Origin of the sequence: Actinoallomurus sp. CA-150999, from assembly GCF_050942425.1 — a bacterium.
Taxonomy (GTDB): domain Bacteria; phylum Actinomycetota; class Actinomycetes; order Streptosporangiales; family Streptosporangiaceae; genus Actinoallomurus.
The window spans coordinates 8,386,435-8,802,500 of sequence record NZ_CP192063.1; the positions used below are offsets into that span (position 1 = coordinate 8,386,435).

The 416,066-nt window shown below is 70.8% G+C and carries 380 protein-coding genes, 2 tRNA genes, 2 rRNA genes, 1 other RNA gene and 6 pseudogenes (1 of these 391 running past the window's edge); 188 read left to right on the forward strand and 203 right to left on the reverse strand.

The window, feature by feature from the left end:
- Both ACQP2O_RS38750 and ACQP2O_RS38755 read left to right on the forward strand, forming a co-directional pair.
- Nucleotides 1-538: the 3' portion of an ATP-binding cassette domain-containing protein gene (locus ACQP2O_RS38750; protein WP_433174069.1), read on the forward strand. Its footprint begins 440 nt before the window's first position; the window shows 538 of its 978 coding nt (coding positions 441-978); its start codon lies off the left edge, out of view; its stop codon occupies nt 536-538.
- Nucleotides 535-1,347, forward strand: a complete 813-nt coding sequence (locus ACQP2O_RS38755; RefSeq protein WP_433174071.1) for an ABC transporter permease — start codon at nt 535-537, stop codon at nt 1,345-1,347. The genes ACQP2O_RS38750 and ACQP2O_RS38755 overlap by 4 nt, the downstream gene beginning before the upstream one ends.
- 57 nt (nt 1,348-1,404) lie before the next feature.
- Here ACQP2O_RS38755 and ACQP2O_RS38760 read toward each other — a convergent pair whose 3' ends face one another.
- Nucleotides 1,405-1,872 carry a nitroreductase family deazaflavin-dependent oxidoreductase gene (locus ACQP2O_RS38760; RefSeq protein ID WP_433174073.1) on the reverse strand — a complete coding sequence of 156 codons (468 nt, stop codon included), beginning with the start codon at nt 1,870-1,872 and terminating at the stop codon, nt 1,405-1,407.
- A 135-nt stretch (nt 1,873-2,007) separates the two neighbouring features.
- Between ACQP2O_RS38760 and ACQP2O_RS38765 the strand changes: the two genes are divergently transcribed.
- On the forward strand, nt 2,008-2,961 hold the full coding sequence (locus ACQP2O_RS38765; protein WP_433174075.1) for an Lrp/AsnC family transcriptional regulator: 954 nt from the start codon (nt 2,008-2,010) through the stop codon (nt 2,959-2,961).
- On the opposite strand, the gene ACQP2O_RS38770 is transcribed toward ACQP2O_RS38765, so the two are convergent.
- Entirely contained in the window at nt 2,930-6,169 is a 3,240-nt protein-coding gene (locus ACQP2O_RS38770; protein ID WP_433174077.1) for a BTAD domain-containing putative transcriptional regulator, read from the reverse strand. The genes ACQP2O_RS38765 and ACQP2O_RS38770 overlap by 32 nt on opposite strands.
- Nucleotides 6,170-6,294: 125 nt before the next feature.
- On the reverse strand, nt 6,295-7,629 hold the full coding sequence (locus ACQP2O_RS38775; RefSeq protein WP_433174079.1) for an NAD(P)/FAD-dependent oxidoreductase: 1,335 nt from the start codon (nt 7,627-7,629) through the stop codon (nt 6,295-6,297).
- Nucleotides 7,630-7,975: 346 nt separating this feature from the next.
- On the opposite strand from ACQP2O_RS38775, the gene ACQP2O_RS38780 reads away from it, so the two are divergent.
- The 10 genes from ACQP2O_RS38780 to ACQP2O_RS38825 all read left to right on the forward strand — a co-directional run bounded on the left by ACQP2O_RS38780 (nt 7,976) and on the right by ACQP2O_RS38825 (nt 15,775).
- The gene (locus ACQP2O_RS38780) at nt 7,976-8,548 is read left to right on the forward strand and encodes a YbhB/YbcL family Raf kinase inhibitor-like protein (protein WP_433174080.1); all 573 of its coding nucleotides are present in this window, start codon (nt 7,976-7,978) and stop codon (nt 8,546-8,548) included.
- Between the two features lie 249 nt (nt 8,549-8,797).
- Nucleotides 8,798-10,822: a hypothetical protein gene (locus ACQP2O_RS38785; RefSeq protein ID WP_433174082.1), complete on the forward strand. Its 2,025-nt coding sequence runs from the start codon at nt 8,798-8,800 to the stop codon at nt 10,820-10,822.
- Nucleotides 10,823-11,076: 254 nt separating this feature from the next.
- The gene (locus ACQP2O_RS38790; RefSeq protein ID WP_433174084.1) at nt 11,077-11,319 is read left to right on the forward strand and encodes a hypothetical protein; all 243 of its coding nucleotides are present in this window, start codon (nt 11,077-11,079) and stop codon (nt 11,317-11,319) included.
- Entirely contained in the window at nt 11,291-11,806 is a 516-nt protein-coding gene (locus ACQP2O_RS38795; protein ID WP_433174086.1) for a DUF6879 family protein, read from the forward strand. The genes ACQP2O_RS38790 and ACQP2O_RS38795 overlap by 29 nt, the downstream gene beginning before the upstream one ends.
- Nucleotides 11,787-12,689, forward strand: coding sequence for a DUF5753 domain-containing protein (locus ACQP2O_RS38800; protein ID WP_433174088.1), 903 nt, complete (start codon nt 11,787-11,789; stop codon nt 12,687-12,689). The genes ACQP2O_RS38795 and ACQP2O_RS38800 overlap by 20 nt, the downstream gene beginning before the upstream one ends.
- Before the next feature lie 101 nt (nt 12,690-12,790).
- Nucleotides 12,791-13,081: a hypothetical protein gene (locus ACQP2O_RS38805; RefSeq protein ID WP_360899362.1), complete on the forward strand. Its 291-nt coding sequence runs from the start codon at nt 12,791-12,793 to the stop codon at nt 13,079-13,081.
- A gap of 30 nt (nt 13,082-13,111) precedes the next feature.
- Complete coding sequence (locus ACQP2O_RS38810) at nt 13,112-13,288, forward strand: hypothetical protein (protein WP_433174090.1); 177 nt, start codon at nt 13,112-13,114, stop codon at nt 13,286-13,288.
- Nucleotides 13,289-13,493: 205 nt separating this feature from the next.
- A complete protein-coding gene (locus tag ACQP2O_RS38815) occupies nt 13,494-14,153 on the forward strand; it encodes a lytic polysaccharide monooxygenase auxiliary activity family 9 protein (protein WP_433174092.1) in 660 nt (219 codons plus the stop codon).
- 120 nt (nt 14,154-14,273) lie between these two features.
- Entirely contained in the window at nt 14,274-15,122 is an 849-nt protein-coding gene (locus tag ACQP2O_RS38820) for a metallophosphoesterase family protein (protein WP_433174094.1), read from the forward strand.
- The gene (locus ACQP2O_RS38825) at nt 15,119-15,775 is read left to right on the forward strand and encodes a 4'-phosphopantetheinyl transferase family protein (protein WP_433174096.1); all 657 of its coding nucleotides are present in this window, start codon (nt 15,119-15,121) and stop codon (nt 15,773-15,775) included. The genes ACQP2O_RS38820 and ACQP2O_RS38825 overlap by 4 nt, the downstream gene beginning before the upstream one ends.
- On the opposite strand, the gene ACQP2O_RS38830 is transcribed toward ACQP2O_RS38825, so the two are convergent.
- The gene (locus tag ACQP2O_RS38830; protein ID WP_433174098.1) at nt 15,772-16,659 is read right to left on the reverse strand and encodes a hypothetical protein; all 888 of its coding nucleotides are present in this window, start codon (nt 16,657-16,659) and stop codon (nt 15,772-15,774) included. The genes ACQP2O_RS38825 and ACQP2O_RS38830 overlap by 4 nt on opposite strands.
- 71 nt (nt 16,660-16,730) lie before the next feature.
- Between ACQP2O_RS38830 and ACQP2O_RS38835 the strand changes: the two genes are divergently transcribed.
- Nucleotides 16,731-17,603 carry a hypothetical protein gene (locus tag ACQP2O_RS38835; protein WP_433174100.1) on the forward strand — a complete coding sequence of 291 codons (873 nt, stop codon included), beginning with the start codon at nt 16,731-16,733 and terminating at the stop codon, nt 17,601-17,603.
- A gap of 94 nt (nt 17,604-17,697) precedes the next feature.
- Here the strand turns inward: ACQP2O_RS38835 and ACQP2O_RS38840 are convergent, their stop codons facing one another.
- Nucleotides 17,698-18,600: an arginase family protein gene (locus tag ACQP2O_RS38840; RefSeq protein ID WP_433174102.1), complete on the reverse strand. Its 903-nt coding sequence runs from the start codon at nt 18,598-18,600 to the stop codon at nt 17,698-17,700.
- A 357-nt stretch (nt 18,601-18,957) separates the two neighbouring features.
- Here ACQP2O_RS38840 and ACQP2O_RS38845 point away from each other — a divergent pair, with 357 nt between their 5' ends.
- From ACQP2O_RS38845 to ACQP2O_RS38860, 4 genes are all read left to right on the forward strand, one after another.
- Entirely contained in the window at nt 18,958-20,970 is a 2,013-nt protein-coding gene (locus tag ACQP2O_RS38845; protein WP_433174104.1) for a zinc ribbon domain-containing protein, read from the forward strand.
- Between the two features lie 32 nt (nt 20,971-21,002).
- Nucleotides 21,003-21,866 carry a hypothetical protein gene (locus ACQP2O_RS38850; RefSeq protein ID WP_433174106.1) on the forward strand — a complete coding sequence of 288 codons (864 nt, stop codon included), beginning with the start codon at nt 21,003-21,005 and terminating at the stop codon, nt 21,864-21,866.
- Nucleotides 21,867-21,968: 102 nt separating this feature from the next.
- Nucleotides 21,969-22,514, forward strand: coding sequence for a dihydrofolate reductase family protein (locus ACQP2O_RS38855; protein ID WP_433174108.1), 546 nt, complete (start codon nt 21,969-21,971; stop codon nt 22,512-22,514).
- A gap of 111 nt (nt 22,515-22,625) precedes the next feature.
- On the forward strand, nt 22,626-23,636 hold the full coding sequence (locus tag ACQP2O_RS38860) for a pentapeptide repeat-containing protein (RefSeq protein WP_433174109.1): 1,011 nt from the start codon (nt 22,626-22,628) through the stop codon (nt 23,634-23,636).
- A gap of 81 nt (nt 23,637-23,717) precedes the next feature.
- On the opposite strand, the gene ACQP2O_RS38865 is transcribed toward ACQP2O_RS38860, so the two are convergent.
- The 5 genes from ACQP2O_RS38865 to ACQP2O_RS38885 all read right to left on the reverse strand — a co-directional run bounded on the left by ACQP2O_RS38865 (nt 23,718) and on the right by ACQP2O_RS38885 (nt 28,018).
- Nucleotides 23,718-24,707 carry a WD40 repeat domain-containing protein gene (locus ACQP2O_RS38865; RefSeq protein WP_433174112.1) on the reverse strand — a complete coding sequence of 330 codons (990 nt, stop codon included), beginning with the start codon at nt 24,705-24,707 and terminating at the stop codon, nt 23,718-23,720.
- A 224-nt stretch (nt 24,708-24,931) separates the two neighbouring features.
- An RNA gene (rnpB, locus tag ACQP2O_RS38870) (RNase P RNA component class A) lies at nt 24,932-25,319 on the reverse strand.
- 16 nt (nt 25,320-25,335) lie between these two features.
- Entirely contained in the window at nt 25,336-26,457 is a 1,122-nt protein-coding gene (locus tag ACQP2O_RS38875) for a bifunctional RNase H/acid phosphatase (protein WP_433174114.1), read from the reverse strand.
- The gene (locus tag ACQP2O_RS38880) at nt 26,454-27,197 is read right to left on the reverse strand and encodes a zinc ribbon domain-containing protein (RefSeq protein WP_433174116.1); all 744 of its coding nucleotides are present in this window, start codon (nt 27,195-27,197) and stop codon (nt 26,454-26,456) included. Before ACQP2O_RS38880 ends, ACQP2O_RS38875 begins: the two co-directional genes overlap by 4 nt.
- Nucleotides 27,194-28,018 (reverse strand): Nif3-like dinuclear metal center hexameric protein, encoded by an 825-nt coding sequence (locus tag ACQP2O_RS38885; RefSeq protein WP_433191291.1) that lies wholly within the window; start codon nt 28,016-28,018, stop codon nt 27,194-27,196. Before ACQP2O_RS38885 ends, ACQP2O_RS38880 begins: the two co-directional genes overlap by 4 nt.
- Nucleotides 28,019-28,220: 202 nt before the next feature.
- On the opposite strand from ACQP2O_RS38885, the gene ACQP2O_RS38890 reads away from it, so the two are divergent.
- Together ACQP2O_RS38890 and ACQP2O_RS38895 are read left to right on the forward strand one after the other, a co-directional pair.
- Entirely contained in the window at nt 28,221-28,502 is a 282-nt protein-coding gene (locus tag ACQP2O_RS38890; protein WP_433174118.1) for a DUF6191 domain-containing protein, read from the forward strand.
- A gap of 66 nt (nt 28,503-28,568) precedes the next feature.
- Complete coding sequence (locus ACQP2O_RS38895; protein ID WP_433174120.1) at nt 28,569-28,937, forward strand: hypothetical protein; 369 nt, start codon at nt 28,569-28,571, stop codon at nt 28,935-28,937.
- Nucleotides 28,938-29,007: 70 nt separating this feature from the next.
- Here the strand turns inward: ACQP2O_RS38895 and ACQP2O_RS38900 are convergent, their stop codons facing one another.
- Entirely contained in the window at nt 29,008-31,857 is a 2,850-nt protein-coding gene (locus ACQP2O_RS38900; protein WP_433174122.1) for an ATP-binding protein, read from the reverse strand.
- A 120-nt stretch (nt 31,858-31,977) separates the two neighbouring features.
- Here ACQP2O_RS38900 and ACQP2O_RS38905 point away from each other — a divergent pair, with 120 nt between their 5' ends.
- From ACQP2O_RS38905 to ACQP2O_RS38915, 3 genes are all read left to right on the forward strand, one after another.
- Nucleotides 31,978-32,745, forward strand: coding sequence for a class I SAM-dependent methyltransferase (locus ACQP2O_RS38905; RefSeq protein WP_433174124.1), 768 nt, complete (start codon nt 31,978-31,980; stop codon nt 32,743-32,745).
- Nucleotides 32,746-32,819: 74 nt separating this feature from the next.
- A complete protein-coding gene (locus ACQP2O_RS38910; protein ID WP_433174126.1) occupies nt 32,820-34,595 on the forward strand; it encodes a serine/threonine-protein kinase in 1,776 nt (591 codons plus the stop codon).
- 142 nt (nt 34,596-34,737) lie between these two features.
- Nucleotides 34,738-36,312, forward strand: a complete 1,575-nt coding sequence (locus ACQP2O_RS38915) for an alkaline phosphatase D family protein (protein WP_433174128.1) — start codon at nt 34,738-34,740, stop codon at nt 36,310-36,312.
- A 417-nt stretch (nt 36,313-36,729) separates the two neighbouring features.
- On the opposite strand, the gene ACQP2O_RS38920 is transcribed toward ACQP2O_RS38915, so the two are convergent.
- Nucleotides 36,730-37,365 (reverse strand): helix-turn-helix domain-containing protein, encoded by a 636-nt coding sequence (locus ACQP2O_RS38920; RefSeq protein ID WP_433174130.1) that lies wholly within the window; start codon nt 37,363-37,365, stop codon nt 36,730-36,732.
- 83 nt (nt 37,366-37,448) lie between these two features.
- On the opposite strand from ACQP2O_RS38920, the gene ACQP2O_RS38925 reads away from it, so the two are divergent.
- Nucleotides 37,449-38,306, forward strand: a complete 858-nt coding sequence (locus ACQP2O_RS38925; protein ID WP_433174132.1) for an SDR family oxidoreductase — start codon at nt 37,449-37,451, stop codon at nt 38,304-38,306.
- A gap of 60 nt (nt 38,307-38,366) precedes the next feature.
- On the opposite strand, the gene ACQP2O_RS38930 is transcribed toward ACQP2O_RS38925, so the two are convergent.
- From ACQP2O_RS38930 to ACQP2O_RS38940, 3 genes are all read right to left on the reverse strand, one after another.
- Nucleotides 38,367-39,749 carry an FG-GAP and VCBS repeat-containing protein gene (locus ACQP2O_RS38930; protein WP_433174134.1) on the reverse strand — a complete coding sequence of 461 codons (1,383 nt, stop codon included), beginning with the start codon at nt 39,747-39,749 and terminating at the stop codon, nt 38,367-38,369.
- 206 nt (nt 39,750-39,955) lie between these two features.
- The gene (locus ACQP2O_RS38935; RefSeq protein ID WP_433174136.1) at nt 39,956-41,161 is read right to left on the reverse strand and encodes an Ig-like domain-containing protein; all 1,206 of its coding nucleotides are present in this window, start codon (nt 41,159-41,161) and stop codon (nt 39,956-39,958) included.
- A 188-nt stretch (nt 41,162-41,349) separates the two neighbouring features.
- Entirely contained in the window at nt 41,350-42,135 is a 786-nt protein-coding gene (locus ACQP2O_RS38940) for a TenA family transcriptional regulator (RefSeq protein ID WP_433174138.1), read from the reverse strand.
- A 124-nt stretch (nt 42,136-42,259) separates the two neighbouring features.
- Here ACQP2O_RS38940 and ACQP2O_RS38945 point away from each other — a divergent pair, with 124 nt between their 5' ends.
- Nucleotides 42,260-43,660 (forward strand): NAD(P)/FAD-dependent oxidoreductase, encoded by a 1,401-nt coding sequence (locus tag ACQP2O_RS38945; protein ID WP_433174140.1) that lies wholly within the window; start codon nt 42,260-42,262, stop codon nt 43,658-43,660.
- A gap of 39 nt (nt 43,661-43,699) precedes the next feature.
- Here ACQP2O_RS38945 and ACQP2O_RS38950 read toward each other — a convergent pair whose 3' ends face one another.
- Entirely contained in the window at nt 43,700-46,324 is a 2,625-nt protein-coding gene (locus ACQP2O_RS38950) for a hypothetical protein (RefSeq protein ID WP_433174142.1), read from the reverse strand.
- 1,048 nt (nt 46,325-47,372) lie between these two features.
- Here ACQP2O_RS38950 and ACQP2O_RS38955 point away from each other — a divergent pair.
- Together ACQP2O_RS38955 and ACQP2O_RS38960 are read left to right on the forward strand one after the other, a co-directional pair.
- Nucleotides 47,373-47,609, forward strand: a pseudogene (locus ACQP2O_RS38955) (RNA polymerase sigma factor); the annotation flags it as partial.
- 283 nt (nt 47,610-47,892) lie between these two features.
- Nucleotides 47,893-48,723: a CU044_5270 family protein gene (locus tag ACQP2O_RS38960; RefSeq protein ID WP_433174144.1), complete on the forward strand. Its 831-nt coding sequence runs from the start codon at nt 47,893-47,895 to the stop codon at nt 48,721-48,723.
- Between the two features lie 288 nt (nt 48,724-49,011).
- Here the strand turns inward: ACQP2O_RS38960 and aceE are convergent, their stop codons facing one another.
- The gene (gene aceE, locus ACQP2O_RS38965) at nt 49,012-51,798 is read right to left on the reverse strand and encodes a pyruvate dehydrogenase (acetyl-transferring), homodimeric type (protein WP_433174146.1); all 2,787 of its coding nucleotides are present in this window, start codon (nt 51,796-51,798) and stop codon (nt 49,012-49,014) included.
- Between the two features lie 200 nt (nt 51,799-51,998).
- On the opposite strand from aceE, the gene ACQP2O_RS38970 reads away from it, so the two are divergent.
- The 13 genes from ACQP2O_RS38970 to ACQP2O_RS39030 all read left to right on the forward strand — a co-directional run bounded on the left by ACQP2O_RS38970 (nt 51,999) and on the right by ACQP2O_RS39030 (nt 61,348).
- The gene (locus tag ACQP2O_RS38970) at nt 51,999-52,184 is read left to right on the forward strand and encodes a DUF1918 domain-containing protein (protein ID WP_433174148.1); all 186 of its coding nucleotides are present in this window, start codon (nt 51,999-52,001) and stop codon (nt 52,182-52,184) included.
- Between the two features lie 10 nt (nt 52,185-52,194).
- On the forward strand, nt 52,195-52,608 hold the full coding sequence (locus tag ACQP2O_RS38975; RefSeq protein ID WP_433174150.1) for a secondary thiamine-phosphate synthase enzyme YjbQ: 414 nt from the start codon (nt 52,195-52,197) through the stop codon (nt 52,606-52,608).
- 159 nt (nt 52,609-52,767) lie between these two features.
- On the forward strand, nt 52,768-53,190 hold the full coding sequence (locus ACQP2O_RS38980; RefSeq protein WP_433174152.1) for a DUF3052 domain-containing protein: 423 nt from the start codon (nt 52,768-52,770) through the stop codon (nt 53,188-53,190).
- 145 nt (nt 53,191-53,335) lie between these two features.
- Nucleotides 53,336-53,797: a peroxiredoxin gene (locus ACQP2O_RS38985; protein ID WP_433174154.1), complete on the forward strand. Its 462-nt coding sequence runs from the start codon at nt 53,336-53,338 to the stop codon at nt 53,795-53,797.
- A 53-nt stretch (nt 53,798-53,850) separates the two neighbouring features.
- Nucleotides 53,851-54,189 carry a hypothetical protein gene (locus ACQP2O_RS38990; RefSeq protein WP_433174156.1) on the forward strand — a complete coding sequence of 113 codons (339 nt, stop codon included), beginning with the start codon at nt 53,851-53,853 and terminating at the stop codon, nt 54,187-54,189.
- 88 nt (nt 54,190-54,277) lie between these two features.
- Nucleotides 54,278-56,401 (forward strand): PIG-L family deacetylase, encoded by a 2,124-nt coding sequence (locus ACQP2O_RS38995; RefSeq protein WP_433174158.1) that lies wholly within the window; start codon nt 54,278-54,280, stop codon nt 56,399-56,401.
- 65 nt (nt 56,402-56,466) lie between these two features.
- Nucleotides 56,467-56,539: transfer RNA gene (locus ACQP2O_RS39000), tRNA-Val, on the forward strand.
- A gap of 282 nt (nt 56,540-56,821) precedes the next feature.
- Nucleotides 56,822-57,040: a hypothetical protein gene (locus tag ACQP2O_RS39005; RefSeq protein WP_433174160.1), complete on the forward strand. Its 219-nt coding sequence runs from the start codon at nt 56,822-56,824 to the stop codon at nt 57,038-57,040.
- Between the two features lie 214 nt (nt 57,041-57,254).
- A complete protein-coding gene (locus ACQP2O_RS39010) occupies nt 57,255-58,631 on the forward strand; it encodes a DUF3631 domain-containing protein (protein ID WP_433174162.1) in 1,377 nt (458 codons plus the stop codon).
- On the forward strand, nt 58,628-58,909 hold the full coding sequence (locus ACQP2O_RS39015) for a hypothetical protein (RefSeq protein WP_433174164.1): 282 nt from the start codon (nt 58,628-58,630) through the stop codon (nt 58,907-58,909). Before ACQP2O_RS39010 ends, ACQP2O_RS39015 begins: the two co-directional genes overlap by 4 nt.
- Nucleotides 58,906-59,130 carry a hypothetical protein gene (locus tag ACQP2O_RS39020; RefSeq protein WP_433174166.1) on the forward strand — a complete coding sequence of 75 codons (225 nt, stop codon included), beginning with the start codon at nt 58,906-58,908 and terminating at the stop codon, nt 59,128-59,130. Before ACQP2O_RS39015 ends, ACQP2O_RS39020 begins: the two co-directional genes overlap by 4 nt.
- A 253-nt stretch (nt 59,131-59,383) precedes the next feature.
- Nucleotides 59,384-59,659, forward strand: coding sequence for a hypothetical protein (locus ACQP2O_RS39025; RefSeq protein WP_433174168.1), 276 nt, complete (start codon nt 59,384-59,386; stop codon nt 59,657-59,659).
- A gap of 186 nt (nt 59,660-59,845) precedes the next feature.
- Nucleotides 59,846-61,348, forward strand: coding sequence for a phage major capsid protein (locus tag ACQP2O_RS39030; RefSeq protein WP_433174170.1), 1,503 nt, complete (start codon nt 59,846-59,848; stop codon nt 61,346-61,348).
- A 299-nt stretch (nt 61,349-61,647) separates the two neighbouring features.
- Here ACQP2O_RS39030 and ACQP2O_RS39035 read toward each other — a convergent pair whose 3' ends face one another.
- Genes ACQP2O_RS39035 through ACQP2O_RS39045 form a run of 3 tightly spaced genes read right to left on the reverse strand, consistent with a single transcriptional unit; the run spans nt 61,648 to nt 62,337 of the window.
- Entirely contained in the window at nt 61,648-61,899 is a 252-nt protein-coding gene (locus tag ACQP2O_RS39035) for a GntR family transcriptional regulator (RefSeq protein WP_433174171.1), read from the reverse strand.
- Nucleotides 61,892-62,065, reverse strand: coding sequence for a hypothetical protein (locus ACQP2O_RS39040; protein WP_433174173.1), 174 nt, complete (start codon nt 62,063-62,065; stop codon nt 61,892-61,894). The genes ACQP2O_RS39035 and ACQP2O_RS39040 overlap by 8 nt, the downstream gene beginning before the upstream one ends.
- Nucleotides 62,062-62,337 carry a hypothetical protein gene (locus ACQP2O_RS39045; RefSeq protein ID WP_433174175.1) on the reverse strand — a complete coding sequence of 92 codons (276 nt, stop codon included), beginning with the start codon at nt 62,335-62,337 and terminating at the stop codon, nt 62,062-62,064. Before ACQP2O_RS39045 ends, ACQP2O_RS39040 begins: the two co-directional genes overlap by 4 nt.
- An 85-nt stretch (nt 62,338-62,422) precedes the next feature.
- Between ACQP2O_RS39045 and ACQP2O_RS39050 the strand changes: the two genes are divergently transcribed.
- A complete protein-coding gene (locus tag ACQP2O_RS39050) occupies nt 62,423-62,674 on the forward strand; it encodes a GntR family transcriptional regulator (protein WP_433174177.1) in 252 nt (83 codons plus the stop codon).
- Nucleotides 62,675-62,738: 64 nt separating this feature from the next.
- Here ACQP2O_RS39050 and ACQP2O_RS39055 read toward each other — a convergent pair whose 3' ends face one another.
- Together ACQP2O_RS39055 and ACQP2O_RS39060 are read right to left on the reverse strand one after the other, a co-directional pair.
- Nucleotides 62,739-63,068, reverse strand: coding sequence for a DUF6907 domain-containing protein (locus tag ACQP2O_RS39055; RefSeq protein ID WP_433174179.1), 330 nt, complete (start codon nt 63,066-63,068; stop codon nt 62,739-62,741).
- Nucleotides 63,065-63,337 (reverse strand): hypothetical protein, encoded by a 273-nt coding sequence (locus tag ACQP2O_RS39060; RefSeq protein WP_433174180.1) that lies wholly within the window; start codon nt 63,335-63,337, stop codon nt 63,065-63,067. Before ACQP2O_RS39060 ends, ACQP2O_RS39055 begins: the two co-directional genes overlap by 4 nt.
- A 165-nt stretch (nt 63,338-63,502) precedes the next feature.
- On the opposite strand from ACQP2O_RS39060, the gene ACQP2O_RS39065 reads away from it, so the two are divergent.
- Nucleotides 63,503-63,673, forward strand: coding sequence for a hypothetical protein (locus ACQP2O_RS39065; RefSeq protein WP_433174183.1), 171 nt, complete (start codon nt 63,503-63,505; stop codon nt 63,671-63,673).
- A 6-nt stretch (nt 63,674-63,679) separates the two neighbouring features.
- Here ACQP2O_RS39065 and ACQP2O_RS39070 read toward each other — a convergent pair whose 3' ends face one another.
- The 3 genes from ACQP2O_RS39070 to ACQP2O_RS39080 form a co-directional block, all read right to left on the reverse strand.
- The gene (locus ACQP2O_RS39070; RefSeq protein ID WP_433174185.1) at nt 63,680-64,846 is read right to left on the reverse strand and encodes a tyrosine-type recombinase/integrase; all 1,167 of its coding nucleotides are present in this window, start codon (nt 64,844-64,846) and stop codon (nt 63,680-63,682) included.
- A gap of 291 nt (nt 64,847-65,137) precedes the next feature.
- Nucleotides 65,138-65,359 (reverse strand): helix-turn-helix domain-containing protein, encoded by a 222-nt coding sequence (locus ACQP2O_RS39075; protein WP_433174187.1) that lies wholly within the window; start codon nt 65,357-65,359, stop codon nt 65,138-65,140.
- The gene (locus ACQP2O_RS39080; RefSeq protein ID WP_433174189.1) at nt 65,359-65,850 is read right to left on the reverse strand and encodes a DUF2975 domain-containing protein; all 492 of its coding nucleotides are present in this window, start codon (nt 65,848-65,850) and stop codon (nt 65,359-65,361) included. The genes ACQP2O_RS39075 and ACQP2O_RS39080 overlap by 1 nt, the downstream gene beginning before the upstream one ends.
- A 165-nt stretch (nt 65,851-66,015) precedes the next feature.
- On the opposite strand from ACQP2O_RS39080, the gene ACQP2O_RS39085 reads away from it, so the two are divergent.
- The 4 genes from ACQP2O_RS39085 (at nt 66,016) to ACQP2O_RS39100 (ending at nt 70,549) form a co-directional block, all read left to right on the forward strand.
- Nucleotides 66,016-66,144: a hypothetical protein gene (locus ACQP2O_RS39085; RefSeq protein WP_433191558.1), complete on the forward strand. Its 129-nt coding sequence runs from the start codon at nt 66,016-66,018 to the stop codon at nt 66,142-66,144.
- A gap of 215 nt (nt 66,145-66,359) precedes the next feature.
- Nucleotides 66,360-68,621 (forward strand): protease pro-enzyme activation domain-containing protein, encoded by a 2,262-nt coding sequence (locus ACQP2O_RS39090; RefSeq protein WP_433174191.1) that lies wholly within the window; start codon nt 66,360-66,362, stop codon nt 68,619-68,621.
- A gap of 271 nt (nt 68,622-68,892) precedes the next feature.
- Complete coding sequence (locus tag ACQP2O_RS39095; RefSeq protein WP_433174193.1) at nt 68,893-69,597, forward strand: Clp protease N-terminal domain-containing protein; 705 nt, start codon at nt 68,893-68,895, stop codon at nt 69,595-69,597.
- A 178-nt stretch (nt 69,598-69,775) separates the two neighbouring features.
- Nucleotides 69,776-70,549, forward strand: coding sequence for a hypothetical protein (locus ACQP2O_RS39100; RefSeq protein ID WP_433174195.1), 774 nt, complete (start codon nt 69,776-69,778; stop codon nt 70,547-70,549).
- A gap of 9 nt (nt 70,550-70,558) precedes the next feature.
- Here the strand turns inward: ACQP2O_RS39100 and ACQP2O_RS39105 are convergent, their stop codons facing one another.
- Nucleotides 70,559-71,110: a hypothetical protein gene (locus tag ACQP2O_RS39105; RefSeq protein WP_433174197.1), complete on the reverse strand. Its 552-nt coding sequence runs from the start codon at nt 71,108-71,110 to the stop codon at nt 70,559-70,561.
- A gap of 497 nt (nt 71,111-71,607) precedes the next feature.
- Between ACQP2O_RS39105 and ACQP2O_RS39110 the strand changes: the two genes are divergently transcribed.
- The 4 genes from ACQP2O_RS39110 to ACQP2O_RS39125 are packed head-to-tail and all read left to right on the forward strand — an operon-like array spanning nt 71,608 to nt 75,358.
- The gene (locus tag ACQP2O_RS39110; protein ID WP_433174199.1) at nt 71,608-72,573 is read left to right on the forward strand and encodes an ABC transporter ATP-binding protein; all 966 of its coding nucleotides are present in this window, start codon (nt 71,608-71,610) and stop codon (nt 72,571-72,573) included.
- A 2-nt stretch (nt 72,574-72,575) separates the two neighbouring features.
- Nucleotides 72,576-73,358 (forward strand): ABC transporter permease, encoded by a 783-nt coding sequence (locus tag ACQP2O_RS39115; protein ID WP_433174201.1) that lies wholly within the window; start codon nt 72,576-72,578, stop codon nt 73,356-73,358.
- A gap of 21 nt (nt 73,359-73,379) precedes the next feature.
- Nucleotides 73,380-74,696 carry a sensor histidine kinase gene (locus tag ACQP2O_RS39120; protein WP_433174203.1) on the forward strand — a complete coding sequence of 439 codons (1,317 nt, stop codon included), beginning with the start codon at nt 73,380-73,382 and terminating at the stop codon, nt 74,694-74,696.
- Nucleotides 74,693-75,358 (forward strand): response regulator, encoded by a 666-nt coding sequence (locus ACQP2O_RS39125; RefSeq protein ID WP_433174205.1) that lies wholly within the window; start codon nt 74,693-74,695, stop codon nt 75,356-75,358. Before ACQP2O_RS39120 ends, ACQP2O_RS39125 begins: the two co-directional genes overlap by 4 nt.
- 150 nt (nt 75,359-75,508) lie before the next feature.
- Here ACQP2O_RS39125 and ACQP2O_RS39130 read toward each other — a convergent pair whose 3' ends face one another.
- The gene (locus ACQP2O_RS39130; protein ID WP_433174208.1) at nt 75,509-77,758 is read right to left on the reverse strand and encodes a transglycosylase domain-containing protein; all 2,250 of its coding nucleotides are present in this window, start codon (nt 77,756-77,758) and stop codon (nt 75,509-75,511) included.
- A 309-nt stretch (nt 77,759-78,067) separates the two neighbouring features.
- Between ACQP2O_RS39130 and ACQP2O_RS39135 the strand changes: the two genes are divergently transcribed.
- Nucleotides 78,068-78,724 (forward strand): maleylpyruvate isomerase N-terminal domain-containing protein, encoded by a 657-nt coding sequence (locus tag ACQP2O_RS39135; protein ID WP_433174210.1) that lies wholly within the window; start codon nt 78,068-78,070, stop codon nt 78,722-78,724.
- A gap of 61 nt (nt 78,725-78,785) precedes the next feature.
- Here ACQP2O_RS39135 and ACQP2O_RS39140 read toward each other — a convergent pair whose 3' ends face one another.
- Entirely contained in the window at nt 78,786-80,024 is a 1,239-nt protein-coding gene (locus tag ACQP2O_RS39140; RefSeq protein ID WP_433174212.1) for an SGNH/GDSL hydrolase family protein, read from the reverse strand.
- A 207-nt stretch (nt 80,025-80,231) separates the two neighbouring features.
- Between ACQP2O_RS39140 and ACQP2O_RS39145 the strand changes: the two genes are divergently transcribed.
- A complete protein-coding gene (locus ACQP2O_RS39145; protein ID WP_433174213.1) occupies nt 80,232-81,140 on the forward strand; it encodes a hypothetical protein in 909 nt (302 codons plus the stop codon).
- 82 nt (nt 81,141-81,222) lie between these two features.
- Nucleotides 81,223-81,966, forward strand: coding sequence for a hypothetical protein (locus tag ACQP2O_RS39150; protein ID WP_433174215.1), 744 nt, complete (start codon nt 81,223-81,225; stop codon nt 81,964-81,966).
- A gap of 21 nt (nt 81,967-81,987) precedes the next feature.
- Here ACQP2O_RS39150 and ACQP2O_RS39155 read toward each other — a convergent pair whose 3' ends face one another.
- Nucleotides 81,988-83,064 (reverse strand): hypothetical protein, encoded by a 1,077-nt coding sequence (locus ACQP2O_RS39155; protein WP_433174217.1) that lies wholly within the window; start codon nt 83,062-83,064, stop codon nt 81,988-81,990.
- 88 nt (nt 83,065-83,152) lie between these two features.
- Between ACQP2O_RS39155 and ACQP2O_RS39160 the strand changes: the two genes are divergently transcribed.
- Entirely contained in the window at nt 83,153-83,776 is a 624-nt protein-coding gene (locus ACQP2O_RS39160) for a TetR/AcrR family transcriptional regulator (protein WP_433174219.1), read from the forward strand.
- Nucleotide 83,777: 1 nt separating this feature from the next.
- Here the strand turns inward: ACQP2O_RS39160 and ACQP2O_RS39165 are convergent, their stop codons facing one another.
- Nucleotides 83,778-84,479: a helix-turn-helix transcriptional regulator gene (locus ACQP2O_RS39165; RefSeq protein ID WP_433174221.1), complete on the reverse strand. Its 702-nt coding sequence runs from the start codon at nt 84,477-84,479 to the stop codon at nt 83,778-83,780.
- Between the two features lie 92 nt (nt 84,480-84,571).
- Entirely contained in the window at nt 84,572-85,483 is a 912-nt protein-coding gene (locus tag ACQP2O_RS39170; protein ID WP_433174223.1) for a glutaminase, read from the reverse strand.
- Nucleotides 85,484-85,642: 159 nt separating this feature from the next.
- On the opposite strand from ACQP2O_RS39170, the gene ACQP2O_RS39175 reads away from it, so the two are divergent.
- Nucleotides 85,643-86,035: a hypothetical protein gene (locus tag ACQP2O_RS39175; protein WP_433174225.1), complete on the forward strand. Its 393-nt coding sequence runs from the start codon at nt 85,643-85,645 to the stop codon at nt 86,033-86,035.
- Here ACQP2O_RS39175 and ACQP2O_RS39180 read toward each other — a convergent pair.
- Genes ACQP2O_RS39180 through ACQP2O_RS39195 form a run of 4 tightly spaced genes read right to left on the reverse strand, consistent with a single transcriptional unit; the run spans nt 86,023 to nt 89,856 of the window.
- Entirely contained in the window at nt 86,023-87,033 is a 1,011-nt protein-coding gene (locus ACQP2O_RS39180; protein ID WP_433174227.1) for a cation diffusion facilitator family transporter, read from the reverse strand. The two genes, ACQP2O_RS39175 and ACQP2O_RS39180, sit on opposite strands and share 13 nt — an antisense overlap.
- A gap of 48 nt (nt 87,034-87,081) precedes the next feature.
- Nucleotides 87,082-87,705, reverse strand: a complete 624-nt coding sequence (locus ACQP2O_RS39185) for an amino acid-binding protein (RefSeq protein WP_433174229.1) — start codon at nt 87,703-87,705, stop codon at nt 87,082-87,084.
- Nucleotides 87,706-87,746: 41 nt separating this feature from the next.
- Nucleotides 87,747-89,138: a sensor histidine kinase gene (locus ACQP2O_RS39190; RefSeq protein WP_433174231.1), complete on the reverse strand. Its 1,392-nt coding sequence runs from the start codon at nt 89,136-89,138 to the stop codon at nt 87,747-87,749.
- Between the two features lie 40 nt (nt 89,139-89,178).
- The gene (locus ACQP2O_RS39195; RefSeq protein ID WP_433174233.1) at nt 89,179-89,856 is read right to left on the reverse strand and encodes a response regulator transcription factor; all 678 of its coding nucleotides are present in this window, start codon (nt 89,854-89,856) and stop codon (nt 89,179-89,181) included.
- A gap of 171 nt (nt 89,857-90,027) precedes the next feature.
- On the opposite strand from ACQP2O_RS39195, the gene ACQP2O_RS39200 reads away from it, so the two are divergent.
- The 3 genes from ACQP2O_RS39200 (at nt 90,028) to ACQP2O_RS39210 (ending at nt 93,482) form a co-directional block, all read left to right on the forward strand.
- Nucleotides 90,028-91,158: a LolA family protein gene (locus ACQP2O_RS39200; RefSeq protein ID WP_433174235.1), complete on the forward strand. Its 1,131-nt coding sequence runs from the start codon at nt 90,028-90,030 to the stop codon at nt 91,156-91,158.
- Nucleotides 91,159-91,219: 61 nt separating this feature from the next.
- Nucleotides 91,220-92,206 (forward strand): ATP-binding cassette domain-containing protein, encoded by a 987-nt coding sequence (locus ACQP2O_RS39205; RefSeq protein WP_433174237.1) that lies wholly within the window; start codon nt 91,220-91,222, stop codon nt 92,204-92,206.
- The gene (locus ACQP2O_RS39210) at nt 92,193-93,482 is read left to right on the forward strand and encodes an ABC transporter permease subunit (protein ID WP_433174239.1); all 1,290 of its coding nucleotides are present in this window, start codon (nt 92,193-92,195) and stop codon (nt 93,480-93,482) included. Before ACQP2O_RS39205 ends, ACQP2O_RS39210 begins: the two co-directional genes overlap by 14 nt.
- On the opposite strand, the gene ACQP2O_RS39215 is transcribed toward ACQP2O_RS39210, so the two are convergent.
- Nucleotides 93,472-94,494: a PHP domain-containing protein gene (locus tag ACQP2O_RS39215; RefSeq protein WP_433174242.1), complete on the reverse strand. Its 1,023-nt coding sequence runs from the start codon at nt 94,492-94,494 to the stop codon at nt 93,472-93,474. The two genes, ACQP2O_RS39210 and ACQP2O_RS39215, sit on opposite strands and share 11 nt — an antisense overlap.
- 108 nt (nt 94,495-94,602) lie before the next feature.
- Between ACQP2O_RS39215 and ACQP2O_RS39220 the strand changes: the two genes are divergently transcribed.
- From ACQP2O_RS39220 to ACQP2O_RS39270, 11 genes are all read left to right on the forward strand, one after another.
- Nucleotides 94,603-95,901, forward strand: a complete 1,299-nt coding sequence (locus ACQP2O_RS39220; RefSeq protein ID WP_433174244.1) for a sensor histidine kinase — start codon at nt 94,603-94,605, stop codon at nt 95,899-95,901.
- A 30-nt stretch (nt 95,902-95,931) separates the two neighbouring features.
- On the forward strand, nt 95,932-96,591 hold the full coding sequence (locus tag ACQP2O_RS39225; RefSeq protein ID WP_433174246.1) for a response regulator: 660 nt from the start codon (nt 95,932-95,934) through the stop codon (nt 96,589-96,591).
- Nucleotides 96,592-96,729: 138 nt separating this feature from the next.
- The gene (locus ACQP2O_RS39230) at nt 96,730-97,641 is read left to right on the forward strand and encodes an alpha/beta hydrolase (RefSeq protein WP_433174247.1); all 912 of its coding nucleotides are present in this window, start codon (nt 96,730-96,732) and stop codon (nt 97,639-97,641) included.
- Nucleotides 97,642-97,846: 205 nt separating this feature from the next.
- On the forward strand, nt 97,847-98,974 hold the full coding sequence (locus ACQP2O_RS39235; RefSeq protein WP_433174248.1) for an acyltransferase family protein: 1,128 nt from the start codon (nt 97,847-97,849) through the stop codon (nt 98,972-98,974).
- Nucleotides 98,975-99,185: 211 nt separating this feature from the next.
- Nucleotides 99,186-100,307, forward strand: coding sequence for a PucR family transcriptional regulator (locus ACQP2O_RS39240; protein WP_433191294.1), 1,122 nt, complete (start codon nt 99,186-99,188; stop codon nt 100,305-100,307).
- Nucleotides 100,308-100,398: 91 nt separating this feature from the next.
- Entirely contained in the window at nt 100,399-101,334 is a 936-nt protein-coding gene (locus tag ACQP2O_RS39245; RefSeq protein ID WP_433191295.1) for an ACP S-malonyltransferase, read from the forward strand.
- Complete coding sequence (locus ACQP2O_RS39250) at nt 101,331-102,296, forward strand: beta-ketoacyl-ACP synthase III (protein WP_433174249.1); 966 nt, start codon at nt 101,331-101,333, stop codon at nt 102,294-102,296. The genes ACQP2O_RS39245 and ACQP2O_RS39250 overlap by 4 nt, the downstream gene beginning before the upstream one ends.
- A 63-nt stretch (nt 102,297-102,359) precedes the next feature.
- Nucleotides 102,360-102,614, forward strand: a complete 255-nt coding sequence (locus tag ACQP2O_RS39255; RefSeq protein WP_433174250.1) for an acyl carrier protein — start codon at nt 102,360-102,362, stop codon at nt 102,612-102,614.
- A 29-nt stretch (nt 102,615-102,643) separates the two neighbouring features.
- A complete protein-coding gene (gene fabF / locus ACQP2O_RS39260; protein WP_433174251.1) occupies nt 102,644-103,897 on the forward strand; it encodes a beta-ketoacyl-ACP synthase II in 1,254 nt (417 codons plus the stop codon).
- A complete protein-coding gene (locus ACQP2O_RS39265) occupies nt 103,894-105,333 on the forward strand; it encodes an acyl-CoA carboxylase subunit beta (protein WP_433174253.1) in 1,440 nt (479 codons plus the stop codon). The genes fabF and ACQP2O_RS39265 overlap by 4 nt, the downstream gene beginning before the upstream one ends.
- A gap of 283 nt (nt 105,334-105,616) precedes the next feature.
- On the forward strand, nt 105,617-106,228 hold the full coding sequence (locus tag ACQP2O_RS39270) for a VanZ family protein (protein WP_433174254.1): 612 nt from the start codon (nt 105,617-105,619) through the stop codon (nt 106,226-106,228).
- Between the two features lie 167 nt (nt 106,229-106,395).
- Here ACQP2O_RS39270 and ACQP2O_RS39275 read toward each other — a convergent pair whose 3' ends face one another.
- Both ACQP2O_RS39275 and ACQP2O_RS39280 read right to left on the reverse strand, forming a co-directional pair.
- The gene (locus tag ACQP2O_RS39275; RefSeq protein ID WP_433174255.1) at nt 106,396-107,073 is read right to left on the reverse strand and encodes a DUF1963 domain-containing protein; all 678 of its coding nucleotides are present in this window, start codon (nt 107,071-107,073) and stop codon (nt 106,396-106,398) included.
- An 84-nt stretch (nt 107,074-107,157) separates the two neighbouring features.
- On the reverse strand, nt 107,158-108,489 hold the full coding sequence (locus ACQP2O_RS39280) for a Scr1 family TA system antitoxin-like transcriptional regulator (protein ID WP_433174257.1): 1,332 nt from the start codon (nt 108,487-108,489) through the stop codon (nt 107,158-107,160).
- Between ACQP2O_RS39280 and ACQP2O_RS39285 the strand changes: the two genes are divergently transcribed.
- The gene (locus ACQP2O_RS39285) at nt 108,381-109,046 is read left to right on the forward strand and encodes an alpha/beta hydrolase (protein WP_433191297.1); all 666 of its coding nucleotides are present in this window, start codon (nt 108,381-108,383) and stop codon (nt 109,044-109,046) included. The two genes, ACQP2O_RS39280 and ACQP2O_RS39285, sit on opposite strands and share 109 nt — an antisense overlap.
- A gap of 174 nt (nt 109,047-109,220) precedes the next feature.
- Nucleotides 109,221-109,592 (forward strand): ClpX C4-type zinc finger protein, encoded by a 372-nt coding sequence (locus ACQP2O_RS39290; protein ID WP_360882480.1) that lies wholly within the window; start codon nt 109,221-109,223, stop codon nt 109,590-109,592.
- Between the two features lie 164 nt (nt 109,593-109,756).
- On the opposite strand, the gene ACQP2O_RS39295 is transcribed toward ACQP2O_RS39290, so the two are convergent.
- Nucleotides 109,757-110,251, reverse strand: a complete 495-nt coding sequence (locus ACQP2O_RS39295; protein ID WP_360882482.1) for a DUF3145 domain-containing protein — start codon at nt 110,249-110,251, stop codon at nt 109,757-109,759.
- A 225-nt stretch (nt 110,252-110,476) separates the two neighbouring features.
- On the opposite strand from ACQP2O_RS39295, the gene ACQP2O_RS39300 reads away from it, so the two are divergent.
- Entirely contained in the window at nt 110,477-110,836 is a 360-nt protein-coding gene (locus ACQP2O_RS39300) for an FxLYD domain-containing protein (protein ID WP_433174259.1), read from the forward strand.
- Here ACQP2O_RS39300 and lnt read toward each other — a convergent pair.
- Nucleotides 110,796-112,304 carry an apolipoprotein N-acyltransferase gene (gene lnt, locus ACQP2O_RS39305; RefSeq protein WP_433174260.1) on the reverse strand — a complete coding sequence of 503 codons (1,509 nt, stop codon included), beginning with the start codon at nt 112,302-112,304 and terminating at the stop codon, nt 110,796-110,798. The two genes, ACQP2O_RS39300 and lnt, sit on opposite strands and share 41 nt — an antisense overlap.
- Nucleotides 112,305-112,615: 311 nt before the next feature.
- Here lnt and ACQP2O_RS39310 point away from each other — a divergent pair, with 311 nt between their 5' ends.
- Entirely contained in the window at nt 112,616-113,785 is a 1,170-nt protein-coding gene (locus ACQP2O_RS39310) for a S8/S53 family peptidase (RefSeq protein ID WP_433174261.1), read from the forward strand.
- Nucleotides 113,786-113,805: 20 nt separating this feature from the next.
- Here the strand turns inward: ACQP2O_RS39310 and ACQP2O_RS39315 are convergent, their stop codons facing one another.
- A complete protein-coding gene (locus ACQP2O_RS39315) occupies nt 113,806-114,363 on the reverse strand; it encodes a hypothetical protein (RefSeq protein WP_433174262.1) in 558 nt (185 codons plus the stop codon).
- A 396-nt stretch (nt 114,364-114,759) separates the two neighbouring features.
- Here ACQP2O_RS39315 and ACQP2O_RS39320 point away from each other — a divergent pair, with 396 nt between their 5' ends.
- The 5 genes from ACQP2O_RS39320 (at nt 114,760) to ACQP2O_RS39340 (ending at nt 120,032) form a co-directional block, all read left to right on the forward strand.
- A complete protein-coding gene (locus ACQP2O_RS39320) occupies nt 114,760-115,518 on the forward strand; it encodes a GH12 family glycosyl hydrolase domain-containing protein (RefSeq protein ID WP_433174263.1) in 759 nt (252 codons plus the stop codon).
- Between the two features lie 157 nt (nt 115,519-115,675).
- Nucleotides 115,676-116,545, forward strand: a complete 870-nt coding sequence (locus ACQP2O_RS39325) for a DUF1963 domain-containing protein (protein WP_433174264.1) — start codon at nt 115,676-115,678, stop codon at nt 116,543-116,545.
- A 61-nt stretch (nt 116,546-116,606) separates the two neighbouring features.
- Complete coding sequence (locus ACQP2O_RS39330) at nt 116,607-117,137, forward strand: RNA polymerase sigma factor (RefSeq protein ID WP_433174265.1); 531 nt, start codon at nt 116,607-116,609, stop codon at nt 117,135-117,137.
- Entirely contained in the window at nt 117,134-117,550 is a 417-nt protein-coding gene (locus ACQP2O_RS39335; protein WP_433174266.1) for a hypothetical protein, read from the forward strand. Before ACQP2O_RS39330 ends, ACQP2O_RS39335 begins: the two co-directional genes overlap by 4 nt.
- Nucleotides 117,543-120,032 carry a CHAT domain-containing protein gene (locus tag ACQP2O_RS39340; RefSeq protein WP_433174267.1) on the forward strand — a complete coding sequence of 830 codons (2,490 nt, stop codon included), beginning with the start codon at nt 117,543-117,545 and terminating at the stop codon, nt 120,030-120,032. Before ACQP2O_RS39335 ends, ACQP2O_RS39340 begins: the two co-directional genes overlap by 8 nt.
- Nucleotides 120,033-120,352: 320 nt before the next feature.
- Here the strand turns inward: ACQP2O_RS39340 and ACQP2O_RS39345 are convergent, their stop codons facing one another.
- A complete protein-coding gene (locus ACQP2O_RS39345) occupies nt 120,353-120,898 on the reverse strand; it encodes a hypothetical protein (RefSeq protein WP_433174268.1) in 546 nt (181 codons plus the stop codon).
- A 94-nt stretch (nt 120,899-120,992) separates the two neighbouring features.
- Here ACQP2O_RS39345 and ACQP2O_RS39350 point away from each other — a divergent pair, with 94 nt between their 5' ends.
- The 4 genes from ACQP2O_RS39350 (at nt 120,993) to ACQP2O_RS39365 (ending at nt 124,020) form a co-directional block, all read left to right on the forward strand.
- Complete coding sequence (locus tag ACQP2O_RS39350; protein WP_433174269.1) at nt 120,993-121,553, forward strand: TetR/AcrR family transcriptional regulator; 561 nt, start codon at nt 120,993-120,995, stop codon at nt 121,551-121,553.
- Between the two features lie 48 nt (nt 121,554-121,601).
- Nucleotides 121,602-122,360, forward strand: coding sequence for a hypothetical protein (locus ACQP2O_RS39355; protein WP_433174270.1), 759 nt, complete (start codon nt 121,602-121,604; stop codon nt 122,358-122,360).
- A gap of 273 nt (nt 122,361-122,633) precedes the next feature.
- Entirely contained in the window at nt 122,634-123,515 is an 882-nt protein-coding gene (locus ACQP2O_RS39360) for a trypsin-like serine peptidase (RefSeq protein ID WP_433174271.1), read from the forward strand.
- A gap of 139 nt (nt 123,516-123,654) precedes the next feature.
- Nucleotides 123,655-124,020, forward strand: coding sequence for a DUF2203 domain-containing protein (locus tag ACQP2O_RS39365; RefSeq protein ID WP_433174272.1), 366 nt, complete (start codon nt 123,655-123,657; stop codon nt 124,018-124,020).
- Between the two features lie 109 nt (nt 124,021-124,129).
- On the opposite strand, the gene ACQP2O_RS39370 is transcribed toward ACQP2O_RS39365, so the two are convergent.
- The 4 genes from ACQP2O_RS39370 to ACQP2O_RS39385 form a co-directional block, all read right to left on the reverse strand.
- Entirely contained in the window at nt 124,130-124,963 is an 834-nt protein-coding gene (locus ACQP2O_RS39370) for a sulfurtransferase (protein WP_433174273.1), read from the reverse strand.
- A 50-nt stretch (nt 124,964-125,013) separates the two neighbouring features.
- Nucleotides 125,014-126,126, reverse strand: a complete 1,113-nt coding sequence (locus ACQP2O_RS39375; protein WP_433174274.1) for an alkaline phosphatase family protein — start codon at nt 126,124-126,126, stop codon at nt 125,014-125,016.
- Nucleotides 126,123-126,713, reverse strand: coding sequence for a DUF5998 family protein (locus ACQP2O_RS39380; RefSeq protein ID WP_433174275.1), 591 nt, complete (start codon nt 126,711-126,713; stop codon nt 126,123-126,125). The genes ACQP2O_RS39375 and ACQP2O_RS39380 overlap by 4 nt, the downstream gene beginning before the upstream one ends.
- A gap of 381 nt (nt 126,714-127,094) precedes the next feature.
- Nucleotides 127,095-129,593 (reverse strand): GNAT family N-acetyltransferase, encoded by a 2,499-nt coding sequence (locus tag ACQP2O_RS39385; protein ID WP_433174276.1) that lies wholly within the window; start codon nt 129,591-129,593, stop codon nt 127,095-127,097.
- A 142-nt stretch (nt 129,594-129,735) separates the two neighbouring features.
- On the opposite strand from ACQP2O_RS39385, the gene ACQP2O_RS39390 reads away from it, so the two are divergent.
- Complete coding sequence (locus tag ACQP2O_RS39390; protein ID WP_433191298.1) at nt 129,736-130,629, forward strand: carbohydrate kinase family protein; 894 nt, start codon at nt 129,736-129,738, stop codon at nt 130,627-130,629.
- Between the two features lie 21 nt (nt 130,630-130,650).
- Here ACQP2O_RS39390 and ACQP2O_RS39395 read toward each other — a convergent pair whose 3' ends face one another.
- The 3 genes from ACQP2O_RS39395 to ACQP2O_RS39405 form a co-directional block, all read right to left on the reverse strand.
- Entirely contained in the window at nt 130,651-131,694 is a 1,044-nt protein-coding gene (locus tag ACQP2O_RS39395; RefSeq protein WP_433174277.1) for a LysR family transcriptional regulator, read from the reverse strand.
- A gap of 120 nt (nt 131,695-131,814) precedes the next feature.
- Nucleotides 131,815-131,961, reverse strand: a complete 147-nt coding sequence (locus ACQP2O_RS39400; RefSeq protein ID WP_433174278.1) for a hypothetical protein — start codon at nt 131,959-131,961, stop codon at nt 131,815-131,817.
- A 29-nt stretch (nt 131,962-131,990) separates the two neighbouring features.
- On the reverse strand, nt 131,991-134,120 hold the full coding sequence (locus tag ACQP2O_RS39405) for a RecQ family ATP-dependent DNA helicase (protein WP_433174279.1): 2,130 nt from the start codon (nt 134,118-134,120) through the stop codon (nt 131,991-131,993).
- A gap of 549 nt (nt 134,121-134,669) precedes the next feature.
- On the opposite strand from ACQP2O_RS39405, the gene ACQP2O_RS39410 reads away from it, so the two are divergent.
- A complete protein-coding gene (locus ACQP2O_RS39410; RefSeq protein ID WP_433174280.1) occupies nt 134,670-135,677 on the forward strand; it encodes a hypothetical protein in 1,008 nt (335 codons plus the stop codon).
- A gap of 139 nt (nt 135,678-135,816) precedes the next feature.
- On the opposite strand, the gene ACQP2O_RS39415 is transcribed toward ACQP2O_RS39410, so the two are convergent.
- On the reverse strand, nt 135,817-137,451 hold the full coding sequence (locus ACQP2O_RS39415) for a hypothetical protein (protein WP_433174281.1): 1,635 nt from the start codon (nt 137,449-137,451) through the stop codon (nt 135,817-135,819).
- A 340-nt stretch (nt 137,452-137,791) separates the two neighbouring features.
- Between ACQP2O_RS39415 and ACQP2O_RS39420 the strand changes: the two genes are divergently transcribed.
- Nucleotides 137,792-138,940 carry a glycosyltransferase gene (locus tag ACQP2O_RS39420; protein WP_433174282.1) on the forward strand — a complete coding sequence of 383 codons (1,149 nt, stop codon included), beginning with the start codon at nt 137,792-137,794 and terminating at the stop codon, nt 138,938-138,940.
- A 95-nt stretch (nt 138,941-139,035) separates the two neighbouring features.
- Here ACQP2O_RS39420 and ACQP2O_RS39425 read toward each other — a convergent pair whose 3' ends face one another.
- Nucleotides 139,036-139,365 carry an ArsR/SmtB family transcription factor gene (locus ACQP2O_RS39425; RefSeq protein ID WP_360882546.1) on the reverse strand — a complete coding sequence of 110 codons (330 nt, stop codon included), beginning with the start codon at nt 139,363-139,365 and terminating at the stop codon, nt 139,036-139,038.
- A gap of 73 nt (nt 139,366-139,438) precedes the next feature.
- Here ACQP2O_RS39425 and tnpA point away from each other — a divergent pair.
- A pseudogene (gene tnpA, locus ACQP2O_RS39430) lies at nt 139,439-139,768 on the forward strand (IS200/IS605 family transposase); the annotation flags it as partial.
- An 82-nt stretch (nt 139,769-139,850) separates the two neighbouring features.
- On the opposite strand, the gene ACQP2O_RS39435 reads toward tnpA, so the two are convergent.
- From ACQP2O_RS39435 to ACQP2O_RS39445, 3 genes are all read right to left on the reverse strand, one after another.
- Nucleotides 139,851-140,981, reverse strand: a complete 1,131-nt coding sequence (locus ACQP2O_RS39435) for a lactate 2-monooxygenase (protein ID WP_433174283.1) — start codon at nt 140,979-140,981, stop codon at nt 139,851-139,853.
- A 127-nt stretch (nt 140,982-141,108) separates the two neighbouring features.
- On the reverse strand, nt 141,109-141,789 hold the full coding sequence (locus ACQP2O_RS39440; protein WP_433174284.1) for a CBS domain-containing protein: 681 nt from the start codon (nt 141,787-141,789) through the stop codon (nt 141,109-141,111).
- 45 nt (nt 141,790-141,834) lie between these two features.
- Nucleotides 141,835-142,314: a MarR family winged helix-turn-helix transcriptional regulator gene (locus tag ACQP2O_RS39445; protein ID WP_433174285.1), complete on the reverse strand. Its 480-nt coding sequence runs from the start codon at nt 142,312-142,314 to the stop codon at nt 141,835-141,837.
- Nucleotides 142,315-142,427: 113 nt separating this feature from the next.
- On the opposite strand from ACQP2O_RS39445, the gene ACQP2O_RS39450 reads away from it, so the two are divergent.
- Nucleotides 142,428-144,944 carry a DNA gyrase/topoisomerase IV subunit A gene (locus ACQP2O_RS39450; protein WP_433174286.1) on the forward strand — a complete coding sequence of 839 codons (2,517 nt, stop codon included), beginning with the start codon at nt 142,428-142,430 and terminating at the stop codon, nt 144,942-144,944.
- Nucleotides 144,945-145,028: 84 nt separating this feature from the next.
- Here ACQP2O_RS39450 and ACQP2O_RS39455 read toward each other — a convergent pair whose 3' ends face one another.
- The 11 genes from ACQP2O_RS39455 to ACQP2O_RS39505 form a co-directional block, all read right to left on the reverse strand.
- A complete protein-coding gene (locus ACQP2O_RS39455) occupies nt 145,029-146,441 on the reverse strand; it encodes an MFS transporter (protein ID WP_433174287.1) in 1,413 nt (470 codons plus the stop codon).
- A gap of 66 nt (nt 146,442-146,507) precedes the next feature.
- The gene (locus ACQP2O_RS39460; RefSeq protein ID WP_433174288.1) at nt 146,508-147,083 is read right to left on the reverse strand and encodes a TetR/AcrR family transcriptional regulator; all 576 of its coding nucleotides are present in this window, start codon (nt 147,081-147,083) and stop codon (nt 146,508-146,510) included.
- Between the two features lie 31 nt (nt 147,084-147,114).
- Entirely contained in the window at nt 147,115-147,669 is a 555-nt protein-coding gene (locus ACQP2O_RS39465; RefSeq protein WP_433174289.1) for a GNAT family N-acetyltransferase, read from the reverse strand.
- A gap of 256 nt (nt 147,670-147,925) precedes the next feature.
- Nucleotides 147,926-148,282 (reverse strand): hypothetical protein, encoded by a 357-nt coding sequence (locus ACQP2O_RS39470; protein WP_433174290.1) that lies wholly within the window; start codon nt 148,280-148,282, stop codon nt 147,926-147,928.
- Nucleotides 148,283-148,446: 164 nt separating this feature from the next.
- The gene (locus tag ACQP2O_RS39475; RefSeq protein WP_433174291.1) at nt 148,447-149,103 is read right to left on the reverse strand and encodes a response regulator; all 657 of its coding nucleotides are present in this window, start codon (nt 149,101-149,103) and stop codon (nt 148,447-148,449) included.
- A complete protein-coding gene (locus ACQP2O_RS39480; protein ID WP_433174292.1) occupies nt 149,100-150,263 on the reverse strand; it encodes a sensor histidine kinase in 1,164 nt (387 codons plus the stop codon). Before ACQP2O_RS39480 ends, ACQP2O_RS39475 begins: the two co-directional genes overlap by 4 nt.
- Nucleotides 150,260-150,736: a hypothetical protein gene (locus ACQP2O_RS39485; protein ID WP_433174293.1), complete on the reverse strand. Its 477-nt coding sequence runs from the start codon at nt 150,734-150,736 to the stop codon at nt 150,260-150,262. Before ACQP2O_RS39485 ends, ACQP2O_RS39480 begins: the two co-directional genes overlap by 4 nt.
- 244 nt (nt 150,737-150,980) lie before the next feature.
- On the reverse strand, nt 150,981-153,245 hold the full coding sequence (locus ACQP2O_RS39490) for an MMPL family transporter (RefSeq protein WP_433174294.1): 2,265 nt from the start codon (nt 153,243-153,245) through the stop codon (nt 150,981-150,983).
- A gap of 118 nt (nt 153,246-153,363) precedes the next feature.
- On the reverse strand, nt 153,364-153,636 hold the full coding sequence (locus tag ACQP2O_RS39495) for a hypothetical protein (protein WP_433174295.1): 273 nt from the start codon (nt 153,634-153,636) through the stop codon (nt 153,364-153,366).
- Nucleotides 153,633-153,968, reverse strand: a complete 336-nt coding sequence (locus tag ACQP2O_RS39500; RefSeq protein WP_433174297.1) for an ArsR/SmtB family transcription factor — start codon at nt 153,966-153,968, stop codon at nt 153,633-153,635. Before ACQP2O_RS39500 ends, ACQP2O_RS39495 begins: the two co-directional genes overlap by 4 nt.
- A gap of 152 nt (nt 153,969-154,120) precedes the next feature.
- Nucleotides 154,121-156,214: a DNA gyrase/topoisomerase IV subunit B gene (locus tag ACQP2O_RS39505; RefSeq protein WP_433174298.1), complete on the reverse strand. Its 2,094-nt coding sequence runs from the start codon at nt 156,212-156,214 to the stop codon at nt 154,121-154,123.
- A gap of 188 nt (nt 156,215-156,402) precedes the next feature.
- Between ACQP2O_RS39505 and ACQP2O_RS39510 the strand changes: the two genes are divergently transcribed.
- From ACQP2O_RS39510 to ACQP2O_RS39525, 4 genes are all read left to right on the forward strand, one after another.
- On the forward strand, nt 156,403-157,305 hold the full coding sequence (locus ACQP2O_RS39510) for an ABC transporter ATP-binding protein (RefSeq protein WP_433174299.1): 903 nt from the start codon (nt 156,403-156,405) through the stop codon (nt 157,303-157,305).
- A complete protein-coding gene (locus ACQP2O_RS39515) occupies nt 157,302-158,366 on the forward strand; it encodes an ABC transporter permease (protein ID WP_433174300.1) in 1,065 nt (354 codons plus the stop codon). Before ACQP2O_RS39510 ends, ACQP2O_RS39515 begins: the two co-directional genes overlap by 4 nt.
- 132 nt (nt 158,367-158,498) lie before the next feature.
- Nucleotides 158,499-158,729 carry a DUF7455 domain-containing protein gene (locus tag ACQP2O_RS39520; protein ID WP_360882613.1) on the forward strand — a complete coding sequence of 77 codons (231 nt, stop codon included), beginning with the start codon at nt 158,499-158,501 and terminating at the stop codon, nt 158,727-158,729.
- 103 nt (nt 158,730-158,832) lie between these two features.
- Complete coding sequence (locus ACQP2O_RS39525) at nt 158,833-159,558, forward strand: YaaA family protein (protein WP_433174302.1); 726 nt, start codon at nt 158,833-158,835, stop codon at nt 159,556-159,558.
- A gap of 153 nt (nt 159,559-159,711) precedes the next feature.
- Here ACQP2O_RS39525 and ACQP2O_RS39530 read toward each other — a convergent pair whose 3' ends face one another.
- The 3 genes from ACQP2O_RS39530 to ACQP2O_RS39540 form a co-directional block, all read right to left on the reverse strand.
- Nucleotides 159,712-161,292, reverse strand: coding sequence for an RNA polymerase sigma factor (locus ACQP2O_RS39530; protein WP_433174303.1), 1,581 nt, complete (start codon nt 161,290-161,292; stop codon nt 159,712-159,714).
- A 258-nt stretch (nt 161,293-161,550) separates the two neighbouring features.
- Nucleotides 161,551-163,608: a SpoIIE family protein phosphatase gene (locus tag ACQP2O_RS39535; RefSeq protein ID WP_433174304.1), complete on the reverse strand. Its 2,058-nt coding sequence runs from the start codon at nt 163,606-163,608 to the stop codon at nt 161,551-161,553.
- Nucleotides 163,609-164,005: 397 nt separating this feature from the next.
- A complete protein-coding gene (locus ACQP2O_RS39540) occupies nt 164,006-164,578 on the reverse strand; it encodes an HhH-GPD-type base excision DNA repair protein (RefSeq protein ID WP_433174305.1) in 573 nt (190 codons plus the stop codon).
- Between the two features lie 233 nt (nt 164,579-164,811).
- Here ACQP2O_RS39540 and ACQP2O_RS39545 point away from each other — a divergent pair, with 233 nt between their 5' ends.
- From ACQP2O_RS39545 to ACQP2O_RS39585, 9 genes and pseudogenes are all read left to right on the forward strand, one after another.
- Nucleotides 164,812-165,498 carry a molybdopterin-dependent oxidoreductase gene (locus tag ACQP2O_RS39545; RefSeq protein ID WP_433174306.1) on the forward strand — a complete coding sequence of 229 codons (687 nt, stop codon included), beginning with the start codon at nt 164,812-164,814 and terminating at the stop codon, nt 165,496-165,498.
- Nucleotides 165,495-166,199, forward strand: a complete 705-nt coding sequence (locus ACQP2O_RS39550; protein ID WP_433174307.1) for a cytochrome b/b6 domain-containing protein — start codon at nt 165,495-165,497, stop codon at nt 166,197-166,199. The genes ACQP2O_RS39545 and ACQP2O_RS39550 overlap by 4 nt, the downstream gene beginning before the upstream one ends.
- 81 nt (nt 166,200-166,280) lie before the next feature.
- Nucleotides 166,281-166,532: a hypothetical protein gene (locus ACQP2O_RS39555; RefSeq protein ID WP_433174308.1), complete on the forward strand. Its 252-nt coding sequence runs from the start codon at nt 166,281-166,283 to the stop codon at nt 166,530-166,532.
- Between the two features lie 238 nt (nt 166,533-166,770).
- On the forward strand, nt 166,771-168,273 hold the full coding sequence (locus ACQP2O_RS39560) for a hypothetical protein (RefSeq protein ID WP_433174309.1): 1,503 nt from the start codon (nt 166,771-166,773) through the stop codon (nt 168,271-168,273).
- An 83-nt stretch (nt 168,274-168,356) separates the two neighbouring features.
- Nucleotides 168,357-169,157, forward strand: coding sequence for a TetR/AcrR family transcriptional regulator (locus tag ACQP2O_RS39565; protein ID WP_433174310.1), 801 nt, complete (start codon nt 168,357-168,359; stop codon nt 169,155-169,157).
- Between the two features lie 58 nt (nt 169,158-169,215).
- The gene (locus ACQP2O_RS39570) at nt 169,216-170,010 is read left to right on the forward strand and encodes a putative hydro-lyase (protein ID WP_433174311.1); all 795 of its coding nucleotides are present in this window, start codon (nt 169,216-169,218) and stop codon (nt 170,008-170,010) included.
- On the forward strand, nt 170,007-170,750 hold the full coding sequence (locus ACQP2O_RS39575) for a LamB/YcsF family protein (RefSeq protein ID WP_433174312.1): 744 nt from the start codon (nt 170,007-170,009) through the stop codon (nt 170,748-170,750). The genes ACQP2O_RS39570 and ACQP2O_RS39575 overlap by 4 nt, the downstream gene beginning before the upstream one ends.
- Complete coding sequence (gene pxpB / locus ACQP2O_RS39580) at nt 170,747-171,553, forward strand: 5-oxoprolinase subunit PxpB (RefSeq protein ID WP_433174313.1); 807 nt, start codon at nt 170,747-170,749, stop codon at nt 171,551-171,553. Before ACQP2O_RS39575 ends, pxpB begins: the two co-directional genes overlap by 4 nt.
- A pseudogene (locus ACQP2O_RS39585) lies at nt 171,550-172,380 on the forward strand (biotin-dependent carboxyltransferase family protein); the annotation flags it as partial. The gene pxpB and the pseudogene ACQP2O_RS39585, both read left to right, overlap by 4 nt.
- 21 nt (nt 172,381-172,401) lie before the next feature.
- Here the strand turns inward: ACQP2O_RS39585 and ACQP2O_RS39590 are convergent.
- Nucleotides 172,402-172,800, reverse strand: coding sequence for a tautomerase family protein (locus tag ACQP2O_RS39590; protein WP_433191300.1), 399 nt, complete (start codon nt 172,798-172,800; stop codon nt 172,402-172,404).
- A 247-nt stretch (nt 172,801-173,047) separates the two neighbouring features.
- Between ACQP2O_RS39590 and ACQP2O_RS39595 the strand changes: the two genes are divergently transcribed.
- Genes ACQP2O_RS39595 through ACQP2O_RS39605 form a run of 3 tightly spaced genes read left to right on the forward strand, consistent with a single transcriptional unit; the run spans nt 173,048 to nt 176,784 of the window.
- Entirely contained in the window at nt 173,048-173,977 is a 930-nt protein-coding gene (locus ACQP2O_RS39595; RefSeq protein ID WP_433174314.1) for an ABC transporter ATP-binding protein, read from the forward strand.
- Between the two features lies 1 nt (nt 173,978).
- Entirely contained in the window at nt 173,979-175,343 is a 1,365-nt protein-coding gene (locus tag ACQP2O_RS39600) for an FtsX-like permease family protein (protein ID WP_433174315.1), read from the forward strand.
- A complete protein-coding gene (locus tag ACQP2O_RS39605; RefSeq protein ID WP_433174316.1) occupies nt 175,336-176,784 on the forward strand; it encodes a sensor histidine kinase in 1,449 nt (482 codons plus the stop codon). The genes ACQP2O_RS39600 and ACQP2O_RS39605 overlap by 8 nt, the downstream gene beginning before the upstream one ends.
- A gap of 110 nt (nt 176,785-176,894) precedes the next feature.
- Here the strand turns inward: ACQP2O_RS39605 and ACQP2O_RS39610 are convergent, their stop codons facing one another.
- The 3 genes from ACQP2O_RS39610 to ACQP2O_RS39620 all read right to left on the reverse strand — a co-directional run bounded on the left by ACQP2O_RS39610 (nt 176,895) and on the right by ACQP2O_RS39620 (nt 179,086).
- Nucleotides 176,895-177,566: a response regulator gene (locus tag ACQP2O_RS39610; RefSeq protein WP_433174317.1), complete on the reverse strand. Its 672-nt coding sequence runs from the start codon at nt 177,564-177,566 to the stop codon at nt 176,895-176,897.
- 249 nt (nt 177,567-177,815) lie between these two features.
- Nucleotides 177,816-178,688, reverse strand: coding sequence for an LLM class F420-dependent oxidoreductase (locus ACQP2O_RS39615; RefSeq protein WP_433174318.1), 873 nt, complete (start codon nt 178,686-178,688; stop codon nt 177,816-177,818).
- A 23-nt stretch (nt 178,689-178,711) separates the two neighbouring features.
- On the reverse strand, nt 178,712-179,086 hold the full coding sequence (locus ACQP2O_RS39620) for a nuclear transport factor 2 family protein (RefSeq protein WP_433174319.1): 375 nt from the start codon (nt 179,084-179,086) through the stop codon (nt 178,712-178,714).
- Between the two features lie 101 nt (nt 179,087-179,187).
- On the opposite strand from ACQP2O_RS39620, the gene ACQP2O_RS39625 reads away from it, so the two are divergent.
- Complete coding sequence (locus ACQP2O_RS39625; protein WP_433174320.1) at nt 179,188-179,679, forward strand: MarR family winged helix-turn-helix transcriptional regulator; 492 nt, start codon at nt 179,188-179,190, stop codon at nt 179,677-179,679.
- A 42-nt stretch (nt 179,680-179,721) separates the two neighbouring features.
- Here the strand turns inward: ACQP2O_RS39625 and ACQP2O_RS39630 are convergent, their stop codons facing one another.
- A complete protein-coding gene (locus tag ACQP2O_RS39630) occupies nt 179,722-180,246 on the reverse strand; it encodes a MarR family winged helix-turn-helix transcriptional regulator (RefSeq protein ID WP_433174322.1) in 525 nt (174 codons plus the stop codon).
- A 146-nt stretch (nt 180,247-180,392) separates the two neighbouring features.
- On the opposite strand from ACQP2O_RS39630, the gene ACQP2O_RS39635 reads away from it, so the two are divergent.
- The gene (locus ACQP2O_RS39635) at nt 180,393-181,490 is read left to right on the forward strand and encodes an NAD(P)/FAD-dependent oxidoreductase (RefSeq protein ID WP_433174323.1); all 1,098 of its coding nucleotides are present in this window, start codon (nt 180,393-180,395) and stop codon (nt 181,488-181,490) included.
- 21 nt (nt 181,491-181,511) lie between these two features.
- On the opposite strand, the gene ACQP2O_RS39640 is transcribed toward ACQP2O_RS39635, so the two are convergent.
- The gene (locus ACQP2O_RS39640) at nt 181,512-182,489 is read right to left on the reverse strand and encodes an aldo/keto reductase (protein WP_433174324.1); all 978 of its coding nucleotides are present in this window, start codon (nt 182,487-182,489) and stop codon (nt 181,512-181,514) included.
- A gap of 72 nt (nt 182,490-182,561) precedes the next feature.
- The gene (locus ACQP2O_RS39645) at nt 182,562-183,539 is read right to left on the reverse strand and encodes an aldo/keto reductase (RefSeq protein WP_433174325.1); all 978 of its coding nucleotides are present in this window, start codon (nt 183,537-183,539) and stop codon (nt 182,562-182,564) included.
- Nucleotides 183,540-183,666: 127 nt separating this feature from the next.
- Here ACQP2O_RS39645 and ACQP2O_RS39650 point away from each other — a divergent pair, with 127 nt between their 5' ends.
- Complete coding sequence (locus tag ACQP2O_RS39650; protein WP_433174326.1) at nt 183,667-184,563, forward strand: helix-turn-helix transcriptional regulator; 897 nt, start codon at nt 183,667-183,669, stop codon at nt 184,561-184,563.
- Between the two features lie 177 nt (nt 184,564-184,740).
- Here the strand turns inward: ACQP2O_RS39650 and ACQP2O_RS39655 are convergent, their stop codons facing one another.
- The 5 genes from ACQP2O_RS39655 to ACQP2O_RS39675 form a co-directional block, all read right to left on the reverse strand.
- A complete protein-coding gene (locus ACQP2O_RS39655) occupies nt 184,741-186,477 on the reverse strand; it encodes an FtsX-like permease family protein (RefSeq protein ID WP_433174327.1) in 1,737 nt (578 codons plus the stop codon).
- A complete protein-coding gene (locus ACQP2O_RS39660) occupies nt 186,477-187,202 on the reverse strand; it encodes an ABC transporter ATP-binding protein (RefSeq protein ID WP_433174328.1) in 726 nt (241 codons plus the stop codon). Before ACQP2O_RS39660 ends, ACQP2O_RS39655 begins: the two co-directional genes overlap by 1 nt.
- 2 nt (nt 187,203-187,204) lie before the next feature.
- The gene (locus ACQP2O_RS39665) at nt 187,205-187,711 is read right to left on the reverse strand and encodes a PadR family transcriptional regulator (protein WP_433174329.1); all 507 of its coding nucleotides are present in this window, start codon (nt 187,709-187,711) and stop codon (nt 187,205-187,207) included.
- Between the two features lie 80 nt (nt 187,712-187,791).
- Nucleotides 187,792-188,817 carry a helix-turn-helix transcriptional regulator gene (locus ACQP2O_RS39670; protein ID WP_433174330.1) on the reverse strand — a complete coding sequence of 342 codons (1,026 nt, stop codon included), beginning with the start codon at nt 188,815-188,817 and terminating at the stop codon, nt 187,792-187,794.
- Nucleotides 188,818-188,995: 178 nt separating this feature from the next.
- Nucleotides 188,996-189,733, reverse strand: coding sequence for a hypothetical protein (locus tag ACQP2O_RS39675; protein ID WP_433174331.1), 738 nt, complete (start codon nt 189,731-189,733; stop codon nt 188,996-188,998).
- A 220-nt stretch (nt 189,734-189,953) separates the two neighbouring features.
- Between ACQP2O_RS39675 and ACQP2O_RS39680 the strand changes: the two genes are divergently transcribed.
- Both ACQP2O_RS39680 and ACQP2O_RS39685 read left to right on the forward strand, forming a co-directional pair.
- On the forward strand, nt 189,954-191,798 hold the full coding sequence (locus ACQP2O_RS39680; protein WP_433174332.1) for an N-6 DNA methylase: 1,845 nt from the start codon (nt 189,954-189,956) through the stop codon (nt 191,796-191,798).
- A 13-nt stretch (nt 191,799-191,811) separates the two neighbouring features.
- Nucleotides 191,812-193,254, forward strand: coding sequence for a bifunctional serine/threonine protein kinase/MFS transporter (locus ACQP2O_RS39685; RefSeq protein ID WP_433174333.1), 1,443 nt, complete (start codon nt 191,812-191,814; stop codon nt 193,252-193,254).
- A gap of 163 nt (nt 193,255-193,417) precedes the next feature.
- Here ACQP2O_RS39685 and ACQP2O_RS39690 read toward each other — a convergent pair whose 3' ends face one another.
- Nucleotides 193,418-193,981 (reverse strand): hypothetical protein, encoded by a 564-nt coding sequence (locus ACQP2O_RS39690; protein ID WP_433174334.1) that lies wholly within the window; start codon nt 193,979-193,981, stop codon nt 193,418-193,420.
- A gap of 205 nt (nt 193,982-194,186) precedes the next feature.
- On the opposite strand from ACQP2O_RS39690, the gene ACQP2O_RS39695 reads away from it, so the two are divergent.
- Entirely contained in the window at nt 194,187-194,897 is a 711-nt protein-coding gene (locus tag ACQP2O_RS39695; protein WP_433174335.1) for a hypothetical protein, read from the forward strand.
- A gap of 57 nt (nt 194,898-194,954) precedes the next feature.
- Here the strand turns inward: ACQP2O_RS39695 and ACQP2O_RS39700 are convergent, their stop codons facing one another.
- The 3 genes from ACQP2O_RS39700 to ACQP2O_RS39710 all read right to left on the reverse strand — a co-directional run bounded on the left by ACQP2O_RS39700 (nt 194,955) and on the right by ACQP2O_RS39710 (nt 197,095).
- The gene (locus ACQP2O_RS39700) at nt 194,955-195,362 is read right to left on the reverse strand and encodes a hypothetical protein (RefSeq protein WP_433174336.1); all 408 of its coding nucleotides are present in this window, start codon (nt 195,360-195,362) and stop codon (nt 194,955-194,957) included.
- A gap of 69 nt (nt 195,363-195,431) precedes the next feature.
- Nucleotides 195,432-196,502: a hypothetical protein gene (locus tag ACQP2O_RS39705; protein WP_433174337.1), complete on the reverse strand. Its 1,071-nt coding sequence runs from the start codon at nt 196,500-196,502 to the stop codon at nt 195,432-195,434.
- Nucleotides 196,499-197,095: a SigE family RNA polymerase sigma factor gene (locus ACQP2O_RS39710; protein ID WP_433174338.1), complete on the reverse strand. Its 597-nt coding sequence runs from the start codon at nt 197,093-197,095 to the stop codon at nt 196,499-196,501. Before ACQP2O_RS39710 ends, ACQP2O_RS39705 begins: the two co-directional genes overlap by 4 nt.
- A gap of 142 nt (nt 197,096-197,237) precedes the next feature.
- Between ACQP2O_RS39710 and ACQP2O_RS39715 the strand changes: the two genes are divergently transcribed.
- The gene (locus ACQP2O_RS39715; RefSeq protein ID WP_433174339.1) at nt 197,238-198,815 is read left to right on the forward strand and encodes an MFS transporter; all 1,578 of its coding nucleotides are present in this window, start codon (nt 197,238-197,240) and stop codon (nt 198,813-198,815) included.
- Here the strand turns inward: ACQP2O_RS39715 and ACQP2O_RS39720 are convergent.
- Nucleotides 198,732-199,643 (reverse strand): SDR family NAD(P)-dependent oxidoreductase, encoded by a 912-nt coding sequence (locus ACQP2O_RS39720; protein ID WP_433174340.1) that lies wholly within the window; start codon nt 199,641-199,643, stop codon nt 198,732-198,734. The genes ACQP2O_RS39715 and ACQP2O_RS39720 overlap by 84 nt on opposite strands.
- Before the next feature lie 141 nt (nt 199,644-199,784).
- On the opposite strand from ACQP2O_RS39720, the gene ACQP2O_RS39725 reads away from it, so the two are divergent.
- Both ACQP2O_RS39725 and ACQP2O_RS39730 read left to right on the forward strand, forming a co-directional pair.
- Complete coding sequence (locus ACQP2O_RS39725; RefSeq protein ID WP_433174341.1) at nt 199,785-200,654, forward strand: helix-turn-helix transcriptional regulator; 870 nt, start codon at nt 199,785-199,787, stop codon at nt 200,652-200,654.
- A gap of 249 nt (nt 200,655-200,903) precedes the next feature.
- Entirely contained in the window at nt 200,904-201,905 is a 1,002-nt protein-coding gene (locus tag ACQP2O_RS39730) for a zinc-dependent alcohol dehydrogenase family protein (protein ID WP_433174342.1), read from the forward strand.
- A 26-nt stretch (nt 201,906-201,931) separates the two neighbouring features.
- Here the strand turns inward: ACQP2O_RS39730 and ACQP2O_RS39735 are convergent, their stop codons facing one another.
- The 3 genes from ACQP2O_RS39735 to ACQP2O_RS39745 are packed head-to-tail and all read right to left on the reverse strand — an operon-like array spanning nt 201,932 to nt 204,042.
- Nucleotides 201,932-203,089, reverse strand: a complete 1,158-nt coding sequence (locus ACQP2O_RS39735; RefSeq protein ID WP_433174343.1) for a hypothetical protein — start codon at nt 203,087-203,089, stop codon at nt 201,932-201,934.
- A gap of 57 nt (nt 203,090-203,146) precedes the next feature.
- On the reverse strand, nt 203,147-203,245 hold the full coding sequence (locus tag ACQP2O_RS39740) for a DUF397 domain-containing protein (RefSeq protein WP_433174344.1): 99 nt from the start codon (nt 203,243-203,245) through the stop codon (nt 203,147-203,149).
- Nucleotides 203,242-204,042, reverse strand: coding sequence for a helix-turn-helix domain-containing protein (locus ACQP2O_RS39745; RefSeq protein ID WP_433174345.1), 801 nt, complete (start codon nt 204,040-204,042; stop codon nt 203,242-203,244). Before ACQP2O_RS39745 ends, ACQP2O_RS39740 begins: the two co-directional genes overlap by 4 nt.
- A 100-nt stretch (nt 204,043-204,142) precedes the next feature.
- Here ACQP2O_RS39745 and ACQP2O_RS39750 point away from each other — a divergent pair, with 100 nt between their 5' ends.
- From ACQP2O_RS39750 to ACQP2O_RS39760, 3 genes are read left to right on the forward strand one after another with little or no spacing between them, the layout of a single operon-like run.
- Nucleotides 204,143-204,433, forward strand: a complete 291-nt coding sequence (locus ACQP2O_RS39750) for a hypothetical protein (protein ID WP_433174346.1) — start codon at nt 204,143-204,145, stop codon at nt 204,431-204,433.
- On the forward strand, nt 204,414-204,677 hold the full coding sequence (locus tag ACQP2O_RS39755) for a hypothetical protein (RefSeq protein ID WP_433174347.1): 264 nt from the start codon (nt 204,414-204,416) through the stop codon (nt 204,675-204,677). Before ACQP2O_RS39750 ends, ACQP2O_RS39755 begins: the two co-directional genes overlap by 20 nt.
- 10 nt (nt 204,678-204,687) lie before the next feature.
- Nucleotides 204,688-205,878 carry a low temperature requirement protein A gene (locus ACQP2O_RS39760; protein ID WP_433174348.1) on the forward strand — a complete coding sequence of 397 codons (1,191 nt, stop codon included), beginning with the start codon at nt 204,688-204,690 and terminating at the stop codon, nt 205,876-205,878.
- Nucleotides 205,879-205,975: 97 nt separating this feature from the next.
- On the opposite strand, the gene ACQP2O_RS39765 is transcribed toward ACQP2O_RS39760, so the two are convergent.
- On the reverse strand, nt 205,976-206,935 hold the full coding sequence (locus ACQP2O_RS39765; RefSeq protein ID WP_433174349.1) for an alpha/beta fold hydrolase: 960 nt from the start codon (nt 206,933-206,935) through the stop codon (nt 205,976-205,978).
- 89 nt (nt 206,936-207,024) lie between these two features.
- Nucleotides 207,025-207,576, reverse strand: coding sequence for a TetR/AcrR family transcriptional regulator (locus tag ACQP2O_RS39770; protein WP_433174350.1), 552 nt, complete (start codon nt 207,574-207,576; stop codon nt 207,025-207,027).
- A gap of 77 nt (nt 207,577-207,653) precedes the next feature.
- Between ACQP2O_RS39770 and ACQP2O_RS39775 the strand changes: the two genes are divergently transcribed.
- Nucleotides 207,654-208,562 carry a TIGR03564 family F420-dependent LLM class oxidoreductase gene (locus ACQP2O_RS39775; protein WP_433174351.1) on the forward strand — a complete coding sequence of 303 codons (909 nt, stop codon included), beginning with the start codon at nt 207,654-207,656 and terminating at the stop codon, nt 208,560-208,562.
- Between the two features lie 136 nt (nt 208,563-208,698).
- Here ACQP2O_RS39775 and ACQP2O_RS39780 read toward each other — a convergent pair whose 3' ends face one another.
- The 6 genes from ACQP2O_RS39780 to ACQP2O_RS39805 form a co-directional block, all read right to left on the reverse strand.
- Nucleotides 208,699-209,766: a winged helix DNA-binding domain-containing protein gene (locus tag ACQP2O_RS39780; RefSeq protein WP_433174352.1), complete on the reverse strand. Its 1,068-nt coding sequence runs from the start codon at nt 209,764-209,766 to the stop codon at nt 208,699-208,701.
- A gap of 210 nt (nt 209,767-209,976) precedes the next feature.
- Nucleotides 209,977-210,693: a hypothetical protein gene (locus ACQP2O_RS39785; protein ID WP_433174353.1), complete on the reverse strand. Its 717-nt coding sequence runs from the start codon at nt 210,691-210,693 to the stop codon at nt 209,977-209,979.
- 134 nt (nt 210,694-210,827) lie between these two features.
- Complete coding sequence (locus ACQP2O_RS39790; protein WP_433191302.1) at nt 210,828-213,077, reverse strand: AAA family ATPase; 2,250 nt, start codon at nt 213,075-213,077, stop codon at nt 210,828-210,830.
- A 305-nt stretch (nt 213,078-213,382) separates the two neighbouring features.
- Nucleotides 213,383-214,015, reverse strand: a complete 633-nt coding sequence (locus ACQP2O_RS39795; protein ID WP_433174354.1) for an endonuclease — start codon at nt 214,013-214,015, stop codon at nt 213,383-213,385.
- A 27-nt stretch (nt 214,016-214,042) separates the two neighbouring features.
- Nucleotides 214,043-214,741: a sugar isomerase domain-containing protein gene (locus tag ACQP2O_RS39800; RefSeq protein ID WP_433191304.1), complete on the reverse strand. Its 699-nt coding sequence runs from the start codon at nt 214,739-214,741 to the stop codon at nt 214,043-214,045.
- Nucleotides 214,742-214,827: 86 nt separating this feature from the next.
- Nucleotides 214,828-215,241, reverse strand: a complete 414-nt coding sequence (locus ACQP2O_RS39805; protein WP_433174355.1) for a hypothetical protein — start codon at nt 215,239-215,241, stop codon at nt 214,828-214,830.
- A gap of 315 nt (nt 215,242-215,556) precedes the next feature.
- On the opposite strand from ACQP2O_RS39805, the gene ACQP2O_RS39810 reads away from it, so the two are divergent.
- Nucleotides 215,557-216,780, forward strand: a complete 1,224-nt coding sequence (locus ACQP2O_RS39810) for a sensor histidine kinase (protein ID WP_433174356.1) — start codon at nt 215,557-215,559, stop codon at nt 216,778-216,780.
- Nucleotides 216,777-217,382 (forward strand): response regulator, encoded by a 606-nt coding sequence (locus ACQP2O_RS39815; RefSeq protein ID WP_433174357.1) that lies wholly within the window; start codon nt 216,777-216,779, stop codon nt 217,380-217,382. The genes ACQP2O_RS39810 and ACQP2O_RS39815 overlap by 4 nt, the downstream gene beginning before the upstream one ends.
- A 20-nt stretch (nt 217,383-217,402) precedes the next feature.
- Here the strand turns inward: ACQP2O_RS39815 and ACQP2O_RS39820 are convergent, their stop codons facing one another.
- The 6 genes from ACQP2O_RS39820 to ACQP2O_RS39845 all read right to left on the reverse strand — a co-directional run bounded on the left by ACQP2O_RS39820 (nt 217,403) and on the right by ACQP2O_RS39845 (nt 223,728).
- Nucleotides 217,403-218,281, reverse strand: coding sequence for a sugar phosphate isomerase/epimerase family protein (locus tag ACQP2O_RS39820; RefSeq protein ID WP_433174358.1), 879 nt, complete (start codon nt 218,279-218,281; stop codon nt 217,403-217,405).
- Nucleotides 218,278-219,171 carry an ATP-binding cassette domain-containing protein gene (locus ACQP2O_RS39825; protein ID WP_433174359.1) on the reverse strand — a complete coding sequence of 298 codons (894 nt, stop codon included), beginning with the start codon at nt 219,169-219,171 and terminating at the stop codon, nt 218,278-218,280. The genes ACQP2O_RS39820 and ACQP2O_RS39825 overlap by 4 nt, the downstream gene beginning before the upstream one ends.
- Nucleotides 219,168-220,223, reverse strand: a complete 1,056-nt coding sequence (locus tag ACQP2O_RS39830) for an ABC transporter permease (protein WP_433174360.1) — start codon at nt 220,221-220,223, stop codon at nt 219,168-219,170. Before ACQP2O_RS39830 ends, ACQP2O_RS39825 begins: the two co-directional genes overlap by 4 nt.
- 80 nt (nt 220,224-220,303) lie before the next feature.
- On the reverse strand, nt 220,304-221,311 hold the full coding sequence (locus ACQP2O_RS39835) for a sugar ABC transporter substrate-binding protein (protein ID WP_433174361.1): 1,008 nt from the start codon (nt 221,309-221,311) through the stop codon (nt 220,304-220,306).
- 82 nt (nt 221,312-221,393) lie between these two features.
- Nucleotides 221,394-222,392: a sugar phosphate isomerase/epimerase family protein gene (locus ACQP2O_RS39840; RefSeq protein WP_433174362.1), complete on the reverse strand. Its 999-nt coding sequence runs from the start codon at nt 222,390-222,392 to the stop codon at nt 221,394-221,396.
- Nucleotides 222,393-222,552: 160 nt separating this feature from the next.
- Nucleotides 222,553-223,728, reverse strand: a complete 1,176-nt coding sequence (locus tag ACQP2O_RS39845) for a Gfo/Idh/MocA family protein (protein ID WP_433174363.1) — start codon at nt 223,726-223,728, stop codon at nt 222,553-222,555.
- Nucleotides 223,729-224,084: 356 nt separating this feature from the next.
- Here ACQP2O_RS39845 and ACQP2O_RS39850 point away from each other — a divergent pair, with 356 nt between their 5' ends.
- Nucleotides 224,085-225,062 (forward strand): LacI family DNA-binding transcriptional regulator, encoded by a 978-nt coding sequence (locus ACQP2O_RS39850; RefSeq protein WP_433174364.1) that lies wholly within the window; start codon nt 224,085-224,087, stop codon nt 225,060-225,062.
- Here ACQP2O_RS39850 and ACQP2O_RS39855 read toward each other — a convergent pair whose 3' ends face one another.
- From ACQP2O_RS39855 to ACQP2O_RS39880, 6 genes are read right to left on the reverse strand one after another with little or no spacing between them, the layout of a single operon-like run.
- Entirely contained in the window at nt 225,063-225,770 is a 708-nt protein-coding gene (locus ACQP2O_RS39855) for a ribonuclease HII (RefSeq protein ID WP_433191305.1), read from the reverse strand.
- A 60-nt stretch (nt 225,771-225,830) separates the two neighbouring features.
- Nucleotides 225,831-227,366, reverse strand: a complete 1,536-nt coding sequence (locus ACQP2O_RS39860) for a polyamine aminopropyltransferase (RefSeq protein ID WP_433174365.1) — start codon at nt 227,364-227,366, stop codon at nt 225,831-225,833.
- The gene (locus ACQP2O_RS39865; RefSeq protein ID WP_433174366.1) at nt 227,366-227,791 is read right to left on the reverse strand and encodes a DUF350 domain-containing protein; all 426 of its coding nucleotides are present in this window, start codon (nt 227,789-227,791) and stop codon (nt 227,366-227,368) included. The genes ACQP2O_RS39860 and ACQP2O_RS39865 overlap by 1 nt, the downstream gene beginning before the upstream one ends.
- Nucleotides 227,792-227,801: 10 nt before the next feature.
- On the reverse strand, nt 227,802-228,218 hold the full coding sequence (locus ACQP2O_RS39870) for a DUF4247 domain-containing protein (protein WP_433174367.1): 417 nt from the start codon (nt 228,216-228,218) through the stop codon (nt 227,802-227,804).
- Between the two features lie 19 nt (nt 228,219-228,237).
- Nucleotides 228,238-228,729 (reverse strand): DUF2617 family protein, encoded by a 492-nt coding sequence (locus ACQP2O_RS39875; protein ID WP_433174368.1) that lies wholly within the window; start codon nt 228,727-228,729, stop codon nt 228,238-228,240.
- A gap of 3 nt (nt 228,730-228,732) precedes the next feature.
- Entirely contained in the window at nt 228,733-229,341 is a 609-nt protein-coding gene (locus ACQP2O_RS39880; RefSeq protein WP_433174369.1) for a DUF4178 domain-containing protein, read from the reverse strand.
- Nucleotides 229,342-229,508: 167 nt separating this feature from the next.
- On the opposite strand from ACQP2O_RS39880, the gene ACQP2O_RS39885 reads away from it, so the two are divergent.
- A complete protein-coding gene (locus tag ACQP2O_RS39885; RefSeq protein WP_433174370.1) occupies nt 229,509-230,480 on the forward strand; it encodes a DoxX family membrane protein in 972 nt (323 codons plus the stop codon).
- A gap of 201 nt (nt 230,481-230,681) precedes the next feature.
- Here ACQP2O_RS39885 and pgi read toward each other — a convergent pair whose 3' ends face one another.
- The 3 genes from pgi to ACQP2O_RS39900 all read right to left on the reverse strand — a co-directional run bounded on the left by pgi (nt 230,682) and on the right by ACQP2O_RS39900 (nt 234,261).
- Entirely contained in the window at nt 230,682-232,325 is a 1,644-nt protein-coding gene (gene pgi, locus ACQP2O_RS39890; protein ID WP_433174371.1) for a glucose-6-phosphate isomerase, read from the reverse strand.
- 109 nt (nt 232,326-232,434) lie between these two features.
- Nucleotides 232,435-233,484 (reverse strand): lipoyl protein ligase domain-containing protein, encoded by a 1,050-nt coding sequence (locus ACQP2O_RS39895; protein ID WP_433174372.1) that lies wholly within the window; start codon nt 233,482-233,484, stop codon nt 232,435-232,437.
- Between the two features lie 165 nt (nt 233,485-233,649).
- Complete coding sequence (locus ACQP2O_RS39900; RefSeq protein WP_433174373.1) at nt 233,650-234,261, reverse strand: TetR/AcrR family transcriptional regulator; 612 nt, start codon at nt 234,259-234,261, stop codon at nt 233,650-233,652.
- Between the two features lie 100 nt (nt 234,262-234,361).
- On the opposite strand from ACQP2O_RS39900, the gene ACQP2O_RS39905 reads away from it, so the two are divergent.
- Nucleotides 234,362-235,477: a Gfo/Idh/MocA family protein gene (locus tag ACQP2O_RS39905; protein ID WP_433174374.1), complete on the forward strand. Its 1,116-nt coding sequence runs from the start codon at nt 234,362-234,364 to the stop codon at nt 235,475-235,477.
- A gap of 2 nt (nt 235,478-235,479) precedes the next feature.
- Here ACQP2O_RS39905 and ACQP2O_RS39910 read toward each other — a convergent pair whose 3' ends face one another.
- Entirely contained in the window at nt 235,480-237,066 is a 1,587-nt protein-coding gene (locus ACQP2O_RS39910) for an MFS transporter (RefSeq protein WP_433174375.1), read from the reverse strand.
- Between the two features lie 110 nt (nt 237,067-237,176).
- Here ACQP2O_RS39910 and ACQP2O_RS39915 point away from each other — a divergent pair, with 110 nt between their 5' ends.
- The 6 genes from ACQP2O_RS39915 to ACQP2O_RS39940 all read left to right on the forward strand — a co-directional run bounded on the left by ACQP2O_RS39915 (nt 237,177) and on the right by ACQP2O_RS39940 (nt 241,778).
- Entirely contained in the window at nt 237,177-237,665 is a 489-nt protein-coding gene (locus ACQP2O_RS39915) for a MarR family winged helix-turn-helix transcriptional regulator (RefSeq protein WP_433174376.1), read from the forward strand.
- A 74-nt stretch (nt 237,666-237,739) separates the two neighbouring features.
- The gene (locus ACQP2O_RS39920; protein WP_433174377.1) at nt 237,740-239,233 is read left to right on the forward strand and encodes a DHA2 family efflux MFS transporter permease subunit; all 1,494 of its coding nucleotides are present in this window, start codon (nt 237,740-237,742) and stop codon (nt 239,231-239,233) included.
- A 38-nt stretch (nt 239,234-239,271) separates the two neighbouring features.
- On the forward strand, nt 239,272-239,748 hold the full coding sequence (locus ACQP2O_RS39925) for a TIGR03618 family F420-dependent PPOX class oxidoreductase (protein ID WP_433174378.1): 477 nt from the start codon (nt 239,272-239,274) through the stop codon (nt 239,746-239,748).
- A gap of 147 nt (nt 239,749-239,895) precedes the next feature.
- Entirely contained in the window at nt 239,896-240,270 is a 375-nt protein-coding gene (locus ACQP2O_RS39930; protein WP_433174379.1) for a hypothetical protein, read from the forward strand.
- 71 nt (nt 240,271-240,341) lie between these two features.
- Nucleotides 240,342-240,638, forward strand: a complete 297-nt coding sequence (locus ACQP2O_RS39935) for a hypothetical protein (RefSeq protein WP_433174381.1) — start codon at nt 240,342-240,344, stop codon at nt 240,636-240,638.
- Nucleotides 240,639-240,887: 249 nt separating this feature from the next.
- A complete protein-coding gene (locus ACQP2O_RS39940; RefSeq protein WP_433174382.1) occupies nt 240,888-241,778 on the forward strand; it encodes an esterase/lipase family protein in 891 nt (296 codons plus the stop codon).
- 17 nt (nt 241,779-241,795) lie between these two features.
- Here the strand turns inward: ACQP2O_RS39940 and ACQP2O_RS39945 are convergent, their stop codons facing one another.
- The 3 genes and pseudogenes from ACQP2O_RS39945 to ACQP2O_RS39955 all read right to left on the reverse strand — a co-directional run.
- Nucleotides 241,796-242,767, reverse strand: a complete 972-nt coding sequence (locus ACQP2O_RS39945; RefSeq protein WP_433174383.1) for a hypothetical protein — start codon at nt 242,765-242,767, stop codon at nt 241,796-241,798.
- A gap of 212 nt (nt 242,768-242,979) precedes the next feature.
- Complete coding sequence (tnpB, locus tag ACQP2O_RS39950) at nt 242,980-244,434, reverse strand: IS607 family element RNA-guided endonuclease TnpB (RefSeq protein ID WP_433174384.1); 1,455 nt, start codon at nt 244,432-244,434, stop codon at nt 242,980-242,982.
- Nucleotides 244,431-244,652, reverse strand: a pseudogene (locus ACQP2O_RS39955) (IS607 family transposase); the annotation flags it as partial. The pseudogene ACQP2O_RS39955 and the gene tnpB, both read right to left, overlap by 4 nt.
- A gap of 175 nt (nt 244,653-244,827) precedes the next feature.
- Between ACQP2O_RS39955 and ACQP2O_RS39960 the strand changes: the two are divergent.
- A complete protein-coding gene (locus tag ACQP2O_RS39960) occupies nt 244,828-245,826 on the forward strand; it encodes a zinc-dependent alcohol dehydrogenase family protein (protein WP_433174385.1) in 999 nt (332 codons plus the stop codon).
- Nucleotides 245,827-245,849: 23 nt separating this feature from the next.
- Here the strand turns inward: ACQP2O_RS39960 and ACQP2O_RS39965 are convergent, their stop codons facing one another.
- Nucleotides 245,850-246,401, reverse strand: coding sequence for a TetR/AcrR family transcriptional regulator (locus tag ACQP2O_RS39965; protein WP_433174386.1), 552 nt, complete (start codon nt 246,399-246,401; stop codon nt 245,850-245,852).
- A gap of 95 nt (nt 246,402-246,496) precedes the next feature.
- Between ACQP2O_RS39965 and ACQP2O_RS39970 the strand changes: the two genes are divergently transcribed.
- Entirely contained in the window at nt 246,497-247,234 is a 738-nt protein-coding gene (locus ACQP2O_RS39970) for an SDR family oxidoreductase (RefSeq protein ID WP_433174387.1), read from the forward strand.
- A 37-nt stretch (nt 247,235-247,271) separates the two neighbouring features.
- Here the strand turns inward: ACQP2O_RS39970 and ACQP2O_RS39975 are convergent, their stop codons facing one another.
- Nucleotides 247,272-247,898, reverse strand: coding sequence for a TetR/AcrR family transcriptional regulator (locus ACQP2O_RS39975; RefSeq protein WP_433174388.1), 627 nt, complete (start codon nt 247,896-247,898; stop codon nt 247,272-247,274).
- Between the two features lie 252 nt (nt 247,899-248,150).
- Here ACQP2O_RS39975 and ACQP2O_RS39980 point away from each other — a divergent pair, with 252 nt between their 5' ends.
- Together ACQP2O_RS39980 and ACQP2O_RS39985 are read left to right on the forward strand one after the other, a co-directional pair.
- Entirely contained in the window at nt 248,151-248,624 is a 474-nt protein-coding gene (locus tag ACQP2O_RS39980) for a nuclear transport factor 2 family protein (protein WP_433174389.1), read from the forward strand.
- 273 nt (nt 248,625-248,897) lie between these two features.
- Entirely contained in the window at nt 248,898-249,665 is a 768-nt protein-coding gene (locus ACQP2O_RS39985; RefSeq protein WP_433174390.1) for an oxidoreductase, read from the forward strand.
- Between the two features lie 69 nt (nt 249,666-249,734).
- Here the strand turns inward: ACQP2O_RS39985 and ACQP2O_RS39990 are convergent, their stop codons facing one another.
- Nucleotides 249,735-250,631, reverse strand: a complete 897-nt coding sequence (locus tag ACQP2O_RS39990) for a LysR family transcriptional regulator (RefSeq protein WP_433174392.1) — start codon at nt 250,629-250,631, stop codon at nt 249,735-249,737.
- A 164-nt stretch (nt 250,632-250,795) separates the two neighbouring features.
- On the opposite strand from ACQP2O_RS39990, the gene ACQP2O_RS39995 reads away from it, so the two are divergent.
- A complete protein-coding gene (locus ACQP2O_RS39995; protein ID WP_433174393.1) occupies nt 250,796-252,976 on the forward strand; it encodes an NACHT domain-containing protein in 2,181 nt (726 codons plus the stop codon).
- Between the two features lie 272 nt (nt 252,977-253,248).
- On the opposite strand, the gene ACQP2O_RS40000 is transcribed toward ACQP2O_RS39995, so the two are convergent.
- From ACQP2O_RS40000 to nrdR, 4 genes are all read right to left on the reverse strand, one after another.
- Nucleotides 253,249-254,241, reverse strand: a complete 993-nt coding sequence (locus ACQP2O_RS40000; protein ID WP_433174394.1) for a Fic family protein — start codon at nt 254,239-254,241, stop codon at nt 253,249-253,251.
- A 722-nt stretch (nt 254,242-254,963) separates the two neighbouring features.
- Complete coding sequence (locus ACQP2O_RS40005) at nt 254,964-256,988, reverse strand: WD40 repeat domain-containing serine/threonine protein kinase (protein ID WP_433191307.1); 2,025 nt, start codon at nt 256,986-256,988, stop codon at nt 254,964-254,966.
- 274 nt (nt 256,989-257,262) lie between these two features.
- The gene (locus ACQP2O_RS40010) at nt 257,263-260,082 is read right to left on the reverse strand and encodes a vitamin B12-dependent ribonucleotide reductase (RefSeq protein WP_433174395.1); all 2,820 of its coding nucleotides are present in this window, start codon (nt 260,080-260,082) and stop codon (nt 257,263-257,265) included.
- A gap of 72 nt (nt 260,083-260,154) precedes the next feature.
- Nucleotides 260,155-260,619 carry a transcriptional regulator NrdR gene (gene nrdR / locus ACQP2O_RS40015; RefSeq protein WP_433174396.1) on the reverse strand — a complete coding sequence of 155 codons (465 nt, stop codon included), beginning with the start codon at nt 260,617-260,619 and terminating at the stop codon, nt 260,155-260,157.
- 628 nt (nt 260,620-261,247) lie between these two features.
- Between nrdR and lexA the strand changes: the two genes are divergently transcribed.
- Nucleotides 261,248-261,952, forward strand: a complete 705-nt coding sequence (lexA, locus tag ACQP2O_RS40020; RefSeq protein WP_433174397.1) for a transcriptional repressor LexA — start codon at nt 261,248-261,250, stop codon at nt 261,950-261,952.
- Nucleotides 261,953-261,998: 46 nt separating this feature from the next.
- Here lexA and leuS read toward each other — a convergent pair whose 3' ends face one another.
- The 5 genes from leuS to ACQP2O_RS40045 form a co-directional block, all read right to left on the reverse strand.
- Nucleotides 261,999-264,464: a leucine--tRNA ligase gene (gene leuS, locus ACQP2O_RS40025; protein ID WP_433174398.1), complete on the reverse strand. Its 2,466-nt coding sequence runs from the start codon at nt 264,462-264,464 to the stop codon at nt 261,999-262,001.
- A gap of 239 nt (nt 264,465-264,703) precedes the next feature.
- On the reverse strand, nt 264,704-265,957 hold the full coding sequence (locus ACQP2O_RS40030; protein ID WP_433174399.1) for a cytochrome P450: 1,254 nt from the start codon (nt 265,955-265,957) through the stop codon (nt 264,704-264,706).
- A gap of 89 nt (nt 265,958-266,046) precedes the next feature.
- A complete protein-coding gene (locus tag ACQP2O_RS40035; RefSeq protein ID WP_433174400.1) occupies nt 266,047-266,919 on the reverse strand; it encodes an alpha/beta fold hydrolase in 873 nt (290 codons plus the stop codon).
- A 162-nt stretch (nt 266,920-267,081) separates the two neighbouring features.
- On the reverse strand, nt 267,082-268,365 hold the full coding sequence (locus ACQP2O_RS40040; RefSeq protein WP_433191309.1) for a class I SAM-dependent methyltransferase: 1,284 nt from the start codon (nt 268,363-268,365) through the stop codon (nt 267,082-267,084).
- Nucleotides 268,366-268,367: 2 nt separating this feature from the next.
- Complete coding sequence (locus tag ACQP2O_RS40045) at nt 268,368-269,732, reverse strand: FAD-binding oxidoreductase (RefSeq protein ID WP_433174401.1); 1,365 nt, start codon at nt 269,730-269,732, stop codon at nt 268,368-268,370.
- 93 nt (nt 269,733-269,825) lie between these two features.
- Between ACQP2O_RS40045 and ACQP2O_RS40050 the strand changes: the two genes are divergently transcribed.
- On the forward strand, nt 269,826-270,416 hold the full coding sequence (locus ACQP2O_RS40050) for a pyridoxamine 5'-phosphate oxidase family protein (RefSeq protein WP_433174402.1): 591 nt from the start codon (nt 269,826-269,828) through the stop codon (nt 270,414-270,416).
- On the opposite strand, the gene ACQP2O_RS40055 is transcribed toward ACQP2O_RS40050, so the two are convergent.
- On the reverse strand, nt 270,394-270,924 hold the full coding sequence (locus tag ACQP2O_RS40055; protein WP_433174403.1) for a DUF1707 and DUF4870 domain-containing protein: 531 nt from the start codon (nt 270,922-270,924) through the stop codon (nt 270,394-270,396). The two genes, ACQP2O_RS40050 and ACQP2O_RS40055, sit on opposite strands and share 23 nt — an antisense overlap.
- 253 nt (nt 270,925-271,177) lie before the next feature.
- Entirely contained in the window at nt 271,178-272,317 is a 1,140-nt protein-coding gene (locus ACQP2O_RS40060; protein ID WP_433174404.1) for a polysaccharide deacetylase family protein, read from the reverse strand.
- 197 nt (nt 272,318-272,514) lie between these two features.
- On the opposite strand from ACQP2O_RS40060, the gene ACQP2O_RS40065 reads away from it, so the two are divergent.
- A complete protein-coding gene (locus ACQP2O_RS40065) occupies nt 272,515-272,865 on the forward strand; it encodes a hypothetical protein (protein WP_433174405.1) in 351 nt (116 codons plus the stop codon).
- Nucleotides 272,866-273,040: 175 nt separating this feature from the next.
- On the opposite strand, the gene ACQP2O_RS40070 is transcribed toward ACQP2O_RS40065, so the two are convergent.
- Entirely contained in the window at nt 273,041-273,655 is a 615-nt protein-coding gene (locus tag ACQP2O_RS40070) for a LysE family translocator (RefSeq protein WP_433174406.1), read from the reverse strand.
- 106 nt (nt 273,656-273,761) lie between these two features.
- On the opposite strand from ACQP2O_RS40070, the gene ACQP2O_RS40075 reads away from it, so the two are divergent.
- Nucleotides 273,762-274,688, forward strand: coding sequence for a LysR family transcriptional regulator (locus ACQP2O_RS40075; protein WP_433174407.1), 927 nt, complete (start codon nt 273,762-273,764; stop codon nt 274,686-274,688).
- A gap of 248 nt (nt 274,689-274,936) precedes the next feature.
- Here the strand turns inward: ACQP2O_RS40075 and ACQP2O_RS40080 are convergent, their stop codons facing one another.
- Nucleotides 274,937-276,280 carry a DUF4192 domain-containing protein gene (locus ACQP2O_RS40080; protein WP_433174408.1) on the reverse strand — a complete coding sequence of 448 codons (1,344 nt, stop codon included), beginning with the start codon at nt 276,278-276,280 and terminating at the stop codon, nt 274,937-274,939.
- An 87-nt stretch (nt 276,281-276,367) separates the two neighbouring features.
- Here ACQP2O_RS40080 and ACQP2O_RS40085 point away from each other — a divergent pair, with 87 nt between their 5' ends.
- Nucleotides 276,368-277,006, forward strand: a complete 639-nt coding sequence (locus tag ACQP2O_RS40085) for a ComEA family DNA-binding protein (RefSeq protein ID WP_433174409.1) — start codon at nt 276,368-276,370, stop codon at nt 277,004-277,006.
- Here ACQP2O_RS40085 and ACQP2O_RS40090 read toward each other — a convergent pair.
- Together ACQP2O_RS40090 and ACQP2O_RS40095 are read right to left on the reverse strand one after the other, a co-directional pair.
- Nucleotides 276,987-277,649 (reverse strand): NADPH-dependent F420 reductase, encoded by a 663-nt coding sequence (locus ACQP2O_RS40090; protein WP_433174410.1) that lies wholly within the window; start codon nt 277,647-277,649, stop codon nt 276,987-276,989. The genes ACQP2O_RS40085 and ACQP2O_RS40090 overlap by 20 nt on opposite strands.
- A gap of 25 nt (nt 277,650-277,674) precedes the next feature.
- Nucleotides 277,675-278,706, reverse strand: coding sequence for an LLM class flavin-dependent oxidoreductase (locus ACQP2O_RS40095; protein ID WP_433174411.1), 1,032 nt, complete (start codon nt 278,704-278,706; stop codon nt 277,675-277,677).
- Nucleotides 278,707-278,802: 96 nt separating this feature from the next.
- Here ACQP2O_RS40095 and ACQP2O_RS40100 point away from each other — a divergent pair, with 96 nt between their 5' ends.
- The 3 genes from ACQP2O_RS40100 to ACQP2O_RS40110 all read left to right on the forward strand — a co-directional run bounded on the left by ACQP2O_RS40100 (nt 278,803) and on the right by ACQP2O_RS40110 (nt 282,198).
- Nucleotides 278,803-279,288 carry a MarR family winged helix-turn-helix transcriptional regulator gene (locus tag ACQP2O_RS40100; protein ID WP_433174412.1) on the forward strand — a complete coding sequence of 162 codons (486 nt, stop codon included), beginning with the start codon at nt 278,803-278,805 and terminating at the stop codon, nt 279,286-279,288.
- A gap of 33 nt (nt 279,289-279,321) precedes the next feature.
- Nucleotides 279,322-280,356, forward strand: coding sequence for an aminotransferase class V-fold PLP-dependent enzyme (locus ACQP2O_RS40105; protein WP_433174413.1), 1,035 nt, complete (start codon nt 279,322-279,324; stop codon nt 280,354-280,356).
- 141 nt (nt 280,357-280,497) lie between these two features.
- Nucleotides 280,498-282,198 (forward strand): AMP-binding protein, encoded by a 1,701-nt coding sequence (locus tag ACQP2O_RS40110; protein WP_433174414.1) that lies wholly within the window; start codon nt 280,498-280,500, stop codon nt 282,196-282,198.
- A gap of 23 nt (nt 282,199-282,221) precedes the next feature.
- Here ACQP2O_RS40110 and ACQP2O_RS40115 read toward each other — a convergent pair whose 3' ends face one another.
- From ACQP2O_RS40115 to ACQP2O_RS40125, 3 genes are all read right to left on the reverse strand, one after another.
- The gene (locus ACQP2O_RS40115) at nt 282,222-284,309 is read right to left on the reverse strand and encodes an ATP-dependent DNA helicase (protein ID WP_433174415.1); all 2,088 of its coding nucleotides are present in this window, start codon (nt 284,307-284,309) and stop codon (nt 282,222-282,224) included.
- A gap of 159 nt (nt 284,310-284,468) precedes the next feature.
- The gene (locus ACQP2O_RS40120) at nt 284,469-284,828 is read right to left on the reverse strand and encodes an ArsR/SmtB family transcription factor (RefSeq protein WP_433174416.1); all 360 of its coding nucleotides are present in this window, start codon (nt 284,826-284,828) and stop codon (nt 284,469-284,471) included.
- Between the two features lie 141 nt (nt 284,829-284,969).
- Nucleotides 284,970-285,521, reverse strand: a complete 552-nt coding sequence (locus tag ACQP2O_RS40125) for a helix-turn-helix domain-containing protein (protein WP_433174417.1) — start codon at nt 285,519-285,521, stop codon at nt 284,970-284,972.
- Between the two features lie 37 nt (nt 285,522-285,558).
- Here ACQP2O_RS40125 and ACQP2O_RS40130 point away from each other — a divergent pair, with 37 nt between their 5' ends.
- On the forward strand, nt 285,559-286,890 hold the full coding sequence (locus ACQP2O_RS40130) for a serine aminopeptidase domain-containing protein (RefSeq protein WP_433174418.1): 1,332 nt from the start codon (nt 285,559-285,561) through the stop codon (nt 286,888-286,890).
- 35 nt (nt 286,891-286,925) lie between these two features.
- Nucleotides 286,926-288,173 (forward strand): serine hydrolase, encoded by a 1,248-nt coding sequence (locus tag ACQP2O_RS40135; RefSeq protein WP_433174420.1) that lies wholly within the window; start codon nt 286,926-286,928, stop codon nt 288,171-288,173.
- A gap of 102 nt (nt 288,174-288,275) precedes the next feature.
- Here ACQP2O_RS40135 and ACQP2O_RS40140 read toward each other — a convergent pair whose 3' ends face one another.
- The 3 genes from ACQP2O_RS40140 to ACQP2O_RS40150 all read right to left on the reverse strand — a co-directional run bounded on the left by ACQP2O_RS40140 (nt 288,276) and on the right by ACQP2O_RS40150 (nt 291,395).
- A complete protein-coding gene (locus tag ACQP2O_RS40140) occupies nt 288,276-289,487 on the reverse strand; it encodes a pyridoxal phosphate-dependent aminotransferase (RefSeq protein WP_433174421.1) in 1,212 nt (403 codons plus the stop codon).
- 67 nt (nt 289,488-289,554) lie between these two features.
- Nucleotides 289,555-290,463, reverse strand: a complete 909-nt coding sequence (locus ACQP2O_RS40145) for an esterase/lipase family protein (RefSeq protein WP_433174422.1) — start codon at nt 290,461-290,463, stop codon at nt 289,555-289,557.
- A gap of 116 nt (nt 290,464-290,579) precedes the next feature.
- Nucleotides 290,580-291,395 carry a hypothetical protein gene (locus ACQP2O_RS40150; RefSeq protein WP_433174423.1) on the reverse strand — a complete coding sequence of 272 codons (816 nt, stop codon included), beginning with the start codon at nt 291,393-291,395 and terminating at the stop codon, nt 290,580-290,582.
- A 65-nt stretch (nt 291,396-291,460) separates the two neighbouring features.
- On the opposite strand from ACQP2O_RS40150, the gene ACQP2O_RS40155 reads away from it, so the two are divergent.
- The 8 genes from ACQP2O_RS40155 (at nt 291,461) to ACQP2O_RS40190 (ending at nt 299,863) form a co-directional block, all read left to right on the forward strand.
- On the forward strand, nt 291,461-292,468 hold the full coding sequence (locus tag ACQP2O_RS40155) for a GNAT family N-acetyltransferase (RefSeq protein ID WP_433174424.1): 1,008 nt from the start codon (nt 291,461-291,463) through the stop codon (nt 292,466-292,468).
- Nucleotides 292,453-293,472, forward strand: coding sequence for a hypothetical protein (locus tag ACQP2O_RS40160; RefSeq protein WP_433174425.1), 1,020 nt, complete (start codon nt 292,453-292,455; stop codon nt 293,470-293,472). The genes ACQP2O_RS40155 and ACQP2O_RS40160 overlap by 16 nt, the downstream gene beginning before the upstream one ends.
- Before the next feature lie 12 nt (nt 293,473-293,484).
- Nucleotides 293,485-294,489 carry a GNAT family N-acetyltransferase gene (locus ACQP2O_RS40165; RefSeq protein WP_433174426.1) on the forward strand — a complete coding sequence of 335 codons (1,005 nt, stop codon included), beginning with the start codon at nt 293,485-293,487 and terminating at the stop codon, nt 294,487-294,489.
- Nucleotides 294,486-295,334, forward strand: a complete 849-nt coding sequence (locus tag ACQP2O_RS40170; protein WP_433174427.1) for a hypothetical protein — start codon at nt 294,486-294,488, stop codon at nt 295,332-295,334. Before ACQP2O_RS40165 ends, ACQP2O_RS40170 begins: the two co-directional genes overlap by 4 nt.
- A gap of 1 nt (nt 295,335) precedes the next feature.
- Nucleotides 295,336-296,598 (forward strand): hypothetical protein, encoded by a 1,263-nt coding sequence (locus ACQP2O_RS40175; RefSeq protein ID WP_433174428.1) that lies wholly within the window; start codon nt 295,336-295,338, stop codon nt 296,596-296,598.
- Nucleotides 296,599-296,867: 269 nt separating this feature from the next.
- The gene (locus ACQP2O_RS40180) at nt 296,868-297,824 is read left to right on the forward strand and encodes a glycosyltransferase family 2 protein (RefSeq protein WP_433174429.1); all 957 of its coding nucleotides are present in this window, start codon (nt 296,868-296,870) and stop codon (nt 297,822-297,824) included.
- 112 nt (nt 297,825-297,936) lie between these two features.
- On the forward strand, nt 297,937-299,169 hold the full coding sequence (locus tag ACQP2O_RS40185) for an ATP-grasp domain-containing protein (RefSeq protein WP_433174430.1): 1,233 nt from the start codon (nt 297,937-297,939) through the stop codon (nt 299,167-299,169).
- Nucleotides 299,156-299,863, forward strand: coding sequence for a hypothetical protein (locus tag ACQP2O_RS40190; RefSeq protein ID WP_433174431.1), 708 nt, complete (start codon nt 299,156-299,158; stop codon nt 299,861-299,863). Before ACQP2O_RS40185 ends, ACQP2O_RS40190 begins: the two co-directional genes overlap by 14 nt.
- A 278-nt stretch (nt 299,864-300,141) precedes the next feature.
- Here the strand turns inward: ACQP2O_RS40190 and ACQP2O_RS40195 are convergent, their stop codons facing one another.
- Nucleotides 300,142-300,624 (reverse strand): hypothetical protein, encoded by a 483-nt coding sequence (locus ACQP2O_RS40195; RefSeq protein ID WP_433174433.1) that lies wholly within the window; start codon nt 300,622-300,624, stop codon nt 300,142-300,144.
- Nucleotides 300,625-300,674: 50 nt separating this feature from the next.
- Between ACQP2O_RS40195 and ACQP2O_RS40200 the strand changes: the two genes are divergently transcribed.
- Nucleotides 300,675-301,529 (forward strand): hypothetical protein, encoded by an 855-nt coding sequence (locus ACQP2O_RS40200; RefSeq protein WP_433174435.1) that lies wholly within the window; start codon nt 300,675-300,677, stop codon nt 301,527-301,529.
- Between the two features lie 319 nt (nt 301,530-301,848).
- Here ACQP2O_RS40200 and ACQP2O_RS40205 read toward each other — a convergent pair whose 3' ends face one another.
- Nucleotides 301,849-303,057, reverse strand: a complete 1,209-nt coding sequence (locus ACQP2O_RS40205; protein ID WP_433174437.1) for an RNA-guided endonuclease InsQ/TnpB family protein — start codon at nt 303,055-303,057, stop codon at nt 301,849-301,851.
- Between the two features lie 155 nt (nt 303,058-303,212).
- Here ACQP2O_RS40205 and ACQP2O_RS40210 point away from each other — a divergent pair, with 155 nt between their 5' ends.
- From ACQP2O_RS40210 to ACQP2O_RS40220, 3 genes are read left to right on the forward strand one after another with little or no spacing between them, the layout of a single operon-like run.
- The gene (locus ACQP2O_RS40210) at nt 303,213-303,842 is read left to right on the forward strand and encodes a TetR/AcrR family transcriptional regulator (RefSeq protein ID WP_433174439.1); all 630 of its coding nucleotides are present in this window, start codon (nt 303,213-303,215) and stop codon (nt 303,840-303,842) included.
- Nucleotides 303,843-303,854: 12 nt separating this feature from the next.
- Nucleotides 303,855-304,853 carry an AurF N-oxygenase family protein gene (locus ACQP2O_RS40215; RefSeq protein WP_433174440.1) on the forward strand — a complete coding sequence of 333 codons (999 nt, stop codon included), beginning with the start codon at nt 303,855-303,857 and terminating at the stop codon, nt 304,851-304,853.
- Between the two features lie 57 nt (nt 304,854-304,910).
- Nucleotides 304,911-305,732 carry an SDR family NAD(P)-dependent oxidoreductase gene (locus ACQP2O_RS40220; RefSeq protein ID WP_433174441.1) on the forward strand — a complete coding sequence of 274 codons (822 nt, stop codon included), beginning with the start codon at nt 304,911-304,913 and terminating at the stop codon, nt 305,730-305,732.
- 48 nt (nt 305,733-305,780) lie between these two features.
- On the opposite strand, the gene ctaD is transcribed toward ACQP2O_RS40220, so the two are convergent.
- Nucleotides 305,781-307,457, reverse strand: coding sequence for an aa3-type cytochrome oxidase subunit I (gene ctaD / locus ACQP2O_RS40225; protein WP_433174442.1), 1,677 nt, complete (start codon nt 307,455-307,457; stop codon nt 305,781-305,783).
- Between the two features lie 202 nt (nt 307,458-307,659).
- Between ctaD and ACQP2O_RS40230 the strand changes: the two genes are divergently transcribed.
- Complete coding sequence (locus ACQP2O_RS40230) at nt 307,660-309,672, forward strand: S53 family peptidase (protein WP_433174443.1); 2,013 nt, start codon at nt 307,660-307,662, stop codon at nt 309,670-309,672.
- 55 nt (nt 309,673-309,727) lie between these two features.
- On the opposite strand, the gene ACQP2O_RS40235 is transcribed toward ACQP2O_RS40230, so the two are convergent.
- From ACQP2O_RS40235 to ACQP2O_RS40265, 7 genes are all read right to left on the reverse strand, one after another.
- Complete coding sequence (locus ACQP2O_RS40235; protein ID WP_433174444.1) at nt 309,728-310,420, reverse strand: TetR/AcrR family transcriptional regulator; 693 nt, start codon at nt 310,418-310,420, stop codon at nt 309,728-309,730.
- Between the two features lie 114 nt (nt 310,421-310,534).
- On the reverse strand, nt 310,535-311,791 hold the full coding sequence (locus ACQP2O_RS40240; protein ID WP_433174445.1) for an amidohydrolase family protein: 1,257 nt from the start codon (nt 311,789-311,791) through the stop codon (nt 310,535-310,537).
- Between the two features lie 27 nt (nt 311,792-311,818).
- A complete protein-coding gene (locus ACQP2O_RS40245) occupies nt 311,819-313,243 on the reverse strand; it encodes an amidase (protein WP_433174446.1) in 1,425 nt (474 codons plus the stop codon).
- Nucleotides 313,240-315,087: a dipeptide ABC transporter ATP-binding protein gene (locus tag ACQP2O_RS40250; RefSeq protein ID WP_433174447.1), complete on the reverse strand. Its 1,848-nt coding sequence runs from the start codon at nt 315,085-315,087 to the stop codon at nt 313,240-313,242. Before ACQP2O_RS40250 ends, ACQP2O_RS40245 begins: the two co-directional genes overlap by 4 nt.
- Before the next feature lie 10 nt (nt 315,088-315,097).
- Nucleotides 315,098-316,675, reverse strand: coding sequence for an ABC transporter substrate-binding protein (locus ACQP2O_RS40255; protein WP_433174448.1), 1,578 nt, complete (start codon nt 316,673-316,675; stop codon nt 315,098-315,100).
- Nucleotides 316,676-316,755: 80 nt separating this feature from the next.
- Nucleotides 316,756-317,646, reverse strand: coding sequence for an ABC transporter permease (locus ACQP2O_RS40260; protein WP_433174450.1), 891 nt, complete (start codon nt 317,644-317,646; stop codon nt 316,756-316,758).
- Entirely contained in the window at nt 317,643-318,671 is a 1,029-nt protein-coding gene (locus tag ACQP2O_RS40265) for an ABC transporter permease (protein ID WP_433174451.1), read from the reverse strand. The genes ACQP2O_RS40260 and ACQP2O_RS40265 overlap by 4 nt, the downstream gene beginning before the upstream one ends.
- Nucleotides 318,672-319,178: 507 nt before the next feature.
- On the opposite strand from ACQP2O_RS40265, the gene ACQP2O_RS40270 reads away from it, so the two are divergent.
- The 6 genes from ACQP2O_RS40270 to ACQP2O_RS40295 all read left to right on the forward strand — a co-directional run bounded on the left by ACQP2O_RS40270 (nt 319,179) and on the right by ACQP2O_RS40295 (nt 325,456).
- Nucleotides 319,179-319,718 carry an RICIN domain-containing protein gene (locus ACQP2O_RS40270; RefSeq protein ID WP_433174452.1) on the forward strand — a complete coding sequence of 180 codons (540 nt, stop codon included), beginning with the start codon at nt 319,179-319,181 and terminating at the stop codon, nt 319,716-319,718.
- A gap of 618 nt (nt 319,719-320,336) precedes the next feature.
- Nucleotides 320,337-321,575: an MFS transporter gene (locus tag ACQP2O_RS40275; protein WP_433174453.1), complete on the forward strand. Its 1,239-nt coding sequence runs from the start codon at nt 320,337-320,339 to the stop codon at nt 321,573-321,575.
- Nucleotides 321,576-321,693: 118 nt separating this feature from the next.
- Nucleotides 321,694-322,494 carry a helix-turn-helix transcriptional regulator gene (locus ACQP2O_RS40280; protein WP_433174454.1) on the forward strand — a complete coding sequence of 267 codons (801 nt, stop codon included), beginning with the start codon at nt 321,694-321,696 and terminating at the stop codon, nt 322,492-322,494.
- Nucleotides 322,495-322,594: 100 nt separating this feature from the next.
- A complete protein-coding gene (locus tag ACQP2O_RS40285; RefSeq protein WP_433174455.1) occupies nt 322,595-323,488 on the forward strand; it encodes an aldo/keto reductase in 894 nt (297 codons plus the stop codon).
- A 112-nt stretch (nt 323,489-323,600) separates the two neighbouring features.
- Nucleotides 323,601-324,515, forward strand: a complete 915-nt coding sequence (locus ACQP2O_RS40290; protein WP_433174456.1) for an aldo/keto reductase — start codon at nt 323,601-323,603, stop codon at nt 324,513-324,515.
- Between the two features lie 77 nt (nt 324,516-324,592).
- A complete protein-coding gene (locus tag ACQP2O_RS40295) occupies nt 324,593-325,456 on the forward strand; it encodes a hypothetical protein (protein ID WP_433174457.1) in 864 nt (287 codons plus the stop codon).
- Nucleotides 325,457-325,480: 24 nt separating this feature from the next.
- Here ACQP2O_RS40295 and ACQP2O_RS40300 read toward each other — a convergent pair whose 3' ends face one another.
- Nucleotides 325,481-326,392: a hypothetical protein gene (locus tag ACQP2O_RS40300; protein WP_433174458.1), complete on the reverse strand. Its 912-nt coding sequence runs from the start codon at nt 326,390-326,392 to the stop codon at nt 325,481-325,483.
- A 379-nt stretch (nt 326,393-326,771) separates the two neighbouring features.
- Here ACQP2O_RS40300 and ACQP2O_RS40305 point away from each other — a divergent pair, with 379 nt between their 5' ends.
- A complete protein-coding gene (locus tag ACQP2O_RS40305) occupies nt 326,772-327,131 on the forward strand; it encodes a hypothetical protein (RefSeq protein ID WP_433174459.1) in 360 nt (119 codons plus the stop codon).
- A 12-nt stretch (nt 327,132-327,143) separates the two neighbouring features.
- On the opposite strand, the gene ACQP2O_RS40310 is transcribed toward ACQP2O_RS40305, so the two are convergent.
- Together ACQP2O_RS40310 and ACQP2O_RS40315 are read right to left on the reverse strand one after the other, a co-directional pair.
- Complete coding sequence (locus ACQP2O_RS40310) at nt 327,144-328,214, reverse strand: enolase C-terminal domain-like protein (RefSeq protein WP_433174460.1); 1,071 nt, start codon at nt 328,212-328,214, stop codon at nt 327,144-327,146.
- On the reverse strand, nt 328,211-331,096 hold the full coding sequence (locus tag ACQP2O_RS40315; protein ID WP_433174461.1) for an FAD-binding and (Fe-S)-binding domain-containing protein: 2,886 nt from the start codon (nt 331,094-331,096) through the stop codon (nt 328,211-328,213). Before ACQP2O_RS40315 ends, ACQP2O_RS40310 begins: the two co-directional genes overlap by 4 nt.
- Nucleotides 331,097-331,176: 80 nt before the next feature.
- On the opposite strand from ACQP2O_RS40315, the gene ACQP2O_RS40320 reads away from it, so the two are divergent.
- A complete protein-coding gene (locus ACQP2O_RS40320) occupies nt 331,177-332,961 on the forward strand; it encodes a thiamine pyrophosphate-requiring protein (RefSeq protein ID WP_433174462.1) in 1,785 nt (594 codons plus the stop codon).
- Nucleotides 332,962-333,041: 80 nt separating this feature from the next.
- Here the strand turns inward: ACQP2O_RS40320 and ACQP2O_RS40325 are convergent, their stop codons facing one another.
- From ACQP2O_RS40325 to ACQP2O_RS40335, 3 genes are all read right to left on the reverse strand, one after another.
- A complete protein-coding gene (locus tag ACQP2O_RS40325; RefSeq protein ID WP_433174463.1) occupies nt 333,042-333,203 on the reverse strand; it encodes a hypothetical protein in 162 nt (53 codons plus the stop codon).
- Between the two features lie 73 nt (nt 333,204-333,276).
- Nucleotides 333,277-334,086, reverse strand: a complete 810-nt coding sequence (locus tag ACQP2O_RS40330) for a GAF domain-containing protein (RefSeq protein ID WP_433174464.1) — start codon at nt 334,084-334,086, stop codon at nt 333,277-333,279.
- Between the two features lie 206 nt (nt 334,087-334,292).
- The gene (locus ACQP2O_RS40335; RefSeq protein WP_433174465.1) at nt 334,293-334,976 is read right to left on the reverse strand and encodes a universal stress protein; all 684 of its coding nucleotides are present in this window, start codon (nt 334,974-334,976) and stop codon (nt 334,293-334,295) included.
- 314 nt (nt 334,977-335,290) lie between these two features.
- On the opposite strand from ACQP2O_RS40335, the gene ACQP2O_RS40340 reads away from it, so the two are divergent.
- Nucleotides 335,291-335,506 (forward strand): V-type ATP synthase subunit F, encoded by a 216-nt coding sequence (locus ACQP2O_RS40340; protein ID WP_360883001.1) that lies wholly within the window; start codon nt 335,291-335,293, stop codon nt 335,504-335,506.
- 70 nt (nt 335,507-335,576) lie between these two features.
- Entirely contained in the window at nt 335,577-336,320 is a 744-nt protein-coding gene (locus ACQP2O_RS40345; protein ID WP_433174466.1) for an HAD family hydrolase, read from the forward strand.
- A gap of 7 nt (nt 336,321-336,327) precedes the next feature.
- Here the strand turns inward: ACQP2O_RS40345 and ACQP2O_RS40350 are convergent, their stop codons facing one another.
- Nucleotides 336,328-337,194 carry a universal stress protein gene (locus tag ACQP2O_RS40350; RefSeq protein ID WP_433174467.1) on the reverse strand — a complete coding sequence of 289 codons (867 nt, stop codon included), beginning with the start codon at nt 337,192-337,194 and terminating at the stop codon, nt 336,328-336,330.
- A gap of 274 nt (nt 337,195-337,468) precedes the next feature.
- Here ACQP2O_RS40350 and ACQP2O_RS40355 point away from each other — a divergent pair, with 274 nt between their 5' ends.
- A complete protein-coding gene (locus tag ACQP2O_RS40355) occupies nt 337,469-338,056 on the forward strand; it encodes an Rv1733c family protein (protein ID WP_433174468.1) in 588 nt (195 codons plus the stop codon).
- Nucleotides 338,057-338,138: 82 nt separating this feature from the next.
- On the opposite strand, the gene ACQP2O_RS40360 is transcribed toward ACQP2O_RS40355, so the two are convergent.
- A complete protein-coding gene (locus ACQP2O_RS40360) occupies nt 338,139-339,134 on the reverse strand; it encodes an Acg family FMN-binding oxidoreductase (protein WP_433174469.1) in 996 nt (331 codons plus the stop codon).
- 31 nt (nt 339,135-339,165) lie between these two features.
- The gene (locus ACQP2O_RS40365; RefSeq protein ID WP_433174470.1) at nt 339,166-340,032 is read right to left on the reverse strand and encodes a universal stress protein; all 867 of its coding nucleotides are present in this window, start codon (nt 340,030-340,032) and stop codon (nt 339,166-339,168) included.
- Between the two features lie 700 nt (nt 340,033-340,732).
- Here ACQP2O_RS40365 and ACQP2O_RS40370 point away from each other — a divergent pair.
- Both ACQP2O_RS40370 and ACQP2O_RS40375 read left to right on the forward strand, forming a co-directional pair.
- The gene (locus tag ACQP2O_RS40370; protein ID WP_433174471.1) at nt 340,733-340,945 is read left to right on the forward strand and encodes a hypothetical protein; all 213 of its coding nucleotides are present in this window, start codon (nt 340,733-340,735) and stop codon (nt 340,943-340,945) included.
- Between the two features lie 238 nt (nt 340,946-341,183).
- Nucleotides 341,184-341,705, forward strand: a complete 522-nt coding sequence (locus tag ACQP2O_RS40375; RefSeq protein ID WP_433174472.1) for a hypothetical protein — start codon at nt 341,184-341,186, stop codon at nt 341,703-341,705.
- An 84-nt stretch (nt 341,706-341,789) separates the two neighbouring features.
- Here the strand turns inward: ACQP2O_RS40375 and ACQP2O_RS40380 are convergent, their stop codons facing one another.
- Complete coding sequence (locus tag ACQP2O_RS40380) at nt 341,790-342,284, reverse strand: VanZ family protein (protein ID WP_433174473.1); 495 nt, start codon at nt 342,282-342,284, stop codon at nt 341,790-341,792.
- Between the two features lie 137 nt (nt 342,285-342,421).
- Between ACQP2O_RS40380 and ACQP2O_RS40385 the strand changes: the two genes are divergently transcribed.
- Nucleotides 342,422-343,477 (forward strand): nitronate monooxygenase, encoded by a 1,056-nt coding sequence (locus ACQP2O_RS40385; protein ID WP_433174474.1) that lies wholly within the window; start codon nt 342,422-342,424, stop codon nt 343,475-343,477.
- 70 nt (nt 343,478-343,547) lie between these two features.
- Here the strand turns inward: ACQP2O_RS40385 and ACQP2O_RS40390 are convergent, their stop codons facing one another.
- The gene (locus ACQP2O_RS40390) at nt 343,548-343,934 is read right to left on the reverse strand and encodes a hypothetical protein (RefSeq protein WP_433174475.1); all 387 of its coding nucleotides are present in this window, start codon (nt 343,932-343,934) and stop codon (nt 343,548-343,550) included.
- 82 nt (nt 343,935-344,016) lie between these two features.
- Between ACQP2O_RS40390 and recQ the strand changes: the two genes are divergently transcribed.
- From recQ to ACQP2O_RS40410, 4 genes are all read left to right on the forward strand, one after another.
- Complete coding sequence (gene recQ, locus ACQP2O_RS40395; protein ID WP_433174476.1) at nt 344,017-345,864, forward strand: DNA helicase RecQ; 1,848 nt, start codon at nt 344,017-344,019, stop codon at nt 345,862-345,864.
- A gap of 627 nt (nt 345,865-346,491) precedes the next feature.
- Nucleotides 346,492-347,211, forward strand: a complete 720-nt coding sequence (locus tag ACQP2O_RS40400; RefSeq protein WP_433174477.1) for an ATP-binding cassette domain-containing protein — start codon at nt 346,492-346,494, stop codon at nt 347,209-347,211.
- Complete coding sequence (locus ACQP2O_RS40405; RefSeq protein WP_433174478.1) at nt 347,208-349,355, forward strand: YhgE/Pip family protein; 2,148 nt, start codon at nt 347,208-347,210, stop codon at nt 349,353-349,355. Before ACQP2O_RS40400 ends, ACQP2O_RS40405 begins: the two co-directional genes overlap by 4 nt.
- A 7-nt stretch (nt 349,356-349,362) precedes the next feature.
- Nucleotides 349,363-349,953, forward strand: a complete 591-nt coding sequence (locus tag ACQP2O_RS40410) for a TetR/AcrR family transcriptional regulator (protein WP_433174479.1) — start codon at nt 349,363-349,365, stop codon at nt 349,951-349,953.
- Between the two features lie 297 nt (nt 349,954-350,250).
- Here ACQP2O_RS40410 and ACQP2O_RS40415 read toward each other — a convergent pair whose 3' ends face one another.
- Nucleotides 350,251-350,523, reverse strand: a complete 273-nt coding sequence (locus tag ACQP2O_RS40415) for a GlsB/YeaQ/YmgE family stress response membrane protein (RefSeq protein WP_433174480.1) — start codon at nt 350,521-350,523, stop codon at nt 350,251-350,253.
- 243 nt (nt 350,524-350,766) lie between these two features.
- Here ACQP2O_RS40415 and ACQP2O_RS40420 point away from each other — a divergent pair, with 243 nt between their 5' ends.
- Nucleotides 350,767-351,231: a hypothetical protein gene (locus ACQP2O_RS40420; RefSeq protein ID WP_433174481.1), complete on the forward strand. Its 465-nt coding sequence runs from the start codon at nt 350,767-350,769 to the stop codon at nt 351,229-351,231.
- A 53-nt stretch (nt 351,232-351,284) separates the two neighbouring features.
- Here the strand turns inward: ACQP2O_RS40420 and ACQP2O_RS40425 are convergent, their stop codons facing one another.
- From ACQP2O_RS40425 to ACQP2O_RS40440, 4 genes are all read right to left on the reverse strand, one after another.
- Nucleotides 351,285-352,184, reverse strand: a complete 900-nt coding sequence (locus ACQP2O_RS40425; protein WP_433174482.1) for a proteasome assembly chaperone family protein — start codon at nt 352,182-352,184, stop codon at nt 351,285-351,287.
- A gap of 210 nt (nt 352,185-352,394) precedes the next feature.
- Nucleotides 352,395-354,899 (reverse strand): ABC transporter permease, encoded by a 2,505-nt coding sequence (locus tag ACQP2O_RS40430; RefSeq protein WP_433174483.1) that lies wholly within the window; start codon nt 354,897-354,899, stop codon nt 352,395-352,397.
- Entirely contained in the window at nt 354,896-355,651 is a 756-nt protein-coding gene (locus ACQP2O_RS40435) for an ABC transporter ATP-binding protein (protein WP_433174484.1), read from the reverse strand. Before ACQP2O_RS40435 ends, ACQP2O_RS40430 begins: the two co-directional genes overlap by 4 nt.
- A gap of 288 nt (nt 355,652-355,939) precedes the next feature.
- The gene (locus ACQP2O_RS40440) at nt 355,940-356,704 is read right to left on the reverse strand and encodes a maleylpyruvate isomerase family mycothiol-dependent enzyme (protein ID WP_433174485.1); all 765 of its coding nucleotides are present in this window, start codon (nt 356,702-356,704) and stop codon (nt 355,940-355,942) included.
- Between the two features lie 143 nt (nt 356,705-356,847).
- Here ACQP2O_RS40440 and ACQP2O_RS40445 point away from each other — a divergent pair.
- A pseudogene (locus tag ACQP2O_RS40445) lies at nt 356,848-357,420 on the forward strand (GntR family transcriptional regulator); the annotation flags it as partial.
- Here the strand turns inward: ACQP2O_RS40445 and ACQP2O_RS40450 are convergent.
- Both ACQP2O_RS40450 and ACQP2O_RS40455 read right to left on the reverse strand, forming a co-directional pair.
- Nucleotides 357,396-357,791 (reverse strand): annotated as a pseudogene (locus tag ACQP2O_RS40450) (enolase C-terminal domain-like protein); the annotation flags it as partial. The pseudogenes ACQP2O_RS40445 and ACQP2O_RS40450 sit on opposite strands and share 25 nt — an antisense overlap.
- Nucleotides 357,788-358,450, reverse strand: a complete 663-nt coding sequence (locus ACQP2O_RS40455) for a DUF6461 domain-containing protein (RefSeq protein ID WP_433174486.1) — start codon at nt 358,448-358,450, stop codon at nt 357,788-357,790. The gene ACQP2O_RS40455 and the pseudogene ACQP2O_RS40450, both read right to left, overlap by 4 nt.
- Nucleotides 358,451-358,643: 193 nt before the next feature.
- Between ACQP2O_RS40455 and ACQP2O_RS40460 the strand changes: the two genes are divergently transcribed.
- Nucleotides 358,644-358,883 (forward strand): enolase C-terminal domain-like protein, encoded by a 240-nt coding sequence (locus ACQP2O_RS40460; RefSeq protein WP_433191311.1) that lies wholly within the window; start codon nt 358,644-358,646, stop codon nt 358,881-358,883.
- 371 nt (nt 358,884-359,254) lie between these two features.
- On the opposite strand, the gene ACQP2O_RS40465 is transcribed toward ACQP2O_RS40460, so the two are convergent.
- From ACQP2O_RS40465 to ACQP2O_RS40490, 6 genes are all read right to left on the reverse strand, one after another.
- Nucleotides 359,255-359,327, reverse strand: a tRNA-Ala gene (locus ACQP2O_RS40465).
- 97 nt (nt 359,328-359,424) lie between these two features.
- The gene (locus ACQP2O_RS40470) at nt 359,425-360,060 is read right to left on the reverse strand and encodes a histidine phosphatase family protein (protein ID WP_433174487.1); all 636 of its coding nucleotides are present in this window, start codon (nt 360,058-360,060) and stop codon (nt 359,425-359,427) included.
- Nucleotides 360,057-360,464: a ribosome silencing factor gene (gene rsfS / locus ACQP2O_RS40475; protein WP_360883192.1), complete on the reverse strand. Its 408-nt coding sequence runs from the start codon at nt 360,462-360,464 to the stop codon at nt 360,057-360,059. The genes ACQP2O_RS40470 and rsfS overlap by 4 nt, the downstream gene beginning before the upstream one ends.
- A 36-nt stretch (nt 360,465-360,500) precedes the next feature.
- Entirely contained in the window at nt 360,501-361,106 is a 606-nt protein-coding gene (gene nadD / locus ACQP2O_RS40480) for a nicotinate-nucleotide adenylyltransferase (RefSeq protein WP_433174489.1), read from the reverse strand.
- 110 nt (nt 361,107-361,216) lie between these two features.
- Complete coding sequence (locus tag ACQP2O_RS40485; RefSeq protein ID WP_433174490.1) at nt 361,217-362,062, reverse strand: hypothetical protein; 846 nt, start codon at nt 362,060-362,062, stop codon at nt 361,217-361,219.
- 94 nt (nt 362,063-362,156) lie between these two features.
- Nucleotides 362,157-363,428 carry a phenylacetate--CoA ligase family protein gene (locus ACQP2O_RS40490; protein WP_433174491.1) on the reverse strand — a complete coding sequence of 424 codons (1,272 nt, stop codon included), beginning with the start codon at nt 363,426-363,428 and terminating at the stop codon, nt 362,157-362,159.
- Nucleotides 363,429-363,683: 255 nt separating this feature from the next.
- Between ACQP2O_RS40490 and ACQP2O_RS40495 the strand changes: the two genes are divergently transcribed.
- The 3 genes from ACQP2O_RS40495 (at nt 363,684) to ACQP2O_RS40505 (ending at nt 368,667) form a co-directional block, all read left to right on the forward strand.
- Nucleotides 363,684-364,715 (forward strand): M48 family metallopeptidase, encoded by a 1,032-nt coding sequence (locus ACQP2O_RS40495; protein WP_433174492.1) that lies wholly within the window; start codon nt 363,684-363,686, stop codon nt 364,713-364,715.
- 414 nt (nt 364,716-365,129) lie between these two features.
- Nucleotides 365,130-366,302, forward strand: coding sequence for an ROK family transcriptional regulator (locus ACQP2O_RS40500; RefSeq protein ID WP_433174493.1), 1,173 nt, complete (start codon nt 365,130-365,132; stop codon nt 366,300-366,302).
- Between the two features lie 118 nt (nt 366,303-366,420).
- Nucleotides 366,421-368,667, forward strand: a complete 2,247-nt coding sequence (locus ACQP2O_RS40505; RefSeq protein ID WP_433174494.1) for a glycoside hydrolase family 3 N-terminal domain-containing protein — start codon at nt 366,421-366,423, stop codon at nt 368,665-368,667.
- A gap of 77 nt (nt 368,668-368,744) precedes the next feature.
- Here ACQP2O_RS40505 and ACQP2O_RS40510 read toward each other — a convergent pair whose 3' ends face one another.
- Genes ACQP2O_RS40510 through ACQP2O_RS40520 form a run of 3 tightly spaced genes read right to left on the reverse strand, consistent with a single transcriptional unit; the run spans nt 368,745 to nt 371,126 of the window.
- A complete protein-coding gene (locus ACQP2O_RS40510) occupies nt 368,745-369,134 on the reverse strand; it encodes a PPOX class F420-dependent oxidoreductase (RefSeq protein WP_433174495.1) in 390 nt (129 codons plus the stop codon).
- Nucleotides 369,135-369,151: 17 nt separating this feature from the next.
- Nucleotides 369,152-370,423 (reverse strand): erythromycin esterase family protein, encoded by a 1,272-nt coding sequence (locus ACQP2O_RS40515; RefSeq protein WP_433174496.1) that lies wholly within the window; start codon nt 370,421-370,423, stop codon nt 369,152-369,154.
- A 55-nt stretch (nt 370,424-370,478) separates the two neighbouring features.
- On the reverse strand, nt 370,479-371,126 hold the full coding sequence (locus tag ACQP2O_RS40520; RefSeq protein ID WP_433191314.1) for a CatB-related O-acetyltransferase: 648 nt from the start codon (nt 371,124-371,126) through the stop codon (nt 370,479-370,481).
- Between the two features lie 480 nt (nt 371,127-371,606).
- Here ACQP2O_RS40520 and ACQP2O_RS40525 point away from each other — a divergent pair, with 480 nt between their 5' ends.
- The gene (locus ACQP2O_RS40525; RefSeq protein ID WP_433174497.1) at nt 371,607-372,164 is read left to right on the forward strand and encodes a TetR/AcrR family transcriptional regulator; all 558 of its coding nucleotides are present in this window, start codon (nt 371,607-371,609) and stop codon (nt 372,162-372,164) included.
- Between the two features lie 177 nt (nt 372,165-372,341).
- On the opposite strand, the gene ACQP2O_RS40530 is transcribed toward ACQP2O_RS40525, so the two are convergent.
- Nucleotides 372,342-373,682, reverse strand: coding sequence for an MFS transporter (locus ACQP2O_RS40530; RefSeq protein WP_433174498.1), 1,341 nt, complete (start codon nt 373,680-373,682; stop codon nt 372,342-372,344).
- A gap of 23 nt (nt 373,683-373,705) precedes the next feature.
- Here ACQP2O_RS40530 and ACQP2O_RS40535 point away from each other — a divergent pair, with 23 nt between their 5' ends.
- The 3 genes from ACQP2O_RS40535 (at nt 373,706) to ACQP2O_RS40545 (ending at nt 376,386) form a co-directional block, all read left to right on the forward strand.
- A complete protein-coding gene (locus ACQP2O_RS40535) occupies nt 373,706-374,656 on the forward strand; it encodes a LysR family transcriptional regulator (protein WP_433174499.1) in 951 nt (316 codons plus the stop codon).
- 230 nt (nt 374,657-374,886) lie between these two features.
- Nucleotides 374,887-375,696, forward strand: coding sequence for a polysaccharide deacetylase family protein (locus ACQP2O_RS40540; protein WP_433174500.1), 810 nt, complete (start codon nt 374,887-374,889; stop codon nt 375,694-375,696).
- Between the two features lie 90 nt (nt 375,697-375,786).
- Nucleotides 375,787-376,386, forward strand: a complete 600-nt coding sequence (locus ACQP2O_RS40545; protein WP_433174501.1) for a hypothetical protein — start codon at nt 375,787-375,789, stop codon at nt 376,384-376,386.
- 50 nt (nt 376,387-376,436) lie between these two features.
- On the opposite strand, the gene ACQP2O_RS40550 is transcribed toward ACQP2O_RS40545, so the two are convergent.
- The 9 genes from ACQP2O_RS40550 to ACQP2O_RS40590 form a co-directional block, all read right to left on the reverse strand.
- On the reverse strand, nt 376,437-377,702 hold the full coding sequence (locus ACQP2O_RS40550; RefSeq protein WP_433174502.1) for a glutamate-5-semialdehyde dehydrogenase: 1,266 nt from the start codon (nt 377,700-377,702) through the stop codon (nt 376,437-376,439).
- Between the two features lie 28 nt (nt 377,703-377,730).
- Complete coding sequence (gene proB / locus ACQP2O_RS40555; protein WP_433174503.1) at nt 377,731-378,861, reverse strand: glutamate 5-kinase; 1,131 nt, start codon at nt 378,859-378,861, stop codon at nt 377,731-377,733.
- A gap of 4 nt (nt 378,862-378,865) precedes the next feature.
- Entirely contained in the window at nt 378,866-380,296 is a 1,431-nt protein-coding gene (gene obgE, locus ACQP2O_RS40560) for a GTPase ObgE (protein WP_433174504.1), read from the reverse strand.
- Between the two features lie 84 nt (nt 380,297-380,380).
- On the reverse strand, nt 380,381-380,638 hold the full coding sequence (gene rpmA / locus ACQP2O_RS40565; protein ID WP_345442704.1) for a 50S ribosomal protein L27: 258 nt from the start codon (nt 380,636-380,638) through the stop codon (nt 380,381-380,383).
- 9 nt (nt 380,639-380,647) lie between these two features.
- Nucleotides 380,648-380,962, reverse strand: a complete 315-nt coding sequence (gene rplU, locus ACQP2O_RS40570) for a 50S ribosomal protein L21 (protein WP_433174505.1) — start codon at nt 380,960-380,962, stop codon at nt 380,648-380,650.
- Between the two features lie 207 nt (nt 380,963-381,169).
- The gene (locus tag ACQP2O_RS40575; protein ID WP_433174506.1) at nt 381,170-383,896 is read right to left on the reverse strand and encodes an Rne/Rng family ribonuclease; all 2,727 of its coding nucleotides are present in this window, start codon (nt 383,894-383,896) and stop codon (nt 381,170-381,172) included.
- A gap of 166 nt (nt 383,897-384,062) precedes the next feature.
- Nucleotides 384,063-384,881 (reverse strand): TIGR03936 family radical SAM-associated protein, encoded by an 819-nt coding sequence (locus tag ACQP2O_RS40580; RefSeq protein WP_433174507.1) that lies wholly within the window; start codon nt 384,879-384,881, stop codon nt 384,063-384,065.
- Nucleotides 384,882-384,948: 67 nt separating this feature from the next.
- Entirely contained in the window at nt 384,949-385,572 is a 624-nt protein-coding gene (locus tag ACQP2O_RS40585; RefSeq protein WP_433174508.1) for a hypothetical protein, read from the reverse strand.
- A 203-nt stretch (nt 385,573-385,775) separates the two neighbouring features.
- Entirely contained in the window at nt 385,776-386,834 is a 1,059-nt protein-coding gene (locus ACQP2O_RS40590) for a LacI family DNA-binding transcriptional regulator (RefSeq protein ID WP_433174509.1), read from the reverse strand.
- A 93-nt stretch (nt 386,835-386,927) separates the two neighbouring features.
- On the opposite strand from ACQP2O_RS40590, the gene ACQP2O_RS40595 reads away from it, so the two are divergent.
- A complete protein-coding gene (locus ACQP2O_RS40595) occupies nt 386,928-387,128 on the forward strand; it encodes a hypothetical protein (protein WP_433174510.1) in 201 nt (66 codons plus the stop codon).
- 125 nt (nt 387,129-387,253) lie between these two features.
- Here the strand turns inward: ACQP2O_RS40595 and ACQP2O_RS40600 are convergent, their stop codons facing one another.
- The 12 genes from ACQP2O_RS40600 to ACQP2O_RS40655 form a co-directional block, all read right to left on the reverse strand.
- Entirely contained in the window at nt 387,254-389,176 is a 1,923-nt protein-coding gene (locus ACQP2O_RS40600) for a TIGR03960 family B12-binding radical SAM protein (protein WP_433174511.1), read from the reverse strand.
- Nucleotides 389,177-389,296: 120 nt separating this feature from the next.
- Nucleotides 389,297-389,695: a hypothetical protein gene (locus tag ACQP2O_RS40605; RefSeq protein ID WP_433174512.1), complete on the reverse strand. Its 399-nt coding sequence runs from the start codon at nt 389,693-389,695 to the stop codon at nt 389,297-389,299.
- 81 nt (nt 389,696-389,776) lie between these two features.
- Complete coding sequence (rodA, locus tag ACQP2O_RS40610) at nt 389,777-390,946, reverse strand: rod shape-determining protein RodA (RefSeq protein ID WP_433174513.1); 1,170 nt, start codon at nt 390,944-390,946, stop codon at nt 389,777-389,779.
- Between the two features lie 18 nt (nt 390,947-390,964).
- On the reverse strand, nt 390,965-393,169 hold the full coding sequence (gene mrdA / locus ACQP2O_RS40615; RefSeq protein ID WP_433174514.1) for a penicillin-binding protein 2: 2,205 nt from the start codon (nt 393,167-393,169) through the stop codon (nt 390,965-390,967).
- Between the two features lie 12 nt (nt 393,170-393,181).
- Nucleotides 393,182-393,727, reverse strand: coding sequence for a rod shape-determining protein MreD (gene mreD, locus ACQP2O_RS40620; RefSeq protein WP_433174515.1), 546 nt, complete (start codon nt 393,725-393,727; stop codon nt 393,182-393,184).
- Between the two features lie 3 nt (nt 393,728-393,730).
- Nucleotides 393,731-394,756 (reverse strand): rod shape-determining protein MreC, encoded by a 1,026-nt coding sequence (gene mreC / locus ACQP2O_RS40625; RefSeq protein ID WP_433174516.1) that lies wholly within the window; start codon nt 394,754-394,756, stop codon nt 393,731-393,733.
- Nucleotides 394,757-394,767: 11 nt separating this feature from the next.
- The gene (locus ACQP2O_RS40630; protein WP_360883134.1) at nt 394,768-395,799 is read right to left on the reverse strand and encodes a rod shape-determining protein; all 1,032 of its coding nucleotides are present in this window, start codon (nt 395,797-395,799) and stop codon (nt 394,768-394,770) included.
- Nucleotides 395,800-395,988: 189 nt separating this feature from the next.
- A complete protein-coding gene (gene ndk / locus ACQP2O_RS40635) occupies nt 395,989-396,399 on the reverse strand; it encodes a nucleoside-diphosphate kinase (RefSeq protein ID WP_433174517.1) in 411 nt (136 codons plus the stop codon).
- Nucleotides 396,400-396,506: 107 nt separating this feature from the next.
- Complete coding sequence (locus ACQP2O_RS40640) at nt 396,507-397,940, reverse strand: hypothetical protein (RefSeq protein WP_433174518.1); 1,434 nt, start codon at nt 397,938-397,940, stop codon at nt 396,507-396,509.
- Between the two features lie 125 nt (nt 397,941-398,065).
- A complete protein-coding gene (locus ACQP2O_RS40645; RefSeq protein ID WP_360883143.1) occupies nt 398,066-398,383 on the reverse strand; it encodes a DUF4233 domain-containing protein in 318 nt (105 codons plus the stop codon).
- 208 nt (nt 398,384-398,591) lie between these two features.
- Complete coding sequence (locus ACQP2O_RS40650) at nt 398,592-399,947, reverse strand: bifunctional folylpolyglutamate synthase/dihydrofolate synthase (RefSeq protein WP_433174519.1); 1,356 nt, start codon at nt 399,945-399,947, stop codon at nt 398,592-398,594.
- 105 nt (nt 399,948-400,052) lie between these two features.
- On the reverse strand, nt 400,053-401,309 hold the full coding sequence (locus ACQP2O_RS40655; RefSeq protein WP_433174520.1) for an MFS transporter: 1,257 nt from the start codon (nt 401,307-401,309) through the stop codon (nt 400,053-400,055).
- Between the two features lie 50 nt (nt 401,310-401,359).
- On the opposite strand from ACQP2O_RS40655, the gene ACQP2O_RS40660 reads away from it, so the two are divergent.
- A complete protein-coding gene (locus tag ACQP2O_RS40660) occupies nt 401,360-402,592 on the forward strand; it encodes a hypothetical protein (RefSeq protein WP_433174521.1) in 1,233 nt (410 codons plus the stop codon).
- Nucleotides 402,593-402,604: 12 nt separating this feature from the next.
- On the opposite strand, the gene ACQP2O_RS40665 is transcribed toward ACQP2O_RS40660, so the two are convergent.
- A complete protein-coding gene (locus tag ACQP2O_RS40665) occupies nt 402,605-403,243 on the reverse strand; it encodes a LysE family translocator (protein ID WP_433174522.1) in 639 nt (212 codons plus the stop codon).
- A gap of 144 nt (nt 403,244-403,387) precedes the next feature.
- Here ACQP2O_RS40665 and ACQP2O_RS40670 point away from each other — a divergent pair, with 144 nt between their 5' ends.
- Nucleotides 403,388-404,155 carry a phytanoyl-CoA dioxygenase gene (locus ACQP2O_RS40670; protein ID WP_433174523.1) on the forward strand — a complete coding sequence of 256 codons (768 nt, stop codon included), beginning with the start codon at nt 403,388-403,390 and terminating at the stop codon, nt 404,153-404,155.
- A gap of 6 nt (nt 404,156-404,161) precedes the next feature.
- On the opposite strand, the gene ACQP2O_RS40675 is transcribed toward ACQP2O_RS40670, so the two are convergent.
- A complete protein-coding gene (locus tag ACQP2O_RS40675; protein ID WP_433174524.1) occupies nt 404,162-406,237 on the reverse strand; it encodes a SpoIIE family protein phosphatase in 2,076 nt (691 codons plus the stop codon).
- Nucleotides 406,238-406,328: 91 nt separating this feature from the next.
- Here ACQP2O_RS40675 and ACQP2O_RS40680 point away from each other — a divergent pair, with 91 nt between their 5' ends.
- Both ACQP2O_RS40680 and ACQP2O_RS40685 read left to right on the forward strand, forming a co-directional pair.
- Nucleotides 406,329-410,201, forward strand: a complete 3,873-nt coding sequence (locus ACQP2O_RS40680) for a HAMP domain-containing protein (protein ID WP_433174526.1) — start codon at nt 406,329-406,331, stop codon at nt 410,199-410,201.
- Nucleotides 410,202-410,217: 16 nt separating this feature from the next.
- On the forward strand, nt 410,218-410,835 hold the full coding sequence (locus ACQP2O_RS40685) for a response regulator (protein ID WP_433174527.1): 618 nt from the start codon (nt 410,218-410,220) through the stop codon (nt 410,833-410,835).
- A gap of 158 nt (nt 410,836-410,993) precedes the next feature.
- Here the strand turns inward: ACQP2O_RS40685 and ACQP2O_RS40690 are convergent, their stop codons facing one another.
- The 3 genes from ACQP2O_RS40690 to ACQP2O_RS40700 all read right to left on the reverse strand — a co-directional run bounded on the left by ACQP2O_RS40690 (nt 410,994) and on the right by ACQP2O_RS40700 (nt 415,706).
- Complete coding sequence (locus ACQP2O_RS40690; protein ID WP_433174528.1) at nt 410,994-412,250, reverse strand: erythromycin esterase family protein; 1,257 nt, start codon at nt 412,248-412,250, stop codon at nt 410,994-410,996.
- A 93-nt stretch (nt 412,251-412,343) separates the two neighbouring features.
- Nucleotides 412,344-412,460: ribosomal RNA gene (rrf, locus tag ACQP2O_RS40695) — 5S ribosomal RNA — on the reverse strand.
- Between the two features lie 109 nt (nt 412,461-412,569).
- Nucleotides 412,570-415,706 (reverse strand): 23S ribosomal RNA (locus tag ACQP2O_RS40700).
- Between the last annotated feature and the right edge of the window lie 360 nt (nt 415,707-416,066).

The window sequence follows — 416,066 nt, forward strand, 5'->3', positions numbered from 1 at the left end:
CGCCAGCCTCGTCGGGCGGCCGTCGGTGCTGTTCCTCGACGAGCCGACCACCGGCCTGGACCCGCACGCCCGCGGCAGCATGTGGGACACCGTCCGCGGCCTGGTCAACGACGGCGTGACCGTCCTGCTGACCACTCAGTACCTGGAGGAGGCCGACCAACTCGCGGACGACATCGTGGTCATCGACCACGGCCAGGTGATCGCCAGCGGAACGCCCGACCAGCTCAAGAACCAGGTCGGCGGGCAGGTGCTCCAGGTGCGGCCGGTGGACGAGCGGGACCGCGAGACGGTCGCCGGGCTGGTCAGCGTCGTGGTGGGCGACGGAATGCAGGTCGAGGGCGATCTGGTCACCGCGCCGGTGACGGACCCGTCCGTACTGCCGACCATCGTGCGCCGCCTCGACGACGCCGGCGTGGTCGTGGCCGAGCTGTCTCTGCGCAGGTCCAGCCTGGACGAGGTCTTCCTCGCCCTGACCGGCCACCGCGCCGAGAGCACCGATCAAACTCCGGAACTCGTCATCGAAGGGAGCCGGGCGTGACCGCCTCCACCCTCGCCGCACCCCGTACGCTGTCCCGGCGCGTCAGCCCCGCAGCGACCCTGCGGCACACCGCGACGCTCGCCTGGCGCAGCCTGGTGCAGATCAAGCACAACCCGATGGAGCTGATCGATCTCAGCATCCAGCCGATCATGTTCGTGCTGCTGTTCACGTACGTCTTCGGCGGCCAGATGGCCGGTGGCCGTCCGGTGCAGTACCTGCAGTTCGCGCTGCCCGGCATCATCGCGCAGAACGCCATGTTCGCCACCATGAACACCGGCTTCCTGCTGAACACCGACATCACGAAGGGCGTCTTCGACCGGCTGCGGAGCCTGCCGATCGGGCGGATGGCGCCGCTGGCCGGCCGGATCGTCGCCGACACGGTCAAGCAGGCGTGGTCCATGGCCATCCTGCTCGCCGTGGGCATGCTCATCGGCTTCCGCGTCAAGACGAACGTCGGCGGCCTGCTCCTGGCGTTCCTGCTGTTGCTGGCGTTCGCCCTGGCCTTCTCCTGGATCGCGGTGCTCATCGGGGTCCTGGTCAGCGAGCCCGACAAGGTGATGATCTTCGGCTTCACGACGATCTTCCCGCTCAGCTTCACGAGCAGCGCGTTCGCGCGGGTCGACACGATGCCGGGCTGGCTGCAGGCCTGGGTCAAGGTCAATCCGGTCACCCATCTGGCCGATGCGACCCGCGGTCTCATCAACGGCGGTGCCGTCGCCTCCCCCGTGATGAAGTCCTTGGTGTGGGCCGTGGGCATCGCCGTGGTCTTCGCGCCGTTGGCGGTGCGTGCCCTGCGCCGCCGTGTCTGAGATCCGACCCGAGCGCGGGCCCCGCACTGCGGATGCCCGCGCTCGCGCGTCATCGGTTCACCGGTCCCCGGGTTCTCCGCGCAGGGTGACGTCCTCCAGGATCACCAGCGGGATGTCCCGATCCGACTTGGCCTGATAGGTGTCGTACAGGGGGAAGACCGAGGTCATCAGCCGCCAGAGCCGTGGCTTCTCCTCCAGCGTCGCGGTACGGGCCCGCGCGGCGAACCCGTCCGCACCGACCTGCAGGGCCACATCGGGGTGTTCGCGGAGATTGAGGTACCAGGCGGGGTGCTGCGCCGCTCCGGCATTCGAGGCCACCAGCAGATAGCGGTCCTCGTCCCGCCCGTAGATCAGAGCGGTACGGCGCAGAAGGCCGGACCTGCGGCCACGAGTGGTGAGCAGGAGTGTCGGCCGGCCCTGATAGAGATGCCCCTTCTTCCCGTCGGTCTGCACGTAGGTGCGGATGTGTTTGGCGACCCAGCCGGTGGGGCTGTCGATGACGTCCTCGTCGTTACGCGTGGTCATCCAAATATCGTACGGCGTACGGCATTTAGTCGGCAACAGGCCCGTATCCGGTCGAGCCCGTGGCCCTGCGGTCCCCTCTGCCGCCAGCCAGAAGCCACGTCACGATGGTTTCCGGCAGGCCGTTATGCTTTCCCGATGGATTCCGTCGACCAAGGGCTCATTCACGCGTTGCATCTGGACGGCCGGGCGCCGTTCCGGACCATCGCCGAGGTGCTCGGCGTGTCGGAGAACACCGTGGCCCGCCGCTACCGGCGGATGCTTGGCGACGGCCTGCTGCGGGTGGTGGGCATGGTCAACGGTGCCCGTCTCGGATACGTCCCCTGGACGATCAGGCTGCGCTGCACACCGGACGCGGCGGGCAGGGTCGCCGAGGCGCTGGCCGCGCGAGAGGACACCTCGTGGGTGTACCTCCTGTCGGGCGGTACGGAGGTCTCCTGCAACGTGCAGGCGCGCAGCGCCGACGAGCAGGAGGCCCTGCTGCTGCACAAGCTGCCGCGCACGAGCCGGGTCCTCGCCGTGTCGGCCCATCTGCTGCTGCGCGGGTTCGTGCTGCCGACCGGCTGGGCCGGGCTCGCCTGCCTCAGCCCGGAGCAGGTCGAGCGGCTCCGTTCCGACCCGGTGGAGCCCGACGGCGACCCGATCACCCTGGACGACGCGGACCGGGCACTGCTGGGTGCGCTGGCCCGTGACGGCAGGGCGTCGTACGCGGAGCTGACCTCGGTCACCGGCTGGTCGGAGACCACGGTGAAGCGGCGGATGACCGCGCTGCGCCGCGCCGGGGTCCTCCTCTATCAGCTCGACGTCCCGCCCGCGGTGGTCGGCTTCCCGGCCGAGGCGCGGCTGTGGATGAACGTCCGGCCGGCCAAGGCCGTCGCGACCGCCGAGGCGCTGGCACGGCACCCGGAGGTGTCGTTCGCCGCGCTCACGACCGGTCCGACCAACCTCGTGGCGGCGGTCAACTGCCGCGACGCCGGGGATCTGGCGCGGTACCTCACCGAGCGGGTCGCCGCCCTCGACGAGATCCGGTCGATGGAGACCGCGCCGATCATCCGCACCGTCAAGCGGGCGGGGGCACTGCTCCTCGGGTGAGCCCGCCGGCGGTGGTGATCGGCTCGATCGCCAGGTAGGCGGCGGTGTCCTCGACCCCCATCGCGTGGCCGCGCGCGTACGCCGCGTCGAAGCGTTCGTCGCCGAGGGCCTCGCGGGCGATCCGTGCGATCCGGGGCGGGTCCGTCAGCGATCGGTCCTCGGTGCCGCGTACGCCGACGGCGGCGCCGAGGAGCGTCGCCGCCCGCTCGTGATCGCCGCTGGAGACGGCGTGGTCGGCCAGGCCGACGATGGCCTGCCCGATGACCGGCGCGTCGTGCGCATACCACGCGGTCCGGAACGCCTCGACGTGCCGCTCGAGCGCGGCGTCGAGGTCACCCTCCAGCCCGTGAATGATGCCCAGCTGGGTGTTGATCATCGAGACGAACTGCGGCGGACCGCCGCCCCACGCGAGAGTGACGGCGTCCTCCAGCAGGGCCCGGGCCTCGGCCAGGTCGCCGCGGCGCCGGGCCGCCTCGGCGGTCGTGTACCGGACCATCGCGACGTCCCGGTGGTCCCCGCGGCGTTCGGCGCCGCGCAGGGCGGCCTCCAGCTCGGCCTGGGCGGCGGCCTCGTCGCCGAGCGCCCGGTACGCGGCGGACAGGCGGACGCGCAGGTGGCTGGAGTCGTCCGGGCTGCCCAACTCCAGCGAGCACCGGAGGGCCTCTTCGATGTGGGCCTTGGCCGACATCGGGTCGCCGCGCCACAGCGCGAGCTCGGCGACCCCGGTCAGCGTCAGCGACGTCCCCCAGCGCTCCCCGAGCACCCGGAAAGCCTCGATCGCGCCCGTGAACTGCTCCGCGGCCGCCTCCACCCGGCCGAGGTTCATCAGGAAGTGCCCGCGGAACATTTGAAGGGCCGCCCGGAGCCACGGGTCACGTACGTCGTCGAAGCGGCCCAGCATGCCCTCGAGCGCCTCGTCGTTCCGCCCGTCGAACGCCAGGAGACCCAGCGGAGCGATGCGGACCATGGGATGCAGGTCCTCCACGGGAAGGTCCGCGCAGTTCTCCAGCGCGGCCGAGATCCGTCGCTCGATGGGCTCCCTGTCCCGCATCAGGGGATCGTCGTCGATCGACCCGATCACCCAGTAGAGGGTGGCCAGCGCGGCGGCCTGGGCGGGCGCCCTCCCCGGCAGCGCGAGCGCGTCCCGGGCCAGCTGATGGCCCTCGACGCGCTGCCCGCGCAGGAACCAGAACCAGCCGAGGGCGGCGACGTAGCGGACGGCGAGTGCGGTGTCCTGGACCTCGATGGCCCAGCGCAGGGCGGAATGCAGGTTGTCGTACTCGGCGGTGAGGTGTTCGAGCCACTGCAACTGCTCCCGAGTGCGCAGCAACGGCTCGGCCGTCTCGACCAGTTGGAGGAAGTGGTGGGCGTGCGCGCGCCGCACCCTCGTGGCCTCGCCGGCCTCGGCGAGCCGCTCGGCGCCGTACGCCCGGATCGTCTCGAGGACGCGGTACCGGCCCGTCCCGTCGACGCTGACGAGCGACTTCTCGACCAGCCCGGTGAGCGCGTCGAGCACGTCGAGCACGCCGCCGCCGCACACCTCCTCGACGCTGTCGAGGGTCGCACCGCCGGCGAAGACCGAGATGCGCCGCAGCAGCGTCCGCTCGGCGTCGTCGAGCAGATCCCAGCTCCAGTCGACGACGGCCCGCAGGGTCTGGTGGCGCGGCAGCGCCGTACGGCTGCCGCCCGTCAGCAGGCGGAACCGGTCGTCGAGACGGTCCGCGACCTGGGTGGCGGTCATCGTACGAAGCCGGGCGGCGGCCAGCTCGATGGCCAGCGGCATGCCGTCGAGACGGCGGCAGATGGCGAGCACCGCGGGCAGGTCGGTCTCGGCCGTGAAGCCGGGACGGACCGCGGTGCCCCGCTCGACGAACAGGCGGACGGCGGGGTACTCGAACGCCTCCCCGAGCGAGGCGACGCACCCGGGCCCGTGAATGTCGGACGGGTCCTCTGGGGGGAAGGCGAGCGGCGGCACCGGCCAGAGGCTCTCGCCGGTGATGCCGAGGGCCTCGCGGCTGGTCGCCAGGACGCGGACGCCGGGGCAGTCGGCGAGCACCCGGTCCACGAGGCGGGCACAGGAGTCGATCAGGTGCTCGCAGTTGTCCAGCACGATCAGCAGTCGCTCGTCGGCGAGCGCGGCGACGAGCCGCTCGACGGGTTCGACGCTGGTGGGCGCCGCGCCACGTACGCCGGCGGTCAGCGCGACCTCGCGAAGGCCCAGCGTGCTCAGCAGCGCCTGCGGCACCTCCCCCGGGTCACCGACGGGGGCGAGCTCGATCAGCCGGACGCCGCCGGGCATGCGGTCGGTCAGGCGCGCGGCCGCCTCGATCGACAGCCGGGTCTTCCCGGCGCCGCCGGGGCCGGTGAGGGTGACGAGGCGGTTCTCCGCCAGCAGCTTCCCGACGCGTTCGATCTCCTCCTCGCGGCCGATGAAGCTCGTGAGCCGGGCCGGCAGGTTGCTGCGGCCTCGCGGCCGGGCGGGGGTCTGCTCGCCCCGGAGGACGGCGAGGTGGACCGCCTGCAACTCGGGCGACGGATCCACGCCGAGCTCCTCGGCGAGCGTGCGGCGCGCGTCCTCGAACGTGGCCAGCGCGTCGGCCTGACGGCCGGCGGCGGACAGCGCTCGCATGTACTGCCCGCGCAGGCGTTCGCGGAGAGGGTGCGCGGCGACCAGCGCCTCCAGCTCGGCGGTGTCGGCGCGGCCGAGCAGCAGCAGCGCCTCGGAGTGGTCCTCGACGGCGCCGAGACGCTGTTCGGTCAGCCGGGACACCTGTCCTTGGGCGAAGTCGGCGTCGGCGACGTCGGCCAGCGCCGTCCCGTGCCACAGGCCGAGGGCCTCGGCGAAGGCGTCCGCCGCGCCCGCCGGGTCGTCGGCGACGAGGCGACGTCCGTGGGCGACGAGCCGGTCGAAGCGCCGCAGGTCGACGGCCTCGTCGTCGAGGACGAGCCGGTAGCCGGAAGGGTGGGACTCGATCACGGCGTCGGGCAGTGCGCGGCGCAGCCGCGAGATCAGCGACTGCAGCGCGTTCGGGGCGCCGGCCGGGGGATCGCCGCCCCACACGCCGGCGACCAGCCGATCGGTCGTCACGACGCGGGGGGCCTCGAGCGCGAGCAGGATCAGCAGCGTGCGCAGGCGGGCACCGCCGACCTCCACCGGCCGGCCGACGACATCGGTCACCTCGAGGGGGCCGAGCAACGAGATCCGCACGGGTCGATTCTCCCTTGTCCGTCCGGGGAGGCATCTACGTGAAGCGCGATATATCTCGATGAGTGTCCCACAAAAAACGGCGGGCCGGCCTCCCGGCCGGCCCGCCGTCGGCGGTGAAGCGAAGGTCAGGCCGCGCGGTCCTGCCCGCTGGCCAGCCGGAACTCCGCGCGCGGCTGCTCGATGCCGCCGAGGGAGACGGTCTCGCGCCGGAAGAACAGCGCGAGCGTCCAGTCGGCCACCACCCGTACCTTGCGGTTGACGGTCGGCACCCGCGACAGGTGGTACGTCCGGTGCATGAACCAGGCGGCGAACCCGCGCAGCCGCACGCCGTACACGTGCGCGACGCCCCGGTAGAGCCCCAGGCTGGCCACCGACCCGGCGTAGGAGTGCCGGTACGCCTTGCGTTCCTTGCCCCGGAGCGTGGCCACGATGTTGTCCGCGAGCCGCCGGGCCTGGCGTACGGCGTGCTGAGCGTTGGGCGCGCAGAACTCCCCGGACCGGGTGAGGTCCGGGACGGCGCCGCAGTCACCGGCCACGAAGGCGTCGTCGGCGCCCTCGACGGTGAGGTACTCGGTGGCGACGATGCGGCCCTGCCGGTCCAGGGGCAGGTCGGTGGAGCGGGTCAGCGGGTTGGGCTTGACCCCCGCGGTCCACACGAGCGTGCCCGCGTCGAACTCGGTGCCGTCGTCGAGCACGACGCGGCGGTCGACGGCGGAGGTCAGCCGCGTGTTCAGCCGTACGTCGATCCCCCGCCGGCGCAGTTCGTCGACGGTGTAGCGGCCCATCCGGTCCCCGACCTCGGGCAGGATCCGGCCGCTGGCCTCGACGAGGACCCAGCGCATGTCCTCGGGGCCGAGGTCCGGGTAGTACGTCAGGGCGCCGCGCGCCATGTCCTCGAGCTCGGCCAGCGCCTCCACGCCGGCGAAGCCGCCGCCGACGAAGACGAAGGTGAGCGCGCTGCGGCGGACCGCCTCATCGGAGGTGGAGGCGGCGATGTCCAGCTGCGCGAGCACGTGGTTGCGCAGGTGGATGGCCTCGGCGACGTTCTTGAAGCCGATGCCGTGCTCGGCGAGCCCGGGGATCGGCAGCGTACGGGACACCGAGCCCGGCGCCATCACGATGAGGTCGTAGGAGATCTCGGTGACGGGTCCGGAGATCGGGCGCACGGTGGCGACGTGCCGGGCGTGGTCGACGGAGGCGACCCGCCCGTTCAGGATGCGCGCCTTGGGCAGCACGCGGCGCAGCGGCACCACGACGTGGCGCGCGGCCAGGTGGCCGGCGGCCACCTCGGGGAGGAACGGCTGGTAGGTCATGAACGACTGCGGGTCGACGATCGTGATCGTCGCCTCGTTCGACCGCAGGCGGCGCTGCAGGCGCAGCGCGGTGTACATACCGACGTAACCGCCGCCGACGATGAGGATGTGGGGAGTGGTCCGGCTCGGATTCGGGCTCGTGGCCACGGGGGTTCTCTCCTCGCTTGATTTATTTGTGAAACCATTCACAAGCTACCGCATCGAACCGGACATACCTGCCGACTGCGCTGTGAAGATCAGCGGAACTTGACGGGACGCCAAACCGACCGCGCCGTTCTGGTGTGAATTAGCTCATGTCTTCCGTACGCGGCCGACGGCCATCCACCGACCCTCCCCTTCGGGGCTCCGAACACGTCTAGGGTGAGCCGGACGCCCGGCGCGGATCCGCGGGTGAGGAGCGCCACATCGAGGGGTCCGCACGGCCCCCGATGCGGCGAATGCGCGGACGCCGGTCGGGCGCGGCGTACGATCGTCCCCCGGGAGCTGTGTATCGATGATGACCAGGTTGTGGCGGCCGGTGTGCCTGGCCGCCGTCGGAGTGCTGTCGCTGACGGGCTGCGGCCTCTTCGGGCAGAACAAGATCATTCGGGGGAGCGTGGCCGAATCGATCACTGTGACGAGCCCGGCCTTCCGCGACGGCGCGCCGATGCCCGTCCGGTTCGCGTGCGCGCAGTACGGCGGCAAGTCCAAGACGCCGCCGCTGCGGTGGTCGGTCGCGCAGAGCGGCGTCGGGTCCCTCGCGCTGATCATCGATGACCCCGACTCCCCCAGCGGCGCATACGTCCACTGGGTGCTGTTCAACATCGACGCCACGGCGAACGAACTCCTGGAGAACACCACGCCGCCGCACTCCGAGCAGTCGATGAACACGACGCACAAGGTCGGATACGCCCCGCCGTGCCCGCCGAAGGGCGAGGTGCACAAGTACCGCTTTACCCTTTACGCACTGAAGGAGAAGGTCCCGCTGAAGAACGGCGCGAGCCTGAGCGAGGCCCTCTCCGCGATCGCCGCCCGGACGATCGCGCGCGGACGGATGTACGCGACGTTCCGGGGGGCGGTGATGTGATGTCCTGAGGGGCGGGCGTGCCGGACGCGTCAGGTGCGCGTCCCGCGCCAGGGGCCGCGAAGGCCAACGGACGGTTCTCGCGGGCCTCAGGGCAAGTAGGGTGAAAATAGATGTTCGCGAACCGTATGACAAGGGTCATAGCGGTCGGCAACAATCGGTCTAGCTCCTTGGGGGCCCCGGTGCCGGTGATCACGGGAAAAGGTCTCCGCGTCGGCGTCGACCGCTAGACCATGGCGTTGGGTGGTAGCTATGTGGGGTCTGATCGTTGTCCTCGGCCTGGTCGCGGTCGTCATACTCGTCGGGGTGCTGGTGGCTCTGGGGATGAGGGCGAGCCGATCCGGCGACGAAGACGACTGGATGTCCGACGAAGAGCAGCCCCGGGGCCGCCGCGCCGGCAGATCCCGCGGCCGCCGCGGTGGTGACGAGTCGGAGGAGGACGCCTACGGCGGCGGCGACATGCGCGTGGCCGGCGCCCCCATCGCCCCCATGGCTCCGCAGCACCAACTGCCCGCCGCGCCCATCGCCGGCCCCGGTGCGGGCCCGGCCCAGCTGCCGCCGCCGTCCCCGACCCCGGTTCCCGAGGCGCCTCCGCGGTCGAGCGACGAGATGGACGACGACGAGTACTGGTCGACCATCACCTTCGACAAGCCGAAGTTCCCGTGGCGGCAGGACGCCGGACAGCCCTCCGAGGCGCGCGGTCAGGATCCCCTCGCCGGGCAGGTGCCACAGCCGCAGCCGCAGCCGCTCGTGAGCGGGCCACCCCAGGGCATGCCGCTGGCGGGCCCGCCGCCGCAGGACCCTCCGATCGACTCGCCGGCGCCGGAGACCCGGCCGCAGCCGGTCGTCCCGGCCCTCGACGACGCGCCCACGATGCTCGACACGCCGGCGACGCCGCCCAGCCCGCTCGACGTCCCGTCGGCGCTCGACGTTCCCTCGCGGGCGGGCCAGACCGATCCCGGCGGCGCCATCCCGGCGTACGGCTCCGCCGACCAGAGCGGCGGCTTCGCCACGTCCGCGTACTCGAGCGAGCCGTCCTCCTACTCCAGCGAGCCGTCTCCCTACTCGGGTGAGTCGTCTCCGTACTCCAGCGAGCCCTCGTACTCCAGCGAGCCCTCGTACTCGAGTGAGCCTTCGTACTCCAGCGAGGCGTCCTTCCCGAGCGAGCCGTCCTACTCCACCGAGCACGCCTACGGCGGCGACCGCTCGTACGGCACGGACCCGGGGAGCGGATACGGCGACGACCCGCTGAACACCGGCGAGCGGTCGACCTTCGGCTCCTCGTCCCCTGCGGCGCCCACTCCGCCTCCCGCGCCGCCGGCCTCCTCTCCCCTGACGCCCCCGTCGCCGGTGGGTTCCGTCGCCGGCGCGAGCGACGACGGCCCGGCCGTCCCGTCCGTCGACGATCTGCTCGCCAAGATCCAGCGTGAGCGCGCCGGAGGCGGTGACGCGGCATCGACGGGCTCGAGCCCCGCGCCGGCCGCCTTCGACCCGCTCACCGACCCGCTGGACACCGGGGAGCGCTCGTACGGCTCCTCCTCCACGAGCGGGTCCGCCGGCGGGAGCTGGTCGACGGGCTCCTACAGCACGAGTGGTTCGTCGTCGGAGTCCTACGGCGGGTCCTCCGGAGACTCCTACAGCTCCTCCTCGACGGGCTCCTACGGGTCGGACCCCCTGTCGGGCGGCTACAACGCGACCGGCGGCTACAGCACCGGGTCCTACGACAGCGGCTACGGCTCCACCGGCTCCTCCGAGGGGGGCTACAGCTCGACCGGCTCCACCGGGGGCGGCTACGGCTCGACCGGTTCGACGGGTTCGACGGGTTCGACGGGTTCGACCGACGGTGGTTACGGCTCCACCGGATCCTCGTCGTACAGCAGCGACTCCTCCTCGTACGGCTCGGGTACCGGGCGCCAGGACGACCCGCTCGGCGGCGGGTACACCGGTTCGTCGTCGTCGGACTCGTACGGGTCCTACGGGGCCGGCCGGGACAGCACCTCCACCGGCGGCTACTCGAGCACGGGCGGCTACCAGACGCCCGGGACGCCCGGCTCGTCCTACGGCAACGGCTCGGGCTACTACGGGTCCGGGTCCTCCACGCCGGGGCAGGGCTACGACCCGGCCTCCTCGACCCCCGGGACCGGGCAGCCGTCCGACGACCCGAACGCGACGCAGGCCTACCCGAGAAGCCCGTACGGCACCTCGTACGGCGACCGGAAGAACGACGAGCAGCACCCCGACGGCTGGGGAAACTACGGCGGCAACAACAACGGCTGACGCCGCACAGCGAAGAGGCCGTGGGCCCCGGGGTTCTCACGAACCCCGGGGCCCACGGTCTTTCGCATGTGGGGGTCGCTGATCGCCTGCCGGCGGCCGGCGCCGGGAGACAGGTCTTCCCCGAGATATAAGGATCCCGCCGGGGATCGGTTGGACTCCGGTCCGATTGCGTGGCAATCTCTTGACCGGTCCATCACTCTGCGTGGACCAGTCATGTACGCTCCGTACACAATACCGGACTCAGGAGGACATCCATGTCCCTAAAGTTCGTCGGGATCGATCCATTCACCAACGGGGATAACTGCCCCACCGTCTGGGTCGACGACGCGACCAGCGAGATCGTCATCCAAGGCTGGACCGCCGACCCGGATACTCGGAGGGAATGCCTGGCGACCGGCCCGATCCCCGACCACGAGACGGTGCTGCGGCTACCGGCGCGGATGGCACCGATCCTGAAGGAGGCGTGCGATGTCGCCGGAGGTCCCATCGTTCAATGACCTGCTGGCCGCGTGTGACGAGTCGGCCGTCCACCTGGAGATGCGGGACGGCTACACGCCCTCCGACCCCGTCTTCCTCGACTGGACGGCGGGAGTGCGGATCGACGGGCCGAAGCGCTACCCAGAGTGGTTCGGCCTGGTCCGCGCGACCGTCGCCCGTGGTGTCCAGATCCGGCGAGTCCGCATCGTGTCGGAACCACTGGCGGACTTCATCCGTTTCGAGTACGACGTAACAGAAGGGCTGAACGTCGCGGCCGGCGAGCAGGTACGGTGGCTGTCTCGCCGGCAGTCGTCGGATCTGGCCCTGCCGGGCAATGACTTCTGGGTCTTCGATGGCCGGATCGTCCGATTCGGCTACTTCGCCGGTGACGGGGAATTCGTCGGCCACGACGTCTGGGAGGATCCTGACGTGGTGAAGCTATGCACCTCCGCCTTCGAGGCGGCCTGGGAGCGGGGGGTCGATCACGATGACTATCGCCCTGTCTGAGCGGCCCCGACCACCGCGGAGAACGCCCCTGCCGACGGCCTCACCGTCGTCGTCCGTCCAGGCGGCCCGCCAGGCCATCGCCGACCGGCTGCGAGAGCTCAGGGTCGACGCGGGCCTGACCGCCAAGGCGCTCGCCGCCGCCGCCGAATGGGACCGCACCAAGGTCTCCAAGATCGAGCACGCCTCCCGGCCGCCGTCCGCCGACGACATCCGCCGCTGGTGCACCGTCTGCAAGGCCGACGACGAGGCCACCGACCTCGTGGCCTCGCTGCGTGCCGTCGAGGGCGCCTACGTCGAGTGGCGCCGCCTCCAGCGCACCGGCCTGCGCCGGCTCCAGGAGTCGCGCGTGCCGCTGTACGAACGGACCCGCAACTTCCGGGTCTACTGCTCGCAGGTCGTGCCGGGCCTCTTCCAGACCCCCGCCTACGCCGGCGCGCTGCTGTCGGCCATCACGACCTTCCACGGCACTCCCAACGACGTGGAGGAGGCGGTGACCGCCCGGATGGCCCGCTCGCACGTCGTACGCGACGGCGACCATCGGTTCGCCGTGCTCGTCGAGGAGGCGGTGCTCCGCTACCAGGTCGGCGGTTCCGACACGATGGCCGGGCAGCTCCACCACCTGCTGGACACCATGGCGCTCCCGTCGGTGTCGCTCGGCGTGATCCCCTTCGAGCACGGGGGCCGCCGGATGTGGACCCTCGAGGCCTTCAACATCTTCGACTCCGAGCGGGTGTCGGTGGAGCTGCTGTCGGCGGCGGTCACGGTCACCACCCCCGGAGAGGTGGACCTCTACACCAAGGCGTTCAGTGAGCTGACCGAGATGGCGGTCTTCGGCACGGAGGCGCGGGCACTGATCTCCGCCGCGATCGACGCTCTCGACTGAAGTCCGCGTGCCACACTTGGGCACACTCCTCGCACACAGCGGCTCGGCGATTTTACCGTCACGGCAGGCGGCCAAGATCCCCCCGCGATGAGGAGACGGACATGGGCGAGGAGACCGTCACCGCGTTAATCTTCCGGCACCTTCGTGAGCTCCGAGGCGCTCTCGACCAAGCCGGTTTCGAGACCACTCTCGACCATCCCAACGGCGCGTCCCCCTACCTGCGGGCCACCAACCGGCACGCGCCCGTCATGTCGGAGACGATCCGCTGTGAGCACCACATCGTCGACGGCGACGCGTACTGGTTCTTCTACTCCTGGGGTCAGCCGATCTGTCCGGCGGTGGACAAGGCCTTAGCGGCCCGGGAGATCAGTCGTGTCATCGGGAACCGCTGAAGACCGCTCACTCCTCTACCGGACGGACACATGAGCTACGACCAGGAGCTGACAGAGTTCCGCCGAATCCTCGACGAGATGACCGTCGTCGGACACCTCCGCCGCGACGCCGAACTCGCCGAGTTGCACCGGCTGATTCAGCGCTATCCGGACGAGGCACGCGAGATCTGCGCGAAGTTCGGCGGCGCGTATGACAAACCCGCGTGAACGACCCGATGGGTCGGTTCCACGCACACGGACCGGGCCGCGGTGGCGGTGACCATGCCCCGCCTCCGCGGCTCAACCATGTGCGACGCCCTCCGGCACCCTGAAAGTTTCATGCGTAAAGTTCGGCAACTCCGCTTGTCAGGTTAATATCGGTGATCAGGTGCGCTCCCACCGTTCGGCCTGTCCCCCGAGACGGAGAACGCGCATGCACCACCGAGGTACCCGCCGGGCGCTCCGCGTCCTGACGCTGCTGTCCGCCGCCGTACTCTTCCTGGTCCCCTGGGCCGACGCGGCCTTCGCCCACGGCTCGGTCGTCGACCCGGCCTCCCGCAACTACGGCTGCTGGCTCCGCTGGGGAAGCGACTTCCAGGACCCCAAGATGCAGCAGGAAGACCCCATGTGCTGGCAGGCGTGGCAGGACAACCCGAACGCCATGTGGAACTGGAACGGCCTCTACAAGAACGGCCTGGCCGGCAACTTCCAGGCCGGGCTCCCGGACGGGCAGCTCTGCAGCGGCGGCCTGACCGAGAGCGGCCGGTACCGCTCCCTGGACGTCCCCGGCGCGTGGAAGACGACCGACGTCCACAGCACCTTCTCGGTCCACCTGCTCGACCAGGCCCACCACGGCGCGGACTACATCCTCGTCTACGTCACCAAACAGGGGTACAACGCCCTCACCCAGCCTCTGCGCTGGAGCGACCTCGAGCTGGTGCGCAAGACGGCCAAGTACGCGCCGGGCGGCGACTACATCGTCGACAACCTCAGCGCCCCGGGCCGTACGGGCCGCCACGTCGTCTTCACGATCTGGCAGGCCTCGCACATGGACCAGGCGTTCTTCTTCTGCAGCGACGTCAACTTCACCTGATCCACCCATCGCGGCACGCCCGGTCCCCGCGCCTGCCCGGCGTACGCCCGGCAGGCGCGGCCCTGACCCGTATCGGTCAACTCGAGGTTCCCGCGAGAGGCCGCACGTAGCATCACCGATGTGATCACCACGCCGGAGAACGGGCCGCGCCTTCTCGCCATCAGCGACCTCCACGTCGCGTACCCGGAGAACCGGAAACTGGTGGAAGAGCTGCGTCCGCACTCCGGCGACGACTGGCTGCTCGTCGCCGGCGACGTCGGTGAGAACCTCGACGACATCGAATGGGCGCTCGACACGCTGCGCCGGCGCTTCGCGACCGTCGTGTGGACGCCCGGCAACCACGAGCTGTGGACCCCGCGCGGCGACACGACCGGGCTGCGCGGCGAGGACCGCTACCGGCGGCTGGTCGAGCTCTGCCGCGGCGTGGACGTCCTCACACCGGAGGATCCGTACCCGATCTGGGAGGGCCCCGGCGGCCCGGCCGTGATCGCGCCGCTCTTCCTGCTGTACGACTACACGTTCCGTCCCGAGGGCGCCGCCACCCAGGAGGCCGCGCTCGCGCAGGCGTACGCGGAGGGCATCGTCTGCACCGACGAGATCTTCCTGCATCCGGACCCGTACCCGAACCGCGAGTCCTGGTGCCGGGCCCGGCTGGCGGCGACGGAACGACGGCTGGCGGAACTCGACCCGGAGCTACCGACCGTGCTGGTGAACCACTATCCGCTGGTACGGGAGCCCACCCGCGTCCTGCGATTCCCGGTGTTCGCCCAGTGGTGCGGCACCGTGCACACCGCCGACTGGCACGTACGCTTCCGCGCGGCCGTGGCCGTCTACGGGCACCTGCACATCCCGCGGACCACCTACTACGACGGCGTACGGTTCGAGGAGGTCTCGGTCGGCTACCCGCGCGAGTGGCAGAAGCGTCCGGTGAAGCCGGCGCTACGGCAGATCCTTCCGGCGACCTCGTGATCGAGGAGTTGCTGCCGCCGGAAGCGGCGGCCGAGGAGACGTACGGCGACGCGCCCGCGACGACCCTGTTCCCTGAGGAAGAGGCACTGCTCGCCCGCGCCGTCGACAAGCGCCGCAGGGAGTTCACGACCGTACGGGCCTGCGCGCGAACAGCCCTCGCGCGACTCGACGTCGCCCCGGCACCCATCCTCCCGGGGGAGAGCCGCGCCCCGATCTGGCCGACCGGGATCGTGGGCAGCATGACCCACTGCGACGGTTACCGGGCGTCCGCCGTCGCCCATGCCCGGGACCTCCTGACGATCGGCATCGACGCCGAACCCAACGGCCCGCTGCCCGACGGCGTACTGGAAGCCGTCTCCCGCCCCGAAGAGCGCGCCTGGCTGACCGACCTGCTCGCCGCGGAACCCGACGTACGGTGGGACCGCCTGCTGTTCAGCGCGAAGGAGTCGGTCTACAAGGCGTGGTTCCCGCTGACCCGCCGCTGGCTCGGCTTCGAGGGCGCGAGCGTCACGGTGGACCCCGAGGCCGGCACGTTCGCCGCCGCGCTGACCGTCACACCGCCGGAGGTCGACGGCCGCCCGCTGACCGGCTTCACCGGCCGCTGGCTCGCCCGCGACGGCCTCATCGTCACCGCCATCACCGTCACCCGTTAATTCGACCGGTCCGGGTTCAGCCATTGCGATGCGCGTCGCTGTTGTTCCCGGTCGCCGGATGCCCGGGCCGTTTCGAGGAGGCGGGCCTTCAGCGGCGCGGGAATGGCGGCGATGTCCCTCTTCTGGCGACGCCGGCTCTTCCAGCCGGCGAGATGGCGCACGGCGCCTCTGTCGTGGCGGGCGTCGGCACGCGGGTCTTGCAGGCCGGCGACGATGTCGGCGATCGGCAGGTCCTTGAGCAGCAGGCTCGGCACGAGCTCGTACACGGGAAATCCGGAGAATCGGCCGGTGCCCGCGCCGCACCATTTCAAGAGAGCCAGCACTCGGCTCGCGGGCTCCGGGAAAGCGTGGTCCAGCCGATCCTGAATTTCGGCCAGCAGGTCCGGCGAGGGGTTTCCGCCCATCTGCGAGGGTGCCAGGATCCGCTCGGACAGGTCGGCCAGCACGGCCGGCATCGCCGCGAGCCACTCGGCCTCTTGCGACCGTGCCCGCAGACGCCGGCGTTCGTCCTCCTCGAACTGCCGCAGCGGGCCCGATGCTCCGTGGTCGTCGAGCCAGCGCAGTAGTGAAATGCCATCGACGAGGACCGCGTCGCCGTCCCAGCCGTACCAGCGAAGCGTCAAGCCATGGTGGAGGACCACGGCGGTCAGATCTCCGCCGTCCTCGTCGAGGAAGTCGAACCGGACGTCCCCCAGGCACGCGCACACCATGCCGGGAACGGACGCCACCGCCATGGCCGTACGCAATCGGTCGAGCTCAGCAGGGGCCGACAGATCGATGACGACCTCGGCCCCGATCAGGTGCGACGCGGGCGGGACGGCGTCCGTCACCATGACGCGGCGTGCGTCCCGCAGGACCACGTCCAGGGCATCCGTTTCCGACATGAATCAGGACTACGATCTCTCAGAACCTACCGCTACACATCAACTAGATGACATTCTAGCTGGAGAGTTTTATGCAGCATCCCCTGCACCGGTCACTCCGATTGCCCACCACATTTGCGGAGCTCGCCGCGTTTATCATGGACGGGCTGGACCCCGGAGACCCGGATGTGTGGAGCTACGCTTCGTGGATGGACAAGGGCGGCGACCTTTTCTGCGGGGACATCAGCACGAGCCTTCTCGGCGAGCCACCCGGTAGCGACGATCCACGGATCATGTGCGGGGAACTGTGTTACAGCTTTCAGCCACTTGAAATCCTTCCGTTCTGCTGGAACGGTGGCGATGGGCTGCATTACGGGTGGGCGGTGCTCGCTCCAGAGCTGGATGCCGAGGACCACGTGTGCGTATCGTTCGCCCCGGGCGATGACCAGGCATTCTGGCTCGGCGATAACACGAAAGAGGCGTTGGAGAACCTTCTCGTCGGGGCAATGGCCAATTGGACGACGTGGGGGCGCGAGCAGGGACTGGCCTCGCCCGCCGAGGACACCCGCTGGGCAGCCGTATGCCACGCCCTCGACCTGCGCCCCGATATCGGCTCCCCGCGGATCGGCCCGGGTGCCCGCTCAAAGCAGGCGATCCGCCCGGAGACTCCCCCGGGATGGCGGTATGAATCGGCCGATGACGGTATCGGCGTACTCGCACAGGCTGCGGCGTTCGCGCCCGGCACCGTACGGGTGGATCGCCCGTGGGACGTCGATGAGTACCTATCGCAGGCCCGTCGATTTCTCGCCGACGGGTTTCCCGCCTCGGCGCTATGCGTGCTCAAGTCTCTGATGTCGTACGACCGCGCGACCGTACAGTTGATGGGCGAAGCATACGAACAACTCGGACGCGACCTCCATGCCGAACGCGCCGAACTCTGGCTGCAACTGCACCCATCGGATTGATCACCCTGCCGAGGTGGGCCGACCCAAGACCTTGGATCCGAGATGGGTCGGCTTCACGTTCGGAGTCAGCGGAGCCCGGGGTGAGCATCCGGGGTCAGTCCGTCGGCGTTGCGGAGATCAGCGGGAAGCCGTTGAGGAGTTGCCGCAGGTGCATCACCTGGCGCGGGAAGAACTCCGCGATCGTGAGGCCGACGACGTCCGCGGCCTCATCGATGTCGGCGACGATGCGCCGTACCTCCGTGCTCGTGAGACCGTCCGGTTCGGCGCCGAGGCCGAGCACGATCTCGTTGCTGTCGACCGTGTCGACGTCGAAATGGACGGCGACGCGGGAGCAGCCGGTTGCCGCCAGCCAGGCGAGCAGCGGGCGGGTGGAGGTGCGCAGGTCGTCGGGGGCGAAGGAGCGGATGCCCCAGTCGGCGACGTTCGGGAGGTCGTCGTCGGTCCACGAGTGGAGTCCCGCCAGGGCGACCCGGTCCGGTGAGATCGTCGCTGGGAGCAGTGCCTGCACGTCGGGGTCGCCGTGGCCGGTGAGTGCGGCGACGGCCATCGCGTGGTAGCCGGGGTACTCGCTCTTGGGGGTGCCGATGTCGGGGTGCGAGTCGATCCAGACGACCGCCAGGTCGTCCCCGTAGCGGCGGGCCAGTTCGGCGAACGGCGCCACGCTCACCGAGCACTCGCCGCCGAGCGTGGCGATCCGGGCCGGGTCGTGAGCGCGGATGACCGCCTGGGCGCTCGCAAGCTGCCGGAGGACGACCTCCTTGGCCTCGACACCGTCGCGTTCGTCCAGGCCGTCGTCCGACATCGTGACCGGCACGGTCGCCGTCGGGCCGTCGTGCGGCGGCAGGACCGCGTCGAGCACCGCCGTGCCCACCGCATAGCCGCGGCGGGCGACATCGAACGGGAACTCGGAGGCGAGCGCCTCGACACTGGAAGTGCCGGCACCCTGCCACTGGGGCCAGACGAGGCGAAGGTGGACGTCTCGGCCGGGATGGGGCATGAGTGCTCCTTCCTTGGTGATCCGGGCCGTACGGCGGCTTGCGCGCCGGTCCGCGCAGCGGGTCTCGCAGGCCGAGTCATATCGATCGTCTTCCGGCGACGGGCAACGCTCGGATCGTCCATAGGTTCACAGGTTTCCTAGGGATCCGATATGTCACGTAGCGGTTATGAGAGGACGTCGAGTTGCTGTGGTTGCTCCCGAGGGCGAAAGCGGCGTGCACTCGATGGTAGTTCGCCGGTAGGCAGTCGACGCCCTGACTGGCTGGCCTCGCTCGGATTTTCGAATCACCGAGCGGAACACCGATACAGATCGCTACTGTGTGTACATGTTTGGTCGCGTGTCGTCCGGTCGTGTCGCATGAGCCGTAAGCTTGCGCTGGCCGCCGGTCAGGCGGCTCGGACCGCATCCACCCGGGTCCTGCTGCGCGGCGGAGTAGATGAGAAGACCGGTGAGGCTCTGACGGCCCGGACGGTGGCCGAGCGGGTGGGCTGGGCCGCGGACCTGGTCGCCGACATGACCGTCGGCCTGCTGGCCGGGCGCTGGAACGCCGAGGACGTGGCTCGGCTGGCGGCCGGGGTAGATGAGGCGGGCCGTGTCTTGCCGTCGAATGCGTGGATGGCGTTGCGCCGGTTGGGCTGGGCCGTGACCGTCCCCGGCGGGGTCAAGGTCAATGACCGGATCGTGCGGATGGCTCAAGAGCAGGCCGGAAGGGTCCTGCGTGGTGCGCAGCACCGCGCCGAGATGGTCGCCGGGGTCCTCAAAACCTGGCCCGCCGACCCGGACAAGCGAACGGCGGTCGAATGGGATGCCGTCCGGGAGGCGATCCCGGATGGCCGGTCCCTGTCTGGCAGCGTGATCAAAGCGCGCACCAGGCAGATCACCGCCTTCTACGACGAGCATGGACGGTTTCCGGTCGATGTGTTCGAGCTGGAGGAGGCGCCGCGCGCGGCGCGGATGCTGGTGCTGGCCGCGGTTGACCGGCAGCAGGCCACCTTGGAACGCGCCGACGATGACCCGGCCAGGGTGCTGCTGCGGGTGCAGTTGCCCACCCGCCTGGACCCGCGCTCGTACGCCGACTGGTCCTGGGTGGCCTGTCCGCTCACGCTGCCGCCCACCGTCCCGCCTGATTCGGTGCTGCACCTGCCCACTCTGCGCCCCGCCAGTCGGCCGGGCGGTAGCTGGGTGCACGCCGACCTGGCGTTCTCCTATCCCGTCCCCAAGGCCGAACGAACCGGGCACGCCATCGCACTGGGCGTGGACTGGGGGCTGAACACTCTGCTCAGTGCTGGGACATGCCGTTTGCATCCCGACCGGACCATTACCGCGCTGGGGGCGGGGGCGATGTTTAGGGCTCGTGGGGTGATGGCCCGCCAGCACCGGCTACGCCGCCACGGTGAACACCTGCACGCCAAAACCGACACCTACGAAGGCCTCATCGGCAACCGGGAGGGCCACCACCTGGCCGCCAAACACGCCGTCCTGACGGCCGAACGCCAGCACGTGGCCGACCGCCGGTCCGGCCTGAACGACGCACTCGCCTGGGCGGCCGCCCGCTGGGCAGTGGACCAGGCGATCGCTGCCGGCGCGAGCGTGATCTATGTCGAGGATCTGCGGTCCATGGAGGCCAAGGGCATGGGCCGCACCCTCAACACCCGCCTATCCCAAGCAGTACGCGGACAGATCACCGACAACATGCGGCACCTGGCCGCCGAGACCGGCATCGCGCTCGTCACCGTCCCGCCGAAGAACACCTCCAAGCACTGCCCGCAGTGCCTGATGCCTCTACGGCACTGCAAGGCGCCCGACCGCCCCACCGCACCCGGCTGGAAATGGGCGATCTGCCCCGGCCCGCAGTGTGGCTGGCAAGGCGACCGCGACCACGGCGCATGGCGGCGCATCGCCGCCCGCGGCCTGACTCACCAGCACAACACCATCGTCGACCGCGCCACCGGCCACATGGATATCCCCCGCGTCATCGACACGCTCGAAACGGATGCGGTCGTCACCCCGGCCGCAACCCCTCAGGCCAGCGGGGAGGATCGGTCCAAGACCGGTCCCACCCCGCGCCGAACTCCACGCCCCGCGCCCAGGCGACGCAGGGCACCCTCCACCCCCGGCCCTCGCGGGCCGGCGGGTCAGCGTCCGGAGGGACACGCTCACACGGACCACAGACCGCCCCGCGCGGCCTGCCGGTACCAGGGCGTGCGCACCACCATCGTGCACACGATCAGCTCAACCACCCCCACCGGCCGGAACCGCCCACGGCACCGGCCGAAAGGAGCGGCGCTGGGCGCAGGCTTCCACTTACACGCCCACGCCACCCCACCCCGGTGGACAGATCCCCCAGTCACAACACTCCAATGTGACTAGCGATCCCCAAGCTGATCAGAGACGCTCGGGGAGTGATCTGGAGTCTTCTCGGGGCGATCGCCGCGGCCGTGTGCTTCGGCACGGCGAGTGTGTTGCAGGCGCTGGCGGCGCGCACCGCGCCGGCGAGCACGGGCGTCGACCCCCGCCTACTGGTCCGCCTGGTCCGCCGGCTTCCGTTCCTCCTCGGTATGGGCCTGGACCTCCTGGGCTTCGCCGCCGAACTGGCCGCGTTGCGGTCGTTGCCGCTGTTCGTGGTGCAGGCGATGGTCGCCGGGAACCTGGCGGTGACCGCGGTGGTCGGCGCCCGGGTCCTGCGCTTTCGGCTGGCGGCGCGAGAGTGGGCCGCCGTGGCGGCGGTGTGCGCCGGTCTGGCTCTGCTGGGGCTGGCCGCCGGGCACGAGAACCCGGCGGCGGTGAGCCTGACGTTCCGGATGGCACTGCTCGGGTGCGTCGCCGTGATCGCCCTGGTCGGGGTCGCGGCGGGGCGGCTGCGCGGAGCGATCAGGTCCGCGGTGCTCGGTCTGATCGCCGGACTCGGTTTCGGCCTGGTGGCCATCGGCGCACGCGTGCTGGTGAGCCTGTCTCCGCTCGATCTCCTGCGCGACCCGGCGACGTACGTCGTGGCGGGCGGCGGGCTGGTGGCGTTCCTGTTCTTCGCCACCGCACTGCAACACGGCTCGGTGACCACGACCACCGCGGCGATGGTCGTCGCCGAGACCGTCGTGCCCGCGCTGGTCGGGGTCCTCCTTCTCGGCGACGGCACCCGTCATGGGTACGCCTGGAGCGCCGTGCTGGGATTCGTCATCGCCGTCGGCAGCACGCTCGCCCTCGCCCGCTTCGGCGAACCCGCCACCGAGACCGACGAGGTGCGACCTTCCTCAGCGTCCCTCCAGTGAGCCCGCGCGCGGGAGCGTCAGGCCGGGCATGGTTTCGGAACGGATCGACCGATGAGATCGGCGGGTCGGTACGGTCTGTACTGGCGATGGAAGGGGACAGGAATGCTGGTCTACTCGACGATCGCGTCGCTCGACGGCTACACGGCCGATTCGGAGGGCAAGTTCGACTGGGCGGAGCCGGACGAGGAGGTACACGCCTTCGTCAATGACCTGGAGCGGGGGATCGGGACGTACCTGTACGGGCGCCGGATGTACGAGGTCATGCACTACTGGGAGACCGTCTCCCCTGACGGGCAGTCGCCCGCCGCGCGGGACTTCGCCGAGATATGGCGCTCCGCGGACAAGGTCGTCTATTCGAGCACCCTGCAGACCGTGTCGAGTGCGCGGACGCGGATTGAGCGGCGTTTCGACGCTGACGCCGTCCGGGCGCTGAAAGAGCACGGGAACGTCAGCGTGGGCGGCCCGGTCCTCGCCACCCGGGCGATACGGGCGGGCCTGGTGGACGAATACCACCTGTTCGTCACGCCCGTCATCGTGGGCGGCGGCACCCCGGTCTTCCCCGAAGGGGTTCGTGCCGGCCTCGACCTGGTCGACGAGCGCCGCTTCGCCGGCGGTGTGGTGTACCTGCGCTACCGCGCTCAGGAGTGAGGCATCTCAGATACGTCGCTCCGCGCCGGTGATCGGAACGGCCGGTCGGGTCTCCCGGTGTCTCGCCGAAGACGGGAAGATACCGAGCAGCAGCGCGGAGAGGATGACCGGGTGCGGGTGTTCAACAGACGGTTCGCCACGGCGACAAGGCGGCTCGGACACGCCGAGACCGCGGTGCGGCTGGCCGGGGTGTACGCGCTGGCCGGTCTGGCCGACGATTGGCAGGACGGCCGGCAGACCTGCATCGACGAGCTGTGCGCCTACCTACGGATGCCCTACGAACCTCCCCCGGAGGCCGGCCCCCCGGCCGCCGAACAGCTGACGTTCGGTGGCAGCCAGGAGGTACACCACACCGTCATCTCGATCATTACCGCGCACCTGCGCGACAACACCCGAGTCTCCTGGCGAGGCCATGACTTCAACTTCACCGGTGTCCGCTTCGACGGAGGCGACTTCAGCGGCGCGGAGTTCTCCGGCGGTACCGTCGACTTCCGCGACGCCGTGTTCCCCCGCGGCAGCGTCGACTTCACCGGCGCGGTCTTCTCGGGCGCCACCGTCGACTTCACCGGCGCCAGGTTCTCCGGCGCCTCCATCGACTTCACCCGCGCGACGTTCTCCGGCGGCCCCATCCACTTCGTCGGCGCGGAGTTCTCCGGCGGCACCGTCCACTTCGGCGACGCGACGTTCTCCGGCGCCACCCACTACTTCATCACCGCGGTCTTCTCCGGCGCCTCCATCGACTTCACGGGCGCGACATGCTCCGGCGGCGCCCTCGACTTCGCCGGCGCGGAGTTCTCCGGCGGCACCGTCCACTTCACCGGCTCGGCGCTCTCCGGCGGCATCATCGGCTTCATCGGCGCGGAGTTCTCCGGCACCACCGCCCACTTCAACGACGCGACGTTCTCCGGCGGCACTCTCGACTTCACCGACGCGACATTGTCCGGCGGCACTCTCCAATTCGCCGACGCGGAGTTCTCCGGCACCACCATCGTCTTCGCCGGCGCGAAGTTCTCCGGCGGCACCGTCGACTTCAGCGACGCGACGTTCTCCGGCCGCCAGGCCGGCCTCGGTAAGGACATCGCCACGGATCCACCCGCGGGGCTACTCCTGCCTCCCGCATAGCCCCCGCGACATCACGTGAGCTTGAGCAACGCCCTTGATCGTCAGTGTGTCGCGTTGATGAGTTGTGGCTCCGCACGGCTCTCATCCGGTGAGCTCTGAGAGCGCCGGCCACACCTCCACGGCCGCGAAGGCACCGGGGAAGGAGGACACCAGCCGGCCATCCGGGGCAAAGGTCATGGTGCTCACCGGTATCCAGCCCGGCCCCGGCTCCTCCCCCATCACTGCGAGCGGTTGCCCGCCTTGGTCCAGGAGGTATATGCGTCCGCCGTAGTCGACGGCCACGATCCCGTCCGCCGGATTCAACGCCGCCACGCAGGTGTGCACCAGGTCCTTTCCCGGGATCATGTTCACCCTGTCGTGTCGGGGGATCGTCTGCCAGTCCGCCAGAGGACGCCGCCCGCCGAGGCCGCCCACGCACAGTTGACCGTCGGCCGCCAGCACGCGATCGCGTGCCGAGTCCGCCAAGACGGTTCGGATCCAGACCCCTCGGTCACTCGCGGGCGAACTAAAAGCGGGAACCCGGGAGTCGGCGTCCCGCAGCGTCCGGACCGGGACGCCTGTCCACAAGTCCCAGAGCACGATCGAACGATCCCAGCTCATCGTGACCACATGGCGCCCGTCGTGGGTCACCGCGACCCACCTCACCTCTTCCGTGCCCGGCAGCGTGAATCTGCACGACCCCTCGTTCAAATCCCACACCCTCGCACCGTCTCCGGCCGCCGTGACCACCACCTGACCCGCAGCCGTCACCGCCAGGATCGGGTGGCTGTGCCCGACCAACTCCGTGGCCACCGTCCAGCTCGCCACGTCCCAGATCCGGATGCCGTACTCGCCGAAGGCATGCACGCTCGTGGCCATCAGCCGACCATCTGGGGTCACCGAAAGCGCGGAGACCCCCGGCGAACCCGACTCCACCCGGACCACTTCAGCGGTGGACAGTGAGACGGTGAACAACCGGCCGAAAGCGTCAACGACCACACAGGTGTCCCCGTCCGGCAGAACCGCTCGTGCCTCGGGGATGTACGCCTGCTCGACCCTTATCTTGCGAATCGGGGTCAGAACTTCGATCAACGGCTCGCTCCAGGTTCGGTGACAACGCGCCGACCGTTGAGACCCGTGCTCCGCAGCGATCTGGCGCTCAAGTTCCACCGACCGTAGCGGTCCAGATCGACCGATGCCTCAGATCCGGCGGAAGGAGACCGGCGTGACGACCTGGGCCATGTGCCAGATGTGCCGTCAAGGTGTCCTGAGCAGGAGGCCTGACGTGCCGCCCCGCAGGTCGGGGGCGTGGATGACGGACGAGTCGGCCTGTAGGCCGGGTTCTGTGCCTCCGCTTGCGCGGAGCGACGGTCATCCATCTAGGGCCGCCGTTGCCGGCGGCCTCGAGCGGTCTACCCGCAGGCCTCGGGCGGGCCGCCCTCGAACGCCTGCGCGGGTCCGCCGTGGCGGGCCCTTCTTGACCTTGCTCCGGGTGGGGTTTGCCGAGCCGCCCCAGTCACCTGGGGCGCTGGTGGTCTCTTACACCACCGTTTCACCCTTACCTCCGGCATGCCGGAGGCGGTCTGCTTTCTGTGGCACTTTCCCGCGGGTCGCCCCGGGTCGGCGTTACCGACCACCCTGCCCGGTGGAGCCCGGACCTTCCTCGTCGGAGCAGAACTCCGACGCGACCGTCCGGCCGACTCGTCCGTCTCGGATCATTTTACCAAAGGGCCTGGTTTTCGGCCGCCTCGCGCAGGTGGTGGGTGTCGTTGAGGGACCGTACGACGGCGGGGCCGTCGGCGTACCAGTCGACGACCGACAGGGATCCGACGTCCAGGTGCATCCGGTACAGCGCGGAGGGCGGGGCGTCGAGGGCCAGGCGGAGGAGTGTCTTGATCGGTGTCACGTGCGATACGACCAGGACGGTCTGCTTCCGGTGGCGGACCAGCAGCTTGTCGCGGGCGGTGCGGACTCGCTTGGACGTGGCCTCGAAGCTCTCGCCGAACGGGGGTGCGACGGACGGGTCGGCGAGCCAGGCGTCGAGTTCGGCGGGCCAGCGTTCGCGGACCTCGGCGAAGGTGTAGCCCTCCCAGTCGCCGAAGTCGGTCTCGCGCAGGTCGTCCTCGGTGCGGACCGGGACGTCGATGACCTGGGCGATCTCCTGGGCGGTCTGCAGGGTCCGCTTGAGGGGCGAGGTCACGATCGCGTCGATGCCCCGCCCGGTGAGGGCGTTGCCGGCGGCGCGGGCCTGGGCGAGGCCCGTGTCGGTCAGCGGGATGTCGCCGGTGCCGGCGAACCGGCGTTCGCCGGAGAAGGGCGTCTCGCCGTGGCGGAGCAGCAGCGTCGTCGTCGGCTCGGTCGTCGGCGGCGCCCATCCGGCGGGGGGCGGGTCCGGCTCGTCGGCCTCGGTGGCCGACGGCTCCCAGGTGCGGCCTTCGGCGGCGGCGTCCATGGCCTCGTTGGCGAGCCGGTCGGCGTGCTTGTTGCGCTCCCGGGGGATCCAGGTGTAGCGGACCGAGGAGAACCCGGAGGCGAGCCGCTGCGCCTGGAGGGCGAGCGGCTTCATGTCCGGATGCTTGATCTTCCAGCGGCCGGACATCTGCTCGACGACGAGCTTGGAGTCCATCCGGGCCTCGACGTCGGCACCGGCGGCGAGTTGTGCCGCGGCCTCCAGGCCGGCGATGAGGCCGCGGTACTCGGCGACGTTGTTGGTGGCCACCCCGACGGATTCGGCCCGCTCGGCGAGGACCTGACCGGTCAGCGCGTCGCGGACCACCGCGCCGTACCCGGCCGGACCGGGGTTGCCGCGCGATCCGCCGTCGGCTTCGACGATGAGTTTCACAGGCCGGATTCCGGGGTGCGGACGAGGATCCGGCGGCACTCCTCACAACGGAGGACCTCGTCCTTGGCCGCGGCGCGGATGGCGTTCAGCTCGACGGTGTTGAGCTGCAGGTGGCAGCCCTGGCACTGGCCGCGCAGCAGGGCCGCGGCGGCGACGCCCCGGTGCTGTTCGCGCAGCTTCTCGTAGAGCTTCAGCAGGTCGTCGGGGATGTCCCCGGCGACACCGGACCGGGCGGTGCGGGTCAGCTCGGCCTGGCCGTCGATCTCCTGGGAGGTGGCGTCGCGGCGCTCGGCGAGCTCGGCCAGCTCCTTGTCGGCGTCCTCCTTGTCCGTTTCGACGGCGCGCAGGCGGTTCTCCGCCTCCTCGCGGCGCTCCATCACCTCGAGCACGATCTCCTCGAGGTCGGACTGCCGCTTTTGGAGGGACGCGATCTCGGACTGGAGGTTCTCCAGGTCGCGGGCCGAGGAGACCTGCCCGGAGTCGAGCCGCTTCTGGTCGCGCTCGGCGCGGGCGCGGACCTGGTCGACGTCCTGCTCGGCCTTCTTCTGCTCCCGGTCGATGTCGCTGATCTCGGTCTGGGCGGCGACGAGCGCGTCGGCGACGCCGCCGATGCGCTCCTCGACCTTCGCGATCTCCGCGAGCTCGGGGATGGTGCGCCGCCGGTGGGCGAGCCGGTCCAGAGTGGTGTCCAGCTCCTGCAGGTCGAGGAGGCGCAACTGGGCTTCAGGTGCTGCTTTCACGAACTTCCTTCATGGGATCGAAAGGTCCACGCGTCGGTCACGACGGTGGAGATCCGGGTCTCCACGCCAGTCTGGCGCACCAGGCCCGCCGCGTCGCCGAGCCACGGCCATTCCGTCGCCCAGTGTGCGGCGTCGACGAGCGCCGTACCCCCATCTTCGCGGAACTCCGACGCCGGGTGATGACGGAGGTCGGCCGTGAGGTAGACGTCGGCTCCGGCCGCCTGGGCCGCGCCCAGCAGCGAGTCGCCCGCTCCCCCGCAGACCGCGACCGTACGGACCGGCGCCTCCGGGTCGCCGGCGACGCGGAGGCCTGCGGCCGTGGCGGGCAGGCCCTTGGCCGCGGCCTCGGTGAACTCCCGGAGCGTGACGGGGACGGACAGCTCGCCGACGCGTCCGAGCCCGCGGCGCGGGTCGTCGGCGGACGGACTGAGGGGCCGCAGCGGCCCGGTGAGCCCGACGGCGCGGGCGAGCGCGTCGGACACGCCCGGATCGGCGACGTCGGCGTTGGTGTGCGCGGTGTACAGGGCGGTGCCGGCGGTGATGAGCCGGTGCACGCCGCGGCCCTTCGGCGTGGTGGCCGGCACGCCGTGCACAGGCCGTAGCAACAGCGGATGGTGCGTGACGATCAGGTCGGCGCGCCAGTCGATGGCCTCGTCCACCACGGCCGTCACCGGGTCGACGGCGAACAGGACCCGGTTGACGGCGGCGTACGGATCGCCGCAGACCAGGCCGACGGCATCCCAGGGCTCCGCCCAGGCGGGGTCGTAGCGACCTTCCAGGAGTGTGATGATGTCGGCCAGTGTGGTGGGCACCCTCCGCAGCGTACCGTCCGAGATCGCGCGAAGTACCGTCCGAAGATCGCGCGAAGCGCATACCAAGATCACTCCAATGGCGCATACCATCGGCGGGGCCCCGGTGCGGAATCCTGGCGCCCGGCCGATCGTTGGAGGTTGCGTGAAATCACCGTTTCGACGGCGCCGCAGGCGTCCGCGTAAGCGTCCCGCTGTTGCCACCGAGCCGGAGGTGATCGACTGGCCGAATGACGGCAGTGGCAAGGGCAGCGGCCTGATGTCGGCCATCCGAGGTGACTCCTCGTCCGGCGCGGGGTTCGGGCCGGGCATGTTCGCGGACCTGCAGGCCGCGTTCGGTGGTGCGGGCAAGCAGATCCAGCTTGAGGAGCAGGAGAAGGAGAAGACGCGCCGGCATGAGCTGCACACGCACAGCACGCCGGGCCGCGACGACCTCGACTCCGGCACCATCAGGATCACGAAGCGCCGTGATGAGCCGAAGGAGGAGGAGAAGTAGCCGCTCGCGTCATACTTCTCCTACCTTTACTCGAACATACATTCGAGTTGAATCTATTCTGACGTTGTGACCGCGTACGTACCGCCCGGCTGGCCTTCGGGAGTGCATCCACCGGGCACCGAAAGATTCGAGGACACGGCGGTGGCCTGGCTGTTCGACCTGGTGCCACCCGAATACCGCCGGTACGGCGTGCTGCGGCGCTATCCCGTCGTGCTCTCGCGCATGGCCCGTCAGCACGTCGCCGCCGCGCTGGAGGCCGCGCGCGAGGGATTCCGTACGGCCCGCGCCGAACTGTCGGACTTCGTCCCCGCTCATGGGCTCGAGTCGGTGCTGGAGATCTACCGCCGCGAGGGCACCCGCCTGGCGGCGGTCGCCCGTGCGGTCGAACTGGTGGACACCGGGCTGCGCGGCGGCACCTTCACCCCCAAGCTCTGAGCGGTCGGCACGATCCTCCCGCTCCGGGCTCCAGGGAACCCGCGACCCGGCTGTGAAGATCCTGAAAAGCTCAGCCGGACGCCCGGAACAGGTGGGCGGCCGCCCCGCGGTTGGGCACGCCGAGCTTGCGCAGGATGCGCGACACGTGGACACCGACGGTCCGTTCGCTGATGAACAGCGTCTCGGCGATCTGCCGGTTGGTCCGCCCGCTGCTGAGCAGCGTGAGCACCTCGGCCTCCCGCGCGGTCAGCCCCGGCATGGACTCCTCCGCCGGGACGAGGTCCAGCCGCGCCCGCCGCGACAGGTCCTCGACGTGCTGGCCCACGCCGTTGGCGCCGAGCGCGTCGATGGTCTCCCACGCCGCGCGCAGCACCTCGATCGCCTCCTCGCGCGAGCCCCGTACGGCCAGGATCGCCTCCGCCTCCCGGAACCGGCAGTACGCCGCGCGGTAGGCCTCACCGAGGCGTTCCCACACCTCGGTCACCGACCGCCACAGCGCCGGATCCGGCGTGCCGAGACGGGTGGCCTCCGCCTCGGCCTGGAGGGCGTACGCCTCCGCCTCGGGCGTGGCGGGCATCGCCGCGAGCAGTTCCCGGCACTCCTCCAGCAGCGGCTCGGCCTCGCCCCGTACGGTCGCCTCCACGAGGATCCCCGCCGCGCACAGTTCCGGGCCGATCCGGGTGAACTCGCTGCCCCGGATGACGTCGAGCCCGGCCCGTACGTGCGTCCGCGCGGCGGGCAAGTCCTGGTCGAGGATCGCCAGCCGGGCCCGGCAGGCGTGGTAGGCGCTGGCCAGGTCGATGCCGTCGGTATGGCCCACCGTCTCGGCGAGGCTGGCCAGGTGACGCCGCGCGCCCTCCGCGTCGCCCCGGCGCAGCTGCAACTCGGCCAAGGCGAGGGTGACGCCCCAGCGCTGCCAGGGCGGCGCCTCGATGTCCATCACCTCGTCGGCGAGCCGATCGGCGTCGGACCAGCGGCCGAGGCGGATCAGCGCGGCGAGCGTGTTGCCGGCGGCGCACATGCACGTCGTCCGGCCGTATCCGAGCCCCCGGCAGATACTGACGCCCTCCATGCCGACCTCGGCGGCCCTGGCCCAGTCACCCGCCCACAGCAGCGCGTCGGTGTAGTTGACGTAGGACCGGCCGATCTCCCAGGCGTCGTCGCGCTCCTTGGCGCCGCGCAGGGCCTCGGCGAGCTCCTCCAGGCCGGTGGTCACCTCGCCGAGCATGCCGAGGCTGACGCCCATGGTGTTGCGGGCGTGTCCCTCGATGTCGCGGGCGCCGACGGCGGCGGCCGCCTCGATGGCCTCCCGGCAGCAGGCCACGGACTCGCGGTACCGGGCCTGGATCATCAGAACGTGGCCCTGCAGCCCACGGACCCGGGCGCGCTCGCGGGCCGACTCCTCGGCCGGCAGCAGCGCGATGGCCTCGTCATAGGCGGCGGATGCGCCCGCCATGTCGCCGGCCACCCAGCGGATCCGGCCCATGAGCGTCCACAGGCTCGCCGCGCAGGCGGGCGCCGTCGCCGGGTCGACCTCGGCCATCGCCTCCGCGGCGAGCCGGTCGGCCCGGTCGACCTCGCCGGCCGCCGTCGCGACCTCGGCGGCGCGCCGCAGCAGCTCGGGGTGTGGCATGCCGGCGCGGGACTCGGCGTCCGGCACCTCCGGCCACAAGCGGATCGCCCGTTCGTAGTGGGCGAGCGCGACGGCCCAGGCGTACGTGGTCTGCGCGGCTCCGGCGGCGCCGACGAAGCCGCTCAGCGCCCGCGCCGCGTCGCCGGCGGCGTGCCAGTGGCGGGCCAGCTCGGCGGACGGGCCCCGCTTCTCCAGCGCCGTCGCGACGGCGACGTGCAGCCGGGCGCGCTCCCCCGGCAGCAGTTCGGCGTGCAGCGCCTCGCGCAGCAGCGCGTGCCGTGCGTCGTATCCGTCGCCGGTGACGACGAGGAGCCGGTGGGCGACCGCCTCGTGCAACGCGTCGTCCAGCGCCTCGGGAGACAGCCGGGTCACCGCGGCGATCAGCTCCTCGTCGCTGACCCGGCCGATTGTGGCCACGGCGCGCAGCACGCGCCGGGTCTCCGGCGCGAGGCGCTCGACGCGGGTCAGCAGCACCTCGCGGAGGCTGGCCGGCAGCTCGTTCGTGGTCGGTCCGGCGGCCACGAGCTCCTCGACGAAGAACGGGTTCCCCTCCGACCGGTCGAACAGCGAACCGACCTGCCGCGTCGCGGGCCGGGTGCCGACGATCCCGGTCACCTGGGCGGCCACCTCGTCCCGGGACAGGCCGCTGAGCTCGATCCGCTCCGCGTGTCCCGAGCGTTCCAGCTCCAGGACGGCGCCGTGCAGCGGGTGGTCGCGCCCGACCTCGTCGCTGCGGTACGTCCCGACGATCAGCAGGCCGGCGCGACGCAGGTTGGCGCCCAGCATCGACAGCAGGTCGGCGGAGGCCGGGTCGATCCAGTGCAGGTCCTCCAGGACGAGCACGGCCGGGCGCAGCGCGCCCATCCGCTGGAACAGCCCCAGGGCCAGTTCGTACAGCCGGCCGCGTTCGGCGCCGTCCCGGCGGGCCGGCGGACGCCCGCACAGCTCGGGCAGGAGGGCGCCGAGCTCGCGCGGTGCCTCGCCGAGGACGTGGGCCAGCTCGTCGGCCGTCAGCTGGTCGGCCAGCGGCCGGAGCGCGGCGACGAACGGCGCGTACGGCGCGGCCCCCTCGGCCAGGTCGAGGCAGCCTCCGGTGAAGACCAGTGCGTCACGCCGTCTGGCGCGCTCGGTGAACGTCGCGACCAGGCGCGACTTGCCGATTCCGGCGTCCCCCGCGACGAAGAGCAGGACGGACGAACCGCCCTGCGCCTGGGTCAGGGCGGCGTCGAGTCGGTCGAGCTCGGCTGCACGGCCGATGATCGTGGGACACGAAACACGCCTTGTCACACTGGCGAGTATGAGGCACGTACGTCGTACACGTAGTTGAAAAGTAAGCAATTATGCTGATGCACTCGATCGAGGGCCTCGTGATCATTAGGCCATCGGCAGTCGACACGGAGGACGACGATGGGGACCGTGCAGGTCCAACCGCACGACCGCACCGCCCGTACGCGTGTGCGCGAAGAACAGGTCCGCCCCCTGTACGCCGCGACCCTCGCGGCGCTGGGAGCCGAGCCCGGCACCCGCGTGCTGCACGTCGGATGCGGCACCGGCACGGCACTGAGCCTGGCGGCGTTCACCGGCGCCGACCTCGCCGGGACCGACCCCTCGACGGACCTGCTGTCGATGGCGCGCGACCGGCTGCCCGACGTCGACCTGCGCGCGGCCGAGATCACCGAGCTGCCCTACGACCGCGGCTGCTTCGACCAGGTCATGGCGTTCGACGCCATCCAGTACGCCGCGTCCCCGGCGGCGGCCGTCGCGGAGCTGGCCCGGGTCACCCGCCCGGGAGGCGTCGTCGCGGTCGGCCTGTGGCACAACTGGTCCGGCCGCGAGGCGAGCGCCTTCCTCAGCGCCGTACGGGGCCGGGTGCCCACGCCGCCCACCGAGGGACCGCCGGTCCACGACCTGTACCGGCTCCGGGAGGTCATGGTGGAGGCGGGGCTGGACGTCTTCGCCAGCGCGGAGGTCACCCACCGGCACGACTTCGCCTCCCTGGACAACGCCTGGAACTCCATGACGGCCTCGCCGAACGTCGCGCGCGCGATCCAGATCATGGGCATCGAGGCCGCACACGAGATCTTCATGGCGAACTTCGCGACCATGCAGCGTACCGACGGCTCGATCCAGCAGGAGCACCTCTTCCAGTACGCCCTCGGCCGCGCCACGAGCTGAACACCGCCCCTCCCGGCGCCGCCCTCCGGATCGGCGTGTCGGGCGGTTGAAGCGGCGCTATCGTTACCTCTCGCATGACCGACGGTAAAGAGCGGGAGGACGACCAGATGCCCGAGGGCCATCCGCTGCGACCGGGCGACCCGTCGCGGCTCGGGGCCTACCGGCTCGTGGGACGTCTCGGGGAGGGCACCCAGGGGGTCGTCTTCCTCGGCCAGGACGCCTCCGGCGCGGACGTGGCGATCAAACTGCTGCACGCCCGCATGGCGGCCCACCCCGACGCGCGCAACCGGTTCGTCCGGGAGCTGGGCGCCGCCAAGAAGGTCGCCCGCTTCTGCACCGCCCAGGTCCTGGACGCCGACCTCGCCGGCGACCAGCCGTACATCGTCAGCGAGTACGTCGAGGGCCGGTCGCTGCGCGCGGAGATCCTCACCGAGGGAGCGCGCTCCGGCGGGGCGCTGGAGCGGCTGGCGATCAGCACGCTGACCGCCCTCGCCGCGATCCACCAGGCCGGGGTCGTCCACCGGGATTTCAACCCGCAGAACGTCCTGCTCGGAGCGGACGGGCCCCGGGTCATCGACTTCGGCATCGCCCGCGCCCTCGGCGCCGCCCGGAAGAACGAGAGCAACAGCCTCGGCACGCCCGCGTACATGGCGCCGGAGCAGGTGACGGGCGGGGAGATCGGCCCGCCGGTCGACATGTTCGCCTGGGGCGCCACGATCCTATTCGCCGCGACCGGCCGCCCGCCGTTCGGCAACGAGTCGGTGCCCGCCGTGATGGACCGCATCGTGCGCGCCGACCCGGACGTCACCGCCCTGCCCGAACCCCTTCGGTCGGTCGTCGCCGCGTGCCTGGCCAAGGACCCGGCCCGCCGGCCCACCGCCCAGCAGGCCCAGGCCGCTCTGCTGGGACAGGAGCCCGTCGGCGAGCTGACCCCTCCCCCGGCGTTCGGCACCGCCGGCGGCGTCCTCGCCGACGGAACACCCACCGCCGCCGGAGGCCCTGCGGGCGTCAGCCGCGCGCCCATCGGTCCCGGCGGCATCGCTGCCAGCGGCCCGGCGGGCGGGGCGGCCACAGTCGGAGGGGTACTCAACGGTCGCGGCGGCATGGCCGCCGAGGGCACGCCGACGGCCGCCGGTCTGGGCGGGGCGGCGGACGTTCCCGGCGGAGGCCGCGCGCCGGACCTCACCGGCACCGACGGGCCGTCCCGCGCCGAGGCGTCCCTCGTGTCGCGGCTCTCCACGACCCGCTGGATGGTCGGCGCCGGGGCCGCGACCGCCCTGGCGGCCGTCGCTCTCGCCGTCGCCCTCTGGCCGGACGGCGGCAGCGCCGCCGTTCGCCCCAAGACGTTGGCCGCCGCGGCGACTCCGTCACCGCAGCCGTCCTCCTCGGCGCCGAACACGCCTCCGAACGACGCTCTGTCGCAGAACCGGTCGCCGCACCCGTCCGCGACGCCCAGCAAGTCGCCCACCCCCAAGAGACCGGGCTGCAAGGACTACACCCGCGCGTACGGCCTGCCCGGCACGGGGACGGTGCTGCTCAAGGGCACCGTCTGCCGGACGGCTTACTCCGGCACCCTCGTCCTGGTCGACACGGCGCCGAAGGACCAGTGGCAGGCCTGCGCGCAGCTCAGGGGCCACCTCACCGGCTCACCGGGCGGCTTCATCAGCACCGCGCTCATCGCGTCGAAGAGCGGCGCCGTACAGTCCTTCGACAACGGGCCGACCGTCCGGTTCGGCGCGAAGACGAAACGCACCGAGGACTGGGTCCAGCTGAACGCCGGCCGTTGCCGGCGCTCCGGCGGAAAGCTCGTCTCGTCCTGGCAGACCCACGAACGGCTCGCCACCAGCTGAGCCCGGCCGGCCCCGTTCCCGCGATTCGAAACAACCTTGGGCTTCGTCGCCGTGTGGGCTGTCACGAGGCGTCCACTGGAAGTTGTCCGGTCTGTCAGCGGCGCGTCTCGTTACCCTCAGCAGCGGGATTTGAACTGTAGGCGTGGATCTAACACGCCGCACCTTCCTGATCGGCACGGCCGGAATGTCGCTGGCTCCCCGGCGGACGGGCGACCCGTTCACCCTGGGAGTGGCCTCGGGCGACCCCACGGCCGATGGCATCGTTCTGTGGACCCGGCTGGCGCCCGACCCGCTCACGGACGGCGGCCATGGCGGCATGCCCGGCCGGAACATCGACGTCGATTGGCAGCTCGCCGAGGACGAGAAGTTCACCCGCGTCGTACGGTCCGGCACCGTCACCGCGCAGCCGTCCTGGGCGCACAGCGTGCACGTCGAGCCGTCCGGGCTCCAGCCCGGGCGGGAGTATTTCTACCGGTTCCGCACCGGGCGGCATCTCTCGCCGACCGGCCGGACGCGGACCGCGCCCGCCCCGGGCACCGCTCCGGCGCTGGCGTTCGGCGTCGTGTCGTGCTCCAACTACGAGCAGGGCTACTTCACCGCCTACCGGCGGCTCGGCGAGCAGCATCCCGACCTCGTGCTGCACCTCGGGGACTACATCTACGAGTACGCGCCGGGCGGCTACAAGAACTCCGACGGGAAGATCGTTCGTTCGCACACCGAGCACCGGTGTCAGACGCTGACCGAGTTCCGGCTCCGGCACGCCCAGTACAAGACCGACCCGGACCTGCAGGCGCTGCACGCCCTCGCCCCCTGGATCGCCGTCAACGACGACCACGAGGTGGAGAACAACTGGGCGGGCGTCCACCCCGGCACGTCGGGCCGGCCGAACTTCACCCAGCGCAAGGTGGCGGGCTACCGCGCCTACTACGAGCACATGCCGTTGCGCCGCACGTCCCTGCCGCACGGGTCCCGCATGCAGCTGTACCGGCGGCTGGCCTGGGGCGACCTGGCGACCTTCCATGTGCTGGACACCCGGCAGTTCCGCGACGACCAGCCGTGCGACGACGGCGTGCGCGCCAACTGCTCCGATCGCCTGCTCACCGGCCGCGTGCTGGTCGGGGCCGAGCAACGGCAGTGGCTCGCCTCCGGGCTCCAGGCCTCACGGGCGCGCTGGAACCTCCTGGCGCAGCAGATCTTCATGGCCCAGCACGACTACCATCTCGGCCCCGGCAAGGAGGTCGTGCTCGACACCTGGGACGGATACACCGCCGAACGGGATCGCGTGCTCGGCGACCTGGTCGCCTCGGGCGCCCGGAACCCGGTCGTGCTCACCGGCGACATCCACTGCCACTACGCCAGTGACCTGCTGGTCGACTTCGACGACCCCGACTCGCGGCGGGTGGGCGTCGAGCTGGTGACGACCTCGGTCACGAGCGACGGGGACGGGTACGACGCCCCGGCCGGACGCGCGATCGAGCTGGAGGAGAACCCGCACATCGCCTACGCCGACCAGCGGCGCGGCTTCATCGCCGCCCGGCTGACGCCCACGGAGCTGCGGGCGGACTTCCACACGCTCCCGTACGTGACCCGCCGGAACGCGCCGAGCACCGTGACGGCGAGCTTCACCGTCGCCGACGGCGCCCACCGCCTCTCCCGGTCGAACGCCACGGCCGCCCGCGCCCCGCAGGCGGCAGCGGCCGCCGCGCCGCGCCGGTGACCGCCCGGGTGTGATCGCCGAGGGTCGTCGGGGTGATGGCCCCGACGACCCTCGGCGGTGACCGGGCCGGGCGCGCATCGGCACGTCAGCCTGCGGCGGTGACCGGGGCGACCATGCTGCGGCAACCCCGGCGGTGACCGGGCCGACCGCGCTGCAGCAACCCCCGGCGTTGACCGGGCGACCATGCTGCGGCACGTCAACCCCCAGCGGTTACCGAGCCAGCCGCGCTACGGCGACGCGCAGCGGTAACCAGGCCGACCGCGCTGCGGCAACCCGCGGCGGTGACCGGGGCGACCATGCTGCGGCAACCTGCGCCGGTGACCGAGCCAGCCGCGCTGCGGTGACCCGCAGCGGTAACGGGGCTCGCCGCGCTGCGGCGACCTGCGGCGGTAATGGGGCCGGCCGCGTTGCGGCGTCTCAGGGCGCGGCGAGGCCCGCGCGGACGAAGTCGATGACGCGGTCGACGAGGGGGATGAGATCGGCGGCGCGCGGCGCGGGACCGGCCGCCCGGGTCTCGTCGGCCTCGTAGACCTCACGGAGGCCGGTCACCGCCGCCTGAGCCGCCAGCCGGGGCATCAGCGCGGTCGGTGGCAGCCCCAGGTCGGTCCCGATGGCGGTGGCGAGGACGCGCTCGGCCCTGACGTATGACGCGCGGGCCCGGCCGCGAAGTCCCTCATCGTCCGCGATCACCTCGGCACGCAGCGCCCGCAACCGCCAGAAGCGCCGCGCCTCCTCCGGATCGCCCTCCTCGATCGCACGGATCGTCGTGATCATCCAGTCGTGGAGCGCGGCGAGCGCCGACTCGCCGTCGCGGCGTTCGGCCAGCCGCGCTGCGAGGGACTCGGGCCCGAACGGGTCGTCGAGGGCGAGGATGTCCTCTTTGGCCGGGAAGTGCAGCGTGACGGTCCGCGAGGCGACGTCGGCGGCGTCCGCGATCGCCTTGATGGTGGTCGCGTCGTACCCGTCCGACGCGAACAGCTCGAGAGCGGTCTCCTGGATGAGCGCGCGCGTCCGCCGCTTCTTGCGCTCCCGGCGGTCCAGTGTCTCCACCATGCCCTCATCCTACGCATCATTGCCATCTGAGATAAGAATGCTAAATTAGCATCAATGCAGTCATAGCAACGAGAGGACGAGCGATGGCCTCCTCGACCTGGTTCATCACCGGCACGTCGACCGGCTTCGGCCGAGAACTCACCGAACAGCTCCTGCGTCGCGGCGACACCGTCGCGGCGACCCTTCGTACCCCCGCACGCCTCGACGACCTGGCCGCCGAGCACGGCGACCGGCTGTGGATCCGCACCCTGGACGTGACCGACGCCGCGGCCGTACGCCGCGTCGTCGACGAGGCCTTCGCCGACCTCGGCCGCGTCGACGTGGTCATCTCCAACGCCGGCTTCGGCGTGTTCGGGGCGGCCGAGGAGATGACCGACGAACAGATCCACCGGCAGATCGCCACCAACCTCCTCGGCTCCGTGCAGCTCGCCCGGGCCGTCACGCCGCACTTCCGGGCCCAGGGCGGTGGCCGGTTGCTTCAGGTGTCCAGCATGGGCGGGCATGTCGCCTATCCCGGCCTGTCGCTCTATCACCTGACGAAGTGGGGCATCGAGGGCTTCTTCGAGGCGTACGCGCAGGAGGTTGAGCGGTTCGGCATCCGCACGACTCTCATCGAGCCGGGGATGGCCGGCACCGGCTTCTACGGTGCCGGGGAACAACGGCGGGCCCCCGCGCTCGCGGTCTACGAGGGCACGGAGCTGACACCATGGCTGCGCGGCACCGGCGTGAGCGAGGGCGACATGCCGGGCGATCTACCCAAGATGGCCGAAGCGATGATCCGCATCGCCGAATCCGACGACCCACCCCGTCGGCAGCTGCTCGGCTCCGACGCCTACACCCTCGTCCGTGACACGCTCACGGAACGGCTGCGCGCCCTCGACGACCAGCGCGACCTCGCCCTGTCCACCGACCGCGACGGACTCCGCCGGGAGCCCGCCTGACCGGACGAAGACCCTAGGTGTGTCCGCTGGATCTTTGTCACCGGACACACCCTGGGCGGCTCAGGAGATCGCGTAGCCCAGCAGTTCGCCCGCCGATCCGGCCTGCACGTTCGTCTTGCGCGAGCCGTGCACCAGGAGGACCGCGCCGCCGAATCCGGAGGCTCCCGGAGCGCCGATGAGCAGCTCACGTCCCCGGGCCGCCAGGGACCAGCCGAACTGGGCCGTCCCGCCCGTCGGAGAGGCGATGAGGGCGCCCCGCGTCAGGCCGCTCCGGCGGCGGCCGTCGAGGACCTGCACGACGCCGGCCCCGGCGCCGGGAGCCCCGGCGGCGAGGTCGTCGACGCCGTCGCCGTTGAGGTCCGCGGCCGCCAGGGCGGACCCGAGCCGGTCCGCCGGGCCCGTCTTGGGGAGGTTCCAGACGTCGTCCTCGCCGCCGGACCCGTACAGCACGTGCACGGCGCCCTGGGCGAAGTTGTCCGGCATCTTGGTCTCGTCCTCGCCCGGCACTCCGACGGCGAGGTCGTCGATGCCGTCGTGGTCGAAGTCGCCGGCGGCGAGGGCCGCGCCGAACTCGTCGTAGCGCTCGGGGACGCCTCGTACGCCCTGGCTGTCCTCGGTGATGCGCCGCGACCGGTGCGCGGCCGGGTCGATGACGGTGACCGCGCCCGACGCCTCGGTGCCGTCACCGGGCGCGCCCACGGCGATCTGGGGGTGCCGGCCGCGGCCGAAGGCACCGAAGTCGCCGATCGCCAGGGCCTCGCCGAAGCCGTCGGTCTGGCTGGAGCGCTGCCCCACCCAGGAGGTGTGCTGAGTGATCAGCCGAGCGGTGCGGAGACCGCGGGTGAACACGCCGACTCCGCCGCCTCCCGCGAGGCCGGGCATGCCGACCACGAGGTCGTCCCGGCCGTCATGGTCGAGGTCCCCGGCGGCGAGGGCTGCGCCGAACCGGTCGCTCCCCGGCGTGCGTCCGAGGGTCCGCACGCTGAGGGTGACCTGCGGCCGCAGCCCGCCGGGCGAGCCGAAGTAGACCGTGACGGTGCCCGTACCGTCGGCACCCGGGCGCGTACGGCCCTGGTCGGAGGCCGCGACCGCCAGGTCGGCACAGTGGTCGCCGTTGAAGTCGCCCGTGGCGAGCGTGCCGCCGAACCCCGCACCGGCCTGGGCCTGCTGAGGTGAGAGCCAGGTCGGCCGGTCACCGTACCGGACGGCGACCGCACCTGCTCTGTGGCGGCCGCCGCTCGTGGCGTACGGGGTGCCGATGGCCAGGTCACGTACGCCGTCTCCGTCGAAGTCCGGGGCGGCGCCCGCGCGGCAGCGCCGGGCGGGCTCGAACGCCGCTCCGGCGACCGGAATGCCACGGTGCACCGGCGGCACCGGAATCGCGGCCGAGGCGCAGGTCAGCAGGAGGACGGCGGCGATCACGCTGAGGCGGGTGAGGCTCACCTCCGCAACGTGCCCGCGCGGTGGAACCGCCGCCTTCCGGGAAAATGACCAATCGCTGACTTCTGTCGGTCGATGCGGCGTCAAGAGCCAGTGGGTCGACGCGCCAGCGGTCTGTACGACGGGGCGACGGCGCTCCCCGGGCGGTGAGTCGATGCGTCAGCGATCCGCACGGCCTCCCGGGCCGATGGTGTTCCCCGGACGGTGGGTCAGTGGTGCAGGACGCTGCCCTTGAGCCACTTCTTCCACGGCATCTGGTAGAACGACCAGCCGTTGTCCGGTTCGACCTGTCGGTCCGTCCCGGTGGCGATCACGGGGTCACCCGCCTGGGAGTGCTTGTAGTACCAGATCGCGTCGCTCGCCGGCTGGCGGATGCAGCCGTGGCTGCAGTTGCGGACTCCGAGGCAGTCCTCGTCGCCCGGCGTCTGGTGGAGGTACTCGCCGGCGTTGGAGACGCGGACCGCGTAGTGGATCAGCTCGTGGTAGTACCCGGCATCGCCGGGGCCGCGGCCGGGCGAGGTCATCATGACGTCCTCGTCCTTCTCCATGTTCAGGTGGATGCCGCTCGTCGTGGTGTACTCCTGGGTCTCCCCGTTGCCGGCGCTGATCGGGATGGTGCGTACCGTCCGGCCGTCCCAGTCGACGCGCATGTGGTGCCGCTTGATGTCGAGGTGGGAGATCTGCTCCTTGCCGATCCGGTACGTACGTGTGAAGTCCTTGGTGCCGTAGCCGCCCTCCTTGCCCAGGGGCACGCCCGTGAGATGGGCGACGAGCCGGATCGTCTGGTGGGCCGGCCAGAACATCTTGGCCCGGTAGACGACCTGCTTGCCGTCGTCGAACCAGTGCCACGCGCCCTCGACCGGTTTGTCGGCGATCACCTCGAGCGACTTCTCGACCGCCGCGCGGTCGGTGATCGGCTTGTCGAAGTTGAGGATGATGGGGAGCCCGACGCCGAAGGTGTCGTGTCGCCGGTCCTCCAGGACGCCGTCCTGGGAGACCGTGACGGTGCTGGGCGTACCCGTGGTGCGGAAGCGGCTCACGGCCGTGGCCCTGCGGCCGTCGACGTTCCTGGCCACCGCGCGGACGGTGATGTCCGCCCCCGGGTCGAGCGCCCATCGGGATCGCCACTCCGTACGGTCCCGGTTGAGGTCGCCCTCGATCATTCTGCGGCCGCTCTCGAGCACGACGCCGTCGAGGCGGCCGCCTGCGGCGCGGACGACGACGGGCTCGTCCGGCCGTACGGTGGCGGTGCCGGCGGCCGGTGTGATCACCACGCGGGCGGGCGCCGCCTCGACGTTGACCTTGTGGGCGCTCTCCTCCGCCGCCGTCTCCCCGCCGCCGCAGCCCGCGGCCAGCAGGGCGGTGCCCGTGACGGCGGTGAGCGCCAGTCGCCCCCGAATGGCATTGACGTGCATCTGCTGCCCTTCTCGCGGCCCATCCGACAGGAAAAGATGATCGACTACGAGATACCCATCGAGGATGACGAGAATGCAGCCGACTTCGGCCGTCCCTGGCCGTCCGAGAAGGGAAAATGCACGTCACTGCCGTTTCCGAGCAGCGAACAACGCCGCAGACTTGTGGGCTTTTTACCCTTTGAAGCCGATCATTGCCGTGTATCAACCGTAATTGCCCGATTTTCGTAACTTGCAGCGAATCCACGGCTGAACAGTTCCAGCGACCGGCGGACGGCCGATTCGACCTTCGCCCGCTCGCCCTCGTCACGGACGGTCAGCTTGATCAGTTCGAACGCCTCCCGGGGATGGGCGTCGTCGTACTCCGCGTGCTCGATGAGCCAGCGCAGCGCCCGTTCGTCGTCGCCGTACCGCTCCCGGAACGCGGGCAGGACGATACGTGTCCACTCCCCGGTCGTGCCCTCGATCGCGTAGTTCACCGCGCCGAACGCCTCGGCCAGGGTGCCCCGATAGCAGACGGACCACAGATAGTCGTACAGCGCGCCGACCTCCGGGCAGGGCCGGTGCGAGACGAGCTCCTCGAACCCGATGCCGTGTGCGGCGGCCCAGTCGGCGTACCACTGAGCGTGCAGCGCCTCGGTCCGGATGTTGCCGATCAGCCAGTCGCGGGCGAGGTGGTCGCCCGAGATCTGGCCGAACGTGGTCTTGGCCAGATAGACGCCCATGTACTTCGGGAATGCCTCGACGATGCAGAAGAAATCAAGGAGGATCCGCCGCCACGCCTCATCGGGGAACGGTCCATGAGCGGTCTCGGTAAAGATCCTCTCCTCGAGCACCGCCGACCAGTCTCGCCGAACCGAATCGACCATGGCCTGCGCCCAGGCCGGATGGGGCGTCTCGGTGAGTTCGTCCTTCACCATGCGGTGATGACGGGTCCGGGATGGTGCCGGCGAAAGATGGCCGGTAGTGGTCGTCATGATCCGACTCCTCGCTCGGTTATCCGAGTATCGGCACGCCCTTCACATAGGGTCAATACGCACGTTTCATAGTGTCCGTGCCTTTCTCCCCCTCCTTGGTCCCCCGCGTCACCGGAGGCCGTACGTGAAACGCGAACACGCCGTCGTCGTGGGCGGAAGCATGGCCGGTCTGCTCGCCGCTCGCGTCCTGAGCGCCCACTTCGACCGCGTCACGCTGATCGAGCGCGACCGTTTCCCGGCCGAGCCGGTGTTCCGCGCCGGGGTGCCGCAGGCCCGGCACGTCCACGTGCTGTGGACCCGCGGCCGAGAGGTCGTCGAGGTGCTGTTCCCCGGGCTGGAGGACACGTTACGGGCGGCGGGCGCCGTCGACGTCGGGGTGCCCGCCGACGTCCTCTGGCTGACCTCGGCCGGGTGGCGGCGACGGTTCGACGTGACGGGACTGCTCTCGTGCAGCCGTCCGCTCCTCGACTGGGCGGTACGACGGCGGCTCACCGGATCGCCCGACGCCGGGCGGGCCCCGGTGGACGTCCTCGAAGGCCGTCACGTGACCGGCCTCCTCCCCCGCGGTCGCGACGTCGCCGGGGTCGTGCTCGGCTCCGACGGCGAACTGCGCGCCGACCTCGTCGTCGACGCCACCGGCCGCGGATCGCAGGCCCCGTCGTGGCTGGCGGCGCTCGGGTACCCGGAGCCGCCGGAGACCCGGGTCGACCCGCTCCTCGGCTACGCCAGCCGCTGTTACGCGATACCGCCCGGTTTCGACCCCGGCTGGAAGGCGCTCTACATCCAGGCGGATCCGCCCGCGACCCGGCGCACCGGCGGCCTGTTCCCCCAGGAGGACGGCCGCTGGCTGTGCAGCCTCTCCGGCGCGGGACGCGACTACGGCCCGACCGGCGAGAATGCCTTCCTCGACTTCGCCAGAGGACTGCGCAGCCCCGTCCTGTACGAAGCCATCCGCGACGCCGAACCACTCACGCCGATCACCGCCTTCCGCCGTACGGCCAACCACCGGCGGCACTACGAGCGCCTGCGCGCGTGGCCTCGAGGGTTCGTCGTCACCGGCGACGCGGCGTGCGCGTTCAACCCGATCTACGGCCAGGGGATGAGCGTGGCGGCCGTCGCGGCCCTGGCGCTCGACCGCTCCCTACGCGAGCCCGGCCCCGGCTTCGAACGACGCTTCCAGCGCGGCGTCGCCCGCAGCGCCGCCGGGGCGTGGCTCGTCGCCACCGGCGAGGACCTGCGGTACCGGGAGACCGAGGCCGCACACGTCCGGCTGCGCACCCGCGTCATCAACGCGTACGTCGACGAGGTCGTGGCCACCGCCAACGTCGACCGGCACGTGTGCGAGCGCCTGGTCCACGTGCTGGCACTCATGACCGCCCCGACCTCGCTGTTCGCCCCGACGGTCCTGGCGCGCGTCGTCGCCAACCGCGTACGGCGACCCGCCCCCGTCCCCATGCCGATACCGTCCCGGCCGTCCCACGACCGGGACGCGGAGGCAGGCGATCGCGCCGGCCGAGACCGGTGACGGGCCCAGGCTCGCGACGCCGCACGCCCGCTCGGCGGGTCAGTCGTCGGACGGTGGTGGGAAGCGACGACGGAACCGGTCGAATCGGCCGGTCGTTTCGCCGGCATCGTGCCCGGGGGAAGGCGGGAACTGCGGGTGCGCCGGGTCGTCCGCCGCCCCGGCGCCGGTCGCGTCCGGGCCGCCCGATGCGCCGGGACCGCCGGGTGCTCCGGGTCCGCCCGCGTCCCCCGGCGACGGCGGCATCCCTCCCGCGTCCGGTGGAACGGGCGGGGCACCTGCCGGGCCTCGTGGCGGGAACGTCGCGCCGCCGAACGCCGAGGGCGCGGTCCCTCCCGGGACGGGCGAGGACGGTCCGGATCCCGGGAACGGCGGCGGAGGCGGTGGTACCGGGCCCTGGCCGAACGGCGACGGGGCCGGTCCACGCGGATCGGCCGGGGGTCCGGACTGGATGCGGGGGTCGACCGGGGGCTGAGCCGGCCCACTCTGGTCGGCCGGCGGCTGAGGTGACCCGCCGGGGTAGGCCGACGGCTGAGCAGGCCCCCGCGGATCGGCCGACTGCTGAGCAGGGCCCCTCGGATCGGACAGCGGCTGAGCAGGCCCCCTCGGGTCGGCCGGCTGCTGAGCAGGGCCCCTCGGATCGGCCGGCGGGCGGGCGAACCCACCAGGATCGCCGAAGGGCTGGGCGGGGCCGCCCGAGTCACCGAAAGGCTGCGCGGAACCGCCGGGGTCGGCCGGTCCCTGAGCGGGGCCCCTCGGATCGGACAGCGGGCCGCCGAACCCACCAGGGCCCCCAAAGGGTTGCGCGGAACCGCCAGGGTCGGCCGACGGCTCACCGAACGCCTGAGCGGGTCCCCGCGGGTCGGTTGACGGCCGACCGAACCCACCGGGCTCACCGAACGCCTGAGCGGGTCCTCGCGGATCCGTTGACGGCGACCCGCCGGGCTCGCCCAACGGCTGATTCGACCCTCCGAGGTCGGCCGACGGCTGACCGAGTATCTGCGGATCGCCCGGCGGACGGCCATGACCGAACGGTTCGGAAGCGCCTTGCGGCTGCCCGGCCGGCCGATCGTGGGCGTGTGCGTCGGCGGACCGCCGCGCGTGCCGGGCCGACGACGTGGGCCGCAGGTGTCCCGTCGTGAGCTGCTCCAGCCGAGCCCTGGCGTCCTCCGCCTGAGCGGTGGCCTCGTCGGCCCGGGCCTGAGCCTCACCGGCCCGGGCGTTGGCCGAGTCGACCTCGGACTTCACCTTTCCCGTCTGAGCCTTGGCCTGCTCGGCTTCGGCCTTCGCCTTGTCGATCTGAGCCCTGGCCTCCTCCGCCTCGGCCTTGGCCTGCCCTAGCTGAGCCCTGGCCTGCTCGGCTTCGGCCTTCGCCTTCCCTGCCTGAGCCGTGGCTTCCTCCGCCTGGGCGTTCGCCTTCCCCAGCTGGGCCTTGACCTGCTCCGCCTCGGCCTTGGCGCTGTCGATCTGAGTCTTGGCCTCGTCGGCTTCGGTCTGTACGGCGTCGCGCTCAGCGATCATCGTGGCCAGTGCGGCGCGAAGCTGGTCGAGCATTCCGGAACGTTCCCTGGCCTGGAGCTGGTACTGCCCCAGGCGGGCCTGCGCGTCCTCCAGCTCGCGGCGGACCGACTCGATGTCCGCGGTCAGCCGCTCGCCCTCCTCCACGCGAGGCCGCGTTGTCTGCAGTTCCTCGTGCGCGGCCCTGGACTCTTCGTGGGAAGCCTCCAGGTCGGCTCGTACGGTCTCCAGCTCGGCGCGTACCGTCTCCAGCTCGGCGCGGACCTCGTCCCGCTCGGCAGAGGTACGTTCCAGCTCGCCGCGGCTTTCCTCCAACGAGGCCACTGCCGCGTCCCGCTCGGCGCTCACCTCGTCGGCATGCGCGCGGGCCTCCAGGGCCTGCCGATCCGCCGCCGCACGTGCCTGCTCGGCAGCGGCCCGGGCGTTCTGCGCGAGCTCGGCCGTGGTCCGCATCTTGTCCAGTTCGGACTCGGCGGCGCGGAGCCGGGAGCGCATCTCCTCGATCGCGATGGACCGCTTCTGAAACTCCTTGGCCTCGGCGAGCTCCCCCCGGTACCGCGCGACCTCGTCGCGGGCCAGGTCCAGCGCGGAGGTCAGCTCCTCCAGCCGCCGGGTGAGACGGTCACGCTCCTCGCGTACGGCCGTGATCGCCTCGGTCGCCGCCTCCGCCGTGCGGGTCGCCTGCGCGCCGAGGTCTCGTGCGGCTTCCCGTTCGGTGTGGGCGGTCTCCAGCTGTGCGGTGAGGTCGGCGGCACGGGCCTCGGCCCGCTCCACGCGGTGCCGTACGTCGCCGAGCTGGGCGAGCACGTGCTCGGCCTCCAGCCGGGCCGCCTCCCGGTCACGCTGCGCCGCGGCGATGCCCGCGGCAGCCTCCGCTCTTGCCTCCGCGATCCGCCGCTCGACCCCCGCGACGCTCAGATCCGCCGTCAGGGACATCGCCAGGAGCTCGGCGACGTCCTCGAGCCGTTCGACCATGTCCCAGGTCCGCGCGACCTGTCCGGAGAGGCCCGGGGAGTCCTGGTCGCGGCGGCGCCGGTCGGCCGCCGCACGGGCGCAGGCGCCATCGTTGTCGAGGCAGTAGCGCACGGCGGGCCCATCCTCGCCCGGCTGGGGGATCGGGCGTCCGCAGTAGGCGCAGGGCCGCGTCACCTCATCGTCCCCGACGAGCGTCGCGGACGGGCCCTCCTCCGGCTGTGAGGCGTTCTCCCCCAGCTGTGGACCGTTCTCCCCCAGCTGTGGGGCGTTCTCCGCCGCCTGTGGGGCGTTCTCCGCAGATCCCCGCGACGCCCCCGGCTCCGCAGATCCCCGCGGCGCCCCCGGCTCTGCGGATCCCCGCGACGCCCCTGGCTCCACAGACCCCCGGGAAGCCTCCGGCTCCGCGCGCCCCCGGGACGCTCCCGGCCCCGCGAGACTCTGCGGCGCTCCCGACTCCGCGGGATCCTGCGGAGCTCCCGGCTCCGCGGAACCCGTCTCGGGCGTCTCCTCCTGCGAGGTCTGCGGAGGAGGCTCAGGGGCGTTTCCGTCCGGGCCGTCCTCCGCTGGGGAATCGGCCGGTGCCGGGACGGTGTCCGCGTCGGCCTCGGAAGGTGAGGCCGTGTCGGAAGGCCGGACCGGCTCGGAAGTCGGCTCCGTGCCCGAAGGTGGAGCCGACTCGGAGGACCGGGTCGCGCCGGGCGAAGCGGCGGGGTCGGACGCTTCATCGCCGGACGGCAATGCGGCATTCGACTCGGGCACGTTGTCGTCCGTCGGGCCGGACACGCTCATCCCCCCTGCGATCCGTAATCGGGATGATCTCTACTGTCAGCTCGAAGACCGTATCCCGCTTCATCCCTTCTGTGGAACGCAACGGCGAGGTTCGGTACCCGGACATTGCGAAGGGCCCGGCAGCGGCGGCGTACCGGGCCCTTCTCTTCCCCACTTGGCGGCCTGGAGGCGGATTCGGGCGATGTGAAGAGGCGGGATCACGACGGATCCTTGACGGGTCATCCGTATCTCCAGGTACTCGCGACCGTAACCCCGCAGGTCGGCGCCGAGGAAGCCATGGACCGTTTACACAAATTCACAACCTCTGTTCCCACGCGGCCGCAACTCCCCGACGGCGGACTCGACCGGGCCCGTGAAGAAGATTCCGGCGTGCGACTGAGTACCGGTGACCGCCGAACGCCTCGGAAAGGCCGGATATGAGACGGAGCCACCGATGACCGCTCCCCCCGGCGTCGCCCACTCGAACGGAGACGACGCCGCGGTGATCGAGCGATCGTGGCATGAACCCGATCGGTTCAGAGTGATCTACGACAGGTACTTCCCGGAGATCTACCGGTACGTGGCCGGACGGCTCGGCCGTGACGTCGCCGACGACGTCGCGGCGGAGACGTTCCTCGCCGCGTTCCGCAAGCGCGACCGCTTCGATCCGGCGCGCGGTGCCGTACGCCCCTGGCTGTTCGGCATCGCGACGAACCTGGTCGGACAGTACCGGCGCGATGAGAGCCGTCGCTACGCGGCGCTCGCCCGTATGGGCGGTGACCTCCTCCCGAGCGGGGGCCACGAAGATCGCGTCGCCGCCCAGGTCACGGCCGAGGGCATGCGACCGCAGCTCGCCATGGCTCTCGCGGCGCTGCCGGAAGGCGACCGCGACGCGCTGCTCCTCGTCGCGCTGGTCGATCGGCCAGGAGCCGGCCGGGACCAGGCCGCGGGAGGTCCCGAGTACCCCGGCGCGGGTGCCGAGCACACCGTCGCCGCGCCGACGGCGGATCCGCTGGGCACTGCCGGGGCTCGGACTGGTGGCCGTCGGGACGGCCACCGCGATCGCCCTTACGGTCACGGCGGCTCCTCCGGCCCGTCCACCACACCCTGTCCCGTCGGAGACGGCCCAACGGCTGTCCGGCCGGGAGGTGCTGCTGGCCGCCGCATCGAGTGCGGAGTCCGCGCCGCCGGCGACCGGAAAGTACTGGCATATCCGATGGATTCACGCCATCACCGTCAACAACGCGCGTCCAGTGGGGAACGTGCTCGAGACCTGGGCCACCAAGGACGGCCGGTGGTACATGGGCACCGCCACCCTGGACGGCCGCGGGCTGGGGTTGAACAAGGAGAAGCACAAGAACGGCGCGTCCTTCGAGCTGGAAGACCACATGCTGTCCTTCGATCAGCTCCGGCGGCTGCCGGCCGACCCGCAACGGCTTACGGCCTGGACGCGGACGTTCTCCCGTGGGCTCAATGCGAGCTGGCGGAAAAAGGACGTGGAGGACTCGGTCACCGGCACGCTGAGCGCGCTGCTGTACGCGGTCCCCGTCTCTCCCGAGGTGCGGGGGGCCGCCTTCCGAGCGCTCGCGCAGCGGCCCGGGGTGACGACCGGCGGCCGGGCCAAGGACGTCCGGGGACGCGTGGGACAGGCGGTCTCGATCGGCTCCTTCCACCTGATCATCGATCCGAAGACCGCGTTCGTCCTGCAGGAGACCACGGGGACGGTGGACACCAAGACGTCGTCGACTCTCTACTACGAGGTCGGCTGGACGAACGAGAAACCGCACGTGCCGAGCGCCTCTTGATCGGCTGCGGAGGCTCGGCCGACGGGCCGGGCCTCCGACCCGTCCCCTGTCACTGCCCGCGGTGCCGTCGGCCGGCCGTCGGCACGCTGGAAGGCGGACGCCTGTTCTCCAGTCGATCTTCGACCATCTCACCATGGTTCTCGAGCCCGATCCGGACCCGCACGCCGGAGACGATTCGCACGGCATCGCCCCCGGAGACGACGGCGATGAGTTCTGATGGGAGACCACCCGAACGCCGACGGCCGGGGCGCCCCTGGGGCAGCCCCGGCCGTCTTCGCGTCCGGTGTCTCAGCCGACGCTCATCGTGTCGGTCGAGCTCTCGGGCGGGGTGCTGTCGGCGCCGACGACGACCTCGGCGCCCTCGCCGAGCTGGTAGCGCTCGATCGCCTTCTGCAGGACCTCCTGCTTGATCTCACCGCGCCGGGCGAGCCGGGTCAGCACCGCGAGGGTGATGGACGCCGCGTCGACGTGGAAGAAGCGGCGGGCGGCGGCCCGGGTGTCGGAGAACCCGAACCCGTCGGTGCCGAGCGAGGACCAGTCGCCCGTGACCCACGGCGCGATCTGGTCGGGGACGCCCCGCATGAAGTCGCTGACGGCGACGACCGGGCCGGGCTGCCCGTCCAGGGTGCGGGTGACGTACGGGACGCGCTGCTCTCCGTCGGGGTGGAGGAGGTTCCACTCGTCGCAGGCGATGGCCTCGCGGCGCAGCTCCGTCCAGGACGTGGCGGACCAGACGTCGGCGGCCACGCCCCACTCGTCGGCGAGCATCCGCTGGGCTTCGAGGGCCCACCGGACCCCGACGCCGGAGGCGAGGATCTGCGCGCCCGGTGCCTCGCCCTCGACCTGCGGGGCCTCGGCGTAGCGGTAGAGGCCCTTGAGCAGGCCGCCGACGTCGAGGTCGGCCGGCTCGGCGGGCTGCTGGTACGGCTCGTTGTAGACGGTGAGGTAGTAGAAGACGTCCTCGCCGTTCGGGTGCTCCTCGCTGGAGCCGTACATGCGCCGCAGCGCGTCCTTGATGATGTGCGACAGCTCGAACGCCCAGGCCGGATCGTAGTAGACGCACGCCGGGTTGGTGGCGGCGAGCAGCGGCGAGTGCCCGTCGTTGTGCTGCAGGCCCTCGCCGGTGAGGGTCGTACGGCCCGCGGTCGCGCCGAGCAGGAAGCCGCGGGTCATCTGGTCGGCCATCGCCCAGATGCTGTCGCCGGTCCGCTGGAACCCGAACATCGAGTAGAAGATGTAGACGGGGATCATGTGCTCGCCGTGCGTGGCGTACGCCGTGCCCGCGGCGATCGCCGAGCCGACGGCACCCGCCTCGCTGATGCCCTCGTGCAGCATCTGGCCCTGCTCGGACTCCTTGTAGGAGAGCAGCAGCTTGCGGTCGACCGCCTCGTACGTCTGCCCGTACGGGGAGTAGATCTTCGCGGAGGGGAAGAGCGAGTCCATGCCGAACGTGCGGTACTCGTCCGGGGCGATCGGTACGAACCGGGCGCCGATGTTCTCGTCCTTGATCAGGTCCTTGAGCAGCCGGACGAACGCCATCGTCGTCGCGACGTTCTGCTTGCCGGAGCCCTTCTTCAGCTCGGCGTACACCGAGTCGCCGGGCAGCTTGAGGGGCTTGGCCCGTACGACGCGCTTGGGCAGGTAGCCACCGAGGGCCATGCGCCGCTCGCGCATGTACTGGATCTCCTCGGAGTCCTCGCCCGGGTGGTAGTACGGCGGCAGGTCCGCCTCGAGGGCCGAGTCGGGGATGTCGAGGTAGAGCCGGTCGCGGAACTCCTTGAGCTCGGCCTTCGTGAGCTTCTTCATCTGGTGGGTGGCGTTGCGGGCCTCGAAGTCCGGCCCGAGCGTCCAGCCCTTGATGGTGTGGGTGAGGATGACCGTCGGCTGCCCCACGTGCTCACGCGCGGACTTGAACGCGGCGTACACCTTGCGGTAGTCGTGGCCGCCGCGCGACAGCTTGCGGATGTCGTCGTCGGACATGTGCTCGACCATCTTGCGCAGCCGAGGGTCGTCGCCGAAGAAGTGCTCGCGGATGTACTCGCCGGTCTCGACGGTGTAGGTCTGGAACTGCCCGTCCGGCGTGGTGTTCATCTGGTTGACGAGCACGCCGTCGACGTCCTGGGCGAGCAGCGGGTCCCAGTCGCGGCCCCAGATGACCTTGATGACGTTCCATCCGGCGCCGCGGAAGAACGACTCCAGCTCCTGGATGATCTTGCCGTTGCCGCGGACCGGACCGTCGAGCTGCTGCAGGTTGCAGTTGATGACGAAGGTGAGGTTGTCGAGCTCCTCGCGGGCGGCCAGGCCGATGGCGCCGAGCGACTCCGGCTCGCCCATCTCGCCGTCGCCCAGGAACGCCCACACGTGCGACCGCGAGGTGTCCTTGATCTTCCGGTTGTAGAGGTAACGGTTGAACCGGGCCTGGTAGATCGAGTTGATCGCCGTGAGGCCCATGGACACCGTGGGGAACTCCCAGAAGTCCGGCATCAGCCGGGGGTGCGGGTACGACGAGAGGCCGCCGCCCGGGTGGGAGATCTCCTGGCGGAAGCCGTCGAGCTTGTCCTCGGGCAGCCGGCCCTCGAGGAACGCGCGGGCGTAGATGCCCGGCGCCGCGTGGCCCTGGATGAAGACCTGGTCGCCGGACTCGCCGTGGTCCTTGCCGCGGAAGAAGTGGTTGAACCCGACCTCGTACAGGGACGCCGCCGAGGCGTACGTGGCGATGTGGCCGCCGACCGACAACTCCGGGCGGTTCGCCCGCGACACCATGATCGCGGCGTTCCAGCGGATGTAGGCGCGGATGCGCCGCTCGACGTACTCGTCGCCGGGGAACCAGGGCTCGCGCTCCGGCGAGATCGTGTTGATGTAGTCCGTGCTGCGCAGGCCGGGCACGCCGACCTGCTGCTCTCGGGCCCGCTCCAGCAACCTCAGCATGAGGTAGCGGGCGCGCGAGCGGCCCTCGGTCTTGATCACCGTATCGAGCGACTCCAGCCACTCCCGGGTCTCATCGGGGTCGATGTCCGGAAGCTGGCTGGGGAGGCCGTCGCTGATGATGGAAAAGCGCTGGCGTCCGGAAGCCACGGGGTCCCCTTCGCTTCGTGCCCACCCAGGTCAGGTGATGGATCGTTGCTGTCCTGACCATCGTCGTACGTCAGGACCGTTAACGCATCTCTACCGTCGGGTAACCGTCCCGATATGGCTTCCCATCAGCCTCGAGCCGTACGAGGCTGTGTGGAGAGCCACCGCACAGGGGATACCCGCCGTCGGGAGGTGAAACGACCATGCACGCGGCCGTAGGCGACCGGTTGCACGTCCACGGCAACATCGTCGGACAGGCGGACCGGACCGGAAAGATCATTGAGGTTCGCGGCGCCGCCGGCGAGCCGCCCTATCTCGTCCGTTTCGACGATGGGCACACTGGTTTGGTGTACCCCGGGCCGGATGCCGTGATCGAGCCGGACGAGTAGACATGTGCGTATGAACACTGAAGTGATAAGCGTGGCCACCGGGAGCAAGGAGGCCGTACACGACATCACCGGCGAATGCCTCCGATTCCTGCGCGACATCGGGGCGTCCGACGGATTGCTGAGCCTCTTCGTTCCGCACGCGACCGCCGGCATCGCGCTGATAGAGCTGGGGTCGGGCAGCGACGAAGATCTCCTGTCCGCTCTCCGCGAATTGCTGCCAGCGGACGATCGGTGGATCCACGACCACGGATCTCGCGGGCATGGCCGATCTCACGTGATGCCGGCGTTCGTCTCGCCCTACGCCACGATCCCGGTGATCGACGGGAAACCGGCGCTGGGCACCTGGCAATCGGTGGCTGTGGTCGACCTCAACGTGGACAATGTCGTGCGCAAGGTGCGACTCAGCTTCATCAGCGGTAGTTGAGAGAAGTGGCCGTGTTCGCTCACTTGCGGGTCAGACACTTGCGCACGGGGTGGTCGGCCGTGTGAACTGTCCGGCAATGCCGCACCCGGAAGGTCGGGCGGTAAAGAAGATTCATGGGCATGTTTGACAATCGCGGCCCACAACACAGGGAGGACGTTCGTGAGCGCGACCGCGGGTCAGGCGCAGAGCAGCCTGGCCGAACGGCTCGGCATCAAGCCGAACCAGGTGGTGCAGGAGATCGGCTACGACGACGACATCGACGAGGAGCTGCGGAGCTCCATTGAGTCGGTCTCGACCAACGAGCTGGTCGACGAGGATTACGACGACGTCGTCGACGTCGTGCTGCTGTGGTGGCGCGAGGACGACGGCGATCTGTTCGACGCCTTGTCCGACGCACTGACCACACTGGCGGACGGCGGCCACATCTGGCTGCTCACGCCGAAGGCGGGGCGCGAAGGCCACGTCGAGCCGAGCGACATCCTCGAGGCCGCACAGACGGCCGGGCTGTCGCAGACCAAGAGCATCAGCGCGGCCCAGGAGTGGTCGGGCACGCGTCTGGTGTCACCCAAGGCGCGGCGTTGACCTTTACCGCCGAGGAGCGGACCGTGCGGGGAGAGGGCTGACCGGCGTGTGAGGCGTTTCATACGTCGGGTGTCCCGTGATCCGCCGTGGCGTGCAGTGGCAGACTGGCGTCCGGCCACAGACTCGGCGAGGAAGGGTTCACGACATGGCGGTTGAGGTCGGCGACACCGCACCGGACTTCGAGCTGACCGACCAGCACGGCACTCCGGTCAAGCTGTCGGACTTCCAGGGGAAGAAGACCGTGGTTCTCGTCTTCTACCCGCTGGCGTTCAGCGGCGTGTGCACGGGCGAGCTGTGCGCCATCCGCGACCAACTGCCCACCCTGGGCGGCGACGACGTGCAGGTTCTCGCCGTGTCGGTCGACTCGGTGTTCGCGCACCGGGCCTGGGCCGACCAGGAGCACTACCGGTTCCCCTTGCTGTCGGACTTCTGGCCGCACGGCGAGGTGGCGAAGACCTACGGGATCTTCGACGAGAACAGGGGCGTCGCGACGCGCGGCACCTACATCATCGACAAGACCGGTGCCGTGCGGTGGAAGGTGGAGAACGCCATCCCCGACGCCCGTGACCTCGACGAGTACCGAAAGGCGCTCGCCGACATCTCCTGACCTCCTGCGACCGGGCCCGTACGGGCCCGGTCCCGGATCCCACCGGAGGCGCCATGCCCTGCTACCGCTGCGGGGCCCGGCAGACGGACCCGGACCACGGCCCGAGCCCCTGGCGACGCGGGGTGCGCGAGGACCGGCAGGTTCTGGTCTGCCCCGACTGCCAGAACGGCCGGGACTGGGCCGGTGAGCTCGATCACTGTACGGCGTGCGGGTCGACGACCCTGGTGTGCCGCCTCGGCGAGGTCGAGTGCCGCACCTGTGGGCAGATCCGCGCCGCCGAGCGGACGCCCGAGACACGCGTGTCCGCCGGCGCCCCGGGGCTGTCCGAGGAAGTAGCCGCGGCGCTCAGCCGCGTCCTACACCAGGGTCCGAACCCTGGCCAACCGGGATAAACCGACAATTAACCAAATTTCAACTTAACGTATGGCATGATCCTCTCGCTCCTGCGGCGGACGACCGCAGGACTGAGGGGGAGCGAGCGTGGCGGGTAGCCCTGCGCGTGCGATCGCGGGTCTGGCCGCGGCGGCGACATGTGTCGGTCTTCTCGGAATCGCGAGTCCGGTACGGGCCGCGCAGGGGCAGACACTCGCGGCGCGGACCGGTTTCGTCCAGGTCGTCGCCCACCCAGATGACGATCTTCTGTTCATGTCCCCGGACCTGGCACAGGACATCCGGCGCGGCGAAGGCGTCACGACGGTCGTGCTGACCGCGGGCGAGGGACACGCCGGGATCAAGGACCATTACAACCCCCACGCGTACGTCGCACAACGTCGCCAGGGACTGCACTCGGCATACGCCGCCATGGCCGGGGTCCGGGACGGCTGGCGGGTGGAGACCGTACGCTCCGGCCGGGTCAAGATCGAGGTGCACACGCTCACCGCGCGCCCCGACATCCACCTGGCGTTCCTCAGCCTGCCCGACGGCCGCGACCCCCGCCCCCGCATCGGCAGACGGGCGACCGCCCAGCTCCTGGCGGACCACCGCTCGGTCAAGTGCGCGGCGACCGTGACGCCGAAGCACTCGCCGTACGCCCACTGCTACACCCACGCCGACGTCGTCCACGCCCTGGTCACCCTGTTCCAGCGGTACCGCCCCACGGTCGTACGGACGCAGGACCCGGCCCCCGACCGGCGGTACACCGCCGACCACACCGACCACGTGGCGGCGGCGGGATTCGCCACCGAGGCGGTGCACTCCTCCAAGCAGCCCCTCGTTCAGGTCGACTACCGCGACTACAACCTCACCGACACCCCGGTGAACCTCGGCAAGGCCGACCGTACGGCCAAAGAGCGCTACTTCGCCGACTACCGGGCCCACGACTACCGGATCAACCCCGAGGCCAAGAACTTCGCCTCGTGGCAGGAGCGCATGCGCTACCGCTGGCCGCGCGGAGCCTCCTGGACGACCCGCGCCGGCAACGGACGACTCCAGGCCTTCGTCGTCCTGTCCGGCCGCCTCTACACGTGGTGGCAGACCCCCACCGGGTGGGCCGGCCCCGCGTCACTCGGCGGCAGCGACCTCGACCCATCGCTCACCACCGCCGACGGCCAGGTCTTCGCCCGCAAGGGCGGCGCGCTCGTCGCCGTACGGCCCCGGTACGCCGGCGGACGGTGGACGGCGACCTGGACCTCCCTCGGCGCCGCGACCGGCACGCCCGTCGCCGTGTCCGGCAATAACGGCGGCAACGCCGTGTTCGTCCGCAACGCCAAAGGCGGCGTCAGCGTGAAGTGCCAGGCGGCGAACGGCTCTTGGACGCCGTCCTGGCAGGAACTACGCGGCCCGGCCGCCAGGGCCGTCCAGAGGCGCGCCGCGGCACCCTCCTCCCCCACGCCCCGTACGACGGCCCCGACCACCCCGCCGAGCAGCGGCTCCCCGTCGCCCTCCGCGACCCCGAGCGCCTCACCGTCCCGGCGTCCCCGGCACATCTTGCCTTCGCTGCCACTGCCCGGCACGAGCACCACCCCGGCGACCGGCGGCACGCCGTCGCCGACCCCGCCCCGGCCGACACCGGGGAAGACCACTCCGGCCTCACCGGCGCCCACGACCACCGCCCCTTCCGGCGGCCCGACGACCACGCCCCCGACCGCGCGCAAGCAGGCCCGGACGATCCCGCCTGGCCGGGACATCCAGGACGGCATGGACGCCGTCGGCGGCAACGCCGGAATCGAGCTCTTCGCCCCGACCCGTACGCAGTTGCTCCAGTGGCGACAGAGCCGCGGATGCACCTTCGTATACGCCGGCGCGGTCCCCGGCGTACGGCCGGGCGGCCCCATCACCGCGACCCGCGACGCCGGCGGCAACGCGACCCTCGTGTACGAGGTAGCCGGTTCGACGGCGATCCGCCAGGTGAAGGAGACCGGCCACCGGTGGAGCGACCCCGCGACCCCACTACGCGCGGTCTTCCACAAGATCGGCGAGGCCCCGGTCCCCACCGGCAGCCGCGTCCCCCCGCCCGCCCTCCCCTTCCCCGCGATCGGCGTCCCCATGGTCGCCACCGACGGCACCGGCCAGGTGTTCGCCCTCGCCCTTGCCGAGGACGGCCACCTGTACGTCTCCTCGCGCGGCGCCGGTGACATCTTCGGCGCCTGGCGGCCGGTGGCCTGATTTCGTTTCGCAGGTAGGGGGAAGATCCCGGTAGGCTGTGGCCGGTCGCCGGTTCCCCCGGCAGCGGGCGCATAGCTCAGTGGTTAGAGCACTGGTCTTACAAACCAGGAGTCGCTGGTTCGAATCCAGCTGTGCCCACCCATATAGCCCCAGGTCAGACAGCATTTTCGCCGAGGCTCTCTCATTTCGTGCCAGTCCCGTGCCATACGACAGGGCTGATGTTGCGCGAACTACAGCCATGTGATTACAGTCGTTGACACGCCCGGACATTCGGGCGTCGCGAGCCGGAGCCCTGAAAACTGGCACAGAGGCACCCGTACGGCGAGGACATCGCGCCTCGTAGAGGGAGGAGCCACCACTCGCGGATTACCGCAGACACGCCGTGAGGCGTGTCTGCCATATCCGCGAGGAGTGCCCTCCGTGGCTCGCCCCCCAAAGACCACGGCCACGCAGCGACGGCTTGAGTCGATCGCCGCAGCTGCCGAGTACGCCGACCTGTCGACCCGCACCATCCGCCGATACATCTCGCAGGGTCTACTCACCGGCTACCGCGCCGGGCCCCGGTTGATCAAGGTCGACCTGAACGAGGTCGACGAGAAGATCCTCCGGCCCATCCCCACGGCGGGGGACGCGGCCTGATGTCCCCCAACGAGAACCGCCCGGGGGCGGCACCCCGGGCGGTCGAAAAGTCAGCGCGGGCGGCGGCTGACGGCTTCTCCACGGTACTCCGGTCGCTGACCGGATGTCCGTGTGGCTGCATGACCAAGCCGGGATACGTCGACGACGACCGATGCATCCGGCATCAGCCGCTGACGGTCGACTTCCACCTGTACGACAGCGCGGGGGCCGCCGCATGACCGGCGAGACCTGTCCGCGCGGTCACCTGCTCGACCCGGACGGCTCATGCTTCGCGTGCGGGCCGTCCGTCCGGCCGGCCGCAGGAGACGGGCCCGGCGCCGAGCTGCTCGACGACGTGCGGGCCGCGCTCGCCCGGTACGTCATCATGCCGTCGCAGGAGGCGGGCGACGCGGTCACGCTGTGGATCGCCGCGACCCACGCGCAGCCCGCTTGGCAGCACGCGACCCGCCTCGTGATCACCGCGCCGGAGAAGCGGTGCGGCAAGTCGAGGCTGCTCGACATCATCGAGGCCACGTCTCACGACCCGCTGATCGCGGTCAACATCTCCCCGGCCGCGCTGGTGCGCTCGATCGGCGAGGAGCCGCCCACGATCCTCCTCGACGAGGCGGACACCGTGTTCGGCAAGAAGGCCGCGGACAACCACGAGGACCTGCGCGGCATCCTCAACGCCGGGCACCAGCGGAACCGCCCCTACGTCCGGTGGGATGCCACACTCCGGCGTCCGGAGCACTGCCCGACGTTCTCCATGGCCGCGCTCGCCGGCATCGGCTCCATGCCCGACACCATCGAGGACCGGGCGGTCATGGTCCGGATGCGCCGCCGCGCGCCGGGCGAGACGGTCAAGCCGTTCCGGTCGCGCCGCGACGGGCCACCCCTGCAGAGCCTCCGAGAGCGCCTCACCGCGTGGATCCGCCACCACCTCGACGAGTTGGGCGACGCCGAACCGGACATGCCCGTGGAGGACCGGGCCGCCGACAACTGGGAATCCCTCGTCGCGGTCGCCGACCTGGCGCGCGGCACGTGGCCCGAGCGGGCCCGCCAGGCGTGCCGCGCGCTCACCGACGCTGCCGACGAGGACACCACGGTCGGCGTGCGGCTGCTCGTCGACCTGCGGACCGTGTTCGAGGACGCCGACGCGTTGCACGGGGCGACGATCCTCGAACGACTGCACAAGCTGGATGAGTCCCCATGGTCGGACTGGTACGGCCGGCCGCTGAACGCGCGGGACCTGGCCAAGCTGCTCAAGCCGTACGGCGTTACCTCCGTCGACGTCAAGGCGGACGGGATCAACCGCAAGGGCTACCGCCGTGATCACCTTCACGATGCGTGGTCACGCTACCTCCCGAGGCAGGCAGGTGCCGCTACCTCCGCTACCGGCGCTACTGCCCAGGTCAACGGCGTAGGCGAGGTAGCGGGTAGCGGACACCAAGCGCTACCCGCTACCGGCCCCATGCCCGTGACCAGCGGTGTAGCCGAGGTAGCGCACGTAGCGGACACCTCCCACCGTCCCCCGTGCAGTGCGTGCGGGGGACCCATGATCATCACCCAGCGTGGCCAGACCGCGCATCCGAACTGTGAGGACCGATCATGACCGACCCCGAACTGACCACCGACGCTCTGCGCCGCTTCCGTGAGCGCGTCGGCCACCTCACCGAGCAGATCGTCACCGACGAGGAGGCGCTGCCCTGGGCGGACGTGATCTACCAGGAAGCCGCCTTCCTCGTCGAAGAGGGCCCGGCCGCCTACGTGAAGTACGTACGGCGCATGGACGAGGCGGCCCTGCGTGCCTTCCTCGACAGCCACCCCGAAGCCGTACGCGCCTACCTCGACCGCGAACTCGACCGCATCCTCGGAAGGGACGACGCATGACGATCCTCGACGCCACCACCCACGCGCCACGGCCCAGCATCCCCGTCCGGCGGATCCTGCTCACGCTGCTCGTCGCGATTCCGTACGCGCTCGGCTGGTCCGCTGGCGCACTCGTCGTCGCGCTCGGCTGGTGCTACGCCGCGCTCGTCGCCGGATGGCGCGACGGGCACGGGCAGGGGAGGCAGGCACCCCACCACACGAGCGTCACATCACACGAATGAGCAACAGATAGTGACGACTCGACGTGACGCAACGTGAGCGACATCAATGCAGGTCAGAGTGTTGCGCCGAAAACGGACAGCGTTTGTGCAGGTAGGGGGGCCGCCGCGTGACGGCAGAACGTGACAGCGGGCGACCCGCCGCCCTAGCGCCCGTTTCTCTCCCCGCGCGCTCAGTAGTTTCGCGCCTGCCGCGATCATGAATTCAGTCACAGACCGTGATGACCGGGCCTCCTGGGCCGGAGAGGATCAAACGATGAGGACCTGGCACAAAGATGAGCTGATCGCGCACTGCATCGCGCATCTGGACGAGGACGACCGGGCCGCGCGCTCCGCATGGTGTCGCGAGACGGAAGAGGCCGACGTCGCGGTGGCCGACGATGGCGAGGCGCTCGATATCTGGTGGGGCGGCCGGCCGCTGGTGCGCGTGCCGCGCGTGGTGCTGGTCGACCCTGACGCGCCGGTGCGCGTCGAGCTGGTCGGCACCGTGCCGGACGACGTTCGGGAGCTGACGGGCGGGGATCCGGCATGAGATCATGGAGTCCTGACGCCTATGGCGTCACCGGGCCGCCGCAGGGTCTCCCGGTTGCAGTACCTCGGGCCGCCACGGGCCTCCCGAGATGAGACGCCGCAGGGCCGCCGTACGGCCTCCCTGGACCGGCAGACCCTCATTCGTTCCGCCGCGTGCGTGCGCGGCGTTCCCTCGGGAGTAACCCCCATGCGATCGTTCGACGAGCTGAACAAGATCATCAAGGAGGCGCGGGACAAGGCGGCCCGTCTGCGCGCCGAGGCCAACGAGATCCACACCCGCTGTCAGGGTCTCGGGCGCGACCTGACGGAAGGCGAGTCCGAGCGCTTCGACCGGCTGATGCGCGGCTTCCAGGTCGCCCAGGACGAGGCCGAGGCAGCGCGCGATGAGTACCGCGAGCAGCTACGTGCCATGGTCGCCGGCGGTCGGGCCGGATTCGAGCCGGGCGACGCTGGCAAGCCGTCACCGGAGTTCATGCGCCAGGTCGACCCGTTCGACGGCCAGCATGCCGCCCGTGACCGGGCCCGCGCGCTGCTCGACGACTCGCGCCGCAACGCGCGCCACCTGTCCGACGAGCAGAGGACCCACCTCGACGGACTGCTGCGCTCCCACAGCGACGACAACGTCGATGTCTCCTACCTCGCGATGCGTACGGTGATCACCGAGGACCCGCACTACCGGTCGGCGTTCCTCACCATGCTCGCGGCCGGGATGGCCGGTCGCCCGCCGATGCTGACGAACGACGAGATCACCGCGCTGCGGCGGCTGGAGAGCTTCGAGCAGACCCACTCGCGGTCCATGGCCGAGGCCACCGGTACGGCCGGCGGGTTCGGCGTGCCGGTGTTCATCGACCCGACGATCATCCTCACCGCGCAGGGCACGGCCGACATCGACGCCATCCTGCGAATCTCGCGGGTCGAGACGATCACCACGAACCAGTGGAAGGGCGTGTCCAGCGCCGGTGTCACCTGGTCGTTCGACAACGAGGGCACGGTGGTCTCCGACGACTCCCCGACGCTCGCTCAGCCCACCGTGCCGGTCTACATGGCCCGCGGGTTCGTCCCGTACTCGATCGAGGTCGGGCAGGACTACCCAGGGTTCGCGAGCGAGATGGGCCGCCTCCTGACGGAGGGCTACGCCGAGTTGGTCACGAACAAGATCACGCTCGGGTCGGGCACCAACGAGCCGCGCGGCATCGTTACCGCGCTCGCGGCCAACACGAACGTTCAGGTGGCCACCACCACGGCCGGCACGTTCGCGGCCGGCGACGTCTACAAGCTGTGGGACGCGCTGCCGCGCCGGTTCCGCCGCACCGCGTCGTGGATGTCCTCGACGAACGTCGAAAACGGCGTGCGCCAGCTCGGCACGGGGCAGGTCGACTCCGGCGCCAACTTCTCGATCAACCTCACGCAGGAGTCCGTCGAGAAGCTGTTCGGCCGGGAGTACGTCGAGAACGAGTGGATGGCCGACCTGGTGACCGGCACCACCGCGGCGAACCTGCTCATCGTCGGCGACTTCACGAACCTGGTGGTGGCGCAGCGCGCGGGCATGCAGGTCGAGCCCGTACAGCACCTGTTCGACCCGTCCACCGGCCGGCCGACCGGGCAGCGCGGACTCTTCGCATGGGCCCGCGTGGGCTCCAACAGCGTGAATGACCTCGGATTCCGCATGCTGCAGAACAAGACCAGCTAGACCGGGCGTCAACCTCACCGGCCGCGGTGCTTCACTTCTCATTCACACCGCGCGCCCGGACGGAAGGCGGCCGAGGCCCGGTTCCTTTGCGGGCCGGAGACACCGCCTGCGCCCAACAGAACGGCCGCCCCTCACATCCTCCGGGGGCGGCCGTTCTCATGCCACAGCCCCCGTACACCGCGCGTACGGGGGCTGTGGCGGCCAGATAGCGAACCGCCCGCCCCCCTCACTGGTGGGGGCGGGCGGTTCTCGTCCCGCGCGGCCCTGGTCGGGCCGATGGCATGGACCGCGCGGGGGCTCTACTCGTCGGGCTGGTCGCGAACGTATGTCCCCCGATACGGAACCGTCGTGACCAGCCCCTCGTCGACGAGGACGCCGACAGCGCGCCGGATCGTCGCCCGAGCGCATCCCGTCGCCGTGTGCAGGCGCGCCTCCGAGGGGATGCGCTCGCCGGGCGGGATCTCACCCGCCCTGATGCGCTCTCGCAGCATGTTGGCGAGTTGGCGGTACGGGGCGACAGGCCCGTCGCGGTCGATCTCGATCTCAGCCACGCTCGCCGCCCTGCTCGATGATGCGCTCGGCCGCCTCCGGGTCGAGCCTTTGGAGGCGCTCGAGCTGCTGGACACTGCCGCGCGGAGGGTGTCCAGCCACGGGGACCAGGTCGAGGATGAGCCGGAACGCTGCGAGTTCCCGATCGAAGCCCGCGCCGCCGCTCACTGCGGGCCCGCCTCGGAGAGATCCGGCGCCGCGTCGGAGATCGTGAGCGGCTGTACGCCGCGCCGTGCCATGCGTTCCTGTCTGTGCAGGGCCTCGTTCAGCGCCGCGGCCGAGTCCCGCATCACGGTCGGGTCGGGTCCGGCCGTGTCGTTGATCCGGGAGGCGATCCAGTCGCCGCTTTCGTGGATGCCGTGTCGCCCGCGCCAGATGAGCCAAGATCGGCCCCACTTCGCTTGGAGATCACTGAGTCGTTGTGCGTCGTCGCTCGCCATAACGCCAGGCTAGGAGGGTGTACTACCCCCGTCTACCCCAGGGGCTAGCTATGGTCGGTAACGGGTGGCCGCATACGGTCGGAGAGTGACGAGCATTGATCGCGACGGCCCGGTACCGCCCTACCGGCAAGTGGCCGCTGTACTGCGGAAACGCATCGAATCTGGCGATATTCCGCCCGGCCGCCGCATCCCCAGCCTCGTCGAGTTGGAACAGGAGTTTGGGGTGGCCCGCGACACGCTCCGCAAGGCGGTGCAGGTGCTCAAAGATGACGGCCTCGTCGAGACCGTGACCGGTATGGGCGTGTTCGTCGTCGAGCAGGACGACGCCGGCGACTGACCGCAGACATGCGAGAGGGGGTGACGGATTCCGTCACCCCCTCGACTGTCCCGCGCGGGACAGTTCACTCGTCGCGCGCGATCTTCACCAGTCGACGCAGTTCTCCCGCCAGTTCCTCCGCCTCGTCGAGCGTCAGGTGTCCGCCCTGGTTCGTCTCATTCCGGCCCAGCCAGATGAGCGGCTCGCGCTCCCGGTAGTGCTGGAGGAGGTACAGCCTCATCTCCTCCGCCTCGCCGTCGAGGTCGAGCGGGTCGGCGGCCGTCAACGTCACCGACGCGTCCTCTCCGGCGTGGGTGCGGTCGTCCGGGTGGTCATCGTTGCTGTGCTCAGGCACGCGAAGGCACCAGGGCGGGCAGCCTTCGGGTAGCCAGTAGGGCCGCTTCGCCGCACTCATGCCCGACCCGCCTGCTCGTCGACGTACTGCAGCAGCGCCTCAAGGGCGGCTTCGGTTTTCCCCCACCACAGCGCCGCCTGGTCGCGCTCGGCCGGTGCGGTCCTGGACGCCTCCAGCGTCTCCCTGGCGTACCGCAAGCGCCAATCCACAGCGGGCGTCTTGGCCTGCTCGGCGAGCGCGTCGCGACGACCGGCGACGTACCCGGCCCGACGGTCGAGACGCACGAGGGAGTCCTCATCGGGGCGGGGGTTGCTCGTAGGATCGTTCACAGTCGGACCTCCATCGTCCGATCAGGCCCCGGCGAGTGCGTCACCACCCGTTCGGGGCCGCCTTTATGTCCAGGTAGATCCTGGATTTCGTATTACGGTAGACCTTCGTATGTCGTATCCGCAAGACCTTAACTCCTGCTAGATGCCATGATTCGTATTACAGGCATGACGCAGGAGGAGATCATGGTTGAGAAGCCCGTGCGCTCGGTGCGCATCCCGGACGGCCGGTGGGATGCCGTCAAGGACAAGGCCAAGCGGGAAGGAAAAAGCGCCTCGGATGTGGTCAACGAGGCGCTTGAGGAGCATCTGAGCAGGGATCAGCGGAAGAAGAAGTAGCCGCGGCTACGCCGTGCCCTCCGTGCGAATCGGCGTCACGGTGCCGCTCACGAGCTTGGACAGCGCGTCGGCGATGACGCGGTCGCGATCCTGGGCCGCGTGCTGGTAGCGCAGCGCGGCCCCGGCCGTCGAGTGGCCGAGGCGGGCCATCAGCTCGGCCAGCGTCGCGCCGGTGGCCGCTGCGAGCACAGCGCCGGTGTGCCTCAAGTCGTGGAACCGGAGATCCGAGCGCCCGGCCTTCGCCCGCGCCGGGCGGTAGACCTTGTACAGCGTCGACAGCGCCATGTGGACTGTTGGGTCACCGGCGGCCGGGAACAGGAGGGCATCGCGGCCGCCGGTGACGTGGTCGCGTAGGTGCGCCTTGACCAGCGGCATGAGATGCGGCGGGATGTTGACGTCCCGCTTGCCCGCCTCGGACTTGGGATCCTTCACCTTTCGGCCGCTGCGCTTGGTGCTCACGACGCCACGGCGCACCCTGATGACGCCGTTCTTGACGTCGACGTCGGAGCGGCGAAGCTCGGTGAGCTCGCCGAACCGCAGCGCGCACCAGGCGGCGAACAGCGCCATGAGCCGGTACCGGGCGGGCAGCGCGGACACCAGGGTCTCCAGCTCGGCCAGCGTCGCCGGTCGGATCTTCTTTGCCCGCTTGGACTGGCCCGCGCCGCGGACACGGCACGGGTTCGCCGAGATCACATCGTCGGCGACGGCGGTGTTCATGATGGTGCGCACCAGCGCGTAGGCGTGCGCCCGCGCCGTCGGCCCGGTGCGGTCCTTCAGGTCCGCGTGCCACTCCCGTACGGCGGCCGGAGTGATGCCCGAGACCGGCGCGCCGCCGAACGTCGGATGGATGTGGTCGCGGAGCAGCTGCTCGTAGTGGTCCGCCGTGGTGTCCTCCAGGTCCCGTCCGGCAAGCCACGCTGTCGCGTACGTACGGAACAGGACCGGCGCCGCCTTCGGTTCGGCCGGCGGGAGCCACGCGCCGCGCAGGATCTCGCTGTGCCGCAGGGCAAGCCACGCGTCGGCGTCGCCCTGGGTGTCGAACGTCAGCGGCTTGCCCTCGGGAGTCTTGGCGGTGTGCGTCAGCCCGTCCGGTCCGGTGTACCGAGCCTGATACCGCCCGGACGGAAGTCGCCGGACGCTTCCGAAGTACCTCTTGCCGTTGCGCTTCGCCATCCCTGCGACCCTCCACGCGTGCCAGCTACGTGCCAGATCGAGAGTACATCTATGGCAATCCGTGTCAACGTGTGTCAGGCGTCGAAGGATGCTGTATCAGCAGGTCAGGCGGCATTTTCCGAGGTAGCGAACAGGAGCGCCTCGGATAGGGCGCATCTGATTCGAATCCAGCTGTGCCCACGAGGCGGCTTCGCCTGCTCGTCGAGCTTTGCTCGGCTTCGCCACGGCCCGCGATTCCGCCCGGGGGCCGAGCCCCCGGACCCCCGCGGTCGGTGGTTGCTGTGGGGCGCGTCATCCGTCCGCGGCGTCCTCGGCCTCCCAGCGCAGCAGGTCGCCTGGCTGGCACTTGAGCACCTCGCAGAGCGCGGCGAGGGTCGTGAAGCGCACGGCCTTGGCGCGGCCGTTCTTGAGTACCGCCAGGTTGGCGGGCGTGATCCCTACGCGGTCCGCGAGCTCGCCCACCGACATCTTCCGTTTGGCCAGCATCACGTCGATGTCGACGGCGATCGGCATCAGATCACCTCGTCCAGCTCGGCCTGCATCTGCGCCGCTTCGACGTCGCGCGCGACGGCCTGGGCGAGCAGCATCCGCAGCACGAGCACGATGAGCGCGACCCCCAGGATGGCCATGCCGACCCCGCCCATGATGACGGTGACGCCTGGGTCGTCCCGCTGGCCCGGCGCATTGAGGGCCGTGACCGCGAACCACACGAGCGCAGCCGCCACGATCGCGCCGATGATGACGTCCACGTACCGGAAGGCGGCGTGGGAGAACACGGTTCCGCGTCGCACCATCGTCACCAGCCGCCACACGCAGACCCCGATGACCTGGACCGTCCCGATGCCCAGGATCGTGATCACGCGCAGCGAGGTCAGCGGGAGCGACCCGTCCTCCGGGTCGTTCCCGCTGACCAACGTCCACACCATCAATGCCTGTACGGAAACGGTGCCGACGAGCCCCACCACGAGCACGGCGCGCAGCGCGCGCACTGTCAGCTTTCCCATGGCCCATCCTTCCATCGAGTCGCGATGGAAATCTATCGAATTTCGATAGGTGGAGCAAGAGCTGGAGCGGAGGAGCGGGCGGCGGGTTCGCACCATGGCGGGACGCCACCCCCATGGCATGGCGGTGCGCGAACCGTCTTGATCTTGTCGAAGTCGACCCCTCGCTTGAGCGCAAACCAGACGCCGCCCCGCCTCTGCGCCGCGATCGTCGACCGACTCACCTTCGGCGGCACCATCATCGAAACCGGCACCGACTCCTACCGCCTCGCCCACACGGACGCAGCCAGTGCGTGACGAGCTCAAGGCCGCCTTACCCAATGCGCCGCTTCCAGCCGAGCCCACCCGCGCCGTAGGGGAGGGTGCTGCGTACGGGCGAAGCCCGGCCGGCGCACGGGTTGGGGGAAATCCCCCAGGCGAATACGGAGGTCAGCCGTATTCCGGGCGGAGGGCTGCGCGGATAGCTTCGAGATCATGGTCCGAGACACCCTTCCCTCGTCGAGGTGAGATCAATGCGCGTTCCGACGCCGGTCGGCCGCCGTCCGCGGGGCGGTGGCATCCTGGGCGTCGCGGCGGCCGGTGTCGCGATTGCGTGCGCCGGAGTGCCGTCCCCCGCCGCCGCGTTCGCGGCCGGGCACGGCCCCGCCGGCAGGCGGCACGGGCTGCCGGGCTACGTGCCGCTGTGGACGCTGCCGCCGAAGGCCGGGGGCACCGACTCCGCGGATCTGGGGTCGGCGCCGGCCGGTGCGCCGATCGCCGCCCGGGTGTACCTGGCCGGGCGCGACCCGCGTGGGCTCGCGGCCTACGCGGCGGCGGTCGCCGACCCACACGGCGCGCTGTTCCATCGCTACCTGACGCCCGCCGAGGTACGGCGGCGGTTCGATCCGGCGCGCGGCCAGGTCACGGCGGTGCGGTCCTGGCTGGCCGCCGCCGGGCTACGCGTCACCGCGGCGAACCCGCATTACCTGTCGGTGCGCGGGAGTGCGGCCGAGGCCGCGCGCGCGTTCGGTGCCGCCTGGCACGGCTACCGGGTCGGTGCGCTCACCGAGCAGGCGCCCCCACCGCGGGCGCGGCTCAGCGTCCCGGCGCGGGTCGCCGGGGCCGTGCTGACCATGGCGCCGACCGAGATCGGCCTGCCCGGCTCCGACGGCGAACCCGCGGCGGGCGGCACGCCCGCCGCGCCGGGCCGCACCGAGACCGCTCCGGCTTCACCGCGCCGCGCAGAGACCGCTCCCGCTTCACCGCGCCGCGCAGAGACCGCTCCCGCTTCACCGCGCCGCGCAGAGACCGTTCCGGCTTCACCGGGCCGCGCAGGCACCACCGCCCCGGCCTCGCGTGCGACCGGATCGGCACGGGCCGGGTCCGTTGCGGCCGCGGCGTTGCTCTGCTCGGAGTATTTCGGGCAACGGCGGGCGACGAATCTGCCGCCCGCCTACGGCCGGACGGCGCCCTACGCGGGGTGCGGCTACACCTCGCAGCAGCTCCGCAGCGCCTACGGGGTTCCGGCCGGCCTGACCGGCAAGGGCGTGCGAGTCGCCGTGGTCGGCCCCGGGCGCAACGCCGCGACTCCGGGCGATGTGGCGCGATTCGCAAGCGACCATGGCGTGCCGCTGCGGCCCGGCCAGCTCACCGAGATCATCCCGCCTGGGCTGGACGCCTCGTGCGGTGGCCGGGAGTTCCCGTTCGCCGAGGACTACATGGCCATCGAGGCCGTGCACGGGATGGCGCCCGACGCGGACATCGTCTACCTCGGCGCGAAATGCGACGACGACGATCAGGCCCTGTCGATGCTCGACGAGCTTGGCACCGTCACCGACCGGCACCTGGCCGGGATCGTCAGCGGGCGGACTATCAGACACTACGATCCCGACCCCTCGCCCGGGCTGATCGCCGCTTACGAGCAGATCTTCCAGCGGGGTGCGGCCGAGGGGATCGGCTTCTACAACGGCACCGCGGACCACGGTGACGGATCGAACTGCCAGATCAGCGGGGAATGCCATCCCATCCCCTCCAAGCCCGCGATCAGCTACCCCGCCGGCGACCCGTGGGTGACGGCGGTGGGCGGCACCAGCCTGGCGATCGGGGCGCACGGTCAGTACCTGTGGGAGACCGGCTGGGGTGACCACATCGTCGGGCTGACCCCGGACGGGAAGAGCTGGGCGCAGCCGCCGGGCGCGTTCGCCTTTGGCGGGGGCGGCGGCACCAGCGACGTGCTCGGGCAGCCGTCCTACCAGCGTGAGACGGTGCCCAAGGCGCTCAGCCAGGCACACGGATCCGGCGTGCCGATGCGCGTCGTGCCCGATGTCGCGGCCGACGCCGGCGACGGCACCGGCGTCCGCGCCGGCCTCACGGTGCCCCCTGGCCAGGGGCTGCCGCCCGGCTACCGGGAGATCGCCGTCGGCGGGACCAGCGTCGCGACGCCGGAGTTCGCGGGCATGCAGGCCGACGCCCAGCAGGCCGCGGGCGAGCCGATCGGGTTCGCCAACCCGGTCATCTACGCGCGCCACGGCACCTCGGCCTACCACGACGTCACCGACCATCCGCTCGGCCAGGGCGTTCCCATATTCGCCGCGGGACCGGTCGCCAACCAGATCCCGGGGCTCCCCACCGAGCCCTACCTCGACACCTTCGGCCTCGACCAGAGCCTGGCCGCGACCCCGGGCTACGACGACGTGACCGGCGTCGGCACGCTCACCACCGGCTACTTCGACTCCTTCCGGCCATGTCACCAGCGCAGCATCGGGAGCGGGCGGGCCGGGTGCCGCGCTCCGTAGCCGGGCCGGCCGCGGACAGGAAGCGCTGAAAGTTCGGTGACCACGAGATCCGTCACCGCGGTTGAGGGAGGGCCTGGAAGCGCCGGGCAGCAAGGTTTCGTCCTGCACGACGCGTCCCCGCCACCTCCCGCCGTCGCCCCACCGTACGGCCTGGCCCTGCTCGGCGTCGGCCTACCCGCGGGACGACGAACTCGCGGCCCGCGCCGAGCGCACCTAAAACGCGAGTCAACTACAGATTGACGATTTAGGATCGTCAATCTACGATTGACGCATGAGTCCACTCAACATCAGCCTCGCTGACCTGATCGCCCGTCTCGACGAGGAACTCCCCGACGCCAACGGCCTGGCCCGCATCAGCGAGGCGCAACTCCGTGCCCAGACCCTGTCCGACCTCGGTGACCAGCTCGTCGGCCACTACGTCGGCAAGGCCAAGCAGGCCGGCGCGTCGTGGAGCGAGATCGGCGACGCCATCGGGGTGTCCAAACAGGCCGCCCAGCAACGCCACGCGCCCGCCGCGTTCGAGCGGTTCACCGACCTGAACCGGCACAGCATCGTGCTGGCGCAGGAGGCCGCCCGAACGCACAAGCACGACTTCATCGGCACCGAACACATGCTGCTCGGCCTGCTCGGCGAGCGGCGGGGCCTGGCGTACGAGGTGCTGGTGGCGAAGACCGAGTCGGAGCAACGCATCCGCGACGCGATCGAGGAAGCGATGCCGCCGGCCGGGGAGAAGGCGCCGCGGGGTCACATCGCGTTCCGGCCGGAGAGCAAGGAGGCCATCGAGCAGACACGCCGCGCGTCGGCCGACCTCGGCCACGCCTGGGTCGGCACGGAACACACGCTGCTGGGCCTGATCCGCGCCGAGGAGAGCCCGGCCGCGCAGATCCTGCGCAACCTCGGCTTCACGTCGGACGAACTGCACGAGACGGTCAAGGTCGAGATCACCAAACGACTCGCCGCGCGCGACAAGGAGTAATCCGGCGGAATGCGTCGGCCTCATTGCGACCTGGCGGCTGAGAACACGTTCGGGAGCGGAGGGTCTCCTCGTAGGTTGGTACGAGGCGAAGAGCTTGGCGGATTCGTTGCCGGTGTGGTGCTCTTGCCGGCGACGGCTTCGGCACAGGCCGGAGCGACGGTTGCAGGAGGTGCAGACCATGGTTCGGCGTTCGCGACTGCGTCCGGTGGGGGATGTGGCACCGGCCGACTGGGTGGTCGCAGGGGTCGGGCCGTTCGGATCCGGTGTGGGGGCTCTGGTGCCGCACGGGTTCGAGGCGTACGCCCGGATTCTGCATCCGGCGTTGGCCTCTGACGGAAGCCCTGTGACGTGGGCCGAGGTGGCCGCGTGGTCGGGCAGGGTGATACATCCGCGGGTACAGTTCCGGGCGCTCGCCACTCCCGCGTCGGATGTGCGAGCGGCGAAGCCTTGGGAGGAGGAGCCCGACCCCGGCACGCTGCCCCCTGCCATGTTGGCGGCGCTGTGTGAGGTCCTGGCCCGGCACACCCTGTCGGATGACCGCTGCTGGTTCTGCGCCTGGGACGGGTACGGAGGCACGTCGGACGGCCGCGCGACCGTCATTTTCACGTCGGAGGGGGACGTGCCTCCGGAGCCGGATCTGCTTCCGCCGGAGTTCCCGCCGGACATCGTGAACGGCCCTCGAGTGGAGCTGCCGGAACGCAGCTATCTCCTGCTCGAGGGCCCGCTCGACGCCGCCGGGGAACTGGCGATGTCACTCTTCCCGCAGTCACCCAGCCTGTTCTGGCCCGAGGACCGGGCCTGGTGTGTCGCGACGGAGGTCGACCTCGACTCCACCTATTTCGGCGGCACAGCGGCGCTCGTCGCCGAGGTGCTGGCGGATGAGCGGCTGGAGGCCGTGCCGGTCGAGGTGACCGATCCGGTGTGGGCGGACAGCGATGAGGTCAATCGCTGATTCCCAGGGTCAGCACTTCTTGAGGTGCACCTTGGCGGTCTTGGCGCCGAGGTTCACGGTGGGCGGGCTGTACCCGGGGGGCGCGATGAGTTGGGCGGCCGACTCGCCCTGGTAGTAGCCGGTCCGGCAGACGAGCGCCGCGTTGCCCTTGGCGGAGGCCCGCCCGGTGCTGCCGTAGGCATTGATCTTCGATCCGTGGTTGCTGAAGAGGCCGATCTTTCCGCGGATCATCCTGATCGCCTGAGTGCAGGTGACGCGGACCCGGACGTTGACCGTGCCCGGCACGTGGCCGGAGTGGTGAGGCGCGCCGTGGTTGGCCCCGACGAACACCATCTCGCAGTGGATGACCCTTGCGCGGGCGGTGGCTTCGCCACGGGACGAGGGGGAGAAGACGAATTCGGTCTTGCCGAGGACCGTGGCCGATCCGAGGCCGGGAGCCGCCGCGGCGGACACGCTCCGGGCCGACGCTGCCGGAGCGGCGGCGCCGGCGGTCGAGGTTGCGGCGGATGCGACACCGGCTCCGCTGACAACCGTGACCGCGGCCATTGTTACGGGCAGCATGACTCTTCGTGAAATAGCCATAATGTGACCCTATGGATTTGGATCAGGCGGGACATCCGTGCGAACACTGACGCATCTATCACGTCTCATCCGTGCAAACACTGACACCTCGATCGAGCCTCAATCGAGGCGATATATCCGATACGTAGCACGAATCAACCCGTAGCCTCCGACTAATTTCCACAGGCCGCGAGGTCGACCATCACGAATGGTCACCCCGTTGAAAGGCTGCATCTCGAGTACCCCGTGCTGCGCTTCTTGGCCGGCCGAAACGGACTCGAGCGAAGAGCCTCAATTAACGGGCCGGTGCGCGGGGAGACAGCGGCCGGCGGGTTCGCGGTCAACCGATCGATGGATCGGCTCAACCGTCCGGTCTAGCCGGTGTTTCAGCCCGTGGCCTGCGGGGTTTCGCCGGGTGGTCGATACCGCGTCCGGGCCGACTTCGCGAGGCTGAAGACACCTGACCGCGATGGACGGAATGCCGGGAGTGCTACCGCATGCCAGCAGTGATCGAGGTGCAGAACCTGCACAAGAGCTACGGGGAAACCGTGGCGGTCGACGATGTCTCCTTCACCGTCCAGGAGGGGGAGATCTTCGGAATCCTCGGCCCCAATGGCGCGGGCAAGACCACGACGGTGGAATGCGTCGAGGGGCTGCGCAGGCCGGACCGGGGCGAGATCAGCGTGCTCGGGCTCGACCCGCAGCGAGACCGCGCCGAGCTGACACAAGGGCTCGGTGTGCAGCTCCAGGACGGCGAACTGCCCAACCGGTTGAAGGTCGGGGAGGCACTCGCGCTCTACAGCTCTTTCTACCGGGCACCGGCGGACTGGCGTGCGCTGATGGACGCGCTCGGGCTCGCAAGCAAGAGCTCGACCAGGTACGGGAAGCTGTCCGGCGGCCAGAAGCAGCGGCTCTCGATCGCGCTGGCGCTGATCGGGAACCCGCAGGTGGCGGTACTCGACGAGCTGACCACCGGCCTCGACCCACAGGCCAGGCGCGACACCTGGCAGCTGATCGAGGACGTGCGCTCCCGCGGCGTCACGATCGTGCTCGTCACCCACTTCATGGAGGAGGCCGAGCGGCTGTGTGACCGGATCGCGCTGATCGACACGGGCCGCGTTGTCGCGGTGGACACCCCGGCCGGGCTGACCGAACGGGTCCAGACCGAACAGCGGATCCGCTTCCGGCCGTCCGTACCGTTCGACGACCGGCTGCTGACCAGCCTGCCGGACGTGACCAGCGTCATCCACCAGGGCGATGTCGTGGTGGTCACGGGCAACGACAACGCGCTGAACGCGGTCACCTCCGTGCTGGCGCGCAACAACGTCGTGGCGCGGCAACTGCGCGTGGAGCAGGCCAGCCTGGAGGACGCCTTCGTCGCGCTGACCGGACGGCAGCCGGAGACCGAGCGGCACGCGAGCCAGAACCAGCCCACCGGGTCAGACCAGGACCAGGAGAAATGATCATGCCCGTCACCACCACCGCGACACCGCCGGCGGCCGCGTCGCGTTCCGGGCTCGCGTGGCTCACCGTCACCGAGCTGAAGCTCTTCATCCGTGAGCGGGTCGGGCCCATCTGGGGCGTCGGGTTCCCGCTGCTGCTACTGATCATCTTCGGCAGCATCCACTCCTTCAGGGAGCCGCAGAAGGACTTCGGCGGCGCCACGACGCTCGAGATCTACGTGCCCGTTCTGATCGCGTTCTCGATCGCGCTCCTCTCGCTCAGCGCCCTGCCGATGGTCCTGGCCGGCTACCGGGAGAAGGGCATCCTGCGCCGACTGCAGACGACGCCGATGGGCCCGGTCCGGCTGCTCACCGCCCAGCTCGCGGTCAACTTCGCCGTCATCGCGGTCACGGTGATCGTGATCCTCGTGGTGGCCCGGGTGGCGTACGGCGTGGCGCTGCCGAAGCAGCTCGCGGGGTTCGTCATCGCCGCGCTGCTCACCGCCGCCGCGCTCCTGGCGGTCGGCCTGTTCGTTGCCGCGACGGCCGGGAGCGGGCGGGCCGCGCAGGCGATCGGCACGATCCTGTTCTTCCCGATGATGTTCTTCGCCGGCCTGTGGGTGCCCATCGCCAAGATGCCAAAGCTCCTGCGCTACATCAGCCACGGCACCCCGCTCGGCGCGGCGGTCCAGGCACTGCAGAGGGCGACCGAGGGGCACTGGCCGCACGCGCAGCAACTGCTGGTCATGGCGGCGTACGCGGTGGTGCTCGGGCTGGCCGCCGCTAAATTGTTCCGTTGGGAGTAGATCGCAGCGGGAAGGAGGCAAATGAGCAATCCGATGCCGCTCCCCCGGCAGGAGCAATGGGGTCGGCGACTGCTTCCACTGGTGACCGTCGTGCCGTACGTGCTGCTGGCGATCATGACCGGTGTCACGATCGCGCTCAGACGGTCCGACGGCGACTCCCTCACCATCGATCTCGCGCTGTGCGCGCTGATGGCGGCGTGGATGCTGTGGATGTTCACGCTGCATCCGGCCTGGCGGGAGCGCCCGCGGGTCATGGGGCTGTTCCTGGGCGTGCTGATCGTGCTCATGGCGATCCTGGTGATCAGGGATCCCTGGTTCGGGCTGTTCACGCCTGCCGGCTACTTCTACGCCTTCCGGATTCTGCCCTGGCCGTCGGAGCTGGCCGCCATCAGCGGGGTGGCGATCGTGGCGGGCACCGCGCAGGCGGCCCCCATAGCCAAGACGAACATCTACGGCGTACTCGGCTACCTGTTCATCCTCGCCGTGAACATCATCCCGATGTGCGGTCTCGCCTGGCTCGGCCAGAAAGGCGAGGAGCACGAGGAACTGCGTGAGCAGGCCCTCGCGGAGGTGAGCGAGGCGAACCGCAGGCTCGCGGCGAGCATGGCCGAGAACGCCGGTCTGCAGCAGCAGCTGCTGACCCAGGCGAGGGAGGCCGGGGTCTCCGACGAGCGGCAGCGGATGGCCCGCGAGATCCACGACACGCTGGCGCAGGGGCTCACCGGGATCATCACCCAGCTGCAGGCGGCCGAGCAGTTCGCCGATGATCAGGCGCTGTGGCGCCGGCATGTTCAGACGGCGACCCGGCTGGCCAGGGAGAGCCTGTCCGAGGCGCGACGGTCGGTCCACGCGCTGCGTCCCGAGGCGCTGGAGACGGCACGGCTGAGCGAGGCGCTGGCCGGCGTCGCCGAGCGCTGGTCGGCGCTGCACGGCATCGAAGTCCAGGCCACCACGACCGGCACGGCGCGCCCGATGCCGCCGGAGGCCGATGTCGCACTGCTGCGCACGGCACAGGAGGCGCTGGCGAACGTCGCCAAGCACGCGCGGGCGACCAAGGTCGGGCTGACACTGTCCTACATGGAGAACGAGGTCGCGTTGGACGTGCGTGACAACGGCAGGGGCTTCGAACCGGACCGGTTCGGCGACGGCGCGCCGGGCGCCCGAGATGAGGATCCGCGGCGTCCGGACGCGGGCGCGCAGGACGGCGGGTTCGGCCTGGTCGCGATGCGGCAGCGTATCGAGAGCCTGTCCGGGACGCTCCAGGTCGAATCGGAACCGGGTGTCGGCACGGCCATCTCGGCCTGCATCCCGGCCGCGCCCGCGGGAGCCGGCGCATGAGCCACGACGCGACCGGCGCTCCGATCCGGCTGCTGATCGCCGATGACCACCCCGTGGTCAGGGACGGGTTGAGCGGTATGTTCGCGCGCGACCCGGGCTTCGAGGTGCTCGGCGAGGCCGGCGACGGCGCCGAGGCGATCCGGCTCGCCCAGGTCCTCAGACCCGACGTGATCCTGATGGACCTGCGGATGCCCGGCATGGACGGCCTGACCGCGATCACCGAGCTGGCCCGGCGGGGCATCACCGCGCGCGTGCTCGTGCTGACCACCTATGACACCGACAGCTACGTCCTGCCGGCGATCGAGGCGGGTGCCACCGGATACCTGCTCAAGGACGCTCCCCGCGACGAACTGCTGCGAGCGGTACGCGCGGCCGCCCACGGCCAGTCCGTGCTCTCGCCGTCGGTGGCGACGCGGCTGATGAGCCGGGTCCGGGAGCCCGAGACCAAGCCGCTCAGCCGGCGCGAACTCGAAATCCTGGAACTGGTCGCGGCCGGGACCACCAACCGGGACGCGGCGGCCAGACTGCTCATCAGCGAGGCCACCGTCAAGACCCACCTGGTGAACATCTACGCCAAGCTCGGGGTCGGTGACCGCGCCGCGGCCGTCGCCGAGGCGTTCAACCGGGGACTGCTCACCCCCAACACGCCGGACCAACCGTGACGCCGACCGCGCTCGCGGACCGACCGTCGGTACCGGCCGCCTTCGTCGCACCGAACCTTCCGCTCCTGGCCGAACAGCTCATCCGACACTGCCGGCCCATGGTCGCCAGGGAGTGATCAGGGGCTCCCAGCCCCCGCCCCACGGGAAGCCTCAGCCGTTTCCGCCTTGCTGCCCGCGGTGCTTGCGGTGCTTGCGGTGCTCGTGCTTCCCCTTCCGGTCCTTTTTCGACTCTTGCTTGGCGAAGCGTTGCGCCTGGCCCATCCACACCGGCGGCGGGAACTGCATGACCGGTTGGCCGCGCATGGCGTACGACATGTAATCGCGCCAGATGTCAGCGGGGATCTGGCCGCCGTAGACCTGGCTGTAGCCGCCGATACCGCGCAATGAGAGGAAGTTCTGGCCCTGCTGGCGCCACATCGCCACAGACGTGGACAGTTGCGGCGTGTAGCCGACGAACCAGGCTGCCTTGTTCTCGTTGGTGGTACCGGTCTTGCCGGCGACCGGGCGCCCGTCGGGGAGCTGCGCCCGGGTGCCGGTCCCGCTCCTGACCACGGCCTGGAGGGCATAGGTGGTGTCGGCGGCGACGCCCGCGCTCTGCGGCCCGAACGCCTTGCGCCGCTTGACCACGGGCCTTTTGTACGGCTTCTTCATCGCGGCGTCGGCGTAGATGGCTCGGATGCTGTGCGGGGTCACATAGGTCCCGTTGTTGGCGAACGTGGCGAAGCCGACCGCCTGGTCCAGGGGGCGCAGCGCCGCCTGCCCCAGCGTGACGCCACCGAGGCCGGAGGTGAGACCGGGCGAGTCCCGGGGAACGCCCGCCGACACTGCGGTGGACACGACGTTGCCCAGGCCCGCCTTCAGCCCCAGCGGCACGTACACCGTGTTGATCGAGCGGGCGGTCGAGAAGACCAGGTCCTTGACGCCGAACTGCTCGTCCTCGTCGTTGTGCACGGTGTAGCCGCCCGGCTGCCCGTCCCTCACCGGGTTCCCCTGGCCGTCGAACGTTATCGGCGAACGCGTGTCGAACTGGCTGCGCAGCCCGATTCCCTTGCGGAGGCCGGCGGCCAGCACGTAAGGCTTGAACGAGGAGCCCGCCTGAACGCGGCTCTGGTAGGCGTCGTCGAAGAATTGCCGGAGATAGTCAGGACCGCCGTAGGCGGCGACCATCTCCCCCGTCCTGACGTCGACCGACGCCAGGCCGATACGGACGTCGCCGCCGAAGCCCTTGCGTTTCTTGTAGTCCTCCACCGCCCGCCGGGCCTTCTCCTGCAGGTCCTTGTCCCAGGTGGTGACGATCCGGTACCCATTCTTGCCGACCATGTCCTGGGTGATGCCCAGGGCCTGCAGCGCGTTGAGGGTGCGCCTCAGTAGGTATCCCTTCTGACCGGCGAAGGCAGAGCCGCCGGCCGGGGACACTTTGGGCAGGCGCGCTTTCAAGCCCCCTGCCTGGGCCTTGCCGAGCTTGCCCATCGAGACCAGGCCGTCCAGGGTGTAGCGGTAGCGCTGGGTCGCATAGGCGGTGTTGGCAGAGTCTGCGGGGTCCCGGTTGGGGCTTTGGATGATGCCGGCCAGCAGCGCCGCCTGATCCTGGCCAAGTTTGCCCACGTCCGTGTGGAAGTACTCCTGCGACGCGGCCTGGATGCCGTACACGTTCCGGCCGAAGTACACGGTATTCAGGTAGAGCCCGAGGATCTCCTCCTTGCTCATCCTCTGTTCGAGCTTGACGGAGATGAACAGCTCCTTGAACTTCCGGCTCATCGTCCGGTTATTGGGATCGGAGTAGTAGTTCTTGGCCAACTGCTGCGTGATCGTCGAGCCGCCCTGCCGCGACCCGCCCGTGCCGTTGTTCCAGACCGCCCGGATGATGCCCGTCAGCGAGAACCCCGGATTGCTGCGAAAGCTACGGTCCTCGGCGGACAGCACGGCGTTCTGCACGGACTCGGGGACCTGACTCAACGGAACGTTCTGGCGCTGAGTCCCGATCTTCCCGATCAGGGTCTTGCCGTCCCGGTAGTAGATGAGCGAGCCCTGATCCCGAACACCGGCGACGGTCGGGTCCTTGGGAACCGGCGTCATCGCGTACGCCACGCCCACCACGCCGGCGAGGAGCAGCCAACCGAGCAGGCAGGCGCCGAGCACGATCTTCCACGGGGGGACGAACCGCCGCAGCCCTTCCAGCGAGGACGGGAAGAAGCGAAGGAGATCGCCCCTGCCCGGCTGCCCGCTGGGCCGCCGTCTTCGGTCGCCGCTGCCGTTGCCACCGCCGTTCTGGCAGCGCGATCCGGCGGCCTGGCTCGGACCGGGCTCGGCGGCACGGCGCGCCTCCGGCGTCCTATGGGCGCCCGGCTCGGCGCCATGGGACGGCTCGCGCGGCGGCCGGGGCCGGCTCGGCAGGCTCATGCGGCCTCCGCGAAACGGGCGCCCGCTTCCGCCGCCGGTACCGCGCCGTCATATCTGTTCGCGAGATTCCAAGTCACCAACCGGACGATAGGTCACATAAGCCACATACACCACTCTCGTGGCGCGAACCTCCGTCGACGACGAGGTCGGCGCCGGCACAAGCCCGCCTGAACTTCGGCACGTATTCGACATGGACCGTCGCCGACAGCCGGTGACGGCGGCGGGCAGTCGGGCATCCTGCGAGCGGCGCCCGACCCTGTGATCCAAATGCGGTTGTCCTCCATTTCGGCACCGCCCTACCGTGCCGGTGTGGATCTCTTCTCACGCTCATGGGCGGCGTTGCGTACGGCGGTCGCCGAGCTCTCCGACGAGGACTTCGCACGGCCGTCCGGCTGCACCGGCTGGCTCGTACGGGACCTGGTGTGCCATCTGATCATCGACGCCCAGGACGTCCTGATCACCCTCGTGACCCCCGCCGAGACGGAGCCGACCCGCGACGCGATCACCTACTGGCACGTCACCCAAGAACCACCGACCGGCGATGACCCGCTCGACGCGCTGACCGTCCGGCTGGCCGCCGCGTACGAGGAGCCCCGGCTGCTCAAGTTCCACCTCGACGACGTCGGCTCCGCCGCCGGCCGCGCCGCCGAACTCGCCGACCCGAGCCTCCGGGTCGGCACCCAGGACCAGGTCCTCACCGCGGGCGACTACCTCTCCGCCTATGTCCTGGAATGGACGCTGCACCACCTCGACCTGGTCGCGCACCTCCCGGACGCGGCCGGACCACCCGAGGAAGGGCTCGCCCGGACCCGCGCGATGCTGGAAAAGATCGCCGGGACCGCCTTCCCCGCATCGTTCTCCGACGAGGACACGCTGCTGGTCGGCACCGGACGACGCGCCCCGACCGACAAGGAAGAGGCCGAGCTGGGCGAACTCGCCGCGAAACTCCCCCTCGTCCTCGGCTGAACGAGCGGGTCAGGGCGCCCTCAGACGGCGACCCGCGTGCGGCCGAGCCTGGCGCGGGCGGTTACGGCCGCCCGCCCAGGTCGGCGAGGTCGACGGCGTCGGCCATCGCCCGATATCCGGCGTCGTTCATGTGCAGGTGATCGCCGTGGTCGTACGCCAGGAGGACCTGGTGCGGGTCGGCCGGGTCACGGACGGCGGCGTCGAAGTCCGCGACGCCGTCGAAGAGCCCGCTCGTGCGGACGAAGGCGTTGACGGCCTGCCGTACCGCCTCGAGTTCGTCGGTGTAGCCGCCGTGACCGCCGAAGGGCGTGATCGTCCCGCCGATCACCCGGATGCCGTGGGCGTGGGCCCGGTGCACGATCCGCCGGTACGCGTCCTCGATGCGGGCCGGGTCCGTCTGCGGCGGATCGTTCTTGATGTCGTTGATGCCTTCCAGCACGATGAGGGCGCGTACCCCGCTGCGCGAGAACACGTCCTCGTCCAGCCGCGACAGGGCATTCGGTCCCGTGTCGTCGAGCAGCAACCGGTTACCGGCGATGCCGGCGTTCAGCATCCCGAACCGCCGGGACGGCGGCAGCGCGTTCAACCGGGCGGCCAGGTCGTCCGGCCAGCGGCGATTGGCGTTGGACGTCGATCCGGAGCCGTCGGTGATGGAGTCGCCGAGCGCGACCACGTCGCCGCGGACCTGCGGGCGGAACACGTCGACACCGGTCAGGTAGTACCAGTAGCCGGTGCTCGTGGTGTACGCGGTGCCGGCCGGCTCGGCGGCGTGATCGCCGCCCGAGGCCAGGAACGACGTCTGCAACGCGGAGTGGTGGAACGTCGCCGGTCCCGATGCCGTCGGTGTGTACAAGGTGACGAGCAGGTTGCCGCCGGTTGGGACGCGCAACGGCACGGGATCGCTGACGGCGTCCGCTCCGGCGGGCACCGTGACCGAACCGGCGTGGCGGAACGTCACCTCGCGCATCGTCCCGGCCACGGCCTCCGGGCTTTTGGGCGAGCCGGTCTGCTGGACGGCGACCGTCACCTCGCCCAGCGTCAGCGGGGCCGTGCCGAGCCGGTTGGACACCCGGACGCGTACGGCCGGGCCGCCGACGTCGGCGTGCACGACGTTACGGATGGAGTAGCCGGGCAGGGCGTCGACCGTGCCCGAGGCCGCCGCCTCCCAGGTGCCGACCCAGCCGTGCTCGGCCGCGGAAGCCCGGCCGGTGCGCGCGTCGGCCGAGCCTGCGGGGATGAGGGCGACCGCGGTCGCCAGTGCCGTCGCGAGCAGCGGGCGGGCACCTCGAGGTACGACCATCGCCTACGGTCCTTCCGTCCGCGAGCCACCGAGCGGTGTCGCTCCCGGCCCGGAAAATGATCTCGACTGACGTAAACACCGATACATCGGATGTGTCAACCGTGAGATGGCGCAACGCGCACACATAAGGTCGAACTTGCCATTAAAGGCCCGACGTATCCTCGCAGTCGGGGATGAAGCCGTCTTCCGCCTGCTATTACTGGCCGGATGAGTGATCTGGGATGGGAGATCAGGCCATTCGCCGGCATCAGCGGCTTCGGGCTGGACGTCCGCTTCGGCGCGCGGCGCGACGAGGTCGCCGCCGGCTTCGCGGAGCGGTTCGGGGACGACCTCGGTGAGGTCCGGCCCTTCCGCAAGGCCTCCTGGGACGTCGGGATCTGCGAGCACTACGTGCAGGGGGACCTCATCGTCTACTTCGACGATCAGGATCGGTTGCACTTCATCGAATCGGGCTCCTACGCACCGGTCCGCTTCGACGGGATCGCGCTGACCGGCCGCCCGTACGACGACGTCGTGGCGGACCTGACGGCCCGCGGACATCGCATAGTGGGCATCGACGTGGGGCACGCGGTGCCCGAGGCCGGTTTCGCCGTGACCGAAGGCGGCGAGGGTGAGGTCGACTCGGTGGGGGTGTTCCCCGGCGACCCCGTGAGCGAGCCCGGGATGTCCGACGAACCCGAGGTCGAGCCCATCAGGGAGCACCGGCTGGTCTCCGGCCAGGGCACGGAGACCGTACGGCTCGGGCAGTCACGTCAGGAGCTTCGCGCCCTGCTGGGCCCCGCGTTGGAAAGCGTGCCTCCCTACGGGGGCGTGGCGCAGGACTGGTACTTCGACCACGGCCTGATCCTCACGTTCGACGAGGCCTCGCGGCTCACCACGATCGTGATCAGCTACACGGGCGTCGAGGGCACCGCCTGGTTCCAGGACGTGCAGCTCCTCGGCCGCGGCTACGCCGAGGTGACCGCCGACCTCGCGGCACGAGGCGTCCGGGTGGAGCCGGAGGTGCTCGGCGGCCGGGTGCCCGAGCACGGTTTCTCCCTGTCGTTGGTCGGCCTGCAGAATCCGGCCATGCCGGTCGCCGCCGTCGTCTTCAGCGCGGCTCGGCCGAGTCGTTGAGAGCGGCCGCCTGCATACCACGATGGATGCTGTCACCATGTGACCTGCTCGGCGTGGGACACAGATCATCGCGGAGGAACGGTTGCCCGGTCTGACGGAGCTGACCTACAGCACGGTCGGCGGCGTCGTCGGGGCGGCGGCGACGAGCTACCTGACCAGGCATCATGAGCGGCGGCAGCTACGTGCCGGCGTCATGGAGGGGCTGCACGGGATCGCGGCGATAACCGCCGGGGTCCGCGACGTCGAGATCGGCTGGGCGCCGGTCCACCGGGCGGCGGGCGGGCGCTCGCACCTGACGATCGGGCTCGGCCTGAGAGCGACGCTCGACGGCGGCGCCGACGGTGAGCTCGCGCTCCGGGAGTCCTTCGCCGGGCTCGGAGTGGCGGCGCTGGCCGCCGGTATCCCGCGCCGCGTCATGGACTTCGCGGCCGGTTCCCACGACCGCGTCTTCGAGTGCGAGGTGATCAGGATCATCGACCGCCGCATCGGCGGCGTGCTGGGAGAGTCGGCCGATGAGCTGATCCGGGCCGCCGAGGAGTACCAGCGGGCGGCGACGGGGCTGTTGCTCCACACCCTGTGGCACCCCTGGCGAGCGCGGTGGAACACCCGCGCCCGTATCCGCGCGCTCCGCACCGACGTGGCGGCGCTCGACGCTCTCCAGGAGACGGCGCGAACACGCCTGGTCGAGACGGACAACATCGCGCTGCTCTTCGCGCGTCTCGACCCGGACGGGCGGCGCTGGGAAACGTGGAAGATCTCTCCGGACGGCGGGACAGCGGGACGGTACGCGTCATCCACGGAGCCGGATCCGTCGGCGAACAGTTGATCTACGTCCCGCTCTGGGTCTTCACCGAGCGTTCGGTACGTGGCCGGCCGTCCTGGCGGCGTAGTGCTCGGCGAGGGCGGTGAACGCGAGCTTGGGCTCCCACGGCAGGTCGGGGTAGGTCCGGCCCAGACGGTCGTCGAAGACCTTCACGACGCCGTACGAGGCCAGGTCGAGGTCCCGTCGAGGGCCGCTCCGGTGGGGCAGGTGGTACGACGCGAAGGTGCACACCAGCGCGGTGTCCACGCCCTCGGCTTCGAAGATCTCCAGCAGCTCCCGCAGGCAGGCGGCCTGTTCGGACTCGTCGCGGACGTAGTCGCCGTCGAGCCGGACCGGGGTGGTGCCGTCCCATTCGACGATGTCCCCGCCGTGCGCGCCCTTGTCGGCCGCGCCCCGGTAGGCGGTGCAGCCGAACTCGGTGATCGCGACCGGCTTGCCCTCCGCGACGAGCGCGCGGACGCCCTCGCGGAACCGGTCGGCGATCTCGATCGTGCGATAGAGGTCGACCGACACGAGGTCGAACGGCGTCCAGTCGACGCGCTCGAACGGGATGGAGGCGTAGGTGACCTTGCCGCCGAACCGTCGGCGGACGACGTCCACCGCCCTGCCGAGGAAGTCGTTGATGCGCTCGGGGAGCGCCGCGAGCAGCTCCCGCCGCTGCGCGTCCGGTGCGGTCAGCAGGGTCTCGATCCGGTCGGTGCAGACGTCGCCGGGCAGGAAGCCCTTGGTGAAGAGGCTGAGTTCCGCACCGGTGACGAACACGACCTCGGCGCCGCGCTTGCGGAGCCGCTCGGCGCGTTCGGCGCAGTCCGCGAGGAGGTCGAGCAGTTCGCCGGTGGTCAGGTCGCAGGTGAACGGCGAGAACCAGACCTTCAGCCCGAGGTCGGCGGCGTGGGTGGCGGCGACCTCGAGCCGCTCCGGGTCGCCGCCGGTGACGCGGACGGTGTCGCAGTGCAGGTCGTGGCGGATGACGCTCATCTCACGCCACACCACCTCGGGGTCGAAGGATTCGCGAGTGCTCATCCCCAGGTTGATGAAACCGGTGTCGTAGCCGATGCCGTAGCGCCGCATTGGTGCGCCCTTCCGTACTCGGATGCTCATAGGGTACGCATCGTACCCTATGAGCCGGCTCAGCGGAGGATGGGCGCGGCCGCTAAGGTACGGGTGGTACCGGAATGGAGAGGAAGGCATGGTCGGCGATCCCACACCCCCAGCGGCATCCGGCGGTTCGAGGCGGCGCGGGGCGGTCCTGGAGGAGGCGATCCTGCGCGCGGCGGCCGACGAACTCCTCGAGTCCGGCTATCCCGGACTGACCATGGACCGGGTCGCCAAGCGGGCGGGGACCAACAAGAACGCCATCTACCGCCGCTGGCCGAACCGCGCCGCGCTCGGCGTCGCCGCGTACCGCCGGCTGGTGACGGCCCGGACACAGCCTCCCGACACCGGCACGTTGCGCGAAGACGCGCTGACGCTGCTCCGCCGCATCAACTGCGACCTGTCCTCACCCGAAGGCGAGATCCTCCGCAGCCTGCTGTCGAGCGTCGGCGACGAGCCGGAACTGCTGGCGGAGCTGCAGGAGCAGGCCGCAGACGGCGGCTCGGCCTCCTGGCTCACGATTCTCGGACGCGCCGTGGCGCGCGGTGAGGCACCCCCCGAGGCCGTTCACCCGCGGGTCGCCACGGTGGCCCTCACACTCCTGCGCAACGAGTACGTCACCCAGGGACTCGGCAGCGTCCCCGACGGCGTCCTCGTCGAGATCGTCGACGAGGTCTACCTCCCGCTGGTCCGCGGACGCGGCCCGGCGAGCGCGTAGGTCAGTCGAGCCGGAGGGCGCCTGCCATGAGGTCGGCGATCCTGGGGTCGGCCTGGGAGTAGTCGCGGGGCGGCGCGATCTCGTCCAGCAGCGCGGCCTCCCTGATCCGGTCGATTCGGAAGATCCGCGGAGCGTCGCGGAGCCGGCACCAGCCGATCAGATGCCAGTCGCGCGCGCCGGCGACGAACGCGACCGGCTCGACCTCGCGGCGCGTCTCCGTGTCGTCGCGGCCGGCGTAGACGAGCCGCACGACCTGGCGTGTGGCGACCGCCTCCTCGACGACGGCCGCGACGGGCACCTCCGGTGCGCCATCGGCGGGCACCAGGCCGCGGATGCTCGCGGCGAGCCGGCGATCCTCCGCGCTGTCCGCCGCCGCCATGGCCGCCACGATCTTCAGCAGGGCCGTACGACCCGAGTGGGCGAAGGGGGACGCGCCGTCGCGGCCCACGGCCGTCGCGAGCGCGACGGCCTCGGCCGGGGAGAGCACGACGGGCGGCAGCGTCCCGACCGTGTCGAAGAAATAGCCGCCACCGGCCGGGTCGGCCTTGATCGGAACACCGGCCTCGCGCAGTTCCTCGATGTCCCGCTCGATGGTCGGGGCGTCGACGTCGAAGCGCCGGGCGAGTTCACGGACGCCGTACGGCCGGGGTGCGCCCGCACGAAGCTCGTCGACGAGGGCGAACAAGCGGTCCGTACGGGTCACGAACCGACCGTAGATCACGAGTCCGGCATTTCAAGCTGACGCGCCGGTTGGAGCACGGTGTCGCCGAAGTTCAACTTCGACCCTGAGCACCGTCAGAAGACCGACCAGCCGGTCAAGGTCGTGAAACGGTCGAGGGCCGCGACGCCGGCCACCGAGTTGCCGTGCGCGTCGAGTCCGGGGCTCCACACGCACACGGCGCAGCGGCCGGGGACGATCGCGAGGATGCCGCCGCCCACCCCGCTCTTGCCCGGCAGCCCGACGCGGTAGGCGAAGTCGCCGGCCGCGTCGTACGTGCCGCACGTGAGCATGACCGCGTTGACCCGCTTCGCCTCGCTGCCGCTCAGCAGCCGCGAACCGTCGCCCCGCACTCCGCGCCGCGCCAGGAAGCCGCCGGCCAGCGCGAGGTCGCGGCAGCTCATCGTGATGGCGCACTGGCGGAAGTAGTGCTCGAGGACGACCGGGACGGGGTTCTCGAGGTTCCCGTAGCTCGCCATGAAGTGCGCCAGGGCGGCGTTCCGGTCGCCGTGGGCCGCCTCGGAGCCGGCGACGTCCGGGTCGGGGGTGATCGTCGGGTTCCCGCTCTCGGCCCGGAGGAACTCCAGGACGGCCGCGCCGGCGTCGCCGGTCAGGGTCTGCAGCCGGTCCGTGACGACGAGGGCACCGGCGTTGATGAAGGGGTTGCGGGGCACGCCGTTCTCGTGTTCGAGCTGGACCAGGGAGTTGAACGGGTTCCCGGACGGCTCCCGGCCGACGCGCCACCAGAGGTGTTCGCCGTCGCGGGCGAGGGTGAGCGCGAGACTGAACGTCTTCGAGATGGACTGGATGGAGAACGGGGTCTCCCAGTCCCCGACGCCGTGGATCGCGCCGTCGATGTCGGCGACGGCGATCCCGAACCGCTCCTCTTGCACCGTGGCGAGCGCCGGGATGTACCGGCTGACCTGTCCTTGGCCGACCAGCGGTCGTGCCTGCGCGGCAACCTCGTGCAGGAGGGCGTCGTAATCCATGACCCTGATTGTCCTGGTACATCGCCGTACGACCGTCTTCGGGGAGCCCCACGTGCTGGGGAAGCTCGGTGTTCACCGGGCCGAGAGGCGGACCCGGTGGCGGCGCCGCGGAACCTACCGGAATGATCGGAGCGTCCCCGAGATATGAGGTGAAGGACGTTGCTCGCGGTATCGACGGACACGATCCGTGTCTTCCTGCATGTTCTGGCGGCCACGGTCTGGGTCGGCGGCCAGCTGACTCTGGGCGCGCTGGTACCCGCCCTGCGCGGGTACGAGGGTGTGACCAAGGTCGCGGCGCGCCGTTTCAACATGGTCGCCTGGCCGGCGTTCGCGGTGCTCGTCCTCACCGGCGTGTGGAACATCGTCGCCCTCGACCATCCGAGCGACGCCTACCGGATGACGCTCAACGTCAAGATGGTCTTCGTGGTGCTGTCCGGGGTGGCGGCGTTCCTGCACATGCGGTCCACGTCCAAGCGCGGGCTGGCGATCTGGGGCGGCCTGGGCGCACTCGGTGCCCTCGTCGCGCTGTTCTTCGGCGTTCAGCTCGGCTGAACGGGTTGATCGCCCGCCGTCCAGTAGGACGGCGGGCGGCCGTACCGCGCGATGACGTGCTCGCGAAGGCCGGCGTCGTCGCGCGGCACGGGCTCCAGGAAGACCTCGAAGACGTCCGGGTGGGCGGTGCGGAGCTCGTCATTGAGGCGTACGCACGCGCGCTCGACGTCGGCGGCGCCGAGGTCGTCGCGGAAGTCCAGCCGGGCGCAGACGAGCACCTGACCCGTGCCGACGGTCATGGTCATCAGGTCGACCAGCGCCTCGATCTCGGGTGCGGCCAGAAGAATGCGTCGTACGCCGCGCAGGATCGCCGGCTTGGCCTGCCGGCCGATGAGCAGGTCGAGGTTGGTCCGGCCGAGGAGGAAGGCCGCCAGCGTCAGCACGACGCCGATGAGCAGGGAGGCCACGCCGTCCCAGACGGCGGAGCCGGTGAGCTGGTGCAGGCCGAGGCCGGCTGCGGCGAGGGCGAGACCGATCAGGGCCGCCGAGTCCTCGAACAGCACCGACTTGGTGGTCGGGTCGTCGGTGGTGCGCAGGAACGCCACGAGCGACTGCCCGTTCTCGCGGGCGCCCTCCCGGGTCTGCCGGAACGCCTGCCGCCAGGAGATGCTCTCGAGCACCGCGGACACGGCGAGGACGAGGTAGCCGACGAGGGCGTCCTTCTCACCGGACTCCTCACCCATCAGCGCCTGCGCGCCCTGCACGAAGGCGAAGAGCGCGCCCATGCCGAAGATGCACACGGCGACGAGCAGCGACCAGATGTAGCGCTCGGTGCCGTGCCCGAACGGGTGCCGCCGGTCGGCCGGCCGCGCGCTGCGGCGCAGCGCGGTGAGCAGCAGCACCTCGTTGGTGGTGTCGGCGAAGGAGTGCCCGGCCTCGGACGCCATCGACGCCGACCCGGTGATCACCGCGGCGACCGTCTTGGCCAGCGCGATGCCGAGATTGGCGGCGAGCGCGAGGACGACGGTCAGCCGACTCTCCTGCTGTTCCTCAGCCACGTGCTCAGGGTGTCACGGAGTCCTGTTCGTCGCGTAACCGGCGGTTCGTCACACCGCCGTTCCGACGCCGAGGACGGCCTCGGCGGCGGTGGCCAGCTGGATGAGCCGTTCGATCTCGGTCTGGTGGAACGGCGGCGCGGCCACGCGGGCGAGCAGCAGCGCCTGCCCGGAACGGCCGACCGGGATGAACGCGTAGCGCACTCCGTCCTCGCCCGTGAACGCCCGGGCGCCGGACGTGGGAACGGCCGGCAGCGTGAGCGGGTCGGGTGCCTGCCAGCTCGCGTGCACGACCAGCCCGTCCCGGCCCAGCATCGCGGCCCAGTCGCCCCCGAAGATCTTCGGCACGGCCTCGACCAGGGCGATCACCCCGTTCGGCGGGTTGGCGGCCATCTGGCCGACCACCTCGACGTCGGCGAAGACGCCGGGCGCCTCATTGGTCTGCCAGACACCGTCGATCTCGAGACCGCGCACGGAGGCCAGGGCGTCCCACAGGACGTCCAGCGACGCGCTCTGCGGCCACGAGACGGTGATGTCGTCGACCGCCCGGCCCGCGGAACGTTCCAACACAACGACCTGCACGATGTCGGCGCCCGCGGCGCCCAGGGTCCGGGCGACGGTCCCGAGCGATCCCGGCCGGTCGGGCAGCCTGAGTCGTACCCGCAAAAGCGGCATACCGCTCACCTCCTGGACAAATAAACTGCCATAGCGACATTTCAAACATGTTGCTGGCCTATTTCGTCGGGCGGCGGCTCCGCCGTCGGAAGGCGTACGACGGCGCGAAGACCGGGGGACGTGTCCTCCAGGTGGGCGTCGCCGCCATGAGCACGGGCGGTCTCGCGGACGATGGCCAGGCCGAGACCGGCGCCGCCCTCGTCACGGCTTCGTCCCTCGTCCAAGCGCGTGAACCGGGCGAAGACGCGTTCCCTGTCGGCCTGCGGGATTCCGGGGCCGTCGTCGCACACCGACAGCTCCGCCCACTCACCGGCCCGCGACACATCGACCCGTACGCCGGTCGCCGCGTGCCGCAGGGCGTTGTCGACGAGGTTGTCGAGCAGGCGCGTGAGGCCCTTGCCGTCACCCTGCACGATCACGGGCTCACCGGCGTCCACCGTGACGGGAACCCGGCCGGCCGGATGGCGCTCCCCCGCCGCCCGGGCCAGCGTCGACAGGTCGACCGGCTCGCGCGCCACCGTACGGGCCCCGTGCTCGTCGAGCCGAGCGAGGACCAGCAGGTCGTCGGCGAGCCGGGAGAGCCGCAGCGTGTCGGCGAGCACGCCCGCTCCCGTCTCCGGCCAGGGCTGGCTGTCCGGGTGGTCCAGCGCGACCTCCAGCTGGGCCCGGATGCTGGCGAGCGGGCTACGCAGCTCGTGCGCGGTGTCGGAGACCAGCGCCCGCTGGCGGGCCTCGGCCTGTTCGAGCCGGTGCAGCATGTCGTTGAGGGTGATCGCGAGGTCGTGCACCTCGTCACGCGCCTCGGGCACGGGAAGCCGGCGGGAGCGGGCCGTGCCGCTGATCTCCTCCGCGCCGCGCCGCAACTCGGTGATCGGACGCAGCGCTCCGCCGATCACCAGCCACCCGGCCGCACCGAGGAGCACCAGCAGGATCGGCACGCCGACGACCAGCGTACGGGCGACGATCTCCAGGCCGTGGTGGACCTGCTCGAACGACGTCGCGGCGATCACCGTCTGACCGTCGCGGGCCGGAAGGGCCACGACGCGCAGTAGATCGGGCATCCCGTACCCGCGCCCGTCGAGGAACCGCGCACGTCCGTCGCGACACGCCGCCGCCATGCTGCGGGCGTCGAGGAGCGGCACGAGACGGTCCCCGCCCGGCGAGGCCGCGCGGATCCGGCCGGTGGAGTCGACGACCTGGATCGTCATCGTCCCGCCGGTCGTCAGGATCGGATCGGGCAGCCGGTTCGCGTCGATGAGGGTGACGACGTCCGAGGCACTGCGCCGGGCGGAGTCGTCCAGCGTGGCGATCATGGAGTGGCCCACCGCGAAGGCGAAGATGCGCGCCAGCCCGACGAGCGTGAGCGCCAGGACGACGGCGGACGTCAGCGCCAGCCGCGCGCGGATCCCGCGCCTGCCCCACCACCCCCGCACCCCACGTGGCACTCTCGCGGGGAGGTCCGGCCCCGTGAGGTCAGCCACCGTCGCCGGCCAGCAGGTAGCCCGCTCCGCGCACGGTCCGCAGAGCGGATCGCCCGAACGGTGCGTCGATCTTGCGGCGGAGGTAGCCCACGTAGACCTCGACGGTGTTCAGGTCGGTGCCGTCGTAGTCCTCCCACACGTGTTCGAGGAGCTCGCCTTTGGAAATCGCCTCGTCGGGGCGCCGGATGAGGTACTCCAGCAGCGCGAACTCCCGGGGCGTCAGCTCGACCTCCGTGTCGCCGCGGAAGACCTGGCGTCGTGCCGGGTCGAGGCGAAGGTCTCCGGCGGTGAGGACCGATGGCCGCCGGGTGGGACCGCGGCGCAGCAGCGCCCGCAGCCGCGCGGCGAGCACGACGTAGGAGAACGGCTTGGTGAGGTAGTCGTCCGCGCCGAGATCCAGGCCGTCGGCCTGGTCGTACTCCCCGTCCTTGGCCGACAGGATGAGGATCGGCACCCAGTTCTGCTCCTGACGGAGCCGCTCGCACACGCGGTAGCCGGACAGCCCGGGCAGCATGATGTCGAGCACGACCGCGTCGTAGCCGCCCTCCCGCGCCAGGTGGAGACCGTCGACGCCGTCGTGCGCCAGGTCGACGGCGAACCCCTCCGCCTGCAGGCCACGCCGCAGCGCATCGGCCATCCGCCGTTCGTCCTCGACCACGAGAACCCGCACGAGCGCCCTCCCTCCGTACAGTCTGCGCCCAGGATGCCGGGGTTCGGCCCCTGGTGCGTCGTACGCGCGGATGAGCCGAATATCCCTCCCGAGGCGTACGGAACTCTCAGCGTCTCCACAGGATCAACCCGGCATTGTTGCGGTTACTGGAACACGAAGCAGGGGGTCAGCATGGCATCGACGTTCAAGAGTTCGCGCGCCGTCCGGTGGGCGGTGCCGGTCGGCGTGATCGCCGTCGTCGGCGCGGCGGCCGGGGCCGGACCGGTCATCGCCGCGGCGCAGGGCAGCCCGTCGCTACCGCCGAAGACCGCGGCGCAGCTCATCGCCGCGGTCCAGCAGGCGCACGGGCAGGGGAAGGTCCAGCCGCTGTCCGGCACGGTCGTCGAGAACGCGTCCCTGGGGCTCCCGGCGCTGCCGGGCGGCGGATCGAGCACGTCGCCGATGAGCCTGCTGTCCGGGTCGAACACGGCGCGGGTCTGGTACGGCGACGAGACGCACGTACGGCTGGCGCTGCTGAGCACCGGCAGCGAGACCGATTTCATCCGCAACGGGCAGGACACCTGGGAGTGGTCCAGCGACCAGAACACCGCCACGTACCGGAAGGTCACCGAGCAGGCGAAGCACTCCGAGGCCGCCACGCCGTCCAAGACGCCGATGACGCCGCAGCAGGCCGCCGACCAGGCGCTGGCCGCGGTCGGCAAGACCACGGACGTACGGGTCGACCCGACCGCGCACGTCGCCGGCCGTGACGCCTACGAGCTGGCCCTCACCCCGAAGGACAACCGGTCGCTGATCGGCCGGGTCCGGCTGGCGCTGGACGGCAAGACCTACGTCCCGCTGCGGGTGCAGGTGTTCGCACGGGGCGCGAACAGCCCGGCGTTCCAGGTCGGCTTCACGTCCGTGACCTTCAGCAAGCCCGCCGCGGCGAACTTCGCGTTCACGCCTCCCGCCGGGGCGAAGGTCGTGCGCAAGACCGCCTCCACGGCGGGCTCCGACGCGAAGACCCGGGAGAAGAAGGTCGAGGCCGGCCGCAGCGCGGCCGACACGTCGACGATCGGCACTGGGTGGACCGCCGTGAAGCGGCTCACGCTGCCGCAGAACGCCCAGCAGAACGCGCAGCAGAAGGACAAGAGCGGCATGATGTCCGCGCTGCAGAAGGCCGCGACGCCCGTGAGCGGCTCCTGGGGAAGCGGGAAGCTGCTGCGCACGAAGCTGGTCTCGGTGCTGCTCACCGACGACGGCCGGGTGTACGTCGGCGCCGTCACCCCCGACGTGCTCGAGCAGGCGGCGGCACACAAGTGACCACGGCCACTGAAAGCGGGGGCGCACGAGTGACCGCCACAACGGAAGCCGGGGCGCGCAGGTGACCGCGGCCATCGAGGCGGGGGCGCCGGTGTCGGCGCCCCCGCCGCCCGGCGAGGACGACGCGATCGCCACTCGGGGGCTGACCAAGCGGTTCCGTGGTGGTCAGGTCGCCGTGGCGGACCTGGACCTGACGGTCCCCCGAAGATCGGTCTTCGGCTTCCTGGGCCCGAACGGCTCCGGGAAGACCACGACGATCCGGATGCTGCTCGGACTGATCTCGCCGACGACCGGCGACCACGCCCTGCTCGGCGTGCCGATGCCGGACGGCTGGGCGACCGCGCTGCCGAAGGTCGGCTCGCTGATCGAGGGGCCGGCCTTCCACCCGCACCTGTCGGGCGAGGCGAACCTGCGCCGCTGTGACGCCGCCGACCGTACGGCCGACCCTCGCACGTCGCGCCGCCGCATCGGCGACGCCCTCGAACGCGTCGGGCTGACCGCGGCCGCGGGCAAGCGCTACAAGAACTACTCCCTCGGCATGAAGCAGCGGCTGGGGATCGCGGCGGCGCTCCTGCGGCACCGGGAGCTGCTGATCCTGGACGAGCCGACGAACGGGCTCGACCCGCAGGGCACCCGCGAGGTCCGCACGCTCATCCGGGAGATCGCCGCCGACGGCACCACGGTGTTCGTCTCCTCTCACCTGCTCGCCGAGATCGAGCAGGTCTGCACGCACGTCGCGGTGATGCGCACCGGACGGCTGGTCGCGCAGGGCTCACTCGACGAGCTGCGGGCGGGCACCGGTGCCCGGATCCGGGTGGAGACCCCGGACTCCGGTACGGCGAGCGGCGTGCTGACCGGACTGGGCCTCACCGACCTGCGCGGCTCGGAAGGCGAGATCAGCGCCGAACTCGGCGAGCTGCCGCCCGAACGGGTGTGCGCCGAACTGGTCGGCGCGGGCGTCGCCGTGCGCGGGCTGGCAGTGGTGCGGCCGAGCCTGGAGGACATGTTCGTCGAGCTCACCGGGGAGGGCTTCGATGTCGACGGCTGACATCTCGCAGGGAACGGACCGGGCCGCGATCGCCCGGGAGACGGACGCGCCGACGGCCGAGACCACGGGCCGGACGACCACCGCGGCGGACGCTCCTCCGGCCGGGGCCGCCCACGCGGAGGGCACCCATCCGGCCGAGACCACTCGTCCGGCCGAAGCCACCGACCGGGGAAACGGCCTTTCGGCCAGGGCCGCCCGCGCGGCGGCCACCGCGACGGGCGCCCATCCCGCCGAGGCCACCGCGACGGGCACCGATCCCGCTGAGGCCACCGACCCGGCGGGCGCCCATCCGGAGGGGACCACCCGCCCGGCGACCACCGCGACCGGCACCAATCCGGCCGAAGCCACCGACCCGGCGGCCACTCGTCCGGAGGAAGCCACCCGTCCGGCGACCACCGTGACCGGCACCAATCCGGCCGAAGCCGATCGCCCGGGAGCCACCGCGACGCCCGTACGGTCCGCGCTCGGGCTGCGGTTGTTCGGCTCGGAACTCGGGCTGGTCTTCCGGCGGCGGCGCAACCAGGCGCTGCTACTCCTGCTCGGCGCCATTCCGATCGTGGTCGGCATCGCGCTGAAGCTGAGCACGCCGCGCGGCGACGACGCCGGCCCGCGCCTGATCGCCCAGGTGGCGGGCAACGGGGTCTTCCTGACGGTCGGGGCGCTGTTCTTCGTGCTGCCGCTGATCCTGCCGTTGACGATCTCGGTGGTGGCCGGGGACTCGGTCGCCGGCGAGGCCGGCATCGGCACGCTGCGCTACCTGCTGGCCGTGCCGGCGGGCCGTACCCGGCTACTGCTGGTCAAGTACGCGACGACGGTGACGTTCTGCCTGGCCGCCGTGGCGACGCTCACCGCGACGGCGCTGGCCACGGGGCTGCTGCTGTTCCCGGTCGGCCCGGTGACGCTGCTGTCGGGATCGACGGTGTCCCTGAGCGCGGGGATGGTCCGGCTCCTCCTCGTCGCGCTGTACATCGCCGCGGGTGTCGCCACCCTCGCCGCGATCGGCCTGGCGGTCTCCACGGTCACCGACAGCCCGATCGCCGCGATCACCACGACCGCCGTCCTGCCGGTGGTCAGCCAAGTGGTCGACGCGGTGCCGCAGCTGAGCTCGGTGCACCCGTACCTGTTCACGCACTGGTGGTACAGCTACGACGACCTGCTGCGGGCGCCGATCGTGACCGACCACCTGACCCGCGGGCTGCTGACGTTCCTGGCCTACACGCTGGTGTTCGGCTCGGTGGCCTGGGCGAGGTTCACGAGCAAGGACGTCACCTGCTGACCCACGCGAGCAGGTCGTCCGCCGTCATCGCGTTGACGATCCGGTCCGGGTCGACTCCGCAGCGGGCGGCCCGCTCGCAGCCGTACGGCTGCCAGTCGAGCTGACCGGGGGCGTGCGCGTCGGAGTCGATCGCGAACCCGCAGCCCAGCTCGACGGCGAGCCGCAGCAGCCGCTTGGGCGGGTCGAGGCGCTCCGGCCGGCTGTTGATCTCCACGGCGACGTCGTGGGCGGCGCACGCGGCGAACACGCGCTCGGCGTCGAACTCCGACTCCGGCCGCTTGTTCCCGCGCCGCCCGCCGCCCTGGACGATCCGCCCGGTGCAGTGGCCGAGCACGTTCACGCGGGGATTCGCCACGGCGGCGAGCATGCGGCGGGTCATGTCCGGTCCCGGCATGCGCAGCTTGGAATGGACGCTGGCCACGACGACGTCGAGTTCGGCGAGCAGCGCCGGGTCCTGGTCGAGCGACCCGTCGTCGAGGATGTCGACCTCGATGCCGGTGAGGATCCGGAACGGCGCGAGACGCTCATTGACCGCGGCCACGACCTTCAGCTGCTCGCGCAGCCGCTCCGGAGACAGACCGTTCGCGACCTTGAGGCGCGGCGAGTGGTCGGTCAGCGCGATGTAGTCGTGGCCGACCTCGATCGCCGCCTCGGCCATCTCCTCGATCGGCGAGCCACCGTCCGACCAGTCCGAATGCGTGTGCAGATCGCCGCGTAGCGCCGCGCGCAGGGCGGCGGCGGCCTCGTCGATCGGCGTGCCCTCCGTCGCCTCCAGGCGGCGCAGGTACGTCGGCGTCTCCCCGCGCAGCGCCTCGGCGATCACCAGCGCGGTCACGTGGCCGACACCGGGCAGCGCCTCCAGCGTGCCGGCCCGCGCCCGCTCGGCCAGCTCGTCCGGGGAGGTCCGCTCCACCGTCTCGGCGGCCCGCCGGAACGCCCGCGCCCGGTACGTCGCCTCGTGCGCCCGCTCGAGCAGGAACGCGATCCGCTTCAGCGCCTCGATCGGATCCATGGCCCCAGTCCTACCCCCTCCCGGCGGACCACCCCATACCTGGGTCGTATCCGCGGATCGGTCCTGAGAGGTACGAGGCTGACATCCGTGAGGGCCTACGCTCTGGGCATGGCCGACGCACCACCCGGGACGCTCGCACGTGCGCTGCGTCCGGTGTTCGCCGCAGTGGTGCGAGGCCGGACGGACCCGCCGGGACGACGTCGCCGCCGGCTGACGATCCGCGGGATCTACCTCCCCACCGTCGCCGAGGTGCTCCTCGCCCTGATCCTGGTCCTCGCCGGCAACGCGACCCTGCAGTCGTACCAGGCCGGCTTCCCCCTCAAGGCGGTGGCGCTTCTGGGCGTCCTCCCCTTGCTGCTGCGCGGCAGCCGCCCGCTGATCGCCTGGCGGTGGTCCGCGCTGGCGATGGTCCTGTCGTCGCTCGTCTTCCGCTCCCCGGCCATGACCAGCGTGCCGTACCTCCCGTGGCTGGGCATCGTCTACCTGCTGTGCCTGTACTCGGTGGCGGTGCGCTGCGAACGCGCGGTGACCGTCGGCGTGATGGTCATCTCCACCGTCGGATGCATCCTCATCGATCCGGGGACCGGCGCGTTCTCGCTGCTGTGCGCCGTTCCGGTCCTCCTCGGGTACATCGTCCGGCTGCGCCGGACCACCCGGCGGGCGCTGGCCGAACAGGAGGCCCGGCACGAGGCGGAGACGGCCGTGCTGCAGGAGCGGCAGCGGATCGCGCGTGAACTGCACGACGTCGTCGCCCACCACATGTCGGTCATCGCGATCCAGGCCGAGGCCGCGCCGTACAAGGTCGCCGACCCGCCACCGGAGCTGGCCGAGAGCTTCGCCGACATCCGTGCCAGCGCGCTGGAAGGACTGACCGAACTGCGCCGGATCCTCGGTGTCCTGCGGACCGAACCCGCGGCCCAGACCGCACCGCAGCCGGGCCTGGAACGCCTGGAGGAGGTCGTCGCGTCGGCACGCGCCGGCGGCCTCACCGTCGAGACGTCCGTGACCGGGCAGGCGCCGATCCTGCCGGCCGGCGTCGGGCTCTCGGCGTACCGGATCCTGCAGGAGTCGCTGAGCAACGCGATGCGGCACGCGCCCGGAGCGTCGGTGCGCGTCGACATCGCGTACGAGCCGGACATGCTGCGGCTCCGGGTGCGCAACGGCCCGGTTTCACCCCCATGGCCACGCCCCAGCACCCCCGGGGGGACCGCACCGGACCGCGTGGCGCGCGCCGGAGGCGGCCACGGCCTCGTCGGCATGCGCGAACGCGCCGCCATGCTCGGCGGGGACCTCACCGCCGAGCCGACCGCCGACGGCGGATTCGTCGTGACCGCCGTGCTCCCCCTGAACACCGGCGACCGTACGCACCCGGCCGGGCACCCGGAGCCCATGACGCCGGCCGACTGAGCCCGGCCGTAGCCCCCGAAGGAAGGACCCATGAGCATCCGCGTGCTGATCGCCGACGACCAGGGAATGGTCCGGTCGGGCTTCTCCATCCTCCTGAACGCCCAGCCGGACATCGAGGTCGTCGGCGAGGCCGTCAACGGCGAGGAGGCCGTGCGCAAGGCCACCGACCTACGGCCCGACGTGGTACTCATGGACGTGCGCATGCCCGTGCTCGACGGCCTGGCCGCCACCCGCCTCATCACCGAACAGCCGGACCCGCCGGGAATCCTGGTGCTCACCACCTTCGACCTGGACGACTACGTGTACGAGGCGCTGCGCGCCGGGGCCAGCGGATTCCTGCTCAAGGACGCGTCCGCGCAGGAGCTCTCGGACGCGGTACGCGTGGTCGCGGCGGGCGAGGCGCTGCTGGCGCCGACCGTCACCCGCCGGCTGATCTCGGAGTTCGCGCGGATGGGCGCCCCGAAGGGACCGGACCGCAACCGCCTGGAGGGCCTCACCGACCGGGAGACCGAGGTGCTGGGCCTGGTCGCGCGCGGCCTGTCCAACGCGGAGGTCGCCGAACGCCTCGTCGTCGCCGAGCAGACGGTCAAGACCCACGTCGGCCGCATCCTCATGAAACTGGACCTGCGCGACCGCACCCAGGCCGTGGTCTACGCCTACGAGACGGGCCTCGTCCGCCCCGGCGAATGACGCATAGCGGCTAACGGGCACCGGGGTCATCCCGCCCCCTACCGGAGATGTACGGCGAAGTCCGGTCGCCGGGGGGACGCGGGTGACAACGCCCGGTTCGTAACTTCCTGATCAATCGTTGACCAGGAAGGACGGCCCGTGAACAAGCGCCGGGCGACACTCGCCACACTCACCCTCGGCGGCGTCGTGATCGTGACCGGGGCGGCCGGCGGACGCCCCGTCGTGTCGCCGCCCGAACAGCCGCTGCCCGCGCTGACCGGCCAGGCGCTGGCCGCCCGGTACGCCGCGGACCGGATGGCGATCGAGACCGCCGCCCGCCGCGACCCTCGTCTGGCGCCGCTGGCCTCGCCCGGCCGTACGTTCCTGGCATTCGACCCGAGCGGCCGGGCCGTCGAGGTCGTCGGCGACCTGGCCACGGCCCGCCGCGTGGCGATACTGGTTCCGGGGGCGGACACGACGCTGCGGAGCTTCGACTCCCGGGGCACCGCCTCGCCGGGCGGCGGGGCGCGGGCGGTGCTGGCCGAGACCCACCGCCTCGACCCGCACGCCCGGCTCGCGGTGATCGCCTGGCTCGGGTACACGACCCCGGCCACCGTCAGCCTCGACATCGCCACCACCGCCCGCGCCGACCAGGGCGCCCGCGCCCTGCGCCCGCTGGTGAACGCGCTGGCCGCCCGCGGCGTCGCCGTGAGCCTGCTGTGCCACAGCTACGGCTCGGTCGTGTGCGCTCGTGCCGCCCACCACCTGCCCGCCACGGACATCGCGGTGTTCGGCAGTCCCGGCATGGCGGTCTCGTCCGCGGCGGGCCTGCACACCGGGGCGCGGCTGTGGGCCGGGCGAGCGTCCGGCGACTGGACCGCGTACATCCCGAAGGTGCGGGTCCTCGGGTTGGGCTTCGGCGCCGACCCGGTCGGCCGCGGCTTCGGCGCCCGGGTGTTCGCGGCCGGTGGCGGCAGCCACAGCGACTACCTCCGGCCGGGCGGGATCGCCCTGCGCAACCTCACCCTCATCGCCCTGGGCCGCGGCGCGGAGGTGTCCCGTGGCCGCTGACCCGATCCTCCACCCGCCCGTCGCTCCCCGGCCGGACGCGGACCCCGTCGCTCTCCGTCCGGAACCGCGATCGGTCGTTCCTCGGCCGGAAGCAGGACCCGTCGCTCCCCGGCCGGTGGCGGGGAGCGGGCGCTCTCGGGGCGGAGGTCTGCGCGCGCTTGCCGGACGCGTCGAGGCGGCCACTCCGGAGCGCCGTGACCGGGCCGTGGACGCCCTGCGGGCCTTCGCCATCCTCGGGGTGGTCCTCGGGCACTGGCTGGTCACCGCGCTCGTCCCCGCGGGAGCGGCGGACGGCTCCACGCACTGGAACGTGCGCAGCCCGCTGGCGTTCATGCCGTGGCTCGCCCCGGTGTCCTGGGTGCTGCAGACGCTCGCGCTCTTCTTCTTCGTCGGCGGCTACGCCGCCGCCAAGAGCCTCGACCGGGCAGAGAGCGTCAGTGGGTGGGTCCGCGGTCGTCTCAAGCGGTTGGTCCGGCCGGCCGCGGTCCTGGTGGCCGCGTGGATACCGCTCACGATCGTTCTCGTCGCGGCCGGCGTGGATCCGGAGCCGCTCGTTCGCCTGATGCTCAGCCCGCTGTGGTTCCTGTGCGTCTTCACCGGCATGACCGCGCTGACCCCGCTGCTCGCCCGGTTCGGGCCGTACGCCGCAGGCGTGGCGGCCGGCACGGTGGCCTGCGTCGATCTGATCAGGTTCGGGCTGCACGGCCCCACCTGGACGGGCTGGATCAATGTGCCCGCCGCGTGGGCGGTGCCGTACCTGCTCGGCATCGCCTGGGCGAAGGGCCGGCTCGGTTCACGGCGTACGGCGCTGGCCCTCCTGTTCGGCGGGGCGACAGCCGCCGTCGTCCTCGTCACATTCGCCGGATATCCGGCGACCATGGTCGGCCTGCCGAATACTCGGGTGTCCAACCTGAGCCCGCCGACGGCAGTCGCGGTGGCGTTCGGGCTCGCGCAGGTCGGGGCCGCGCTGCTCCTGCGCGATCGGGTGGCGCGCTGGATGCGGCGGCCCCTGGCCTGGCTTCCCGTGGCGCTGGCGAACCTGTCGGCGATGACGATCTTCTGCTGGCACCAGACCGCGCTCATGCTGGTGACGGTGGCGGCGCTGCCCTTCAGCGCCCTGCCCGGCCTGCACGATCGGCCCGGTGACTGGACGTGGATCGCGGCACGGGCGGTGTGGCTGCCGGTGTTCGCCGTCGTGCTCGCCGGGTGCCGGGCGATCTTCTGGAGGTTCGAGAGTCCGAGACGTCGCGGGCGGGGCGCGGATCGCGGCGTCCCGAGCGGGCGGGGCGCGGACTACGGCGTCACGAGCGGCCGACGCGCACCCGTACAGTGATCGAGGCGCCCCCGGAGCCGGTCCGATCGGTACGCCCGGCGTCGCGGAGACGAGCGACCGTCCGGGCGGGCGCCCGCCTGGGCACCCGCCGCCATAGCCGGTGACCTCGGCGGAGGCGGTGCCGCCGACGCGGCCGATTGGTGGGAGGCTGTTCGCTGTGAAGAAAGACCTCGACATCCGCGAACAGACCACTGAGCGGCTCGAACAGGCCATGGGGACCCTGGGCACCGCCGCGACGGCCAGTATGGAAGAACGACTGCCGTGGTTCCGCGCGATGTCGGCGGAGTACCGGTCCTGGGTCGGTCTGGTGGCGCAGGCCGGCATCGCCGGGTTCGTCGAGTGGTTCAAGCACGAGGAGAAGATCCGGCCCGCCATCGCCGGTGAGGTGTTCGGCACGGCGCCGCGTGAGCTGATGCGGGCGGTGCGGCTGCAGCAGACGGTGGAGATCGTCCGGGTCGTCATCGACGTCGTCGAGGCGCAGGTGAACGAGCTGGCGGCGCCCGGCGGCGAGACGCAGCTGCGGGAGGCCATCCTGCGCTACACCCGGGAGGTCGCCTTCGGCGCGGCCCAGGTGTACGCGCGGGCCGCCGAGACCCGTGGCGCGTGGGACGCCCGGCTGGAGGCGCTCATCGTCGACGCGCTGCTGCGCGGTGAGGTCGACGAGTCGCTGCACTCGTGGGCCGCCGCGCTCGGCTGGGCGTCGACGTCCGTCGCGGTGATGGCGGGCAACACCCCCGAGGACGAGCCCGAGGCCATCATCGACGACATCCGCATCGCGTCCCGCCGGGCGCGCGTCGACGTGCTCGCCGGCGTCCAGGGCAACCGGCTGATCGTCATCGTCGGCGGTGTCGAGGACGACCCGCTCGCGGCGGCGAAGCCGTTCACGTCGAAGTTCGGTCCGGGCGCGGTCGTGATCGGGCCGCGCGTCGACGATCTGTATTCGGCGACCATGTCGGCGCGCGCGGCCCTGGCCGGTCTGCGGGCGGTGGCCGGCTGGCCGGACGCGCCACGGCCGGTGCTCGCCAGCGACCTGCTCGCCGAACGTGGCCTCGACGGCGACCCGGACGCGCGGGCGTACCTCGTGGAGGAGGTGTTCGAGCCGCTGCGCGCCGCCGGGGCTCCGCTGCTGGACACCCTCACCACGTACCTGGAGCAGGGCTCGTCGCTGGAGGCCACGGCGCGCCTGTTGTTCGTGCACCCCAACACGGTGCGGTACCGCCTGCGCCGGGTGACCGAGCTCACCGGATACGTTCCCGCCGACGGCCGGGCGGCGTTCACTCTGCGCATCGCCCTTGTTCTGGGCCGATTCGCGGGTCGCTCCAACGGCCTGTGACGGTCTTGTAGGAGTCACACAAGGCTCGCCGCCGGAACTTCGTACCTAACCGCATGCATATGGTGGAGTCCTACAGTGCATGGTTGAGTGCGTGCTCGTCATCGCCGCGCCCGGGCAGGGCGCCCAAACCCCGGGATTCCTGAACGCCTGGCTCGAACTGCCGGGCGTCGCCGACCGTCTCGCGTGGTGGTCCGCCGTCACCGGACTCGACCTGATCCGCTACGGCACGACCGCCGACGCCGATGAGATCCGCGACACCGCCGTCGCGCAGCCTCTTCTGGTCGCCTCCGCGCTCGCGGCCTACGAGGTCCTGGGCGTGCGCCCGGACGTGACGGCCGGGCACAGCGTGGGCGAGCTCGCCGCCGGGGCGATCGCCGGTGTGATCTCCCCCGAGTCCGCCATGGTGCTCGTACGGGAGCGCGGCCGGGCGATGGCCGAGGCCGCCGCCGTCACCGAGACCGGCATGACCGCGGTCCTGGGCGGCGATGAGGAGGAGGTCCTCGCGACGATCGAGAAGCACGGCCTCACCCCGGCCAACACCAACGGCGCCGGCCAGGTGGTCGCGGCCGGCACGATGGAGCAGCTGGCCGCGTTCGCGGACACGCCGCCGGCCGGCGCGCGGCTGCGGCCGCTGTCGGTGGCCGGAGCGTTCCACACCCATCACATGGCCCCTGCGGTGGACACACTGCGGCGGATCACCCCCGGCATGCCGGTGGCCGACCCGGTCACCCGGCTGCTCTCCAACCGCGACGGTGCGGTCGTGGCAGGCGGCCGCGACTTCGTCGCCCGCCTCGTCGAGCAGGTCAGCGCGCCGGTGCGCTGGGACTCCTGCATGGCGACGATGGCGGACCTCGGCGTCACGGCGATCATCGAACTGCCCCCTGCGGGCACTCTGGTCGGCCTGGCCAGGCGCGCGCTTCCCGACGTGGAGCGGGTCGCGCTGAAGACCCCGGCCGACCTCGACAAGGCGCGCGCCCTCATCGAGCAGGAGACGCGCGCCGGCGACGACACTTTGGAGAACGCGTGACGTCCTTCCAGCTCCGTACCGGCGCCCCTGGGGCGCGCATCCTCGCGTTCGGTCACTACCAGCCGTCCAACGTCGTCACCAACGACGACATCGCCAAGACCGTCGAGACCAACGACGAGTGGATCCAGAGCCGCGTCGGCATCAAGCAGCGCCGCATCGCGGGTCCGGAGGAGTCCGTCGTCGACATGGCCGTCCAGGCGGGCGGCAAGGCCCTGGCGAGCAGCGGCCTGTCCCCCGAGGACATCGACCTGGTCATCGTCGCCACCTGCACCCAGGAGGCGCAGATCCCCAACGCGTCGGCGAGCGTGGCCCACCGGCTCGGCATCACCGCGCCCGGGGCGTACGACGTCAACGCGGCGTGCGCGGGCTTCTGCTACGCGCTGTCCAACGCCGCCGACGCGGTCCGCGCCGGCTCGGCGCGCAACGTCCTGGTGGTCGGCTCGGAGAAGCTGTCGCAGTGGGTCGACTGGACCGACCGCTCCACCTGCATCATCTTCGCCGACGGCGCCGGTGCCGCCGTGGTGACCGGCTCGGACGACGCCGCGATCGGCCCCGTCGTCTGGGGCAGCGCCGGCGACATGGCCGACCGGATCTACATCAAGGACCGCACGAGCTTCCTGTTCCAGGAAGGCCAGGCGGTGTTCCGGTGGACCACGACCGCGCTGGCCCCGATCGCGAGGGAGGCGTGCGAGCGCGCCGGCGTCGCGCCGTCCGAGCTCGCCGCGTTCGTCCCGCACCAGGCCAACCTGCGCATCATCGAGGCGATCGCCCGTAAGCTCAAGGCCGAGAACGCCGTCGTCGCCGACGACATCGTGAACGCCGGCAACACCTCGGCCGCCTCGATCCCGCTCGCCCTGTCCCGCATGATCGAGCGCGGTGACGTGCCCTCCGGCGCGCCGGCCCTGCTGATCGGCTTCGGCGCCGGCATGACGTACGCCGCCCAGGTGGTCCGCATCCCGTAGGGCCGCCGCCCCTGAACTCCCTCCGAAGCACAGTTCCACACCCTAGAAATGGAGAAATATCCCATGGCTCTTTCCGAGCAGGAGATCCTCGAAGGCCTCGGCGACATCATCGAGGAGATCGCGGGCGTCGAGCCGGCCGAGGTGACGCCGGAGAAGTCGTTCGTCGACGACCTGGACATCGACTCCCTGTCGATGGTCGAGATCGCCGTCGCCGCGCAGGACAAGTTCGGCGTGGAGATCCCCGACGACGAGCTGAAGAACCTCAAGACGGTCAAGGACGTCGTCAACTACGTGCAGAGCAAGGGCGTCTCTGCCTGAAGTCGAGCAACAAGGGAGAGCGTGACCATATGAGTACCTCCGTCGTCGTGACCGGACTCGGCGCTACTACGCCTCTCGGCGGCGACGTGGCATCGACCTGGTCCGCTCTGCTGGCGGGCCGGTCCGGCGTGAAGCGGCTCACCGCCGAGTGGGCGGAGAGCCTCTCGGTGAGGATCGCGGCTCCGATCGCAGTGGAGCCCTCGGAGGTCCTGCCGAGGCACCGGCTGCGCCGGCTGGACCGTTGCCAGCAGTTCGCCCTCATCGCCGCGCGAGAGGCCTGGCGCGACGCCGGCTTCGCGTTCGGCGACGAGGCGGGCTTCACCGTCGACGGCGACCGGCTCGGCGCCGTCGTCTCGTCGGGGATCGGTGGGATCATCACGACCCTCGACAACTACGACACGCTGAACGAGAAGGGCTGGCAGCGGGTCTCCCCGTTCGCCGTCCCGATGCTGATGCCGAACGGCGGCGCCGGCGTCGTCAGCATCGAGTTCGGCGCGAAGGCGGGAGCGCACGCCCTCGCCAGCGCCTGCGCCTCCAGCGCGGAGGCCATCGGCTACGGCATCGACATGATCCGGGCCGGGCGGGCCGACGTCGTCATCGCCGGCGGCACCGAGGCGGCCATCCACCGGCTGAACCTCGCGGCCTTCGGCTCGATGCGCGCCATGTCGACGCGCAACGACGACCCCGAGCACGCCTCGCGCCCGTACGACAAGGCGCGGGACGGGTTCGTGCTCGGCGAGGGTTCCGGGATCGTCATCCTGGAGTCGGAGGAGCACGCGCGGGCGCGCGGCGCCCGCATTTACGCGGTCGCCGCCGGTGTGGGCTACTCCGCGGACGCGGTGGACATCGTGTCCAACGACCCCGAGGGCATGGCGAAGGCCATGCGCCGCGCGCTGACCGACGCGAAGCTGGAGCCGTCGGACATCGTGCACATCAACGCGCACGGCACCTCCACGCCGGTCGGCGACACCGGCGAGATCAAGGCGATCAAGCTGGCGCTCGGCGATGCCGCCCGCCAGATCGCGATCACCAGCACCAAGTCGATGACCGGGCACCTGCTCGGCGGCACGGGCGCGGTGGAGTCGATCGCCGCGATCCTCGCCCTGCGCGAGAGCCTGGTCCCGCCGACCATCAACATCGAGGAGCTCGACGATGAGGTCGACCTGGACATCGTCCGGGACGAGCCTCGCAAGCTGCCCGGCGGTCCCGCCGCCGCCCTGAACAACTCGTTCGGCTTCGGCGGCCACAACGTGACCGTCGCCTTGAGGAGGCATGAGTCGTGACCGTTGTCGAGAGCAGGTCGGCCGGCCGGGCGTCCGAGCCCCCTGAACAGATCCAGCCGGACCCGCGCGACCCTCGGGTCCGGCTGGAGGCCCTCTTCGACGAGGGGTCGCTGCGGCTCCTCAGCGAGGAGGACACCAGCGGCGCCCTGGTCGGTGTCGGCCGGATCGAGGGCATGCCGGTGGTGGCGTTCGCCAGCGACCCGCGCGTCCAGGGCGGCGCGATGGGCTCGGTCGGCTGTGAGGCCATCGTTCACGCCTACGACCACGCGGTACGCGAGCGGCTGCCGATCGTCGGCCTGTGGCACTCCGGCGGGGCGCGCCTCGCCGAGGGCGTCGAGTCGCTGCACGGGGTCGGGCGCATCTTCGCCGCCATGACCCGGGCGTCCGGCGTGGTGCCGCAGATCTCGGTCGTGCTCGGCGCCGCCGCCGGCGGGGCCGCGTACGGCCCGGCTCTCACCGACATCGTCATCCTGTCCGAGGGCGGCCGCATCTTCGTGACCGGCCCGGACGTCGTACGGTCGGTCACCGGCGAGGACGTCGACATGGCGGCGCTGGGCGGCCCCGAGCCGCACAGCAAGCGCAGCGGCGTCGTGCACGTGGTCGCCAAGGACGACACCGAGGCCCTGGTGAAGGCCAGGCGGGTCGCGACCCTCCTCGGTCACCAGGGGCGGCTGCGCGCGGAAGAGGTCGAGGAGAAGGACCTCAGCGGCATCCTCCCGGACAACCCGCGGCGCGCGTACGACGTGCACCCGATCGTCAACGGCCTGCTCGACGACCCCGCGGAGTCCATCGAGCTGCACCCGAAGTGGGCGCCGAACATCGTCACGACGCTCGGCCGCCTCGGCGGCCGTACCGTCGGCATCATCGCCAACAACCCGATGCGACTCGGCGGCTGCCTGGACTCCACGTCGGCGGAGAAGGCCTCGCGGTTCGTACGGATGTGCGACGCGTTCGGGGTGCCGCTCGTCGTCATCGTCGACGTCCCCGGCTACCTGCCGGGCGTCGGCCAGGAGCACGACGGCGTCGTACGGCGCGGCGCGAAACTGCTGCACGCGTTCGCCGAGGCGGTCGTACCGCGCGTCACGCTCGTGACCCGCAAGTCGTACGGCGGCGCGTACATCGCGATGAACTCCCGGGCCCTCGGCGCGACACGCGTCTTCGCGTGGCCGACCGCCCAGATCGCGGTGATGGGCGCGGTCGCGGCCGTGCGCATCCTGCACCGCCGCAAGCTGGCCGCCGTCCCGGACGAGGAGCGGCACACGCTGGAAGAGCAACTCGCCGCCGAGCACGAGAAGATCGCCGGCGGCCTGCAGCGCGCCCAGGACCTCGGCGTCATCGACGAGGTCGTCGAGCCGGCCAAGACCCGGCGCGCGATCGCCCAGGCCATCGCCGAGGCGACCCCCGCCCGAGGCGCCCACGGCAACATCCCGCTGTAGCACCCGAAGACCCGAACGCCCCGTCCAGGAACAGACCTGGGCGGGGCGTTCGTCATCCGCGCGGCGCGCACCCTTGGCGCTGCGACACCCTCTTCGTCCACCGCGGTCACCAGCGGCGGGACCGTCTCACTGCTGGCTTGCGCCGCTTCCTCGATGCCGGGGATTCCGTGCATCACGGGCACATCGAAAAACGCATACGCCCGCGATATGGTCTTCCGTCTTCAATGCAGGCATGGACCACAGCGCCTCACTGTCAGCCCCAGCCCGTCGTACGCGCAGGATCGTGATCGTCAGTCTGGCGATCCTCGGTGCGGCGATCGCTGCGTTCGGCCCGGTCGACACGGTGCTGAAGATCCTGTCCATGCCGATGCGCAGGCCGGGGTGGTACGTCTGGGTCGCTACGTTCAACGGCGTGGCACTCATCACGGTGGCCGCACTGCCCCTGGCCGCGCTGGCGGTGTGGGCCCTGGCACGCCGTCGCAGTGCCACCGGCGTCACCTCGGCGTGGCGGATGTCGCTGGCCGAGGTCGGCATCGTCTACGGGACCGTGCCGTGGGTCTGGATCATCCTGCTGCCCGGCGACGAGGCCGGCGCCATCGTGAGCCTGGTACCGCTGCGGGACCTGCTCACGATGGACACGGGCCAGGTCGTCGGCAACCTGCTGGTGTTCGCGGCGCTGGGGTTCTTCGCCCCGCTGCGGTTCGCGGCGCTGGCGTCGGTACCGCGGATCCTGGCGCTCGCGGCGGGCTGCTCGGTCCTGGTCGAGACCGCGCAGTACGTCCTGCGGCTGGACCGGGTGTCCTCTGTGGACGACGTACTGCTCAACACCGCCGGCGCCGGGCTGGCCGCGCTGGCGTCGCGCCGCTGGTGGCACGCTACGGCCAGAGCGTCGTAAGACCGACCTCGATCGGCTCCCGGTACCGGGACGCTGAGCCGCCCGCAGCACGCCCGTCAGCGGCCCTGGGCGGTGGCCGAGGCGCACATGCAGACGGCCGCTGCGGCGGCCGGCCTCGATACACCGCTACCTCGGTCATCGCCACCTGGGACGCCGACAGATCACGGTTAGGAGTCTTGTACGAGCAACCGTCCCTGCTTGGCGTCCGGCGAGACGAACACGAACGCCATAGGCGCAGCACCGAGATTGAGGTAAAACGGCTGGAAGTTCGGGCTCAGCTGCAACATCAGCTTCCAGGGGCCGCCGTCAGGCCAGTCATCGCCTTGGAAGAACGCGGGCGTCCCACCGATCTTGTCGCTGCTGATCTGCTCCCAGTAGTGATCGTGATCGTCGGCCGGCAGGCTCGCGTGGTCGTGCTGAGGACGGAAGTCGGGATCCTTGTCCGGCTTGAGCCGGAGGGTGTATTCGGCGTCGGACCCGTCCTCGACGTGGTACAGGCTGGGCCCGGTGGCCAGCGGGAGCGTTGAACCGCCGTAGACACCGCCCGGCTGCACGATGACCGCGTTCGCACCCTCGTCGGGAAGAGCGATGTCGGGGTCGAAGAACACCTCGTCGCCATGCTCCGCGTGGGTCACGAAGACGTACGCCAGCTTGCCTCGCCCCGCGTCGCCGAGCACCGGCCCGAGCTCGATCTGGCAGACGAATCGCATCGGCTCCCCCCACGCGTCGTTGACCGGCCACTGCGGCTCGGAAAGCCACACCGGCTGGCCCCCGAACTTGGTGACCGGGGCGGTGATCGGCACACTGGCGGGAACGAACGCCTCGATCCTCAACGTCGGTACCATGAGCGCTCTCCTCGTCGTGACGGCCCACGATGATCATGTTGCCGTTCTCGGGGGCCCGATCATGCGGAAGTCGTTGTTCCCGCGCTACCCGACCTTCCGGCCGACGTACAAGGCGGTCAAGTGTGGACGAGTCGCGATGCCCGCGAATCGCTCGTCCACCAGGCCGGCTAGCGTCTCCAGCACGTGCCTACGCTGGAGTTCTGGCAACTGCCGGACTGTCATCATCGAGTTGAACAGCGCCCGTACCTGATCGGCGTTCATCGGCAGATCCCAGGAGATCAACTCCGAGGCGACGTCGACCAGACCGGCGCCACGGCGCAGATCTTCACATCGAGCGTCGCGGTCAAGCTGGAATGCCGTCCCGCCACGCTGGTCGCCGGGCTCGAAGCCCAGAACAGCCCTGGCTGCGGCCAGCAACGGATCTTCCCGGTACGGATCGGAGAACACCGTCCACCAGATCGCCGCCCAGCCGCCCGGTCGCAGCGCAGCGCTCACCTTCCGCAGGGCGGTGGACTGGTCAAGCCAGTGAAACGAGGTCGCGGCCACGACCGCGTCGAACCCACCACCGACATCGGCCTCGTCGAAAGGCGCACCTACCACCTGCGCCTCCGGCATGGTCTGGCCGAGATACTCGGCGAACCCATGATCCGGTTCAACCGCGACCACGGTCGCCCCCGCAGCGACAAGATGCCTAGTCACCAAGCCAGACCCTGGCCCGATCTCCAACACCCGGCTGCCCGGTCCAAGACCACACCTCGACCGCAGCACTTCGTAGACCCGCGGCGGATAATCCGGCCGCCCTTCCTGGTAACCAGCGGCATCGGCACCGTAGGTATGGCGAGCCGCTTCGCGCAATGCGTCGAAGCCCATCCGGTCCTCACCGCCATGCCCTGCCGTGTCGCGGCGCGCCTCCACCCTGCCGATCATAGCGACGCAGCCGCTAAGGCATCTCACGATGATGCTGTGGATCCGAGGCGCGTCCGGCTTGCGGAGTATCTCCTGCCGCCTCAGCCGAAGCTCTATTCGCCGGTCGATCTCGCGCTCGTCGCTGACGCCCGCAGCGCAGATCAACGCGCGGGAATACTCAGCCGTCTGGAACAGTCCCGGCAGAACCAGCGGATGCCAGGCGATTACCTGCATCGCCTCAGCTTCGAAGCCAGGGTAAGAATCCTTCAGTACATCCGACCATTGTTCCCACCAGCCTTTCTGGCGGGATTGGCGAGCAAGCTCGAGTATTGCATCCCGCTTTCCTGGAAGATCACTGGCCTGAGCGCCGACCTGGGGAGGCGGGCGAATTGGCTGCCGTGGTGCTCGTTCACGGTCTATATCACTGTCCCGAGCACTTCGCCATGGTGGCAGAACGCTTGCGGACCGCAGGAACCAAGGTTGTCGTTCCCGAGCTCCACCGGGGCTCATTGCCCGCTGACACAGCCGCGGTCCAGGCTGCCATCGACTCGCTACAGGAACCCCCGATTGTGCTCGGTCACTCCTACGGCGGGTCAGTGATCACCGGGGTGCGCGGGGCGGGACACTTGGTCTATCTGGCGGCCTTCGTGCTGGATGCCGGCGAGAGCGCGGCCGGTCTGGGTGGGGCGTCCCCGCAGCTCCAGGACGCGATCAACCCTGAGCCCGACGGCTCGACCAGCCTGCACCCCGACCGGGCTGTCGACACCCTCTATAGCGACTGTCCCGAACCCCTCGCCGCCTGGGCGGTTGGCCTACTGCGTGCGCAAGCCCCAGGCTGCGGGCGAGGAGTCCCACAGCGCCACAGATGGAAGCACACTCCCTCCACCTACGTCGTCTGCGCACAGGACCGGGCCATCGACCCGAGCCTGCAGCGGAAGATGGCCACGCGCTGCACCGAAGTGCGCGAGTGGCAGGCGGGCCACTCCCCGTTCGTAGGACAGCCCGATCTCATCGCCCAACTCCTGCAGGAACTGCTCGCCGCCGCCCCTCCCGCGCAGGCGAGGTGAAGGAGTCACCACTCGGTGATGACTGCGATGAGGACGGTCCCTTGGTAGCGGGCGCCTTGTCCGGCACGGATGTCCGGCGAGCCGATCGAGCTCTCTTGTCAGGCACTTCCTGACGGCGTAAGGTGGCGCCTGACGCCGTCAGGGAGTACCTGACACGGAGGGAAAGGTGATCGGATGTCGCCCGCGGCAAAAGAGTCCGTGATCGCAGCGTGCTCGTTCTGTCAGAAGCGGAACACCGAGGTCGGGACGCTCGTGGCCGGACCGGGAGTGTTCATCTGTGATGAGTGCGTGGCTCTCTGCTCGACGGTGATCGAGGGGAAGCCCGCGGAGGGCGGACCGCAACTTGCCCCGTGGGACCAGGTGACGAGCCCCGAGGTAGTGCTGGCGAGTCTGCCGCGGATCGCAGCTGCGGGGGCGCAGGTCGAGCGAAACCTCGCTCAATGGGTGCTCAAGGCGCGTGCGCTGGGAGTGACCTGGGCGCGCATCGGGGAGACGCTGGGGATGACCCGCCAGTCCGCGTGGGAGCGCTTCTCTGGCGAGGAGTAGGGCCCATTGCGACCGTGTTGGTCGCAGCCACTCGTTGATGGCTGCGACCAACACGGTCGCTTGGCAGCGGACGGCGAATTCGTCGTATCGCATGCGCGGCAGGCATCAGACCAGGAGTCCTCGCCGCGTTCCCGACCGGCGAGGACTCCGTCAGTGACGTGCGATCAGCCCGCGGCGTGGAGCCAGCGGACGGGGGCACCGTCGCCGGCCCGGCGGAAGGGCTCAAGCTCGTCGTCCCAGGGCTTGCCGAGGAGGCGGTCGACCTCGTGCTCGAACGTCACCTTGCCGGCCAGGGCGTTGCCCATGGCGGTGCGGAGGCGGTCCTCGGGCACGTGGATGTCGCCGTTGGCGCCGATCACCGCGGTGAACACGCCCAGGGAGGGCGTGAAGCTGTAGCGGACGCCGTCACAGCCTGGGCTGGCGTCCTCGGTCGCTTCAAAGCGAAGCAGCCGCCACTCGCGCAGCGCGGAGACGATGCCGGCAGCCGTGCCGGGCTGGCCCTCCCAGCACAGCTCGGCGCGCATGGTGCCGGGTGCCGCGGGTTGATCACTCCACGGCAACGACACAGGCACGCCAAGGACACCTGCGGCGGCCCACTCGATATGTGGGCACAGCGCAGGCGGCGCTGAGTGGACGTAGAAAACGCCACGTGCGGACACCGGACCTCCTGGGAACGTTGCGAGGTTCGTCTTCCCCTACGTCCTCGGCGCTCCAGGTAAATGACCGCTTGGTTATTGTGCCTCATCGTCCCCAGTCGCACCAGCCCAGATTCCGGGCCGCGGGTGCGCCTCCGGCGTTCCCTACTCGTTGGTAGGCTCTGCGGTCGGCTGCGATCAACAGCCGCCAATCCGTCGTTCGGTGATGACAGTCGAGGAGATGCCCGCATGCGCAGAGCCCTGATCCTGGCCGTGACCGCAGGGCTTCTCGCCGGATGCGGCGGCCAGCACGGCGGCTCCCCCGCCGGTCCGGCCGATAAGGACGTCCGGCTCACCTCGTGTGCGCTGAGCCGAAAACTGCACGCCGGAGTCGTCCACGGTGTGATAACGAACACGACCGGCCGTACGGCGGGGTACGTCGTCCAGGTCGACATCGTGGACGGCGGCGGCAACCGCGTCGACACGGCGATGCACGCCGAGACGGACGTGGCGCCGGGCGAGAAGGCGAAGTTCACGGCGAGCGGCGTGCAGACGTACGGCGGGCGGATCACCTGCCGCGTCGCGTCCGTACAGCGCACCACCCGCTGACGAGCACGGCGCCGACGGCCAGCCAGGGCACGTAGTCCCCGAACCGGTCATAGGGCGTACGGCCCCCGGCGGGCGCGACCTCGGCCAGCACCGACCCGCGCCGCGACGTGTCGAACCAGGCGAGCCGACGCCCCTTCGCGTCGAAGGCGGCCGACACCCCGGTCAGCGCGGCCTGCACGACCGGACGCCCGGTCTCGGCCGCGCGCACGGCGCCGAGCGACGCGTGCTGCGGCGGCGCCCAGCTGTCCTGGAAGGACGAGGTCGCCGACTCGTACACGATCAGCCGTGCGCCGCGCCGGACCACCGCCCGGCTCTGGTCGGGGAACGCCGACTCGAAGCAGATCAGCGGCCCGAAGGTCACGGCGTCCGGACCGCTCCCGGCCCGCATCAGCACGATGCCCGTCCCGGGCACGCGGTCCTCGGCGGCCGCCGCGCTGATCCGGGCGACCCACCCCAACTCCCGGCGGAGCGGGATGTACTCCCCGAACGGGACGAGCAGGTTCTTGACGTACCGGCCCTGGATGCCGTCCGGCCCGATCAGGATCGCGGTCTTGGAGATGCGCCCGGACGCGTCGCGCGCGTCCTCGTTAACGAGCAGGGGGCCGTGCGCGCGGGCGAGCGCGGTCAGGCGGGCGACCAGATCGGGCCGCCGGTCGAGGTCGAAGCCGACGCTGCTCTCACCCCAGACCACCAGGTCGGCGGCCGGGAGCGCGGCCGTGATCCGCTCGTTCTCGTCGAACCGGCGCTCCGGGCCGTCGACGACCCCGGGCTGGACGAGCGCGACTCGCATCGGCCGGCCGGCGGCCTCCGACGACGGCGTGTAGACCACCGGGCCGGACAGGCCGATGAGCGCCGCGAGGACCGCGGCAGTCACCGAGCGGGTGACGAGCACCATGGCAACCGCGGTGTTCACCGCCACGAGGGCGAAGGTCACCAGCCATACGCCGCCCAGCGACGCGAGGCCCAGCACCGCCGGATGCCGCCACTGCGTGGCGCCGTACAACGCCCAGGGCCCGCCGAGGGCGTGCCAGGAACGCAGCCACTCACCCACCACCCACACGCTCGGCACGACGACGAGCGCCGCCGCGAGCCGTCCCGGCCGCAGCAGCGCCCAGGCCGCATATCCCCACCCCGCCCAGAGCACCCCGGCGACCGCCACGAGCAGCGGCAGCGCCGGGCCGAGGTCGGGCAGCAGCCAGTAGAGCGCGGCGGCGAGGTATCCCGCGCCGAACCACCAGCCGCGTACGGCGGCGTCCCGGCCGGTCGCGGCGGCCCGTACGACCAGCAGGCCGGGCACGAGCGCCACCCACGCCAGCCAGTCCAGCCCCGCGCGGGGGAACGCCAGAACCGGCAGCGCCCCGGCGACCAGCGCCACGAGCCGGAGCCCGCGACGCGCCCCAGGGGAGACCGGCGGCTCGACCTCGTCCGGCGAGGGACCCGGATCGGTGAACTCCGCCGCCGTTCTCATCACTCCAGAGTGACCTCGAGGTGACCTCACGGCAAGGACCCGCCGTACCCAAGGTGGACGCGAAGGCACGGACCCGCCATACCCGGTCGACCGCTCGAACCCGCCATACCCGGGCGACCCGACGCTCGAACCCGCCGTGCCCGGGCGGCAGGACCCGCCGCGCAGTGGGGTGACCTGACGGCACGGAGCCACCGGTGACCCGACGGCACGGAGCCGCCGCGCCGATTCTGGTTCCTTGGGGACGGCGCGCGAAACGTCCCGCCATCCGGCGACGATGGGTAATCACACGGACACGCGGAGAAGGCGGCGCGATGACCGATCACGACACCCGCATCGAACGGCTCCTCACCCGACACCGTGACACGATCGTGGTCGAGCCGTTCCCCGGCCGTCCGGCGCTGCTGCGCCGCGACCAGATCCTCGTGGCCGACCACGACCTGCCGGCGGTCGAGGACGCGGTGCGCCGCTGGTACGACACGCGCCACGACGGACCGGGGTTCTCCCGTGTCATGCTCCGCGCCGCCGCGAAGGTCGACGTGTGCGAGTTGTCCGCGCAGCTGGCCGGCGGCACGCCGCACCGGCGCCTGGCCGTCGCGCCGAACCACCTCGTCCACGGCCAGCCGATGTGGTGGAGCGGCCCGGCCGGAGTGCCCCGCCCCGCGCCGGCGTTCGCCCCGCCCGCGGCCGACGCCGCGGCCCGTCGGCCGGTGACGGTCGCCGTCCTGGACACCGGCCTGTCGCCGCACCCCTGGTACTCCGCCGCGCCCTGGTACGCCGAGCAGCGCGACGAGGTCGCCGAGGTCCTGGACGCCGACCTCGACTACACGCTCGACGCGCAGGCCGGGCACGGCACGTTCATCGCGGGGGTCGTGCTGCGCCGCGCGCCGTCCGCGCGCATCCGCGCCAAACGCGTGATCGGCGGCGACGGCGTCGGCGACGAACTCGGCGTGCTGCACGCTCTGGCCTGGCTGGTCGCGTGGGGAGGAGCCGACGTGGTCAACCTGTCGTTCGGCTGCCACACCTTCGACGACCGCCCCTCTCCCCTCGTGGCCCGCGCCGTCGCCGCCCTCGCCCGCCGCTCGGTCGTCGTCGCGTGCGCGGGCAACCACGCGAGCGACCGGCCGTTCTGGCCGGCCGCCCTGAAGCACGTCATCGCGGTCGCCGCGCTCGACGGCGAGGAGCGCGCGGCGTTCTCCGACTACGGCTGGTGGGTGGACGCCTGCGCGCCCGGCGTCGACGTCCACAGCTGCTTCGTGCGGTTCGACGGGCCCCGGCCGCGCGTCCGGGGCATCGACCCCGACGACTTCACGGGGTACGCGACCTGGAGCGGAACCTCCTTCGCGGCCCCGGCCGTCGCGGGCGCGATCGCCCGCCTCTCCGCCGACGAGGATCTGCCCGCCACGGTCGCCGCCGACCGCGTCCTCGACCCGGTGGGCCGGCGCACGCACCCGGATCTCGGCGTCGAGATCAACTCACTGTGATCAGTGGAGCACTTCGCGCATCAGTCGTCGCCCTTCGTCGTACGGACGACCGTGAATGGCGGTCGAACACCCGTGGAGAAGTGCGCTGCGGCCTCAAGAGCGGCGATGGCGCGGGATTCGAGGGATAGGCCGGCGTTGCCGGTGGCGTGAAGGGCTCCGAGGGCGATCTCTTCGCCGCAACCCACGGCCGTGTACCCGTCGACCAGCTCGCCCACCTGGTAGTCATGGCCGATTTCGAAGAGGCGGCCACGGACGCCGACGAGGAAGGATCCACCTTCTTCCTGGTCGTTGTTCTTGCTGGCCCATCCGCCGTCTTTCAGTCCTTCGCGGACGCCGTTGATGAAGTTGGTGCACATGAATGCGTGCAGGTCTTCTTCCCGCTCGGGCGGGACCGGGGTTTTGACGGCATAGCGGAGGATCTGTCCCATGCGGAACGAGGTGGTGTAGCCGATCGCGTAGGGCCCGTTGTTGAAGACCTTGGAGTCGAGGCGGAGCTGGGTGAGTTGTCCAGCTACTCCGGCGGAGTCTCCGGCGATGACGACGGTGTTGCCATCGGTGATGCCGACAATCGCGGTCATGTTGGGGGCTTTCGGGAGTGGACCGGCCCCGACCCACAGCGGCTCGGGATTTCACTGAACAGTCTGCACGACGACGATGAACCGCACTAGTGGCGCTGTTTGCCCAATAGAGGGACGATATGTCCGAATTCCGGGCAACAGACATCCGCATCCGAGGCCGGTCCTCCCGGCCGGGCGCGCCCGTCGCCGTGAAACCACTTTCACGGGCCCGGAAAGACGCGCGGATCCATTCGCCCTCGTCAGCGTGGGTGCTCTCCCAACGGCGGGCGACGGAGTCGTGCGCCGCCCGCCGCACCGGCGTTAGCATCCCGTGATTCCGGGGGCGCTCCCATCCCGACCGGATGCCCGGCATCCGTACGGCACTCTCCGACCCGTTCGCGATCCACGGAGGTTCCCATGAGACGTCGAGCCATCTCGGCCGCGCTGGCGCTGGCCGGCTCGGTCCTCATCCCGGCCATGACCGGTGCCCCGGCGCGCGCCGACACTCAGATCTGCGCCCAGTACGGCTCGACCAAGATCCAAGGCGGCAGGTACGTCGTCCAGAACAACAACTGGGGCGACAGCACGCAGCAGTGCATCAACGTCACGAATACCGGCTTCTCGGTCACCACCGCCAGCCACAACAAGCCGCAGAACGGTGCACCCGGTGCGTACCCGTCGGTCTACGCCGGCTGCCACTACGGAAACTGTTCCACCGGCAGTGGCCTGCCCCTGCGCACCGACGACGGCCGGTTCACCACGGTCCAGACCAGCGTGAGCATGTCCTATCCCGGCTCCGGGGTCTACGACGCGTCCTACGACGTCTGGTTCGACCCGACGGCCCGCACGAACGGCCAGAACACCGGCGCCGAGCTGATGGTGTGGCTCAACCACACCGGCTCGGTCCAGCCCGTCGGATCCAAGGTCGGCACCGTCTCCCTCGCCGGCGGCACCTGGGACGTCTGGTACGGCAACAGCGGCTGGAACGTGGTCTCGTACGTACGCACCTCGGCGACGTCCACGATCTCCTTCCCCGTCCACACCTTCTATGACGACATGGTGAGGCGCGGCTACGCGCAGCGCTCCTGGTACCTGACCAGCGTTCAGACGGGCTTCGAACCGTGGGTCGGCGGCGCGGGCCTCGCCGTGAACTCCTTCTCCTACAGCATCGGCTGACCGTCCCCACGCCGAGGCGGCGCCATCGCGCACCGGTGGCGCCGCAGCGGGGTGAAAGACCGAGTCCCTGCAGCAAGCCGGATCGCCGGCCTGGCGCCGCGGCCGGAGGCCGGCGTTGGAGGTGAACGCGTCGTATCCCCCTGCTCTGATGATCCCCATGGATTATCGAGAGCGTCTGGCGAGCGTCGAAGCGCAGTGCGTCGAGCAGCTCGGTGAACACCTGGGCAGGCAACTCGCCGCCCTCGCGCGACCGGGTTTCGGCCTGTACGACTTCGGACACGACGTCGACGACTGCCTGCCGCGTGAAAGCCGCTGCTACTTCGGCGGTCCGGCCTGCCTGGACCCTGGTACGCCCTGGCCGGAACACGAGGGCCTGCCGCTGAGCCTGTACGCCGTGCTCGACATCGCGACGCTGCGGCCGTGGCTCGGCAGCGAACCGCCCGCCGACGTCGGACTGCTCAACTTCTTCTGCCTCGAGCCGAACGACGAGTACCGCGCGGCCACCCGCGCCCGGAACCCCATGGACGACCTGCAGATCTGCCGGGTCATTCCGGCGGACGCGACGCGCGCCGTCGAAGTGGAGGCCCCGGAGCCCGCCATGGTGCACGACCAGACTCCGTTGCAGGCCGTCCCGGCCGTCACCCTTCCGATGTCCAGTGGCGGCTACGACAGGATCCTCGACACGCTCGAGGTCAGCGCGGGCGTCTCCGACCATCCCGCCCACATCGTGTGGCAGCAGTACTGGGAGGATTTCGCCACGGATCAGGGCCTCTACTACAGCGTGACCGACGACGACGTCGAATTCATCGGTCTCGACCAGGCCTTCGGCTGGCCGTGGCTGAACGGAACGGCCACCGAGCGCCCGTACCGGCACCTACTCACTCTTGGCCTGCTCACGCTCAACGCGCCCGAACACCACTGGGTGTGGGACGACGGAGGCTACGTGCATTTTCTGATCGATGAGGACGCGCTCCGGACCGGCGATTTCTCCCGGGCACGGGTCGAACTCTCCACCGGACACCACTGAGGCCGGTCCGACAGTCAACCGATTGTAATCGATAGACTACTTTCCGCTATCATCACGGCGCGTGGAGTGGAACGAGACCGGAGACCTGGTGAGGCGGGCTCGCAGGGGTGATCCGGCGGCCTGGCGGACGCTCGTCGACCGCTACTCACGGCTGCTGTGCGCGATCGCGCGATCGTACGGGCTGAGCGGCGCGGACGTCGACGACGTCGTGCAGACGACGTGGCTGCGGCTCGTCGAGCGGCTGCCCGGGCTGCGGGACCCGGCGCGGGCGGGCGCGTGGCTGGCCGTCACCGCCCGCCGGGAAAGCCTGGCCACGCTGCGGCGGCGAGGCCGCGAGAGCCCGTTGACCGGCCACGCCCCGACGGTCACCGGTCCGCATCACGTGGTGTTCGGCCGTGAGCTCGCGGGTTCGGTGGCCGCCGCCCTGGACGCCGTGCCACCCCGCTGCCGCGCCCTTCTCGAGCTGTCGATCGCCTCGCCCCGGCTCAGCTACGCGGAGATCTCGACGGCGCTCGGCGTACCGCTCGGCAGCGTCGGCCCGACCCGCACCCGTTGCCTGACCCACCTGCGGCGCCGGCTCGGTGTCACGTGACCGACGACGAGCTGATCGAGCGCCTGCGCGTCGCGTTCCCGCCGGTGCCGGAGCACCTGGTCGCCCTCGGGCTGGCGGCGTTCGACTGGTTTGCGCCGGAGGCGACGCTGGCGACGCTCGCGCACGACGCGGCGGAGACCCCGGCCGGGGTGCGCGGCGGCGGGCCCAGAACGCTGACGTTCGCCGGGCGGGGCGTCCACGTGGAGATCGAGGTCGCCGGCCGGGAGATCGTCGGGCAGCTGGCTCCCGCGGTGGCCGCGGAGGTGATCCTCCGCTCGCCGCACGGCGAGCGCGGCGCCCGGACCGACGAGTCCGGTGGGTTCGTGCTCTCCGAGGTGCCGGCCGGCCTGGTCAGTCTCCTGTTCCGGCTGGCCGACGCGACGTCGGTCGTGACGAGCTGGGTCCATGTCTGAGCTGCTCGCGCTGGCGGCCGTCGACCCACGCGGCGTCTACGCCACCGCCTCGGCGCTGCGGGACACCGGCCGGCCGGAGGAGCGCGTGCTGGCCCTGCGCGCCCTCGGCCTGGCCGGCAAGGAGCTGGGCCGGCTGGGCGAGGGCGTCGCGCACCTGCGCGAGGCGCTCCGCGTCGCCGAGTCGGCAGCGTTGCCCTACGCCGCGGCCCAGGTGCGGATGAACCTCGTCGGCCTGCTCGCCACGAGCGGCGACCTCAATGGGGCACTGGCCGCCGCCGACGCCGCCGCCCCGGTGCTGACCGGAGCCGACGCCGACCGGCTGCTCGCCAACCGGGCGTACGTCCTCGCCCGCAGCGGCCGCATCCGGGAGGTCGCGCGCATCGCCCGGACCTGCACCGATCCGGAGGTCGTCGTCGGCCTGCGCATCAACACCGGGCTCGCGAAGACGTACGCCGGCCGGCTCGGGGGCGGCGAGGCCGACCTGCGCGCGGCGCTCGCGGTCGCCGAGCGGGCGGGGCTGCGGCACCAGGCGGCGATGGTCCGGCACAATCTCGCGTTCGTCGCCATGCGGCGCGGCGACCTGCCGCGCGCGCTCACGCTGTACGAGGAGATCGAGCCGGAGCTGGCCGGCGCGGACGAACGCGTCCACCAACTGCGCATCGACCGGGCGGAGGCGCTGATCGCCGCCCGGCTGCCCGGCGAGGCCCGCACCCTGCTGGCGGACACCGTCGAACGGCTGACCGCCGGCGGGTACCGCTGCGACACCGCCGACGCGCTCCTGCTCCTCGCCCACGCCGAGCTGGCCGACGGCGATCCCCGCGCCGCGGCGGCGACCGCCCGGCGGGCGCAGGAGGAGTCCGCGAACCGTACCTGCCGGCCGGCCGAGTTGATCGGCCTTCGGGCCCGCTGGGCGGACGGCTACCGGTCCGCGGGCCTGCTCACGGCCGCCGAGCAGGCCGCCGAACGCCTCGCACGGTACGGCTGGGCCTCCGCCGCCGACGACGCGCGCACCCTGGCGGGCCTGGTGGCGCTCGCGCGCGGCGACCACGCGCACGCCGAACGCCTTCTCGATCGGGTCGGCGGCGGCACCGTGAGCGCACGCGTCGCGGGCCTGCACGCCACCGCGCTGCTGCGGCTCGCGCGCGGCGACCGGCCCGGCGCGGCCGCCGCCGTACGCGCCGGGCTGCGCACCGTGGACGAGCACGCCGCCGCGCTCGGGGCCGCCGAGCTGCGCGGGCGCGCGGCGGGCTGGGCCGTCGAGCTGGCCGAGCTCGGCCTGCGACTCGCGGCCGGCCCCCGCGCCCTCCTCGTGGCCGCCGAGCGGGCGCGGGCGATCGCCGGCCGACCGCCCGCCGTACGGCCGCCCCGCGACCGGCGGCTCGGCGGACTCCTGGCCGAGCTGCGCCGCGTCACCGCCGAGGTCCCCGACCGCCCGGAGCTCCTGGCCGCCCAGTCCCGGCTGGAAGACGCCGTACGCGCCCGGTGCCGCCGCCTGTCGTCCAGCCGCGACGCGGTCCCCGGATGGGGCTGGCTGATCCCCGCCCTCACCGAGACGCTGGGCGAGCGGATGTTCGTCGAGTTCATCCGGGTCGGCGCGGAGCTCGTCGCGGTGACGCTCGCGAACGGTCGCTGCCGACGCCACTCCCTGGGCCCGTACGACCCGGTCCGCGACGACGTGCGGCTGCTCCGCTTCGCCGTGTCCCGGCTCGCCCGGGATCCCGACGGCGCACCGGCACGCTCGTCCCTGGCGGCCACGGCGAAGCGCCTCCAGACCCGGCTGCTCGACCCGCTGCGCATGGGCGACCGGCCCGTCGTGCTGTCCCCGGTCGGCGCGCTGCACGGCCTGCCCTGGCCCGCGCTACCGTCGCTGGCGGACCGTCCCATGACCGTGGTGCCGTCGGCGGCGGGCTGGCTGCGCGCCATGCGGGTGCCGCCGTCCCACGGGCACGCGACGCTGATCGCCGGCCCGGACCTCGCGCACGCCGAGGACGAGATCGCCGCCGTACGCACGCGGCACCCAGAGGCGAGGATCCTCACCGGCCCGGCCGCGACCGCCGAGACCGTACGGCGCGCCCTCGACGGCGCCGCCGTGGCCCACGTCGCGGCCCACGGAGTGTTCCGTTCGGGGAACGCCCTGTTCTCCGGCCTCCGACTCGCCGACGGACCGCTGTTCACGTACGACCTGGAACATCTGGAACGCTCACCGCAGCTGCTGGTCCTGTCCGCATGCGACGCGGGCCGCGCGGAGATCTACGAGGGCGAGGCGGTCATCGGCATGGTCACCGCCGCCCTCGGCTTCGGCACGGCGACCGTCGTCGCCGCCGTCACCCCGGTCGGCGACGCCGCCGCCCGCGACCTGATGACCGGTTTCCACGAGCGTCTCGCGGCCGGCGCGAGCCCTGCCGAGGCCTTGGCGTGGGCGCCCAGGCCCTTGTCCACTCTCGGCTTCGTCTGTTTCGGCGCCGGCCACGGCCGAGCGTGATCAGTGAGCGCCCCACTCCGCGACCCATGGCCGCGATCGGCGCGGCCTCCTGGCCGGCGCGCCTGAAGGGACATCGCCATATGGCCGTACGGAGACACCAACGACGGCGCGGTTCGCTGCAAGAGGGCGAATGTTGAAATTCGCGAAAGGAGGCGCCCCTAGGGCCTGTCTCGAAGTCCCCGTCCGTAGCGAGCGGTGTCCAGGTGGTGCCTCGCAAGGCGGAGGAGGGAGTCAGCCTGGTTTTGGCTGGCGACCGACGACAACGCGGCGAGGCGCCGCCTGGACGCCGCGCAGTAGGACAGCGGACTTCGAGACAGGCCCTAGGAGGCACCGACATGCTCGGCGCGGCGGGCGATCGCCCTGAGGAGTTCCAGGCGGATGAAGCCGGCGCCTCCGGCGCGGATGAGCAGCCAGTACGGGGCGAAGGCGCGGCGGCTGGCGCGGTCGGTCGCGCGGACGCGGGTCTCGGCTGTCAGCAGGGTGCCGCCGGCCGTCGGGCTCAGCTGGAAGCTCATCGCGGCCTTGGCCCAGCCGGGTTCGGAGAAGGCCGCGAACACGGCGGGGTCGGCGGTCTCCTCCGGGCCCGGCTCCGGCCGGAACCGCCAGAACTTGGCCACCCTCCCGCTCACGGCCTCGCGTCCCTCCTCACGCCCCAGGTCGGCCATTGGCAGGGCCTGCGCGATCGGGCCGGAGAAAGGGTCGCGGCCGGCCGACCGGATGCGCATCAGCAGGCGGGTGACCGGGAGTTCGGCGGCCGTGACCTTCTGCAGCGCCTCCCACACCGCGTCCGGAGGGGCCGCGACCCGGCGGCTGTAGCGGGTGCGGAAGTCGTACGTCGGGATCAGCCGGTCCAGGATCCAGTCCATGCGCTCGCTCCTCGCGTCGAGAGGCGTTCTGTACGCCACCGTCTAGAATGGTACTGTACGCCACCGTACAGAATGAGATTCCGCGAGGTCCCGAATGCCGCGTACCGCCCGCCTGACCCGCGACGACTGGGCCGCCGCCGCGCTCGACGCCCTCACCCAAGGGGGCCCGAACGCGGTCGCCGTCGAACCGGTCGCCGCCCGGCTGGGCGCTTCGAAGTCGAGCTTCTACTGGCTCTTCGAGAACCGGCAGGCGCTGCTCGAGGCCGCTCTCGAGCGCTGGGAACGGACCCAGACCGAGGCGGTCGCGGCCCGGCTCACCGAGATCCCCGACCCGGCCGAACGCCTGCGCCGCCTGGTCCACCAGGCGTTCGCGGGCCCAGACGACGGCGACCTCGCCCTGCGACTGCTCACCGCCTCCGACGATCCGGCCGTACGGTCCGTCGCCGAGCGGGTGACACGCCGGCGCCTCGCCGTCATCGAGACGGCGTTCGCCGAGCTCGGGCATCCCCCGGAGCTCGCACGTCACTACGCGACGATGAGCTACTCGGCCTACCTCGGGGCCGCGGCACTGCGGCGCGTCGGCGCGGCCCCGGACGATCCCCATGCCTACGTCGACGCCGTCCTGGCCCCTTTCGGCGTCCCGCCTGGAGCCTGAGCGGCCGAGATCCCGTTCGCGGCCGGCCGGGCACTACGGTTGTCCGCCATGCGGGCAGGGGAACATGGCGCGGAAACGGTGACGTTGTGGAGGCCGACCGGGCAGCAGGAGCTCGATCTGGTGGCGGAATCCGGGTGGCGTTCCTGGCCGCCACGACTGCCGGACCAGCCGATCTTCTATCCGGTCCTCAACCGCTGGTACGCAACGAAGATCACCCGCGAGTGGAACGTCCCGCACGGAGGCGTCGGCTACGTCACCCGCTTCGACGTCCGCAAGTCCTTCCTCGATCGTTACTCGGTGCGGCAGGTCGGCGGGCGCGACGTTCTGGAGTACTGGATCCCGGCCGAAGACCTGGACGAGCTCAACGCGAACATCATCGGCGCGATCATCGAAGAGGTCGACTACCGCGGACGCGTGGCCGATGAGGAGTTCGCCGAGGCGACCGAGGCTCTCGGCGCTCCGCTCCCCGTCGCCTGGCGCGACTACCTCCAGAGACGATCCTGGTTTCGCCGCGGCTGGTCCTCTTCGGACTCCTACGTATGGCTTTACACACCCCGTGAAACGCATGAAACGAACGCCGTCCTCCGAGAGACCGGGGCCAACGAGGCGTTCCCCGGGATGGCCGTCCTCGGATGCGACGGGAGCCGCGAGCTCCTCGCGGTCGACCTTCGAGACGACTCGAGTCCGGTGATGCTGGTCGATCTCACCGGAGACGGCTGGCACGACGCACTGCCGCAGGCCGAGAACATCACTCGGTTCATCGAGCTGGTCGAGAGCGGCGCCTTCGAGTACACCTGGCCGGACTGATCACCCGTCCACGGTAAAAAATACGTAAAAGGCACTACATAGATCCCAGAAACAGGTATTACCCGAATTTAGCGCAAACCCCGGAACGCAGATCACAGACTCAGAGCGCTTCATGTGATTTGCATCACTTATGCGCAATAGTCGCCAATTATCACCTTAATGCGGTAAAAAGAGTAGGCTCTCTCATCCGCCAACGACACAACAGCGACACAACCCCAAACTATGATGAACAGTAGAACGAAGACCGTTATCACCGCTACGGCTGCCGCATGCGTGGCGGCGACCGGAGCGATCCTCCTGGCCGGCCACGGTCATTCGCCGAGCACGGCGATCGTGCAGACCGCGTCAAGCAGCGACTCGGACACGAAGAACTACTGGACCCCGGCACGCATGAAGGCGGCCACCCCAGAGGATCAGCGCCGGCCACAGAAACGAGCGCTGCTACGAGACAGGAAGGGCATTCCCCAAGGGACGGTGTTCACCGGCATTCCGAGCGTCGGCCGGCTCTTCACGCACAGCAAGACGGGTGACCACTACTGCACTGCCAGCGTCGTATACAGCACGAAGCATAATCTGGCCCTCACCGCGGCGCACTGCATATATAGCTACAACACTGATACCAATACCGGGTACTACCGCGACAAGATCGCTTTCGTTCCCCAGTACGACTCCGGAAACGCCCCGTATGGCATCTGGGCCGCGCAGACACTCCTCGTTCACAATGGATGGAAGAAACGAGCGGACCCTGACCTCGATTTCGGCTTCATCATCCTGGCCAAGGACAAGACGAGCGGCAAGAACGTCGCCGATGTAACCGGATCGAACCGCCTCACCCCGAATACAGCACTCCCCGAGAAAGTCCACGTCGTCGGGTATCCGGCTTCCGGAACGCCCGGGAATGATCGCGCGATCCAGTGTGACACCACCGCCATTCACCGGTTCAAATACCAACTGGCCTTCGACTGTGATGGATTCACCGGCGGCACCAGCGGAAGCCCCTGGCTCTCGCAGTACAACCCGGCGAAGCAGCAGGGAAAGGTCGTCGGCGTTCTCGGTGGCTATCACGAGGGCGGCGATACGCCACAACGATCCTACTCATCTCTCCTCGATCACGACGTAGCCAGCCTGCGCGACCAAGCCGAATCGAACGGGTAGAGCCCGGCGATATAAACGAGCCATCCCGGCTCCACCGTCGTCAGGGATGGTTGAGGGTGACCCATCCGCGATGGTCGGGGTGGCTCGCCCGTGGGGCAGATCCGGACGACGGGCGCTCCGCGCCGGTAGCGTACGACCCGTGACCGACCGCATCTTCACCCTCGGGGAGGCCCGCGCGCTGCTCCCCGAGGTGCGCGCGCACATCGATGCGATCGTCGCCGCCCGTGCCGATCTCGCCGAGCTGGCCTTCGAGCTGCAGTCGGGGCGGTCGTCGCCGCTGGGCGGCACGCCCGAGCTGAAGGCGTACGAGGCGCGCATCGACGAGGCGCTCGGGTGGTTCACGATCCAGGGCATCGAGGTGAAGAGCGTCGCGCCCGTGCTCGTCGACTTCCCCGCCTACCTGCGCGGGCAGTCGATCCGCCTGTGCCTGCTGGAGACCGAGTCGACGCTCGGCTGGTACCACCGCAGCAACCTCGGCATCGCCGGGCGCCGCCGCCTGCCGTAGCCGAGACGTTCAGTCCACCCGGCGCTCTCGGCCTGACGGATCCTCTCCGGCCTTCCAGACCCGCATGCCGGGGTTCCGCGCGAATACCGCGCGAAACCCCGGCGACGAATTACGCCAGGCCCTGGTCGCCGGTCTCTACGGCGCGAGTGCCGTCGGCGACCCAGTTGGACCAGGAGCCGACGTACAGGGCCGCGGGCACTCCCGCGACGGTGAGCGCGAGGATCTCGTGGGCGGCCGTAACGCCGGAGCCACAGTAGGCTCCGACGTCGACCGCGTCGGTGGCGCCCAGCTCGGCGAAGCGCTCTCGAAGCAGGTCGGCGGGCAGGAATCGGCCGTCGACGCCGACGTTGCCGGTCGTGGGCGCGCTGACGGCGCCGGGAATGTGCCCGGCCACCGGGTCGATGGGCTCCACCTCGCCGCGGTATCGCTCGGGCGCGCGGGCGTCGAGCAGGACCCCGGCCTTGGCGAGCGCGGCGGCGCCGTCCGCGTCCAGGACGGGCAGGCCGCCCGGCCCGACCGTGAAGTCACCGGGCGTGACCTTCGGCACCTCGGTCGTCACCGGCCGTCCGGCCTCGACCCAGGCGTGGTAGCCGCCGTCGAGGACGCGGACCCGCTGGTGCCCGAAGTAGCGGAGGGTCCACCAGGCGCGGGCCGCGGAGGTGGAGTCCGCGTCGTCGTAGACCACGACGAGGCCGTCGTCGCGGACGCCCGCCCGCCGCATCGCGTCCTGGAAGACCTGCCGCTCCGGAAGGGGATGCCGGCCGTCCGGGCCCGGCGGCCCCGCGAGGTCGTGATCGAGATCGATGAAGACCGCGCCCGGCAGGTGGCCCCGCCGGTACGCCTCGATGCCGGGCGGACCACCGAGGCGCCAGCGGACGTCGAGCAGGACGACGTCGCCGCGGAGTTCTCGGACGAGTGACTGGACGTCGATGAGAGGATGCACGCCGCCAGTCTGACCGTTAATCCCCCCGTCTGCGAGATGCCGCTCGGCGTTCATCCGGCCGACTCCCGGACCAGCAGGGGAACGAGCTGCTCGGCGGCGACGAGCGACCCGTGCATGCCGATGAGAGTGGACTCGATCGGCTCGGCCTTGGTCGCCACGATGGCCACGTCGGCGTACGGGACGGCGACGACGTCGCCGATGCGCGGGGCCAGGGGCGCGGACACCGGGCCGAACAGCCCCTCGGCGATCGCCTCTTCGCGCGTCAGCACCCACGCCTGCCCCGCGAAGCGCTCACGCCACACGGCCAGCACGTCGGCGGCGGCCCCGGCCTCGGCGTACACGTGCCGGGCCCGGGCCTCGCCGCCCAGCAGGGCCACGCCCTCCCGCAGCGCGGGCTCGGCGTCCACGTCGACCCGGCCGGTGGGATCGGTCATGCCGTGGTCCGCGGTGACGTAGAAGACGGCGTCCGGCGGCATCGCCTCGGCCAGCCGCCGCGCCAGCAGGTCCACGAAGGCCAGATGGTGGTGCCAGGCCGCCGAGCGGGAGCCGTGGATGTGGCCGGTGGCGTCGAGGTCGCCGTGGTAGACGGTGACGAACGCGCGCTCGCTCTCGCGGATGGCCTGCTCGGCACGGGCGACCAGCGGGCCGAGGGCGTCCGCGGGGAGGTAGCGTGCGCCGCGGTAGACCGAGCGGGTCAGCCCGGAGTGCTCGAACGCCCGCGCCGCGACGTGGCTCGCGGCCACGCCCGCCGCGACGGCCCGGTCGAAGATGGTGCGCGCGGGCTGCCAGGTCAGGGGGTCGATCCCGTCGCTCCAGCGCAGGCAGTTGTGCAGCCGCCCCTCCCCCGGGACGGCGACCTGGTATCCGAACATGCCGTGCCCGCCCGGCGGACGGCCGGTGCCGAGCGAGGCGAGACTGGTCGCCGTGGTCGAAGGGAAACCCGCGGTCAGCGGCCGGCCCGGCAGCGAGGAGAGGTACGGCGCGGCGTCCGGATGCGCCCGCAGCAGCTCCCAGCCGAGGCCGTCGACGAGAAGGACGCAGGCGCGCGGCAGGGCAGGCAGATCCAGGACGTTCGTCTCGCCCGGGACGCCGAGCGCGGCAAGCACGGACGGGCCCAGGTCCGCCAGCGACTCCCGGCCGTACGCCGGGGCGGGAATGCTCATCGGCCCGGCTGAGACGTGACCTCCGAGAGCGCCTGAGCGAACGTGAGGACCTGCTCGACGGCGTCCGCGCCGTCCGCTGCCTCACTCACCCGCAGCGAGAGGTCGTCCGCCGTGATCGTGCCGGTGTAGCCGTGATCGGCCTCGCAGGACTCGTCACCGCAGGAGGCCGGCTCCAGATCGACGTGAGCGATCACCCCCCAGCCGATGGTGAGCATCACCTCGGTCGGCGGCACGCCCGGCACGTACGACGCGGGCTCCGGCACGACGCGCGTCACCGCCACCGACTGCACCCGGCCCAGGCGCACCGCCTCCGTCGTCGTGGAGGCGTGCGGGTGCGGAACCGACTCGGTCGGCGGATGCTCGTCCGTGTGGCAGACGAGCAGGCGCGTCGGCGACAGCACCAGCACGGTGACGTGACGCCGGACCTCCATCGCCGGATCGAACGTCGCCTCGTGATGGACGACGTAGGAGATCACGGTCTCGTTGCCCAGTAGCGACTCGACCGCGTCCGCGACGAGCGCCGGGTAGTAGCCACTCCGCTCGATCGCGGTGCGCAGCCCCTGAGCCATCGCTCGGGTTTCCCTCATGGATCCCATCCTGCACTGCCCGAGCGTCACACGCACACCCTCGGGTAGAGATGTGGACATGACCCGACCGCACGTCCCCCCGCCCGAGCCCGAACCCCCCACCCCACAGCCGCCCACGCCCCACCCCGACCCGCAGCCGCCCGCACCGGAGCCGCCCAGCCCGCAACCGCCCACGCCGCAGCCACCGGTGCCCCCTCCGGAGCCGCCGGTCCCGCCGCCCGAGCCGCCGCCGGAGCGGCCCTCCCCACGGCCGATCCCCGAACCGAGCCCCAGCCCGATCCCGCCGATTCCGGACCCGGTGCCACCACCACAACCCACGGATCTTCACCCCGGCTGAACCCGGGACACGCCTCACCGCAGCCGTTCGTGCGGGCTCTCCCGTCAGGACGGCCTGAGCCGGCGAACGTGGTCGATGCGCGGCCCCGGCGGTCTCTCCGACCACAGCCGCGCGCTCCGTACGACGGCGCCGGAGGCGCGGGCGACCACCTCGAGGTCCAGCCGTGCCACCTCCGGCAGGTCGTCGGACAGCCGGGACACCCGTAGCAAAAGGCGCTCCAGGGCCGCCAGGTCGACGGGCTCGGCTCCCTGATGGCCCAGCAGCAGCGGCGCCGCCCTGATCGCGCGGACCATCCCGGCCGCCTCGACGTCCGTCAGGGGCGCGAGCCGGTACGCGCGGTCGTCCAGCAGTTCGGCCGTGAGGTCCGCCAGGCCGAAGGACACGATCGCGCCGAAGGAGGGGTCCTCCGACGTGCTGATCCGTGTGACGACCCCCTCGTCGCCCGCCTCCGCGGCGTCCCCTGCGCGCTCGATGCCGTAGCAGGCGAGCAGTGCGGCGGTCCGCTCCGCGTCGGCCGCACGCCGTTCCGCCGGCTCGGGAACCGCGCCGGGCTCCCGGCCACCGGCCGGAGCGTCATCCGCTGCCAAGATCTCGTCGACCAGTGCGCGGGCCCTGGGCCGGTCGATGCCGGGCAGTTCGGGCACCCGGCCGGGTGCGCGGCGGCGGCGCTCGGCGTACCGGACGGCGTACGCGAGGGCACGGACGGCGTCCTCGGGCGCGGGGTAGGAGGGAACGCTGCCGTGCAGGAGGCCGCGCTCGCCGAGGTAGGTCGCGACGACCGGTTTCGCCGCGCCCTCCGCCTGCCGGACGATCGCGGCGGCCACCTCGGGGTCGATGCCGCCTCGTACGGGCGGCGCGAACACCGTGACCACCGCGTCGGCCGCATCGTCGTCGAGGGCCTCGGCGAGCGCGGACTCGAAGTCCACCGGCCCGGCCGCCGGGCCGAGGTCCACCGGTGTGAGGGGGTCGAGTTCCGCCGCGGTCGCGGCGTCCTGGACCAGCAGCCCGATGGAGTCCGAGTTGCCGACGATCGCGATCCGGCGGCCGGTCGGCAGGGGCTGGTAGGCGAGGATCTGCGCGACGTCGAACAGCTCGCCGAGCGAGTCGACCCGTACGACCCCGGCCTGGGCGAACAGCGCGCTGACGGCGTGGTCGGGAAGGGTCAGCGCCCGCGCGGCGTGGCCGAGCGGCACGCCCTGGGTGGTGCGCCCGCTCTTGACGGCGACGATCGGCTTGGCCCGGCTGATCCGCCGCGCGAGGCGGGTGAACTTGCGCGGGTTCCCGATCGACTCGAGGTACAGGAGGATCACCTCGGTGGCGGGGTCCTCCTCCCAGTACTGCATGAGGTCGTTGCCGGAGACGTCGACGCGGTTGCCCGCCGACACGAACGTCGACAGGCCCAGCCCGCGTTCGGCCGCCCAGCGCAGGATCGCGATGCCGAGCGCGCCGGACTGGGAAAAGAACCCGACCGGTCCGCGCCCCGGCAGCGTCGGGGCGAGGGTGGCGTTCAGCCGTACGCCCGGGTCGGTGTTGGCGATGCCCAGGCAGTTGGGGCCGACGACGCGCATGCCGTTGGCCCGCGCGAGGCGTACGAGCTCGTCCTGGCGGGCGCGTCCTTCGAAGCCGGCCTCCCCGAAGCCGGAGGAGACGACGACCAGCCCGTGGACGCCCTTGGCGGCGCACTGGGCCACGACCTCGTTGACGTGGTCGGCGGGCACCGCGACGACGGCCAGGTCGACCGGGTCGGGGATGTCCGCCACCGTCGGGTGGGCGCGTACGCCGCCCACCGCCGACGCGGTCGGATGGACGGGGAACACCGGGCCGGTGAAGTCGCCGCCCAGGAGGTTGCGCAGGACGGTACGGCCGACGCCGCCCGCCTCGCGGCTGGCGCCGATCACCGCGACCGACCCGGGGAACAGGAGACGCTCGATCGACCGCGACTCCGCGCGGTGCTCGCGGGCGGCCATGACCTCCCGGGAGGTCTCGGTCGGCTGCAGGTCGAGGGTGAGCCGGATCACACCGTCCTCGAAACGCTGCTGAGCCTCGTAGCCGGCCGCCCGGAACACGGTGGTCATCCGGCGGTTCTCCGGGAGGACGTCCGCGATGAACCGCTGGATGCCGCGTTCGCGGGCCGCCGCGGCAATGTGCTCCAGCAGCACGGTGCCGAGGCCGCGGCCCTGCTGGGCGTCCTCGACGAGGAAGGCGACCTCGGCGGGGTCCGGTGACTCGTCCGGGGACTCCGGGACGGTCGCGTACGGGCTGCCCGCGCCGAGGCGGTCGTAGCGCACGACCGCCACCATCGCCTCGCCGATGGTGGCGATGAGGGCGACGCGGTCGAGGTAGTCGACGGTGGTGAAATGTTCGATCTCCCGGTCCGTCAGCCGGGGGCGCGGCGAGAAGAACCGGTAGTAGATGGATTCGGGCGAGAGCCGGGCGTAGAACTCGCGCAACAGCTCGGCGTCACCGGGCCTGATCGGCCGCAGGTGCGCCGTCCCTCCGTCCGCGAGGACGACGTCGGCCTCCCAGTGGTCGGGGTACGGCACACGTCGAGACTATGGGAGATCCCGAATTAGCGCCGGTTCGGGACCCACCCGGGTACCGGGAGCTGTTAGGTTTTTCTCCGGGTCGCGCAGGCAGGCCGCCTTTCGGGGGTTGGCAGCCGCAGGAACAGGGTGGGTGGACGACATGACGCGCGTGGTCGTGGTCGGTGATCTGATGACCGATGCCGTCGCGCGAGCCGCATTCCCGCTGGCGAAAGGCGGAGATACGCCGGCCAACGTGACGATGCACGGCGGCGGCTCGGGAGCCAACATCGCGGCCTGGCTGGCCGTCGAGGGCATCGAGTCGGCGTTCATCGGGCGGCGCGGGGCCGACATCGCGGGCCGCAACCGTGACATGGAGCTCATGGGGTACGGCATCGACGCCCGACTCGTGATGGATCCGGAGCGGGCGACGGGCACCTGTGTGGTCATGGTGACCCACAAGGGCGACCGGACGATGCTGTCGGACCCGGGTGCCAATGCCGCGCTGCTCCCCGAGGACATCCCGCAGGACCTCTTCGGTCCGGGCGCCCACCTCCACGTGTCCGGTTACTCCCTGCTCAACGAGGGATCCCGGCAGGCCGTCCTGCACGCGATGAAGCTGGCGCAGCGGGCGCAGATGTCGGTCACCGTGGACGGCGGCTCCAACTCCCATCTGAAGCGGGCCGGCGCCGAGCCGTTCCTCGAGTGGACGCAGGGCGCCCGGCTGCTGATCGTCAACACCTCCCAGGCCGAGGTGCTGACCGGCCGCGACAACCCGGAGCAGGCGGCGAAGGTGCTGACCGCCTGGTACCCGGAGGTCGTGGTGAAGATGGAGGCCGAGGGCGCGCTGTGGTTCAGCAACGGGCCCACCGACCCGATCCGGGTGCCGGCCGAGCCGGTGGAGGAGATCGCCGACGGCACGGGCGCCGGTGACGCCTTCATCGCCGGGTTCCTGCCGGTCTGGCTCGACGGCAAGCCGCCCGTGGAGGCCCTCGCGAACGGCTGTCGGCTCGCCGCGCGGGCGATCAGTCACCTCGGCGCCCGCCCCATCCTCTGAGCAGCCGCACCGGCCGTACGGTCATCGTTCGGCGGCCTCGGCCCGGGCGGCGGCCTCCTCGCGCATGGCGGCCCACAGCAGGTTGAGCGGATGCCGCGGTTCGTACCGGACGCGGTCCTCTTTGCTGACGAACGCCCCGGTCATGATCTCCGGGGCGGCCTCGAGGTCGTTGCGCAGCTCGATGACCCGGAGTCCCTCGGCGCGGGACCGGTCGCCGATCGACCGCGTGACGATCATGCAGCCGCGGGCGAGGCCGGACTTCAGCAGTGACAGCCCGTACGAGATGTCGTCGATGTCGGCCACGATGTCGAGGCGGTCCCGGAAGTTGGGCCCGTACCAGTGGCCGAGGAAGTCGGCGATCAGTCCGGTCGACGGCACCACGAGCGGGATCTCCGGCAGGCGGCTGCTCGTGACGATGCTGAGCGGGAGCTCCTGCTCGCTGAGGTTGGTGAGGAGGACGGGGCGGCCGCGCGCCAGCTCGATGACGTCGTACGGCCGCAGGCGCGTCTCGTCGCCGGGGACCGCGACGATGGTCCCGCAGACCAGGTCGACACTCTTGGACTCCAACCGCGACCACACGTCCTTCGTACGGACGTGGACGACGCGGAACTCGACCTCGCGGCGCTGGAACTCCTCGGACAGGCGGGCCCAGGCGCGGGAGACGGTCTTCAGGGTGAACTCGGTCGTGCCCACGGTGAGCGTGCTGCCGAGGCGCCGGCGGGAGGAGTGGATCTCGGCCAGCCACTCGCTCAGAGTGGCGCCCGCGAGGCGCGTGATCGCTTCACCGGTCGGGGTGAACAGGACGTCCTTGCCCCTCCCCTGCTTGACGGTGAGCACCTCTCCGCAGAGGTCCTGGTAGTTGCGGTTGAGCGTGTCCATCTGTTTCTGCACGCTGGACTGCTCGCGGCCGAGCAGCCGGGCGGCGCGCAGCGCCGAGCCCGTCTCGCGGACGACCAGGAGCGTCCTCAGCTGGTCGAGGGTGGTGTCGAGCAGCGGCGGGGCACAGCTCAGCAGCTCGCCGAGCCCGCCGTCACGCAGCGGATGAATACCGGACGATTCACTCATCAGACGTCCAATTCGGGCGTTGTTCTGTCCCCGAGAACAGTTCAGCGGGAAGTGATCGCACTTAGCGGTGCGATGACCTCTAGATATTCTCCAGAACAGGTGGACACGACTTTTTGCACTCTAGAACAATTCCGAAGCGTGCGATGGCCGGTCGTCCAGGGTCGTGAAGGTCACGGGGGCCCCGATCCAGGGCGACCGGTCGAGCGCGGCCTCGGTCTCCGACAGCCCGTCGAACGGGGCCTCGGTCCCCGACAACCCGTCGAACACGGCCGCGGTCCCCGGCGACCGGTGCGCGATCAGCTCACGGCGGCGAGGGCCAGCGGGAGGACGGCGGGGGCACCGGCCTCGCGCAGTAGCCGCGCCACGACGGTGACGGTCCAGCCGGTGTCGACCAGATCGTCGACCAGCAGCACCGGACCCTCCGCGGAACGCACCGCGTCGGGAACGACGAAGGCGTTCCAGAGCGCGCGGACCCGCTGCGCGCTGTTGTGGCGGCGCGGACCCGGGCCGCCGTCCGCGTACGCGACCTCGCCGAGGTAGGGCAGCCGGCCGATCTCGGCGATGCGCCGGGCCAGGTCCGCGATCATCCCCGGCCGGGTCGCCGAGCCCATGGCGACCACCCCGGCGGGCCGGCTCGCCCAGTCCCACGCCGTGAGGACCTTCACGATCGCGCCGAAGACCTCGTCGGACACCGGGGCATCGGGCGCGCCGTCGGCGAGCAGACCGCGCAGCCGGTTGCCCCAGCCGATGTCGGTCAGCCGCCCGAGCGCCCGGCCGGGCTCGGCCTGCAGGTCGGCGGGGATACGCCCGGAGATGCCCTCCGCCTTCATGCCCGTCGGCCACATCCGGCGCGGCGTCACCTCGACTCCCGGACGGCTCAGCCGCTCCCGGGCCCGTACGGTCTCCTCCTCGGGCACCTCCACCGCCAGGTGCCGCCCGGTGCAGTTGTCGCAGCGCCCGCACGGCACCGCCTGCGGATCGTCGAGCTGGTGCCGGAGGAACTCCATCCGGCAGGAACCGGTCGTTTGATACTCGAGCATGGCCTGCTGTTCGCGGGAGCGCTCGGCCGCGACCCGCTCGTAGCGCTCCCGGTCGTACGCCCACGGCCGGCCGGTCGCGGTCCAGCCGCCCTTCACGCGGCGGGCGGCGCCGTCGACGTCGAGCACCTTGAGCATCATCTCCAGGCGGCTGCGGCCCAGGTCGACGCGGGTCTCGAGGGCCGCGGTGGACAGTGTGCCCGCCTCCTCCAGCGCCCCCAGCGCCTGGCGTACGACCGGCTCGGGGGGAAAGGCCAGACCGGCAAAGTAGGCCCAGATGTCGCGGTCCTCGCGGCCCGGCAGCAGGATCACCTCGGCCCGCTCCACGCCGCGCCCCGCCCGGCCGATCTGCTGGTAGTACGCCACGGGCGACTGCGGGGCGCCCAGGTGCACGATGAACCCCAGATCCGCCTTGTCGAACCCCATGCCGAGCGCGCTCGTCGCCACCAGGGCCTTCACCTTGTTGTCGAGGAGGTCCCGCTCGGCCTGCAGGCGCTCGGTCTGCTCGGTCTGCCCCGTGTACGCGGCGACGGCGTATCCGCGGTCGCGGAGGAACCCGGCCACCTCGTGCGCCGCCGCGACGGTAAGCGTGTAGATGATCCCGGAGCCGGGCAGCTCGTCGAGCCGCCCGGCGAGCCAGGCCAGCCGCTGCTCGGCGCCCTGGAGCCGTACGACGGCCAGGCGCAGGCTCTCCCGCTCCAGCGGGCCGCGCAGCACGAGGGTCTCCTGGTCCGATCCGCCCGTGAGCTGATCGGCGACGTCATGGGTGACCCGCGCGTTGGCGGTCGCGGTGGTGGCCAGGACCGGCACGCCGGGCGGCAGCTCGGTGAACAGCGTGCGCAGCCGGCGGTAGTCGGGCCGGAAGTCGTGCCCCCAGTCGGAGATGCAGTGCGCCTCGTCCACGACGACCAGGCCCGCGCCGGCCGCCAGCTCGGGCAGGACCTGGTCGCGGAAGTCGGGGTTGTTGAGCCGCTCCGGGCTGACCAGCAGCACGTCGACGGCGCCGTCGCGGACGTCGGCGTAGACCCGCTCCCAGTCGTCGAGGTTGGCGGAGTTGATGGTCGCCGCGTGGATGCCGGCCCGCTCGGCGGCGGCGATCTGGTTGCGCATCAAGGCCAGCAGCGGACTGACGATCACGGTCGGCCCGGCGCCGCGCCGCCGCAGCAGGGCCGTGGCCACGAAGTAGACCGCCGACTTGCCCCACCCGGTGCGCTGCACGACCAGGGCCCGCCGCCGCTCGACGACCAGCGCCCGGATCGCGACCCACTGGTCCTCGCGCAGACGGGCGTGGTCCCCGGCGAGCGATCGCAGGCACGCCTCCGCGTCCTCCCGTAGGGCGTCTTCGGCCGGTCCGTCTTCGGCGGGTCCCCGGTGCGCTTCGTCAGCCATGCCGTCCTTCGTACCAGCCCGCACCGACCACACGCGACGGATCGGCCCGAGAGACCGATGACCGGTGCGGGCCCGGTGACATCGGGTCGGCCGCCCGCGTGGTCCGCAAGGCGGGCAGCGAACAGGTCCTTCCATTGATCCCCGCGAGGGAGATCTCCCGGGATTTCTGTCCCTTTCGGGAGGTATTCACGGATGAGGCGGGCCGACAGACGCCGTCTCGCACGTAATAGCTGTGGCAATCGCTCGAAACGGGTCTCATGGAACACCAGGAGGGGTATCCACCTCTCGTCACCGCCGCGCCACACCATAAGGCCCCGGATTCCCAGCTTGATACGGGTGTCCAGATTGACTCATTTAGCAAAGTGCGGGCGAATGACGAGGCAGACCACACTCACGGAGACAACCGCATCTCCGACACGCCTTTTGGTGATCACATGACCTGATGCATATATTGCCATCAGAATTCGAGGGAATATAGATCGCGTCGGACTCCAGACACCCATTGCGACAGATACGAAGCCATCGCATCGTTCCGAAAATGAGGAGAAAATGCAGAAGAAGGCGCTTATTGCCACCGGAATGCTTGTCGTGACCGGAAGTGGAATGATCGGCAGCATTTCCGCGTACGCGGACGACTGGCACCGTCACAGCAGTTTCCGTGCTTTCCACCAAAGCCGCTTCAGACTGCTCCATCGTCACGCGAATTTCAACGCCAACAACAACGAGCAGTTCGTTCGCGTGCCGATCCGCAACCGCATCCGGACCAACAACCTCGCCATTATCCGAAACGCAGCGTCACCCGGCCCCACCGGCCCCACCGGCGCTACAGGAGCCACGGGAGCCACTGGGGCAACGGGTGCCACCGGCGCGACCGGTGCCACCGGCGCGACCGGCGCGACCGGCCCCACGGGCGCGACTGGTGCCACGGGTGCGACCGGCCCCACAGGCGCGACCGGTGCGACCGGCGCGACCGGCCCCACGGGTGCGACCGGTGCGACCGGCGCGACCGGCCCCACAGGCGCGACCGGCGCCACGGGTGCGACCGGTGCCACGGGTGCCACGGGCCCGACCGGGCCTACCGGGCCGACAGGGCCTTCGGGCGCGGCCGGTCCGTGCATCGCTGCGGAGACCGCGCCTGGTGAGAGCAACAGGAAGTGGGTCGCGGTGACCCGCAATGGCCAGATCTTGATCGCGCTGGTCGACACGTCGGGCCAGACGCCTACGGTCAGGCCGTTCACACCGCTCTCCAACACCGTGTTCCCGCCCGGATTCGTGCCGAGCTGCGTCGCGTTGTCCAACACCGGCAACCGCCTGCAGGTCACCGCGCTCGGAGCCGACGGCTCGGTCCAGGAGTCCGAATGCCCGATCACCGGTAACACGCCGGCGACGCAGCCGCCTGCCAGCTGCGGGCAATCGATCACGATCCCGTTCACCGCGCCTCTCGCCCGCGCCTTCATGGCGAACCGGAGGGCCGCCGCAGCCGGACTGCCATTTCTCCACGCCTCCCGGATGGCGGCTCGACCGCAGATGGTCGGGGCACCGAACCGCCGCCGGTAGGGCACGGCCGATGTTCTGACATCGACCGACCACGATTGGCCGACCTGGGGAGTCCTGGGCGCACTCGACGATGGGAGCGCCCAGGGCTCCCTGTTTCACGGCGTATGCCGGTCGTCCCTGCGGGCTTCGGCTGCCGAGGTCACTTCCCGCGGCGCCAGGCGACCCAGTCGCCGGTGTAGGTGCGGCGGGCCAAGACGATGTGCCAGCCTGCGGGAACGGCGGGCCAGCTGAACTCCGGTGGCAGCACACCGTCCCATGGCACGACGACGAGCGTCGCGTCCGGCGGCAGTGTTGCCCGGCGAGAACGGTCGATCGGCACCTGGCCGGTGCGGACCTGGAACGCTTGCGCGACCCAGATCCGCCACGCCAGGTCGGGATAGTTGACCGCCACCCGATCCTGGGCACGGAGTCCGGCCGGGGCCAGGCTCGTGTCGGACCACAGCGCTTTCTCCAAGAATCGGACGACTCGATTGGCGACCACGGTCGTGTCGGCCAGGGCGAAGGCGATGAACCCGGCGGCGACGATGAGCAATCCGCCTCGGCGCCATTTCGCGATCACGGCGCCCGACAGCGCCAACAACAGCAGCGCGACGCAGGTGGCGGACCACAGTTTCAGAGAGTCCCAGCTCCAGGTGAAGAAGCAGATCTCGGGGAATTCCAATGCGGTGAAGAAGCTCCGGGAGAGCCGATCACCGGCGTGCAGGCATACGATGCCACCGGTCACCAGCGCCAGGGCCGCCGTGGCGAGCACGGCCTGGACGGCCGCCCTCCTCGTGGCGCGCACCGCGAACGCGGCCCCGGCGATGAAGAGCACCGGAGCCAGGCAGCCGAGGTACCGGCCGTAGACGAAGTTCGCGACGGCGCCCTCGTCGGGGACCGCGGCCGAGCTGGCGATCGCGATACCCGTAATCGCCGCGAGCATGACGCGCGCCGTCGCCCGTATCGCGACCGGCGTGCTCTGCCGCACGGCGAGTACGCCGACGGCCACCAGGCCGACACCGGCCACGCCCACGGTCGAGACGATGAGGTACCAGATCTTTCCCGTGGCCAGTCCCAGCGTCCACCCCAGCCCGTCCGGGCTGGTCAGACGACGGGAGAGGAAGTCGCCCAGCGGGTTCACTCCGCCCGGATAGATCTGGGATCTCGCCCAGCCGTTCAGCGCCCACGCGGCGGCCGACGCGGTGACCAGCGTGCCGGCGATCACCGCGGTGTCCCGTTTGCTCGCCCAGCGACGCCACAGGACCGCGACGAGAAGACCCGCGTGCACCAGCACGATGATCGTGCCGCGAGAGTGCACGCAGTAGCAGTAGGCGGCCAGCGCGCTCGCCGCCACGCCGTACCCCGGCCGCCCGCCGGCGAGCCACGAGTGGATCAGCAACAGCCAGCCGAGCATCACGACCGGCAGTGCGGCGTCGGCCATGGCGAATTGGCTGTAGTAGATGACCGAGGGCAGGAGCGCGGTCACGGTCGCGAGAAGGTACGCCTGCGGGCGCGGCACGTTCAATCGGCGCAGCGCGATGTAGGCCAACGGCAGGAGCGACGCGCCCACCAGCGAATTGATCGCGACGACGAGGTGGTAAACGGTCACCGGGTCATCGCTCAGCCAGTACGCGGGAGAGATGAGGAGCGGATAGCCCGGCTGGTAGAACGACCACCCGGACAGGTTGCCGGCCGCGCCTCCGGCGAGCAGCCGGGCGGCCAGCAGGTAGCCCGTCTCATCGGGGATGAGGATGGGGGCCGTCCGATGCTCGGCGAACAGCAATCGGACGCACACTTGAAGAATCCAGCCGCCGACGAGCAACAGTGGCCAACGATGACGTCGGAGCACATTGAGGCGAGCCGTTGAGTCCACATGCTCTGTCGGGCTGATGACCCCAGGCGATCCCATGGCATCTCCGTCCGAGAATGAAGCGCCCCCGTCCCGCATCTCGGGCGGCCCCATGGCGCGGCTCCCGATTCATGGCGGACGATAGTCGATCAACGAAGCGGGATACAGCCTCGGCGTATTTATGCATGTAATGGGTTAGACGCCATAAAGAGGACCGATTCCCGCAAAGCCGTCCAGCCCGTCATAACCGTGCTCGCGACCCACGCGTTCGACGGTTGAATGACGCGTGTCGAACGGGTTTCCGGCACCGGCCAACCTACAATCAGAGGCCATGTCTTCGGGGAAGCAAACGTTCTGCCTCACGATGATCGTGAAGAATGAAGCGCACGTCATCGCCCGCTGCATCGACTCGGTCAGGCCACTGATCACCTCGTGGTGCATCGTCGACACCGGCTCCACCGACGGCACCCAGGAGCTCGTTCGCAAAGAGCTCGCCGACCTGCCGGGCGACCTCTATGAGCGGCCTTGGAAGGACTTCGGCCACAATCGGTCGGAGGCGATAGAGCTGGCACGCGGCAAGGCCGACTACGACCTGGTGATGGACGCGGACGATACCCTCGTGATCCCGGATGGGTTCATAATGCCGCGCCTCACCGCCGACTCTTATGAGATCCGAATCGACGACTCCGGGACCTCTTACTATCGCGTCCACTTCTTCAGAGGCGACCTGGACTTCCACTACGTCGGCGTCCTCCACGAGGTCATCAGGTCCAGCCCAGGACGCACGCTCGCACGCCTCGATGGACTCAGCTATCGCCGCGCGTACGATGGCGCACGCTCGACCGATCCACAGAAGTTCCGGAAAGACGCGGCGGTGCTTGAAAAGGCCCTCAAGGCGGATCCGGACAACGCACGTTACGCGTTCTACCTCGCACAGAGTTGGCGTGACGCGGGCGAGTACGCGCGAGCGGCCGCCGCGTACGAGCGTCGCTCGAAGATGGGCGGGTGGATCGAGGAGGTCTGGTACTCGCTCTACGAACGCGCACGCCTCGCCGATCGTCTCGACGAGGATGCCGACGCGATCGTCGGGCACTACCTGCGCGCGTACGAGACGCGCCCGCAGCGCGCCGAGGCACCCTGCGAGCTCGCGCGTTGCCTCCGCTTCCGGGGCCGCCCCGCGGCCGCGTATCCGTTCGCGCGGGCGGCCAGTGACATCCCACTGCCGAACGACGTCCTGTTCATCGATGATGCGGTCTACGCCTGGCGGGCACTCGACGAACTCGGGGTCGCGGCCTTTTACGCGGGTCGCTACCGAGAAGGGATCGCCGCGAATGAGCGCCTGCTTTCAGGGCCTGCCCTTCCCGCGGGCGAACGCGCGCGCGTCCAGAAGAACCTCGAGTTCTGCAAGAAGGAACTCGGACCGCCGGCGCCATAACACCCAGGCCCCCAGGCGGGCGTCGCGGACCGACCCATCGCGACCGCACGTCGAGCCACCGGTACCAGAGCGTGGGACGGATCGGCCCCTGACGGTCAGGCGACCTCGGTGAGCTCCGGCTGGAGCACGGCGTCGAGCAGACCGGGGAAGCGGCGATCGAGGTCGTCACGGCGAAGCGTGAGGAGGCGGCGGGCACCCTGCACCCGCGAGTGGGTGATGCCCGCCTCGCGCAGAATGCGCAGGTGGTGGGACATGGTGGACTTGCTGACCTCCAGCCCGGCGTCGTGCTGGATCCGGCCGCACGCCGACTCGCCCACGCGGGCCAGCGTCCGGACGGTCGCCAGCCGCGCCGGATCGGCCAGGGCCGCGAGCACCTTGGGCAGGGTCAGCTCCTCAACGGGGGGATGGAAGACCTCATCGCTCACGACCCGAGCATATTTCACGACGCAGTGAGTTCGACCGCCGTCGTAGTCGTCCCGTCATGGTCGTCGCCGACTAGACGCGCTCACAGCCGACCCACGGACAGAGGTTCGCGAGACCATGCGCAAGGTCTGCGAGGACTTCGAAGCAGAACTGAGGGTGTTCAACGGCGCCGACGACCACGTGCACCTGCTCGTGCAACACCCGCCCAAGGTCGCCGTCTCCAAACTGGTGAACAGCCTCATGGGCGTCTCCGCGCGGATCCTGCGCCGAGACTTCACCGACCAGGTGAACCAGGCGCCCGCCTACGGGCACTTCTGGTCCCCGTCATACTTCGCAGCATCGTGCGGCGGCGCACCGCTGTCGATCATCCGGCAATACATCGAACAGCAGAAACAACCGGCCTGACGACCGAGCACAGGTCAAAGACGCGCCAACCCCCGCCCTGGATGACGGAGCTTGCGTGCAAGATCATTGGTCAGTCCCGCGGCTACCGCTCCTCGTGGAGGGACTCCGCGGACACGGCGGCGACGCCGTCGTGGCCGGACAGCCGGAGCGTGAGCTCGAGCTCGGCGAGCAGGCAGCGCAGCACGTGCCGGACGCCCTCCTCGCCGTCGAGCGCCAGCCCGTACACGTACGGGCGGCCCAGCAGGACCGCCTTCGCGCCCAGTGCCAGGGCCTTGAGAACGTCCGCGCCGGTCCGTACGCCGCTGTCGAACAGCACCTCGATCTGGTCGCCGACCGCGTGGGCGATGATCGGCAGCGCGTCGAGCGAGGCGACGGCCCCGTCCACCTGGCGCCCGCCGTGGTTGGACACGACGATGCCGTCCATGCCGGCGTCCACCGCGCGGCGGGCGTCGTCGGTCTGCTGGATCCCTTTCAACGCGATCGGCCCGTCCCAGTGTTCGCGCAGGAACTCCAGGTCGTCCCAGGTCAGGCCCGGATTCCCGAAGACGCCGGCCCAGTGGGCGATCGGATCCGCCCCGGCCTTGGCGGTGAAGACCGGGTCGGCGAGGTAGTTCTGGATCCCGATGCCGCGCAGGAACGGCAGGTAGGCGTTGTCGAGGTCGCCCGGCCGCCAGGCCAGCGTGAACGTGTCGAGCGTGACGACGAGGGCGGTGTAGCCCGCGGCCGCCGCCCGCTCCAGGAAGCTGACCGCCAGGTCGCGGTCGCCCGGCCAGTACAGCTGATACCAGCGCGGGCCCGCCACCTCCGCGACGTCCTCCATGCCGTACGACGCGGCCGTGCTGAGGATCATCGGCAGGCCGAGGGAACGCGCCGCCCGCGCCACCGCGAGTTCCCCCTCCGGGTGCGCGATGCGGAGCACACCGACCGGCGCCAGCAGCAGCGGGGCCGGCAGCTCCGCGCCGAGCACCCGTGTGGTGAGATCGCCGTCCGTGACGCCGCGCAGCATGCGCGGGACGATCCGCCGACGCCGGAACGCCTCGCGGTTGGCGACCGCGGTGTCGCCGGTGCCCGCCGACCCGGCGATGTAGTCGTACGCCTCTTGCGGCAGCCTCTCGCGGGCGAGCGCCTCCAGGCGGGTCAGGTCGGTCGGCAGCGAGGGCACGACGTCGTTCAGGCCGTTGAGGTAGATCTCGAACTGGAAGTCGGCGTACACGCGGGCGCTCCTTCTCCGAGAGGGCTCACATTAGCCAAGCGAGGCGGACGCCGCCTCGGCCGCCGAAGAGATCAAGGAGAAGGGCGCCCCTCAAGCGCGCGGTCCGGCCGCGCGTGTGGCCGGGCCGTCACGCCGCCTGTTCGTCGTCGAGCGGAGCCGACCGTTCATCGCGGTCTCGCGTGCTCGCAGCGTCGCCCCACCAGCGGAGGACGCGCAGGTGGCGTTCCCGATGGCTCTCCTCGGTGAGGTCGTGCAGCCGGGCTTCGAGCAGGTCGCCGAGCGCGATGACGCCCAGCACCCGCCCGTCGTCCGGTCGGATGACGGGCGCGCGGGTGATGGAGTGCTCGGCGAACAGGTAGGCCACCGAGCACAGGGTGTCGTTCGCGAACACGGCCACCGGGTCGGCGACCATGACGTCCGCCACGGTGCGCTCGTCGGACGCCTCGGCGGCGGCCCGCAGGGCCCTCTGGGTGACCACTCCGGCCAGCCGGCCCTCGTCGTTCACCACCGGATACAGGCGCAACCGGTCCAGGCCGTCGGCCGCCTCGGCGACGGGCTGGTCCGCGCGGAACATCACCGGATCGGCGCGGACGACGTCACGGGCGAAGAAGCCTTCGAGCGGGTCGATGGAGTACTCACGGGTCAGGTGCAGGCCGCGCCGGGCGATCTTCTCGGTGAGCACCGACCGGTCGAGGAGCAGCGTCGACAGGGCGTACGCCGAGGTGGCGGCGATGAGCAGGGGAAGACCGGTCGCCCATGCGTGGGTGAGTTCGAGGGGGAAGATGAGGCCGGTCAGCGGGGAGCGCATCACGCTCAGCCCACCCGGCCGGCGCCTCGCGGGCGCCGCTCGGGCTCACAGGGGTACGGGCCCGTGCGGCTCGTCGGCGCCGTCGCGGCCCACCGCCTCGTGGAACCGGTGCAGCGCGGCGGCCAGAACCGCGCGCTCGGACGGGCTCAGCCGGCCGAGGATCCGCGCCAACTCGTCCCGCCGCCAGCGCATGACCTGGTCGACCAGCCGCCGGCCCGCGGGCGTGAGCGCCAGCGTGACGATGCTGCGACTGCGCGGATCGTGGCCGCGCACCACGTGGCCGCTCGCCTCCAGGCGGTCGGCGAGCCGGGTCACCGACGAGGCGTTCATGCCGAGCTCTCGCGCGACGCTCGACGAAGGGGAGATGCCGAGGTCGGCGAGGACGACGAGCACCCGGAACTGTGGGAGGGAGACCCGCCCTTCCAGCAGCTCCAGGCTGCGAAGGGTCACGCCGACCAGGTCCTTCGTGGCGGTCTGGAACGCGTCGATCTCCACGTCCAGCGGCGCGTCCGTTTTGTCCCCCATGCCCGAAAGTATTGCACACGACAAGACTTGTCATCGCCAAGCGCCAGGCCGAGACATGCCGGAAGAGACGGAGAGCGGCCAAAGATGTCACCGGAACCCGCGACAATGGCTGCATGGCACGACGCGGTTCGCAGACCCCTCCCCCGCCGGACTTCGAAGAGAACATCGTCGACGTCGATGTCTCCGAGGAGATGCGGGGCAGCTACCTCGAGTACGCCTACTCGGTCATCTACCAGCGGGCGCTTCCCGACGCGCGCGACGGGCTCAAGCCCGTGCAGCGCCGCATTCTCTACTCGATGAACGAGATGGGCCTGCGGCCCGACCGCGGGCACGTCAAGTGCGCGCGCGTCGTCGGCGAGGTGATGGGCAAGCTGCACCCGCACGGCGACAGCGCCATCTACGACGCGCTCGTCCGGCTCGCCCAGCCGTGGGCGATGCGGATGCGCATGGTCGACGGGCACGGCAACTTCGGATCGCTCGGCGGCGACGACTCCCCCGCCGCGATGCGGTACACCGAGGCGCGGATGGCCCGCGAGGCCATGCTCATGGTGGAGAGCATCGACGAGGAGACCGTCGAGTTCCGGCCCAACTACGACGGGCAGGAGATGGAGCCGGAGGTCCTGCCCGCCGCGTTCCCCAACCTCCTCGTCAACGGCGCGTCGGGCATCGCGGTCGGCATGGCGACCAACATGGCGCCGCACAACCTCACCGAGGTGATCGCGGCCGCCCGCCACCTGATCGACAACCCCGAGGCGTCGCTCGAGGAGCTCATGCGGTTCGTGCCCGGACCGGACCTCCCCACCGGCGGCAAGATCGTCGGCCTGGAGGGCATCCGCGACGCGTACGAGAGCGGGCGCGGCACGTTCCGCACCCGCGCCACCGCGCACATCGAGCAGGTCACGCCCCGCCGCAAGGGCATCATCGTCACCGAGCTGCCGTACGCCGTCGGCCCGGAGCGCGTCGTCGCCAAGATCAAGGACATGGTCAACGCGAAGAAGCTGGCCGGCATCGCGGACCTGAAGGACCTCACCGACCGGCAGCAGGGCCTGCGCCTCGTCATCGAGATCAAGAACGGCTTCCACCCCGAGGCGGTGCTGGAGGAGCTCTACCGGCTCACGCCGATGGAGGAGACGTTCGGGATCAACAACGTCGCGCTGGTCGACGGCCAGCCGCGCACGCTGGGCCTGCGCGAGCTGCTCCAGGTGTACGTCGACCACCGCATCGAGGTCGTGCGCCGCCGCAGCATGTACCGCCGCACCAAGCGGGAGGACCGGCTGCACCTCGTCGACGGTCTCATGATCGCGCTGCTCAACATCGACGAGGTCATCCAGGTCATCCGGGCCAGCGACGACTCCGCCGCCGCCAAGTCGGGGCTGATGGAGACGTTCGAGCTGTCGGAGATCCAGGCGCAGTACATCCTCGACACGCCGCTGCGCCGCCTCACCAAGTACGACCGGCTCGAGCTGGAGAAGGAGAAGAAGCAGCTCACCAAGGAGATCGCGCAGCTCACCGCGATCCTCGAGTCGGAACGCAAGCTCCGCAAGGTCGTCTCCGACGAGCTCGCCGAGATCGCGAAGACGTTCGGCACCCCGCGGCGCACCGCGCTGCTGGAGTCCTCCGGCGAGACCAAGACCGCCGCGGTGCCGCTGGAGGTCCCCGACGACCCGTGCTTCGTGCTGCTGTCCTCCACCGGCCTGCTCGCCCGGACGTTGTCCCCCGAGCCGCTGCCCGCCGACGGCCCACGGGCGGCGCACGACGTGATCGTCTCGGCGGTCACCGCCACCGCGCGCGGCCAGATCGGCGCGGTCACCGACACCGGCCGCCTGATCCGGGTGGACGTCATCGACATTCCCGCCATACCGCCGACGGCGTCCCCGCCGTCCCTCGCCGGCGGCGCGCCGGTGAGCGAGTTCGTCGCCCTCGAGCAGAACGAGACGATCGTCGGGATCGCCTCGCTCGACACCGGCGGCTTCGCCCTCGGCACCGAGCAGGGCGTCGTGAAACGCGTCGCGCCCGACTACCCGAAGAACGCCGACGACTTCGAGGTCATCGGTCTCAAGGACGGCGACCGGGTCATCCGCGTGGTGCAGCTCGGCTCCGAGGACGACGACCTGGTCTTCATCACCAGCGACGCGCAGCTGCTGCGCTTCCCCGCCTCGTCCGTACGCCCGCAGGGCCGCGCGGCGGGCGGTATGGCCGGCATCCGTCTCGGCTCCGACGCCAAGGCCATCTGGTTCGGCGCCCTCGACGGCTCCCGTGAGTCCCTGGTCGTCACGATCGCGGGCAGTTCGACCGCGCTGCCCGGCACCCAGACCGGTGCGATCAAGGTCTCGGACTACGCCGAGTTCCCGGCGAAGGGCCGCGCCACCGGCGGTGTCCGGGCGCAACGGTTCCTCAAGGGCGAGGACACCCTGCTGTTCGCCTGGGCCGGCCCGGTCCCGGCGAAGGCCGCCGGGATGACCGGCAAGGCGACCGAGCTGCCCACCGAGCTGGGCCGCCGCGACGGATCCGGCGAAAGGCTGGCCGCGCCGATCGCCGCGATCGCCGGCCCTGTCACGCTCGGCCCCCCGGACGCCGCCGACCAGGCCGGAGACGCCGCCCCCGAGGCGGGAGAGCCTCCTCAGGAGTAGCCCCGAGACGGGCCGTCCGCACGGTGGGCGGCCCGTCCGTCTCGGGCGGCCTGTCACGGGTGCGCGTGCGCAGGCGAGGAGATGTCAGGAGGCCAGGGCTTCGGCCTTGTCGGTGTTCGGCCGGCGCTGCGCGACCACGGCTCTGGCCAGCCGTACCGTCAGCACCATCACGGTGAGCACGAGGGCGAGTGCGATCCATGCGGCCACCTCCGCGGCCGTCGCGTACCCATCACGGTCGCGGACCGCGAAATAGATCCCGCCGACGACGGCGATACCGGTCACGCCGGCGAACTGCTGGATGGTGGAGAGCGTGCCCGAGGCGACGCCCGCCTGCTCAGGGGTGATTCCGGTCATCGGCGCGCCGACCAGGGACGGCAGGATCAGGCCGTTGCCGACGCCCATCAGGCCCATCGCGGTGAGCAGCAGCGCGACGGCGACGCGGCCCCCTTCGGCCTGCAACCCGACCGCGAGCATCAGCACGCTCAGCCCGGTGATCGCCGCGCCCGCGGTCATGACCCGCAGACCGTACTTGACGATCAGACGCTTGCCCGCCAGCGACGTGACCATGGCCAGCACCGCCGTCGGGGTGAAGATGAGCCCTGCCCGGAGCGGGCTGTACCCGAAGCCGGTCTGAAGGGTGAGGCTGATCACGAAGATGTAGCCGGCGAAGAAGGCCATGAAGGCGGCGTTGATGGCCATGCCGATGGTGAAGACCTTGCGGTGGAACAGCGTCAGGTCGAGCAGCGGCTGACCACCGCGGGCGGCCAGGCGGCGCTCCCAGATCACGGCGGCCGAGAACGCGGGCACCGAGGACACGAGCAGCACCCAGGTCCACGCCGGCCAGCCTTCCCCCCGGCCGAGGACCAGAGGCACGAGGGCCAGCGCCAGCGAGCCGGAGACGCCCAGGGCGCCGATCCCGTCCAGCGCCGGGCGGCCGTTGGCGGCGGTGCGCGGCAGCAGGGCGGAGGCGAGGGCGAAGACGATCAGGCCGACCGGCAGGTTGATGAAGAAGATCACCCGCCAGCCGAGGCCGAAGACGTCGGCGCCGAGCAGCAGGCCGCCCAGCAGTTGGCCGCATACGCCGCTGAGTCCGCCGGTGACGCCGAACCACGCCAGCGCGCGTGGCCGCTGCTCCCCAGGGATGACGGTGGTGATCAGGGCGAGTACCTGCGGCACCATGGCGGCGGCCGTCAGTCCCTGCAGCATGCGGGCCAGCACGAGTTGGACCGGACTCTGCGCCAGTCCGCACAGCATGGAGGCCGCGGTGAAGGCCACCACGCCCGTCAGGAACATCCTCCGTCGGCCGAGCAGATCGCCGAGACGGCCGCCGAGGACGAGTCCGGTGGCATAGCTGAAGACGTAGCCGCCGACGACCAGTTCCAGTGCCGCCGCCCTGGCGCCGAGGTCCGACTGGATGGCGGGAAGGGCGACGTTGACCACGTTGCCGTCGAAGCCGTACATGAAGAAGGCCGCCAGGATGACGGGCAGCAGGAGCATGGAATCCTCCGTTATTGATGGATCAGTCAAAAACTAGGGCGCACGAAGACGCTCTCCCGCCCACGCTCAGGCGCGCAGGTCGGCGACCACCGCGTCGACGGTCTCGTGCAGCGACTGCGGGTCATAGCCGGCCTTGGCCTGCACGAGCAGGCCGTGGAAGGCGCTCATCACCTGGCGGGCGAGCAGGCGGGCCGGCCGGTCGGACCGGACCTCACCCTGGAACCTGCCGTCCTCGATCGCCTCCACCAGCGCGCCTTCGAGCTGGGTGAAGCACTGGCGGGCGAGCGCCGACAGCTCGGGTTCCGCACCGGCCAGTTCCGTGACGGTATTGACCGCGAGGCAGCCACGACGGTCGGCCACCGTCCGATCCACGCCACTGAGCATGAGCCACCGGATGCGCTCCAGCGGCGGCCGGTCCGCCTGGATCGCGTTCTGCCCGGCCGCGCCCTTGTCCTGGTAACGGCTCAGCGCCAGTTCGAACAGGTGCCGCTTGCTGCCGAAGGCGTTATAGAGGCTGCCCCGGAGCATCCCGGTCCCCTCGATCAGGTCATCGGTCGAGGTCGCGGTGTACCCCTTGGTCCAGAACGTCTCCATCGCCGCGTCGACGGCCGCGTCGGCGTCGAACTTCCTCGGACGTGCCATGCCGGCAGGCTGTCAGTTTTTGATAGATCTGTCAAAAACTGTCGTGGGGTCCGTCGCCGGTCCGGTGGACGAGGCGGCCGCCCAGCGGGCGCAGCATGCAGAGCCGCGGCCAGCGGTCCAGGCCGAGGGCGGCCTCTCGTCGGCGGATGGCCCGCAGGTCAGGGGTGAGCTCGGCGTCCGTCAGCGGCCGGAATCCGCACCGCAGGTAGTACGGGGCGTTCCACGGCACGTGTTCGAAGGTCGTCAGCGTGAGCGCCGACGCCCCTTCGTCCTCCGCCTGAGCGGCCACGTGATCGAGGAGCGACCGGCCCACCCGCCGGCGCGCGCTGTCCGGATGCACCGACACCTGCTCCACGTGCACCCCGGCGTCGATGCGCGCGGCGATGAGGTACGCGACCGGCCGATCGGCCGCGTCCACCGCCGCCCACGCCATCCCGGCCTGCCGGTAGCGGGCGAGCTCGCCGAGCGGAAGCGGGTCGTCCCCCGCGATCTCCGACATGTCGACGTCGCGGAACAACCGGCCGGCGGTCACCTCGATGTCCTGGAGGATCGGAAGATCACCGGTTTCCACCGCACGGATGCGCATCCGGCCATCCTCCCCGCCCCGCCGGCGACGGGCACCCGAATTTCGGTACGGGCCGGGGGTCGACGGCGGCCGGCGCGGACGAGTTCGTACGCCTCATCCCCGCGCAGGGCCCTCTGCTGACATCCCCGCGCAGACCCCCTACCGGCATCCCCGCGCAGACCCTCTACCGGCGCCCCTGCCGCTCACGCGGCGGGCGCCGGAACCGCGAGTGCCATGGCGAGGCGTTCGCGGGCCCGCCGGCCCGCGGCTCCGCCGGTCAGCGGCGCAGGGAGCGGCCGCCGTCCCGCTGTGCGGGGATCTTGGGAGGTTGGACGGTCTCGGCGATGGCGTCGAGCAGGTCCGCCGGTCCGCCGCAGGCCTCCTCGTAGTGCCAGAAGCGCACGATGCGCTCGGCGATGTCGTTCAGCCGGAACTCATCGCCCGAGAAGCACCCGGCCGCCGCGAGGCGGCTGATGACGGCGGCGTCGTCCGGGAGATCGACGGCGTACGCCGCGGCGTCGAGGAGGGCGACCGCGCTCCGCGCGTTGCGCCCGTCGTCGCGTGCGTCGGCTCGGTTGAGTCGCCACCAGGCGTGACGACGCAGACATTCAGCGATCATGCGGGACTTCCGCATGCGGCCTCCTTGGAAAGGCATTCACTCCGAACAATGGCGCACAGTAGTCGTCAAAAGACTCACTGTCACCGTCGATGTCGCGGAACCGCCGAGAACACACCGACCCCTTGCCTTTCGATGAGCCGCGATTGCCCCTCACGTCCGCCGCGGCCGCGAACGCCGGATCATCCGGGCGAGGCGAGGCCCTTGCGGTAGGCGTACGTCACGGCCTGCGCCCGGTCGCGCAGCCCCGCCTTCGCGAACAGGTTGTTGATGTGCGTCTTCACCGTCGCCTCGCTGATGTACAGCTCCTGGGCGATCTCCGCGTTCGACTTCCCTTCCGCGATCAGCATGAGGACCTCCGCCTCCCGCTGGGTCAGCCCGTCCGGCAGGTCACCCTTGCGGCGCCGCGGCGGCTGCCCGCCCGAGGCGAGCGCGTCGACGAGCCGCCGCTGGACGGACGGGTCCAGCTGGGCGTCTCCGTCGCGTACGGCCTCGATGGCCCGCGCGATCTCGTCCGCGCCGGCGTCCTTCGTCAGGTATCCGCGGGCGCCCGCCTGCAGCGCGGCGAACACGGACTCGTCGTCGCTGTAGGTCGTCAGCACGACGATCTGCACGGCCGGATGCGCCGCCTTGATCCGGCGGGTCGCCTCCACGCCGTCGACGCGCGGCATGCGCAGGTCCATGAGCACGACGTCCGGTACGTGCTCGGCGACCAGCCGCAGCGCCTCCTCACCGTCGGCCGCCGACCCGACGACCTCGATCCCGGGCAGCAGCCCGAGCAGCAGCACCAGGCCGTCGCGTACGACGGTCTGATCGTCGACCACGAGGACGCGCGTCATAGCGGCACTCTCAGCAGCACTCTGAACCCCTTCTCCTCCGGACCCGCCTCCAGCGCGCCGCCGATCAACTCCGCGCGCTCGCGCATCCCGACCAGACCGTAGCCGCCCCCGGTCGCGGCGAGCGGCCCGGGCCCGTTACCGCCCGTGTCCCGGACCTCCAGCTCGCACCGGTCGTCGAGGTAGCGCAGGTCGATCGCGACGTCCGCGCCCGGCGCGTGCTTACGGGCGTTGGTCAGCGCCTCCTGCGCCGTGCGGATGATCGCCAGGCCGGCCTTCGGTTCCAGCTCGCGGGGCTGCCCGGTGATCGTCACCTGGCAGCGGACCTCGGCGAGAGAGCGGTGCTCCTCGGCGAGCTCACGGAGCACTTCGTCGGTCGGCGGAATGTCCCCGCGCAAGGTGGCCAACGCCCGGCGCGTCTCCTCCAGTCCGCTGCGGGCCAGGCCGCGGGCGCGTTCGACCCGGTCGAGCGCCTCGTCCGTCCGGCCGTTCGCGATCAGCAACCGGGCCCCTTCCAGGTGCACGAGCTGGGCGGACAGGGAATGCGCCAGGATGTCGTGGATCTCCCGAGCGATGTGGGCCCGCTCGGCGAGCACGAGGTTCTCCTGTTCGGCCCGCCGCGTCGCCTCCCGGGCCTTGCTCGCCCGCACCCCGGCGAACATCCCGGCAAGACCGATGATCGCCCATAGGTCTCCCAGCCGGCCGTGCTGCAGTACGTACCCGACCCCGATCGCGAGGCCCGAGATGAAGAAGGTGGGCATCGAGCGGCGCACCGAGTAGTACTCCGCGGCGAACCCGGACAGCGCGAACAGCAGGGCGCTGGCGGGCCGGGCCGGCGCGCTCACGTAGAGCAGCGCGCCGACGACCGCGTCGGCGGCGAAGATCAGATGGCCGTACGGCCACCGGAACCGGTGGGAGAGGATCCCCAGGCCGAACCCGGACACCGCAAGGAGCAGTCCGGCGGTGTACGCGAGGTCCGTGCCGTGCAGTCCGAAGCCCGGCCGGCGCGGGCCGTGCAGCATCGCGTAGCCGAACCACCCGATGCCGAAGACGAGCGCGCCGATCCGGACCAGCATCCGCTCCCGGCCGCCCTTACCGTTGGCGGCGGCGCGCACCTCGTCGAGCGGGTGGCGCCGACCGCGGAGGAAGCCGGGGGTGGTCACGCGTCAACGCTAACCGGCACCGGGAGGGTACGGGCACGCCAGGCGAGTATGAGGTTCTGGGTGAGCATCCAGGCGGCCACGGACACCAGGATGTCACCCGTCCCGGCCTTGACCCCGGCGGTGTACCCGAAGGCCACGGCCCCGCCCCGTACGGCGATCGAGGCGAGGAAGACGCCGAAGGTCGCCCACGTGCCACGGCTCCAGACGGACCCGTCGCGCTCCCGCCAGACCCGCATCGTGGCACCGAGCCCACAGCCGAGCGCGAGCGCGGCCACGATCTCCCCCGCCAGCAGGACGGTGGCGAGCACCTGGTGGTGGGGATCGATGACATGGCCCTGGCCGAACCCGACGACGGCGAGGATGACGGGGAGGACGTACGGCCGCTCCGCGGCGACACGCCGCGGCGCGAACCGACGGTAGATCACGAGGACGACGACGGCGGCGATCAGCAGGCCGTTGAGCAGATCGTGCATGACATCGACGGTAGGAATCCGCCGCCCGTCGCGGATCGGAGCCGGGTTGGATTCCGGCCCCGTCCACCCGGGGGTGGAGAGCAGCACCCCGCCGGAGCCTCCCCTGGTGACCGGCGGACGAGGGCCCTGGCGGGCCCTCCACGGCGACCTGGGCCCTCCCGCCCCTGGGGTCGGCCGCCGCCCCGCCCTTCCTCCCGGGAGCCGACGGGCCCAGGCGTCCCGCCACACCCGCCGCCCCTGCCGTTCAGTGCACCGGAGCGGATCCCGGGAGCAGCCGTCGCAGCCCGCGCGGAAGGGTCCAGGACCGCCGGCCGAGCAGGGCGATGGCCGCGGGCAGGAGCACGCCACGGACGATCGTGGCGTCGATGACGATGGCCACCGCCATGCCGACGCCCATCATCTTGTACTCGATGGCGGTCAGGGTGACGAAGACGCTGAACACCGCGGTCATGATGACGGCGGCGCTGGTCACGACCCCCGCGCTGCCGGCGATGCCGCCGACCACCGCGTCCCGGGTGTCCGCTCCGGTGGCCCAGCGCTCGCGGATCCTGCTGAGGATGAAGATGTGGTAGTCCATGCTCAGCCCGAACAGGATCACGAACATGAACACGGGCAGCCAGCCGACCACCCCGCCGTACGAGCGGAAGCCGAGCAGCGAGCCCAGGTGCCCCTCCTGGAACACCCAGGTGAGCACCCCGTACGCCGCGCCGATCGACAGCAGGTTCAACGCGATCGAGATGACCGGGATCGCCAGGGAGCGGAACGCCACGACGAGCAGGACGAACGCCAGGACCAGCACGAAGGCGAACACGAGCGGCGTACGGGCCTCCAACTGCTCGGCGAAGTCGTGGGCGACGGCGGTCTTCCCGGCGACCGCGTAGTCGATGCCGTCCACTCGGCCGAGGGTCGCGGGCAGGATCCGGTCGCGCAGCGTCTCCAGGGCGTGGTTCGCCGCGTCGTTGTTCCGGAAGTCCGCCAGCGGCACCCGTACGACGACGACGTGGTCCACGGTCACCGCGGAGATGGGCTCGCCGAGTGCGCGGTCACCGGCGGCGACGCGCCCGCGCAGGTCGTCGATCGCGCGGTTCACCGCCGGCCCGTCCGCCGAGCCGCCGTTCTTCGCCCAGATCACCACCCGGGCCGGTGCGGGCGTGCCGGGGAACGCCTCCTGCATGCGGAGCGCCGCGTCCACCACCGGAACGCTGCGCGGCAGGCTGTCGGTGGTCGCCGCGTCCTGCAGCCGCATTCCGAACGCCGGCACCGCCAGCACGGCCAGGACCAGGGTCGCGGCCCCGCCCCACAGCAGCGGACGCCGTACGACCGCGCGAGCGACCAGTGACCAGACCCGGGACTCCGTTGCGGTGGTCCGGCGGCGGCCGAGCACCGGAACGCGGGCCTTGTCCACCCACCGACCGAGCAGGGCCAGGAGAGCGGGAAGGACCGTGACCGAGCCGACCATCGCCAGGCCGACCACGAGGACCGAGCCGGCCGTCAGCCCGCGGAAGTTGTCCAGTCCGGTGAACAGCAGCCCGCAGAGGCAGAGCATCACGGTCAGCCCGGAGACGACCACCACGCGGCCCGACGTACGCGCGGTGATCCGCAGCGCTTCGGCGATGCCGCGCCCGGCGGCACGCTCCTCGCGCTCGCGGCGCAGGTAGAACAGGGAGTAGTCGATGCCCACGGCCATGCCGATCAGCAGGACCATCGACGACGTCGCGCTGTTCACCGGAACCCAGTGGGCGATCACCTGCAGGAAGCCGAACGTGCCCACCACGGTGGTCACCGCCAGCAGCAACGGAATGCCCATCGCGATCAGCGACCCGAAGACCACGAGCAGGATGAGCACGGTGAGCGGCAACGACACGAACTCCGCGCTCTTGAAGTCGCCCTTGATCCCCTGATCCACGGCGAGCGACAGGCTGTGGTCCCCCGCCTGCGCCAGCCTGACCTGCGGATGCCGGGCTTGCACCGACTCCACGGCCCGTACGGCGGCGTCGTAGTGGGCGTCGAGGAGGTCGTCCGGACCCGCGACCTGGAACGTGACAAGCCCGGACCGGCCGTCCCGCGACACCAGCCGGTTCGCGTCCGCCGACGCGCCGTCGCCGCCCAGCGGGGAACGTACCTCGGTCACCGCACCCGGCGTCCGGCGCAGGGTCAGCACCAGATCGCGGGTGGCGTTCCGCAGCTCGGCGCCGTCGGCGAACCGCTCCCCCGCCGGCGTACGGGCCTGAATGAGGACGTTCTCCTCCATCGGCACGTACGAGCGCTGCGCGGACAGCGCCCGATCGGCACGGCCGGACTCTCCGGGGTCCGTGCTGTTCATCGTGTCTCCCGGCATCAGCGCGCTCGAGAGTACGGCGACGATGACGAGGGCGAACCAGCCGGTGATCGCCAGGAGGCGGTGCCGGATCGACCAGCCGGCGATCCGCTCGACCAGGGCACCCTGCCGAGGTGGACCGGTCGGGGCCGGCCCGGCAGGCGGGCGGGTCGATTTGCCAGTAGGCAGCATGAACTGCTGTCCTTTCCGAGAAGGAGCGTTCCTGTGAGAGCTCGCCCTCCGGGGCGAGGTGGTGCTTCTTCGTCACCTGGGCCGTCGAGTTGCAGCTCGGCGGCCCAGGGCAGGTCGGTCACTCGACGGTCTGCAGGATCCTTTCGAGTGACTCCATCCGGGACTGCATCTCCCCGACACGTCCGTTGAGCTCCGTCAGCAGCTGCTCGGTGCTCCGCTGGGCGGCGAGGGCCTCTTCGGCGATCCTGCGGTACTCCTGTTCCCGTACGACGAGGACCTTGGCCCGCCGGGTGGCGGCGAGCTGCCAGATGGTCACCGTGATCACGCAGGTGAACAGGGTGAACAGACCGAAGGCGCCGACGGCCTCCGCCAAGCCATGTCCGCCCATCATGGAGATCCCTTCGTTTCGTCGCCCGGCCCTTCGCCCGGCGTGCTCAAGGTTCGTTCCGCGGCTTCGAGAACCTCGGGCGTCAGCTCGATCGCGAACGCGTTGACCTCGTAGAACTTCATCGCCTTGCCGTCCTCCGACACCTCCGTCCGCGCCGAGACGAGGCCCGCCGCCTCCAGCTTCCGCAGGTGCACCTGGAGCAGCGGCCGGCTGATGCCCAACGTGCGAGCGAGCTCGCTCACGTACGCGCGCTCCCGCGCCAGTGCCGCGATCACGCGGATGCGGTGGGGATTGGACAGCGTCGCCAGTACGCGCACGAGCTCGTCGCCGTTCATCCGAGGCGGCTCATCACGATGGCGGACATGCAAAGAAATGTTAGCAGGTGCCGCATCTTCTTGGCATACAGCGGAACACGGACGTCCTCCCAGAAAAACGACGACGGCCTGCTCCCCCGACCGGGGTGAGCAGGCCGTCGTCGCGGCGCGTGTCAGATGTCGATGCGAGCCTCGTCGAGCTCGGTGGCACCGGCGGCGATGAACTGCCGGCGCGGGGCGACCTCCGACCCCATCAGCAGGCTGAAGATCTTCTCCGCCTCCTCGGCGTCCTCGATGCGGATGCGGCGCAGCATCCGGTACTGCGGATCCATCGTCGTCTCGGCGAGCTGGTCGGCGTCCATCTCACCCAGACCCTTGTAACGCTGGATCGGTTCCTTCCACCGGACGTTGCGGCGCTCCAGCTCGACGAGCTTCTTGCGCAGCTCCGCGTCGGAGTAGGTGTAGATGTGCTTGTCCTGCCCCTTCTTGGGCTTGACAAGCTCGATCCGGTGAAGCGGCGGAACGGCGGAGAAGACCCGACCGGACTCGAGCATCGGCCGCATGTAGCGGTGCAGGAGCGTGAGCAGCAGAGTCCGGATGTGAGCACCGTCGACGTCCGCGTCGGCCATCAGGATCACGCGGCCGTAGCGCGCGGAGTCGAGGTCGAAGGTGCGGCCGGAGCCGGCGCCGATGACCTGGATGATGGAGGCGCACTCGGCGTTCTTGAGCGTGTCGGCGACGGACGCCTTCTGCACGTTGAGGATCTTGCCGCGGATCGGCAGGAGCGCCTGGAACTCGGAGTTGCGCGCCAGCTTGGCGGTGCCGAGCGCCGAGTCGCCCTCGACGATGAACAGCTCGCTGCGGTCGTCGGTGGTGCGGCAGTCGACCAGCTTGGCGGGGAGCGCGGAGTTTTCCAGGGCGCTCTTGCGGCGTTGGTTCTCCCGCTGCGTGCGGGCGGCGATGCGCGCCTTGGACGCGGCGACGACCTTTTCCAGGACGGCCCGCATCTGCTGCTTCTGGCCGCGCTTGGGGCTCTCGAACGCCTCCTTCAGCTCCCGGCCGACGACCTGGGAGACGATGCGGGTGGCGGCCGAGGTGCCGAGGACCTCCTTGGTCTGGCCCTCGAACTGCGGCTCCGGCAGGCGCACGGTGACGACGGCGGTGAGGCCCTCGAGGATGTCGTCCTTGACGACGGGGTCGTCGCTGTTCTTCAGCAGCTTGGTGGCGCGGAGCTGGTCGTTGATCACCTTGAGCAGCGCGCGGTCGAAGCCGGTGACGTGGGTGCCGTGCTTGGGCGTGGCGATCACGTTGACGAACGACCGGGTGATCGTGTCGTAGCCGGTGCCCCACCGCAGGGCGACGTCGACGTCGATGTCGCGCTCGACGTCGGTCGGGGTGAGGTGGCCCTGCTCGTCGAGGACGGGCACGGTCTCGGTGAAGTGCCCCCGGCCCTGGATGCGCAGGACGTCGCAGACCGGCGGGTCGCTCGCCAGGTGGTCGCAGAACTCGCTGATCCCGCCGTCGAACCGGAACTCGTGCTCGACCGGCTCCTCGCCCCGCTCGTCGCGGACGGCGATGGTGAGGCCCGGCACGAGGAAGGCCGTCTGCCGCATGCGGTCGACGACGGTCTCGCCGGCGATCGCGGCGTCCTTGAGGAAGATCTGACGGTCGGGCCAGAAGCGCACGCGGTTGCCGGTGATGCCCCTGGCCACGCGCTTGGTCTGATGCAGCCCCCGCTGCTTCGCCGGCTTCTTGGTGAACTTGGCGGTGGGCCCGTCGCCGGCGAAGTCGCCGGGAAGGCCGCGCTTGAAGCTCATCGCGTGCGTGTGGCCGTCGCGGTCGACCTCGACGTCGAGCCGGGCGGACAGGGCGTTGACCACCGAGGCGCCGACACCGTGCAGACCGCCCGACGCGGTGTAGGAGATGCCGCCGAACTTGCCGCCCGCGTGCAGCCGGGTCATGACCAGCTCGACGCCCGTCAGGCCGGTCTTCGGCTCGACGTCGACCGGGATGCCGCGGCCGTCGTCACAGACCTCCATCGAACCGTCGGCGTACAGGACGACGTCGATGCGGGAACAGTGACCGCCCAGTGCCTCATCGACGGAGTTATCGATGATCTCCCACAGGCAGTGCATGAGGCCACGGCTGTCGGTGGACCCGATGTACATCCCGGGCCGTTTGCGGACGGCCTCGAGCCCTTCGAGCACCGACAGGTGCCGCGCGGTGTATCCGTGCGGGTCCTCAGTCGTGATGGTGGCGGCGGTCAACGGCTCTGCTCCTCGGGGGTTGGGCGTGCGGGCAGCAGGGTACCCGTCGGCACCGACACTACGCGGATCGGCGCGCCGTCCGGGTATGTCCTCCATCCCCGGGCGGAGGCGACCACGCGGCGGTCGATATGCCGTAACTCCATCTAAAGGAGGGTGTTCGGCAAACAACCCGTCTCTATGGTTCAGCCATGCCCAACACGATTGTCGCCAAAGATCTGCGGAAGCGCTACGGCGACGTACGAGCGGTCGACGGAGTGACGCTGACGGTCGAGGAGGGGGAGTTCTTCGGAATCCTCGGGCCGAACGGCGCGGGGAAGACGACGACTCTCGAGATCATCGAGGGGTTGCGCCAGGCGGACGGCGGTGAGGTCACCGTCCTCGGCCGGTCCCCGTGGCCGCGCGACCCCGAGCTGCTGCCGAGGATCGGCGTCCAGCTCCAGGCATCCTCCTTCTTCGAGCGGCTCACCGCGCGGGAGCAGCTGCGCACCTTCGGGTCGCTGTACGGCGTGGCGGACAGCAAGGCCGACGCGATGCTGGAGACGGTCGGCCTGACGGAGAAGGCCGACACCCCGGTGGAGAAGCTGTCCGGCGGCCAGGCGCAGCGCCTGTCGATCGCCTGCGCGCTGGTGCACGAGCCGGAGCTGGTGTTCCTCGACGAACCGACGGCCGCGCTGGACCCCCAGGCGCGCCGCAACCTGTGGGACGTCCTGCGCGCCATCAACACCGAGGGCCGCACGATCGTGCTCACGACGCACTACATGGACGAGGCCGAGACCCTGTGCGACCGGGTGGCGATCATCGATCGGGGGCGGATCCTGCAGAGCGGTCCGCCCGCCGCGCTGGTCCGCGACCTGGACGCCGCGACCCGGATCGGCGTGGTGAGCGGCGTGCTGAGCGTGGCGGAGGCCCGTGCGCTGCCGGGCGTGGACGACGTGACCGACGACGGGGTCTCGCTCGTCATCGCCACCCGCGATCCCTCCTCCGTCGTGGCGGCGCTGGCCACCCGTGGCGCGCTGGACGGCGTCCAGATCAAGGGCGCCACCCTCGAAGACGTCTTCCTCAACCTGACCGGGCGGGAGTACCGAGCGTGAGCAGTTTCCAGAGCCTGGCGCGTGCGATGTTCCTCGGCTTCCGCCGGGACCGGGGGGCGCTGTTCTTCACGGTCGCGCTGCCGTTGCTGTTCCTGGTGATCATCGGTGGGGTGTTCGCCCGGCAGTCGACCCCGAAGTCGAAGGTGCTCGAGATCGGCTCGGTGGCGATCGTCGACCAGATGCCGGCGGACATGCGGGCGGGGGTGGACAAGTCGCTGAAGTTCACGAAGATCTCCGACCGGAACGCCGCCCTGGAGAAGGTCCGCAAGGGCGACTATGAGGCGGCGATCGAGCAGAGCGGCGATCGGGTCGTGCTGCACTTCTCGGCGGCCGACCAGGTCAAGTCCGGGACCGCGGAGGGCCAGATCGAGGGCCTGGTGCAGGCGGCCAACCAGGCGGCGTCCGGGCGTCCGCCGAAGTACAGCCTGGTGGGGCAGCAGGTCGAGGACAAGTCGTTGAAGGCGATCCAGTACATCACCCCGGGCCTGCTCGGGTGGGCGCTCGCCTCGGCCGGCATGTTCGGCGCGTCCACCACACTCGTGACATGGCGGACGAAGGGCCTGCTTCGCCGCCTGCGCCTGTCGCCGGTGCCCATCCGGAGCGTGTTCGCCGCGCGGGTCGTGGTCAGCCTCGGGGTCGCCATGGTGCAGACCGCGTTGTTCATCGGCGTGGCGAGCTCGCCGTTCTTCGGGCTCAAGCTCGCGCACTTCTGGTGGATGTCGATCCCGATGGTGTTGTGCGGGGTATTGGCGTTCCTCGCGATCGGCATGCTGATCGGAGCCTGGGCAAAGACGCAGGAGGCCGCACAGGGGGTCACACAGATCGTCGTGCTGCCGATGGCCTTCCTCGGCGGATCGTTCTTCAACATCGACGACGCGCCACGCTGGCTGCGGATCGTGTCGGAGATCTTCCCGTTGCGCCACCTCAACAACGGGATGCTCAAGGTCCTGGTACGTGGGGAGGGACCGGCGTCGGTCCTGCCGGAGATGGGCATCCTGCTGGGCTTCGCGGTCGTGGCCACGGTGATCGCGGTCCGGGTATTCCGCTGGGAACAAATCTGACAATCCACGCCACGGTGACCTTTGTCACCTCAGGGCCTATTCCGCTCTCGGCGTACACAGAACCCGCATGGGAACGCTCGCGTCAGGTTAGATGTTGTCCTAAGCGACCGACCCCGAGACGAGGAAGGCGACGTGACTGGAGCTCTTGCCCCAACAAAGCCGTTGACGGCCGTGGACCGCTGCGACCGCTGCGGTGCTCAGGCCTACGTCCGCGCGGTCCTCGCGGGCGGCGGAGAGTTGCTGTTCTGTGCGCACCACGGCCGTAAGTACGGCGAGACGCTTCGTGCGAAGGGCGCTGAGATTCACGACGAAACCGACCGGCTGCTTGAGACCCCTGCATCCCCCACGGAGGACGAACGGTAGGCCAGGCCAGCCGACCCGATAACCCATGACGGCGGCCACCCAGCCAGGGTGGCCGCCGTCTCGCGTGCTGGGGCGTGTCCGGTGCCCTGATGAAGGAGGGACGATGCTGATCCTGTTGCCGCCCTCGGAGGGCAAGGCCGCCGAGGGGGACGGGCCGCCGCTCGACATGACGGCACTGAGCCTTCCCGGCCTGACCGCCGCCCGGGAACGGGTGCTCGGCGCGCTGGAGGCCCTGTGCGCGGGCCCGGAGGAGGAGGCACGGCGCGTGCTGGGCCTGTCCCCGGGACAGGCCGCCGACGCCATCGGGCGGAACCACCGGCTGCGCACCGCGCCCACGCTGCCGGCGTGGCGCCTCTACACCGGCGTGCTCTACGACAACCTGGCCCTGCCCACGCTGGACCCGGAGCGCACCGCACGCTCGGTCCTGATCTTCTCGGCGCTGTGGGGCGCGCTGCGGCCCGCCGACCGCGTCCCCCCGTACCGGCTGTCCATGGGCGTGAAACTGCCGCCTCTGGGCCCTCTGGCGGCCGTGTGGCGTCCCGTCCTCACCGAGACCCTGCCCGCGGGCGGCCTGCTGGTGGACATGCGCTCGGCGCCGTACGCCGCCGCGTGGAAGGCGCCGGTGGTCCGGGTCCGCGTCTTCCGCGAGCAGGACGGCCGGCGGACGGTCGTCAGCCACATGGCGAAGGCGACCCGCGGCGCGCTGGCCCGCGCCCTGCTGGCGAACGGCGCCGACCCGGCCGGCCCGGAGGAACTCCTGAAGACCGTGCTGGACCTCGGCTACACCGCCGAGCTGACCGGCACGGACCTCGACGTGATCACCGGCTGACCGGTACGGAGGCGGTCCGACGAGGGGCCCGGCGGACGCGCCCCGGAAGACTCGGGCGGCCGTCGGCGAAAATGCCCGGACGCGGGTACGCGATGGGCCCGGACCGGCGACGCCGGGCCGAGCCCATCGTTATCGAACCGTTAGGCGGGATCCTCAGTCGAGGTAGTCCCGCAGCACCTGCGACCGGGACGGGTGGCGCAGCTTCGACATGGTCTTCGACTCGATCTGGCGGATCCGCTCGCGGGTGACGCCGTAGACCTTCCCGATCTCGTCGAGGGTCTTCGGCTGCCCGTCCGTCAGGCCGAACCGCATCGAGACCACGCCGGCCTCCCGCTCGCTCAGCGTGTCGAGCACCGAGTGCAGCTGCTCCTGCAGAAGCGTGAAGCTGACCGCGTCCGCAGGGACGATCGCCTCGGAGTCCTCGATCAGGTCACCGAACTCGCTGTCGCCGTCCTCGCCGAGCGGGGTGTGCAGGGAGATCGGCTCTCGGCCGTACTTCTGGACCTCGACGACCTTCTCGGGCGTCATGTCCAGCTCCTTGGCCAGCTCCTCCGGGGTCGGCTCGCGGCCGAGGTCCTGGAGCATCTGGCGCTGCACGCGGGCCAGCTTGTTGATGACCTCCACCATGTGGACCGGGATGCGGATCGTGCGCGCCTGGTCGGCCATGGCGCGGGTGATCGCCTGCCGGATCCACCACGTGGCGTAGGTCGAGAACTTGTAACCCTTGGTGTAGTCGAACTTCTCCACCGCGCGGATCAGGCCGAGGTTGCCCTCCTGGATGAGGTCCAGGAAGAGCATCCCGCGCCCGGTGTAGCGCTTGGCGAGGGAGACGACGAGCCGAAGGTTGGCCTCGAGCAGGTGGTTCTTGGCCCGGCGGCCGTCCTCGGCGATCCACTCGAGGTCCTCGCGGACCTGGAACTCGAGCGTGCCGCCCTCGAGGGCGAGCTTCTCCTCGGCGAACAGGCCGGCCTCGATGCGCTTGGCGAGCTCGACCTCCTGCTCGGCGTTGAGCAGCGGGACCTTACCGATCTGCTTGAGGTAGTCCTTCACCGGGTCGGCGGTGGCACCGGCCGCGGCGATCTGCTGCGCGGGGGCGTCCTCGTCGTCGTCGCCGATGACGAAGGAGTCGTCCTCCCCCGTGGGCTTCTTGTTGTTGTCCGCCGGGGCCGCGGGCGCCTCTTCGACCTCCGCCTCGGTGTCGGTGGCGGCGTCGGACTCGGCGTCGTCCCCCGTCTCCAGGTCGGCGGCCTCTTCGACGTCCTCGAGCTCCGTGAGGTCCGCCTCGTCGAGGTCGGTGACCTCGAGATCGGCTTCGTTGACCTCGTCGGAGTCCTCGGGCTTCTCGGTCGCCTTCTTGGCGACCGGCGGCTCGGCGGTCTTCTTCTTGGGCGCTGCCTTCTTGGGCTTGACCGCGGTCTTCTTGGCGCGGGCCGGCCGCACCGGCGCGTCGACTTCGTCGTCGACGACGGCGGTGACCGTGTCCCGTTCTTTGGCCGCGGCGGCGGCGGTGGTCGTCTTGGGCTTCTTGGTCGCGGGCGTCGCGCGCTTGCTGCTGCTGTTGCGCGCGCGCTTAGGCGCCGCGGAGTCGGCAGCGCTCACCATGACGGTCACACCCTCCTTGCTGAGACTCCGCAAGATGCTCGAGGCCTTCGACACGGGAATGTCGGCCTCCTCGAACGCACGGCGTACGTCATCGGCCTCGAGGTAGCCCTGGGAACGCCCACGCTCGATCAATTGCCTGACAACGTGCTCGTGCAGCTCGGACGGCTTGGAGGTCGAACTCGCAGGCGACACAAACACCTCTCGAACGAAACGTGTGGCTATGTTTACCCAGTGCTCTGTCGGGCGCCGGCCCTGCAGGCTCTATGCGCTGAGCAGCGTACCCCTGCCTCACCTTCGGTTTAGCAGTCTGGCACGCCCGCCTATTCCGCGCGGTGGAGTCCTGCCCGGTGACACCCACCTTAGAGGGCACTGGGCGGTCCTTCGTACGTGCTACGCCGTCTTCGGCGGAACATGTAGGGCAAGTACTGTCACGTCATCATCATGGTCGTACCCGGCCAGCATCCGGTCGACCAAGAAGTCAACGAGTATCTCAGGATCTGCAAGCACCTCCGATGGGGCAGCGGCGGCGATCGAGACGATCTCGTCGAGACCGGCATCGAGCCCCCGTCTACGGTTCTCCACCAGTCCATCGGAGTAGAAGACCACAGTGTTGCCGGGTGGGACCGAAAAAATTGTCTCTTCTCGCTCGGAGGGCCACCCGAGAGGGGTGCCGGCCTCCGCGTCACTGACCCTCGGCGGGGCGTCCGGGAAGATCCGCAGCGGCGGAAGATGACCTGCGTTGCTGATCATTCCTTCGCCGGTCGCGGGGTCGATGACGGCGTACGCCAGGGTGGTGATCTGCTCCCATCCCTCGGTGGCGGCGAACAGCCGGTCGAGGCCGGTGATCACCGCGGCCGGGCGCGGGTCGTTCAGCGCGAGCGCGCGCAGTGCGTTGCGCACCCGGCCCATCCCCGCGGCGGCCTTGACGCCCTTGCCCATGACGTCGCCGATCGCGATCGCCACCCGGCCGTCCTGCAGCGGGAAGGCGTCGTACCAGTCGCCGCCGACCTGAACGTGCCGCGTCGCCGGGTGGTAGCGGGCCGCCAGGCGCATCGCCGGCAGCTGCGGCAGACGGTCCGGCAGCAGGCTGCGCTGCAACGCCTCGGCGGTCTTGTGCTCCCGCTCGAACAGCGTCGCCCGCTCGACCGCGAGCGCGCACTGACCGGCCAGGGCCTCGAGGAAGACCCGCTCCTCCTCGGTGATCTCCCGGGGCCGGGTGAAGGAGAACCGCAGCGCGCCGAGCGCGCGGCCGGCGGCCAGCAACGGCAGGCCGACCCACGCGCGCTCGTCCGTGCGCCGGACGAAGTCGGCGATCTCGTCACCCTTGAGCTGCAGCCGCAGGCTCACCGGGTTCTCCGCGAGGAAGGGGCGCCGCTCGCGCACCGCGATCGACATGACGCTGGCGCCGTCGATGCCGATCTCCTCCCGGGCGGGGCCCGGGAGCTCCGGGATGCCACCCGGAGTGATCATGCGCAGGCGGAGCTTGTCGTCCTCCAGGAGGGCGACGGCCGACCGGTCGGCGCCGATCGCGGACCGGCCGACCTCGGTGATCACCGAGACGACCTGGTTGACGGTCAGCGCCTCGGCCAGCATGGACGTCGCCTGCTGGAGCCGCGCGGTGCGCAGCGCGGCGGCCGACAGCTGCTCGGTGAGCCGGCCGCGCATCTCCTCGGCCTCGCGCTTGCCGGTGACGTCGGTGTTGGCGCCGACCCACTCGACGATCTCGCCGTCGCGCCGTATCGGCACCGCGCGCACGTCGTAGTTGCGGTAGCCGCCCGCGCGGGTGCGGATGCGGTAGGTCGCCTCGAAGATCCGGTCGTTCGTGACGCAGGCCCGCCAGGTCTCCTCGACGCGTTGCCGGTCCTCCGTGTGCACGGCGCCCAGCCAGCCCTCGGTGGCGTACTCCTCGTGCGTCTGGCCGGTGATCGCCCGCCACTCGGGCGCGTCGTCGACCACCTCGCCGGACGGCGTGGTCACCCACACCACCTGGGAGCTGGCCTCGACGAGGGAGCGGTAGCGCTCCTCCTTGCGGCGGATCGACCGCTCCGCCAGGACACGGTCGGTGACGTCGACGGCGACCATGACGACCCCGGACACCTCGCCCTCGGCGCTGTGGGCGGGGAACCAGGAGTGGGCCCAGTGCCGGTCACCGAGCGGCAGGTCGACGTCGAGGACCGGGCGGTCCTCGTCGAGGGCCTTGCGGGCGGAGGCCTCGATGAGGCCCCCGATCTCCCCGGAGATGACCTCGGCGGGCCGGTTGCCCTCCAGGTCGGCGACGCTGACGCCGTGCATGCGCGCCAGCATCTCGTTGGCGCGCTTGAAGCGCAGGTCGTTGTCGAAGAGCGCGAACCCGATCGGAGCCTCCCGAAGCAACGTGGCGAACAGCGCCGAGTCCGACGCGTCGAGACCGGAGATCCGTGGGTGCGGCACAGACGTATCGGTGCTCACCGTCGACACCTCCGTCGCGCGCTCGGACCTACTGCGAGGCATTTCCGCATCACTATGGGTGAATGGGAGCAGGCTAGCGCTCCCGCCTCCATCACAACACCGCTCGGAGTCAGGTTTTCATCATGTCGATGCTTCGGCGCCGACGGAAGCCCCGTGCGGCATCGTTATTCCGGCGACCGCGCCAGGCGCGCCCTCCGGTCACCCTCCGGTCACTCGGTGCGAGACCGCGTGTCCGGCGGGAAGCATGATGATAGGGGCCGATCGTCACCGGGCGGGCGACATCCCCGATCTCGGCGAGTCCCGTGTCGTCCCGGGGGCGCGATGATCAGTCCGCCGGGGGCGGTTCTGGCAGCTGTCGACTTCGCGGCACATTTCCCGGTTTGACAAGCTTTGTAAATCAGCTTCGGGCCTTGGCCGCGGCCTTCATCTCCTGTTTGAAAGCGCGGACCCGGCCCAGCGACTCCTCGTCGACGATGTCCGCGACCGAGCGGTGGGAACCCTCGTCGCCGTAGTGGCCGGCGGCCTCGCGCCAGCCCTCCGGCCGCACGCCGAAGCGCTTGCCGAGCAGCGCCAGGAAGATCCGGGCCTTCTGGTCGCCGAAGCCCGGCAGCGCGCCGATCCGGTTCAGGAGCTCCCGGCCGGTCGCCGCCTCCGTCCAGATGCGCTCGGCCGCCCCGTCGTACTCCTCCAGCACGGACCGGCTGAGAGCCTGCACACGGGCCGCCATCGCCTTGGGGTACCTGTGCAAGGCGGGCCGCTCGCTGAAGACCGCCACGAGCGCGTCAGGGGCGTACCGGGCCAGTTCCTCGGCGTCGGGGTCGTGCCCGAGGCGCCGCGCCAGCTCGTACGGGGCCGCGAAGGCGCGCTCGAGCGGCACCTGCTGGTCGAGCAGCATCGCGATCAGCAGCGCCAGCGGGCTGCGGTTCAGCAGCGCGTTGGCCTCGGAATCGATCGGCAGCGAGATCGTCATGGCGTCCTCCGGGAGCGTCCGGCCTAGGGCCTGTCTCAAAGCCCCGCCGTCCTGCTGCGCGGCGCTCGCTACGGACTGCGGCTTTGAGACAGGCCCATCCTGCACCGTCCGGGCCCCGGCGGTCACACCGGGTCACCGAAGAGGTGCGTACGACCCTGGAGAGATGTGACGGTTCGCTGACGTATCGTCCGCCGCCGTTCCGAAGGCGGCCTCCGCGGTGCTCGAATAGAGACATGACCAGCGATGGAACCCCTGTCGGACGGCGCGTCGTCCTCGGCATGGTCGGCCTCGGGGCCGTGGGCGTCGTCGTGGGCGCGCGCGTCCAGAGCGGCGTCAACCGCGCGGTCGGCCCGGTCGGCTCGCGGGTCTCGGGCCTGATCCCGGCGGCCGGCGGCTTCCGCTTCTACTCCGTGGTCGACTCCGTCAAGCGCGTCGAGCCGGCGGACTACCGCCTCACCGTCGGCGGGCTGGTCGATCACCCGCGTGCGTTCAGCCTCGCCGATCTGGCGGCGCTGCCGCAGACGCGGATGACCGACGACTTCCACTGCGTCACCGGATGGACGGTGCCGGACGTCGCGTGGGCGGGAGTGGCCCTGCCAGATCTCCTGAACGCCGTCGGCGTACGGCCGGGGGCCAAGGGCGTCCGGTTCACCTCGTTCGACGGCGCGTACACCGAGGCGCTCACCCTCGAGCAGGCGCGCCGGCGCGACGTGATCGTCGCCACGAGCATGCTGGGCGGCCCGGTGAGCCACGAGCACGGCGGCCCGGTGCGGATGTACGTCGCGCCGATGTACGGCTACAAGTCGACCAAGTGGCTCGGCGGGATCGACCTGGTGGACCGGGTCAAGCCGGGCTACTGGGAGGTCCGCGGCTACGACGTGGACGCGTGGATCGGCCGCTCGAACGGATACACGTCATGATCCGGTTCACCCGCGCCGTACGGAGCGTGCACCACGTGACGGCCGTCCTCATGCTCGTCTGCCTCGCCACGGCGGCGGTGCTGTACGTCCCGGCGCTGGCCGAGACGGTCGGGCGGCGCCACCTGTTCCGGATGATCCACATCGTCGCCGGGTTCGGGCTGCCCGTTCCCGCGCTGCTCGGCTGGGCGTCGCGCGCCTTCCGCGACGACCTGCGGCGGCTCAACCGGTTCTCCCCGGCCGACTGGGGGTGGCTGCGGGGCCGGGACCGGCGGGCGACCGTACGCGGCCGCGGGATCCACCCGGTGGGCAAGTTCAACGCGGGTCAGAAGCTCAACGCGGCGTTCGTCGCCGGCGCGATCCTCGTCATGCTGGGCACCGGGACGATCCTGACGTTCCCCCACCCGTGGCCGGACGTCTACCGCACCGGGGCGACCTTCGTCCACGACTGGCTGACCCTGGCGATCTTCGTGGTGTTCCTCGGCCACCTCTGGTACGCCCTGCGGGACCCGGGCGCGCTGTCCGGAATGTTCCTCGGGCACGTCACGCCGGAATGGGCTGCCCGGCACCACCCCGCCTGGCTTGACGAAAAAGTGGACTCTCGTCCCGTTTCGACCAGGAATTTCGGTGGCCCCGGTGAGCCCCCCGACCCCAGCGGGAACACTGAGGAAGGCAAGGGCGACCTGTCCCCCCGGAGGTCTTGACACTGCTTCGGGGGAGGATCGAGATTGGGCGCTGAGCGGGACGCAGGTGGACTGAAATCGTCTGAGGCGAGAGGGGTCGGCATGACCTCCACGCAGCTGGTCTTGCAGGTCGACGTACGGGATCCGGTGGTGGGACGGCTCTGCCGGGACTTCCCCACCCTCTCCCGCGACGCGGTGGAGCGCTGCGTCTGCGACCTCCGGCTGCGGGCCCGACATCTCGGCGTCGACCTGACGCCGACGCTCGTCGAGGTGGTCGCACGCGAGCACCTGATGTCGATGATCAAGTCCGAACCACCCTCGGGACGCCGACCCGAACGCCCCTCGGGCGAGTAGGGTGAGTGGCCGGACACTGGACCACTAATCCCTCGCGTACCCGTCACGGGCGCGCATCGGGACGTACTCCGAAAAGGTAGAACGTGAGCGACCTGCGCGAGGTGGGCCCGAGCGCCCCCGCGGACGCCGCTCCCCGGGCGTGTCCCGCGTATTCGGCAGTCAGGCGACGTCGATCGACGCGCGAGTCGCTCGGCGGGTCCCGCCGTGGCACGGACGCGTCCTCCTGTGGGGAGGTCGCATGACCCGGCGCCCCGCGCCGCCGCCGGACGCCGTGTTCGCCGAGATGCTCCGTGCCGCCCGTGAGCTCCTGGCCGTCCGCAGTCCCCTCGACGCCGAGCTGATCGTCAGCGAGATGCTCGGCACCTGGTGGGGCAAGCGCCTCGTCCAGGAGGACGTCGAGAAGCTCATCGGGGAGGCGCTGGTCGAGTACGCCGCGAAGGCGCGCACCCCGGCGGCCCTCGCCCTGCTCACCGGCATCGCGGCCCTGGGCACGCCGCGCCAGGCCGCCAAGGCCGAGGACGCCGCGCTCCCGCTCATGGAGGCGAAGGCCGGGGTCGCCCGGCCCGGCTGGGCCGACCGCGTCGGCATGGTCGTCTCCGAGGAGAGCTACGTCTCCCACGACGTCTACGGCGACCAGGACTCCATCGTCTGCACCTACACGTACGGCGGGGAAGAGCGCCACGCGCTGGTGGTCGTGGTCGACCACAACGAGCGCGGCATGGTGATCGACGCGTGGGTCTCCTCACAGGTGGACAAGCTGCTCGGCTACTGCCGCAAGGAGGCCGAGGAGAACCCCCTGATGCGGTTCGAGCCGATCCCCGCCGCCCAGGCCCGGGCGCGGCTGGAGAGGGCCCTCGCCGTCACGGACGCGACCGAGGATCCGCCGGTCAAGGAGACCTTCGGCAACTACCACGCGTTCGTCCGGGCCCGGGTGCGGGCGCTGCCGCCCGGCGGCCGGCTGGCCCTGCCGCCGGTGTACGGCCACGACCGCCGCGCGACGATGGCGGCGCAGTTCCTCGCCTCCGACGAGGCGGAGGAGCTGTCGGACCGTTCCGCGGCGAGCCGCTGCGTCGACCGCATCATCGACTACGGCTGCGACCACGACTTCGGCCGCCCGCTGCGCGTCAGCCCCATCAAGTGCGAGACGTTCCTGCTGCACTGGCTGCCGCGCAAGGTGATGCTGTCGCCCGAGGAGCAGGAGGCCATGCCGCACGTGCTCGCGGCGTGGGTGCGCTGGGCGAGCAAGCGGACGGGCCTGCCCGAGGAGGGCGTCCGCCAGACCCTCGACAAGGTCTGGGACATCACCGGCAAGTTCGCCAAGGCGTACCGCGACCCGACCACGTTCGGGCTCGACCGGGAGCTCGTCGAGCGGCTGCTGCCGGACGGCGACCTGGAGGCCCTGGCGCGGCGGGCGTTCGCGTTCCCGTTCCTGACGGGCGGCAACGCCGACATCGACCTGACGCGTCTCGACCCGTCGAACGACCACGATCGGCGCCTGCTGCTGACGTTCGAGCACCCGGACGCCGATCCGGCGCACATCGAGGCCCACCTCCGGCTCGCCTCGCGCATCTGGGACGGTGACCCGCCGCACCTGTGGACGGTCGCCCAGCGCCTCCTCGACCGGGGGCACGACCGGCACTCCATCCTCCACCGGTTCATGGCGATCCTGAACGAGACCGACGGCGATCCCCGGGCGCTCCGGGCGGCACTGCTGGCCCTGCGCGACAGCCCCGAGAACTAAAGGGGTCCGGTGGATCCGCCTGCGGCCGCGCGGCGATCCACCGGACACCCCTAGGGTTGACTGATACACGTGCTGGAGAGGTCATGGCCTGGGGCAAACGGATGCCGCCCCGCGGGCGCGCGGAGGCCGCGAGGAGCAAGCCGGGGAAGCGTGACGCCGCCCGCGCCGTAGAGCCGGCCGAGGCGGGACCACATTCGACGACATCCCCCGGAGATACGGCCGCCGAGGGAGAACCGTACCGGCAGGAGCCGGCCCAGGCACGGGGGCGGCAGCGCAAGGAGGCGCTGCTCGACGCGGCCGTCGACCTCCTCGAGGCGGGCGGGTTCGCCCAGGTCACCCACCGCGCCGTGGCCGACCGCGCCACGCTGCCGCTCGCCGCGACCACGTATTACTTCCGCTCCCGCGAGGACCTGCTGACACAGGCGTTCGCCCGGCTGGTGCAGCGCGACATATCGTCCATGCGCGAGCGGCTGCGGCCACTCACCGACACCGATCCGGCCGCGGTCGCCGACGCCGTCGTCAGCGCGCTGGCCCCCGCCTGCGAAGCCGAGCGGAGCCGTCAGCTGGCCCTGTGGGAGCTGTACTTCCAGGTCGGGCGCGAGCCGGCGTTCCGGCCGTTCGCGCGGGCCTGGACCGACGGCTGCCACGAGATCGTCGCCGAGGTGCTGGCGGAGGCCGACTACCCGCACGCCCCGGCGGACGTCGACATCCTCGTCGCGACGATCGAAGGCATGATCGCGCGCGACCTCGTCGAGGCGCGGCCGGACGCGATCCGCTCGATGATCGACACGGTGGCGCGACTGCTCCCCGCCCTCCAGGCGACGGTCCCGGCCGAGTCCGGCGGAGGACCGTCCCCGGTTCCGGCCGACCATCCAGCGCTGTGAAGTGAGACCGATACGGGCGGGCGCGCTGTAAAGGGTGTTCAGCGGGCATGAACCTGCCATGACGACCATGGACCAGCGTGGAATCCTCACCCCCTCCCAGGCTCGCGAGGTTTTCCGCACCGGTGAGACGCCGGTGACCACGAGTGGCTGGTGCCGCGGATACGTTCAGGCGAACCTCCTCGCCGTCCCCCGCGACCTGGCCTTCGACGCGCTGCTGTTCGCGGTGCGCAACCCGCAGGCCTGCCCGATCCTCGAGGTCACTGACCCCGGGGACCCGTACGCCCGCGAGATCGCCGCCGCGGATCTGCGCACCGACCTGCCCGCCTACCGGGTGTACCAGGACGGCGCCCTCGTCGCGGAGGTGCCCGACGCCACCGCGTACTGGCGGGACGACCTCGTCGCCTTCCTGATCGGCTGCAGCTTCACGTTCGAGGCGGCGGTCGCGGCGGCGGGCGTGCCCCTCCGCCACATCGAGCAGGGCCGGAACGTCCCCATGTACGTCACGTCCCGGCCGTGCCGTCCCGCCGGGCGGCTGGCCGGCCCGCTCGTGGTGTCCATGCGCCCGATCCCCGCCGATTTGGTCGACGTCACAATCGAGGTCACCGCCCGCTACCCCGCGATGCACGGCACCCCGGTGCACGTGGGCGACCCGGCCGAGATCGGCATCGCCTCGCTCGCCGTCCCGCAGTTCGGGGACCCGGTCGAACTCGAGCCGGGCGACGTACCGGCCTTCTGGGCGTGCGGCGTCACCCCGCAGGCGGTCGTGATGGCGAGCGCTCCCCCGTTCGCGATCACACACGCGCCGGGCCGGATGCTCATCACCGACCGGTCGGATGAGAGCGTGGCGGGGTGATCGACCTCAACGCCGACCTGGGCGAGGGATTCGGGCCGTGGCGGCTCGGCGACGACCTGGCCCTCATGTCCGTCATCACCAGCGCGAACGTCGCGTGCGGCTTCCACGCCGGAGATCCACTGATCCTCCGCCGTACGTGCGCGGCGGCCGTCGAGCGCGGCGTGGTGATCGGCGCCCAGGTGTCCTACCGGGATCTGGCGGGATTCGGCCGCCGGGAGATGGACGTCGCCGCCGAGGAGCTGACCGCCGAGGTGCTGTACCAGATCGCGGCGCTGGACGGCATCGCCCGCGCGGAGGGCGGCCGGGTGCGGTACGTCAAGCCGCACGGCGCGCTCTACAACCGCATCGTGCGCGACCCAGTGCAGGCCGCGGCGGTGGCCGCCGCCGTCGCGGCGTACGACCCGACGCTGCCCGTGCTGACCCTTCCCGGCTCGGTCCTGCACGAGGTGACCGACCTGACGATCGTCCACGAGTGCTTCGCCGACCGCGCCTACACCCCGGCCGGGACGCTGGTCTCGCGGCGGGAGCCCGGCGCGGTGATCCACGACGCCGAGCGGGTGACGCGGCGGGCGCTGCGGATGGCCGTCGACGGCGTGGTCGAGGCCGTCGACGGCACCGAGGTGCGCATCGACGCCCGGTCGATCTGCGTGCACGGCGACACCCCGGGCGCGGTCGAGCTGGCCCGCTCCGTGCGGGAGGCCCTGGAGAAGGCGGGCGTGACCGTGGAGTCGTTCGCTTGACCGGCGAGAACGGGATCGAGGACGAGCACACGGGCGAGGAGACCCATGGCCCGGGCGAGGAAACCCACGGCGCGGGCGGCGAGGCCCACGGCCCACGCGAGGAGACCGACCGCCTGGGCGACGGGGCCGAGGACGTTCGCCGCGCTGCAGGTGCGATCGGGGACGTCGGCCGCGCGGGGGACGCGATCACGGACGTTCGCCGTGCGGGGGACGCCGCGCTGCTGATCGAGACGGACGCGCCGCACCGGCTGCACGCCGCGGTGCGCGCGCTCGACCGGCCGGAGATCGTGGAGGTCGTCCCCGGCGAGCGGACCCTGCTGGTGACGGCGCGCCCGGGCACGGATCTGGGCCGTCTGGACGGGCTGCTGCGCGGCCTGCCCCTCCCCGAGGCGGCGGAGGCGGGCGGCGAGCCGCTGCGGATCCCCGTCGTGTACGACGGGGAGGACCTGGAGGAGGTCGCCTCGCTCACCGGCCTGTCCCCGGAAGAGGTCGCCGGACGCCATGCCGCAGGCGACTACGTCGTCGCCTACCTCGGCTTCGCCCCCGGATTCGGTTACCTGACCGGGCTCGAGGAGACCCTGCACGTCCCCCGGCGGGAGTCTCCGCGCACGGCCGTCCCGGTCGGCTCGGTGGCCATCGCCGGACCGTACACCGCCGTCTATCCCGCGCGCTCCCCCGGCGGCTGGCGGCTGCTGGGCCGTACGACGCTGCGCTTGTGGGATCCCGACCGCGACCCGCCGTCCCTCCTGCAGCCGGGCACCCGGGTCCGCTTCGAGATCGTCACCGGCGAGGAGGGCGCATGACCGGGGAGGTCGAGGTCGTCCGGCCCGGGCCGCTCGCGACGGTTCAGGATCTCGGCCGCCCCGGCCACGCCCACCTCGGGGTGCCGCACTCCGGCGCGGCGGATCCCGGCAGCCTCCGGCTGGCCAACCGCCTGGTCGGCAACTCGGAGGACGCCGCCGGGCTGGAGCTCACGTTCGGCGGCGCGGCCCTGCGGTTCCACACGGCGGCCTGGATCGCGGTGACCGGCGCGCCGCTGCACGTACGGCCCGGGGGGATGAACGCGCCCTGCCATGTCCCGGCGGGAGGCGTCGTCGAGTTCGGCACGCCGTCCGGCGGCGTCCGCACGTACGTGGCCGTGCGGGGCGGTCTCGACGTCCCGCCGGTGCTGGGCAGCCGGTCGACCGACCTGCTGTCGGGGCTCGGGCCCGCACCGCTCGCCGCCGGCGACCGGCTCGCGGTCGGCCGTACCTCCGGGCCGATCACCGTGGACGTCGCCCCCGGCTACGAGCCGGAGGAGGAACCGGTGCTGCGGATCATCCCCGGACCGCGCGACGACTGGTTCGAGGGCCTCGAACCGCTCCTCCGCGGACCGTACGAGGTCAGCTCGCACAGCAACCGGATCGGGGTCCGCCTGGAGGGGCCGCCGCTCACCCGGCGGCGGGAGGGCGAACTGCCGAGCGAGGGAATGGTCACCGGTGCCCTGCAGGTGCCTCCGAACGGCCTGCCCATCGTCTTCCTCGCCGACCACCCGACCACGGGCGGCTATCCGGTCGCGGCCGTCGTGACGACCGCCGACCTGGGCCGCGCCGGGCAGCTCCGGCCGGGGCAGCGCGTCCGGTTCCGCCTCGTCGCCCGCTCCTTATCCGAGTCACCGGGCAGGCGCATCGTCGACGTACTGCGCCGCGCCGTAGCCGAACGACCAGTCGATCGGCGCGTTCTCGGTCACGGTGATGAAGACGTTCCGCGGCTCGGTGCCCGCGTACTCGTGGGCGAGTTGGGCGATCCGCCGGTACAGCGCCTTCTTCTGTGCGGGCGGGCGTCCCGAGCGCATGGTGATCGCGATGTAGACGACGCCGTCGTCCCGGTGCACACCGAGGTAATCGTCGTAGCGGACTGTGCTGGTGGTCCCATCGTGCCCGACCAGGACCTGGAACCTGTCGTCCGGCGGGGCGCCCATGGTCTCGACCCAGGCGTCGTGCACGGCGCGGCCGAGCGCGTCGAGCCGATCAACGGCGGTCCCCAGTGCGTCGATGCGAACCAATGGCATGTCGGTGGTCCTCACTCTCAGAGCGGCCAAGACCGTACATACTAGTAGGTACAGTCACGCCGGCGACGAGCAGTACGTCGACGTCGTCGGCGATCTGGCCGCGCAGGAAGACGACGTCACCTCGGACGTCGGCGAGGTGGTGTTCAAAACGCCGTTCGGTTCTCGCGGTGGGGTGCGGTTTTCCGTACCCCGAATCTGGATGGCAGCACGATCGTGCCGGGGCCCGTACCGGCACGAGGCTTGGGACATGCCCTCGTCGAACGAGCACGGCCGGCAGGACGCACTCCTCCCGACGCACGACGGCCCCGGACCCGGCGCAACCGTCTCATCGCACCGGCACGACGGCCCCGGACCCGGCGCGGCCGCCTCACCGCATCGGCACGGCGGCCCGCCTCACGCCTCGCCGTACCGGCCGCATGGCGCCGCCTCGTCCCCGGACGACACGGCCGACGATGGCGCGGCTGCTCGCTGCGATGATCTGCACCGCCGGTACGGCAGAGGCGCGAACGTCGTCCATGCCCTCCGTGGCGTCACCGTCGCCTTCGCTCGGGGGACGTTCACGGCCGTGATGGGGCCCTCCGGCTCGGGCAAGACGACGTTGCTTCACTGCCTCGCGGGAATGGACCGGCCGTCCGCCGGCGCGGTCTGGTGGGGGCGGACGGAGGTGTCCCGGCTCCGGGAACGACGCCTGGCGGAGCTGCGCCGCGAAGAGGTCGGTTTCGTGTTCCAGTCGTTCAACCTGATGCCCGCGATGACGGTCGAGCAGAACGTGACGCTGCCGGGACGCCTCGCCGGGCGGCCGCCCGGGCGCGCGGACGTACGGGCGGCGCTGGAGCAGGTGGGGCTCGGCGGGCGCGAGCGGCACCGTCCGGGGCAGCTGTCCGGCGGCCAGCAGCAGCGGGTCGCCATCGCGCGGGCGCTGGTCTCCCGGCCCCGGGTGCTGTTCGCCGACGAGCCGACGGGAGCGCTCGACCGGCACACCAGCGCGGAGATCCTGTCGCTGTTGCGGACCGGCGTCGACGAACGGGGGCAGACCTGCGTCATGGTGACGCACGACCCCGTCGCCGCGGGATACGCCGACCGCGTCCTCGTGCTCGCCGACGGCGTCATCGTCGACGACCTGGAACGCCCGTCGGTGGCGACCGTGTCCGACCGGCTGAGCCGGCTGGGAGGCTGATGTGCTGCGGCTCGCCTTCGGGCAGATCCGGACCCGGCCGGCGACGTTCGCCGGGCTCGCCACGGCCCTGTTCATGGCGGTGACCGCGATCACCCTGTTCGGGTCGCTGATCGCCGCGAGTGTCGTCTCTCCCCCGGCGCGCGCCGGGCAGCCCGGTCTCGTGCTCATCGGGGGCGCGTTCGGGGAGATCGCCATCCTGGTGGCCCTGTTCGTGGTGGCCAATACGCTCGGCTTCGCGGTCCGCCAGCAGCACCGCGAACTGGCGCTGCTGCGCACCGTGGCGGCCACTCCCCGGCAGGTCCGCGGGCTGGTGCGTCGGCAGGTCCTGATCGTGGTGTCCCTCGTCAGCCCGGTCGGCTGGGCGGCCGGGACACTCGGCGCTCACCGTCTCCTCGGTGCGCTGGTGGAACGGGACCTGGTGCCCGTGGGAAGCCGGATCCCGTTCACCCCGGTGCCGGCGGTGGCGGCCTCGGTGATCGCGCTCCTTCTCGGAACGCTGTCCGCCGTGCTCGCCGCCCGCCCGGTCTGCCGTGTGGCACCGGCCGTCGCGCTGGGAGAGAGCGTCGGCGGCGACCGCCGGGTCGGGCCGATCCGTACGCCGGCCGGCCTGCTCGCGCTCGGCGGCGGGGTCGCGTTCTGCCTCTTCGTCGCGCGCCAGCCCCCGGACAAGGCCGGGCAGGGCGCGCTGCTGGCCACACTGGCCCTCATGGCGGCGGTCGCGCTCCTCGGGCCGCTGTTCACCGTGGCCGTCGTCACGGTCCTCGGTCTTCCCATCCGGGCCATCGCGCCTCGGTCCGGCCGGCTCGCCGACGCGAACCTGCGCGGGTACGCCGCCCGGTTGTCGTCGGCGGTGGTCCCGTTGGCCCTGCTGACCGCGCTGGCGTGCGCGTTCCGGTTCATGGGCGATACGGTCGGCGATGCCTCCCGCCACCTCGCAGGAACGGAGATGGCCTCGGTGAACTCCGCCGGCGACACCTGGCTCCGCCAGGTCGAACTGACCCTCCTCGTCTGTTTCGGCGGCGTGTCCACGGTCAACACCCTGGCGGCGCTGACCGCCGCGCGGCGCCGCGAGTTCGCACTGCTGACCCTGATCGGCGCGACCCGCCGACAGGTCACCTCCGTGCTCTGCGCCGAGTGCCTGCTGATCACGGCGGTGGGGACACTCACCGGCACGGCCGTCGCGGTGGCCACCGTGACCTCGTTCAGCGTGACCCTGCCGGGCTCCCCGCTCCCGTCGGTGAACCCGATCGGGTACGGGTCGATCGCCGCGGGTGTGGCGGTACTGGCCGCGCTGGGCATCCTCCTCACCGGGCGACGCGCGACCTCCGGGCCGGCCACGGAGACGGTCGCGGGGCAACGTGGCTGACCTCCCCGGGGACGGCCCCGCCGGACCCGAACGGCCCGTCCGGGCAGACGCACCGACCGAGACCGGAGGACGGCCCTCCGAGCCCGTACGGCACACCACCCCCGGACCTCCCGCCACGCCCGAACGGCAGACCGGACCCGAACCCCCGGCCACGCCCGAAGCGCACGCCGGGCGGGGTGCGGGTCCGGAGGCGGCGCGGCGGGCGGGATGGGTACGGCGGGCCCGACGGTTCACGCCGACCGTACGGGCCGGGGAGGTCGTCTTCGCCGTCGCGGGGCTGCCGGTGGCCGTCGTGGGCGCCGTCTACGTCTTCGCCATGCTGTACGCGGGCACGCTGCTGGCGGTGACCCTCGTCGGGCTTCCGCTCGTCGCGGCCGGTCTGCGGGGCGCCGGGGTGCTCGGTGGGCTGCACCGCCGCGCCGTGACCCGGCTCCTCAGGGAGGACCTCCCGAGTCCGGAGCCGACGCCGCGTTCGCCCGGCGTCCTCGGCTGGATCCGCGCCGGCCTCACCGACCCGGCGGGCTGGCGGGCCCTGCTGTACCTGGTCCTCCGTCTTCCGGCCGGGCTGGTGGCCTTCGTCGCCGTGGCCGTACTGCCGGTGGGCGCGCTCTGGCTGATCGGCTTTCCGCTCCTGGCCCTCACGCTCCCTCCACATGAGCGCCCGGACCCGTGGTGGGTGCCCGTGGCCGGGCTCTTCCTCGGAGTCGTCCTGCTGACGGCCGTTCCCGCCGCCGTCCGCGGAGCCAGCGCGCTGAACCGCCGGCTGGCCCGGCTCCTGCTCGGCCCCACATCCGGGCAACGGCGCCTGCGTGCGCTCGAACGGTCCCGGCACGCGCTGGCCGCCGAGAACACCGAGGCGCTGCGCTCGATCGAACGCGACCTGCACGACGGGACGCAGGCCGAGTTGGTCGCCATCGCCATGACCCTCTCGCTGGCCGACGACGCGCTCGGCGAGCACCCGGATCCGGTGTCGGGCCGGCTGGCCGCTCTCCTCACCCGCGCGCGGGCCCAGACCGACGACGCCATCGCGGGGCTGCGGCGGATCACCCGGGGCATCAATCCGATCCCGCTCGACGCCGGGCTCGGCGCCGCCCTGCCGTCCCTGGCCGGTGGCTGCCCGATCCCGGTCGACCTGCGCCTTGACCTGCGAGAACGACCGGACCCGGCGATCGAGCGCGTGGTGTACTTCTGTGTCGCCGAACTGTTGACCAACGCCGCCAAGCACAGCGGCGCGGACACCGCCGTCGTGGAGGTCGTCGCCGCCCGTGAACGGGTCCGGCTCGTGGTGACCGACGACGGACAGGGCGGCGCGTTCCCGGCCGCCGGGAGTGGGCTGACCGGACTGGGCCGGCGAGTGGAGGCCGTCGGCGGGACCTTCCGGATCACCAGCCCCGACGGCGGTCCCACGACCGTCCTCGCCGACTTGCCGATCACGGTCTGATCAGACCCCGTCCGATCGCGGACGCGGTCCGCCCTGGCCCTCCGCTCGGGGCGTGTCCGGTGGATCTTGTTCGTAGCGAGCGCCGCGCAGCCACACGAAGAGGACACCCCCTAGGGCGATCCGGTCTCCGTCAGGTAGGTGAGCACCGCCTTGACCCGGCGGTTGTCGGTCTCGGTGGGCGGCAGGTCGAATTTCAGGAAGATGGCGGCCGCGTGCTTCTCGACCGCCCGCTCCGTCACGACCAGGCGCTGGGCGATCGACCGGTTGGAATGCCCCTGCGCCATGAGGTCGAGTACCTCGCGCTCCCGCCGGGTGAGCACATCGATGCGGCTCCGCCGAGTGCCCCCCTCCAACAGCCCGGTGACGATCTCCGGGTCGAGCACCGTACCGCCCGTCGCTACCCGGTGCAGGGCGTCGACCAGCTCGGACGTCCGGGCCACCCGTTCCTTGAGCAGGTACCCGACTCCGGCGGCACCGCCCGACAGCAGCCGCGCCGCCAGGACGGCCTCCACGTGCTGGGAGAAGACGAGGATGCCGACCTCCGGCCGGCTCTGCCGCAGTTCCAGGGCGGCGCGGATGCCCTCGTCGGTGTGCGACGGCGGCATCCGGATGTCCACGACGGCGACGTCGGGGCCGTGCTCGGCGACCGCCGCCAGCAGGCCGTCCGGCGTGCCGACCGCGGCGACGACCGAGCACCCTCGCGCCGACAACAGCTCCACCATGCCGTCGCGCAGGACGACCGAGTCCTCGGCCAAGACGACCCGCAGTGAACGTCGCGTCATGGCCGCCATCATGCCGCGTCTCCCAAGAGACTCCGACGGAGCGACCGAACGCCGCGTATCCCGCGATCATCGTCGCGAGATCGTCTTACCCGGGCTCGCGCACCGGGTACGAGTGCGGTTCAGGCGGTCCGTACGCGGTCCGCCGCCTGGGCCGGGCGCGCCACGTACCCGGGCTCGCGGACCAGGTACGAGTGCGGCTCAAGCGGTCCGTACACGGTCCGCCGCCTGGGGACCAGGTACGAGCGCGACTCAGGCCGTCCGTACGCGGTCCGCCGCCTCGGCCAGGCGCGCCACGGCGTCCTCGGTCCAGGGGCCGTTGGTGATCACGACGACGTGGTCGAGGCCGAGCTCGGCGAAGGCCGCGCAGCGTTCGGCGAACCCGTCGGCGGACTCGGTCTCTCCCAAGCGGGCGCTGACCGTCTTCTCGATCTCACCGTAGGGCCTGCCGACGTCCTCGCAGTGCCGCGCAAGGACGCCCAGTTTGTGGCGGATGGTACGCCCGCCGTCGGGAATGTCGAACAGGTTGCAAGCGTCGGCGTGAAGAGCGACCAGCCGCAGGGTCTTCTGCTCGCCCATGCCGCCGATCAGGACCGGCGGGTGCGGGCGCCGCAGCGGCTGCGGGCTGTTGACCGGGCCGCCCAGCCGGAAGTGACGGCCTTCGAAGGGGCTGGTGTCGTTCGCCCACATGCGGGCGGCGATCCGCAGCGTCTCCTCCAGCCGTTCGAACCGTTCGGGCAACGGCGGCAGCGGCAGTCCCATGGCGTCGGCTTCGCCTTGGTGGTGGCCCGTGCCGATGCCCAGCCAGGCCCGGCCGCCCGACAGCACGTCCAGTGTCGTGACGGCCTTGACCAGCAACGCGGGCGGCCGGAAGGTCGCGGCGGTCACCATCGTGCCGAGCCGGACGCGGCGGGTGTGGGCGGCCAGGAAGCCCAGCGTGGTGTAGGCCTCCAGCATCTCGGCGTCCAAGGTGCTGGTCGGGTCGGCCTGGAGCAGGTGGTCGCTCACCCAGACGGTGTCCAGGCCGGTCTGGTCGGCCAGCCGGACGATCCGCTCGAGCTCGGCGCCCAGGCGTTCCGGGCCGTCCGGCCAGGAATAGCGGGTGATGTTGATGCTGACGCGCATGATCCGTCCTTGCCGTATCGCCGTCACGGACCGGCGATCGGGCTCATGTGCAGGCCGGCCAGCAGCCATCGGCCGTCTCGTAGGACGGCGATGTGGGTGATCCGGAAGCGGCCGTCGGCCGGATGCCCTTGGTATTCGGCCTTCTGGGTGTGCCGGCCGACGGCCACGGCGGTGGTGCCGTAGTCGCGGATCTCCACCTCGTCCCAGATCAGGGTGTGGGTGGTGAGGGAGCCGGTGCGGTAACGGTCCAGCCATTCGGGCTTGTGCAGCACGAACCCGGCGGGGCCGACGAGGGTGAAGTCGTCGGTGACCAGCTCCTCGAGCGCGGCGACGTCGGCGTTCTGCTCCGCCTCGGCCCAGCGGCGGCCCAGCTCCAGAACCTGCTTCTGAGTACTCATGATCGAACCCTCCGGTCGGTAGGCTTTCGTCAACTATTAGATATCTAACGGTGAGATGTCAAACGGTTAGGCTTGGTGGGAATCGATTAAGGTGTTCGGCTATGGCTGCCTTCTCCGGGCCCCCCATCGGGCTGGTTCTGTCCCAGACGGCCAAGACGGTCAGTCGGGTCTTCGACGACGCCCTGGCCGCGGCCGGCGGCTCATTGCCGATCTGGCTGATCCTGCTCACGCTCAAGACCCAACGGCCCGCCAACCAGCGCGAACTCGCGAGCGCCGTCGGAATCCAGGGCGCCACCCTGACCCACCACCTCAACGCGATGGAGGCCGACGGTCTCATCACCCGGCAGCGCGACCCTGCCAACCGTCGCATTCACCAGGTCGCCCTGACCGAGCGCGGCGAGCGGCTCTTCCGGAAACTGGCGACCGCCGCGCAGTCCCACGATCAGCGCCTCCGCCAGGGCATTCAGCCCGAGGAGATCGCGGCGCTGCACCGCCTGCTCAACCGGCTCCAGCACAACGTCACCGCCGAGCCAACCGACACCCTCCGACCGGAGGACGCCGCGTCCTGCCCGCCCGAACCGGAGCAGCGCTGAAAGCCGCCACGCCGATCATCCGCCCGCGCCTGGTGCGGACAGTCACCTGATCGACTGGTTGGCGTCAGGCCGATCGGCGCTCTCCGCAGCGACGCCATCGGCGTCCTCACCGCAGCGCGCCTCAATGCGGTCGACCACCTGCCGACTCCACGCATGGATGGCCGCGGCCTGCTCGGGCGTGAGCGTTTCGAAGAAGTATCGGCGGATGTTGTCCGCATGCCCCAGGATGGCGTTCTCCACCGCGCTGCGGCCCTTGGCGGTCAGTCCGATCCCGATCCGACGGCCGGACCGGTTCTCGGTCCGATCCACGAGTTCGCGGTTCTCCATCCGCGTCAGCTGGTGCGCCACGCGGCTTTTCTCCCAGGCGAGTGACTCGGCGAGCTCACCCACGCGCATCTGGCCCTCGGCCGCCCGGTAAAGCGACACGAGCACGCTGAACTCGGCCTTGGAGATGCCGTAGTCGCGCTGCAGATCACGGTCCAGCTCACGGGCCAGGAGACGCTGCGCCTGCATCCAGCTGTTCCAAAGCTCCCACTGCTCGGGTTCCAGGGTGCGGGGCTTCGCCATGGCACGATCGTAACGTCTCGAAGTTGACGCGACAACTTTCCCGTACTTAAAGTTGTCGCGTCAACTTCGAGGCGTGTCCTGTGCGGCCTCTCGTCATGGTGGGCCGCGCATGCCGCCCAACGACGGCAATGCGCGGAGGAGCGGGAATGAATCACACAGTGGTGGTCATCGGTGGAGGGTATGGAGGGTCGCTGGTCGCCAAGGAGCTGGACTCGGAGGCGGACGTCACGCTCATCGACCCCCGGGAGGCCTTCGTCAACGCGGCCGCGTCGCTGCGGGCACTGACTCGACCGGACTGGGCGCACAACGCGTTCTTCTCGTTCGCGACGCTGCTTCGACAGGGACGGGTGATCCGCGACAGAGCCGTCTCAGTGGATCCGAAGGGCGTCACGCTCGCTTCGGGCGAGCGATTCGAGGCCGATTGTCTGGTCCTGGCCACCGGCTCCGGCTACACGTATCCGGCCAAACCGAACCATGCGTCGACGAGCATCGCCCAGCAACTGGACGATCTGCGCGCGACCCACCGGGAGCTGGCCGGCACCGACCGCGTGCTGATCCTCGGCGCCGGCCCGGTCGGCCTGGAGCTCGCCGGCGAGATCAAGGACGTCTGGCCGGACAAGTACGTGGTCATCCTCGACCGGGCCGATCGGTTGCTCCCCGGCTTCCTTCCCGAGGTGCGAGACGAGCTGCGCCGGCAGCTGGACGAGCTCGGCATCGACGTGCGGCTGGGTACCGGCCTGACCGCGTTGCCGACGGTCGAGGCAGGTCGGGCCGACCGCTTCGCGGTCACCACCGACCAGGGTGAACGGATCGTGGCGGACATCTGGTTTCGAGCCTTCGGGGTCGAGATCAACACCGGCTACCTGGCCGACGGAGCCCTCTCACCGCTGACCGAGCAGAAAACGGTTCCGGTCACCGAGCGACTGAACGTCCAGGGCTACGAACACGTCTACGCGATCGGAGACATCGCCGCTCTCCCCGACCCCAAGATGGCCTCCTACGCGATGACACATGCCGACGTCGTGGTGAAGAACATCAAAGCGCAGCTGGCCGGCGACCAGCCGGGCGCCGTTCACACACCGACGCCCGAGCGAAGGATCCTGCTTCCGCTGGGAACGCGCGCGGGCATCGGCCAGCTCCCGACACCAGACGGTGTCGCGGCGGCCACGGCGGAGACGGTCTACCAACGCAAGGGCGCCGACCTGTTCACCGCGCGGTTCGCCTCCCGGTTCGGCCGCGCCTGACAGATCCGGTGGTTCCAGCGGTCAGAAGTACGTGGGCTCGCGCGGGGTGTAGTGCTCCTCGAGCGAGCGGACCTCGTCGTCGGTGAGCCGGACGTCGAGCGCCGCGACGGCGTCGGCCAGGTGGTGTGGCTTGGTGGCGCCCACGATGGGCGCGCTGACGACGGGGTTGTTCAGCACCCAGGCCATGGCCACCGTCGCCATCGAGACGCCGCGTGCCTCGGCGATGCGCTGGACCGCGTCCACGGTCGCCTTGTCGCTGTCGAGGAAGAGCGGACGGCCCTGCTGGTCGGTGGTCGGGTTGCTCTGGGCGCGGGTCGTGCTCTTCTCGCCCCAGGGCCGGGCGACCAGGCCGGCGGCCAGCGGGCTCCACGGCAGGCTGCCGACGCCCTGGTCGGCGAGGAGACCGAACATCTCCCGCTCTTCCTCGCGCTGCACCAGGTTGTACTGGTCCTGCATGGAGATGAACTTCGTCCATCCGTTCGTCTCGGCGGCGTGCTGCATCGCGGCGAACCGCCACGCCCACATCGACGACGCGCCGAGATAGCGGACCTTGCCGGCCTTCACGACGTCGTGCAGCGCCTCCATCGTCTCCTCCACCGGAGTCTCCGGGTCGAACCGGTGAATCTGGTAGAGGTCGATGTAGTCGGTGTCGAGCCGGCTCAGGGAGGCGTCGACCTGCTCCATGATCGCCTTGCGGGACAGCCCTGAGCCGCCAGGGCCCTCGTGCAGCGGGAAGAAGACCTTGGTGGCCAGGACGATGTCGTCGCGGCGCGTGTACTTCTTCAGCGCACGTCCGACGATCTCCTCCGAGGTGCCCTGCCCGTAGATGTTGGCGGTGTCCCAGAAGGTGATGCCGAGCTCGATGGCCTGCCGGAAGATCGGCTCGGCCCCCTCGTCGCCGAGCGCCCACGACGCTCTTTCGGAAGCGCCGAAGCTCATGCAGCCCAGCGCGATGCGGCTGACCTTCAGCCCGGACGTGCCCAGACGGGTGTACTCCATCGTGAATCTCCTGATCGTGAAATCCGTTGTGCGGCCGCTCTCGCCGCCGCGTGTTCCTACCCGCCCGGCGGGTCAGTACCGGCTTCCGGTCGGCGCGGGCAGTGCGTCGAGGTCGGCCAGGTCCGCCGCGCTCAGCTCGACATCGCCGGCTCCGGTGTTGTCCACCAGGTACTTCGGGGTCTTGGTCCCGGGGATCGGCACGACGTACCGGCCCTGGGCCACCACCCAGGCGAGCGCCACCTGTGCCGGGGTGACCCCGGCCCGCTCGGCGATCTCACGCACCCGGCCGACGATGGCCAGGTTGGCGCGCAGCGCGTCCTGCTGGAAGCGTGGCAGCCGACGGCGTCGGTCGTCTTCGGGCAGGTCGTCGAAGGAGGAGAACCGGCCGACGAGGAATCCTCGCCCCAGCGGGGAGAACGGCAGGAAGCCGATGCCCTGCTCCTCGCAGTACGGCAGGACCTCATCCTGTACGTCCCGGGTCCACAGGGAGAACTCCGACTGCACGGACGTCACCGGGTGTACCGCCTGAGCCCGCTTGATCTGCTCCACGGTCACCTCGGACAGGCCGAGATAGCGGGCCTTGCCCGCCGCCACGGCCTCCGCCATCGCCCCCCAGGTCTCCTCGAGCGGCACCTGCGGGTCGACCCGGTGTAGCTGGTACAGGTCGACGTGGTCCGTGCCGAGACGGCGCAGGCTCTCGTCGATCGACCTGCGGACGTGCTCGGGGCGGCCGTCATTGACGATGAGCGGGGAGTCGTCGGGGCCGCCGGTCGGGTCGCTCACGACCAGTCCGACCTTGGTGGCCAGCACCGCGCGCTCGCGGTGGCCGCCGGCGAGGGCCCGGCCGACCAGCTCCTCGTTGGTGTACGGGCCGTACACGTCGGCCGTGTCAAGCAGCGTCACGCCCAGATCGAGGGCCTGGTGGATCACCGAGATCGACGTCTTCTCGTCCCTGGCGGCCTTCATGTCGTACAAGAAGGTCATCCCCATGCAGCCCAGGCCGATGACGCCGGTCTCCGGGCCCTTGCTGCCAAGTGTGGTGGTGCGCATGCCATCAAGCCTTCCAGCCGAGTTCGCCGCGTGGCAGACCGCGCCGTGCCGGGGAGTGGTGTTCGGGGGTGTGACAGGGCCCCCCACGTGACTGTCAGGCGGATGACGGCGCCGCCAGACTGGAGACATGACGAGGCAGCAGAGCGGCGGTGCCGGCGGTACGGAGCTGGGGCGTTTCCTGCGCGCCCGCCGCACTCAGGTGACCCCCGCGGAAGTCGGCCTCACGGTCGGCCCCGGCCTGCGGCGTACCCCCGGCCTGCGCCGTGAGGAACTGGCCACCCTCGCCGGGGTGAGCATCGACTACTACACGCGCCTGGAACGCGGCAAGGAGACCCGCCCCAGCCCGCCGGTCGTCGACGCCCTCGCCCGTGCCCTCCGCCTGGACGAGGCGGAACACGACCACCTGCGTGAGCTCGCGCTGCGGGCCGCCCGCCAGACCCCGGAGCCGCCGACCGTCCCCAGCCGGACCGTACGGCCCGGCGTCAAGCTGTTGCTGGAGAGCCTGCGGCCCAACCCCGCGTACGTGGTCAGCCGCAGCACCGACCTGCTGGCGTACAGTCCCGCCGCGCTGCGGCTGTTCGCCGGGATGGAGGACTGGCCGGTCAAGCAGCGCAACATCGCGCGCTATGTCTTCCTCCACCCTGCGGCGCGCGACCTGTTCGACGACTGGGACAATCAGGTCCGTGGCTGTGTCGCCCGCCTGCGAGCCGTGGCGGGCACCGATCCCGACGCCCCCGACCTCGCCCAGCTCGTCGGCGAGCTGCTGCTCAAGAGCCCCGAATTCGCGCGCCTGTGGGAGCGCTATGACGTGAAGGCGCGCCCGTACGGCCGTAAGACCTACCATCACCCGGAGGTCGGCGACCTCACCCTCGGCTACCAGTCCATGCAGCTGGAAGGCACTCCCGGCCAACGCCTCAACGCCTACTACGCCGAACCCGGCACCCCCGACTACGACGCGATGGTCCTCCTCGACATGGCCGGCTCCGAGCCCTCCTCCCGGCCCGCCGCACGGCAGCGACCCTGAGATCGCGGCGACCGGGGGTCAGTCGGAGCGTGGGGCCTCGTCGCGGCGGGTCTGCCGACCGGGGCGGCGTTCGTGTCGCCCGTGTCGTCGTCCATGGTCTCGGTCAGCCGAGTTCGGGAGTGTCCCCCCGGTTCCCCGGCCACGTCGCCGAAACCTGGTACGGGCCGGGGGGGACGCTCACTCGGTGCGTAGTACCTCGGCGACGGGGCGCCGGCCGGCCATGCGGACCGGAAGGGCGGTGAGGAGCGCGACCACCACGATGGTCCCCGGGATGACGGCGGGCAGCCACGCGTACGGGATCGCGCCGCCGCCCGACGCGCCGCCGGCCATCCGGGCCGCGACGTAGACCGCCAGGCCGAGGGGGATGCCGAAGGTCCCGGCCACGGCGGCGGGGAGCAGCTGTGCCGCCGACAGCCCGGCGGTCACCTGACCCGGGGTCGCGCCGAGGGCGCGGGCGAGCGCGGTCGGCCGGCGGGAGTCGAGCGACGTCGCCCACGCGATGAGGACCGCGTTGACCGCCGCGAGCGCCAGCAGCGCGACGGTGAGCGCGAGCACGACCTGGTCCACCTGCTCGGTCACCGGGTTGGGGACGCCGGGCACGAACATGATCCCGGTCGTCCGGGCGTCCTTCCGGGCGATGTCGCCGTGCATGGCGATCGCCGCGACGACCATCGCGGCGGTGATCGCCAGACTGATCAGGGCGAGCACGGCGCGGCGCGGGCGGCGCACCGCGAGACGGACGCCGAGCAGGAGCGGCACCGGGAGACGGGCGGACAGCGCGATCAGGCGAGGCGACCGCCGGGGCATCCGTGCCGGACCGGACAGCGCCCGTACGGTGCTGGTCCGGGCGCCGCGGATCGCCGGGACCAGGGTCGCCGCGCCGGTCACCGCGAGGGCCACCACGACCACGATCGCCGCCGATCCGGGCGTCAGGTCCGGTCGGCCGGCGTCCAGCAGCCCGGCGCTCGGCCGGGCCAGCGCCGGGGCCGCCGCCCAGCCGGCGACGAGCCCCACGGCCGCCGCCGCGACGGCCACCAGCAGGTGCTCGGCGAGCAGGACGAACGCGACCATCCGGGGCGTCGCGCCGACCGCCTTGAGCAGCCCGACCCGGCGGTTCTGGTCCGCGAGACGCCCGCCGACCAGGACCGCCACGCACGCGACGGCCAGCAGGGCGAGCGCCCAGGTGCCGGTCAGCAGGGCCCGGTCGACCAGGTGGAGTTCGGCGGTGGCGTACGCCCCCATGTCCTGCCAGGAGCGGACGTTCCGGTGCGCGGCGGCGAAGGCGGGCGCGGCGGCCGGGTCGGCGAGGCGGATCGGCATCACCTGGGAGGTCACCGGCCTGCCGAGCGACTTCACGTCGGCCCGCGTCGTCCAGACCAGGCCGGGCGTCGCGGAGGGATAGGGCACCCGGGCGGCGGTGACGGCGATGCCCGCGACGTGGAGCCGGCGACCGGCGATCGTGATCTCGTCGCCCGGCCGTACGTTCAGGGCGTGCGCGAAGGCGCGCTCGACGACGACGCCACCGTGCCGGACCCAGCCGCCCGCGGTGACCTGCGGCCGGTCGATCGGTCCGGTGACGGTGTCGCGTCCCTGCACGGCCGCCGCGACGCGGACGTTCCGGACGCGCAGGTCCTCGACCGAGACGCTGGGGTACGGGCCGGCCGTCCCGGTGACGCCGGGCGCGTGCGCGAGCGCGGCCAGATCGGCGGACCGGGGTGCCGTGGCGACGGCGTCGGGACCGGCGGTGGCGGCGCGCGTACGGTCCCAGGGCCGGTCGGCCGATCCTCCCACCGTCAGGCCGAGAGCGAGCGTCGTCGTGGTCGCCGCGAGGGCGATCAGCAGCAGGAACGCCTCGGCTCGGCGGCGGCGCAGGTCGCGCAGCGCCAGGCGGATCACCACGGTGAGCGTGCTCATCAGCCCTCCAGCCCGGCGTACGCCCCGAGGTCACCGCTCGTGCCGGCCAGGTTCGTCTGGCCGACGAGCGCGCCGTCGCGCATGGTGACCACGCGGTCCGCCGTCGCCGCGACGCGGGACTCGTGCGTGACCAGCAGGAGGGTCTGCCCCTCGGCGCGCAGCGCGGCGAACAGTCGCAGCACCTCGGTGGTCGCCGCACTGTCGAGGTTGCCGGTGGGCTCGTCGGCCAGCACGATGAGCGGCCGGCCGATCAGGGCGCGGGCGACCGCGACCCGCTGGCGTTGCCCGCCGGACAGCGCCGCGGGCAGGTGGCTCGCGCGGTCGGTCAGCCCGACCCGTTCCAGCAGCGCGGCGGCCCGCCGCCGGGCCTCGCGGGGACCGACGCCGGCGAGCAGGGCGGGCAGTTCGACGTTCTCCTGGGCGGTGAGCTCGTCGACGAGCTGGAATGCCTGGAAGACGAACCCGATCGCCTGCCGCCGGAGCCGAGCGAGCTCGGTCTCCGACATCCGGTCGATCCGCCGGTCCGCCAGGTGCACCTCTCCGCCGGTGGGGCGTTCGAGCCCGCCGAGCAGGTGCAGTAGCGTCGACTTGCCGCAGCCGCTCGATCCCACGATGGCGACGGTCTCCCCGGGCGTCACGTCGAGGTCGACGTGGTCGACCGCGCGGACCAGGCTCGTTCCCGTGCCGTACTCCTTGCGCAGCCCGCGAGCCCGCAGTATTGCCATGGTCAGCCCCTTCGGTCCCAGTGCCGGGCGCAGGCGTCGAGCCAGCGCAGGTCGGCCTCCAGCCGCAGCGTCACGCCTTCGATGAGCAGCGCCGCCGCCGAGCCGTCCGGCTCGTTCAGCGCGGCGCGCTGCACGTCGGCCAGGCGGCGCAGCAGCTCCCGGCGCTGGGCCTCCACGAGGTCCAGCGGGTCGGCGAGCCGGGCCGCCGCCGCGGCGACGAGCTTCAGGTGGAACTCACTCGGCTTGCCCCAGGTCAGGTCGGCGAGCCAGGCGTCGACGCGCTGCCGGCCCTCGGCCGTCAGCTCGTACACCTTCCGGTCCGGCCGGTGGACCTGGCCGACGTGCTCGGCGGTCACCAGCCCGGACTTCTCCAGCCGGGACAGGGTGACGTAGACCTGCCCGGCGTTGAGCGCGTCCCCGATCGGGCCGAGCGCGTCTTGCAGCCGGGCCCGCAGCTCGTAGCCGTGGGAGGGCTCCTTGGCCAGCAGTGCCAGCACGACGTCCTGCACGAGTGATCACCTCTAACGGTTAGCCATATAGATAACGGCTAGCCGTGGACGGCGTCAAACCGGGCCGGGCCCGAAGCGCGTCAGTTGGTGATGGCGGCGAGGAGCTCGTCGCGGGAGCCGGCGCCGGTTTTGCGGTACACCGCCTTGAGGTGGTCGTTCACCGTGTAGACCGAGACACCGAGGCGGCGGGCGACGTGCTTGGCCGCCGACGCGTCGCGCAGCTGGGTGATGATCTGGCGTTCGCGAGGGGTGATCCCGTACCAGTCGCAGAAGTGCGGGAGCAGCCGCTCGCCGTCCGCGGCCTGGATGATGACCGCCACGTCCCCGGTGGCGTCGCCGTCCAGCGGTTGCGCCTCGCACACCATCCACCGGCCGTAGCTGGCCGCCGGTCCGATGCTCGCCACGGACTCCGCGCCGGCCCTGCGGGCGCGCATCGACAGCCCGGACAGGACCGAGAGAAAGACCCAGTCGGGCGAGGTGTGGCCGCCGTTCATCCGGTCTCGCAGCGCGCGCGCCTGAGGGGTGGCCGATCGGATCGCGTGGTCCGGGCCGAGGATGACCACGCCGGGCGGTGGCACGGGAATGGCAGGAGTGAGCCGGGCCGCCGTGACATAGCCGCGCACCAGTTTGGCCAGCGCCGGCGCCGACCGCGCCACCTGGGCGATGTCACCGCCATCGAACGGCCTGCCCCCTTCGGAGCGCAGCAGCCCGATGGTCCCCCATGTTCCCCGGGCGTCCCGCAGCAGCATCCGCAGCTCGCACCCGACCCCGTGGGCGTCGAAGAGGCGCCGTACCCGCCGGTCATCGGCCCCGACCACACCCGCGGGAACCGGCAACCTGGCGAGGTCCGCGGGTTGGTTCGGATGGACGCCCGCGTGGTAGTCGCGCAGGAACGCCCGGCCGAAGTCGGCTTCCACGGCGTGCCAGAAGCTGAACGACTCGGGCCCGAACCCCGCCGCCGGAGACGTGCCCGACAGGTACAACGCGTCATGCGCCACGGCCTTCAACGCCCGGGAGACCGCCTCCCCCAGCTCGTCGCTGGTGGCCCCTTGCCTCGCCGCCGTGTACAGCTCGCGCGCCATCCGGTCCGGATCCGCCAGGCTCATCGTGGCCCCACTGTCCTGAGAAGTGAACACCAAGACGATGCGGCAGATCGTTAACTTTCCGCATCCGGGTAATCACCGATAATCGCCGGCGAGGCGGCTCGGGCTCACTCTCAGTGCAGGTTGACCAGGGCGACGCCCACGCGGTCGACGACGGTGTACGCGGCGATCGAGACGCCGGTCAGCTCGCGGTGTTGAGCTTCTTGGCCACGCGCTCGGTCAGGGTGACCGCCGAGGCTCCCTTGTCGGCGTGGCTGGAGCTGTAGAGGGTGGTGACGATCGCGTTCCCGACCCGGACGGCGGCCAGCGTCGTGCCGCCGTCCCAGGCGGACGACGTCGCGACGGCCTTGACGCCCTCATCTCCCGCGCCGCGCAGCTTGGCGCTCGTCACCTTGACCTTGGCCGCCGAGCCGCTCGAGTTGTCGGTGAACGTCGCGCAGTGGGCGAAGACCTTCCGCAGTTTCGCCATCACCTGGCGCGCGTCGTCGCCGTGGTAGGTGTCGATCTCCTGCGCGATCTCCTCGGTCTGGCCGGCGTTGGCGTAGTCGTCCTGCGCGAACGCGGCCTCGCCGATCCCCGTGACGCGGATCCAGGACGTCTGGCCGAGTGCGCCGCAGACCTTCTTCGCCGGTACGGGGGCGCTGGTGCGGGGCGCGATGCCGTCGCCGCTGTCCCGCGTGCCGTCGGCTTCGGCCCGGAAGCCCTTCGGCAGGTCGCTCGCGGGGAGCAGGAACGCCTTGAGGGCGGAGCCCTTCAGAACCTCCGGCGAGGCGGAGGCGGCCGGTGCCTTGGAACCGGCGGCCGAGTCGTGCGTAGCTTTGCCGCCGCTGCCGCCGCAGCCGCCGACGGCGAGAACGGCGGCACCGGCCGCGGCGAGGATCGCGCCGGTCCGGATCCGGCGGGCAGGGGGGATCTTCATCTCCGGTCTCCAAGGCTGAAGTAGTTGATCATGCTCACCGGATACTCACTGGTTCCGGCGCTCGCCAAGAAAAGCACATGTGAATCCAATTAACAACTGTGACGGTTGTGGTCGACTGTTCGATCACTGGGCTGTAACATCGCGACGCAGCAGCCGGGGCGCCTGGGTCGCGTTCAGGGACCGTGAAGGGGAACGACGGACCGTGCAGGACGACGCAACTGTGAGCGCGGCGGACATCGCCCGGCTGGCCGGAGTCGGACGGGCGGCCGTGAGCAACTGGCGCCGTCGGCACCCCGACTTCCCCCAGCCGGTGGGAGGCACCCCCACCAGCCCGGTCTTCGCGCTCGCCGAGATCGAGGCGTGGCTCCGCGACCAGGACAAACTCCAGGAGCTTCCGCTGGAGGAGCGGGTCTGGCAGGCGCTACGGGCCGAGGCCCGCGACGATCTGCGGGTCGCCGAGGTGCTGGCGGACGCCGGAGAGCTCCTCCTCGAACACCACGCGACCGGGGCGCTGCGGCTCGGCCGCCCGGCCGGGCCGCTGACCGCCGAGACGGCCAAGGCGGTCGCCGAACTCGCCGACACCAGAGGCGCGGTCGAGGCCTTCGAGTTCCTCTTCACCCGCTATCGGGAGACGCAGACCCGCCGCGCCTCCACCACTCCCTCCGAGGCACCCGGCCTGATGACCGCACTCGCCGGGGACGCCCGTACGATCCTCGACCCGGCCTGCGGCACCGGCGACCTCCTCCTCGCCGCACTCGGCGACGGGCGCCGCTTGCTGGGTCAGGACGCCGACCGGGACGTGGCCCGGCTGACCACCGTCCGGCTCACCCTGCTCGGCGGCGAGGCGACCGTCCTGGACGGCGACTCGCTGCGCCGCGACGCCTTCCCCGGAGCCCTGGCCGACGTGGTCCTCTGCGATCCCCCGTTCCACGAGCGCGCGTGGGGGCACGAGGAGCTCACCACGGATCCGCGCTGGGAGTACGGCCTGCCGCCGCGCCTCGAGCCGGAGCTGGCGTGGGTGCAGCACGCGCTCGCCCACCTCGAGCCGGGCGGGCGGGCGGTCGTCCTGATGCCCGCCGTCGCGGCCGGCCGCAGATCCGGCCGCCGGATCCGCGCGCAGCTGCTCCGCAAGGGCGCGCTGCGCGCCGTGGCGGGACTGTCCCCGACCCACCACCTGTGGATCCTGCGCCGCCCCGAGGGCACCCCGCCGCCGACCGTCCTCATGATCGACAGCGCCGACCCGGACACGGTCGTCACCACCTGGCGGCGGCACGCGGACGACCCCGACCACGACACGGCGGGCGTCAGCAGGGCCGTCCCCGTGATCGACCTGCTCGACGAGGAGGTCGACCTGACGCCGTCCCGTCACGTGTCCGCCGCCCGGTCCGAGCGCATCGCCGAACGCTTCACCGAGACCCACGACCGGCTGGCCACGACACTCGAGAAGGCCGGCGGTCTCGTTCCGGCCCTGCCCCCGGCGACGGGCCGCCCGGAGGCCCGATCCGTTCCGCTGTCCGAACTCGCCCGGATGGGCCACCTCACGATCCACCACGCGCCGATGCGCGGGGACACCGAGGACGGCGCCTCTCCCCTGCTCACCGCCGAAGACGTCATCGAGGGCCGCGCCCCGACGGGCAGCGTCCCCCGCGACGACGCCCGCTGGATCCCCATCGAAGCCGGCGACGTCGTGGTGGCCGTGGTCGCCCGGCACTTCGCGGTCCGGGTCGCCGAGGGCGACGGTCCCCTGCTCGGCCCGCAACTGTGCCTGATCCGCGTCGATCCCCGGCACCTCGACCCGCACTTCGTCGCCGGGGTCCTGCGCAGCTCGGCCAACGCCCGAGCGACGATCGTCCAGTCGACCGGGACGATCGGCCGGGCCGACATCCGGCGCGCCCAGGTGCCCCGCCTGTCGCTGGAGGACCAGCACCGGTACGGCGCCGCGTTCCGCCGGATGACGGAGTTCGAGTCGGCCCTGCGGAACACCGTCGCCATGGGCACCGAACTCGCGCAGCTCCTGGCCGACGGGGTCGCCGAGGGCACGCTCGCGCCTCCCGAGTCCTCGTAGGGTTCCAATGGTCATGGCATGGAACGTGGGGCAGCACTCGGTGCTGGCCGATCGCTACGAGCTGCTGACCCCGCTCGGCCGCGGAGGCATGGGCCAGGTCTGGGAGGCCGAGGACCGCCGGCTCGAGCGGCGCGTCGCGGTCAAGCTCCTGACCGAGGACACCCTCGCCGGCCACACCCGCCCGGACGAACTCGCCCGCCGGTTCGCCCGCGAGGCGGCCGTCACGGCCGGGCTCCGGCATCCCGGAGTTCCCGCCGTGTACGACGCCGGCACGTACGAGGGCGGGTTGTTCCTGGTCCTGGAGCTCGTCGAGGGCCGCACCCTCGGCGACCTGATGGCCGAGGAGGGCCCGCTGCCGCTGCCCTGGGCGACCGGGATCGCCGCGCAGATCGCGGCGGTGCTCGCCGCCGCGCACGAGCGCGGCCTCGTCCACCGCGACGTCAAACCGCAGAACGTCATGGTCACCGGCGACGGCGCCGTCAAAGTGCTCGACTTCGGCGTCGCCGCCCTGATCGACCAGACGGCGATCTCCCGGCTCACCCGCACCGGCCAGCCGGTCGGCACCCCCGCGTACATGGCACCCGAACAGCTGCGCGGCCGGCCGACCGGCCCGCACACCGACCTGTACGCGCTCGGGTGCGTACTGCACGAGATGCTCGCCGGCGAACCCGTTTTCGACGGCGCCTCACCCGCCGAGCTCATGCAGCGCCAACTCGAACAGGCTCCCGCGCCCCTGCCCCGCGACGACGTGCCCGCCGCGCTCGAGTCACTGGTCCGGCAACTCCTGGAGAAGGACCCGGCGCGCCGCCCCGCGACCGCCCGAGAGACGTACGACCGCCTCCTCCCCCACGTCGTCCCGCCAGGCCCGCTCGGCGAGATCGACATCGCGGGAGGCAGCGACCTGCACGTCTATTCCCGCGTGCTCGTACGCCTGTCGGGCACGGCCGACCCGCAGCCCGGTGCCGCGCAATCGTCCGGCGCCGCGCAATCGTCCAGCGCCGCGCAGGCGTCCGGTGGTGTTCGCGGCACGGGCGGTCATCGGCCCGCGGCCGTCCCCGACCGGTCCGGCGTGGACGCCGGAACCGTTCCAGGGCGCGGCGCACCTGTCAGGCACAGTCCGCCGGAGCCGTACGGGATCGGGTGGAAGGTGCGCCACAGCCTCTGGATGGTGCCGACGCTGGCGTTCGGGGCGGGCACCTGGCTGTCGTTCGGCTACATAGCGGTCCGGCATCGACGGTCGTCGTGGCTCATCGCCGCCGCGGTCTATCTCGTGCTGGCGGTCGTCGCCTTCGTCCTGATCGGCAGCGGCCCCGAGAACGACACCGACACGGTCCAGACGACGGTGGGCATGCTGCTGGCTCTGCTCCTGTGGCCGGCCGGGATCGTCCACGCGTCGTGGATCAACGCGACGACGCGCCTTCACCTGCTGGAGCACCGCGCCTCCGGCCCGAGGTGATCTCCGGGGAACGAAAACGGGCCCGGCGCGGGGACGCGCGGGGCCCGTGGCGGTAGGGGAAGGTCGCCGCCGACGACCACTACTTCGCCGCAGTGGTGGGGTCTTCGGCCACGGCGAAGGGGCTGGGGCACTTCTCCCGTACGCCTCCGGCCCCGATCAGCTACTACTTGATGGGCTTCAAGCTCAGGTGGGTGACCCAAGCCTCGCAGTGGCCGCCGGTGCCCTTGTCGAAATCGACCCAGAAGACGTTGGCGAGCGCGCCGAGGCTACCGACGCCCAGGTAGGCGTACTGAATCCACGGGCCCTTGTGCCAGTGGTTGTCCTCTTTGGCGTTCCAGCCGGTGTAGCCTTCGCCGCCGCTGTACCGCCAGGTGCCCGTGGCCTGCTTGACGGCCTCGATGTCCATCACGCGGGTGTTGGCGTGGTTGCCCGCCGTCTTCTGGATGGCATAGCCCCACTCGACGATCGGAACGACCGGCTTCTTCTTGGTCGGCTTGGCGGCGGTCTTCACGTAGCCCTTGAACCAGCGGCCCTTGGCCTTGCAGCTCGCGTAGGCGATGTACTTGCCCTTGGGCAGACCCGTGACCTGGCTGGTCACGGACCGCGTGTTCTGGCCGGTGCCGGCGGACGCGCTCGAGGCGGGCAGGGCGAGAGATGCTGCGACGGCGGTCGCGGCCACGGTGGCCAGCGACAGCGTCCTGATCCGAGCGACGGTCGAGGGGCGCATGCTCTTACCTCCGATGATCGGGGGTGGTGGAGGAACCGAGCAAGATCATCAGCTACGATCCCGCCCCACCGGAACCCAAGATCAACAAGGTTCACCGCCCGTCCGTACGTCGGCCATCGGCAGGTCACCGCGAGCTCGCGGAGTTTGAGGGGCCTGTACGAGGAGGTGTTCGATGATAACGATCCGTACGGCTGAAAGGTGAGTGATGTCGTTCAAGGCCGAGCAGATCGCGGGACTTGCCGAGTCCGGGTGGTCTCGCTGTGAATCGGTGGCCGAAGCGGTGGCGCGGGCCGGGCTCCCGGCGGTCACGCCCGACCATCTGGCGACCGCGTTCTCCGACGACCTGTGGGAGACCGCCGAGCGTACGGTGCTCGCGCTCCGCGACCACTTCGCCTCGGCCCGCTTCGCGGATGAGACGACGTACGGTGTCCTGCTGGTGCCCGACCCCGGCAGGCTGGACACCCGGCGCCCGATGGCCGCGGCCGTCCGGACGGACCAGCTCGGCGCGCCCACGAACGACGTGTTCGACGAGCGGCTTCCCGCCGGCGTCCCCGGCATCCCGTCCGGCAGGCCGTGGACCATGGTCGCCACGGTGACCGGCGTGTACGGTCCCTCGCTGGGCAGCCACAACCAGATCACGGCCGCGCCGCCGACGTCGTTCACGGTCGCCGGCATCGACACGAGGGCGTTGATGATCCGCCAGCTCTGGGGTGCCCGCGTCTTGCAGGGCGGTCGCCACCTTCCCGACTGCGAATCGAATCCGAGGTGGACGTTCACGCTGTTCCCCGGCGAGGGCCTCACCGATGGTCAGGCCGAGTCCGGCACCGTACTCAAGGGCAAGGTGCGTTTCCGGCTCGGCAAGCCCGACCGCGGCATCGGATCCGCGCGCGTCGCGCCCGCCATCGCCGTCACCTAGTGCCGGGGCCCGGCGAAGCCGGATCCGGATCTGCGGCCGGGCCTACGCTCGACGTACTCAGACCGGGATGAACAGCGCCTCGTACGGTGGTTCGCCGACACCGGTCGTGACGTGGCCCGTTCCCGTGGTGTCGGTGGCGAGCACCAGGTCGCCGGGGCCGAAGCGACGTCGGCCGCCGTCGCTGACCGTCACCTCGATGGTTCCGCGCAGCATCACCACCCACTGCTCACGCGGTGCCGGGTGTGCGGTGCTGTCGAACGCGGCGCTGCGTACGAACTGCACGCCACCGCTCGACGGCACTCCGCCGACCGACATGGCCGGCACTCCGTCGGTGACGTGCCGGCGTTCGAGCGCGATCTCGCCGTCCTCGAACGCCGACCCGCCATCCTCAGTACGGACGATCTTCGTGAAGCGCGTCAATTCGCTGCTATGAACCGGTTGCTCGACATCGACTGGATTGGTCATGCGCAGCAGTGTGCAGCCCGGCCTCCGGCACCGCGATTCCCTGCAGGGAATCGCGGTGGTCCTGGGCAGTCACCAGGCGGCGTCCACATGGTCGTGTCCGCGGGTGATCCAGCGAAGGCGGCCGTCGTCGACGCGGGCCACCTGGCCGCTGCCGAACAGGAGGAGGTGATCTCCGGAGCCGTCCGCTCGAACGCCCCCCGCGAAGGTCGGGACTCTCGTGAATCCGCCGACCAGGTCTCCGGTGTTCGCCGAGATCCGGGCGATGGCGCTGAAGGCCTTCAAGGAGACGACGACGGTCATCGTCCGGCCGTCCGGGTCGTAGGCGATCGCTTCGATCCGCCCGCCCTTGAGCGGGCCCTGCTGGATCCCCGCCGACCGGAGGACCCGTGCCATCAACAGATCGCCGCCCGTGGACTCCTGCGGATCGAGCAGGAGGATCGGGGCCTGCTCGATCTCCCGCCGAGCATCCCACCAGAAGACGGCGAGCGTACGGCCGTCCGGACCCCACGATGGGGCAAGCCGCGCGGAGGCGGCCGTGGGCGCGGTCCAGCTCCGGACGCCGCCGGATCGGGTGTCGAGGACGGAGACCCGATAGGTCGTCTCGCACGCCCCGCTGACGGCCACGCGTGTTCCGTCCCGGCTCACGGCCATCGCCGCGTCATCTTCGCTGATGTCGATGGGGGCGTTCGCCCGGACCCGCTGTGGCGCGTCGACCGAGCCGTCGGGCCGGAAACTCAGGCGGTACAGGCTGATCGCACACCTTCCCTCGGAGGCGGCGAGGTAGAACGTACGCCCGGTGCCGTCGGCCGCCACGGCGACGTAGCGGCCTCGCGGGGCGGGGATGTCGGCGACCTTGCGCCCGGTCACGTCGCGAATGGCCGCCGTGTCATCGGTGACGGTCACCACGCGCGATGGCCCGGTGCCGGTTAGGGGCGGGCTCTGCCGGGGTCCTCGCATCTGTCCTCCGATCGCGATGGCGGCCGCCAGGACCAGCAGAGCGCCGGCGGCGGCGAGGGGAACGGCCCACTTGGCGGTCGAGCGCCGCCGAACGGGGGCCGTGAGAGGGGACAGCGTGCCGGGCTCGACGGTACGGGCGGTCGCGGACAGCGCGTCGCGGAGGAGGTCCTCGGTGCTGGTCATGACGTCTCTCCGAGTTCTGCGAGCTTCCGGGTGAGTGCGCCGATCCCCCGCGAGATGGTGGACTTGACGGTCCCGCGGCTGATGCCCATCGCCTCGGCGATCTCGGCCTCGCCGAGGTCGAGGTAGTAGCGCAGCACGATCGCCTCGCGCTGCCGACGCGGGAGCCGTCCCAGGGCGGCCATGACCTCGCGGCGTTCCTCGCCGAGGAGCGCCGCGGACTCCGCGGACCACACGGGCGGGTCGTACGTCTTGACCATGCGCCACGCGAGCCTGCGGCGGCGAAGGACGGTACGGCACCCGTTGATGACGCTCGTACGGATGTACGGCAGGGCCCGATCCGGGTCGTCGAGCCGATCCAGTTTGCCGTGCAGCGCGGTGAAGGCGTCCTGCACCACGTCCTCCGCGCTGGCACGATCACCGACGATCAGCAGCGCCACCCGCACCATTTCCAGCTGATGTTCGCGGAACAGGGTGGTGAAGACCGCGGCCGTGTCCTGCGGCTGCCGGGAATCCGGGGAGTCGTTCGGGTCTTCGGCCGGGTCACGACGCCGGGAAGGGGGACCGTTCGCGGTCCCCAGTGTTTCGATCTCCACACCCCTAACACTCGCCACGCCTTGATCGGTTGCCTCCTGGATCGAAGCGGATACGACAGGCCGGCGTGCAACCGAAGCCGGCGGGCCGGGGTTCCCACTCCTGTACGAGTCCACCCCCGATCTTCGTCAGGAGCATGAGCCAATGAGCCGGCAACGACACAACGGGGCCCTGCTCGCGGTCCTGTTGACGGCGCCCTTCCTCTCCCAGGCCGACGCCACGATCGCCAACGTCGCCACACCGGCCATCCAGAAGGACCTGCACGCGTCGGCGACATCCGCCGAGCTCGTCATCGGCGGATATCTCATCGCGTTCGCGGTGCTGCTGATCACCGGTGCCCGGCTGGGACAGACGCACGGGTACAAGCGGGTCTTCATCCTGGGCACCGGCCTGTTCATGGCGGCGTCGCTGCTCGCCGGGCTCTCGCCCGACGCGGCGGTGCTGGTGATCACGCGGGTGGTCCAGGGCGCGGGTGCGGCGCTGATGTTCCCCCAGGCGCTCACCGGTATCCAGCTGACCTTCGCCGGAGCCGAACGCATCCGTGCGATCGGGCTCTACGGAATCGCACTGTCCGGAGGCGCCGTCACGGGCCAGATCCTCGGCGGTGTGCTCATCACGGCCGACCTCGCGGGTACCGGCTGGCGGGCCATCTTCCTCGTCAACGTGCCCGTGTGCGCCGCCGCCATGGCCGCCGCGGCGCGTCGCCTGCCCGCCGACCAGGGGCGCGGCGGCAAGAAGGTCGACTTCGCGGGCGTTGCGACGCTGTCGGTCACGGTGTTGCTGATCATCCTTCCGCTGATCCTCGGACGCCCCGAAGGATGGCCGGCGTGGACGTGGGTGTCGCTAGCCGCGAGCGTGCCGGCCCTCGCGGTGTTCGTCGCCGTCCAGCGGCGCACGTCCGCCCGCGGGCAGGCGCCGCTGGTCAACCTCCAGGTGCTGACCAGGCCGACGGTCGCGTGGGGCCTGGGCACGCTGATGGCCGCGACGGCGACCTACTACGCGCTGCTGTTCACTCTCGCCCAGTACCTGCAGAACGGCCTGGGGCACGGTCCGCTGGTCTCCGGGCTCGTCCTGGTCCCCTGGGTGGCGGCGTTCGGGCTGGCCGGCCAGGCCGCCCGGCTCGTGCCCGCAAGGGTCACCCGCGTGCTGCCGGTCGCGGGATGCGCGCTGCTCGCCGCCGCCTACCTGACCATCAGCGCCGACCTGTTCGCCGGTTCCCACAGTCTCGGGCCGCTGATCCCGTTGCTCGCCGCCGGCGGGTTCGGGCTCGGGACGCAGTTCAGCTCCCTGCTCGGCCGCCTCACCAACGCCGTCCCGCCGCGCTACGCGCCCGACATCAGCGGTGTCAGCACGACGGTCCTGCAGATCGGCGGGGCGCTCGGCGTCGCCGCCTTCGGAGCGGTCTACCTGAGCGGGGCGACGCCTCACGACGCACCGCGGACCACCCACGCGTTCGCCGTCACCGCTCTCGTCCTGGGCTGCACCGCGCTGCTGTCCACCGCGTGCTCCTGGCTGACGGTACGCAGCGGCGACGGCCCGGACGAGGACTCCTCTCCCACAGGGTCCGGCGAGTCGCCCGCCGATGACCAGGTCATCGCCTCCGCGCGAAAGCCGGAACGCCCGTTGGCGGCGAACGCATCAGACGACGTGCGCGGCGGTGAGCCGTCCGGCGGCGTCCCAGAGCTCACGTTCGCGCTGTGGGTCGTACGACTCCTCCGATGACCGGGCCACGCGGTCGCGGTCGACGTAGGATCCGGTCGGCGCCTTGGTCCTGCCGAGGACGACGTCGGCGAGGTGGCGTCCCGCGGCACCGCGGCCGGTCGCGAACGGGGTGAGGGCCATCGCCGGCAGGATGAAGCGCATCGCGAACCGGGTGACGGGGTCGGCGTTGCGGGCGAGGCCGGTGCCGGGGACGAAGCCGGGGTTGTAGGCGACGACGTCGATCCCGGCGGGCAGGCGGCGCGCGTACTCGTGCACGAGGTAGATGGCGGCCAGCTTGCTCGTCGAGTACGCGGTACGCCCGGCGGCCGTGCCTTCCGGCTTGGAGAAGGCGCCCGTACGGGCCAGGACCTCCGGGGACTGCCAGACCGGGCCGGGAACCATACCGAGGTTGTGCCTGAAGTCGCCGAAATGGGTGTCGCTGACCGTGATCACGATCCGGGCGGGAGCGGCGAAGCGGTCCTCGAGGAGGCGGACGAACAGGTGGTTGGCGAGCACGTTGATCGCGAAGGTGGACTCGAACCCGTCGGGTCCCTCGGTGAGCGCGTTCGTGTACTGCATGCCCGCGTTGCCGACGAAGCCGCGCAGCGGCGGCAGGTCACCACGGTCGAGCCGGTCCCGGATCTCGGCGGCGGCCGACCGGACGCTCTCGAGCGAGCCGAGGTCCGCCGCGACGTACGAGACCTCGCGCCCACCCGCGCCGAGCTGTGCCCCCGAGGACTCTCGGGCGACGACGAGGAGATGCACGTCCGGCGACTCGCGCAGGACGCACTCCGCGGCGACGCGGCCGATGCCGCGGGTGGCGCCCGTCATGACGATGGTGGACTGCACGGGAGGCTCCTTCACTGGTCGGCGTCCGGTTCGGCGCGTCCCCAAGGTTCGCCGCCCTCGCCACCGCCGGCCAGTGCCGTGCCGGTCACTAGGACCGGCAGTACCCAGGCTCGTCCGGTGCCGAGTCGCGACAATGGACCCATGGCTGCCCTCCGCTCCGGCTTCGGCGCACTCCTGCACGCCTGGCGCGACCGCCTCTCCCCCGCCGACGCCGGCTTCACCGTGACGGCCGGACGGCGTGCCCCCGGACTACGTCGCGAGGAGCTCGCGCAGCTGGCCGGGCTCTCGGTCGACTACGTCCTGCGGCTCGAGCAGGGACGCGCGACGAATCCCTCGGCCCAGGTCGTCGGCGCCCTCGCCCGCGCCCTTCAGCTCTCCCGGGACGAACGCGACCGGCTGTACCGAAGCGCCGGGCTCCTGCCACCACAAGACGGGACGATCAACACCCACGTGCCCCCGGGCGTCCAACGGCTCGCCGCGCGCCTTGGAGACTTCCCGATCGGGGTGTTCGCCGCCGACTGGACCCTCGTGTGGTGGAACCCCCTGTGGAGCGCGCTGCTCGGCGACCCCACCGTGGTCCCGGCCGACGAGCGGAACCTCGCGCGCGCCGTCTTCGGCAACGGCGCCGCGCACGCCGCCGTGCGTCCCGTCCGGTCCGAACGCGGCGAGGACGCCTTGCCGACGGCGATCGTCGCCGATCTCAAGGACGCCGTGTCCCGCTATCCCGCGGATCCTCGGCTCGCGCGTCTCGTGGCGGACCTCCGAGGAGCATCCGACGCCTTCGTTCATCTCTGGGCCACGGCGACGGCGGCCCAGCACACGACCGATCGGAAGACGATCCTGCATCCGGAAGTCGGCGAGATCGAACTCGACTGCGACGTCCTCGTCGTTCCGGGCGCGGACCTGCGCATGGTCACCTACACGGCGGCGGCCGGAAGCAGCGACGCGGGAAAGCTCGACCTCCTTCGCGTCACGGGCGGCCGTACCGGCACCGCGCAACCCACGACGTGATCGTCCCGGGCGGGCGGCGGAGATGGCCCGCACGCCCGGCCGGACGAATCGCGTGTTCGGGACCCGCCGGGCCACGCTTGCCCGTCCGCGAGGCCATCATGGGCTGGAAAGAGCGCTTTTCCTTGCAGTGATTTTCGGCCAAGCGGAATCGATCAAGCGCCTCGACTAGGAGTTCGCGACAGCGGGTATTCACACCATTCGAAGCAGCTTCCGGACCGGAAAGGAAGCAGCACATCTCGGGGGGTGGCGATGAAAGGCGTCGTTTTCGACCGGCACGGCGAACCGACGGACGTGCTCGCGGTCACGGACCTGCCCGTTCCCGAACCGGCGACCGGGGAGGTTCGGGTCCGTGTGATCGCCACTCCGGTCAACCCGTCCGATCTGCTGTACGTACGGGGCCACTACGCCGGCGTCGAAGCGCGTTTTCCGGCTCCCGTCGGCTTTGAAGGCGTCGGCGTCATCGACGCGCTGGGCCCGCAGGTGGCGGGATGGGAGCCTGGGCAGCGTGTCGTGGTCGTCAACGGCCGGGGAGGCAACTGGGCGGAGTACGCCGTCGTGCCGGCCCACGACCTGCTCCCCGCGCCGGAGGGGCTTCCCGATGAGCAGGCGGCCTTCTTCATGATCAACCCGGCCTCGGCCCTTCTCATGGTCCGTCAGGTGCTGGCGGTGCCCCGGGGTGAGTGGCTGCTCCAGTCGGCGGCCACCTCGGAACTGGGCCGCATGGTGATCCGGCTGGCGAAGCGCGACGGCATCCGAACGGTCAATATCGTCCGCCGCCGCGAGGCGGTCACGGAACTGGAGCGCCTGGGCGCCGACATCGTCCTGGTGACCGACGACGGCCCGATCGACGAACAGGTCCGCCGCGCCGTCGACCCGGACGGAGTCAAATACGCCATCGACCCGGTGATCGGGGAAACCGGCACCCAGATGTTCAAGGCGCTCCACGAGGACGGCCGAATGCTCCTCTACGGCTCTCTCACCCGCCGGCCGATGCTCGTGGGAGACGACCCCCGCTACATTCTTGCCGGCCGCCGGAGGCTGGAGGTCTACTGGCTCGGATACTGGCTGCCGAGACTCGACCGGGAAATGCGGGAAAGCCTGGTCCAGGACATCGTCGAGCTCATGCGCGAGGGGATCCTCGAAACCTCTCCCGGGACGAAGTTCCCGCTCGATCAGCTCGAGGCGGCCGTGACCCGGTCGGAGATGAAGAGCCGCCGGGGAAAGGTGCTCCTCATCCCCGGATCGGAGTAGCAGCGCGGCGGCCGGGCGGGTAGCGCTCACGGGCTCTTGATTTTGCTTCGTCCCGCCAGCTCCACCGGTTCACCGCCGAGCAGCAGGCCTTGAACGGTAAGGAACTCCGCGCTTGCCATCCCAACCGAGGCGCGCCCGGTCACGCCCTGTTCGAGCAGAGCCCGAGCCACCATCGCGGCTCCTCGATGTCGCGGTGGCCGCCAGCCTCGGCCGCGTACCGTCCAGATGCCCGATCTACCGAACACGCCCTTCTCCAGCGACCGTAGCCACGCGGGCAGGTCTGCCGGCGCGCTGGGCGTGTACAGCTGTGGGCACAGCAGCAGCGTGATCCTCTCCCGCAGCGAGTGGGCCGGGTGGTCGGCTTCGACGAGCAGCTCCTCCGCCGTGACCTGCAGGGACGGTTCCGCGCCGGGCGTCCTGGTGACGGCGAGGCGGGCGTCGGGTGGCAGGCGGACGTCGCCGGGTGCCGGCAGCGGCTCGGCCCATCGAATCGCCCACCCACGGCCGAGTTCGACCATCAGCGTTTCGTACACGTGGGCGAGGTCGCCGAGCGACCGGAGCGGGAGCGGCGTCGTATCCCGTGGATGGAACAGGCGGACCAGATCGTCCACGAGCCGTACGGTCTCCCCGCGGAGGCTGAGCGTCTCGTGTCCCCACCCGGTGACCCACAGCACGTACTCGTCCGAGCGGACATGTCTCTTGATCTCGACCGGCCGGGGGTACCGCGCGCGTACGCTTCCCGGGTCGTAGTCGGGCGGTGCCGTACCGAGCATCCCCGCGAGCGCGACGAGCACCCGGTGAAGATCGCGGCCGTCCCGCAGTGTTGCGGGCAGTGGCCAGTTCGACACGTACGTGCCGGGCATGGTCACCTTGATCCAGTCGGTCTTGACGCGGTCGCGCGGGGTCGCCCACAGCCACCACGAATCCGGCGAGTGAACCGTGAAGCCCACCTCCAGCACGTTGTCGTCGGCGAGATCGGACGCCAAGGTGTCGATCGTGCGGGGGCCGGTGTAACTGATCTTCTGATCGTAGTCGGGGCCGTTCGGCGGTCCGCCGAAGCGCGGTATCTTCTCTCCGCCGCGCTGCACCGAGAATTTCTCAGGTGATACGGCGAAGCGGTCGAAGAACTCGACCAGCCAATCCTCAAGAGCTCCGGATCCAGCCCGCCAGCTCAGCCGCTCCACTCAGCATCCCACCCGTCCGCGATCACCGTACATCTGCGCGGGTCGGCGAACGCAACCTCATGCAGGCCAGACCTGCGTGACCTCCACACATGTCCCGCCCTCTTCACCCGAGTAGCTCGACGTGCGCCAAGTACTGTCCGCGAGGTTGTGGCTCACATTTCCTCCAAGAAGGCGCGGATCCGTTTCTCTGACTCGGACCAGGAGAGCGCTTCTCCCCTGATCTGCTCGAACCGTATCGCGAGTTCATGGACCTGTTGAGGAGCCTGAATCAAATGGCCGTAACCGCCGGCGGCGTCGGCATATCCGATACCCAGGCCCTCGACGAACCCGAGCAGGGTGAACCCACTCGACAGATACACGGGGCGACCGGCCGGGATCACCTGGATGCTGATGTTCGGTCGCTCCATCATCTCGAGGAGATGAGCGAGCTGCTCCCTCATCACATCGACGCCGCCGACCGGCTCGCGGAGCGCCGCCTCCTTTATCAAGACCACGATGAAGGGTGGTTCGTCCCGCTGGAGGATGTCCTGCCGACCCATGCGAACCGCGAGGCCCCGCTCCAGTCGGTCTCCTCGGTTCGCCGCGCTGAGCAACGCCCGAGCATAGGTCTCACTCTGAAGCAGGCCAGGCACGAACTGCGGCTCGTATACCTTCAGTGACGCCGCCTGTTGTTCGTACTCGATGTACTCGGCGAAGCCCATCGGGAGCGTCACCTCCCGTACGACGTGCGGGTGGAGTTCTTCGAAGTACCTGTCCAGGTTGAACAGGCGGTCGAGGCCCTTTGACACGTCGAGGGTTGGAATGCGGCGGCCGTTCTCGAAGTGGCCGATCATCTTGCCGCTGATGATGCATTCCCGGCCCACGTCGTCCTGGGTAAGCTCGGCGCGCTCGCGATAAAGGCGCAGCCGGTAGGCGTACTGTTCGGCGGCCGAGGCCGACGGGTCGATGTCCACGTGGTCTCCATGGGGGGTTGGAGAGCTGCAGTTATAGCCGAGCGTAGCCGCGTGACGACATTCTGGAGCGGGAAACCGATCGAATTCCAGGAGGTCGCGAATGGGCACAGAGACGACGGGCGGGGCGGTCGCCCGCCATCTGCACGAGTTGCGGGATTGGCTGGACGCCGCCGGCTTCACCGCCACGGTCGAGACGCCGCGCGGCGGCATGCCGTACGTGCGGGTCGGGAACCGTCATGCGCCCGTCCTCTGCGAGAAGATCCGGATCGATCGTTACCGGCCCGACGGCGACGCGCTGTGGTTCTTCTACTCCTGGGGTGACCCGATCTGCCCTGCTCGGGAGACGGGCCGGGCCGCTCAGGAGATCACCAATGTCCTCGGCAACCGGTGACTCCTCGGGGCCGGTGACGTGGGTCGATCAGGTCGGGTTCGGCCGGGCGCCGGATCCGGTCTGGGAGACGCGGTGGGTGTGGCTGGATCGGCTTCGCCGGGAGTTCCCGGGGTGGGTGGCGCTGTTCGATCCGTTCGCTTCCGTCTGGGTCGCGGTGCGGGGACGAGAGGCGTATGTGACGGGTGCGACGGCGTACGAGCTTCGTGATCGTCTCGAATCCCGGCGCAGGTCCGCGCTGCCGTAGTGTTCGGCGAATGGAGCATGGGACCCCGACGGGGCTGCTGCGCTCCCGCGGTGACGGGGCGACGCGTGTCACGTTCTTCGAGTTGTTCTTCGACCTGGTCTTCGTCTTCGCGGTGACGCAGTTGTCCCACCGGCTGCTGAAGGATCTCACCGTGAGCGGCGCCGGTGAGACGTTGGTGCTGCTGTTGGCCGTCTGGTGGGCGTGGATGTACACGTGCTGGACGACCAACTGGCTCAATCCGGATCATCCCGCGGTACGGATGACGCTGACCGGGACCATGCTCGCCGGGATGCTGATGGCGGTCGCGATCCCCAAGGCGTTCGAGAGCCGGGCCCTGTGGTTCGCCCTCGCCTATGTCGCCTGTCAGGCCGGACGAACGCTCTTCGTGACGATCATGACCAGGCGGGACGAACTGAGCGCGAACTTCGTGCGCATCCTGGCCTGGAAGCTGACCACGGCCGTGCTCTGGATCGGCGGCGCCTTCGCCGACCACCCGGCCCAGGTCGTGGCCTGGGTGGGGGCGCTGGCGCTGGAGTACGCCGCGCCCTGGCACGGCTACACGTTCCCGGGGCTGGGGCGCTCGAGGACGTCGGACTGGACGATCGACGGTGGGCACATGGCGGAACGCTGCCAGCTGTTCGTGATCATCGCGCTGGGCGAGTCGCTGCTGGTCACGGGCAACACGTTCAGTGACCTGCACGGCGTGGGGACGGCCGAGGGCGCCGCCTTCGCGGTCGGCTTCCTCGGCAGCGTGGCGATGTGGTGGATCTACTTCGACCGGAGCGCGGAGGCCGCGGCGGAGCGCATCGCGGCCTCGGCGGATCCGGGCCGCCTCGGCCGGTCCGCGTACACCTTCATCCACCTTCCGATGGTCGCGGGGATCATCGTGAGCGCCGTCGCGGACGAACTGATCGTCGCGCACCCGCACGGGCACGTCACCGGCGGTACGGCGGCGGTGGTGCTCGGCGGTCCGGGGCTGTTCGTGGCGGGGCACGCGCTGTTCAAACGGGCGGTGTGGGGTCACTTCACGACCACGCGTGTGCTGGCGCTGGGGGCGCTCGCGGCCCTCGCACCGGTCTCGAAGCTGGTCGACCCGCTGACGCTGGCGTTCCTGGCCCTGCTGGTCGTGGCGGCGATGGCCGGCTGGGACGTACGGTCACGCCGGACCCATGTCACGGTGGTGCCCGAGCAGGCCGCCTGACCCGCACATCGCGGTGGTGCCCGAGCAGGCCGGCTGCCCTGCGCATCGCGCGTTGGGCGGCCATACGCGGCGCGCCGCGGCCGTCTCGTCTCCCAGGTCAGGCCCCGCTCGACACGTGCGGGGCGGCCTCCTTCGGCTTCCTCCGGTCCGCGACCCGGCCGGCGCGCAGGAGCCGCCGCCACTTCGCCGGGTCGTGCAGTGCCGGTTCGGTGCTCTCCAGGAATCGCTCCACGGTGGTGACGAAACGCTCCGGTTCGTCGTGGTGTGGGAAGTGCCCGGACCGGGCGAAGACCTCCAGGCTGCTGCCGGGCATGGCGGCGTGGGCGATCCCCGCGTGGCGTACGGGGATCACGCGGTCCTCCCTGCCCCAGATGATGAGGATGGGCATGCCCTCGGCGAGGTAGCAGCGGTCCAGCATGGTGATGACCTGGCCGCGCACGTCGACTCCGGCCCGGAGGGTGCGCAGGAACGCCTGGCGGGCGGTCGTGGAGCGCAGTCCCCGATAGCGCCGGAGCAGGTAGTCGAAGTCCGTGCCCAGGAACAGGCCGCCGGTGTGGCGCAGGACGGGAGCGGCGAGCCGTACGGCGGTGCGCGCCGGGGCGGACGTCGCCAGCGCCAGGCCGACCTCGGCGCCCGGCGCCGCCGCCGCACGGAGGATCGGGTGGACCTCTCGGCCGATGCCGCCGCTGGCGACGAGCACGAGGCGTTCGCAGCGTTCGGGGAACTGGTAGGCGAACTGCATGGCGATGCCGCCCCCGAGCGAATGGCCGATCACCGAGACGCGGTCCACCTCGAGGACGCTCAGCAGGTCGCGCATGCCGCAGGCGTATGCGGCGATGCCGTAGTCGGCGCGCGGTTTGGCGGACTCGCCGTGGCCGAGCAGGTCGGGCGCGATGACGGTGTGGTTCTCCGCCAGGCGCGGGATCACGTCGAGCCAGGTGCCGGAGTTGTCGCCGATGCCGTGGATCAGCAGCAGTGGAGGCCCGCTGCCGGTCATGCGGAAGGCCCGCCAGTATCCGTGGATGTCACGGAAGCGGATGAGAGATCCAGGACTCATACCTGCTCACCACCCGAGGTCGCTTCCTCGCATCGTGCGGCGGGCGCGTTACGTGACGACTACCGCGCTGTAAGTCCACGGTAACGGGGTCACCGGCCGGCTGCCGCCGACGCCTTGAGCCCGTCGAGGATGACGGTGGTCAGGGCATCGTCCGCGCGGGCTCCAGGCCGGCACACGGCGACACTGATCAGGTCCACGACCTCGGGGGGTGAGATGTCGGGACGCAGCGCGCCTTCCCGCTGTGCCTGTTCGGCGATCTGTGCGATCAGTTCGTCGACGCCACTGATCAGTTCGGCGACCTCGGGAGGGTGGGGTGTGCCGTCCGTGAGCGACTTGGCCAGCGCCAGCGGGAGGCCGGCGCAGTGCCGGACGATCAGCACGAGCACCTCCCAGCGCGGTACCGGACGAGCTTCGAACTCCCGGGCGGCCGAGAGAAGCCGCCCCAGCGTGTCGGCGGCGATCTGCTCCAGCAGCGCCTGCCGGTCGGGGAAGTGACGGTAGAGCGTGCCGACGCCCAGGCCGGCGGCCCGTGCGATCTCCTCCATGGACGCCGCCGGGCCCCGCTCCGCGAACAGGTCGACGGCGGTGTCGAGGATGAGCGCACGATTGCGGCGCGCGTCGGCTCGCACGGATTCCCCCACTTCGGCAACTGGAAGGCGATCTTCAGGTTAGTCTCGAGAAACGGAACCGGAAGATCCTATTCATGTTAGGAGTCGTCATGCGGATCGGAGTGCTGATCGGGGCGGAGGGCAGCCCTCTCCCGGACGTGATCGCGCAGGTTCGCGCGGCGGCCGAGGCCGGCCTGGACAGCGCCTTTTTCACCCAGACGTTCTCCTGGGACGCCGTCGGACTCGCCGCGCTCGTCGCCCGCGAGGTCCCGGGGATCGACGTCGGTACCGCGGTGACCCAGACCTATCCCCGCCATCCGCTCGCGCTGGCCGGTCAGGCGCTCACCGCCCAGGCGGCGAGCGGGAACCGGTTCACTCTCGGTGTCGGCCCGAGCCATCCGGAGATCATCGAAGAGCGGTTCGGCCACTCGTACGACCGGCCGGCCCGGCACGTCCGCGAGTACCTGACAGCGCTGGTGCCGCTCCTGCGGGGCGAGCAGGTCGACCACCACGGCGAGGTCCTCACCGCTGTCGGGCGGGTCGGTGTACCGGGCGCCGCACCGCCGCCCGTCCTGCTGGCGGCCCTGGGCCCGGTGATGCTACGGATCGCCGGAGAGCTCGCCGACGGCACGGTGACCGTGTGGACCGGCCCGCGCTGGATCGGCGAGCGCATCGCACCGGCCATCGGCCGCGCCGCCGAGCGGGCGGGCCGGCCCGCCCCTCGCGTCGTCGCCGGCGTCGTCGTCAGCGTCACCGATGACCCCGACGGAGTCCGGCAGCGCGTCGCGACGACCCTCGGTGGTGCCGGACGGCAGCCCGCCTACCGCTCCGTCTTGGACGGTCAGGGCATGTCGGGCGTCCACGAGACGGTCATCGCGGGCGACGAGAGCACGGTGGAGCGGGCCATCCGGGCGTACGCCGACGCCGGCGCGACCGAGCTGGTGGCCAGTTCGACCGGTGATGAGGGGGATCGCGCGCGCACTCTCGCATTCCTGGCCGCGCTGCGCACCCGGCTGTGAATCGACGGGCCCGTCGCGCGAGACCCGGTCCTTCTGGAAGTTCCACAGGCCCAGCGTCTGGACGCGCTGCGGCTCTTTCGGCCTGACCGATGCAGATCCCGTCCCAGCTCTTTCGGCCTGACCGGTGCGGGCCCGGTCAGGCGAGCGGAGATCCGGCCGACGAGATCCGGGCGAGGCGCGACCGTTCGGCGACGATCGCGTCCGCCGGGATCTCCTCCCAGAGCGTGGTCCGCTCGTCGTCCCATACGCCGGCGACGCGACCGCCGCGGAGCACGACCGGGGAGATCCAGCCGCCGCTGCGGCTCACGGCCGCGCGGTGCTCGGCGGGGATGATCTCAGTGGCGCCCGTGCCCGCGCCCAGGACGTACGCGTCGAAGGCGCCGAGGAGCCGGACGGCCGTGCTCGGCGGGGTGGCGGCCAGCTCGGCGACGTGCTCGGCGAGCATCACGCGCCGCTCGCCCTCGACGTCGACCTCGGTGACCTCGACCGCCTCGGTGAACCAGGTCTTGAGGAGGGCCTTGCGGGTGACGCCCCGGCTCAGCCACACCTTGTCGAACAACGTCGGCGTCGTGGGACCGTGGGCGCCCAGGAACGCCCGGAGCACGGTGGCCGCCGGGTCGGGCGTCTCCGGCAGCCAGGCAGCGCTGACGAAGGTGACCCGGCTGCCCTGCGGCGGGCCGAAGCACAGGACCTTCCACCAGGCCAGCGGCTTGAGGAGGGTGCCCCAGCCGGATCCGAGCACCTCGGCGAGATGGCCGGAGCCCGTACGGTCGACGATCTCGGCGGTGAGCTCCTCGCGCGTGAGGGCCGCGCCGCCGGACAGCGCCTCGGTCGCGGCCGCCGCGATGGCCTCCAGGTCGGCGGGAGTGGCGCCGAACGTCTTCTGCCAGCTCGCCCGCTCCCAGTTGCGGTGGGCACCGGACACGGTGAGGTAGGCGGCAGCCTCGTCGGCGGGCAGGAGGTGCAGGGTGCCGCGCATGGCCCAGGTCTTGACCAGTCTGCGGTCGGCGAGGGCCTCCGTCACCGCGTCGGGGCGGGGCTCGGCCTGCCGTACGGCGATCGCCAGTTCGGCCGCCGAGGCCACCTGCGCCTGCACGCCGGCGAGCCGCCGCGCCACCTCGACCGGGTCACCGCCGTCGACCGGCTCGAGGAACTGCCGCCGCAGCCGCCAGGCCAGCACCTGCCCCCAGGTCACCTTCTCCACGAACGGCACCTTAGAGGGCCGGGGTGACAGCCGGCGGCCTGCGGCGGCGGATCGGCTCGGCCTCCGCCGGTGACGGCGGGCCGACCCGGTTTGGACGGCCCCGGCGTCCCCGGTCGGTACGGCGGGCCGTCGCGCGAGCGCGGTGACCGCAGCGGGAGACCGCCGACTCGGTCACGACGGGCCGCCGCGCGGCCGGCCGTACCCCGCGCGTCAGTGTTCGGCGGCGTTCCGGAAGGCGAGTGCGGTGCCCGCCAGGGCGGCGGGGGCGGTCTTCGCGGTCAGGACCATGCCGACGGTGGAGCCGTCGACCCAGACGCACATCGACGAGGCGGAGGCGGAGGAGCCGGCGTCTCCGGTACCGCAGCGCAGGACACCGCCGAAGCGCCCGGGTTCGAAGTCACGCTCGTTCGAGAAGTGGCCTTCGCCGCGAAAGAGTTCGTCGGCCTCGTGCGAGGCCGAATGGGATCGCAGCTCTCGGCCGATCTCCGGAGAGGCGGCCGTGCTGAACCCAATGAAGATCAACCGTTGGTCGGTCTTCTGGTTCCTGCCGTACACGGCGACGGCCGCCTCGTCGGCGCGCGCTTCGCCCACGCCGGTGCGGTTCGCCGCCGAGGCCCGGATCCCCGCGATGATGCGCTCCGTGACGTTTCCGGTCAGGCGGTCGTACTGATCGACCGAGTCCGGGACCGTGATCGTGTGCGATGGTCCGGCGTTCTTCCAGCCGCGCATCACCGCGCCGGCGGTGGCGAGCCCCAAGGACACGAGGATGCCCACCACGAAGTACCGCCCGATGGTCCGGGCAGTGCCGCGCTCGTCCGGAATCGGCGGAAGCGGCTCGTCCGGAGCCTGCCGGGTGGACCCGGCGAGCGGAGCCGACCAGTATCGCGTCGGCCGTCGCCCGCCATCGTCCATCTCACCTTCGCTCACAGGGGAAGGCGGTACAGGCGGTGCGGGTTCGTCGTGTGGGGCGGTCACGCAAAGATGGACGCGGTGTTCGCGGAACGCGTTTACGCCGCCGACGGCCGGCTCGATCTCGGCGGCCAAGGCCTCCTCGCCGAGGGTCAGTGGCGGCGGGCCAGTTCGGTGTAGGCGGAGCGGACGTCCTCGGTCATGAGGGTGGTCAGGTCGGCGGTGGTGACGTCCGCGCCGAGTTCGGCGACGCGCAGGTCGCGGAAGCCGCAGGCCTTCTCGTACACCGAGCGCACGAAGCGGCCGTTGCCGAGCTCGTCGATCCGGCCGAGGCCGCAGACGCGCTGGAAGACGCCCGCCAGGTCGTCCAGGGCGCCCTCCTCCCAGGTGTCGCCGCCCTTCGCGGCCAGTTCGAGCGCGATCTCCAGCAGTTCGTCGGGGCCGTAGGAGGGGAACGCCACGCGTTCGGAGAACCGGGACGCCAGGCCCGGGTTGGAACGCAGGAACCGGTCCATGTCCTCGTCGTAGCCCGCGAGGATGACCACGAGGCGCTCACGGTCGTCCTCGGCGCGTTTCAGCAGGGTCTGCACGGCCTCGGCGCCGAACGCGTCGCCGCCGGCGTACCCGGGGTTGACGAGGGAGTAGGCCTCGTCGATGAACAGCACGCCGCCGAGCGCCGAGTCGATCACCTTGTTGGTCTTGATCGCCGTCGATCCGAGGTGTTCGCCGACGAGGTCGGCGCGCTGGGTCTCGACGACCTCGGGGCGGGCCAGCAGGCCGAGCGCGGCGAAGACGCGGCCGAGGACGCGCGCGACGGTCGTCTTGCCGGTGCCGGGAGGGCCGGCGAAGACGAAGTGCCGCATCGGCGGGTGGGTGCGCAGGCCCTGCTCCTCGCGCAGCTGCGCGACCTGCAGTTGCGCGGCGATCGCGCGGACCTGCCGTTTGACCGGCTCCAGGCCGGTCATCGCGTCCAGGTCGGCGAGGGCCTCCTCGAGAGTCGGCGTCTCGGCGTAGCCGCGGTAGCGCTCGGTGAGCTCCGCGAAGGCGACCTCGACGTCGACGGCGTCGATGGTGACGAGTTCGTCCGGCGTGGGCTCGGCCCTGGCGTGGACGATCCGGACGTCGCGGGCGCGGGCCGCGGACTCGACGAGGGAGCGCACGAAGCGGCCGTTGCCCAGCTCGTCGATGATGCCGCGCCGCGAGACCTCCTCGAACTTCAGCCGCAGGCACGGCCCGGCGTCCGGGCCGAGGCGGTCGCCGCGGAGCCCGGTGTGGTACTCGGCGATCTCCAGCAGCTCGGCCGGCTGGTACGCGGGGAACTTCACGCGCGTCCCGAACCGGGAGGCCAGGCCCGGGTTGGAATCGAGGAAGCCCTCCATCTCCTCCTCGTAGCCGGCCAGGATGATCACGACGTTGTCGCGGTCGTCCTCGGCGCGTTTGAGGAGCGTCTGGACGGCCTCGCTGCCGAAGCGGTCGGGCTGGCCGTCACCGGTGTTGACCAGGGAGTACGCCTCGTCGACGAACAGGACGCCGCCGAGAGAGCGGTCCACGACCTCGGTCGTCTTGATGGCGGTGGCGCCGAGGTACTCCCCCACCAGGTCGGCGCGCTGCACTTCGACGACCTGCGGGGTCGGCAGCAGCCCGAAGGCGTAGAAGATCCGCGCGACGGCCCGGGCGACGGTCGTCTTGCCGGTGCCGGACGGCCCGACGAACACGAAGTGCCGCATCGGCTTCTCGGTGGGGAAGCCCGCCGCGGCGCGCATCCGGGCGGCCTCGATCGAGGCGGCGATCGAACGCACCTGCCGCTTCACCGGCTCCAGGCCGATCATGGCCTCCAGCTCGGCGAACGCCTCGTCGACCGAGATGTCCGGGACGTCGTCGGACGTACGGGCCTGGGCGGGCGCGGCGTACTCCGCGCGGGCCTGCGGAGCGTACTCGTCCTCCTCGGCGTAGTCCTCCTGGGCCCAGCCGGTGTCGTACGCCTCGGCGGGGACGATGCGGCGCGCCTGCCACCAGCGGTACCCGAGGACGGCCAGCGCCGCCGCCCACGCGGGCGCGGCGTTCAGCCGGGGCAGCGGGTTGGCGAGCGCGGCGGCGACGATCCCGGCGAGGCCGAGGGACACGGCCGCGGTGCGCCACGGCGCGTACGCGTGGACGCGGTGCGAGAGGAAGGCGACCGGCAGTGCCAGCGCCCCGAGGAAGACGGCCTCGTGCCCGCCGGCCGGGTAGAGGCGGCTGAGCGGGATCACGGCCGCCAGCCAGCAGGCGACGACGAAGGCGGTGGCCATGCCGCTCGGCGAGCGCAGGGTGAAGTCGACGACGAGCAGGAGCGTGGCCGTGAAGACGACGGTGGTGAGCAAGGGCAGGCCCGCGACGATCGCGACCGCCGCCGATCCCACCACCAACAGCAGAAACGTCAGCCTCCGCAAACCCGGCTGAATCCGGAAATACCGCCAGCGGGCACGTTCGAACAGATCACGCGCCACCGGAGGGCGCGATCGGGATCTGCCGAACGGTCGCATCGCTCTCCCTCATGCCTGAGGACGTGTATAGCGCAGCTTGGGCACCGAATGGCAGATCCCATTGCGTGGCGCGTCCCTATCAGGACCGTTATCGGACAGTGGCGGCGTCCCTGACACACGCTCCACGGCCGACGCCGACCGACCGGCCGGGCTGCAGATCCCGGCCGGATGCCGATGGTCGATCACTAGCCCTTCGCCACCTGATCGGCGAGCTTCTTGTCCTTCGCGACGCGGACGAGGGCGGCCGCCAGCGGTGCCAGGTCGCGCTCCTTGGCCAGGTCGGCCAGGCGCTTGGGGTCGGTCGGCAGGCCGAGACGCTCGGCCCCCTTCACCGTCAGCTCGTCGAAGTACGGGCGCAGCCACGGCCACACGGCCTGCGCCTCACGGCAGAAGATGTCCGCCCCGGCCGGACCGATGCCGGGGAACTCCTGCAGCAGCTCCTTCGCGTGGCCGATGTCGCGCTCGGCCTTGAGCGGCAGCTTCCGCAGGTCGCCGTCGTACTTCTCGAGGACCCGCTCGGCCATGTCCCCGAGACGGCTGGAGGTGCTCTCGTCGTACCGGACGTAGTGCGCCCGGTCGAGCGCGTCGACGCGCTGCTGCCAGGTGAGCTTCGCCATGCCGCGCGCCGTCCCGCCGCCCGCCTCGAACAGCTCCCGGGCCGCGGCGACCGCGATGTCCGCGCTGATCCGGCTGCTCAGCAGGTTGGCGAGGACGAGAAGCTTGAACAGCGCGGCCGGCTGATCCTTCAGCTCGATCCCGGCCTCTTCGGCGAAGGTTCGCCCGGCCTCCGACAGCAACGCCTTGACCGTCTTGTCCATGACGCCACCTCCAGGTAGGTCAGGTCCTTACCCCATAACCGACGTTCTTAGTACGGGCACGCGTTCCGAGTAGCGGGCCAGCAGTTCCGCATTGCGTTCATCTCCCCCAGGGACGTTGGCACTCACCCACAGCGGCAATTCGGCGCGTTCGGCCATCCGGGCGAGGAGAAGATTCCACAGGTAAACGGAGCACAACGACGACAGCGCCGCCGTACGCGGGGCGTCGGGGGGATGGGACACGTCACCGGGCGGCGTCAGGGTGTCGAGCACCAGGTCCGCGATCTCGCCGAGCTTCACCCCCGCCCGCGCCGGGGCGACCTCCATCGACGGGCCGGACGCCACCGCGATGACCGGCAGGCCGTACGACTTCGCCGCCATCGCCAGCTCCACCGGGTAGGGGTTCGACCCGCTGTTGGAGAAGATCATCACCAGGTCGCCCCGCCGGGGCGCCGCGGCTTCCAGGACCGGAGCGGCCATGCCGGAACGGCGTTCGGCCTGGGTGGCGGGCCAGGCCCCGTGCAGCGGGGAGATCTCGGGCCGGTACAGCGGGTACACGCACGCGAGCCCGCCGGCGCGAAAGAACCCCTCCAGGACCATTCCCAGCGAATGGCCGGACCCGCCGAGGTAGAGCAGGCCGTCGCCTGTGACCGTGTCGAGGACCAGGCCACAGGCGCGGTTAAGAGCCTTGGCGTTGTGCCGCTCGACACGGTCGAGATGGGCTCGCATCCAGTTCACACGAACGGGTCTATCAGCTTTCCCGCCCACCGCTCCAGACGTTGATCATGATCTTATGGATCGGTCCGGGACTTCCGTTACGGAAGGTGGAGGGTGCCGTTGATCGTCCCGGCGTCCGAGCGTCCCGCCTGGACCCGGAAGCAGGTGCCCTTCTTCACGCTCTTGTCGAAGGTGAAGTAGTGGTTGTAGGCGTTGAGTTGCCGCCAGCCGGTGAGCGCCTTCTTCGCCCCGCAGGTGACGAGCCGTACGCCGACGGCGTGATTGCGGTGCTTGTAGTTCAGATCGACCTGGACCTTCCCCGCACGACGCGTGATGAACTTCGCCGCCGCGTACTTGGTGTCCTTGCTCTCCGTCTTCTCCCAGAAAAGCGTCTGGATCTCGTACTCGCAGTAGCTCGCCTTACAGGCGGCTTTGGCGGCGGCGGCCGGGGACGCGGCGAGACCGGTGGCGGCAATGCCCACCACGGCGACGAGGGCGATTTTGCGATACATGGTGATCCCTTGATCTTCATGAGAACGCGCGGCGACGAGCCCGCGCGGAATCGGGCGGGTCGACTATGGCGAGGGCATCGCGGGTCGGGAAAGGGTCTCCGGACCCAACCGGGCACCCGTCGCTTAGGTCTCCCGGCCCAAGCCGCTGAGACGCGATCTGTGGTCACGGAACCGACCCCATACGTTCGATGACATTTGTCCCGACGGACACCGGGACGGGCGCATCTGCACGCACCGCAGATCCTCGCCTTAGAGTGTGGGACCGCGGGCGGACGGGACCCGCGCGGCGAGGCTAGATGACGGGGCGGGGCGGGCGTGAACAGGCGGATGAAGGCCGGACGCGATCCGGCGGAGGACGAAGCGGCCGGGGAATCCCCCGCGCCCGACTCCCCCGGCACGACCACCGAGCCCCGGACGGAGATCGCCGACCAGGTCGACGACGGTCCCGGCCCATTCGGGACGTACCCCTGGCTCCTGATCGGCTACAACGCGTTCGACGACGTGATCAGCGGCCGCGCCCGGCCCGTCTGGGCGTCCGGGCCGCTCCTGGCGGTCTACGCCGGCCTGCTGGTCGTGGCCATCTGGTACGCCTACCGCCGGGGCCAGGGCGACCGGCTCGCGGTCGTGCTCCTCGCAGCGGCCGGGGTGGACGCCTTCGTCCTGGTCGGTTGGTTCGCGCACGGGATGAACGCGCTGATGCAGACGCTGGCCCTGGGCTGCGGGGTGGTGATCCCGTGGGGTCGCCGCCCCTGGCCGGCCATGGTGATCGCACCGCTGTCCGTCGCCGCAGGAGTGCTGGCCTGGATCCGGGGTGCGTCGGCCGGAGACGCGATCGGCTCCTGGTACGGCACCCTGATCTCCGGCTTTATCATCGCTTTTCTCCTGCGGCTGTTCGCCGCGATCAGGGAACTGCGGGCGACCCGCGAGGAGCTGGCCAGGACGGCGGTCTCCGAAGAGCGCCTGCGTTTCGCCCGCGACCTGCACGACCTGCTCGGGCACACTCTGTCGGTGATGGTGGTCAAGGCACAGGCGGCCCGCAAGCTCGCCCCGCGCGACGCGGAGCTGGCCGCGAGCCAGGCCGCCGACATCGAGGAGATCGGCCGCGACGCGCTCCGGCAGGTGCGCCTCGCCGTGTCCGGATACCGCGGCCGCGGGCTCTCCGCCGAGATCGACGGCGCCCGTACCGCCCTCCGGGACGCCGGCATCACGGCGACGGTCCGGCAGGAGGGCACCCCTCTGCCGGAGGAGGCCGACGCCCTGCTCGGCTGGGCCGTACGCGAGGGAGTCACCAACGTCATCCGGCACAGTGGCGCGGAGACGTGCGAGATCTCGGTGGTCCGGCAGGGCCACGCCGCCGTCCTGTCCGTCCGGGACGACGGGCGCGGAGCTCCGGCGCCGTCCGACACGTCCCAGGGCAACGGCCTGCGCGGACTCGTCGAGCGGATCAGCGGTGCGGAGGGCCGGCTCGAGGCCGGCCCGGCCGACGGGGGCGGCTACCGACTCACCATCACGCTGCCTCTGAAGGAGAGTATTTCTTGATCAAGGTGCTGCTCGCGGAGGACCAGGGCATGATGCGCGGCGCGCTGGCCCTCCTCCTGAACCTGGAGGACGACTTCGAGGTCGTCGGCCAGGTCTCCGCCGGCGATCAGATCGTCCCGGCGGCGCTCGAGCTGCGGCCCGACGTGGCCGTCCTCGACATCGAGATGCCGGGGCGCAGCGGCCTCGACGCCGCCGCCGACCTGCACGCCGAGCTGCCGAGCTGCAAGATCCTCATCGTCACGACGTTCGGCCGGCCGGGCTACCTGCGGCGCGCGATGGAGGCGGGCGCGAGCGGCTTCCTCGTCAAGGACGGGCCGGTCGAGGACCTGTCGGCGGCGATCCGCCGGGTCCTCGCGGGCGAACGCGTGGTCGACCCCGAGCTCGCCACCGCCGCGCTGAGCGCGGGCCCCAGCCCGCTGACCCAACGCGAGTGCGACGTACTGTCCGCCGCCGCGGACGGGTCCACCATCGCCGACATCGCCGGGCGTCTCCACCTGTCCGAGAGCACCGTCCGCAACTACCTGTCCGCCGCGATCGGCAAGACCGGCGCCCGCAACCGCATCGAGGCCGTACGGGCCGCCCGCCACAACGGCTGGCTGTGACGGCGGCCCGCATCCATTCGTCAGGCTTCGCTCTCCTGCGCGTACTTGGCGACGTACTCCTGGATCTGCTCGCGGTTGCTGATCGCCGACTCGCGGGCGCGTTCCTCCCAAGCGAAGACGCAGACCGTGGCAATGCCGTCGAAGTCCTGCTCCGCGAGGGCCTTGAAGAGGACGTCCCAGTCGACCTCGCCCTGGCCGATGTCCAGGTGCTGGTGGACGCGGATCTGGTCGGCCAGGCTCGGCGGGTTGACGATGTAGCGGTTTCCCGACGACGCGCGGTGGTCGAGGGAGTCGGCGATGTGCAGGTGCGTGAGGAGGGATCCCGCGTGCTTCATGACTCCGGCGATGTCTCCTCCCTGGTGGAAGGTGTGCGGGGCGCAGTAGAGGAAGGAGACGAAGTCCTTGTCGATGCCCGTGACCAGGTCGACGGCCGCGTGCCCGTCCTCCAGGAAGTCATAGGGGTGCGGCTCCAGGCGCAGCTCCAGCCCCTCTCGTTCGAAGATCGGCAGGAGCTCCTCCAGCGACCGCCAGAACTGCCGCTCGCTGTCGGCCGGCGCCACCACCCGCCCGTTGAACTCGGAGTTCATCACCTGACAGCCCAGCTCGACGGTGACCTCGATGGCGCGTTTCCAGTAGCGGACGGCCGCCTGTCGGTCCTCCTCGACCGGGCTGGCCCACTCGTACAGGGGCAGCACCGAGGAGACCTGGACCCCCGCCGAGTCCAGCGCCTTCTTGAACCCGGTGATGGTGGCCTTGTCGGCCCGTGGATGCAGGTAGAAGGGCAGGAAGTCCTCGCGCGGCGACAGCTCGAGGTACTCGTAGCCGAGGTCGGCGACGACCGAGGGGAGTTCGGTGAGGGGTACGTGCCGGAGCATGTAGGGGTCGAGGGCGATCTTCACTTCTGCTCCTTCTCGGCCGGCGGTGCCGCGCGGCCCGTCATCTCCGCGGCCTCCAGCCCGAGCTCTTCGGCGACCCGGGAGCTCACGCCGCCCGTCCCCTGGAGTTCGTGGCTGAGCTGTTCGAGTTCGGCGCCGCCGGCCATCAGACCGGTGAGCTCGTCGCGGGTGATCTCGTCCTTGGCGTAGTAGCCGAGGCTGCGGCCTCGGTTGAGCAGCAGGAACCGGTCGCCGACCGGGTAGGCGTGGTGGGGGTTGTGGGTGATGAAGATGACGCCGAGCCCGCGGTCCCTGGCCTGGACGATGTAGCGCAGCACGACGCCGGCCTGCTTGACGCCCAGCGCGGCCGTCGGCTCGTCCAGGATCAGGACCTTCGCGCCGAAGTAGACCGCCCGCGCGATCGCCACGCACTGGCGCTCGCCGCCGGACAGCGTGCCGATCGGCTGGTCGACGTCGCGCAGGTCGATGCCCATGTTGAGCAGTTCGGTCTTGGCGGTCTTCCGCATGAAGTCGATGTCCAGGCGGCTGAAGGGCCCGAACCCCTTGCGCACTTCCGAGCCGAGGAAGAAGTTGCGCCAGACCGGCATCAGCGGCACGACCGCCAGGTCCTGGTAGACGGTCGCGATGCCGCGGTCCAGCGCGTCGCGCGGGGAGCCGAGCCGTACCTCCTCGCCCTCGATCTCGTAGGTGCCCGCGTCGTGCCGGTGCATGCCCGCGATGATCTTGATGAGGGTGGACTTGCCGGCGCCGTTGTCGCCCAGGACGCAGGTGACCTCTCCGGCGCCGACGTGCAGGGACACGTCCCTGAGGGCGACGATGTTCCCGTAGTGCTTCTCGCAGTCCGCCAGCCGCACCAAAGGCGACCTGACGGTCGTGTCGGTGGTACCGGTCATTTCGCCGCCTCCGTCCTGCGGCGGACCCAGAGGTTCAGCAGCGTGGCCGCCAGCAGCATCCCGCCGAGGAAGAACTTGAACCAGTCGGGGTTCCACCCGGCATAGACGATGCCCTGGGTGGTCATCCCGAAGATGAACGCGCCGATCGTGGCCCCGACCGCCGAGCCGTACCCGCCGGTGAGCAGGCAGCCGCCGATCACCGCCGCGATGATGTACAGGAACTCGTTGCCGACGCCCTCGCCCGACTGCACGGTGTTGAACGAGAACAGCAGGTTCATGCCGGTGAACCAGGCCGTGAAGCCGACGGTCATGAACAGCCCGATCTTCACCCCGCGCACCGGGACGCCGACGGCCCGCGCGCTGGTGGCGGCCCCGCCGACCGCGAAGATCCAGTTGCCGAGCCGGGTGCGCAGCAGCACCCAGGTGGCGATGGCCGTGAACAGCAGCCACCACAGGATTGAGATGCGGATCGACAGCGCGCCGACGTTCCACTCCTGAGCGAAGACCTTCTGCGCCGACCCGAAGCCGCTCATGTCGGAGATGTTCGGGCTGGCCACGTTGCCGGTGATGAGCTTCGTCAGCGCCAGGTTCAGGCCCTGGAGCATCAGGAACGATCCCAGCGTCACCAGGAAGCTGGGGATGCCGGTCCGCACGACCAGGTAGCCGTTGATGGCGCCGATCGTCAGCGCGAGCAGCAGCGAGACGAAGATCCCGACCCACAGGTTCGTGGTCAGCTGGAAGCTGAACATCGACGCGATCAGCGCCGAGCTGGTCACCGTGACGCCGGCGGACAGGTCGAACTCGCCACCGATCATCAGCAGGCAGACGCCCACGGCCGGGATGCCGATCGTGGAGCTGGCGTACAGGATGGTCGCGAGCGAGTCCAGGCCGCGGAACGGCTCGGCGACCGCGAAGAACAGGACGTAGACGGCCACCGCGCCGACCAGCGCGCCGACCTCGGGACGGGCCAGTATCCGGGTCGCCAGGGACTTCTCGGTGAAGCGCTCGTCGCGCGTCGGCGTCCGGACGCCGACGTCGAGCGTGTCACTCATGGGAAACACCTCCGAGGCATGGGGGTGGGGGACTTCGGAAGGCAGCGGCGGGCCCCACCGGGGAGGTGGGGCCCACGCTGCTATCGGGTGCCTGCGGACGCGTACTTGGCGACCTGCGCGAGGTTGCTCTGGTCGATGAAGGACGGGCCGGTGAGGGTGGTCTGGCCGCCCCCGATCACGTTGCCGTTGGTCTTGTACAGCCACAGCGAGTCGATGGACTCATAGCCCTGCAGGTACGGCTGCTGGTCGATCGCCCACTGGACGCTCTTGCTCTGCAGCGCCTGAACCAGCTGCGGGTTGGTGTCGAAGGTGACCACCTTGGCCGGGCTGCCGCTGTCCTTGACCGACTGCACGGCGGCGAGGGCGATCGGCGCCCCGAGGGTGACCACGTGGTCGATGGACTTGTCCTGCTTGAGCTTGGCGGCGATGGTCGACCGCACCGACGGCATGTTGGTGCCGGTCACGTACAGCTTCTCGGTCGTTCCGGAGAAACCCTTCTGCACGCCGTTGCACCGGGCCTCGAGCTGGACCTGGCCCTGCTCCTGAAGGACGCACAGGACCTTCTTGGCGCCGTCGGTGCCGAGCCGCTTGCCGGCGGCCTGACCGGCCAGGGTCTCGTCCTGGCCGAAGTACATCAGCGCTCCGGACTTCTGCCAGTCGTCGACGCCGGCGTTGAACGCCACGACGGGGATTCCGGCGGCCACGGCCTTCTTGATCACGGGGATCAGCGCGGGTGGGTTCGGCAGGGTCACGGCGATGCCGTCGACCTTGCTGTCGATGGCGTTCTGGACGAGGGTGGCCTGCTTGCCCGGATCGACGTCGTTGCTGTACTGGAACTGCACGTTGTCCTTGGCGGCGGCGGCCCGGGCGCCCTTCTGGATGATGTCCCAGAAGGTGTCGCCGGACGGCGCGTGCGTGACCATGGTGATCTTCATGCGCGGCGTGGTGGCCTTGCCGGCCGCGACCGGCATCGCCTTGTCCTCCGCCTTCTTCCCGCCGGTGCTGCTGCACGCGGAGAGGGCCAGCGCCACTGCGAGCGCGGTGCCCAGGATCCGGCTGCCCGCTCGGAATCTCGTCGGCGTCCTCATCGTCCGTCCTACCTTTCCTGACCGTCCCGGCCGTTGACGCGTGGGTGGGTTCTCCGTGGGTGGACCTGTACGGCCGCCCGGGTCACAGCCCGGCGGCCTCGGCGGCGGCGGTCAGGGCCTCGGCCGACAGGCGAAGCCCCTCGACCTGGCCGAACTCCTCGTCCTCGTGCTCGATGTTGACCGCCATGTTCGGGTCGACGGCGTGCAGCGCGCGCAGGAACCGGCTCCAGAAGTCCTGGTCGTGGCCGCGTCCGACGGCGACGAACTCCCATGACGGCTCGGTCGGCCACCGGGTCACCGTGTAGCGGCCGCCGATCCCGAGCGGCTTCTCCTCGGCGGGAATCCGCTGGAAACGGTCGTCGAGCACGCCGTTGACGCGGCAGTCGTCGTTGATACGCGTGTCCTTCGCGGCGGCGTGGTACACGAGCGGGCCGAGGCGCTCGACGGCCGCGATGGGGTCGATGCCCTGCCAGAACAGGTGGCTGGGGTCCATCTCGGCGCCGACGTGGGTGGCGCCGACCTCGGCGACCAGCCGTTCCAGCGTCGCCGGGTTGAACACCAGATTGTGCGGGTGCATCTCGATGCAGACCTTGACCCCGGCGTCCCGCGCCAAGGCGTCGATCTCGGTCCAGAACGGGATCGCCACCTCGCGCCACTGGTACTCCAGCACGTCGAGATAGGCGCTGTCCCAGGGAATCACGACCCATGAGGGGGCGGTGCCGCCGGGGTGCGCGGCGGGCTGACCCGACATCGCCACGACCCGGTCGACGCCGAGCAGCCCGGCGGTGATGATCGCGTCACGCAGGTCGTTCGCGTGCCTCGGGCCGACCTCGGGGTCGGGGTGCAACGGGTTGCCGTTGACGTTCAGGCCGGTCAGCGTGATGCCGGCGTCCTCGAACAGTCCCAGGTACTCCTCCCGCGCCGCCGCGCTCTCGCGGAGCTTCGCGGCGGGAAGATGGGGCGCGGGACGGAACCCGCCCGCATTGATCTCGGCGCCGGTCAGCTTGAGCTCACGCAGGATCTTCAGGGCCTCCGGCAGCGGCAGGTCGTCCAGGCACGCGGTGTAGGCACCCAGCTTCATGGTGCTCGCCTCCATGTCGGTCGTGGCGGCAGGCGCGCGGTCGGGCCTGCCGGGTGAGTGATCGGTTTCGGTCGGGTCGGCCGGGATCTCAGCCCGGAAGGGCACTGCCGTCCGGGCCGGAATCTCAGCCCTGGAGGGCACTGCCGTCCGGGCCGGGAGCTCAGCCCGGAAGGGCGCTGCCGTCCGGGCCGGCGGCCCGTACGACGGCGTCGAGCAACTGCAGGTTGTGCAGGCCCGCGGCGAAATCGGCGCAGGGCGGCAGCCCGTCCACGCCGGCGATCTGCTCCAGGAACGCGCGCGCCTGGTAGGTGAAGAAGTCGTTGATCCCGTGGGCCACACCGGGGAAGTCCATGGCCAGCCCGCCGGCGATGTACGGATGGTCCGGGCCGACCAGGACCCTGCGGTGGCCGTCGACGGGCCCGGCCGCGACCCGGTCGGACAGGGTGAACTCGGCCGGGCGGGACACGTCGAACGCGGCCATCCCGTCGGCGCAGAAGAGTTCGAAACCCAGCGCGTTCGGCAGCCCGTGGGCCACCCGGGACACCGAGAACGTGCCGACGGCGCCGCCCGCGAACGTCGCGGTGAACGTGGCCACATCCTCGTTCTCCACCGGTTCGCGCCGGTCGCTCAGCTCCACGCCGCCCGCGTGACCGATCGCGACGCCGAGCGGAACCGGCCGGTCGGGTATCACCGTGGACAGCACGGCGCCGTTCACGGACTCCACCGGGCCGCAGAGGAACTCGCCCACGTCGATGAGGTGGCTGCCGACGTCGGCGAGGATCCCCGAGCCGGGGCCGCCCTTGTAGCGCCAGCTCATCGGCGCGTTCGCGTCGCTCCCGTAGTCGCACCAGTAGTGCCCGTTGAAGTGCAGGGGACGTCCGAGTGCCCCGGCCTCCACCTGCGCGCGGATCGCGCCGATCGCCGGGGATCGGCGGAAGCTGAACCCGACGGCGTTGACGCGGTCGGCCTTCTCGGCGGCCTTCACCATCGCCCGCGCGTCCTCGACGCTCGGTGCGAGCGGCTTCTCGCACAGCACGTGCTTGCCCGCCGCCAGCAGCGCCTCGACGATCTCCCGGTGCAGCGAGTTGGCGACGACGACGCTGACGGCGTCGATGTCCGGCGCCGCGGCGATCGCCTCCCAGCCCTTCTCGGCGCGCTCGTATCCGTACCGGCGCGCTGCGTCGGCACCGAGGTCCTCGTTGAGGTCGGCGATGGCCACCAGCCGGATATCGGGCAGGCCGGCGCCGAACACCGTCGACGCCGACCGGTATCCCTGCGCGTGGGCGCGGCCCGCCATACCGGCACCGATCACCGCGACCCCAATCGACGATTTCACGATCGCTCCCCTCGTTCCCGGTGTGCTCGCAGCCGATCTGCCACAGCACAGTTCACAGACGTTGTCTACCGCCGACATACGTCGGCTCACCATCGATACATCCATCCTGACATGCGAAAACACTCGATGGTGATGCAGGTCACTGCCTCTTGGGTCCAAGAAACTAGACCGGTCTAGGGGACGCGTCAAGGGTGCATATAGACCGGTCTAGGTAAAGCCCCTTTCGCGACCCACCGTGATACTCTCGGGCCCGTACCGTAAAGAACGTGATTCGGTGAGGAGAGACGCTGGACGCGACAGGATCCGACGCCCCACAGGCCCCCGCGAACGGATCGGAGCCGGCCAGACGGCCGACGATGCGGGACGTGGCCGCCAAGGCCGGAGTGTCCAAGGCACTGGTCTCAGTGGTGTTCCGCAACGCGCCGGGGGCGAGCGCGCAGACGCGGGCTCGGGTCCTGGAGGCGGCCGCCCAGCTGGGCTACCGCCACAACCGGACGGCCAGCCTGCTCGCGCGCCGCCGCACCCACCTGCTCGGCGTCACGATGACCCTGAGCAACACCTTCCACGCCGAACTCGTCGAGGACCTGCAGGAGGCGGCCGACGAGTTCGGCTACGAGCTCGCCCTGAGCACCGTCACCCGCACCCACGACGAGCGCAGGGCCGTCGAGACCCTCATGGAGTTCCGCTGTGAGGGGCTCGTCCTGATCGGCGCCGAGCTTCCGGCCCCGCACCTGGCCGCCCTCGGGAAGCAACTGCCGGTGGTCGTGGTGGGACGCCGCATCGCGTCACCGGACCTGGACGTGGTGCGGACCGCCGACGATCAGGGCGTTGGCCAGGTGGTCGACCATCTCGCCGAGCTGGGCCACCGTACGATCGCCCACCTCGACGGAGGCGCCGGAACGATCGCCTCGGACCGCCGCCGCGGCTACCGGAAGGCCATGCGCCGCAACGGCCTTGACGAGCACATGCAGATCATCACCGGCGACTACACCGAGGAAGCGGGGATGGCCGCCGCCCGTACCCTCCTCGACGGACCCGATCTGCCCACCGCCGTCGTCGCCGTGAACGACCGATCCGCCGTCGGGCTGCTCGACAGCCTCGCCCGCGGCGGCGTGCACGTGCCCAAGGTGACGTCCATCGCGGGATACGACGACAGCCCGCTGTCCAGACTCGCCCACGTGAACCTCACCACCGTCAGCCAGGAGCCGCAGAACCAGGCGCGATACGCCGTGGAGGCCATGGTCGAACGGCTGGACGGCGGCCGGACGGAGCGACGTGACGTGGTCCTGAGACCACGGCTCGTGATCCGCGGGACCACGAGCCCTCCCCGCTAGTCAGATGAGGGAGAGCTGGCCCTCGATGTCCGGGCGGTGCTTCTTGAGATGCCGCCACTGCGGCAGATCGTCGAGGTAGGACCAGGACAGCCGGTGGTGCGGCGTCGGGCCCAGCCGGCGCAGCGCCTCCTGGTGGACCGGTGACGGGTACCCGGCGTTGGCGGCGAAGCCGTACTCCTCGTACCCGAGTTCGGCCATCAGCGTGTCGCGGTACACCTTGGCCAGGACGGAGGCGGCCGCCACCGTCACCGACCGCAGATCGGCCTTCACCTCGGTGCGCACCGGCCACGTACGGCCCCCGCCGAGGTAGTCGTGCTTGCCGTCGAGGATGATCGCGTCGGGGCGGTCCGGCAGCGCCTCCAGGGCCCGTACGGCGGCGCGGCGCAGCGCCTCCGTCATCCCGACCTCGTCGATCTCCTCGTGGCTCGCCGCGCCGAAGGCGTACGCGGACACCCAGTCCCGCAGCTCGCCGGCGATCCGCTCGCGGCGGCGGGCGGTGAGCATCTTGGAGTCGGTGAGCCCGGCGGGCGGCGTGCTCAGGTCCGTGACGGCCGCGCACACGACGACCGGCCCGGCCCACGCACCTCGGCCGACCTCGTCGACCCCGGCGACGCGCGCGGCCCCGGCCTCGATCAGCCGCTGCTCGATGCCGTAGTCCGGACCCGTCGCCCGAGGGCTCTCCCCTTCGGCCTCCTGCGGCTCTTCCATGAGCATGCCCTCGTCCTGATGCATGGGGGCCATCATGGCAGCCGCGCGGCCGCAGGCGCGTCAGTAGTCGCGCCAGCCCTCATCCTCGTACCGCACCAGCACCGGGTCCATCAGCGTGTTGACCTTCACGTCGTCGCGGCGCAGGTCCTTGGCGAAGTTACCGGCGGCCTGCAACGTCGCGTCGTCGAGGAACCGCAGCGAGGGCGCCTCCGGGGAGAGCGCCAGGCTGGGCGGCGTCCCGGGGGCGGCGAGCACGAACCCCCAGTCGCCGAAGCTCGGCACGTCCACGTGGTACGGGTGGATCCCGAATCCGCCGGCCTGGATGGTCTTGGCGATGCACCAGAACGACTTGGCGGCGAAGAACGGCGAGGTCGACTGCACGACCACCCGGCCCCCGGGCGCCAGCGTGCGCCGGACCATCCCGTAGAACTCGGCCGAGTACAGCTTGGCGGTGGAGACGGCGTCCGGGTCGGGCATGTCGACGATGACCGCGTCGAACCGCTCGGGGTTGTGGCGCAGCCAGGAGAAGGCGTCGGAGGTGACCGTACGGACGCGCGGGTCCGCGAACGAATGGTGGTTGAGCTCGCTCAGGTAGCCGTCGGTCCTGGCCAGCTTGAGCATCGCCGGGTCGAGTTCGACGAGGGTGGCCGACTGGACGTCGCGGTACCGCAGCACCTCGCGGAGGGCGAGGCCGTCGCCGCCGCCGAGGATCAGCACCCGGCCGTGCGGCCCGGCCATCAGCGGGTGCACGAGCGACTCGTGGTAGCGGTACTCGTCCACGGAGGAGAACTGCAGGTCGCCGTTCAGGAAGAGCCGCAGGTCAGGCCGGCCCGACAGCGCGACCTTCCGCGTCAGCACGATCTCCTGGTACGGCGTCCGCTCCGACACGACGATCGGATCCCGGTACAGCGCCTGCCGCGCGGTCACCTCGAACCGGTCGGCGAGGGCGTACGTCGTCCCGAGCACGGCGAGGACCACGACCATCGCGCCGCACAGCAGCGCCCGCGCCAGGCGCCCCACCTCCCGGCGGAACAGCCACAGCACCACGGCCGTGCCCGCGACCACGTTGACCGCCCCGACCAGCAGCGCACCCTTGATCTGCCCGAACACCGGCAGCAGCACGAACGGGAACGCCAACCCGCCGACCAGCGCGCCGATGTAGTCGGCGGCGGACAACTCGGCGACCGCGCTGCCGGCGTCCTGCCGCCGGATCCGCTGCAGCAGGACCATCAGCAGCGGGATCTCGGCCCCGATGAGCGCGCCGAGCGCGAACGCCACCGCGATCAGCGCGGGAACGTACAGGTCGAGCCAGGCGAACGCCGCGTACAGCCCGAGCACCGACAGCCCGCCCAGCAACGCCAGCAGGCCCTCGACCACGGCGAAAGCCTCGACGGCCCGCCGCCGCACCGGCTTGGTGGCCAGCGCGCCGACGCCCATGGCGAAGACCATGTCCGACAGGACGATGGACGCCTGGGTGACCGAGTCGCCCATCAGGTAGCTGCCCAGCGCGACCAGGGCCAGTTCGTACACCAGCCCGCAGGCGGCGCAGACGAACACCGCCGCGAACACCAGGGCCCGGGCGGCGCGAACGGGCATCAGGACACCGCGCCGCAGATCACGCCCGAGACGGCCAGGTCCGCCGCGGCGACCACCCAGCCGGCCGGATGGATGGTGGTCCCGTCGACGAGGATCGCGCCCAGCTTGCCCGGAGTGACCATGTCCAGCAGGTAGAACGCGAGCGTCGTCAGCAGCACGCCGAGTACGCCGAAGATCACCGTGTCGACCAGCCCGGTTCCCAGGCTGTCGGCGCTGGTGGCGATCGCGACGGTCACGATCGCGCCGACCCCGAGCAGCCGGATCGACAGCAGCAGCGCGGCGCCGCGGTTGCGTTCCTCCCAGATCTGGCGGGACAGCCGTCCCGGCGTGGTCAGCTCCACGACCAGGTAGCTCAGCGCCATCAGCGCGATCCCGACCAGGCCGTAGGCCACCGTGGCGCCGATCTCGCGCAGGATGTCATGCATCAAATGCTCCTCACTTGCCCGATCCCGAGCCGCCGCCGCGGAACGACGCGCCGCCATGCCGGCCCCAGCCGCTGCTTCCTGGACGCTGCCAGTGCCCGCCGACGTGGGAGGCGTAGCGGCTGTAGCCGTCCGACGGGCCGTCGACCGTGATGTCGGACCCGGCGCCGCTCGGCAGCACCCCGACGACCCACTTGCTGTACTGCAGGTACGTGCCGGCGCTGTCGGTGAGCCGGTCGATCGGGCGGAACTTTCGGGTGATCTCGGCGGCGACCAGGGGCGGCGGTTTCGGCGAGTGGTACCGGTGGTAACCGACCTTGCTGTACCGCTTGGCGACCCACTTCTGCGGGTTGGTGGAGAAGTGGCCGACCGCGATGAGCGTGCCGATGACGGCGACCACGACGCCCCCGGCGATCGCGGCGTACTTCATGGCGTCCTCACCAGCCTCTTCATGTGCTCACCAGCCGGCTGCGCGTCATCACGACCTCCTCGGTCTGCGGGTAGGCGTGCCAGGTCCGCCAGGCGACGCCACCCTGTTCGGGTTCCACCGCCAGTGCGGTGACGGCGTACGGGGATCCGGGGAAGGTCCCCGTCAGGGCGTCGTCGCGGCCGGACAGGCGGGCACGCAGCCCCTCCACGGCCCGCGCGAACGCCCCGTCGCCCTCATGGGCCACGACTTCGGCGGCGAACTCGTACGACCAGGACGGCAGAGCCCGGCGCACGCGGCCGGGCAGCGCGCCACGGCCCTCCAGGCACGCCACCGTCTCGCTGACCGGCCCGGCCAGCACCTGGTGGGAGGCGCCGAGCAGCCGGAGTTCGATTCGCAGGCCGCCGCGCTCCACCGGGAGGACGGCGAGGGCGTCCTGCGGCGCCAGGCCCAGCGCGAACGACAGCATGTGCGCCCCGGTGTCGGTGTACGGGACGTCGAGGTCGGCGAGCATCGCTCAGCCGCCCGGATAGATCGTGAGGGCGCCGCCGGGCACCGACTCGCCGGTGCTCATCTCCCAGGCGCCGCCGTCCCAGCGTTCGAAGGACAGGTACCTGCCGCCAGGCCCTTCGAAGTCGACGTACTCGACGCGACCGGAGGCGCCGAGGCCGGTGGTGCCCTCGGTGGTGTACGCCGCCGTGCCGTGCTCGTCGCGGCGGTACTCCACGCCGTCCAGCGTGAGGGCCCGCCCGTCGGGCCGCAGCCCGGCGTCGCGCCCGGTCCACCAGACGACCTCCAGGTCGGGGTCCTCCTCGACCGAGAGCCAGACCTTGACGCCGTCGGCGCCGTCGCCGTCGCCGTCCAGAAGATGCTCGCTCCAGGTGAAGCCGCCCTCGCGCAGCCGGATCGACCCGCGCACGAAGAACCGTGCGCCCAGGTAGTCGACCATGTCACCGGCCTTCAACGACCGGGGATCGCCACCGGGCTGGTCCTCCTGGCCGAACGGATCGCGCGGCGCGGGCCGCGCGTCACCGCCGCGCCGACCCACCACGATGATCAAGACCACGATCACGGCGATCAGCGCGAGCAGGATCAACGCCAGCAGAACGACGACCGCCGCATTCATGACGAAACCTTCCCACAGGCAACAGGCGTAACATTTTTTTGAAACCAGGCGCATGCTGTCAAACTGGTGTAGGGCAGCGGAATGTTCGCCTTCGCCGTACTCACGATCAAGCAACGGGCCGCGGAACCCGGTGGACGACGATTCCGGTTCCGGCGGATCATCTCAGGATGAAAACCTCGCCCGAGGACATGAGCGCCTTCTGGACGGACGAACATGAAGAGAGACCCGCAGCGCCGCGCGGGCGGCCCGTGTACGACGTCGCCGCCCTGCTCGCCCGATGCGGCGTCGGCCTCGTGTTCCTCGCCCACGGCTGGCAGAAGATCCAGGTCGGCGTCAACCAGACCGGCCACAACTTCGACGCCCTAGGCGTCCCCGCGCCGACGGCGGCGGCCGTCTACGCGACCTTCGTCGAGCTGCTCGGGGGAACGGCCCTGATCCTCGGCGTCGCGCTGCCGGTGGCGGGCACGCTGCTCTTCCTGGACATGGCGGGGGCCTTCGTGTTCGTCCACGCCACGCACGGAGTCTTCGTCGTCGACAAGGGCACGCCCCGGAACGGCTTCGAGCTGGTCCTCGTGCTCGGACTGGCGTCCCTGCTGTTCGCGGCGGGCGCCGGCGGCAGGCTCACCCTGGACCACCGCCTGTGGGGCGGGAACGGCCGTCCCCCCGGACACCGCCGCCGGTCACGCCCGGACGAGATCCCGGAGCCCTCGGCGCCCGGCGCCACCTCCCCCGGCAAGCCGGGTACCCAGGGCACGCCGGACACCTCCGCCGCTCCCGGCCGGCGCGGCATCCGCCGGAAAGCGGCCACCTCGCCCTCCCCCGCCACACCGGACGCCGCCCCCACGCCGAGCGGACGCGGCGGCGCCTCTCGCTCGAGTGGACGGAACGCCACTTCCGGGTCGGGTGGGCGGGGCGCCGCAGCCGCACCGGACGCGGACGCGCCGGACGCCGCCGATGCCCCGCAGGCCGCCGACGAGACCACGACGACCGGACGACCGAAGCGCGGCACGATGGGCACATCCCGCGACGTACGCGTCGCCGGGCCCAAGCCGGACGAGGAGCCCTCGGCCGAGGGCACGCCTTCGAAGGGCACGTCCCGAGCGAGGTCGCGCAAGGGACCGTCCACGAAGGGATCCTGACCCGGCCGGCCGGCCACCGCAGACCAGCCGGCCCGGCCGTCGTGTTCTGCGCCGTCTACTGAGGCGAGATGATTCTCGCCTCAGTAGACGGCGCAGGACGAGGCACCGCCCTCCGGGTGGCCCGGCACATCCCCGGCCGGCCCGGCGCCGTACGGCGGGTGCCCGGGCCGGCCGGCGATCCCGGAGCGGATACTCGCCTCGTCAGCGTCCCCGGAGGGCGCGGTAGCGCTCGACCAGGGCGGCCGTCGAGCCGTCCAGGTCGGACGTGTCCGCCGTGGCGGCGGTCAGCTGGGGCTCCAGGCGCTTGGCGAGCGCCTTGCCGAGCTCCACGCCCCACTGGTCGTAGGAGTTGATGTCCCAGATCGCGCCCTGGACGAACACCTTCTGCTCGTACAGCGCGATCAGCTGACCCAGCACCGACGGGGTCAGCGACTCGGCCAGGATGGTCGTCGTCGGGCGGTTGCCGGGGAACGTGCGGTGCGGCACCTGCGCGGCGGGGATCCCCTCCGCGGCGACCTCCTCGGCGGTCTTGCCGAAGGCCAGCGCCTGTCCCTGCGCGAACAGGTTCGCGATCAGCAGGTCGTGCTGGTCGGCGAGCTCGCCGAGCTCCTCCACCGGCCGGGCGAACCCGATGAGGTCGGCCGGTACGAGCTTCGTGCCCTGGTGCAGCAGCTGGTAGTAGGCGTGCTGGCCGTTCGTGCCCGGTGTGCCCCACACGATCGGGCCGGTCTCCCAGCTCACCGGTTCGCCCTCGCGGGTCACCGACTTGCCGTTGGACTCCATGTCGAGCTGCTGCAGGTAGTCGGTGAACCGGGACAGGTAATGGCTGTACGGCAGCACCGCGTGGGTCTGCGCGTCGTGGAAGTCGTTGTACCAGATGCCGAGCAGGCCCAGCAGCAACGGCGCGTTGGCCTCCGGCGGCGCCGTACGGAAGTGCTCGTCGATCAGGTGGAAGCCGTCGAGGAACTCGCGGAACCCCGCCGGCCCGACGGCGATCATCAGGGACAGGCCGATGGCGGAGTCGACGGAGTAGCGGCCGCCCACCCAGTCCCAGAACTCGAACATGTTGGCCGTGTCGATGCCGAACTTGGCGACCTGCTCGGCGTTGGTGGACACCGCCACGAAGTGGTGCGCCACGGCAGAGTCGTCGCCCAGCTCGGACAGCAGCCACCGGCGCGCCGACGTGGCGTTCGTGATGGTCTCGACCGTCGTGAAGGTCTTGGAGGAGACGATGAAGAGCGTCTCGGCCGGGTCGAGGTCGCGGATGTTCTCGTGCAGGTCGGCGCCGTCGACGTTCGAGACGAAGCGGGCCTGGATCGACCGGTCGGTGAACGGCTTCAGCGCCTCGTACGCCATCTTCGGGCCGAGGTCCGAGCCGCCGATGCCGATGTTGACGACCGTGCGGATCGGCTTGCCGGTGTAGCCCTTCCACTCCCCCGACCTGACGCGCTCGGCGAAGGCCGCCATCTTGTCCAGCACCGCGTGCACGGCCGGGACGACGTTCTCGCCGTCCACCTCGATGCTCGCGTCGCGCGGGGAGCGCAGCGCGAGGTGCAGCACCGCGCGGCCCTCGGTCACGTTGATCTTCTCGCCGCGGAACATCGCGTCGCGCAGCTCGGCGACCTTCCGGGCCTCGGCCAGCTCGCGCAGCAGGCGGAGCGTCTCGTCGGTGATCAGATGCCGTGAGTAGTCGATGTAGAGGTCGCCGACCTCCATCGCGTATCGGCGGCCCCGGTCGGGGTCGGTCGCGAACAGCTCACGCAGTGGCGCCTCGCCGAGCTCCCGTTGATGCTGCCGCAGCGCCCGCCACTGTTCCGTCTGATCCACCCGAACACGGTCGGACATCCTTGTCTCCCCTTCATCGGATCCAGCCGAGCACTCTTGAACGGGTGCCCTCTCCACGACCATCCAACCGAAGCACGTGGCCTCGCGTCGCACGGACCCCCGCCTCGGGTCAGGGCACGCGGGCCGTCCATTCCACGGTGCCGAACTTCTCGGCCACCCTCTTCTCGGCCGCGCGCAGCTCATCGGCGGTGAGCCGGTCCTCGGTCAGCCCGTACCGACCGCCGAAGTGCGCGATCATCCGGTCGATGATCTCCGATCGGGGCAGCCCGGTCTGGCGCCGCAGCGGGTCGACGCGCTTCTTCGCGCTGGCGATGCCCTTGTCGGACAGCTTCTCCCGGCCGATCCGCAGCACCTGCAGCATCTTGTCCGCGTCGATGTCGTACGACATGGTCACGTGGTGCAGGACCGCGCCCGCGCTGAGCCTCTTCTGCGCCGCTCCGGCGATCTTCCCCTGGTCGGAGGTGATGTCGTTGAGGGGCTGGTACCACGCCTTGATGCCGAGCTCGCCGAGCGCGCCCAGCACCCAGTCGTCGAGGAAGGCGTAGCTGTCGGCGAAGGTCATGCCCTGGACGAGCGCGTCGGGGGCGTACAGCGAGTAGGTGATCGTGTTGCCGGGCTCGATGAACATCGCGCCGCCGCCGCTGATCCGGCGGACGACGGTCACGCCGTGCCGCCGCGCGGCGTCGGCGTCCACCTCGTTGCGCAGCGACTGGAAGCTGCCGATCACCACCGCCGGGGCCGCCCACTCCCAGACCCGCAGCGTCGGCGGGCGGCGTCCGGCCGCCACCTCCTCGGTGAGCACCTCGTCGAGGGCCATGTGCAGCGCGGGGTCCTGCGGCTCCTCGTGGATCAGCCGCCAGTCGTGGTCGCGCCAGTCGGTCGCGTCCGTCAGCGCCCGGCGTACGGCGATCCCGACCGCTTCCGCGCTGAACCCGAACATCGTGGTCCCGGCGGGCAGCCGCGCGTCGATGCGGGCGGCGATGTCCCGCGCCTCCAGGTGGACCGGGAGCCCGGCGAGAGCGTCGTTGATCGCGTTCAGGGCGTCATCCGGCTCGAGGAAGAAGTCACCGCTGACGCGGGCGTTCCGCAGCCGTGCGTCCTCGACGTCGAAGTCGACGACCACGAGCTTGCCGCCCGGCACCTTGTACTCACCGTGCATCCTGGCCCACCTGCCCTGACCGTTACCGCCGGGCCGCGCCCCGATGCGCGATCCCGGTGGTCATCAACCGCGCGCGCCCGGCGCGGATTCCTGGCTCGTCGACCGCGCGGGTTCGGCGCGGATTTCCGGCTCATCGACCGCACGGCCCCGGCGCGGATTTCTGACTTATCGGCCGGGTGCGGCGTGGAGGCCGTCGAGGACGATCCGCAGGTTGCGCCGCCACTGGTCCGCGCCGGCCCGCAGGCCGATCGTGCGGGTGGAGGTGGTCACCGAGGCGAGCACGAAGGCGACGTCCTCCCAGGGCACGTCCGGGCGCAGGACGCCGGCCTCGTGGGCGTGCCCGACGAGGAGGCGGATCCGGTCGCGCAGCCGGGCGAGCTGCGGCTCCAGCGTGAGGCCGCACTCTCGGCCCAGCGCATCGTTCAGGCCGCAGCTCGCGGCGCGCAGCTGGACGTACGCGGTGGCGAACTCGGTGAGGCCGTGCCACGGGTCGGGGTCGGCCATCGCCCGGCCGGCCACCTCGATCATCTCGTCGAGGACCTCCGCCAGCACGGCCTCCAGCAGTGCCTCGCGGGAGGGCACGCGGCGGTAGAACGTGCCGATGCCGACGCCGGCCCGGCGCGCGATCTCGTGGGCGGTGACGTCGACCCCCACCTCCGCGACCGCCGTACGGGCGGCGTCCACCAGCCGCTCCACGTTGCGTCGCGCGTCGGCCCTCGGCAGGCGCTCCGCGTCACCGGCCAGCAGCCGGTCCACCGCGGCACTCGTTCCGCTCACGCGCTCACTCTAGCAATAAGTGGACGTGTCACGTCCGATTAGCGTACGCTCCGGGCACTAAGCGGACTCATGTCGTCCGTTTATTCTGGGGAGGTAGACCATGGACAGGATCCGCGTGGGCGTCATCGGCGCGAGCCCCGATCGCGGGTGGGCCGCCACCGCGCACATCCCCGCGCTGCGCGCGCTGCCGGAGTTCGAGCTCACCGCCGTCGGCACGAGCCGTCCGGAGAGCGCGCAGGAGGCGGCCCGCGTGTTCGGCGCCCCGCACGCCTTCACCGACGCCCGCCGGCTCGCCGAGCATCCCGAGGTCGACCTGGTCGTCGTGACCGTCAAGGTGTCCACCCACGCCGAGCTCGTCGGAGCGGCGCTGGCCGCGGGCAAGCACGTCTACTGCGAGTGGCCGCTCGGGCTGACCACCGAGGAGGCGGAGCACCTCGCGGCCTCGGCCCGGACCGCCGGCGTGCACGACGCGATCGGGCTGCAGGCGAGGTACGCGCCGGCGGTCTCCCACGCTCGCCGGCTGATCGCGGAGGGGTACGTCGGCCGCGTCACGTCCGTGCACGTCCACGCCGTTCGGGGCAAGGGCGCGGCCGGCGAGATCCCCGCCTGGGCGGCCTACACGCTCGACGGGGCGCAGGGCGCGGGCCTGCTCGAGGTCGTCGGCGGACACACCCTCGACGTCCTGGAGTGCCTGGCCGGCGACTTCGCCGAGCTCTCGGCCGCCCTCGCGGTCCAGCGCACGGGGTACACCGTGACGGAGACCGGGGACGCGGTGACCTCCACCAGCCCGGACCAGGTGCTCCTGCACGGTGTCCTCACCGGCGGGGCCATGGCGTCGGTCCACCTGGAGGACGCGAGAGTCGGCGACAACCGCACCGTCCTGGAGATCGCCGGCACCGAGGGCGACCTGACCGTCGTCGCGGCGGGCGACTGGAAGAGCGCCCAGATCCAGATCTCCGAACCCCGGCTGCGCGGCACGCGGGAGGTCGGCACTCCGTATCAGGACCTGCCCGTACCGGAGCATCACCGGAGCGTCCCCGCCGAGATCCCGGCGGCCGCCCGCAACGTCGCCCGGGTCTACGCGGCGCTCGCCGACGACCTCCGCGACGGAAGCCGGAGCGTGGCGGGCTTCGACCATGGAGTCCGCCTGCACCGGCTGCTCGACGCCATCCGGGAGTCGACCGAAAAGCGCGCCACGCACCCCGTCACCCGCTGAGGTCAGTGGCCGAGGGCGGGTTCGGTACTGGCCGGGTCCGGTGTCGCGCGCCGGTCGGTCGGCTGGGCGATCTCGGCGCGGCGCAGGATGGCGAAGGCAAGGACGGCGGCGGCCACCATGACCACGGCACCTGCGACGGCGGCGGCGTGCATGCCGTCGACGAACGCCGTGCGGGCGGCCCGCCGGACCACGTCACCGGCCCCTCCCGGCAGCCGGCCGGCCACCGCGAGCGCACCGCCCAGCGTCTCCCGTACGGCGTGCACCGCGTCGTGCGGCAGGCCGGCGGGCGTCGCGCCCGTGACGTCGTGGCGGTAGATCGCGGTCCCGACGCTGCCGAGGATCGCCATGCCGAGGGCGCCGCCGAACTCCGCGCCACACTCCACCAGCGCCGAGGCCGTCCCGGCGCGCTCGGGTGGTGCGGCACCGAGCACCATGTCGGTCACGAGGGTCATCACGACGGCCAGGCCGATGGCGTACACGCCGGCCCCCACGAGGATCACCAGGACCGAGGAGTCCGCGCGTACCTGGGTGAGACCGGCGAAGCCGAGCGCGGCGACGAGGAAGCCGGTGCCGATGATGTACGCCCGGTTCACCCGGCGGGCGAGCTGAGTGGCCAGGGGCGCGGCGACGCCGACGCCCAGCGACGGCACGAGGCTCCACAGCGCCGCAGTGAGGGGACTCATGCCGAGCACGGACTGCAGGTACTGCGTGGTGAAGATCGCGAAGCCGACCAGCGCGAACATGGCGATGAGGTTGGTCAGGATCGACCCGCTGAAGCCCCGGTTGCGGAACATCGCCAGGTCGATCATGGGATCGGGGCGGCGGGCCTGACGCCGGATGAAGACGACGCCGACGAGGAGGCCGGCGGCGATGCTCAGCACCCGCAGGAGGTCGACGCCGTCGGCCGCGATCTCCTTTACACCGTAGATCACAGGCAGTACGGCGCCCAGCGACAGCACCGAGCTCACCAGATCGAACCGGCCGGCCCCCGGGTTCTTGAACTCCGGCACCAGGAGCGGGGCGAAGACGAGGAGCAGCACCATGGCCGGGGTGTTGATGAGGAACACCGAACCCCACCAGAAGTGGTTCAGCAGCAGTCCGCTCAGGACCGGGCCGAGCGCGATGCCGCCCGTGGTGACGGCCGACCAGATGGCCACGGCGGTGCCGCGCTGCTTCTCGTCGTGGAACATGTTGCGGATCAGCGCCAGCGTCGAGGGCATCAGGGTCGCGCCGCCGACGCCGAGCACGGCTCGGGCGGCGATGAGCATGCCGGCGTTCTGGGCGTACGCCGCGGCGACCGACGCGAGGCCGAAGCCGAGCGCTCCGAACAGCAGGAGGCGGCGCCGGCCGATCCGGTCGCCGAGCGAGCCCATCGTGATGAGGAGCCCGGCGAGCACGAAGCCGTAGATGTCGAAGATCCACAGTTGCTCGGTGCTCGTCGGTTGCAGGGTCCGGCTGATGAACGGGACGGCGAAGTACAGCACCGACACGTCCATGGAGACGAGGAGGAGAGGGAGCAGGAGCACGCAGAGCGCGATCCACTCCTTGCGGCCGGCCTTGGCCGCGGTCTCGGCAGAGGGGGTTTCCATGGCCCGAAGCCTCGGCGCGACCGCTGACCGTCCGCGCACCATGCGCTGACCGGCCAGTTACGGCAGGCGATAGATAATCTGCAACTTTACGTATTTGCTAGATTGGCGGCATGACGACCAGCGCACCCTCCCGGACCGTTCCGGACATGTCGTACCTGCTCATGCACACCGCCCACGTGCTCACGACCCGGATGAGCGCCGCCTTCGAGGAGATCGGCATCACGCCGCGGGCGTACTGCGTGCTGTTCCACGCGCTCGAGGAGGAACGCACCCAGATCCAGCTGGCCGAGATCTCCGACCTGGACAAGACGACGATGGTCGTCACCGTGGACGAGCTGGAGAAGGCCGGACTCGCGGAGCGCCGGCCGTCGAGCCGGGACCGCCGCGCGCGGGTCATCTCCGTCACCGAGGCGGGCGAGCGGATCGTCGCCGAGGGGACGCGCATCGCCGACGGAGTGCACCGCGAGGTTCTGGAGGCGCTCCCCGACGGCGAGGGGGAGGTGCTCGTCAGTGCGCTGACCCGGCTCGCCGAGGGCCTCCTGTCGACGCCGGTGGAGTGCGACCGGCCGGTACGGCGGACCCGCCAGGCGCGAAAGTAAGTCCAAAGAAGATGGTCTACAACAAAACTATCTGCTAGCGTCTCACCCGGTTGACCTACGAACCGGGAGACGCCATGCACCCCTCTTCCCCTGTCCGCTCACGTACGGCGGCGCTCATCGCGCTGTGCGCCGGGACGCTCATGATCATCTTGGACGGCAGCATCGTGACGGTCGCGCTGCCGGCCATCCAGCGGGACCTGCGCTTCTCCCCCGCGAACCTCACCTGGACCATCAACGCCTACATGATCGCCTTCGGCGGTCTGCTCCTGCTGGCCGGACGGCTCGGCGATCTGATCGGCCGCAAGCGGGTGTTCGTCGCCGGCCTCGCGCTGTTCACGGCCGCGTCGCTGCTGTGCGGCCTCGCGACCGGCCAGGAGATGCTCATCGCCGCCCGGTTCATCCAGGGGATCGGAGGCGCGCTGACCTCCGCCGTGAGCCTCGGGATGATCATCACGCTGTTCCCCGAGCCGCGCGAACGCGGCACGGCGATCGGGGCGTTCAGCTTCGTCGGGGCCGCCGGCGCCTCGATCGGCCAGGTCCTCGGCGGCGTCCTCACCGAAGCGATCAACTGGCACTGGATCTTCTTCATCAACCTGCCGATCGGCGTGGCGACGCTCCTCCTCGCGATCCGGGTCCTGCCCGCGGACCGCGGCCTCGGCTTCGCGGCGGGTGCCGACGCCATCGGCGCCCTGCTGGTCACCGCGGGGCTGATGCTCACCGTCTACACGATCGTCCAGACGAGCCGCCACGGCTGGGCCGCCCCGTCCACGCTGGTCCTCGGCGCGATCTCCGTCGCCCTGCTGGCCGGCTTCGTCCTCCGGCAGGCCACCGCCGCCGCTCCCCTCCTGCCCCTGCGGATGTTCCGGTCGCGGAACGTCTCCGGCGCCAACGTCATCCAGGTCCTGATGGTCTCGGCCTTGTTCGGATTCCAGATCCTCATCGCGCTGTACCTGCAGAACGTCCAGGGGTACGGCGCCCTCGCCACCGGCCTGGCCCTGCTGCCGGCGGCCGGGATGATCGCGGCCGTCTCCCTCCTCCTCTCCGCGCGGCTGATCGCGCGGTTCGGCGAGCGGACCATGCTGCTCACCGGCCTGGCGCTGCTGGTCGCCGGCATCGGGCTGCTGACGCGACTGCCCGTGCACGCCGACTACGTCGTCGACCTGTTGCCGACGATGCTGCTGGCAGGCGGGTTCGGCCTCGCGATCTCGGCGCTGACCGCCCTCGGCATGTCGGGCGCGCGCCCCGACGACGCGGGCGTCGCCTCCGGGCTGTTCAGCACGACGCAGCAGGTCGGCGGCGCGCTCGGCGTCGCGGTGCTGTCCACTCTGGCGACCGCGCACACCACCCGGCTCGCGGCGCACGGGCACGACCGGGCGTCCGCGCTGACCGGCGGATTCCAACTGGCGTTCGGCATCGGCGCGAGCCTGCTCGCCGTCGCCTTCGTCCTCGCCCTGACGGTGCTCCGGCGACAGGGCACGACCGCCGCGGGCCCCGCCGACGTTCCCGCAGCCGTCGGCACCAAGGAAGGCGACGCCTCCGTGGCCACCGTCACCGCCCCCGGCCACTGACTCCGCACCCATCTCCCCTGGACAGAGGACCACGAACCATGAGCACCACCGACGACGCCCCCGGCTCCGGCCCCGCCCCCGTCGCCCTCTCCGACGACGCCCTCGTACGGTTCCTCGCCGAGCACCGGTTCGGGGCGCTGGCCACGAACAAGAGCAGCGGCCACCCCCACCTCTCAACCGTCGTGTATTCGTGGGACGGCGGGGAGCGCGTCGCCCGGATCAGCACCACGGCGGACCGGCTGAAGGTGCGGCACCTGCGGAAGGATCCCCGCAGCGCGCTGTACGTGAGCAGCGAGGACCACTGGTCGTTCGCCGTCGCCGAGGGCACGGCCGAGACCTCCCCCGTCACGACCACGCCCGGGGACCCCACGGGACTGGAACTGCTCGGCATGGTCCCGCCCTTCGCGGACCCCGAGGAGCAGGCCGCCTTCCTGAAGCAGATGGTGGCCGACCAACGACTGGTGATCCGGCTGCGGGTGAGCCGTCTGTACGGCACCGCACTGGACATCCGCTGACGTCCTACCCGCACTAGCTGGGAATTTTCGTCCGTGCTGAATCTCCTTGCCGATGACAGTTGGGCACAGACAACCTTTCAAAAGGGGGCCAGTTATCGGCGGCGACAGAATGCCGTCAAAGCCCACTACAGAGGCAGGGGGACGAAAATGAAGTTTCCAGGTAGGCGGCTGAGCACCGTCGGGATCATCGTCAGCGCAATGGCGCTGTCCGCGACCGTCACGGCCACCTCCGCCAGCGCCGCCACCATCCACGGCTGCCCGTCCGGGGACGTATGCATCTATCCCGGCGCCGGCTGGAACAACGACCAACCGTCGAACGAGTACTACAACTACGGCTGCTACAAGCTCTACAACCAGTACGGCACGCATCGCGTCCTCAACAACCAGACCGGCTACGCGCCGACCGACGGGTACATGAGCTCCAACTGCACCTCGGGCTTCGAGTATTACATCGAATCCGGCGGCGCTTGGGCGGATGTGAATCTGACGCCGGTCAACTCGATCGACCTCGTCGACAACTAAACCCGATCATGAAGTTTCCACGTAAACGGCTGAGCAGCATCGGGATCATTCTCAGCGCAATGACACTTCCCATGACCATCACGGCCACCTCCGCCAGCGCCGCCACCGCCCACGGCTGCCCGTCCGGGGACGTATGCATCTATCCCGGCGCCGGCTGGAACAACGACCAACCGTCGACCATTTACTACGGGCACGGCTGTTACGCGTTCTCCAGCCAGTTCGGCACGCATCGCATCCTCAACAACGGCTCCGCGCCGCTGTACGGGTACAAAGGCGCGGCCTGCGCCACGGATCCCGTCCTCACCATCGCAGCCGGCGGTTGGGCGGACGTGGATCTGACGCTGGTCGATTCGATCAAGATCGCTTAGACAAGCTCCGATCACACGCCGGCCGGATGCGACACCTCCCTGAAGCGGATGGTGGCCGGCCGGCCGCCGGTGATCCGTATCCGGCGGGGCGCTTCCGGCGCCTCGCCGAATACTCACCAGTATTCGTTACTTGACCGTTATTCGTAACGCTCTGGTCAGCTAGTTAACCCGCAGGTAACTTCCTCCCATAAGTGATCGGTTATGTGACCTGATTCACTTCGGCGCTCCCCCACGCTTCCGGGAGGAACCGTGCCCGCACGCCCCCGCACCCTCCGTACGCTCTGCCTCACCGCCGCAGCCCTCTCCGCCGCCCTCGTCGCCGTTCTGTCCGCCCCCGCGCACGCGGCCACCCCCATCGAGGCGGCCAAGGCGCTCGCCGCCCCCGGTGTTCCCGGCGCGAACGACTGGTCATGCCGGCCGACCGCCGCCCATCCCCGCCCCGTGATCCTCGTCCACGGCACCTTCGCCAACGGCAGCGTCAACTGGCTCACCGCGGCCCCCGCCCTCGCCGCGCGCGGATACTGCGTCTTCGCCCTCACCTACGGCGAGGTCTCCGGTGTCCCCGTCCTTCGCGCCGTCGCACCGGTGGCCGACTCGGCGGCCCAACTGTCGACGTTCGTCACCGGCGTCCTCGCCGCGACGGACTCCGCCCAGGTCGACATCGTCGGGCACTCGCAGGGCGGCATGATGCCGCGCTACTACCTGCGGTTCCTCGGCGGCGCGGCCAAGGTGCACTCCCTCGTCGGGCTGGCCCCCTCCAACCACGGGACCACCCTCGACGGCCTCGCCGCCCTGGCGTCCTCCTTCCCGGGCGCGCTCGACCTCCTGAACGCCGGCTGCCCGGCCTGCGTCGACCAGATGGTCGGATCGGCCCTGCTGACCAGGCTGAACGCCGGTGGCGACACGGTCCCGGGCGTCTCCTACACCGTCATCGCCACCAAGTACGACGAGGTCGTCACGCCGTACGGCACGCAGTTCCTCAGCGGCTCCGGCGTCCGCAACGTCACCGTGCAGAACCTCTGCCCGGTCGACATCTCCGAGCACGCCGCGATGGCCTTCGACCCGGTCGTGCTGCACGAGGTCGAGAACGCCCTCGACCCCGCCCACGCCACCACCACGACCTGCGCCTCCCACGGCTGAACCCGTCCCGGGGGCGGTCAGCCGCCCCCAGGGCCTTCCCTCCGTACGACCCGAAGGACCGCCGTCAGCAGCGTCAGGCCGGCGGCGATGCCGAGAGTGTGCTCGGCGACCGCCACCGCGGTGTACTCGGCGGTCGTGAAGCCCCCGGGTCGCAGGATCACCATCGGCAGCTTCCAGCCGCTCCACGCGAAGAGCGAGCCCGACGCCGCGAAGGCCAGGGTCGTCGGGATCCACCGCCGGAGCCCGGCGGGCCGGCCACGCGTGAGCGCCCACACGCTCCAGGCAGCGAGCAGGGCCCACAGTCCCGAACTGGCGTTCAGCAGCCGTCCGTTGAGATCCCAGTGATCGCGATGAGCCGGGTCGAAGCCCAGCGTCCCGCCCATGCCCCAGAAGCACCAGAGCATGCCCAGCCCGGCGGTCACGGCGAGCGCCGCCGTGACGAGTGGCGACGCGCCGGCCTCGCCGCTTTCGAGCCGGCCGAGGAAGGCACGCGGCCACCGCTCTCTCAGATAGATCGGCAGGGCCACCGCGAGCCCGACGGCCATCCCCGCGAACCCGATCGTGATGAGCGCCGTCTCCCACTGCGGCGCCGAACCGGACTTGTCCTGCCCACCGCCCAGGTCGGCGCCGAACGCGCCGAGGAGGCCCTGGGCCACCATGTACGGGATCATGGGAACGAGGAAGCCCGCCCCCACCCACGCGAAGAAGACCACCGGAGCGGCGGGCAGCCGGCGTCCCCACCGCTGGGCCAGCGCCAGCCCGAGTCCGACCCCGGTCGTCGCCATCGCCACGGTGACGGCGTTCAGCATCACCCAGTCGGCGGTGCCGAAACCCTCCGGGGCACGGCCGATGAACGCCGCGACGACCCAGATGACCTTGACGGCCAGGTAGGACCCCATGCTGAGCGCCGCGCCGTAACCGGCGATCCTGCGCGCGGCGCTCCAGCGCGCGCCCACGCCTTCCGGCGCTCCCGCCAGATCTCGCATCATCCGAACCAGCACTCCCCGTCGAGCCGATGTGACCCTGGCGAGCCTCGCGGAGACGCCGATCGGGCAGGACCCTCTGCGGTGTGAAGAGCCGATGATCCGCCTCCCCTTCGCGGGGGAGGCGTCGCACTGTCGTGGTGTCCTTCAGCCGTTGCCGAGGCCTTCGGTGAGTCTCGACAATCCCTGCCTTTCGGCCGGAATGGTTCGTAACGGTGTCACCAAGGCGTGAGGGCTTTGGTGTCCTGATGACGATGTTCCGCTTCCTTCTGTCGCTGATGCGGCAGGGTTGCGCCGCCTGCCCGCCCACCCGTGGCCTTACGGCTGCGGGTGGTGGCGCGGGTCTTGTGGTCGGCTCCACGGTCGTTCGACGCTTGCGCGTCCCGGTCTCCGGCCACTCCGGTACCGGTGGTGCGCCAAGCCGCCGCGAGGGCGGCGAGGTTTCGGGCTGCGTTCTCGTCCCGATCCATCACGAGCGGGCATTGGTCGCAGTCGAACACTCGGACGTGCAGCGGCAGCTTGGTTTTCACTGTGCCGCAGTTCGAGCAGGTCTTGGAGGACGGATACCAGCGGTTGGCCACGTGCAGCGTGCCGCCATTCCACCCGGTCTTGTAGGTGAGCTGACGCCGGATCTCCCCGAATCCGGCGTCAGCGATCTTCCGTGCAAGGCGCCGGTTACGAAGCATTCCGGCGACGTTGAGGTCTTCCACCACCACGTGCCCGCACTCTGCGGCGAGGGAGATAGTGAGCTTGTGCAGGGCATCCATGCGCAGGTTCGCCACCCGGTGGTGGACTCGGTTGCGCTGCGCGTCGGCCTTGAGCCACCGCTTCGAAGGCCTCTGTCCTGTGCGCCAGTCCGGGCCCTGACGGCGGGACACCTGCCGAGACAGGCGGCGTAGCTTCCTGAGGGCCCCGTCCAGATGGGCGGGGTTGGACTCGAATCGGACGTGGCCCTGGCTGTCGGCGATCACCGCCAGGTGCTTGACGCCGAGATCGACACCGGCCGCGACATCGGGCCGCTGCGGTTTGGCGGGAGCCTTCTCGACTTCGACCTGGAAGGAGACGAGCCATCGGCCGCGCTCCAGACGCACGGTGGCCGAAAGGATGCGGGCGCTGCCGTTCGCGATCCTGCGCTGGAGTTTGCGGGTGTTCTCGTGGGTGCGGATCGTGCCTAGCCGGGGCAGCGTCACATGCCGACGATCGCTCTCGAGGCGGATCGTGCCGGTGGTGAACCGGCAGGCCAGCCGAGCCTTGTGCTTCGACTTGCGCCGGGGCATCCCCACGCGCTTGCCCTTACGCTCATCCTTTTTAGACTTGGCGTAGTTGTCGAACGCCGCCGCCGCGCCTGCCAGGCCGGTGTTGTACGCCTCCTTGGAGTTCTCCTCCCACCACCCGGCGAACCGGGGATCGGTCTTCTTGACGCGGTTGAACTCCTTGCGCAGCGCGGGAAGCGAGTAGGGCCGCCACTCGGTCAGCTGATCTTCGCCGATGCCGTAGGACTCCTCCGCCTTCCGTTGCCACCACGAAGCACTCACCCACGACACCGCCCAGTTGTAGGCCGCACGAGCCGCACCACAATGCGACCTGAGCGCCTGCTCCTGCGTAACGTTGGGGTCCAGCGCAAAACGAAATGCCTGCACCAGACATCCAGGGCGCGGCTCGAACTTCTTCACCCGCAGGCCTCCCCGGTCGCCGCCGCCACCGCACGAGCTGCACGGTTCTTCGCTGCCCATTGCCCGTACAGGCGCGCGCACATCGACGTGAGCACGTCCGTCATGTCCTTCACCAAGCCGTCCGTGGACTCCTCCACCTCCAGGACCAGCAACTCGCGTCCGGTCGCGGCCAGAGCACCTTGCAGGTCCTCGACACCGAACCGAGCAAGCCGATCCTTGCATGAGTATGAACACGTCGCCCCAGGCAGTGCACCCGATTTTCGGCTCGCCGCCATCACGTCACTTCGTCGGCGGCAAGGGGCTCTACCAAAGTACGATACTGATCGAAGTTTGACAGCGATCGTACCTTCGCGCTTGAGTTGGGGCACCACGACGTCACGGAAGGACGACACGATGACCAGGACGGTGCGGTTCCACGAGCTCGGCGGCCCCGAGGTGATGCGGCTGGAGGACCTGGAGGTCGGCGAGCCGGGGCCGGGCGAGGTACGGATCCGGGTGGACGCGATCGGCCTGAACCGGGCCGAGGTGATGTGGCGGACCGGCCACTACATCGAGTCGGTGAAGCGGTTCCCCGCCAGGCTGGGCACCGAGGCCGCCGGTGAGATCGAGGCGGTCGGCGAGGGCGTCACCGGGCTGCGGCCCGGGCAGGCGGTCAGCACCGTGCCCGCGTTCTCGCAGAACGACTACGGGGTCTACGCCGAGCGGGCGATCGTGCCCGCCGCGGCGGTGGTGCGCCGTCCCGAAGGGCTCGGCGCGGCCGAGGGCGCGGCGGTGTGGATGCCGTACGTCACGGCCTACGGCGCGCTGGTGGAGGTGGGCGGGATGCGCCCCGGAGACACGGTGGTGCTGAACGCCGCGTCCAGCAGCGTGGGACTGGCCGCCATCCATGTCGCCGACCGCATCGGCGCCACGCCGATCGCCCTCACCCGTACCGCCGCCAAGAAGGAGGCACTGCTGAAGGAGGGCGCGGCGGAGGTGATCGTCACCGAGTCGGAGAACGTGGTCGAGCGGGTGCTGGCGGCGACCGGCGGACGGGGCGCCAAATTCGTCTTCGACGCGGTGGCCGGTCCCGGCGTGATGGAGCTGGCCAAGGTGGTCGCCGACGAGGGCACGCACCTGGTGTACGGGGGGCTGAGCGGCGAACCGACCCCCTATCCGGGGCTCGACCTCGGCATGCCCGCGCTGAGCATGCGCACCTACACCCTGTACGAGACGACGAGACGGCCCGAGCGGCTGCGCCGGGCTGCGGCCTTCGTGACCTCCGGGCTGCGCTCGGGCGCCTTCCGGCCCGTCGTGGACCGCACCTTCGACCTGGAGCGGATCGTCGAGGCCCACCGGTACCTGGAGTCGAACGCGCAGATCGGCAAGATCGTCGTCACCGTCGCGCACTGATCGCCGGGTCCGGCGGCGGCGGGCTACTCGCGACGGCGCAGTCCGTCGAGGACGACGTGGAGCAGGTGCCGGGCGCGGGTGTCCCACTCGGCCTGCTCGAGGCGGGTCAGGTAGCCGATGAGGAGGATGACGTCGCGGGCGTCGACGTCCGGACGGACGGTCCCGTCGGCCTTGCCGGCGTCGAGGAGCACGGTCAGCGCGTCGCCGATGGGGCCGAGGCTGTGGGCGGAGAGGTCCCGCCACACCGACGCTTCGACGGCGGCGAGCACTCCGCGCTTGACCTGCGCGTAGTCGACCACCTGGTCGAACCAGCGGGCCAGCGCGGTGAGGGGCTCATGTTCGGCGAGCAGCACCGGCGCCGCCGCCACGAGCTCGTCGACGTCCTCCCGGTAGACCTCGGCGAGCAAGTCCTCACGGGTCGGGAAGTGGCGGTAGAGAGTGCCCTGGCCGACCCCCGCCTGCTTGGCGATCGCGTTGAGCTTCACCTCATCCGCGTTGGCGAGGACCTCTCGTGCGACGCGGATGATCCGTGCGCGATTGTCGGCCGCGTCGGCCCGGCGGCGGGTTGAGTCCATCGTTCCTCTGCTCGGCGGCTGGCTAAGCGGACACGTGTCCGGTAACGTTCGGAGCTATACGGACACGTGTCCACTTTACTTTGGAGGGATCCCCCATGCCAGCCATCAGCGGCAAGGTCGTCGCCATCACCGGGGCGAGCAGCGGCATCGGCGAGGCCACGGCGCTCCTGCTCGCCGAGCACGGCGCGGCCGTCGTCCTCGGCGCGCGCCGGACCCAGCGCCTCGACGAGCTCGCCCAGGACATCCGCGACCGCGGTGGACGTGCCATCACGTGCGCCACCGACGTCACTCGCCGCGAGGACCTGGAAGGACTCGTCGGCCGGGCCGTGGCGGAGTTCGGCCGGCTCGACGTGCTGGTGGGCAACGCCGGCATCGCCAAGATCGGGCCCATGGCCGACCTCGACGTCGACGGCTGGTCCGCGATGATCGACGTCAATCTGCACGGAGTGCTCCACGGCATCGCCGCCGCTCTGCCGGTGTTCCGCCGGCAGGGCCAGGGCCACCTCGTGACCACGGTGTCGACGTCCGGCCTGAAGATCGTCCCCACCCAGGCGGTCTACGCCGCGACCAAGAACGCCGTCCGCACGCTCCTGGAAGCACTGCGACAGGAGTCGACCGACGGCATGCTCCGGACGACCGCGGTGTCGCCGGGCTATGTCCGCACCGAACTCGTCGACTCCGTCGACAACGCCGACGTCCGCGAGGCCCGCCGCAACATGGCCGAATTCGCCATCGCACCAGAAGCCGTCGCCCGCGCCATCGCCTTCGCCATCGAACAGCCTCACGACGTCGAGATCGGCGAGATCACCATCCGCCCGACCGTCCAGGGCTAGGGGGTGTGGGCTTCGCGGAGCGGTCGGCCAGGCGCATCTAGCCGGTGCGCTCGGGCGGTCGCATGTCGTTCGTGAAACGGTCGACCAGCGAATGGGCCAGCTGCGCGGTGCCCTGCACGGTGCTCCCGGTCATCGCCTGCAGTGCGCCGTCGCGGACGAGGGCGACCAGGCCGTGGGCGGCCGCCCAGGCCAGCAATGCCAGCTCCTGCGACGCCTCTGTCTCTTGCGGTCGCCCGCCCATGCCGGCCGTGGCCTGCCGCAGGACGGCGAACGAATCCTGCTGAGCGGCCTGCAGGTTCGGGTCGTCGGCGTGGAGTTGGTCCGGGCGGAACATCAGGTCGAACAGCGCCGGATTGTCCAGGCCGAACCGGAGATAGGCCCGTCCGAGCGCCGTGAACCGGGCGGACGCGTCCGGTCCGGCGTCGGCGGCGGCGGTGCCGAGTGCCTCGCCGAGCCGGCGGAAGCCTGCCGCGGCGACCGCGGTCAGCAGGCCGGCGCGGTCGCCGAAGTGCCACTTCGGCGTCGCCCGGGACACGCCCGCCCGCTCGGCGATGGCCCGCAGGCTCAGCCCGCTCACTCCACGTTCGACCAGTTCGGCATGGGCGGCGTCGAGCAGCGCGGCGCGTACGTCCGATGGGTACGCCGGGTCTGAGACCGGGCTCACGAGGACCTCCTTCCGCACAGTAGTTTGACAGCGTCAAACTCGCATGGCACTGTCGTTTCTGTCAACTTTGACACTGTCAAAGTCGCTCTCGACCGAGGAGGCTCGATGACCGTCACGACCCACCCCGCACGGCCGCCCTCCGCGCACCCGAAGCGGCGTCCACGGCCCACACCGGCCCGGCGCCGGCTGGGGATCGTCGTGCACCGCTGAATCCGCCCGCCCCCGACCGCTCACCCTGAGGAGGAAATCCAGATGTATCGCATGTTCGTCCGGCACAACGTCCGCGCCGCATTCGCCGCCCTGTCGCAGGGAAGCATGGATCTGGTCAACGCGATGAGCCCCGACGTGCACCACACGTTCCCGAGCACGGGTGCGCTCGGCGGGGAACGCTCCAACCGCGCCGACGTGGCAGCGTGGCTGGAACGGCTCTACCGAGTGCTCCCCGGTCTCCGATTCGACGTGCGGTCCGTGGCCGTCGCCGGATGGCCCTGGGACACCACCGTCGGCGTCGAGTGGACCAACACGGCGACCCTGCTCGACGGCAGCACCTACACCAACACCGGCGCCCACATCCTGCACATCCACAACGGGAAGATCACCTCCTTCCACGCCTACCTGCACGACGTCGACGCGATCGACGACGCCCTCGCCCATCAGGCCGCCGGCGGCATCGACGAGGCCACCGCACCGCCGATCGTCAGCACCGGGTCCGGCGCCGGCCGGTGAGCAAGCGTCGAACCCGACTCCCGGGCCTGGACGGAAGAGGGGAGTCGACGTCTCGTCGACTCCCCCCGGGGTCGCCTCGATCCGCGGAGGGGCCGGTGGCCATAGGAATTCCCTATGGCGCCTGCTGACATTTCGTCTTTGCCTCTCGTTCTTTTCCGGACGTAGCGTGAAACGGCTCGATGAGGTGCGCACCGCGATTTCTCTGAAGATTCGCGCTCTGGGCAGTCCTTTTTCCGTCGAGCGGACGAACACGCGATCGAGAGGACCGGCAGAATGACCACGATCGAGAATGGATCGGAAACGCGAGAACTCGCGGGAAAGCGGGCCCTGGTCACGGGTGGTTCTCGCGGAATCGGAGCGGCCGTCGTGCGCCGGCTCCTGGACGCGGGCGCCGCGGTGCTCGCGACCGCCAGGTCGGCGACGAGCACGGTGCCGGAGGGTGCCACCTTCGTGGCGGCCGACGTACGGACACGGGCCGGAGCGGAGGCGCTCGCCGCGGCCGCGCAAGAGGCGCTCGGCGGGGTGGACATCCTGGTCCACAACGCGGGTGGGGCGCGGCCGCACAAGGGCAGCTCGGCCATCCCCGACGAGGAGTGGCAGGACGCGCTGGCCCTGAACCTCCTGGCGTCGGTGCGGCTGGACTCGCTGCTGACGCCGGGGATGCGGGAACGGCGTTCGGGGATGATCGTGCACGTCTCCTCGGCCGCGGTCCCCACCCCGGTGGCGCCGTTCCTGCACTACACGGCGGCGAAGGCGGCGCTGGAGAACTACAGCCGGGGACTGGCCTCGGAGCTGGCCCCGTTCGGAGTCCGGGTCAACACCGTGTCTCCCGGCCGAACCGCCACCCCCGGCGGCGAAGCGACGCGGGAGCAGTGGGCGCGCCTGGGCGCGGGGCCGGGCGCGAACAACACCACCCCGCTGGGGCGCGATGGTCAGCCCGACGACATCGCCAACGCGGTGCTGTTCCTCGTGTCCGACCGGGCGAGCTGGCTGACCGGGAGCAATCTCTACGTGGACGGCGGCGAATTCCCCAGGGGCTGACGCCGACGGCATTCCGGAACGCCGGTTTCGACAAAAAGAATTCAGCGGCGCCCGCTTTCTTCTCGGCCGTCAGGACACCGGTGCGAAGAAAGCGGACTGGTGCCAGGTCTCCTGACGCAGGAGTTCGAGCAGGGCCGACTCCGCCGGGCCCGCGTCGTGCCGGATCACGGCGATGACGGGCTGGGACACGACCGGGAGCACCGGGCGCACGAGGTGCTCGTGATCGGAGGGCACCACGGAGGCGGGGACGAGCGTCACCCCCAGCCCGTGGGCGGCCCAGCGCACGGCCGTCGCCGTCTGGGAGACGCGGGCGGCCGTGGTCGGGGTCAGCTCGTTGTCCCGCAGCACGCCCGTCAGCACGCCGTCGAGCGCGCTGTCGCGGTCGAACCTCACCCACGGCTCCCCCTCCAGTTCGCGCAGCTCGACCCGGTCCGCTGCGAGTTGCCGGTGCCCGGCGCCCAGCACCACGACGAACTCCTCGTCGCCGAGGTGGTGGGCGTCGTCGGGGGACTGCTCGCACGCCGCCATCAGGGCGAGGTCCAGCACGCCCCGGCGCCCCAGCCGCTCCATCTCGGCGGAGCTCGGCTCCTCGAAGACGGTGACCTCCAGCCGCGGGAAGCGGCGGCGCAGCGCGCCCAACGCGCCCGGCAGCTGCCGCGCGCCGAAGCCCATCTGCACCGCGACCACCAGCTCGCCCACCAGTTCGTCGGCGCCGGCCCGCGCCGTCGCCCTCGCCCGCCGTGCCGCGCTCACCGCGACCTGCGCCTCCCGCAGGAACGCGCGGCCGGCCACCGTGGGCACCAGTCCGGTCGGCGTGCGGGCGAACAGTTTCACGCCGAGTTCCCGCTCCAGGCCGCGGATCTGCTGGGACACCGACGGTTGAGCAACGTGCAGCAGTTCCGCCGCCGCCGTCACCGAGCCCTCCTCGGCAACGGCCAGGGCGTACTCGAACTGACGAAGGCTCATCGGCGCCCGTCCCCTCCCCGCAGTGGATCACGGTCCATTGTAATCCTTGTAATAGTGTAAGCGAGGAGGATCAACCGGACGAAAGCCGCGCCTGGAAACCCGGGCCGGGCCGTGTTCTCGCTTCGTCGCCCATCCGCGTATTTCGGCTTGGCATCATGTGTCCGATGGACAGCAGGAGTCTGCGACGACGGCGCGCACTGGCCGCCGCGGCGTTGGTGACACTGGCTGCCGGGACCGGCGGCGGGCTCGTCTGGCTGATCCATGTCCTCTTCACCAAGGGGCTCCAGGCCGCGTCGAACTGGGCGCAACTCGGCTCGCTGGTCCTCGCCGTCACGTTGGTCCCCGTGGGTACGGTGATCTTGGAATGGTGGCGGCGCGCCGACCCCTCGGCCGCCAGCTCGCCAACGGCCAACCAGGTGGACCACGCCCATCGGACGCTGGCGGGCCTGGTGTTGGCCCAGTGGAGAGAGGAGATCCTCGCCCGGCGGCTGGACTCCCCCACCCCACTGGCGGTGCGCTGGCGACTCACCCAGCTTCCCGTCATGGACCTCCACGACCACGTCCTCCGCCCGAATCCGCTGCGCACCTTGCGCGGCCACGGGCGACGCCGGTTCACCGGACGTACCGACCGCATCAGCGAGCTGGCGGAGGAATTTCGCCGGCTCCCCCGGCGGCGACTGGTGATCCTCGGTGACCCCGGCATGGGCAAGACCACCCTGGCCGTACTCCTGCTCCGCGAACTGCTCCGACGATACGAGCCCGACCAGCCGGTGCCCGTGCTGCTGTCGGTGTCGGACTGGCGCCCCGCCGACGAGCCGCTGCGCGACTGGCTCGCCCGCCGGCTCACCCAGACCTATCCGGCGCTGCGCGCAGCCGACTTCGGGCCCGACGCGGCCACCACGCTGATCACCCAGCGCAGGATCCTGCCTGTGCTCGACGGCTTAGACGAACTGCCCGAAGAGGTACGCCCCGACGCGCTCGTCGCGCTGAACGCCGCGACGGCGGACGACCCGTTGATACTCACCTGCCGCACCGCGGAGTACGAAGCGGCGATCACCCGCCTCGGTGGTGCCGTCCTCACGGGCGGTGCCGTCATCGAACCCGACCCGTTGCGCCCGGGCGACGCCGCCGCCTACCTACGGAGCTGTCTCCGGGAACGTTCCGACGGTGACTGGCGGGATCTGATGTCCGCCCTCGCCGACCGGAACGCGCCGATCACGCGAGCGCTCACCACCCCGCTGGAGCTCTGGCTGCTCCGCAAGGTCTACATCGACACCGGCACCGATCCCGGCGAACTGCTGGACACCCACCGCTTCCCCACCGCCACCGAGATCACCGACCACCTGCTCGACCACCTCGTCCACGCGGCCATCACCGCCCGATCTCCCCACGGCAACGGCGACCCGTACCGTCCCAGCCGTAGCTGGGATCCCGATGCTGCCAAACGCTGGCTGGCGTTCCTCGCCGACCACCTGCATGCCATCGGAGGCCGCGACATCGCCTGGTGGCGCCTGCACCACACGACGCGAATCCGGCTCGTTCACCGGCTGTTGGTCGGGCTGGTGCTGGGATCGGCGTTCGGATCGGTGGGCGCGCTCGCCGGCGCACTGGGCAGGCTGTCGACCAACCCCATGGCCGGGCTCACGGGAGGGCTGGTGGGCGGATTCGCCATCGGGGCGGGCATCGGGCTCATGGCGGAGCTCGCAACGCAACCGGCCCATGCCAGCCTGCGGTTGCGCGGCCGTGGCCGTGCGCTCGCGCGAAGCCTCACGGTCAAACTGGCGGGGGGCGCGGCGATCGGACTGATCTCCGTGGCCGTGGGCGAGCTCGGGGCCATCCCCCTGACGACCGCGTTGGCGGTCGGGCTGGCGGGCGGGCTCATCGTCGGGTTGATAACCGGCCTGCTGGGGTGGGCGGCGTCCCCGCTGCCGGACGATCTGGCACAGACTCCGGCCGGCACGCTCCGCCGCGACCTGCAGTTGAGCATCGGTCGCACGATCACAACCGTGCTTCTGGGCGGGTTCGTATTCGGGTTGATGGTCGGTCTAGTGAAGGGGTCGATGGTGCTGCCGCTGGCGTTGAGCCTGGACGGCGCCGGCGTCGTCCTGGCCGTCGTCCTGCTGCTATTCGTACCCGCCCGCTATATCGGGACCGCGACCGCGAGCTCGGTCTACCTCGGCACCGTGACCCTCCTCAGCACGCAGCGGCACGTCCCCCGGGAGCTGATGCGCTTCCTCGACGACGCGCACCGGACCGGGCTACTACGCCAAGTGGGGCCGGTCTACCAGTTCCGCCACGCCAAGCTCCAGGACCGCCTTGCGCACACGTACCGCCAGAGCATGTGAGCAGGTCAGAGCGCTGACGGGTCTGATCTCGATGCCGCCGGCCCCCAGGCTCAATGGCGAAGGGGCTCGGCCGTCAAAGCCGAGCCCCTTGCCGACACAACAGTGCCTCCACCGTCACCGACGTGCCGAGTGCCGGTTGGACCGGATCACCTCGGAGAGTACTGGGGCAGTGCACTTATTCGACGGGTGCGGTATTCCTCAGGCCGACAGGCGGCCAGGGGCAGTCGGCCGTCACCCGCCTTGCACCGAGCCCGCCGACACACTCTCGTCGTTCACTCCTGCCTGGGCCTCCGCCGATGTTTTGATTCCCGGTATGCGTCCACGGCCTTGCGGGAACTGCGCCATATCCCATCGTGTCCCTGAAACGCCTCCAACCGCCCGCGCTGTGCCGCCTGTCGGAGGGCGGGGAGCGAGAACTCCTCATCGACGAGCGCTACAAGGGGAACCATGCGAGCCGGTCCTGCCATATTGGGCACGATGAACCGGTTCAGGTTGTCATGCATCGCCCGTGCGATCAGCTCACCCAGCGATCCGGGGTCGCCAGCGTCCGCTCGCTGCATCGCCATCAGGTAGGCGTCTCGCTGCTTCTTGAAGATGATCACGGGCGGGTATCCCAGACGCACCAAGATCAGATTGAGGACCAGGCGGCCGGTTCGGCCGTTCCCGTCAATGAAGGGGTGCACCTGCTCGAAGGTGTTGTGCAGCCGCGCGAGGCGCCCCGGAAGAGGCTGGCCGTCGTCGTCTGCACCGGCCTCCTTGCCCAGCAGGCAGACCTGCCCGATCCACTCCTCCAAGCAAGCAGGGACGAGCGGCCAGGCCGGCGGCACCATGCCGGCGGAGAACGGCTGTATGTCGTGTTCTCGGAAGTTCCCCGGTGACTCACGCTCGGTGGCATCTGGGTGCGGCGCGACGTCCCAGACGGGCGTCATGGCCATGTGGTGGATCTGACGCACTTCCCCTACCGTCAGGAGTCTTCCGTCGTGCCAATCCCCGGGCTCGAGCGCCTGCCGGTAGACCCATCGCGCGGCATCGGCATATCCACGGACCTCGTTGTACTCCTTCAAAGACTTCGCGCCGACCGCCCGCCCTTGATCCAACAGCAGCTGCACCTCGCGCAGCACCAGCGTGTTCCCTTCCAGGGCGGTCGAGTGATGGGCCTCCAGATGCCAGATGTCATCCCAGATCGCCCGTGCCTCGCGCGGGTCCGGCAGACCGCCGTACCTTTGGTTCAGCTCGGTCAGAGCCTTGTCGAGCCGCTGGTACACGACCGCCCTACTCGGTCGCCCCCTGCCCACGCCACACCTCCACACCTCGACGGCCGACCGCGCGACAGAGCGGCTCGACAAGTTGATAACCCATCCCAAGAGCTAATTAAACTTATCAAGTAGCAGGCTCGACGGGGAGCAGGAAGGTCGATCGTCCGGGTACGACCGGATCGCCACCCCTGGCACGGCTCACAGGTCCTTTGCCGCCATGCAGACCCTCTCAGAGACCGGACGTGGACGCGCTCGCCAGGACAATCCCCCCTCAGCTCGCCGGCCTCCATCCGTGTTGCGTCGCATGCAACATCGGCAGGGCACGACAGAAGCGGGGAGCCGATCACCCGTCGGCCCCCCGCTCTGACCAGGTACTTCACACGTTAACGGCGCCCGAAATACTGGGGCAGAGCACTTATTCGGAGTGCGTGCTATTCCCCTCGGGTCACCAGAGGGTGAGGGGGAGGCCTACGGCCTGGGCTGCCGCGATGCGGGCCTCGATCTGGGGGATGGAGTCTCCGGCGGCGTAGTCCGTCGCGGACGGCTTGGGGCGATGGCGTGGGTTCGTCCGGCGGGGCCGCGGAGGTCGGCGAGCGGACCGGTGGGGTCGCGGTGGCGGTGGTCGGGATTGCTGCAGCCGTGGGAGTCGCAGCGGTGGCAGACGACGGGGTCGTCTTCGGCGGACCGACCTCCTGCTGCACCTGCCGCTGTGGCTCTGACCAGTGGAGTACTCAGGGCCTGGGTGGGTCCAGGTTCCACAGTGCTGTCGTGCCTTCGCGGTCGCTGGTGGCGAGGGTGTGGCCGTCGGGGCTGAAGGCGACGCAGGTGATGGGGCCGAGGTGTCCGGTGAGGGGTTCGCAGATGCGCCGGCCGGTGTGGGGGCTCCACAGGTTGATGACGCCGTCGTGGTCGCCGGTGGCCAGGGTACGGCCGTCGGGGCTGTAGGCGACGGAGATGTGGCGCAGGTCAGCGAAACCCAGGACGGTCGGGAGGGTGAGGGGAGGCCCGATCTGCCGGTGGTCGGCCACGTCCCAGCAGCGGACGGTGGAGGTGGCGTTCTGGGAGACGGCCACGGCGTGACCGTGTGGGCTGAAGGCGATTGCGTTGCGCTTCGCGTTGTAGCTGCCCAGGTCGGTGAGGGGCGTACCGCTGTGGCGGCGGCTGCGCATGGTCCACAGGTGGACGTCGTAGTCGGCGGTGGCGGCGAAGGTACGGCCATCGGGGCTGAAGACCACGCCCTCCACGCCGGTCAGCCGACCAGCCTCCACACGGCGTGCGATGTCCCACCACACCACGCCCGCCCCGGCGCAGGCCACGGCCACGAAGCGGCCGTCGAGGCTGAACACCACGCCGGTGACAGGGCCGAAATCGCCGATCACCGGTAGCACACCGACCAGGGGCTGGCCGAGTCGCCGGCGACCGGCGATGTCCCAGAGGCAGACGATGACCTCCACACGCTCGTCTCCTCCCGCCGGGTCCAGGCCCGGGACGACTCGGTGACCGCCGATGGCCAGCACCTGGCCGTCGGGGCTGAACGCCACCTGGGCGCCGCGGGCGGGGTAGGTGGCGGTACGCGGATGTAGGGGAGTCCGGTCCTTGCCTGATGGCCGGGCCGGACCTGCGGTGGACTCGCCCAGTGGCAGGTGACCGGCGATATCCCACAGATGCACGGGGTCGCGGTCGCCGCTGGTTGCCAGGAATCGGCCGTCGGGGCTGAAGACCAGACTGTCGGTGCAGGTAGAAGATCGAAACAGCGGCTCGCCGACCGGTCGGAGTGCGCTCCGCCGGGCGGTTCTGGTCATCATGGTCCCTGCCCGAGCGGGACTGGACGGCATCTGGTCCAGCAACTCCTCGATGTGGACCCGCTGCCGGGCGATCGCATCATGTATCGCGGGCAGCCACGGCTGATCGGGCCGACGGAGTGCGCCGATCAGCTTCAGTAGTCTCAGCGGCTTCGGCCGGTCGGCGGGGTCATGGGCCAGGCAGGGCTCGAACACCCGGCGTAGCTCGTCGGGGAACAGCGTTGTCGAATACGGAGAGCTGCCCACCTCGACCCGCTTCGTGCCTTTCGGCCAGCGCGGCCACCGGACGAACACGTCCTGCCCGTCCCTGGCTTTGCAGATCACACAGCCCAGCGAGTACATGTCGCTCGCCCAGACCGCAGGCCGGCCTTCGACCTGTTCGGGCGCCAGGTAGCGCGGCGCTCCGGCCGGCCAGCCCCGCCCTGCCTCCCCGCCATGCCTGGCGACATTCCAGCCGATCAGCCGGGCCCCGTCACCGGTCACCACGACACTGGACGGCTTGACGTCCCCATGTGCCAGGCCCGCCCTGTGGATGTGGTTCAACCCCTTGGCCAGACACGCCGCCAGCCACAGCGTCGCTGCCGTGTCGAACCGGCCACCGACGATCCGCCCCTCAACGCGCACCCTGATCATCACCGCATGGTCCAGGCTCAGACCGGCAACGAACTCTGTCGCCAGCCACGGCACGGCGTCATCAGGCCCAGCGTCGACCACAGCGGCCACGTACCGGCTCGAGACCTGCTGCGCCGCGGCCACACCATCTCGAAACCGCGCCCGGAACCCCGCATCGTCGGCGAACTGCGGTCGTACCATCCGGACGCTGACCAACCGTCCCTCCGGCCCACGACCCAGGTACACCCGCTCCAACCCGGCCGGCCCCGGACCAGTCCGCCCCAGCCTGGCCACAATCCGGTACGGCCCCACCGACTCCGGATCTCCGTCCCCCAACGGCATCACCGCGGTCACACTGCAAACCCCATAGAAAGACCACCCCAACCAGGCAAACCACCCGCAACTCTAGACCAAGCCTGCCCACCCAGAACGTCAGACCCGACCCCTATCCTCCCAACAGCCGGTAACAGCTCTCCGCCTCTCAAGCCCGTCTCCCCCCGACCGCCCTGTTGCATCGAACGCAACGAGGCGTGCCGCGCACGCTGAAGAGCGGTGGGGGCGAGTACTCGCCCCCACCGCTCTGACCAGTTAATTCACGCCTGGCAGACGCCCAAATTCAGCTGCAGCCGCTGGTGGAGCCGCAGCCCTCGCAGACGTAGCAGCTGCCGGCCGGGCGCATCTTCGTGCCGCAGGTGAGGCACAGCGGCGCGTCGGCCGTACGGCCCTGGTGGCTCTCGATCAGCTCGGTCGAGGAGTGCGCGGCCGCGGGCGGCTCGGGCTCCTTGGCCTTCGGCTGCTCGACCGGGACCGACTGGGCGAGCGACTCACGGTCGACGTCGTCCTCCGTGTGGAGGGACGCGGGGTCCTGGCCCTCCGCCTGCGCGGTGCGCTCCTCGGCGGAGAAGATCCCCAGCTCGGCGCGCGTCTCGTACGGCAGGTGGTCCAGGGCGAGGCGACGGAAGATGTAGTCCATCATCGAGGTCGCCATGCGGATGTCCGGGTCGTCGGTCATGCCCGCCGGCTCGAACCGCATGTTGGTGAACTTCTCGACCCAGGTCTCCAGCGGCACGCCGTACTGGAGGCTGATGGAGATCGCCATCGAGAAGGCGTCCATCACGCCCGCCAGGGTGGAGCCCTGCTTGCCGAGCTTGAGGAACACCTCGCCGAGCCCGTTGTCGGGGTAGCTCGAGGCGGTCATGTAGCCCTCGGCGCCGCCGACGGAGAACCGGGTGACCGTCGCGGACCGCTGCTTGGGCAGGCGGGTGCGGACCGGGCCGCGCTCGACGACCGGGGCCGGCGCCTCCTCGACCTTCTCCTCGGTCTTCTTCTTGGCCACCGACAGCGGCTGGCCGACCTTGCAGTTGTCGCGGTAGATCGCGAGCGCCTTCAGGCCGAGCTTCCAGCCCTCGAAGTAGATCTTCTCGACGTCCTCGACGGTGGCCTGCTCCGGCATGTTCACGGTCTTGGAGATCGCGCCGGACAGGAACGGCTGCACCGCGGCCATCATCCGCACGTGGCCCATCGGGCTGATGGCCCGCTCGCCCATCGCGCAGTCGAAGACCTCGTAGTGCTCGGTGCGCAGGCCGGGCGCGTCGACGACGTGGCCGTGCTCGGAGATGTACTCGACGACCGCCTCGATCTGCTCCTGCTGGTAGCCGAGCTTCTTGAGGGCGCGCGGCACGGTGTTGTTGACGATCTGCATCGAGCCGCCGCCGACCAGCTTCTTGTACTTGACCAGCGCCAGGTCGGGCTCGATGCCCGTCGTGTCGCAGTCCATCATGAGGCCGATCGTGCCGGTCGGCGCGAGCAGCGACGCCTGGGCGTTGCGGTAGCCGTTCCGCTCGCCGAGCTTGAGGCACTGCTGCCACTGCTTGGTGGCCTCGAGGTGGATGGACTTGTCCATCTCGTCGAGCGTGCGGATCTCGTCGTTGGCGACGGCGTGCTTGCGCATGACGCGCTTGTGCGCCTCGGCGTTGCGGGCGTAGCCCTCGTACGTGCCGACGGCGGCCGCGAGCTCGGCGGAGCGGCGGTAGGCCACGCCGGTCATCAGCGAGGTGATGGTCCCCGCGAGCGAGCGCCCGCCCTCGGAGTCGTACGCGTGGCCGGTCGCCATCAGCAGCGCGCCGAGGTTGGCGTAGCCGATGCCGAGCTGCCGGTACGCGCGCGTCGTCTCGCCGATCTTCTCGGTCGGGAAGTCCGCGAACGTGATGGAGATGTCCATCGCGGTGATGACCAGCTCGCTGAGCTTGACGAACCGCGCGACGTCGAAGGTGTTGTCCTCGCCCAGGAACTTCAGCAGGTTGATGCTGGCCAGGTTGCAGGACGAGTTGTCCAGGCTCATGTACTCCGAGCACGGGTTGCTGGCCGTGATACGCCCGGTCTCGGGGTTGGTGTGCCAGTCGTTGATCGTGTCGTCGTACTGGATGCCCGGGTCCGCGCACTCCCAGGCCGCCTTGGCGACCTTGCGGAACAGGCCCTTGGCGTCGACCCGCTCGATGACCTCGCCCGTACGGCGGGCGCGCAGGCCGAAGGAGTCGCCCGACTCGACCGCGCGCATGAACTCGTCGGAGACGCGGACGGAGTTGTTGGCGTTCTGGTACTGGACGCTGACGATGTCCTTGCCGCCGAGGTCCATGTCGAAGCCGGCGTCGCGGAGCGCGCGGATCTTGTCCTCTTCGCGCGCCTTGGTCTCGATGAACTCCTCGACGTCGGGGTGGTCGACGTCGAGGACGAGCATCTTCGCCGCCCTGCGGGTCGCGCCACCGGACTTGATGGTGCCCGCGGAGGCGTCGGCGCCGCGCATGAACGACACCGGGCCGCTCGCGGTGCCGCCGGAGGACAGCAGCTCCTTGCTGGAGCGGATGCGGGAGAGGTTCACACCCGACCCGGAGCCGCCCTTGAAGATGACGCCCTCTTCCTTGTACCAGTCCAGGATCGCCTCCATCGTGTCGTCCACCGACAAGATGAAGCAGGCGCTGACCTGCTGCGGAGAGGCCGTGCCGACGTTGAACCAGACCGGCGAGTTGAAGCTGAACACCTGGTTGACCAGGGCGTGCTTCAGCTCGTGGTCGAAGATCTCGGCGTCCTCGTCGGAGGCGAAGTAGCCGTGCTTGACGCCGGTCTCGGTGTAGACCCCGACGACCCGGTCGACCAGCTGCTTCAGGCTCCACTCGCGCTGCGGGGTGCCCACAGCGCCGCGGAAGTACTTCGACGTGACGATGTTGACCGCGTTGACGGACCAGGACGCGGGGAACTCGACGCCCTTCTGCTCGAAGTTCACCGACCCGTCGCGCCAGTTGGTCATGATGACGTCGCGCCGCTCCCACGCGACGTCGTCGTACGGGTGGACGCCCGGCCGCGTGAAGATGCGCTCCATCTTCACGCCCTTGCGGCCCGCCTTACCCCGTCGGGCTGAGCCGCTCACCGTCTCTGTCATGACATCCCCCTTCTCGGGCACACCAGGCCCACCTCCAGGATTACCCGTACAGCCCGCGGCGCGGGCACCGCCCTAGGACAGGGCGTCGCCGCCGTTCGCCACGCGCAGCGATTCGATTTCCTTGGCGAAGTCGTCGAGCGTCTCGAACCCCCGGTAGACGGAGGCGAATCGCAGGTACGCGACCTCGTCCAGTTCGCGGAGCGGGCCGAGGATCGCCAGCCCGACCTGGTGCGAGGGAATCTCGGCGTTCCCGGTCGCCCGGATCGCCTCCTCGACCCGCTGCCCGAGCATGGCGAGCGCGTCCTCGTTCACGGGACGGCCCTGACACGCCCGGCGCACTCCAGCGATGATCTTCTCCCGGGAGAACGGCTCAGTGACGCCACTGCGCTTGGCGACCATCATGAGGACCGTCTCCTGGGTGGTGAAGCGACGACCGCACTCCGGGCACGAGCGACGGCGCCGGATGGCGGATCCGTCGTCGGTCGCCCGGCTGTCGATGACCCTGCTGTCGGTGTGTCGGCAGAACGGGCAGTGCATGCCTCCGGACTCCTCCCCCTGACAGCGAGTCACGCGCCTTCTGCGCGAACCTCACCTTGTAACCACAACCTATGGTGAACTACATCCATGTAACTACTAGATGTTGTGGTCCAACCGTAGAGCCCGACCGAGGGCATCGCAACCCACATGAGGCACCCGGCGAGAAGAGCCCGCTCACGAGGAGATCCGCCGCCTCCACCGGCGTGTCGCGCCCCCCGCTGGACGCGACGATCCGCCGCCAGGACATGCCTCACCCTCATCGACCTGCGGAGACGCCGCCGACGGTCGGAACGGTGAAGTGGATCACATTGCGCCGGCGCTCTCGCGCGGGCGCACCCCCAGCGCCCAAGCCTGCCATGTCCCGCCCCGGCGCACGACGGCGACCACCCCCTTCGGTGCGCCGACCGTGCGACGAAGCCCGGCGATGACATCCGCCCTTCACCAACGGCCGGACAGGAATTATTATCGAACACATGTACGAGTTAAAGCCGACATAGGCCCGGACCGTAAAATTCCACATTTTTCGAACACCTGTTTGATCATTTCCCGGAGAAGCGATAACGTCCCTCTACGGGAGTGAAATACCGGCGGCCGCGCGTCACCGCAGAAGACATCCATCGGAGACACCATGAGCAAGGTTCGGGAAATGCCGGACGGCCCAGGCGACGAGAGCGGGCTGACGGTCCGCCAGCGCAAGGTGCTGGAGGTGATCAGGGACTCGGTCCAGCGGCGCGGCTACCCGCCCTCGATGCGCGAGATCGGCGAGGCCGTCGGGCTGACCAGCACCTCGAGCGTCTCCCACCAGCTCCGGACACTGCAGCGCAAGGGCTTCCTGCTGCGCGACCCGAACCGGCCGCGCGCGGTGGTCGTCCGCATGCCCGGATCCTCGGCGGTCGCCACCGAGTCCGAGCACGACGCGTACGAGATCACCAATGGCCAGGAGGCCCCGGCACGCCCCGCCCCCGCGTACGTCCCGCTAGTCGGCCGCATCGCCGCAGGTGGCCCGATCCTCGCCGAGGAGGCCGTCGAGGACGTCTTCGCGCTGCCCAGGCAGCTCGTCGGCGAGGGCACGCACTTCCTGCTGAACGTCACCGGTGACTCGATGATCGAGGCCGCCATCGCCGACGGCGACTGGGTCGTCGTGCGTCAGCAGCCCGTCGCGGAGAACGGCGACATCGTCGCGGCGATGATCGACGGCGAGGCCACCGTCAAAACGCTCAAGCGGCGCGACGACAAGGTCTGGCTGATGCCGCACAACCCGGCGTACGACCCGATCCCCGGCGACGACGCCACGATCCTCGGCCGCGTGGTGGCGGTCCTGCGCAAGATGTGATCCCACCCGGGTCGGCGACATCGACCGACCCGGGTGGATTCGCCCGTCAGGCGGGCACGATGTTCACGATCTTCGGGGCACGCACGATGACCTTGCGGACGCCCCGGTCGCCCAGTGCCGCCCGGATCTTCTCCGAGTCCAGGGCCAGCCGCTCCAGGTCGCCCTCGGCGATGTCCGGAGACACCTCCAGGCGGTCGCGGACCTTGCCCGCCACCTGCACGACGCAGGTGACCGACTCCTGGACCAGCAGCGCGGCCTCGGCCGTCGGCCAGCCCGCCTTGGTCACCGGAGCCGTACGGCCCAGCCGCTCCCACATCTCCTCGGCGGTGTACGGCGCGACCAGCGACAGGATGACCGCCAGGGTCTCGGCCGCCTCCCGCACCGCCGGGTCGGCCCCTCCCGGGCCGGCGTCGATGGCCTTACGGGCGGCGGAGGTCAGCTCCATCATCCGCGCGATCGCGACGTTGTACCGGTGCGCCTCGACCAGCCGGGTGACCTCGTCGATCGTCCGGTGCGTCACCTTGCGCAGCTCGACGTCGCCGGCCGCAGGGTCGGCCCCGGGCACGGAGGTCACGTCGGCGGCCACGCGGTGCACGCGGGCCAGGAACTTCACCGAGCCGGACGGGGACACGTCGGCCCAGTCGATGTCGTCCTCCGGCGGACCGGAGAACAGCATCGTCAGCCGTACGGCGTCGACGCCGTACTCGCCGATCTGCTCCCCCAGGTCGACCAGGTTGCCGGTCGTCTTCGACATCGACGAGCCGTTCAGGATGACCTGGCCCTGGTTGACCAGCCGCTTGAACGGCTCGGTGAAGTCCACCATCCCCATGTCGTACAGCACCTTGGTGAAGAACCGCGCGTACAGCAGGTGCAGGATGGCGTGCTCGACACCGCCGGTGTACTGGTCGGCCGGCATCCACTCGCGCACCTTCTCCACGTCGAACGGCCCGCCGGTGTAGTCCGGCGAGCAGTACCGCAGGAAGTACCAGGACGAGTCGACGAAGGTGTCCATCGTGTCGGTGTCACGCTTGGCCGGACCACCGCACTTGGGGCATTCGACGTTCACCCAGTCGTGGGCCGCCGCCAGCGGCGACACGCCCTTCGGCGCCAGGTCGGCGCCGCGCAGGTCGTCCGGCAGGCGCACCGGCAGCTGCTCGTCGGGGACGGGCACCTCGCCGCACGCGTCACAGTGGATGATCGGGATCGGCGTGCCCCAGAACCGCTGCCGGGAGATCAGCCAGTCGCGCAGCCGGTAGTTGACGGAGGCCTTGCCCAGGCCCTTCTCCTCCAGGACCTCGACGATCCGCGGGATGGCGGCGGCCTTGGCCAGGCCGTTCAGGGGCCCGGAGTTGACCAGCTCGCCCTCGCCGGGGGTGGCGACCCCGGTCTCGGCCGGGTCCGCCTCTCCCGTCTGGACGACGATGCGGACCGGCAGGCCGAACTTGCGGGCGAAGTCCAGGTCGCGCTGGTCGTGGGCGGGCACCGCCATGATCGCGCCGTGGCCGTACTCCGCCAGGACGTAGTCGGACGCCCACACGGGGATGCGCTCGCCGTTCACCGGGTTGATCGCGTAGCGGCCCAGGAAGACGCCGGTCTTCTCCCGGTCGGCGGACAGCCGCTCGATCTCCGACTCGCGCCCTACCGCGTCGCGGTAGGCCTCGAACTCGGCGCGCTGCTCCGGCGCGCAGATCTCATCGGCCAGCGCGGCGTCCGCGGCGACGACGAAGAACGTCGCGCCGAACAGGGTGTCCGGCCGGGTCGTGTAGACGGTGACCGGCTCCGCGCGCCCCTCGATCTGGAAGGCGACGTCGGCGCCCTCCGAGCGGCCGATCCAGTTGCGCTGCATCAGCAGCACCCGCTCGGGCCACTCCAGGTCCGCCATGTCGGTCAGCAGCCGGTCGGCGTACTCGGTGATCTTGAAGTACCACTGCGTCAGAACGCGCTTCTCGACCAGCGAGCCGCACCGCTCACAGTGCCCGTTGACGACCTGCTCGTTGGCCAGCACCGTCTGGTCCTTGGGGCACCAGTTGACCTGCCCGCCCTTGCGGTAGGCCAGGCCGCGCTCGTAGAAGCGCAGGAACAGCCACTGGTTCCAGCGGTAGTACTCCGGGTCGGAGGTGTGCAGCCGGCGCGACCAGTCGAAGGAGATCCCGTACCGCTTGAAAGACTCCGCCTGGGTGTCGATATTGGTGTACGTCCACTCGGCGGGGTGGGAATTGCGCTTGATCGCGGCGTTCTCGGCCGGCAGGCCGAAGGAGTCCCAGCCGATGGGGTGCAGGACGTTGTACCCCTTCTGCAGCCAGTAGCGGGCGATGACGTCGCCGATCGCGAACGCCTCGGCGTGACCCATGTGAAGATCGCCGGAGGGGTACGGGAACATGTCCAGCGCATACTTGCGAGGCCGCTCATCAGCGGGGTCCTCGCTCGCGGCGAAGGGCTTCAGTTCCTCCCACCGGGCCTGCCACTTGTCCTGGATCGTCCGTGGGTCGTAGTTCTCGTCGGCGCCTGTCATGGATTCCTCGTCTGATTCGCACGGCTACGGCTGGCGGTGAACCGTGCCCCTTGCATGAGAACGCCCCTCACGCAGGAGGGGCTGCCGCGTCGACGTCTCGGGTCAACGCGGCCGGCTGAGGAGCAGCCGAGATCGCATACCTCAAGACTATCGCAGACGCAAGGACACCGGGCGATTTGTGGTCACCGAGGACCCGGGTACGACGCCGCACCGGCGGCGGTGCCGTACCGGGTCCGGCGTCAGACGGCGTAGGGCAGGTGCTTGATGCCGTTGATGAAGTTGGACAGCAGACGGTCCGGCTCGCCGGTGGCGCGAATGCCCGGAGCCCGGCGGAACAGCTCGCGGAACATCACGGTGACCTCCCGGCGGGCCAGGTGCGCGCCGAGGCAGAAGTGCGGGCCCGGGCCGCCGAAGCCCACGTGCGGGTTGGGGTCCCGGGTGATGTCGAAGACCTCGGGGTCGGTGAAGACGGCCTCGTCCCGGTTGGCCGCCCAGTAGTACAGCAGCAGCTTGTCCCCGGCCTTGAACTCATGGCCGTTCAGCTCGGTGTCGCGGGTCGCGGTGCGCCGCATCCAGATCACCGGCGAGGCGTACCGCACGATCTCCTCGACGGTGCCCGGGATGTACCGCTCGAAGTCCGAGACGAGGAGTTCCCGCTGCTCCGGATTGGCGGTGAGCAGGTGCAGACCGTGCGCGATGGCGTTGCGCGTGGTCTCGTTGCCGGCGACGACCAGGAGGATGAAGAAGGACCCGAGTTCCTGGTCGGTCAGCGACTCGCCGTCGATGTTCGCGTTGACCAGGGCCGAGATGAGGTCGCCGGTCGGCTCGTCGCGGCGCCGCCGGCCGACCTCCTCGACGAGGTCCTTCAGGGTCTGCCCGGCCTCGAGGAGCTGGAGCGCGACCTGGTCGGGGTCGTCGGGGACGAACTCGGGGTCGGCGCCGGCGAGGATGACGTTGGTGTTGTCGAAGACGGTCTTGTAGTGCCTCTCGTCGACCCCCATCAGGTCACAGATGATCTTCAAGGGGAGCCGGGCCGCGACGTCGGTCACGAAGTCGCCGCCGCCCTTGGCCAGGACCTCCTCGACGATCTGCTCGGCGGTGGCCTGCACCTGGTCCTCGAACCGCTGGATCATGCGCGGCGAGAAGGCGCGCGAGACGATCCGCCGGATCTTGGCGTGCCGCGGGTCGTCCATGTTGATCATGGAGCCGAAGTACTCGCCGAGGTCGGCCGGCATGTCATTGATGTTGATCGCGCCCTGGCCGGAGCAGAAGTCGGCCGGCCGGCGCGACGCCTCCACCACGTCCGCGTGGCTCACCAGCGCGTAGTAGCCGGGTCCCAAGGGCAAGAACGACATCTCTGGTTCTCGGAAGAACGCCGGCCGCGGCAGATACCGCAGGGTCCGGAACGCCGCGTGACGCTCCTCGATCGGACGTTCCCAGAACTCCCAGCCGGTCAGATCGATCCCGTCGGGCCGGGTCTTCTCCACCGTCATCCGCCACCCCTCATCATTAGAATCGCATTCTGCTCCATTCTGCCAAAGTGACCACTTACGCCGCAGGCGATGGCGACGACGAGCGCCGGTCAGGCGTCGGCGGCGAGCCAGTCGAGGATCAGCCGATTCACCTCGGCCGGCCTCTCCAGGTGCAGGAAGTGGCCGACGTCCGGGACGATCCGCGCCACCGACCCCGGCGGGAGATGGCCCTCCACGTCCGTCGCCGACGGCGCGGCCAGGCAGCCGTCGGCCGCGCCGTGCAGATAGAGCGCCGGCCGCTCGCCGACGCGCTCGGCCGCCTCCTGCACGGCGGCGTACGCGGGGACGTGCCGCGACGGGTCGAGCATCGCCCGGTAGTAGCCGATGGCGGCGGCGAGGTTCTCCGGGTCGCGCAGGCACTCCTTGGCGTGCGCGACGTCGCGGGTCGCGTCGTAGCCAGGCGACCAGTCGGCCCACAGGCCGTCCAGGAACGCCATGTCCCCCGTCAGCACCGCCGTCTCGGCCAGCGGCGTCTGGAAGAGGAATATGTAGAAGGACCGTTTGAGCTGCGCGTAGTCGAAGAACGCCGACAGCAGCGCGCCGAACGGCGGGACCGACATGGCCACCGCGCGCCGCCAGCGCTCCGGCGCCGCCGAGACCGCGGTGTACGTCGCGGCGGCGCCCCAGTCGTGCCCGATGAGCACGGCGTCGGCGTCCCCGCCGAAGGCCTCGTGCAGGGCGTTCGCGTCCGCCGCCAGCGCGCCGGTCTGGTAGGCGCCGTCCTTCGGCACCTCCGTGGGCGCGTACCCGCGCAGGAACGGCGCGACCGCGTGGTAACCGGCGTCGGCCAGCGCGGGCATCAAGTGCCGCCACGTGTGCGCCGAATCGGGAAAGCCGTGCAGGCACAGGGCGAGCGGTCCACTGCCGGCCTCGAGGTAGCCGAAGGTCAGGTCGTTCGCCCGGATCGTCGCGATCTCCGTCATAGGGCGACGTTAAGCCGCCGTCGCCCCGGCGTCACCGTCTTCGGCGAACCCGGCCAGGGCAGGACATCATCCGCGAACGGGGCGACGAAGCCGTCCGCTGGTGCTCGGAAATACGGCGACGCGCGGTCGCGGCACGCGCCGCGACCGCACGTCACCGCGGGGTCAGCCGACCGTCGGCGGCTCGAACGAGGGCCGCAGCGGCATGCCGGAGCTCGCGTCGGCGTGGAGCTTGACGCCGAGGACCTGGTGCAGCTGGATCCAGTTGAGGTCGAAGCCGAGCCGCGAGCCGGCCATGTACAGCCGCCACACGCGGGCGGTGCCCTCCCCCACCTCGGCGACGGCCTCGTCCCAGTGGTCGTCGAGGTTGCGGCACCAGCCGGTGAGGGTCTTCGCGTAGTGCTCGCGGAGGTTCTCCTCGTGCCGGATCTCGAACCCCGCGTCGTTCATCCGCGAGATCAGCCAGCCCGGGCCCTCGAGCTCACCGTCGGGGAAGACGTACCGGTTGATGAAGCCTTCCTCCCGGATCGACGGCTCACTGTCGTCGGGACGGGTGATGCAGTGGTTGAGCATCCGCCCGCCGGGCTTCAGCTTGCCGTACAGGAAGGAGAAGTAGCCGGGGACGTTGGCCTTGCCGATGTGCTCGGTCAGGCCGATCGAGCTGACGGCGTCGAAGTCGCCCTCGGCGACGTCCCGGTAGTCGAGGTGGCGGACCTCGGCGAGCTCCGACAGCCCGGCCTCGGCGATCGCCTTCTGCGCCCACTCGGCCTGCTGCTTGGACAACGTCACGCCGAGCGCCTTCACGCCGTACTCGCGCGCGGCGTGCATGACCATGCCGCCCCAGCCGCAGCCGACGTCGAGCAGCCGCATGCCCTGGCGCAGTCCGAGCTTGCGCGCGACCAGGTCGAACTTGTTGTACTGCGCCTGCTCCAGCGTCGCGTCCTCCGACGGGAAGCACGCGCAGGTGTAGGCCATCGACGGGCCGAGCACCCACTCGTAGAAGGTGTTCGAGACGTCGTAGTGGTGGGAGATCGCCTTGGCGTCACGGCTCTTGGAATGCCGCAGACCCGACAGCAGCGGCACCCGCGCGGGCCGGACCTCCTGCGGCGGCGGGTCGAGGCGCTTCAGCGCGGCGGCGCGCAGCAGCGGGTCGCGCAGGATGCCGCGCAGCAGTGTCCTCTTGTCGGCCCAGCTCAGCTCCCCCAGCGCCGACTGCATCCGGTACAGCGCCGTATGCATGTCCCCGATGATGTCGAGGTGCCCCGCGACGTACGCCCGCGCCAGCCCCAGCGCGCCCGGCGCGTGGGCGAGGTAGGAGATCGCGTACGGCGACTTCACCTCCACCCTGATGTCCGCGCCGAGAGCGCCCGCACGGCTCTCGTCATAGGCCCGGAACTCCACCTGCGCATCGCGTCCGACGACACGCTCGAATGCCTCCGCCAGCTTCATGCTCACCTGCCTCGTACGGTTTTGTCGTAGAGATCCAGCAGCCGTCGCTCCGGGTCGTATTCCTCCTTCAGCCGCTGGTACGTCGGGCCGTCGTAGTGCCGCCAGAAGTCCTCGCGGGTGTAGAAGGCCGTCGAGTACAGCGATTTGTGGCCGTCGAGGCGGGCGACCTCGCGCTCGATCAGCCGGTTGTGGTGTTCGGGTAGTCGGCCGGGCTTCTGCGGCACCGTTCCCCAGAAGCCCACGTTGACGTACGTCTGACCGGGCTCCAGGGGGTACAGCGGCCACTTGTCCTGTGCCCGCAGCGGGCAGAGCCACACCGGGCTCATGCCGATCTCGCGGTGGAAGAACTCCAGGAAGTCCGGCAGCCGCTCCACCGGCACCTCGATGTCCTGGATGACGTCCTCCCGCGGCGGGCGGCCCAGCCAGCGGTCGACCCGTGCCGACGTCTGCAGGCGCTTGTCCAGGGCGACGAGCCGGCGGTAGACGTCGGAACGCTTCTTGGACGCCGGCCACGCCCGGCGAATCAGGGGGTTCTGGACGCCGAACGCCCGCGAGCACCAGAACCAGTCGGTGTCCCAGCGCCAGAGGTAGTCGTGCGTGGTCAGCACGTCGGTCGGCGGACCGTCCGGCCGCAGCCAGCGCGCCGTGACGTAGCGGTCGCGGATCGAGCGGTAGTAGATGTCCTGCCCGGTGTAGTCGGAGACGCGCTCGGCCGTGTCCGCGAACCTGCCGAGCGTGAGGTACACCTCGTCCCCGCCGAACACCGTGCCGTCGATGAAGTCCGCCTGCGCGCCGAGCTCGTCGATGGCTTCCGCGCACTCCCGGGCGGAGGAGAACCGCACGTGCCACAACGCGACGTACGGCTTGACGGGCTGCAGCCGAATCTTCAGCCGCAGGGAGTATCCGAGCGTGCCGTACGAGTTGGGGAACGCGTAGAACAGGTCGCGGTGCTCGTTGTCCGGAGTCGCGACGACGACCTTGCCCGAACCGGTGAGGATCTCCATCTCCAGCACCGACTCGTGCGGCAGACCGTGGTGGAACGACGACGACTCGATGCCGAGCCCGGTGACCGCGCCGCCCAGGGTGATGGTCTTCAGCTGCGGCACGACCAGCGGCATCAGCCCGTACGGCAGCGTCGCGTCGACCAGGTCCTCGTACGTCGTCATGCCCTGCACGTCGGCGACCCGGGCTTCGGGATCGACGCTGAGGACCTTGCCGAAGCCGCTCACGTCGAGGCCGGGGACCTGGATCTCGTCGCGGAAGCGGAACAGGTTCGAGGTGCGTTTCGCCAGCCGGACCGGGGTGCCCTCGGGGATGGCCCGGTAGGAGGCCAGGAGCTTCTCGACCGCGCTGTGGTGACCTGTCACCGGTCGATCTTCTCACCACCGGCCAGGTCGTCACAGCCAGGGCGCGTGTAGTGTCGGATTCGGCGGCGGTGTAGGACGCGAGGGGCGGCGCCCATGGGGAAGCTCTACGAACGCATCGACGAGCGGCTTCGGGCCTTCATCGCGGCGCAGCCGATGTTCTTCGTGGCGACCGCCCCGGCGGCGGGCGGCCACGTCAACGTCTCCCCCAAGGGTTACCGCGACACCTTCGCGATCCTGGACGACCTGACGGTGGCCTACCTCGACCTGTACGGCAGCGGCTCGGAGACGATCGCGCACCTGCGTGACAACGGCCGGATCACCATCATGTTCTGTTCCTTCGACCGGCAGCCCAAGATCCTGCGGCTGTACGGCTCCGGGCGCGTCGTACGGCCGGACGCCCCGGAGCGGGCGTCCCTCATCGGCCGCTTCGGCGGACACCCCGGCACACGGGCCATCATCGTGGTCGACGTCGAGCGCATCGCCGACTCCTGCGGTTACTCGGTCCCGTTCATGGAGCTCGCCGGGGAGCGCCCCCTGCTCGACGACCAGCACGGCCGCCGAGCCCCCGAGGAATGGCCGCCGCGCGTCAAGCGCAACGTCGCGAGCATCGACGGCCTGCCAGCCCTCGAGCCCGACCACCCCGCCCCGTCCAGCCCGGGTGTCAGCGCACCAGCCGAAGCGTGAAGGGATAGCGGAACGGCGTTCCCGCGAGCCCGAGCAGCGCGGCCACTCCGCACACGATCCAGCTGACGGCGTACGCGATCGCCCCGACGCCGAACGTCACGACCGTGAGGATCAGCAGCGTGAGCTGGAAGTTGAGCGCCGTCACGATGTGAGCGCGGACGTACGGCGAGCGGCGTGCGGTCGTGCACAGCATGACCAGCGGCCCGAGGAAGAGCGTCGTGCCGCCGAGGACGTGCGCGAGCGCGGCCAGCACCCGCTGCTCGGCGGTCGGCTCACCCACCGGCATCGGCACGGCGGGCGCCGCGGGTCCCGCGGGCACGGGGGCCAGGTCCGCCAGGACCGCGTCCAGGTCGGCACGCGTCCGCGCGGTCATGGCGAGATGCAGCCGCAGGTCGAGTTCTTCCTTGTCGAGGCGGCCTTCGGCGAAGGCCTGCTGCAGCCGTTCGACGATCGGCTCACGTTCGGTCGTGGAGACGCGCAGCGCGCCGGGCGGTACGGAGGTGGTCATACCTCGATCGTGCGCCGCGCCGGGTTCCGGAACCATCGGGGAGACCCCTGATCGGTCCCTGAGGTCAACCCGAGTACGGCACGTCAGCCACCGGCCACGGCGGACGGGACGCCCGGCATGCCGATAGCGGACGATGCACCCGGCGCGGACGTGGCGAGCCCGTCACTCTCCAGACCGAACGCTGCCGGGCGTGCCGGTGCCGGACGGCGCACCCGGCGCGGGAATGGCAAACCGGGCACCGCCGTACGACCCGTCACTCTCCAGACCGAACGCTGCCGGGCGTGCCGGTGCCGGACGGCGCACCGGGCGCGGGGGTGGCGGGTGACCCCGGCGGCAGGGTGGGGCCGCCCGCACCGGGCGGTGCGGGCGTTCCTCCCTGGCCCTTCGGGTGGGACGCCGCCTGCTTCTGCGGGCTCTTCCGCTCGGGGACGGGCCCGTCGAAGTACGTCTGGCCGGGTTTGAGAGCGTGGCCGCCGAACAGCTCCGGCACCGTCACGAACGTGAAGCCGCGGCGGGCCAGGCCGACCAGGATCTTGGGCACGGCGTTCACCGTCGTCGGGTGGATGTCGTGCATGAGGATGATGTCGCCCGGATGGGCCCAGCTGACGGCCCGGTGGGCGACGATCGCCGAGTTCCGGTCCAGCCAGTCGTTCGTGTCGACGCTCCAGAGGATCTGCGCCATGCCCATGTGGCGCGTCACCGCGGCCACGCGCCGGTTCGTGGCGCCGTACGGCGGGCGCATCAGCGGTGTACCACCGCCGGTGGCCCGGCGGATCTCGCCGAGTGTGCGCGCCAACTCCGACCTGACCGCGCCGTCGGACATCGCGCTGAGCTGCGGATGCGACCAGCTGTGGTCGCCGATCGCGTGGCCCTCGGCGAGTTCGCGCCGCACGAGCGCCTCCCGGCCACGGATGTTGCCGCCGATCAGGAAGAACGTGACCTTGACGTGACGGGCCGCGAGCATGTCGAGCAGCTTGGCGGTGTACGGGCCGGGGCCGTCGTCGAACGTGAGCGCGATGCACTTGACCTTGCGGCAGTCGACCTCGGGACGCGCGGCGGGGGACGCGGCGGCTCTCGGCGGCCAGGACAAGAAGCGGAGGCGGGTGGCGAGGCCGCCGGCCGGACGCACGGCCGCTCCGGAGCCACCCGTGACGCGGGGCCGCGACCGGAGGTCCGGCTTGGCGGGCGGCACGGCCGGAGCGGGACGGGCGGCTTCCTGCGCGGAGGAGGCCACCGTGGGATGCGCCCCGAGACCGCTGAGCCAACCCAGCCCCAGCACGGCAACGACGATGGCGATGCCCCTGGGCCGCAGCGCGACGCGCCCATTACCCGATCGGGCGATCCTCGACGGAATGACGAAACCCACCGAACCCCCGATTCGCGATCTACGCACGACAGGGCACACCTTAATGCGATATTTGCTTTGATGATCTCGAGTCGGTCAAATGCCGACAAGCGCATGGTGCCATCGTTTGGAACCCTGCACGATGGATCGGGCGTTAGAGACGTGACGAATCGCGCGATCCGGCTCCGGAGGCCGTCAGGCGACGGACGGGAGGATCGCAACGGGTTCTTGGGGAGGAACGTCCGATGAGGTGGGGCGATCGCTTCGGGATTCGCCGCTGGCGGGGGAACAGGGTGACCATGCTCGACCGGGAGGCGACGAACGCCGACATCGAGTCGCTGATGGCGTTCGCCCGCAGCCGCAGGGGCGTGGAGTTCTACGTCGAGCCGGAGACGTTCGCCACCGACACCACGGCCGTGGCGATCGCCGCCGACGGCGAATGGACCCGCCGCCGGGTCGGCTCCCCGCAGGTCATCCATAAGGTCGCCCGCGACCTGCGACTCCCGGTGTACGACGTGCAGATCACCGGCTATCCGCAGCGCATGCGGGACTTCAACGAGCGCCGCAAACGCCAGGGCGGCGCCGCCTCACTCTGACCCGGGCCGCACGGGCCTACGGCCACCACCTGACTGGGCCCGGACGCCCACGGCCACCACCTGACTGGGGCCGCACGCCCACCGCCACCACGACCCGACCGGCGCGTCACACGCCCACGGCCACCACCTCACTAGGGGCCCGCACGCCCACGACCACCACGACCCGACCAGCGCGTCACACGCCTACGGCCACCGCGACGCCGAGCAGGAGCAGCACGCCGCCGGTGATCATGCGCAGGCGGCGCTGGACGGCCGGCCTGGCGACCAGGGCCCTCCCCCGGTCGACGCCCCAGGTGAACAGCAGGTACCAGCAGGTGTTCACCAGCGCCCAGACCAGCCCCAGCGCGATGCTGGAGAGGAGCACCGGGCCCTTCGCGGTGACGAACTGCGGAAGCACGGAGACGGCGAACACTCCCGCCTTCGGGTTGCCCAGCGTGGTGGAGAGACCGGCCGCGTAGCCGCCCCACCGGTTCGCCCGCCGCGCGCGGGGCTCGGCCGTACGGGAGGCCCGCGCCGCCCACAGAGTGCTCACTCCCAACACGAGGAGCACCACCCCGCCCATGATCCGGATCGCCCGGTATGCGGCTGGATTGGCCAGCAGGACCGCGGAGAGGCCGGCCGCGGCGGCGGTCGCCCAGATCAGCAGGCCGGTGGCGTTGCCGCCGATGCAGGCCCACGCCGCACGGCGACCACCGCCGAGCGTCTGCCGGAGCATGAGCGCCTGGCCGGCGCCGGGCAGCATGGCCAACAGCCAGGTGGTGACGATGAAGACGGGCAGGTGAGCGGGCACGCGACAGCACACTCCACGGTCGGCGGGGGGTTACGTCCGTCAGCCTGCCGCCCGGGACGACCCGTAGAGAAGTTAGCTCAGAGGCGTGCTGTCTTAAGATTTGTGAATGGTCACCGATCCCCGGCAACTCCGGCTGCTCGCGCTGATCGAACGCCATGGGTCGCTGTCGGGCGCCGCCGACGTCCTGCGACTCACTCCCGCCGCGGTCACCCAGCAGATCGCCAAGGCCGAGCAGGACTTCCGGGCCCCGTTGGTCCTGCGGGGCCCGCGAGGAGCGACGCTGACGGCGGCAGGGGCGGTGCTGGCCGCCCGCGGGCGGGTCATCGACGAGGAGACGGACCGGGCGTCCGCCGAGCTGGCGGCCCTGCTCGGCCACCTGTCGCTACGCCTCCGCATCGGGGCGTTCCAGGCCGCCGCCCTGCACCTGCTGCCCCCGGCGCTGACGGCGCTCCGGCACCGCCATCCGGACGCCGACCTGTCCGTCGTCGACCTCCTGTCCGAGCATGGTGTGGAGGAGGTCACGGCCGGCCGGCTCGACATGGCCGTCGTCGCGACCTGGGACGCCGACGTCACCGCGCCCCCGCACCTCTCGGTCCGCGAACTGCTGCGCGACCCTCTGGTGGTGGTACTCCCCGACGACCACCCGCTCGCCCTCGAACACCCGCCAGCGGCGCCGATCAGTCTGGAGCGACTGCGAGACGAGGCGTGGGTCACGATCCTGGCCGGCCACGCCGCGCGGACGCAGTTCGACCGGATCACGGCCGCGGCCGGCTTCACGCCGCAGATGAGGTTCCAGACGGGGTCCTACGACGTCGCCCAGGCACTGGTCGGCACCGGCATCGGCGTCGCCCTGGTCTCCCGGCTCGCCCTCGCCGGCGCGCCCGGCACCACCCACCGACCGCTGGCCCCGCCCGCACCGCACCGCCGCCTCCACGCGGTGACTCCCGCCGACACCACACTGACGCCGCTCGTCGGTGAGTTCCTCGAGCTCCTGCAGGACGTCGCCCGCGACATCGGCTCCACCTGGGAGTGAGACGCGCGACGCGTCCCCCTCCCTGGTCTGGCCCCGGCGCCCTCGACGACGCACGGCGGCCCGCCTTCAGGCGGAGGCGTCGCCGTGTGCCGCAGACAGCGCCAGGTCGCGCCAGTGATCTAGTCCCACGGCGACCTGGTCGGGTTCTCCCCGGCATCGGCCGCTCAGCTACTCGATCCCTGGCGGTCGCCGCTCTCTCGCGGTGGCGACCGCCAGGACCTCCCGACGACGATGCCGCCTCGAATCGGTCAGCTCGCCTCGTCGAGTTGCTCCGGGGTGATATCGAGCGGCACGGACCAGGGCGGCAGGCCGCTGACGAACAGCTCGTGCAGCAGCCGCGCCATCGAATAGTGCGGGTCGGCGGCCAGCGCCCGGTCCAGCGCGAGGTTGGCCAGCGCGCCCTCGCCCGCCCGCCAGGCGGCGAACGCCAGCAGACAGGCCGGCCCGGCGAGGTACGGCTCGGCAACCCGGCGCACGACGTCACGCCAGAGCCCGATGTGGGCGCCGATCTCGCCGTCGTCGATGCGGACCCACGCCTCGTCGCGCACCCGGAGGTTGACCATGAGCACGCCCAGCCAGGCGACCTCCTCATCGGTCGGCGGGGCACCGCCCGCCCGCGCGCGCTCAATGAGAAGCCGGACCAGCCGCACCCCCTCCCCGGCCACGCGCCGCGACAGTCCTCCCCCACCCACCCCCGCCCGGCCTCCGGCTCCCGCTTGGCCCCCGGCTCCCGATACGGCCGAACCCGCGGATCCCGGAGCGGCGGGACCTGCCGGACACGGGCCGACACCGCCCGCGGGTCCAGGGGCGTGGGTGGCGTTGCCCTCCCTGCCTCCGTGGTCATGGACGGCGCTGCCCGTCCTGTTCTGGGCGGTCTCGGTCGCGGCGGCCTCGGCCCAGGAGGCCAGGCGACACTCGGCCCGCAGGGTCGCCTGTCGTGTCACCTCGCCGCCGATCGGCGCGATCATCCGTGCCAGCTCGTCGCGGTCCGGCAGGGCGACCAGGCCGCCGGCGATGGCCGCCGCGGCCACCGCGCTGGCGCGCACGTCGACGAACGTGCCCTCCGGCGGGCAGCAGGCCGGGTCGGTGCACAGGTAGGACCAGTAGCGGTCGTCCTCGACGCGCATCACCTCACGGAGCCGTACGCCGTCGCGGGCCAAGCGGTCACCGACCCGCTCGACGACGGGCGTGACCCGGGCACCCGGACCGTAGCCGGCGAGGATGACCTCGGCGGGCCGGCGTCGCGTGATGAGGTCGGTGACATGGTCGAGGAGCGCGTCCGAAGCCGTTAAGTCCAGCCGGATCGCGTATGTGCCGTCTACACCGCCGCAGCACAGCACGACGACGCTGTCGGTGGGGTGGAAGCCCACGAGATACGGGATGGCGGCGACGACGTCGGCGGGCGACCGGAGCCGCAGTGTGTTCGCTCTCATGACCACGAGCGTCCCGCGCGCCTCCGGCCCGCCGACACCCCTCCGTCCCCGATTGTGGAAAACCTCCGGCGGCACCGAAGCGCGCGGCCGAGTCGGCCGCCGGAGAGGCCGCGGCGGCCGGCGCTCCGCCCGGCCCCGCATTCCGGGCGCAAGGTCCATGAACGACTTCGCGCAGCGCGTGATCCCGGAGCGCTCTGCCGCCGTCCAACCAAGAAAGCCGTCTGGGCGGGGTGAAGGGGACACACCATGGACAGGCGCGTACGGACCGGCGTCGGTTTCTTCTGGGCGCTGCTGCCCTTCCTCACGCTCGGGCTGGCCACTCCGGTCGTGTTCGGCTACGCGGCGGTCCGCCGGCGGACGGCCACGTACTGGATCACCGCGGCGATGTACCTCGCCCTGTTCGTCGTGTTGCTGATCAGTTCCGGGACGTCGGAGGACTCGGCCGTCGGAGACTCGGTCTTCACCGTCGTGTTCCTGTTCGCGTGGCTCGGGGGGACGATCCACGCGTTCCTCGTCCGCTCCCAGGTCTTCGCCCTGCCGTCGACGGCGACGTTCCAGGACGCGATCGACGATGCGGAGCAGCGCAGGAACGTCCGGCGTCAGGCGCGGAAGGCCGCCGAGGACCCGGCGATGGCCTGGGAGCTGCGGATCGGGCGGCCGGACCTGCCCCGTCGTTTTGACGACGGCGGGCTGGTCGACGTCAACCATGTCCCGGCGCAGGTGCTGGCGTCGCTGCCGGGGATGACGCCCGAGCTGGTCGGCCGCGTCGTCCGCGTCCGGGAGCAGTGCGGCGGCTTCGACTCCGTCGAGGAGCTGTCCGCCCTCGCCCAGCTGCCGCAGACGCTGGCCCCGCAGCTCGGCGAGTTCACCATCTTCCTTCCTTGAGGGCGAGCATCGTGCGCAACGTCCCGGCGTCGACGTTGGCGCCGAACGGCTCGGCACCTGGTTCGAGGCGCACGCCCTCGGCGAGGGGACCGGCGGCGACCGGGTCGAAGCCGAACGCGTCGACGAGGCGCGCGACGGTGGCGAGGTCGTCCGGGTCGTCACCGGCGATCGCGATCGCCTTGCGCCCGGGCGTCCCGGCGGGGCGGGCCTCGTCCTCGAGGTCGTGGTAGCCCATGTGGTTGAACGCCTTGACGACGCGGGAGCCGCCGAGGAATGCCTGGACGATCTCGCTGGAGGACGTGCGCGGGTCGGTGAGGTCATCGCGGACACCGTCGACCTCCCACCAGTAGTTCATCGCGTCGATGACGAGTTTGCCGCGCAGCGCGTCGGCGGGGATGCTCCGGTACTTGCCGAGCGGGAGGGCGAGGATCGCCACGTCCGCCCGGGCGGCGGCGTCCGCCGCGGTGACCGCGACCGCACCGGGCGTGAGGACCTCGGCCGTGAGGGCGATGTCGGCGGGATCGCCGGATCCGGCGATGAGCACCCGATGGCCGGCGGCCAGGGCAAGCCGTGCGAGGACGGTGCCGACCTTCCCGGCGCCGAGGATGCCGATCGTGGAGACGTCCGTGTTCCCTCCGTTCACGACGTTGTTCTCTCCGTTCACGACGTCAGCCCGCCAGGATGTCGCGGACCATCGGGACGACCTTCGTGCCGTAGAGCTCCACGGCCCGTCGGCGTGCCCCGGCCGGCTGCGTACCGGCCGTGTAGATGAGGTCGAATCGGCCGACGCCGAGTTTCGCGACCGTGCGGGCGATCTTGCGGGCGACCGTCTCGGGCGAGCCGATGTAGAGCGAGCCGTGCTCGATCTCGGCGTCGTACTCCTCGGGCCGGATCGGCGGCCAGCCGCGCAGCGCGCCGATGCGGTCGCGGAGGACGCGGTAGCGCGGCCAGTGCAGTTCCCTGGCCTCCTGGTCCGTGTCGGCGATGAAGCCCGGCGAGTGCATCCCGACCGGATGTGCGGTCGTGCCGAACTGCTCGGCGGCGCGCCGGTAGAGCTCGATGTGGCCCGCGAAGCGGTCGGGTGCGCCGCCGATAATGGCGAGCATGAGCGGAAGGCCGTGGCGCGCGGTGCGAATCACCGACTGCGGCGAGCCGCCCACGCCGATCCAGGTGGTCAGGTGCCCGGACTCGGTCTTGGGGAAGACGTCGGCGTCGTCGAGCGGGGCCCGTACCGTGCCCTTCCAGGTGACGGGCTTCTCGTCGAGCAGCCGGACGAACAGCTCGGCCTTCTCCTCGAACAGCACGTCGTAGTCCGCCAGGTCGTACCCGAACAGCGGGAAGGACTCCGTGAAGGAGCCGCGTCCGAGGATGACCTCGGCCCGCCCGTTCGAGAGGGCGTCGACGGTCGCGAACCGCTGGAACACCCGGACCGGGTCGTCCGAGCTCAGCACGGTCACGCCCGATGCGAGCCGGATGCGGGAGGTGCGCGTGGCGATGCCGGCGAGCACGGTCTCCGGGGTGGAGATCGCGTACTCGGGGCGGTGGTGCTCGCCGAGGGCGATGACGTCGACGCCGAGTTCGTCGGCGAGGACGGCCTCGTCCACGACCTGCCGGATCGCCGCGGCGTACGAGAGGAGGCGGCCGGAGTCGTCCTCCGGAACATCGCCGAAGGTGTCGAGGCCGAATTCGAGGTCGGGCATGGGAGGACTCCCTTGGTCGGGCGCGGACGCCCACACCGAGATGATTGATGCGTCAATTATGTACGATGTGATTGACATGTCAATTAGGAGGTCCGGATGACGGGAAGCGCAGGCGAGCGGCGCAGGGTGCTGCCGACCGCCGAGGAGTTGCGCGTCTGGCGTGACTTCATCGAGACGGCGGAGGCGCTCCGCTCCACGCTCACGTCGCGGCTGCAGAGCGAGTCCGGCCTGTCGCCGGGTGACTACGCCGTGCTCCTCGCGCTGAGCGAGGCGGACGGGCACCGGCTGCGCTCCTCCGAACTGGCCACCGGCATCGGCTGGGAACGCAGCCGGCTGTCCCACCACCTGGCCCGGATGGAGCGGCGCGGCCTGATCCGCCGCGAGAACTGCGCCACCGACAGCCGGGGGGCCGAGGTCGTGCTCGCCGCCGAGGGCACCGAGGCGTTCCGGTCCGCGTCGATTCCACACCTGCGCGCGGTCCGGGAGCTGTTCATCGACGCGCTCACGCCCGAGCAGCTCAGCATGGCGGGCGAGCTCGCCGCGGCACTCCGCGCACACCTCGACGCGCCGCGCGACCGCTGACCGTCTCTTTCGCGACACGGCACACTGAGTCGGGTGGAACTACACGAAGCCGTACATCTGTGGGAGCCGACACCGGGATACCTCAACACCGCGAGCTACGGGCTGCCGCCCCGTCCCGCCCTGGAGGTGGTCCGGCGGGTCCTCGGCGAATGGCAGCGCGGCGACGAGCCATGGAGCTCCTGGGACGTCTCGACCGGACGGGCCCGGGAGGAGTTCGCCCGGCTGGTCGGCGCGGACGCCGACGACATCGCCGTGGGCGCCGCCGTCTCCCAGCAGCTGGCCCCGGCGGCCGCGTCGCTGCCGCCCGGCGCGCACGTCGTCGTGCCGGAGATCGAGTTCACCTCGAACCTCTTCCCGTGGCTGGTACAGGACCTGAGCGTACGGACGGCGCCGCTGGAGAAGGTCGCGGAGGCCGTCGACGGCCGTACCGCGGCCGTGGCGTTCAGTGTCGTGCAGTCGGCGACCGGGCAGGTCGCGCCGGTCGACGACATCGTCGCGGCGGCGCGGGCGAACGGCGCGTTGGTGGTGGCCGACGCGACGCAGGCGGTCGGCTGGCTGCCCGTCGACGCGCGACGGTTCGACGTGCTCGCCTGCGCGGCGTACAAGTGGCTGATGGCGCCGCGCGGCGCCGCGTTCTGCTACGTCTCCCCCGCCGTACGGGAGCGGATCCGGCCGGTCGCGGCCGGCTGGTACGCGGGTGAGGAGCCGGACGGGGAGCCCCACGCGTACTACGGACCGCCGCTGCGGCTCGCGTCGACGGCCCGGCGGTTCGACCTGTCGCCGGCGTGGTTGTCGTACGTCGGGGCGGCGCCCGCCCTGGAACTCCTGGGCGCCATCGGGGTCGAGCGGATCCACGCCCACAACGTCGCGCTCGCCGACCGGTTCCTGGCCGGGCTGGGCCTGCCGCCCGCGGGCAGCGCGATCGTGAGCGTCGACCTGCCCGGCGCCCAGGAACGCCTGGTCACGGCGGGGGTGCGCGCGGCCGTACGGGACGGCCGACTGCGGGCGGCGTTCCACCTGTACACGACCGACGCCGACGTGGACCTGGCCCTGAACGCGCTCACGTGAACGCCACGGCGGGGCCTTCCTTCCGCACATGTCTGATAACAGGGTGAATTTCTCCATATGTCGGAACACTGGGCAATGAGCGGCAGATGGTGCGAAGGTAACTGAAAGGTTTCGTCTGCTTACGGTGGTGATCGTCGGCGAATGCGCACACCCTACGACGAGAGACCGTGGCTCCGTTTCTACGCAGACGGGGTTCCCCCCGACGTCGAAGTGCCCGACGTGCCGCTCACGCGGCTGCTCGACGCGTCGGCCGATCGCTTCCCCGGCAATCGGGCGCTGGAGTTCCTCGGGCGTTCGATGACGTACACCCGGCTGCGCGACACGGTCGACCGGCTCGCGACGGCGCTCGCCCGGCTGGGCGTCCAAAAGGGTGACCGGGTGGCGGTGATCCTCCCCAACTGCCCGCAGGAGGTCATCGCCTTCTACGCCGTGCTGCGGATCGGCGCGGTCGTGGTCCCCACCAACCCGCTGTACACCTCGGACGAGCTGCACTACCAGCTGACCGACTCCGGTTCCCGCGTGGCGATCATCTTCGACAAGGCGTACGAGACGGTGCGCGACGCCCTGCCCGGGACGGCGGTCGAGCACGTCGTCGTCACCTCGCTCCCCGACTACCTGCCCTTCCTCAAGCGGAAGCTGCTCAAGCTCCCGCTGGCCAAGGCGCGCCGGCTGGCCGACGAGCTGAGCACCGAGATCCCCGAGGGCGAGCCGGTCCTGTGGTTCGACGACCTGCTCGACGAGGCGTCCGAGGCACACCCGCAGGTGATGGTCGACCCGTTCCGCGACCTGGCCGTCCTGCAGTACACCGGTGGGACCACCGGCCGCCCGAAGGGCGCCATGCTCACTCACCGGAACCTCGTCGCGAACGCCTTGCAGACCACGGCGTGGGATCCGGCGATCCGGCCGGGGCACGACGTCAATCTGGCGGTAGTGCCGCTGTTCCACGTCTTCGGCCTGACGTTCTGCCTGACCTGCACGATCCTCATCGGCGGAACGGTCGTCCTGATCCCCCGCTTCGACCTGGAGCTCGTGCTCGACGCCGTCCGCAAGCACAAACCCACGCTGTTCCCCGGCGTACCGCCGATATTCCAGCAGCTCGCCGCCGCGCCGGAGGCGAAGAAGGCCGGGGTCGGCAAGATCCGCACCTGTGTGTCGGGGGCCATGAAACTCGCCCGTACGACGGTCGACGCCTTCAAGACGGGAACGGGAGGGCATGTCATCCAGGGGTACGGGATGACCGAGGCGTCCCCGGTGGTCATGGCCAACCCCCTCGACGGCAACGCCCGGCACGTGTCCGTCGGCACTCCCCTGCCGAGCACCGAGGCGCGGATCGTCGACGAGAACGACCCCTTCCGTGTCCTCCCGGTGGGCTACCCGGGCGAGCTGATGGTGCGCGGCCCGCAGGTCTTCGCCGGGTACTGGGGCCAGCCCGCCGAGACCGCGCAGGCACTGTCATCCGACGGCTGGTACCGGACGGGCGACATCGGGATGATGAGCCCGGACGGTTTCTTCACCCTCATCGACCGCAAACGCGACGTCATCATCGTCGACGGGTTCAACGTCTACCCCTCGGAGGTCGAGACGGTCCTGCTCGCCCACCCGGCCGTGGAAGAGGCGGCCGTCATCGGCGTGCCGGACCCGGGCCATGGCGAGGCGGTCGCCGTGTACATCATTCTCGAGCGGTCGCACCGGCCGAGCCCGGACGAGATACGGGCGTACTGCGCGGAGCATCTCGTCGGGTACAAGGTGCCCACCTTCGTGGAGTTCCGCTCGTCGCTGCCCCGCAACATGCTGGGCAAGGTCCTGCGCCGGGTGCTCCGGGAGGAGAACGCGCTGTCCTGACCCGGTGCAGCCCGCCCTCCGTCTCAGTCCGCCGTGTCGAGGCGGCGCAGCGCGGCCTTGACCTTCTCGGAGTCGAACGTCGTCCAGAACGGCGGCAGCGACGACCGCAGGAATCCGCCGTAGCGGGCGGTGGCGAGCCTGGGGTCGAGGACGGCGACGACGCCGCGGTCGGTCATGGACCGCAGCAGGCGTCCCGCGCCCTGCGCGAGCAGCAGCGCGGCATGGGTCGCGGCGACGGCCATGAAGCCGTTGCCGCCGTGCGCGGCGACCGCACGCTGCCGGGCCGAGGACAGCGGGTCGTCCGGGCGCGGGAACGGGATGCGGTCGATGACGACCAGCCGCAGCGACGGGCCGGGCACGTCGACGCCCTGCCAGAGCGACAGCGTGCCGAACAGGCAGGTCGCCTCGTCCTCGGTGAACTGCTTGATGAGCTGCGTCGTGGAGTCGTCCCCCTGGCACAGCAGCGGCTGCTTGAGGCGGCCGCGCAGCTCCTCGGCCGCCTGCTTGGCGGCCCGCATGGACGAGAACAGGCCGAGCGTACGGCCCCCGGCGGCCTCGATCAGCTCGGTCAGCTCGGTGAGGTACGCCTCGGGCAGGCCGTCGCGACCCGGCTGCGGCAGCCCCCGCGCGATGTAGAGGATGCCGCTGCGGGCGTGGTCGAACGGCGAGCCGACGTCCAGCCCAGACCACCGCAGCGGCCGCTCCCCCGCGTCCTTCTTCTCCGGCTCGTCGTCGTCCGGCGCCTCGGCGGCCTCCGCCGCTCCGTCCGCCGCGGTGCCGAGCGGCGGCAGGCCCCACTGCCGGGCCAGCGGCTCGAACGACCCGCCCAGCGACAGGGTCGCCGAGGTGAGCACGGTCGTACGGCGGCCGAACAGGCGCTCGCGCAGCAGCCCGCCGACGCCGAGCGGCGCCACGCGGAGCGCGGTCGGCCGCCGGGAGTCCTCGTTGAAAGGCCGGTCCAGCCAGACGACGTCGTGCCGGGACGCCAGGTCGGTCTCGAACGTCTCCAGGAGCCGCCCGGCGGTGTCGTGGATCTCCTCCAGCGCCGTGAGCGCGGCCCGGCCCGCGCCGAGCCGCTCGGCGTCGTCCCCGACGGTCTTCAAGCTGGTGCGCAGCGCGGTGGCGCAGGCATACGCGGCGTCCCGGATCGGCAGCAGGGTCGCGCCGAGGGCCTGGGGCAGGACGTCCATGCGGCCCGGCGCGGTGTCGGCGAGGATCGGCTGCAGCGCCTCCCCGGCCTCCTTGAGCCGGTCGGCGAGGTCGTCCTCGATGAGCCGGCCGCAGCGGCGCGCGGCGAACTCCACGGCCGACGCGGACAGCTCCGCCGTGGCCACGGAGGTGACCCGGTCGACGAGCTCGTGGGCCTCATCGATGATCGCGACATCGTGCTCGGGGAGGACCTGGAACTCCTCCAGCGCGTCGATGGCCAGCAGCGCGTGGTTGGTGACGACGACGTCGGCGTCGCCGGCCTTGTCACGGGCGCGCTCGGCGTAGCACTCGGTGCCGAACGGGCAGCGCTGCGCCCCCAGGCACTCCCGGGCGCTGACGGCGACCTGCCGCCACGCCTGCTCGGAGACCCCGGGGACGAGCTCGTCGCGGTCGCCGGTCTCGGTCTTCTCGGCCCACTCGTGGATGCGCTGGACCTGCCGGCCCGTGGCGGAGACCGTCTGGGCGTCGAAGAGGATCTCGTCCGGGTCGTCGGGCTCGTCGACCTGCATCCGGTGCAGGCACAGGTAGTTGCGCCGGCCCTTGAGGATCGCGAACACCGGCTCGCGGTCGAGCAGGGGCGTCAGCGACTCGGAGAGGCGCGGCAGATCGCGCTCGACCAGCTGGCGCTGCAGCGCGATCGTCGCGGTGGACACGACCACGCACGCGTCTTCGGCGGCGGCGTGGCGGACGGCCGGGACGAGGTAGGCCAGGGACTTTCCGGTGCCGGTGCCGGCCTGGACGGCGAGGTGCTCCCCGGACTCGATGGCGTGGGCGACCGCCTCGGCCATCTTGACCTGGCCTGGCCGCTCGGCGCCGCCGACCCCGGCGACGGCTGCGGAGAGCAGGGGCCCGACGTCCGGAACGTCGGTTTTTTCAGAGGAGTCGAGGAGGTCGTCGGCCACCCGCTCAACGCTACCGGTCGGCGAGGACCGTTCGCCGCCACAGCCACGCTTTCCCCAGGCGTCACCCTCAGGTGCACGTGGCCAGGACCAGCGCGAGCAGACCGGAAAACAGCGCCTCGAACTCCGCTCGCCGACCGCTGCGCCTCCCAGGCGCCGTCGTCAGGTGCGCTCGGCCAGGACCAGGGCGAGCAGACCGGGGAACGCCTCGTCGAACTCGGCTCGCCGCAGCCGGTTGAACCGGCGCGGCCCCTCGTCGCGCTGCTCGATCAGCCCGGCGTCGCGGAGCACGGCGAAGTGATGGCTCCGGGTCGCCTTCGACACGGGAAGGTCGAAGGTGCCGCAGGCGCGGGTCCAGTCCGGCTGCCCGGCGAGTTCGCGCATGATCGTCCGGCGGACGGGGTCGGCGACCGCGTCCAGGGCGTCCTGCAGCGGCACCTCGGAGGGATGCCGGTGCGTCAGCCCACGGGCCCGCGCGGACGGGCCGGGCGATTCGGTGTTCGATCCGCGTCGTACACTCATGTGGTCGACCTCCATCGAACACGGTAGGCGAGGAGTCACAATGATCCGGCACACCGACCCGGAGGCCCTCGCGGCTTATCAGCGCGCAGTGACGGGACGGGCCTGAGGCGGAGCGTCCCAAGCACCAGCCGAGGCGGCGCCTCAGCCGGGCTCGGGGTCGGCGGGTGGTTCTTCGCTGGGGAAGAAGATGGGGCTGAGCAGGTATCGCGTGCGGTCGGATGTGGGCGGGTTGGCCAGTCGGGGCACGATCGCGGCGCGCAGTTCGCTGATCATCGCGTTGAGTTCGTCGCGGCTGAGCCAGATCGCGTGCTGCCGGTAGCCGACGAGGTCGGTGACCGGGTCGGCGTTCTCTCGGTCGAGGTAGGCGTTGAACTCGGCGACCAAGGCGGCCAGCGCGTTGGCGAATCCGCGCCGATGGTCGTCGGGTGACAACGACTTGGCCGTGTCGAGGTCGATGACCGCTCGATCCTGGCGCAACCGGTAGTGGCGCTCCACCGCACCGCGTACCCGCCGCTCCTCGGCCACTTCCAGGATTCCGCTGGTGGCGAGCAGGTCGACGTGCCGATAGACCATGGCCTTCGAGACGTCGGTCAGGCGCGCGCACAACTGGGCGGTGGTGAGCGTCCGACCGCCGCGCATGGCGTGCACGATTCGTAGCCGCACCGGGTGCCCCAGCAGTTCCAAGATGTTCACGGCTCAACGATCTCATGATGTGCTACCGTTCGCAAAAATGAGAAAGGACGTGCTCGAGATGATGGCGCAAACGGACCCGGCAGCGGTCGCCAGAACGGTCGTCGAGATGGCGCGGGAGGGGCGCTTCGCGGACATCGAGGAGTTGTTCGCTCCGCGGCTGCGGGCGGTGGTGTCCGCCGAGACGCTGCGGGCCGGCTGGGCGGGTGAGATCTCTCGGCGCGGGCCGGTCTCCACGGTCGGGGAACCGGCGTGCGAGCCGGCCGATGCGGCGCTGGTCCGCGTGCGCGTCCCGGTGACCTGCGAGCGTGGGGGACTCACGGTGGTCATGTCCGTCGACGACACCGGGAGGCTGCAGGGTCTGCGGCTCGCTCCGCCGGCCACCGAGTCCTGGGAGCCGCCGGGCTACGCCGCCCCGAAGAGATGCACCGAGCACGAGGTGACCGTCGGCTCCGGCGCACTCGCCGTGCCCGGCACGGTGACCCTGCCCCGGGGGCGCGGCCCGTGGCCGGGTGTGGTGTTGCTCAGCGGCGGCGGGTCCTTCGACCGCGACGAGACCACCGGGCCGAACAAGCCGCTGAAGGATCTGGCCTGGGGGCTGGCCGCCCACGGCATGGCGGTGGCGCGCTTCGACAAGGTGACCCACGTCCACGGGCACGTGTCCACCGAGCCCGGTTTCACGATGGTCGACGAGTACGTGCCGCACGCGGTGGCCGCGGTCCGCCTGCTCCAGCAGCAACCGGGCGTGGATCCCGCGCGGGTGTTCGTTCTCGGCCACAGCGCGGGCGGCAGGGCGGCTCCACGGGTCGCGGCCGCCGAGGCGTCCGTCGCCGGCTTGGTGATCCTTGCCGGTGACGCCCTGCCGTTGAGCCGGGCGGCCGTCCGCACCGCCCGTTACCTGGCCGCGGTGAATCCCGGCGCGGACGCGGAGGCCGCCGTCGCGTCGATCATCCGGCAGGCCGCCCTGGTCGACAGCCCCGACCTGTCACCCTCGACACCGATGACGGACCTGCTCTTCGGCCTGCCGGCCTCGTACTGGCTGGATCTGCGCGGTTACGACCAGGTCGCGACCGCGGCGGCGCTGGACAGGCCGATGCTCATCCTGCAAGGCGGCCGCGACTACCAGGTGACCGTCGAGGAGGACCTCTCGCGCTGGCAGGCGGGCCTGGCCCACCGGCCGGACGTCACGATCCGCGTGTACGACGCCGATGATCACTTGTTCTTCCGTGGCGATGGCCCTTCCACGCCCGCGGACTACGAGTCGCCGCAGCACGTGGACCCCAGTGTGGTCGCCGACATCGCCGCTTGGCTGGCGCCCGGCAAGGGGACTCTCGCCCGACTCGCCGCCGGCCTGAGGCGCCGTCCGCGCTGACCACACCGGCAGAACCGACCGAAGGGAACAGAGCAGTGAGCGAAGAAACCACGGTGGACGCATCCCCGTCGACCGCCGCGCGGCGGTTGGAGTGGCTGGTCGGCGCGTCGGCGCGCGCTCCCCTACCGGACGACGAGATCCGTCAGCGCCTGGCGCCCGCCCTCCTGGACGCGATCGGCGGGCCGGAGGGTCTCAACGCCGCGCTGGCCGGGGTCGGCCGGCTCGCCGTACGCGAGATCCTCACGTCGCGACCGGACAACGCCCAGGCGGCGGTACGCGGCCGCGCTGCCGACTACCTCGTCACGGTAGGCGTGGACGGGGCGGGCCTCATCGACGATGTGCGCCTGACCCCCGACGAACCCTCGCCGACCTCATGGACCGACATCGACGGCCGGCTGGCCCGGCTCGGAGTGCGTGTGTCCTTCGCCGCGGCCGAGATCGGCCCGGACGGGCGGTGCCGGATCCGGCACGGCCTCGACGCCGACACGCAACGGCCCATCGGCTCGGCGTTCAAACTGTACGTGCTGGGCGCGCTCGGCCAAGCCGTCGCCGAAGGGCGGGCCTCCTGGGACGAAGAGCTGGCGATCCGCGACGACTGGAAGAGCCTGCCAGGGGGCGTACTGCAGAACCGACCGGCCGGCACCACCCTCACCTTGGGGGAATACGCCGACCACATGATCTCGATCAGCGACAACACCGCCACCGACCACCTGATCCACCTGCTCGGCCGGGACGCGGTGCAGCGCCAGACCGCCCTGTTCGGCCACCGACAGCCCGACGCGAACACCCCGTTCCTGACCACCAAGGCGTTCTTCCAGCTCAAAGTCGATCCGGCCCGCGCGCGACCGTTCCTGGCCACGTCCGGGGAAGAGCGCGCTGTCGCGCTGAAGGAGCTGGAACGACTGCCCCTGCCCGACGTGCGAGAGACCTGGCCCCGGCCTTTCCGGATCGACGAGATCGAGTGGTTCGCCTCGCCGGCCGACATCTGCCACGCCTTTGCGGGACTGCTGCGGCTGGACCAACCCGAGATCCATCACGCGCTGTCCCGCAACGACGACGGTCTGAACCTGGACGCCTCCCGGTTCCCGACAGTGTGGTACAAGGGCGGCAGCGAGCCCGGCGTCGTGACCCTGAGCTACCAGGCCCGCACCGCCGACGGCCGCGCCCTGGCCACCAGCCTCATGGTGTCCGACCCCGCCACCTCGATCGACACGGCCGACGTGACGGTGAAAGGCCAGGCGATCATCCGAAGCGTGCTCCGCCTGCTGGCCACTCCACAATGACCGCGTCCGACGTCCCGGCGCACATCTTGCGCCGACTCCACGGGGTCACTGCTCAGCGCCGGATTCCGCCTCCGCCGCTCTTCACGGGCCGGCGCGCGGCGGTCAGGGGCGGCGGGCGGCCAGGAACTCCCCCAGCCTGCCGATCGCCTCTTCGAGGTCGTCGGCGTGCTGCAGGGTGACGATCCGCAGGTGGTCGGTGTCGGGCCAGTTGAAACCGGTGCCCTGCACGACGAGGATCTGCTGCTCGTCCAGCAGTTCCAGCACGAACCGCCGGTCGTCCTCGATGGGGTAGACCTCCGGGTCCAGGCGCGGGAAGACGTACAGCGCGCCGGACGGCTTCGCGCAGCTCACGCCGGGGATCTCGTTGAGGAGCCGCCAGGCGCGGTCGCGCTGCTCGTGGAGCCGGCCGCCGGGCAGGATGAGGTCCTTGATGCTCTGGTGCCCGCCGAGCGCCGCCTGGATCGCGTGCTGGCCCGGCACGTTGGGGCACAGCCGCATGTTGGCGAGCATGTCGAGGCCCTCGATGTAGGACTCCGCGTGGTCCTTCGGCCCGGAGACCACCATCCAGCCGGAGCGGAAGCCGCATACGCGGTAGGCCTTCGACAGGCCGGAGAAGGTCAGGGACAGCACGTCCGGGGCGAGCGGCGCGATCGAGACGTGCTCGGCGTCGTCGTACAGGATCCGGTCGTAGATCTCGTCCGCGAGGATCAGCAGGCCGCGCCGCCGGGCCAGCTCGGCGACGCCCTGCAGCAGCTCACGGGAGTACACCGCGCCGGTCGGGTTGTTCGGGTTGATGATCACGATGGCCTTCGTGGCCGGGGTGATCTTCGCCTCGAGGTCCGCCAGGTCGGGCATCCAGCCCTGCTGCTCGTCGCAGAGGTAGTGCACCGGCGTGCCGCCGCCGAGGGACACCGCCGCGGTCCACAGCGGGTAGTCCGGCGCCGGGATCAGCACCTCGTCGCCGTTGTTCAGCAGTGCCTGCATGGCCATGACGATCAGCTCGGACACGCCGTTGCCGAGGTAGACGTCCTCGACGTCGAGCCCGGGGAACCCCTGCTGCTCGTAGTGCTGCACGACCGAGCGGCGGGCGGACAGGATGCCCTTGGAGTCGCTGTATCCATGGGCGGCCGGCAGGTTGCGGATCACGTCCTGGAGGATCTCGTCCGGGGCCTCGAAGCCGAACGGCGCGGGGTTGCCGATGTGCAACTTGAGGATCTGGTGCCCCTGGGCCTCCAGCTCCATGGCGCGCTTGAGGACCGGGCCTCGGATGTCGTAGAGGACGTTGGCGAGCTTGTCCGACTGGCTGACCTGCATGGAGACACCCTAACCGGGCCTCCCCGAGCCCGTCGCGAGGGTTACCGCGCCACGCTTGTGCCGTCTGTCACCACTTCTGCCAGAAGTACAGGGCCTGCTCGACCATGTGGAGGGGCGCCCAGCCGTCCTTGGTCTCGTGCGTCCCGGGCCGCGTCGAGTTCCGGTACCACAGGTGGTATCCCTGCCGGGCCGGGTGGCTCGGGTCGGGGCGCAGGGCGACGCCGCCGTGGCTGAGGTGCTCCTCCGCGGAATAGCGGACCTTGTGGCCCGCCTTCATGCCGAGGGCCGAGGAGGTGGGCACTTTGGTGTCGGCGTCCGAGCCGATCAGCGTCCAGTCGGTGCCCTGCGTGGACTGCGGGTTCTGCCCCAGCCAGCGCAGCAGGGCGCCGCCGTCCTTGCCCCGCATCTGCCTGCACTCCAGCGAGGTGCAACTCATGTGGAGCCTCCCCGCGTGCGGGCTGTCGAGCGTGGCGACGTTGGCGATGTAGAGGCGGGAGGGAAAGCCCTTCTGGTGCTTCTGCACGCCGGTCAGCGCGGCCCGTACGACCAGGCCGCCCATCGAGTGGCCGACCACGTCGACCGACCGGCCGTACCTCGTGTCGCGGTCGTAGACGAGCCAGGCGAAGGCCCGGCCGAGCTCCTTGATGGAGGTGTTCGGGGTGTAGCGGCTCCGGCCGGGCACCGGGACCCCGCAGTGCCGGTCGGCCTTGTAGTAGCCGACGGTGTAGAGGGCGCCCTTCCAGCCGTCCCGCTTCAGCGACCAGAGGGCGGCCCGCCAGGTCGAGGCGCAGTCGTTGTCGCCCTTGGTGCTGACGCCGTGCACCAGATAGACGCGAGCGGTGCGGTTGTTCGTCCGCTTGGGCACCCCGGCCGCGACCTCGTGCGCCGCCGCCTGGGCCGATCCGGCCGCCCCACAGCCCGCGGCCGTCAGCCCGGCCACCGCCGCAGCCGCCACGATCTTCGATCCGCCGCGCATGCGCTCCCCCGGTTCGCCGCTGCCATCGGATCGACGGCCGCGCGATCATATCGCCCGCTACCCGGCAAAGATGACCGAAACGGCTCGGTAGTGAGGAGCCACCTCGCGGCGATGGATCACGGGCCCGTCAGGATCGCCGTGCCGTGCTCCGGGCAGCGTCCGACGGTCACGCCGGCGGAGTCCTCCGGGACGACGGAGCACAGCACCGGCCGGCGGCGCAGCGCGGTGATCAGCAGGGCGCCGTCCCGGCTCCCGGCGTGGTAGCGCCGCCACAGGAGATGCGGCCGCCCGCAGGACGGTGCGGTCGCCGCGAAGTCGCCGAGACGGGGGTCGTGGGCGAGCCGTACGGCGGGCCGCCGCCCGGCGATCTCCACCGCGTCGCCACGGACGATCTGCGCGGCGGTGCCGCGCACGACCGGGAGGACGTCGGCGGTCTTCGGCAGCGCGGGCACGACCTCGGCCAGGTCCTCGCTCGTGCCGACGACCACGACCCGGTTCGCGCGGGTCGCGAGGTCCACGGCCGGGAGGTTGAGCAGCCGCCGCCGTTCCTCGTCCACGACGTCGGCCCGCGACGGCAACAGGGCCGCGTAGCGGGGGCCGAGGCGGCCCAGCGCGCGCCAGTCCACCATCTCCCGCCGTACCTCCAGCACCGGCAGGACGCGGGACAGCACGCCCGCCTCCCGCAGCGCCGAGGCGAGCGTCGCGGGCCCGCCGAGCCACGGCGAGGGGGCGCGGTCGGGCAGCCAGGGCCGACCCAACGGGAACAGGCGGAACAAGTGCGCGGTGAGGTCGCCGGACGCCACCGGCACCGGCTCCTCCAGCACCCGGCCGGCGACCGCCCACTGCTCGCGGTAGTACGGAACCCGCTGGAAGGCATGGTCGACGACACGCCGTCGGGCGGCCTCCCAGCGCTCGGCAGAGAACCGGTTCATGTGCCCCCTCTCAATAGCACGAAATTCCACCACAAAATTGCGCGATACCGTGCGATCCTTTGCCCATGATCAGCGTCGAGTTACGGGACCCGCTCAGCGATCCGGAGCCGCCCGGCTGGACGGACTTCCGGCGGCGGGAGAACCTCGCGGCCACATGGGACTACCAGGCTCTCCATCACGCCTCCACGTCCTGGGCACCGGTGATGCTCGCGGTCTTCCGGCAGGACGAGAAGATCGTGGGCGCCGTCGGAGCGGTGTACCGGGGGGTCCGTGTCTCCCGGCCGCCCCGACGTCGACGCGAGCCGCTCGTGGTGGACGTCCGTCTCCCGGGCGAGGGCAACGGCCGGCCCACCTGGCACTTCTCCGCCGACGTCCCGCCCGATGCCCGGGCCGGCCTGATGCGGGTCTACGAGCGGGCGGCCCTTCGCCGGCTCGGCGTGGGCACGACCGGCTTCGTGTACCGGCACGTGCCGGTGGACGAGGTGACCGCGGTCGCCCGGCGGGGCGCGCTCCTCCGGGAGACGGCGGGCGACACGGAGCTGACGCTCAGTACCGTCGACGACTGGCTGGCCGGCCTCGGATCCGGCCGACGCAAGGCCCTCCGCCGACGCCGCCGGCGGATCGACGAGGACCTGACGGTCGTCATCGGGCGGGCCCGCACCGACGTGGACGCCGACCAGCTCGCCCGGATGGTCAACCGGCACGTCGCCGCGCGCACCGGGCGCATCGATCGGCGCGCTCCCCTTCCGCCCTCGTACTTCGCGGCGCTCACCGCGCACGACGACGTGTCGACCCTCACCTACACCCAGGCGGACGGACGGCTCCTCGCCACCGGGACGTTCCTGCACCACCCGACGCGTCCGCAGCTCAGCTGGTGGGCGAGCGTCCCGCCGGAAGAGGGCGGCCGCGGTCACCTCTACTTCGACTGTTACGGACGCTTCGTGGAGTACGCCGTGGCAGCGGGCGCCCAGCGCCTTTCCGCCGGGCGCGGAGCCGACGAGCACAAGCGCGAACTCGGCTTCGCCGTGGTGCCGGCCCGGCTCGTCATCGTCCCGCGATGGGCCGCCGGATGACGGTCGAGCTGGAGGTGCTGGATCCCCGGCACGACCCGGAGCCCGTGTACTGGCGGGAGCTGCTCGCCACGTCGCGCCGCCGCGCCGTCTGGGAGTACGACCAGCTCGGGATCGCGGCCTGGACCGCCCGGTCCCCCTTACTCCTGTCCGTCCTGCACGACGGCTCCGCGCCGGTCGGAGCGGTCTGCGCCACGCTCCTGGGCCCCCGCCGGCACCACGGGTCGTTCGCGCCGCCGACGGGCGGGCCCCGTGTCGGGGTCCTCCAGGTCGCCCTGCCCGGGACCAACGCGGAACGCGGCTGGTGGTTCGCCGACGACCTCGCGCCGCGGGATCGCCGCGCCCTGCTGAGGACGTACGCCGGCCTGATGCGCCGGCGGCTCGGCCGGACCTGGCGGGGTCTGGTCTGGCGGCAGGCCGGCGCGGCCGACCTGCCCTCCCTGCCGGGCCGCGTCCGGCTCGTCCACGCGGTCCACCCGCTGGCACGGCTGCCGATCACCTGGCCGAGCCTGGAGGGATGGCTCGGTTCGCTGCGGCCCGGGCGCACGGGCGACCTGCGCCGTCAGCTCCGCCAGATCACCGCCGACGCGACGGTGATCCCGGCGATGGGGCCGGCACGCGAGCTCGTGACCGCCCTCGAGGTGGCGCTGCTCCGGCGGGAGAACGAGCTGAAGTACGACGCGACGCCGCTGCCCGTGCCGTACATCGAGGGACTGATCCGGCGAGACGGCACGCTCGCGGTGACGTACCGGGACCTGACCGGACGGTTGCTCGGGGTGGGGCTCGTTCTGGACCATCCCGGATGGCCGCTCTACCTGACCTGGGGGGCGCTTCCCGTACGACGCGGCGGGCGGCGCCATCTGTACTTCGACGGCATGACGCGGGTGATCGGCTGGGCGATCGGCGCCGGGAAGGCCGGTGTGGTCCTGGGAAAGGGCAAGCCCGAGCTCAAGAGCGACCTCGGCGCCGAGCTGCTCCCGACCTACGCGATCGCCGCGGCGGGCTGAGGGGAGGCGTCGATGGCACTGGACGTCGTGGTCGTCGATCCGGTGCGCGAGACGGTTCCGGCCGAGTGGCCGGCGCTGGTCCGGACGGCCGGGCTGCCGGCCATCTGGCACGACGATCTCCTGATGCGGCTGGCGTGGTTCGCCCGGCAGCCGGCGTACATGGCGCTGGTGACGGACGGCGGCACGCCGTGCGCGCTCTTCCACGCGCGGCACCGGGGCGCGCGGCCGCCCCGGAGGTTCCTCGGCACGTCCCCGCGCCTCCTGCCGGGGCTCGTCGAGTGCCACCTGGCGCCGTACGTCACGACTCCGGGCTACGCGTTCCACCCGGAGTCGGGAACCGCCGAGCGCGCGGCGGCGGTCAAGGCGTTCGAACGGGGCATGGCCCACCGGCTGGGCCTGCGCTGCGCCGGCGTCGTCTACCGCCAGGTGGTCGACGAGGACAGGCCGATCTTCCGCGGCCACGTCATCCGGCCCGGCGAGCCCGAGGCGGTCGTCGACAACCGCTGGGGCGGCGTCGAGGAGTACCTGCGTGATCTTCCGGGAGACGACCGCCGGCACATGCGGCGGGTCGAACGCCTGGTGAGCGAGGATCCCGGGGTGCGGGCCGCGGTGGAGACCTCGATCGACGGCGCCGACGCCGGACGGCTGCTCAACGTCGTGCAGCACCGCTACCGCGGCCGCTTCACCGTCCCGGTGCCCGTTCCGGCGCTGTACTTCGAGATGTTGTCCGGACGCCCCGGGATCCGCTTCCTCACCTATCGGCGCCCGGACGGCGAACTCCTCGCCTACTCCCTGCAGGTCGACGACGGCAGGACGCTGCTCTGCCAGGGCTGGGGCACCCGTGATCGATCCGATGGGGGACGCCCGCACCTGTACTTCGATCACTTCTTGCGGCAGATGTACCAGCTGATCCAGGACGGAAGAGAGAAGATGATCATGGGGAAGTCGATGTTCGAGCTCAAGCGCCGGTTCGGCGCGCGGCTCTCGCCCCTGTACGCGGCGGCGACCCTCCGGTGATCGACGTTCCGTGTGCCCAGTGCGGCCGTCCGGGCCCGGACGTCATCCGGCTGCGCCGCCGGACGGTCCGCTACTCCTGCCGGTCGTGCGGCGCGGTGATCAGTGCCCGGCGCGCGGACGTCGAGGCGGGGCGCGGTCTCTGGCGACGCGACGCCGCGCCGCGGGTGACGCCGGTCGACGGCGACCCGCTGCTGGCCTTCATGCCGCCCCGCATGGTCCGCTGGCTGCGCGAAGACGACCAGAAACCGGCCGAGGCCCCGGACCGCCGGACGCTGACGCGCTGGTACGCCGAGTTCGACCGGTTCACGGCCCAGGCCCGCGACTCCGCCGAAGCGCGGAAGCGCTTCGCACGGCTGAGCGAGGTCCCCCTAAACGAGCTGCCGGCGAAGCCCACTCCGTTCACGAAGGTGATCGGGGCACTCAACGCCTCCTTCTACGACGTCGATGCCGCGGTGGCGCACCTGGTCGCCCAGGGCAACGACCCGGGGACGGCCGCCGAGCGGACCCGGCACGCTCATCGATGGTTCACGACGGCCGGCCGGTCCGCCACGTGGATCAGCGCGGAGGCGCCGCCGGAACCGGACCCGGACCGCGTCAAGGCGCTGCTCGAGCCCGGAGGACTGGCCGCGGGCCTTCGCGGCGAACAGGTCGGAGTCTTCTTCGCCGTGCTGTTCCGGGTGGCGAAGGGCCCATCCGCCCGAAGCGTCGCCGAGACGTTCGGGGCACCTCGCGTCGAGGCGGCCGTCCGCGCCTATCTGGAGAACGGCGCACGCCCCCTCCGCGACGCCGTCCTGGCCGCTCTGGAGCCGGACGCGGGCGAGGAGCCCGCCGGCGGCGCGTCGTGACATGACCGAGACGCTGCCGTCCACCGAGGTTCCCGAGCGCGTCCGGCTCTGGACGGTGGCGTCGCTCATCGCCGGCCGGAGCGCATACCGCCTGGCCCTGTACGCGGCCGGGATCCTCCTGCTCGCCGCCTGGGGGTCGGCGCGGTTCGCGCCGTACGCGGCGGCGCTCGGCACCACCAGCTGGCTGACGACGGTCGTCCAGATGGGGCCGGAGAAGGCCGCCCTGAAGCTGCTGCCCCGGGCCCGGCGAACCCATGGTGATCTCGTCGCGACGCTACGGGCCTTCGCGCTGCTGGCGCCGATTCTCCTCGTGGGCGTGGCGGCCGTCGCGGTGGTGGCCGCGCCGGAGTCGCGCGTCGCGTTGTACGCCCTCGCGGCGGCACAGGCCACCGCCCTCGGCTCGGTGCTGCTCGGGGTGGCGCTGCACCGGGCACTCGGCCGGCCGCGCAGCGACACGCTGACCTTCCTGCTGCTCGCGCTGGGCACCGTCGTGCTGATCGGGCTGGCCTACACGCCGGGCATCTCGCCGGTGGCCTACCTGACCGGGCAGCTCGTCCTCACGCTGGCCGCCCTCGGCCTGCTGTTGCGCCGCCCGGCGCCGAAGCGGCGTCCCCGCCCGGGGGTCCGGCGCCTGCTCACCGCGACGAGCGTGCTCATGGGTACGCCCGAGGTGCTGATGAACGCCGGGACCAGCGTGCTCTACGTGGAGCTGACGGCGGGCGCCCACGCGGGGCAGAGTTCGGAGCTCTACCTGGTGCTGCAGGGCTGGGCGGTGATCATCGCCTTCGTCTACTTCCTCCAGCGGCTGCTTCAGCCGCGCCTGTCGGCCCGGCTCGCGATCGACGGCGCCGCCGACGGCCGGACCCGGATCGCGCGGCTTGCGCGCCCGGTGGTGGCGCTCGGCGCAGGCTGGCTCGTCGCCGCCACGGCGCTGCTCGCCGTGTTCCCCACTCCCGTGACCGACCTGGCTCCGGTACGGCTCACCGTCCTGCTGGCCGTGCTGATCGTGACCCGGATCCCGGCCTACCTGCTGATGAGCCAGGTGACGTTCGTGCTGGAGAACACGGACGCGGCGGGGCTGCGGACCAGCGCGCGCGGCGCGGTGTTGAGCATGCTCACGGTCGCCGGGGTGGGCGCGGTCGCCACGCCGCTGCTCGGCGCGGCCGGCGCGGTCTATGCCCTGGGCGTCAAAGAACTCGTCCTAGCCCTTAACGTCACATATCGGCCGCGCCCGAAAAGGCTAACAAGAGGACCGTACAAATAGTCAGGGATTTGAATACGATCTAAGGCGTTAAAAAATCTTCTCTTCGCGCACGCCGGATGCTATGTTCCCCTCCAATCCTCGCTATTCACCCTTGAAAAGCCCGAGGCCGTGCGAACCACAAGTTCGCAACACGGCGGATGCTGCGCGGCGTGGCGCAGAAGGGAATGAGGCGTGTTCGACCAGGTATCCGACGTGACACTTTCGTCACTCTCCGCGCAATCGCCGAAAACGATGCGACGATCCGCACCGACCGGCGAGGTGACCGCCGGATGACCGGCCTCACCGTCATCGTGCCCTGCTACAACGAGGGCGCGCAGGTCGAGGAGGCGCATCGCGCGATCGGCGAGGCGTTGCAGGACGTGTCCGATCTGGAGTTCCTTTTCATCGACGACGGCAGCACGGACGACACTCTGACACGAATACGGAAAGTGGCCGCCGACGACCGCCGCGTCACCTATTTGTCGTTCACTCGGAATTTCGGGCTCGAGGCCGCACACGCGGCCGGCGCCCGATATGCCGCCAAGCCATGGTGCGTCCAAATCGACGCCGATCTGCAGGCACCGCCGGAGGAGATCCGGAAATTACTCGCCAAGGCGGCCGAAGGCTACGACGTGGTCTTCGGGATCCGCGAGGACCGCGACGACCCGTTCATCCGGCGCATCGGCTCGAACGGCATGCACTGGGCGGCGCGCCGGCTCTTCGGCATCGACGTTCCACGCGGCGCGTCCTCCTTCCGGGTCATCCGCACCTCGGTCGCCCGTACCATCGCCGACCTGCGCTTCGGCACGCCGTACTTCATCGCCGCCGTCCCGCTGGTCGGGGCCCGCTACGCGCTCGTGCCCACCGAGCACCGGCCGCGTACCGCCGGTGAGTCCAAGTTCCGGGTGACCCGCCTGATCGGCTACAGCTTCGAGCTGTTCTTCAGCTACTCGTGGCGCCCGTTCCTGTACGTCTACCTCGCGGCCGTGGTGGGCGCGCTCGCGGCACTCGTCGGTCTCGGCTCCGTCGGCACCGCGCTGACGCTCGCCTGCGTCGCGGTGCTGGCGCGGTACGTCCACCGCTTCATGCGCGACCAGCAGCCCTCTCGCCTCTTCTACGTACGCGAGGCGAACGTGGAACTGCGTCACGAGGACACGATCGATGGCGGAACGGGCCGTCCGGCGCCGCCCGTGGCGCTCCAGGACGACGAGACGGCCCGCCCGGCTCTCCGGGAGGTGGCGTCGTGACGGCCGCGAGTCTCCAGGTAGAGCAGCCGGGTGTTCGGGCGCAGCGCGGCGCGGGCCTCCTCCGGGTCGGAGCCGGAGACGACCTCCGGCCTGGGCCCTCAGGGGTCGCGTGATGACCGACCTGCTCATCCTCGGCGCGAGCGAAGAGCAGTTGCCGCTCTATCAGGAAGCGCGCCGCCGCGGCATCCGGACCATCGCGGTGGACCAGCGCCGGGACCGCCCCGCGCTGCGGGTCGCGGACGAGTTCCTGCACGTGACGACCCGGGACGCCGGCGCGATCATCGCCGCGCTGGGCGACCGGCGGCCCGCCGCGGTGGTGTCCGCGGCGAGCGACGCGGCCCTGATGACCTGGCACGAGCTGTGCGCGTACTACGCGACGCCCTACCGGTACCCGCGCCAGGCCGCGGTCGTCTCGCTCGACAAGGCGGCGTTCCACGCGATGGCGAGGAGCGCGGGCGTCGACGGTCACGCGTGGGTCCGTGCCGCGGATCCGGCCGACCTGATCGACGCGGCCCGCAGCCTGCGCCTTCCCCTGATCGTCAAGCCCAACGACGGCTCGGGCGGCAAGGGGGTCCACCGCGTCGACCGGCCGAGCGAACTGGGCCGTGCCTTCGCCCACGCCCGGGCGTACTCCCTGGACGGCGACGTCATCGCGGAGGAGTACGTCGAGGGCCGCCATCTGGTCGTCGAACTCTTCCTGCGGGACGGCGCGGCGATGTTCGCGGCCGTCATGGAGAAACGGCTCGTCCCCGACACGGACTTCATGGTCGCCGGCCACGTCTGCCCGGTCTCGATGCCCGGCGCCGACCGCCTCATCGCCTTGGTCGTACGCCTGTGCGCGGCCATGGGCCTGCGCGACGGCCCGGCCGACTTCGACGTCGTCGCGGCGGCGGACGGCGAGTTCCGGATCATCGAGGCGGGCGCGCGGATGGGAGGCAACGGCATCCCCCACCTCCTGCGCGCCTGCTACGGCATCGACAACGTCGCCGCGTTGATCTCGCTCGTCATGGGTGAGCCGTTCGACATCGTGCCCGCTCCCCCGCGTCCGTCGATGCTGCGCCTGCTCGCGTCGCCGCTCTCCGAAGAGGGGGAACTCGCCGACCTCGCCGGCCTGGACGCCGTACGCGCGATGCCCGGCGTGGCCGGCCTCGACGTCTACGTCCGCCCCGGCGACCTGGTCCGGCCGTTCACCGAGTCCGGCCACAAGATCGGCCACCTGGTGACCACCGGAGCGTCCGGCGCGGAGACCGGCCAGGTCATGGCGCGGGCCCTGGAGACCCTGCGGATCGTCGTCGTCCCGACACCACTGCTCGCCACCCAAGGAGAACCGGATGCCCACGTCTGAACAGACCGCCGACACGTCCGTGGAGGAGGTGCCGGTCCGCCCCGGACGCACGTCCTTCGTGCGCGCCAACGCGGTGACGATCGGTCTGTTGCTGACGGCGCTGATCCTCGCGGGGACCATCTGGTTCGCCGTCCCCCACCAGCACAAGATCAGCTCGCTCTGGCTGTTCCTGTTCGAGCTGACGCCCTTCCTGGCGGCGGCCGGCGCGATCGCCTGGCTCGACGTCGACTGGGCGCGCCGGCTCCGCCTGCACCTGGTGGTGATCCCGGCGGCGTTCCTCGCGATGTTCTGCTTCTTCGTGCCGCGGATCTTCTACTACGCGGGGCGCGACGGCGATCAGCTGTACTACCACATGCTGACGCTGGTGCCGCTGATCATCTTGTCGCTCTGCCTGTCCTACCGGCTGGGCGGCGGCACGCGGACCGGCACCCTGCGGCTCGGCGGCGCGCTGCTCCTCCTCCAGCTGTCCGGCCTGGAGGACCTCGCGTACATCCTGGTCAACCCGCATACCGACCCGAAGTGGCAGCACGTCCCGGACGTGTGGACGTGGGCATACCACATGTCGGTGTTCATCGGTCACGCGCCGACCAAGTACCAGGCCTACGCCTTCATCACCGTGCACGTCGTGCTGGCGCTGCTCGTACTGTTCCTCCCCGGCCGCGCGGTGGCCGCGCTCCTGCACCCGAAGCGGTGACCAACCCTGGCAACAGGGGAAGTTGTGCGCTCCCTTGATCATCGGCACATGGTGCTCGCCGAACAGCACCGGATGCCGGTAATCATGCTGGTCTAGCATGCGGGCGTGTCCCTGCATCCAACTCAGGCAACCGCCATCGGTCACCATGTCCACCAGCTCCGCCCTCTACCCAGCCGAATGCGGCCTCCGGGAACACTGAACTCCGGACCTTGTCGGCGTACTCATTGGTGTGCAGAGCTGAGTACAGGTAAACGGGCTCCGTCGCCGATCTTGTGACGTCAAAGCCGATAGGGCCAAAGCGTGATTTTGCCCGCTTCGACGCTGATCTCGACCCAAGCACGGTCGATGCTCTCAGGCGGCGGCGCGGCGAGATCGAACAAGATCTGCGAGTCGCCCATCTCAAGTACGGCAGCGCCGTCCTCAGTGAAGTGAACGCGACCTCGCAAGACAACCTGGTCACCGTCCTGCCAGAAGCCCGGCTCGGCGATCGCGGCTGACTGAGTGTTATGCCCCCACTGGATGTCCTCGTCGACGCTCCACTCGACGTGGTGTTGGCCGTCCACTTCTTCCGAATCACCACCCCAAAGCACTACGGCGTGGCCGACGGATGAGCGAACTCGAACCTTCGTCGGCCGCTGATGCTGATGCGGCGTCTTTTCCAAACGAACCAGCATCCCTCGATCCTCCACGATCCCGCCCGCGCAGCCCCCGGTGGCCGACCATTCCTTGGTGGTGCCGATGATGGCGATCAGTACTGGCACGGGGGCCGTTCCCGTCCCGCTGTCCGTCCCCGCCTGGTAATGGTGGCAGCATGGCAGATCATCCCGGTCATCCCGGTTTTGGTGTGTTGTTGACACGGCTCCTGAACTACCGCCAGACCGACATCGCCTGGCTGGCTACCGCGTCCGACATCCCAGAATCCGAGCTGTACTCGGTGGCCGACGGCGCGCCACCATCGGTGTCGCACCTCGAGGACCTCGCCGCCGCGCTCGGTTTCCACACCGCCGATCTCTTCGTGATCGCCGGTCTCCCGGTGCCCGAGCCCTTGCAGCCCTGCGAACCGCTAGCGGGTTCCGGACTCGCCCGTGTCCTCCACATCACGATGGTGCTGCCGGAAGATCAGCGGATCCACATCCGCGCAACAGTCGAGCAACTGCCTCACCTGCCCCACGTCCGTCCGGCCGATCCACCGCGCACCCCCTACCTGCGGTACTACCTGCAGGACGGCGGCTTCGGCGCAATGCTCGTCGCCATGCTGTGCGCCAACCGGAACCTCTCCTTGCCCGCCGCTGCCAGGACATCGGCCCTGCTGACCCAGGGCCGCATGTACCTATCCGCCTCCACCTACCACTCCATCGCCACAGGCAGCGCTCCGTTGAGGCCGGCCTGGCTGGCCGGCTTCGCGACCACCCTCGGCATCCCCATCGGTGACCTCGCGGCCATCACCGGCACCGTCCTCTCCGAGCCGACGCCCCCCGACAATCCGCTGGCGGCCGAGGCGGCCGAGTTGCTCTGGGACTGCCAGCGCCTGACAGCGAGCCAGATCGAGCACGTGCGCGCCGAGGCCGAAGCGATGCTCGTAGCAGTGCCCCACGATGCCTCCAACGACGACTGGCACCGCGTTCTACACCACCACGGGACTTGGTGGGGCACGCCAAGGCCGTAAATCTCAAGGGGCACCGGACACACCGATCTCCTCTGCACGTTCACCTGTACCCGGCTCAGCACAGGAAGCCGTACGCCGACAACCCTGGCCACATCTCCCCAGACGGGCCGCCTACTTGGCCACATCACTACGGAATCGGCCAGATCGGCGGCGACCTGACAGGGCGGCCCGGTCTTGTACGGGGGATCCAATAGTGTGATCGGGGCAACAAACAAGCAGTCTTGATTGCATGTGTGTTGGCGTTTACCGTCGAGGCATGTCATTGACTTCCTCCCTCTCCTGGGGAGGGGAGTCCCATCGGCCTTGCGGCCGATCCGGCTTACGCCGGGCGCCTCACGGCGCAGGGTTCCTGTTTCAGCGCCGAATGCGGAAGGGAGGACCCTTGCCGTCTGACACCAGCTCCACAGGCATCACCAGGGGTTCCCCCGGCTACGGCTCGACCAGCCGCAAGGATGTTCTTGGCCGCGTTGATGTCCCGGTCGTGCCGGGTGCGGCAGGTAGGGCACGTCCAGTGCCGGGTGGAAAGGCTCAGCTTGGCGAGCAGGTGCCCGCAGACCGAGCAGGTCTTAGAGGAGGGATACCAGCGGTCGATGACCACGACGGTGCGTCCGGTGCGTTCGGCCTTGTACTCAAGCTGCCGCCGGAACTCCCCCCACCCCGCATCGGAGATCGCCCGCGCCAGCCTGTGGTTCTTGACCATGTTGGTGATCGCGAGGTCTTCGATGACGATCGTGTCGGCCCTGCGGACGAGATTGGTGCTGGTGCGGTGCAGGAAGTCGGCGCGGGCGTTGCGGACCTTGCGGTGGGCGCGGGCGACCTTGGCCTTGGCCTTGCGCCGGTTCATGCTGCCACGCTGGCAGCGGGCCATGCGCCGCTGATAGCGGGCGAGATTGCGGGCCTTACGCTCCAGACGCCGGGGATTGGCGATGCGCTCCCCATCCGAAGTCACCGCAAAGTCCTTGACACCGAGGTCGACGCCGATGGTGTGCCCGGCCTGGTCCATGGGCTCGGGCGCTTGAGTGTCGATGGCGAACGTCACGTACCAGCGGCCGTCCGCCTCACGGGAGATGACGACCATGGTGGGGTTGAGCGTGGGCAGGTCCACGTCCTCAAAAGACCACACGAACCTCAGCGGCGTGGTCGTCTTGGCCATGTACAGCTCGCCGTTCTTCATGCGGAACGCCGACCGGGTGTAGTGCGCCGACTGCCGGGAGCCGCGATTCTTGAACCGTGGGTACTTGGCGCGGCCTGCGAAGAAGTTCGCGAACGCCGCATGCTGATGCCGCAACGTCTGCTGCAACGGAACCGAAGACACCTCCGACAAGAACGCCAGGTCCTCGGTCTTCTTCCACTCGGTCAAAGCGGCGTCGGTCTGCTTATAGGAGGTCTTCTCGCCCCGCTGATGGTAGGCCGCGTGACGTTCGGCCAGGGTCTTGTTCCACACCAGACGCACACACCCGAACGTACGGCTGAACACCGCCGCTTGCTCGGGGTCCGGGTAGGCCCGGCACTTGTACGCCGTCCGCATGACCGACACGTTACAACCGCGATCCGAATGTGTAAGTCGAATGACCGAATGTCGGCGAACTCCGCCTTTGGACCGTTTAGGCGATGCCGGGCCGCTCCTGACGGAGTCCGGATTCCTCCCCGGCCTGAAGGCCGGGGCAACCTTCGGAGGACTCGGTGACCAGTCGCCGACTTCACGGCCCGGTGCCGCGCCGCGCTTCCCGTACGCAGGAGGAGCGGCGTGCGGAGACCCAGGCCCGCCTGCTCGACGCGACGGTGGAATGCCTCGCCGAGCTGGGCTGGTCGAGCACCTCGACGACCGAGGTGGCCCGCCGCGCCGGCCTCTCGCGGGGCGCGCAGCAGCACCACTACCCCACGAAGATGCTGCTGGTCGCGGCCGCGCTCGAGCACCTGCTCGAGCGCCAGCGGCTCGCCTTCGAGCGGGCGTTCGCCGCGTTGCCGACGGAGCGCCGCAACGTCGAGGGCGCGCTGGACCTGCTGTGGGAGATATTCCGTCAGGCGCCCGCGCTGGCCCTCATGGAGCTGGCGATGGCGGCCCGCACGGACGAGACGCTGCGCGAGCTGAGCATCGGCATCAACGAGCGGATCATCCAGGTCATCCTCGAGGAGTTCCAGCGGCTCTTTCCGGAGTCGGTGGACGAGGAGACCGCGGGGACGCTCATCCGGACCGTGTTCGCCATGTTCGTCGGCCTGACGCTGCAGAACTCCCTCGACGACGACGCCAACGGCCACCAGGCGGCGGTGCTGACGCGGATCAAGAGCCTTGCCCGCCTGCTCATCCCCTAAGGGAGGAGTGTCATGCCAAATCCCCCGAGCAAGACGTTGGACGAGGAGATCCGCGCGAAGGTCTCCGACCGCGCGGCCTACACCAGTGTGATCGAGCGCCTGTCGAAGGCGTCGGTCGACAAGCACTGGGACGCCTACGCCGACATCCCCTGGGCCGACCCGGACTTCGCGGTCGATCCCGACGACCCCCGCTGGATCCTGCCGCCCGTCGACCCGCTCGGCCGTACGGAGTGGTACCGCTCGCAGCCCCCGGGCGTGCAGTCCCGGATCGGCCTGTGGCGCGTGGCCACCATGATGAAGATCGGCCTGCAGTTCGAGAACCTGCTCAAGCGCGGGCTGCTGGCCTACGCCTACCGGCTGCCGAACGCATCCCCGGAGTTCCGCTACGTCCTGCACGAGACGAGCGAGGAATGTCAGCACGCGATGATGTTCCAGGAGTTCGTCAACCGGACCGAGATGCCGATCCGCGGCATGCCCAAGGCCCTCGACCTGCTCGCCCAGATCTTCCCGCACGTCCCCAGGATCTCGACGGAGCTGTTCTTCATCTTCGTGCTGGGCGGCGAGGACCCCATCGACTACGTCCAGCGAAAGACGATCAAGGACGGCGACGGGCTGCACCCGCTGCAGGACACGATCATGCGGATCCACATCGCCGAAGAGGCGCGGCACATCTCCTTCGCCCGCCACTATCTACGGCACCGCGTGCCCGCGATGCACCCCCTGCGCCGCCGGGCGCTCGCCGTGGCCACGCCCCTGGTCCTCGGCCGGATGGCGCGGATCATGCTCGCTCCCCCGGGCCCGATGGTGAAGTACTTCGGCATTCCGAAGGAGGTCGTCCGCGAGGCGTACCGTACGGACGCCTGGTCTGCGGAGCTGAAGGCCTGCGTCGCCAAGGTCCGTGACCTCGCCGCCGAGCTCGGCCTGCTCAACCGCGTCAGCACGCGGGTGTGGAAGGTCGTCGGCCTCTGGGACACCCCGAAGAAACCGCGCCGGGCCCGAGCGGCCCGCTAGGGGGTGTCCTGTGGATCTTTGCCCGATACCCCCTAGACCCGTACGAGGAGTCCTCGCATGACCTCCCGGATCGCCATCGTCACCGGCGGAGCCTCCGGCATCGGCCGCGCCATCGCGACCGCACTCGCGGCGCGCGGCGACACCGTGACCGTGGCCGACATCGACGCCGACGGCGCGAAGAAGGTCGCGGACCGGCTGTCCGAGCACGCGAAGGTCACGGCCGCCGCCCTCGACGTGACGGACGCGGACGCGGTCGCCGCGCTGTACCGGTCGGTCCGGGAGGAGCACGGCCGCCTGGACCTGGTGTTCAACAACGCCGGCATCGCGGTCGGCGGGCTGACCGAGGAGCTGACCCTCGACCACTGGAACCGCACCATCGACGTCAACCTGCGGGGCGTCGTCCACGGCGTGCACGCGGCGTACCCGATCATGTTGGAGCAGGGGCACGGGCACATCGTGAACACCGCGTCGATGGCCGGCCTGGTGCCCGCGCCGCTGATGCTGCCCTACACCGCCACCAAGCACGCGGTCGTCGGGATGAGCCTCGCGCTCCGCGCCGAGGCGGCGAGCCGGGGCGTCCGGGTCAGCGCGATCTGCCCGGGCTTCGTGGACACGCCCCTGCTCGACAATGCCAACCCGGACCTGCCGGAGACCGAGGCCGCGAAGAACGCCCGCCAGGCGGCGCAGCGCGTGCAGCGCAGGCTCTACACCGCCCCCGAGCTGGCCCGCGACGTGCTGCGGGGCATCGACCGCAACGACCCGCTCATCGTGGCCCCCGCCTCGTCCCGCGCGGCGTGGCTGGCCGCCCGGCTGTGGCCCCGGGGCGCCGTACGCGTCGCCGGCCTCAGCGTACGGCGCATGCGCGGCTTCGCACGCTGAGGCGTGCGGCTCCGGACGGCCGGTGCCGCCGGGTCCGGGAGGCCGCTCTCAGTGTTCCTCGCCGGCCGGGAGCTCCTCGGCCGGTGGCGATGGCAGGCGCGGGTAGTGCAGGTCGAAGGCGGGGCGCTCGGAGCGGATCCGCGGGATCGAGGTGAAGTTGTGGCGCGGCGGCGGGCATGAGGTCGCCCACTCGAGAGAGTTGCCGAAGCCCCAGGGATCGTCGACGCCGACACGCGGCGCCTTCCGCGTGGTGATGAACACGTTCCAGATGAACACCAGCGTGGAGGCCCCCAGCAGGAACGCGCCCATGCTGGAGATGAAGTTGAGCGGTGCGAACTCCCGGGCGTAGTCGGCGACCCGCCGCTGCATCCCCTCGGCCCCGAGCCAGTGCTGGACCAGAAAGGTCGTGTGGAAGCCGACGAACAGCATCCAGAACTGGATCTTTCCGAGCCGGTCATTGAGCATCTTCCCGGTCATTTTCGGCCACCAGAAGAAGAACCCGGCGAACATCGCGAAGACGACGGTCCCGAAGACCACGTAGTGGAAGTGCGCCACCACGAAGTACGAGTCGGTGACCTGGAAGTCCAGCGGCGGCGAGGCGAGGATGACGCCGGTCAATCCCCCGAACAAGAACGTCACGAGGAACCCGATGGCCCACAGCATCGGTGATTCGAACGACAGGTGTCCCCGCCACATCGTGCCGGTCCAGTTGAAGAACTTCACCCCGGTCGGGATCGCGATCAGGAACGACATGAAGGAGAAGAACGGCAGCAGCACCTGGCCGGTGGCGAACATGTGATGCGCCCAGACGGCCATCGACAGGCCGGTGATCGCGATGGTGGCGGCGACCATGCCGATGTACCCGAACAGCGGCTTCCGGCTGAACACCGGGATCACCTCGGTGATGATCCCGAAGAACGGCAGCGCGATGATGTACACCTCGGGGTGTCCGAAGAACCAGAACAGGTGCTGCCAGGTCATGGCACCGCCGTTCTGGGCGTCGAACACGTGCGCGCCGAGCTTACGGTCCGCCTCCAGGACGAGCAGCGCCGCGGCCAGCACCGGAAACGCCATCAGGACGAGGACGCTGGTGAACAGGACGTTCCACGTGAAGATCGGCATCCGGAACATCGTCATGCCCGGCGCCCGCATTCCGATGATCGTCGTGATGAAGTTGACCGCGGTCAGGATCGTGCCAAGGCCGGACAGCACCAGCCCCATGATCCATAGATCCCCGCCGATTCCGGGCGATCTGACCACGCTGTTCAGCGGCGCGTAGGCGGTCCAGCCAAAGGCTGCCGCACCGCTGGGCGCGAACGCCGAGGCGAGCACGATCAGCCCGCCGAACAGGAACAGCCAGTAGCTCAACATGTTCATCCGCGGGAACGCGACGTCCGGCGATCCGATCTGCAGCGGCATGATGACGTTCGCGAAGCCGGCGAACAGCGGCGTCGCGAAGAGCAGGAGCATGATCGTTCCGTGCGTCGTGAACAGCACGTTGAACTGTTCCCTGCTCACCATCTGCAGGCCCGGCCGCATCAACTCGGCACGGATCAGCATCGCCATGAGCCCCGCGATCAGGAAGAACCCGAACGATGTCGCCAGATAGAGCTGACCGATCACCTTGTGATCGGTCGACGTGAGCCACGCGACGACTTGTTGCCCCTTCGTGCGGGGCCGAGACCGCGCTGCAGCGGCCGGGGGCGTACGACCGAGTAGGACCATGAGGTCTCCCCTGCCCTGAGGCATCGCCGCAACCCACTATTCGCCCTCGTCACGCGACACGCAAGAGCGCTGCTCGATGTCCACATGTGGCCCTTGGTTCCCGATTCTTGCATCTATTTCATAACGTCTCTTGATTCACGGGAGCCCCACCGAAATCCTCGCGACGCGGCGATCATTTCGCCGCTCACGAAAGGACGGGTGGATGTCCCGAGACGGACGACGTCGTCGTGCGCTGACGGCCGCGGCCCTGGCCCTGCCGCTCATCGCGGCGGGTCTGGCGGCCACGACCACGGCGCAGGCGAACGACCGCAGGCCGGTCGCCGGCACCAAGCCCACATGGGCGCGTGCCTCCGCCGACCGCGGCAAGACCAGCGACGAGCAGCGGCTCGACGCGAGGATCTGGCTGGGCGGCAAGGACCCCAAGGGCCTCGACGCCTACGCCCAGGCGGTCTCCACGCCGGGCAGCCCGCAGTACCGCAAGTTCCTCAGCCCCGCCGACTTCAACGCCCGCTTCGGCCCCTCGGCCGAGCAGGTGAGCGCCGTGAAGTCCTGGCTGACCTCCTCACATCTGCAGGTCGCCGCCGTCAACAGCCACTACATCCAGGTCACCGGGCAGGTCGCCCAGGCGAAGAAGGCGTTCGGCACCGACTTCCGCAACTACGCCGCCCAGGGCGCGGTCGTCCGGGCGCCCTCCGGCGAGGCGACCATCCCCGCCTCGGTCTCCTCGGCCGTGCTGACGATCACCGGCCTGGACAGCGCCAAGCACGTCCGGATCCACGGCGACACGCTGCCCCCGCCCGAGCCGAACTACTGGGTCGCCCAGCCGTGCGCGCAGTACTACGGGCAGAAGGTGGCCACGGCCCAGCCGAAGGCCTACGGCAAGCACCAGTCGCGCGCGATGTGCGGTCTGCTGCCCAAGCAGCTGCGCGGAGCGTACGGCGCCACGGCGAGCGGGCTCACCGGCAAGGGCGCGACGGTCGCCATCGTCGACGCCTACGCCGCGCCGAAGATGCTCGAGGTCTCGAACGTCTACTCCAAGAAGTACGGTGAGCAGCCGTTCGCCAAGGGCCAGTACCAGGAGGCCCTGCCCGCCACCTTCGACAACACCGACGCGTGCGGTGCGGCCGGGTGGTACGGCGAAGAGGCGCTCGACGTCACGGCCGTGCACGCGGTGGCACCCAAGGCCAACGTCGTCTACGTCGGCGCGCAGAACTGCCTCGACACCGGACTCGACGACGCCCTCATCAAGATCGTCGACAATCACCTGGCCGGCATCGTCAGCAACTCCTGGGGCGACCTGTCGGAGCACTACACGCCGGCGATGATCGATGCGGAAGAGTCGATCTACAAGCAGGGTGCCATCGAGGGCATCGGCTTCTACTTCTCCACCGGCGACTGTGGCTACGAGGTTCCGAACACGCCGTGCCAGGCGCGGTACGGCGACAGCGGGTCGACGAAGCGCCAGACGGACATGCCCGCCTCCGACCCGTGGGTGACCGCGGTCGGCGGCACCAGCCTCGCCGTGGACGGCCACAACCGGTACGCGTTCGAGACCGGCTGGAACATGAGCAACGACAACCTGTCCAAGGACGGCAAGACGTGGGACCCGGCGCCTCCCGGCCAGTACCCGGCCGACTACGCGGGCGGCTCGGGCGGCGGCACCAGCGCGCTGTTCACCCAGCCCGGTTACCAGCGGGCGGTCGTGCCGTCGTCGCTGAGCCGGACGCTGCCGGACGGTTCGAAGGCTGCCAAGCCGATGCGCGTCATCCCGGACATCTCGGCCGTCGCCGACTCGACGACCGGCATCCGCTACCCGATCTGGGCGCAGCTGCCGGACGGCACGTTCGGCTACGCCGAGAGCCGCGTCGGCGGCACCAGCCTGGCCTGCCCGGTGATCGCCGGCCTGCAGGCGCTCGCGCAGCAGCGCCAGGGCGGCGCGCCGCTCGGCTTCGCCAACCCGGCGATCTACCTGCGGGCGAACAAGGGCCTGTACCACGACGTGACCGACCACCCGCTCGGCAAGAACCCGGTGGCCTTCGTACGGACCAACTACACCGACCCGTACGGCAAGAAGGGCCCGCTGGTCTACGTGCTGCGCACCACCGGCAACTACGGCATCCCCAAGGGTGACGCGCTGCCGGCCGTCCGCGGCTACGACGACATCACCGGCGTCGGCACCCCGACGGCGAGGTACCTGTTGTCCTACCGGTTCTAGTCGAATCGGATCCAGAGCCGGCCGGGCGCTCGCGAGCGCCCGGCCGGCTCTCTCGTCAGATCTCGACGCCCGCGAGGGCCAGCATGCGGAGCATGCCGTCGATGTAGGCCGCCAGGCCGGATTCGAACTGCTCGTCGGACGGCAGCTCCACGAGCTCGTCGACCAGGCTCACCACCTGCGGGAAATCCTGGACGGGGAGCCCGCGGTAGAAGTGCCTTCGCCGCCGACGTCCCTCGGCCCCGTCGACCGCGTCCGTACGGCCCCAGCGGCGTGGGACCTGATAGCCGGAGAAACCGATCGCATAGGTGATCAGGAACCCGTAGCACCGCACCGCCAGCGGGCCGGGGATCCCAGCGTCCACCAGCCGCTGGAGAACCACCTCCATCGCGCCGCGCACGGCGCGCCGGCTGTCGGTGATGCGCGTGGTGAGCAGCCGGACGACGCTGGGGTGTTCGCGCATCATCTGAAAGAACGCGTACGCGACGGTGTGCAGCGCCTCCGCCGGCCCGGCGGCGGGTTCGTCGGGCAGGTGCATGCCGCCCAGCACCCGGTCCGCCATCGCGTCGAGGATCTCGTCCTTGTTGCGGAAATACCCGTACAACGTCATCGCGCCGACGTTCAGCTCGCCTGCGAGCCGACGCACGGTCAGCCGGTCGAGGTCCGCTTCGCTGTCGGCGATGCGCAGGGCGACGTCGATGATGCGGTCGCGCGTCAGCGAGCGGTCACGCCCTCCTCGTCCCCGAGACATGAAACCCCTTCGTAACGCTGGTCAAAGCGTACGGTACGTCGGTGTTTCCGTTTCCACGGTGATCGAACGGCCGGCGGCGGGACACGGTCGCCGCCGGCCTCGACGGGATCTTCGCTACCCGGCGGCCTCGGTCAGTGCGCGCTTGACGAGCCGGCCCTCTTGCATCACCAGGACGACGTTCGCCGGGTCGCCGAGCAGGTCGATGTCGGCGACCGGATCGCCGTCGCACACCACGAGGTCGGCGATCTTTCCCGGCTCGACGGTGCCGAGCGTCTCGTCCAGGCCCAGCAGCTGGGCGGCGTTCAGCGTGCCGGCGCGGATGGCCTCCAGCGGCGACAGGCCCAACGTGACCATGTGGCCGAGCTCCCGGAGGTTCTGGCCGTGCGCGAACACGCCCGAGTCGGTGCCGAGCGCCACCTTCACCCCGCGCCGGACCGCCTCGCGCAGTCGCTCGACGGCGGCCTCGGCCATGCGCGTCTTCTGCTCGAGGGCCGCGGCCGTGAAGACCTTGTGATCCACGTGAAAGGTCGACTGGGTCGGGACCAGGAACGCGCCGGTCTCCAGCATGAGGTCGATGCCCTCATCGTCGATCAGATAGCCGTGCTCGATGCTGGTCACGCCACCGCGCAGGGCGTTCTTGATGCCCTGCGCGCCCTGTGCGTGCGCGGCGACCGGGCGGCCGCGGTGCCGGCGCGTCTCCTCCACGACCGCCCTGATCTCCTCGACGGTCAGGCCCTCGTCCTCGGGCTGGTCGCTCGGGCTGTTCACGCCACCGGTCGCGCAGACCTTGATGACATCGGCGCCCTCGCTGAGCAACCGCCTCGTCGCCAACCGGACCTGGTCGGGATCGTCGGCGAGCTCACTGAACGGCCCCAGAAGGCCCGACGGGTCGTACCCGCTGGGCAGCCGGAAGTCGGCGTGCCCGCCGGTGTGGCTCATCAACCGCAACGCGACGTGCAGCCGGGGGCCGTCGATCAGGCCGAGCGCCACCGCGTCCCGGTAGCCGGCGTCGATGCCGCCGAGGTCCCGCGCCGTCGTGACTCCCGCGTGCAACGTGTCCCGCATGCGCTGCGCCCGCTCGAAGACGGTCACCGTGGGCCGGTTGGTCACCAACCTTCCGGTGAAGTCGGCGTTGCTGTCCATGAGGAAGTGCACGTGGCAGTCGAAGAACCCCGGCAGGAGCGTCCGCCCGCCCAGATCGACGACCGTCGCGCCGTCGACCTGCGGCCTCGAACCCTCCGGCCCGACGTAGGTGAACCGGCCGTCCTCCACCACCACGGCCGTCGACTCGACCGGAGCCGCACCGGTGCCGTCGATCAGTCGGGCGCCGGTGAACACCGTCGGCGGGTGCTGCCTGCGATTCTCGGTCATCGTGTCCCTCTTCTGTGAGTCATGTGTTCAGTACGCGAAGACCGGCGGACGAAGCGCCGCCCAGGGGCGTTCGGCCTCCAGCTGTGCCGCCACCGCGACCAGGAGGTCCTCCCGGCCATAGGCCGCCGCCAGCTGGATCCCGATGGGCTCGCCGGACTCGGTCAGCGTCGCGGGCACCGCGATCGCGGGCTGCCCGGTCGTGTTGAACGGCGCGGTGAAGGTGAGCACGTCCACCGACCTCTGGAGGCCGTCGGCCTCCTCCCACGGCCATCCCACCGGCTTGGGCGGCGTGGCGAACACCGGGCTCAGCAGCAGGTCGAAGTCCTGCCACCAGTTCGCCATGTCGGCGCGCAGCCGGCCCTGCCAGGCGAGGGCGTCGGCGAGTTCCACCCCCGTGATCTCCCGCCCCCGCCGTACCCAGAACCAGGTGACGGCGTCGAGATCGTCCGGGCCGGGCTGCTCGCCGAGCTCCGCGATCAGCGCCTCGACCGTCTGGACCGCGGTGACGCTCAGCGCGTCGAAGAACGCCGCCAGGCACATCGGGTCGAGCATCGATTCGGGGTGGGCGTCCTCGACCTCGTGGCCGAGTCGCTCGAGTATCCGGGCGGTGTCCAGCACGGCCTCCCGTACCGGTCGCACGACCTGAGGGGCGTGGTCGGGCGCATGGGCGAGCACACCGATCCGAAGCCGTCCCGGATCGCGGCCGACCGTCGAGGCCAGGCCGTCCGGTGGAAGGGGCGCGGGGCCGCCCCGGTCTCCGGGCGCGCCGCCGCTCACCGCGTCGAGCACCGCCGCCGTGTCGCGTACGGTGCGGGTGACCACCGCCGGGACGCTGTGGCCCCACCGGTCCGGCCTGCCCGGACCCGCGCTGACGCGTCCCACGCTCGGTTTCAGGCCGATCAGGTGGCAGAACGCGGCCGGCATCCGGATCGATCCACCGCCGTCGCCGCCCTGTGCCACGGGCACCATGCCCGCAGCGACCGCGGCCGAGGCGCCGCCCGACGAACCGCCCGACGTCAGGTCGGTCCGCCACGGGTTCCGGGTGACGCCGTGGACGTGGCTCTCGCTGACCGAGACCAGGCCGAACTCCGGCGTCGAGGTCTGGCCGACGACGACGAATCCCGCCTCCCGCAGCCTCCGGTTGATGAGAGCGTCCTCCCGGGCGACGCGGCCGTGCCGGGCCACCCAGGCGGACCCGAGATTCGCCGGGTCTCCCCTGCTGTCATTGAGCGCCTTCACCAGCGTGGGCACACCCGCGAACGGGCCGTCCCCGCGCACGCCGTCCGCCTCGGCGAACGCCTGCTCGTACCTCCGGTGCGTGACGGCGTTGACCTGCGGGTCGGTCGCCTCGATGCGCTCGATGGCGGCCTCGACCAGCTCTCTCGGCGATGCCTCGCCCCGGCGGACCAGGTCCGCCTGAGCCACGGCGTCCATCGTGTCCGGCACCGTCATTCAGATCTCTCCCGATCCGCGGGGAAGTGGCACGCCACGGCATGCCCCGCATGCAGCGTGGACAGTTCCGGGACCTCGGCCCGGCATCGAGATTCGGCCCTCGGGCATCGAGCGGCGAACGGGCACCCTCGGGCCTCCGGCTGATCACCCGGCTCCGGGGGGCTCGCCGCGCCCGATTCGGGCCGGTCGCGCGGGTCGGGCGACGGAACGGCCTCGAGCAGCGCCCTGGTGTACCAGTGCGCCGGCGAGGCGAACAGCGCTTCCGCCTCCGCGATCTCCACGACTCGGCCCGCGTACATCACCATCACCCGGTCCGAGATCGCCTGCACGACCGCGAGGTCGTGGGAGATGAAGACGTAGGTCAGCTCCTCCGCCCGCTGGATCTTGAGCAGCAGGTCCAGTACCTGGGCCTGCACGGAGACGTCCAGCGCCGAGGTCGGCTCGTCCAGGACCACGACCTCGGGCCGGGCGGCGATCGCGCGGGCGATGGCGATGCGCTGCTTCTGCCCGCCGGAGAACTCGTGGGGCAGCCGGCCCGCGGTCTCCGGCGGCAGGCCGACCTCCGCCAGCACCTCCTCGACCCGTCGCCGCGCCTCGCCGCCGGTCACTCCGCTCGTGGCCAGCGGCTCGCGCACCGAGGTGGCCACGCGGAGCTTGGGGTTGAGCGAACCCGCCGGATGCTGGAACACCATCTGCACGGCACGCCGGAAGCCCTTCAGCCGCTTGCCGCGAAGCCTCCCGTAGTCGGCGCCGTTCATCTCCAATCGGCCCGAGCTCGGCTGATCCAGCCGAACCAGCATCTTGGCGAGGGTGCTCTTGCCCGAGCCGGACTCGCCGACGACGCCCAGCACCTCTCCCCGCCTGACCCGCACCGAGACGTCCCGGACCGCGTGCACGACACGGCCTCGCGACCCGAACCCGCGGCTCAGGCCGTCCGCCACGAAGAGCGCGTGGCCATCGGGTTCGGTCGTCCCGTCCGCGTCCTCCGCCGGCTGCGGCCGGACCCGCCTGCCCAGTCTGGGCATCGAGCCGAGCAGCATCTTCGTGTAGTCCGAGGTCGGGTGCAGGAGTACGTCCTCCACGGCGCCGCTCTCGACGATCTCGCCGTTCCGCATGACCGCCAGCCGGTCCGCGGTCTGCGCGATGACGCCGATGTCATGTGAGATCAGCAGGATCCCGACACCGAACTCGTCACGGACCGTCCGCAGCAGGCGCAGGATCTCCGCCTGCACGGTGACGTCGAGCGCCGTCGTCGGTTCGTCGGCCAGCAGCAGGCGCGGCTCTCCGGCCAGCGCGAGCGCGATCGCCACGCGCTGCCGCAGCCCGCCGGAGAGCTGATGCGGGTACTGCCGAGCCCGGCGCTCGGGCTCCGGCACCCGCACCCGGCGCAGCAGTTCGAGCACCGCCTGCTGCCGTTCCTTGCCCTTCAGGCCACGGTGCCGCGCCACGACCTCACCGATCTGCCGGCCGACCCGCATGCTCGGGTCCAGTGCTCCCATGGCGTCCTGGAACACCATCGCGACCTCGCTGCCGCGCAGCCGCGTGAGCGTCCTGCCGTCGGCGGCCGACAGGTCGGTGCCGCACACCTCGAACAGTTCGGCGGACACCTTCGCCTGTTTCGGCAGCAGTCCGAGGCACGCCATCGCGACGGAGGTCTTCCCGCTCCCGCTCTCGCCGATCAGGCCGACGATCTCCCCGGCGCGAACCGTCAGGTCGATGGCGCGGACGCCATCCGCCGCCGTGCCGTAGCGGACCGTGAAGTCGCGGCACCTCAGCACGGCTTCGGCGCGGCGAGCATCGTCCTTCTGCGTCTCTCCGGGGTCGTCCGCAGCTGCGACCTTCATCGTCCCTCCGTCACCCGATCCATGCGTCTTTCAGGAACATCCGGGTGCTCGACGGTTCGGTCTTGAACCCCGCGAGCTTCTTGGACCACACGTCGTAGACCGTGGGCGCGGCGTACGGGACGAGCACGTACACCCGCTGCGCGACGTACCGGTCGATGGCCGCGTACGTCTGGGCCCGAGCCTGGTCGCTGCCCGTCTGGTGGATGGCGTTCGCCATCTGCTTCCACAGCTCCGGGTCGTTGACCTTCGTCGTCTTCGACCCCTTCTGGAACCACAGGCTCAGGTACTGGCTGGGGTCGGCGTTGAGCGCGGAGGTCAGCTGGATCATGTCGGCGCCCCAGTTGCCGGACAGCAGGTTGCTGGTCAGCTGCTCGAAGGGGACCTGCGTGATGTCCACCTCCACGCCGATCTTCGACAGCTGCTCCTTGATGAGCTGCGCGGTGGCGAGCTTGTCCGGCCGGTTCGACCGGATCGCCAGCTTGAGCTTCACGGCTCCCGCCCCCGACGCGGCGAGCAGCTGCTTCGCCTGGTTCGGGTCGTACTGGGTGTTGGGCAGATCTCCCACCTGGTTCCCCATGACCGGATCCCCGGGCGGGATGACCCCCGAGGCGACGCCGGCCCCCTGCGACCCGACGCTGATGAGCTGCTTCCGGTCGATGCCGAGACTGATCGCCTGGCGCACCTTCTCGTTCGCCAGCGGGCCGCTCGTCGTGTTCAGGCCCAGCCAGTAGGCGCCGACGTCGTACTTGTCGCCCACCGTGAACCTGCGTTTCAGCACGGACGCGTTCTTGGGAAGGGCGACCTGAACGGCGTCCACGGCCCCGGACTGCAGGGCCTGCACGCGGGTCGACTCATCCGGGATGACCCGGTAGTCGATCTCGTTGATGTACGGCTTTGGCTTGTCCCAGTAGCCGTCGAATCGGACGGTCTTGATCAGGGAGCCTTCCTGGAACGCCGCGAGCTTGTAGGGGCCCGTCCCGTCCTCCTGCGTCTTGAGGGCGTTGGCCGGATGAGACCGGACCCACTGCTCGCTCACGATGCCGGCGCTCCACGGCTGCGCGAGCAGGTGCAGCAGCGAGGACTGCGGATCGGGCAGCTTCACCACGACCTTGTCGGCGCTCGGAGCGGTCACGTCCGTGAACTTGTAGAGCGCCGCGTACGGCGAATGCACCGCCGGGTCGACGATCCTCTTGAGGCTGAACACGACGTCGCTCGCCTTCAGCGGGCTGCCGTCGTGGAACGTGACGCCCTGCCGCAGCGTGAACTCGTACGTGGTCGGCGACGTCTGCTTCCACGAGGTCGCCAGTGCCGGCTTCAGGGTGCTGCCGTCGGATCCGAGTGAGAGAAGACCCTCGTAGAACTGCGCGGCGAAACGCTTCGCGTCGAATGCCTGGGCCAGGATGGGGTCGAGCCCGCTCAGCGGCTGGCTCTCGTCACCGACGGTGAGAATGCCGCCGCGGTGGGGCGTGCCGCCTCCCGTACCGGACTGCGCTTGGCCGCTGCCCCCACAGCCCGCCAAAGTGGTCGACGCGGCGGCGATCGCCGCCATCGTGAGTGCCAGTCTCCTGACCGGCATGCGTGAGGCCATGGTGCTGTCTCTTTCTCTGGGGAGGGGTGATCGATCGCCGGCGCCGTACGGGGCGCCGGTCAGATTGCGGAGCGGTGGTGTCAGACGACGGAGCGGCGGGAGGTCGCGAAGCCTTCGCCGATGAGTCCCCAGCCGATCGAGGACAAGAGCAGGGCCCCGCCGGCGCCGAGGACCAGCCAGGGCGAGTCCGTCAGGTAGTTCTGGGCCTCGGCGACCATCCGGCCCCAGCTCGGGGTCGGCGGCTGGACACCGAGGCCGAGATAGCTCAGCGCCGACTCCAGCAGGATGACGATGGCGGCCGAGTTGGCGAGCTGGACCATCATCAGGGGGAAGACGTTGGGCAGCAGATGCTTCGCGACGATCACGGGGGACCGCACTCCGGAGATCCGCGCGGACAGGACGAACTCCAGCTGACGGAGCTCGAGGCACCGTGCCCGGACGATCCGCGCGAAGTGCGGCAGGGAGACGAGAGACAGGACCGCGATCAGGGTCGTCACCGAGGGCGAGAAGACCGTCACCGCGACCAGGCCGAGCAGGATCGACGGAAACGACAGCAGGAGGTCGACGCCGCCCATCAGCAGGGTGTCCAGCCATCGACCGCCGACACCCGCGGCGAACCCGAGGGCGGAGCCGGCCACCAGCGCCAGCACCGAGCCCGCCAGCGCGATCGACAGCGACGTGCGGCCGGCGACGCACAACCGGACGAAGTAGTCCCGCCCGAGATCGTCCGTGCCCAGCCAGTGGGTGCCGTTCGGGGCGCTGAAGGGCGTCCCGGCGACCTGGCTCGCGGAGAACGGCCGGATCAACGGCGCGACGTACGCCATCGCGAACATCAGCACCAGGATGCCGAGGCCACAGGCGATCCCGGCGCGCACCGGAACGCGCCGCCGCCCGGGACGAGCGGGCGATCCATCCATGGCGGACGCCTTCTCGTTCGTGGACACGTCGGAAAGCACCGGCGACTCGCTCATCGCGACTCACCCACCCTCGGGTCGATCATCGGGTGGATGAGGTCCACCGCGAGATTCATCACGATGTACACGAGCCCGAGCAGCAGGATGCAGGCCTGCGTCACCGAGTAGTCCTTCTGCAGCAGCGAGTTCACGGTGAGCTGGCCGATACCCGGAATCGCGAAGACGTTCTCGATCAGGATGGAGTTACCGACCAGGCCGGCCAGTTGCAGTCCCGCCACCGTGACCACCGGACCCGACGCGTTCCGCAGGCCGTGCCGGACCGTCGCCTGCAACCGCGTCGCCCCGGTCGCCAGAGCGGTGCGCAGATAGTCCTGTTCGTAGACCTCGATCATCGAGGTGCGCATGAACCGGCACAGCGTCGCACCGAGGGGAAGCCCCAGGGCGAGTGCCGGCAGGACGATGCTCTGCAGATTCCGCCCCGGCCGGTCAGAGAACGGCACGAACCCGACGCTCGGCCAGCTCGGTACGACCGCCGACGCCAACAGGACGAGGCAGAGACCGAAGACGAACACCGGCGTCGCCAGCCCGAGAAAGGCGGCCCCGCGGGCCAGCCGGTCGAAGGCCCGGCCCTGCCGGAGGGCCGCGATCGCCCCGGCCGGCACTCCCCACAGCACCGAGACCACCGTCGCGGCCAGGGCGAGTTCCAGGGTGTTCGGGAGTCTCTGCTTGATGAGTTCGAGCACCGGCAGGCCGTTGTAGACCGACAGCCCGAAGTCGCCGTGGAAGAGCCTGCCGAGCCACAACAGGTACTGCTCCGCGATCGGCCGGTCGAGCCCGAGATCCTGCGCCAGCCGCGCCCGGGTCGCCGCGTCGGCGTACGGCCCGGCCAGAACGTCGGCCGGGTTTCCCGGAAGCAGCCGGACCAGTCCGAACGCGACGATCGACAGCACGAACAGGACCACGAGCCCGCGGAGAACCCGCCGGGCGATGAACGGTATCAACGGCGGCAGGGCGATCGCTCGCCCCGCCGGTCTCATGGCTGCGGCACTGCCGCCGGGCGGGCCCAGTCCGGTCGCCTGCATCCCCAGACCTCCTGGTTGGGAATCCGTACATAGTACGGATGATGGTTAGCGGCATCTTGGTGATGCTTGAACGGGGGGCCAAGCGACTCGTCCCACTGAGCGGACCGGCATATCAGCCCAGGCAGAGGCACCGCCCCGGCGGCAACGAGGACCCGCAGGCCCCCGAAAACCGCTGCGGAGACGTCGCGAGAAGGCCGATACCGGGCGACAGTGCTCGGACACGGTGTGTCCGGGTGCTTCGGGGACGAGGCGGAGAACGGGCCGCGGGTGGCGAACAGACGCCGCCGTGGCGGGCAGAGCGGTTATGAGCGTCTTGCGGCCGATACGCGCATCGTCACATTTGTGCGTCTTGCGCGGTTACAGCAGCCTTGTGTACTTTATGGCGGTCAGCGGCCTTCCGCCTCGTTCATGATCATCCGGAATTCGGTTTTCGGTCATCTGGTCGACCAATGATCACTCCGCGACGTTCGGATCTGGCGGGAAGCATCTCGCCGCATGATTCGCAGCATGTCACGGAAAAGCGCCATCGCCATCGGGTCTTTGGCGCTGGCGGCCGGGGCCATCGCGCTGAGCGCCCCCGCCGGAGCATCCACCACTCAGGTCAGGCAGGTCGCCGCCGCAAAGAAGGTCGCCTACTGGACCTTCAAGAACAAGAAGACCCTGACCTGCCTGACGGCCGGGAAAGGCAAAACCGCCTTCGTCGCCAAGTGCAACGGCAGTTCGTACCAGAAGTGGTACTGGGACGGCAGCGGCAGCATCGGCAAGTACAAGCTCCTTAGGAACAAGGCGACCAAGCGCTGCCTGGAAACAGCCGAGAGCGAGGTGGCGAAGTACAACAAGGTTTCGACCCAGACGTGCGGCGCCGGCGGCTGGAACGAGGGGGATGCTTGGCGGCTGACCTCCCACGGCACGCGCCTCGAGGCATCTGCGTTCGGGGGCGGTTACGGGCCTTATCTGCAGGCCAGCCCGAAGAAGGGTGCCCTCCGCGCCGGCGACATCTTCCCGGAGGGTCGGCCGTACGCGAACTGGAAGTCCACCGCCAAATGACCTGCCAGGCCTTCTCCGCCCGCTGATCGCATCAGGCCGGTCCCCTCGGGGACCGGCCTGATGCGATCATGCTCTCCTTGGCGTTCCCGCGCATGAACGCGCTCAGCTACCACCGCGTAGACGAACGACCGCAGACCGGTCGCCGGCACCAAACCCAAGGGCTTCGAGCCACTTTGACGTCGGTTTTGACGTGGCAGGCCCGGCATACCGGCCATCGACCCGTCAACGTCGGCGGCAACGTGACCACGACAGCGGCAAAGTCGCCGCAGTGCGGCCGGAACCGGCCCTCGTCGCTCGTCTCAGAAGTCGAGCGAACCCGCTGGATGCCACCCGACAGATCGACCGAGGCCACCACACACCTGTGTCCGCTGCTCTGGGGGTCTCTGCCAGTACCCCTCACAGCGGGGACTCCCACGTTCACGGCCATTTCCCGTTCCATGGTCAGTGGAACCGGCTGAGCACGCTCGGCCATGACGTGGTGATCGGCACCCGCGACGTCGAGCAGACCCTCGCGCGCACTCGGCCGCGCTGGGCACGTACGACTTCAACGTCGCGATCGTCCGCAAGTAGCAGCCTTTCACTCGGCTGGCACACCCCTGCTCTGTGAAAGGACTTTTCGTGCCCTCCGCGCCCGACCGCCGGATGACTCCGGCGCGCACCCTCATATTCGCGACCGCCGCCGGCCTGGCCGTCGGCAACCTCTACTGGGCCCAGCCCCTGATCGAGATCATCGCCGCGTCCCTGGACGTGTCGTCATCGAGCGCTGCGACGCTGGTGACGGTCACCCAGGTCGGCTACGCCCTCGGGATCTTCCTCCTCGTGCCGCTCGGTGACGTCCTCAACCGGCGACGGCTCATCCCCCTCGTCCTGACACTGTCCGCCGTGGCGCTCCTGGGCGCGGCCTTCGCCCCGACGTTCGCAGTGCTCCTCGCGCTGCTCGGCGGCGTAGGGCTGACGACCGTCGGCGCGCAGATGCTGACCCCGCTGGCCGGCGAGCTCGCCGAGCCCGAGCGCCGCGGACGAGTCGTCGGCACCGTCGCGTCCGGCATCTACATCGGCATCCTGCTCTCGCGCACGATCAGCGGGTTCGTCGCGGACCTCCTCGGCTGGCGGGCGATATACGTGATCGCGGCCGCGGCGACGCTCGCTCTCGCCGTCGTGATCCGCGCCGTCATCCCACCCCTCGAACCACGCGAACCCGTCCCTTATCCGCGCCTTCTCGGGTCGGTCTTCACCACCGTGGCGCGCCACCGCGCGGCGTCCCCGACCCTGGCCATCTGCGCCGCGAGCTTCACGGTGTTCTCGATGTTCTGGACGTCGCTGACCTACCTGCTGACAGCGGCTCCGTTCTCCTACTCGGCAGGCCAGATCGGCCTGCTGGGCCTCGTGGGAGTGGCCAGCGCCTTCGCCGCCCGGCGAGCCGGCGCCCTGCACGACCGCGGCTGGTCCGCCTCCGCCACCGGTGTCGCCCTGATCTTGCTGGCGCTGTCGTTGGTCGCCGCCTGGGCCGCGAACAGTTCGATCATCACGCTGATCGTCGTTGTCGTCGTCCTCGACGTGGCCGGGCAGTCCATCGTTGTGCTCGGACAGGCCCGGCTGTTCGCCCTGCCCGGCTCCGCCCGCAGCCGGCTGAACACCGCTCTCGTCGTCTGCAACTTCCTGGGCGGCGCCATCGGGTCGGCCGCCGTAGGCCCCCTGTGGGCATCCGGCGGCTGGTCGGCGATCATGACCGCCGCCCTGGCCGTCGCCCTTCTCACCCTCGTCGTGTGGGCACTCACCCGCGACCGCCTCAAGGAGGCAGGCCCCTCTGCCGCCGTTGCCGCCTCGCACGCCGAAACGACGGACGCATCCCTCTGACGGATGACCCGCCGGTCTTCCCGCGCCCCGACAGGGCGCACGCGCCTCTTCGGCACCTGCCGGAGAGGGGTACTGGCAGGGACTCTCACCGCATCCACCACGTCTTTAGGCTGGATTCATGGACAAACAGGCCGAAGTGAGCGCATTCCTCAAATCGCGCCGCGATCGGATCACGCCCGAACAGGCGGGCTTGCTGTCCTACGGGAAGCGCCGGGTGCCGGGGCTGCGCCGCGGCGAGGTCGCGATGCTGGCCGGTGTGAGCGTCGAGTACTACACGCGCCTGGAACGCGGCAACCTGGGCGGTGTCTCCGACAGCGTCCTGGACGCCCTCTGCAAAGCTCTGCGGCTCGACGACACCGAGCGCGACCACCTGTACACCCTGGCCCGTACGGCCAACGCCGGCCCGGCGCGCACCCGGCGCCGGCCCGCCAAGAAGCAGACCGTGCGGCCCAGCGTGCTGCGCGTCATCGAGGGCCTGCACGACCAGCCGGCGTACGTGCGCAACAACCGTCTGGACATCCTGGCCGCCAACCCCCTGGCCCGCGCCCTGCTCCACGAGGTGTTCGAGCAGGAGCCGGCCAACCCCTGCCGGTTCGTCTTCCTCGACCCGCGTGCCCCAAGGCTCTACCTCGACTGGGAACGCGTGGCCCGCAACGGAGTCGGCGTACTGCGGGTCGAGACCGCCAAGAACCCCTACGACCGCGAGCTGTGCAACCTGATCGGCGAGCTGTCCGCCCGCAGCGACGCCTTCCGCACCATGTGGGCCGAGCAGGACGTACACGTCTACACGAGGGGCACGAAGCGGTTCCTCCACCCGGTCGTAGGCGAGATGGCCCTCGTCCACGAAACGCTGGACCTGCCCGGTGACGACGGGCTCTCCATCACCGTCTACAACGCCGAGCCCGGCACCGAACACTGACACCGCCTCGGTTACGAGACCGGTGCTCCCGGATATTCCCCGCCAGAGGGGTAACAGCGAGGACTCCCTTCCCAGAGGAAGGCTCCCTACCGTGAACCGTATGAACACCACCGCATCTCTCACGCTGAACAACGGCGTCGTGATGCCGGCTCTCGGCTTCGGCGTATTCCAGTCCTCCCCGGACGAGACCGCCGCGGCGGTCGAGACCGCCCTGCAGACCGGATACCGGCACATCGACACCGCTGCCGCATACAGAAACGAGCGGGAAGTCGGCGAGGGCATACGCCGGTCAGGGCTGGACCGCTCGGAGGTCTTCATCGAGACCAAGGTCTGGGTGAGCGACTACGGCCACGACGAAACCCTGCACGCCTTCGACAAGGCCGCGGACAAGCTCGGTGTGGAACAGATCGACCTCCTCATCCTTCACCAGCCCGCGCCATCGCGGTTCGACCTGACCACAGCCGCCTACCGGGCGCTGGAGAAGTTGCTGGCCGACGGGAAGGTCCGCTCCATCGGCGTCAGCAACTTCACGCCCCAGCACCTGGCCACGCTGATCGAGCACACCGACGTCGTCCCGGCTGTGAACCAGATCGAACTGCACCCGTACTTCACCCAGCCCGAGATGCAGCAGACCGACCGTGCATACGGCATCCTCACCCAGGCGTGGTCGCCGATCGGCGGGATCACCTTCTACCCCGGCTGGGGCGAGCACCGCACCAGCACGCTGTCCGACCCGGTGCTGGGCAGGATCGCCGACACGCACGGGAAGACACCGGCCCAGGTCATGCTCCGCTGGCACCTGCAGCAGGGCCGCTCCGCCATCCCGAAGTCCACCAACCCCGCCCGTATCGCCGAGAACTTCGATGTCTTCGACTTCGCGCTCTCCCCCGAGGAACTGGCCGCCGTCGACGCACTCGACACCGGCGTACGCAGCGGCCCCGACCCCGACGTGCGGGACCCGTACAGCCTGGGCATCGTCATCGACGAAGCGTGATCGGGCACGGCACATCTCCATGTGAGCTTCGTTCGCGTCGTCAATGTGGAGCGGAATACATCGCTCCATCAGCGCTGCGCAAACGATCAGAAACACTGGCTAGGAGTCCACGATGACCAATACGCGCGAGCGTGAGCTGACCTCTGGGGTGCGGATTCCCCTTGTCGGCTTTGGAACCTTCCTCATCCCGAACGACCAGGCCGCGTCCGCCGTCGAAAATGCCCTGGCCGCGGGTTACCGGCACGTCGATACGGCCGAGGTGTACGAGAACGAGCTCGGCGTCGGCGAAGGGCTGCGTCGAGGTATGCAGCGAGAAGGTCTCGAACGCAGCGACGTCTTCATCACGACCAAGCTGTGGCCGCTGACGCAGGAACGCAACAAGACCGGTGCGGAGACCGTGCGGTCCCTCGACGAGAGCCTTGAACGACTGGGGCTGGATCAGGTCGACCTGTACCTCATCCACGCCACGTTCGGGCGTGAACAGCGCCTGGAGCAGTGGCAGGCGCTGGCTGAGGCGTACAAGAGCGGCAAGGCGCGTGCGATCGGCGTATCGAACTTCAACACCGCTCACATCGACGAGCTGATCGAGGCGGGACTTCCCGTTCCACACGCCGACCAGATCGAACTGCACCCCTGGTCCCAGAAGCCCCAACTGGTCTCTTACTTGAACCAGAAGGGCATCACACCCATCGCCTACAGCAGCCTGGCGCCGCTGTCGACCTGGCGCACCGCGCCCGGCCACCCGAGCGGGAAGACGCAGGAGATGCGCGCCGAAGGAGAGCACTCCGATTCCCCCTTCAAGAAGCTGGCGGAGAAGTACGGGGTGACCGAAGCGCAGTTCCTTCTGGGCTGGGGCGTGCAGAACGGCTATCCGGTGCTTCCCAAGAGCACCAACCCCGACCGTATGCGCGAGAACCTGGACGTCTTCTCGTTCCGCATCGACGACGCCGACCTGGAAGACATCCGCGGCATGGACCGCGGAGCAGGGCTCGCCTGGGGCGAAGTAGACCCCACCACGCACGGCTGAGCCACCCACAGCACCCTCCCGCCCAGGCTGCCAGGCGGTACGGTTCCGACTGATCTCAGCCTCGGGAGGGTTGTCGGATGTGCGTGTCGACGGCAGTGTCACAGTTCTCGGGCACGACTCTGTACCACGGTCAGACCAGGCATCCCGAGCATGGCCGGGTCCATGTGCTGGGCTATCAGAACACCGCCGTCAACCTGGCGAGCGGGCCGAACGCGATGCTCCTGCACGTGCCCGCCACCGGCATGACCCCGGCGAACTTCGTCGACACCCGCCAGTGCCCGCGCGTCCTGCGCGACATGGTCGACGCGCTCGCTCCCCCGACCCGCGGTTGGCGGCCGATGGCAGAGGGCTGCGTTGCGATGGCCGGCGGACCGCCGCCCGTTCAGATCTTCGACCATGACATCTACACCGTCGTACTGGCCACCGACCCCACCCTGATCCCTCAAGCGCTGGAACAAGTGCCCGAGCACCGACGGATCCAGCCCAACACACCACTGTTCGACTTCTACGCCGCTCGCTATCCCGGGCATGCGGTCATCGTGTGCTGTTTCGACAACACCGAGGCGAGATCGGCCAACCCACTGCTCATGTGGTACCGACCGCACAGCCTCCGCCACTTCGTACTACCGGCGCTGGACTGCCACACCGGAGGCGTTCCCGATCTGACCGCGCACGTCTCCACCGACCACTGGGTCATCCTCGGGCGCGAGAATCCCCCGACCTCATGGGGTGTCCCGGTCACCTACACCGCCGACGACAGCCGTGCCGGACATGGGCGGCACCCGGAACGGCACGGACCCGCCGCGCCCTACCTCCCAGCCCGGGTGATAGGCACACGCTTCACCAGCACCATGCCGAACGGGGACTTCACCATCCCGTACACCGACGTCATGCGAGGCGATCTCGGCGCTCTCCGTCGCACCACGGCCGCGGCCGCGTGACCGCTGGAGATCTCCGAACTTGGCTCACCCTCGTATGACGGAGTGGAGTTGCTCGCGGGCGTCGTGCATCTCCGGCACTCCGGCCCAGCGGCCGGACATCCGGTAGACGCTCTCGATGTGGGTGGTGACCCGCGCGGACGAGACGAGCGGGGCGATCCGGGCCAGAGCGGTCATCCGGACGGCCGCCAGGGACGGGTCGTCCGACCGCAGCGCCGCCTCGACCTCCCACGCCTGGTAGGCGACGGCGAGGAGGGCGGAGCACTGCGCGCTGAGGCGCACGGCCTCGGCGATGGTGGCGCGGGCGACGTCGTACTCGCGCATGCCGAGCAGCGCCACCCCGACGTTTCCGAGCATGTCGGCCGTCTCGTACGCGGGCAGCCCGTGGGCGGTCAGGGCCTCCTCGAGGACCTCTCGCGCCGCGCGTTCCCGTCCGGGCAGCAGGGCGAGTGAGCGCCCGAGGCGCAGCCGCAGCCATGCCTCGCGCGCCGGCGGCAGGTCGCCGAGCCGCAGGCCCCGCCGCGCGTACATCGCGCCGCGGTCGCCGCGCCGCTGGTCGATGTTGACGCGGCTGAGCGTGCTGTACGCGTCGGCCTGGGCGCGGATGCTGCCGGAGCGGCGGGCGAGTTCGAGGGCGAACGCCCCGGTCCGCTCGGCCGCCGGGTAGCGCCGCGAGTCGTAGAGGACGCGCGCGGCCTCGCCGGCCAGGTCCGAGGACGCCTCCTGGAGCGCGCGATCGGACCCGCCCACCGCCGGGCCGACCTTCCGCAGATGCCGCAGCGCCGTGGCGACGACCGGGGTGCCGCCCTGCTGGTACCGGTCGTGCGCGAGCCGTTCGGCGAGGTGCCGTACGTAGCCCGGGTCCTGATAGGGACCGACCTTCGGAGAGGGAACGAAAGTGATGGATGCTGCCGTCGCGACGAACTCTCTGCGCCTCACGGGATCGTCCTCCGAAATGGGCGATATGCGTACCTCCCAACCTATGCGGTTCAGAAGTCGTTTCGTTCGACCGATTCCCGGGTCTCGAATCCCGCGCGACGCCTGAGACACCCAGCTCTGAGATACGCCCAGCTCACGGGCCAGATCAAGCTGCGACCAGCCGCGCCGGCCCATGATCGATCGTAGTGCCTCAGGGAGGCCGTGACCGTCCATATTCGGAGGGTAGTGCGTATCGCACTTACCCGCTACCGCCCGCACCGATCAGCATGCATCATTTCCAACAAAGGGCGGGACTTGCCGAAACAGCCTCATTGACCAGCGGAAACAGCAGGTGTCGACGGCCTGTTCGAAGACCCTGCGATTCCGGAAGGGAACACCGATGGGCGCACACCCCACTCCTCACCGCGAAGCGCTCGAGCACGCGCTCCGCACGCTCGCCGACGCGGTCACCGGGATCGGGCTGCACGCCACGATCACCGGGCCCCTGACCCTGTCGGTGCGCGGCGACGCGCCTGCGCCCGACGATCTCGGCGACGGCATCGTCCATCTCTTCGAGCCGGCGGCGCCGCTCAGCCAGTCCGTCACGATCGAGTCCCGTGGGGGCCGATTGTGGTGGTGCTGGGTGTGGACCGACGCCGAGCGCGGCGGCCACGACTCCGAGCCGATCCTGCCGGTGGAGGAGATCGACGAGGTGGCGCGGCGCATCCGCACCGTCGTCGCCCTGCCCTCCGCGACCTGACCGGGCGCCGGCTCAGCGGACGCGGTACCGCTCGGCGTCGGCCCGTTTGAACTCCAGGCCGAGGCCGGGAGCGTCGTCGCGCGGGCGGATGGAGCCGCCCTTCGGCGACAGCGCGCCGTCGAAGAGCATCGACTCGATCCGCACGTGGTCGTGGAACCACTCGATGTGGCGGGCGTTCGGGATCGCGGCCATCGCGGCCGCGTGCAGGTGCGGCGCGCAGTGCGCGGACAGGTCCCTGCCGTGCGCGCGGGCCAGGCCGGCGACGCGGAGGAACTCGGTGATGCCGCCGACCCGGGTGACGTCGGCCTGCGGGCAGTCGACCGCGTCGATGATCCTGGCGAAGTACGGCAGGTCATAGCCGTACTCCCCGGCCGCCACCTCGCATTCGACGGCCGCGCGGACCTCCCGCAGACCGGCCAGGTCGTCGGAGGAGACGGGCTCCTCGAACCACCGCAGGTCGACGTCGTCGGCCTGCCGGGCGACGCGGATCGCCTGTTTGGCGGAGTACGCGCCGTTGGCGTCGGCGTACAGCTCCACGCCGCCGCCGATGATCTCGCGGGCGAGCTCGAGGCGACGCAGGTCGCGGCTCTCCCGCGTCCCCCGCGCCTCACCGATCTTCATCTTGACGCGGGGGATGCCGAGGTCCCCGGTCCAGCGCCCGAGCTGTTCCCGGGTCCGGGCCGCGTCATAGGTCGTGAAGCCGCCGGAGCCGTACACCGGCACCTCGCTGCGGACGGCGCCGAGGAGCCGGTGCAGCGGGACCCCGAACGTCCGGGCCCGCAGGTCCCACAGCGCGCAGTCGACCGCGGAGATCGCCATCGAGCAGATCCCCGGCCGCCCGGCGTTGCGGACCGCCCGGCACATCGCCTCGTGCGACGCCGGGACGTCCTCGCTCACCACCGGCGCCAGTTCCGAGGTCACCACGTCGGCGATCGCGGCCGGGCCGTACGTCCAGCCGATGCCGTGGCGGCCGTTGGCCCGCACCTCGACGAGGACCATCGTCGTCGACGTCCACTCGAGCGTGCCGTCCGCCTCTGGGCCGTCGGTCGGGATCGTGTACGCGGCCGCGGAGAGCCCGATCACGCGAGCACCTCCGCCAGGAGTTCGGCGAGGTGGACCGGCCGGGCCTGGGTCCGCTGCTCGATCTGGGTGCGGCAGGAGAACCCGTCGGCGAGGATCCGGGTGCCGTCCGCGGCGTTCCGTACGGCGGGCAGCACGCCGAGCTCGCCGACGTCGACCGACACCTCGTGGTGCCCGCGTTCGAAGCCGAAGTTGCCGGCGAGGCCGCAGCAGCCCTCGTCGAGGACCTCCGCCTCGATCCCGACACGCTCGAGCAGCTCGCGGTCGGCGTCGAACCCCCAGATGGCGTGCTGATGGCAGTGCGGCTGGGCGATCGCGTGGATCCCGGTCCCGGGCGGCGGCGCCGCGACGAACTCCGAGGCCCGGTCCAGGAGGAACTCCGACAGCGAGTGCGTCTGCCTCGCGAGCCGCTCGACGTCCTCCGACACCGGCTCCCCGGCCAGCAGCTCGGGCGCGTCGGCGCGGAACACGGCCGAGCAGCTGGGCTCCAGGCCGACGACGGGCACCCCGCGGCGGAGCCGTGGCGCGAGGGCGCGGACCGTACGCCGCAGCACGCGGGCGGCCACGCCGAGCTGGCCGGTGGAGATCCAGGTCAGCCCGCAGCACAGCGGGACGGGCGGCACCTCGACGCGGAACCCGGCCGCCTCCAGCACCCGTACGGCGGCCTTGCCCGCGTCCGGGTGGAAGTTGTTCGTGAACGTGTCCGGCCACAGCACCACCGGATCGCCGTCCCCCTGCGATCCCCGCCGGGCGAACCAGTCGATGAAGGGCTCGGACGCGAAGGAGGGCAGCTCCCGGCGGCGGTCGACGCCGCCGGCCCGCTTGACGACGCGGTTCAGGCCCTTGGCGTGCGTCAGGGCGTTCACCGCGCGCGGCGCGGCCGACGCCATCCGGGCCCACAGCGGCAGCCAGCCCATCGAGTAGTGCGCGAGCGGCCGAGGCCGCCACCGGTAGTGATGGGAGAGGAACTCGGCCTTGTACGTCGCCATGTCCACGTTGACGGGACATTCGCCGCGGCAGCCCTTGCACGCCAGGCACAGGTCGAGGGCGTCGTGCACCTCCCGCGACCGCCAGCCGTCGGTGATCACGTCGCCGCGCATCATCTCCATGAGGATGCGCGCGCGGCCGCGGGTGGAGTGCTCCTCCTCGCGGGTGACCCGGTAGCTCGGGCACATCACGCCGCCCGAGGAAGACCGGCACTTGCCGATGCCGACGCAGCGGGCGGCGGCATGGGTGAACCGGTGATGGTCATCCGGGTACGAGAAGTGGGTCCGGGGCTCGGCGGGGTCGTAGTCGAGGTGGTCGAGGTTCTCGTCGAGACGGCGGACGCGCCCGCCGGGCGGGGCGGCGACCTTGCCCGGGTTCATCCGGTCCTCGGCGTCGAAGATCCGCTTGTAGCGGCCGAACAGCTCGACGATCTCGTTCCCGAACATGATCGGCAGGAGTTCGGCGCGGGACTGGCCGTCGCCGTGCTCGCCGGACAGCGACCCACCGTACGAGGCCACCAGGCGGGCGGCCCGCTCGACGAACCGACGGTACCTGCCGACCCCGTCGGGGTCCTCCAGGTCGAAGGCGATGCGGGTGTGCACGCAGCCCTGCCCGAAGTGCCCGTACAGCGAGGCCTGCCCGTAGTCGAACTCGGTGAGCAGCGCCCGGAAGTCGCGCAGGTAGTCGCCGAGGCGGTCGGGCGGGACGGCGGCGTCCTCCCAACCCTCATGGGTGTCGGGATGGCCCGGCGGGTACGCCGTCGCGCCGAGCCCCGCCTCGCGGATCCTCCACAGGCGCTCCTCCTCGGCGGGATCGTCCATGAAGACCACGTGGGGGTCGTGCTCGCTCCCCCGCAGGTCCTTGATCATCTGCTCGGCGCTGGCGTCGGCCTCCTCACGCGTGTCGGCGCCGAACCGGACCATCAGCCAGCCCGAGCCCTCCGGCAGCCCCTCGAGGGCCTCCTTACCCGCGGCGTTCTCGGCGCGGGCGAAGTCGATCAGCGTCTCGTCCAGCCCCTCGAGCGCGAGGGGCTGGTAGCTCGCGACCCTGGGCACCGCGTCGCCCGCCCGGAAGATGTCGGGATACCCCATGACGGCGAGCGTCTGGTACTTCGCCACCGGGAACAGCTCGATCTCCGCCTGCAACACGGTGACCAGCGTGGACTCGCTGCCCACGAGCGCCCGCGCCACGTTGAAGCCCCTCTCCGGGAGCAGCGAGTCGAGGTTGTAGCCGGACACCCGGCGCGGGATGTCGGGGTACCGGGTGCGGATCAGGGCAAGGTTCTCGTCGCGCAGCTCGCGCATCGCCCGGTAGATCTCCGCGCGGCGGCCGCCCTCGGTGAGGATCTTCTCGTACTCCTCGTCGGAGGTCTCCCCGACCCACATCCGCACGCCGTCGTAGGTGAGCACCTCCAGGCGGATCACCGAGTCGACCATCTTGCCGTACGCCTGGGCCGAGGCGCCGCACGAGTTGTTGCCGACCATCCCGCCGATCGTGCAGGTGTCGTGGGTGGACGGCTTCGGCCCGACGTGCAGGCCGTGGGGCTTCAGGCGGCCGTTCAGGTCGTCCAGGCAGGCGCCCGGCTCCACCAGCGCCCGCCGCCGGCTCTCGTCCAGCCAGACCAGCCGATTGCAATACTTCGACCAGTCGATGACCACGCCTTCGTTGCAGCACTGCCCCGCCAGGCTCGTCCCCCCGCCCCGCGAGAGCAGCGGCGTCCCGTGTTCGCGGCACACCCGGACCGCCTCGACGGCGGCCTCGACGCTGTGGGGCACCACCACGCCGATCGGCGTCTGCCGGTAGTTGGACGAGTCGTGTGCGTACGCAGCGCGCGAGCCCGCGTCGAACCGGACCTCCCCGTCGACCCGCGCCTCGAGATCTCGCTGAAGGCTGCTCATACGGACCCGGATACCCGCCGAGCGGGTTTCAACCCCGTGCGCCGGGAACCGCACCCTGGGTAGGCACACGAGGAGGAGAGATGACGCGCACTGTCGCCGATTATCTGCTGGAACGCCTCCGCGAGTGGGGCGTGGAGTACCTGTTCGGCTACCCGGGTGACGGGATCAACGGCCTCGTCGCGGCGCTCGGCAAGGCCGACGACAAGCCACAGTTCGTGCAGGCCCGCCATGAGGAGATGGCTGCCTTCGAAGCCGTCGGGTACGCCAAGTTCAGCGGCAAACCGGCGGTGTGCACGGCGACCAGCGGGCCGGGCGCGATCCACCTGCTGAACGGCCTGTACGACGCCAAACTGGACCACGTCCCGGTGGTGGCGATCGTCGGGCAGACCGCCCGTTCCGCCATGGGCGGCAGCTACCAGCAGGAGGTCGACCTGATCTCCCTGTTCAAGGACGTCGCCAGCGAGTACGTGCAGATGGCGACCGTCCCGGCGCAGCTGCCGAACCTCCTCGACCGCGCGATGCGGATCGCGCTGGACGAGCGGGCGCCGACCGCCATCATCATCCCCTCCGACCTGCAGGAGGAGCCGTACGAGCCGCCGGCGCACGCGTTCAAGAACGTCCCGTCGAGCGCCCCCGGCTACACGCCTCCCGTCACGGTCGCGCCGCCCGCGGAGATCGAGCGTGCCGCTGAGGTCCTCAATGCCGGGGAGAAGGTCGCGATCCTTGTCGGTCAGGGCGCGCGCGGCGCCGCCGCGGAGGTGCGGCAGGTCGCCGAGCTGACCGGGGCGGGCGTCGCCAAGGCTCTGCTCGGCAAGGACGTCCTGCCGGACACCCTGCCGTACGTCACCGGCGCCATCGGCCTGCTCGGCACCCGGCCGTCGTACGAGATGATGCGCGACTGCGACACGCTGCTCATCGTCGGCTCGAACTTCCCGTACTCCCAGTTCCTGCCCGAGTTCGGCCAGGCGCGGGCGGTGCAGATCGACGTGGACGGCAAGCTCATCGGCATGCGTTACCCGAACGAGGTCAACCTGGTCGGCGACGCGGCGGAGACGCTGCGGGCCATGATCCCGAAGCTGAAGAAGCAGAAGAACCGCGCCTGGCGCAAGAAGATCGAGAAGAACGTCGCGCGCTGGTGGGAGACGGTCGAGAACGAGGCCATGGTCGAGGCCGACCCGATCAACCCGATGCGGATCTTCTGGGAGCTGAACGAGCGGCTGCCCGAGAACGCCATCCTGTCCGCCGACTCCGGTTCGGCGGCGAACTGGTACGCCCGCGACCTGAAGTTCCGCGCCGGCGTCCGCGGCTCACTGTCCGGCACGCTCGCCACGATGGGCCCCGGCGTGCCGTACGCCATCGGCGCGAAGTACGCCCACCCCGACCGACCCGCCATCGCCCTCGTCGGCGACGGCGCCATGCAGATGAACGGCCTCGCCGAGCTGATCACCATCCGCCGCTACTTCCACCAGTGGCGCGATCAGCGGCTCATCGTCGCCGTCCTGCACAACAACGACCTGAACCAGGTCACCTGGGAGCTGCGGGCGATGGGCGGCGCCCCGAAGTTCGAGGAGTCGCAGGTGCTGCCCGACATCTCGTACGCCGGATTCGCCCGGTCGATCGGCCTGGAGGGGATCGACGTGGAGAAGCCCGACGACCTCGGCTCCGCGTGGGACCGCGCGTTCAGCTCGAGCTGGCCGGTCGTGCTCGACATCCGCTGCGATCCGGACATCCCGCCGATCCCGCCGCACGCGGAGTTCTCGCAGGTCAAGGACATGGCCGAGGCCGTACTCAAGGGCGACCCCGACCGCGTCGGCGTCGTACGGAAGGGGATCAAGACGAAGATGGCGGAGCTGATCCACCGCTGAACGCCGAGCCGGAGGCGGTATCCGGCGCAGACATGCCGACGCGGGCCCGGGGTGGGGCCCGCGTCGCTCATCTCGGTGCGTCAGCCGTGCTCCACACGGCCGTTTCCGCGCGGCCGCGCCTCGACCTCGCGTTTCAGCTCTCGCTCGGCCTTCCGCCGAGCCTCCTCGAAGTAACGCTTAGGATCACGGGTCATGCGCTCCGACCGATCGTCGGAGTCCTGCACGACGATGTCGTCAGCCATAGCCAACTCCCTCCCTATGCGCAAGTGTCGGTGGCGCCACGGCAAAGGTCAATTTGGATCAATACCTAATGTGTTATCGGCCGAGGCGCAGCAGGCCCTCCTCCGGGGCGCCGACGGCGAGCGCGTCCGCGAGAAGGCCGGCCAGTAGACGCACGAACGGCACTTCCGCCTCGGTGACCCCGGCAACGTCGATCGCGTCCACCGTCAGCATCCCGAACGCCCGGTGCCCGGCGACCACCGGCACCGCGATGAACGACCGATATCCGTGCTGTGCCGAGCCGTGCCACCCCAGCGGCGGGTCGGTCTCGACGTCCAGTGCCACGGCGTGGTGGTTGTGCCGGATCATCGCGAAGGCCGAGTCGCCCACGGCCGTGCCCTCCTCGAAGATCGTCACGGGCTCGTCGGCGCGCCCGGCGTAAAGCTCCGGCACCAGCCTGCGCGGTTTCACGTCGTCCAGGCGGAACCAGCAGGCGCGGACGCGCTCGCCGTCGAGGAGGTGCGCCGCCGAGTCCAGGATCATCGGGACGGTCGCCTCCCGAAGGTTGCCCCGCTCCTGGCGATTCGTGGCGGTGGCGATGCGCCCGATCTGCCGGACGATCGGGTCGAGTGCGTCGTTCAGCGTGACCCGCATCTCGACGGCGGCCTCGATCGCCGCCTGCTCGGCCTCCTTGCGCAGGCGTTCCTTGCGGATCTGCTCGTACCCGGGGACCGCGGCGCCCACCACGCTCATCACGATGCTGAGCACGATCCACAGGGGTTTGAGCTTGCCGCCATCGCCCGCCTCGGCGCCGGCCAAGGCGACCAGGCCGACGGAGGCGACGCTGACCGCCGTGGTCAGATAGATGCGCCGGACAGGACGAACTCGTCTGGGAGGAAGCCGCACCCACCGCAGCGTAGGGGATCTTCGAAAGTTTCGCTTGACTAGACGTCATGACTTCGGTCATATCGCCGGGTTCGCCCCGGGGTCTTTGGCCGCAGGCGGCCAGGGGTTCCTTCCGCAGGCAGCCAGGGGTTTTAGCCAGGCGGACAGGGACACCGGCGACACGGCGGCCGGGGGCGGCGGCGAGACGGCGGTCAGGGGCGGCGGGATCAGTCGACGGGCGCGCGGACCACGGCGACCGGGCAGTACGCACGGTGGACGACGGCCTGGCTGACGGAGCCGAGGAGCATGCCGCTCAGGCCGGCGCGGCCCCGCGAGCCGACCGCGAGGAGCTCCGCGCCGGCGGACTCCTCGATCAGCACCACGCTCGCCATGCCGACCCGGACGACCGTCCGGACGTCGCGCCGTGCGGCCGCGACCCGCAGGAGCATGGCCTCGGCCACGCCCCGGTGCTCTTCTCGCTCCATGGCATGGACGAGGGTGAGGCCGCAGCCGCGATCGTCCGCCTCCGCCGCGGCGAAGCCGATCGCCGCCTCCGACAGCGCGGTGCCGTCCACGCCGACGACCACCCGGCCGGCGGACGGACCGGACGTGACGCCCGGCAGGCCGGGACGGACGACGACCACGGGGACGTCCGCGCGTACGGCCACCTCCATCGCGGTCGACCCGGCGACCAGATCGGACATGGCCAGGAACCCGGTCGAGCCGACGACGATCAGGGCGGCGTCGGCGGCCTCGACGAGCAGCCGGTCCGGGTCACGCCGCGGCAGCACCCGGACGACGGCGTTCCGCCGGCCCGCCTCCTCGATCGCCCAGGTCACGGCCTCGTCTCCGGAAGGTGTTCCGTCGACGTAGGCGATGACGGATCCCGCCTGCGCGCTGACGCCGCTCATCGCCGCGCCCCGAGATCGGTTCCCCCGGCGACCATGCCGCTCCTCCCGCATGCCGCTCGATCGGCCTCGGAGTCTTCGGGTCGGCGAGGCGAGGGCGAGCGCCGCCAGGCGGGACGAGGGGCCCGCACGTGATCCATTACTTCATTTCCAACTTTTGTCGGGCCATGTGGGCCGAACGTCCCCTTTTCCGGAGCCGGGAGGCCCTCCCCCGACCGCCCGTACATCCGGATCATGGGGATGCGCCCCGTTTTGGCCTACCTCTCCCAAGCGCGTGACCACGGCGATTAAGGGAAGACCAGAGAGAAAGGCATGACATGGCCAAAATCGCGATCATCGGGGAAGGGACCAAGGTGACGCGCTTCGGGCTCACCGGAGCGATCGTCCTGCCCGCCGAGGAGCCGGAGGCCGTCCGCGCCGCCTGGCGCTCCCTGGGCACCGACGTCGCCATCGTCGTCCTCACCTCGCGAGCGGCCCGCAGCCTGGACGGTGAGACGTCCTCGTGGCCGCTCACGGTCGTGATGCCGCCATGATCATGCAGATCACGCGTCGCGGATGGGCGGTCGTGGAGCGTGCGGAAGGAGCACGAGAAAGGCAACGCCCATGCGGACCACATCCCACGAGTGCGTACTCAGCGGGGACATCACGGCGGTGATCTTCGGCGTGGACGGCGTCGTCGTCGACACCTCGCAGGCGTCGGCCTCGGCTTGGAAGGCCGTCCTCGACCCGTTCCTGCGCTCGCACGCCGCCGTGTACGAGACGCAGTGCCGGTACTACGACGCGGTCACCGACTACCGGCGGCACATGCAGGGCCGGACCCGGCTGGACGGCGTTCGCCACTATCTGGCGACCTGTGACATTCCCCTGTGCTACGACGCCCTGCGCGGCCTGATCGCGCGCCATGATGAGCTCTTCCTCACCGCCGTCCGGCAGCGCGGGGTCCAGGCCTTCGACTCGACCGTCACGGTGCTCCACGCGGTGCGCCTGCGCGGACTCCGTACGGCGGCCGTGTCCGCGAGCAGGTACGCCGCCGAACTGCTCAGGAGAGCGGGCCTGGCGGGCCTGTTCGACGTCCGCCTGGACGGATTGGACGCGGCCGGATGCGGTATTCCGGCCTCGTCGGACCTCGGCCTGTTCCGGCTGGCCGCACGGCGGATGCGGACCCCTCCCGCGCGGACCGCCGTCGTCGAGGAGAGCCTCACCGCGGTCGAGGCCGCCCGGCGCGGCGGCTTCGGCCTCGTCGTCGGCGTGGACCGGTGCGGGCGCTCGTTGATCCTCCCCGAGTACGGAGCGGACCGGGTCATCACCGACCTGTCCGATCTCCGGATCGGGGAGCCCGTCGCCTGACACGCGCTCATCTGCGCGGCCGTACGATCGCGACCGAGCAGGGGGCGTGGTCGAGCACGGCGTGGCTCACCGACCCCAGGCGGAGCCCCGTGACCCCGCCGAGCCCGCGGTCCCCCACGACGAGGAGGCCGGCGTCCGCGGCCGCCTCCAGCAGGGCGTGCCGCGGAGTCCGCATCACGAGCCGCGTCTCGGTCTCGACGTAGGGGTACTTCTCCCGCCACGGCGACACCGTCCGCTCCAGCCGGGCGGCGCTGAGCATCCGGAGCTGTTCGGGATCGCGGAACATCCCCATCTCGGCGGAGGCGATCGCCTCCGGCTCCCAGCACGCGTACACCGCGCGTACGGGACGGCCGCGCAGCGCCGCGTCCTCGTACGCGAAGGCCAGGGCGGCCTCCGAGCTCGTGGACCCGTCCACGCCCACGACGATCGGACTGCCGGCCCCCGGATCCCCGCGGATCACCATCACCGGGCAGTGCCCGTACGCGGCCAACTGCAGGGCCGTCGAGCCCGCGTCGAGCCCGGCGAACCCGCCCCGCCCATGCGAGCCGACGATCGCGAGAGCGGCGTTCTCCGACTCCTCGATGAGGATCGCCGAGGCCGGGCCGGCCGCGAAACGCGGGCGTACCGTCAGCGCGGGGCAGATCCGGCGGGCCACGAACACGCCGTGGTCAAGAGTGTGCCTGCCCATCCTCCGCACCGTCTCCAGCGCCTCGGGCCCCGAGGGCGGGACCGGGTACGGCCAGTGCCAGGCATGGCAGACGGTGAGCGAGAGTCTCCGTGTCCGCGCTTCCTCGACCGCCCGGCGAAGCGCGCGCTCGGCCCCCGCGGAGCCGTCGAAACCCACCAGGACGTAACTGCCGTCGAAGGATCTCATCGGATCTTCCTCCCGCTGTCGCCGCCGGGTGTGAGGGCCCCTATTCCCTCCCACCCGGCGGCCTTCCCCCGTCAGGCGCGGGTACCCACGGGCCGGTGTGACGCCGGCTCGTCCGGCCTACTAGAAGCCAACCCCACCAGGCCTTCTCGGAGGAGAGGCCAAAGCCCACGGAGGGGAAGGACTCTCGGACCTTCAGGCCAGGACCAGAGACCCTCCCCAATTTCATGCAAGGACGCCTAACCTGCGGGTAGAAGGGCCGTGATGGAGGTGTCCCATGCGTGCACTCACGATCCAGGTGCTGGGCTGCGTCCGTTACCTGCGCCCAGACCGCAATCCCCTTCGGCGCCCGGTCGACCGTGTCCATGCGCGGCTCGTGGCCGTGCTGACGGCGGTTTTCCTCGTCACGGGCGTCATCGCGGCTCTTCTCATGATCCACTTCGTCGGCGGTGCCGGACTGCGGGCCGAACACCATCAGGCTCGGGCCCGCTACCAGGTCGACGCCCTGGTCACCGCGACCGGCACGGCGGCCTCCAGGAACGGCATCGGCCAAGAGACACGGCTCCGCTGGGAGGACCGGACAGGCGGGGTCCACACGGGTACGGTCGTGCCCACCGGCGACGACCGCGTCGGCGTCCATCGCCGGGTCTGGATCAACCAGAAGGGCCACCTGACCGCCCGGCCTCGCACCCACGCGCAGACGCTGACCGACACCACCCTGGCGGTGTTCGCGGCTCTCACCTCGCTGACGATCCTGCACGCCGGCGTGTACGCCGCCGTCAACCGCCGTCTCGAACGCCGGCGGATGGCGCTGTGGGAGGACGCGTGGGCCGCCACCGCGCCCCGCTGGACCGGCCGCTCCTGACCAGGGGGTCGCCGCGCGCAGGTGAGTACGGACGTGACCGCGTGGGTCCCCGGGCCGCCTGACGGGGCCGGGTGGTTCGCCGTCACAGGTCGTCCGCCACGATGTCCGCGGCGGATCGCCGGGCACCGGCGAACTCGTCGTCGGCCGCGCCCAGGCGCATGATCATCTGTGGGTACGTCGCGTCGCAGAAGCGCGTCCGGATGAACTCCCGCAACTCCGGCACCTCGAGCACCTGGGTGTGGAACGCGGCCGACACGTCGTCCTCGGCGGCCCGCAGCAGTACCCGCTGGAGGGCCTGTCCGGCCCGGAGCCAGTCGGTACGGCCGTCCCCGGCGGTCGTCAGCAGGGCGACGACCCCGGTGGCCTCCCGTGGCTCTCCGCCGGTCATGCCCCAGCCCTGGCCGCGCGCGAAGTCCCGCTCCGCGACGTGCGGCTCGGTGTCGTCCGGGTCTCGCGGAGGGGCCTCCTCGTGGACTCCGTCCAGCTGATCGCTCCCCGGAGGAGGCGCCCAGCGGGCGACCTCCGCGACGTACGCCGGGTCCATCCGCTGCATCTGCTCGGCGGCATCGGACAGCGCGGCGAGCGCGACGCGCACGCGGGGGTCGGCCACGATGCGCAGCGAGACGTGCTCGGCGCAGGCGTGCGCCCGCAGGTCCTGCAGGAGCCCGACCGGCAGCGCGCAGGCCCGGAAGCCGCCGAGGTGCGTACGCCGCCGTTCGATCTGCTCGCACATCTGTCGCTCGTCGTCGGAGACGGGCTGCGGCTGCCCCAGGCTCACATCGGCGATCAGCCCCGGCCGCTCGGGGTCGGACCCCATGCGCACCTCCGGCCGGCGTCCGAGGCGGCGGACGGCGAGCCGGAGCGTGAACAGCGCGGCGCCGCAGCTGATCAGCATCTCCCTGCCGTGCGGATCCACGACGTTCAGGCGGCGTTCGGTGTCGGCGTGCAGCGTCACCGTCTCGCCGTGGGTGTCGAACCACCAGGGCCGGGTGTCGTGTGCCGAGGGGGCCCACACCGCGGCCTCGACGAGCCGTTGCAGGAGTTCACCGCGCTCCGGGGTGTCCGGGGATCCGGTCATGTCTCCTCCTGTGGTCACCACCTTTTGGATCTCAGGGCGCGGTCGGCACGACGGCCAGCGGACAGTGCGCCCGGTGCAGCAGCGCGTGTGAGACCGAACCGAGCAGCAACCCCACGAAGCCGCCCCGGCCACGGGTCCCGACCACCAGCAGATCCGCCTGGGCGGAGGCGCCCGCGAGCACTCGCGCCGGGCGGCCGTGCACGACCTCCGAGGTCACGTCGACGGTGGGGAACTTGTCCCGCCAGGCGACGAGGGACTCCTCGAGCCTCCGCAGTTCCTCCCCGGCGACGACCTGCGGGTCGTACACCAGAGGCTGCATGTCCCCCGGTCCGGTCGACGCCGGGTGCGACCACACGTGCACCACCCGCAGCCGCGCTCCCCGCAGTGCCGCCGCCTCGAACGCGAAGCCGATCGAGGGCTCCCCCGCCGTCACGGTGTCCACCCCGACCGCCACTTCGCCCCGTACCTCCGGTTCCAGTCCCCGGACCACGACGGCCGGAACCTTCGCGTGCGAGACGGCCTGGAGCGTCGTGGACCCCAGGAGGAGGCCCGTGGCGGGGCCGGTCCCGTGGCCGCCGAGCACGATCATGGCCGCGTCGTCCGCGCGGCTCAGGAGGGCCCGAGCCGCCGGCCCCGGCACGAGCTCGCCCTCCACCACCACGGCCGGGTCACGCTCCCGCGCGGCCGTCACGGCCGCGTCGACGACCTCGCCGCCCGTGGACAGCAGCCACGTCCGTACGGTGGCGAAACGGGGATCGACCGGTGTGTCGTACAACCAGGGCGCGACGGCGTGCAGGACCCGCAGCGGCAGGCCGCGCCGGCTCGCCTCCTCGGCCGCCCAGGCCACGGCGGACGTGGCACTGTCCGATCCGTCCGTTCCCACGAGCACCACGTTCATGATCACCGTCTCCTCCCGGCGCCGAGGCGACGACGGCCCGCCCGGCGTCCCACCTTCAGCACAGCCGCGCGGAGAGGGGCTCCCCAGGGGCGAAAGGTCCTTGAAGTCCTCACGTTCGTCCCGGATGCCGATCGCGCCACCCCGCATCGTGACGTGGCGGGAACTCCGTTGGCCTTCCATGGCCGGCCGAAACCCCGCGCATGAGGATTCCATTGTGCAGACCGTCAAGGCTCTTCCCCGCCCCTTGCGGGCCGATTAATCGCCTCATGCCGCGCGATATGCCATTGATGAATGAGCTGTGTAAGCGAGCGAATCCCCGAGAACGAGCAGCGGACGATATCCGTCGGCGAGCGACCTGGAACTCCGCGACGCATCGCGCATTGACGCGTCCGACGCCCCTGAGCCTTGGACCACAGCGGCACGGACCGCCCACGACCCCCAACCCGGCTGGTCACACGCCCGTACGACCTCGCACGGAGATCCGGAACCCTCGGGAACAAAGTGGCCATATCTGTGTATTAAAGTCAAGACATGAGCTATGGCGAATGAGAGTCAATTATCGGCATATCTCGGCCGATGCAGTTGATTCTCGCCGACTGACCATGTGGTGTTGTTTGTGGCGATCGGACCCGATTAGTCCAATTGCCTGGCGTGGTCGATCACCGGCACGCCACAAGCCGATCCAGGGAGGTTGCTTCAGATGATGATTCCGAAGCGGATGGCGCTCGCGATCTCCGGCCTGGCCTTTGCAGGAACGACCGCGCTGACGATGGGTGCCGCGGCACCCGCCGGCGCCCAGACGGTGACCAGCACCCCTCAGCACACGGCCACACTCACCACCTGCGGGTGGTGGGGCGGCTGCGGTGGCTGGTGGGGCGGCTGGGACGACTGCTGGGACGACTGCTGGTGCTGAGTCCGGACAGCGACTAGAGGACCGTGAGCGCGCCCGCGAGCCGTGCGATGCGACCGGGCGCCATCGGCGAAGGGCCCCGCACCGATGTGATGGTGCGGGGTCCCTTCATGCTCACTTTTGTACATAGAACATGAAACTTACTCACAAGTAAGTTGACGAAAATTACGGGCTTGTTACAGATAAGTAAGAGGCCCGGGTCAGACCTCCCCCGCATCTCCCGGGCCGGAAGGAGTCCCCCATGAGCAAGTCCCTGGGACGGCGCGCGGCCACCACCGCCGCGGTCATCGCGCTCGGCGGCCTCGGAGTCGTCGCGGCACAGGCACCGGCGAGCGCGTCCACCTTCACCGCCTCGTACACCTGCAACTCACCCCTCGGGAACCAGACCATCACGGTCAACGGGACCGCCACCGCGTCGCCCAACCCGACGACGGTCGGCACCTCGACCCACTTCACGGCACACATCGCGACGAGCCTGTCGTCGCCCCTGGCGATCAACTCCTGGAGCGCCACCCTGACCGCCAACGTGAGCGGGGCGCAGACCGCGTCCTTCCAGGCCACCGGATCCGGCGGCTCGATCCCCGCGAACCAGCCCGTCGCCGCCGACGTCGCGGGTAACTGGACCCCGACCGCGGCGGGAACCGACCAGATCTCGGGCGGCAACGTCACGATCAAGGCGAACGTCGTGCTCGTCGGCAACATCACGGCCACGTGCACCCCGAACAGCCCGATTCCCGTCGCCGAGACGCTCACGGTGAACTGACCCGGCCCGGCGGCCTCGCGATCATCGACGCGGGGCCGCCCCGGTCACGTCAGGACTGTTCACGAACTCACCTTCCGGAATCCCTCAGCCGGAATGCGCCCATCGCGCGAACCTGCGGCCCACCAGAAGGTAGGCGAGGGCCGCGCCGGCCGTATTGAGGATCACATCGTCGATGTCGAACGTGCGTCCCGTGATCAGCAGGCCCTGCACCGCCTCGATCCCCAGGGAGATCAGCGCCACCGCCAGGGTCAGGCGGACCAGGCCGCGGAGACGGGCGAACAGGATGGGCAGCAGGACCCCGAGCGGCATCATGAGCGCCAGGTTGCCGCCGATCTCCAGGACCGCCTCCTTGACGCTCGGCCGGTCCAGGTAGAACCGCAGGGTGGCCCCCGGGTGAGGATTGTCGTGGACCTGACCTCCGGCTCCGGGCACCGGGCGCAGCGTCAGCCGGGCGAGCGCGACGGCGAACACCACGGCCACGGCAAGTGCCACGAGGACCCACAGCCACCGGATGAGCCGGGCGACGAAAGACCGGGCGACCCGATGTTCGGTACGGCGCCGCTTCGCGACGAACAGCATCTGCGCCTTCCCCTGGGGCGAGTGAACGGGGGACGTGCGCACCGATACCCGTACGACGGTCGGATATTCGCCTCCGAGACCGGTCCCGTACGATGGTTCGTTGACCGAACCCACGGACCTGGCCGAACGGAGGACCGATGATCCTCGACGAACTGCCCGTGCCGATCGTGCTGGCGCCGCTGGCCGGCGGCCCGTCCACCCCGCGGCTCGCCGCGGCGGTCAGTGAGGCGGGCGGGCTCGGCTTCCTCGCCGCCGGCTATCTCACCGCCGACACCCTGCGGGCCCGCCTCGACGAGACGCGCGCGCTGACCCGCCGGTCCATCGGCGTCAACCTCTTCGTCCCCGGCCGACCGACGGCGCCCGAGACCGTCGCTCGGTACTCCGCCGGACTCGCCGACGAGGCGGCACGCGTCGGCGCGCCACTCGGCGAGCCCCGCTTCGAGGACGACGACTGGCGGCCCAAGCTCGACCTCCTGACGGAGACACCCGCCACCGTCGTCTCGTTCACCTTCGGCTGCCCCGCCCCCGACGTGATCGAGCGGCTCCACGGAGTCGGCAGCGAGGTATGGGTGACGGTCACCCGGGAGGACGAGGCCGTCCAGGCGGTCGGAGCAGGCGCGGACGCGCTCGTCGTCCAGGGCGCCGAGGCCGGGGGGCACCGGTCCGCCTTCGTCGACGACGCCGACGACCGCGCCGACGGGATCGGCCTGCTGTCCCTGCTGCAGCTCGTACGGCACACGGTCGCCGTTCCGCTGGTGGCCGCCGGGGGCATCGCCACCGGGGCCGGCGTCGCGGCGGCACTGGCCGCCGGGGCATCGGCGGCGCAGCTCGGCACCGCGTTCCTCCGCTGTCCGGAGGCCGGCACCAATCCGGTGCACCGGCAGGCCCTGGCCTCTTCCGTCCCGACCGCGATGACGCGTGCGTTCACCGGCCGCCTCGCGCGCGGCGTCCTCAACCGCTTCCTCGACGAGCACAGCGACGACGCGCCCGTCGCCTACCCCGAGATCCACCACGTCACCGCGCCGCTGCGGCAGGCCGCGCGCGCCGCCGGCGACCCCGACCTGGTGAATCTCTGGGCCGGCCAGGCTCACACGCTCGGCCGGGACGTGCCCGCCGGCGAGCTCGTCGGCATCCTCGCCAAGGAGACCGACACGGCGCTGACGGCCGCGTCGGCACGCCTGCGCCGGTCCTAGGCGGCCCTCGCCGACCTTCGGCCAGACCTGGACGGCCCCTTGGGCAATCTTCGCTGCGGCCTCGGTTGCCCTAAGCGGCGCGCCGGTCCTCGACGTGGACGACGTGCAGTTCCTGCCCGTCCTGGTCGCGCTTGGCGCGCCCGTACAGTCCGACGTTCAGGTCGGACGGCTCGCCGTCGCCGGACAGCTCGTCGGGCGCGACGTAGGTGAGCACGTCGTTGTGGTGCCCGTACACCACCCAGCCCGGCCCCGGATCGAGGGTGATGGTCCCGAAGTCACCGGCCGAGGTCCCCGCCTGCACGGGGCCGTACTCCCGCAGGATCTCGGTGGCCTGGACGGCGAGATCCTCGGCGGGCTCCATGAGGATCACGCAGGTCCCGTTGGCGAACAGCACCCACGACTTGTGGTCACCGATGATGATGCGCCGCCACGTCTCCACCAGCTCGGGAACGTCCATGGGGAGATCATTCCACCCAGGGTCGTCCACAGCCCGCGAGTTTCCGAGCCCGGGAGGGTGTGGTTCCTCATAGGGTGGCGAAATGGCTTCCCCCCAAGACGACTTCCCGATGAGCGAGGCGTCCGAGGTCCTGCGGCGCGTCTTCGGCTACGAGGAGTTCCGGGAGGGCCAGCAGGAGATCATCGAGCATGTCATCGCCGGTGGCGACGCGCTCGTGCTCATGCCGACCGGCGGCGGGAAGTCGCTGTGCTACCAGATCCCGGCGCTCGTCCGGAAGGGCGTCGGCGTCGTGATCTCGCCGCTCATCGCCCTGATGCAGGACCAGGTCGACGCGTTGCGGGCCCTCGGCGTGCGCGCCTGGTTCCTCAACTCCACCCAGGACCCGGACGAGCGGCGCACGGTGGAGGCGGCGTTCTCGGCGGGCGAGCTGGACCTGCTCTATCTCGCGCCGGAGCGGCTGCGTCTGGAGTCGACGCAGCGGCTGATCGACGGCGCCGACGTCTCGGTGTTCGCCATCGACGAGGCGCACTGCGTGGCGCAGTGGGGGCACGACTTCCGGCCGGACTACCTGGCGCTGTCGGTGCTGCACGAGCGCCGCCCCGACGTGCCCCGGATCGCGCTGACCGCCACCGCCACCCCGGCGACGCACCAGGAGATCGCGACCCGGCTGCGTCTCGAGGACGCCCGCCACTTCGTCGCGAGCTTCGACCGGCCCAACATCCAGTACCGCATCGCGCCGAAGAAGGAGCCCAAGCGGCAGCTGCTGGACCTGCTGCGCACCGAGCACCCCGGCGACGCCGGCATCGTCTACTGCCTGTCCCGCGCCTCGGTGGAGAAGATCGCCGCCTTCCTCGTGGAGAACGACGTCACGGCGCTGCCGTACCACGCGGGGCTCGACCCGGCCACCCGCGCGGCGAACCAGGCGCGGTTCCTGCGCGAGGACGGCGTGGTGATGGTCGCGACCATCGCGTTCGGCATGGGCATCGACAAGCCCGACGTACGCTTCGTCGCCCACCTCGACCTGCCCAAGTCCGTCGAGGGTTACTACCAGGAGACCGGCCGCGCCGGGCGCGACGGCCTGCCCTCCACCGCCTGGCTCGCGTACGGCCTGCAGGACGTCGTCCAGCAGCGGAAGCTCATCGACGGCTCAGAGGGAGACGCCACGCACCGGCGCCGGCTCGCGGCGCACCTCGAGGCGATGCTCGCGCTGTGCGAGACCGTGGAGTGCCGTCGTGTCCAGATCCTCGGCTACTTCGGCCAGGAGGGCACCGCGTGCGGCAACTGCGACACCTGCCTGTCACCGGCGGAGTCGTGGGACGGCACGGTCGCCGCGCAGAAGGTCCTGTCGACGGTCGTGCGGCTGCTGCGCGAGCGGCGTCAGAAGTTCGGCGCGGGTCACATCGTCGACATCCTGCTCGGCAAGAAGACCCCGAAGATCATCCAGCACGACCACGACGCCCTGACGGTCTTCGGGATCGGCACCGAGCTGAGCGACGTGGAGTGGCGCGGCGTCGTCCGTCAGCTCCTGGCCCATGGCCTCCTGGCCGTCGAGGGCGAATACGGGACGCTCGTGCTCACCGACGCCAGCGCGGACGTGCTGCGCGGCGAGCGGCAGGTCCGCATGCGACGCGACCCCGCGCGTACGGCGCCCAAGGCGGCCAAGGCCACCAAGGCTCGCGCCGCCACCGCCGAGCTGCCGGAGGAGGCCGTTCCCGTCTTCGAGAGCCTGCGCGCCTGGCGCGCGGCCACCGCCAAGGAGCAGGGCGTCCCCGCGTACGTCATCTTCCACGACGCGACGCTCCGCGAGATCGCCACCCGCTCGCCGGCGTCCCTCGCCGAGCTGTCCTCCGTCAGCGGTGTCGGCGAGAGCAAGCTCGCCAAGTACGGCCAGCAGGTCCTCGACACCCTGGCCGCACCTCCGCCCGCCTGACCGGCACCGCCCCGCGTTCGGCCATCTCACGTCGTACGCCGCGCGGAACCGGCCGCCGTACGCGCCACCGGGTCACGGGGGCGAGGCCCGCGCGACGACGTGGGCGGCGCGAGGCGCCCCCGGCGGGGTCGGCCGTACGACCGCACCTGGCAGGAATCGCCGACGGATCGACCAAGGCCGGGCCCATCGTGGCGCAGAGGTGTTCGGCCCACGTATGACGCTCATCGCCCACGCGCCGGGACAACACGGTCACCAGGTGAGTCGCGCCGAGCGACCTCATCACCGGCAGCGACTTCACCTTCGGCCGGTGCGTCACCGCCGGCATGCCTCGCCCGACGGCAACGAAATCGATCGTGATCGTCGGAGCCATGCACGCAGACGGCAGGTGTCCCATCCCCGGTGGTCGACTCATTTTCCCGGCACGAGCACACGGTCACCTCGCGCGCCGACGGCCGCGAACACGCGCTGGCCGCGGCATCGGCGGCCGGGGCACCGGTTCGCGTCCTGGCTCGGAGGGCGGACGACGTCCCACGGGTGAGTCACATCACCACCGATCTCGCTTGGGCTTCCGTCGGTCCGGAGTATTTTTGAACTGACCAGTCAGTGCAAAAACGACCAGGGACGACCGTGACAGGCAACGCTCACCCCGAAGAGACCGCGACGGAGCCGCTGGATTCAGGCCCACCGGAGTCCGCCGGGCAACGATCCCCCGCGCCTCTCCTGACCGCTCGCGGGCTGTCGCTGAAGGGTCCCCGGGGCTGGGTGTACCGCGACGTCGACCTGGCCCTGACCGACGGCGGGCTCGCGGTGGTCTCCGGCGAGGCCGGCACCGGCCGCACCTGCCTGCTGCTCACCCTGGCGGGCCGGATGCGTCCCACCTCCGGGGAGGTCGCGGTCGCCGGGAAGGCGACGCCGACCGCGATCCAGCGCGTCGCGGCGCTCGGCGAGACCGGAGGCGTCAACGACCTCGACGACGCGCTCACCGTCGCCGAGCACGTCTTCGAGCGCAGGCACCTGCACGCGGGGCTCCTCCCCCGCCGACTGACCAGGCGGGACGAGCAGGTCGCCGCCGCGCTCGCCCCAGTGGGACTCGCGATCGATCCCGGCACGCCGACCGGGGATCTCGGCCCGCGCGACCGGCATCTGCTCGGCGCGGCGCTGGCCCTCATGGACCGGCCGCGGCTCCTCGTCCTCGACGACATCGACCGCGGGATGCGCGGCGACCATCAGCGCGAAATGTGGGAGTCCCTGCGCGCCCTCACGGCGCGGGCGGGCGTGACCATCGTCGCGAGCTGTGTCGACGCCGCCCCCGCCTCCGACCTCGCCGACCTGGAGGTCGTGCTGTGAGGTTCCCCTCCGTGTCCCTGTCCGGGCTGGAACTGCGACGCTTCGCCCGGGCCAAGCTCACGCGGCTCGCGGTCGTCGCGCTGGTGATGCTGCCCCTGCTGTACGCCGGGCTGTACCTGTGGTCGTTCTGGGACCCGTACGGCAAGATCTCGCGGCTTCCCGTCGCCCTGGTGGTGGACGACAGGCCCGCGACCGTCGGCGGCAGGACGGTGAACGCCGGGCAGGAGCTGGCCCACGAGCTCGAGCGGCGCAAGGTCTTCGACTGGCATGAGGTCGACGACCGTACGGCCGCCGACGGCGTCGCGAACGGCCGCTACTACATGTCGCTCACGATCCCGGCCGGCTTCAGTTCGGGCATCGCCTCCCCGCAGGACCAGCGGAACGCGCCGCAGCCCGCCGCCCTGCAGGTCCACCTCAACGACGCCAACAGCTACATCGCCAGCACGATCGCGAACGCCGCCTTCAACGAGATCAAGGCGGCCGCCGGGTCCAGCACCGTCCACGGATACTTCGACCAGATCTTCGTCTCGTTCGGGCAGTTGCACGACAAGCTCCAGCAGGCCGCGGAGGGCGCCGACAAACTGGCCCAGGGCATCGACAAGGCCGAGAGCGGCGCCGCGCAGCTGCGGAAGGGCATCGGGACGGCCAAGGACGGCACCGGCCGGCTCACGATTGGGCTCGCCACCGCCAAGAGCGGCGCCGACCAGCTGGTGGCCGGCCTCGCCAAGCTGGACGCAGGCGCGGCGAAGCTGCAGTCGGGCAGCGCGCAGGTGGCCGCCGGGACCCAGCGGCTCACCACGACGTTCGACCAGGTCACGGACAAGCTCCTGCCCGTGTTGCGGGAGCACCCCGGCGACATCAGGAACGCCGCTCTGCTCGTGGCCCAAGGCGCGGACGCCGCGGCCACCGCCCTCGACGCCCTTCCGAACCAGACCGCGCAGGCCGTACGCCAGGCCGCGTCCGCCCGCAAGACGATCTGCGCGCTCGCCGAGACGCATCCGGAGGCGGCGCCCGCCTGCTCGGCGGCCACGACGGTGCTCACCACCGCCAAGGAGGTCAACGCCCAGGTACGGGCGCACACCGGGGAGCTGCGCCGGGTCGCCGCCCAGGCCCGGCGGCTGGCCGCCGACGCCCGCAATCTCGCCGCGGACGCACCGCACCTGGCCGGCAAGGTCGAGCAGGCACGGCACGACGTCCACCGCCTGAACAGTGGCGCGCACCAGGTCGCCGCCGGCCTGGTCACCCTGCACCAGGGCATCGGCACCGCCTACGCCGGAGAGGTCACGCTGTCGCAGGGCCTCGGGAGGCTGCAGTCCGGAGCGGCGCAGCTGGACTCGGGGCTCGGCCGGCTCTACACCGGCGCCCAGCAGCTGGAGTCCGGGCTGAGCCAGGCGTCCAGCGGCGCCCACCGGCTGGCCAAGGGCCTGAACCAGGGGGCCGGGCAGGTCCCCGACTACACCAAGGACCAGCGGAACCAGCGCTCCGGTGTGATGAGCGACCCCGTACGCCTGGCGACGGCGAAGTCCAACCCCGCCCCCGACTACGGCACCGGGTTCGCGCCGTTCTTCGTGCCCCTCGCCCTGTGGGTCGGCGCGATGTTCGTCTACATGGTCCTGCGTCCGCTGAACCCCCGGGCGCTGGCAGCGGCGGCGCCGACGTGGCGGGTGGCGTTCGCCGGCTGGTTCCCGGCGGTCCTGGTCGGCGTGGCCCAGGTCGCGGTGCTGCTGCTCGTGCTGAAGTTCGCCCTCGGGCTGACGGCCGTGCGCTGGGCCGGGATGATCGGCCTGCTGGTCCTCACCGCCGCCTCGTTCATGGCCGTGGTGCAGCTCGTGTACGGCAAGTTCGGGCCGGTCGGACGGGTGATCGCGTTGGTGCTGCTGATGCTCCAGCTGACCTCGTCGGCCGGGACGTACCCGATCCAGACCAGCCCGAGGTTCTTCCAGGTCCTGCACCCCATCCTGCCCATGGGCTGGGTGGTCACCGCGCTCCGTCATCTGATCAGCGGCGGGCCGCTGACCTCCGTATGGGAGTGTTGTGCGGTGCTGCTGGCCTACCTCGTGGGCGGCCTGGCACTGACCATGCTCACCGTTCGCCACGAACGCGTGTGGACGCTCAAGCGCCTGCACCCCGTGCTCAAGCTGTAGGGAGACCATGCCCACCCGACGGGAACGCACGCGGCAACGCCTGTACGACGCCGCCGTCGAGCTGATCGCCGAGCACGGCTACTCCGCCACGACCGTCGACCAGATCGCCGAGCGGGCCGGAGTCGCCAAGGGGACCGTCTACTACAACTTCGCCGGCAAGGCCGCGCTCTTCGGCGAACTGCTGGAGTACGGCATCGACCGGCTCGCCGAGACGCTGCGCGCCGCCGCCGAGGGCCGTCCTCCGCTGGAGGCGCTCGACGCCGTGGTCGGCGCGGAACTCGCCTTCATCGGGGAGTACGAGGCGTTCGCCCGGCTGCTGCTGGCCGAGACCTGGCGGGCGGGCGGCGACTGGCAGGCGACGGCGCGGCTGATCCGGGAGCGCGCGGTCGGGGTGATCGCCGACGTGCTGCGCGCCGCCGTCGCCCACGGGGATCTCCGCGCCGACCTGGACGTCGGCATGGCGGCGTCGGCGGTCTTCGGCATGGTGCTGACGGTCGCGCTCGACTGGCGCACGCTGCAGCCCGCGCGCCCTCTCACCGACGTACACGCGACGCTCGTCGACCTGCTCCGCGGCCGTATCGCGGGACCGGCCACGTAGACGCCGCAGGACCCGACGCTTAGACCCTCCAGGACGCCGCGCAGAGACGCCGCGCAGGGACGCCGCGCAGAGACGCCGCGCAGGGACGCCGCGCAGGGACGCCGCGCAGGGACGCCGCGCAGGGACGCCGCGCAGAGACGCCGCGCAGAGACGCCGCGCAGAGACGCCGCGCAGGGACGCCGCGCAGGGACGCCGCGCAGGGACGCCGCGCAGGGACGCCGCGCAGGGACGCCGCGCAGGGACGCCGCGGGCCGGCCGACATGACGTCGGGCCGGCCCGCGGCGGGGAGAACGGTGGTCAGCGCACCCCTCGGCGGCCGTACATGCCCGCGGCGAGAGCCACGCCGACGGCGGCCAGGCCGATCTGGATGATCAGCTCGATCCAGTCGACGCCCTTGGTGTCGGCGACGCCGAGACCGCCCGCGATGGCGGTGCCGATCAGCGCCGCGACGACGCCGATGACGATCGTGAGCCAGATCGGAATGTGCTGACGGCCGGGGACGACCAGCCGGCCGAGCGCACCGATGATCAGGCCGATGATGATGGCGGTGATGATCCCAGTGACGTGCATGTCCAGGGCTTCCTTTTCACTCGGGGCTCCAGGTGGCCGGATGGTTCCCCGGATCGGGCCGGGTATGCACGGCCTCTTCCGTATTCGGCCCCATCCGTGGTAAGGGCCTGACCGGACGACCTCCCGGCTGGGGCACCTGTTGACAGGGCCTCCACATGCCGTATTATCTCTCATATCGAGAGGCTCTTATACGGAGAGCACAGCAACCCGGCGTTGCCCGATTTCCGAGGAGGAAAAACCGCGATGAACGCCACCAGCACCGACACCGTCCGCGTCCACGCCCACTACGACTCCGTCAAGCACCTGGGCCACTGGACGACCAGCCGCGACTTCGAGGTCCGCGCCCGCCGCGGCAGCGTCGTCCTGGACCTGCGCTCGCCCCGCATCCCGGACGGCGACATCGAGGTGCGCGTCGACCTCGACCACGCGATGGTCAAGCTGCTCGTCCCCGACGACGCCGTCATCGACCACTGGGACCTGGAGTGGCTCGGCCGCGGCAAGGTCAAGGACGCGGAGGGGGCGGCCGTCGAGACGCCGGGCCGCCGCATTCACCTCAGCGGGCGGATCCGGCACGGCGAGATCCGCGTGAACCGCGCCGGCGTGGCGGTGCTCTCCGCCATGTTCTCGCGGGAGTTCATCGAGGACGCTCGCCGCGCGCACAAAGAGGGCGGCACGCCGGCCGTGGCCGACCCCGCCCGTACCCCCTGAATCGACGATCCGGCGCAGCGGCCCCCGAAGGACACTGCGCCGGATCCGCCGGCCTACTGGTCGTTCTGTTCGGCGAGGAACCGCTCGAACTCCGCGGCGATCTCCTCGCCGTCCGGCATCCGCGCCGGTGATCCGGCCAGCGGCAGGCTGTTCCGGCCCGCATCCATGATCTCGTCGTACTGCACCTCGAGGTTGCGCACCGCCTCCGCGACGTCCTCGGAGGCGGCGACCTCGCCGTCGATCTGCTTACGCGCCTCCGCCGCGGCCTCGTCGAGGTCCGCGGTGGGGAACATCAGCCCGGTGGCGGAGTTGATGCCCTTCAGCAGCGCGAGCGCGGCCGTCGGGTACGCCGCCTGGGCGAGGTAGTGCGGCACGTGCGCCGCGAACCCGATCGCGTCACGCCCGGCCTCCGCCATGCGGTACTCGATCAGCGCGGACGCGCTGCCGGGCACCTCGGCCCGGTTGATCCACGCCGGGTGCTCCCCCAGCAGGTCGGGCCGGTTGCCGTGCGGCGTCAGGCCGGTCTCCCGCGTGTGCGGCACGGCCATGGGGATGCCGTGCACGCCGATCGCCAACTGGACGTCGAGCCGCTCGCCGAGCGAGATCACCGCTGCGGCGAACCGCTCCCACGCCCGGTCCGGCTCCGGTCCGGCCAGCACCAGGAACGGCACTCCGACGGCGTCCTCACACGCGTACACGGCCAGCTCGGGAGTCTCGTAGTCGACCCAGCGATCCGTGTCGAAGATCATCGGCGGTCGCCGGGACCGGTAGTCGATCAGCGAGTCGGCATCGAACGTCGCGATCCGCTGCGCGCCGAGCGTCCTCAGGTGCTCGGTGGCCAGCCGCCCGGCACGCCCGGCGTCCATGAAACCGTCCAGGTGGTACACGAGCACCGGCCGGTCCAACTCGGGAATCTCCTCGGCCAGCGTGTAAAGCTCACTCTGTTCGGCCACAAAGCCCTCCTCAACGCGTCAATGTCCGTGAGAACGTGTCAGACCTCAGGTGAATTCCAGCACGCGCCGAGGAAATACCGGCAATTCCGCGATGCCCAACGCCGGGGAACAGCACCGCCGAATACCGACGGCTCCGGCCCTGCGCCGTCCGGCCGCGCGGTGGCACACGCCCGAACGGCAACCGGCCGCAGTGGCACACGGCCGGTCGCGTCAGGTCGTCGCGATCGCGTCGAGGATGTCGAGCCGTGCCGCTCGCCGAGCCGGGCGTACGGCCGCGACCACCCCGGCGAGCGCGCCGACGACCGCGATGATCGCCAGTTGCGCCGGCGGCGCGGCGAAGGCGCCGTCGCTCGCCGCCCGGCCCACGGCCCAGCCGAGCAGCAGCCCCAGCCCAAGCCCGCCCGCCGTGCCGAAGACCGCGACGATGAGCGACTCCCAGCGGACCATCGAGCGCAGTTGCGCGCGGGTCATGCCGACCGCGCGCAGCAGTCCCAGCTCGCGGGTGCGCTCGTGCACCGACAGCGAGAGGGTGTTGGCGATGCCGAGGAGGGCGATGACGATCGCCAGCGCCAGCAGGACGTACACCAGCGTCAGCAGGCTCCGCACCCCGGACGCCTGCGCGTCGAGGTACTCCGCGCGGTCCCGTACCGACGGTGCGCCGTACGGCCGCGCGGCGTCCGTGACGGCGCGCTTCGCCGCAGACAGGTCCGTATCGGCCCGCAGCGTGATGAGCACGGTCGCGTCCTGGGACTGCCGGTCGTGGGGCGTCCACTCCGCGCGCGGGATCAGGTAGCCGCCGACGGGACCGCCGGAGGGGTAGACCCCGCCCACGATGAGCGTCCGGGACGTTCCATCGGAGAACCGGACGTTCACCGGCGTCCCGGTGTGCCAGCCCCGTTTCGCCGCGACGTCCTCGGCCACCGCGAACCGGCCCGGCCCGATCCGCGCGGCGGGGCCGAGGTCGATCACCCGGCCGAGCGCCGCCGGATCGGCGTATCGCACCGGTACGGACCTGCCTCCGATCCGGAGGTCGCCGACGCCCATCCCGGCGGCGGCCGACGTCTGGGGAAGACGCGCGACGTCCTCGGCCAGCCGCGGGCCGAACCCGGCGGTGCCGGAGGTGCCGGCAGCGGAGATCACGAGGTCGCCGCCGAACGACCGGGCGACGGTGCTCCGCACGGACGCCTCGGATGAGGCGGCCAGCACGGTCACCAGCGTGACCACCCCGACCCCGACCATGAGCGCGGTCGCCGCCCCGGCGGTGCGCCGCGGGGCGCGCACGGCGTTCCGGCGGGCGAGCGTGCCGGTGAGGCGACGCAACGGCGCGCCGAGCAGCGCGGCGGCGTACCGGGCCGCGACCGGCCCGAACACCACCATGCCGACGACGCCGGCCACCGCCGCGACGCCGGCGACCGGCATCGAGTCGCCGCCGACCACCGAGCCGACGACGAGGACGGCGCAGATCGCCAGGAGGGCCCCGCCGGCGACGGCCCGGACCCGGGCAACGCCGTACGGCTCGGCCGCCGTCTCGCGGAGCGCGGCCAGCGGCGGCGTCCGCGCGGCGTGGACCGCCGGGACCAGGCCGGCCAGCAGCGTGACGAGCAGGCCGACGGGCACGGCGACGGCGACCGTCACCGGCGTGAGCACGAGCCCGCCGACGGGCAGGGCCGCGCCCATTGCGGCGAACACGCCGCCCAGCAGCGTGGCGAAGCCGAGACCGCCCGCGACCCCGGCCAGCGAGGCTGCCAGCCCGACGGCCAGCGCCTCGAGGACGACCGAGCCGAGCACCTGCCGCCGCGACGCGCCCAGCGCCCGCAGCAGCGCCGACTCCCGGACCCGCTGCGCGACGGTGATCGAGAAGGTGTTGTGGATGCTGAGCGAGCCGACCAGCAACGCGACCCCGGCGAAGACGAGCAGGAACGCCCGGAACATCGTCAAAAACCCCTTCGTGACCGCCGACATGCCCTCGTCGCCGAGCGCCTTGCCGGTGACCGCCTCGGTTCCGGGCGGCAGCACGCGGCGTACGCGCTCGGCCAGCGTTGCCTGCGACACGCCCGCCGTCGCGCGGATCGACACACCGGTGACGCGATCCGGCGCCCCCGCCACGTAGCGGCGGGCGCCCTCCAGCGTGAAGGCGGTGAACGACGTCCCGCCGAACCCGTCCTGGTCGCCGAACTTCGCCAGCCCGACGATCCGCACCGGTACCCGCCGCGGCGTGAGGACGGCGGTCACGTCGCCGACGCGCAGCCGCCCCTGGCGGGCGACGGCCCGGTTCACCACGACCTCGTCCAGGGCGTACGGCGCGCGTCCCTGGACGAGGTGGTACGGGTTGAGCCGTGGGTCGGTGAGCCAGTTCCCGGCCGTCCGCGGCCCCAGCACCTCGACCGGCCGACCGTCCCTGCCCAGGAGCTGGCCGATGCCCTGGATCACCGGTTCGGTGACGGCCACGCCCGGCACGCCCCGCACCCGGTCGGCGACGGAGGCGTCGATCGGTCCCCGTATCGCCCCGGGACTGTCGCTGACGCTGGTGGCGTTGCGCACCGACACGTCCGTGCCCGCGTACGCCTGCGCGAAGAACCGGCCGATCGAGCGGTCCAGGGTGTCGCCCAGCACGAGCGTCCCCGTCAGGAAGGACACGCCCAGGAAGACGGCGACGAACGAACCGGCGAGTCGACGCTTGCGCGCCCACAGCGCCTTCAGCGCGATGCGCGTCATCGCCGCCCCCGTACGGTGCCGCCGTCGGCCAGGACGCTCATGCGATCGAGCACGGTCCTGGCGGTGGGCGCCTCGATCCGGCCGGCGACACGGCCGTCGGCGAGGAAGACGGCCGTGTCGGCGTACGCGGCGGCGGCCGGGTCGTGCGTGACCATCACGATCGTCTGCTCCAGCTCGGTGACGGCCTCGCGGAGGAACGCGAGGATCTCCGCGCCCGTCCGCGAGTCCAGGTTCCCGGTCGGCTCGTCGGCGAAGATGATCTGTGGGCGGCCCACGAGCGCCCGGGCCACCGCGACCCGCTGCTGCTGTCCGCCGGACAGTTCGGCCGGCCGGTGCGAGAGCCGGTCGCCGATGCCGACCGTGTCGATCACGGTGTCGAGCCAGTCCCGGTTCGGCCGCGCCCCCGCGAGGGTCATGGGGAGGGTGATGTTCTCCCAGGCGTTCAGGGCCGGGACCAGGTTGAACGACTGGAAGACGAACCCCACGCGCTCGCGCCGCAGGCACGTGAGCTGCCGGTCCGTCAGCTCGCCGAGTTCGACCTCGCCGATGAAGACCTGACCGGACGTCACGCTGTCCAGGCCGGCGACGCAGTGCATCAACGTGGACTTGCCCGCGCCCGACGGCCCCATGATCGCGGTGAACCGCCCGCCGGGGAACGCCACGGTGACGTCGTCGAGCGCCCGCACCGCCGCGTCACCGGCCCCGTACACCTTCGTCGCGGCCACCGCCCGGGCCGCCGGTTCGTCTCTCATCGCGCCTCTCCTCGAGTTCGTCTGCTCTGGAAAGGCTCTCCGCGTACTCCGGCGTGCGTCGTCGCACGCCGAGACGAACCATCGCTGCGCCCCGCAGGGTAGGCAGCCGGGCCTCCGGCTACCTCACCGGGAGTACCTCACCCGGCTCCGGACAAGATGGCGGACACCCAGCGCTTGCACGGTCGGAGTTCATCGCCGACCCGGCCCGTGGCCTTGACGTAGTAAGGTCGGCGCTTTCGGCCGCTGCGCGCAGCGCGTTTAGGGCGGATAGACGAACGGGCACCCGCCTCACTGCGTCGCTGTGACGAGGCAGCGCCGCAGCTCCTCGACCGCCTCCGGGGCGCCCTCGACCGTGACCTCACTCGGCTCACCGGCGCTCTCCCGGTTCCACAACCGGCGCAGCACGGCCGCCTGCGGACCGCTCACGGTCACGTCCGCCGCGCCGTCACCGGCACCGTCCTCGACGGCGAACAGACCCGGACCGGTCCGCGCCCGCCACGCCGCACCGTCGGTCCGCACCACGTACGTCCGGCCCGGCGAGTCCGCCAGGATGTCGGTGAAGTAGTCGCCCCACTCGGCGACGCTGAACGCCACGAAGACCTTGAGCAGCTCGTCGATGCCGTCGACGGCGAGGTCGTCCGGGATCGGCGCGACCGGCAGCCCGGCGCCGAGCTCGGCGTCGATGCGGTGAATGACCGTCTCCTGCGCCATCCGCCGGATCCAGAAGCCGACGGTCTGGTCGGGGGTGTACCAGGTGCCGGCCGGGTCCTCCGGCCTGCGGGCGGCGAACTCCTGACGCAGGCCGGCGTACGCCTGGTCGAGCAGCGCGAGCGGTTCCTCGTCCTCGAGCTCCTTCGGCGGCCAGACGTCCGGCTCGGCGCCCTCCCGCATCGCGAGGGTCTTGTGCAGATACACCCGGCCGACGTGGCGAGTCAGGTCGGCGACGGTCCAACCGGGGCAGCTCGGCACCGCCGCGGACAGGTCACCCGACACGACGGCCCGCAGCCGGGCGAAGTCGGCCTCGAGACAGTCGAGGAATCGCGAATACTCCATGCCGCACAGTCCAGCACACCCCCCGTACGGTCCCGACCGATCACCTGATTCCGAGGGCGGAGTCCGTCGCGTGTCCGCCTCGATAACGCAGCCGGTAGCGTGGCGGTACCGACAAAGACGACGCGCCACTGGGAGGGACACCGATGGCAGGTGCGGCGGCCGCCGCCGAGAGGAGTCCTCGAAAATCGGCGAACGAGGTGCTCGAGGCCCTCAGAACGCAGATCGTGTACGGCGGCCTGGCACCGGACAGCCGGATCAACATCGACGCGCTCGCCCGGGAGATGGAGGTCTCCGCCACTCCGATCCGGGACGCGCTGCGACGGCTGGAAGCAGAGAACCTCGTCGTCTACGCACCCGGACGCGGCTACACCACGGCGCCGGTGCTCGACATGGCCGGGTTGCGGGCACTGTACGACTTCCGTCTGCTGATCGAACCGTGGGCGGCTCGGGCGGTCGCCGGAGACCCGCTGGCCAACCCGGCTCCCAGCCTGCACGCGGAACTCGACCGCTCGGCCGCGTTCGCGGAGGGCAAGGCCGTGCCCGGTCTCGACCTCGTTCACCACGACCAGCGGTTCCACGATCTCATCGTGGCCGCGACCGGGAACATCTTCGCGACCGACGCGTACCGGCGGATACCCGGCCCGCTCGGCACGACCATGTGCCCGTCCACGATGCGGACGTCGTCGCGGAACAAAGGCTGGAGCCACTCGATGTGCTCCACCCACACGGGCCCCGAGAAGGCCGCCGCGAGCGGCAGGTGGAGTTCCATCATGAAGTGGGGCGCGAGTCCTCGCCGAGCATGCCGCGTCCGCATCATGGTCTCGAGGAACGGCGTGATTCCCCCGATCCTTGGGGCGTCAGGCTGCAGGAAGCCCACCGCGTCGCGGCGCAGCAAGTCGTACAGCGCGTCGGAACTCGAGAGCATCTCGCCGGTCGCGACCGGCGTGCGGTGACTACGGGCGAGCGTGGCGTGGCCCGCGCAGTCGGCCGCGGCCAGCGGCTCCTCGATCCACGTCAGGTCGAATTCTTCGAGATCACGGAACGCAGACCATCGCCCTGGTCCCGTCGCCGCCGAGAGAGTGATCACCGTACCCGGATAGGCCCCACCAGCATCGGGCGGCCGAGCAGGTCCGGCATGAACGGCACCCCGGTGACCTTCGCCGCCAGGGCGAAGCCCCTTGGCACGGCGGTGTCGTAGTTGTCCTCCCAGGCGGCGTCCCACGCGGCCTCGTTCTCCGGTTCGTCCAGGCCCATTCCCAGCTCCAGCATGAAGCCGCTGAGCCGGTCAGGGTCGGAGCCGTAACGCTCGTACGGGTGCCGCAGCCGGTAGCCGGTAACGATCGTGCCATCGATCGCGTACTCGAAACTGTGCTCGGCAGCGTAGTCGTGCCGGGTAACCGCCAGCACCTCGCAACCCCGCGACAGCTTGGTCACCACCTCGTGGAGTGTGACCATCCAACCGCAGGGCTCAATGGCCACGCACCACTCGCCGGCCTGGAAGACGCCCACGTGGCCACCGCCATCCCCGCCTGCGGTCTCGTTGACGAACTCCTCGGCCTTCTCGCTGAGTTCGCCGAAGTCCGACTCTTGGCCGGAGTCCTCGCCGCAACTGAAGCGGCGCACCACCTCCCCCGGGTCGAGCCCGCGGAAGAATGCCACACTGAAGATCACGTCCAGTTGGCCGCCACCCTCGCTCTCGGGCACGTTGAGCCACTGGAACGGGGCCAAAAGGTCGGCTGTCGTCATGCGGGCCATGGTGGCAGGCCGTGCCGACATGCGGCGGCCTCACTCGTCCCAGGCTGCCCTGTGCTGACCTTCTGGTAGGCAAGGAACGCTTGGCGTCGCGCGTCAGTAACCACGTTGCCAGTCGACGAGGTCGCGGCCTCATGGTCGGCGCAGATTTCGACGGGTTCGCGTTCGTGGATGTCCCCGCAGCGGAATCGGCGCGGTACTGGAAATCTTCAAAACAACGTCCGAATACGACACAAAAACCGTGGTGCACTGCTGGGGAAGCGCTGTCGGCATGGCCGCCAACTACCACGCCGCGCTCGCAGGGGATGGCGACCTCGCCGAATGGCCACTGCCCTGGTACCCGATACGCACCGACCTGCTGATCGAACCCTTCCAAGTCGAGAACGGCGAACTCATCGCGCCAACCGCCCCAGGATTGGGCGCCTGACGGACGAAATCGAGCGACAGTATCCATTCCGACCTGACGCGGCATACAGATGCCTCGTCCACTGACCGCCCCTAGGCGGCCGTTCATAAATCCGAAGTCGGCGGTGATCCGCTCCGCGGCGGCCAGCTTCGATGATGGGGCCCAGGGCCTGGTCGGCGACCAAGGCGAACAGCACCCGCGCGGTCGCATCAGGTTCCGAACGGAAGCCGGAAACATCCAGCAGCGACAAGCCGACGGTCACTACAGGGGGGGCGTGGGGGGCGGCAGCCCCCCACATCGGGGGGCTCCGGGGGGTCGTCCCCCCGGGCCAGCATGACGAAGGGCCAGCGGGGAGCGGCTCCGCCGCAACCACACTGACCCCAGGCCATTCGTGGAGCTATGGGGATTCGAACCCCAGACCTCCTCCATGCCATGGAGGCGCGCTACCAACTGCGCCATAGCCCCGCGCTTCCCGATCGGAGTTTCCCCCCGCTCGGTGCTGCGCCAGTCTATAGGACTTCGCGACCAGACCTGTAATCGAATGCGCGAGCGTCCTATGACCTCAGGTTTCGCCGTCGGCCCGGTCGTCGCTGAGGACCGGTTCAGGGAGGGTGCCGGCGTTGTGCTCGACGAGGCGCCAGTCGCTGCGGCCCTCTTCGAGGACGGACCAGCAGCAGTTGGACAGCCCGCCGAAACGGCTCCAGAGCTCCTCGGGGAAGCCGAGCCAGCGGAGCATGCCGAGTCGTAGCGCGGCGCCGTGGGAGGCGACGACGAGCAGGCCGCCCGCGGGGATCTCGGCCAGGCCCCGGTCGATGGCCGCGGTGACCCGTTTGGAAACCTGCTCGGTGGTCTCGCCACCGGGAGGCTGCCAAAGGGAGTGCTCGGTCGGGTACTTCGCCCGGATCTCGGCGTTGGTGAGGCCTTCCCACTCCCCTCCGCCGCGTTCGATCAGGTCGCGGTCGAGGGTGACGGACAGACCGGTGACGGCGCTGAGCGCCTCGGCCGTGTGGGCGGCGCGCTGCAGCGGGGAGGCGAGGATGGCGGTCGGGCGCAGCGCGGCGAGGAGGCGGGCGGCCCGGACGGCCTGTTCGCGTCCGGTGTCGTCGAGCGGGATGTCGGTGGAGCCTTGGAAACGGCGTTCGACGTTCCAGGTGGTCTGACCGTGCCGCCACAGCACGATCTTGCGTGATTCGGTCACTGACCGTCACCGGCCCGTACGCGCTGTTCCGAGTGGGCGTTGATGTCGTCGGGCAGGGGGACCGGGGGGCAGTCCTTCCACAGCCGTTCGAGCGCGTAGTAGACGCGGTCCTCTTCGTGCTGGACGTGCACGATGATGTCGGCGTAGTCGAGGAGCACCCAGCGGCCTTCGCGCTCTCCCTCGCGGCGGATGGGCTTGGCGCCTGCGTCCTCGCGCAGCCTCTTCTCGATCTCGTCCACGATGGAGCGCACTTGGCGGTCGTTGGCGGCCGAGCACAGGACGAACGCGTCCGTGATGACCAGTTGGTCGCTCACGTCGTAGGCGATGATGTTGTCAGCCAGCTTCTCGGCCGCGGCCTCGGCGGCGATCTGGACCAGCTGGGTGGCCCTCTCGGATGCGGTCACGGTGTGGTCGTTTTCCTCCTGGTGGGGGCGTTACCGTCAACCGTCACGATAAAGCCCTCGTTTGTTTATGTACTGCACGATTCCGTCTGGGACGAGGTACCAGACCGGTTCGCCGGCCCGTACGCGCTCTCGGCACTCGGTCGAGGAGATCGCCAGCGCGGGCACTTCCACCAGGCTGACACCGCCCTCGGGAAGGCCGGGATCGGCGAGATGGTGGCCGGGCCGGGTACAGCCTATGAAATGAGCCAGCCTGAAGAGCTCATCCGTGTCACGCCACGTCAACATCTGGGCGAGCGCGTCGGCCCCCGTGATGAAGTACAACTCGACGTCGGGCCCGTGTATTTCGCGCATCTCCCGAAGGGTGTCGATCGTGTACGTGAGCCCGGGACGTTCGATGTCGACGCGGCTGACCGAGAATCTCGGGTTCGAGGCGGTCGCGATGACCGTCATCAGGTAGCGGTCCTCGGCGGCCGAGGTCTTGCGGCCCTCCTTCATCCAGGGCTGGCCGGTCGGCACGAAGATGACCTCGTCCAGCCGGAACAGGTGGGCGACCTCGCTCGCCGCGATCAGGTGGCCGTGGTGGATCGGGTCGAAGGTGCCACCCATGATTCCGAGACGGCGGCGCTCCGGGGTGGTGCTCATGCGCCGACCTTAGTGAGCGTTTGGATCGGTCCTTTCAGCACGCCCCTCCTTGCGGGTTCGGTCGCGTTCGCTCCGCGAGCGCGCGGAGCGGGCGCCCACCGTGCCGGCGATCAGTGCTCGGCGGCGTTCCGCAGGGCGAGCGTGGTCGCCCCGAGGGTGACGGTGTCCGAACTGAGAGGCGTCAGCACCATGCCCACGACCGAGCCGTCGGCCCAGGCGCAGGCGGAGCTCGTCCCCGTCGTCCCCTTCCCGCAGCGCAGGACGCCACCGAGGGGTCCTGCCGGAAAGTCACTGGTGTCCGTGACCCCCATACCCAGGAACATGGAGTCGACCTCCTCGGAGGCCGAACGGGACTGCAGCTCCGCGCGGAGTTCGGGGATGTCATCGCCCGACATGCCGACGAAGACGAGGGGCTGCTGGGTGTCGCCCTTCTTGAGGTAAATGGCGATCTTGGCCTTGGCGTACACCGCCGCGGTGGTGCCCGTGCTGTTGCCCATCGACTTGCGCATGTTCTGGATCATCCGGTCGGCGACGCTGCCCGTGATGCGCTTGTAGTCGCCGATCGACGCGGGGACCTCGATGGAGCGAGGCGTGTCCGTCGGCGCGGCGCTCGACGACGCGGGCGGCGCCGAGGGGGCCGCCGTGGCCGCGCCGGGCTTCTGCTTGTCCCCGGACGACGACAGCCCGATGAGGATGGCGAGCCCCCCGAAGACGACGACGGCGCCCGCGGTGGACAGCGCGATGATCAGGCCGGCGCGGCTCTTCCTGGGCGGCATGGGAGGGGGTCCGTACGGCTGCCACGGCCCGGGACCGCCCGGCGGTGGGCCGCCTCCTGGCATCGTGCCGCCCCCGCCCGGCATCGGCCCGCCGTAGTACGGCGCTCCGCCGTACGGTTGCGACGGGGTGCCCCATCCCGAGTTCTGGAACTCGGGCCCGCCGCCCTGCCCACTTGTCATGTTCTCGCCTTACCTGACTTATCTGTTATTTATGAAGAACTTTAACAGTTAATTGTTCGTTCTCCATAGCGAATACCGGCCAGGCCCGGACGAATTACTCGAGCCCCGGGAGCGGCGGTTCGCCCGATTCCCAGGTCACGACGCGGACCGCCTTACCGACCTCCACGCGCGGAATGGTCCCGGCCGGCAGAACGCGCACGTCACACGACACTCCCAACTCGGCCGACAGCTCGTCCGCCAGCCCCGGCCCGGCCCCTTCGCAGGCGACGAGGATCCGCGCCATCGCCTGCCGGCGGTCGACGACGACCTGGTAGTGCGGGGAGGCGTGCCGCAGGACGACGGTTTCGATCTCCCGCGGGAAGACGTTCACGCCCCGGATCACGAGCATGTCGTCGCGGCGGCCGAGCACCTTGCTCATCCGGACGAGCGTGCGCCCGCACGGGCAGGGATCGTGGGACAGGGAGGCGACGTCGCCGGTGCGGTACCGCAGCAGCGGCATCGCCTCCTTCGGCGTGCTGAACACCAGCTCCCCCGGCGTGCCGTCCGGGACCGGCGCGCCCGTGGCGTCCACCGCCTCGACGAGGAAATGATCCTCATTGACGTGCAGCCCGGAACGTTCGAGGCACTCGGTGGCCACCCCGGGACCGATGATCTCCGACAGGCCGTAGATGTCCAGCGCCGCCAGGCCGAGCAGGTCCTCGATGGTCGAACGGAGCCCCTCCGACCACGGCTCGGCCCCGAACAGGCCCGCCTTGAGGTTCAGCTCGACGCCCGCCTCGCGCGCCGCCTCCCCGAGGCGTACGGCATAGGACGGCGTACACGTCAGGATGTCGGGTCGCAGGTCGGCGAGCAGGCGGAGCTGGCGCTCGGTCATGCCGCCCGACACCGGGACCACGGTGACGCCCAGGGCGATCGCGCCCTGATGGAAGCCGATGCCGCCGGTGAACAGCCCGTACCCGTACGCGTTGTGGACCACGCTGCCGGGCGCGGCCCCCGCACAGGCCAGCGACCGCGCGCACATCTCCCCCCACAACGCCAGGTCACGGCGCGTGTACGCGACGAGGGTCGGTCGTCCCCCGGTGCCACTGGAGCCGTGCACGGCGGCGACCTCCTCCATCGGCACGGCGAGCATCCCGTACGGGTAGGAGTCCCACAGGTCCTGCTTGGTGGTGAAGGGCAGGCGGTGCAGGTCGTCGAGCGCGACGTCCGGACCGCCGGCGACGCCGGCCTGCCGCAGCCGCCGGCCCTGCAGGCCGTCTGCGGCGATCAGCCGGTCGACCAGGTCGCGCAGCCTGCGTTGGCGCACCGTGGTGAGCTCGTCGCGCGACATCGTCTCCGCGGGTACCGGCCCGTATGACTCCGCCATGGTGGGAGTAGATCCCGCCTCGGCCCGCCGCGCAAGACCGCACCGATCGAAGCCGGTCCGGAGCGTACGCGCGCGGGTCGGCGACGAGGTGCCGGGCCGGGAGAGCCCAGGCGCGGGGGCCCGTGCGGGGAGCTTCGTGTGGCGGGCTCCGTGCGGCGGGCTCCGTGCGGGAAACCCGTCCGGTACGGTCCTGTGGCCGGATCGCGATCGGGGAACTCCGGGCCACATCGGCCCGTCAGACATAGCATGCCGAATATGACGAGCAACACGCCCGACCGTTCTCGCACGCGTTTCCCCGGGATCAGTTCCCGCGCCTATGAGCATCCCGCGGACCGGTCGGCGCTCGTCGCCCTCCGGTCGCTCAGCGGCTTCGACACGGTGCTGCGGCGCCTCGCCGGACTGTTCAGCGAGCGCGCGATCCGCCTGATGTTCCTCGGCGGCACGGTACGCGCGAGCGAGAGCCAGTACCGCCACCTGTACGACATCATGCGGGACAGCGCCTACATCCTCGACCTTCCCGAGGTCCCGGAGCTGTACATCACGCAGGATCCGGCACCGAACGCCATGACGATCGGCGTCGACAATCCGTTCATCGTCGTCAACACCGGCCTGATCGACCTCCTCGACGACGAGGAGCTGCGGTTCGTCGTCGGGCACGAGGTCGGGCACGTGCTGTCCGGGCACGCGGTGTACCGCACGATGGCCATGATCCTCACCAACCTCGGCGCCCGGATCGCGTGGCTGCCGCTCGGCAACATCGCGATCGCGGCGATCCTCATGGGCCTGAACGAATGGCAGCGCAAGTCGGAGCTGTCGGCGGACCGCGCGGGCCTGCTGGCCGGCCAGGACGTCGAGGCGGCCAAGCGGGCGCTGATGAAGCTCGCGGGCGGCGCGCGGTTGTCGGAGATGGACGCCGAGTCGTTCCTGGAGCAGGCGCGGGAGTACGACGCGGCCGGCGACGTCCGCGACGGTCTGCTGAAGTTCCTCAACCTGCTGAACCGCTCGCACCCGTACGCCGTGATCCGGTTCGCCGAGCTCGACCGGTGGGCCCGCGACGGCGAGTACGCCCGGATCCTGGGCGGCGACTACGAGCGGCGCGCGGACGACTCGAGCGCCTCGATCTCCGAGGAGATCAAGAACGCCGCCAAGGCCTACCAGGAGTCGTGGAGCCGCAGCGCGGACCCGTTCATCGGCGCCGTGAAGGGGGTCGCCGAAGGGGCCGTCAACGCGGGCGAGAAACTCTTCGGCCGGTTCGGCCGGGGCCCGGACGACAACCAGCAGAACTGAGCCCGCCGGAGCGGCCTCAACCAGGGCAGGAGACGACGGCCGCCAGAGCTGAGCCGGCCCGGGCAGGGGACGACGGCTGCCAGGACTGAGCCCGCCGAAGCGGCCTCAACCGGAGCAGGGAACGATGGCCGCCAGAGCTGAGCCGGCTGGGGCGGTCTCAGCCAGGGCAGGAACGACGGCCGCCAGGACTGAGCCGGCTGGGGCGGCCTCAGCCAGGCAGGGACGACGGCCGCCAGGACTGAGCCGGCCGGGGCGGCCTCAGCCAGGCAGGGACGACGGCCGCCAGGACTGAGCCGGCCGGGGCGGCCTCGGTCGAAGCCGCTCCTGGCCTTCGACGTGAGCGGCATGGCGTTTCCGCGTAACCTTGGGTTCACTTCTTGAACACGCGAGTTCTTGAACACGCGAGGGGACTCCATGCCGAGGCCAGGCTCGTCCACGACCCCGGGTTCGCAGTCGTCGCTCCGAGAGGCGAACCAGTGGCGGGTGATCCAGGCGGTGCGCGCCGCCGAAGCGCCCACCCAGGCCGAGATCGCCCGCAGCACGGGGCTGTCGCGGGCCACCGTCTCCAACATCGTGCGGAAACTGGCGGCGGACGGGGTGCTCGTCACGACGCCGACGTCGGCGGGCGGCCGACGGGCCCGCGCGGTGTCCCTGGCACCGGCCGCCGGGCTGGCCGTCGGCGTGGACTTCGGCCACTCGCACCTGCGCGTGGCGGTCGGCAACCTCGCCCGCGAGGTCGTCGCCGAGCGGGCGATGCCCCTGGACGTCGGGGCGTCGGCGGCCGACGGGCTCGCGGCGGCCGAGCGCCTGATGGACGAGCTGCTCGCCACCGTCGACGCGACGCGGACCGACGTGACGGGGATCGGGCTCGGCGTGCCCGGCCCGATCGACGCGGCCGGCGGCACCCTCGGATCCAGCACCATCCTGCCCGGCTGGGCCGGCATCGAGGCGGCCAAGGAGGCCCGGCGGCGTTTCGGCCGCCCGGTCCACGTGGACAACGACGCCAACCTCGGCGCGCTGGCAGAGGTGACCTGGGGCTCCGCGCGCGGCCACGCCGACTCTGCCTACATCAAGATCAGTTCGGGGGTCGGGGCGGGCATCGTCATCGGCGGCAGCGTGTACCACGGGCCGGGCGGGACGGCCGGGGAGATCGGGCACATCACGCTGAACGAGGACGGCCCCATGTGCCGCTGCGGCAATCGCGGCTGTCTGGAGACCTACGCCGGCGGTCGCTACCTCGCCGAGCTGCTGCGGCCGACGCACGGCGACGGTCTGACGACGGCGCGGATCGTGGAGCTGGCGCTGTCCGGCGACGCCCCGTGCCGGCGGGCGGTCGGCGACGCCGGGCGGTACGTCGGCACGGGGGTGGCCAGCCTGTGCAACCTGCTCAATCCCCGCCTGGTCGTGGTGGGCGGCGACCTGGCCCGGGCCGGGAACCTCCTGCTGGAGCCCATGCTGGAGGCCGTACGGCGCTCGGCCGTCTCCAGCGCCGCGGCGCTCGTGTCGATCGTGCCCGGCGTGCTGGGTGACCGGGCGGAGGTGCTCGGGGCGTTGGCGCTGGTCATGAACTCCTGGGAAACCGTTTAACTAGTGAACGCGAATGGCATACTTCGGCCAGTTCTTAATTCAGGTCTTGATTTGATCTTGGTGTTGGGTCTTTGATCACAGGGCTTCGTCCCTCCTGACCCCGCCTGGAGCACGCTTCATGAGACTCCGGATCAAGGCTGCCCGTATCGGGACGGCCCTGGCGATCACCGTGTCAGGCCTGGCCCTGACCGCGACCGGTGCCAGCAGCGCCCAGTCGCCCTACCTCGACCCGCACGCCTCCGTCTCCACTCGCGTCGCCGATCTCCTCAAGCGCATGACGATCGAGGAGAAGGTCGGCCAGCTCGCCCAGCCCGCCGTCGTGAACATGCAGGGCGACTGCCAGTGGTCCGGCGGCGCCCTGGTCGAGTCCTGCATGCAGCACGTTCTCGGCGACCTGAAGGTCGGCTCGGTGCTGTCCGGGGGCGGCGAGACCCCGGTGAACAACACGCCGAAGGACTGGGCCGAGATGGTGAACACGGTCCAGAAGTACGCCATCGACCACTCGCGGCTGCACATCCCGATCGTGTACGGCGTGGACGCGGTGCACGGGCACAACAACGTGCTCGGCGCGACGAAGTTCCCCCAGCAGATCGGCGTCGGCGCGACGTGGGACACGCAGCTCTCCCAGGCGATGGGCGAGTCGACGGCCCGGGCGGTCAAGGCCACCGGACCGCAGTGGGACTTCGCGCCGGTCCAGGACATCTCGCGCGACACCCGCTGGGGCCGGTACTACGAGACCTACTCCGAGGACCCCTACCTCGCGGGCGCGCTCGGCGCGGCCAACGTACAGGGCCTGCAGAAGACCGGCGAGGTCAGCGCGACGGTGAAGCACTTCGCCGGGTACTCCCAGCCGTTCGCCGGCCACGACCGTACCGAGGCGCACCTGGACCCGCGCTACTTCCAGGACACGTTCCTGCCGTCGTACAAGGCGGCCGTGGACGCCGGCGCCGACACGGTGATGGTCAACTCCGGGTCGATCAACGGCATCCCGGCGCACGCGTCGCACTACCTGCTCACCGACCTGCTGCGCCGCCAGTGGGGCTTCAAGGGCGTCGTGGTCAGTGACTGGAACGACGTCGACAGCCTGCGGACGGCGTACCACCTGACCGACACCTACGCGGGCGCGGTCGCCATCGCGATCAACGCGGGCGTCGACATGGGCATGCTGCCGCCCGGTGAGGTCGACGGGTTCGTCCAGGGCCTGCTGGACGACGTCAAGAACGGCCAGGTCAGCAGGCACCGCCTCGACGAGGCCGTGTCCCGGGTCCTCGCGCTGAAGTTCAAGCTCGGCCTGTTCGAACACCCGTACGTCGACCCGTCGAAGGCCGACGCTGCCGTGCTGGGCGCGGACAAGGACCTGGCCGTCCAGGCCGCGACCGAGTCGCAGACGCTGCTGAAGAACGACGGGAACGTGCTGCCGCTGTCGACCGGCACCGGCAAGGTGGTCGTGACCGGCCCGAGCGCCGACTCGATCCCCAACCAGAACGGCGGCTGGACCATCCAGTGGCAGGGCATCCCCGACGGCGTCAAGGACCCCGGGGTGACCGTCTACCAGGGCATCAAGAACGTCATCGGCGACCACGCCAAGCTCGTCGCGAAGGCCGACGACGCGGTCGATGAGACCAAGAACGCCGACGCGGCGATCGTGGTCGTGGGCGACAAGCCCGGCGCCGAGGGCGTCAACGACCAGGAGCAGCCCGAACTCGCCGCCGACCAGCAGGACCTCGTCGACCGCCTGCAGGCCACCGGCAAGCCGGTGATCGTGGTGGTCGTCGCGGACCGGCCGCTGGTACTCGGTAAGGCGGCCGACGCCAAGCAACTGCTCATGGCGTGGCTGCCCGGCAGCGAGGGCGGCACCGCCGTGGCGAACGTGCTGTTCGGCAAGGCCAACCCGAGCGGGCGCCTCCCGGTGTCCTGGCCGAAGACCACGGGCGACGAGCCGATGTTCTACCAGCAGCTGCCGGGCACGAACGGCGGCACCAGCTCCGGCTACGACCCGCTGTTCGCGTTCGGCGCGGGCCTGTCCTACACGACGTACGCGGTGCAGGGCGTGACGGTCTCCGGCGGGAGCACGGTGAAGGTGTCGGTGAAGGTCGCCAACACCGGTTCACGGGACGGCGACTTCGTGGTGCCGGTGTTCGCCCAGCAGCCGGTCAGCCGGATCGTCGCCCCGCCGAACCGCCTCGTCGCCTTCACCCGGGTGCCGCTCAAGGCGGGCCAGTCGACCACCGTGGCGCTGTCCTTCCCCCGGTCCCGCCTCGCGGTGACCCAGGGCGACATCGACGGCTCCGGCACCCGCGCGGTGCTCCCGGGCCTGTACAAGATCGTCGCCGGCGACAAGTCCGCCGACCTGACGATCCGCTGACCGGACCGGCCGTAGGCCGCGACTGATCACGAAGAGGCCGCGGGGCGATCCACGATCGCTCCGCGGCCTTCGCGTTCTCACACCGTACGGCTCGCCCGCGGCCCGTCGAGATTCCACGAGACGATCTTGATGGGTGTGATCCTGATCATCTCTCGGGACATGCCGGGCACGGGCGGCTCCTGGTCGGTCAGCGCCACTGCCTCGCCCCGGATCTCAATGCCCCGGGGCGCCCAGGGATCGATCGTCGCCAGGTCGTCCACAACGAACGCGACCGTGCTGCCCTGCTGGACGTTCCGGAACTTCTTCGACCTGCCCATCGCGCCCCCGCCGATGAAAATCGTGCCGGTGCCGGCGTCGAGGTAGAAATTGGTCGGGTTGTTCTGCACCTGCCCGTCGGGCGACACGGTGGCCAGCCGCCCGATGTGCTGGGTGGCCAGGTAGTCGAGTTCGGCCTGGGTGAAGGTCATATCTGGCGGTCCTTCCGTTAGATGTCGTCGGACACGGTAGAGGTCGAGGTGCTGAGGATGCCGTCGAACGCGTCGAGGACGGGGGTATGCACGTAGGCGCTCTGTATCCGGATGCGGTCGGGGCCGGGGGCCTCCAGCAGGCGTGCCTGCCGGAGATCGGCGACGCTGAGCCCGAGGTCGGCCTCGGCGAAGGCGGCTTCGACACTTCCCGGCTCGGGCGGCTGCAGCGGGGTGTCGTCGATGGCGAAACCGAAGCGCGCCTTCTCGTCGGGGCGCATGTCGGCCGTGTGCCCGTTGACGCTCGTCAGGCCGAGGGCGAAGTACTCGTCGCCGAGAGCGCTGTGCAGGTGCTGTCCCATCGGCAGCCCCGCGAGGTGACCGTTGAACGAGACCGACGTTCTCTGGATGTGGGCGTTGTGGGCCGCCAGCACGATGCGGGTCCCGGGTTCGAAGCGCTCCAGGTGCCACCGGACCGACCCGGCCATGTAGACGTCCCGGGCCGAGGTGTCGGCGGTCAGGCCGCTTCCGGCGAAAAGGTCGGCCATGGCGCGGAAGCCGTAGTCCGCGTGGCAGGCGGCTTCGAGGCGACGCAGGGCGATGTCGTAGCCGCGCTGGTCACCGCGGGAGACGTACAGCAGTTCGACGGCGCGGAACCGGATGAGCAGGCGCATCAGGACCGCGCTGAGGGCGTCCTGTTCGGCGGTGGTCAGGCGGGTCCAGGCCGGTGCGGCCGAGGCCGCGGAGGCGCCGGCGAACGATTCGGCGATCCGCATCGCCGTCTGGACCGCCGGCAGGGTTTCGGGGTCGATCTCGCGCAGGTAGTCGGCGACGGGGGCCAGGGCGGGCAGCAGGGATCCGCCGGCCGCCGGGATATCGATCCCGGCGAAACGCACCGGCTTCGAGGCCGTGGCGTTGTGCCGGCGCATCCAGCGCAGCGACTCATCGACCCCCACGGGGATCGCCGCGGCGAGATGGGCCGACAGATCATCATCGGTCCCCTCCCCCTGGGCCCAGGCATCGAGGGGGAAGCCTTCGCTGAAGCCGTATTCGAAGGCCAGAACGGTGAAACCGCAGCGTTCGACCAGGTACCGCAGGATGCGCCGGCGCATGAGTGAGAACTCGGTGATGAAGTGGGAGTTCTCCCCGATCGCGACCACGCGGGCGTCGCCGATGACGTCGCGCAGCGGCTCCAGGTCATCGAGCGGCGCCTCAGGGTCGAGGTGGGTGAGCGGGACGGCATGGCCGTTGAGCCAGCCGGCGAACGGGTTGTGGTCGGACGAAGCAGGCATGCTGACAGCCCGATTCCCGGGTGCTGGAACGGTGAAGTGCTGGAACGCGAGTGGATCACCGGAGCGGGGGCGTCGCGTTCTCCAGGTCGTCGATGCTGCCGGACATGATCGTGCGGATGTGCTCGGTGATGTGCTGGAGCGGCCAGTCCCACCAGGCCAGGGCCAGGAGGCGGTCGATGTCCGCGTCGCTGTAGCGGCGGCGGATGAGCCTGGCCGGGTTGCCGCCGACGATGCCGTAGTCGGGGACGTCGTCGACGACGACGGAACCGGACGCGATGATCGCTCCGTGACCGATGCGGACGCCGGACATCACGACGGCCTGGTAGCCGAGCCAGACGTCGTTGCCGACCACGGTGTCGCCCCGTCCGGGCAGTTTTGTGATGAGATCGAAGTGCTCGGCCCAGGAACCACCCATGATCGGAAACGGGAACGTCGAGGGGCCGTCCATGCGATGGTTGGCGCCGTTCATGATGAATCGCACGCCTTCCGCCAGCGCACAGAACTTCCCGATGACCAGCTTTTCCGGCCCGTAGTGGTAGAGCACGTTACGGGTCTCGAAGGCGGTCGGGTCATCCGGATCGTCGTAATAGGAGAACTCCCCGACCTCGATCAGCGGCGAGGTGATCAGCGGCTTCAGCAGCACCACACGCGGCTGCTCGGGCATGGGATGCACCACGGTCGGGTCGGCGGGAAGCGCCGGCATCACGAATCGTTTCCTTTCCGAGAAGGTATTTGCGGGCTCGGAGAACGTCAGGCCTCGGCCGGGGACGCCGTTGTCACCCGCATCACAAGGTGGGCGCCCTGGTCGCGGTCGAGCAGGCCGAGGGACAGCAGCCGTTCGGTGTACTCGGCGGCCTCCCCGCCCACCCCGGGCAAAGGCGGTCGGCCGGGTCTCCCGGGTTACGGCTCTTGTGGGAGATGGCCGATCCCGTCGCGGCGGGTGACGCTGCCGAGGGCGACCTCTCCGATCAGGAGGACCGCACGACCGGGCGAACGCTTCGGAAAAGCATCGATGACTCCACTAGTGCGACATCTGCTGCATTAAGATACTGCCACGACGCCGTCCCACCGAGCAACCGGACCACCAGCGATGACTCCTTCAGCACCACGACCAGAGGACACCCGGTCCGCGCCACCGCCTCGGCGCCGGCCCGGCGGCCGTACCGCCCGTATCCGTACGCAGGTGCTCGACGCGGTCCTCGCGGAGCTCGGAGAGCGCGGCTATGACGGGCTCACCATGGACGCCGTCGCCGCCCGCGCCGACGTGAATCGCGCGACGGTTTACCGGCGCTGGGGAGACGTCGGCGGCCTGCTCGCCGACGTCCTCAACGCGGCGAGCGACGACGCCTGGCAGCCCCCGGACACCGGCTCCCTGAGAGGCGACCTGGCGGCGCTCAACGATGAGATCCAGGACGCACTGACCGCAGAGCCGCCGATCGTCGCAGCCCTGATCGCCGCCTCATTCCGCTCCGAGAAGGCCGCCCAGGCCCAACAGCGGCTCTGGGAAGACCGGTACGCGCGCTGCGAGATCGTCGTCAGCCGAGCCGTCGGGCGCGGCGAACTCCCGCCGAACACCGACGCTCGGCGGCTGCTCATCGCCGCCACCGCGCCCCTCTACCACCACCTGGTGCTTCTCCGTACACCACCCGACCCGCACCTGCCCGACCACGCGGCCAGAACCGCCGCCCTCGCCGCATCCGCCGGCGCCTTCGCCGAACCCCCGTCAGCAGGCGACACCTGACGGGCCCCATCCCCCCGACGCCGGAGGACCGTGACGCACCGGCTGCGGAGCTGCGACCTGGGGCATCCTCGAGGGCCGACACCGACACTTCCAGGACACCGCACGTCGGCGTACGAGGGCCGCCGCGTCCCGCAGGCCCCTGCAATCGGCCTCGCCGTCACTTTGCCGCCGTTCTGGTCACGGTGCCGTTGTCGTTGACGGAGCGATGACCGGTTCGTCGGTCTTGGCGGGGCAACACCGACGTCGATCTGGCCGATCGATCCGGCCGCCGATGGCCAGGATGAGGCCCGCGACCAGGCAGAGGGCCGCCGCCACGGCGAACGCCGTCCCGGCCGCGAGCCCGCCCATCACGGCCACGCCGAGCGTGGCGCCGACCTGGCGTACCGCGTTCAGCAGGCCGCTCGCCACGCCGGCCGCGCCCTCGGGCGCCGCCTGGACGACTCCGGTGACCAGGGCGGGCAGGGAGAAGGACACGCCGAAGCCGATCAGGAGCATGCCCAGCCACGGCACCGGGGTGGCGGCAAGGCAGCCGAGGGTCAGCAGCGTCAGTCCGGCCAGAACCGGCGGGCGCGGCCCGTACCGTGCCACCAGCCGGCCGGTGACCAGCGGGTTGAACGCGGTCGGCAGCGTCAGCGGCAGGAACGCCAGGCCCGTGGCCACCGGTCCCAGATGACGCTGCAAGGACAGCGTCAGCACGAACAGGCCGCCCGACAGCGCGAAGTTCACCGCCGCACCGGCGATCAGGCCACGCCGCACGCCCGGCTCGGCGATCACCGCGCCCGGGACGGCCGGGGCCGCGCTGCGCCGCTCCACGACGACCATGACCATGGCGAGGACGGCCGCCGCGATCGCCGAGACGACGCGCCGGTCGACGACGGCGTCGGTGAGCACCGCCAGGAAGGCACAGGCCATGAGCTGCGCCCACCAGTCGATGGCCCGTCCGGTCGCGGGCACCCGGATGTCGCGGACGAGCACGAGGCTGAGCAGCGCCACCGGGACGTTCACGAGGAACACCGCCCGCCAGCCACCGGCGGACACCAGCAGCCCGCCCGCGACCGGACCGGCCGCCAGCGCGCAGCCGGTGATCGCCGCCCAGGTGCCGAGGGCACGACCGCGCTCGGCCGGAACGGGGTACAGCCGGGTGATGATCGCCAGTGAGCTCGGCAGGCACAACGCGCCCGCCGCGCCGAGCACGGCGCGCAGGACGACGAGGACGGCCAGGTTCGGCGCCGCCGCGCTGAGCAGGGACACCAGGCCGAAGGCTACGACGCCCGCGGCGAAGACCCGGTGCGCGCCGAACCGGTCCGACACCGCGCCGGCGGTCGGCAGCAGCGCGGCGAACGTCACCGTGTAGCCGGTGACCGCCCACTGCAGCCCGGCGACCCCGCCACCGAGCGAGGCGCGCAGGTCCGGCAGGGCGACGGTCAGGACGGTGGTGTCCAGCAGGACCATGAAATAGCCGAGCGACAGGCCGAACAGCCGGCTCGCCCGGGACATCGTGACGGTTTCGGAAACCATGTGCGACTCCAGGAGAGAATGGGATGCGCCCCACCCTCACGTCGCCCGCCCGTCTCCTCCACCGGCGACGGCGAACCCCTCATTCGGCGAAACCGAAAGGCCAGGTCAGCGTGGAACTCCGGCAGTTGCGCACCTTCCTCGCCGTCGCCGCCGAAGGGACGGTCACCGACGGGGCGATCGCGGTCGAGCTCGCGCCCTCCTCGGTCTCGGAGCAGGTACGGGCGCTGGAGCGGTCGCTCGGCGTCGCCCTGTTCGACCGGACGCCGGAGGGCATGCGTCTCACCGAGGCCGGGCGGCGGATGACGGTCTGGGCCCGGCGGCTCCTCGACCAGGCGGACCAGGCGCGGCGCGAGGTGACCGGCCGGCCGCCCGTCGTACGGCTCGGGGCCCTGGAGACCCTCGCGGCCACACTCGTCCCCGGCATCGTCGCCCGGCTCGCGGCCCGCCGCCCGGACCTGGGCGTCGAGGTCGCGCCGCTCAACCGCCGGGAGATCCTCACCGGCATCGACGCGGGGTCCCTCGACGCCGGACTACTCCTGGACAGCGGGCCGGCCCTGGGCGACCTCGGATTCGACGCGCCCGCGCAGCTGGACTTCCTCGACCTGGAGGAGGTGCCGCTGGCGTACGTCACCGCTCCCGGAACCTCCGATGAGCGGCTGCTGGTCACGCCTCCCGGCTGTTCGTTCCGTATGGTCGCCGACCGGGTGTTCGGCGTCGACGGCGAGCGCACCGAACTCGCCTCGGTCACCGTGATCCACGGATGGGCGCGCCGGGGCCTCGGCGCGGCCGTGCTGCCGGAGTTCGCCGTCGCCGAGGATCTCGCCTCCGGCATTCTCGTACGGCATCCGGTGGATACGCCGGACATCGCGCTACGCCTCGTCTGGCGGGCCGACCGCGAGGAGACCGTACGCGAGCTGCTGTACGCCGCGGCCGGTGCCGTACGGAACGGCGGACACGCGACGCCAGGCTCCTGACGGCGGACGCGCGACGCCAGGGTCCTCGTGACCGCGGACACGCCAGGCTCCTGGTGACCGCGGACACGCGCGACGCGCCGAGCCGGGGACGCCGATCGCCGCTGAGAGCCGCCCCGGTGGCCACATCCGGCGCTATTAGTTAAAAGGCGGAAAAACGCCCCACTGAGCGGTCCCCTTGATCCGCACACTTCACGGATTCGCCCCGTTGCTCGTGAAGTGAGGAACCCCCCATGCCCGAAGGAAGACCGGCCGCGCTCCGCCGGCCCGTCGCCCTGCTCGGAACCGCGATCGCCCTGCTCGCCACCGCCGTCGCCCCGACGCCCGCGCACGCCGCACCGTCCGCGCCGACGTCCGGCACCGCCCTGAGCGCGTCCGCGTCGACGGCCGGGACCGCGCGGGCCGTGTCGGCGGCGACCCCGCTCGCCCACGGCTCGGCGGCCCGCCCGGAGACCTACGGCGCGCCGGTTCGTCCCCGGCGGGCGAAGGTCGTCTACCTGAGCTTCGACGACGGGCCGAGCCCGTACACGCCGAAGGTGCTCAAGGTCCTCGCCAAGTACGGCGCCCGGGCCACCTTCTTCGAGCTCGGCCAGAACGTCACCCGTCGCCCGGGCCTGACCAGGAAGGTGGCCGCGCAGGGCGGGAGCGTGCAGAACCACACCTGGTCGCATCCCGACCTGACCAGGGTCTCGGCGAGCGTCTTCCGGTCCCAGGTCCGCCGGACCGACCGGGCGATCCGCGCGGCGACCGGCGTCACTCCGAGGTGCCTGCGCCCGCCGTACGGCGCGGTCAACCACACGGTCCGTGCCCGCGCGCGGGCCCTGCACAAGAAGGTCATCCTGTGGACCGTCGACCCGCAGGACTGGGCGCGTCCGGGCACGTCGGCGATCGTCCATCGGGTCCTCACCCACGTACACCCGGGCTCCGTCGTGCCGATGCACGACGGCGGCGGTAACCGCAGCCAGACCGTCGCGGCGCTGCCCGAGATCCTCAAGGCGCTGAAGGAGCGCGGCTACACCTTCCGGCTGATCGCCTGCGGCTGAGCCGCCGACCGGCGGCCGGAGCGGTCCCTCTACGCGATGCCGCAGAATGGCCGGATGGTCGAACAGCGAGAAGCACCCGCGGAGCTCGTAGTGGAGGTCGACCCGGAGGCGGTGGCCCGGACGCGCGCCATGCAGCTACGCCAGCGGCGCGTCAACGGCTGGATTGAGGCGATCGGGGGCGGCATCATCATCGGCCTCGCGGTCGCCACCATCTTCCTGGCCGGGTTCTCGCAAGCCTGGACGCTGGTGGGAATGGGCATCACGGGACTGATCCTCGCCGGTGACGCCCCGAAAAACTTCGCCGCCAGGCGACGGATGGCGGCGACCTGGGGAGCGATCGGCGTGCCGCCGGAGGCGATGCGTCTTTCCCGGGAAGGGCTGCGCTGCCGTATCGACGCGGCGCCGCGCCCCTGCTTCCTCCCCTGGTCCTGCGTTGCGGCGGTCCATCTGAAGAACAGGTTCGTCCTCGCCGTCGAGCTCGCCCCCGGTGTAACCGCGACCACGCCCGGCGTATCCGGACTTGACCAGCCTGAGGTACGGCGCGTCGCGCACCGTCGCGGTCTCCGCTTCTACCTCCGCTTCCTCCGTCTTACGCCCGAGGAAATCGACCAGGCGCTCGCCGCGTTCACGGACGGCCGGGTGCGCGTGCAGGGACTCCGGCCCCTTTCAGGCGACCGCCAGAGCCTGTGAGGGCGGCCCTCACCCCGCAATAGCAGGGTGAAGGCCGTCCTCACCCTGATTCAGGCGCCCCTGAGGTGGCCGTCGCCGGTGACGACGTACTTCGTCGAGGTGAGCTCGGGCAGGCCCATCGGGCCGCGGGCGTGCAGTTTCTGGGTGGAGATGCCGATCTCCGCCCCGAACCCGAACTCCTCGCCATCGGTGAACCGCGTCGAGGCGTTGACCATGACGGCCGCCGAGTCGACGAGCGCCGTGAAACGGCGGGCGGCCGACTGGGAGGTCGTCACGATCGCCTCGGTGTGCGCCGAACCGTACCGGCGGATGTGCGCGACGGCGTCGTCGAGCGAGTCGACGACGGCGGCGGCGAGGTCGAGGGAGAGGTACTCGGTGCCCCAGTCCTCCTCGGTCGCCGGGGTGACGGTCGCGCCCTCACCGGCGTGCGCACGGACCGCGGCGTCGCCGTGTACGGTCACGCCCTTCTCCCCCAGCGCCCGCAGCGCGCGCGGCAGGAAGGCCTCGGCGATGTCGCGGTGCACGAGCACCGTCTCGGCGGCGTTGCACACCGACGGGCGCTGCGTCTTGGCGTTGACGAGGATGTCCACGGCCATGTCCAGGTCGGCGTCCGCGTCGACGTACACGTGGCAGTTGCCGGTGCCCGTCTCGATGACCGGCACCGTCGACTCCTCGACCACCGAGTTGATCAGCGAGGCCCCGCCCCGGGGGATGAGCACGTCGACCAGGCCACGGGCCCGCATCAGGTGCTTGACCGAGTCGCGGTCGCGGCCGGGCACCAGCTGGATCGCGTCGGCCGGCACCCGGTCGGCCAGCGCCGAGCGCATCACCTCGACCAGCGCGGTGTTGGACTCGTACGCCGAGGAGGAGCCGCGCAGCAGCACCGCGTTGCCGCTCTTGAGCGTGAGCGCGGCGGCGTCGACGGTGACGTTCGGCCGGCCCTCGTAGATGATGCCGACCACGCCGAGCGGGACCCGCACCTGCCGCAGCTCCAGGCCGTTCGGCAGCGTGTAGCCGCGTACGGACTCTCCCACCGGGTCGGGCAGCGACGCCACGTGGCGGACGGCCGCGGCGATGGCGGCGACCCGGTCGGCGGTCAGGCTGAGCCGGTCGATCATGTACTCGGACATGCCGTCCTCGCGGGCCCGGGCCACGTCGGCGGCGTTGGCCTCGACGATCTCCGCGGAGCGGGCCACGAGGGCGTCCGCGATGGCGTGCAGCGCGGCGTCCTTGACGGCGCGGGGCAGCGGGGCCAGCTCGGCGGCGGCCTGCCGGGCGCGCCGCGCCACCTCGAGAACCTGCTCCTGGGTGCCCATCTCTCCTCCTCCTGACCCTGAGTCGGCCTCAGGGCCGCCGGGCCGCCGCTTCCTCGGTGACCAGGACGACGAGGTCGTCCCGGTGAATGATCTCGCGTTCGTACTCCGGGCCGAGCTCCCGCGCCAGCCAGCGTGTCGACCTGCCCATCAGGTCGGGGATCTCCGCCGCGTCGTAGTTCACCAGGCCGCGGGCGACGACACGGCCCTCGTCGTCGCACATGTCGACGGGGTCGCCCGCGCTGAAGTCGCCCTCCACGCCGGTCACGCCGGCGGGCAGCAGGGACTTGCGGCGGCGGGCGACGGCCTCGACCGCTCCCGGGTCGAGGCGGAGCCGTCCCTGCCCGGTCGTGGCGTGCGCCAGCCAGAGCCTCCGGGTGGACGGCTGGACGCCGGCCGGGTGGAAGTACGTTCCGACGTTCTCCCCCGCCAGGGCCGCCCCGGCCGAGTCGGCGTTGGTCAGGACGACCGGGACACCTGCGATGCGGGCCGCCTCCACCTTGGTCACCATGCCGCCGGTGCCGACGCGTCCCGAGCCGCCCAGGCGTACGCCGTCCAGGTCGGCAGGCTCGCGGACGTCCTCGATCCGGCGGGCGCCCGGCTCGCGCGGATCGCCGGTGTAGAGCGCGTCCACGTCGGACAGCAGGATCAGCGCGTCCGCGCGGATGAGGTGCGCGACGAGGGCGGCGAGCCGGTCGTTGTCGCCGAAGCGAATCTCGTCGGTGGCGACGGTGTCGTTCTCGTTGACGATCGGCAGGAACCCGAACGCGAGGAGCTGTTCGAGGGTGCGCTGGGCGTTGCGGTGGTGCGAGCGGCGCATCATGTCGTCGGCGGTCAGCAGGACCTGCCCGACGCCCAGGCCGTACCGCGCGAACGACGTGGTGTACCGGGCGAACAGGAGCCCCTGCCCCACGCTCGCGGCGGCCTGCTGCAGCGCCAGGTCGCGCGGCCGGGCGGGCAGGCCCAGCGGCCCGAGCCCGGCGGCGATCGCGCCGGAGGAGACGAACACGACCTCGCGCCGGCCGTCGGCCCGCCGCCAGCCGGCGAGGACGTCGACGAGCGCGTCGATACGGGCACCGTCGATCGCGCCGTCCGGGGTCGTCAGCGACGACGACCCTGCCTTGACGACGATCCGCCGCGCGCGTATCACCGCCTCACGCACGACATCACCGGCCCTCCAGCCGCCGGTCGGTGCCGCGACGGCCGAGACCCTGCTCGGATCCGGCGAGCACCTCGGGCTCCCAGTCGAAGACGATCGACTCGTCCTCGGTGCCGATGTAGACGGTCGCCCCCGACTCGGCGCCGGCCTCGGCGAGGCGCTGCTCGACACCGAGGCGGGCGAGCCGGTCGGCGAGGTAGCCGACCGCCTCGTCGTTGGTGAAGTCGGTCTGCCGCAGCCAGCGCAGCGGCTTCTCGCCGGTGACGAGGTAGGTGTCGTCGCCGAGCGGGCGCACCTCGAAGTCGGCGCCGCCGACGGGCTCGGGCCGGATGACCAGCCGGGTCGGCTCCTCCACCGGCTGCGCGGCGCGGTGGGCCGTGACCATCTCGGCCATCGCGAAGCTCAGCTCGCGCAGGCCCTCGTGGGTCGCGGCCGACACCTCGAAGACCGTCAGGCCGCGCTTCTCGAACTCGGGACGGACCAGCTCGGCCAGGTCCCGCCCGTCGGGCACGTCGACCTTGTTGAGCACGACCAGGCGCGGGCGGTCGGACAGCGGCTCGTCGCCCAGGGAGTCGTACGCCTGGAGCTCGGCCTCGATCACCTCGAAGTCCGAGATCGGGTCGCGGCCCGGCTCCAGCGTGGCGCAGTCGAGGACGTGGACGAGCGTGGAGGCCCGCTCGATGTGGCGCAGGAACTGCAGGCCGAGACCCCGGCCCTCGCTGGCGCCCTCGATGAGTCCCGGGACGTCGGCGACGGTGTAGACGACCTCGCCCGCGCTGACGACGCCGAGGTTGGGGGTGAGTGTGGTGAAGGGGTAGTCGGCGATCTTCGGCTTGGCGGCCGAGATCGCCGCGATCAGCGACGACTTGCCCGCGCTGGGGAAGCCGACCAGTGCGACGTCCGCGACGGTCTTGAGCTCCAGCACGACCTCGAGCTCATCGCCCGGCTCGCCGAGGAGGGCGAATCCGGGCGCCTTGCGCTTGGCCGAGGCGAGGGCGGCGTTGCCCAGGCCGCCGTGGCCGCCCTGGGCGATGACGAAGCGGGTGCCGGCGCCGACGAGGTCGGCCAGCACGTCGCCGTCGATGGTCTTGACGACCGTGCCGTTCGGCACGGGCAGCACGAGGTCGCCGCCGTTGGCGCCGCTCTTGTTCGACCCCTGGCCCTGCTTGCCGCCGGTGGCCTTGCGGCTCGGCCGGTGGTGGTAGTCGAGCAGGCTCGCGGTGCTGGGATCGACCTCCAGGAGAACGTCGCCGCCGCGCCCGCCGTTGCCGCCGTCCGGCCCGCCGAGCGGCTTGAACTTCTCCCGGTGTACGGAGGCGCAGCCGTGCCCGCCGTTACCGGCTTGGACGTGCAGGACGACCCGGTCGATGAACTGCGCCCCCGGCGGCCCCGAATGACCGCGCAGCACCGGCGCCGGCGGCAGCGTCTCGTCCGGCATGTCCTCACCCTTCATCGAAAAAACGACGAGGGCGGACCGATCAACGGTCCGCCCTCGTCCTGAAAACCTGTCGCGTCGGCGGACCTACTCCGCCGGCGGGACGATGCTCACGGCGCGACGACCACGGTAACGGCGGAACTCGACCGCACCCGCGACCAGCGCGAACAGCGTGTCGTCGCCGCCACGGCCCACACCCGGACCCGGGTGGAAGTGGGTGCCGCGCTGCCGGACGATGATCTCGCCGGCGTTCACGAGCTGGCCGCCGAACCGCTTGACGCCAAGCCGCTGGGCATTGGAGTCGCGGCCGTTACGGCTGGACGAGGCGCCCTTCTTGTGTGCCATGTCTGCGACCTACTTTCCGGCCTTGATACCGGTGACCTTGACCTGGGTGTACGGCTGACGGTGACCCATGCGCCGCTTGTACCCGGTCTTGTTCCGGTAGTGCATGATGTTGATCTTCGGGCCCTTGGTCGCGCCAAGGATCTCGGCGGTGACCGTGTACTTGGCCACATCGCCGGGCGCGCTGACGACGTTGTCGCCGTCAACGACGAGCACGGCCGGCAGCGTCACCGTCGAGCCGACCTCACCGGCCACCTTGTCGACGGTGAGCACATCGTCGACGGCCACCTTCTCCTGCCTGCCGCCGCAACGGACGATCGCGTACACCGCGGAACCTTTCCTTTGCGTGCCTCGGGCACGACTAACCGAACAAGCTCATCTCGGAAGCTGCAGCCCGCTCCCACCGAATGCCGGGGGCCTCAGGCGCGCTAACAACGGCGCGGGAAAGCGCCGGATACCTAGAGTACCGGATCCTGCGGCCGAAGGTCGAACCGGCGCGATCCCGGCCGAAGGGCTACGGCCGGGATCCGCGCGTCAGTCCGCGGCTGCCTCCGACCGGGCCCGCGTGGACCGGCGGGTGCGCCGGCGGCGGCCGTTGGCCGACGGCTCGGTCTCGGATGCTTCCTGCCCGGCCTCCTCGGCCCCCGTGGCGGCCGGTTCGGCGGCTTCGGCGGACGACCCCCCGGCGGCGGTCCGCTCGGCCTCCACCGGACCGGAGGCGGCCTCGGTCGCCTCATCGGCCCCGGCGCTCACGGCCTCTCCGGCCTCGGCCTCGGACTTGGCGGCCTCGGCGCGGGCGACCCGGCGCTCGGCGCGGGCCAACTTCTCGTCGACGGCCTTCTCGACCTCGCCCTTGCGCTTCTTCCGGCGGCTCGACGTGCCGGCCTTGTCCGGCTTCGGCTCGACCGGCGACAGCGTGACGTGGATCCCCCGGCCGTTGCAGCACTCGCAGGGCTCGGAGAAGGACTCGATGAGCCCGCCGCCGACCCGCTTACGGGTCATCTGGACGAGGCCGAGCGAGGTCACCTCGGCGACCTGGTGCTTGGTGCGGTCCCGCGACAGGCACTCCAGCATCCGGCGCAGCACGAGCTCGCGGTTGCTCTCGAGCACCATGTCGATGAAGTCGACGACGATGATGCCGCCGATGTCACGCAGCCGCAGCTGGTGCACGATCTCCTCGGCGGCCTCGAGGTTGTTGCGGGTGACCGTCTCCTCGAGGTTGCCGCCCTGCCCGGTGAACTTGCCGGTGTTGACGTCGACGACGGTCATCGCCTCGGTGCGGTCGATCACCAGCGAACCGCCGCTCGGCAGCCACACCTTGCGCTCGAGGGCCTTGGCGATCTGCTCGTCGACCCGGAAGGAGCCGAAGACGTCGTCCTCGTCGGTCCACTTCTGCAGGCGGTCGGCCAGGTGCGGGGCGACGTAGCCGACGTACTCCTCGACCATGTCCCACGCGTCCTCGCCCTGGACGACGAGCTTGGTGAAGTCCTCGTTGAAGATGTCGCGGACCACGCGGATGGTCAGGTCCGGCTCGCCGTACAGCATCGCCGGCGCGGACGCGGTCTTCGACTGGCGCTTGATGTTCTCCCACTGGGCGGCCAGCCGGGAGACGTCGCGGGACAGCTCGTCCTCGGTGGCGCCCTCCGCCGCCGTGCGCACGATCACACCGGCGTTCTCGGGCATGACCTTCTTGAGGATCTGCTTGAGCCGCGAGCGCTCCTTGTCGGGCAGCTTGCGGCTGATGCCGGTCATCGAGCCGTCCGGGACGTACACCAGGTAACGGCCGGGCAGCGAGATCTGGCTGGTCAGCCGGGCGCCCTTGTGGCCGACGGGGTCCTTGGTGACCTGCACCAGCACCGACTGGCCGGACTTGAGCGCCGACTCGATGCGGCGCGGCTGGCCCTCCAGGCCCGCGAGGTCCCAGTTGACCTCACCGGCGTACAGGACGGCGTTGCGGCCCTTGCCGATGTCGACGAACGCCGCCTCCATCGACGGCAGGACGTTCTGGACCTTACCGAGGTAGACGTTGCCGATGTAGGACTGGTGGCTGGACCGGTCGACGTAGTGCTCGACCAGCACCTTGTCCTCGAGCACGCCGATCTGGGTGCGCTCGCCCTCCGAGCGGATGACCATGATCCGCTCCACCGACTCACGCCGGGCCAGGAACTCCGACTCGGTGACGATCGGCGGGCGGCGACGGCCCTGTTCGCGCCCCTCGCGGCGGCGCTGCTTCTTGGCCTCCAGGCGGGTCGAGCCCTTGACGGCCTGCACCTCGTCCTCGACGACGCGCGGCTCGCGGACCTCACGGACGTGCACGACGGTGTTGGGCGGGTCGTCGGGCGCGAGATCGTCGCCGTCAGCGCCGGAGCTGCGCCGACGCCGACGGCGCCGGCGGCGGGTGCTGCCCTCGGACTGCTCGTCGTCGGAGTCCTGCTCGGGCTCCTCGTCGGCCTGCCGCGACTCGCCCTCGGGCTCGTCCTCGGTCTCGGCCTTGCCGGTGGTCTCCTCGGTCTCCTGGCCGTCGCGGGTCTTGCCGCGTCCCCGGCCGCCACGGCGGCGGCGCCGGCGGCTGGACCGGTCGGTGCCGTCGTCCTCGTCGCCCTGCTCGTCCTCCGGCTCCTCGGGCGCCGGGGCCGGCTCGGCCTTCTCCTTCGGCTCGGCCTTGGCCTTCGCCTCGACCTTCGGCTGCGCCTCGGCGCGGGTCCGCGGAGCCGGCTTGGCGTCCTCCTCCAGCAGCTGCGGCGGCTGGAACACGACCATCGGCGGCTGGAACGCGGCCTCGGGAACCGGCGGCGGGCCCGCGGGCCGGGTCACCGGTGCCACGGTCGCCGACGGCTCGGGCTGCGGAACGGCCGACCGGGCCGCCGGAGACTCCGGCTGCGGGGCGGCGGGCGCCTCGGCCGCGGGCGGCTCGGCCGCGGGCGGCTCGGCGGCCGCCTCCGGCTCGGGCGGTGGCGCGGCCTTGCGGGTGGCGCGGCGCGTACGGGTCGGCTTGGTGGTCTTCTCGGCGCTCGCGGCGTCACCGGCGCTCGCCGTGGCGTCGCCCTCACCGGCCGGAGGCGTCGCGGCGGCCGCCGTCGTCACCTGGGCCGACGCGGGCCGCGTCACCGTACGCGGAGCGGTGTCCTCCTCCGGCTCCGGCGGAGGCCCCGCCGGTCGACTCGCGCGTCGCGGCCGGGACGTCCTCCCGGTCTGTTCGCCGGTTTCGATGTCGTTGTCCTCGGTGCCGCCGGTGGCGTCACCGAATTCCTTGTCAAGCATGCGGGCTGTCTCCCGTCAGGCTCCCGGGCGCGACCCACGAGGGGTGCGCCGCACAGGAGCTCTTCGTTTGTCGTCGTCGCCGGCGTGGCCCTGGCGGGCCGTACCGACAAAGTCATCAGGGGTGCGCCCGACCGTCCCCGAAGACCCATGCGTCGCACGGATCCGGTTACGGCTGAGCGCCGACGGCGTCCGGCGCCACGGCCCGTACGGCGTCCGCGGTCGCGGCGGCGTCATCGCCTGCCGGTGCGGTCTGCCGGTCGGAGGCCAGCGGGTCGGTGAGCTCACCGGTGGGCTCGTCGAGTGGCCCCTGCGCCAGCCGCGTCACCATGGGCGGTGACGGCGGCGCGAGGTCGGCCACCTGACGAAGTCCGGTGAGGACGTCGTCCGGTCGGACGGCGGGCGTCGTGTGCCGAACAACCATTCGAAGTATGGCACAGCGGACATCCGCGTCCTCAATGGCACGCCGGTCGAGCTCGCACGCGATGACCGCGGCGCGGGCGTCGAAGCGCCGGCGTCCCTTCTTCGTGAGGCGTTCCACCTCGATCTCATCGGCCGCCATGAACGCACGGACGGCCGCGTCGGCGACGTCGGGGACGACGCCGTCGAGACGCACGAGCCACCGCGATGCCTCCAGGCGGTCCGCCAGAGCCCCGGCCCGCGCCTCGACGACCTCGACGATGTCGAGTCCGTCAGGCAGCACGGCGTCGAGGGCGGTCCGCACCTGCTCCGGAACGCGGTGGGCGGTGAGCCCGATCTCGAGATACTCCGCCTCACTGGCGACCCCGGTGGCCGCCGCACCCGTATAGGAGATCTTCGGGTGCGGAGAGAATCCGGCGCTGAAGGCCACCGGGATCCCGGCACGCCGTACGGCGCGTTCCACGGCCCGGGAGATGTCACGGTGGCTGGTGAACCGCATCCTGCCGCGCTTGGCGTACCGCACGCGCAGGCGCTGGGTCACGGGGGCCGGCGCCGGGCCCTCCGGCATGGGTGCCAGGGTTTCGGTCCTTCCTACTCGTGCCAATCCAAAAGTCTCTGCTCCTAAGAGTACGGGGTCACGGGCGCCGCGTATCCAGCCCCAGTGCCCGGAATACCGAACGAACGGCCGCTCCAGCGGGTTTCAGGACGTTGACGCGGACCCATCGGGCGGGTGTCAGCACGGCGACGCGCCACGCCCAGGCCAGGGCCCGCAGGGCCGGCCGGACGAACGTCCGCCAGACCCACCGCACCGGCCGCACGAGGAGGTGGAAGAGCACGATTCCGGCGAGTCGCCAGACGTAGGCGATCCCCCGGCCGATGGCGGCCAGTACCGGTCGTACCGCGTGCCACAGCACGACCAGGCCCCGTCCGATCCAGTGCGCGGCGTACGCGAACGGCATCAGGACGATCGCCAGGCACCAGGCCAGGCCCCGTCCGAGGGGCCGCAGGAGGTAGCGGTAGATCACGCGTCCGAGCGGCGCGATGATCGCCTCGGCCACCCACCGCAGCGGAATGACGATCAGCACGCGGATCAGCCACCCGAGGGGCCGCAGGAGCACCTGGTACACCAGCCATCCGATCGGCCGCAGGACGTACCGGCCGACGGCGCGCCCGATCAGGGCGAGCAGCTCCCAGAGCAGCCGGATCGGCACGACGATGATCAGTGCGGGGACGGTGAGGCATCCGGGTCCTTCGTTCACGCCTGTTCGACGCACGATCTTCCGTTCTCGTTTCGTCCACTCGGGGGACCCGGACCGTCCGTACGCTCGGAGCGCGTCCGACGTCGTTCGGCGGGCGGAGGCCACCGTAGGACACGCCGTACGACGCCGGTAGGGCCCACGTCACGTAGAGCGCCCGTCGAGCCCGCGTCGTCTCACGACGACCTGCGGCACCGGTAGGGCCGTCACGCTCCGGCGCCGGGCGGCGCGGTCGTACGGCGGACGACGAGATCGGTCTCCATGAGCACGCAGGGGGCCGTCTCACTCCGGGACGGCTGGAGGAGCAGGCGCCCCGCCGTGGTGCCCTTCTCGGCGATCGGCTGGCGCACGGTGGTCAGGCCGGCCGGCGCGGCCGCGGGCACGTCGTCGAAACCGATCACCGACAGGTCCCGTGGGACCTCGATCCCTCGTTGCGCCGCGACGTCGAGCACGGCGAAGGCGACCTCGTCGGTCGGCGCCAGGACGACCGTGGGCCGCGGGTCCGCGTCGAGGAGGCGGGCGGCGGCCTGGCGGGCGAGCTCCCGGTCGTTCGGCGTCCGGCCCACGGCGACCTCGCTCCAGGCCAGACCGACGGCCTCGCAGGCGTCCCGGTAGCCGGCCAGCCGGGCCCGGCCCGCCCCGAACCGCAGGTCTCCCGGCCGATCCAGGTCGAGCCAGTCGCGGTTGGTGCGCCCCGTGACGGGCTGCACGCCCAGCACGGCGACGCGCCGGTGCCCGAGGCCGAGGACGTGCTCGGCCGCACGGCGGGCCGCGGTGCGGTCGTCGATCCCCACGAACGGCACGCCCTCGACGTACGGGTAGTCCACGGTGACCACCGGGAGGCGGCGGCGCAGCACCGTCTCGACGAGCGGGTGCCCTTCGGGCGAGAAGAGACAGAACCCGTCCACCACCGCGTCGCCGATCACCTCTTCGGCGGCGTCCGGGGACGGCCATCCGATGAGGTGGACCCCGGTGCCCGACTGCTCCGCGACGCTCGCCAGGCCCCGCAGGAAGCCGACGGCGTAGGAGTCGGCGAAGGCGTACGACAGGGCCTCGGTGAAGATCACTCCGATCACGCCCGCCCGGCCGCGCCGCAGGGTGCGCGCCGCCGGGTGCGGGCCGGGGTAGCCGAGCTCACTCGCCACCTCCAGGATCCGCCGGCGCAACTCCTCGTTGAGCTGGTCGGGCCTGGAGAAGGCGTTGGACACAGTCGTACGCGAGACGCCGACCCGATCGGCGATCGTCTGTAGTGTGACGCGCTCCACGAGACGAACCCTAGTTCTGAATTGATTAAGAAGCGACCAGGACGTACTCTCGAAGAGGTAACTGAATCGATCAAGTGATCAAGAGAGGAAGAGATGACTCCGCTTCAGGTCGTCACCTTCATCGCGGCGCACGAGAAGGGCCGCGAGCTCGCCCAGTCGGCGCTCCCCGACGCCCCCAAGGTCCCCTACCAGCCCGTCGAGCCCCGTACGCCGGTCGTCCGCACCGCCCTGGCGACGCTGCTCCGCCGAACCGCCGATCGCGTCGACCCCTGCCTGGAGCCGTCAGTGGGATGATCGATCATCGAGCATGTCCGGCCGACGACGACGCCGGGCAGCCCAGCACAAACCGATCCGGCGGGCCCCCACGGGGACCCGCCGGATCTCTTGTTTCCCTGCTTGATCGCGCCCGCTCCCAGAGGTCAGACGACCGTCAGGGGAAGCAGCTTCTTGCCCGTCGGGCCGATCTGGATCTCGGTGTCCATGGTCGGGCAGACGCCGCAGTCGTAGCAGGGCGTCCACCGGCAGTCCTCGACCTCGGTCTCGTCGAGGGAGTCCTGCCAGTCCTGCCACAGCCACTCGCGGTCGAGACCGGCGTCGAGGTGGTCCCAGGGCAGCACCTCGACCTCGTCCCGCTCCCGGATGGTGTACCAGTCCAGGTCGACGGGCTCGTCGGCCAGTGCCTTCTCCGCGGAGACCGTCCAGCGCTCGTACGAGAAGTGCTCACTCCACCCGTCGAAGCGGCCGCCGTCCTCCCAGACCGCCTGGATGATCTTTCCGACGCGGCGGTCACCGCGCGACAGCAGTCCCTCGATGATCGACGGCTGGCCGTCGTGGTAGCGCAGGCCGATCGCCCGGCCGTACTCCTTGTCACGGCGCAGGGTGTCCTTGAGCGCGCGCAGGCGGCGGTCGACGGTCTCGTGGTCGCACTGGGCGGCCCACTGGAACGGCGTGTGCGGCTTGGGAACGAACCCGCCGATCGACACGGTGCAGCGGATGTCGCGCCGGCCGGTGGCCTGCCGACCCGCCTGAATGACCCGCCGGGCCATGTCGGCGATCGCGAGGACGTCCTCGTCCTCCTCGGTCGGCAGCCCGCACATGAAGTACAGCTTGACCTGCCGCCAGCCGTTCTCGTACGCCGTCGTGACCGTGCGGATCAGGTCATCCTCGCTGACCATCTTGTTGATGACCTTGCGCATCCGCTCGGACCCGCCCTCCGGGGCGAACGTCAGGCCGGAGCGGCGTCCGCCGCGGGAGAACTCGTTGGCGAGGGTGATGTTGAAGGCGTCGACGCGGGTCGACGGCAGTGACAACGACGTGTTCGTGCCCTCGTAGCGGTCGCCCAGTCCCTTGGCGACGTCGGCGATCTCGGAGTGGTCGGCGCTAGAGAGGCTGAGCAGGCCGACCTCCTGGAAGCCGGACTCCTTCAGCCCGGTCTCGACCATCTTCCCGATCGTCGTGATCGAACGCTCGCGCACCGGCCGGGTGATCATCCCGGCCTGGCAGAACCGGCAGCCGCGCGTGCAGCCTCGGAAGATCTCGACGCTGTAGCGCTCGTGCACCGTCTCGGCCAGCGGGACGAGGGGCTTCTTCGGGTACGGCCAGTTGTCGAGGTCCATGACCGTGTGCTTCGCCACCCGCCACGGCACGCCCGGACGGCCCGGCGCGACGCGCTGGATCCGGCCGTCCGGCAGGTAGCTCACGTCGTAGAACTTCGGGACGTAGACGCCGCCGGACCGCGCCAGCCGCATCAGCAGCTCGTCCCGCCCGCCGGGCCGCCCCTCGGCCTTCCACTCGCGGATCACCTCGGTGACGGCCAGGACGATCTCCTCGCCGTCACCCAGCACCGCCGCGTCGAGGAAGTCGGCGATCGGCTCGGGGTTGAACGCCGCGTGCCCGCCGGCCATCACGATCGGATGCTCGTCGGACCGCTCGGTCGCCCGCAGCGGAATCCCGGCCAGGTCCAGGGCGGTCAGCAGGTTGGTGTAGCCGAGCTCGGTGGAGAAGCTCACCCCCAGCACGTCGAACGCGCCGACCGGCCGGTGCGCGTCGACCGTGAACTGCGGGATGCCGTGCTCGCGCATCAGCGCCTCGAGGTCCGGCCACACGCTGTAGGTGCGCTCGGCCAGCACGCCCTCGCGCTCGTTCAGCACCTCGTAAAGGATCTGCACGCCCTGGTTGGGCTGACCCACCTCGTACGCGTCGGGGTACATCAGCGCCCAGCGCACGTCGGCGGAGTCCCAGTCCTTGACGGTGGAGTTCAGCTCCCCGCCGACGTACTGAATCGGCTTTTGCACCTTGGGGAGCAGCGGCTCCAGACGGGCGAAGAGCGACTCGACGGCCATGACGGAAAGCCTCCGGAAACACGTATGGGATTCCCCCACACCCTACCGGCGCGCCTCCATCCCCCAGACCGATTACCCGCCACCGGACCGCCCGGAAGTGCAAAGGCGTCCGGACGGAGCTCAGACCTTCTGAATGAGCGGCGGAGACACCGCTTCCGAAGCCGCGACGAGGGCCTCGATGTCTGCGGGATCGCCGGTCAGGATCATCGCGGCGTCCTGCTCGAGAGCGGTGGCCACCACGAGTGCGTGCACGACGTCGCCGGCGCCGGTCCTCCCCAGCAACTCGCCGGCGCGCTTGGCGACCTTCTCTGAAGGCGACTCGATCACGCAACCCTTGAGAAAACGTGCCAGCACGGCTTGACGTGGTCCGTTTCTCCAGACCTGGGCCAGAACAGGCGTCGTGACGACGAGAAGACGACCATTCCGCGCCCTCTTGTGCACCGACCATGCGGCCTTGCTGCGGGCAGCGGCGCTGATGAGCGCACCGCTGTCGACAACGGCCCGGGTAACGTCGATCACGTCAACCCCGCCGCCTTTCTCGCCTTGCGCTGGTGCTCCTCCGCCGCTTGCCAGATCCGCTCCGCCTCGATGAGTTCCTCCTCACTCGTACGGGTTGTGGCGCAGGTGGACGGTCTGGAGGAAGCCGACGGCGATGAAGTCGGCGAAGGCCGACGACCCGCCGTACGAGACGAAGGGCAGGGGCAGGCCGGTGATCGGCATGATGCCGACGGTCATGCCGATGTTCTCGAACGTCTGGAAGGCCAGCCAGCACACGACGCCGGTCGCGACGAGCCCGCCGAACAGGTCGGCGGCCTCGCGGGCGATGCGCAGCCCGCGCCACAGGACCACGCCCAGCAGGGCGATGATCAGCGCGGCGCCGACGAACCCGAGCTCCTCCCCCGCCACCGTGAAAATGAAGTCGGTGTGCTGCTCCGGGACGAAGTGCCCGGTGGTCTGCTCGCCGTGGAAAAGACCGTTGCCGAAGACGCCGCCGGAGCCGACGGCGATGCGCGCCTGCTGGGCGTTGTACCCGGCGCCCTGCGGGTCGGCCGACGGGTCGGCGAAGGCGGTGAACCGGTGGACCTGGTACGGCTTCAGCAGGTGGAACCGCCAGACGACCAGGGCGAGCGCGGCCCCTGAGCCGACCAGGCCGCCGACCCACCGCTTCGGCGCGCCGGACATCGCGAGCACGCCGATGATCACTGTGCCGAACACCAGGGTGGTGCCGAGGTCTGGTTGCAGCATGACGAGACCGGCGGGAAGTGCCGCGAGTGCCAGGGCGAGCAGGATGTCGCGCCGTCCCGGCCCGACCTCGCCGTCGCGCGGCTCGCCGAGGATCATCGCGAGCAGCACGACCATGCCGACCTTCGCGAACTCCGACGGCTGGATCTGGAATCCGCCGCCGACCACGATCCAGGAGTGGGAGCCGTTGACCGTGGCCCCGAGGGGTGTCAGCACGACGGCCAGGCCGACGCAGGCGGCGGCGTAGACGATCGGGGCGTACGCGCGCAGCAGCCGGTAGTCCAGGGCCGTCGTGACGCCGCCGAGGACGAGCCCGATCCCGACGTTGAGGATGTGCTTGGCCAGGAAGCCTTCGGCGCCGGCCTGACCGGCGCGGGTCGCCGAGAAGACCAGGAGGGAGCTGATCAGCGACAGGGCGAGGACGGCGAGGATCAGCAGCCAGTCGAGACGCCGCGCGGGGGAGGCCAGCAGCCGGGCCGGCAGGGACCGCCGCCGGCGGCCGAGCGCGGGGCCGTACTCACTGATCATGCCGCCGCCTCACCCCGCTCATCGGCGTCTCCGGTGGTGTGGCGCGGGGGTCTCCCTGCCCGCGACGGGTTGCTGGCCCTTCGGGGACTCCTTGCGCTTCACGGGCTGTTCGTTCTCCGCCTTCGCGGTGACCGCGAAGCCCGGTGGGGCCGCGACCGTGCCGTCGGGTGCGAGGGTCGGCAGGCGGTCCGGGACGTTGCCGTCGGGCAGCGCGGCGCTCTGGCCCTTCCCGAGGCCGTACATGCCCTCCCAGATCTGCCGGACGGCCGGCGCGGCCGTGGTGGCGCCCGTGCCGGCCTGGGTGACCATGGCGACGACGACGTAGCGCGGCTTCTTCGCCGGGGCGAACGACGCGAACCAGGACGTGTCCTTCTTGCCGTACACCTCGGCGGTGCCGGTCTTGCCGGCGACGGCCAGTTTGTCGAAGGGGAAGCCGGTGAAGGCGCCGGCGGCGGTACCCGACTTGGGCACGTCGGTGAGCGCGCTCCTGATGTAGGCGAGCACCTTCGGATCGACCGGCAGGCGTGCGGCCTTCACGGGGTCGATGCGGCGGGCGACGGAGCCGTCCGCCGCCAGGACCGCCTTGCCGACGCGCGGGCTCCACAGCGTGCCGCCGTTGGCGACCGCGGCGTACGCCCGGGCGAGCTGCAGCGGCGTGACCAGCACGTCGCCCTGGCCGACGGAGAAGTTGGCGGCGTCACCGGCGCGGAAGACGTACCCGTCGACGCAGTTCTCCGAGGAGATCGCCTTGAGGTACGCCGCCCGCGCCGGATCGGACTTGGCGACCTCGGGATAGCCGGTCTTGGCCCGCTTGCAGTCGGTCTTCTTGGTGTCGTTCCAGTAGCCGAGCTTCCAGCCACGGTCCGGGATGCGGCCCGAGGCCTCGCCGGGCAGGTCGATGCCGGTGCGCTTGCCGAAGCCGTACGCCCTGGCCATCTTCATCATGGGGTCTTTGGGGTTCTTCACCGGATGTATGGCACCGTCGCGCTGCCACTCCTCGTACGCGAACTTGTAGAAGATCGTGTCGCAGGACATGACGAGTGCCTGGTGCAGGTTGATGTCCCCGCCCGACTCGCCCTCGAAGTTGCTGAACGCCCGGGCGCCGACCATGTACGACGACGGGCAGGGGTAGATGCCGTGCAGGGAGTAGCCGTCCTTGACGGCGGCCGGCAGCGAGGAGATCTTGAACGTCGATCCGGGCGCGAACGTCCCGTCCGTAGCGCGGGAGATCAACGGCTGGCCGTGGGCCTTGCTGAGCAGCCCGTCGTACTCGTCCTGGGAGATGCCGCCCGTCCAGACGGTGGGGTCGTAGGTCGGGAGGCTGGCGAGCGCGATGACGCGCCCGGTGCGGACGTCCAGGACCACGCTCGCCGCCGAGTCGGCCGGCGTGCCGCGGTGGCGGGCGTCCTTGACCGCTTGGCCCAGGGCCGCCTCGACGATGCCCTGCACCCTGGCGTCGATGCTGGTGACGAGGGTGCCGCCGCCGACCGGGGGCTGTTCGGAGGCGATGCCGGTGACGCGGCCACGGCTGTCGACGAGGACCTTCCGGTCGCCCGGGACGCCGCGCAGGTCGCCGTCGTAGGTCGCCTCCAGGCCGTCGCGGCCGATCAGGTCGACGCCGCTGAACCCGGTGACCTTCAGGCCCTTGCGCCTGTTCAGCTCGTCCTGGGTGATCGGCTGGAGGTATCCGAGGGCCTGCGCGGCGGTGGCCCCATCGGTGCGGGGATAGTCGCGCACCGGCTCGAGCTGGGCGGTCACGCCGGGGAAGTCCTCCTGGCGCTCCATGATCTGCAGGGCCTTGCGGGAGTCGACGCGGTCGTCGATCGGAATGGGCTGGTATGGGGAGCCGGACCAGCAGGGCCGTTTGATCCCCGGGCCGCACAGCCGGATCTTCAGCGCGATCTGCTCGTACGGCATGCCGAGCAGGGTCGCCAGGCGTCGCAGCGTCTCCTTGCCGCCGTCGTCCTGGCGGGCGAGCGCGGTCCGGTCGAGGGAGACGACCAGGGCGGTCCGGTTGCGTACGAGCGGCCGCCCGACGTCGTCGACGATCTGGCCCCGGACCGCGGGCACGACGATGTCGCGGATGCGGTTGTCGGCGGCGACCTTCTTGTAGTGCGCGCCGTTCATCACCTGCAGGTACCAGAGTCGCCCGCCGAGCGACAGCAGCAGCGACATGACGAGCACGTGCAGCACGACGAGCCGTACGTGCGAGCGCGGGCCCAATTCGCATCCCTCCTAGCGTGCCCGGTAGAAGCCGGGGAGCGCGTCGAGTCCGCCGGGGCCGCGCTCGTGTTCGGCCCTCCTGGTCAGGCGCAGCACGACCCAGACCACGAACGGGCTGGCGATCACGTCGTACAGCACCTGGATCGGCAGCAGGTGGGAGACGACCGGCCAGCGGGTGCGCGGGTCGCCGAGCATCATGCCCACCATGGCGTACAGGACCGATCCGGCGAACGCGCCGGCGGCCACGGCGAGGAACGGCAGCACGGGTGATCGCTCCATCTCGTCGGCCGCCAGGCCGCAGATGTAGCCGATCAGGCAGTAGACGAACGCGTAGCGCCCGATCGTGTGGTCGGCGGGCGGCACGATGTCGGTGGTCAACCCGGCGAAGAACCCGGTGACCAGGCCCGTCATCGAGCCGTTGACCAGCGCCAGCGCCACCACGGCCAGGAGCACGAGGTCGGGGCTGACCGAGCCGGGCAGCGGCAGCCGGTTGGCGACCGTCACCTGCAGCAGCAGCGCGGCGGCGATGACGATCGTGGCCTGGACGTTGCGCGACATGGATCAACCTCGCGGCTTGCGAGACCTGCGCGGCCTCGGTGAGTCGGTGGGCTCGGCGGAATCGGTGGACTCGGCGGACGCGGACGACTGGGCGCTCGGCGCGGCCGGCGGTGATGACGGCGGCGGAGTGGACGGCTTGGGCGGCGGGGCCGGCGCGGAGGTGGTCGGTTTCGGCGGCAGCACCGCGTCGCGAGGGTTCTTCTTCGGCGGGGCGACCACGACGCCGACGACGTCGAGGCCGGTGAAGTGCGTGAACGGGCTGACGATCGCGGTGCGGGTGAGCGAACCGGGCGTCCGCTCGATCCGCGTGACGGTGCCGATCGGCACTCCGGGGACGTACGGCCGGTCGCCCTGCGAGCCGAAGGAGACGATCCGCTGGCCCGGCTTGATCTCCACGGTGGAGTCCAGGAGCTCGAAGGTGAGGGACGAGCCGCTGCGCCGGCCGGTGCCCCGGACGACGCCGATCTCGCCCGAGCCCTCGAGCCGGCCGCCGACCGCGGACGCCGCGTCGGTGGCCAGCAGCACGGTCGAGCTCGTGGGCCCGACCTGCGTGATCCGTCCGACCAGGCCGTCCCCCGTGATCACCGACATGTCCGTACGGATGCCGTCCGTGCTGCCCGCGTCGATGGAGACGGTCTCCTCGACGCCCTCGCCGGCCGAGATGACCTGGGCGGCGACGATGCGGTAGCGGCCGAGACCGGCGGTGCCGAGCAGCCGATTGAGCTGATCGGCGCGGGTCTTGTCGATCTGCTGGGAGCGGAGTTGCTCGCGCAGTCGTTGGTTCTCGCGTTCGAGCCGGTTGATGCGCCGGTGCGCGTCCGGGCTGCCGAGGACGGTGTCGAACGCGTGCCCGACCGGGGTCACGACGGCGGCCGCCGCGCCCTCGATCGGTCCGAAGATCGCCTCACCGAAGGAGCGCAGCCCGCGCAGCGGCGAGTGATCGCCCCCGCGATAGTCGACGGTGATCATGGCCAAGGAGATCAGCAGCAGGATCCCGAGGACGGCGCGGGTTCGCCGGGTGTCATTCACCGGCCGGTTCCCTAACGTCGTGGTTCGGGCACGAGGACCTGTCGCAGCGCCTCGAAGTCCTCGACGCACTTCCCGGATCCGAGGACGACCGAGTCGAGTGGGTTGTCGACCATATGTATCGGCATGCCGGTCTCTTCCCGGAGCCGTTCGTCGATGTTCTTCAGGAGGGCGCCGCCGCCGGTGAGGGCGATGCCGCGGTCCATGATGTCGCCGGACAGCTCGGGCGGGCACTTGTCGAGCGTGGTCTTGACGGCGTCGACGACCGAGTTGACCGGCTCCTCGATGGCGTGGCGGATCTCATCGGCGGAGATCACGATCGTCTTGGGCAGGCCGCTGACGAGGTCGCGCCCGCGGATCTCCGCGTGGGGCTCGTCGTCGAAGGGGTACGCCGAGCCGATGGCCATCTTGATCTCCTCGGCGGTGCGCTCCCCGAGCATCAGGGAGTACTCCTTCTTGGCGTAGGAGATGATCGCCTGGTCGAGCTCGTCGCCGCCCACCCGGATCGACTGGCTGGTCACAATGCCGCCGAGGGAGATTATCGCCACCTCGGTGGTGCCGCCGCCGATGTCGACGACCATGTTGCCCGTCGGCTCGTGGACGGGCAGCCCCGCGCCGATCGCGGCGGCCATGGGCTCCTCGATGATGTACACCCGCCGCGCGCCGGCCTGGTAGCCGGCCTCCTTCACGGCGCGCTGCTCGACACCGGTGATGCCGCTGGGCACGGCCACGACGATCCGAGGTTTGGCGAAATGTCGGCGTTTGTGCACCTTCTGGATGAAGTAGCGCAGCATGCGTTCGGTGACGTCGAAGTCGGCGATGACACCGTCCTTGAGCGGACGCACCGCGACGATGTTGCCAGGAGTACGGCCGATCATCCGCTTGGCCTCGATGCCCACCGCCACGATCTTGCCCGTGTTGGTGTTGATCGCCACGACCGACGGCTCGTTCAGAACGATGCCCCGACCGCGCACATAGACCAGGGTGTTCGCCGTGCCCAGATCGACTGCCATGTCACGGCCCAGGAACGACAGCTTGTTACCCATGAAGAAAGGGAGCCCTTCCGGATTGGCGGGCGTGCGGAACGCATTCACATGGTAACGCGAGAGATCCCGGTTGACGCAGACCCATCCCCGCGCGTCGTGATCCGGGTCAGGTGGGCCGTAGGGTTTGTTACCTGGGAAAACAAACGCGCGGGCCGACGTCGTCGGGCCCGCGCGGTTATGCGACCAATGTCAGAAAAGGTCGGGGAAGAACAGCTTGATCTCACGCTCGGCCGAGGCGGGCGAGTCGGAGCCGTGGACGATGTTCTCCTGGATCTCCAACGCATGATCGCCACGGATGGTTCCCGGGCCGGCGGCGACCGGGTCGGTGGCGCCGGCCAGAGCCCGGAACGCCTCGATCGCGCGCGGCCCCTCGACCACCATGGCGACGAGCGGACCGCCGGTGATGAACTCGACGAGCGAGCCGAAGAACGGCTTCTCGCGGTGCTCCTCATAGTGCGTCTCGGCGACCTCGCGGTCCAGCGTGCGGAGCTCGAGGGCGACGATCTTGAGGCCCTTGCGCTCGATGCGCGCGATGACGTCGCCGACGAGGCCGCGGCGCACGCCGTCGGGCTTGACGAGGACAAGACTGCGTTCGGACACGGATGATTCTCCTTGGTTGCCTGTTTGCGCGGGCCGCGGCGAGAGATCGCCGGCTGGCCGTGTTACCGCAGGTCGCCACGGCCGGGCCGCCGCATATCGGTGCGATCTTACCCGGCGGACAGGGCGGCTCCGTCCGATTCGGCGGGGCCGGCCGCCGATGGCCGGGGACGGCTGCGGCTCACCCACGCGGTCACGGCCGCGAGGATCACCAGGAGGACACCGGCCGCCACGAGCCACAGCCGGTACGCCGCGGTGAGCGCGTACAGCGCCGCCATCGGTCCCCCACCGGCCTTGGTGACGGCGCCGACCTTGGCGACCTGCAGCGGCCCCACGACGAGATGGCCGCCGAGCACCGCGGGAAAGCACAGCGACAGGCCGAACAGTCCCGGGCCGAGGTCGGTGTGGCCCAGCGAGGCCCCGACCGCCAGGCCCGTTCCCGCGCCCAGGGCGCACAGGGGCGCCAGCAGCGTCCACTGATCCGCCGTCGCGCCCATGGTGAGCAGCAGGAAGATCGCGACGATGACGAGGCCGTACCCGCACAGCACCGCGCCGCGGCCGGCACCCCTCCCGAGCGCGCCGGCCGGCAGCGCGGCGACCAGCGCCCCCGCCGCTCCCGCCGCGAAGGCCGTCAGGGGCACGGCCCGGCCGCCGACCAGCCCGGCCAGCGGACCGGTCACCGGCATGGTCAGCAGGCCGGCGGCCAGCATGACGACGGCGTAGCCGAGCGGGCTGCCGGTGACCGCGTCGCGCGAGCCGACGACGGCCAGGCCGAGCAGCCCCGCGATCCCGCACGCCGCCAAGAGCAGCTGCGCACCCGGCGACCAGTCGTAGGTCGTGACCACGGCGAGGAACGCGAACCCCGCGGCCGGGACGGCGGGCAGCAGCAACTGGACGCGCTCCCCGCGCGACGGGGACGGCGGGACGTGCTTCCGGCCCGATCGCGTCCGCAGCAGGCCGAGCAGCGCGGCGCCGACCAGCGCGATCGCGCCCAGCCACCAGTACGGGCGGAGGATCGCCCGCCAGTCCACGCCGTCCGGGTTCGACGCGGCCGTCGCGGCCAGCGCGAGCGGCGTGGCGAGCAGGAGTGACGCCACGAGGGTGCCGGCCCACACGGCGGGCGCCGCGCGGCACTCCCGCCGCTCCCGGGCGAGCGCGAGCGTCGCGGGCAGGACGACCCCGCCGCCCGCCCCTTCGGCCACGCGCACGGCGCCGATCAGCGCGATCGACGTGGCGTGCGCCGAGAGCGCCTGAGCGGCGAGCAGGACGGTCAGCCCGGCGAAGAGCACGAGCCAGGCGGGCACGCGGCGGACGACCGCGGCCGCCGCCGGGGTGACGAGCAGTAAGGCGGGCAGCGCCAGGCCGCAGGCGCGGACGAACCCGGCCGCCTCGCCGTTCGACAGGCCGAGGTCGCGCACCGCCTGCGGCATCACGTAGGAGGCCGTGTCGGGCAGGGCGACGATGGCGGCGGGGAGCGCCGTGGCGATGACGACGAGCCGCACGGTGAATCCCGTGGCGTCGCGTTTCCCGGGGGGCGTGGGCATCCGGAATCTCCTCAGGAGATCGTCGTTCCGCCGCCATCCGGATGGTCGATTTATGTTAGATGTCTATTTTTCGGCATTTAACCGGATTGAAAAGGCGGGACGATGGGAAAAGGCCACCCGCGAGATTAGCGCGGCTGCGCCCCTTCCACCCGGCGACCGACCCAAATCGACGCCACCCACAGGGCACCGAATATGACACCGAGGAAGAACATCACCGGAACCACGAAACCGGTCGCTATCACCAGGACTTGGAGCAGAGTGCCCGCGATGTAGGCCCACTGGTACCGCAGCAGGCCGGCGATCAGCAGCCCGGCGACCGCCAGCGCGCCTCCCACGGCCCCGGCCGTTGTCGCGTCCGCGTGCACCACCGAGATCGCCACCGGGATCGCCAGCAACGTCACCACGGCCTGCAGGGTGAGCATGACCGCACACAACCGCCTCATACGTCACCTGCCTCTGCCGCACCGGTCGCGACACGGACGACGCCGAGTCCCGTACGGTCAGCCGAACCCGCCGGAACGACGCCGACCGGTCCCGTACGGTCGGCCGATGCGGCACGACCGGCGACGGACGCGCGGCGTCCTGGGTGGCGCACGGCGTGGGTCCCCGCCCCGGTCCTCGCGCGGCGGCCGACCGCCGCCGTACGGGCGGTCACTCGCCCGCCCTCAGGAGGACGCGGGCATCGCCCGCCGTCGTGACCGACCCGGTGATGAGCAGGCCCGCGCCGGCGAACTCCCCCGACTCGTCGGCCAGCGTGATGCCCTGCTCGATGGCGTCGTCCAGCCGGGGCACCAGGTGAACGCGGTCCTCGCCGAAGACGTCGCTCGCCAGCTCCGCCAGCTCGTTCGCGGGCATCCCCCGGGGCGAGGAGTTGCGGGTGACGATCACCTCGTCCAGCACCGGCTCGAGCTCCTCGAGCACGCCGGCCACGTCCTTGTCGGCCATCACCGCCAGCACGCCGACCAGCCGGGTGAACCCGAACTCCTCCGTCAGCGCGGTGACGCTCGCGGCCATGCCGGCCGGGTTGTGCGCGGCGTCGACCAGCACGGTCGGCCCGGTCCGTATGACCTCCAGCCGGCCCGGCGAGGTGGCGTTCACGAACGCCTGCCGCACCAGCTCCGGATCGAGCTGGTCGCTGTCGGTCTCCGACTCGCCCGTGGCGCGGCCACGTGCGAACGCCTCCACCGCCGCCAGCGCGCACGCCGCGTTGCCGGCCTGGTGCGCGCCGAAGAACGGCAGGAACACCTCGTCGTACACGCCGTGCAGCCCCTGCAACCGGACCAGCTGCCCGCCGACGGCCAGCTCACGGCCCAGCACGCCGAACTCCAGCCCCTCACGCGCGACGGTCGCGCCGACCTCATTGGCGCGCCGCATCAGCACCTGCGCCGCCCCGACCGGCTGCTGGGCGAGCACGGCGATCGCCCCGGGCTTGATGATCCCGGACTTCTCCCCCGCGATCTCCTCCACCGTGGCGCCGAGCCAGCGGGTGTGGTCGAGCCCGATCGGGGTGACCACCGCCACCGCTCCGTCTGCGACGTTCGTGGCGTCCCAGACGCCTCCCATGCCGACCTCGACGACGGCGACGTCGACGGGCGCGTCCGCGAACGCGGCGTACGCCATCGCGGTCAGCGTCTCGAAGAACGACACCTTCACGTCGTGCTTCGCGTCGGTCATCTCCAGAAACGGCAGGACGTCCTCGTACAGCTCGGCGAATCGCTGCTCGCTCACCGGCGCGCCGTCGATCGTGATCCGCTCTCGGATCGAATGCAGCTCGGGACTGGTGTACAGGCCGACCCGCAGCCCCCGCTCGCGCAGCAGCGCCTCGATCATCCGGGCCGTGCTCGACTTGCCGTTCGTCCCGGTGATGTGGATGACGGGGTACGCCCGCTGCGGCGACCCGAGAACGTCCGCCAGATCACGCATCCGGTCCAGTGTCGGATCGATGTCCCATTCGACCCCCCGGGCCCTGACGCCCTTGACGGCCTCCTCATACCTGGTCGCACTCACGGAAGAAGCCTACTAACGCCCGGATCCCCCCGCCGCCGCCCCGGGCCCACGGCGTGCGGGCGGGCCCGTGGCACCGTGATCCTCAGCGGCAATGCCCACCGGGGATCACGCGATCGCCCCGCTCGCCACGGGCGCTTCAACGTGAGCCGTTGCTCGGCGCAGGTCCGCCGAGCACAGGCCGCCCAGTCCGGTGAGCGTGACCGCGGCAGCGCAGAGACCCAGAGGGAGGGCGGGACCCGTGGCCGCCGCGAGGTTGCCCAGCGCGTTGTTCATCACCAGCAAGGCGGTGCTCTGGACCAGGGTCAGCAGTGCCTGCAGACGGGACAGGTGGGAGTCGGGCGTCGTGACGAGCACAAGGGGACCGACGTGGGTGCTGAAGACGCCGGACCCGAGCCCGACGATCAAAGAGCCGCCCGCCGCCACGATGGGCGACGGTGAAAGGCCGAGGAGAGCCGTTCCGCAGCCGCCGAGGATCAGTCCGAGGGCCGCGGTACGCCCTGGCCGCTTGCTGCCGCCTCTGCCGGCGACGAGGACGGCGATGCCGATGATCCCCAGGCTCTGCGTCGCCGCGAGGAGGCCTGCCGCGTCCGATCCCCATCCGTGGTGGCGGGCGAGGAGAGGCATCAGCAGCGAAATGACGGGCAGCAGCGCTCCGGCCGCGGCCGCCACCAGGAGGAGGGCGGCGCGGAGAACCGGGCTTCGCCACGCGACCTGGAGACCATCCGCGACGTCCCGAAGGGCACCCTTCCGCGTGGCGACTGCCGGGAGCGCTTGAGTCGGCCGGATCGTCGTCATCACCCAGAAGACGATCCCGAAGGTCACCGCGTCGAAGAGCGCGGCTCCCGGAAGACCCACGGCTGCGACGATGAGGCCGCCCAGCGAACCACCCGCCAGGGCGACCACCTGCCCACCCGTCTGTCGCAGGGCGAGAGCCTTGGGCAGCTTGTCCGATCCGACCAGTCGTCGGGGCATGGATCCGGATGCCGGCAGGTAGAAGGCGTCCACCGCCCCGATCAGCAGTCCCGCGGTGATCAGCAGCCATGTCGCCGTCCCCCAGCGAAAGGCGACCACGGCCAGCAGCACCGTCACGACGATCATCGTGCTGTCGCCCATCAACATGATCTTTCGGGCGCCGAACCGGTCCCCGACGGCACCGCCGATCAGCAGCAGCGACGCTCGTGGCAGGTTGATCGCGGTCAGTACCAGTGCGGCGACGGACCCTCCGTGGGCGGACGCGGTCCAGCCCAGCGCGAAATAGAGGACCGTGTCGCCGAACATGGAGGCCAGCACCCCGGACAGCCAGATGAGGTAGGTGCGGGGCAGCCCGTCTCGGCGAGACGACGGTGCTTCGGAAGGCGTCACGGCCGGCCACCGTAGGGGAAGGCACCGACAAGCGTGGCTATCGTCGAGACGTGACGGAGGCCTTCTACGCGGAGTGGGATCGGCGCGGTCCGGGAGCCCGGCGCAGCATCGGGCGTGCGCGCCTGCTCGCCCGCGCACTCGGCCTGGACGTCGCCGGAGCGCCGGTCCTCACGGTGGTGGGGTCGAAGGGCAAGGGCACGGCCGCGACGTATGCCTCCGCGTGTCTCGCCGCCGCCGGATGCCGCGTGATCACGGTCACCAGCCCGGCGTTGCGCGAGGACCGGGAACGCATCCGCGTCGACGGCACGGCGATCTCCGCCGACGCCCTGGCCCGGCTCGGCCGGCGCATCCGTGACGCGACGGCCGCCCTGCCGGAGAGCGGGAGCGGCGAGGGCTACCTGTCCCCGAGCGGCCTGTTCACGCTGGCCGGCGTGCTGTACGCGCGGGCGGCCGGCGCGGACGTGATCGTGCTGGAGGCGGGCATGGGCGGGATTTCCGATGAGGTGAGCCTCTTCCCGCCGGACGTCCTCGCGATCACCGAGGTCTTCGCCGAGCACGTCGGCGTGCTCGGCGACTCCCCCGCCGAGATCGCGAAGGACAAGGCCGGCGTCGTGACCGCGGCCACGTCCGCCGTCATCTCACTCCCCCAGAGCCCGGCGGTGACTGAGGCGATCGCCGCGACCGTCGCGGACCGTACCGGCGGCCGGGTGAAGCCGGAAGTGATCGGCACGAGCGGCATCCAGGCCGACCTGCTGCCGACCGGCCATGGACGCCGGAACGCCGAGCTGGGCTGCGCCGCCGCCCACCGCCTCCTCGAAGCGATCGGACGCCCTGAGCCGCCCCAGGACCGGTTGGACCGGGTCCTGTCCTCCGTACGCCTGCCCGGCCGCCTGTCCTGGCACCACGTCGCCGGTACGGACACCACGCTGCTTGTCGACTCGGCGATCGACCGATCCGGCGCCGCGATCGCCCTCGCCGAGGCGTATCGCCGCTGGGACCGCATCGATCATGTCCTCGCCTGCCTGCCGGACCACAAGGACGTCGCCGGCGTCGCCGCCGAGCTGGCCGGCCTGCCCGTGACCTACGTACGGATGCCGAGCCACCGGCATCTGAGATTCACGCACCCGGTGCCAGGACATTGGACCGTCGTCGACGACACGGAGCTGAGCCGCAGGCGTCTCGCCTCGCTCGGCGAGCGGGTTCTCGCGCTCGGAACGGTGTACTTCATCGGCCGGCTGCTCGAGTTCGCCGACGCGGACACCGAACGACTCTTCGACCTCTGACGGCCCGACCGGTCAGGGGCGGCTGGTGAGCATCAGGCGGCAGCCGAGCGCGGTCAGGACGGCTCCGACGACTCCGTCGAGGATCGGTTCGAAGTGGCGGCGGCCGATCAGGCGGGTGGTGCGGTGAGCGGCCGCGGCGTAGACGCACTGGCCGGTCAGGTTCGCCGTGGCCGCGATCAGCGCGAGGCCGATGATGACCGGAGTGGCGGCCACTCCGTGCGCCGTGACGAACTGGGGAAGCAGCGCCGTGAAGAACGCGGCCGCCTTGGGATTGAGCAGATTGGTGATCAGCCCCTGCCGGAAGAGCGTCTTCGTCGAGACCTCGGGCCGGGCGTCGCCGCCGATCGCGGGCCTGGTGCGGTCCCGGAGCGCCCGCCAGATCATGCGGACTCCCAGGTAGCAGAGGTACGCCGCGCCGGCGAGCTTGACGATGACGAAGACCTCCGCGGAGGCCGCCAGCACGGCGGCGATCCCCAGGGAGGCGGCCAGGCCCCACAGCAGGAGTCCGGCGGCGCTCCCCGTGCCGGTGCGCACACCGGCCGACCAGCCGTGCCGTACCGCGTTGCGCAGGACCAGCGCCGTATCGGGCCCCGGTGTGGCGGTGATCAACACCACCACGCCCATGTATGCCAGGAACGCGTTACCCGTCATGGGTCGGATGGTACTGCGCGGTACTCGGATGCCCCGGGGGTCCGCCGCCGAGAACGCGGCGCTCGCCAGGGCACCGGCGCGGTACGGACGGCCGCGCGGAAAACCGGGTGCCTTTCCTTCCCGTCATGACCAGAATGCCGTCTCATGGCTGACGCGATGGTCGAGCGGTTCGTACGGGACGGGTTCGTGAAGATCGAACAGGCGTTCCCGGACCGTGCGGCGCGGGAGTGCGCGGCGCTGCTGTGGGCGGAGACCGGGTTCGACCCCGACGACCCCGCGACGTGGGTGAAGCCGGTGCACCGGGTCGGCGACATGGCGGCGGAGCCGTTCGTCGAGGCGGCGAACACGCCGGTCCTGCACGACGCGTTCGATCGGCTGGTCGGGCCGGGGCGCTGGGTGCCGCGCCGGTCGCTGGGGACGTTCCCGCTGCGGTTCCCGCACGAGGAGGAGCCGGACGACGCGGGCTGGCACATCGAGGCGAGCTACTCGGGCGACGGCGTCCCGTGGGCGCACGCGAACGTGCGGTCGAAGGACCGCGCGCTGCTGATGCTGTTCCTGTTCAGCGAGGTGGGGGAGGCCGATTCGCCGACCCGGATCCGCGTCGGCTCGCACCTGGACGTGCCGCCGATCCTCGAGCCGTACGGCGAAGAGGGCGTCTCCATATTCGAGATCGCCACAAACCTGGAGGCGGCCTCCGCGCACCGTCCGCTCGCGTTCGCGACGGGGCGGCCCGGCGACGTCTACCTGTGCCACCCGTTCCTCGTGCACGCCGCGCAGCCGCACCACGGGCGCCGGCCCCGGTTCATGGCGCAGCCGCCGCTGCATCCCGCCGTCTCGTACGCGCTGGAGCGCGCCGACGGCACCTACTCCCCGGTCGAGATCGCCATCCGCGAGGGTCTGCGCCGGAACTGACCCGGCTCACTCCTCGACGCGCAGGACGATCAAGGCCATGTCGTCGTGGGAGGGCTCGACGGAGAAACCGCGGACCGCGCGCATTACCTTGGCCCCCACGGCGCCGGCGTTGAGGTCGACGCAGCCCTCGAGGATGTGTTCCAGCCCGCCGTCGTCGCCGAGCAGCTGCTTGCCGCGCCGCCGCTCGGTCACCCCGTCGGTGAAGCCCATCAGGAGGTACCCCGGCTTGAGGATCTCCGTCCGCACGGTGAACGTCGCGTCGGGGAAGACGCCCAGCATCAGGTCGGAGTCCTCCTCGGACTTCACGACGCCGCTCGGGCTCAGGAACAGCGGCGGCGGGTGCCCGGCCGTGGCGTACGTCACGCGGACCCGGCCCTCGCCGAGCTCCTCCAGCTCGCCGTGCAGGAGGGTGAGGAACCGAGCGCGGGTGCCCTCTTCCAGGATCAGCGCGTTGAGGCGTTCGAGGACCTCGGGGATGGAGTGGTTCTCGCGGCCGAGGATGCGCAGGGCCTGGCGGGCGAGGCCGGTGACGGCCGCGGCCTCCGGGCCGGTGCCGCACACGTCGCCGATGGCGAAACGCCAGCGGGTGCCGACGCTGAAGACGTCGTAGAAGTCGCCGCCGACCTCGCTGTGCTCGCCCGCCGGTTCGTACACGACGGCGACGTCCAGGCCGGGGACCGTCGGGATCTCGGGCGGGAGAAGGCTGCGCTGGAGCGTGCGGCTCATGTCCGCCTGCTCTTCGTACAGCCGGGCGTTGTCGATGGCGAGGGCGGCCCGGCCCGCGAGGTCCTCGGTCAGCTCGAGCGCGTCGCGGGTGAAGCGGGCGCCCTTCGGGCCGCCGACGACCAGCATGCCGATCTTGCGACCCCGGGCGAGCAGCGGGAAGGCGTGGGCGACGTCGCCGGTGACGCGGTGCGCGGTCTCGGGCAGGTCGCCGGACGGCGCGGGCGTGAACCCCTCCCACGGCCCGGGCTCGGCGGGGGGTGGCGCGGGCGGCAGTTGCTCGAGCAGGGTGCGCAGGTCGGCGACCATGGTCTCGTCGGCGTGCCAGGCGTACGCGGGGGACACCAGGTTGGTGTCGCGGACGGTGAACACCGCACACCAGGTGGCCAGGCGCGGCACGATCAGCTGAGCGACGAGGGCCATGGTCATCTGCTGGTCGAGGGTGCCGGCCAGCATGCTGCTCGCCTCGGCGAGGAACCCGAGCCAGCCGCGTCGGGCGCGCTCCAGCTCCATAAGGCGGGCGCGCTCCATCGACGGCGCCTGCCGGTCGGCGATCTCCTGGAGACGCTCGACGTCGTCCTCGATGAAGTGCCCCGGATCGCGGGAGGCCGCGATCAGCAGTCCGATCGCCCGCCCGTCGACCGTGAACGGCGCGGTGACGAGCGACCGGATCCCGGCGGCCTGCAGGGCGGGGAGGTTGTACGGGCTGCCGCCCAGGTCGGCGTAGACCCCCCGGCCGCCGACCGGGGCGCCCTCGAGGCCGATCTCCAGGGCGGCGCCCTCGGGTCGTACGCCCGCGGTGGCCCGGAGGCTGAGCTCGGCGTCGTCGTCGGCGAGCAGGACGTAGACGCAGTCCGCGCCGAGAGTGTCCTGGGCGGCCTGCGCGGTGCGCTGGGCGAGCTGGTCGACGGTGGGGCGGGCGGCCTGCGGCGCGGAGACGATCTCCTCGTGGGACGGGGGCGGCGGCGGGTGCTCCGCGGCGCCGATGCCGGGCACGGTGAACCAGACGTTCTTACTGCCCTGGCCGTACGTCACGCCCCAGGAGGTCGCGAGCGTCTCGGGGAACAGCAGGCCGCGGCCGCTCACCTGATCGCCGGGCACCGGCACGCGCCGGGCCTGATGCCGGTCGTGCACCTCGATCCGGACCAGCCCGCCGACGAGCTCGCAGACCACCTCTACCTCGGTGCCCGCATGGACGATAGCGTTCGTAACCAGTTCGCTGGTGAGTAGCATGGCGTCATCCACGTCATCGACGCCCCAGCCACGAAGTGTCCCTCCGACAAAACGCCGAGCGGCCGCGACAGAGGCGACCTCCGGCGGGAAGGTCGTGTACGTCTTTGCGTTCTTCTCCACGGCCACTTGGATTCGTCTCGGGGATGCAGGACGCTGCCATCGTGGCAGACCCCCTGGGTGGACTGTACATACCCGCGGGAAGGCTAGGAGGAAATCAATGCCTCGAGGCACGTCCCATGCGCCGACCCGCGCCCGATACGCGGAGACTGAGCTACGGTCGGTGCTCGACGCGCTCAGCGCAATGCGCGACGGCGACTTCGACGTGCGACTCGATCCCTCGGGTGACGACATCCTGGCTGAGATCGCCGGTGTCTTCAACGAGGTTCAGGAACGCGCGTCCCATCTGACCGGCGAGCTCGTACGCGTTCAGCGTGAGGTTCGCCACGAGGGACGGATCGACGAGCGGCTGAGAGCGGACGGCGAGGGGGCCTGGGCGACGGGCAACGCCGCGGCCAACGCGTTGATCGACACTCTCGTTCAGTCCACGACCGCGATGGCGCGGGTCGTCGACGCGGTCGCCGACGGCGACCTGAGCCAGCGCATCGAGCTCGATACCGGCACCCGTCCCTGGCGGGGTGAGCTGCTGCGCATGGGCTCGGGCGTCAACCGGATGGTCGAGCACCTCGACGAGTTCGCCGCCGAGGTGACGCAGCTGGCCCGGGAGGTCGGCGCGGAGGGCCGCCTGGGCGGGCAGGCCACACCGCGGGAGATGTCCGGCCGATGGCGTGACGTCACCGGTGCCGTCAACGCGATGGCGAGCCGGCTGACCGGGCAGGTCCGCGACATCGCCCTCGTCACCACGGCGGTCGCCCGCGGTGACCTGACGCGCAAGGTGACGGTCGAGGCGACGGGTGAGCTGCTGGAGCTCAAGGAGACCGTCAACACGATGGTCGACCAGCTCTCCTCGTTCGCGGACGAGGTGACGCGGGTGGCCCGCGAGGTGGGCACGGAGGGCCGCCTGGGCGGCCAGGCCCGTGTCAGCGGCGTCAGCGGCGTCTGGAAGGACCTCACCGACAACGTCAACTCCATGGCCGGCAACCTCACCGGCCAGGTCCGGAACATCGCCCAGGTCGCCACGTCGGTGGCCAACGGTGACCTGTCCAAGAAGATCACCGTCGACGCCCAGGGCGAGATCCTCCAGCTCAAGGACACCCTCAACACCATGGTCGACCAGCTGTCGGCCTTCGCGAACGAGGTCACCCGGGTGGCCCGCGAGGTGGGCACCGAGGGCCGCCTGGGCGGCCAGGCCCGTGTCAGCGGCGTCAGCGGCGTCTGGAAGGACCTCACCGACAACGTCAACTCCATGGCCGGCAACCTCACCGGCCAGGTCCGCAACATCGCGCAGGTCGCCACGTCCGTCGCGGGCGGTGACCTGTCCAAGAAGATCACCGTCGACGCCCAGGGCGAGATCCTCCAGCTCAAGGACACCCTCAACACCATGGTCGACCGGCTGTCCTCGTTCGCCGACGAGGTGACGCGGGTGGCCCGTGAGGTCGGTACGGAGGGCCGCCTGGGCGGGCGCGCCAAGGTCGGCGGGGTCAGCGGGGTCTGGAAGGACCTCACCGACAACGTCAACTCCATGGCGGACAACCTGACCAGCCAGGTCCGCAACATCGCCCAGGTCACCACGTCCGTCGCCAACGGCGACCTGACCAAGAAGATCGACGTCGACGCCCAGGGCGAGATCCTGGAGCTGAAGACGACGATCAACACGATGGTGGACCAGCTGTCGGCGTTCGCCGGCGAGGTCACCCGTGTCGCGCGCGAGGTGGGCAGCGAGGGCCGCCTCGGCGGTCAGGCCGAGGTCGAGGGCGTGTCCGGCACGTGGAAGCGCCTCACCGAGAGCGTGAACGAGCTCGCCAGCAACCTGACCACGCAGGTCCGCGCGATCGCGTCGGTGGCGAGCGCGGTCGCCCGCGGCGACCTCACCGGGTCGGTCTCGGTCGAGGCCCGCGGCGAGGTCGCCGAGCTCAAGGACAACGTCAACCTGATGGTGGCGAACCTCCGCGAGACCACCCGCGCCAACCAGCAGCAGGACTGGCTGAAGACCAACCTCGCCCGCATCGCCGGGCTGATGCAGGGCCACCGCGACCTCATGGAGGTCGCCCGGCTGATCATGAGCGAGGTCACGCCGCTGTCCTCGGCCCAGTACGGCGCGTTCTACCTGGTGGAGGAGCCCGAGGACGGCGAGCCCGAGCTCGTGCTCAAGACCGGGTACGGCCTCAGCCAGGACAAGATCGACAGCGTGCGGTTCCACTTCGGCGACAGCCTCGTCGGGCAGGCCGCCCTGCAGCACAAGCCGATCCTGATCCACGACCTGCCACCCGGTTACATCAAGATCGGTACGGGCCTGGGGCAGGCGTCCCCGGTCAACCTGATCGTGCTGCCGATCCTGTTCGAGAACCGCGTGCTCGGCGCGATCGAGCTGGCCTCGTTCAGCCCGTTCAGCGAAGTCCACCTGGCGTTCTTCGACCAGTTCGTCGAGACGATCGGTGTGACGATCAACACGATCACCGCGAACTCCCGTACCGAGGCGCTGCTGGGCGAGTCCCAGCGGCTCACCGCGGAGCTACAGGACCGTTCCAGTGAGCTGCAGCGCCAGCAGGAGGAGCTGCGCCGGTCCAACGCCGAGCTGGAAGAGAAGGCGGCGCTGCTGGCCAAGCAGAACCGCGCGATCGAGATGCAGAACTTCCAGATCGAACAGGCCCGCCGCACCCTGGAGGAGCGCGCCGAGCAGCTCGCCCAGTCCTCCCGCTACAAGTCCGAGTTCCTCACCAACATGTCGCACGAGCTGCGGACGCCGCTCAACAGCCTGCTGGTGCTGGCCAAACTCCTGGCCGGAAACCCGGACAAGAACCTCACGCCCAAACAGGTCGAGCTGATCAAGACGATTTACGAATCGGGCAGCGACCTGCTCCGGCTGATCAACGACATCCTCGACCTGTCCAAGGTCGAGGCGGGCAAGATGGACCTCGTCCCCCAGCAGGTGGCCCTCGCCGACGTCGTCGACTTCGTCGACGCGAACTTCCGGCCGCTGGCCGTCGACAAGGGCCTCAGCTTCGACGTGTACGCCGAGCCCGGCCTGCCCGAGCACCTCTTCACCGACGAGCAGCGGCTCCAGCAGGTGCTGCGCAACCTCCTGTCCAACGCGGTGAAGTTCACCTCCTCCGGTGAGGTGCGGCTGACCATCCGGCGGGCCGAGGGAGTGGACTTCACCGACCCGGTCCTGGCCCGTACGCCCGACGTCCTCGGGTTCGCGGTCAGCGACACCGGGATCGGCATCGACGACCACAACCTGCGGGCGATCTTCGAGGCGTTCCAGCAGGCCGACGGCACGACCAGCCGACGGTACGGCGGCACCGGCCTCGGGCTGTCCATCAGCCGCGACATCGCCCAACTGCTCGGCGGAGAGATCCACGTGGCCAGCCGTCCCGGCGAGGGCAGCACGTTCACGTTCTTCATGCCGGCCCGCTACCTCGAGGGCCGCGAAGGCTCCTCCACGCCCGTACGGGACAAGGAGAGGCGCCGGCCGCAGCCGAGTCGGTCGCAGCCGGCTCCGGCCGTCGAAGCGTCGTTCGAGACGGCGTCGTTCGAGCCTCCCGCGGCGGACGACGCGTTCGAGACGGCGCCGATCGACGACGAGGTGCTGTCCGGCCGCAAGATCCTCATCGTCGACGATGACGTGCGCAACATCTTTGCGCTGACCTGTGTGCTCGAGCAGTACGGTATCGAGGTGCTCTACGCCGAGAACGGCCGTGAGGGCATCGACACGCTCGACCGCAACGAGGACGTCGATCTGGTCCTCATGGACGTGATGATGCCCGAGCTCGACGGCTACGCCACGACGGAGGCCATCCGGCGAATGCCGCAGTTCGCCGCCCTGCCGATCATCGCCCTGACGGCCAAGGCCATGAAGGGCGATCGGGAGAAGAGCATCGAGTCGGGCGCATCGGACTACGTACCCAAGCCTGTCGACGCCGACCACCTTCTTGACATCATGAGAGCGTGGCTGAGTCGGCCACGCAACTGATGGAGGGCTGACACCCGTGGCCGAGAAGGCGAACATTCTTCTGGTCGACGACCGAGAGGAGAACCTCGTCGCGCTGGAAGCGATCCTCTCTTCACTCGATCAGAACATGATCCGTGCGCGTTCGGGGGAAGAGGCTCTACGAGCCTTGCTGACGAACGAGTTCGCGGTGATCCTTCTCGATATCGTCATGCCCGGAATGGACGGCTTCGAGATCGCCCGCGCGATCAAACGGCGCCGGAAGACGCGCGAGGTCCCGATCATCTTCCTGACCGCCGCGGACGCGGATCCGGACTACGCGTTCCGGGGGTACGCCGCGGGGGCGGTCGACTACATCTCCAAACCGTTCGACCCGTGGGTGCTGCGGACGAAGGTCTCGGTCTTCGTGGAGCTCTACCGGAAGAACCAGCAGCTGCGCGAGCAGTCGGAGTTGCTGCGCACGCAGTTCGCGGCGGCCCCGTCCGAGGAGCTCGCCGCGGAGCTCCAGCGGCGCGTGGCGGCGGTGGAGGAGCAGCTCGGCACGCTCGCCCCGTTCGCGGCCCAGGACGAGGAGGCCGCCAAGGTGGTCGCAACGCTCGAGCAGCGCGTCGAGGAGCTGCGGACCGCGGTCGACACCCTCCGCCCCAAGGCCTCCTGACCGTCGGTGGAGGGCCGGTAGCGCCGCGCAGACCCGCAGAGGGCGCGTCGGGGCCGGTGAGCCGCGCTGATCCGCAGAGGGGGCGCGGCGTACCACGCGGCGCCGTCTCGTCGTCGCCGACGAGGTGGTGGGCGGCCCGACCGGGTGTCCGGCGCCGTTCAGGCGGGTGGGAGCAGCCTGGAGGAGCTCGAGACCGCCACGTAGGCCAGTCCGTCGTAGTCCTCGGCTGGTACGACCTGGCCGAAGGCGAACCGGTAGGTCCCGCGTGGCACGAGGGAACCGAACGTCCGGGACGGGCGGCGGTCCCGTGCCCACGCCCGGACCGCCTCCGGTGCGTCGGCGGTCGCGCGCAGGTCGACGAGGTGATCACCTGGCTGCGCGGCCGCGAGCTGCGCCTCGAGGGTCGCGGGAGGAGCGGAGTCGACGCTGTTGGGGACGGGCTTGCGCCCCCTCCCGCTCTGCCATGGGCCGGGCCACCCCCGGCGGGCCCGGAAGTCACCGCGGCCGAAGAGCAGGCCCAGCGCGTAATACGCGTCGCCGTACCGCGCGTGCAAGTGGCTCCCCATCGTCGGCACGCCGCCGGCGAAGCGATGATTCGCGACGTGTCCGTTGTGCGCCCACAACACGACCCGTACGGACGGCTCGTCCAGCAGGTCCGCCACCGCGTCGGCCATGTACCGGTCACGCGCGGCGAAGACCGTCTGCTCCGGATCCGTATGCCGCCGTACGCGGGTCACCAGGTCGGCGGCCTTCACGAGGATGTCGGCGTGCCGGATCGCCTCGACGGCGTCCGGGTCCTGCGTGCGGACGAACTCCAGGAGGTCCTCGGCCTCGCGTACGAGACGTCGCTCCGGATCGGGCTGCGATCCGGGAGAGGCCTTGCCGAGGACGCCGAGTGTGGCGTGCAGGGCGGCCACACGCTCCGGGGCCGTCTCGCGCAGGAACGCCTCGAGGATCTTGATGGAGTCACCGCATTGCTGCGGGTCGATCCCCACGAAGCCGACCTTGTCCTCCTCCGGCCGACCCTGGTTGTAGGCGCGCATCCACTCGATCATGGCGAGCACCTCCTCGGTCCGCCACGTCCAGAAACCGAGCCTCGTGAGGACGTTCGCGGCGTTCCCAATACCGTGGCGGATGTAGGCGTCGACGGCAGCGCCGGCGGACGCGCTCGCTTCCATGGCGAACACCGAGAACCCCAGCTCGGTGACCAGGAACTCCAGCAGGCGGTGTTTGAGCTGAAAGAATTCCCGGGTCCCGTGGGTTGCCTCGCCGAGTCCGACCACGCGTACGTCCGGGAGGACGTCTTTCAGAGGTTGAAGGTCCGTCGTGGGGGCGCCGGCGACAAGGCCGTGTAGCGGCAGGGCATTCCGGGCCAGCCAACCGGTCACATCACCGGCCGAGGACTCCTCGGTCACCAGTTCCTCTTTCCGTTGTTGCGGAAAAGGGTCCGGAACGCAGGAAAGCCCGCCGGGGCTATAGCCTGGCGGGCTTTCCTGATCTATGTGAATGTCCGGCGGTGTCCTACTCTCCCACACCGTCTCCAGTGCAGTACCATCGGCGCTGAAGGGCTTAACTTCCGGGTTCGGAATGGGACCGGGTGTTTCCCCTTCGCCAAAACCACCGAAACGCCTAACAGAACCCGGCGTACGGGGGTCATAAGTTCCCGGCCGTGTCCCGGGAACCGCACAGTGAACGCGAACATCTCTTGCTTAACGCAGCTCTCGAAGCGATGTGTGTGTCAAGCCACTCGGCCTATTAGTACCGGTCAACTCCACACCTTGCGGTGCTTCCATCTCCGGCCTATCAACCCAGTCGTCTAGCTGGGGGCCTTACAACCCGAAGGTTGGGAGACCTCATCTTGAGGAAGGCTTCCCGCTTAGATGCTTTCAGCGGTTATCCCGACCGAACGTAGCCAACCAGCCATGCACCTGGCGGTACAACTGGCACACCAGAGGTTCGTCCGTCCCGGTCCTCTCGTACTAGGGACAGACCCTCGCAAGTCTCCTACGCGCACAGCGGATAGGGACCGAACTGTCTCGCGACGTTCTAAACCCAGCTCGCGTGCCGCTTTAATGGGCGAACAGCCCAACCCTTGGGACCTACTCCAGCCCCAGGATGCGACGAGCCGACATCGAGGTGCCAAACCTTGCCGTCGATATGGACTCTTGGGCAAGATCAGCCTGTTATCCCCGGGGTACCTTTTAGCCGTTGAGCGACACCCCATCCACACGGTGGTGCCGGATCACTAGGCCCTGCTTTCGCACCTGCTCGACATGTCTGTCTCACAGTCAAGCTCCCTTGTGCCCTTGCACTCAACACCTGATTGCCAACCAGGCTGAGGGAACCTTTGGGCGCCTCCGTTACTCTTTGGGAGGCAACCGCCCCAGTTAAACTACCCACCAGGCACTGTCCCCCACCCGGATACACGGGCGCGGGTTAGACGCTCGAAACGACCAGAGTGGTATTTCACCAACGACTCCACCACCACTGGCGTGATGGCTTCACAGTCTCCCACCTATCCTACACAAGACGCTCCAAACGCCAATGCCAAGCTATAGTGAAGGTCCCGGGGTCTTTCCGTCCTGCTGCGCGTAACGAGCATCTTTACTCGTAGTGCAATTTCACCGGGCCTGTGGTTGAGACAGTGGGGAAGTCGTTACGCCATTCGTGCAGGTCGGAACTTACCCGACAAGGAATTTCGCTACCTTAGGATGGTTATAGTTACCACCGCCGTTTACCGGCGCTTAGGTTCTCAGCTTCGCCACCACAAGGGCAGCTAACCGGTCCCCTTAACGTTCCGGCACCGGGCAGGCGTCAGTCCGTATACAGCGTCTTTCGACTTCGCACGGACCTGTGTTTTTAGTAAACAGTCGCTTCCCCCTGGTATCTGCGACCCCCACCAGCTTCACGAAGCCAGTTCGGTCACCAGCAGGGGCCCCCCTTCTCCCAAAGTTACGGGGGCAATTTGCCGAGTTCCTTAACCACAGTTCACCCGATCGCCTCGGTATTCTCTACCTGACCACCTGAGTCGGTTTGGGGTACGGGCCGCCGACACACTCGCTAGAGGCTTTTCTCGACAGCATGGGATCACTCACTTCACCTAAATCGGCTCGGCATCACATCTCAGGCTTAATAGCGCGCGGATTTACCTACACGCCGCCCTACATGCTTACCCCAGGAACAACCATCGCCTGGGCTGAGCTACCCTCCTGCGTCACCCCATCACTTGCCTACTACCACCTCAGGTCCACCACTCGCCCACGCAAGACCCCCGAAGGGATCAAGCAGGGTCTGCGATGTTAGTGTCAGTGGGTTCAGCATGGGCGCGTGTCAGCGGGTACGGGAATATCAACCCGTTGTCCATCGACTACGCCTCGCGGCCTCGCCTTAGGTCCCGACTTACCCTGGGCGGATTAGCCTGCCCCAGGAACCCTTGGTCATCCGGCGGAGGGGTTTCTCACCCCTCATTCGCTACTCATGCCTGCATTCTCACTCGTGTGGTCTCCACGACTAGCTCACGCTGCCGCTTCACAGCCCACACGACGCTCCCCTACCCATCCCAGCCCCTGGACGTACAAGTACGCCTGGGTACTGCTGAGATGCCACGGCTTCGGCGGTGTGCTTGAGCCCCGCTACATTGTCGGCGCGGAATCACTTGACCAGTGAGCTATTACGCACTCTTTCAAGGGTGGCTGCTTCTAAGCCAACCTCCTGGTTGTCACAGCAACTCCACATCCTTTACCACTTAGCACACGCTTAGGGGCCTTAGCCGGTGATCTGGGCTGTTTCCCTCTCGACTACGAACCTTATCGCCCGCAGTCTCACTGCCACGCTTCACTTACCGGCATTCGGAGTTTGGCTGACTTCAGTAAGCTTGTCGGCCCCCTAGGCCATCCAGTAGCTCTACCTCCGGCAAGAAACACGCAACGCTGCACCTAAATGCATTTCGGGGAGAACCAGCTATCACGGAGTTTGATTGGCCTTTCACCCCTACCCACAGGTCATCCCCCAGGTTTTCAACCCTGGTGGGTTCGGTCCTCCACACGGTCTTACCCGCGCTTCAACCTGCCCATGGGTAGATCACTCCGCTTCGGGTCTACAGCATGCGACTAAAGAGCGCCCTATTCAGACTCGCTTTCGCTACGGCTCCCCCACACGGGTTAACCTCGCCACACACCATAACTCGCAGGCTCATTCTTCAAAAGGCACGCCATCACACCACACCCCCAAAGAGGATGCGGGAGCTCTGACGGCTTGTAGGCACACGGTTTCAGGTACTCTTTCACGACCCCTCACCGGGGCACTTTTCACCTTTCCCTCACGGTACTAGTCCGCTATCGGTCACCAGGGAGTATTCAGGCTTACCAGGTGGTCCTGGCAGATTCACACGAGATTTCACGGGCCCCGTGCTACTCGGGAAACACCTAATGAAGACAACAAGATTTCGCCTACCGGACTCTCACCGACTACGGTCGACCATCCCAGATCGTTCGACTATCCTGCTGTTTTTTGACTCCACGCCCAGACGGCGGTCCAGACAAAGATGCTCCCACAACCCCACACACGCAACACCCGCCGGCTATCACACGCGCATGGTTTAGCCTCATCCCCTTTCGCTCACCACTACTCAGGGAATCACTATTGTTTTCTCTTCCTGCGGGTACTGAGATGTTTCACTTCCCCGCGTTACCACCAACCGCCCTATCAATTCAGACGGAGGCAACACCCCATGACAGGTGCTAGGTTTCCCCATTCGGAAATCCCCGGATCAACGCTCGGTTGCCAACTCCCCGGGGCATATCGCAGGCTCCCACGTCCTTCATCGGCTCCTGGTACCAAGGCATCCACCGTGTGCCCTAAAAAACTTGAACACACTCGACAAGAACAAAGATGCTCGCGTCCACTATGCAGTTCTCAAAACACGGACAGAACCAACCCCCAGCCACCACCAAACCACCGAACACCAGAGAAGAACCCTGACAACATCAGTGCGGTATGGCGACCAGATCAGCCTGTAACGCGGAGAACCCCTGACCGGGGTTCTGCCTGAGAAGCCCGAGCGTGAACGCCCGTTCCCTCAGGACCCAACAGTGTGCCCGGCCCCCTCAGAACCCGCCCTGCGCCTTCCTGAACCCGCAAGCGGACAGTACTAACGAAGAACATGAACTGAGAAGAACCGAATAGCCAGTGCTCCACAACCTATGAGCAGACCCACCCGCAGAACATTCGCC

Excerpts from the sequence above, each read along its gene's own strand:
- ACQP2O_RS38760 (WP_433174073.1), bottom strand. The coding sequence starts at position 1,872 with ATGACCACGCGTAACGACGAGGACGTCATCGACAGCCCCACCGGCTGG.
- ACQP2O_RS38765 (WP_433174075.1), top strand. The coding sequence starts at position 2,008 with ATGGATTCCGTCGACCAAGGGCTCATTCACGCGTTGCATCTGGACGGC.
- ACQP2O_RS38780 (WP_433174080.1), top strand. The coding sequence starts at position 7,976 with ATGATGACCAGGTTGTGGCGGCCGGTGTGCCTGGCCGCCGTCGGAGTG.
- ACQP2O_RS38785 (WP_433174082.1), top strand. The coding sequence starts at position 8,798 with ATGTGGGGTCTGATCGTTGTCCTCGGCCTGGTCGCGGTCGTCATACTC.
- ACQP2O_RS38790 (WP_433174084.1), top strand. The coding sequence starts at position 11,077 with ATGTCCCTAAAGTTCGTCGGGATCGATCCATTCACCAACGGGGATAAC.
- ACQP2O_RS38795 (WP_433174086.1), top strand. The coding sequence starts at position 11,291 with ATGTCGCCGGAGGTCCCATCGTTCAATGACCTGCTGGCCGCGTGTGAC.
- ACQP2O_RS38800 (WP_433174088.1), top strand. The coding sequence starts at position 11,787 with ATGACTATCGCCCTGTCTGAGCGGCCCCGACCACCGCGGAGAACGCCC.
- ACQP2O_RS38805 (WP_360899362.1), top strand. The coding sequence starts at position 12,791 with ATGGGCGAGGAGACCGTCACCGCGTTAATCTTCCGGCACCTTCGTGAG.
- ACQP2O_RS38810 (WP_433174090.1), top strand. The coding sequence starts at position 13,112 with ATGAGCTACGACCAGGAGCTGACAGAGTTCCGCCGAATCCTCGACGAG.
- ACQP2O_RS38815 (WP_433174092.1), top strand. The coding sequence starts at position 13,494 with ATGCACCACCGAGGTACCCGCCGGGCGCTCCGCGTCCTGACGCTGCTG.
- ACQP2O_RS38830 (WP_433174098.1), bottom strand. The coding sequence starts at position 16,659 with ATGTCGGAAACGGATGCCCTGGACGTGGTCCTGCGGGACGCACGCCGC.
- ACQP2O_RS38835 (WP_433174100.1), top strand. The coding sequence starts at position 16,731 with ATGCAGCATCCCCTGCACCGGTCACTCCGATTGCCCACCACATTTGCG.
- ACQP2O_RS38840 (WP_433174102.1), bottom strand. The coding sequence starts at position 18,600 with ATGCCCCATCCCGGCCGAGACGTCCACCTTCGCCTCGTCTGGCCCCAG.
- ACQP2O_RS38845 (WP_433174104.1), top strand. The coding sequence starts at position 18,958 with ATGAGCCGTAAGCTTGCGCTGGCCGCCGGTCAGGCGGCTCGGACCGCA.
- ACQP2O_RS38855 (WP_433174108.1), top strand. The coding sequence starts at position 21,969 with ATGCTGGTCTACTCGACGATCGCGTCGCTCGACGGCTACACGGCCGAT.
- ACQP2O_RS38905 (WP_433174124.1), top strand. The coding sequence starts at position 31,978 with ATGGGGACCGTGCAGGTCCAACCGCACGACCGCACCGCCCGTACGCGT.
- ACQP2O_RS38910 (WP_433174126.1), top strand. The coding sequence starts at position 32,820 with ATGACCGACGGTAAAGAGCGGGAGGACGACCAGATGCCCGAGGGCCAT.
- ACQP2O_RS38920 (WP_433174130.1), bottom strand. The coding sequence starts at position 37,365 with ATGGTGGAGACACTGGACCGCCGGGAGCGCAAGAAGCGGCGGACGCGC.
- ACQP2O_RS38925 (WP_433174132.1), top strand. The coding sequence starts at position 37,449 with ATGGCCTCCTCGACCTGGTTCATCACCGGCACGTCGACCGGCTTCGGC.
- ACQP2O_RS38935 (WP_433174136.1), bottom strand. The coding sequence starts at position 41,161 with ATGCACGTCAATGCCATTCGGGGGCGACTGGCGCTCACCGCCGTCACG.
- ACQP2O_RS38940 (WP_433174138.1), bottom strand. The coding sequence starts at position 42,135 with ATGACGACCACTACCGGCCATCTTTCGCCGGCACCATCCCGGACCCGT.
- ACQP2O_RS38970 (WP_433174148.1), top strand. The coding sequence starts at position 51,999 with ATGCACGCGGCCGTAGGCGACCGGTTGCACGTCCACGGCAACATCGTC.
- ACQP2O_RS38975 (WP_433174150.1), top strand. The coding sequence starts at position 52,195 with ATGAACACTGAAGTGATAAGCGTGGCCACCGGGAGCAAGGAGGCCGTA.
- ACQP2O_RS38985 (WP_433174154.1), top strand. The coding sequence starts at position 53,336 with ATGGCGGTTGAGGTCGGCGACACCGCACCGGACTTCGAGCTGACCGAC.
- ACQP2O_RS38990 (WP_433174156.1), top strand. The coding sequence starts at position 53,851 with ATGCCCTGCTACCGCTGCGGGGCCCGGCAGACGGACCCGGACCACGGC.
- ACQP2O_RS39010 (WP_433174162.1), top strand. The coding sequence starts at position 57,255 with ATGACCGGCGAGACCTGTCCGCGCGGTCACCTGCTCGACCCGGACGGC.
- ACQP2O_RS39015 (WP_433174164.1), top strand. The coding sequence starts at position 58,628 with ATGACCGACCCCGAACTGACCACCGACGCTCTGCGCCGCTTCCGTGAG.
- ACQP2O_RS39020 (WP_433174166.1), top strand. The coding sequence starts at position 58,906 with ATGACGATCCTCGACGCCACCACCCACGCGCCACGGCCCAGCATCCCC.
- ACQP2O_RS39025 (WP_433174168.1), top strand. The coding sequence starts at position 59,384 with ATGAGGACCTGGCACAAAGATGAGCTGATCGCGCACTGCATCGCGCAT.
- ACQP2O_RS39030 (WP_433174170.1), top strand. The coding sequence starts at position 59,846 with ATGCGATCGTTCGACGAGCTGAACAAGATCATCAAGGAGGCGCGGGAC.
- ACQP2O_RS39045 (WP_433174175.1), bottom strand. The coding sequence starts at position 62,337 with ATGGCGAGCGACGACGCACAACGACTCAGTGATCTCCAAGCGAAGTGG.
- ACQP2O_RS39055 (WP_433174179.1), bottom strand. The coding sequence starts at position 63,068 with ATGAGTGCGGCGAAGCGGCCCTACTGGCTACCCGAAGGCTGCCCGCCC.
- ACQP2O_RS39065 (WP_433174183.1), top strand. The coding sequence starts at position 63,503 with ATGACGCAGGAGGAGATCATGGTTGAGAAGCCCGTGCGCTCGGTGCGC.
- ACQP2O_RS39070 (WP_433174185.1), bottom strand. The coding sequence starts at position 64,846 with ATGGCGAAGCGCAACGGCAAGAGGTACTTCGGAAGCGTCCGGCGACTT.
- ACQP2O_RS39075 (WP_433174187.1), bottom strand. The coding sequence starts at position 65,359 with ATGCCGATCGCCGTCGACATCGACGTGATGCTGGCCAAACGGAAGATG.
- ACQP2O_RS39080 (WP_433174189.1), bottom strand. The coding sequence starts at position 65,850 with ATGGGAAAGCTGACAGTGCGCGCGCTGCGCGCCGTGCTCGTGGTGGGG.
- ACQP2O_RS39090 (WP_433174191.1), top strand. The coding sequence starts at position 66,360 with ATGCGCGTTCCGACGCCGGTCGGCCGCCGTCCGCGGGGCGGTGGCATC.
- ACQP2O_RS39095 (WP_433174193.1), top strand. The coding sequence starts at position 68,893 with ATGAGTCCACTCAACATCAGCCTCGCTGACCTGATCGCCCGTCTCGAC.
- ACQP2O_RS39100 (WP_433174195.1), top strand. The coding sequence starts at position 69,776 with ATGGTTCGGCGTTCGCGACTGCGTCCGGTGGGGGATGTGGCACCGGCC.
- ACQP2O_RS39105 (WP_433174197.1), bottom strand. The coding sequence starts at position 71,110 with ATGCTGCCCGTAACAATGGCCGCGGTCACGGTTGTCAGCGGAGCCGGT.
- ACQP2O_RS39110 (WP_433174199.1), top strand. The coding sequence starts at position 71,608 with ATGCCAGCAGTGATCGAGGTGCAGAACCTGCACAAGAGCTACGGGGAA.
- ACQP2O_RS39115 (WP_433174201.1), top strand. The coding sequence starts at position 72,576 with ATGCCCGTCACCACCACCGCGACACCGCCGGCGGCCGCGTCGCGTTCC.
- ACQP2O_RS39120 (WP_433174203.1), top strand. The coding sequence starts at position 73,380 with ATGAGCAATCCGATGCCGCTCCCCCGGCAGGAGCAATGGGGTCGGCGA.
- ACQP2O_RS39125 (WP_433174205.1), top strand. The coding sequence starts at position 74,693 with ATGAGCCACGACGCGACCGGCGCTCCGATCCGGCTGCTGATCGCCGAT.
- ACQP2O_RS39130 (WP_433174208.1), bottom strand. The coding sequence starts at position 77,758 with ATGAGCCTGCCGAGCCGGCCCCGGCCGCCGCGCGAGCCGTCCCATGGC.
- ACQP2O_RS39140 (WP_433174212.1), bottom strand. The coding sequence starts at position 80,024 with ATGGTCGTACCTCGAGGTGCCCGCCCGCTGCTCGCGACGGCACTGGCG.
- ACQP2O_RS39145 (WP_433174213.1), top strand. The coding sequence starts at position 80,232 with ATGAGTGATCTGGGATGGGAGATCAGGCCATTCGCCGGCATCAGCGGC.
- ACQP2O_RS39155 (WP_433174217.1), bottom strand. The coding sequence starts at position 83,064 with ATGAGCATCCGAGTACGGAAGGGCGCACCAATGCGGCGCTACGGCATC.
- ACQP2O_RS39160 (WP_433174219.1), top strand. The coding sequence starts at position 83,153 with ATGGTCGGCGATCCCACACCCCCAGCGGCATCCGGCGGTTCGAGGCGG.
- ACQP2O_RS39170 (WP_433174223.1), bottom strand. The coding sequence starts at position 85,483 with ATGGATTACGACGCCCTCCTGCACGAGGTTGCCGCGCAGGCACGACCG.
- ACQP2O_RS39185 (WP_433174229.1), bottom strand. The coding sequence starts at position 87,705 with ATGCCGCTTTTGCGGGTACGACTCAGGCTGCCCGACCGGCCGGGATCG.
- ACQP2O_RS39200 (WP_433174235.1), top strand. The coding sequence starts at position 90,028 with ATGGCATCGACGTTCAAGAGTTCGCGCGCCGTCCGGTGGGCGGTGCCG.
- ACQP2O_RS39210 (WP_433174239.1), top strand. The coding sequence starts at position 92,193 with ATGTCGACGGCTGACATCTCGCAGGGAACGGACCGGGCCGCGATCGCC.
- ACQP2O_RS39215 (WP_433174242.1), bottom strand. The coding sequence starts at position 94,494 with ATGGATCCGATCGAGGCGCTGAAGCGGATCGCGTTCCTGCTCGAGCGG.
- ACQP2O_RS39220 (WP_433174244.1), top strand. The coding sequence starts at position 94,603 with ATGGCCGACGCACCACCCGGGACGCTCGCACGTGCGCTGCGTCCGGTG.
- ACQP2O_RS39225 (WP_433174246.1), top strand. The coding sequence starts at position 95,932 with ATGAGCATCCGCGTGCTGATCGCCGACGACCAGGGAATGGTCCGGTCG.
- ACQP2O_RS39240 (WP_433191294.1), top strand. The coding sequence starts at position 99,186 with ATGGGGACCCTGGGCACCGCCGCGACGGCCAGTATGGAAGAACGACTG.
- ACQP2O_RS39255 (WP_433174250.1), top strand. The coding sequence starts at position 102,360 with ATGGCTCTTTCCGAGCAGGAGATCCTCGAAGGCCTCGGCGACATCATC.
- fabF (WP_433174251.1), top strand. The coding sequence starts at position 102,644 with ATGAGTACCTCCGTCGTCGTGACCGGACTCGGCGCTACTACGCCTCTC.
- ACQP2O_RS39275 (WP_433174255.1), bottom strand. The coding sequence starts at position 107,073 with ATGGTACCGACGTTGAGGATCGAGGCGTTCGTTCCCGCCAGTGTGCCG.
- ACQP2O_RS39280 (WP_433174257.1), bottom strand. The coding sequence starts at position 108,489 with ATGAGCCCCGGTGGAGCTCGGGAACGACAACCTTGGTTCCTGCGGTCC.
- ACQP2O_RS39290 (WP_360882480.1), top strand. The coding sequence starts at position 109,221 with ATGTCGCCCGCGGCAAAAGAGTCCGTGATCGCAGCGTGCTCGTTCTGT.
- ACQP2O_RS39300 (WP_433174259.1), top strand. The coding sequence starts at position 110,477 with ATGCGCAGAGCCCTGATCCTGGCCGTGACCGCAGGGCTTCTCGCCGGA.
- lnt (WP_433174260.1), bottom strand. The coding sequence starts at position 112,304 with ATGAGAACGGCGGCGGAGTTCACCGATCCGGGTCCCTCGCCGGACGAG.
- ACQP2O_RS39310 (WP_433174261.1), top strand. The coding sequence starts at position 112,616 with ATGACCGATCACGACACCCGCATCGAACGGCTCCTCACCCGACACCGT.
- ACQP2O_RS39315 (WP_433174262.1), bottom strand. The coding sequence starts at position 114,363 with ATGACCGCGATTGTCGGCATCACCGATGGCAACACCGTCGTCATCGCC.
- ACQP2O_RS39320 (WP_433174263.1), top strand. The coding sequence starts at position 114,760 with ATGAGACGTCGAGCCATCTCGGCCGCGCTGGCGCTGGCCGGCTCGGTC.
- ACQP2O_RS39325 (WP_433174264.1), top strand. The coding sequence starts at position 115,676 with ATGGATTATCGAGAGCGTCTGGCGAGCGTCGAAGCGCAGTGCGTCGAG.
- ACQP2O_RS39340 (WP_433174267.1), top strand. The coding sequence starts at position 117,543 with ATGTCTGAGCTGCTCGCGCTGGCGGCCGTCGACCCACGCGGCGTCTAC.
- ACQP2O_RS39345 (WP_433174268.1), bottom strand. The coding sequence starts at position 120,898 with ATGGACTGGATCCTGGACCGGCTGATCCCGACGTACGACTTCCGCACC.
- ACQP2O_RS39350 (WP_433174269.1), top strand. The coding sequence starts at position 120,993 with ATGCCGCGTACCGCCCGCCTGACCCGCGACGACTGGGCCGCCGCCGCG.
- ACQP2O_RS39355 (WP_433174270.1), top strand. The coding sequence starts at position 121,602 with ATGCGGGCAGGGGAACATGGCGCGGAAACGGTGACGTTGTGGAGGCCG.
- ACQP2O_RS39375 (WP_433174274.1), bottom strand. The coding sequence starts at position 126,126 with ATGAGCATTCCCGCCCCGGCGTACGGCCGGGAGTCGCTGGCGGACCTG.
- ACQP2O_RS39380 (WP_433174275.1), bottom strand. The coding sequence starts at position 126,713 with ATGAGGGAAACCCGAGCGATGGCTCAGGGGCTGCGCACCGCGATCGAG.
- ACQP2O_RS39390 (WP_433191298.1), top strand. The coding sequence starts at position 129,736 with ATGACGCGCGTGGTCGTGGTCGGTGATCTGATGACCGATGCCGTCGCG.
- ACQP2O_RS39395 (WP_433174277.1), bottom strand. The coding sequence starts at position 131,694 with ATGAGTGAATCGTCCGGTATTCATCCGCTGCGTGACGGCGGGCTCGGC.
- ACQP2O_RS39405 (WP_433174279.1), bottom strand. The coding sequence starts at position 134,120 with ATGGCTGACGAAGCGCACCGGGGACCCGCCGAAGACGGACCGGCCGAA.
- ACQP2O_RS39410 (WP_433174280.1), top strand. The coding sequence starts at position 134,670 with ATGCAGAAGAAGGCGCTTATTGCCACCGGAATGCTTGTCGTGACCGGA.
- ACQP2O_RS39440 (WP_433174284.1), bottom strand. The coding sequence starts at position 141,789 with ATGCGCTCCCCGCTGACCGGCCTCATCTTCCCCCTCGAACTCACCCAC.
- ACQP2O_RS39445 (WP_433174285.1), bottom strand. The coding sequence starts at position 142,314 with ATGGGGGACAAAACGGACGCGCCGCTGGACGTGGAGATCGACGCGTTC.
- ACQP2O_RS39450 (WP_433174286.1), top strand. The coding sequence starts at position 142,428 with ATGGCACGACGCGGTTCGCAGACCCCTCCCCCGCCGGACTTCGAAGAG.
- ACQP2O_RS39455 (WP_433174287.1), bottom strand. The coding sequence starts at position 146,441 with ATGCTCCTGCTGCCCGTCATCCTGGCGGCCTTCTTCATGTACGGCTTC.
- ACQP2O_RS39460 (WP_433174288.1), bottom strand. The coding sequence starts at position 147,083 with ATGGCACGTCCGAGGAAGTTCGACGCCGACGCGGCCGTCGACGCGGCG.
- ACQP2O_RS39465 (WP_433174289.1), bottom strand. The coding sequence starts at position 147,669 with ATGCGCATCCGTGCGGTGGAAACCGGTGATCTTCCGATCCTCCAGGAC.
- ACQP2O_RS39470 (WP_433174290.1), bottom strand. The coding sequence starts at position 148,282 with ATGCGGAAGTCCCGCATGATCGCTGAATGTCTGCGTCGTCACGCCTGG.
- ACQP2O_RS39475 (WP_433174291.1), bottom strand. The coding sequence starts at position 149,103 with ATGACGCGCGTCCTCGTGGTCGACGATCAGACCGTCGTACGCGACGGC.
- ACQP2O_RS39485 (WP_433174293.1), bottom strand. The coding sequence starts at position 150,736 with ATGCACGATCTGCTCAACGGCCTGCTGATCGCCGCCGTCGTCGTCCTC.
- ACQP2O_RS39490 (WP_433174294.1), bottom strand. The coding sequence starts at position 153,245 with ATGCTGCCTACTGGCAAATCGACCCGCCCGCCTGCCGGGCCGGCCCCG.
- ACQP2O_RS39495 (WP_433174295.1), bottom strand. The coding sequence starts at position 153,636 with ATGATGGGCGGACATGGCTTGGCGGAGGCCGTCGGCGCCTTCGGTCTG.
- ACQP2O_RS39500 (WP_433174297.1), bottom strand. The coding sequence starts at position 153,968 with ATGAACGGCGACGAGCTCGTGCGCGTACTGGCGACGCTGTCCAATCCC.
- ACQP2O_RS39510 (WP_433174299.1), top strand. The coding sequence starts at position 156,403 with ATGCCCAACACGATTGTCGCCAAAGATCTGCGGAAGCGCTACGGCGAC.
- ACQP2O_RS39525 (WP_433174302.1), top strand. The coding sequence starts at position 158,833 with ATGCTGATCCTGTTGCCGCCCTCGGAGGGCAAGGCCGCCGAGGGGGAC.
- ACQP2O_RS39540 (WP_433174305.1), bottom strand. The coding sequence starts at position 164,578 with ATGACGATCTCGCTGCCGATCGATTCCGAGGCCAACGCGCTGCTGAAC.
- ACQP2O_RS39545 (WP_433174306.1), top strand. The coding sequence starts at position 164,812 with ATGACCAGCGATGGAACCCCTGTCGGACGGCGCGTCGTCCTCGGCATG.
- ACQP2O_RS39550 (WP_433174307.1), top strand. The coding sequence starts at position 165,495 with ATGATCCGGTTCACCCGCGCCGTACGGAGCGTGCACCACGTGACGGCC.
- ACQP2O_RS39555 (WP_433174308.1), top strand. The coding sequence starts at position 166,281 with ATGACCTCCACGCAGCTGGTCTTGCAGGTCGACGTACGGGATCCGGTG.
- ACQP2O_RS39560 (WP_433174309.1), top strand. The coding sequence starts at position 166,771 with ATGACCCGGCGCCCCGCGCCGCCGCCGGACGCCGTGTTCGCCGAGATG.
- ACQP2O_RS39565 (WP_433174310.1), top strand. The coding sequence starts at position 168,357 with ATGGCCTGGGGCAAACGGATGCCGCCCCGCGGGCGCGCGGAGGCCGCG.
- ACQP2O_RS39570 (WP_433174311.1), top strand. The coding sequence starts at position 169,216 with ATGACGACCATGGACCAGCGTGGAATCCTCACCCCCTCCCAGGCTCGC.
- ACQP2O_RS39590 (WP_433191300.1), bottom strand. The coding sequence starts at position 172,800 with ATGCCATTGGTTCGCATCGACGCACTGGGGACCGCCGTTGATCGGCTC.
- ACQP2O_RS39595 (WP_433174314.1), top strand. The coding sequence starts at position 173,048 with ATGCCCTCGTCGAACGAGCACGGCCGGCAGGACGCACTCCTCCCGACG.
- ACQP2O_RS39610 (WP_433174317.1), bottom strand. The coding sequence starts at position 177,566 with ATGACGCGACGTTCACTGCGGGTCGTCTTGGCCGAGGACTCGGTCGTC.
- ACQP2O_RS39615 (WP_433174318.1), bottom strand. The coding sequence starts at position 178,688 with ATGCGCGTCAGCATCAACATCACCCGCTATTCCTGGCCGGACGGCCCG.
- ACQP2O_RS39620 (WP_433174319.1), bottom strand. The coding sequence starts at position 179,086 with ATGAGTACTCAGAAGCAGGTTCTGGAGCTGGGCCGCCGCTGGGCCGAG.
- ACQP2O_RS39625 (WP_433174320.1), top strand. The coding sequence starts at position 179,188 with ATGGCTGCCTTCTCCGGGCCCCCCATCGGGCTGGTTCTGTCCCAGACG.
- ACQP2O_RS39630 (WP_433174322.1), bottom strand. The coding sequence starts at position 180,246 with ATGGCGAAGCCCCGCACCCTGGAACCCGAGCAGTGGGAGCTTTGGAAC.
- ACQP2O_RS39635 (WP_433174323.1), top strand. The coding sequence starts at position 180,393 with ATGAATCACACAGTGGTGGTCATCGGTGGAGGGTATGGAGGGTCGCTG.
- ACQP2O_RS39640 (WP_433174324.1), bottom strand. The coding sequence starts at position 182,489 with ATGGAGTACACCCGTCTGGGCACGTCCGGGCTGAAGGTCAGCCGCATC.
- ACQP2O_RS39645 (WP_433174325.1), bottom strand. The coding sequence starts at position 183,539 with ATGCGCACCACCACACTTGGCAGCAAGGGCCCGGAGACCGGCGTCATC.
- ACQP2O_RS39650 (WP_433174326.1), top strand. The coding sequence starts at position 183,667 with ATGACGAGGCAGCAGAGCGGCGGTGCCGGCGGTACGGAGCTGGGGCGT.
- ACQP2O_RS39655 (WP_433174327.1), bottom strand. The coding sequence starts at position 186,477 with ATGAGCACGCTCACCGTGGTGATCCGCCTGGCGCTGCGCGACCTGCGC.
- ACQP2O_RS39660 (WP_433174328.1), bottom strand. The coding sequence starts at position 187,202 with ATGGCAATACTGCGGGCTCGCGGGCTGCGCAAGGAGTACGGCACGGGA.
- ACQP2O_RS39670 (WP_433174330.1), bottom strand. The coding sequence starts at position 188,817 with ATGAGCCTGGCGGATCCGGACCGGATGGCGCGCGAGCTGTACACGGCG.
- ACQP2O_RS39675 (WP_433174331.1), bottom strand. The coding sequence starts at position 189,733 with ATGAAGATCCCCCCTGCCCGCCGGATCCGGACCGGCGCGATCCTCGCC.
- ACQP2O_RS39685 (WP_433174333.1), top strand. The coding sequence starts at position 191,812 with ATGGCATGGAACGTGGGGCAGCACTCGGTGCTGGCCGATCGCTACGAG.
- ACQP2O_RS39690 (WP_433174334.1), bottom strand. The coding sequence starts at position 193,981 with ATGCGCCCCTCGACCGTCGCTCGGATCAGGACGCTGTCGCTGGCCACC.
- ACQP2O_RS39695 (WP_433174335.1), top strand. The coding sequence starts at position 194,187 with ATGTCGTTCAAGGCCGAGCAGATCGCGGGACTTGCCGAGTCCGGGTGG.
- ACQP2O_RS39700 (WP_433174336.1), bottom strand. The coding sequence starts at position 195,362 with ATGACCAATCCAGTCGATGTCGAGCAACCGGTTCATAGCAGCGAATTG.
- ACQP2O_RS39705 (WP_433174337.1), bottom strand. The coding sequence starts at position 196,502 with ATGACCAGCACCGAGGACCTCCTCCGCGACGCGCTGTCCGCGACCGCC.
- ACQP2O_RS39715 (WP_433174339.1), top strand. The coding sequence starts at position 197,238 with ATGAGCCGGCAACGACACAACGGGGCCCTGCTCGCGGTCCTGTTGACG.
- ACQP2O_RS39725 (WP_433174341.1), top strand. The coding sequence starts at position 199,785 with ATGGCTGCCCTCCGCTCCGGCTTCGGCGCACTCCTGCACGCCTGGCGC.
- ACQP2O_RS39730 (WP_433174342.1), top strand. The coding sequence starts at position 200,904 with ATGAAAGGCGTCGTTTTCGACCGGCACGGCGAACCGACGGACGTGCTC.
- ACQP2O_RS39750 (WP_433174346.1), top strand. The coding sequence starts at position 204,143 with ATGGGCACAGAGACGACGGGCGGGGCGGTCGCCCGCCATCTGCACGAG.
- ACQP2O_RS39755 (WP_433174347.1), top strand. The coding sequence starts at position 204,414 with ATGTCCTCGGCAACCGGTGACTCCTCGGGGCCGGTGACGTGGGTCGAT.
- ACQP2O_RS39760 (WP_433174348.1), top strand. The coding sequence starts at position 204,688 with ATGGAGCATGGGACCCCGACGGGGCTGCTGCGCTCCCGCGGTGACGGG.
- ACQP2O_RS39765 (WP_433174349.1), bottom strand. The coding sequence starts at position 206,935 with ATGAGTCCTGGATCTCTCATCCGCTTCCGTGACATCCACGGATACTGG.
- ACQP2O_RS39775 (WP_433174351.1), top strand. The coding sequence starts at position 207,654 with ATGCGGATCGGAGTGCTGATCGGGGCGGAGGGCAGCCCTCTCCCGGAC.
- ACQP2O_RS39795 (WP_433174354.1), bottom strand. The coding sequence starts at position 214,015 with ATGGACAAGACGGTCAAGGCGTTGCTGTCGGAGGCCGGGCGAACCTTC.
- ACQP2O_RS39800 (WP_433191304.1), bottom strand. The coding sequence starts at position 214,741 with ATGCGAGCCCATCTCGACCGTGTCGAGCGGCACAACGCCAAGGCTCTT.
- ACQP2O_RS39805 (WP_433174355.1), bottom strand. The coding sequence starts at position 215,241 with ATGTATCGCAAAATCGCCCTCGTCGCCGTGGTGGGCATTGCCGCCACC.
- ACQP2O_RS39825 (WP_433174359.1), bottom strand. The coding sequence starts at position 219,171 with ATGACCGGTACCACCGACACGACCGTCAGGTCGCCTTTGGTGCGGCTG.
- ACQP2O_RS39830 (WP_433174360.1), bottom strand. The coding sequence starts at position 220,223 with ATGAGTGACACGCTCGACGTCGGCGTCCGGACGCCGACGCGCGACGAG.
- ACQP2O_RS39835 (WP_433174361.1), bottom strand. The coding sequence starts at position 221,311 with ATGAGGACGCCGACGAGATTCCGAGCGGGCAGCCGGATCCTGGGCACC.
- ACQP2O_RS39840 (WP_433174362.1), bottom strand. The coding sequence starts at position 222,392 with ATGAAGCTGGGTGCCTACACCGCGTGCCTGGACGACCTGCCGCTGCCG.
- ACQP2O_RS39850 (WP_433174364.1), top strand. The coding sequence starts at position 224,085 with ATGCGGGACGTGGCCGCCAAGGCCGGAGTGTCCAAGGCACTGGTCTCA.
- ACQP2O_RS39855 (WP_433191305.1), bottom strand. The coding sequence starts at position 225,770 with ATGGAAGAGCCGCAGGAGGCCGAAGGGGAGAGCCCTCGGGCGACGGGT.
- ACQP2O_RS39860 (WP_433174365.1), bottom strand. The coding sequence starts at position 227,366 with ATGCCCGTTCGCGCCGCCCGGGCCCTGGTGTTCGCGGCGGTGTTCGTC.
- ACQP2O_RS39865 (WP_433174366.1), bottom strand. The coding sequence starts at position 227,791 with ATGCATGACATCCTGCGCGAGATCGGCGCCACGGTGGCCTACGGCCTG.
- ACQP2O_RS39870 (WP_433174367.1), bottom strand. The coding sequence starts at position 228,218 with ATGAAGTACGCCGCGATCGCCGGGGGCGTCGTGGTCGCCGTCATCGGC.
- ACQP2O_RS39875 (WP_433174368.1), bottom strand. The coding sequence starts at position 228,729 with ATGCTCGCCGACCTCGACGTCCCGTACACCGACACCGGGGCGCACATG.
- ACQP2O_RS39880 (WP_433174369.1), bottom strand. The coding sequence starts at position 229,341 with ATGAATGCGGCGGTCGTCGTTCTGCTGGCGTTGATCCTGCTCGCGCTG.
- ACQP2O_RS39885 (WP_433174370.1), top strand. The coding sequence starts at position 229,509 with ATGAAAACCTCGCCCGAGGACATGAGCGCCTTCTGGACGGACGAACAT.
- pgi (WP_433174371.1), bottom strand. The coding sequence starts at position 232,325 with ATGTCCGACCGTGTTCGGGTGGATCAGACGGAACAGTGGCGGGCGCTG.
- ACQP2O_RS39895 (WP_433174372.1), bottom strand. The coding sequence starts at position 233,484 with ATGCACGGTGAGTACAAGGTGCCGGGCGGCAAGCTCGTGGTCGTCGAC.
- ACQP2O_RS39905 (WP_433174374.1), top strand. The coding sequence starts at position 234,362 with ATGGACAGGATCCGCGTGGGCGTCATCGGCGCGAGCCCCGATCGCGGG.
- ACQP2O_RS39910 (WP_433174375.1), bottom strand. The coding sequence starts at position 237,066 with ATGGAAACCCCCTCTGCCGAGACCGCGGCCAAGGCCGGCCGCAAGGAG.
- ACQP2O_RS39915 (WP_433174376.1), top strand. The coding sequence starts at position 237,177 with ATGACGACCAGCGCACCCTCCCGGACCGTTCCGGACATGTCGTACCTG.
- ACQP2O_RS39920 (WP_433174377.1), top strand. The coding sequence starts at position 237,740 with ATGCACCCCTCTTCCCCTGTCCGCTCACGTACGGCGGCGCTCATCGCG.
- ACQP2O_RS39925 (WP_433174378.1), top strand. The coding sequence starts at position 239,272 with ATGAGCACCACCGACGACGCCCCCGGCTCCGGCCCCGCCCCCGTCGCC.
- ACQP2O_RS39930 (WP_433174379.1), top strand. The coding sequence starts at position 239,896 with ATGAAGTTTCCAGGTAGGCGGCTGAGCACCGTCGGGATCATCGTCAGC.
- ACQP2O_RS39935 (WP_433174381.1), top strand. The coding sequence starts at position 240,342 with ATGACCATCACGGCCACCTCCGCCAGCGCCGCCACCGCCCACGGCTGC.
- ACQP2O_RS39945 (WP_433174383.1), bottom strand. The coding sequence starts at position 242,767 with ATGATGCGAGATCTGGCGGGAGCGCCGGAAGGCGTGGGCGCGCGCTGG.
- ACQP2O_RS39960 (WP_433174385.1), top strand. The coding sequence starts at position 244,828 with ATGACCAGGACGGTGCGGTTCCACGAGCTCGGCGGCCCCGAGGTGATG.
- ACQP2O_RS39965 (WP_433174386.1), bottom strand. The coding sequence starts at position 246,401 with ATGGACTCAACCCGCCGCCGGGCCGACGCGGCCGACAATCGCGCACGG.
- ACQP2O_RS39970 (WP_433174387.1), top strand. The coding sequence starts at position 246,497 with ATGCCAGCCATCAGCGGCAAGGTCGTCGCCATCACCGGGGCGAGCAGC.
- ACQP2O_RS39980 (WP_433174389.1), top strand. The coding sequence starts at position 248,151 with ATGTATCGCATGTTCGTCCGGCACAACGTCCGCGCCGCATTCGCCGCC.
- ACQP2O_RS39985 (WP_433174390.1), top strand. The coding sequence starts at position 248,898 with ATGACCACGATCGAGAATGGATCGGAAACGCGAGAACTCGCGGGAAAG.
- ACQP2O_RS39990 (WP_433174392.1), bottom strand. The coding sequence starts at position 250,631 with ATGAGCCTTCGTCAGTTCGAGTACGCCCTGGCCGTTGCCGAGGAGGGC.
- ACQP2O_RS39995 (WP_433174393.1), top strand. The coding sequence starts at position 250,796 with ATGGACAGCAGGAGTCTGCGACGACGGCGCGCACTGGCCGCCGCGGCG.
- ACQP2O_RS40005 (WP_433191307.1), bottom strand. The coding sequence starts at position 256,988 with ATGCCGTTGGGGGACGGAGATCCGGAGTCGGTGGGGCCGTACCGGATT.
- ACQP2O_RS40010 (WP_433174395.1), bottom strand. The coding sequence starts at position 260,082 with ATGACAGAGACGGTGAGCGGCTCAGCCCGACGGGGTAAGGCGGGCCGC.
- nrdR (WP_433174396.1), bottom strand. The coding sequence starts at position 260,619 with ATGCACTGCCCGTTCTGCCGACACACCGACAGCAGGGTCATCGACAGC.
- lexA (WP_433174397.1), top strand. The coding sequence starts at position 261,248 with ATGAGCAAGGTTCGGGAAATGCCGGACGGCCCAGGCGACGAGAGCGGG.
- leuS (WP_433174398.1), bottom strand. The coding sequence starts at position 264,464 with ATGACAGGCGCCGACGAGAACTACGACCCACGGACGATCCAGGACAAG.
- ACQP2O_RS40030 (WP_433174399.1), bottom strand. The coding sequence starts at position 265,957 with ATGACGGTGGAGAAGACCCGGCCCGACGGGATCGATCTGACCGGCTGG.
- ACQP2O_RS40035 (WP_433174400.1), bottom strand. The coding sequence starts at position 266,919 with ATGACGGAGATCGCGACGATCCGGGCGAACGACCTGACCTTCGGCTAC.
- ACQP2O_RS40040 (WP_433191309.1), bottom strand. The coding sequence starts at position 268,365 with ATGAAGCTGGCGGAGGCATTCGAGCGTGTCGTCGGACGCGATGCGCAG.
- ACQP2O_RS40050 (WP_433174402.1), top strand. The coding sequence starts at position 269,826 with ATGGGGAAGCTCTACGAACGCATCGACGAGCGGCTTCGGGCCTTCATC.
- ACQP2O_RS40055 (WP_433174403.1), bottom strand. The coding sequence starts at position 270,924 with ATGACCACCTCCGTACCGCCCGGCGCGCTGCGCGTCTCCACGACCGAA.
- ACQP2O_RS40065 (WP_433174405.1), top strand. The coding sequence starts at position 272,515 with ATGAGGTGGGGCGATCGCTTCGGGATTCGCCGCTGGCGGGGGAACAGG.
- ACQP2O_RS40075 (WP_433174407.1), top strand. The coding sequence starts at position 273,762 with ATGGTCACCGATCCCCGGCAACTCCGGCTGCTCGCGCTGATCGAACGC.
- ACQP2O_RS40080 (WP_433174408.1), bottom strand. The coding sequence starts at position 276,280 with ATGGACCTTGCGCCCGGAATGCGGGGCCGGGCGGAGCGCCGGCCGCCG.
- ACQP2O_RS40085 (WP_433174409.1), top strand. The coding sequence starts at position 276,368 with ATGGACAGGCGCGTACGGACCGGCGTCGGTTTCTTCTGGGCGCTGCTG.
- ACQP2O_RS40095 (WP_433174411.1), bottom strand. The coding sequence starts at position 278,706 with ATGCCCGACCTCGAATTCGGCCTCGACACCTTCGGCGATGTTCCGGAG.
- ACQP2O_RS40100 (WP_433174412.1), top strand. The coding sequence starts at position 278,803 with ATGACGGGAAGCGCAGGCGAGCGGCGCAGGGTGCTGCCGACCGCCGAG.
- ACQP2O_RS40110 (WP_433174414.1), top strand. The coding sequence starts at position 280,498 with ATGCGCACACCCTACGACGAGAGACCGTGGCTCCGTTTCTACGCAGAC.
- ACQP2O_RS40120 (WP_433174416.1), bottom strand. The coding sequence starts at position 284,828 with ATGAGTGTACGACGCGGATCGAACACCGAATCGCCCGGCCCGTCCGCG.
- ACQP2O_RS40130 (WP_433174418.1), top strand. The coding sequence starts at position 285,559 with ATGAGAAAGGACGTGCTCGAGATGATGGCGCAAACGGACCCGGCAGCG.
- ACQP2O_RS40140 (WP_433174421.1), bottom strand. The coding sequence starts at position 289,487 with ATGCAGGTCAGCCAGTCGGACAAGCTCGCCAACGTCCTCTACGACATC.
- ACQP2O_RS40145 (WP_433174422.1), bottom strand. The coding sequence starts at position 290,463 with ATGCGCGGCGGATCGAAGATCGTGGCGGCTGCGGCGGTGGCCGGGCTG.
- ACQP2O_RS40150 (WP_433174423.1), bottom strand. The coding sequence starts at position 291,395 with ATGAACCGGTTCTCTGCCGAGCGCTGGGAGGCCGCCCGACGGCGTGTC.
- ACQP2O_RS40155 (WP_433174424.1), top strand. The coding sequence starts at position 291,461 with ATGATCAGCGTCGAGTTACGGGACCCGCTCAGCGATCCGGAGCCGCCC.
- ACQP2O_RS40160 (WP_433174425.1), top strand. The coding sequence starts at position 292,453 with ATGGGCCGCCGGATGACGGTCGAGCTGGAGGTGCTGGATCCCCGGCAC.
- ACQP2O_RS40165 (WP_433174426.1), top strand. The coding sequence starts at position 293,485 with ATGGCACTGGACGTCGTGGTCGTCGATCCGGTGCGCGAGACGGTTCCG.
- ACQP2O_RS40175 (WP_433174428.1), top strand. The coding sequence starts at position 295,336 with ATGACCGAGACGCTGCCGTCCACCGAGGTTCCCGAGCGCGTCCGGCTC.
- ACQP2O_RS40180 (WP_433174429.1), top strand. The coding sequence starts at position 296,868 with ATGACCGGCCTCACCGTCATCGTGCCCTGCTACAACGAGGGCGCGCAG.
- ACQP2O_RS40185 (WP_433174430.1), top strand. The coding sequence starts at position 297,937 with ATGACCGACCTGCTCATCCTCGGCGCGAGCGAAGAGCAGTTGCCGCTC.
- ACQP2O_RS40190 (WP_433174431.1), top strand. The coding sequence starts at position 299,156 with ATGCCCACGTCTGAACAGACCGCCGACACGTCCGTGGAGGAGGTGCCG.
- ACQP2O_RS40200 (WP_433174435.1), top strand. The coding sequence starts at position 300,675 with ATGGCAGATCATCCCGGTCATCCCGGTTTTGGTGTGTTGTTGACACGG.
- ACQP2O_RS40205 (WP_433174437.1), bottom strand. The coding sequence starts at position 303,057 with ATGCGGACGGCGTACAAGTGCCGGGCCTACCCGGACCCCGAGCAAGCG.
- ACQP2O_RS40215 (WP_433174440.1), top strand. The coding sequence starts at position 303,855 with ATGCCAAATCCCCCGAGCAAGACGTTGGACGAGGAGATCCGCGCGAAG.
- ACQP2O_RS40220 (WP_433174441.1), top strand. The coding sequence starts at position 304,911 with ATGACCTCCCGGATCGCCATCGTCACCGGCGGAGCCTCCGGCATCGGC.
- ctaD (WP_433174442.1), bottom strand. The coding sequence starts at position 307,457 with ATGGTCCTACTCGGTCGTACGCCCCCGGCCGCTGCAGCGCGGTCTCGG.
- ACQP2O_RS40230 (WP_433174443.1), top strand. The coding sequence starts at position 307,660 with ATGTCCCGAGACGGACGACGTCGTCGTGCGCTGACGGCCGCGGCCCTG.
- ACQP2O_RS40235 (WP_433174444.1), bottom strand. The coding sequence starts at position 310,420 with ATGTCTCGGGGACGAGGAGGGCGTGACCGCTCGCTGACGCGCGACCGC.
- ACQP2O_RS40240 (WP_433174445.1), bottom strand. The coding sequence starts at position 311,791 with ATGACCGAGAATCGCAGGCAGCACCCGCCGACGGTGTTCACCGGCGCC.
- ACQP2O_RS40245 (WP_433174446.1), bottom strand. The coding sequence starts at position 313,243 with ATGACGGTGCCGGACACGATGGACGCCGTGGCTCAGGCGGACCTGGTC.
- ACQP2O_RS40250 (WP_433174447.1), bottom strand. The coding sequence starts at position 315,087 with ATGAAGGTCGCAGCTGCGGACGACCCCGGAGAGACGCAGAAGGACGAT.
- ACQP2O_RS40255 (WP_433174448.1), bottom strand. The coding sequence starts at position 316,675 with ATGGCCTCACGCATGCCGGTCAGGAGACTGGCACTCACGATGGCGGCG.
- ACQP2O_RS40260 (WP_433174450.1), bottom strand. The coding sequence starts at position 317,646 with ATGAGCGAGTCGCCGGTGCTTTCCGACGTGTCCACGAACGAGAAGGCG.
- ACQP2O_RS40265 (WP_433174451.1), bottom strand. The coding sequence starts at position 318,671 with ATGCAGGCGACCGGACTGGGCCCGCCCGGCGGCAGTGCCGCAGCCATG.
- ACQP2O_RS40270 (WP_433174452.1), top strand. The coding sequence starts at position 319,179 with ATGTCACGGAAAAGCGCCATCGCCATCGGGTCTTTGGCGCTGGCGGCC.
- ACQP2O_RS40280 (WP_433174454.1), top strand. The coding sequence starts at position 321,694 with ATGGACAAACAGGCCGAAGTGAGCGCATTCCTCAAATCGCGCCGCGAT.
- ACQP2O_RS40285 (WP_433174455.1), top strand. The coding sequence starts at position 322,595 with ATGAACACCACCGCATCTCTCACGCTGAACAACGGCGTCGTGATGCCG.
- ACQP2O_RS40290 (WP_433174456.1), top strand. The coding sequence starts at position 323,601 with ATGACCAATACGCGCGAGCGTGAGCTGACCTCTGGGGTGCGGATTCCC.
- ACQP2O_RS40295 (WP_433174457.1), top strand. The coding sequence starts at position 324,593 with ATGTGCGTGTCGACGGCAGTGTCACAGTTCTCGGGCACGACTCTGTAC.
- ACQP2O_RS40305 (WP_433174459.1), top strand. The coding sequence starts at position 326,772 with ATGGGCGCACACCCCACTCCTCACCGCGAAGCGCTCGAGCACGCGCTC.
- ACQP2O_RS40315 (WP_433174461.1), bottom strand. The coding sequence starts at position 331,096 with ATGAGCAGCCTTCAGCGAGATCTCGAGGCGCGGGTCGACGGGGAGGTC.
- ACQP2O_RS40320 (WP_433174462.1), top strand. The coding sequence starts at position 331,177 with ATGACGCGCACTGTCGCCGATTATCTGCTGGAACGCCTCCGCGAGTGG.
- ACQP2O_RS40325 (WP_433174463.1), bottom strand. The coding sequence starts at position 333,203 with ATGGCTGACGACATCGTCGTGCAGGACTCCGACGATCGGTCGGAGCGC.
- ACQP2O_RS40335 (WP_433174465.1), bottom strand. The coding sequence starts at position 334,976 with ATGAGCGGCGTCAGCGCGCAGGCGGGATCCGTCATCGCCTACGTCGAC.
- ACQP2O_RS40340 (WP_360883001.1), top strand. The coding sequence starts at position 335,291 with ATGGCCAAAATCGCGATCATCGGGGAAGGGACCAAGGTGACGCGCTTC.
- ACQP2O_RS40345 (WP_433174466.1), top strand. The coding sequence starts at position 335,577 with ATGCGGACCACATCCCACGAGTGCGTACTCAGCGGGGACATCACGGCG.
- ACQP2O_RS40350 (WP_433174467.1), bottom strand. The coding sequence starts at position 337,194 with ATGAGATCCTTCGACGGCAGTTACGTCCTGGTGGGTTTCGACGGCTCC.
- ACQP2O_RS40355 (WP_433174468.1), top strand. The coding sequence starts at position 337,469 with ATGCGTGCACTCACGATCCAGGTGCTGGGCTGCGTCCGTTACCTGCGC.
- ACQP2O_RS40360 (WP_433174469.1), bottom strand. The coding sequence starts at position 339,134 with ATGACCGGATCCCCGGACACCCCGGAGCGCGGTGAACTCCTGCAACGG.
- ACQP2O_RS40365 (WP_433174470.1), bottom strand. The coding sequence starts at position 340,032 with ATGAACGTGGTGCTCGTGGGAACGGACGGATCGGACAGTGCCACGTCC.
- ACQP2O_RS40370 (WP_433174471.1), top strand. The coding sequence starts at position 340,733 with ATGATGATTCCGAAGCGGATGGCGCTCGCGATCTCCGGCCTGGCCTTT.
- ACQP2O_RS40375 (WP_433174472.1), top strand. The coding sequence starts at position 341,184 with ATGAGCAAGTCCCTGGGACGGCGCGCGGCCACCACCGCCGCGGTCATC.
- ACQP2O_RS40380 (WP_433174473.1), bottom strand. The coding sequence starts at position 342,284 with ATGCTGTTCGTCGCGAAGCGGCGCCGTACCGAACATCGGGTCGCCCGG.
- ACQP2O_RS40385 (WP_433174474.1), top strand. The coding sequence starts at position 342,422 with ATGATCCTCGACGAACTGCCCGTGCCGATCGTGCTGGCGCCGCTGGCC.
- ACQP2O_RS40390 (WP_433174475.1), bottom strand. The coding sequence starts at position 343,934 with ATGGACGTTCCCGAGCTGGTGGAGACGTGGCGGCGCATCATCATCGGT.
- recQ (WP_433174476.1), top strand. The coding sequence starts at position 344,017 with ATGGCTTCCCCCCAAGACGACTTCCCGATGAGCGAGGCGTCCGAGGTC.
- ACQP2O_RS40410 (WP_433174479.1), top strand. The coding sequence starts at position 349,363 with ATGCCCACCCGACGGGAACGCACGCGGCAACGCCTGTACGACGCCGCC.
- ACQP2O_RS40415 (WP_433174480.1), bottom strand. The coding sequence starts at position 350,523 with ATGCACGTCACTGGGATCATCACCGCCATCATCATCGGCCTGATCATC.
- ACQP2O_RS40420 (WP_433174481.1), top strand. The coding sequence starts at position 350,767 with ATGAACGCCACCAGCACCGACACCGTCCGCGTCCACGCCCACTACGAC.
- ACQP2O_RS40430 (WP_433174483.1), bottom strand. The coding sequence starts at position 354,899 with ATGACGCGCATCGCGCTGAAGGCGCTGTGGGCGCGCAAGCGTCGACTC.
- ACQP2O_RS40435 (WP_433174484.1), bottom strand. The coding sequence starts at position 355,651 with ATGAGAGACGAACCGGCGGCCCGGGCGGTGGCCGCGACGAAGGTGTAC.
- ACQP2O_RS40440 (WP_433174485.1), bottom strand. The coding sequence starts at position 356,704 with ATGGAGTATTCGCGATTCCTCGACTGTCTCGAGGCCGACTTCGCCCGG.
- ACQP2O_RS40455 (WP_433174486.1), bottom strand. The coding sequence starts at position 358,450 with ATGACGACAGCCGACCTTTTGGCCCCGTTCCAGTGGCTCAACGTGCCC.
- nadD (WP_433174489.1), bottom strand. The coding sequence starts at position 361,106 with ATGAGCACCACCCCGGAGCGCCGCCGTCTCGGAATCATGGGTGGCACC.
- ACQP2O_RS40485 (WP_433174490.1), bottom strand. The coding sequence starts at position 362,062 with ATGACAAGTGGGCAGGGCGGCGGGCCCGAGTTCCAGAACTCGGGATGG.
- ACQP2O_RS40490 (WP_433174491.1), bottom strand. The coding sequence starts at position 363,428 with ATGGCGGAGTCATACGGGCCGGTACCCGCGGAGACGATGTCGCGCGAC.
- ACQP2O_RS40495 (WP_433174492.1), top strand. The coding sequence starts at position 363,684 with ATGACGAGCAACACGCCCGACCGTTCTCGCACGCGTTTCCCCGGGATC.
- ACQP2O_RS40500 (WP_433174493.1), top strand. The coding sequence starts at position 365,130 with ATGCCGAGGCCAGGCTCGTCCACGACCCCGGGTTCGCAGTCGTCGCTC.
- ACQP2O_RS40505 (WP_433174494.1), top strand. The coding sequence starts at position 366,421 with ATGAGACTCCGGATCAAGGCTGCCCGTATCGGGACGGCCCTGGCGATC.
- ACQP2O_RS40510 (WP_433174495.1), bottom strand. The coding sequence starts at position 369,134 with ATGACCTTCACCCAGGCCGAACTCGACTACCTGGCCACCCAGCACATC.
- ACQP2O_RS40515 (WP_433174496.1), bottom strand. The coding sequence starts at position 370,423 with ATGCCTGCTTCGTCCGACCACAACCCGTTCGCCGGCTGGCTCAACGGC.
- ACQP2O_RS40520 (WP_433191314.1), bottom strand. The coding sequence starts at position 371,126 with ATGCCGGCGCTTCCCGCCGACCCGACCGTGGTGCATCCCATGCCCGAG.
- ACQP2O_RS40530 (WP_433174498.1), bottom strand. The coding sequence starts at position 373,682 with ATGGTTTCCGAAACCGTCACGATGTCCCGGGCGAGCCGGCTGTTCGGC.
- ACQP2O_RS40535 (WP_433174499.1), top strand. The coding sequence starts at position 373,706 with ATGCGCCCCACCCTCACGTCGCCCGCCCGTCTCCTCCACCGGCGACGG.
- ACQP2O_RS40540 (WP_433174500.1), top strand. The coding sequence starts at position 374,887 with ATGCCCGAAGGAAGACCGGCCGCGCTCCGCCGGCCCGTCGCCCTGCTC.
- ACQP2O_RS40550 (WP_433174502.1), bottom strand. The coding sequence starts at position 377,702 with ATGGGCACCCAGGAGCAGGTTCTCGAGGTGGCGCGGCGCGCCCGGCAG.
- obgE (WP_433174504.1), bottom strand. The coding sequence starts at position 380,296 with ATGCCGGACGAGACGCTGCCGCCGGCGCCGGTGCTGCGCGGTCATTCG.
- rpmA (WP_345442704.1), bottom strand. The coding sequence starts at position 380,638 with ATGGCACACAAGAAGGGCGCCTCGTCCAGCCGTAACGGCCGCGACTCC.
- ACQP2O_RS40575 (WP_433174506.1), bottom strand. The coding sequence starts at position 383,896 with ATGCTTGACAAGGAATTCGGTGACGCCACCGGCGGCACCGAGGACAAC.
- ACQP2O_RS40580 (WP_433174507.1), bottom strand. The coding sequence starts at position 384,881 with ATGCCGGAGGGCCCGGCGCCGGCCCCCGTGACCCAGCGCCTGCGCGTG.
- ACQP2O_RS40595 (WP_433174510.1), top strand. The coding sequence starts at position 386,928 with ATGACTCCGCTTCAGGTCGTCACCTTCATCGCGGCGCACGAGAAGGGC.
- ACQP2O_RS40600 (WP_433174511.1), bottom strand. The coding sequence starts at position 389,176 with ATGGCCGTCGAGTCGCTCTTCGCCCGTCTGGAGCCGCTGCTCCCCAAG.
- rodA (WP_433174513.1), bottom strand. The coding sequence starts at position 390,946 with ATGATCAGTGAGTACGGCCCCGCGCTCGGCCGCCGGCGGCGGTCCCTG.
- mreD (WP_433174515.1), bottom strand. The coding sequence starts at position 393,727 with ATGTCGCGCAACGTCCAGGCCACGATCGTCATCGCCGCCGCGCTGCTG.
- ACQP2O_RS40630 (WP_360883134.1), bottom strand. The coding sequence starts at position 395,799 with ATGGGTAACAAGCTGTCGTTCCTGGGCCGTGACATGGCAGTCGATCTG.
- ACQP2O_RS40640 (WP_433174518.1), bottom strand. The coding sequence starts at position 397,940 with ATGCCCACGCCCCCCGGGAAACGCGACGCCACGGGATTCACCGTGCGG.
- ACQP2O_RS40645 (WP_360883143.1), bottom strand. The coding sequence starts at position 398,383 with ATGAGGCGGTTGTGTGCGGTCATGCTCACCCTGCAGGCCGTGGTGACG.
- ACQP2O_RS40665 (WP_433174522.1), bottom strand. The coding sequence starts at position 403,243 with ATGACGGGTAACGCGTTCCTGGCATACATGGGCGTGGTGGTGTTGATC.
- ACQP2O_RS40670 (WP_433174523.1), top strand. The coding sequence starts at position 403,388 with ATGGCTGACGCGATGGTCGAGCGGTTCGTACGGGACGGGTTCGTGAAG.
- ACQP2O_RS40680 (WP_433174526.1), top strand. The coding sequence starts at position 406,329 with ATGCCTCGAGGCACGTCCCATGCGCCGACCCGCGCCCGATACGCGGAG.